Source organism: Nocardioides sp. Leaf285, assembly GCF_001422955.1.
Classification (GTDB): Bacteria; Actinomycetota; Actinomycetes; order Propionibacteriales; family Nocardioidaceae; genus Nocardioides; species Nocardioides kribbensis.
This window is the reverse complement of the sequence record NZ_LMNH01000003.1, coordinates 910,021-1,258,638: the sequence shown is the minus strand read 5'-3', so window position 1 is coordinate 1,258,638 and position 348,618 is coordinate 910,021. Positions and strand designations below refer to the sequence as shown.

Genomic DNA, 348,618 nt, shown 5'->3' with positions numbered 1-348,618 from the left:
GATCCACACCCGCCCCCCCTCTTTAGTTGGTGGTGGTGTGGGTTCGCAAGAGTTACGGCGGCCATAGCGAAAGGGAAACACCCGGTCCCATCCCGAACCCGGAAGTTAAGCCTTTCAGCGCCGATGGTACTGCAACCGAGAGGTTGTGGGAGAGTAGGACGCCGCCGGACAATTCTTAGTGCTTGTGGGGTCACCTGTTACCGGGTGGCCCCACAAGCCATTTCAGGACCTCTCAGCCGTTTGACCGCACCGGCAGCACGGCCCACTGATCGTCCCCAGGCGCATCAAGACGGTCGCCTGTCCACACCTGCGTGGTGCGGCGCGGTGCGCGTGCCTCGAACGCGCCATGGTGGTGCCGGAGGTGATGCGTGATGGCACGCACGAAGGAAGCGGTCCCTGCAGGCGACGACGTGGCGCCGGTCAACGAGGTCCGTCTCGTCGGCCGTGTGTCGGGCGAGGCGGTGGTCCGCGAGCTCCCGAGTGGCGACCCCGTCTGCTCGGTGCGACTCGTGGTGGACCGTGCCGGCAGCGTGGCCGGCTCCAGGCAGAAGGTCGACACGTTCGACTGCAGTGCTTGGTCGGCGCGCACGCGCCGGACGGTGTCGCGCTGGTCGCCCGGCGACGTCGTGGAGGTCCGCGGCGCGGTGCGCCGCCGGTTCTTCCGTCAGGGGGCGGGGGCCTCGTCGCGGGTGGAGATCGAGGTCGCCGAGGCTCGACTCATCCGTCGAGCAGCGAGTGCATGAGCACCCCGGGGCTCGGCTTGGGCTGGAAGGACGTGGCCTTCTCGGGTAGCAGCCGGTCGTCGGCGGCGACAGCGACCACGTGGTCCACGTCGGGCGCCGGCAGGAGCACGGCCACGGCCTTGCCGGGCCGAGCAGCCGCGGCCGCCTTCTCGGCCGTGTCGTGGTAGTCCACGGAACGCGGACTGCGCGGCAGCGACGGCAGGACGGCCTCGTGCAGGAGCTCGACCGCCGAGCGGCCGGAGCCGGTCGGGAGGGTCAGCGCGCTCCAGTGCTCGCCGTCGGTGGCCACGAGGTGGTCGGGGCCGAGGTGGTCGAGGGCGGCGGCGCGGCGTACGCGCTCGCCGGCGCCACCGATGCTGGTGACGGCGCGGGTCAGCTCCGGCAGGGAGACGCCCTGGACGACACGGTGGATGGCACCGAGGTGGAGCGGGGTGTCGGTCTGGTCGACGAGCATGACGAGGCCGTGGTCGGCGGCGCCGCCGGGGTCGCGCGCCTGGAGGCGGAGGTAGGCGGCGTAGCGGTGGTGCCCGTCGGCGATGAGGACGCGACTGGGGGCCACCTCGCGCTGGACTGCTGCGATCTCGTCGGGGTCGGTCACGGCCCACAGCCGGTGCTCCTGCCCGACGCGGTCCCGGAAGGCGTGGGTGGGGCGCCGGGCCACCTGGCTCCGCGTCAGGGAGCGCAGGGTCTCGGAGGCGCGGTGGACCAGGAGAATGGGCGCCGGGTGGAGGCGGATCTCGGCCAGCTTGTCGGCGAGGTCGTCGGCCTGGGCGGGGCGGACGCCCTCGTGGGGGAGCACGGCGCGCTCGGCGGGGAGGACGGCGCGACGCGAGAGGTCGAGCACGCCCACGACGCCGCGGACGGTGAGGCCGGCAGCGGTGTACTCGTGGACGTAGAGCGCAGGCACCCGGTCGCGCGCGACCTGTCCGTGCTCCTCCCAGCGCGCCAGCCGGTCGAGCACCTTGCGCTGGGAGCGGCCGAAGGTGCGCGCGGTCGCGGGATCGCCCACCCGCAGGGGCGCCATCCGCAGGGCCCGGAAGGGCCCCAGGTGGAGGGGTCCGGCGACGTACGGCGGGGTGACCGTGCCGGAGCGCTCCATCTGCGCATCGTAGGGGGCGGGCCTGCCGGTCCAGGGACCACCGGGCAGGCTGGGCCCACCGGCCCGCGCGGGGCCGGTGACGACCGCCGGCGGGAGCCGGCCACGACCGAGGGGTGCACCATGCTGCGTGGGACCGACCGAGCTCTCTGCGACCACCACGACCTGGCCATGCTCGATCTCGACGGCGTGGTCTACATCGGTGGGGAGGCGGTGCCCGGGGCGGCCGAGGCGATCGCAGCCGCTCGCGAGCGGGACCAGCGCATCGCCTTCATCACCAACAACGCCTCACGGACACCCGAGACCGTGGCCGCTCACCTGACCGAGCTCGGTGTGGACGCCGCGCGCGAGGACGTGGTCACGTCGGCCCAGGCCGCCGCGCGGGTGCTCGTGGACCGGCTGGGCACGGGAGCGCGTGTCGCGGCCCTGGGAGCCGACGGGCTGCTGGAGGCGCTGCGCGAGGAGGGCCTGGAGCCCGTCGGCATCGACGACGAGGCCGACGCGCTCGCCACGGGCTACGGCCCCGACGTGCTCTGGCGCGACATCATGCGGGCCGCGGTGCGGGTGCGCGACGGGCTGTGGTGGGTGGCCAGCAACACCGACATGAGCATCCCGACGGCTTACGGCACGGCGCCCGGGCACGGGGTGCTGGTCGAGACGCTCAGCCGGTTCGCCGGGGTCGACCCGGTGGTCGCGGGCAAGCCCGCCCGCCCGCTGCTCGACGAGACCGTGCGCCGGGTGGGGGGCGCCACGCCGCTGATGGTGGGGGACCGGCTCGACACCGACATCGAGGGCGCGGTCGGCGTCGACATGCCCGCACTGCTCGTGATGACCGGTGTGACCGGCCTCGCCGAGCTAGTGGCGGCACGGCCCCGGGAGCGACCGACCTACCTCGCGGCGGACCTCTCCGGGCTGCTGCAGGCCCATCCGGAGCCCACCCGGAACGACGCGACGGTGGAGTGCGGCGGCTGGACGGCGGAGGTCGACGGCGACGCCGACCTGGTGGTGCAGGGCGACGGGTCGCCGGACGACTGGTGGCGCGTGGTCGCCACCGCCGCGTGGGAACACCTCGACGCGGGCGGAGAACCCGTGGGCGTCGACCGGCTGCGGGCCCCGGGCGCGGAGCGACGGTAGCCTCGCGCCATGAGCCACACCCCCGGGGCCGGCGCCCCCCTAGGCGAGGAGCACGCCCCGACCGGGGTGGCCGGTGTCGACGAGGTCGTCGAGGCCGTCACCCGGCTCGACGGGCGACCCGTCGCCGAGCACGTCGCGGTGTTCGAGGACGCCCACGACCGCTTGCGCCGAGCGCTGGACGACGTGGACGGGCTGCTCGGCCCGGACCCGGCCGCAGGTGCGGACGGCGCCGCGCGCGACGTGCCGGTCACGGCGGAGCGACCGGGGCCCGGGGTCTGGTCGCCGGGTCGGGCAGGTGCGCCCGGTCCGCGGCCCGGCGCGACCGGCGTACCCCGTCCGGGGCTCGGGGCCTCGCCCCGCTCCGACGGCGGGGCGTGACGCCGTGCCCCCTCGTCGACTGCGCCTCGACGCGGAGCTCGTGCGACGCGGCCACGCCCGCTCGCGCGAGCACGCCAGCGAGCTCATCGCCGCCGGTCGTGTGAAGGTCTCGGGCGCGCTCGCCCGCAAGCCGGCCACCGGCGTCACCACCGACGTGGCCATCGTGGTCGCGGAGGCCTCCGACGACCGACCGGACTACGTCTCGCGCGGCGGCCACAAGCTGGCGGGCGCCCTGGACGACCTCGCGCCGCTCGGCCTCGACGTGGCGGGCCGGCGCTGCCTGGACGCGGGGGCCTCCACCGGGGGCTTCACCGACGTGCTGCTGCGCCGCGGCGCGGCCCAGGTGCTCGCCGTCGACGTCGGCTACGGCCAGCTCGCCTGGCCCCTGCGCCAGGACGAGAGGGTCGTCGTGCACGACCGCACCAACATCCGCGAGCTCGACCTGCCGCTGGTCGGGGACCCGGTGGACGTCGTGGTGGGCGACCTGTCGTTCATCTCCCTCGAGCTGGTGCTCGACGCGCTGCTGCGGGTGACCCGGCCCGACGGCGACCTGGCCCTGATGGTGAAGCCGCAGTTCGAGGTGGGCAAGGAGCGGGTGGGCAAGGGCGGGGTCGTGCGCGACCCGGAGCTGCGCGCCGAGGCGGTGAAGTCGGTCGCCGCCGCGGCGGCCTCGCGCGGCTGGGGGGCCCGGGCCGTGACGACCAGCCAGCTGCCGGGACCCTCGGGCAACGTGGAGTTCTTCCTCTGGCTGCGCCACGGCCCGGCCACGGTCGACGAGGACGCGATCCACACCGTCGTCACCACCGCGGCGCCGCTGGGGGTGGCGGGTGAGAGGGTGGAGCCATGAGTGACTCCCCGAGCGCCGACCCGGCGGTGCGCCGTGTGCTCATGCTGACCCACACCGGGCGCGAGGAGGCCCGCGAGGTCGCCCTGGAGTTCTGCAAGGCCCTCACCAGCAACGGGATCGTCGTGCGCCTGCTCGCCGGCGAGGCCGACGACCTGGGCCTCACCGCCGACGAGCACCCGGGCCACCCGGGCCACCTCGAGATCACCGACCTGCACCGCGACCCCAGCGCCGGGTGCGAGCTGGCCCTCGTCATCGGGGGCGACGGCACGATCCTGCGGGCCGCCGAGATCACCCACGCCAGCCAGACCCCCGTGCTGGGGGTCAACCTGGGCCACGTGGGCTTCCTCGCCGAGGCCGAGCACGACGACGTCGAGTCGACGATCGCGGCCATCGTCGACCGGCGCTACTCCTCCGAGGACCGGATGACCCTCGACGTCGTGGTGTACGTCGACGGCGAGGTCGTCACCCGCACCTACGCCGTCAACGAGGCCAGCGTCGAGAAGGCCTCGCGTGAGCGGATGCTCGAGGTGGTCGCGGAGGTCGACGGGCGCCCGCTGTCGCGGTGGGGGTGCGACGGCGTCGTCTGCGCGACCCCGACCGGGTCCACGGCCTACAACTTCAGCGCCGGCGGACCGATCGTCTGGCCGGGCGTCGAGGCCCTGCTCATGGTGCCCATCAGCGCTCACGCCCTCTTCGCCCGCCCGATGGTCGTGGCCCCGACGTCGGTGCTGGCCGTCGAGGTGCTGGCGCGCACCGGCGTCTCGGGCGTGCTGTGGTGCGACGGGCGACGAGCCGTCGAGCTGCCGCCCGGCGCGCGGGTCGAGGTGCGGCGGGGCGAGCGGCCGATGCGCCTCGTGCGCCTGCACGAGGCGCCCTTCACCGACCGTCTCGTGGCCAAGTTCGGGCTGCCCGTCGAGGGCTGGCGCGGCGCCGCGGAGAGGCGACGCAAGGGAGACGACCGTGCTTGAGGAGATCCGGATCAGCTCCCTGGGCGTCATCGACTCCTCCACGCTCGAGCTCGGCCCCGGCCTGACCGTCATCACCGGTGAGACCGGAGCGGGCAAGACCATGATCGTCACCGCCCTGGGCCTGCTGCTGGGCGGGCGCAGCGACAGCGGCGCCGTGCGCACGGGTGCCCGCTCGGCCCGGGTCGAGGGGCTGGTGAGGGTCGACGGCCTGAGCGGCTTCGCGTCGTCGGTGGAGGACGCCGGTGGCGAGGTCGAGGACGGCCACGTCGTGCTGGCCCGCAACGTCTCGGCCGAGGGCCGCTCGCGGGCCTTCGTGGGCGGCGCCTCGGTGCCCGTCTCGACGCTGGCGTCGGTCAGCGAGCCCCTCGTCGCCGTGCACGGCCAGTCCGACCAGCACCGCCTGCTGCAGCCGAGGGCCCAGCGCGACGCGCTCGACCGCTTCGGCGGTGACGCCGTGGCCGGTGCCGCGGCGGCGTACGCGGCGTGCTTCGAGCGGCTGCGGGCCGTGGAGACGGAGCTCGTCGAGGTCGTCACCAGCGCCCGGGAGCGGGCGCGCGAGGCCGACCTGCTTCGCTTCGGGCTCGGGGAGGTCGAGGCCGTCTCGCCCGAGGTGGGCGAGGACGTCGCGCTGGCCGCCGAGGAGACCCGGCTGGGCTTCTCCGACACCTTGCGGACCGCCGCCGAGCAGGCCCGGGAGGCGCTCTCGAGCGAGGACGGCGCACCCGACGCGCTCGCGACGACCACGGCCGCCCGGTCGGCGCTGGAGTCGGTGCGCGCCCACGACCCGGAGGCCGCCGGACTGGCCGACCGGCTCGGCGAGATCTCCTACCTGCTCTCCGACCTGGCCGCCGACGTGGCCTCCTACGCCACCCGGGTCGAGGTCGACCCCGCACGACTGGCCGCGGTCTCCGAGAGACGCGCCGCGCTGACCGCGCTGACCCGCAAGTACGGCGAGACCATCGACGAGGTGCTCGCCTGGGCCGAGACGTCGGCGCGCCGGCTGCTGGACCTCGACGGCACCGACGAGCGCGTCGAGCAGCTGCGCCAGGAGCGCGCGGAGCTGCGCGAGGAGCTGGCCGACCTCGGACTGCGGCTCTCGCAGCTGCGCGGCGAGGCGGCCACCCGGCTGGCCGAGGCGGTCACCGGCGAGCTGGGCATGCTGGCCATGCCGCACGCCCGGGTCGTCGTGGAGGTCAGGCAGCACGCCGTGGAGGCCCCGGCCGAGACCGGTGACCCTGCCCGGGTCGGCACGCCGCTGCGGGTCGGGAAGCGCTGGCTGCGCTACGCCCCGTCGGGCCTCGACGAGGTCGACCTGCTGCTCGCGGCCAACACCGGCTCGGAGCCGCGCCCGCTGCACAAGGGTGCCTCGGGCGGCGAGCTCTCGCGGGTGATGCTCGCCCTCGAGGTCGCGCTGGCCGGCACCAGCCCCGTGCCGACGTTCGTCTTCGACGAGGTCGACGCAGGCGTCGGCGGCACGGCCGCCGTGGAGGTCGGGCGGCGCCTGGCCCGCCTGGCCCGCGACGCCCAGGTCCTCGTGGTGACCCACCTGCCGCAGGTCGCGGCGTACGCCGACCGCCACGTGGTCGTCAGCAAGTCCAACGACGGCACCGTCACCAGCTCGGGGCTCGCGGTGCTCGACGACACCCAGCGCGAGCGCGAGCTCTCGCGCATGATGGCCGGACTCACCGGCTCGGACACCGCGCTGGCGCACGCCCGCGAGCTCCTCGAGGTGGCCGGCCCGGCTCGCGCGCTGCCCGTCGGCTGAGGCCCGACCGCCGATCCCGGGTCGTCGTGGGGTTGGTCGTCGGGGCGCAAGGTCCTGAACGTGACCGACGACCGGGGACGCGAGCGGGCTGCGAAGGGCCCGTGACCGTGGCCGGACCTCGCGCCCGGCGTGACGGCGGTGTGGTGACGGCGGTGTGGTGTCGGCGTGTGGTGCCTGCGGGTGGTGGCACCGAGCCGCGACCGACCGACCGGCGCGACCGACCGGCGCGAGCGACCGGCGCGACCGACCGGCGCGAGCGACCGGCGCGACGGACCGGCGCGACGGACCGGCCCGGCGGACCGGCGCGACCGAGCGGCCCGGCGCGTCCGGCGGGCCCGTCGACGGGCGGCGGCGCGGGTCGGGACAGGCACGGGCGGGTCGACGCGCCCGGCGCGTCGAGGTGCCCGGGACGGTGCCGGGCGGATGTCAGCATGGGGCGGTCATGAGGCTCCCCGAAAGACTGCGTCCCGCCCCCGAGACCACCGGCCTCGTCGGCCCTCTGAGGCTCGAGGCCCGCACCAGCGACCTCCTGCCGCGGCTGCGGTCGGGGGACGTGGCCGTGCTCGACCACAGCGACCTCGACCGCGCCACGGCGCGACGCCTCGTGGGAGCGGGAGTGTCGGCGGTTGTGAACGTCTCGCCCTTCGTCTCGGGGCGCTTCCCCGCCCAGGGGCCGCTGGTGCTGGCCGAGGCCGGCATCGTGCTCGTCGACGGTCTCGGTGCCGCGGGTCGCTCGCGACTGCGCGACGGTGCGCGCGTGGTGGTCGAGGACGGCGTGCTCCACCTCGACAGCGGGGAGCAGGTGCCCGGTCGCAGCGTCGACCTCGGCGTGCTGCGCGAGGACCTCGACGCCGCGCGCAGCGGACTGGCGACCCAGCTCGAGACCATCAGCCACCACGGCACCGAGCTGCTGCGGCGCGAGGAGCCCCTCCTGCTGCACCGCGAGGGCCTCCCACGTCTGGCCACCGCGGTGCGGGGGCGCACCGTGGTCCTCGTGGCCGCCGGCGCGCGGCACCGCGAGCAGCTGGCGCAGCTGCGGCCGTTCCTGCGCGAGCAGGAGCCGGTGGTCGTGGCCGCCGCCGACCTCGCCGACAGCGTGGTCGCCGCCGGTCTGCACGTCGACGTCGTGGTGGTCGACCTGCGCCACGACCGGCCGACGCTGCCCTCTGCGCGCACGCTGCGCGCCGCCGGCGACGTGGTGCTCGTGGGCGACCTCGGCCGCAGCGATGTCGCCGACTCCCTCGACCGCCTCGGCATCCGGCCCTCGCGGCTGGCCACCTCCCTCGACGCCGCCGACGCCGCGCTGCTGACCGTCGACGCCCACGACCCGGCCCTCGTCGTCGGTGTCGGGCTGGCGGGTGGTCTCACCGACCTGCTCGACCGGACCCGCTCGAGCGCGGCCGGGAGCCACCTGGTGCGCCTCGCCCTGGGCGCGCGGCTCGTCGACGCCGACGCGGTGCCCCGGCTCTACTCCGGGCGCGTGCGTCCGGTCCACCTGCTACTGGTGATGCTGGCCGGTCTGCTCGCCCTCGCCGCCGCCGTGGCCGTCACTCCCGTGGGCCAGTCCTGGGCCGACCAGGGCGCGGACGCCCTCGCCGACCTCGGCCGCACCCTCTCCGACCTGTTGCAAGGACTCCTCCCGTGATCTCGTACCGCCACCACGTCGTCTCGCTCGTCGCCGTCTTCCTCGCCCTGGCCGTCGGGGTCGTGCTCGGTGGGGGTCCGCTCAGTGAGCTCGGCCGAGAGCGGGACACCGCCACCGCACGTCAGGCCTCGGCCGAGACCGGGCCGATCGCCCAGGCCGGCTACGGCGAGGCCTTCGCCAGCGCGACGGCGGCGCGGCTCTACGACGACGCGCTCGCCGACCGTCCCGTGGCGCTGCTGGCGCTGCCGGGCGCCGACGAGGACACGCTCACCGCGCTCTCCGAGCAGGTGCAGGTCGCCGGCGGCGAGGTCGCCGCGCGCTACGAGCTCCAGGCCCGGCTGACCGACCCGACGTCGAGCACCCTGGTGGACAGCCTCGGCACGCAGGTGCTCGAGCAGCTCGGCGACTCACCGGCGGCCCGGGGCGTCGACCCCGACGCGCCGGCGTACGTGAGGCTGGGACAGCTGACGGGGCTGGCCGTGGGCAGCTCGTCGGAGGCCGGTGGCGAGGTGACCGACGCCGGCCGCACCGTGCGCGACAGCCTCAGCGAGGCCGGCCTGGTGACCTCGCCGGAGCCCGACGCAGCCTTGGCGCCGCTGCTCGTCGTGGTGCTCGGCGACGACCAGCAGGTCGACCCCGACGTGCTCCAGGACCTGCTGAGCGGGCTCTCCGCGACGACGCAGGGCGTCGCCCTCGCCGGGCCGACGTCGTCGGGGGCCGACGGGGTGCTGGCGACGCTGCGCGAGGACGGCGGCGTCGAGGGCGTCCCGAGCGTGGACGGGGTCGAGACCGCGCCGGGACAGGTCACCACCCTGCTCGCCCTGCTCCGCGCGCCGTCGGGGGCCGGGGGCGACTTCGGGGTCGCCGGAGCCGACGGGGCCGTGCCGGTCGACTGACGTCGGGGCGGCGGTCGTCGCCCTGACGTCGCTGTGCTGGACGGCTGGGTCGGGTGGTTTCGAGACGGTCGCTGGCGCTCCCTCCTCAACCACCGTGCTGGGGCGTGGTCGCGAACCTGGACCTGGACCGGGTTCGGGCCGGGTGGTGTCGAGACGGTCGCTGGCGCTGCCTCCTCAACCACCGTGCTGGGGCGTGGTCGTCGACCATGCCGGACTGGACTGGGTTCGGGCCGGGTGGTGTCGGGACGGTCGCTGGCTCCGCCTCCTCGGCCGGCGTCGGTGTCTCGTCGGTCACCGTGCGGGGGCGTGTCGCGGCGGGTGGTCACGGGGCGGGCCGACCTGACGTAGGGTGGAGTTCCGTGAGGAACCCAGGGCCGACCAAGCACGTATTCGTCACCGGAGGCGTCGCCTCCTCGCTCGGCAAGGGGCTCACGGCGTCCAGCCTGGGCCGGTTGCTGCGCTCGCGGGGGCTGCGGGTGACGATGCAGAAGCTCGACCCGTACCTCAACGTCGACCCGGGGACGATGAACCCCTTCCAGCACGGCGAGGTCTTCGTGACCAACGACGGCGCCGAGACCGACCTCGACATCGGCCACTACGAGCGCTTCCTCGACACCGACCTCGGCCAGATCGCCAACGTCACCACCGGCCAGGTCTACTCCAGCGTCATCGCCAAGGAGCGCCGCGGCGACTACCTCGGCGACACGGTGCAGGTGATCCCGCACATCACCAACGAGATCAAGGAGCGCGTGCTCGCCATGGGCGGCGAGGACGTCGACGTCGTCATCACCGAGGTCGGTGGCACGGTCGGCGACATCGAGTCGCTGCCCTTCCTCGAGGCCGCGCGCCAGGTGCGCCACGACATCGGGCGTGGCAACTGCTTCTTCCTGCACGTCTCGCTGGTGCCCTACATCGGCCCGTCGGGGGAGCTGAAGACCAAGCCCACCCAGCACTCCGTGGCCGCGCTGCGCCAGGTCGGCATCCAGCCCGACGCCGTCGTGTGCCGCGCCGACCGCGAGCTGCCGGCCTCGATCAAGAAGAAGATCTCGCTGATGTGCGACGTCGACGAGGAGGCCGTGGTCACCGCGGCCGACGCCCCGTCGATCTACGACATCCCGAAGGTGCTGCACCGTGAGGGCCTCGACGCCTACGTCGTGCGACGTCTCGACCTGCCCTTCCGCGACGTCGACTGGACGCTGTGGGACGACCTGCTGCGCCGCGTGCACCACCCCAAGGAGGAGGTGACCATCGGCCTGGTCGGCAAGTACATCGACCTTCCCGACGCCTACCTCTCGGTGGCCGAGGCGCTGCGCGCCGGTGGCTTCGCCCACGAGGCCAAGGTCAACCTGCGCTGGATCCCCTCCGACGACTGCGCCACCCCGGCGGGCGCCGCGCGGAACCTGCAGGACCTCGACGCCGTCTGCGTGCCCGGCGGCTTCGGCATCCGCGGCCTCGAGGGCAAGCTCGGCGCCCTCACCTACGCCCGCACCCACGGCCTGCCCACCCTCGGGCTGTGCCTGGGCCTGCAGTGCATGGTGATCGAGTACTCCCGCACCGTCCTGGGCCTCGAGCAGGCCGGCTCCACGGAGTTCGACCCCGAGACCCCCGAGCCGGTCATCGCGACGATGGCCGAGCAGAAGGAGTACGTGGAGGGGGCCGGCGACCTCGGCGGCACGATGCGCCTCGGGCTCTACCCCGCGGCGCTCAAGGACGGCACCGTCGTGCGCGCCGCCTACGGCGAGGCGCTGGTGCACGAGCGGCACCGCCACCGCTACGAGGTCAACAACGCCTACCGCGCCCGGCTCGAGGAGGCCGGCCTGGTCTTCTCCGGCACGGCCCCCGACGACAGCCTCGTGGAGTTCGTCGAGCTGCCCCGCGAGGTGCACCCCTACTACGTCTCCACCCAGGCCCACCCCGAGCTGCGCTCGCGCCCGACCCGGCCGCACCCGCTCTTCGCGGGCCTGGTCGGCGCGGCCATCGAGCGGCAGAAGGAGCTGCGGTTCCCGATCGACGCCGAGCTCGTGCGCCGCGACGCCGCGGAGGCCTGAGGTGGGCGCGGTGGACGACGGCGCGGAGACGCAGCCCGCGCTGCGCGACGAGCCGGCCTCCTGGCCGGTCCGCTCGAGCGGCGACCTGCACCGCGACGGCTGGGTCGTGGCCCTGCGCGAGGACCGCATCCAGCGCCCCGGCCACCCCGAGGAGGAGCCCTTCCGCCGCGTGGTGCTCGAGCACCCCGGCGCCGCGGTCATCCTGGCCGTCGACGACGAGGAGCGGGTGCTGTGCCTGTGGCAGTACCGCCACGCGGCGCAGACCCGGTTCGTGGAGCTCCCCGCCGGGCTGCTCGACGTCGACGGCGAGGAGCCGGTCGACGTCGCGCGCCGCGAGCTGGTCGAGGAGGCCGGCTACGAGGCGCAGGAGTGGACCCACCTGGTGTCGACGTACTCCTCGCCGGGGATCTCCGAGGAGCTGGCCCACATCTACCTCGCGCGGGGTCTGCGCGAGGTGGGGCGCGGCGACTTCGTGCCGGCCCACGAGGAGGCCGAGATGGAGACGGGCTGGGTGGCCTTCGACGACATGGTCGAGGCGGTGCTGGACGGCCGCCTGCGCGACGCGCCCGTCGTGATCGCGGTGCTCGCCGCGCACGCCAGGGGCCTGGCGGGATCGGCGCGCGCGTCCCGATAGTGTCGCTCGCACCCCACAGCGTCGTGGGGCCCCGTGATGACAGGAGTGTCAGGTGAAGGTCGGCGTCCCGAAGGAAGTCAAGAACCACGAGTACCGGGTGGCCCTGACGCCGCTGGGTGTACACGAGCTGGTGGCCCACGGCCACGAGGTCGTCGTGGAGACCGGTGCCGGCGTCGGCTCCCAGATCAGCGACGACGACTACGCCGCCGCCGGCGCCACGCTGCTGCCGGACGCCGACGCCGTGTGGGGCGAGGCCGAGATGGTGCTGAAGGTCAAGGAGCCCGTGGCCGAGGAGTACCACCGCATGAGGGAGGGCCAGCTCCTCTTCACCTACCTCCACCTCGCCGCCGACCCGACGCTGACCGCCGAGCTGATGAGGCGCAAGGTCACCGCGATCGCCTACGAGACCGTGCAGCTGCCCTCCGGGGGGCTCCCGCTGCTCTACCCGATGTCGGAGGTCGCCGGCTGCCTGGCCCCGCAGGTCGGCGCCCACGCGCTGCTCAAGGCCCAGGGCGGTCGCGGGGTGCTCCTCGGCGGCGTCGGCGGCGTCGCCAACGCCAAGGTCGTCGTCATCGGCGCGGGTGTCTCGGGGCAGAACGCCGCCAACATCGCCCTCGGCATGGGCGCCGACGTCACCCTGCTCGACACCGACCTCGACAAGCTGCGCATGTCCTTCTGGCGCTACGACAACCGCGTGCACGGACTGGCCTCCTCCAAGCTGGCCATCGAGCAGCACGTCACCCAGGCCGACATGGTCATCGGGGCCGTGCTCATCCCCGGCGCCAAGGCCCCCAAGCTGGTCTCCAACGAGCTGGTCGCGGCCATGAAGCCCGGCTCGGTGCTCGTCGACATCGCCGTCGACCAGGGCGGCTGCTTCGAGGACACCCGCCCCACGACCCACGCGGACCCGACCTACGCCGTGCACGACTCGGTCTTCTACTGCGTGGCGAACATGCCCGGCGCCGTGCCGACCACCTCGACCTACGCGCTCACCAACGCCACCATGCCCTACGCCGTGGCGCTGGCCGGCAAGGGCTGGCTGCAGGCCTGCCGCGACGACCGCAGCCTGGCGCTGGGGCTCAACACCCACGCCGGGCAGCTCACCAACGCCCCCGTGGGCGAGGCCGTCGGCGTCGACGCGGTCTCCCTCGACAGCGTGCTGGCCTGACCCGGGTGCCGACGCTCGCGCAGGAGCCCGCGACGGTGGGTGACGGGGGAGGCACCGGGGACGTGACGGGCCCCCGCGTCGCCGTGCGCACCTACCTCGACCACCTCTCGGTCGAGCGCGGCCTGGCGACCAACACCCTGTCGTCCTACCGCCGCGACCTGCGCCGCTACCTCGCCCACCTCGCGGCCCGCGGGGTCTCGAGCCTCGACGAGGTGACCGAGGCGGTGGTCTCGGACTTCCTCGTCGCGCTGCGCGAGGGCGACGCCGAGCACCCGCCCCTGAGCGCGACGTCGGCGGCCCGCACGGTGGTGGCCGTGCGCGGCTTCCACCGCTTCGCCGTGGCCGACGGCCTCGCCGGGGCCGACCCGGCGGCCGGGGTGAAGCCACCGGCCCCGGCCAAGCGGCTGCCCAAGGCGCTGCCCCTGTCGGACGTCGAGGCGATCCTGGAGGCCGCGGGCGCCCCCGGCACCGCGCTCGCGCTGCGCGACCGGGCGCTGCTGGAGGTGCTCTACGGCACCGGTGCGCGGATCTCGGAGGCCGTGGGGCTCGACGTCGACGACCTCGACCGCAGCGGCGCCGCCGAGCCCGGGCTGGCCGCCGTGCCGGGCACGGTGCTGCTGCGCGGCAAGGGCGGCAAGGAGCGGATCGTGCCGGTCGGCTCCTACGCCCTGGAGGCGGTGGAGGCCTACCTCGTGCGCGGTCGCCCGGAGCTGGTCGCGGCCGCGACGGGCCCGGGCCAGGCCGGAGCGCTCTTCCTCAACGCCCGCGGGGGCCGGCTCTCGCGGCAGTCGGCCTGGGCCGTGCTGGCCAAGGCCGCCGACCGGGCCGGTGTGACCCGCGACGTCTCCCCGCACACGCTGCGCCACTCCTTCGCCACCCACCTGCTCGACGGCGGCGCCGACGTCCGCGTCGTCCAGGAGCTCCTGGGCCACGCCTCCGTGACCACCACCCAGGTCTACACGCTGGTGACGGTGGACAACCTGCGCGAGGTCTTCGCCACCTCCCACCCGCGAGCGCGCGGATGAGCGCCCCCGACGGCGCGGCCACCGCCTGGCCTCCGCGCGTGGGCGCCGGCGACGACGAGGTCTACGACGCCGTCGTGGCCTGGGCCGCGGGCACCGGGGTCTCGCTCTACCCCCACCAGGACGAGGCCGTCATCGAGCTGCTGGGGGGCAGCAACGTCGTGCTGGCCACCCCCACCGGGTCGGGCAAGTCGCTCGTGGCGGTGGCCGCCCACGCCGCGGCGCTGGCCCGCGACGAGGTGTCCTTCTACACGGCGCCCATCAAGGCGCTGGTGAGCGAGAAGTTCTTCGCGCTCTGCCAGGTCTTCGGGGCCGACAACGTCGGCATGCTCACCGGCGACGCCTCGGTCAACGCCGACGCCCCGATCATCTGCTGCACCGCCGAGGTGCTGGCCAACCTCGCGCTGCGGGAGGGGGCGGGCGCCGACGTCGGCCTGGTCGTGATGGACGAGTTCCACTTCTACGCCGAGCCCGACCGCGGCTGGGCCTGGCAGGTGCCGCTGATCGAGCTGACCGACGTGCAGTTCCTGCTGATGTCGGCGACCCTCGGCGACGTCACGGACCTCGCCGCCGACCTCACCCGGCGCACCGGGCGCGAGACCGCCGTGGTCGACGACGCCGAGCGGCCCGTGCCGCTGGACTTCACCTGGTCGCTCACCCCGCTGCTCGAGCAGCTCGAGGAGCTGGTCACCACCGGCCAGGCCCCCGTCTACGTCGTGCACTTCACCCAGGCCGCCGCGGTCGAGCAGGCCACCGCGCTGCTCAACGCGAAGTGGGTGCCCAAGCCGGCAGACGAGCTGGCCGAGCGGCTCGCGGGCTTCCGCTTCGGCGCCGGCTTCGGCAAGACGCTCTCCAAGCTGCTGCGCCGCGGCATCGGCGTGCACCACGCCGGCATGCTGCCCCGCTACCGACGCGTGGTCGAGCAGCTGGCCCAGGCCGGTCTGCTCTCGGTCATCTGCGGCACCGACACCCTCGGCGTCGGCATCAACGTGCCGATCCGCACGGTGCTCTTCACCGGGCTCGCGAAGTTCGACGGCAACCGGCAGCGGGTGCTGCGCAGCCGCGAGTTCCTCCAGATCGCCGGGAGGGCCGGCCGCGCCGGCTACGACACCCGCGGCTACGTGGTCGTGCAGGCCCCCGAGCACACCATCGAGAACGAGAAGGCCAAGCGCAAGGCCGAGGCCAAGAACGCCGCGATGAGCGCGGAGAAGCAGGCCAAGCGCAAGAGCAAGGCCCAGCTGCGCAAGCCCCCCGAGGGCTCGGTGGTGTGGACCGAGCAGACCTTCGACAAGCTCGTCGAGGGCACCCCCGAGCAGCTGGTCTCGCGCATGCGGGTCGACAACTCGATGATCATCAACGTCCTGGCCCGTGACGAGGACGCCTTCGCGGTGCTGCGGCGGCTGCTCACCGACAACCACGAGGACCGCCGCAACCGCGTGCGCCTGGCGCGCCGCGCGCTGCGGCTGACCCGCAGCCTGGTGCAGTCGGGCACCGTGACCCGGCTCGAGGAGCCCGACGAGCTCGGCCGGCGCTACGTGCTCACCGTCGACCTGCCCGACGACTTCGCCCTCAACCAGCCGCTGGCGCACTTCGCGCTGGCCGCCTTCGAGGTGCTCGACCCCGAGGCCGACGACCACACCCTCGACCTCGTCTCGGTCGTCGAGGCCGTGCTCGAGGCGCCCCGGCAGATCCTGCTCGCCCAGCAGTGGGCCGCGCGCGGCGAGGCCGTCGCCGAGCTGAAGGCCGACGGCGTGGAGTACGACGAGCGGATGGCGCTGCTCGACGAGATCACGTGGCCCCAGCCCCTCGCGGAGCTGTTGGGCACGACGTACGAGATCTATCGGCAGAGCCACCCGTGGCTCTCCGAGGACGCGCTGGCGCCGAAGTCCATCGTGCGCGAGATGTACGAGCAGGGGATGGGCTTCACCGACTTCGTCGGCCGCTACCAGCTCGCCCGCTCCGAGGGCCTGGTGCTGCGCTACCTCACCGACGCCTACCGCACGCTGCGCGTGACCGTGCCCGAGCGCCACCGCACCCCCGAGCTCGACGACCTCGCCGAGTGGCTGGGCGAGACGATCCGCCAGACCGACTCCTCGCTGCTCGACGAGTGGGAGGCGATGACCGACCCCGAGGCCGTCGCCCGGCGCGCGGCGGAGCTCGCCGGCTCCGGCCCGCCCGCCTCGCCACGCCCGATCTCCAAGCAGGGCCGGGCCTTCGCCGTCATGGTGCGCAACGCGATGTGGCGCCGGGTGGAGCTCGTGGCGCGCGACGACCTCGACGGCCTGATGGCCCTCGAGCGGGCCTCGGCCGACCGCACCGACCCGCCGCGCGCGGTCGTCGTCACCCGCTCGGTGTGGGACGCCGCGATCGAGGACTACTACGCCGAGCACGACCGGGTCGAGCTGGGGCCCGACGCGCGCGGGCCCGCGCTGCTGCAGGTGGAGGAGACGGTCGGCGTGCCCGCCGGGGTCGACGGCGACGGGGACGAGGGCACTGCGCGGCTGCTGCTGGTGCGCCAGACCGTGCACGACCCCGAGGGGCACCACGACTGGGTCGTGGAGGCCACCGCCGACCTCGACGCCTCCGACGAGATCGGCGAGCTGGTGCTGGCCACCACCGCCTTCCGGCGGCTGGGGGGCTGAGGCCGGGCCGCCGGGCGGGTGGTGGTTCCGAGACGCTCGCCGGCTCCCGCTCCTCGACCACCGCGCGTGGGCCCGCTGGTCGAGCACCGGGGTGGTGGGTGGTTTCGAGACGCTCGCTGGCGCTCGCTCCTCAACCACCGGGGGTGGGCTCGCTGCTCGAGCACCGGGAGTGGGCTCGCTGCTCGACCACCGGCTCGTGAATGCGGTTGCGGTGGGGTGGCGGGGGCTGTGAGCCTGGGCGCCCCCGCCCACACACACACCGAGGAGCCGCCCGTGCGCTCGCTGGTCTACCTGGTCGCCACCTCCCTCGACGGCTTCATCGCCGGACCCGGCGGCGACACCTCCGTGCTCGAGGAGGACCTGGAGTCGGCCGCCGCCGCGCTCGCGGCCTACCCCGACACCTGCCCCGCCCACCTGCGCGAGGTCTTCGGCATCAGCGGCCCGCCGGTGCGCTTCGACACCGTCGTCATGGGCGCGGCCACCCACCGTCCGGCGCTCGCGGCCGGGCTGACCAGCGCCTACCCGCACCTCACGCAGTACGTCGCGACCCACGCCGACCTGCCCGAGGACCCGACCCAGCACCGGTGGGAGGGCGACCTCGCGGCCCGCGTCAGGGAGCTCAAGGCCGCGCCGGGGGGCGACATCTGGCTGTGCGGGGGCGGCGACCTCGCCGGGCAGCTCGTCGAGGAGATCGACGAGATCCACCTCAAGGTGCACCCGGTGCTCCTCGGCGAGGGCGTGCCCGTGGTCCGCGGAGCGGGTCTGCGCCGGTTCACGCACGTCTCCAGCAGCACCCTCGCGGGCGGGGTCGTGCTGTCGGTCTACACCGCTCGCGCCTCGGGGGCGTGAGCCCGGTCGCGGCCTAGGCTGGGGCCATGAGCGAGCAGGCGCGGACGTCGGGGGTCACGGTCAGGCACGAGCCGGGCGAGTCGCGCTGGGCGGCGTACGACGGGCCCGAGCTGGCCGGTGTCGCGGTCTACGAGCTCGGCGACGACCCGGCCCGGGTGGTCTTCACCCACACGGTCGTGCGCGACGGCTTCGAGGGCCGCGGCGTCGGCTCGGCGCTGGCCCGCGCGGCGCTGGACGAGGTGCGCGCGGCGGGGGAGCGCCGCGTGGAGCCGCAGTGCCCCTTCATCGCCGGCTGGATCGGCAAGCACCCCGACTACGCCGACCTGGTGGTCTGAGGCCGCTCGGACCGCACCGGCTCCTCCACAGGTTCGTCCCCAGGTGGGGAGGTGCCTGTGCAGAACCCCGGGACCTCCTCCACAATCCGTGCACAGATCGGGGCACCGGGCTGGGGAGGACGGCCACCGGGTTGTCGCCGGGGGTGGGCGGACCTAGGCTCGCGCGGACGTCGACCGACATGTCGTCGTGTCGACACGGAGGCAGGATCCCGGTGCGGCGCCCCGGTGGCGCCGACGTGGGGATCCCGAGCGAGGAGCGCCCGATGAGCGATGGTGGAATGGTCCCCGGACCCGGGGGCAGCAGCGCCCACGAGATGCCGCCCCGGTTCCGCACGCCGACCCCCACCCTCGGAGAAGAGCAGCAGTTGACCGAGCCCCTCCCGTTCGAGCGCCCGCCCTCGGCGCGGCCGGCCACCCCGGCGGTCTCCGCGAAGGCGACCGCCGTCGGCGACCTCGGCCCCACCGGCCGCCCGATGCCGCTGATCCCCGAGCCCGGCCCCGTGGCCGAGCACGGGCGCGCGCGCGTGGTGTCGATGTGCAACCAGAAGGGCGGCGTGGGCAAGACCACCACGACGATCAACCTCGGTGCGTCGCTGGCGGAGTTCGGTCGCAAGGTGCTGCTCGTCGACTTCGACCCGCAGGGCTCGCTGTCGGTCGGGCTGGGGCTCAATCCCCACGAGATGGACATGACGGTCTACAACCTGCTGATGGAGCGCGACGTCACCCTCGAGGACGTCGTCGTGCCCTCCGGGGTGCCCGGCATGGACCTGCTGCCCTCCAACATCGACCTCTCCGCCGCCGAGGTGCAGCTGGTGCAGGAGGTCGCGCGCGAGCAGACCCTGCAGCGGGTGCTCGCGCCCGCGCTGGAGCGCTACGACGTCATCATCATCGACTGCCAGCCCTCGCTGGGGCTGCTCACCGTCAACGCGCTGACCGCCTCCGACGGGGTCATCGTGCCGCTGGAGTGCGAGTACTTCGCGCTGCGCGGCGTGGCGCTGCTCAAGACCACCATCGACAAGGTGCGCGAGCGGCTCAACCCGCGCCTGGAGATCGACGGCGTGCTCGGCACCATGTTCGACGGGCGCACCCTGCACAGCCGCGAGGTCATGGAGCGACTGGTGCAGGCCTGGGGCGACACCGTCTTCCACACCGTGATCCGGCGCACCGTGAAGTTCTCCGACGCCACCGTCGCCGGCGAGCCCATCACGTCCTACGCCTCGGCCTCCGCGGGCGCCGACTCCTACCGCACGCTGGCCAAGGAGGTGCTGGCCCGGTGGCTCGCCGGGTGAGCCTCCCCTCGGCCGACGACCTCTTCCGCCCGACGGCCGACCCGACCCCGCCGCAGACCGGCGACCACGCTTCGCCCGCCTCCCCGGAAGCACCCGACGGGGCGCCCGGCGCCCCCGGCGACGACCGGGGCGCCGGATCCGCCGGCGAGCCCGCCGATCCCGCTGATCCCGCCGCGGCCCCACGCGCGCGGCGCGGGGCGGCCAAGCCGAGCGGCCGGGTGCGCCACGACGAGAAGATGACGGTCTACATCACCTCCGAGGAGTTGCTGGCCATCGAGCACGCGCGCCTCGCGCTGCGCAGCGGCCACGGGCTGGCCGTGGACCGCGGCCGGCTCGTGCGGGAGGCGGTCGCGATGGTGCTGGCCGACTTCGAGGCCGACGGCGAGGACAGCGCGCTCGTGCGGCGGCTGACCCGGGAGTGACCACGGTCGGGACCGTGGCCGGTGACGTGGCTGGTGACAGGGCTGGTGACGTGGCCGGCGAGGGGGCCGGCCCTGCCGGCTCGGACGCCTTCGAGGTCAGGCTGGTCAACTTCGAGGGACCCTTCGACCTGCTGCTGAGCCTGATCTCCAAGCACAAGCTGGACGTGACCGAGGTCAGCCTCTCGCAGGTGACCGACGAGTTCATCGCCCACGTCAAGGCCCTGCGCGACCGTCCCGTGCCCGGCGGCGGTCCTCGCGACGCGGTGGGCGACCTCGAGCGGACCACGTCGTTCCTCCTGGTGGCCTCCACCCTGCTCGACCTCAAGGCGGCCCGGCTGCTGCCCCAGGGAGACGTCGAGGACGAGGAGGACCTGGCGCTGCTCGAGGCCCGCGACCTGCTCTTCGCCCGGCTGCTGCAGTACAAGGCGTTCAAGCAGGTCGCCGGGGTGCTCGAGCGTCGCCTGGCCGGGGAGTCGCTGCGCCACCCCCGCGCGGTCGGGCTGGAGGAGCGCTTCGCCACGCTGCTCCCCGAGGTGCTGATCGGGATCGGCCTCGAGCAGTTCGCCGCGCTGGCGGCGCGCGCCCTGGAGCCCAAGCCGCTGCCGGAGGTCTCGCTCCAGCACATCCACGCCACCACCGTGTCGGTGCGCGAGCAGGCGGCCGTGGTCGCCGAGCGGCTGCGCCGCGCCGGCACGCTCACCTTCCGCGCCCTGTGCGGCGACGCCCCCGACACCCTCACCACCGTGGCACGCTTCCTGTCGCTGCTCGAGCTCTTCCGCGAGGGCGTGGTGTCCTTCGACCAGATCGACCCGCTCGGGGAGCTGAGCGTGCGCTGGACCGGCGACGAGGACACCGACGTCGAGGACCTGGTCACCGACGAGTTCGACGGCGCTCCGCCCGAGCCCGGTGCCGATCCAGAGCCCGATCCCCAGCCCGCCCCCCAGCCCGACCCCGCGACGACGCAGGAGCACCCGTGAGCGAGCAGGACACCGGCCCCGCAGGTGCGGAGGCGACCTCGACGGGACCGCAGGGTGACGGCGTACCCGTCGCGGCGCTGCGGCCCTCGCTGGAGGCCGTGCTGATGGTGGCCGACCAGCCCCTCGACGCCGTCTCGCTGGCCACGGCCGTGGGCCACCCCGTGGCCGACGTCGTGGCGGCGCTGCAGCTGCTGGCCGAGGAGTACGCCGAGCAGGGCCGCGGCTTCGAGCTGCGCCACGTGGCCGGTGGCTGGCGCTACTACACCCGCGAGGAGCACGCCGCGGTGGTGGAGGCCTTCGTGCTCGAGGGGCAGTCGGCGCGGCTGACCCAGGCCGCGCTCGAGACGCTCGCGGTCGTGGCCTACAAGCAGCCCGTCTCACGGGCCCGCGTCTCGGCGGTGCGCGGCGTCAACGTCGACGGGGTGATGCGCACCCTGCTCGCGCGCGGTCTGGTCGAGGAGGCCGGCAACGACGCCGAGACCGGCGCCCACCTCTACCGCACCACCTCCTACTTCCTGGAGCGCATCGGGGTCACCTCGCTCGACGAGCTGCCCGAGCTCGCGCCCTACCTCCCTGACATGGACGACCTCGAGGACGACCTCGAGGGCGTGGCCGCAACGGCCGCGCCACGGACCGGACCGGGCACCGAGCCCGACGGTGGAACGGAGCCCACGTGACCAGCGACCAGACCGGCGACCAGACCGGCGACCAGACCGGCGACCGGCAGGGCAGCGGCCCGCAGGTGCAGACCGACGACGACGGCCAGATCCGGCTGCAGAAGCTGCTGGCCCAGTCGGGCGTCGCCTCGCGGCGCAAGTGCGAGGAGCTGATGCTCGAGGGCCACGTGGTCGTCGACGGCGAGGTGGTGACCCGGCTCGGGACGAAGGTCGACCCGCGCACCGCGGTCATCCGCGTCGACGGCAAACGGCTGCCACCGATCAGCCCCCACGTCTACCTGGTGCTGAACAAGCCGCGCGGCGTCGTCTCGACGATGTCGGACCCCGAGGGGCGGCGCACGCTCTCCGACGTCGTGGCCGACCGTCCCGAGCGGCTCTTCCACGTCGGGCGCCTCGACACCGACACCTCGGGCCTGCTCATGCTCACCAACGACGGCGACTTCGCCCAGCGGATGGCCCACCCGTCCTACGAGGTCGACAAGACCTACGTCGCCGAGGTCGAGGGCGAGGTCTACCAGCGCACGATCAAGCAGCTGCTCGCCGGCGTTGAGCTCGACGACGGTCCGGTCACCGTCTCGCGGGCCCGCGTGGTCAGCGGCGGGCACGGGCGCAACTCCCCGGGACGCAGCATCGTCGAGCTGGTCATCCACGAGGGCCGCAACCGCATCGTGCGGCGCCTGCTCGACCACGTCGGCCACCCCGTGACCCGGCTGACCCGCACCGCCATCGGGCCGGTCGAGCTGGGCCGACTGGCCCCGGGGGAGCTGCGCGACCTCACCACCGACGAGCTCGGGGTGCTGCTCGACGCGTCCCAGCTCTGAGGCCGGGCACCGGCCCGGCGCCCGGCGCTCGCTAGCCTGAGGCCGGCCGAGCGGCAGGGCCGAGGCGCGGCGACCAGGACCGGCGACGAGGACCGGCGCACCTGCGAGACACGGCGCGACACAGTGAGAACCGACGAGAACCGACGAGAACCGACGAGACGAGGAGCAGACGTGGAAGTGCGAGCCATCCGGGGGGCCACCCAGCTCGACGAGGACACCCGCGACCACATGCTCGACCGCGTCGCGGAGATGGTCACCGACGCGATGACCTCCAACGGCCTGGAGGTCGACGACTTCATCTCCGTCATCTTCACCGCCACCAGTGACCTGGTCTCGGAGTTCCCGGCCTACGCCGCGCGCCAGCTCGGCTTCGGCGACGTGCCGCTGATCTGCGCCCGCGAGCTCGAGATCGAGCGGTCGATGCCCCGCGTCGTGCGGATGATGGCCCACGTCGAGACCGATCTGCCGCGCGCCGACATCACCCACGTCTACCTCCACGGGGCCGCCGCGCTGCGCAGCGACCTGACCCGGGTGCGCTCGGTGCCCGACGCCGACCCCGATGCCTGAGGCCCCGGAGCCTCCGGCCGTCGCCGACCGGGTCCCGCGCCTGGTCGGACCGGTCGAGGTCGTCGGCGCCGGTCTCGTGGGGGCCTCGATCGGCCTGGCCTGCGCCCGCGCCGGGATCGAGGTGCTCCTCACCGACGTCTCGTCGGAGAACGTCCGCACCGCCTCCGGGCTCGGCGCCGGCCGGCCCCGACGCCCCGACGACCGCCCGCAGCTGGTGGTCGTCGCGGTGCCGCCCGACCACCTCGGGCGGGTCATCGCCGCCGCCCTGGCCGACGGCGAGGCCGTCGTCACCGACGTGGGCAGCATCAAGTCGGGCCCGCTCGCCGACGTCGCCGACAGCGCGGGGGCCCACCGCTACGTCGGCAGCCACCCGATGGCCGGCAGCGAGCGCTCCGGCCCGCTGGCCGCCACGGCCGCCCTCTTCGACGGCCGACCCTGGGCGATCACCCCGCACGCCGCCGCCGACGTCGAGGCCGTCGAGCTCGTGGAGGACCTCGTGCGGCTGTGCGGGGGAGTGCCGGTCTGGCTCACCCCGGCCGAGCACGACCGGGCCGTGGCCCGCACCTCCCACGTGCCCCACCTGCTCTCCGCCCTGGTGGCCGCCCGCCTGGCCGAGGCCCCGGAGAACCACCTGACCCTGTCGGGCCAGGGCGTCCGCGACGTCACCCGCGTGGCCGCCGGCGACCCACGGCTCTACGGCCAGATCGTCTCGGGCAACGCCGAGGCCGTCGCCGCGCTCCTCACCGAGGTCCGCGACGACCTCGAGACGATGATCGCCGCGGTCAGCGCCGGCGACCGGGCCGGTCTCGAGCTGCTGCTCGACCGCGGCGTCGCCGGCACCCGCAGCATCCCCGGCAAGCACGGTGGCCCGGCCACCCCGACCCGCTCGGTCTTCGTGGCCGTGCCCGACCACCCCGGCGAGCTCGCCCGCCTCTTCGCCGACGCCGTGGCCAGCGAGGTCAACATCGAGGACATCCGCATCGACCACGACCCGGGTCGCCCCGTCGGCCTCGTCGAGCTGGTGGTCGACCGCACCCGGGCCGAGCACCTGCTCGGGTCGCTGGAGGAGCGGGGCTGGACGACGCACCGCTGAGGCGGTGACGGGGGGCGGGCTGCGGAGCGCCGGAGGGTCGCGACGACGGATTCAGCCGGGGGTGACGCCCACCGATAGGCTGCGGCACCGTGACCACCCCCGCCACCAGCTCTGCGTCCGACCCCGCCCCGGCTCCCGGTCAGGCCGACGGCCCGGCCTCCCGACAGGGCACGGTGGTGGCGGTGGACGGCACCTCGGGGTCGGGCAAGTCCAGCACCTGCCGGGCCGTGGCCGCCCGGCTCGGGCTGGCCTACCTCGACACGGGCGCGATGTTCCGCGCGATGACCTGGTGGATGCTCGAGCAGGGTGTCGACGTCCACGACGCCGCGGCCGTCGCGGAGCGCTGCGAGGAGCCCCGGATCGTCTCCGGCACCGACCCGGAGGCCCCCACCATCCACGTCGACGGCACCGACGTCGCCGCCGCCATCCGCACCGACGCGGTCACCGGCTCGGTCTCGCCGGTCAGCACCGTGCCCGCGGTGCGCGCGCGGCTGCTGACCATGCAGCGCGAGGTCATCGCCGAGGCCGTCCGCGGCACCGGCATCGTCGTCGAGGGCCGTGACATCGGCTCCGTGGTCGCCCCCGACGCGCCGGTGAAGCTCTACCTCACCGCCGACCCCGCTGCGCGTGCCGCCCGTCGCGCCGCCGAGGAGGGCGGCAGCGACCTGGCCGCCACCCAGGCCGTGCTGCTCGACCGGGACCGGATCGACTCCAGCCGCGCCACCGCCCCGCTGACCATGGCCGAGGGCGCGGTGCACATCGACACCACCCCCTTCACCCTCGACGAGGTCGTCGCCCAGGTCGTCGGGCTGGTCCGGGCGGTGGGGACGCGCGCGTGACGCCGCCCCACCGCGACACCCAGGACGAGCGGGACACCCACGTCGCGAGCGGCCCACGGGGAGCGCGCACCCCGCGGTCCCTCGCCCGACGCGACCGCGGCGACCGGCGTACGGCGCACCGCGAGCTCCCGCGCACCGACGCGACCCCCTTCCCGCACCGGGCCATGCTCCACGGGCTGCGGCCGATCTCGTCGTGGCTGGTGCGCCGCCGCTACCGCGTGCGGGTGCAGGGTGCGGAGCACACGCCCCCGACCGGCCCGGTGCTCTTCGCCGCCAACCACGTCGGGGTCATGGACGGCCCGCTGCTGGCCATCTTCGCGCCCCGCCCGGTGCACGCACTGACCAAGGCGGAGATGTTCGGAGGGCGGCTGGGCACCTTCCTGCTGTGGTCGGGTCAGGTGCCGCTCGACCGCTTCCACGCCGACCCCGCGGCGGTGAAGACCTGCCTGCGGGTGCTGCGCGACGACGGGGCCGTCGGCATCTTCCCCGAGGGGCGCCGCGGTGCCGGTGACCTGGAGCGCTTCCACCGCGGAGCGGCCTACCTCGCCCTGGCGACCGGCGCCGCCGTGGTGCCCGTCACCCTCCTCGGCACCCGCGAGCCCGGTGGGTGGAGCGGGGAGCTCCCGCCACGTGGGACCATGGTCGACATCGTGTTCGGCGCGCCGTTCACGGTGCCGCCGCAGCCGTGGCCGCGCACCAAGGAACACGTGGCCGCCACGTCGGTGTTGTTGCGAGAGCACATGCTGGCGCACCTCGCCGCATCACGCGCGTCGACCGGGCGGGACCTCCCCGGTCCGCTGCCACCCGGAGACCTGGAACCCGACCCCGCCACCGGGGTCACCGATCAAGGAGCACCATGAGCGACAGCCCGAGCGAGCACGCCGGCGACCCCTTCGAGGACGCCGGCCTGACGGGTGACGGACCGGTGCCCGTGCTCGCCGTCGTCGGCCGCCCCAACGTCGGCAAGTCGACCCTCGTCAACCGCATCATCGGCCGGCGCGAGGCCGTCGTCGAGGACGTGCCCGGCGTGACCCGCGACCGCGTCTCCTACGACGCGCACTGGAACGGTCGCGCCTTCACCGTCGTCGACACCGGCGGCTGGGACCCCGACGCCCGCGGCCTGGCCGAGCGGATCGCCGGACAGGCCGAGATCGCGGTGTCGCTGGCCGACGCCGTGCTCTTCGTCGTCGACGCCACGGTCGGCATCACCGACGCCGACGAGGCGGTGGTGAAGATCCTGCGCCGCTCGGAGAAGCCCGTCGTGCTGGCCGCCAACAAGGTGGACGACCAGCGCACCGAGGCGGAGGCCTTCGGTCTCTGGAACCTCGGCCTCGGCGAGCCGTGGCCGGTCTCCGCGCTGCACGGCCGTGGCTCGGGCGACATGCTCGACGCGGTGCTGGCCGCCCTGCCGGAGCCCCCGCCCGAGCGTGACGCCGCCCCGGGCGGCCCGCGTCGCATCGCGATCGTCGGCAAGCCCAACGTCGGCAAGTCCTCCCTGCTGAACCGACTGGCCGGCTCCGAGCGCGTCGTCGTCGACAACGTCGCGGGCACGACCGTCGACCCCGTCGACGAGCTCATCGAGCTGGGCGGAAGGACCTGGCGCTTCATCGACACCGCGGGCATCCGCAAGCGGGTCAAGGAGGCCTCGGGCCACGAGTACTACGCCTCGCTGCGCACGACCACCGCGATCGACCGCGCCGAGGTGGCGGTGCTGGTCGTCGACGGCGGGCAGTCCATCAGCGAGCAGGACGTGCGGATCATCCAGACCGTGCGCGAGGCCGGACGTGCCCTCGTCATCGCCTTCAACAAGTGGGACCTCGTCGACGAGGAGCGCCGCTACTACCTCGAGCGCGAGATCGAGCGCGAGCTCGTGCAGGTGCAGTGGGCGCCACGGATCAACATCACCGCCCGCACCGGCTGGCACGTGGACCGCCTCGTGCCGGCACTGGAGAAGGCCGTCGAGGGCTGGGAGACCCGCATCGGCACAGGTGCGCTCAACTCGTTCCTCGGGCGACTCGTCGCCGAGCACCCGCACCCCGTGCGCTCGGGCAAGCAGCCCAAGGTCCTCTTCGGCACCCAGGCCACCACCGCGCCGCCGACCTTCGTGCTCTTCACCTCGGGCAAGCTCGACGCGGGCTACGAGCGCTTCATCGAGCGCCGCCTGCGCGAGGAGTTCGGCTTCGTCGGCACCCCGATCGTGCTGGAGCAGCGACCGCGGGAGAAGCGCAAGCGCTGAGACGGCAGGGCTCGGACCCGAGTGCTCCTGGGCCCCGGCCTCGGGGCGAGGTGCCTCGGTACTAGGGGGAGGGGCACGACCGTGACCCTCCCCCTAGCACGCCACCGGCCTGTGCCGGAGGGGCTCGGGCCGGTGCGGCGGAGCGACCCCGGTGCCGGGCGGCTCCGCGCCCGTGCGGCGGCCGACCCGGCGTGCGACTCCCCCTCGCGACCTGTGGGCCGACGCGACGCTCGACCCGACGTTCGACCTGACGCCCGACGTTTGACTCGACGCGGTCGGCCGCCAAGGATCGGACCTCGGCCGCACGGGCGCGGCCGCCACCCCCCGGAGGAGATCTCGTGCCGCACCCTGCCGATCCGACGAGCGACTCGACGTTCGACTCGACGAGCGATCCGGCGGTCCGCACCGGGACGACCACGGTCCGGGTCGCCTACGGCACCACCGGACTCGACGTGGAGCTCCCCGCCGACGGCACGACGGTGGTCGCGCCGACCCACAGCGAGCCCGCGCCCGACGTGCCGGCCGCCCTGCGCGAGGCCCTGGCGCACCCCGTGGCCGGGCCGCCGCTGCGCGAGCTGGTGGGTCCCGGGCAGACCGTGGCGATCTCGCTCTGCGACGCCACCCGTCCGCAGCCGCGCGAGCTCATGGTGCGCGCGATCCTCGCCGAGCTCGAGGGGATCGTGACCCGTGAGGACCTCGTGCTGCTCGTGGCCACCGGCACCCACCGCGCCAACACCGACGCCGAGCTGCGGGCCATGCTCGGCGACGACCTGGTCGACACCGTGCGCGTCGTCAACCACGACAGCCGCGACCCCGACGTGCTGCGCTGGATGGGGGTGCACGGCGACGGGGTGCCGGTCTGGCTCAACCGCCACTGGGTCGACGCCGACGTCAAGGTCACCACGGGCTTCGTCGAGCCCCACTTCTTCGCCGGCTTCAGCGGTGGACCCAAGCTGGTCGCCCCGGGGCTGGCCGGCCTGGAGACCGTGCTGACACTCCACGACGCCGCCCGGATCGGCAGCGAGCAGGCGACCTGGGCGGTCTGCGAGGGCAACCCCGTGCACGACGACGTGCGCGCCATCGCCGCGGCCACCGGGGTCGACTTCGCCCTCGACGTGGTGCTCAACCGCGAGCAGCAGGTCGTCCGCGCCTTCGGGGGCGAGCTGCTGGCCATGCACGCCGAGGCGCGCGAGGTCGTGCGGGAGCTGTCGATGCAGGCGGTGCCCGACCTCTTCGACGTCGTGGTGACCAGCAACTCCGGCTTCCCGCTGGACCAGAACCTCTACCAGGCGGTGAAGGGCATGACGGCCGCTGCCACGGTGGTGCGGCCCGGCGGGCTCATCGTCTGCGTCGCGGAGTGCCGCGACGGCTTCCCCGACCACGGGACCTTCCGCGAGGTCCTCGCCTCCGAGGACAGCCCGGAGGCGCTGCTGGAGGCCATCTCGCGGCGCAGCGAGACCGTGCCCGACCAGTGGCAGGTGCAGGTGCTCGCGCGGGTGCTGGCCCGGGCCAGGGTCGGGGTGCACACCACCCACCTCAGCGACGAGGAGCTGCGCACGGCCCACCTCTTCCTGGTCGAGGACGTCGCCGCGGCGGTGCGCGAGGAGCTGGAGCGGGTCGGGCCGGGGGCGCGGGTCTGCGTGCTGCCCGAGGGGCCGCAGACGATCGCCTACGTCGACGCCGGCCGACCCGTCGACCGGCCGGGGATGCGCCGGGGGACCGCCGCAGGACCGCCCGCCCAGGGGACGACCGGCTTGACCTGATCGAACACGTGTTCGATCATGGGGGTGTGACCGCGATGCCCGCCCTCGACCCCAGCCGCCCGGTGCTCGACCAGCTCCGGGAGCGGGTCGCGGCCATGGAGGGCGGGCCGGCGCGGGAGGCCGTGGCGACGCACGCCGGGCTCTCCGACCTGCTCCAGCTGCGTGCCGGGGCGACCTACTCCGTCGACGCCGCCTCGGTGGGTCTGGCGCTGGCCGCGGAGGCCTCGCGGGCGGGGGAGTGGGTCGGCTTCGCCGGCTGGGCCGACTTCGGCGCGGAGGCCGCCGCCGAGCTGGGGGTCGACCTGACGCGCACCGTGCTGGTGCCCGAGCCCGGCGAGCACTGGCTCGAGGTGACCGCGGCGCTGGTCGACGTGCTGCGCGTCGTGGTGCTGCGTCCGCCGGCGAGCGTCGACGCCCGCTCCGCGGGCGTGCTCGACGCCCGGCTGCGCACCCGCTCCTCGGTGCTGGTCGTCCACGGCGACTGGCCCCGCTGCGACGCCCGGCTGAGCCTGGAGGAGTCGCGCTGGTCGGGCCCCGACCACGGCTCCGGCCGGCTGCGCGCGCGCCGGGCCCGCCTCGCCGTGCGCCGCGGCACGGCCCCGCCGGCGCGTGCGGAGGTGTGGTTCCCCGGGATCGACGCGCCGCTGGTCGGCGTCGACGAGCGGTCCGAGCGAGCGGCCCGGGTCTCCCGCCCCCGGGGCCCGGCGCTCGAGCCGGTCGGTCCGCTCGAGCCGCTCGAGCCGGTCGGTCCGCGCGGCCCGGGCGGCCCGGCTGGACCCGTCGGCGTGCGTGGGCCGGGCGGCCTGGTCGTCGAGGAGGCCGGCGCGTGCGGGTGATGGTGGTGTGGTGCCCCGACTGGTCGGTGGTGGCCGGCCTGGCCGAGGCGCGACGCTCGCGCCAGCTGCCCGCGGCGGTGCTGGCCGCCGGCGCGGTGGAGGTGTGCAACGGCCCGGCCCGCGACAGCGGCGTACGACGCGGACAGCGCAAGCGCGACGCGCAGGCCCGCTGCCCCGAACTGCTGCTGCTGGAGGCCGGTCCGGAGCGCGACGCGCGCCACTACGAGCCGGTGCTCGCGGCCGTGGAGGAGCTGCGCCCGGGGGTCTCCCCGATGCGGCCCGGGCTGCTCGCGGTGCGCGCGCCCGGGCGCTACTTCGGCGGGGAGGAGCACGCCGCCGCGCTGGTCGCCCAGACCCTGGTCGACGCCGGGGTCTGGGACTGCCGCATCGGGGTGGCCGACGATGTGTTCACCGCAGAGCAGGCCGCCCGCACCGCCGCGGTGCAGGAGGCCGTGGTCGTGCCCTCGGGCGGCTCGGCCGACTTCCTGCGCGGACTGCCGGTGCGGGTGCTGGAGAGCGACGGGCAGGCGGGGCGCGAGGTCGCCTCGCTGGTGGGTCGTCTCGGGCTGGGCACGCTGGGCGACCTGGCCGGGCTGCCGCTGGCCTCGGTGCAGGACCGCTTCGGCCGCTACGGCGCCGACCTGTGGCACCGGGTGCGCGGCGCGGGCCGCAGCGTCCTGGGCGAGCGCACCCCGCCGCCCGACCTCGACGTCGAGGTCGTCTTCGAGCCGCCCCTGGAGTCGGTGGAGGCCGTCTGCTTCAGCGTGCGGACCACCGCCGAGCGCCTCGTCTCCGGGCTCGCCTCGCGCCAGCTGGTGGCCACCGAGGTGCGGGTCGAGGCCGAGAGCGAGGGCGTCGTCGTCTCCAGCCGGGCCTGGCTGCACCCGCGCTGCTTCACCGCGCGCGACCTCGTCGACCGGGTGCACTGGCAGCTGCAGGGCGAGGGCGGGTCGCTGCGCTCGCGCCACGACGCGGGCGTCGTGCGCGCGCCGGTGGAGCGGGTGCGCTTCGTGCCCGAGACCGTCGAGCCCGCCGCGGCCCACGCCGAGGCGCTGTGGGGCGGCGGCAGCGACGAGCTCGTCGAGCGGGGGGTGGCGCGGGTGCAGGCGATGATCGGCTTCGAGTCCGTGCTGCGTCCCGTGCTCCAGGGCGGGCGCTCACCGGCCGAGCGGCAGGCCAGCGTGCCCTGGGGCGAGCGGCCCACCGGGCTGCGCCCCCTCGACCGGCCGTGGCCGACCCGGGTGCCCGGCCCGCCCCCGGTGCGGGTCTTCAGCCCGCCGCGGGTGGCCGAGGTCGTCGACGGGACCGGCCACCCGGTGGCGGTCAGCGAGCGGGGCGCGGTGAGTGCCGACCCGCGGCGCTTCCGCTTCGGCGCCGCGCTGCTGGTCGCGGCGCCCGGTTCCGCCGGTGTGCCCCAGGCGGGCGGCCGGGCGGGAGCACAGGAGGGCCTGTGGGCCCTCGAGGACACCCCGCAGGTCGTCGCCCGCACCACCGGCCGTCCGCAGCTCGGCGCCGGCGCACACCCGCCCAGCGGGGCACCGGGGGCACCGGGCCGCCCGGGTGAGCGGCCCTGGCAGCCGGTGGCCTCCTGGGCCGGCCCGTGGCCGGTCGACGAGGAGTGGTGGGTGGAGACCGCGCCGGCCGACGGCTCCCGTGCCGCGCGCTTCCAGGTCGTCGGCGTCGACGGTCGCGCCTGGCTGCTGCGGTGGAGCACCGCCGGGTGGACCCTCGAGGCGGGCTACGACTGATGGGCTGGTCCAACCCCGCGGTGCCCTGGCGCGAGCTGGAGAGACGGCTCTCCGGTCGTCCCGGCGCGCCCGGTGCCGAGGACGCGCCGATCTCGCGGCGCAAGCACGCCCGCCCCTCGCAGCGGCCCATCGAGCGTCCGGCGGCGGTCACGCCGTACGCCGAGCTGCACTGCCACTCCCACTTCAGCTTCCTCGACGGGGCGAGCTCGCCGGGGGAGCTGGTGGAGGAGGCGGTGCGCCTGGGGCTGAGCGGGCTGGCACTGACCGACCACGACGGCTTCCACGGGGCGCCGCTGCTGGCCGAGGCCGCCGCGGTCCACGACCTGCGCACGGTCTTCGGCGCCGAGCTGTCGCTGGGGCTGACCCGCCCGCAGAACGGCGTGGCCGATCCCGAGGGCTCCCACCTGCTGGTGCTGGCGCGGGGGGTGGAGGGCTACCACCGGCTCGCGGGCGCGATGACCGAGGCCAACCTGCGCGGTGACGAGAAGGGCCGCCCCGACCACGACCTCGACGAGCTGGCCGAGCGCGGCCGGGGGCACTGGGTGGTGCTCACCGGCTGCCGCAAGGGCACGGTGCACCGGGCGCTCGCGGCGGGCGGGCCGACGGCCGCGGCCCTCGAGCTCGACCGGCTCACCGCCCGCTTCGGCCTCGACGGGGTGGTCGTCGAGCTCTCGGCGCGACCGACCCCGCAGGACGCCGAGACCAACGAGCTGCTGGCCGGGCTGGCCCGCGACCACGGACTGCCGGTGGTGGCCACCGGCAACGTCCACTTCGCCCAGCCCTCCGGGCGCCGGCTGGCCGCGGCCATGGCGGCGGTGCGTGCCCGGCGCAGCCTGGCCGACATGGACGGCTGGCTCGACCTCTCCGGCGCGGCCCACCTGCGCAGCGGGGCGGAGGTGGCCGCGGCGATGGCGACCCGCCCCGAGGCGGTGCGGCGCTCGGTCGCGCTGGCCGAGGAGCTGGCCTTCGACCTGCGCAAGGCCTCCCCGCGCCTGCCCAAGCACCGCATCCCCGAGGGCCACACGCCCAGCTCGTGGCTGCGGGTGCTGGCCTGGCGGGGCTTCGAGGAGCGCTACGCCGGCACGCCGATGGAGGCCGAGGCCCGCGAGCGCGTCCACCACGAGCTGCGGGTGATCGAGGAGAAGGACTTCGCGGGCTACTTCGTCATCGTGCACGACATCGTCGCCTTCGCCCGCGAGCGCGGCATCCTGTGCCAGGGCCGCGGCTCGGCGGCCAGCTCCGCGGTCTGCTTCGCGCTCGGCATCACCGCCGTCGACGCCGTCTTCTACCGCCTGCCCTTCGAGCGCTTCATCTCCGCCCACCGCGACGAGGAGCCCGACATCGACGTCGACTTCGACTCCGACCGGCGTGAGGAGGTGATCCAGTGGGTCTACCGCACCTACGGGCGGCGCAACGCCGCCCAGGTCGCCAACGTCGTCGCCTACCGCCCCCGCATGGCGGTGCGCGACGCCGCCAAGGCGCTGGGCCACTCCCAGGGCCAGCAGGACGCGTGGTCGAAGCAGGTCGACGGCTGGAGCTCGGTGGTGGCCGCCGACGCCCGCGACCCCGAGGGCGGCCCCGCGCTCGACATCCCGCGCCCGGTGGTGGCGCTGGCCGAGCAGCTGCTGGGGGCGCCGCGCCACCTCGGCATCCACTCCGGTGGCATGGTGCTGACCGAGCGCCCGGTGGGGGAGGTGTGCCCGATCGAGCGGGCCCGCATGGAGGACCGCACGGTGCTGCAGTGGGACAAGGACGGCTGCGAGTCGATGGGGCTGGTGAAGTTCGACCTGCTGGGCCTGGGCATGCTCGGCGCGCTCGACCACATGATGCGCCTGACCGAGGAGCACCTGGGGGAGCGCTGGACCCTGGCCACGATCCCGCGTGAGGAGCCGGCGGTCTACGACATGCTCTGCCGCGCCGACTCCATCGGCGTCTTCCAGGTCGAGAGCCGCGCCCAGATCGGCACGCTGCCGTGCCTGCAGCCGCGGGAGTTCTACGACCTGGCCATCGAGATCGCCCTCATCCGCCCCGGGCCGATCCAGGGCGGTGCGGTCCACCCCTACGTGCGCCGGGCCACCGGCAAGGAGCCGGTCGTCTACGACCACCCCGAGCTGGTGCCGGTGCTCGAGCGCACCCGCGGGGTGCCGCTCTTCCAGGAGCAGCTGATGGCGATGGCGGTGACCCTGGGCGACTGCTCGCGCGACGACGCCGACCTGCTGCGCCGGGCCATGGGCTCCAAGCGCGGCGTCGAGAGGATCGAGAGCGTCAAGGCGAAGCTCTACGCCGGCATGGAGCGTCGCGGGCTGGTCGGCGACGCCGCCGACGCGATCTACGTCAAGATCCTCTCCTTCGCCAACTTCGGCTTCGCGGAGTCCCACGCGCTGAGCTTCGCGCTGCTGGTCTACGCCTCGTCGTGGTTCAAGCTGCACTACCCCGCGGCCTTCCTGGTCGGTCTGCTGCGCACCCAGCCGATGGGCTTCTACTCCCCGCAGTCGCTGGTGGGCGACGCCCGCCGCCACGGCGTCGAGGTACGCCGCCCCGACCTGGCGCGCTCCGGGGTGCAGGCCGGGCTCGAGCCAGTGGACCCCGGCGGGACGGGTGCGACGGGTGCCACCGGTCTCGACCAGTGCCTCGCGGCGTCCTTCGAGCGGGCGGAGTGGGACCCGGCCCGCCCCGACCCCACCCGCACCCACCGGCGCGACGGCCACCTGGTCGTGCGCCTGGGGCTGGACTCGGTGCGCGGGATCGGCGCCGACGTCGCGGCGCGGATCGTGGCCGCGCGCGCGGAGGCGGCGTACACCTCGGTGACCGACCTGTCACGACGCGCGGGGCTGTCGACCCAGCAGCTGGAGGCGCTCGCCACCGCCGGGGCGCTGGAGTGCCTGGGGCTCGACCGGCGCCAGGCGCTGTGGGCCGCGGGCGCCTCGGAGAGCGCCGACCACCTGCCGGGCTCCACGCCCTCGCCGGCCCCGCCGACGCTGCCCGGCATGAGCGCGGAGGAGGTGACCCTGGCCGACCTCTGGGCCACCCGGGTCTCGCCCGAGACCCATCCGGTGGAGCACCTGCGCGAGCTGCTCACCGGCAGCGGCATCTCCTCGGTGGCCGACCTCGCGCGCACCGAGCCCGGCCGTCGCGTGCACGTCGCGGGCCTGGTCACCCACCGGCAGCGCCCGGGCACCGCGCAGGGCATCACCTTCCTCAACGTCGAGGACGAGACCGGGATGCTCAACGTCGTCTGCTCGGTCGGCGTGATGCGCGCCCACCGCTCCGCGGCGCGGGGCGCGGTCGCGGTGGTGGTGCGCGGGATCCTCGAGCGGGAGGAGGGCGTGACCAACCTGGTCGCCGACCGCGTGGTCACCCTCGACTCGGTCATCGCCGGTGCGGGCTCGGCCCTCCAGCTGCGCCAGACCTCCCGCGACTTCCGCTGACCGCCCGCCCCGGAGCCCGGTCGGGTGCGTGCGGCGGGGTCGATTCCGGACCGGGAGCCGGGGTGTTGTAGTGTTCACGCGCTGTCCCGGTCACGCTCGCGTGGCCGCACGGGACGGGGTTCGGGCTGTAGCGCAGCTTGGTAGCGCACTTGACTGGGGGTCAAGGGGTCGCAGGTTCAAATCCTGTCAGCCCGACCGGAGAAGATGCAGGTGGGAGAGGGTGCCGGAGCGATCCGGCACCCTCTTCTCGCGTCTCGGGGCTTCCTCCGACACAGGAAGAACAGCGAGGATGGGTGCGTGTCCAGGGTCCTTCTGATCGGCATCGCTGCCGTCCTGATCGCCGCGACGTCCGGACTGGCCGGCTACGTCCTCGGTCGCGCCGAGGTGTCTGCGTGCCAGGAGGACCTGCGCACGACCATCGAGGCGCTGGAGAGGTCGCAGTCGCGTGCCCCCGACGACAGCGCGGTGTACGGCGTCTCCGGCGGCAGCTGCCTGAGATGACGGGTGGGACCAGCGAGCCCCGGTCCTCCGGCTTCTCCTACGACTCGGCCCGACCCGCTGAGGCGAGCGGCGCCGCCCCCGTCACCTACGTCGAGCTGAGGCACCACGAGTACGCCGGGCCGTTCTGGGACGACGAAGGCGGCCTCGGCGAGGACTACGCCGACTGGGAGCCGTACGGAATGACCCGTGCCACCTTCGACGCCTGCTGCCGGTGGAGCGAGACGGGTGGCGGCGACGAGGAGAAGGCACGACTGCTCGCGCTGGTGCGCGCGCAGCTGCCGTCGAGCGTCGAGGTGGCGTCACCGCCAGCGGGGGAGTGAGCAGGGGCGCCGGCCCGCGTCACCATCGACCCGGCGTGCGACGACCGCCGCTCCCCTCCGAGGGGCTGCGGCGGTCGTCGTACGTCGTGCGCGCGGCTCAGGCGCCAGGGGTCTCGGCGCGCACGCTCTGCACCGAGGAGGAGCCCTCGTCCTGGACCCGGGCGGCGGACTGCTGCGCGGTGTCCTTGACCTGCGCGGCGGCGTCGGCGGCGCTGTCCTTGAGGTGCCCGGCCACGTCTTGACCGGCCTGCTTGACCTCGTCGACCACGGGCTGGCCGTGCTCCTTGGCGGCGTCGACGGTCTGCTGCGCGAGATGTGCCTCGGCGTCGCTGGCCGGGACGAGCGCGGCGACGAGCAGCCCTGCGCCGAAGGCCACCAGCCCGGCACCGAGCGGGCTGCCCTGCACGGCGCTGCCGGTGCTGTCGGCGGCGCTCGAGGCCGCGCCGCGCACCCCGTCGGTGGCACTGCCGAGGGTGGAGCCGGCCGTCGAGCCGGCCGAGTCGCGCACCCCCGAGGCGCTGCCCATCACCCGGTCGCGCACCGACGAGGCGCGCCCGCGCACGGCGGCCTTGCGACGCTCGACGATCGCGCTCGGGCTCATCCGGTCCTGCAGGGCGTCGAGGTCCTGCGCGAGGGCCTCGCGGGTCCCTGCGATGTCGTTGCTCAGCTCTTCTGTGCTCTGGCCCATGATGCGTCCTCCTTGAGGGTGCGCTGCGTGGTCGGCAGCTGCGGGTTGCTCTGCTGGAGAGCCTTCTTGCCGGTCAGGGCGAGGGCGCCGGCGACGACGCCCCACACCAGGGCCACGACGAGCGCGGCCAGCCACAGCGGCAGCACGGTGTCGAGGCCGAACATCGCGGCGGCGGAGAGGAACAGCAGCAGGTAGGACCCGGCCACACCGGCGCCGCCGAGCAGGCCGGCGCCCTTGCCGGCCCGGCCGGCCTCCTGCTTCATCTCGGTCTTGGCGAGGTCCAGCTCCTGGCGGACCAGGGTGGTGAGGTCCTGGGTGATGTCGCCCACGATCTCGCCGAGGCTGCGCTGCCCGCCGTCGGGCGTCGGGGTCTGGGTCATCGCAACGACCCCGGGCGGTCGTCGTGACCCAGGGGGTCGGCCAGCGGGTCGCCCAGCGGGTCGGCCAGGGGATCGGCCAGCGGGTCCCTCCGGGGAGCGTCGTCGGCGCCGGGGGCCGGGACGGCCGTCGTCGCCGGCGTCACGGGGGTGGGGGTGCTCGGCGGAGCCACCGGTGTGGTGCCCGGGGTGGTGGGCGGCAGGACCGGCGACGCGGCGCCCCGGGCGTCCTCGGTGCCGGTCGGGGCGCCCGAGGCGGACCCGGAGGCGCGGGCACCGCTGAGCAGGCGCCCGGTGACGACCCCTGCGGCGAGCGCTCCGGCGAGGAACACGCCCGGTCGGCGGCGGGCGAAGCCCCTGACGTCGTCGAGCAGGTCGCTGGGCTCGCGCCCGTCGAGGTGGGTGCCGAGGCTGCGGGCGCGTTGCGAGACCTGACGGGCGGCCTCGGTGGCCAGCCCCGACTGCGTGCCGCTGGAGGCCATCTGGTCGAGGTCGTCGCTGAGGCCGTGCAGCGTCGTGACCAGACGGTCGCGCTGCGTGCGTGACTGCTCCGTGGCCTGCGCGACGGCGTCGTCGAGCACGCTGCGGGCCTGGGCCCGGGCCTCGGCGGCCACGGTGCCGGCCTCCTCACCGGCCACCGACGCGACGTGACGGGTCTCGTCGGCCGCGGTGGAGGCTGCGCGCTGCGCCTGGGCCCCGGTGCCCTGCGGCGCCTCGGTGGTGCCGAGCCCGTCGTGGGGGCCCGTGGTGGTGTCCTGGGTGTAGGTCATGTCGTCTCCTGTCGTCGAGGACGAGAGGTGCTCGGCCGCTCGGGCCGTCGCGGTGGTTCCTCGACGTCCTCCACGCAACCGCACCGGCCGGGGGGTCCGGCTCCCTCCTGCGGGGTGGAGCCACCGGGGTGAGGCGGTGCAGTGGCCGCTCGGGGCGGAGGACGGGTGCGTGCGCCCCCACCTGCGCGGGTGCGACCCACCGGGCCGCCCCGTGCCGCCCCGTGCCGCCCCGGGCGGCCCCGTGCCGCGCCGCCGACGTCGTCGCGACCGGGGACCTCGCCGAGGTCCCCGGTCGGGGGCCGCTACCCCTGCGCGACCGGGTCCGCGCGGCGGTCGGTGGGCGGCCCGGCGGCCGGCGCGCGGAGGAGACGGGGACCGCCGCCTGGTGCGGGAGACGCAGCACCATGCGGGTGCCCGTGCCCGTCGGTCCGGGGCGTGCGGTGAGCGACCCGCCGTGCTTGACAGCGACGGTGCGGCAGATGGCCAGACCCAGGCCGGTGCCCTCGTAGCCGGAGTGCATCCGCACGAAGGGGTCGAAGACGGCCTCGTGCTGGCCGGCCGGGATGCCGACGCCGTTGTCGTCGACGACCACCTCGTCCCAGCCGTGGGTCGAGCGGGCGCTCACGGTGACCCGGGGGGCGGTGTCGGGGGCGACGTACTTCAGCGCGTTGCCGAGGAGGTTGGCCATGACCTGGCGCAGCTGCACGGGATCGGCGGTGAGCGTGGCGGCCGTGTCGCAGACGACCGTGCCGGGACGCAGGTCGTGGCGGTCGGCGAGGACCTCCGCCACCACGGTGTCGAGGTCGACCGGCTCCGGGTGGTGGGTCGCGGCCTGGGCGCTGGCGTAGCCGAGCAGGTCGTCGATCAGCAGCTCCATCCTCCGGGTGGAGGAGCCGATGCGCCGGTTCATCGACGCCGCGTCGTCGGCGTCCGCGCCGAGGCGCTCGAGCTCGTCGGCGAGCAGCTGGTGCCACCCCGCCAGGCTGGCCAGGGGTGACTTGAGGTCGTGGGCCACCATGCCCGCGAATCCCTGCACCTGGCGCAGGTGCATCTGCTCCCGGGTGACGTCGCGCAGCAGGAAGACCGCGACCCGTCGCCCGGAGGCGGTGGGCAGGGGGGCTCCGCTGACGGAGTGGAAGGTGCGCTCCCCGGTGCCGCTGTCGACGTGCTGCACCAGCTCGCCCAGGATCGTCTCGCCGCCCAGCGCCCGGGTGTGCAGGCCGTCGTCGAGACGGATCGGGGTGCCGTCGGGAAGGTGGAAGCCGTGCTGGCCGGGATCGGCCATGTTGATCGCGGTCGACCCGGCCAGCAGCGCGTCGGCGGTGTGGTTGGACAGCACCACGGTGCCGTCGGCGTCGAGCACCACGAGGGCGTCGGCCATCGACGAGGTCACCGCCCCCAGCAGCTCGGCCTGCGACCGCGCCGCTGCCTCGGAGGCCAGCAGGCGGGCGGCGAGCAGCCCATGACGCTCCTCGCCGTAGGCCAGGAGCATGGCCAGGACGAAGCAGGTGCCCACGAAGAGCTGGGCGACGAGGGCGCGCAGCAGGGGGTCGTCGACGGCGGCGAGCACGCCGAGGCCCTGCGAGGTGAGGGCGACGAGGACCAGGGCGGTGCCGGTGACGTGGACCGCCGCGGCCTCCGGCGAGAAGCGGGTCCCGGCCCAGGCGGCGACCGCCATGAGCACGAAGGCGATCGGGAGCTGGGAGGCGACCCCGTAGATCAGTGCGAGGACCGCCGCGGTGGTCGCGACCAGTGCGGCGTACTCCAGCCGGCTCGTCGACCGGGCGCGGGCGCGCCCGGTGGGGCCCAGGAGGTGGTAGCCCCAGCGGAGGCCGGTCCCCTCCTGGGGCGCGCGGGCGGTGGGTGCGCGGCGCAGGGCGACCAGGGTGCCGACCAGCACCGTCACGGTCACCGAGCTCCGGCCGGTCCAGGCCACCACGGTCTCCCAGGACCAGCCGCCCCCGTCGGCGAGCACGGCCGCCCCGATGACGGGCGCCGTCGCCGCGGAGGCCGCCAGGGCGCTGGCCGCCAGGGCGACCAGGCCGGCGCTCGAGCGCAGGGCCGTGAGCAGGTCGTGGTGTCGCAGCCGACCGCGCCGTCGCGTCGTGACCTCGAGCCCGACGGTGCAGCCGCCGCACAGCGCGAGGTGAGCCAGCACGGTCAGGGCCACGCCCGACGGTGCCTCGAACACGGTCGAGGCCTCGACGGCCAGCACCGCTCCCATCGCCACGAGGGCCACGGCGCGGTCGGAGCGGCCCGGTCGCAGGACGAGCCAGGCGACCGCCACGGCCGCGGCGGGCCAGAACAGTGCGATCGGCGAGCCCGGGGGCCTGGTGTGCAGCCCGACCTCCGCGGCGAGGGTGAACCCGGCGACCCACGCGACCACACCGAGGAGGCGCGCACGGGACGCTCCCGATGCTGCCACCGGTGCACCACCTCCGCTCCCGAGCACGACCTCCGGTCCACATCGGCACGAGGGCCGACACGCTGAGGGGTTGCGGCGCAGGCGCCTGCCGAGCCCCCGGCGCGGTCAGTGTGCCAGCGCCCCGAAAGGACCGCCCAGCGCGACACGGGCGAAGCGCTCACCCGCCTCGCGGTGCGTCTCGGGCCCCGGGTGGAGGCCGTCCACGAGCGGGTGCCGGGCGTGGTCGGCCTCGTCGTAGAGCTCCAGGCCGTCGAGCAGGTGCAGGTGGGGGTCGTCGGCCCGCGCCGCGACCAGGCCCGCGAGCTCGCGGCGTACGACGGAGAGCGTGAGCCGGCCCGCGGCGACATCGGCCGGGTCGCCCGTGGCGACGAAGCGCAGCTCGCCGGCGCGCAGGGCGTCGAGGTCGGGAGCGGTCGGCCCGGGGGTGTCCTCGTGGAGAGGGCACAGCAGCGGGGAGAGCACGAGCAGGGGCGTGTCGGGGTGTCCGTCACGGATGGTGTCGAGGAAGCCGTGGACCGCGGGCACGAAGGCGCGCAGCCGCATCAGGTCGGCGTTGACGACGTTGATGCCGATCTCGAGGCTGATCAGGTCGGCCGGGGTGTCGCGCAGCGTGCGGGCCAGGAAGGGATCGAGCAGGGCGCTGCCGCCCAGTCCGAGGTTGACCAGCTCGACCCCGGCGGCACGGGCCGCGACCGCCGGCCACGTGCCCGTGGGGCTCGCGGCGAAGGACCCGTGGCTCAGGGAGCTGCCGTGGTGCAGCCAGACCGGGCGGTCGGCACGCTCGGCGGGGCCGACCGGGGCGTCGGAGCCCAGCGAGACCAGGGTGGTCGTCTCGTCGTGGGGCAGCCAGATCTCGACGGTCTTGTCGTGGGCGGGCAGACCGGTGAAGGTGGCGGTGCCGGCGGCGCCGAGGTCGTGGCGTGCGGTCCCGGCGGCCATGTCGAGGGTGACGGTGTCGCCGCCGCGGATGGTGGCCTCGGCGGTCGGCACGTCGTCGACGAGCAGGTCGTAGACGCCGTCGGGACGGGCGGGCAGGCCGGGGTAGACCCGCTTGGTCGGCACGGCCTCCAGGGCGAGCGTCGTGGCCCGGGTGCGCACCAGCAGCCGCACGCCGGAGGTCTGCGACTGCGCCATCGCCAGCTGGGCGTCGGCATGGCGCTCGCGCACCCACCGGGGCAGCCGGTGCGGCACCAGACCGCGGTCGGTGTCCTCGAGGTCGAGCGCCCCGCGGACGAGGGCGTGCCCGGCCGAGGTGGTGAACGAGACCCGGTGCGCGAGCGTGCTGGCGGGGCTCGGGGCGGGGCTCGGGGTGGGGGAGGTGGTGGGCGAGGTGGAGGGTGAGGGGCGGGGGTCGCGGGTCACGGTGTCTCCTGGGTGGGGTCGGGCCAGCGGCGCAGCAGCACGTCGAGCGCGTCGAGCGTGCGGCGCCAGGTGGTGTCGCTGTCGGGACTGCTGTGGCTGAAGCCACCGGCCGCCTCGAGGCTGGTGTAGCCGTGGAAGACGCTGCCGAGCAGGCGCACGGCGTGGGTCTGGTCCTCCCCGGTGAGGTCGTAGCCACGGAGCACCGCGCGGGCCAGCTCGGCGTGGCGCGGGCCGGCGCTGGCGGCGGCCGTGGCGGGGTCGAGCCGCAGCCTCGCGGCGTCGTGACGGCCGGGGTGCTCCCGGGCGTAGTCGCGGTAGGCACCGCCGAAGGCGACGAGGGCGTCCTTGCCGGCGCGGCCGGCGACGGCCGCGGCGACCCGGTCGGCCATCTCCTGCAGGGCCAGCAGGGCGACGCGGGTGCGCAGGTCGTCGGCATCGCGCAGGTGGGAGTAGAGGCTCGCGGGTCGCACCCCCACGCGCCGGGCGAGCGCGGCGGGGGTGACCGCGGCGAAGCCGGCCTCGTCGGCCAGGTCGGCGGCCTCGAGGGTGAGTCGCTGCGTCGTGAGTCCTGCGCGCGCCATGTCGTGTGTCTCCGTCCCGGGATTGCTAAGCACATCCTGCATCTGCCTACGAGTCGTAGGCAAGTCGACGTCCGGCACCATCCTCCGAGACCGGACGGTGACCTCGAACCCCTCCGGTCGGCCCGCCCGCCGCCGATGGTGCGACTGCCCGGCACCCCCCTGACGCCGGACCCACCAGGAACGACAGCGATGACCCCCGACACCCCCTCGTCCGCCACGCCCGCACGCCCCCGCCGTACGTCGCGACACGCGGCCCGCCGCGGCCTCGCCCTGCTCGTCGGGCTGGCCCTCGTCCTCCCGCTGGGCGCCACCGCCTCCGCCCGCCCGCGCGTGCCGGTGCACCTGGGCGCTAGCGTCGTCACGGTGGACCGGATGACGCTGTCGTCGGGCGCCGACGCCGCCCGCACGGTCGTGCACGTGGCCGCGACGACCGCCGCGGCCACCGCGACGGTCACCGTCGACACCTCACGCCGCGCGCAGGTCTGGCGCGGGGTCGGCGCCGCCCTCACCGACGCCGCCGTCGTCCAGCTCGGCGGCAACGACGCCGCCACCCGCCTGCTCTTCGACCGCACCCGCGCCGACGGTGCACGGCTGGACTGGGTGCGCCTCCCGCTGTCGTCGACCGACTTCTCCACCCGGTTGTGGACGTGGGGGTGGGACGGGCGCAGGGTGACGCCGCCCGCCGAGGCCAGGAGGGCGGTGGACTACCTGCTGACCCGGGCCCTGCCGCTCAACCCCGACCTGGAGGTCGTCGTGGCCCCCTGGTCGGCACCGGCCTCGATGAAGGACTCCCGCTCGCTGCGCGGCGGGTCGCTCCTGGTGGGCGCGGAGGCGTCCTACGCCTCGATGCTCGTGGCCCAGGCGGCCTGGCTGCGCGAACGCGGTGTGCCGGTCTCGGCGCTCAGCATCGTCAACGAGCCCGGGCACGCCAGCGACTACACGACCATGCGCATGAGCGACGAGCAGCTGGCACGGGTGGCCGCCGCGGTCGCGCCCCGGCTGCGGGCGCTCGGCGTCGACCTGTGGGCCGTGGACCACAACTGGAGCGACCGGGCGCGCGTCGACGCGGTGCTGGCTCAGGCGCCCGGCGCGCACGCCGCCGCGGCCTTCCACTGCTACGGCGGCACCCCGGACCAGATGGCGGGCCTCCCCGTGCCGTCGATCCTCACCGAGTGCACCGGCACCACCGACTCCCGGTGGGGCACCTTCCGCTGGGACTCCGCCCACCTCGTCGTGCGCAGCGTGCGGGCCGGCTCCGGCGGGCTGATGTTCTGGAACGCCGCGCTCAGCACGACCCCCGGCGTGGGTCTCGACGCCGGGTCGCAGTGGGGCTGCAAGACCTGCCGCGGCGTGCTCGCCGTGGCGCCCGACCGCACGGTGACCACCGGCCCGGAGCACGCCGTGCTCGCGCAGCTGGCGCGCGCGGCCCGTCCGGGGGCGGTCAGCGTGGCCAGCTCCACCACCAGCTGGAGCGTGTGGTCCTCGGCCTTCGTGCGCCCCGACGGCACGGTCGGGGTCTACGGCTACAACGACACCGGGCAGACCCAGCTGGTGCGGGTGGTCGTCGGGGGCACGACCTCGCAGACCTACGCCGTCGAGGCCGGGGCGGTCTTCACCTGGGAGGGCACGGTCGCCTGACGCCTGCCCCGCGCCACACTGACGAGAATCATTCTCATGTACGGTTGGCTGGTGGTCGCAGGTGCGGCCCGAGGCGAGGAGGTGCGTGATGGCCAGGACGCGTCAGGACGGCGAGCCGACGGTGGCGGTCGGGGTGTGTGCGGCGGGCGGCTGCGGCCCGACGCACGCCCCTGTCCTCGAGGCGCTGCGCGCCGTGGTGCGGCAGGAGGCGGGCGCGGTGCTGGTGCGCACCGGCTGCCTGCGACCGGGCTCGTGCGCCGGTGACCGAGGCGGTGACCGAGGCGGTGACCGGAGCAGCGACCGTTCCGGCGGCACGCGGGTGTGCGTGCAGCCCTGGGCTGCGGGCGGCGGTCGTGGCCGACGGTGCGAGACCGTCGCGGCCGACCCGACCGCCTGCGCCCGGGTCGTCGCCTCCTGGCTGCGCTCCGAGCGCACCTGGCGGGCGATGCGCCGGTGAGCCTCAGTGAGACTCAGTGCGCCTCGGGTCGACCGTGCCCGTCCGCGGCGGGCCGCGCGCGGCCGAGGCAGTCCTGGAGCAGTGCGAGGTAGGCGTCCACCCCGGCGTCCTCGGGCCACGCCGCCCACGCGGTGCGGGTGGCGGCGAGCGACAGCTCCACCACCAGGGCGGCCCCGAGCGGATCGTGCGGCAGGCGGGTCGTCATCCACGCCACGAGCTGCGCGGCGAGCTGCTCGCCGAGCTCGTGGGCGCCGCGCTGCAGCTCCGGACTGTCGGCGACCAGTCGGCGGCGCGCGACCATGTCGTCACGGTCGGCCCGGGTCAGCCCGACCAGCACCGCGGTCAGCGCCTCCCAGGCCTCGCGCTCGACCGGCTGCTCGGCCAGGAGGTCGTCGAGGCGGCGTACGACACGGGGCGCGGGGTCGACGACCACCGCTTCCTTGGTGCGGAAGTAGTTGAAGAAGGTGCTGCGCGAGACGCCGGCGGCGCCGGCGATCTCCTCGACGCTGACCGCGTCGAAACCGCGCTCGGCGAAGAGGCGCCACGCCGCGCCGCGGATCTCCTGCCACGCGGCCTGCTTCTTGTCCTCGCGCAGACCCATCCGGGAAGTGTGGAACAAAACCGACGACGTGCAAAGTTGTACTCCGTGCAGAAAGATCCCGGGGAGGAGCGGCGCCGCGCCGTCCGTCCCCTGCCGCCGTCGCACCGCCACCGAGAGGGAAGCCTCGTGCCCGACACGCTCACCGACCCCCACGCCCCCGCCCCGGCGGACCCCGGCGCGGGCCTGCCGCCGGGTGCGGCGCGCCTGATCGCACTGCTGGTCGGCTCCGCCTTCGTGGTGATCCTCAACGAGACGATCATGAGCGTGGCCCTGCCGCGTCTGATGGGGGAGTTCTCGATCGCGGCGTCGACCGCGCAGTGGATCACCACCGCGTTCCTGCTGACCATGGCCGTGGTCATCCCGGTCACCGGCTACCTCATCGGCCGCTTCTCGCTGCGCACGCTCTTCACGGTGGCCATGTCGGCGTTCACCGCCGGCACGCTGCTCGCGGCGCTGGCCCCCACCTTCGGCGTGCTCGTGCTCGCCCGGGTGGTGCAGGCCTCCGGCACCGCCATCATGATGCCGCTGCTGATCACCACGATCCTCAACCTCGTGCCGGCCGAGCGTCGCGGCCGCATGATGGGCACGATCTCCATCGTCATCTCGGTGGCTCCGGCGGTCGGCCCGACGGTGTCGGGGGTCGTGCTCGACCAGCTGAGCTGGCGATGGATGTTCTGGATCGTCCTGCCGATCGCGGTGCTCGCGCTCGGGCTCGGGCGCCTGTGGGTCCGCGACGTGGCCGAGCGCACCGCGGTGCCGGTCGACGTCGCCTCCGTCGTGCTCTCCGCCCTCGGCTTCAGCGGCCTGGTCTACGGCCTCAGCAGCATCGGCGAGAGCGCCTCGGGCGACGCCCCGGTCTCGCCCTGGGTGCCCCTCGGAGCCGGCCTCGTGGCCCTCGGCCTGTTCGTGCACCGGCAGCTGCGGCTGGGGGAGCGGGCGCTGCTCGACCTGCGGGCCTTCGGGTCGCAGGCCTTCGCCGTCGCCGTCGCCCTCGTCGTGGTGGCGATGATGGCGCTCTTCGGCACCCTCATCCTGCTGCCCATCTTCCTGCAGGACGTCCTGGGCCTCTCCACGCTGCGCACCGGCCTGGTCCTGCTGCCCGGCGGTGTCGTCATGGGCCTCATGGCACCGGTCGTCGGTCGGGTCTTCGACCGCGTGGGCCCGCGTCCCCTGGTGCCGCCGGGCGCGGTGGTGGCCAGTGCGGCGCTGTGGCTGATGAGCACCTTCGACCAGGGCACCGCCACGGCCACCGTCGTGGGTGCCCACGTGCTGCTGAGCATCGGCATCGCGCTCATGTTCACGCCGCTGCTGACCTCCGCGCTGGGCTCGCTACCCCCGCACCTCTACTCCCACGGCAGCGCCATCGTGAGCACGGTGCAGCAGGTGGCCGGCGCAGCGGGCACGGCGCTCTTCGTGACGGTGATGACCCGTGGCGCCACGCGGGCCGCCGAGGGCGGGTCTCCCGCCGCGGCCGCCACGGCGTCCGGCGTGCAGGACGCCCTGCTCTGGGGAGGCGTGGTCTCGGCGGTGGCCGTGCTGCTCGCACTGCTCGTACGGACCCCGGCGGCCGCAGCGTCCGCACCGCAGCCGGCGGCCGAGCCCGGCACGGACCGGAGCCGGGCGGGCGAGCGTGGGAGCGACGAGTCCGCCTCGGTCAGCTGATCCAGATCATGGCTTAACTTCGGTCTAGTTCAGCGATATGCTTGACCGATGGTGCAGCTCTTCACCCTCATCGGCGACGTCGTCGGCTCCCGCGACCTGCCCGACCGCGGTGCGGCCCAGCGGCGCATCGTCGAGGTCCTCGCCGAGGTCTCCCGCGCCCTGACCCCGGCTCAGCGCCTCGAGGCGACCGTGGGCGACGAGCTCCAGGGAGCCTTCACGACCCTGGCCGACGCGGTGCTGGCCACCGCCCTGGTGCGCCTGGCCCTGTTGCCCGACGTCGACGTGCGCTGCGGTCTGGGCCACGGCGAGGTCACGGTCTACGACGACCAGCGCACCCCGCTGCTGCAGGACGGGCCGGGCTGGTGGGCCGCCCGCGAGGCCCTCGACGTGCTGGGACGCCCACGCCGCGCCTCCAGCCGCACCTGGTACGACGCCGGGGCCGGCGGCACCCACGCCGGCCCGGTCAACGCCTTCCTGCTCACCCGCGACGCGCTGCTCGACCGCCTCGGCGACCGCGGCCGCAGCCTGGCGCTCGCGGCGCTCCAGGGCCGCTCCCAGGCGGAGATCGCCGCCGACCAGGGCATCTCGCGGTCGGCGGTCAGCCAGCAGTTCGCCCGCGGTGTCGGTGCGCTGCGCGATGCTCACCTCAGCCTCGCGGCGGGAGAGACCGAGGCGGACTCAGGGGCGGGATCGGCGACGGGGCCGGCGACGGCCGGTCGGGAGGAGCAGCGGTGAGCCTGGTGCTGGTGGGGCTGTGGCTGGTGGCCCTGGGGGCATGCGACCTCGGTCGCCCCTCCCACGACCTCCTCAGCCGCGGTCGGCTGCTCGGCTGCGTCGTCGCGGGTCTCGCGCCGCTGCTGGTCGGGCTGGTGCTCCTCGACCTCGGGGCGGGCGAGGTCGTCGCCCTCTTCCTGCTGCTGGCCGTCGCGCTCGTGGTGTGGCTGCTGGCGTCGGCGCGGGCGATGGACGTGGGGCTCCCCGCCCGGTCGCGCTCACGCGCGCGGGTGGTCGCCTTCGCGGCGCCGGTGGCCGGCGCCGCCGTCGCCGTGCTGGGGGTGCAGCTGGTGGGATCGGAGCCGGCCTGGCCCGCCCGCCTGGACGCCACGCTCCTCGCGCGCTGGCCCGCCGCCGACCTCCTGGTCGCCACCGGCGTCGTGCTCGCGCAGCTGGTGACGGCCAACATCCTGGTCCGCCTCCTGCTCGACGCCGTCGGCGTGCCCGCGACCTCGGGGGAGAAGCAGCTCAAGGGCGGGCGCGTGCTGGGCCCGATGGAGCGGGTCTTCCTGACCGGCCTGGGAGCGCTGGGCGAGCTCACCGCGGCCGCCATCGTCGTGGCGGCCAAGGGGCTGCTGCGGTTCCCCGAGCTGCAGCGCGCCCAGCGCGACCCGGGGCTGCCCGCCGACGGGCCGAGCGACGTGACCGAGTACTTCCTCATCGGCAGCTTCGCCAGCTGGCTGCTCGCCCTCGGCGGCGCCGCACTGATCCACCTGGCCTGATCCACCTGGCCTGATCCACCAGCCCTGTCAAGCCTGGGCCTTCACTGCGTCACAGTGAAGGCGACCGGCCTCAGCCGTGGCGCTCCGACCAGGCACGGAACGGCGCGGTCGGGTCCTCGACCGCCACCTGGGCCGAGGGCAGGCTGCGGTCCGCGGGCTCCCGGGCGTACTCGTCGTAGAAAGTCGCCAGGGTCATCCAGCGCCCACCGTCCTCGTAGTGCTCGCCCTCCTGCTCGCGGGTCGCGCCGAAGAGCACCCGGTCGGGTGCGGCGTAGTAGAGCGCGCCGAGGCACATGGGGCAGGGGTAGGCGGTGACGTAGACGTCGCATCCCTCGAGGTCGGAGCGCCCCCGGGCGGCGAGGTCGCGGATCGCGGTGATCTCGGCGTGGGCGGTCGGGTCGCCGGACTGGGCCACCTGGTTGGCCGCCTCCACGACCACCTCGCCGGTAGCGGCGTCGACCACCACGCAGGCGAAGGGCTTGCCGCCCTGGTCGACGTTGAGCAGCGCGAGCTCGACGGCGCGCTGCGCGTGGCGCGGGTCGTGGCCGGCCTCCGCCCCGGTGGGCGCGTCGCGGTGGGGTGCGGTCACGAGGACTCCTGCGGGTCGTGGTGGGGCGGCCGGGGACGGCCGCGGCGGGTGAGGTGCCACACCACCACGGCCCGCAGGGGCCTGCGCTCACCCGGGCGGACCGGCTTGCCGGGGCGCCTGCGGGCGACCGGTCAGGCGGGGGCGGGGAACGGGAACACCGCGGGGCTGCGGTGGCCGTCGGGCCCCACGGCGCGCACCCCGAGCACGACGTTGTCCTTCGACAGGTCCAGGGTCGCGCTCGTGCCCCGCACCGCGACGACGTGCTGCCACAGCGGCTCGGGGGTCGGGCGCCACACGACCTCGTACGACGCGGTCTCGCCCGACCCGGGCGACCAGCTCAGGGTGCTGTCGTTCGTCAGCGCGGTGGTGTCCACCACCACGTCGCGCGGCACGCCCGGGGCCTGGGCCAGCGACCACAGGGCGGCGGCGTTGACCCGGGTGACGCCGGCGATGTAGTCCATGTCGCAGAAGCGCACCAGGTCGCCGTACTGCACGCCGTCCTCGACCCGCACGTCCTGGTGCTGGTGGGCGAAGTCCTCGGCCGGCTCGGTGAAGCGGGCCGCGGGGTAGCCCGCCTCGAGGAAGGGTCGGTGGTCGCCGCCGCGCAGGTAGCGGTCGAGGCGGTAGACCAGGCGCACCTCCATGCCGGTCAGGCGCGGGTCGGCGACCTCGGCGACGAAGCGGCCGAGCTGGCGCGTGGGGGAGTCGTTCTCCCCGCCGATCGAGAGCCGGGTCGCGGCGCGCGCCTCGTCCTCGCTCGTCGGCACGCCCTGCACGAAGAGCCGCACGCTGCGCCGGTCGCGCTCGCCGTCGTCGGCGCGGCTGCTGCCGACGATGTCGTCGGTGAACATGCCCTGGACGTCGGCGCCCTCCTCGGTGAGCTGGCGGGCCAGGAACGTGGAGCCGTAGAGGCCCTGCTCCTCGCCGGCCACGGCTGCGAAGAGGATGGTCGCGGCCGGGCGCCGGGTGGCCATGATGCGGGCGAGCTCCATGGCCACGGCCACGCCGCTGGCGTCGTCGTCGGCGCCGGGGGCGTCGGAGGTGGCGTCCATGACGTCGGTGGCACGCGAGTCGTAGTGACCGGAGACGACGTAGACCCGTCCGGGATCCGAGGAGCCCTCCAGACGCGCCACGACGTTGCTGATCCGGGTCGGCGCGGGGATGCGCGAGGCCGGCTCCTGCACGTACGACGGGACCGTGACGCTCATCCGTCCGCCCGAGCGCGCGGCGTAGCGGCGCATCTCGGCGGCGATCCAGTCGCGGGCCGCGCCGATGCCGCGCTCGGGGTCGTCCTGGCTCGACAGGGTGTGCCGGGTGCCGAAGGACACCAGCTTCTCCACGATGGCACGGATCCGGTCGGGGTCGACCTCGGCCATGATCGCGCGCAGCTCGCGGTCGGCGCGCTGGGCGCGCAGCGGGCGCCCGGGCCCGTCGGGCCACTCCGCGGTGTCGAGGACGCCCGACGGGCCGGGTCCCCGACCGGGGCCGGCCACGGCGGCGGACCCGCCGGAGACCGTGGCGCCGACGGCTCCGGCGGCCAGCGCGCCCGAGCCGCCGAGCAGCCTGCGCCGGGTGGTGGCGGGGGGAGGCGAGGCCGGGTGGGGCGACGCCGTGGTGTCGCTGCCGGGGGCCTGGGACGAGGGGTGTGCGGGGTCGTGCATGGGTGTGCTCCCGTTCCGAGTAGACGAGGTGCGTGCCGTCCACCCTGCCACGCCCGCTCTCAGCCGCCCCTCACCTGCGGGTGGCAGGGTGGCGCCCGTGGCGACGCACACCGACGGGCCCGGCCCGTCCCCCGACCCCACTCCCGACCCCGCTGGTGGGCCCGCCCCCGGCCCCCGCGGCCGGGCCGCCCGGGGCGCCGAGGTGCCCGGCTCGACCGCCGTGCCGGCGCCGCGGAGCCCGGGAGGACCGCTGAGCCGCCGATTGCTGCTCGTCGAGCTGGTCGTGGTGCTGGCGCTCTCGCTGGGCCGCTCGGCCGTCTACTCGGTGGTCAACCTGCTCGAGGCGGCGACCGCCCCCGGCGGGCTCGCGGGTCAGACGGCGTCGATGAACGGCTCCTACGCCCCCCAGCGACCGTGGTTCGACCTGGCCTACCAGCTGCTGGCCTTCGGCTTCTCGCTCGTGCCGGTGCTGCTGGCGGGCTACCTCCTGGTGCGCTCCGGCGCCGGCCTGCGCGAGCTGTGGGCCCGCGGGGGAGCGTGGCTGACCGGTCTGGACCTCGCGCGCGGTGCCGCGATCGCTGCCGGCGTCGGCTCGGTCGGGGTCGCCTTCTACCTCGTGATGCACGCGCTGGGCCTGAGCCTCACGGTGGTGCCGGACAACCTCCCCGACGTGTGGTGGCACATCCCCGTGCTCGTGCTCTCGGCGCTGGAGAACGCCGTCGTGGAGGAGGTGCTGGTCCTCGGCTACGTGCTGGTGCGGCTGCGCCAGCTGGGCCTGGGCGACCTGACGGCGATCGTCGTCGCCGCCGCGCTGCGGGGGAGCTACCACCTCTACCAGGGCCTCGGCGGCTTCGTGGGCAACCTCGTCATGGGCCTGCTCTTCGGCTGGCTCTACCGCCGGTGGGGCCGGGTGATGCCGCTGGTGGTGGCCCACACCCTGCTCGACATCGGCGCCTTCGTCGGCTACGCCGTGCTCGCCGGGCAGGTGTCCTGGCTGCCGACCTAGGAGTGGTGCGCAGCCCCGTCGAGACTCGTGACGCGCGTGACGACCTCCTCCAGCGGGGCCCGCGTGGTGCGGTAGGACGCCGTGGGGTGCCCGGGGTCGGGGTGGCCGAAGGAGATGCCGCAGACCACGCGGCGGTCCTCGGCCAGGTCGAGCACCTCGTGCAGCAGCGGCGACTGGCCCGCCAGGGCGGCCTGGGCGCAGGCGCCGAGGCCGAGGGCGTGGGCCGCGAGCAGGAAGGTCTGCACGTAGAGCCCGCAGTCGACCGCGCCGTAGGTGCCGAGCTCGGCGGCGGTCGTCACGACGGCGACGTGGGGCGCGCCGAAGAGCTCGAAGTTGCGCAGCCCCTCGGCGAAGGAGCGCTCCCGGTCGCCCTTGGCGATCCCGACGGCGTCGTAGAGCTGCCAGCCGCTCTCGCGTCGTCGCGCCTGCCGCTCCTCGGTGTAGGCCTCCGGGAAGGGGAAGTCGCTGCCGGCGCCGTCGAAGGAGGCGAGCATGCGCGCGCTCAGCGCGCGTGCGGCGTCGCCGGAGACCACGTGCACCTGCCAGGGCTGGGTGTTGCACCACGACGGCGTGCGCTGCGCGGCGAGCAGCAGCCGCTCGACCACCGCGTCGTCGACGGGGTCGGGCAGGTAGCCGCGGCAGCTCCACCGCTCGGCGAGGATGCGCTCCAGGACGTCGATGTCGCTCATGGGCGCCATCATGGCACTGTCCGTGACAGCGCTGCTGTCACGGTCGGGGGTGTGGCGTCGGCGTGGGCCGGGCGGCCACGGCCGCGCGGTCGTCGGTGGTGGCGCCCGCGTCGGGATGCCATGCTCGGCCCATGAGCGCCTTCGACGCGTCGACCACGGTGGTCGTCGACGACCCCGACCACGGCCCGATCGACCTCGACGTCCACCTCGCCGGGCCCGACGACGGCGTGCCGGTGCTCCTGCTGCACGGCTTCCCGCAGTCGGCGCGCAGCTGGGACCGGGTCGTCGAGCGTCTCGCCGGGCACGGCCTGCGCCTCGTGGCGCCCGACCAGCGCGGCTACTCCCCGGGGGCCCGGCCCGCCGCGGTGGCGGCGTACGCCGTGCCGCGCCTGGTCACCGACGTGCTGGCGGTGGCTGACGCCCTGGACACGGGCCCCTTCCACCTGGTCGGCCACGACTGGGGCGCCTCGGTCGCGTGGGCGCTCGCCGCGCGGCACCCCGAGCGGCTGCGCACGCTGACCGCGCTCTCGGTGCCCCACCTCGCGGCCTTCGGGGCGGCCCTGCGCGAGGATCCCGAGCAGCAGCGCCGCTCGGCCTACATCCGGGTCTTCCGCGAGCCGGGCCGCGGCGAGGCCTCCCTGCTCGACGACGACGCCCGCGGGCTGCGCGCGCTCTACGGCGGCGCGGTCGCCGCGCCCGACGTGGAGGCCTACGTCGACCTGATGCGCTCGGGCGCCCTCACCCCGGCGCTGGGGTGGTACCGCGCCATGGACGGCGACCTCGCCGCCACCCCGCCGGTCACGGTGCCGACGACGTTCCTGTGGGGCGCCGACGACCTGGCCACCTCACCCACCGCGGCGCACGCGTGCGGGGCCCACGTGCGCGCCGACTACCGCTTCGTCGCGCTCGAGGGCGCCTCGCACTGGACCCCCGACGAGTGCCCCGACCAGGTGGCCACCGCCGTGCTCGACCGGGTGCTGGACCGGGTGCCGGCGCAGGAGGATCGGTCCCGCGAGGCCTGATCCCCTCACCCCGAAGGACCGGATCCGCGCGAGCCCCTGGCGCGGCCGGCGACGGGGTGGTCTTCTGTAAGGGCCCTACAGGCTCACACCTGGCGGGTGATGGATCACCCGCATCTCCGGGTGAACCTAGGGCTGCCTGCTGCCTCTGAGCGTTCCCGCTTTCGGGGGGAGCAGGTTGCGACAAGCACCCCCCGGGACCCGTCCCGGGGGGTGTTTCCCGTCCCGGTGCCCCGACCGGGCGGCCGCGCCCGGCGCGGCGCCTGCGTCGGTGGTCCAGAATCGGGGCATGAGGTTCACCGAGCACGAGATGACCGTCGCGGTCGACGCCGTCGCGCGCAGGCTGTGGTCGGCGACGCGCCCGCCCTGGGGGCGTGGCGACCTCGCGACCGCCTGGGCCCGGCTGCCGCGGGAGAGGAGCTACCGCGCCAAGGTCGCCGCGGGCGACGTCGTGCTCCCGGTGCTCACCGCGCTGCCCGAGCGCCCCACGGTCGGCAGTCGGCCGGTCTTCAGCGACGCCGAGCTCGCCGAGGCGGCCGAGCGCGCCACCGGCGAGCTCATGGAGCACCGACGGCCGGGCGCGTGGGACCGGCTGTCCGAGCGGCGCAGGCGGCGCCTGGTGAGTGGTGCCGTCGACCTGACCCGGGCCGCGCTGGAGGCCATGCCGGTGCGCCAGGACCCCGATGCGCTGATCGTGCCCGACCACCTGTGAGGCTCGCGGTCGGGCGCGGGCGCCCGTGGCTCGCGTCGGTGGTGGTGTCGCTCGTGCTCGGCGCCGCCTCGGGCTGCGCCGACGGGGCCCCCGGCCCGGGCGCACCCTCGCCGGGTGACGCGGCCTCGGCTCAGCCGGTCGGGTCGGCGCCCTGGCCCGACGGGCTGACGGCCTACGTCGACCAGTCCCGCCTCGAGCGGCAGGGCCGCGAGGTGTTCGTGCGCCTGGTGGACTCCACCGACCACGAGCTGACCGCGCTGCGGGCCGAGGTGGGCTCCGAGCGCTTCGCCACCACGACCTGGACCGGGGAGAAGACCTTCCTCAACGAGGCCGACCTGCCCTTCGCCCTGCCGCTCGCACGCTGCGGCACGGGATCGGACGCCACGGTGAGCCTCACCTACCGCGTCGACGGCGGCCCACCGGTGGAGTCGACGACCACCGCCGAGGACCGGTACGGCGCGGTCGGGCTCTTCCTCGACCGCGACTGCGCGGCGCAGCGGCTCGCCGACGCGGCCGACCTCGAGGTGGGCGAGCCGCGGGTGGTGGGCCGCGGGCGGGGCTCGGTGCTGGAGCTCGACGTGACGCTGCGCCCCACCGGCGCAGCGCACCCCGCGACGGTGTTCCGCGGCTTCGAGGACACGGTGCTCTTCCGCCAGGCCGAGGGGTCGGCCTCGGTCGGCTCGGGGGTGCGGGTGCGCCTGGCCACCGGGCCGCCCGAGCAGGTGCGGCTGCGGCTCGTGCCGAGCCGCTGCGACCCCCACGCGCTGGCCGAGGACAAGGTCGGCACCCTGGTCGGCGTGCGGGTGGGCGGCCCGGGGCTGCCCGCGGCGGCGTCGTTCTACCTGCCGCTGCCCGACGCCACCCGCGCGGCGCTGCGGGGCTTCGTCGCCACCCATTGCGGGCTCTGAGGCCCCCGCGGTTAGCCTCGGCCGGGTGCTGCGTCCTCCCTCCACCTCCCGTCCCAGCGCCTCCCGCCCCTCCACGGTCCGGCACCCGCGGCCGACCGCGCGCCCGGCGGGCGTCTGCGCGCTGGCGCTGAGTGCCCTCGTGCTGGCGGGCTGTGGTGCCACCGGCACCCCGACGGGGCCGGCCGGCAGCGCCGGGACACCGGGCACCACGGTGCCGTCCAGCGGGTCCAGCGCGGCCGGAGACGTGTCCTCGGAGGACTCGGCGGAGCCCACCGGATGGGGCCCGACCCTCGGCGAGGTCGAGCAGGCCCGTGCGCTGGTCGCGGGGTGGGACGCCGAGCGGCTCGCCGGCCAGGTCGTCGTGGGCCGCTACGCCGGCACCGACCCGGAGGTCGCGGCCGACCTCGTGGCCGAGCACCACCTGGCGGGGGTGTCGGTGACGGCCGAGAACGTCGTCGACGCCGCGCAGGTGCGGGCCACCACCGCGGCCGTCGAGGCGGCCGTGAGCGCCGACGGCCGTGACTTCCCGCCGGTCGTCGGCGTCGACCAGGAGGGCGGGCTGGTCTCCCACCTCTCCGGGGTGGCCACCGACTTCCCGGCCTTCGCCGCGGCGGGCGACGCGGTGGCCGCGGGGGAGAAGCCGGGTCGTGCCGTGGTGCGCGCCGCCGCCGACGCGCTGGCCATGGAGCTGCGCGGTCTCGGCTTCACCTGGGTCTTCGCCCCGGTCGCCGACGTCACGATCGGCGCCGGCGACCCGACCATCGGCTCGCGCTCGCCGTCGACCGACCCCGCCACGGCCGCGCTCGCGGTGGCGGCCGCGGTGGCGGGCTACGACCGGGCCGGCGTCGTCTCGACCCCCAAGCACTTCCCCGGCCACGGCGCCGTGGGCGTCGACAGCCACGTCGCGCTGCCGGAGCTCGACGTGAGCATGGCCGAGCTGGCCGACCGTGACCTGCGCCCCTTCGCCAAGGCGGTGCTGCACGAGGCGCCGTCGATCATGGTCAGCCACGTCGCCGTCGACGCGGTCGCCCCCGGGGTGCCGGCGAGCCTCGCGCCGGAGACCTACGACCTGCTGCGCGAGGAGCTCGGCTTCGAGGGCGTCGCGATCACCGACTCCCTGGGCATGGGTGCGGTGGCCGGGCGCGAGGAGCCTGCGGTGACCGCGCTCGCGGCGGGTGCCGACCTGCTGCTGATGCCGGCCGACACCGCCCGCACCCATCGCACCCTGACCCGGGCGATCGAGGAGGGTCGCCTCCCGCGCGTGCGGGTCGAGGAGGCGGCGTCGCGGGTCGTCGCGGTGCAGCTGTGGCAGCAGCGGGTCTCGGAGGAGCGGCCGGTGCCGGTGGACGCCGCGGGTGCCCCCGACCTCGCCGCCCTCGCCGACACCGCGGCCGCGGCCGCCGAGGAGCTGGCGGCCGCGGCCGGGTGAGCACGTGCCCCGCAGGGGCCCGGGACGCCTAGGTGGCGTCGGGCACCCTCATCTCGCCCAGCTCCACCCACTCGCGGTCCTCGACGACGACGCCGAGGATCGTGGGGGTCTGCTGCAGGTACGCCGGGAGCGTGCGCTGAGCCTCCTGGAAGTGCGCGGAGCCGACGTGGTCGGCGGCCGCGTCCTCGCGGAACGCGCCCAGCAGCAGGTACTGGCACGGGTCGTCGACGTCGCGCGACCAGTGGAACCACAGGCAGCCGGGCTCGGCCCGGGTCGCCTCGGTGAAGGCCCGCGCGATCTCGGGCCAGTCGTCGGCGTGCTCGGGACGCACGGTGAAGCGCGCCGTGTTGTGGATCATGTGTCTCCTCCGGGGGACGGGTCAGGCCGGCGCCGGGGCGCCGGGAGTGGGGCCGGCAGCGGGACGCACCCCGCTGCCGTGGTGGTCGACGGCCGCCTGGATGCGGGCGCCGAGCAGGGCCGAGACCAGGCCGAGGGCGGCTCCGGCGAGGATCGCGACGAGGCTCCCGGTGAGGTCGAAGGCGGAGCCGAAGAAGACGGCCGTGCCGGCGAAGGCCCCCGGGATGAACGACAGCACCGACCAGGCGGACTCGACGCAGAGGATGAAGCCGACCACGGTCACCGAGAGCGCGAGCACCCAGGTGGCGGAGTCCAGCTCCAGCACGAGGCTGATGACGTAGCCCCAGGCCAGGCCGGCCAGGTTGGCGGCCAGGCCCTTGCGCAGCCCCTCGGTGCCGCCGCCGGCGGCGAAGAAGCAGGCCCAGGCGACGAAGGCGATCCAGGTGATCAGTCCGGCCTCGACGCTGACCCAGGTCCACGCCCCGGCCAGCAGGCCCACGGAGGCACCGATGCCCAGCAGGCTCTTCACGTCAGATCCCCTCGGGCGTGAGGATGGCCCGGCCGCGCACGCGCCCGGCGTCGAGGTCGTCGATGGCGCTCTGGAAGTCGTCGAGGGCGTACTTCTGGGTGTGCAGCGTGACGTCGCCGCGGGCGGCGAGGGCCATCAGGTCGCACAGGTCGTTGTAGGACCCGACCAGGTTGCCGATGATGTTCTTCTCCGAGGAGATCAGGTCGATGGTCGGCACGTCGATGTTCTCGCCGTAACCCACCACGTGGTAGTCGCCGGCCTGGCGGGTCATCGCCAGGCCCTCGGCGGTCGACCCGTTCTCGCCGACGAAGTCGACGACGACCTCGGCGCCGTGGCCACCGGTGAGGTCGAGCACCTCCTCCACCTGGCGGCCCTCGGCGACGACGCCGTGGTCGGCGCCGATGGTGAGGGCCAGCTTGAGCGCGTCGGGGTTGCGGTCGACGACGATCAGCTCGGCCGGGCTCAGAGCCTTGAGCACCTGGATGCCGATGTGGCCCAGTCCGCCGGCGCCGATGACGACGCAGCGGTCGCGCGGGGTGAGCCGGCGGGCGGCCTTGGCCGCCGCGTGGTAGGCGGTGAGGCCGGCGTCGGCGAGGGCGGCCACGTCGGAGGGCTCGAGCGAGTCGTCGATGCGCACGACGCTGCGCGCCGTGGTCCTGAGGTACTCCGCGTAGCCGCCGTGGGTGTCGATGCCCGGAAACTGGCTGGTCTCGCAGTGCACGTCGTCGCCCGAGCGGCAGGCACGGCACAGCCCGCAGGTCACGAGCGGGTGCATGATCACCTTGTCGCCCTCGGCGACGTGGGTGACCGCGCTGCCGACCGCCTCCACCCAGCCGGCGTTCTCGTGGCCGATCGTGTAGGGCAGCTGCACCTGGGACTTCTCGGCCCACTGCCCCTCGAGGATGTGCAGGTCGGTGCGGCACACCCCGGCGCCCCCGATGCGCACGACGACGTCGAAGGGGCCGGTGGGCTCGGGCTTGGGGACCTCGGTCATCTGCAGGTCCTGGTGGTAGCCGACCACCTGGACGGCGCGCATCGTGCTCATGCGGAGAGCTCCTTCGTGCTGGTGGTGGGACGGGTGGTGATCTCGGTGAGCGGCACGAACGTCCGGTCGGGGTCGGGTCGCGCGCTCTGGTCGGCCTCGGAGCCGGGGTAGCGGGTGGCGAGCAGGCCGCGGCAGAAGTGGGCGTTGCCGTCGATCGAGATGCGCGTCGAGCGGGCCCGGCGCAGCGCCATCGGGACGTCGCCCTCGGCGTACGGCGTGCCGTGCGCGTCGACGAGCACCGGCGAGGCCGGGTCGGTGTCCAGCCCGATCTCGCTCCTGCGGCGCAGCAGCGAGCGGGTGACGTCGTCGTCGGGGAGGTCGCCGAGCACGACGTCGCCGACGCGGGCCTCCTCGAGGTCGCTGCGCGAGCGCAGCAGACCGGTCAGGGCCCGCTCCATCGCGGCGGTGTGGGCCTTGCGCCGGAAGGTCTCGCGCAGCTCGTCGAGATCCTGCTCGGCCTCGTGGCGGAAGGTGCCGCGGTAGCCCGCGTCGGCGGCGAGGCCGGCGTTGATGATCGCCGAGTCGTGGTGGTCGTCGAGCTCGACGATCACCCGCCCGACGCCGGGCAGCGCGCTGACCGCGTCCTTGGCGTCGGAGGCCATGAGGTAGGCGAAGTTGGGCGAGCAGAAGGACGTGGGCAGCCGCAGGTGGACGGTGACGTCGGTGGGCCCGCCCGCGCCGACCTCGACACTGCGCACGAAGCCCAGGTCGGTGATCGGCTCGTCGAGCTCGGGGTCGATGACGACGTCCATGGCCCGGCGGACGCGCTCCTCGTCGGGCCCGGCCCCCGGAGCGGGGTCGAGCCGCACGCGCGTGGTCAGGGTCGCGGGCGCCATCACACGGCCGCCAGGTCGGCCCGCTCGGGCTCGCGCGGACCGGTCGCGGTCTCGTCGGCGTCGGGCAGCCGCAGTCGCGCGGGCACGTCGAGGTCGTAGAGCTTGGCGGCGTTGAGCCCGAGGATCTTCTTCTTCTGCTCCAGGGTGATCGGGGCGTACTCGCCGAGCTCCTCGGGGATCTGGAAGTCCACGAACGACTCCACCAGCCACTTCGGGGTCCAGATGGCGTAGTCGCTGGAGAAGAGGATCCGGTCCTCCCCGATCCAGTAGAGGAGCTCGCCCATGATCTGGGCGAAGTACTTCGGCCGGGTGTGGATGAACGGCATCGCGACCGCGAGCCCGCCGTAGACGTTGGGCTCCTGGGTGGCGATCCAGCAGAAGTCCTCCAGGCGGGGCAGGCCCACGTGCTCGACGATGAAGTTGAGGTCGGTGAAGTCGCTGGCGACGTGGTCGATGTCGGCCACGTCGAAGGCGTCGCGGTCGAGCGGACGGATCGTGGGGCCCTTGTGCACGTGGATGTTGCGGATGCCCAGCTCCCGGCACGCCTCGAAGTAGCGCACCGCCCACGGGTCGTCGAGCTTCCAGCCGCGGGAGTCGCCGTGCCACTCGGCGGTGTAGAGCTTCACGCCCTTGAGGCCGTACTTCTCGGCGTCGGCGTGGAGCTGCTCGAGGCCCTGCTCGCCGTTGCGCGGGTCGAAGTTGTGGTTGTAGGTGAGCTTGTCGGGGTGGGCCTGGGCGAGGGCGAAGGCCTCCTCGGACTGACCGAAGCCGGTGTTGTAGAACTCCTTGAGGTAGGCCGGCTGGAAGATCGCGTGGTCGGCGTAGCCGTCGGTGAAGACGTCCTTCATCAGCCGCTCGCCGCCCTGGTAGAGGTACTCCTCGTAGCCCCACTGCTCCGACTCGGGGCTGAGGTTGCGGTGGTAGTCGTAGAAGCAGTCGATGAACTGCTTGCCGTGGATGTTGCGCTGGTTCTCCGGCCGCGCGTCCCACAGCGCGATGTGCGCGTCGACGATGTAGAAGTCCTCACCGTTCTTGCTGTACATGCTCGATCCCCTCTGGACGGGTGACGGGTGTCACACCTGGTCTGGGTCGACGGTAGGCAGCCGACGGGGGTGTCGCCGAGGGGTGCCGTGTCTCAATCTGAGACAGCGGGGCCTGCCGCCCGAGGCGACCCCGACGTAACGTGGGTCACACGACGGGGAGGTGGGACGTGGACGACGAGGTGGTGCCTCTGCGCGCGCGCCAGGTCGCACCGGGCGGTCCGGTGCCCGAGCGGGTGCTGGCCAGCTGGCAGCGCAGCGAGGACTACGGCGTGCCTCTCGACGAGGTCGACCCCGCCTTCGCCGGTGCCGTCGACACCGAGTCGCTCTTCTTCGAGTGCGGGCGCGAGGTGCTCGGCGGCCTGCACGCCACCCTGGCCTCGGAGCCGGTCTCGCTGATGCTCACCGACCACGAGGGTCTGGTGCTCGACCGGCTCTGCGGTGACAGCACCCTGCTGCGCGCCCTCGACCGGGTGCACCTCGCACCGGGGTTCGCCTTCTCCGAGCGCGACGCCGGCACCAACGGGCTGGCGCTGGCGCTGGCCGACCGGGTGCCGACCCTCGTGCACGCCGAGCAGCACTACAGCGCCAGCCTGTGCGGCTACACCTGCGCCGCGGTGCCCGTGCACGACCCGGTGACCGGGCGGCTCGAGGGGAGCGTCAACCTCACGACCTGGTCGCGCTCCTCCAGCGACCTGCTGCTCGCGCTCGCCCAGTCGGCGGCCGGCACGACCGCCGCCCTCATGCTGGCCCGCTCGCAGGGCCGCTCGCCCCGCCCGCAACCGCGCGGTCAGGTCTACCGCGTGGAGTCGGCCCGCGCGGTCAGCGGCTCGTCGACCTTGGCCGCCGCGCTCTCGGCGGCCTGGAACGCACCTGTCGCCGAGGCGGCCGCCGGGCTCGCGGCCGGGCACGTCGTGCTCGTGCTCGGGGAGCCGGGATCGGGGCGGGCGACGCTCGGTGCCCAGGCGCTGCGGCAGGTCAGCCCGCGCGACCGGATCCTCAGTGCGACCCCGCCCGACCCGCGCGACGTCGACGCCTGGCTCGACCTGTGGACCCCCGAGCTGGGCAAGGCCGGCACGGGGTTCGTCGTCGCCGACGTCGACACCCTCCCGCTGTGGGCCGCCGAGCGGCTGCGCGACCTGCTCGCCGCGACCGGCGCGCGTGGCGGTGCCGCCACCGCGACCCGGCTGGTGCTCACCGCGCAGGACCTCCACGACGTGCCCGCGTCGCTGGCCCCACTGGTGGGCGCGGTCGTCGGGGTGCCGCCGCTGCGGGAGCGCCCCGAGGACGTCGTGCCGCTGGCCGCACACCTGGGGCGGCGCCACCGTGGCCGCGACCTCCGCTTCACCCCCGCCGCCGAGCGCGTGCTGCGCGACGCGTCGTGGCCCGACAACGTCGACCAGCTCGCGCGGGTGGTGCGCGACGCCGGCCGTGTCACCGACGTCGTCGACGTGCGGCACCTGCCCGCCGACCTGCGCAGGGCCAGCGCGCACCGGCTGACCCGGCTGGAGTCGGTGGAGCGCGACGAGATCGCGCGCGCCCTGGCCCGGCCGGGGGCCACGGTGACGGCGGCGGCCCGGGAGCTGGGGCTCAGCCGCGCCACGATGTACCGCAAGCTGGCCCACTACGACCTCAGCGCCCCCGGCCGCGAGGCACGGGAGCGCTGAGGAGGACCTGAGGTGGACGCGGGGAGTCGCGGTCAGCCGACCTGCATCTCGCCCAGCTCGGACCAGTCGGTCCCGGGGGCCTCGAGGCTCACGATCTTCGGGGTGGAGACGAGGTAGGGCGGCAGGTCCTGCTGGGCCTGCTTGAAGTGGTCGGAGGAGACGTGGGCGCCACCGGCGTCACCGTCGCGGAAGGCCTCCACCAGCACGTACTCGTGGGCGTCGTCGAGGCTGCGCGACCAGTCGAACCACAGGCAGCCCTCCTCGGCGCGGGTGGCCTCGGTGAAGGGCCGCGAGATCTCGGGCCAGTCCTCGGCGTGCTCGGGCTTGATCTGGAACTTCGCGGTGATGAAGATCATCGGCTCTCCTCGGTGCTCGTCTGGCGCTCGTCTGGTGCTGGTCTGGGGCAGGTCCGGTGCCGGCCGGGTGCCGGCGTCCTGCGGGTCGGGGTCCGCGCGGTGCGCGGTGCATGCGCTCAGCGCGGCCGCTTGGCCCGGCGCTCCTGCACGGTCGTCTGCACCTTGGCGGCAGCCGCCTTGATGCGTGCCTGGTTCTCCGGCTTGCGCGCCTCGTCGTAGATCAGCTTCGCGACGCCGAGCTTGCCCATCTTCTTCATCATGCCCATGCGGGGGAGGGTACCGAGGGGCCGAAGCGGGCACCGCCTAGGTTGGCCGGTGTGGGATCACAGGCGCCGTCGGGCGAGCCGGCCGGACCGGGCGGAGTGGCCGGAGTGGCCGAGGCGGCCGAGGTCGCCGAGGTGGTGGCCACCGAGCGCGCGCGGACCTTCGTGGTGCGCGTCGGCGGCCGCGACCAGTCCCACGTCGACCTCGACGACCCCACGCGCCTGGAGTTCGGCTACGTGCGCCGCATGGGCGACGTCGTCGACGCCCACGGCGGGCCCGGGGCGCCACTGCGCGTCGTGCACGTCGGCGGGGCCGGGCTGACCCTTCCGCGCTACGTCGCCCACACCCGCCCCCGGTCGAGCCAGGTCGTGCTCGAGCCCGACACCGCGCTCACCGCGCTGGTGCGCGAGCGGCTCCCGCTGCCGCGGCGCAGCCGCATCAAGGTGCGCCCCGTCGACGGCCGCACCGGCCTGGCGGAGCTCCGCGAGGGCGCCTTCGACCTCGTCGTCCTCGACGCGTACGCCGCCGGCCGGGTGCCCGCCGACCTCGTCACGCCGGCCGCCTTCGCCCTGGTCGCCCGCGCCCTGGCGCCCGACGGCCTGGCCCTGCTCAACCTCAGCGACCGCACGCCCTTCGCCCACACCCGCGACGTGCTGGCCGGCCTGCGGGTGCACCTGCCGCACCTCACGCTGAGCGCCGAGCCGCCGACGCTGAAGGGCCGCCGCGCCGGCAACCTCGTGGTCGTCGCCGGCCGGGCCGCGGAGCACCTCGCCGGGGGAGACCGGGCGCTGGCGCGCGGGGCGGTGAGTGCGCTCACGCCGTACGTCGTGCTCGACGCGGTGGGGGTGGCCAGCGGCTTCGGGGGAGGCACGCCCCTGCCCGAGCCGCCGGCGCCCGGCGGTCGTCCGGAGGGGTGAGCGGCTCGGGCGCGCGAGCGACCTAGCGTGGCGCCATGAGCGAGCAGAGCATCACCCCCGCACCCGCCGCGAGCGACGTCCCCGCCCCGTCGCCGGGCTCCGGGCCCCGCGTGGCCGTGCTCGGCACCGGCGTCATGGGCGCAGGCATGGCGCGCAACATCGCCGCCGCGGGGCTGGCGACCACGGTCTGGAACCGCACCCGCGAGCGGGCCGAGCCGCTGGCCGACGTCGCCACGGTGGCGTCGTCGGCCGCCGCGGCCGTCGACGGGGCCGACGTCGTCGTGACCATGCTCTACGACCTCGACAGCGTGGAGTCGGTGGTGCGCGAGGTCGCGCCGTCGATGGGCGACGACGCCGTCTGGGTCCAGCAGAGCACCGTCGGCGTCGAGGGCTCCGACCGGCTCGTCGCCCTGGCCGAGGAGCTCGGTCTCACCCTGGTCGACGCCCCCGTGCTCGGCACCCGCGGACCGGCCGAGGCCGGCACCCTGGTGGTGCTGGCCTCCGGGCCCGACGACGCCCGTGACCGGATCGCCCCGGTGCTCGACGCCGTGGGCAGCCGCACGATGTGGCTCGGCGCCGCCGGCGCGGGCTCCCGGCTGAAGATGGCGGCCAACGCCTGGGTGCTCACCGTGCTCGAGGGGGTGGCGGAGTCGCTGCGCCTGACCCGTGAGCTCGGCCTCGACCCGGCACTCTTCCTGGAGGCCGTCGAGGGAGGGGCGCTCGACGCGCCCTACGTGCAGCTCAAGGGCGGCGCCATGCTCGCCGGCGACGACGAGCCCTCCTTCGCCCTCGGCGGCGCGCTGAAGGACGCCGACCTCATCCTCGCCGCCGCACGCGGCGCCGGGCTGGACCTCACCCTGGTGCCGGGCGCGCGCGAGCACCTCGCCCGGGCCGCGGAGGCCGGGCTCGGCGACCGCGACATGTCGGCGTCCTACCGGGTCGACTGAGCCCGACCCGACCCGACCCGACCCGACCCGACCCGACCCGAGTCGACCCGAGCCGACCCGACGCGCCCGAGCCGGCCCGGCCGGTTCAGGCGGTGCGCATGAACCCCACGGGGTCGTAGGACAGCCCCGGGAAGACGCGGGCCACCGAGGCGTCGGCGAACCGGCTCGCGACCACCTCGCCCAGCACCTGGCGGTAGTCGGTGGTGACCAGCAGGTCGGCGTCGAGGGTCGTGTCGAGGCCGGGCCAGCGGCCGTAGTAGCGCCCGCCCCTCACCCCCGCGCCGGCGACGAGCATGACGTTGCCGTAGCCGTGGTCGAGGCCCTGGTTGCTGTTCTCCACCACCCGGCGGCCGAACTCGCTGAGCACGACCATCGTGACCTTGTCGCCCGCGGCGCCGAGGTCGTCGAAGAAGGCGGCGACGGACCCGGCGAGGTCGGCGGCGTTGCGGCGCATGTCGCCCCACTCCAGCGTGCCGAGGTTGGTGTGCATGTCCCAGTCGCCCTGGTCGACGGTGACGACCTCGACCCCGACGTCGCCACGCACGACCCGCGCCACGTCGGCGAGAGCGCGACCGAGGTCGGTCGAGGGGTAGCGCCCGCGCCGGTCGACGGCGCGCTGCACCGGCGCGAAGCCCTGCACGGAGTCGAAGGTCGCGCGCACCCCGCGCCCCAGCGGGCTGGTGTCGCCGCCCCACAGCGTGCGCAGCGAACGCGGACGGCCGCCGGTGGTGTCGTACTGGTCGGCGCCGGGGATCTCCACCGAGTCGACGTCCTTGACCGCGAAGACGGGCGCCCCGCCGTAGAGCGAGGTCGGCACGACCCCCAGCCCGACGTGGAGGCCCTCGAGCGGGGAGGCGTCGGCGTCACCGCCGATGAGCCGGTTGAGCCAGCCCACGCGGGCGGTCGAGCCGGGGGCGGCGTCCTCGAGCTCCTCCATCGCCGAGAAGTGGGAGCGGTTGGCCACCGGCAGCCCCGTGGCCTGGATCGCGGCCAGGCGCCCCGAGGTCCACAGCGGCAGCAGCGGCGAGAGCTGGGGGTGCAGCCCGAACATCGCGTCCTTGGCCAGCAGGCTCTCGGAGGGCACGGCGATGCGCGGGCGGGCCCGGTAGTAGGCCGGGTCGCCGTGGGGCACCACCAGGGACAACCCGTCGGCGGCGCCGCGCAGCGACACCACCACCAGCACCGAGGAGGCGCTCGCAGCCCGTGCGGGCGAGGCGGTCACCACGGCCGAGCCGATCGCGGTGGTGGCACCGGCGAGCGCGAGACCCCGGAACAGGCCGCGGCGGCTCAGGCCGGCGTACTCGGCGCAGCAGGGGGAGCCGGCCGGTGCGACGGCGCGCGGTCCGGCGGGGAAGGGAGAGGTCGTCATGGGGTCACCGTCACCGGGTCATGTGCAGCGGGGAGTCGAGGAAGGTGGTGAGCAGGCGCTGGAAGGCCCACTTCACCAGGCGGTGCTCGCGGGTGATCCGCTCGCCCGGGCGGACGTCGCAGGCCTCGCAGCAGGCCTGCAGCAGCTCGGCGGTGGAGTGCACGCCGAGCAGCTCCTGGGCGAGGTGGTCGACCAGCAGGTCGAAGCGGATCGAGGCCTTCGGCAGCCACTGCCGAGGCGAGCGGTAGCGCATGCCGTCGCGGGGCCACCAGCCCCCGCTCATCGCGTAGTGCAGGCCGAAGGAGGCCACGACCCGCGAGGAGGAGGACCACGAGTCGTTGTCGAGCGGCGCCCCGTCGGGTCGGGGCCAGGACATGGGCGTGCTGCCGAGGTCGGAGCACTGCCAGAGCACGGCGTTGGCGCCCCACGAGTCACCGGCGCGACCCTGCGGAGGCTCGCTGACCTTCACCCGCAGGGCGCGGTAGGTCGCCACGACGTCCTCGCCGGGGTCCCTCACCTTGGCCCCGGCGGAGCCGGCGAAGGCCTCGGAGGCGACGAGGGCGCGCAGCACGGGCACGATGGCGGTGTCGGAGGCGAGGTAGACCCGGGCCAGCTCGTCGACCAGCGCCTGCGGCGGGTCGTCGCTGACGAACTTCATCGCCAGCTTGCGGGCGATCCTGGCCGCGGTCGCCGGGTGGTGGGCGAGGTGGGTGAGGTAGGCGCGGGTGACGGCCCGGCCGTCGCGGTCGGCGTTGGGGTGGCTGAAGTCCATGACGCTGACGGGCCCGACGGCGTGGTGGCGCGGCTCGTAGGAGGCGGCCCAGGTGCGCCACATGTCCACCCACCAGCCGGTGAGGATGCGCGCGGAGGCCTTGACGTCGTCCTCGTCGTACTGGCCGCGCCCGACGGTGTGGAGCTCGAGGAGCTCGCGGCCGAGGTTCTCGTTGGGGTGCTCGGCGGTCGAGATGGCGCCGTCGAGGTAGAGCAGCATCGCGGGGTGCACCACGGCGTCCTGGAGCAGCTCGTCGAAGCGACCCAGGGCGTGCCGCCGGACGGTGTCGCCGTAGTCGGCGCGCCAGGTGAAGACGGCGTCGCCGTTGACCGGCACGTTGAGGTGGTTCTCCCAGAACTCCGTCATCACCTCGTGCACCTGACGGCCGGTGTGCATGCGGCGCAGCAGCAGCCAGCGCTGGTAGTCGTCCATCACCTCCCAGCCGCCCTCGACCTCGCCGACGTGGCGCTGCCACAGCTCCGAGGGCGTGCGTCCCAGCCCGGGCCACCACGAGGCGAAGGCTCCGGCGCCGTCGGTGACCGAGTCGACGTCGAGCTGCTGCTCGAACCACGCCCGCCCGCCACCGGCCCTGCGCACCTGCCGCGCGAGCGCGGGGGTCAGGCCGTAGCTGAAGCGCGTGACCAGGTGACGGTCGCGGGCCCCGAGGAGGGGGGTGTCGCCGGCGAACCGCGCCGGGCGGTACGCCGGGGCCGCCTCGGTGCGTCCGGGCGCGGCGAGCACGGTCGCGCCGACCCCTGCCGCGCCGGCCGCGGTGGCGCCGGCGCGCAGGACGCTGCGTCGCGTGGTGGCGGTCGTGGTGGCGGTCGTGGTGGACGGTGCGGTGCGGGGGGACACGTCGGGCACGGGGGTACTCCAGGTCCGAGGGGGGAGGGGCCGAGCCGGCCGACCGGGGAGTCGGGCCGTGGTGCGGGGGGACCAGCCTCATCGGCAGGGGGGTCGTGGGGCCTGAGGGGTCGGCCGCGGTCGGACGCACAGATACCCGACCTGGGGTACGCCCCCTCTCCCCGCACGTGACAGCGCCGCCCGGTCGAGCCCCATGGCGCCGGGCGGCGCTCGCCCAGGCTAGTGCGGGCCGCCCGGCCCGGGCCGCCCCCGCGTGGGCCGACCGGCCTGGTCACATCGGGCTAGACCGCCGCGCCGATCGGGGCCGACCGGACCCGCCTTCCGGCGGCGTCGGTCGCGGGGCGTCGCGGTCGGGGGCGGCGCGCGACGGCTATGGTGAGGCCGCCGGCTCACGTGCACCGAGCCGGCCTCCGGGCCCCGCCCGGGTGCCCGTCCGTCACGGAGAAGAGCAGGCCGCAGTGTCCGACGCCCCGACGCCCGACCACGGCGTGTGGACGGTCCCCAACCTGCTGAGCGCCGTGCGCCTGGCAGGGGTGCCGGTGTTCCTGTGGCTGGTGCTCGGCCCCGAGGCCGACGGCTGGGCCCTCGCCCTGCTCATGGTCTCCGGCGTGACCGACTGGCTCGACGGGTGGCTCGCCCGCCGCCTGGGCCAGACCTCGGTGCTGGGGCAGGTGCTCGACCCCGTGGCCGACCGGCTCTACATCCTCGCCGTCGTGGTCGGGCTGGCCCTGCGCGACGTCATCCCGTGGTGGATGGCGGTCTCGCTGCCGCTGCGCGACGCGCTCATGTGGGGCCTGGTGCCGCTGCTGCGCACCCGGGGCTACAGCGCGCTGCCGGTGCACTTCCTGGGCAAGGCCGCCACCTTCAACCTGCTCTACGCCTTCCCGCTGCTGCTGCTCGGCGACGGCGACGGCACCGTGGCGAGGCTGGCCGAGGTCTTCGGCTGGGCCTTCGCGGTCTGGGGCATCGGGCTCTACTGGTGGGCCGGCATCCTCTACGCCTGGCAGGTCCGACGGCTGCTCGCCACCACGGAGCCGCGTCCGCGTCGTCGGCCGCGACCGGGTCGAGCCCCCGGTCCGCGGACCACGGGCGCGGCCGGGGCAGCCACGCCCGGGACGACCTCCGGGACGACTTCCGGGACGGCGCCCGGGACGACCGCCGAGTCGGACCGGGTGAGCGGTGGCTAGCCGGCAGCGTCCCCCGGCGCCGACGACCCCGGAGGAGTCGCGGCACCCCGAGCAGCTCCCGGCCCGGGTCACGATGCCGTTGCTGACGCTCATCACCCAGCAGTCGCTCGACGAGGACTACCTCCACGTCGCGGAGCGTCGGGCCGAGCAGCGTCGTGCCGCCTCGCTCGGCGCGGAGCCCGAGGCTCCACCGACGCGCCGGGGCGGAGGACACCGCACGGCGGCGGTGGTGGTCGCGGTCTTCGGGGTCATGGTGGCCACCGCGGCCCTGCAGACCTCGCGCAACGCCGACGTCGACCAGGCCGGCCGCAGCACGCTCATCGACCAGGTGCTCACGGCGCGGGCCGGCATCGCCAACCAGCAGGAGCGCATCAGCCGCCTCGGCGACCGGATCGCGGCCGCCGAGGCGACCACGGCCGCGCTGCGCGCCGACCGGGTCACGGAGGAGGCGCGCGAGCGCCGTCTGGCCGCTCGCACCGGCTACGGAGCGGTCGAGGGCGAGGGCGTCCGCATCACGGTGTCCGACCCCGCGACCGGCGGGGTGCTGGTGGAGGACCGCGACCTGCGCCTGCTGGTCAACGGCCTGTGGCAGGCGGGCGCCGAGGCGGTGTCGATCAACGGCAACCGGCTGACCGTGCTGTCGTCGATCCTGCTGTCGGGCACCACGGTGGCCATCGAGGGACGTGACCTGCGCCCGCCCTACGTCGTCTCCGCCATCGGTGACAGCCGCACGCTGCAGGCCGATCTGGCCGAGACCGCGTCGGGCGCGCTCTTCGCGCAGGTGGCCGCCCAGTACGGCTTCGGCGTCGAGAGGCAGAATGTCTCCTCGATGACCCTCCCGGCCGCGCGTCCCCGCCCCCTGCGCAGCGTCGAGGAGCTCGTCGTGACCCCGCCCGGCCCACCCAGGGGAGAGGAGAACGTGTCGTGATCGCAGCGCTCGGACTGCTGGTCGGCATCGTGCTCGGCCTCGCCTTCCAGCCCGACGTGCCCCTGTCGCTGGAGCCCTACCTGCCCATCGCGGTGGTCGCGGCGCTCGACGCCGTCTTCGGCGGCCTGCGGGCCTACCTCGACGGGATCTTCGACGACAAGGTCTTCGTGGTCTCCTTCGTCTCCAACGTCGTCATCGCGGCCGCGATCGTCTACCTCGGCGACAAGCTCGGGGTCGGGGGACAGCTGTCCACGGGTGTGATCGTGGTCCTCGGCATCCGGATCTTCTCCAACGTCGCGGCGATCCGCCGCCACCTCTTCCATGCCTGAGCCCACGCCGCAGGCCCCGGGGCAGCCGCGGGCCCCGCGACCGCCGGAGGAGCCGCAGACGCCCCCGACCGCGCAGCGGCCCGCGCGACAGCGGCCGGCCGAGCCGGGCCGTGACCGTCTGGTGCGCGCGCTGCTCAAGCCCACGCGCGGCCAGGCCGTCGTGGCGGTGCTGCTGGCCCTCGTGGGCTTCGCCGGCGTGACCCAGGTGCGCAGCAACGAGGTCGACGACTCGTTCGCGGGCTACCGGGAGCAGGACCTCATCGACGTGCTCAGCGGCCTCGCGGGCGCCTCGCAACGGGCGCAGTCGGAGATCACCCGGCTCGAGCGGACCCGCGACGATCTCGCCTCCGACACCTCCGCGGAGGCCGCGGCGCTGGCGCAGGCGCGCAGCGAGGCCGACACCCTGAGCATCCTGGCCGGCACCGTCCCCGTGACCGGGCCGGGCGTGCGGATCACCCTCAGCGAGGTCACCGGCACCGTGGGCGCGCAGGCCCTGGTTGCGATGGTCCAGGACCTCCGCACGGCCGACGCCGAGGCGATGCAGCTCAACGGACGGGTCCGGCTGGTCGCGCAGAGCTCGTTCGCCGACGCGACCGGGGGCATCGTGGTCGACGGGGAGCTCCTCGAGGCGCCCTACGTGCTCGACGTCATCGGCGCGCCGGCCACGCTGTCGGGCGCCGTCGACTTCTTCTCCGGCCCCCGGCTCCAGCTCGAGGAGTCGGGGATCGAGGTCGAGGTCACCGAGCTGACCTCCCTCGACATCGAGAGCGTCGCCGAGAGCACCCAACCTGAGTACGCCGCCCCCGCGGACGGGCAGTAGCCTTCCGTGACCCCGACCGGAGGAGAGACCGTGTACCCCGACGACCTGCTGTACACCGCCGAGCACGAGTGGCTGCGCCAGCCCGGTGAGCACGACGGCTCCGTCCGCATCGGCATCACCCACTTCGCCCAGGACGCCCTCGGCGACATCGTCTACGTCTCGCTGCCCGAGGTGGGCGACACCCTCGAGGCCGGCACGACGTGCGGCGAGCTGGAGTCGACGAAGTCGGTCAGCGACATCTACGCGCCGGTGACCGGCGAGGTGGTCGCACGCAACGAGCAGCTCGACGCGACCCCCGAGCTGGTCAACAACGACCCCTACTCCGGTGGCTGGCTCTTCGAGGTCGTGCCCAGCGACCCCGCCCAGCTCGACGCCCTCATGGACGCCACCGCCTACACCGGCACCCTCGAGGGCTGAGCGGCCCCCACCGGGCACGTGGAGCGGGAGCGGCCGGGCTCGGCCTGCTGGTAGGTTCGGGCCGACACTCACCCTCAGGCCAGCCTTGAGGGTTCGGGTGTCCGTCCGACCCCGCGCCCCACCCGCTCGACCACAGCCCAGCAGCTGGAGGAGAAGAGATGCCTTTCTGCACAGCCTGCGGTCGGCAGAACCCCGACGACGCACGGTTCTGCTCCCAGTGCGGCACGCGTCTGGTGACGCCGGCCGACGTGCCCGCCCCGGCCTCCGCGGAGCCGCTCGGGGAGTCCACCGCGACGATCCAGATCGGTCTGGGCGACGCCAAGGTCGAGACCTCCGACCGGCAGCTCAACCCCGTCGACGCCGCCGCCGTCGACGCCCTGCCGACCGGTCACGCCCTGCTCGTGGTCCAGCGCGGCCCGGGCTCGGGCAGCCGCTTCCTGCTCGACAGCGACGTCGTCTACGCCGGGCGCCACCCCGAGAGCGAGATCTTCCTCGACGACGTGACGGTGTCGCGCAAGCACGCGGAGTTCAACCGCGAGGGCGCGTCCTTCACCGTGAGCGACGTCGGCAGCCTCAACGGCACCTACGTCAACCGCGACCGCATCGACCACGTGCTCCTCAAGGACGGCGACGAGGTGCAGATCGGCAAGTACCGCCTGGTGTTCTTCTCCGGTCACGAGGGCAGCTGACGCGTGGCCTCCACCGGCAGCCCGGCACCCAGCGGGGGGCACCGGGCGCGGATGAACATCGGGGAGGTCCTCGAGCGGCTGCGCGCCGACTTCCCGAGCGTCACGATCCCCAAGATCCGGTTCCTCGAGGACAAGGGGCTCATCAAGCCCGAGCGCACGCCCGCGGGCTACCGGAAGTTCTCCCACGACGACGTCGAGCGGCTGCGCTACGTGCTGCGGATGCAGCGCGACCACTACCTCCCGCTGAAGGTGATCGGCGAGCACCTCGACGCCATCGACCGCGGTCTGGAGCCGCCGCCGATCGACACCGTGGTGCCGACGGTGCCCACGGTCGCGCTGGCCCCCGACGGCCTGCCCAGCCCCGAGTCCTTCCGCCGCCAGGACAACCTGCGGCTCTCGCGGCGCGAGCTGCTGAAGGTCGCCGAGATCTCCGAGGAGCTGCTGGGCCAGCTCGAGCAGTTCGGGCTGATCGTGGCGCGCACGGGCACGGGCCTCTACGACACCGACGCCCTCGTGCTCGCCCGCACGGCGCGCGAGCTGGCCGACTTCGGCTTCGAGCCGCGGCACCTGCGCGCCTTCAAGACCGCCGCGGACCGGGAGGTGGGCCTGGTCGAGCAGGTCGTCGCGCCGCTGCAGCGTGGTCGCGACGCCGCGGCCTCGGCCCGGGCCGAGCACGCCGCCAGCGAGATCGCCGCGCTCTCGGTGCGCCTGCACGCCACCCTGGTCAAGGCCGGCCTGTCGCGCTGACCGGGCCGTCGGCGGTGCCCACCACCCCGGAGTAGGGTGAGGACGTGCGCGAAGTCGATGTCATGGGAGTCCGGGTCGAGATGCCCTCGAACCAGCCGATCGTGCTGCTGCGCGAGATCACGGGGGAGCGGTACCTCCCCATCTGGATCGGGGCGGTCGAGGCCACGGCCATCGCCTTCGCCCAGCAGGGGGTCGTGCCGCCGCGACCGCTGACCCACGACCTGCTCAAGGACGTGCTGGAGGCCACCGGCGACGAGCTGACGGAGGTGCGCATCACCGACGTCAAGGACGGCGTCTTCTTCGCCACCCTGGTGCTCGGCAGCGGCGCGGAGGTCAGTGCCCGGCCCTCCGACTCGATCGCGCTGGCCCTGCGCACCGGCACCCGCATCGTCTGCGCCGAGGAGGTCCTCGACGAGGCGGGTCTGGCCGTGCCGGCCGAGCAGGAGGACGAGGTGGAGAAGTTCCGCGAGTTCCTCGACCACGTCACCCCCGAGGACTTCGAGGCGGGCCAGGAGCCGACGTAGGACCGGCTGGACCCTCACCCTCAAGCAGAGGATGAGGGTTGAGGACACGCGGGCCCGAGGTCTTTGACGGGGTCACGCGGCGGGCCTACCTTGAACTGTCTCTGTTGTAACTCCACCGGTGTCGTTGCTCCGCAGCTCACCACCTTCCCCGGTGTTACGCGCTAACGGAGTAGACCCACGGAGGACCGTGTGAACGAGCACGACACGAGCAAGGGCGTCGACGCCCAGGCGGCCCTGGCCGCCGAGGTGGCCGTCGAGGCCGCCGAGGAGCAGGGCCTGCTCTTCACCGACGACGTCTCGCCCCTGCCCAGCGACACCGGCTACCGCGGCCCCACGGCCTGCAACGCCGCCGGCATCACCTACCGCCAGCTCGACTACTGGGCCCGCACCGGCCTGGTCGAGCCCACCGTGCGCGGCGCGAAGGGCTCGGGGTCCCAGCGGCTCTACTCCTTCCGCGACATCCTGATCCTCAAGGTCATCAAGCGGCTGCTCGACGCCGGCATCTCCCTGCAGCAGATCCGCACCGCGGTGCAGCACCTGCGCGAGCGCGGCACCGACGACCTGACGCGCGTCACGCTGATGAGCGACGGCGCCTCGGTCTACGAGTGCACCAGCAACGACGAGGTCATCGACCTGCTCCAGGGCGGCCAGGGCGTCTTCGGCATCGCCATCGGCGGTGTGTGGCGCGAGATCGAGGGCACGCTCGCCGAGCTGCCCAGCGAGCGCACCGGCGATGACGCCGCGGAGGCCCCGTCGGCCTCCGACGAGCTCGCCGCGCGCCGCGCCGCGCGCAAGATCGGCTGACGCCGACCCGACGTACGACGGCCCGTCGCCCCACCCGGGGCGACGGGCCGGTGTCGTGCTCGGGCCTGCGCCGGGGCTAGAGTGGCGTCGCTGACTATCCCGCGCGGGAGAGTCTCCGGGTCGCTGGCCGGCCCGGGGCGCCGAAGGGGCAATTCCTCCCCGGAACCTCTCAGGCACCCGGACCGCGCGGTCGAGGCAACTCTGGAGGCGCGACGACGCCCCGACAGAGGGGGAGGCACCCGGACGACCACGCCCCGAGGAGCCGCCACGTGTCAGACCACCCCACCCTCGCCGAGCTCGACGCGGCCCTGCCGTTCGTCGACCGTCACATCGGCCTGAGCCCCGCCGACGTCACCACGATGCTCGAGCGGCTCGGCTTCGACTCGCTCGGCGCCCTCATGGACGCCGCCGTGCCGGGGGGCATCCGCACCCCGGAGTCGCTCGACCTGCCGGCGGCGGTGGGTGAGGACGTCGCCGCGCGCGAGCTGCGCGAGCTGGCCGGCGCCAACCGCCCGGGGGAGTCGATGATCGGCCTGGGCTACCACGCCACGCTGACCCCGGCCGTCATCCGGCGCAACGTGCTGGAGGACCCCAGCTGGTACACCGCCTACACGCCCTACCAGCCCGAGATCTCCCAGGGCCGCCTCGAGGCGCTGCTCAACTTCCAGACCGTCATCGGCGACCTGACCGGCCTGCCCACCGCCAACGCCAGCCTCCTCGACGAGGGCACCGCGGCGGCCGAGGCGATGACCCTGGTGCGCCGGGGCAACCGCAAGGCCTCGGGGCCGTTCGTGGTCGACGCCGACGCGCTGCCGCAGACCGTCGACGTGGTGCGCACCCGCGCCGAGGCGATGGGCATCGAGGTGGTCGTCGCCGACCTCGACCACGGCCTGCCCGGTGGTGAGGAACCGGTCTCCGGCGTCCTGGTGCAGTACCCCGGCGCGTCGGGGCGCGTGCGCGACCCGCGCCCGCTCGTCGAGGCCGTGCACGCCCGTGGCGGCCTGGCCGTCGTCGCCGCCGACCTGCTGGCGCTCACCGTGCTGGAGTCCCCGGGCTCGATGGGCGCCGACGTGGTCGTCGGGTCCTCCCAGCGCTTCGGTGTGCCGCTGTTCTACGGCGGCCCCCACGCCGGCTACATGTCGGTGGCACCCGGACTCGAGCGCCACCTGCCCGGTCGCCTCGTCGGGGTGTCGGTCGACGCGGAGGGCCGCCCGGCCTACCGCCTGGCGCTGCAGACCCGTGAGCAGCACATCCGTCGTGACAAGGCCACCTCCAACATCTGCACCGCCCAGGTGCTGCTGGCCGTGGTGGCCTCGATGTACGCCGTCTACCACGGCCCCGACGGCCTGCGGGCGATCGCGACCCGCACCCACCGCTACGCCGCGGTCCTCGCGCGTGCGCTGGCCGACGGCGGCGTCGACGTGCTCACCGCCGACTTCTTCGACACCCTCACCGTCGCGGCGCCCGGCCGCGCCGCCCAGGTCGTGCACGCCGCCCGCGAGCTCGGCCTGCAGCTGCGCCTGGTCGACGAGGACACGGTGGGCGTCTCCACCTCCGAGTGCACGACCCGGGCCACGATCGACCGCGTGCTCGACGCCTTCGGCGTCAGCGCCGACCTCGACGCGCTCGACGCCACCACGGGCGACGCCCTGCCCGAGGCGCTGCGCCGCACGAGCGACTACCTCACCCACGAGGTCTTCCGCACCCACCGCAGCGAGACCCAGATGCTGCGCTACCTGCGCCGGCTCTCCGCGCGCGACTACGCCCTCGACCGCGGCATGATCCCGCTGGGCTCCTGCACCATGAAGCTCAACGCGACCACCGAGATGGAGCCGGTCTCGCTGCCCGGCTTCGCCGACCTCCACCCGTTCGCGCCCGCGGGGGACGCCGAGGGCTACCGGCGCATGGTCGAGCAGCTGGAGGGGTGGCTGGCCGAGGTCACCGGCTACGACCGCGTCTCCATCCAGCCCAACGCCGGCTCGCAGGGCGAGCTGGCCGGGCTGCTGGCGATCCGGGGCTACCACCGCGCCCGCGCCGCCGAGGGCGCACCGGTGCGCGACGTGTGCCTGATCCCCAGCTCGGCCCACGGCACCAACGCCGCCTCCGCGGTGATGGCCGGCATGAAGGTGGTCGTGGTCAAGGCCGCCGACGACGGGGGTGTCGACCTCGACGACCTGCGTGCGGCCTGCGCGAAGCACGCCGAGGACCTCGCGGCGATCATGGTCACCTACCCCTCGACCCACGGGGCCTACGAGGACACCATCGGCGAGCTCTGCGAGATCGTGCACGCCCACGGCGGACAGGTCTACGTCGACGGCGCCAACCTCAACGCGCTCCTGGGCTACGCCAAGCCGGGCGAGTTCGGCGGCGACGTCTCGCACCTCAACCTGCACAAGACCTTCTGCATCCCCCACGGCGGCGGCGGGCCCGGCGTCGGTCCGGTGGGCGTGCGCGCTCACCTCGCGCCGTACCTGCCCTCCCACGCGATGCACCCCGAGGCGGCCAAGCGCGAGGGGATCGGCCCCATCAGCGCCGCGCCGTACGGCTCGGCCGGGATCCTGCCGATCTCGTGGGCCTACGTGCGGATGATGGGCCCCGAGGGCCTGACCCGGGCCACGGCCTCGGCGGTGCTGTCGGCCAACTACGTCGCCGCGCGGCTCGGCGAGCACTTCCCGGTGCTCTACCGCGGTCACGGCGACCTGGTCGCCCACGAGTGCATCCTCGACGTGCGCGGGCTCACCAAGGACACCGGCGTCACCGTCGACGACGTGGCCAAGCGGCTGGTCGACTACGGCTTCCACGCCCCGACCATGTCGTTCCCGGTCGCCGGCACCCTCATGGTCGAGCCCACCGAGTCCGAGGACCTCGCCGAGATCGACCGCTTCTGCGACGCGATGATCGCCATCCGCGGCGAGATCGACCGCGTCGCCGCGGGGGAGTGGACGCCCGAGGAGTCCCCGCTGCGCGGGGCGCCCCACACCGCCCGGGTGCTGGGTGGGGAGTGGGACCGTCCCTACTCCCGCGAGCTGGCGGTCTTCCCGGCCGGGGCGCACACCGCCGCCGACAAGTACTGGCCGCCGGTCGGCCGGATCGACCAGGCCTACGGCGACCGCAACCTGCATTGCTCCTGCCCGCCGCTGGAGGCCTTCGCCGAGTGAGCCCCGCCCGCGCGTGCGGGCCTGTGAGGACGATCCGAGGACGATCCGAGGACGATCCGAGGACGGCACGAGGCCCGGACCCCCGCGGGGGTCCGGGCCTCGTGACCTGGGCCGGTGGCCGGCTCAGCGGGTGGCGCTCCACAGCCGCTGCGCGCGCTGGGGGACCATCACGCCGCCGGGGCCGGTGGGCCCGCTCGCCGTGGTGCGCTGCTCGATGCCGCGCACCAGACCCTGGTCGACGAGAAGGAACTGGCGCGGCGAGATCGCGACGTAGTGCAGTCGCGTCGCGCGGGTGCGCACGACGCCCGACTCACCGGCCCCGAGGCGCAGCCGGCCCTCGGGACGCGCTCGGCGCGGGTCGCCGTAGAGGACCACGACGCGCAGGTCGTTGGGGTTGGTGAAACGCACCCGTCCCGGACGGTCCAGCTTCTCGACCACCAGGCGCTCGGGGTCCTGCACGGTGAGGGTGACCGTGGCCGGGGCGCTGAGCCTCTCGCTGTTGCAGGCCTGGTAGGTCAGCGTGACGTCGACGGGGCGGCCGTCGAACCCGCCGTGGACGGCGACGACCAGGCGGCCGTCGACGACGGAGGTGTCGATGTCGAGCCCGTTCAGCGCGCCCACCGCCTCGCTGGCGCGACACACCGCCAAGGTCTCGCCCTGCGGGTCGACGTCGTTGCGCAGCACCGGGACCGACACGGTCTGACCGAAGTACACCGATGCCGTGTCGTCGGCTGCGAGGGGAGCCGCGACGTCGCGGGCCTGGGCGGGCGCGACCGCCGGGCCGAGGAGGGTGGCGCCGAGCAGGCCGGCGAGGGTGGAGACGACGGCCGCGCGACGGCGGCCCTGGGTGGTCCTCATGGTTCCTTTCCCGGCCGCTCCCGCCGAGCGGCCGGAGGAACTGTAGGCCCTGGAGCACCCACGCGTGCGGTAGACCTGGCACATGGCCCACCACGAGATCGAGCGCACCTACACCCCTCCGCCGCAGGCTCCGGTGCCCGACCTGACCGAGCTCCCCGGGGTGGCGCAGGTGGGGCCGCCCGTCGTCACCGACCTCGAGGCGGCCTACGTGGACACCCCCGACCTGCGCCTGGTGCGGGCGGGCATCTCGCTGCGTCGGCGCATGGGCGGGACCGACGCGGGCTGGCACCTCAAGCTGCCGGTCGGCGAGGGGCGCGACGAGCTGCGGCGTCCCCTCACGACGGGCACGACGCCGCCCCAGCAGCTGCGGACGCTGGTGGCGGCGCGCGTGGGCGAGGCGCCGCTCGTGGTGGTCGCCACCGTGCTGACCCGGCGTACGACCCAGGAGCTGCTCGACGCCGACGGTGCGGTGCTGGCCGAGCTGGTCGACGACGAGGTCACGGGATCGCCCGGCCCGGGCCTGGCCGGCGAGACGTCACCCGGGGCGGTGACAGTGTGGCGGGAGTGGGAGCTGGAGCTGGTCACGGCCGGCACCGACCTCCTCGAGGCGGCCGACGAGCACCTCGCCGAGCTGGGCGTCGAGGTCGCGGCGGTGTCGCGCAAGATCGAGGTGGTGCTCGGTGAGGCCCTCGCCCGTGCCGCCACGGCGCCGGGACGCCCCGGCCGGGGGAAGCCCGCCGGACGGCTGGTCGAGCTCCGCCTGCAGCAGCAGGTCGAGGAGCTGCTGCGCCGCGAGACCGAGATCCGCCGCGGCGGCGACCGAGGCGTGCACCAGGCGCGTGTGGCGTGTCGCCGGATCCGGTCGGCGCTCGCGACCTACCGCCCGCTGCTGGACCGCGAGGTCACCGAGCCGGTGCGCGCGGAGCTGCGGTGGCTGGCCGGCGAGCTCGGCGGCGCGCGCGACGCGGAGGTGGTCCACGACCTGCTGCGCCAGCGGGTGGTCGACCTGCCGGCCGAGCAGGTCGTCGGCCCGGTGCGCAGCCGGCTGCGCTCCGCCTACGGCGCCAGCCGCCGCGCCGACGTCGTCGCGGTGCTCGACTCGCCGCGCTGCCGGGCGCTGTGGCCGGTGCTGCAGGAGCTGGCGGTGCGCCCGCCCCTGGCCGAGGGGGCCCAGCTGCCCGCCCGGAAGGTCGCGGTGCCGCGGGTCGACCGCGACGTCGCCCGGGTGGAGAAGGCGGTCGAGCGCGTCGTGGACGGTCTCGACCGGCTGGCGCGGTCCGACGACGACCCCGCGGGCGTCGAGGTGCGCCGCGAGGTGGAGGAGGCCTGGCACGACGCCCGCAAGGCCGCGAAGCGACTGCGCTACGCCGCCGAGGTGCTCGAGCCGGCGTGGGGCAAGCGGGCCAGGCGACTGACGAGGACCGCCAAGGCGATCACGCAGCGGCTCGGCGAGCGTCAGGACACCGAGATCACCCGGCGGCACCTGCTCGACCTCGCGCGCGCCGCCACGGCGGCGGGGGAGAGCGCGTTCACCTACGGCGTGCTGCACGCCCGCGAGCAGGCGCGGGCCGAGGAGCTCGAGACGGCCTTCCTCGACGCCTGGCCGCGCACGCGCTCACGGCTGCGCAAGCAGGCGCGCGCGCTCGCCTGAGCGCGAGCGGTCACAGGGCCTGGGAGACGCTGGACATGTTGAAGTCGGGCACGCGCAGGGCCGGGGTGGCGGTGCGGCTGAAGTAGTCGTCGCCCCACTCCCGGCTGAAGCTGGGCACGGTCGCGGAGGCGTGGCTGAAGCGGCCGAGCAGGTCCACCGGGCTCTCGTTGAAGCGGAAGTTGTTGACCACCCCGGTGATCTCGCCGCCCTCGACGAGGTAGACGCCGTCGCGGGTCAGCCCGGTGAGCAGCAGCGACTGGGCGTCGACCTCGCGGATGTACCACAGACACGTCAGCAGCAGGCCGCGCTCGGTGCCGGCGACGAGGTCCTCGACGCTGCCGGTCGCGCCGTCGACCTCCAGCACCAGGTTGTCGATGCCCGGGGTGACCGGCTGCCCGGTCATGGCCGCGGAGTGACGCGTCTGGAGCAGCGAGACCAGCTCCCCGTCGCGGATCCAGTCGGTGCGTCCCAGCGGCAGGCCGTTGTCGAAGACCGACGACTCGTTGCCCGAGGAGGTCGCCACCTCGAAGGGGGAGCACGGCAGCGAGGGGTGGGCCGGGTCGGAGAACAGCCGCACGCCCCGCGCGGCCACCTGCTCGCCGATCCGGGTGCCGCCGCCGCGGCGGCTGTAGACCGACTGGCCCTCGTGGGCGACGCGTGCACCGGCCGACCAGTAGGCGTCGATCATGAGGTCGGCCACCGAGCCGGGGGGCAGGATCGTGTCGTAGCGCCCGGCGGGGAGGTCGACGCGCCGCGCGCCCCAGCCCAGACGGCGGGCGAGGGTCGCGTCCATCTCCAGGGCGTCGACCTCGGTGAAGTCGCGGGTGGCGCCGCCGACCCAGGCGCTCTGCGAGAGGTCGGTCGGCTTGCCGGTGCAGCCGTAGTGCCCGGTCGGCTGCACGTGGCGCAGCCGGAGCCCGGTCGACGAGCCGAGGTAGGTGGTGGTCATCTCGTGGTTGACGAACCCGTAGAGCAGGCGGTCCTCGGCGCGCGCTCGCGCGAAGGCCTCCCCGAGCGCCGGGGCGAAGAGCCGGTAGACACCGATGTCGGTCGGCACGGGCGCCTCGTCCCAGTCGGGGGACACCCGCTCGGCGACCAGGTCGGCGGCGTCCTCGGCGGGCGAGGCCAGCCGCGCGGCGGCGTCGGCGGCGGCCACGAGCGCCGCCACCTGCCCCAGCGATCCGGCGCTGCCCGAGACGGGGGCGGCGGCCACGCCGTCGGCGGTGCGGGCGAAGGACACCACGGTGGCCGAGATGCGGTGCATGACGCCGTTGGTCGTCAGCGTGTTGGTGGCCCAGCGCAGGTTGGCGCTGGTCGCGTCGGTGACGACCACGACGCAGTCGTCGGCCTCCGACAGGGCCAGGGCGTGCTCGACGAGCTGCTGGGGAGTGGGGGAGGTGCTCGACATCAGTGACCCGCCTCGTCGGTGGTGTTGAGGATGCGCACGCCCCGGAAGAGGGCGGTGGGGCAGCCGTGGCTCACGGCCGCGACCTGTCCGGGCTGGGCCTTGCCGCAGTTGAAGGCGCCGCCGAGCACCCAGGTGTCGGGGCCGCCGACGGCCTCCATCGACCCCCAGAAGTCGGTCGTCGTGGCCTGGTAGGCCGCGTCGCGGACCTGACCCGCGAGCTCGCCGTCGACGATGCGGTAGAAGCGCTGGCCGGTGAACTGGAAGTTGAACCGCTGCATGTCGATCGACCACGACTTGTCGCCGACGACGTAGAGGCCGCGCTCGACGCGACCGATCAGCTCCTCGGTCGTCGGCCCCTCGGGGTCGGGCTGCAGCGACACGTTGGCCATGCGCTGGACGGGGATGTGCCCGGGGGAGTCGGCGTAGGCGCACCCGTTGGAGCGTCCGCCGTTCAGCTCGGGCAGCATCGGCCCCATCGGCCGGTCGAGCTGGTAGCCGACGAGCACCCCGTCGCGCACGATGTCCCACTCCTGGGTCTCCACCCCCTCGTCGTCCCACCCGGTGGTGGCCAGACCGTGCTCGACGGTGCGGTCGCCGGTGACGTGCATGACCGGGGAGCCGTAGCGCAGCGTGCCCAGCAGGTCGGGGGTGGCGAAGGAGGTGCCGGCGTAGTTGGCCTCGTAGCCCAGCGCACGGTCGAGCTCGGTGGCGTGGCCGATGGACTCGTGGATGGTGAGCCAGAGGTTGGAGGGGTGGACGACCAGGTCGTGCACGCCGGGCTCGACGCCCGGCGCGGCGAGCTTCTCGGCCAGCAGCTCGGGCACCTCGGCGAGCTCGGAGTCCCAGTCCCAGCCGCCGTCCCAGGGGCCCTCGGTGCAGTACTCCCAGCCGCGGCCCACCGGCGGGGCGATGCTCGCCATGGAGTCGAACGTGTCGGCCGAGGAGCCCATGGCCTCGAAGCCGGGCATCATCCTGACCCGCTGCTGGGTGGTGCGGGTGCCGGCGAGGTCGGCGTAGTACTTGTTCTCCTGCACCTGGGCCAGGTGCGCGGAGGCGTGCTCGACGGCGGGGGAGCGGCGCAGCCGGTCGGTCCAGCCGATGAGCAGCGCGGCCTTGTCGGCCACCGGCACGTCGAGCGGGTTGACGGCGTAGGAGGAGACCCAGGTGACGTCGTCGTGCACCGGCTCGGGCGCCAGCACCACCGGCTCCGCGGTCATGCTCGCGGCGACCTCGGCCACCCCGACCGCGGTCTCCGCCACGCGGCGGGCCTCCTCGGGGGTCAGCACCACGCCGGAGGCGAAGCCCCAGGACCCGCGGTGCACCACCCGCACGGCGAAGCCGAGGTCCTCGCTGTCGCTGGCGTCCTGGAGCACCCCGTCGCGCACCGCGAGCGACTGGTAGCGCACCCGCTCGAAGCGGAAGTCGGCGTGCGTGGCCCCCAGCTCGGCGGCCCGCGCGAGGGCGGTCTCGCCCAGCGACCGGAAGGGCAGCGCCAGGAACGTCGGATCGAGCCTGGCCTGGTCGGGTCGCGCGGCACTCATGGCGCCGAACCTAGCCGACGCGGCCCGTGGGCGCCGCCCGTCAGTAGGGTGAGCGCCATGGAACAGCGCCCCGTCTCCCGCTGGCTGCCGGGTCGTCGCCGCCCCGCGCCGCCGACCGGCCCCGCCTGGCTCGGGCTGGGTGCCCAGCGCTCGGGCACCACCTGGTTCACCGAGCTGCTGACCCAGCATCCGGAGGTGGGTCTCGGCACCAACGGCAAGAAGGAGCAGCAGCTCTTCCACCGCGTCGCCGACGGCCTGGTGCCGGCCCAGGAGTACGCCGACCTCTTCCCCGCCGACGGCCTGCGTCGCGGTGAGTTCACCCCGCAGTACCTGCGCCACGCCTCGCTGCCGGCCTACGCCGCGGCCCACCTCGCCCCGGAGGTGCCGGTGCTGGTGCTGCTGCGCGACCCCATCGAGCGCTTCCGCAGCGCCATGCGGTGGGCCGGCACACGCGGCAAGTCGTGGCCCTACCCGCTGCAGATCACGATGCAGACCTTCAGCGGCTTCTACGCCGACCAGCTCGACACCTGGGCCGCCGCGATCGGGCGCGAGCGACTCACGGTGATGGTCTACGAGCAGGTGCGACGCGACCCCCAGCCCGCCGTCGACGCGGTGTGGCGGGCCCTCGGCGTGGAGCCCGTGCCGCTGGCGCAGGTCGAGCGCGAGTCGACCTCCTCGAGCCGGGTCGAGTGGGACTGGCCCGAGGGCCTGAGCGACTCGCTGCGGGTGATGTACGGCCCGCAGCTGCCCCGGTTGCGTGACGACTGGGGTCTCGACCTCAGCGCGTGGACCCAGATGCTCTGAGCCGGGACGCGTCGTCCCCGGGGCCGCGCCGGGCCGCCGGCGACCGGGGCGGCCGCCACGGTCAGGTCGGCCGCGACCGACGCCGCGGCCGCGACGGACCGGTCAGCGGCTGACGGCCAGCGTCGACCCCGACCGTCCCTTGCTCACCTGGAGGCGGGCCGTGATGCGGTCGCGCATCTCGCCGACGTGGCTCACGACGCCCACGACGCGTCCCCCGTCGCGCAGCGAGTCGAGCACGTCCATGACGTCGTCGAGGGTGTCGGCGTCGAGCGACCCGAAGCCCTCGTCGACGAAGAGGGTGTCGAGGTCGGCGCCGCCGGTCTCCTGCGTGATGACGTCGGCCAGGCCCAGGGCCAGGGCGAGGGAGACCACGAAGGTCTCCCCGCCCGACAGTGTCGCGGGGTCGCGCGACTCCCCGGACCAGTCGTCGCGCACGAGCAGGCTGAGCCCGCCGCGGGTCTCACCGGCGCCGCGGCGCCCGGAGTGCTCCAGGGCGTAGCGAGCGTCCGACATCCGGGCCAACCGCTCGTTGGCCGCGGCCACCACCTGGGAGAGCCGGTAGGCGAGGACGTAGGCGGACAGCCGCATCTGCAGGGCGTTGTCGGCGGCCTTGCCCTCGACGAACGTGGACAGCCCCGTCGCCAGCTCCAGCCGCTCGCGCACCGGCGCCCACTGCTCGAGGGCACGCTCCAGCTCTCGCACCAGGTCGGTGAGCCGACCGCAGCGCGTGGTCCAGGTGGCGGCCACCGCGCGCGCCGACTGGAGCTCGGCCTCCGCGGCCTCCCAGGCGCTCTGCGCGGCGGCGGGGTCGGTGTCGGCGCCGTCACGGGGACCCACGTCGCGCAGCTCGTCCTCGACCCGGGTCAGCGCCCGGTCGTGGGCGTCGACGGCATCGGCCAGCCGCTCCACCTCGGGCTCCTCCAGCACCGCCGCCAGAGCGGCGCCCGGGTCGGCGAAACCGGCCTCGGCCGCGGTCTCGGCCAGACGCGTCCGGGCGTCGGCGACAGCGTCGCGCCCCCGCTCGAGGTCCTCGAGCGCCGTCCGTGCCTCGCGGAGGCGCTCGGCCTCGCCGCGCAACGAGGCCAGCAGCGAGCCCAGGTCGCCGGGCTCGCCGTCGTCGTCGCCGTCGTTGTCGTCGCCGTCGTTGCCGTCGTTGCCGACGTCGCGGCGACCGACGCGCTCGAGCACGGCGGCGATCTCGGAGCGGATCTCGGCGATCTCGGCGGTCACCGCGCGGGCCGTGGCCTCGTGGTCGGCCACCGCGGCGTGCGCCGCCTGGAGGCGGTCGGCGAGGTCGCCACGCCGCTGCTCGAGGCGACGCTCCTCGGTCTGGAGGGCCTCGACCTCCGCTGCGGCCGCCGCGGCGGTCGTGGCCTGCTCGCGCAACGCGGCGGCGCGGGACTCGAGCGCCTCGAGGGCCTCCCCGCCCGACCGCTCGCGGGCGAGGGCGTGGCGCGTCCTCAGGTCACGCAGGTGCGACTCGCGCACGTGCTCGTCGGCCTTGGCGTCGTCGAGCGCGCGCTGTGCCTCCTTCTCCGCCGCCGCATCGGCCGAGCCGGGGGCGGCGACGGCCTTGGCCGGGTGCTCGGCGGAGCCGCAGACGGGGCAGCAGCCGCCGACGGCCAGGGCGCCGGCGAGCTCGGCGGCCATGGCCTCGATGCGGGCCTCGCGCACGGAGAGCAGGTGCTCGTGGGCCTGGCCGGTGGACTCGCGCGCCTCCAGCCACACCTCATGGGCCTGGGCGGCCGACGTCTCCAGGCGGGCGGCCTCGAGGGCGGCCTCGAGCCGTGCGGTGGTCTGGTCGAGGTCGGCCCGGACGACGCCGAGGAGGGCGGTGGCGGCGCGGGCCGCGTCGAGACGCTCGCGCGTCGCGGCCAGGAGGGCCGGGAGCGCTGCGGCCTGCTCGGCGTCACGGGCGAGGTCGGCTCGCAGACACTCCAGCGCGGCACCGGTCCGCTCCTCGAGGCGGCGCGCCGAGACGAGGCGCTCCTCGCGCGGCACCAGCGCGGTGACACGTGCCGCAGCGTCGACCGCCGCGGCCTCGCGCTGCGCCAGGTCGTCGGCGGACGGTCCGGTGGACGCACCGGTGCACGGGGTGGACGTCTCGTCGGACAGCCCGCGCCGGTCACCGTCGGACAGCGCGCCGAGGGCCGCTGCTGCCCGCCGCTCCGCGCCGTCCGCCGCCAGGGCGCTCTCCTCGGCCCAGCGGTGGAGGGGCGCCACGGCCGCGGCCCGCCGGGCCTCGGCGAGCCGCACCCTGCGTCGCTGCTGCGCCGGCTCCTCGGCGACCAGTCGGCGGTGCTCGGACTCGGCGACGCGGCGGCGACGGTCCCGCTCGGCCCCGAGCCGGGCGCGCTCGAGCGCCTCCCGGGTCTCGCGCTCGCCGAGCGCGGCCGCGGCCACGGCCTCGGTGGTCGCCGCCAGCGACGAGGTCGCCAGCGCGCGCAGGTCGCGACCCCACGCCAGCAGGGTGCCGTCGGCCGCCAGCAGGTCGAGGCCCGGCACCGTGTCGACGGTCGTGTCGGCGGTCCTGGCGGCGCCGGACCCGGTGACAGCGCCCGGGGCTGCGCCGGGCGCGGCGTCAGGCGGGGCGTCTGCATCGGCGGCTCCAGGTGCGAGGCCCGGCAGCGCGGCGTCAGCGGCCTCGCTGACCCGACTGACCAGGTCGGCGACGCCCTCGCGGCGCGACTCGGAGTCGCGGCGCAGCGCGGTGCGGTGCTCGCGCAGCCAACGCTCGACGTCCTCGAAGCGGCCGGTGCGGAAGAGCTGCTGCAGGAGCCGGTGGCGCTCCTCGGAGCGGGCGCGGAGGAAAGCCTGGAAGCGGCCCTGCGGGAGCATGGCGACCTGGGTGAACTGGGCGACGTTCATGCCGACCAGGCCGGTCACGAGCTGGCCGGTCTCGTCGAGCCGGGTCGACAGGGTCGTCCACTGACCACCGACCCGCTCGGCGACCACGACGCTGGCCTGCTGCGTGGTCATGCCGGTGCCGCGCCGCTTGGGCCGTTCCCACTGCGGGGAGCGGGTGATCCGGAAGCGGCGTCCGGAGAGCGTGGCCTCCAGCTCGACGCGGGGCGCCACGCCCTCGGCGGCGTGGTCGGAGCGCAGTCGGCGCGCGGCGTTGCGGTCGCCGGGCACGTCGCCGTAGAGCGCGAAGCACACGGCGTCGAGCACGCTCGTCTTGCCGGCGCCGGTGGGGCCGGTGAGCAGGAAGAGGCCCGCGGCCGAGAGCTCGTCGAAGTCGACGGAGACGGTGTCGGCGAAGGGGCCGAAGGCGGTGACCTCGAGGTGGTGCAGCCGCATCAGAAGAGCCGCCCGTCGGCCGCGGCCGCGGAGGCGGCCAGCAGCATCTCCGGGTCGGCCCGGTGGTCGGACTCCTGGTCGGACCCGTGGTCGCCGGGGCGCTGCACCGGATCCAGGTCGGGGTCGTCGCAGCAGGCGTCGACGGCGCGCCGCAGCAGCGCCCGCTCGGCCGGGGAGGCCTCCTCGCCCCTCATCGCGGTCATGAACTCCAGCGCGATGTCGTGGTCGCTGCGGCCCTGGGTGCGGCTGGACGGCACCGCTCCGACCGTGACGGGGGTGCTGTCGAAGCCCAGGACGAGGGTGTGGGGGAAGCGGCGCCGCAGCCGCTCCATGGCCTGCGCGGGGCGGCCCGCGTCGGTGAGGGTGACCTGCACCCAGGACTGCTCGTGCTCGGCGAGTCGCGGGTCGCTCAGCAGGGTCTCCAGCTCGCCCCGCAACCGGGCCAGCGGGCGGGGCACCGGGGCGTCGACGAACTGCGCCGACAGCCTCGCCGTGCCCTCGCCGGGCGCCGCGGGTGCGCCGAGGTCGACCAGCCAGGACCCCTTGCGGTGGGTGGCCTCCGAGAAGGAGTACGCCAGGGGCGATCCGCTGTAGCGGACCGCGTCGGTGAGGGTGTGACGGCCGTGCAGGTGTCCGAGCGCGGTGTAGTCGACGCCGTCGAAGACCGACGTGGGCACCAGCGAGACGCCGCCGACGCTGATGTCGCGCTCGGAGTCGCTGGGCTCGGCGCCGGCGACGAAGGCGTGCGCGAGCACGACCGACCGGGTGCCGGGACGCCCGGCCAGGTCGGCGCGCACGCGCCGCACGGCCTCGGTCAGGGCCGCCTGGTGGGAGCGGGAGGTCAGGCCCCACGGCTCGCGCACGGCGTCGGGGTCGAGGTAGGGCAGGCCGTGGACGGCCACCGGACCGTACTCGTCCTCGAGCAGCACGGGGCGCCCGACGGTGGCGGGGTCGGTGCGCAGGTGCACGCCGGCGGCGTCGATGAGGCGCGCGCTGAAGCCGAGCCGCTGGGCGGAGTCGTGGTTGCCGCTGGTGACCACCACCCGGGCCCGCGACGCGGCCAGCCGGGAGAGCGCCTCGTCGGCGAGGCGCACCGCGTCGACCTGCGGCAGCGCACGGTCGTAGACGTCTCCGGCCAGCACCACGAGATCGACCTGCTCGGACTCGACGACCGCCAGCAGGTGGTCGACGTAGGCCGCCTGGTGGGTCAGCATCCCCTCGCGGTGGAACGACCGGCCCAGGTGCCAGTCGGAGGTGTGCAGGATGCGCATGGGAAGAACCTACGAGGGGCCGCCGACACTGCGGGGGACCCACGCCGCGCGGCCCCGGGACGGGGTCCCGGGGCCGTGCGGTCGCCGCCACGGGGGCGGCGACGAGAGGTCGCCGCTCAGCCCTCGAGGGCCGCCATGTCGATGACGAAGCGGTAGCGGACGTCGCTGCCCACGACGCGCTCGTAGGCCTCGTCGATCACGGCCGGCTCGGGGGCCAGCACCTCGACCTCGGCCCCGATGCCGTGCTCGGCGCAGAAGTCGAGCATCTCCTGGGTCTCGCGGATCCCGCCGATCTTGGAGCCGGCCAGGCTGCGACGCATGCCGGCCAGCGAGAAGGCGTGGTAGGTGTCGGCGTCGGCGGGGATGCCGACGTTGACCATCGCGCCGTCGAGGCGCAGCAGCGAGAGGTACTTGTCGACCGGCAGCGTCGCGGCCACGGTGTTGACGATCAGGTCGAAGGTGCCGGCGAGGGACTCGAAGGTCTCGGGGTCGGAGGTCGCGGCGTAGTGGTCGGCGCCGAGACGGCGGCCGTCCTCCTCCTTCTTCAGCGACTGGCTGAGCACGGTGACCTCGGCGCCCATGGCCGCGGCGATCTTGACACCGAGGTGGCCCAGGCCGCCCATGCCGACGATGGCGACCTTCTTGCCCGGCCCGGCGCCCCAGTGGTGCAGGGGGGAGTAGGTGGTGATGCCGGCGCACAGCAGGGGAGCGGCGACGTCCAGCTCGATGCCCTCGGGGATGCCGAGGGTGTAGTCCTCGTGGACCACGATCTGCTTGCTGTAGCCGCCGTAGGTCTCGACGCCGTCGTAGTCCTTGCCGTTGTAGGTCGGCACCTCGCCCTTGAGGCAGTACTGCTCCTCGCCGGCGCGGCAGTTCTCGCACTCGCGGCAGGAGTCAACGAAGCAGCCGACGCCGACACGGTCGCCCACGGCGTACTTGGTGACGCCCGGGCCGACCTCGGCCACGGTGCCGGCGATCTCGTGGCCCGGGACCATCGGGAAGATGCCCTCGGCCCACTCGTTGCGGGCCTGGTGGATGTCGGAGTGGCAGATGCCGCTGTAGGCGATGTCGATCAGCACGTCGTGCTCACCGACGGCGCGGCGCTCCACGGTGCTGGTCTCGAACGCAGCGCTCGGGGTCGGCACGGACAGGGTGGCGGTGGTGCTCATGGGGTCGTGCTCCTCTGGTGTCGCGGATGAGGGACGACTCCACGCTAGGCAGGCGCGGGCCGGGATCCGCCCACCCCCTTGGGTCAGACACCGCCGGAGCGGGCAACGTCACAATGCGCCGACGGCCGCCGGTGACCGGCGGTGACAGGGCTCAGACGTAGCGCACGGTACGCCGCGGCGAGGTGAAGCCCCACAGCTCCAGGCCGCTCTGGGCGGCCAGCTGCGCCGACAGGCTGGTCGGGGCACCGACCGAGACCAGGGAGCCGAAACCGGCGGTGACCGCCTTCTGCACCAGCTCGAAGCCGGCACGTCCGCTCACCACCAGGCAGGCGCCACCGGGTCGCTCCCCGGCCATCGCCCGGGCGCCGCTGACCTTGTCGACGGCGTTGTGGCGACCGACGTCCTCGCGCACCAGGACCGCCTCGCCGTCGGCGGTGAAGAGCCCGGCGGCGTGGATGCCGCCGGTGCGGGCGAAGACCGGCTGCCGCTCGCGCAGCAGGTCGGGCAGACGGCGCACGACGTCGGCGGTCGGCGTGGCGCCCTCCCAGCGCGCGCCGCGCGCGATGTCGAGCACCGCCGAGACGCTGTCGGCGCCGCAGACGCCGCAGGCCGAGGACCCGGCCGAGAGGGCGTCGTGGCGGTGGCCCGGCGGCCGGGCCGGGGGCTCGGCCAGGGTGAGGGTCACGACGTTGAACTCCTGCTCCGGGGCGAGGTCGACGTCGGTGCAGTAGGCGATGCCCGCGATGCCGGCGGGCCCGGGCAGTCCCTCGTGCACGGCCCACCCCGCCGCGAGCTCGAAGTCGTGACCGGGGGTCCGCATCGTCACCCAGGCCCGGTGGGCCTCGGCGCCGGGCCAGGCGAGCCGGATCTCGAGCGGCTCCTCGGTGACCAGCCGGTCCTCGTGGCGGCGGACCTCGTCGGGCCCCTCGCCGTCAGGGCCGGCTCGGTGCTCCTCGACCCGCGTGCGGACGGTGGGTCCGGGACGCCGGGCGCGGGCACCGGGAAGGCCGCGCGCTGCGCCGCTCATGCGCCGAAGGCCCGGGCGACGGCCAGGCGGTGCTCGAGGTCGTCGGTGGCGTCGACGACGCGGCGGCGCACGGTGGCGTCGAGGCCCGGGGCGTCGGCCGCGGCGTGCAGCGCCGCGACGGTCTCGTCGCGCAGCGAGGTCAGGGGGAAGAAGGCGGTGACGACCTGGCCGAGCACCCAGCCCTGGTGGACCTCGGCGATGGTGGGGAGCGCCTGGAGGTAGCGGGCGACGTAGGGCTCGGTCAGGTGCTCCTGACCGGGGCGCCACATCCCGAGGCCGGCGGCCTCGAGCTCGTAGTTGGTGGCGGGGACCGCACCGGTGAAGCGCTCCCAGGCGAACTCCTTGGCGGCGGCCTCGGGCAGCGACGCGACGGCCCTCGCGTGCTCGACACGGGTGCGGGTGGTGGGCTCCTGGGCCAGCCAGCGGTCGAGAGCGGACCGGTCGGTGGCGCCCAGCGCGGCGAGCCGCACGAGCAGGCGCCAGCGCAGCTCGTCGTCGACCTCGACGCCGTCGGGCAGTCCCTCGCCGGCGATCCAGTGCTGGAGGCGGTCGGCGGGTGCCGTGGCGGCGGCGGCCTGGAAGGCGGCGAGCTGGAGGGTCGAGCCAGCGGGAGCGGCGAGCGCCCCGGCCAGCCCCGCCTCGTGCACCCGCGCCGCGGCGTCGTCGCCGTCGGTGGTCAGCGGCAGCACGTCGCGCAGCAGCCACGGCACGGTGAAGGCGATGGCCGCGTCGCTGTCCTCGGTCGGCAGCCAGGCCTCGACGAGGTCGACCACCGCCCCCGGCGCCACCGTGGCGTGGTGGTAGCCGCTGCGCACGCCGTTCCACACCCCGGCCCGCAGCAGCGCGTCGTCGGTGCGGGGGAGCAGCGCGGGCAGCTGCGCCAGCGTCTCGCCGTCGGGCTCGACGACGGCCCACGTGTCGTCGTAGGGGTCGAGCACCACCGCGGCCCCCGCCTCCGGCTCGTACGGCGTGCGCCCGCCCCGGGTGGTGACCCGGGTCAGCGCCCACGGGCCGGTGCCGGCGGTGCCGCCGGACGGAGCCGTCGCCCGGGCGGTCGCGACGCGGAAGGTGTGCGACCGGTCCGCCGGGCTGCCGGGCGGCGGCGTGCGCACCAGCTCGCCGGCGGAGCGGTCGAGCACGATGCGGTCGGGCCCCGCGGTGACCAGCCAGCCGCGGGTGAAGTCCGAGAGGTCGCCGGCTCCGGCGCGCTCCCAGCTCGCGAAGAGGTCGTGCATGGTGGCGTTGCCGAAGAAGTGGCTGCGGAAGTGGTCGACCGCGCCGGCGAGGAAGACCTCGTCGCCCATCGTGGCGTTGAGCTGCTTGAGGATGCTCGAGCCCTTGGCGTAGGAGATCCCGTCGAAGTTCTGCAGGGCCGCCGTGGCGTCCTCCTCGCCGTTGCCGGCGACCGGGTGGGTGCTGGGCCGCTGGTCGGCCAGGAGGCCCCACTGCCGGCGCGAGAAGGAGTTGTAGACCCAGGCGTCGGTGTACTCGGTGACGTCGGCGGTGACCCGGTTGCCCATGTACTCGGCGAAGGACTCGTTGAGCCACAGGTCGTCCCACCACAGCGGGGTGGTGATGTTGCCGAACCACTGGTGGGCCATCTCGTGGGCCACGGTCGTCGCACGCTGGATGCGCTGGCCGCGGGTCACCTTGCTGGAGAAGACGAGCTGGTCGCGGAAGGTGACGCAGCCGGGGTTCTCCATGGCGCCGGCGTTGAACTCCGGCACGAAGGCCTGGTGGTAGTCGCCGAAGGGGTAGCGGATGCCGAAGAGACGGTGGAACTCGTCGAAGCACTGCTTGGTCATGGTCAGCAGCTCCTCGGCGTCGGCGTCGAGGTCGGCGGCCAGGCTGGCCCGTGCGCTGAGGCCCAGGGGGATGCCGTCGTGCTGGTCGCGCACGAGGTGGTAGGGCCCGGCGACCAGGGTGACGAAGTAGGTGGACAGCGGCTGGCTCGTCTCGAGCTCCCACACGCCGGGCTCGGGGTTGGTGGCCGGGGCGTTGCCGATCACGACCCAGTCCTCGGGCGCGGTGACGTGCAGCGTGTAGGGGGCCTTGAGGTCGGGCTGGTCGAAGCAGGCGAAGACGCTCGGGGCGGCGTCCATGAAGGACATGCCGTAGACGTAGTGGCGCCCGTCGGCGGGGTCCACCGAGCGGTGCAGCCCCTCGCCGTCGTTGCGGAAGGCCATGACCGCGTCGACGACGAGCTCGTGGGGACCCTCGGTGGTCTCGAGGGGCAGGCGCCCGCGTAGCAGGAGGTCGACGTCGACGGGGTGCCCGTCGAGGTGCACGGAGCGCAGCGAGGCCGGCTTCAGGTCGACGAAGGTCGTCCCGCCGCGCGAGGTGAACCTCACGGTGGTGACCGAGCCGAAGGTCTCGGTGTCGGAGGCGAGGTCGAGGCGCAGGTCGTAGGACTCGACGTCGAGCAGCGCGGCGCGGGCGACCGCCTCCGCGCGCTTGAGCCCACCGGGGGCGGCGGCCTCGGCGGAGGCGGTGGGGTCGGTCGGCGGGGCGGTCGGGGTGTCGGCGGAGCTCACTCCCTCACCCTAGGACGTGCCTCCCACGGTCACGATCGGGCCACGGTCACCAACCTGCCCGGCCCGGCGTGCAACCAAAAGGGTGAGAAGCACGTCACCCTTCACGAGGGACGCAGACCGCGCCCTCGCCACACAGGAGGAATGAGGACGCGATGACGCGACCCAGCACCACGCGCCGGGGCCGGGCCCTGGTCGCCAGCACCGCCGCAGCCGGACTGTTTCTCGGGGCCGCAGCCGTCGCCTCCGGGCCGGCACAGTCCGCCGAGCCCGCCGAGGACTGCACCCCCACCTACCCCCAGGAGCAGATCACCGCGGACGCCGCGGTGACCGGCCTGACCGTCTCCGAGGGCACCACGCCCGAGGCCTTCGAGGGCTCGATCATCGGCGTGCTCGACGACGGGATCGCTCCCGGCGTCGACATGATCATGGCCGACCTCACCTCGCCGGCCATCGACGCGGCCGGCGGCATCTGGTCGGGCATGTCCGGTTCGCCGGTCTACATCGACGGCCAGCTGGTCGGCGCCGTCGCCTACGGCCTGTCGTGGGGATCCTCGCCGATCGCGGGCATCACCCCCTTCGCCGAGATGGACGACTACCTCACCTCCGGCACGCGCCGCGTCGACGTCGACGCGCGCGCGGCCCGCCAGATCGCCGCGAGCTCCGACGTCACCGCGAGCCAGGCCGAGCAGGGCTTCCGCCAGCTCCGCATGCCGGTCGGCATCAGCGGGATGACGCAGAAGCGCATCGACATGGTCCGCGAGAGCGACAAGAAGTACTTCTCCGAGCAGACCTACGCGGTCGGCGCCGTGGGTCGCGCGGCCGCGGCCGACGCCACCGAGGAGACCATCGTCGCCGGAGGCAACCTCGCCACCACGCTGTCCTACGGCGACGTGACCGCGGGCGCCGTCGGCACCGCCACCTCGGTCTGCGGCGGAGAGGTGGTGGGCTTCGGCCACCCGTTCGCCTTCTTCGGCGAGACCACGCTGGGTCTCAACCCGGCCGACGCGCTCTACGTCCAGCCCGACAGCCTGGGCGCGCCCTTCAAGGTCGCCAACATCGCCCCCGCCGTCGGCACCATCACCGACGACCGCACCACCGGGATCACCGGCACCTTCGCCACGCTGCCCGACACCACCACGGTGGCCTCGACGGTCAGCTTCGACGGCCGCGAGCGCACCGGCAGCAGCGACGCCTACGTGAAGCGCTTCCTCGCCGACACGGTCTTCGGCCAGCTGCTGGTCAACCACGACCGGGTGCTCGACTCCTACATCCCCGGCACCGAGGCACAGAGCTGGACCATCACCGGCACCGACGAGCTGGGTGCGCCCTTCGAGATCTCCTCGGCCGACACCTACGTCTCGGACTACGACATCTCCTTCGAGTCGGTCTTCGAGCTGGCCGACCTCGCCTACGCCCTGAGCCGCATCGACGGCGTCCAGGTCGACGACATCACCGTCGACAGCGACGTCGACACCTCCACCGACACCCTCAAGGTGACTGGTCTGCAGCAGCGCAAGGGCGGCGAGTGGACGACGATCGGGCGCCGCACCAACCTGGTGGCCAAGGCCGGGAGCACCCTCGACCTGCGCGCCGTGCTCACCGCGGCCGACGACACCGTCACCTACGCACCGGTCTCGGTGAAGATCCCGTCGCGCGCCAAGCGCTCGGCCTTCCTCGTCGTCCAGGGCGGTGCCTCGGACTACACCAACAACTACCGCGTCAAGTCGGTGGCCCAGGCCGTCAAGGCCTACGCCGACCCGGTCCGCAACGACGAGGTCTCCGCGGAGCTCTACGCCAACGGCAAGGGCCTGCGACGCTCCTTCGTCACCCAGAGCGGTCCCTACGACGAGGTCGTCCACGGCCAGCGCTACGTCGACATCCGCGTGCGCCGCTGACGCGACCGCACCACCCTCGCAGCACAGCACGACCCGCACACACGACGGCGGGCCCGGACCACCTGGTCCGGGCCCNGGGGGGGGGGGGGGGGGGGGGGGGGGGGGGGGGGGGCTCGCTCAGAGCCGCACGAGCATCTTGCCGGTGTTGGCGCCGCTCAGCACGCCGAGGAACGCCTCGACGGCGTGGTCGAGCCCGTCGGCAAAGGTCTCCCGGTGCTTCAGCGAGCCGTCGGCCACCCAGGCGCCGGCCTTCTCGTAGAACTCCGAGGCCAGGTCGTAGTGGTCGGTCACGATGAAGCCCTGCAGCCGCAGCCGCTTCTGCACCACCATCATCATGTTGCGGGGGCCCGCGGCCTGGCTCGGGTCGTTGTAGCCCGCGATCATGCCGCAGACGGCCACCCGGCCGAAGTCGTTGAGGTGCGTGATGGCGGCCTCGAGGTGCTCCCCGCCGACGTTGTCGAAGTAGACGTCGACCGGGCCGTGCTCGCCCAGCCGGTCGCTCACCCGGCCGTCGTGGTAGTCGAAGGCGGCGTCGAAGCCGAGGTCGTCGGTCAGCCACGAGACCTTGTCGGCCGAGCCGGCGGGGCCGATGACCTTGCCGGCGCCCAGCAGACGCGCCATCTGGCCCACGGAGGAGCCGACGGCGCCGGCCGCACCGGACACGAAGACGGTCTCGCCCTGCTTCATCTCGGCGATGCGGGTGAGGCCGACGTAGGCGGTCAGCCCGGTGCTGCCGAGCACGCCGAGGTAGGTCGAGGCGGGCAGCGTGGAGACGTCGAGCGTGCGCACGGCCTTGCCCGACACCACGGCGTGCTCGCGCCAGCCCAGCCCGTGCAGCACGGTGTCGCCGACCTCGATGCCCTCGGCGCGCGACTCCAGGACCTCACCGACCGCGGCCCCCTCGAGGGGGGCGTCGAGGGCGAAGGGGGGCACGTAGGACTTCGCGTCGTTCATGCGTCCGCGCATGTAGGGGTCGACCGACATGACGTCGGTGCGCACGAGCACCTCGCCCTCGCCGAGGTCGGGGAGCGTGGTGGTGACGAGGCGGAAGTCGTCGGGCACGGGCGCGCCGGAGGGTCGTCGGGCCAGGTGGATCTCGCGGGTCTCGGTGGTCATGTCCTCGATGGTGCCACCGGCTCCCGAGGGGCGACGGAGGTGGTGCTGGCAGGGCGTCGACGGGTGCGCGACATCACAGCCTCGAGGATGAGGTGCGGTGTGTAGCAGTCGCTACGATGTAAGAGTCGAAAACGACGATGACCAATGACAGGTGTGCGGGTACCCGCACACCGGACGCCAGCCCCGAGACGGGGCGAAAGGGATGAGAGACACCATGAACTCGCAGCTGTACGTCGCCTACGGGATCTCCTCGACGAGGTTCCGCCCCGAGCGTGAGGCGACCGAGCGGCGGAACCTGGGTCTCCTGCTGGCGCACCGCCGACGCGTGCGCCTGGGCCTCGAGCCCGCCGAGGACTGAGCCCGGGCCGCCGGAGGGACTCCGGCGCCCCGGACGTACGACGGGCCCCCGACACCACTCCGGTGTCGGGGGCCCGTCGTACGTCGTGGCCCCGGCCCGCCTGGGGCCGGGGCCGGGTCCTACGGCTGCACGGCCAGGGCGAACTCGACCTTGCCGTCGGGGTGCACGGCGGCGTCGAGGATCTTGTCGTCGAGCAGCAGCGCGGCGGTCTGGTCGAGGTAGACCGTGGCGCCGTCCTGCTCGACGGTGACGTCGCCCGGCTCGGGCGCCGCGGCGGTCGACACCAGCAGCGCCGGCTCCACCTCGCTCTCGGAGACGATGCGGAGGCCGGCTGCGCCGGGCTGGCCCGGCTGGGCCGCGAGGTCGGTGACGATGGACTGGGCGTTCTCGGTCAGGAAGAGCACGTGCTCGCCTTCCGATGGGGTGCGGGGGGACCACTCGAACGTCTCTCGGCTGGGCGCTGAGGTCAAACCGGACGACCTCCCGGGCGTGTCTGGGAGGCTGCTGCCATGGACGAGACCACGCAGCAGCCCCCGGCCCCGACCCCCGACCACGTGGGCGAGCCGGGCCGAGACCCCGCGACCCGGCGGGCGGTCGACCTCGAGCGCATCGGGGAGCGCCGCTACAAGGCCACCAACGGCCGCGGTGGCGTGCTGCCGGTCGGGTCGGGCGACGACCCCGACTTCACCCCGGTCGAGCTGCTGCTCGCCGCCCTCGTCGGCTGCGGGGCGGTCGACCTCGACCACGTCACCGGCAAGCGGTCGCCCTTCGCGTCCTTCGCGGCGCGGGCCGAGGGGCACAAGGTGCGCGACGAGCAGGGCAACCACCTGGTGGACCTGCGGGTCACCTTCGACGTGACCTTCCCCGAGGGCCCCGAGGGCGACCGGGCGCGCGAGGTCGTGCCGCGCACCCTGCAGATGGTGCAGGAGCGCCTGTGCACGGTGGGGCGCACGGTCACCCTGGGCGAGCCGGTCACCTACGCCGCGGGCGACCTGGGCCACTGAGCCCGGGCGCCCAGGACCGAGCGCCCAGGACCGAGGGCCCAGGACCGAGCGCCCAGAACCGGGCCCCCAGAACCGGGCCCCCAGAACCGGGCCCCCAGAACCGGGCACCCGGGGCCGCGGAGCCGGTCAGCCGACGGTGACGCTCTCGATGTCGACCGGCGTGGCGGGCGCGCCGTCGCCGGTGCCGTTGTCGGTGCCCTCGTCGCCGATCTCGGTGAGCAGGTCGAGGCCGGCGTCGTCGATGGTGCCGAAGACGGTGTAGTCCGGCGGCAGCGGCGACTCCTCGTAGACCATGAAGAACTGCGAGCCGCCGGAGTCGGGGTACATCGTCTTGGCCATGGCCAGGGTGCCGGCCGGGTAGGTCTCCTCGCCGGTCAGCTCGTCGGGGATGGTGTAGCCGGGCCCGCCGGTGCCGGTGCCCGTCGGGTCGCCGCACTGGAGCACGTAGATGCCCTCGGTGGTGAGGCGGTGGCAGGTGGTGCCGTCGAAGTAGCCCTGCTCGGCGAGGCTGACGAAGGAGTTGACGGTGCAGGGTGCGGCGTCGGCGTCGAGGGTCAGGCCGATGTCGCCGGCGCTGGTCGCGACGTCGGCGCTCACCTCGCCGCTGACGGTGGGGGTGGTCTCGGGCGGGTCGACCTCCTTGGCGGGCTGACCGTCCTGCGGGTAGTCGCAGGAGCCCGACCCGGCGGCGGACCCGTCGTCGGAGGGGGAGCCGGAGGCGCTCTCGGAGGTGGCGGGGCTCGCGGCGGAGGTGTCCTCGGCCGTCGGCTCCTCGTCGGACCCGCAGGCGGCGAGCGAGGTGAGGCAGGCGACGACGGCGACGGCGGCCAGGGGGCGGGTCGCGGCGCGGCGGGCGAGGACACGGGGGGCGGGTCGGGTGCGCATGGCGCCGATCGTAGGCGCCGGGTGTGAGAGCAGCCTGAGCGGCCCGGCGCGCTCAGCCGTTCTGCCCGCGGGCCGTCACCGACCACGCGCGCAGGCCGCCGGCCTCCTCCACCCACAGGTCGTCGGCCAGGTTGACCGCGGAGCACACGTGGTTGGGCACCACGTCGAGCACCGAGCCGAGCGCGGGCAGGGCGGCGCCGCCGAGCTCGACGGTCGCGTGGTGCTCGGAGAGGGCGGTGATCCGGGCGCCGGGGTGGTCGAGCAGCCGGCCGAAGCCGGAGGAGTACGCCGCTCGGTCGGCACCCAGCGCCTTGCTCCCGGCGTCGAGCACCAGGCGACCGTGGGCGTGGCTGACGACCGTGGCCCGGCAGGTGAGCGCGATGTCGGCGGGCTCGACGACGCCGAGCTCCCACTGCTGGGCGTCGCCGAAGACGTAGACGCCGGGGCGCAGCTCGTCGACCACGTCGGCGGCACCGGGCACGAGGCTCGCGGCGAGGGTCGGCGTCGAGCCGCCCGAGACCACGCGCACGTCGATGCCCTCGTCGAGCAGGGCGTCGCGGGCGGTGCGGAGGGCCTCGATCTCGTCGCGCACGGCCGCGGCGGTGGCGCCCGGGGCGTAGCCGTGGCCGGGGAACGTGAACACCCCGCGCACGACGAGACCGGCCCGTCGGGCCGCGACGGCGACGTCCCCGGCCCGGTCCGCCGGCACCCCGGTGCGGTGGTGGCCGGAGTCGACCTCCACGAGCACCTCGACCCCCGACCCGCCGAGGCGACGCCCGGCGTTGGCGGCGCCGGCGACGGAGTCCACGCCGATGGCCAGCCGGCAGATCTCGGAGAGGTCGCGCAGGCGGGAGGCGCGGTCGTCGTCGAGCCAGAGGGGGTAGGCGATGAAGACGTCGGTGCAGCCGTGGCGCGCGAAGACCTCGGCCTCGCCGACGGTGGCGACGGTGATGCCCACGGCGCCGGAGACCAGCTGCAGCCGGGCGATCTCGGCGCTCTTGTGGGTCTTGGCGTGCGGGCGGAGCGAGACCTGCAGGCTGCGGGCGCGCTCGGCGGTGCGGCGGACGTTGCGGCGCAGGCGGTCGAGGTCGACGCGGAGGTGGGGGGTCGGCGGGGCCGACGCCATCACATCTCCTCGTGGGTGTCGGGATCCCCGCCGAAGAGCCGGCCGTCGACGCGAGCGAGGGCGGAGATGTCGGCGACCTCCGCGTCGGTGAGCTCGAAGCCGAAGAGGTCGAGGTTGGCCCGCTGTCGCTCCGGGGTGGCCGACTTCGGCACCGGCACGGAGCCCAGCTGCACCTGCCAGCGCAGGATCACCTGACCCGGGGTGACGCCCAGGCGGGCGGCGGGGCCGGTGACGGCCGGCTCGTCGAGGGGGGCGTTGCGCTTGCCCAGGGGGCTCCACGACTCCGTGCGGATGCCGAGACGCTCGTGCACCGCACGCATCGGGGCCTGCGGGAAGTGCGGGTGCATCTCGATCTGGTTGACCACCGGGGTCACGCCGGTCTCGTCGATGATCCGCACCAGGTGGGCCTCGGTGAAGTTCGAGACCCCGATCGAGCGCACCAGCCCGTCGCGCTGGAGGTCGACCAGGGCGCGCCAGGCCTCGGCGTACCGGTCGACGCTCGGGTTGGGCCAGTGGATGAGGTGCAGGTCGATGCGCTCAAGCCCGAGGGCGCGCAGCGAGCCCCTGACGCTGGCGACCGCCTCGTCGTAGCCGTGGTCGCGACCGGGCAGCTTGCTGGCCACCACCAGCTCGTCACGATCGACCTCGGCCCGCCTGACCGCCTCGCCGACCGCGGCCTCGTTGCCGTAGTTGACCGCGGTGTCGAGCAGGCGGTAGCCCGCCGCGATCGCCGACCCGACGGCCTCGACGCACTCGTCGTCGCGCAGCGGGTAGGTGCCGAACCCGACGGCCGGGAGCGTCGTGCCGTCGAGCAGGTCGTGGGCCGGGATCGCAGGTGCCATGGGCTCCAACCTAGTCTCGTGGCGCCCGTCACCACCGCGCCCGTGGGCCAGGTGCCGGGTCAGGTGCCGGGTCAGGGGCCGGGTCAGGGCGCCTGGGGCCCGCGGTCGTCGGGAGCGGCCTCGTGGTGGCGTCGCCCGCGGGTGCGCTCCGACTCCTTCATCTCGGCCTCGAAGAGATGTCGCCGCCCACCGACGAGCTCCTCGCGGGCGGTGCGCTCGAGGTCGCGGAAGACCGACCAGTAGGTGTCGTCGTACTCCTCCATGATCTGGAAGGTCCAGCGGCCCTCGATCACGTTGCGGCCCACGAGCTCACGCTCGATGCGGTCGGCCAGCTCGGAGTGCCCGGCCTCGCGCAGCTGCTCGACACCCTCACCGAGGGTCAGGTCGGCGGTGCCGGAGAGCCGGTGGAAGGTGTAGAGGTGGCCGCGCGCCACCTCGACGGCCTCCAGGGCCTCGGAGATCTTGCCGAGGGCCTCGACGGTGGCGTCACTGACGCCGTCGGGGCGCCGGTGCTCGGCGACGGGACCGTCGCCGGAACCCACCTCGGGCGCTGCGCCGGTCAGGACAGCACCGACGCGGCCTGCACCGGCCCGTCGCCCTCCTCCGCGGCCTCGATCGCCTCGGCCAGGGCCGTCACGTCGGCGTCGGGCAGGTCGAGGCCGGCCTCGCCGAGGCCCTTGCGCAGCTCGGCCTCGACGGTGCCCTCGGGGGCCGACTCCTGGTAGGAGGTCACGCGGTCGACGACGGCCTGGACGGCCTCGGTCTTCTCGTTGCTCTCGGTCATGGGTCGAAACTAGGCGCCGAGCAGCGGCGGCGGCCCCACCCCTACGGGGGTCGGTGCCGGTCGGCCTCCTCAGGAGGCGAAGGCGCCCACGCCGGCCCGGAAGGCGTCGTGGGAGGCCTGGCTGCTGGTGATGCGCCAGTCGGCCTCCTTCTGGAAGTGGAACCAGGTCAGCCCGCGCACCTCGCGGTGCTGGTCGAGGTAGGTCCACATGTCACGGATCCAGCCGGCCTTGTCGCCCACGCCCTCGGGGCAGCCGACCTCGCCGATGAAGACGGGCTTGGCCGTCAGCGAGGTGAGCTGGGCGAGGCCGGGCCCGAAGACCTCCCCGAAGGACTGCCAGGAGGTGGAGGGGATGAGTCCGGCCCAGTTGTAGCCGTCGAGGCCGACCCGGTCGACCCACCGGTCGCCGGGGTAGAGCCCGGGGAGCGCGACGGACCCGGGGAAGGGCACGTTGGGGGTCCAGGTCCAGATCGCGTTGGTCGCCCCGACCGAGCGGAAGATGCCGACCACCCGGCGCCAGGCCGCGACGTAGTCGCCGGAGGTGTTGCCGTTGACGCCCTCCGACCAGGGGTACCAGCTGCCGTTCATCTCGTGGGCGAAGCGGAAGGCGACCGGAGCGCCGTAGGCCTTCACCTGCTGCGCCCAGCGCGTGACGTAGGCGTCGAAGGCGCCGCCGGCGATGCGGTCGAGGGAGTAGGCGGGCTGGTCGGGCGTGCCGACAGCGGGGTCCCAGGGCTCCCAGGTGACCTCCGGCACGGCACCGGTCGAGGCGACCCGGCGGGCGTCGGCGGTGGGGAAGTCGGCGGCGTAGTGCCACGAGGAGTAGAAGGTGAGCTGGGTGGCGCGCCGGCCGAGGCTGGAGGCGAGGGCGTCGGCCTCCGACAGCTCCGTGGGGGCGCCGGGGATGGCGAGGCCGAAGACACGGGCCGGCAGGGTCCTCGCCCGGGCCTTGCGGGTCGTGCGCGACACACGGTCGAGGACGGTGGCCACGGGCTTGTCGACGGTGTCCGCGGCCAGCGGACCGGCTGCTGCGCCCGCGACGGCGGCCGGGGACGGTGCCGCGTCGGCGACGGCCGGCAGCGCGCCGAGCCCCACGACGGTGGCGGCGGCGAGCGCGGTCGCCACGAGGGCGCGACGCAGCCCGCGGCGGGGCGGGAGGGGGTGCAGGTGGGACATGGCAGACCTCGGGGGCGGTCGTGGTCGCGGACGATGGGTGGTCGCGCGCGGGTGGGGTGGGGGGCGACGGTGCCGTACGCCGGCTCGGGGAAGCCGGTGTCGTGCGGGCCGGTGTCGTGCGGGGGAGGGCCGGCGGGTCACGGCCCGTGGGGGACGGGTCGCCCCACCAGGGTCGCACCCCTCGCCCCGGTCGGGGAGCCACTCACCCCGGCAGGGGGGCAGTGGTCCAGACCCCCGGGGGCCGACGGTGTGACCTGCACGACGAACGACCCCCGATCCCTCAGGTCGAGGGGTCGGGGGTCGATGTCGCGCCGATCGGGTCCGCTACTGCACCCGCACCCGGTCGGTGCGCTCACGGCGAGCCGCCTTGGGGCTGTCGAGCACGACGCGCACCGCCACGTCGCCGGCCGGGAAGGCCTGCTCCACCTCGCGGGTCACGGTGGTGACGGCGTCGCGCAGCTCCTGCACCTCGGCGGTCTCCTCGACGCGGCCCCTCAGCTCGACCACGGTCGAGCCCCGGTGGGTGCGAGCGGTGCCCGACAGGCCCGTGACCGGCGCGAGGGACTCCAGGCGCGCGGCGGTCGCGTGGGCCAGCGAGCGGAGGTCGACCTCGAGGCGACCCTCGGGGCCGCTCGCCGGGAGCCGGAGCGCCGGGACCGACGCCGGCCTGAGGTGGGCCAGGACCCAGGCCAGGCCGAGCAGGCCGAGCAGCATCCCCACGGCGGCGGAGGCCCACGGCCACCAGCTGGTGGCCAGGACGTCGTCGACGGGGGCGGTGTCGAGGGTGTCCCCCCACGACAGCACCCACCCGAAGCGCCAGTCGAGGAGGGCCAGCGACACGGCGACGAGCACCAGCCCGACGAGGGCGACGACCAGGCGGTCGGTCTTCGCGGGCGCGGTCATCGCGGTGCCTCCTGGGCGTGGACGGAGATGCGGGCGGGGGAGAAGCCGTCGAGATCGGCGGCGACGGTCTCGCGCACACCGGCGACGGTCTGGTCGGTGTCGCGCGGCGCGATGACCTCGACGCGCACGCGATGACGGCGGGAGACCGTGGCGCTGGCGCCGACGACGCCGCTGCTGCGGTCGGCGCGCTGGCGTGCCAGGGCGGCCACGGCGTGCGCCGAGACCCAGAGGTCGCCGTCGGCGGTGGCCGGCAGGTGCGTGACCGGGGCGGGCTTGAGGGCCAGCACGAGGAGCACCAGCCCGACGAGACCGGTCACCGCGGCGGTCACCACGACCGCGGTCGTGGCGCCGAGTCCGTCGAGGCCGTCCACGGCGTCGCGCAGCCAGGGACTGCCGCCGGTCCACCCCTGGGCGACGGCGAGGTCGCGCACGGTGACGACGGCCAGCGCGACGAGCGCCAGCGCGAGGAGCAGGGCCACGGGCACGACGGCCGGTCGGCCACGGGGCGGGTTGCGACGGCTCACTGGACCCGCCCCCCTCGCCCGTGGTCGTCGGCGGGCTCAGCCTCGACGAGGTGCACGGTGACGTCGACCGTCGTGATGTCGATCCCGCTGATGCGGGAGGTCTCGCGCTGCACCGTGGCCCGCACGCCCTCGGCGATGTCCGAGACGGCGCAGGGCCACACGGCGGCGACGTCCACCTCGACGCGGGCCCGTGCCCCGTGGACGGTGACGGTGGCGTGCGGGGAGCCGGATCCGGTGAGGCGACCCAGGGCCGACCCCACCGAGGACCCCAGGGCGGAGCCCATCGCCGGGCGGCGCAACACGGTGCCGGGCGCCTCGAGCGCCGCGCGCTCCGCGACGTGCTGGAGGGCACGCGTGCGCACGTCGAGGCGACCCCGGTCCTCCGGGGGCGCGAGGGCGGGCTCAGCCACGACGGCCCCGCACCAGCGCGCCCAGGTCGAGCTCGCCGTCGACGTGGCCGCCGATGAGGTAGCCGGCTCCGCCCAGCACGACGCCGAGCAGCAGGCCGAGCAGGCCGCCGACGACGATGGCGATCGCCAGCAGCAGTCCGGCGATGAGGCCGATGGTGGAGGTGGTCATGGTGGTGTCTCCTTCAGAGTTGGCCGTAGCGGCGAGAGCCGGGCAACGACCGTGGGATGCGGCGTCTGACGTCGCCCACGAGCCGGCGGCTCGTGGTGCGCACTGCTCGTCTGGCCCGCGACGCCGCGGTCGAGGTGACGGTGACGGTGGAGGCGGACGCCGGGCCGGCGGCCGGGCCGTCCCCCCACGGCCCGACCCCGGCGGTCGGGGTGCCTCCTGCGATGCGACCCGCTGTGCTCCCTGTGCTCCCTGCCGCCCGCGCCGCCTCGAGGGCGTCGAGCGATCGCATGACCGCGACGAAGGTCGCCGCGTCCCCACCCACGTCGGGGTGGTGACGCCGGGCGGCCTCGCGGCGCAGGGCGCGCAGGTCGGGGTCGTTCATCGGGGCGCGCCGCCCGGGGGCTCGACGTCCTCGACGACGACGTGGACCGGTCCGGGCACGAGGGGACGGACCACCTCGCGCACGGCGGCCGTGGTCGTCGCCACGGCGGCGCCCCACGTCAGCACGACGTGGACCGAGGCCCCGGGCTCCAGCAGCTTCACGCCGGAGACCCGGCGCCCGGGCAGGTAGGTCGCGACCTCGCCGAGCACGCCGCCGTGCAGGTCGGCCACCCCGGGCACGGCCAGGACGGCCGCGGCGACGAGGTCGACCTGCTCCGGGGCGTCGTCGGACGACCCGGCCGGGTGCCGGTCGGAGACGCCGAGGTCCTCCGGCTGCTCGGTCACGCGCTCACTCGACCCGCGGGGCGCTGGAGGCCGAGGTGTCGGCGTCGTCCGAGCCGTCGTCGAGGAAGATGTCGTGCACGGTGATGTTGACCTCCGTCACCTCCAGGCCGGTCATGCGCTCGACCGAGCCGATGACGTTGCGGCGCACGGCCTGGGCGAGGTCGGCGATGGAGACGCCGTACTCGGCGACGAGGTCGAGGTCGACGGCGGCCTGCCGCTCGCCCACCTCCACGGCGACGCCCTGGCTGAGGTTGGTGCGCGAGCCGGGGATGCGGTCGCGCAGGGCGCCGACGGCGCGGGCGGTGCCGCCGCCGAGGGCGTGCACGCCGCTGATGTCGCGTGCGGCGATGCCGGCGATCTTGGAGACGACGGCGTCGGCGATCGAGGTGCGGCCCTGCTCGCTGGCGAGCGCGCCGGTGCCGCGGGTGGCGACGTCGGTGGTCGTGGTGGCGGTGGTCTCGGGCTTCTTCTCGGTCATGGGTGAACCTCTCTGTTCCCTGGTCGTCGTGCTGCGCGGGTGGTGTCCCCGCGCTGACGGTGCACGCACGTCGTGCGTCTGACACCAGGTAGTCGCGCCGTCCTCCCCGATCGTCACGGATCTGGTGGTGTGATGTGGAGCACGCGGTCTCCGCGAGGAGTGGGGACCACTGGGGTGGGGAGGTCGGTGGGCCTGCCTGGACAGGATGGAGCCGTGGTGACCGCCGAGCCTCCCGAGGAGGAAGCCTCCGACGCAGCGCTGGTGCGCGCCGTCGGCGCGGGTGACGCCGAGGCCTTCCGCGAGATCGTGGACCGCTACGGTCCGCGGATGTACCGCTACGCCCTGCGGCTCGTCGGCGGCAACGACACCGACGCGGCCGAGGTCACCCAGGAGGCGCTGATCTCGGCGTGGAAGGACCTCGGCACCTTCCAGGGCCGCTCCAGCCTCAAGACCTGGCTCTTCCGGCTGGTCCACCGCCGTGCGGTGGACCTGCAGCGCCACCGGCGTCCCACGCCCATCAACGACGACCTGCTGTCGCGCTTCGTGCCCGAGGCCAGTGACAACCCCCTCCAGGACGTGCTCGACGCCGAGCTGCTGGCGGCCTTGCAGCAGGCGCTGGACGAACTACCGTGGCACCAGCGCGCGGTCTGGCTGCTGCGCGAGGTCGAGGGCATGTCGTACGACGAGATCGGCGAGGCGCTGGCCCTCCCGGTCGGAAGCGTCCGCGGTCACCTGCACCGCGGACGGCGGACCCTGGCGGAGAGGATGGCGCGATGGCGGTAGAGCCGCAGCGAGACGACGGTGACGACCTCGTCGGCGCCGACCAGCCCGATGTCGTGGGAGGCGAGCTCCTCGACCGCGCCCTGCGCGCCGTGCGCGAGGACGACCCGGGCGGCTTCGAGGGTGTGCGCAGCTCCGTGCTCGAGCGGGTGCGGCGCACCGTCGTGCCGGCCGACCCGGTCCTGCTGCGACGCGCCGACGGCGGCGTCGACCACGACCCCGACGGCTCGCGCACCTGGGTCTCCAGCCGGGTGGTGCGCTCGGCGGTGAGGCGTCTGGCGCAGCGGCGCGTCGCGAGCGCCCCGGCGTCGGTGCAGGTGGACGTCGACGAGGAGCGCGTGACCCGGGTGCGACTGGGTCTCGTCTGCTCCTACGGCACCGACGTCCGCTCGGAGGCCGCCGAGGTGCGCGGGGAGGTCCAGGAGCTCCTGGTGTCGCTCGTCGGGCCCGATCCCCGGGGCGCGGTCGACGTCGACATCGACGTGGTCGACGTGGTCGAGGGCGACCCGCGCCTGGTGTGAGCACCGGGAAAGGTCACCTCCCGGCGCGGATCGACGTACCGTGGCTCCGGTCGTCGGCCGACCCCCGCGGGGGTGCCCCCGCGCCCCGTGCCCTCGGGTCGTCCCGGCGCCGTCCCACCTGCCCCTCTCCGTCGACCCCCCTCAGGAGACCTGCATGCGCGACTCGGGTCCGCTCGCGTCCAGACCGTCCCGGCGACGAGCCACCGGCGCAGCCGTGGCCTGCTTCCTCGCCCTCTGCGTCGGCTCGGTCGTGCTCAGCGCCCCCGGCCGGTCGGCGCCGCCGCCGGAGCGGGCCACCACGGCGCCCCGCCCGGCCGGCGACCTGCGCACGGGCCCCGACGCGTTCGTCGGAGGGCAGGCGCTCCTCTTCAGCGGGCGGGTGGGTCCGCGACGCAAGCAGGCGATCCGTCTGCAGTTCCACATGAACCGTCCAGGCGACGTCTGGACCGACGTCCAGGGCTCCCGCGGCACGACCGACCGGTCCGGGGCCTTCCGGTTCACCTTCCCCGCACCGGCCATGGAGAACATCAGCTACCGCGTGGCCTCCTCCTCCGGCGTCACCCCGGGGCGGCTGCTGCGGGCCCGCGCCCAGGAGGTCGTGCTGACCCTCGGGCGACGCCACCCGGCGGCGTACGTCGACCGCCCCTTCGTGCTGAAGGCGGACACGACGCCGGTGGTCCGCGGACGCCGCCCACCGGTCTTCCCCGGTCGTCGCGTGGAGCTGCAGGAGCGCGTCGACGGACACCGCTGGCGCACCGTCGACACCGACACCACCGACGCACGCGGGCGGGCCTTCTTCACCCGCACCGAGGCCGAGGTCGGCAACCACGTCTACCGCGCCCGCCAGGACGACTGGACGCAGGGCGGCGACCGGATCGGCTGGTTCGCGTCGTTCCCGACCACGTTCACGGTCGTCGCGGAGCCGCCCCCGGCCCCCAGCCCCACTCCGGACCCCACGTCCAGCACCACCCCCAGCACCACCCCCAGCGGCACCTCCGGCGGCACCTCCGGCGGCGCCGGCTCGCGCGCGGACACGCCCGCGGTCACGACGACGGCGACACCGGCAGCGGTGCCGGCCCGGCTCACCGTGACCCGGGCGCAGGAGAGCGACGCGCAGCCCGCACGTGCGGCATCGGGCGACGCCGTCCTCACCGCCGCCGGGCGCGCGTCGGGCTCGACCAACGCCAGCTCCCGCTGGGGCTGGGGTCCGTCGCTGTTCGACTTCGCCTGGGAGTTCGGGGAGTCCCTCACCTCCCGTCCCTACCGCGGCAGCCGGCTCGAGGGCGGGTGGCGCGACACCTCCAACGGCACCGGTCGCGCCGCGCACGTCAACGGCGGCCTCTTCCTGCAGAGCGGCTCCGGCGCCACGGCCCGCCACCGCGGCACCACCACCGCCACCCTCGACGGCAACGCCCAGCGCACGGGGCGGTGGGAGTTCCGGCTGCGGGCCTCGGCCGACCGCGGCCGCGCCGCCGACTACGACGTGCGCGTCGAGCTGGTGCCCGAGGGCTCGTCGATCGACGCGTGCACCGGTCCCGTGGTCACGGTCGCCGACTTCACCATGCGCGAGCGGGGGATGCGCTTCGGCGTGCGCTCCCGCGAGGGCGGCACGGCCCGGGTGGGACGCAAGGCGGTCAGCCTCACCGACCAGCCCCGCAACGTCGCGGTCGAGGTGGGTCGGCGTCACGTGACCTGGTTCTACGACGGCGCCGTGATCGGCTCGGTCGACGTGGCCGACCTCGGCGCGCCGCTGACGCCGCGCATCAGCCTCGTCGGCAAGCGTCGGTCGACGATGAGCCCGACCGTCCTCACCACCGACTGGCAGCGCGCGTGGACCCTCGACCACGGGAAGCAGGTCCGGTCGGGGCCCTCGCTCGGCCGGGTCCGGACCGACCCCGCCTGCTGACCGGCGTCAGCGGCGTCAGCGGCGGTCCGCGACCCGGACGCGCGAGGGTCACGAGGCGCGGTCACGGCGCCCACGGGGAGGGACTGCCGCGGCTCGTGACCACCACGACCCGGGCGCGACCCGCGCGGGGCGCCGGACGGCTCAGGCTCCGTCGCCCCCGGTGACCACCGCGAGGAGACCCTCGCCCCAGCGCTCGAGCTTGCTGGCGCCGACCCCCGAGATCGAGCCCAGGGCATCGAGGGTGGTGGGTGCCTCGGCGGCGACGTGGCGCAGCGTGGCGTCGTGGAAGACGACGTACGCCGGCACGCCGGCCTCCTTCGCGGTCTCGGCCCGCCAGGTGCGCAGCCGCTCGAAGAGCGCAGCGCCCTCGGCGTCGAGGTCGACGACGTCGGCGGTCTTGGCGCGGCGCTCGTTGCGGCTGCGGGTGGAGCGCTTCGGCTCGGTGCGCAGGTGCACCTCGCGCTCGCCGCGCAGGACGTCGGTGGAGGCCTCGGTGAGCTCGAGGGTGCCGTAGCCGTCGGCGCCGACGGCGAGCAGGCCCTGCGCCAGCAGCTGGCGCACCACACCGCGCCACTCGCCGGCGCTGAGCTCCGTGCCGACGCCGAAGACGGTGAGGCTGGTGTGGTCGAGCTCCACGACGCGGGCCGTGGCGTTGCCCAGCAGGATGTCGACGACGTGACCGGCGCCGTAGCGCTGTCGTCGCTGCGCCAGCCGCACCACCGCGGAGAGCAGCTTCTGGGCGGCGATCGTGCCGTCCCACGTCTGCGGGGGAGCGGTGCAGGTGTCGCAGTTGCCGCAGGGCTGGCCCTGCTGGCCGAAGTAGGCCAGCAGCTGCACGCGGCGGCACTGCACCGTCTCGCAGAGCGCGAGCATCGCGTCGAGGTGGGCGCCGAGCCGACGGCGGTGGGCGGCGTCGCCGTCGGAGGTGTTGATCATCCGGCGCTGCTGCACGACGTCGGCCAGGCCGTAGGCCAGCCAGGCGGTGGCGGGCAGCCCGTCGCGACCGGCGCGGCCGGTCTCCTGGTAGTAGCCCTCCACCGACTTCGGCAGGTCGAGGTGGGCCACGAAGCGCACGTCGGGCTTGTCGATGCCCATGCCGAAGGCGATGGTCGCGACCATCACCAGCGAGGGCTCGCGCAGGAAGCGCGACTGGTGCTCCGCGCGCTGCTGCGCGGGCAGGCCCGCGTGGTAGGGCAGGGCGGGGATGCCGTGCTTGCTCAGGTGGGCCGCGGTCTCCTCGACCGACTTGCGCGAGAGGCAGTAGACGATGCCGGCGTCGCCGGCGTGCTCGCTGCGCAGCAGGTCGAGCAGCTGCTGGCGGGGGTTGTCCTTGGCCACGATGCGGTACTCGATGTTGGGGCGGTCGAAGCTCGCCACGAACTGCCGGGCCTCGGCGAGTCCGAGGCGGTGCACGATCTCCTCGGCCGTCTCCCGCGTGGCCGTCGCGGTGAGCGCCACCCGGGGCACCCCGGGCCAGCGCTGGCCCAGCACGGTGAGGTTGAGGTAGTCGGGACGGAAGTCGTGGCCCCAGGCCGAGACGCAGTGGGCCTCGTCGATGGCGAAGAGCGCGATCCGGCCGGAGTCGAGCAGCCGCAGCGTTTCGGCCACGGCGAGCCGCTCCGGGGCGAGGTAGAGCAGGTCGAGCTCGCCGGCGACGTAGGCCCGCTCGACCGCGCGTCGCTCGTCCGCGGTCTGGGTGGAGTTGAGGAAGCCGGCCCGCACCCCGAGGGCGTCGAGGGCGTCGACCTGGTCCTGCATCAGCGCGATCAGCGGCGAGACCACCACACCGGTGCCCTCCCGCACCAGCGAGGGCACCTGGTAGCACAGCGACTTGCCGCCGCCGGTGGGCATGAGCACCAACGCGTCGTCGCCGCCGACGACGGTGTCGATGATCTCGGCCTGGTCGCCGCGGAAGGCGTCGTAGCCGAAGACCCGCTCCAGCACCTCGAGGGGCGAGCCGGCGGGGGAGTCGGTGACGGTCATGGGGTCCATCGTGCCGACCCCTCCCGACCGTACGCCGACCCGGGCCACCCCACCTGTGGACGCAGCGGCCGTCGCGGGCCCGCGTCGGGCGTGTGGTCTCAGGCGTCGGGCCGCAGCAGCCAGCGCTCCACGGCCACCTCGACCAGCACCCGGGCGCCGTAGCGCGACGGGTCGGCGGCGTCCCACCCGTCGTACCGCTCGGCGAACGCCGCCAGCACCGCCGCGTGCGCCTCGCGCCCCCGCGGTCCGGACAGGTCGTGGACGACCGCGCGCCCCTCGCCGACGGTGGGGTCGGCCGCGGTGCCGTCGAGGGCGAGCGAGACCCGCGGGTCGTGCTCGAGGTTGCGCGTCTTCACGGCCGCGCGGGAGGTCGCGATCCAGACCACGTCGGCGTCGCGCACGAACCACACCGGGGTCGTGTGGGGCGAGCCGTCGCGACGCAGCGTGGTCAGCCACAGGCAGGGAGGGGCGCTCACCCGCCGATCGTCACAGATCCCCGGTGACGCCCGCGCACTGCTGGCCTGGCCTGACGGTCGTGGACGTGGTGGTCGGTGGAGCTGCACCCCGGTTTCGGGGCAGCCGCCGACGACCTCGACCCCGCCTACCGCGGCGCGCACGTCGTCGACCTGGCCCGCAGGCTGGGCGGGGAGCTGACGCCCGCGGTGCTGGGCCGGGCGGCCCGGTCGGGGGACCACCCGCCGCAGACGGTCAAGCAGCTGTGGCACTGCCTGGCGCGCTTCGGGCGAGGGTGACCCCGGCCCACGACGTGAGCCCACTCCGGGCCGTCCGGGCGGTCCGGAGAGGGCGGCGGTCAGCGGTCTCGCAACCACGCGTCGAGGGCGAGGGTGACCTCGGTGTGGGCCGCGAGCATCGCCCTAGGGTCGTCGGGCACCCGCAGCACGTGGTCGCCGGGGACCAGCACGGTGCGACCGCCCAGGGCTGCGAGCACGGTCCGGTCGAGGTAGGGGTCGGACTCCCCGATGGCGGTGAGCTGCGGTGCGGGGTACGCCAGCAGCGCCTGGCTCACCAGCGGCTCGGTGAGCAGCGGGGTCAGCCAGGCGGCGGGACAGCCGAGGTCGGCCGCGACGGGAGCGGCGAGCGTGCCCAGCGACTTGGCCACGACGACGAGCCGGCCGTCGTACCCCTCCGCGGCGGCGCGCAGCTGCTCGCCCACCCAGGCCGCCTCGTCCTCGACCTCGAGCGCTCCGCGGGCGGCGGGGTCCCACCAGACCTGGCGCACGTGCCACCCGCGGGCCAGGGCGACCTGGGCGGCGAAGAACAGCAGCGGGGCGTCGGGGGAGTACTGCCTGCCCGGCAGCACGACGCACAGGCCGCGGACGCCCTGGGGCGAGGTCTCGGCGGCGAGGTCGACGTAGCGGGTCACCGTGACAGCCTCGGCGCGGCCCGCGACGTCGTCAACGTGCCTGGTCGTCGCGGCTAGCCTCGGTGCATGGCCGGGACAGGCAGGGTCGTCGCCGTGAGCCGGGACGAGACCCACCGCTTCAGCAAGACCCCGCGTGAGTCGATCACCCTCGTGACCGGCCTCGGCGTGGTCGGCGACGCCCACGCGGGTGCGCTCGTGCAGCACCGCTCGCGCGTGCGCCGTGACCCCGGCCGGCCCAACCTGCGCCAGGTGCACCTGATCCAGGACGACCTGCTCGCCGAGGCGCGCGCGGCCGGCCACGACCTCGGCCCGGGCGGGCTCGGGGAGAACGTCCTCACCACCGGGGTCGACCTGCTCGCCCTGCCGACCGGCACCCGTCTGCGCCTCGGCGAGGTGGTGCTGCGCGTGACCGGACTGCGCAACCCGTGCCGCCAGATCGAGGACCACTCCGCCGGGCTGCTCAAGGTCGTCGTGGGCCGCGCCGACGCCCGGCACTCGACCTCCGAGGTCACCCTCGGTCCGACCGGTGGGGCGGAGTCGATCGACGGAGCCGGCATCACCCGCCGGGCGGGCGTCATGGCCGTCGTCGAGCGCGGGGGAGAGGTGCGCCCCGGCACGGCGGTCGAGGTCGAGCTGCCGCCCGAGCCGCACCAGCGGCTCGAGCCGGTCTGAGACCGGCGGGGCGGTCCCTGGGTCAGCGGGGGTCCGTGCTGCTCCCGGTGGAGTCGGCCGCCTGGTCGGTCCTGCTCGGGCGACCGGCGTCCCTCGCGCGCTGCCGGCGCACGGCGACGAGGGAGACGGCCACCGTGGCAGCGATCCACACGAGGGTCGCGACGAGCCCGTGCTCCCTCGATCGCAGGACCACGATGGCGATCAGTGCGCCTCCGAACACGACGGTCAGGTAGGCGTAGATGAGCTTCACGGCGCGACGCTAGCCGGTGCGGCGTCGGCCGACCGCCAAGGGGCGGCACGGGTACGGCGCCTGCCGCCACGACCCGCCTCGGCGGCTAGCATCGCCGGGTGCCGGTCGAGGTGGTCCCGTACTCCGCGCAGTGGCCCGTGCAGTTCGACCGGGTCGCCGCGCAGCTGCGGTCGGCCCTGACCACGGTGCCCTCGGCGTACGTCGAGCACGTCGGCTCGACCGCGGTGCCCGGCCTGGCCGCCAAGCCGGTGCTCGACATCGACGTCGTGGTCCCCGCGGGTGACGTCGACGCCGCGGTGGCGGCGTTGGAGTCGGCCGGCTACGTGCACCGCGGCGACCTCGGCGTGCCCGACCGCGAGGCCTTCCACGCACCCGACGACGACCCGCGGCGTCACGTCTACGTCTGCCGCGCCGGCACCCTGGGTGTGCGCAACCACCTCGCCGTGCGCGACGTGCTCCGGCGCCGCGATGACCTGCGTGAGGCCTACGCCGCGGTCAAGCTCGCCCTGGCCGCCGACCCCGCCATGGACATCGACACCTATGTCGCCCGCAAGTCGGCGGTGCTCCAGGAGGTGCTCGCGGTCGCCGACCTCACCACCGAGGAGCGACGCCTGATCCTGCGGCTCAACGACCCGAGCAGCGCCTGAGGGACGTGAGGCACGACTGGCCTCGGGTCATGGCGCAACCTCTGGCGGGGGACCGCAGGACGCGCCCGACCGGGCCGGTCGCGCCGGGGTTCTGGTGGTTCCGGACGGGGGAGACGGTCTCGGCGGCCGGCTCAGGACTGGTCCGGCCCGCTGGTCGAGCTGCGACGGGTGCTGGAGCCCGGCGGTCGGCTGCTGCTCTCGGTCGACCACACGGTCATCCGTCCGGTGGCCTACCCGCGGGAGGACTACCTCGCGACGACGGCCTACACCGAGGACTACACCTTCGACGGCCGCACGGCAGCGCTGACCTCCTGGCACCCACCGCTGCACGCGATGACCGACGCGAACTCTTAGGCCGGGTTCCGGATCTCCGCCCTGTCCGAGCCGCCGTTATCACCGTGAGCGCCTCCTGAGCTGCTGCCGCCCGATCTCGGTGATCGCACCGCGTTGCTCTGCTTCCTGTTCTTCGTCCTGGAGGCACGATGTCCAGCGGCTCGGCCGCCCATCGGAACGCGGCTCAGGAGAGGGCACCGGGGAGGGGCACAGACGCCTTACACGGCTGTCATTCCGCACCACCTGACATAATGTCAGTTATCGGCGGTATGTTCAGGATGCGGAAAGTGGGTCGAGAGGGTGCTGATCGCGGGTCAGAACCCGTCAGCGTCGAACTCAGGACCCGGCGAGGCGCGCCCCGGTCCACGACTCGTCCTCGGAGACGTCCCGGATGACGTCGAGCCAGCCCGGGGGCTCGAGGGCAGGCTGGTCGCCGTCGTCGATCTCGGCGACCAGGGAGCCGTCCTCGTGCTCGTCGACGACGACCAGCAGGCCGTCGCGGCGGACCATGTGGCGCCGCTTGCGCAGCACCCGGCTCGGCAGCGCGGCCAGGACGGCCCACTCGGCGTCGTCGAGGTAGAGGTTGGTGCACGCGACCTCGGCCGGGCCGTCGGACAGCCGCACCTTGTGCCCGAGCTTGCGGACGACGGTGCCGTCGGCCTCCCGCACCTCGCGCAGCCGCAGGCGCGTGCCCGTGACGTAGCGGTCGACGATGTCGCGGACGCTCGAGACCCCCTCAGGGATCCGACGGACCAGCCAGCGGCGCTCGCGTTCGACCACGGCGTACTTCAGCGAGACGGACATCGCGACAGGCTAGGGCCCGGAGGGGTTCGGGCCAGACGACCCGGGCTGGTGGAAACGTGCTGCGTCCCGCTGGGCCTTCGCGGCGCTGGCTCGAGCACGCTGGTCGGCTTCGTGGCGGCTCGACAGCTGCTCTCCCCCGGTCTCACCGCTGCGCAGGCGGCGCGCGAGCCGACCAGCGCTGACCCAGCCGGCGACGGCGTAGAGGACGACGGCCGCCAGACAGGCGACGAGGATCCAGGTGAACACGACGGACCTCCCGAGACGGAAAAGTAAAGACGTCGCGATCCTAGGCCACAGCGACACCGGGCGCGGGTGACCGCGCAGGACGGTGGCCCTGCCGAGCCGGGCTACGTCGGGGCGACGAGCGTGGCACGCACGACGCGGCCGACGGCCTCGTCGGCCTCGACCAGGACCGATCCGTCGGCGGCGACGATCACCGAGCGGCCGGCGGTCTCGGTGAATCCCCCGCCGGTGCCGCCGGCGTGACTGGCGATGAGCACGGGCACACCGAGCGCGCGACTGATCACGAAGGCCCGTGCACGGCACTCGACGACGTCGGCGGGCACGTCGACGACGCCGGCGGCGTAGAGGTCGACGCCGAGCGGGGCCAGACCCGCGGTGTGCTGGCTGGCTCCGGTGTCCTTGCAGATGGCCAGGCCGACCACCCAGCCGTCGACCGTCGTGGTGGCCGGGCCGTCGCCGGGGGTGAAGCGGCGGTGCTCGTCGCCGTGGAGCCAGCTCTTGCGGTAGGCCAGCGAGACCCCGTCGCCGTCGACACGGACGGTGGCGATGAAGAGGCGGTCCTCGACGGCCACGGGAGCGCCGACCAGGGCCACGGCTCCCGCCCGGGCGCAGGCCTCGACGACGACCGCCCAGCGCGGGTCGTCGAGCGCGACGGGCTCCGCGTCCAGCTCGTAGCCGGTCAGCGAGAGCTCTGGGAAGACGACCAGGCGGGCACCGGCCGAGGCGAGGGCGAGGGCGTGCTCGCGCGCGGTGGCGGCGAGGTCACCGCGATGGACCCTCGGCTGCGCGACGGCGACGTCCAGGTCGGGCAGGTCGGGCAGGTCGGGCTTGCTCACGCGGCACACGATCCCACGCCCCGTCGCGGCACCACGCGCCACGGCGACCCCACGCGCCACGGCTACCGGAGTGCCGCGACCACCCCTCTCAGCTGCTCGGCCCCGTCTGCGGGGCGTCGACCACTACGAGCGGCCCCTCCTCGGGCGTCGGCGCCTCGACGTGGTCGACGTAGCGCTCGGCCAGCGCCTCGTCGATGACGAAGTCGTCGGGGTGCGCCGCACGACGCCCGCGCAGGCGGGCCAGCACGGTGGCGCGGTCGGTGGCGAGGTGGACGGTCTCGGGCACGACGCCCCGCGGCGCCAGCAGCCGGCGGTAGTCGTCGCGCATCGCGCGCGACCAGAAGGAGAAGTCGAGCACCACATCGGCGCCGTCCCCGACGAGCTGCAGCAGGCGGGCGCGCAGGTCGGTCTCGATCTCGGCCCGCACCTCGGGCGGCAGCGGCACCGTGGTGATCCCGCGCCGCCACATCTCGACGTCGAAGGACAGCCGGGTCATGCCGGCCGTCTCGAGACCTCTCGCGTAGGTCGTCTTGCCCGACCCCGCGGGGCCGCACATGAACACCACCCTCGGCATCCCACCAGGCTAGTGCGCGAGACTCGCTGCGTGATCCGCCCCTTGAGCACCGACGACCTCGACGCCTGCGTGGAGATCTACGTCGAGGCCTTCGCCGCCCCGCCCTGGGAGGAGTCGTGGGCGCCCGTCGACGCGCGCCTCCGACTGACCGACTTCCTTGCGACACCGCGCAGTCTCGGGGTCTGCGCGCTCGACGACGGGGCCGTGACGGGGTTCGCACTCGGGCACCGCGAACGCTCCGGATCCGAGGACCACTTCCTGCTCCAGGAGATGTGCGTCGCCCCCGGCCGCCAGCGGGCCGGCGTCGGCGCCGCCCTGCTCGAGGCGCTGGGAGCAGCGATGCCCGACGTACGGCACTGGTTCCTGCTCACCGCCCGCGACAGCCACGCCGCCGACTTCTACGCCCGGCATGGCTTCCGCCCGGCGGGCCGGCTCGGAGTTTTCGTCCGACCCTGAGACGTCCGAGCCCGAGCCGTCCGACCCGGAGTCGGCGAGCGTGCGAACGGGTCAGTCCGACAGGCCCGCGGCGCGGAAGGCACGGGCGTAGATCGCGCGCACCACGTCCTGCTTGCGGGCGTTGTAGAGCATCGAGTGCTCCCCCGCCGCGCTCGCGGCGTCGGCGGCGGAGCGCTTCGCGGCGGCGTAGAGCTCCCGCTCGTCGGGGTGCGCGCGCAGCCAGTCGCGGAAGAGTCGGTGCTTCCACGGCTCCGCACTGTCGGGCCCGAAGACGTGCAGGTGGCAGCCGAGGCTCTCCCCCAGCGCCGGCGGGTCGAGGCGCAGCAGCCGGTGGCCCTGCCACCACGGCTCACGCACGGTGAGCACGAAGCCCAGCGCCTCCAGCGCGGGCACGTAGGCGTCCTCGGCGTCGGGGTCGGCGAGCACCAGGTCGAGGTCGAGGGTGGGCTTCGCGGCGAGCCCCGCCACGGCGGTGGAGCCCACGTGCTCCAGCGCCAGCACCCGCCAGCCCAGGGCGCTGCGCACCGTCGCCGCGACCTGCGCGGAGCGCTCGGGCCACGACGGGTCCGGCTCGACGACCGCGACGTACGGGCTCGGGCCCCAGCCTGCCACCCAGGGCGACTCGCCCGGCGGTGCCTCGTCGCCGGCGAAGGACACGATCTGGGCGCGGGTCGGCATGCCGGTCAGGCTAGAGCGCTGCGGTGAGGAAGACGCGCAGCGCGGAGACGAAGGCCTCCGGCCGCTCCGAGTGCACCCAGTGCCCGGCGCCCTTGATGGTCACCTGGCGGGTGCGCGGGAAGAGGGCGCGCATCGACGGCTCGTGCTCGGGCTGCACGTACGCCGAGCGCTCGCCGGCCATCCACAGCACCGGGTGGTCGAACGGCGCGACGTCGTCGAGCACGGGGAAGCCCGCGATGGCGGCCAGCTCGCGGCGCAGCAGGTCGAGGTCGGCCTGCCAGCGGAAGCCGTCCTGGCCCGAGCGCAGGTTCTGCAGCAGGAAGCCGCGCACCCGCTCGTCGTCGATCTGGTCGGCCAGACCCGCGTCGGCGTCGGCGCGGCTGGTCAGCGCAGGCAGGTCGAGCCCGGCCAGCGCCCCCAGCAGGTGCTCGAACTCCCCCGCCCCGTCGCTGGGCGCCGGGGAGATGTCGACCACGACGAGCCGGTCCACGAGGTCGGGGTGACGCAGCGCGAGGACCATCGCCACCTTGCCGCCCATCGAGTGGCCCACGAGGTGCACCGGGCCCTGCGCGGCGTAGGTGGCGCGCAGCCAGGTGGCGACGCTCTCGGCGACCGTCTCGTAGTCGGCGGTGCCGGTCCACGGCGAGCGGCCGTGGTTGGGCAGGTCGACGAGCACCGAGCGGAGGTCGGGCTGGAGGGCCTTGGCGACCTGGGTGAAGTTGCGGCCCTGCCCGAAGAGCCCGTGGAGGAAGACCACGGTGGGTCCGGTCGAGCCGACCTCGGTCGTGTGCAGCGCGGGCGGGGACGTGTCGGAGGTCGACGGCTCGGGGGCAGCGGCGTCGGGCGAGGTCACCGGTGCAGCCTAGGAGCCCCGGCTAGCCTGCCGGGCATGGCCCTCCTGCACCGCGCGAGCATCGTCCCGACCAAGCTCGAGGCGATCAACGCCTGGCTGCCGCAGCAGCCGTGGGCGCTCGACGCGGGCGAGGTCGAGACCCTGGGCGCCTTCCGCTTCGACGACCCGGCCGGCGAGGTGGGTGTGGAGACCTTCCTCGTGCGCGACGCCGCCGGCGGTGTGCTCCAGGTGCCGCTGACCTTCCGTGGCGCGCCGCTGCCCGACGGCGAGCGCTGGCTGGTCACGACCATGGAGCACACCGTGCTGGGTCCGCGCTGGGTCTACGACGGCTGCGGCGACCCGGCGTACGTCGCGACGCTGGCGGCCACGATCGCCGACGCGGCCGGCGAGGCCCGCGAGGTGGTGCGCCAGGACGACGGCACCGAGGTGGAGCGCGACCCGTCGGCGCGCGCGCACGGCACCGGCGGCGCTGCGCCGCTGGCGGACACCGCACTCGACGTCGGGCGCGCGCTGGGCGAGGAGGCCGTCACCGACGTCGACGGCTGGACCCTCGTGCGGGTCGGGGGCGCGACGCTCGGCGTCTCCCGTCACCCCGCCGCCGCCCCGGCCGACCCGCCGGCCGGTGCGCTCACGGGCCACGCGGGCGAGGCGACCGGCCCGCTGCTGCTCGCCACGCTCACCAGGTGAGGGCTGCGGTCCGGCAGGATGGCGCCGTGATCCCCCTCGTGGCCGGCCTCAGCACGACCCAGCTCGTCGCGCTGATCGTCGTCCTGCTCATCGCGCTCGCCGTCGTCTCGGCCGTCGTGACCCGCTTCCTGGTGCGGCGCGGGCTGCGCACGCCCTTCGCGATCCGCCAGATCAACAAGGGCCGCGACAAGGTGGTCTCGATGGTTAAGCGCCCGATCACGATCATGGTGCTCGACGAGGTCGCCGACGTCATCCAGACCGGTCACTACACCAAGAACATCTCCGACGCCCTGCTCGAGAACCACGACGAGCTCAAGGCCCTCGTCACCGAGAAGGTCCGCCACGACCCGACCTCCCGGCTCATCGGACGCCTGCCCGGCTACGACCTCGTGGTCTCCGAGGTCACCGAGACCACGCTGCGGGTGCTGATCGAGATGCTCGGCGACCCCCGGATGGACGAGCTGGTCTCCGACCTGCTGCGCAACAACCTGCAGCAGATCAAGCTCGCCGTGCGCGAGCGGCAGAACGAGCTGCTCCCGCCCCCGCCTCCGCCCGATCCCTCGCCCCACCTGGCCCACCGGCGGCGGCGCACGCCCGGCTAGGATCGGCCCCAGCAGCACCCCGCACGAGCGCAGCCCGGCTGCACGCACCACCCCCGATCGAACTCCGAGCAGAGAGCGGCCCGACCGTGTCCCTTCCCGTGTCCCGGCCCGAGGCGTCGACCCCGGCCACCCCCGAGACCGTCACGCAGCAGCCCTACGTCGCTCCCCCGCCGGTCGCCGGCCCGCTCGGCTGGGCCCTGGCGCTCGGCGCCGCGACGGCGCTCCTGCTCTCCAGCTGGATGCTCTACTCCACCGACACCCCCGACGGCATGTGGTCGGGCTACATCTCGCAGTCCTTCGCGCTGGTGATCATCCTCGCGGCGCTCTCTCTCAAGGTCGACCTCCCGGCCGCGCCCGCCATCGGCGTGCTCTTCCTGTGCGGCATCGGCCTGGTGCTGGTCGGCATCTTCGCCAACAGCTCGACGACCGTCATGGTCAGCGACCTGTCGGCCGGCATCGTCGTGCTGATCGCCGCGACGCTGCGCACCACCCAGAGCCGCTGACGCCGGCTCCCCCGCCCGGCCGGTCGACCCCGGCCGGGCCGCTCGACCTGCTGGGCACGTGGTCGGTCGAGCGCGACATCGACGACCGCCACGACGGGCTGCGCCGCAGCGTGGTGGGGCTCGCCGAGCTCAGCCTCCTCGGCGACGGCCGCGTGAGGTGGCACGAGCACGGCACCATGTCCTGGCCAGGCACGAGCGTGCCCGTCTCCCGCACCCTCTACGTCGAGCCCCGCGACCAGGGCTGGTGGGTCACCTTCGAGGACGGACGCGACTTCCACCCCTGGGAGCCCGGCGTGCAGGTCGACCACCCCTGCGGGCGCGACCACTACCGCGGGCTGCTCGAGCCCGGCTCCCCGGCCGGCGGCTGGACCATCACCTGGGAGGTCCGAGGCCCGGCGAAGGACTACACGATGGTCGCCGCGCACCGCCCGCTGCACGGCTGATCCGACGGCCCGGCGCCACACGTGGTCACAGGTGACCACGGCGCATGGCCCGTCTGGGCCAGGCCTCCCCCGCTCCGTCCGGACAGTCTTCGCGACGCGCGTGTCGTTCACCTCACATCGGCCCCCCGGTGTCCGTACGGTCAGGGGACGGATCCCGGACCGACGCCGAGAGGAGGAACCGCCATGTGGGACACCACCCACGCCACCGACACGCACCTGTCGCACGACATGCCGTGCCTGCGCTGCGGCCACGCCGTGCACACCTTCCTGGCCTGCGGCGACAGCTGCTCCTGCGAGCCCGTCGTCATGCCGGGCACCCCCGTGCGCACCGCCCGCGTCGCCTGACCCCGCAGGCCGGCCACGAGGCCCGCTCCGGTGGTTGAGGAGCGAGCGCCAGCGAGCGTCTCGAAGCCACCACCCGGCCATGGCGGTCGTGGAGGAGCGCCTCGGCACCAGCCGCCTTCGCACGCACGTTCTGTCATCCTGGTGCGCGACCGAGTCACCGACCCGCGAGGACCAGCCGTGCCCCCACGCCCCGAGGTCGTGTGCCTCTGCGGCTCCCTCCGCTTCGCCGAGGAGCTGGCCGAGGCGACGCGCGTGCTCACCCTCGCCGGGGCGATCGTGCTCGCGCCGGTCGTGCTCGACCGGCCGTCGGACCTGTCCATCACCGACGAGCCCGTGAGCGAGGAGCAGCGCACCGCGCTCGGTGAGCTCCACCTGCGCCGCATCGACCTGGCCGACAGGGTCCCGGTCGTCGCCCCCGGTGGACACCTCGGCGAGTCCACCCGCCGGGAGGTCGCCTACGCCCGTGCCCAGGGCAAGCCCGTCGCCTTCGCCGGGCCCGCCTGAGCGGGCTCCCCCCTCCCCGGGGTCGACCCGCCGCGCGGCTCAGACGTCGACCGAGGACACCGCGCGCCAGACCGGCCGGTCGTGATCGCCGTCGCGGACCTCGCCGGTCGACCACGTGATCGCCAGCCCGCCGGGTCGCACGTCGAGGGTGGCCAGCAGGTTGGTGAACCACGGCCCGTCGGTGACCTCCCAGTGCAGCGGCGAGCGCAGGGTGCGCCGCCCCATGACCCAGCCCCGCGGGCGGGCCTTGCCGCGCACGCCCAGCGAGAAGGCCAGCCGCATCACCGTGGGCAGCGGGTTGCGGATGGGCGAGCACACCGCCTGCACGATCCGGCTGCGCGCCTCCACCCCGGCCCTCGGGTCGGGCCAGGCGCGGGCGAGGTAGCTGTGGTGCACGTCGCCGCTGAGGAAGGTGACGGTGATCGGGGCTCGGCCCCGCTCGCCGGCGGCCACCTCGCGCGCCATCAGACCGACCTTGCGGAAGCCGTCCTGGAAGGCGGCCCAGTGCTCGATGTCGACGGCGCGGCGCAGCTTCTCGGCGAGTCGCGCGACGTGCTTGCCCCACACACCCTCCGCGACCGCCTCCACGACGGCCTCGGTGTGGTGCAGGCCGGGGGCCATGAGGAACGGCAGCGAGGTGCCGATGAGCAGGTGGTCGACGTCGCCGCGCATCTGCGAGTCGAGCCACGCCATCTCCTCGTCGTCGATGATCGAGCGCAGCTGGGGCTCCAGCACGCGGGCGGCGCGGGAGTCGACGACGACCAGGCGCGCCTGGGTGTCGAAGGTCCGGGCGTAGCTCCACCGGTAGGTGGTGGGCTCGCGGTCGGCGAGGTCGGCCAGCTCGTCGAGGGTCTGGGTGAGGTCGAGCTCCTCGGGGCCCTCGTGGCCGGCCACGAGCTGCCACACCCGGTCCTCGGCGCGACCGGCGGCGTCGAGGTTGCCCAGGTGCTGGTAGACCCAGTAGGAGGCGAGCCCGCCGACGATGCGGCCCTTCCACCACGAGGTGGCCTCCATGTCGCGTCGCCAGGTCACCGAGGTGTTCCAGTCGTCGCGGATGTCGTGGTCGTCGAAGATCATCGCGCTGGGCACGGTCGAGAGCAGCCAGCGGTTGGCGGGGTCGCTCCAGGCGAGGCGGTAGAGCTCGGCGTACTCCTCGTAGTCCTGCAGCTCCCAGCCCGGGTCCTGGTCGGGGTCGCGCCGTGCGGCGATGAAGTCGCGCATCGACTCCGAGGTCTCGTCGGCGTAGACCTGGTCGCCCAGGAACATCATGAGGTCGGGCCGTCGCTGCTCGGGGTGACGGATCAGGTGCAGGCCGAAGGTGCGCAGCGAGTCGACGCCGAAGCTCTCGTGGTGCTCCTCGTCGTGGGGCACCGCGACGCGGCACGACCCGAAGAGCAGGTGCAGCGGACGCCCGGCCAGCAGGGTCCCGATGACCGAGTCCTCCTGGGGCGTCTCCGGCGGGGGCCAGACCTCGGCGCCGTCGAGGGAGACGGTGTAGGCCGAGCGCGAACCCGGCTGGAGGCCGGTGAGCTCGACGAGCGCGTAGTGGTGCCCGTGCACCCGCCAGGTGCGGGCCTGCGCGCTCGGGCCCGCTCCCCCGCCCTCGGCGGTGGTGCTGACCGTGACCGACGTGGCGTCGGAGGTCTCCACCCAGATCGTCGCCGACGTCTCGTCGACGTGGCGCAGCAACGGTCCCAGCACCAGCTCGGTCATGCGTCCTCCCACCGGTCCGTGCGGACCTCTCCCGCGGGCACGCTACTCGCGGCCGACGGCGCCGGGCCCACCCGTGTGGGCCCGGCCGCTGCCGGGGCGCGCGGCGGCGCGCCCCGGTCCCTCCGGTGCCCTCAGGGCTGCAGCAGCACCTTGGTGGCGCGGCGCTCGTCCATGGCGGCGTAGCCCTCGGCGACCTGGTCCATCGGCAGGGTCAGGTCGAAGACCAGCCCCGGGTCGATGCGGCCGGCCAGCACGTGGTCGAGCAGCTCGGGCAGGTAGCGGCGCACGGGGGCCATGCCGCCGGCGAGGCCGACGTTGTGGGAGAACATCCGCCGGATCGGCAGCTCGACGCCGTGCGGTACGCCGACGAAGCCGACCGTCGAGCCGGGGCGGGCGACCGTGAACGCGGTGCGCATGGCCTGGTCGGTGCCGACGCACTCCAGGACCGCGTCGGCCCCGACGCCCCCGGTGATCTCCATGACCTCGGCCTCGCCCTCCTCGCCGCGCGTGGCCACCACGTGCGTGGCGCCGAAGTCGCGGGCGATGCGCTGGCGCGACTCGTGGCGCGACATGACCACGACCTTCTCGGCGCCCATCATCGAGGCCGCGAGCACACCGCACAGGCCGACGGCCCCGTCGCCCACGACCACGGCCGTGCCGCCCTCGGCGACGCCCGCGCTCACCGCGGCGTGCCAGCCGGTGGGCATGACGTCGGAGAGGGCCATCAGCGAGGGCACCAGGGCGGGATCGGGGCGGCCGTCGCCGAGCACGCCGTCGACGCGCACGAGGCTGCCGTCGGCGTGGCCGACCCGGGCCAGCTCGCCCTGGCCGCTCTGGGTGATGGAGAGGTCGACGCAGGCCGACTGCATGCCGGCGCGGCAGTGGGCGCAGGTGTTGTCGCAGTGGTCGAAGGGCACGACGACGAAGTCGCCGACGCGGATCTGGGAGACCGAGGAGCCGACCTCCTCGACGACGCCGATGCACTCGTGGCCGATGGTGGAGCCGGCCTTGATCGGGTTCTCGCCCCGGTAGGGCCACAGGTCGGAGCCGCAGATGCAGGCGGTGGTGACACGGACGACGGCGTCGGTGGGCTGCTCGACGCGTGCGTCGGGCACCTCCTCGAAGCGGATGTCGCGGGCAGCGTGGATGGTGGTGGCCTTCATGGTGCCGATCCTGGCACGCCCTCCCCGACCGCCCGGACCGGCCCGACACGCGCGGGTCACGGAGGATGCGGCGCTATCTCACATGTGAGTTACCGTGGACGGCATGAGCGAGGGATACAAGGGTCGGATCGGCAACCTCATCCGCGACGCCCGCAAGCACCGAGGCCTCACCCAGCACCAGCTGGCCGAGCTGCTCTCCACCAGTCAGAGCGCGATCAACCGCATCGAGAAGGGCCACCAGAACCTCTCCCTGGAGATGCTGGCCCGCATCGGCGCTGCGCTCGACTCCGAGATCGTGGCCCTCGGCGCCGGTCCGACGCACCTGCGCGTGAGCGGTCCGACCACGCTGACCGGCAGCATCGAGGTGAAGACCTCCAAGAACGCCGGCGTCGCGCTGCTGTGCGCCTCGCTGCTCAACCGCGGGCGCACGACGCTGCGGAAGGTCGCCCGCATCGAGGAGGTCAACCGTCTGCTGGAGGTGCTCGGCAGCCTCGGGGTGCAGACCCGCTGGCTCAACGCCGACAACGACCTGGAGATCATCCCGCCCAAGGAGCTGCGCCTCGACGCGGTCGACGAGACCGCGGCGCGGCGTACGCGCTCGGTCATCATGTTCCTGGGTCCGCTGCTGCACCGCGCCGACGCCTTCGAGCTGCCCTACGCCGGCGGCTGCAACCTCGGCACGCGCACCGTCGAGCCGCACATGGCCGCGCTGCGGCCCTTCGGCCTAGAGGTCAAGGCGACCGACGGGATGTACCACGCCCAGGTCAACCGGGCCATCGAGCCGGGCCGCCCGATCGTGCTCACCGAGCGCGGCGACACCGTCACCGAGAACGCCCTCATGGCCGCCGCGCTGCACCCGGGCACCACGGTGATCCGCAACGCCTCGTCGAACTACATGGTCCAGGACCTCTGCTTCTACCTCCAGCGCCTCGGCGTCACCGTCGAGGGCGTCGGCACCACGACGCTGACCGTCACCGGTTGCGAGGTCATCGACGTCGACGTCGACTACGCCCCGGCCGAGGACCCGATCGAGGCCATGTCGCTGCTGGCCGCCGCGATCGTCACGAAGTCCTCGATCACGATCCAGCGCGTGCCGATCGAGTTCCTCGAGATCGAGCTGGCCACGCTGGAGGAGATGGGCTTCCGCTACGACCGCACCGAGGAGTACGTCGCGCGCAACGGCCACACCCGGCTGGTCGACCTCACCACCCACGCCTCCGACCTGCACGCGCCGCTGGACAAGATCCACCCGATGCCGTTCCCCGGCCTCAACATCGACAACCTGCCGTTCTTCGCCGTCATCGCCGCGGTGGCGACGGGCCAGACGCTGCTGCACGACTGGGTCTACGAGAACCGCGCGATCTACCTCACCGAGCTGACCAAGCTCGGCGCCTCGGTCAAGCTGCTCGACCCCCACCGCGTGATGATCGAGGGGCCGACGCACTTCTCCGGCACCGAGATCGTCTGCCCGCCGGCGCTGCGCCCGGCCGTGGTGATCCTGCTGGCGATGCTGGCCTCGAAGGGCACCTCCGTGCTGCGCTCGACCTACGTCATCCACCGCGGCTACGAGGACCTCGCCGAGCGCCTCAACACCCTCGGCGCCTCGATCGAGACCTTCCGCGACATCTGAGGTCGGGCCGCGCCCGGCGGTGCGGGTGTCACCAGCCGGCCGGTGAAACCCGCACCCGTCGGCCCACGCACGGGCCGACAGGTGCGGGTCCGGGCCGACAGCTCCGCCTCCGGCCGTACGACGGGCACGCGCGGCACGGGTGCGCCCGCGGCCCCGGCAGGGGCGGCGACCGGGGTCAGCGACCCCGCCACACCGGGTCGCGACGCTCGGCGAAGGCCTCGACGCCCTCGCGGGCGTCGTCGGAGAGCAGCACCGCCGAGGCCAGCTCGCCCTGCCGCTCGAAGGCCTCGACGGGCGCCCAGCCCGGTGACTCGTCGACGACCCGCTTGCCCAGCGCGACGCTGAGCGGTGCGTTGCCGGCGATCCGCGCGGCCAGGGCGACGGCCTCCTCGAGGGCGTCGCCCGGCGCCACGAGCCGGTTGACCAGGCCAAGGGCGTGCAGGCGCGGCGCGTCGACGGGCTCGCCCAGGAGCACCAGCTCCATGGCGACGTTGCGTGGCAGCCGCTCGCGGGCGCGCACCATGCCGCCGGCGGCGGCCACCAGCCCGCGGCGGGCCTCGGGCAGCCCGAAGGTCGCGTCCTGCGCGGCCACGACGAGGTCGGCGGCGAGCACGAGCTCGCAGCCCCCGGCGAGCGCCGCACCCTCCACCGCCACCACGAGGGGCGTCGTGGGCGGTCGGCCGGTCAGCCCGAGGGGCCCGCGCCCGGCGGTCACCGGCAGCTCGCCGCGGGCGGCGGCCCGCAGGTCCATGCCCGCGCAGAAGGTGCCGCCCGCTCCGGTGAGCACGATGGCCCGCACGCCCGGGTCGGCCTCGGCGTCGTCGACGGCCTGCTCGAGGGCCTCGGCGGTGCGGGCGTCGACGGCGTTGCGCACCTCCGGGCGGTCGAGCGTCACGACCAGCACGGCGCCGCGGCGCTCGGTGCGCACCGGAGGTCGCGGCGCCGCGGGCATCGGGGCCGGCGTCGAGCCCGGGCGCCCGGGGGCGGTCACCACGAGACGCTCCTCCCCGCTCCCGCTCCCGCTCCCGCCGCCGACGGCGACCTCGACCTCCGCGCCGAGCAGCACGTCGTCGAGCATCGCCGCGACGAGCGCGGGGTCCTCGCTGCGCACCAGCACCCGCTCCCCCGCCGGCGTGAGCAGGCTGGCCACGACGGCCTCGGGCTCCCCGGAGCGGTCGTAGGGCACCGTGGCGGCCTCGACGACGGCTGGTCCGGCGTAGGAGGCGAGCACGGGGCGCCGGGGCGGCCGGTCCACCACCGGGCGCAGGTGGGCGAAGGTGCGCTCGGGCGGGGTGGCGGAGTAGAGGCCGAGGGCGTGCTTGGTGGCGTACCAGCCCAGCGAGGTGCTGAGCCCGAGCGCCCCCGGGCGGGCCCGCAGCAGCGGCACCATCGTGGCGACGGCGTGGCTGCCGTAGTTGTTGCCGGGGCCGCCGGCGAAGGTGAGCCCACCGGTGACCGTCAGGGGTCGGGCGGGGTCGTCGAGCGGCAGTCCGAGCGCGTCGGCCGCGATCTCGACCGCGGAGGGGAAGCAGGCGTAGAGGTCGACCAGGTCGACGTCCTCGATCGAGGCGCCCGCGTGGGCCAGCGCGGCTGCGCCGATCGCGGCGATCGCGGGCGAGCGCGACAGGTCGTCGCGCTCGGAGACGAACCACTCGTCGTGGGCCGAGGCGCCCGCGTGCACGAAGACCCACCGCTCCTGCGGGACGCCGGCGGCCTCGGCGGCGGCGACGCTGGTCAGCACCGTGCCGGTGGACAGGTCGACCTGCAGGTTGGCGCAGAGCAGCTTGGTGTACGGCGCGCTGATCGCGCGGTTGTCGGGTGAGGGCGTGGCCAGGTCCTCCGCGGCGACCCGGTGCGGCGACCAGGCGTAGGGGTTGGCGGCGGCGACGCCGGAGAAGCGCGACCACAGCCGCGCCACGTGGTCGAGGTGCTCGCCCGCGCTGCGACCCAGGCGCCGGCGCACCGCCGACTCCAGCAGGGCGTAGACGTAGACGGGCGCGCCGAGGCCCACCCCGGTCTCCGTCTCGGTGTTGGCGACGCGGTCGACGCCGACGGTGCGGGTGGGGGCGGTGCCCTTGGGCTGGCGGGGCCAGTCGAGCTCGATCCCCAGCGCCTGCGCCCGCGAGACCGTGGCGCCCGCCTCCGCGCCGGCGAGCAGCACGACGTGCGCGCGACCCTCGGCCACGGCCTCGGCGGCGTCGTTGACGACCAGCTGGCCGCCGTCGCCGCCGAAGGGGCTCGACTGCACGGTCGCGACCGGAGTCGCGCCGACGCCGGCGGCCACGAGGGCGGCCTGGTCGGCGTAGGTCCACGACGCGCTGGGCACGGCGTAGACGTGGTCGGCGGCGGCGAGCAGGTCGAGCGCCGCGCCGGCGTCCTCGGCGGCGAGCCGCAGCGCCTCGACGGCCAGCGCGACGGGGTCGCGGTCGGGCCGGGCCGCCGGGTCGGGGTCGCGCTGCACGACCTGCCCCACGCCCACGATCACCGGGGTGCTCGCCTCGAGCATCCGGCCCGAGGCCCGGTGGAGCACGGGGGCGGAGCCGACCCGCAGCCGCGGGCCCGCCGGTGCCGCACCGCTGAGCGCCTCGGAGAGCGCCACCAGCGAGGAGGCGAGGGCGGCCTCGACGCTGCGGGTGCCGGTCGTGCCGACGGGGCCGCGCAGGGGTGCGCCGTCGAGACCGGCGTCGAGCCTCACCACGCTGCCGCCGTCGGTCGGCGCGACGCGCAGCCACAGCGCGAGGGTGATGCCCATCGGACCGGTGCCGCGCAGGGCCAGGCCGTGCTCGTCGGCCGCCTCCACCCGCCAGCGCGCCTCGGCGGGGATGTCCATGAGCAGGATCTGCTGGCGCAGGGTGTCGCCCTCGGCCAGCACCTCCGGCACGTCGCCGCGGTAGGCGGCGTGCAGGGTCAGCCACGAGGCGAGCGCTCCGGTGGAGTGCATCTGCTCGACCACCGCCGCTGCGGGCGACGCCACCGACCGGGCCGCGCCCACGCGCCGCGCGAACCCGTCGAGCCCCGCGGGTGCGGGCATCGCGGCGTCGGGGTCGAGCACGCCGTGCTCGCCCGGCCCCGCGCCCTCCTCCGGCCCGCTGCGCGCGGAGCCGGCCAGCCCCACCCGCGCGGCGAGGCCCTCGCCCACCCCGGCGGCCAGGCCGCGCACCAGCCCCGGGGTCCGCGCGAGCGCCACCGCTCCCCGCGCCCCCGCCGTCGTACGCCGCACCGCGCGCGCCACCCGGTCGGCGGGGGCGGGCGCGCGGCCGGGGGCGGCGGGTCGGGCGGGGTCGGTCGCCGCGGAGGGCTCGTGGTCCATGGGCCCAACATACCGTCGGCCCGGACTGTTTGTGCGCCAGGGCCGTTAGCCTGGCCCGATGACCGCGACCCGCCCGTCACACCCCCGGCGCAGCCAGGCCGAGCGCAGCGCGGCGACCCGGACCCGGGTGCTCGACGCGACCGTGGTCTCGCTGCTGGAGAAGGGCCACGCCGCCACCACGCTGGCCGAGGTGCAGCAGCGCGCCGGTCTGGCCCGCGGCACGCTGCTGCACCACTTCCCCACCCGGGCGGCGCTGATGGTGGCGGTCGTCGAGGAGGTCGCCGCCCGGCGCCTCGGGGTGCTCGGTGAGCGGGCCGGCACGAGCACCAGCACCGGCACCAGGGCCGACACGCAGGCCGGCACGCAGGCCGGCACGCAGGCCGACATGCAGGCCGGCACGCGGACCGGCTGGGACGCGGCGGTCGACCTCGTGCAGGCCGACCTGGCCGACCCCGTCTTCCTGGCCGTCCTGGAGCTGTGGGTGGCCGCGCGCACCGACCCCGACCTCAGGTCGGTGCTGGGCCCGGTCGAGCGCCGGGTCTTCGCCACGGTGCACGCCACCGTGGCGGAGGTCGTCGGCGACGAGGACCCCCGCGTCGCGACCCTCGTGCAGTTCACCGTCGACCTGCTCACCGGCGCCGCCATGACCCGGCTGGTCGACCCCGGTGGCTCCGCGCAGGCGCGGGTCGTGGAGCGGTGGCGGCGCGCCCTCCCCGTGCTCCTCGGGCGCGCCGACGCCGACACCTGGCTGTGACCCGCCCCCGACCGGCCCTCATCCGCGCCGGGCCGGCGGCCGACACGCGCGGCGGGCCCCACCCGCCGCTCCCCGGGGCCGGGCGCGGAGGTGCATACTCACGCCCGTGACCCGACGCCCGCGCACCTCGGCCGCACCGCGGGCGTCGCGGGCCGACGCGGTGCCGGCGTACCTGCGGGAGGGCACCACGGGCGCCGGGCCGACGCGACCGGTGCTGGCCTTCGCCCACCGCGGCGGTGCCTTCCACCCCGAGATCGAGGGGCTGGAGAACACGCTGGCGGCCTTCCGCCACGCCGCCGACCTCGGCTACCGCTACCTCGAGACCGACGTGCACGTGACCCGTGACGGCGTCCTGCTGGCCTTCCACGACAGCGTGCTCGACCGGGTCAGCGACCAGCGCGGCGCGATCTCCTCGCTCAGCCTGGCCGAGGTCCGACGAGCCCGGGTCGGCGGCCGGGAGCAGGTGCCGACCCTGGCCGAGCTCTTCGACGCCCTGCCCGGGGCCCGCTTCAACGTCGACCTCAAGTCCGACGGCGCCGTGGCGGCCCTCGCCGACTTCATCGCCGCGCGCGAGGCGTGGGACCGGCTGCTGGTGGGCTCGTTCTCCCCGCGACGGCTGGGGCGGTTCCGCCGGCTCACCGGCGGGCGCGTGGCCACGTCGGCCCACCCCGTGGAGGTGGCGGTGTGGCGGCTGTGCCCCAGTGCGCGCCTCGCCGACCTGCTCACCGGACGGCGGGTCGCGGCCCTCCAGGTGCCACGGGAGCGGCGGTGGGGCCGCTGGCGGCTGCAGGTCGTGACCCGCTCCGTCGTGCGCCGGGCGCACGCGGCCGGCAAGCACGTGCACGTGTGGGTCGTCGACGACCCCGAGGAGATGACCGCGCTGCTCGACCTCGACGTCGACGGCCTGATGACCGACCGCACCGACGTCCTCCGCGAGGTCCTCGTGGCGGCGGGGCGGTGGAGGGAGCCCGCATGAGCACCGACCCCGAGCAGTCGACCGGCGCCCCGCGCGGGGTCGCCGACCTGCGTCCGCTGGAGCGGCGGCGCGAGCAACGGGCCTGGAGCTGGTACGACTGGGCCAACTCCGCCTTCTACACCTCGGTGCTGACGGTGCTCTTCGCGCCGTACATGATCACCGTCGCCGGGCGGGCCGCCGGCTGCCCCGACCCCGACGAGACCTGCAGCCGCACCGTCTCGCTGCTGGGGCTCGACCTGGCCGCCGGCTCGCTGCCGGCCTACCTGACGACCTTCGCCACCATCGCCAGCGCCTTCGTGCTGCCCGTGGTGGGGGCCTTCGTCGACGGCTCGGCGCACAAGAAGCGCCACATGGCCGGCTTCGCGTGGGCCGGCGCGCTCGCCGGGTCGCTGCTGTTCTTCATGGAGGGCGACGACTGGCAGCTCGGCGCGGTCGCCGTGGTGGCCGCGAGCATCCTCGGCGGCTGCTCGCTCGTGAGCTACTACGCGATCCTCGTCGACATCTCCACCGTCGAGGAGCGCGACCGGGTCTCCTCGCGCGGCTGGGCGTGGGGCTACCTCGGCGGAGGCCTGCTGCTCCTGCTCAACCTCGTCGTCGTGCTGGGCCACGACGCCTTCGGCATCGGCACCGAGCTCGCCGTGCGGCTCTCGATGCTCTCGGCGGCGCTGTGGTGGGCCGGCTTCACGATCGTGCCCTTCGTGCGGCTGCGCGACCACCAGCCCTCCCCCGAGGCGCCGTCGCGCGAGGGCTCCCTCGTGCAGCGCAGCTTCGGGCAGCTGTGGACCACGATGCGCGAGCTGCGCGGCTACCCGATGACCATGACCTTCCTGATCGCCTACCTCTTCTACAACGACGGCATCCAGACCGTCATCGCGAGCGCCTCGACCTACGGCTCCAAGCAGCTCGGTCTCAGCCAGACGGTGCTCATCGCGACCATCCTGATGATCCAGTTCGTCGCCTTCGGCGGCGCGCTGCTCTTCGGCCGGCTGGCCTCCACCCACGGGGCCTACCGCTGCCTGTTGTGGGGCACGGTCGGGTGGATGGCGATCGTCGTCGCCGCCATCGCCCTGCCCGCGGGCGACGTCGGGCTCTTCGTGCTCACCGGAGCCGCCATCGCGGTCGTCATGGGCGGCACCCAGGCGCTGTCGCGCTCGTTCTTCAGCCTGCTCATCCCCCGCGGCCGCGAGGGCGAGTACTTCGCGCTCTACAACGCCGCCGAGCGCGGCACCTCGTGGTTCGGCACGCTGCTCTTCGGCGTGGTCTTCCAGCTCACCGGCTCCTACCGCCCCGCCATCTTCGCCCTCCTGGTGTTCTTCCTGCTGGGCTTCCTGGTGCTGCTGCGCCTCGACCCCCGGCGCGGCATCGAGGAGGCCGGCAACACCGTGCCGGCCTCGCTGCTGCGGCGGGCGACGGCCTGAGGGGCTCGCCCGCCGCCCGGGGGCCGCATCCTGAGAGGCGACTGTGAATCCGCGGGGGTGAGCCGCGTCGCGGTGTTTTCCGGAATTGTCCGGACCTCAGTACCGTTGATCACTTCGTGAGACCGGCATCGCGACGGCCGCTGCGTTCCCGCGGCCCACGGCGACCGTGCCGTGCTTCGGCCTCACGTCAGACCACCCGGGGGACAAAGAACTGGAGGTGCCTCATGGCTGAGCGCACGTTGCGCGGAGCGCGACTCGGAGGACAGAGCTTCGAGGACGAGCGTGGCATCGAGTTCGCGGCCCGCCAGCAGGTCGGCTACCGCTGCCCGCAGGGTCACGGCTTCGAGATCACGATGTCGGTCGAGGCCGAGATCCCGGCGGTGTGGGAGTGCCCGCGCTGCGGCGCCGAGGCGCTGAGCACGTCGGGCATCGAGAAGGAGGTCAAGGCCGAGAAGCCGGTGCGCACCCACTGGGACATGCTGCTCGAGCGCCGCTCTGAGAAGGAGCTCGAGGACATCCTCAAGGAGCGCCTCGAGCTGCTGCGCGGCGGCGAGATCGGCCCGGCCCACCTCCACCGCGCCAACGCCAAGAAGCGCCAGGCCTCCGCCTGACGCCCGCGCGGGTCCGGCCCCGGCCGGACCCCGCGACGCGGCGGCTACTCGTCGTCGACGACCTCGCCCCGGACCACCGGCCCCTGCGGCCCCGGTCCGGGGCGTCGTGCGTCCGGGCGGGGTGCGCCCGGGAAGCCGCCCGGTCCGGCGGGGCCGCCGCCGGCCACACCACCCACCAGGCGTCGCGAGACGAGCGTGGTGAGCACGCCGCGGAAGAGCGGGCGCGTGATCGGCAGGATGAGCAGGATGCCGAAGACGTCGGTCACGAAGCCCGGGCTCAGCATGAGCGTGCCGCCCAGCACCACCAGCCCGCCGTCGGCCAGCTCGCGCGCGGGCATGCGCCCGGCCTCCAGCGTGGTGCGCATCGCCCGCCACGCGCGCGCCCCCTCGCGGCGGATGAGCCATCCCCCGAGGATGCTGTCGAGCACGAGCAGCAGCACGGTCCAGCCCACGCCGATGACCTGGCCGACCTGGATCAGCACGTAGATCTCGACGATCGGCACCACCACGAAGGCGGCCACGAGCAGCAGCGCCCAGGGGCGGCGCCGGCCGGCGGCCGGGCTGCCGGGTCGCCGGCCGGGCCGGGGTGCGTCGTCGGGCTGGCTCACGGGCGTCCCGCCCCGCTGCGCGCGCGGTGCGAGCGGCCCGACCCGGCGGTGCGGGCGCGGCGGCGGCGTACGGCCTCGGCGAGCTGGCGGCGCCGCTCGCGCAGGCCCCACTCGGTGACGCGCCGCAGCGACTCCGAGGCCACCGACCCGCTCATCTTGGAGTCGCCGCGCACGCGCTCGACGAACTCGATCGGCACCTCCCGCACCCGCAGGCCCGCCCGCAGCGTGCGGGCGGCGAGGTCGGTCTGGAAGACGTAGCCCGTCGAGGCGACCGTCGACAGGTCGATCTTCTCCAGGGTGGTGCGCCGGAAGACCCGGAAGCCGGCGGTGGCGTCGCGCACCGACATGCCCAGGAGCAGGCGCACGTAGAGGTTGCCCCCGCGCGAGAGCGCCTGGCGGTGCCACGGCCAGTTCACGACCGAGCCGCCGGGCACCCAGCGCGAGCCGATCACCAGGTCGGCCTGCTGGAGCGCGTCGAGGAGGGCACCGAGCTGCTCGGGCTGGTGGGAGCCGTCGGCGTCCATCTCGCCGATGACGTCGTAGCCGGCGCGCAGCGCGACGTCGAAGCCGTGGAGGTAGGCCGCTCCCAGGCCCTCCTTGGCGGTGCGGTGCACGACGCTGACCTGGGGGTCGGCCGCGGCGAGGGCGTCGGCGAGGTCGCCGGTGCCGTCGGGCGAGCCGTCGTCGACGACGAGCACGTCGACGTCGGGCTGCGCCCGGCGCAGCCGCCCGACGATCCAGGCGATGTTCTCGGCCTCGTCGTAGGTCGGGACGACCATGACGACGCGGCCGAGTCCGGCGATGCTCATGCGGGGCCTCGTTCGCTCGAGTGACCGGCGAGCGCGGGCGCGCTCCCGGAGGTGCGGTGCGTGAGTGTGGGTCGACGACGATACGGGACGACGGCCGGCAGGAGTCCGAGGAGCGACGCCAGGATGCACAGCCGGGCCACCCACGGCCCGACCCTGACCCCCGGGGTGACGGTGCTGGTGAGCCCGACCTCCGAGACGAGCACGGCGGTGGTGCGGGGGTCGGCGGTCTCCACGACCTCGCCGGTCGGCGAGACCACCCCCGAGACGCCGTTGGTGGAGGCCACCACCGTCCAGCGCCCGGTCTCGATCGCCCGCAGCCGCGTGATCGCGAACTGCTGGTCGATCTGGTCGGTCTGGATGAAGGTGGCGTTGGAGGTCTGCACGGTGAGCAGCTCCCCGCCGCGGGTCACCTGGGCGTAGATGCCGTCGTCGTAGGCGATGTCGAAGCAGATGGCGTCGGCCACGCTCACCCCGGCGACCTCGAGCGGCTCCACCCGGGTGCCGGCCCGCATGTCGCGCTGGATGCGGGCGAGCTCGCCGAAGTTGAAGTCGAGCAGCTGACGGAAGGGGATGTACTCCCCGTAGGGCACCGGGTGCCACTTGGTGTAGCGCTCCCCCGCCCCGCTGACCGGGTCCCACACGATGCCCTGGTTGAGCACGTGGTCGGGGCCGTCGTCGACCAGCCCGCCGACTACGACCGGCACCCCGATCGCGCCGACCGCCCGCTCGATCCCGGCACGCGTCGTGACGTCGCTGAAGGGGTCGACCGCGGTGGAGTTCTCCGGCCACAGCACGAAGTCGGGACGGGCCGCCTCGCCGCGCGCGACGTCGTCGGCGAGGTCGACGGTGGCCTGCACGTGGTTCTCGGTCACCTGGCGGAAGTCGTAGAGCACGTCGTTGCCCAGCGGTCCGGGCACGTCGCCCTGCACGGCGGCGACGGTGGCGGTGCTCGGGGCCTCGTCGAGCTCGCGCGCCCCCGCGTCGTACGGCGCGAGCGCCGGCACCGCCAGCAGCGCGACCAGGCCCGCCAGTGCTCCGCCCGCCGCGAGCCGGGAGCGGCCCGTGGCCACCACGAGCCAGGCCAGCAGCGCCGAGCCGAGCGCGAGCAGCGCGCTCACGCCGACCATGCCGACCCACGGCAGCGAGGCGGCCACCGGGGTGTCGACGACGGCGAAGGCCAGCCGGCCCCAGGGCATGCCGCTGAAGGGCCAGCCGCTGCGCACGACCTCGGCGGCCACCCAGGCGGCGCCCGCCCACAGTGGCCAGGCGCCTCGTGTGCGCGGCGCGGTGGAGAGCCGTGCCACCGCGGCGCCGAGGGCGGCGTAGAACAGCGCCTCCACCACCGACAGCGCGAGCCAGGCGGGCACGGCGACGGCGCGCATCCACCAGATGTGCACCAGGTAGAAGGACAGCCCGAAGACGAGGCCGACCACCAGCCCGCGCCGCGCCGACAGACCGTGGGCGCAGACGAAGAAGCCGGCCACGGCCAGCGGCAGCACCGCCGGCACCGCGACCGGCTCGAAGGCCAGCGAGAGGGCGACACCGGCGAGGAGGGCGCCCAGGCTCCGGATCAGCACGCGACCACGGTACGGGGCGTGTCCCGGCAGAGGTACGGAAGGATCCCGGCACCCGTCGGTCCAGCCCGGGCGAGACCGGCTGCCGCGGCCGCGCTGTTGTCTAGGGGGACCAGGATCCTTCCGTGCCCACTCCCGCGGAGCGGACCGACCTCCGCGAACAGCGTCGGACAGGTGCGTGGCACCCACACCCTCCGACACGGCCACTCGGACGTCGGTCCGACTCCCGCGATCTGCGCGAGCGGACGGCACACGATGGCTTTCTGCGCGCCCGGGTGTCAACCGAGCGCTGACCTGCGACGACGCGCGTCTGCGCAGGTCAGCGCGGCGCTCTGGATCGTGAAAATCCCCGAGAAATCTAGACCGGACGCGGCGTGTCGCCGTCGACGCGCCGACCCGCTGTGGGATCGGCCCCGAGGAGGGCGCGGGCGAGGTCGACGTACTGCTCCGCGAGGTCGGGCAGCGCCGTCGGCCCGGTCGGGTCGAACCACCGCGCGACCCCGCTGCACATCTCCAGCAGGGCCCGGCGGGCCAGGGCCGGCGAGCTGACGTGGAAGAGCCCCGCCGCGAGCCCGGCGTCGATGGTGTCGTGCCAGACCGCCTCGTAGCGGTCGCGGAGCCCGACCACCTCCGCGCGCACCGGCCCGGTGAGCGCGGCCACCTCACCGTCGACGACCCGGGTCTCCAGCGGGCGCTCGCCGTGGCTGCGCACGTGCAGGCGCACCAGGGCGCACAGCCTCTCCCCCGGGTCGGGCTCCCGGGCGGCCACGGCCTGCGCCTCGGCCAGCAGCCGCTCGAGGCTCTCGCGCATCAGGGCGCCGAGCAGCTCCTCCTTCGACCCCATGTGGTGGTAGAGCGAGGCCGAGGAGAGCCCGGCGCGCTCCGCGAGCTGGCGGATCCCGGTGCCGTGGTAGCCGCGCTCGGCGAAGAGCTCGAGGGCGGCCTCGCGCACGCGCTGCGCCGTCGGGGCCGGTGCGGTCTCCGCGGCTCTCATCCGGCCTCCCGGTGGTGTAGCGTCGGATCCGATCGATCGATCGATCGATGGAGTCCGAGACTAGCAGGAGGCCGCGCCGGTGAGCGTCGACTACACCTACGACGGCACGGTGGCCCAGCTCCACCTGGCCCGCCCCGAGCGGCTCAACGCCGTCGTCCCCGCCCTCACCGACGCCCTCGCCGCCGGGCTGCGGCGCGCCGAGGCCGACGGTGCGCGCGCCGTGGTCCTGGCCGGGCGCGGCCGGGCCTTCTGCGCCGGCCACGACCTCAAGGAGCCCGAGCCGGTCGAGACCGTCCTGGAGACCCGGGCCCGGCTCGAGGCCATCCAGGACGTCACCCGGCTCGTGCGCCGCTTCCCCGGCCCGGTCGTCGCCGCCGTGCACGGCTACGCCCTGGGTGCCGGCGCGGAGTTCGCGCTGGCCTGCGACGTGGTCGTCGCAGCCGAGGACGCCGCCTTCGGCTTCCCCGAGGTCAGCGTCGGCCTCAGCGTCACCGGCGGGGTCTCACGGCTGCTGCCCGTGCTCGTGGGCTGGGCCCGCGCCAAGGAGCTGCTGCTCCTGGGCGAGCGGGTCTCCGGCGCCGAGGCCGCCGCGATGGGCCTGGTCGCCCGCTCCGTGCCCCCGGGCCAGCACGAGGAGGTCGCCCTCGAGATCGCGCGCCGCGTCGCCGCACGGCCGCCGCTGTCGGTGAGCCTGGCCAAGCAGGTGCTCGACCTGGGCCTCGACGCCACGATCGAGGAGGCCATGGCCCGCGAGGTCGACCACGCCGTCCTCACCTCGCTCTCGGGCGAGGGCGAGGCCCCCCGCGAGGAGTTCGTCCGTGGCTGAGGTCGACGCCCCGGGGACGCCCCGGGAGGAGCCGCCGCTGGCCGGGGCCGACCTGCAGGACGCCAGCCTCGCCGACCTCGTCGTGCGGGCCGCGCGCCGCTGGCCCGACCGACCGGCCTGGACCTTCGAGGACGCCGACGGCGGCCTCACCCGGCTCGACTTCGCCGCGGTCGAGGCCCGCACCGCCGCCTGGGCGCAGCAGCTGCGCGAGCGCGGGGTCGGCGCGGGCGACCGCGTCGGCGTGCTGCTGGGCAACACCGCCGACTTCCCGACCGCGTGGCTGGCGCTGGCCCGGCTCGGTGCGGCGATGGTGCCGCTCAACGTCCGCTACCGCAGCGCCGACGCGGGCCACGTGCTCGCCGACGCCGGTGTGCGGCTGGTGCTGGCGTCCCCGGCGTACTCCGCGGTGCTGGCGGGCGTCGAGCCGGCTCCCGAGGTGCTCGACGTCGCCGACCTCGACGCCGGTGCCGCCACCGCGGCGCCCTTCGAGCAGCGGCCGGTCGACCCGGCCGCGACCGCCAACGTGCAGTACACCTCCGGCACCACCGGTCGCCCGAAGGGCTGCCTGCTCCCCCACCGGTACTGGACGACCCTCGCCGGCTCGCTCACCACCGGGTTCCCCCACCTCACCGGCGACGACGTCATGCTCACCGCGCAGCCCTTCCACTACATCGACCCGCAGTGGAACGTCGCGACCGCCCTGCTGGCCGGGGCCCACCTCGTGGCCCTCGACGGCTTCCACCCCTCCACCTTCTTCGCCCGCGTGCGCGCCCACGAGGTGACCTACTTCTACTGCCTGGCCTCGATGCCCGTGCTGCTGCTGCGCATGGACCCCGACCCCGCCGACCGCGACCACCGGGTGCGCGCGGTGCAGTGCTCGGCGATCCCGCCCGGGCGCCACGCCGAGATCGAGGAGCGGTGGGGGGTCGGCTGGCACGAGGCCTTCGGGATGACCGAGACCGGCGCCGACATCCGCGTCGGCGCCGAGGAGCACGACGCGCTGGTCGGCACCGGCTGCCTGGGCCGGCCCGCCGCCCACCGCGAGGTGCGCGTCGACGACGACGGGCAGCTGTGGCTGCGCGGGCCGGGCATGATGGACGGCTACCTCGGACACCCCAGCCCCTTCGACCCCGACGGCTGGTTCCCCACCGGCGACCTGGCCCGCCTCGACGAGCAGGGCCGTGTCTACCTCGCGGGCCGCATGAAGGACATGATCCGCCGCAGCGGGGAGAACGTCGCCGCCCACGAGGTCGAGGACGTGCTCCAGTCGCACCCCGAGGTGCGTCTGGCCGCCGTGCTCGGCGTGCCCGACGAGGTGCGCGGCGAGGAGGTCAAGGCCTACGTCGTGGCGCCCGGCCTCGGTGAGGACGCGCCCGAGGTGCTGCGTGCGTGGTGCGAGGAGCGGCTCGCGGCCTTCAAGGTGCCGCGCTACTGGGAGCTGCGCGCGTCGCTGCCGCTGACCGCCTCCCAGCGCGTCGAGAAGGCCGCGCTGCGCCGCGAGGCCGCCGCTGCCGGGGCCGCCTCGTGAGCCCCGCGCTGCAGGCCGACGTCCTGCTCACCAACGCCCGGGTCCGCACCCTCACCGGCCCCGGTCGCGCCGACGTCGCCTCCCACCTCGCCCTGCTCCACGGTCGGGTGGTGGCCACCGAGGAGGTGCCCGCCCGGCGGGTGGTCGACCTCGGCGGCGCCGTCGTCGTGCCGGGCTTCCACGACGCCCACAACCACATGGCGTGGTACGGCCTCAGCCTGGCCGAGGTCGACCTGCGACTGCCCGACCTCGACGCGCTCTACGCCGCGGTCGCCGAGCGCGCCGCGACCCTGCCCGAGGGCGCCTGGGTGGTCGGAGCCGGCTACGACGAGAACAAGATCGGCGCCCACCCCGACCGCGACGCCCTCGACCGCGCCGCCGGCGGACGACCGGTCTGGCTGCGCCACACCTCCGGCCACATGTGCGTGGTCAACACCCCGCTGCTCGCCGAGCTGGGGCTGGCCGAGGCCGCCCGCGACGTGCCGGGCGGCCTGGTCGTGACCGACGCCGCCGGCCGGCCGACCGGGCTGCTGCAGGAGCAGGCGCAGCAGCTGCTCAACGCGCTGGTGCTGCCCTACCCCGTGGCCACGCTGGTCGACGCGATCGAGCGCGCGGGGCGGGTCTACCTCTCGCAGGGCATCACCTCGGTGGTCGAGGCCGGCGTGGGCGGCGGCTGGATCGGCAAGAGCCCGGTCGAGGTCGCGGCGTACCTCTCCGCGCGCGAGCAGGGCCGCCTGCCCGTGCGGGTGGAGCTGATGGTGGCCGCCGACGCGCTGCACCCGCTCACCGCGCACGTCGACGACGACATGCCGCTCGGCCTCGACCTGGGCGTGCGCACCGGCCTGGGCGACGACCGGCTGCGGCTCGGGCCGGTCAAGGTGTTCTCCGACGGCTCGCTGATCGGCCACACCGCCGCCATGTGCGAGGACTTCTCCGACACCCCCGGCGAGCGGGGCTACCTCCAGGACGACGCCGAGGCGCTGCGCACCCGCATCCTGCAGGCCCACCGCTCGGGGTGGCGCGTGGCCGCCCACGCCATCGGCGACGCCGCCATCGACCTCGTCCTCGACGCCTACGCCGAGGCCCAGGAGCGCTGGCCGCGACCCGACGTGCGCCACCGCATCGAGCACTTCGGGGTCTCGCGGCCCGACCAGGTGCTGCGCGCCGCGGCGCTCGGGGTGGTGCCGGTGCCGCAGGGCCGCTTCGTCGGCGAGATCGGCGACGGCATGCTGCGCGCGCTCGGCCCGGAGCGCTCCGGGTGGGCCTACCGCCACCGCACCCTGCTCGACGCGGGGATCGTGGTGCCCGGCAGCTCCGACCGGCCCGTCGTCGACGGCGCCCCGCTGCTGGGCATGCACGACATGGTCAACCGCCTCACCGACGGCGGGCTGCCCTGCGGGCCCGAGGAGGCGGTGACCGGGCTCGAGGCGCTGGTGTCCTACACCTACGGCTCGGCCCACGCCTCCCGGGTGGAGACCAGCCGCGGCACCCTGGCGCCGGGCATGCTCGCCGACCTCGCCGTCCTGTCGGCCGACCCCGGCGACCCGACCGAGGTCGACCCCGCGCGGCTGCGCGAGGTCGAGGTGCGCGAGACGTGGCTCGGTGGCGAGCGGGTGTGGTCCGCGTGAGCCCCCGTCTGGTCGAGCTGTCGTCCCTGGGGGCGGCGGACGTCGAGGCGGTCCGCGCGATCTACGAGGGCGCCTTCCCCGACGAGCTGCTCGCCCCCTTCGAGGACCTCCTCGTCGACCGGATGCTCGTCTACCTCGCCGGCGAGGACGGCGAGGACGGCGAGGACGGCGAGGACCGCCGGGGCGTGCCCGTCGGGCTGGCCCTGGTGCGCGACCTGGTCGACGCCGCGCCCGCCGGGCGCGGCGACACCGGCTGGACCTTCCTGCGCTACTTCGCCGCCGGGCGGCGCGGGCAGGGCATCGGCTCCGCGCTGTGGGCCGAGCTCACGCGCCGGCTGCGCGCGGAGGGCTGCACCCGGCTGGTCTGGGACGTCGAGGACCCCGACGAGCCGGGTCTGGCGGGTCACCTGGTCGAGGAGCACCGCCGCCGCATCGTCTTCTACGAGCGCCTCGGCGGACGGCTGCGACCGGTGCGCGACTACCTGCCGCCCCACGACGACGGCCACGCCCCGCGGCTGCTGCTCATGGACCAGCCGCTCACCCCGCCCGCCGACGGTCAGGAGGAGGTCGGCCTGCGGGAGCTGGTGGAGACCGTCTACGCGCTGCGCTACGGCGTGCCCGCCGACGACCCCGTCGTACGTCGGACCCTGGCGGCGAGCGGACTGGTCTAGAGGACGACGGCCTCAGCGCCGCGAGACCGAAGATCTTGCGGCGCGTGGTTCGACACGCAGGAGGATCTTCGTTTACGGTTCCTTTATGAGCATCGAGACGTCCATCGCCTCCCTGGTGGAGGACCAGACGGGTCAGCCGTACCCGTACCGCCGCGTCGAGCTGGTCGAGCCCGACTGGACCCGGTTCCCCGGCTGGCGCGACGTCACCGCCGAGGAGTGGGCCTCGGTGCAGTGGCAGCGCTCGCACTGCGTCAAGAACGTGCGCCAGCTGCGCGAGCTGATGGGCGACCTGCTCGACGAGCGGTTCTACGCCGACCTCGAGCGCGACCAGGCCGAGCGCGCCACCATGTCGATGCTCGTGCCGCCGCAGATGATGAACACGATGGCGCCGACCACCGAGCCCGCCGGCCCCGGCTCGCTCACCGACGCCTTCTACGCCGACCCGGTGCGCCACTACATGATCCCGGTCTTCTCCGACCGCCGCACCGACTGGTCCTCCCACCCCTACGCCACCCGCGACTCGCTGCACGAGCACGACATGTGGGCCACCGAGGGCCTCACCCACCGCTACCCCACCAAGGTGCTGGCCGAGCTGCTGCCGACCTGCCCGCAGTACTGCGGCCACTGCACCCGTATGGACCTCGTGGGCAACTCCACCCCGGTGATCGAGAAGCTGAAGTTCGCCGGCAAGCCCACCAACCGCATCGAGGACATGCTCGACTACCTGCGCCGCACCCCCTCGGTGCGCGACGTGGTCGTCTCCGGCGGCGACGTCGCCAACATGCCGTGGCCCCGCCTCGAGGCCTTCCTGATGTCGGTGCTCGAGATCGAGAACGTGCGCGACATCCGCCTGGCCACCAAGGCCCTCGTCGGGCTCCCCCAGCACTGGCTGCAGGACGACGTGCGCGAGGGCGTCGCCCGCGTCGCCGGTCTGGCCCGCGCCCGCGGCGTCTCGCTGGCCATCCACACCCACGCCAACCACGCCAACTCGATCACCCCGCTGGTCGCCGAGGCCACCCGCGCGATGCTCGAGGCCGGCGTGCGCGACGTGCGCAACCAGGGCGTGCTGCTCAACGGCGTCAACGCCGACCCGCACGCGCTGCTCGACCTGTGCTTCCGGCTGCTCGACGGCGCGCAGATCATGCCCTACTACTTCTACATGTGCGACATGATCCCGTTCTCGGAGCACTGGCGGGTCTCGGTCGCCGACGCCCAGCGCCTGCAGCACCACATCATGGGCTACCTCCCCGGCTTCGCCACCCCGCGCATCGTCTGCGACGTGCCGTTCGTGGGCAAGCGCTGGGTGCACCAGCTCGCCGACTACGACACCGAGCGCGGCATCTCCTACTGGACGAAGAACTACCGCACCTCCATCGAGGCCGCCGACCCCGAGGCGCTCACCCGCACCTTCGAGTACTACGACCCGATCCACACCCTCCCCCAGGCCGGCCGCGACTGGTGGGCCGAGCACGGCGAGCTCGACACCTCCGCCCTCAAGGCCGCCGAGATGGCCGAGGCCTCCCGGCGCACCGCCGCCCTCCAGGCCTGGTGAGTCGCTGACCGCGCGTCGCGGGTTTCGCCAGCCGGCTGGCGAAACCCGCACCTGTCGGCCCACGCACGGGCCGACAGGTGCGGGTCCGGGCCGACAGGCTCGGGTGCCGCGGGGTTGTCCACAGGCGCGCCGTACCGCGGATTGAGTCGGGTCGGGCCCGGTCATCCTCCGAGGCATGGACCCGACCCCACGCCTCCACGCTGTGAGCGACGTCTTCTCCACCCGTGACGCACTCGCGCTCGGCCACGACGACAAGAGCATCGCGCGACTGGTGCGCTCGGGCGAGTGGCACCGGCTGCGCCACGGCGCCTACTGCGCCGGTGCGCTGTGGCGCGGCGCCGACGCACGCCGGCGCCGGCTGCTGGTGGCCGAGGCGGCCTACCAGGCGGCGCGCTCCCACGTGGTGCTGTCGCACACCAGTGCGGCCGACCTGCTCGGCGCAGAGGTGTGGGACCTGCCCGACACGGTCCACCTCACCCGCACCGACGCCCGAGCCGGTCGCTCGCAGGCCGGGGTGGCGCAGCACCGCGGGACGGTCAGGGTCGGCGACCTGACCCGCCGCGACGGCCGCTGGGCGACGTCGGGCACGCGCACCGCCCTCGACGTCATCAGCCTCACCGACGTCGAGCACGGTCTGGTCGTCACCAACGCGCTCCTGCACCGCGGCGAGACCTCCGTGCCCGCGCTGCGGCAGGGCCTGACGAGCACGGTCCGCTGGCCCCGCCACCTCCACGCCCGGCTGGTCGTCGGACTGGCCGACGGGCGCTGCGAGAGCGTCGCCGAGTCGCGCACGATGTACCTGTTCTGGCGCCACCACCTGCCGACACCGACCCCGCAGTACGTCGTCCGCGACGCCCGCGGGGCGATCGTCGCCCGGCTCGACTTCGCCTGGCCCGACCTCGGGGTGTTCGCCGAGGTCGACGGCAAGGTCAAGTACACGACGCTGCTGGCCCCCGGCGAGTCCGCGGCCGATGCCCTGCTGCGCGAGCGTCGGCGCGAGCAGCTCGTCGTCGGTCTCACCGGCTGGCGCTGCGTCCGACTGACCTGGGCCGACCTGCAGCACCCCGAGCGCACCGTCGCACGCGTCCGTGCCGTGCTCGCCGGCGGCGTCTGGGCCGCCTGACCCACGGCCCCGCGCCCGGCCCAGGTCTGGGTCTGGGCCCGGGTCTCGGCACGGTTCTCGCGGCGCACAGCTCGGCGACCGGGCCCCGGTGGGGCTCCTTGTCCCCCTCGAGAATCGGAGATCGGCCGACCGGTCGGCCCAGACCCGCACCTGTCGGCCGACGCGTGGGCCGACAGGTGCGGGTTTCGCCAGCCGGCTGGTGAAACCCGCCGCCGGCGCCGACCCACCCTCAGCCGGTCACCGGGCGGTTCTCGTAGTAGGTGGAGAGGACCATGGTGGTGCGGGTGGAGACGTTGGCGGCGTGGCGGATGCGGGCCAGGAGGTCCTCGAGGGCGGCGGGGGTGGCGGTGCGGACCTTGAGCACGTAGGACTCCTCGCCGGCCACCGACCAGCACGACTCGATCTCGGTGAGGTGCTGGAGCCGGTCGGGGCAGTCGTCGGGCTGCGAGGGGTCGATGGGCCGGATGGAGATCAGCGCGGTCAGCGGCAGGCCGATCTCGGCGTGGTTGATGGTGGCGCCGTAGCCCTGGATGAGGCCGCGGGTCTCCAGGCGCTTGACCCGCTGGTGCACCGCCGACGTCGACAGCCCGGTGGCCTTGCCGAGGTCGGTGTAGGACATCCGCCCGTCGGTGGCGAGCAGCTCGAGGATCTTGCGGTCGGTGGCCTCGACGTCGGATGTGGTCACGGCCGACAGCGTAGGGCAGGTCGCGTGGGAGACTGCCGGGCGTGACCAGCCCGCAGACCGACGCCCCCGGCCGCCTGATGCTCCTCGACACGGCGTCGCTCTACTTCCGCGCGTTCTTCGGCGTCCCGGAGATCACCGGCCCCGACGGCACCCCGGTCAACGCTGTGCGCGGCCTGCTCGACTTCATCTCCCGCCTCGTCGGCGACTACCGCCCCACCGACCTCGTCTGCTGCTGGGACGACGACTGGCGCCCGCAGTGGCGCGTCGACCTGCTGCCCTCCTACAAGGCCCACCGCGTCGTCGAGGAGGTCGAGTCCGACCCCGACGTGGAGGAGGTGCCCGACCCGCTGCAGGTGCAGGTGCCGATCATCCGCGACGTGCTCGAGGCGGTGGGCCTGCGGGTCGTGGGCGCCCCGGGCTTCGAGGCCGACGACGTCATCGGCACCTTCGCCACCGGCGCGGGCCAGCCCGTCGACGTGGTCACCGGCGACCGCGACCTCTTCCAGCTCGTCGACGACGCCGCCGACGTCCGGGTGCTCTACATCGCGCGCGGGGTCGGCAACCACGAGCGGGTCGACGACGCCTGGGTCCGCGCCAAGTACGGCGTGGGCGCCGGGCAGTACGCCGACTTCGCCACCCTGCGGGGCGACGCCTCCGACGGGCTGCCGGGCGTCGCCGGGGTCGGCGACAAGACGGCCGCGACGCTGCTGTCGCGCCACGGCGACATCCCCGCCATCCTCGCCGCCGCCCAGGACCCCGACTCCGACCTGGCCAAGGGCCCGCGGGCCAAGGTCCTGGCCGCCACCGACTACCTCGCGGTGGCGCCCCGCGTGGTCGCGGTGGCCCGCGACATCGACCTGGAGCGCTCTCCCACGGCGCTGCCCTCCTCGCCGGCCGACCCCGAGCGGCTGGCCGACCTGGCGGCGCGCTGGGGCCTGGAGTCGCCGGTGCAGCGCCTGCTCGGCGTGCTCGGCCAGGCCTGAGCCGCCGGCTGGGCCGGGCGCCCCGACCCCCCGCTCGGGTGATCGGCGCGGCGCGGGGGCGACGTACGTTGGACGGCATGAGTCGAATCGCGATCGTCGGGGGCCACGGCAAGGTGGCCCAGCAGCTGCACGGTGTGCTGAAGGACCACGGCCACGTGCCGGTGGCCCTGGTGCGCAAGGAGGAGTACCGCTCCGAGCTCGAGGCCCTGGGCGCCGAGGTGCGCCTGCTCGACATCGAGGCCCAGGACGCTGACGGGTTCGCCGCGGCCTTCGAGGGCTGCGACGCGGTCGTCTTCGCCGCGGGCGGGGGCGCCGACGGCAACATCGAGCGTAAGCGCACCGTCGACCTCGAGGGCTCGACCAAGTCGATCGGGGCCGCCGGCAAGGCCGGGATCCGCCGCTTCGTGCAGGTCTCGGCGATCGGCGTCGACAACCCCGTGGGCGACGACGTCGAGGACGCGTGGAAGGCCTACGTCGACGCCAAGCGCGGTGCCGACGAGGCGCTGCGGGCCAGTGACCTGGACTGGACGATCATCCGCCCCGGCGGCCTGACCGACGACCCGGGCACCGGCCAGGTCGCGCTGGCCGAGACCCTCGAGCGCGGCGAGGTCTCCCGCGCCGACGTGGCCGCCGTGGTGGCCGCGTGCCTGGTCGACGACCGCACGATCGGCAAGCAGTGGGAGCTGGTCGGTGGGTCCACCCCGGTCGCCGCGGCGATCGAGCAGGCGGTCTGAGCCTCCACCCCCAGCTCCGCCCCCAGCCCCGCCATCTCCCACGACGGCCCGCCACCAATCCCGGTGGCGGGCCGTCGTGCGTTCGCGGGCCGGGGTCGGACCGGGGGCGGACCGGGTCAGTCGGGCAGGCCGGAGTAGGCGACGACGCCGCGCTTCATGCGGGTGATCATCTCCCGCGCCGTACGCCGCAGGGGCGTGTCGCCGGCGGCGTCGGCGACCTGGCCACCGAGGTCGAGCAGCTGCTTCATGCGGCGCACGAAGTCGCCGGCCGACATGTCGCTGTCGCCGAGCACGTCGTCGAGGTCGTCGCCCTCGCACCAGCGGTAGGCGATCCACGCGAAGCCGAGGTCGGGCTGGCGCAGGTAGTCGAGCTTGTGGTCCTTCTCCAGGCGGTCGAGCTCCCCCCACAGCCGCACGGTGGCGGTCATGGCCTCGCGCGTGGCGCCGCCGGGCAGGCGGGGCGAGGTGGGGTCCTCGGCACGACGGGCCTCGAACACCAGGGCCGACAGGGCGGCGGCGAGACCGGAGGCGGGCAGGGCGTCCCAGAGCTTCTCGCGGATCGCCTCGGCGGCCAGCAGGTCCATGTCGGAGTAGAGCCGCATCAGCCGCTTGCCCCGGTCGGTGACCCGGGCGTCGCTGGGGTCGTCGCCGTCGGGGGCGAGGTAGCCCAGCGCGCTGAGCACGTCGCAGACGCGGTCGAACTGGCGCGCGACCGTGTTGGTGCGGTTCTCCACCCGGCGCTGCAGGGTGGTGGCGTCGCGCTCGAGCTTGAAGTACCGCTCGGCCCAGCGTGCGTGGTCCTCGCGGTCGGGGCAATCGTGGCAGGGGTGGGCCTTGAGCTGCGCACGCAGCCCCAGGACCTCCTCGTCGGCTCCGGAGCGGGCGATGGAGGAGCGGCGCGAGCCGCCGCCGGCGCTGGGCGGCGGCACGACGCCCTGGGTGCGCGAGCGCAGCGCGGAGGCCAGGTCGCGGCGCATCTGGGGGTTGCGGCCGTTGAAGCTCTTGGGCACCTTGATCCGGGTGAGCGCCTGCACCGGGGTCGGGAAGTCGATCATCGCCAGCCGGCGGGCCTGACGGTCCATCGTCACCACCGAGGGGCGCGGCGCCTCCTCGTCCCAGCCGGGGTCGACCACGACGGCCAGGCCGGCGAACTTGCCGGTCGGCACCTCGATCACGTCGCCCACCTTGAGCAGGCGCAGCGACTCGATGGCCTCGGCGCGGCGGTCGGCCCGCTTGGCGCGGCTCGCGTCCTTCTCCACCTCGCCGATGCGCTTGCGCAGCCGGGCGTACTCCATGAAGTCGCCCCGGTCGCACTGCGCGGCCTCGGCGTAGCCCTCGAGGGCGTCCTGGCTCTTGCGGAGCTGGCGGGCCAGCCCGACGACCGCCTTGTCGGCCTGGAACTGCGCGAAGGACTGCTCGAGCGTGGCCCGCGCGCGCTCGCGGCCGAACTGGTGGACCAGGTTGACGGCCATGTTGTAGGAGGGCCGGAAGGAGGAGCGCAGCGGGTAGGTGCGGGTCGAGGCCAGGCCGGCGACCTCGCGCGGGTTGGTGCCGGGCTGCCAGAGCACGACGCCGTGGCCCTCGGTGTCGAGACCGCGGCGCCCGGCCCGCCCGGTGAGCTGGGTGTACTCCCCCGGGGTGATGTCGGCGTGGGTCTCGCCGTTCCACTTCGAGAGCTTCTCGATGACCACGGTGCGCGCGGGCATGTTGATGCCGAGCGCGAGGGTCTCGGTGGCGAAGACGACCTTGCACAGCCCGCGCAGGTAGAGCTCCTCGACGACCTGCTTGAAGGCCGGCAGCATGCCGGCGTGGTGGGCCGCGACACCGCGGGTGAGCCCGTCGAGGAAGTCGTGGTAGCCCAGCACGTGGAGGTCGTCGTCGGGCAGGTGGCGACAGCTCTGCTCCACGAAGGCGTAGATGGCGTCGCGCTCCTCGGGCGTGGTGAGCCGGATGCCGGCGTTGAGGCACTGCGAGACCGCGGCGTCGCACCCGACCCGGCTGAAGATGAACACGATCGCGGGCAGCAGGCCCTCGCGGTCGAGGCGCTCGATGACGTCGTAGCGGCTGGGGATCCAGACGCGCCGGCCGTTGCCGACCTGCTTGGGCCCGCCCTTGCCGCGCGCTCCCTTGGGCGAGCGCCGGTCCTTGATCCGGGAGGCGGCCCAGTCGTCGCGGGCGACCTTCATCAGCTCCTCGTTGACCGGGGCGCCCTCCTTGACGAAGCCGGCGGCGGCGTCGACGTCGGAGGAGGCGAAGAGGTCGAGCAGCCGCTTGCCGACCATGACGTGCTGGTAGAGCGGCACGGGCCGCTTCTCCTCCACGATGGTCGTGGTGTCGCCACGCACGGTCTCCAGCCACTCCCCGAACTCCTCGGCGTTGGAGACCGTGGCCGACAGCGACACCACGGTGACCGAGTCGGGCAGGTGGATGATGACCTCCTCCCAGACCGCGCCGCGGGAGCGGTCGGCGAGGTAGTGCACCTCGTCCATGACCACGAAGCCGAGGCCGTCGAGGGTGCGCGACCCGGCGTAGAGCATGTTGCGCAGCACCTCGGTGGTCATCACCACCACGGGCGCCTCGCCGTTGACGGTGTTGTCGCCGGTCAGCAGCCCGACCTGGTCGGGGCCGTAGCGGGCGACGAGGTCGTGGTACTTCTGGTTCGACAGCGCCTTGATCGGGGTGGTGTAGAACGCCTTGCGCCCGGTCTGGAGGGCCAGGTGGATCGCGAACTCCCCCACGATGGTCTTGCCCGACCCCGTGGGCGCTGCGACCAGCACGCCGCGGCCGTCCTCGATCTCGCGGCACGCGCGACGCTGGAAGTCGTCGAGGCCGAAGTCGTACATCGCCTCGAAGTCGTGGACGACGGGGTGGCTGCGGTGCGCGCGGTAGGAGGCGTAGCGCTCGGCCGGGGTCATCTCGTCAGCCGTGCTCATGGCCCCCAACCTACGGGAGCGGCCCTACCCCGATCCGCAGCAGGACGCTGTAGTGCTCCGGCGAGCCGCCGACCGCCTTGGCCAGGCGCCCGAGCGCGTCGAGCACCAGGTCGGCGCTGAAGGACCGCCCCGGTACGGCGAGGGTCAACCGGTCCTCCTCGGGGCCGTCGGCCGGCTGCACCAGCAGCACCTGGCCGTGGCGCCACGCCAGGTGGGCGCGGGAGCGGACGTCGTCGGCGGCGACGGGACGCGGGTGCGCCTCGTCGACGGCGAGCAGGTCGCACGGCAGCGGACCCGACCCGGCGGCGCGCCCCGAGAGCACCCCGGTCACGCGGTGGCCGCTGAGCACCCCGGACTGGGCGGCCCAGGTGACGTCGTCCTCCCCGAGCCACTCGGGCAGCTCGAAGGGGTCGAGGTCGTGCAGCGTGGCGGCGGCGCTCACAGGGTGGAGATCTCGTCGGGCGAGAGCCCGGCGTTGATGCCGCGCGCGGCGCGCCGCTTGTCGTTCCACCGGGCGATGACCTCGGAGACGAAGAAGAGCAGCACCATCGGCACGGCCATGAACGTCATGGTGAAGGGATCGGTGGAGGGAGTGGCGACCGCGGCGAAGAGGAAGACGCCGACGATGATCCAGGGCCGGTGCGCGGCCAGCGACTTGCCCTTGACGACGCCGGCGAGGTTGAGCATCACCACGAAGAGCGGGATCTCGAAGGCGATGCCGAAGACGAGCAGGGTGCGGCTGAAGAAGGTGAGGTACTCGTTGAACTCCACCAGGTTGGTCAGCCCGTCGGGGGTGAACCCGATGAGCACCTCGAGGCCCTTGGGCAGCGTGACGTAGCCCAGCACGATGCCGGCGAAGAACAGGGGGCCGGCGATGGCGGCGAAGACGCGCGTCCACTTGCGCTCGTGGGGGTGCAGCCCCGGCAGGATGAAGGCCCAGATCTGGTAGAGCCAGACCGGGCTGGTCAGCACCAGCGTGGCCAGGCCGCACAGCTTGAGGTAGAGCAGCAGACCGCCGCCGGCTCCCGAGGTCGTGGCCTGGGTGCGGTCGGCGCCCAGGGCGTCCTGGGCCTGCTGGTAAGGGTCGTTGACGACCGCGAAGAGCGGGTCGAAGAAGAACAGCGAGATGATCAGGGTGACCAGGAGCGCGAGCACGACCTTGAGGATGCGTGCGCGCAGCTCCCGGAGGTGGTCCGAGAGGGCCATCCGGCCGTCGGACCCGATCGGGTGGACCGGCTTACCGACGAAGAGCTTGACGACTCCGGAGATCGACACGGGTGGGAGGTGTCGTCGCGGCTCAGCTGCGGTGCTGGTCGGTCGGGCGCTGCTCGGTCAGGTCCTCGGCCGGGGTGGGGGCGGGGGTCGGCGACGGCGGGAGCTCGGCGGCCGGCGTGGTGTCGGCGGCGGTGCCCTCCTTGTCGTCGTCGTCCTTGAGGCCCTTGGTCTCGGCCTTGAAGATGCGCAGCGCCTGGCCGGTGCCACGGGCGAGGTCGGGGAGCTTGGCCGCACCGAAGACCAGGATGACGATGGCGAGGATGACGAGCCACTCCGCGCCCTGGGGCATGCCGATCATGGGGAGGAACATCAGGACCTTCTCTGTTGGGTGTGCGTGCGGGTCTCGGTCGGGTGCCCGGAGGCGTCGACCGCGACGAGGTCCACTGTACGCCTCGTCATGTGTAGAGACCGAGGGTTGACCTGGCCGCTGCTGTGTACGTCTGGGTGAACTCTGGGTGAGCGCCGTCGCGGTCGACCACGCGGGCGTGCGGGGTGAGCCGGAGCAGGAGGCGGGTCAGCCAGCGCGGGTCGGCGACGAGCAGGTCGACCTCGACACCGCCGTCGGACTGGGGCCGCACCTCCTCGACGGGGTAGTACTCCACGACCCACCGCGCCGGGGGGTCCAGGCGCAGCGTCACCGGGGTGGTGCCGCCCGAGCGCGCGAACATGCCCTCGGCGAGGTCGCGCGGCGGCTCGGGGTCGGTCACGACAGGTGATTCGGAGACGACGGCCTCACGGATCCTGTCGAGGCGGAAGAGGCGTGGCGCCCCGGCGAGGTGGCACCACGCGTCGAGGTAGGCGACGCCGCCGGTGGAGACCACGCCGCGCGGGTCGACGGTGCGCACCGACTCCTCGTCGCGGCTGGGCACGTAGTAGGTCAGGTCGACCTGGCGCCCCCGGTCGGCGGCGTCCTGCAGGCGGGTGGCCAGCAGGGCGGTGTCGGGGTCCCCCCCGTCGGCGCCCGGGTCGATGCGGGGTGCGGCCGACCCGGCGGCGGCCGCCGCCTCGAGCTTGGCCAGCGCGCGGTCGACGACCTCGCGGGTGTCGGGACGCGCGCCGTTGCGCAGGGCCCGCAGCGCCACGATGACCGCGGTGGCCTCGGTGGGGGTCAGCCGCAGCGGACGGGCGAGGTAGTCGGCGTTGGTCACGCGGACGACGCCGTCGCCGTCGGGGTCCTCGAGGGCGTCGAGGTCGACGTCGATGAGGTCGTCGGGGTAGCCCCCGGGCAGACCGCACATCAGCAGGACCTTGAGGTCCTTGAGCAGCTGTCGCGGGGGCACGCCGAGGGCGGCGGCCGCCTCGTCGAGGCGCACCTGGCCGTGGGCGTGGAGGTAGGGCACCAGCGTCAGCAGCCGCGCGACCTGGTCGCGGGCGCCCGGGGCGGGGGCGGGTGTCGGCGGGGTCATGCGACACCGCCGGCCGTGCTGGCACGGTCGAGGCCGGCCCGGAGCCGCTCGACGACCTGGGCCCGCAGCTCGAGCGGCTCCTCGACGCAGACGTCGGCGCCGTGGCCGAGCACCTCGTCGGCCAGGCCGAGGGTGTCGCGCTCGAGCACCACGCGGTCCCAGGTGGTGTGGTCGTCGGGACCCACCACGTCGGTCTCCACCCCGGCGGCGCCGCGGCGCAGCTGGTGGCCCGCGCCGCGGCGCACCAGCAGGACGGCGCGCTGCACCACGGGGGCCGGGGCCAGGCGCCGGGCCACCGCGCTCACGTCGGTGCCGGCGGGCACGTCGTAGGAGCCGGCGGGGCCGTCGGGCCGCGCCTCGCCCTCGACGCGGGAGAGGCGGAAGACGCGCTCCTCGCCACGGTCGGTGTCGAGGCCCACGACGTACCACCGCCCCGAGTAGCGGGTGACGCCCCAGGGCTGGAGGTGACGGGTCGTCACCTCGTCCTGGCCGGGGCGGCGGTAGCCGAAGACGACGGGGGTGCGCTCGGCGGTGGCCTCCCAGAAGGCGTCGAAGGACGGCTCCTCGGCGCTCAGGCGGGGCTCGACGATGTCGAGGGCCGTCACGTCGACCGGCGCTCCGAGCGCGCGGAGCTTGCGCACGGCCTCGGTGGTGGCGTCGGCGAGCTTGGCGTGCTGCCAGACCCGGGTGGCCAGGCCCACGACCGAGGCCTCGTCGGGGGTCAGGTCGATGTCGGGCAGGGCGAACTCGTCGGGCCGGATCCGGTAGCCGGGCTCGTCGTCGAAGTAGGTGTCCATGCTGCCCACCTCGATCGGCACCCCGAGCGAGCGCAGCTCGTCCTTGTCGCGCTCGAACATCTTCTCGAACGCCTCGGAGGACGAGCCGGGGTAGAGGATCGAGCGGATCCGCTCCTTGGGCACGAAGTGCCGCTGGACCAGCAGCATGATCAGCAGGTTCAGCAGGCGCTCGCTCTTGCGGACGCTCACCCCGCGCCGACGATGTCGATCAGGAAGTAGATCGTGTCGGTGCCCGTGATCCCGGCGTCGGGGTTGCCCTTCGCGCCGTAGCCGAGCTCCGGCGGGATGGCGAGCACGACGCGCGAGCCGACCGGCACGCCCTCGAGGCCCTGCGCCCAGCCCTCGACCAGCCCGCTCAACGGGGAGGTGAGGAAGTCGGGCTTGTCGTAGTTGCCGTCGAAGGGCTTGGCCTTGGCGTAGACCTGGCCCAGGTACTTGACCTGCACGGTGTCGTCGGCGGTGAGCGCGGGGCCGTCGCCCTCGACGAGGGTCTGGCTGCGCAGCTCGCCGGTCGGGCGCGGGCGGCCCTTGAAGCGCATCGCCTCGGGGTTGCCGTCCTCGTCGAGGACCAGGTCGGGGGTCCAGGCCGCGCCCTCGGTCTCGTAGGGCTCCGAGACGTCGTAGGGGCCCATGATGTCGAAGACGATGACCACCGGGTCCTGGTTGCCGATGCCCAGCGCGGGGCTGCCGGCGCCGCCGAAGGGCTCCTCGGCGTTGAAGGCGACCGCCACGCGCGAGCCCACCGTCTGGCCGACCAGGGGGTCGGTGAAGACCGGCACCAGGTCCTCGGCCGAGAGGTCGAGCGCCTGCGGCGCGCCGTCGTCGGTGTAGGTGCTGAAGCTCTGGCTCTCGGTGTAGCCGTTGCCGACCCAGTAGTTGACCAGCACGGTGTCCTCGGCGGTGACCTCCGGGCCGTCGCCCTCGACGAGGGTCTCGACCTCGGGGTCGGCGTCGGCGTCGAAGCTCATGGCCGACGACCACGTGACGTCGGGGTCGGTGCCGACGTCGCCCCCGATGCTCAGCGCCGACAGGCCCTCGGAGGTCTCGCCCTGGGCGCCGACCTCCTCGCCGCACGAGACGAGCGTGGGGGCGAGCAGCAGCGGGAGCAGCACGGCCAGCGGCCTGCGGAGGTGTCGTGACACCGGTACATCCTTCACGTGGCGGTCGTCGGGGCCGGCGGTGGCCGGTGACCCAGGAGCGACCTGCATCCTACGAGGCGGCCCCACCGCGCCCTGCGGCCCCTCGCCGGGTCACATGCCGTCGATGAGTCGCTGCACCCGCTCGTCCTCGGCGCGGAAGGGGTCCTTGCACAGCACGGTGCGCTGGGCCTGGTCGTTGAGCTTGAGGTGCACCCAGTCGACGGTGAAGTCGCGGCGCCGCTCCTGGGCGCGACGGATGAAGTCGCCGCGCAGCCGGGCCCGGGTGGTCTGCGGGGGCACCGACTTGGCCTCGAAGACCTTGAGGTCGTGGGTGACCCGCGCGACGGCTCCCCGCTTCTCCAGCAGGTAGTAGAGGCCGCGGCCGCGGTGGATGTCGTGGTAGGCCAGGTCGAGCTGGGCGACGCGGGGGTGGCCCATCGGCAGGCCGTGCTTGGCGCGGTAGGCCTCGATGAGCTTCCACTTGATGACCCAGTCGATCTCCCGGTCCACCAGCCCCAGGTCGTCGGACTCCACCGCCTTGAGCCCGCGCTCCCACAGGTCGAGCGCGCGCTCGATCGTGGGGGTGCTGATCTCGCGGCGGTCGACGAAGTCGCGGGCCTTGGCGAGGTACTCCCCCTGGATCTCCAGGGCGCTGGCCTCCCGGCCGTTGGCCAGACGCACCTTGCGCCGCCCCGTCATGTCGTGGGAGATCTCGCGGATCGCGCGGATGGGGTTCTCCATGGTGAGGTCGCGCATCACCACGCCCTCCTCGATCATCCGCAGCACCAGGTCGCAGGTGGCGACCTTGAGCATCGTGGTGGTCTCGCTCATGTTGGAGTCGCCGACGATGACGTGCAGGCGGCGGTACTTCTCGGCGTCGGCGTGCGGCTCGTCGCGGGTGTTGATGATGGGACGGCTGCGCGTGGTCGCGCTCGAGACGCCCTCCCAGATGTGCTCGGCGCGCTGCGAGACCGAGTAGGAGGCGCCCCGCGGGGTCTGGGTCACCTTGCCCGCACCGACGATGATCTGGCGGGTCACCAGGAAGGGGATGAGGATGTCGGCCAGGCGGGAGAACTCCCCGGCGCGGCCCACGAGGTAGTTCTCGTGGCAGCCGTAGGAGTTGCCGGCGGAGTCGGTGTTGTTCTTGAACAGGTAGATCTCACCGGCGATGCCCTCGTCGTGGAGCCGCTGCTCGGCGTCGAGCAGCAGACCCTCGAGGATCCGCTCGCCCGCCTTGTCGTGGGTGACCAGCTCGGTGATGTCGTCGCACTCCGGGGTGGCGTACTCCGGGTGGCTGCCCACGTCGAGGTAGAGCCTGGCGCCGTTGCGCAGGAAGACGTTGCTGCTGCGGCCCCAGCTGACGACCTTGCGGAAGAGGTAGCGCGCCACCTCGTCGGGGCTGAGCCGGCGCTGCCCCTTGAAGGTGCAGGTGACGCCGTACTCGTTCTCGATCCCGAAGATCCGACGGTCCATGAGGAGACAGTACGTCGCTCCGCGCGGGATCGGGGGGCGGAACGCCGCAGCGGGCGGCGACTCCCCGCAGGGAGCGCCGCCCGCGCGTGCCGAGGCGTGCCGGTGCGTGCCGGGTCAGGCGGTGAGGCGGGCCACCTCGTCGGCGCTGAGGCGGGGCGCGGCGCCGCGACGTCCGGCGACCCGGCCGCCGAGGTCGGGGTCGGCCGGGCGGCGCAGGTGCCAGTCGGTGACGGCCTGGTAGGCGGCCACCACCTCGATGAGGCGGTCCTCCTCGTAGGGCGCGCCGCCGAGGACCGTGCCGACGGGCAGGGTGTCGGGGCCGGCGCTGGAGGCGGCGAAGCCGATCGGGAAGCCGATCTCCGGCAGGCCCAGGATGTCGAAGGGCACGACACTGGTCTGCAGCAGCACGTCGCAGTCGGCCATGACGGTGTCGAGCACGTCGCGCAGCAGCCGGTGCTTGGCCCGCTGCCCGGTGATCCACTCGTCGCCGGAGAGGAAGAGCCCCTGCACCCACGAGGTCAGCGAGACCCCGAACCTCGTCGGGTCCTGCTGCAGGAGGCGCAGGAAGGGCTCGGTGCGCTCGGGCAGGCGCACCGCGTTGAAGGTGCCGGTGAGCAGGGCCCAGTCGTCGGGGTAGGTGACGTCGACCAGCGTGAGCCCCGGGATCGCGTCGAGCGCGGCCAGCGCCTCGGTCTGCAGCGCGAGGGCCTCACCGGTGAAGCTCGCGAGGTACCCCTCGGGCACGCCGATCCGGGTGGCCCGGCGCGCCACGACCCTGCCCCTGCGGTCGACCTTCGGCAGCGCGGAGGCGATGAAGTCGGGCTTGCGGGGCAGGCCCTGGGTGCGGGGGTCCTGGCTGTCGACGCCAGCGAGCACCTGGAGCATGATCGCGGCGTCGAGCACGTCGCGGGCGAGCGGCCCCACGTGGTCGCGGGTGTAGGTCAGCGGCACGACGCCGTGGAGCGAGACCCGGCCCATGGTGGGCTTGAGGCCGGTGAGGTTCTGCCGGTTGGCCGGCAGGATGATGCTGCCGCCGGTCTGGGTGCCGATGGAGGAGCAGGCCATCCGTGCCGCGACCGACGTCGCGGGACCGGTCGAGGAGCCGCCCGGGTCGACGCCCGCGTCGGCCGGGGTCCACGCGTTGACCGTGGTGACGGTGCCGTTGGGCAGGGTGGCGCGGGTCGTCGCCAGGGGACCCATCTGACCCTTGCCCACCATGACCGCTCCCCCGGCCTGCAGCCGCGACCAGGCGGTCGCGTCGTAGGTCGGCACGAAGTCCTCGAAGATGGTCGAGTTGGCCGTGGTCGCGACTCCGGCGGTGAAGAAGTTGTCCTTGATCGTGAGCGGGATCCCGGCCAGCGGTCCGCTCACCCTGCCCCGGTCGACCGCCCTCGCCCGGGCCCGGGCGGCTTCGGCCGGTCGGGCGTTGAAGGCCTGGTAGACCCCGTCGTAGGTGTCGGCCCGCTCGAGGTGGGCCGAGACCAGCTCGGTGGCGGTGACGACGTTGCGGCGCAGCAGCTGGGCCGCCTCGGCCAGCGTCGCCTCGGTGGGGTCGGCCTTGGCCGCGGCCCTCACCGCGACGTTCGGCAGCCTGATGCCGGCGATGGCCCGCGCGGTGGCGGCGCGCTCGGCGGCGCTGCCGGCAGCGGGTGCGGCGGCCGCACCCTCGGTCGTGCCCACCACGCCGAGCGCGGCGGCCGCGCCGGTGGCGGCGAGGAAGGCACGGCGGTTGACCTCGGCGACCATCAGGCGTCCACCTTCCCGGTCCACGCCTCGACGATCGAGGGGTACTCCAGCGGCGGTGCGACCTGCTGGGCGTAGAGGTCGTCGTCGGTCGGTGAGCCGCTGGCGGGTCGCCAGGTGTTGATCGCGCCGGGCGTGGAGCGCACGAAGCCCTTCAGCGAGGCGACCAGGGAGTCCTGGGTCGGCACGCCCGTGGCGGCGTCGAAGGTGGTGGGCAGGAGGGAGAGGTCGAAGCCGGAGACGAGCAGGCGGGCCTTGACGAAGGCGGTGAGCTCCTCGTCGGTGAGGCTGGCGGCGGAGACGGGCATGCAGGGCACCTTTCGGGCGGGCGTGGGGTCGAGCCCGACCGTAGGAAGGCCGATCGCGCGTGCGGTGTCGACGGTGTGACCGGGGGATTTCGTGGGACGCCGGTGTGTGTCGACCGTGGGCCCGCACGCCACCAGCCCGCCCCGGACGTGGGTCCGGGGCGGGCTCGGGCGGTGCTGGTGCTCGTGCCGGTGCTGGTGCCGGCCGTGGCTCAGGGCGCGACGGGGGGCTCGCCCTCCACCTCGCCGGCTCCACCGAGCAGGTCGGGCGTGGTGGTCTCCCCCGCCGCCGGCTCGGGCGCCGCCGAGGCGCGGTCGCCGAGGAGCTGCTCGAGGCGCGCGGGGCTGAGCCTGACGAACTTGCGCGGGCGCTGCCGCGTGCGGTCGAGCACGGCGACCTCGAGGTCGCGGGTGGCGATGACCCGGTCGCGCGCCACCCCCTTCTCGTCCGGGGTGTGCCCCAGGGCCGCCACCGCCAGGCGCAGGGCGTCGGCGAGCGCGGCGCCCTCGGCGTACCGCTCCTTGAGGTAGCCCGCGACGACGTCGGCCGCACCGCCCATGACGGCGTAGCCGTGCTCGTCGGCGACCTGACCGTCGTAGGTGAGCCGGTAGACCTGGTCCTCGGCGGCCTCGTCGCCGATCTCGGCCACGAAGAGCTCGACCTCGTAGGGCTTCTCACCGCCGCTGGAGAAGATCGTGCCTAGGGTCTGGGCGTAGGCGTTGGCCAGGGCGCGGCCCGACACGTCGCGCCGGTCGTAGGCGTAGCCGCGCATGTCGGCCAGCCGCACGCCGGCGATGCGGAGGTTCTCGAACTCGTTGTAGCGCCCCACGGCGGCGAAGGCGATGCGGTCGTAGATCTCGGAGACCTTGTGCAGCGCCTGGGAGGGGTTCTCGGAGACGAAGAGGACGCCGTCGGCGTACTGGATCACCACGACCGAGCGGCCGCGGGCGATGCCCTTGCGCGCGAAGTCGGCCCGGTCCTTCATCAGCTGCTCGGGCGAGACGTAGAACGGCGTGCTCATGCGTGTCCCCCTCCGGTCAGCGGGGCGGTGGGTCCGTCGGGGTGGGACATCCGGCCCGCGATGACACGGTCGGCGACCGCCGCGACCTCGTCGCCGGAGAGGCGTCGACCGCCCTCGGCGGTGATGACGTGGACGATGGGGAAGATGCGTCGCGCGACGTCGGGCCCGCCGGTGGCGGAGTCGTCGTCGGCGGCGTCGTAGAGCGCCTGCACGGCCAGCGTGACGACCTCGGCCTCGGTGAGGTCGGGGCGGTAGAGCTTCTTCAGCGAGCCCCGGGCGAACATCGAGCCCGAGCCGACCGCGGTGTAGCCGGTCTCCTCGTAGCGCCCGCCGGTGACGTCGTAGCTGAAGATGCGACCGCGGGCGTCACCGAGGTCGAAGCCCGCGAAGAGCGGCACGACGGCCAGCCCCTGCATGGCCATGCCGAGGTTGGAGCGGATCAGCGCCGAGAGCCGGTTGGCCTTGCCGTCGAGGGAGAGCGTCGTGCCCTCGATCTTCTCGTAGTGCTCCAACTCGGTCTGGAAGAGCCGGATCATCTCGATGGCCAGCCCGGCGGTGCCGGCGATGCCGGCCGCGGAGTACTCGTCGGTCGCGAAGACCTTCTCGATGTCGCGCTGCGCGATGATGTTGCCCATCGTGGCGCGACGGTCACCGGCCAGCAGCACCCCGCCGGGGAAGGTCGCCCCCACGATGGTCGTGCCGTGCGGCGCGAGGTCGCCGGCCTGCCCCTGCGGCAGCGCCCGGCGCCCCGGCAGCAGGTCGGGGGCCTGGTCGGCGAGGAAGTCGCTGAAGGAGGACACCCCCGGCTGGAGGTAGGACGCGGGAAGTCGTGGACCGGGGATCACTGGCCGCCCTTCTGGATGAACGACTTCACGAAGTCCTCGGCGTTGGTCTCGAGCACGTCGTCGATCTCGTCGAGGATGTCGTCGACGTCGGCGTCGATGGTGCCCTTGCGCTCGGCGACATCGGTCTCGGGGGCCGTCTCGACGGCCTCCTCGGTCTCCGAGGACCTGCGCGGCTGCTTCTGCTCCTGTGCCATACGCCGACCCTAGCGACTCCCCGGGCGCGACGAGCCGGGACTCAGCGGGTGAGCGCGGCGAAGAGCTGCTGGGCGGTCTCGCAGCGGTCGAGGAGCTCGCCCACGTGGGCCCGCGTGCCGCGCAGCGGGTCGATGGTCGGCACCCGCTGGAGCGACTCGCGCCCCGGCAGGTCGAAGATCACGGAGTCCCACGAGGCCGCGGCGACGTGGTCGGCGTACTTCTCCAGGCAGCGGCCACGGAAGTAGGCGCGGGTGTCCTCCGGCGGGTCGTGCATGGCGTCGTCGACCCCGGGCTGGTCGAGCAGGCGCTCGATGCGCCCGGCGCCGACCAGGCGGTGGTAGAGCCCCTTCTCGGGGCGGATGTCGGAGTACTGGAGGTCGATGAGGGCCAGCTTGGCGTCGTCCCAGTCCAGGCCGTCGCGGGAACGGTACTGCTCGAGCAGCTTGAGCTTGGCCACCCAGTCCAGCTCGCCGGCGCAGAGCATCGGGTCGCGCTCGAGCCGGTCGAGCACCGACTCCCAGCGGGCGAGCACGTCGACGGTCTGCGCGTCGGCGTCGTCGCCGAGGCGGTCCTCGACGTACTTGCGGGCCAGCTCGAGGTACTCCATCTGCAGCTGCACCGCGGTCAGCGTGCGCCCGTCGCGCAGCCGCAGCAGCTGGCGCAGCGTCGGGTCGTGGGAGACCTCGCGCAGCGCGGCGACGGGGCCCTCGACGGCCAGGTCGCGGTCGAGGAAGCGGTCCTCGATCATGGCCAGCACCAGCGAGGTCGTGCCCACCTTGAGGTACGTCGACACCTCGGCGAGGTTGGCGTCGCCGATGATGACGTGGAGGCGGCGGTACTTCTCGGGGTCGGCGTGCGGCTCGTCGCGGGTGTTGATGATCGGGCGCTTGAGCGTGGTCTCCAGGCCCACCTCGACCTCGAAGAAGTCGGCGCGCTGGCTGACCTGGAACCCGTGCTGGCGACCGTCCTGGCCGATGCCGACCCGGCCGGCTCCGCAGACGACCTGGCGGCTGACGAAGAACGGTGTGAGGTGCTTGACGATGTCGGCGAACGGGGTCGAGCGGCGCATGAGGTAGTTCTCGTGCGCGCCGTAGGAGGCGCCCTTGCCGTCGGTGTTGTTCTTGTACATCAGGATCGGCGCGCCGCCGGGCAGCTGGCCCGCCCTGACCTGGGCGTCGAGCATGACCTGCTCGCCGGCCTTGTCCCAGCGCACGATGTCGAGCGGCGTGGTGACCTCGGGCGTGGAGTACTCGGGGTGGGCGTGGTCGACGTAGAGCCGGGCGCCGTTGCTGAGGATCACGTTGGCCAGGCCGAGGTCCTCGTCGGTCAGCTGCGAGACGTCGGCCACCTGGCGCGACATGTCGAAGCCGCGGGCATCGCGCAGGGGCGACTCCTCCTCGAAGTCCCACCGGGCCCGGCGGGCGCGCACCGTGGCCGAGGCGTAGGCGTTGACGACCTGCGAGGAGGCCACCATCGGGTTGGCGTGGGGCTGCCCGGCCACGGAGATGCCGTACTCGACCTCGGTGCCCATGACCCGTCGCACGCTCATGGCGCGAGCCTACGCCGGAGGTGCCTGCGGCTCCGCGGCCACCGGGGGTCCGGTCGGCCGCGGAGACGGCTGCGGCCTAGAGGTACTGGCCGGTGTTGGCGACGGTGTCGATGGAGCGCCCCGGCTCGGTGCCCTGCTTGCCGGTGATGAGCGTGCGGATGAAGACGATCCGCTCGCCCTTCTTGCCCGAGATCCGCGCCCAGTCGTCGGGGTTGGTGGTGTTGGGCAGGTCCTCGTTCTCCTTGAACTCGTCGACGCACGCCTGGAGCATGTGCGAGACCCGCAGGCCGCGCTGGTCGTGGTCGAGCAGGTCCTTGATAGCCATCTTCTTGGCACGGTCGACGATGTTCTGGATCATCGCCCCGGAGTTGAAGTCCTTGAAGTACAGGACCTCCTTGTCGCCGTTGGCGTAGGTCACCTCGAGGAAGCGGTTCTCCTCGGTCTCGGTGTACATCCGCTCGACGGTGGCCCGGATCATGCCGGCCACGCACGCGTCGCGGTCGCCGCCGAACTCGGCGAGGTCGTCGGCGTGCAGCGGCAGCGAGGTCTTGAGGTACTTGCTGAAGATGTCGCGCGCCGACTCGGCGTCAGGGCGCTCGATCTTGATCTTCACGTCGAGCCGGCCCGGGCGCAGGATGGCCGGGTCGATCATGTCCTCGCGGTTGGAGGCGCCGATGACCAGCACGTTCTCGAGCAGCTCGACGCCGTCGATCTCGCTGAGCAGCTGCGGGACGATGGTGTTCTCGACGTCGGAGGAGACCCCGGAGCCGCGGGTGCGGAAGAGGGAGTCCATCTCGTCGAAGAACACGATCACCGGGGTGCCGGTGCTGGCCTTCTCCCGGGCGCGCTGGAAGACCAGGCGGATGTGGCGCTCGGTCTCGCCGACGTACTTGTTGAGCAGCTCGGGGCCCTTGATGTTGAGGAAGTACGACTTGCCCTCCTGCCCCGTCCTGGCCGCGACCTTCTTGGCCAGGCTGTTGGCGACGGCCTTGGCGATGAGGGTCTTGCCGCAGCCGGGCGGGCCGTAGAGCAGCACGCCCTTGGGCGGCTTGAGCTCGTGCTCCTTGAACAGCTCGGGGTGGAGGTAGGGCAGCTCGACGGCGTCCTGGATCATCTCGATCTGGCCGCCGAGGCCGCCGATCGACTCGTAGGCGATGTCGGGGACCTCCTCGAGGACCAGCTCCTCGACCTCCGACTTCGGGACCTTCTCGTAGACGTAGCCCGCCCGCGAGTCCAGCAGCAGGGAGTCGCCCGCGCGGATGGTCTCCTGGCGCAGGGGCTCGGCGAGGCGCACGACGCGCTCCTCGTCGGCGTTGGCGATGACCAGGGCCCGTTCGCCGTCGGCGAGCAGCTCCTTGAACATCACGACCTCGCCGACCTGCTCGAACTCCAGGGCGGCCACGACGTTGAGGGCCTCGTTGAGCATGACCTCCTGGCCGCGGCGCAGGTCGTCGAGGTCGACGCCCGGGCTGACCGTCACCCGCAGCTTGCGCCCACCGGTGAAGACGTCGACGGAGTCGTCGTCGTTGCGCGACAGGAACGTGCCGAAGCCGGCCGGCGGCTGGGCCAGGCGGTCGACCTCCTCCTTGAGCTTGAGGATCTGGTCGCGCGCCTCCCGCAGCGTCTGCGCGAGGCGCTCGTTCTGCGAGGTCACCGCGGCCAGGGACCGCTGGGTGTCGGCCAGGCGCAGCTCGAGTCCGCGCGGGCTCCCCGGAGCCTCGGAGAGGCGACGACGCAGGTCACCCACCTCCTGCTCCAGGAAGCGGACCTGGGTCATGAGCTCCTCGGGGCTCGCGCCCCCCGTGCCGTACCGACTCGATCCTGACGGGTTCTCCGACGTCATCAGCGCACCTCCTGTGCTGGCGACACTACCCGCGCGACGACGTCAGGGAAGGGCGGATCCCACGGTGTCGGTCACGTTTTGGTCGCGCCCCCGACACCGCCGCGCCACCGGCACCGCCGTGCCACCCGGGCGGGTGGGGACGACCCGGGCGCGCTCAGTCGGAGGCGGGGTCCTCGACCGGCACGTCGGGCGGGCGGGGGCCGGAGTAGTCGGGGCCGTAGGCGCCGGGGGCGGGACGACGGGTCTTGCGCGGCGGGCGCTCCCCCGGGGCCATCCGGCGCGCGGTCACCAGGAACGCGGTGTGGCCGATCATCTTGTGCCCCGGGCGCACCGCCAGGCCCTCGACGTGCCAGTCGCGCACGAGCGACTCCCACGGCTGGGGCTCGGTGAAGCCGCGATGGGCCCGGACGGTCTCGACGAAGCGGGAGAGCTGGGTCGTCGTGGCGACGTAGGCGCAGACGATGCCGCCGGGCACGAGCGCGTCGGCGGCGGCGTCGAGGCACTCCCAGGGCGCGAGCATGTCGAGGATGATGCGGTCGCAGCGCTCCCCGGAGGCCGGCAGCGCCTCGGCCAGGTCGCCCAGGCGCAGCTGCCAAGCAGGGTGGCTGCTGCCCTCGGGAGCACCGAAGAACTGGTGGACGTTGCGCTGGGCGACCTCGGCGAACTCCTCGCGGCGCTCGTAGGAGGTCACCCGGCCGAAGGGGCCGACCGCGCGCAGCAGCGAGCAGGTGAGCGCGCCGGAGCCTACCCCGGCCTCGACCACGCGCGCGCCCGGGAAGATGTCGGCCAGGGCCACGATCTGGGCGGCGTCCTTGGGGTAGACGACGGCCGCGCCGCGGGGCATGGAGACGACGAACTCCGAGAGCAGCGGGCGGAAGACGAGGTACTCCCCGCCCGCCGACGAGGCGAGGGTGAAGCCCTCCTCGCGCCCGATGAGGTCGTCGTGCTCGAGGTGGCCGCGGTTGGAGAAGAAGCGCTTGCCCGGCACGAGCTCGAAGTTGTGCCGGCGGCCCTTGGTGTCGGTCAGGCGCACCCACTCCCCCGCGCGCAGCGGTCCGCGGTGCACACCCGACCACGCCTCCGGCGGTACGTCGGGATCGCGTGCCGGCTCGCCCGCGGCGTCGGGCTGCGGCTCGGCGGGCCCGCCGGCCTCGGCGGGCTCGGCGGGCTCGGCGGGCTCGGTCGGCACGGGCTGCTCAGGCTGGTCGGGCACGGCCGGAACCCTAGGCCATCGGACGCGCTCAGCCCGCAGTGGCGCGGAAGGCCGCCTCGAGGTCGGCGGAGGAGAGCACCCCGAAGACCGAGCCGTCGTCGGAGACCAGGACGTACTCGCTGGCCGGCTCGCTGCCCATCGCGCGCAGCAGCCCCTCCCCGCTCAGACCGACCGGGAGGGTCAGCCCGGGCGCCAGGGCCCGGCTGACGGTGGAGGTGGCCACCCAGGGGCGACGCTCCTCCGGCGTGGCGAGGAGGGCGGCCTCGTTGACGACGCCCACCGGGCGACCGTCGGGGGCGACGGTGACGATGCTCCCGGCCGCGGCCTCCTGGGCGCGGCGGACCGCCTCGGCGAGGGGCAGGTCGCTCGGCACCGCCAGGGTGCGCCGGGCCAGGTCGCGCGCGACGAGCGCCGGCAGGCGTCGGCGCAGCCGGGCGTGCGTCATGGCCGCGCTCGACCCGGCCCACAGGAAGGTGGCGACCACGAAGGCCAGCACGTAGTCGAGCAGGTCGGGGGCCACACCGGTGAGCGCCTGCTGCGCGGCCGGCCAGAACAGCACGGCCACCGCGGTCACCCGGCCGCCCCAGCCGGCGACGATGCTGCCGCGGTGCTGGTCGCCGGTGGCGCCCCACACCGCCGCCTTGAGCACCCGCCCCCCGTCGAGCGGGAGGCCGGGCACGAGGTTGAGCACGCCGACCAGCAGGTTGGAGGCGGCCAGGATGCCGATCCCCAGGCGCAGCAGGCCGTCGGGGGTGACCCACCACAGCCCACCCGCCACCGCGCCGACGGCCAGGGAGGTGAGCGGGCCGACGACGGCGATCCAGAACTCCTGGCGCGGGGTGCGCGACTCGGCGTCGATCGTGGTGGCGCCGCCGAGGAAGTGCAGCGTGATCGCGGTGACCCGGAAGCCGTAGCGGCGGGCGACGACGGCGTGGGAGGCCTCGTGCAGCAGCACCGAGCCGTAGAGCACCACGGCGAGGACGACGCCCACGACGTACTTCAGCGCTCCCAGCCCTCCCCGGGCCGCCTCCACCTGCGGGGCGAGGATGACCGAGATCAGCGCCGCGACCAGGAACCACGAGGAGGAGACGAGGACGTCGCTGCCGGCGATGGTGCCGACCTTGAACGTGCCCGCGGGGCGCGCGCGGCCTCGCTCGGGGGTCGGCGGGTCGCCCTGCGGGCCGGTCGGGGACACGCTGCGAGGCTATCGGACCCGCGGTGGCCCGCTCACGGGCGCGGGGACGTCGGCGGTCGGCCCTAGGCTGCCCGGCATGGCCAGTCCCACCGTCCCGACCGTCGCCGACTCCCCCGCCGAGCGGCTCTCGACACCGGTCGACGGCGTCGAGGTCGTGGGTGCCCTCTCGCCCAGCCGGGCCGGCGACTTCACCACGTGCCCCCTGCTCTACCGCTTCCGCACGATCGACCGCCTGCCCGAGCCGCCCAGCGTCGACGCCGTGCGCGGCACGCTCGTGCACAAGGTGCTGGAGGACCTCTTCGACCTGCCGGCCGCCGAGCGCACCCCCGAGCGCGCGAGCACGATGGTCGACCCGACGTGGGAGGCGCTGGTCGAGGCCGAGCCGGGCCTCGCCGAACTCTTCGAGGACCGCGAGGGGCCGCAGGCCGCGGCCTGGCTGGCGTCGTGCCGCGTGGTGCTGGACCGGTGGTTCACCCTCGAGGACCCCACGCGGCTCGAGCCGGCGGAGCGCGAGGTCTACGTCGAGACCGTCCTGGAGTCGCGGCTGCTGCTGCGGGGCTTCGTGGACCGGCTCGACGTGGCGCCCGACGGCGCGCTGCGCGTGGTCGACTACAAGACCGGACGCTCCCCGGGCGAGGGCTTCGAGGCCCGTGCGCTCTTCCAGATGCGGTTCTACGCCCTGGTGCTGTGGCGCACGCGCGGGGTGGTGCCGAAGGTCCTGCAGCTGGTCTACCTGGGCAACGGCGAGATCGTCCGCTACGAGCCCGACGAGGCCGACCTGGTCGCCACCGAGCGCAAGGTGGAGGCCATCTGGGCCGCGATCCGCAGCGCCCGCGAGAGCGGGGAGTGGCTGCCCAGCCCCGGACGGCTGTGCTCGTGGTGCGCCCACCAGGCCCTCTGCCCGGCCTTCGGGGGCACTCCCCCGCCGCTGCCGGTCGTGGGGCCCTCCGACGCCGTGTCGGCTCAGGTGTCCGAGGACGCCCCCGGCACCTCCACGCCCTGACGCTCGGCCCACAGCGCGGCCTGCGTGCGGTCGACGACGCCGATCGCGGCGTAGACCCGCGTCAGGTGGGCCTTGACCGTGCGGTCGGTGATGCCCAGGCGGCGGGCGATCTGCTTGTTGGCCAGACCGGCGCGGACGAGTCCCAGCACCTCCAGCTCGCGGCGGGTCAGCCCCGCCGGGGTGCTCGCGCGGCCCCCGGGCGGTGGCACGCCGGGACCGCCCGTCCCGGGCAGGCGCCCCCCGGACGGCTGCCGGGAGCCGAGGAGCTGCCGCGCGGCGCGGGGGTCGAGGGGGGACTCCCCGCGGCTGACCGCGTGGACCCCGGCCACGAGCACGTCGGGGTCGGCGTCCTTGAGCAGGTAGCCGACCGCTCCCGCGTCGAGGGCCGCGACGATGCGCTCGGAGTCGGAGAACGACGTCAGCACCAGCACCTCGGCCAGCCCCTCGGCGACGACCGCGCGGGTCGCCTGCACGCCGTCGACCCCCGGCATCTGCAGGTCCATCACCACGACGTCGGGTCGCAGCCGTCGTGCGAGGTCGACGGCCTCGGCGCCGTCGGCGGCCGACCCGACCACCTCGACCCCGGCGCTGGCGGAGAGCAGCTGCGAGAGACCGTGCCGCACCACGGCGTGGTCGTCGACGAGCACGACCCGCACGACGGGCGCCGCGGGCACGGGGTCGCTCACCGCTCGACCCTCAGCAGGACGCGGGTGCCCTCGCCGGGCGCGCTGTCGACCACCAGAGAGCCGCCGGTGTCCTCGACGAGGCTCTGCAGGCCGCGCAGGCCGTAGCTGCTGCGGTCGCGGACCGCCTCGGGGTCGAACCCGACGCCGTCGTCGGCCACCTCGAGCACGAGTCCGGAGGGCGCGGCGCCGACCTCCACCGAGAGCCTCCCGGCGGCGGAGTGCCGGATGGCGTTGCGCACGGCCTCCTGCGCCACGCGCCAGACCAGCGCCACCTCCGCGTCGGGCGCGTGGGCCACGTCGTCGTGCACGGCCACGGTGGCCTCGATGCCCGCGGCCTCGGCGGGCGCCACGAGGTCGGACAGCGCGGCGGCCAGCCCGCGCGCGTGCAGGTCGGGCGGGTGGATCTCCGCCAGCAGCGAGCGCAGCGCCTTGAGGCTGTCGCGCAGGGCCACACCGGTGTCCTCCAGGAGGTCGCGGGCCCGGGTGGGTGTCGCCGGGTCGCGGCTCAGCGCCGACAGGGAGAAGGCCGTGCCGGCGAGGTCCTGCACCACGCCGTCGTGCAGATCGCGCGCGATGCGGCGGCGCTCCGCGTCGGAGGCGCTGATCGCCGAGCGCAGCAGCCGCTCCCGGTCACGGGACGCCGTGCGGAGCTGCCGGGTGAGGAGGGTCAGCAGACAGGTGACGATCACCGTGAGCAGGAGGAAGGGGCCCACGGTGATCCAGCGGTAGGCGTTGTAGATCTCCTCGCGCCGCGACTCGATGTCCTGCACGTCGTAGAAGGCCTCGACGAGCACCTGCCGTCCCTGCGGCGTCTGGCTCCCGGTGAAGACCTGGACCAGGTCGTCCGGGGAGCCGTCGGGCCCGGCGGGCACCAGGGGTGCCCGGTCCCCCGCCGGCGCCGATCCCGTGCCTCCGTCGAGCAGCGCCGCCTCCTCGGCGGCGGTGAGGGGGTACACCTGTCCGATCAGGCTGAGGTCGGGGGCGTAGACGACCGTGCCGTCGGCGGCGCGCACCGTCAGCGCCTCGATCCGCGCCGGGCTGTTGGTCACCAGCTGCCGCATCTCCCGGTCGAAGCGGTCGAGGGTGCCGGGGAGCGACTTGCTGCTGCCGGGGAACAGACGCTCCTTGAGGTAGGGCTCCACCAGGGCGGCCGTGACGAGGCGGTTGGTCGCCCGGCGCTCGGCCAACGCGCCTTCCTCGGCGGCGCGGTCCGCGAGGCGTCCCGCGACGACCGCGATGACGACCAGGAGGGCGCCGCTGACGAGGAGGAACCCGACGACGGGGTGGCGCAGCAGCCTCATGGTCCTCAGATCGTGACAGCGGGCTCGGTCAGAAGATGACCTCACCCTTGCAGATCACGCCGTTCGCCGTGTTCTCAGCCCGGAACTCGATGTCGTCGGCACCCCCGAGGTCGATCATCGACCGCGAGATGCGGAAGGACCGGTCGGCGTCCTTGGCGCGCACCTCGCCCTTGGCCGAGAAGTCGTCGTTGTGACGCATGCGCCACTCCCAGACGTCGTCGTCCTCGGAGAAGACGCTGCCGACGACGGTGAGGCGTCCGTTGCCGTCGGCGCTGACACGGAGCTTGTAGCTCGACGTGCTGTCACCGCGGCAGCCTCCCCGATCAGTCTCGCCGTCACCCGCCGCCGCACCAGGTGCGGTGGCGAGGGCCGCTGCGCCCACCATGCATAAGGACGTGACGACGAGACTGATCCGGGCCGGCACCGCTGCTCTCCTCCGCTTCCGCGGAGTCGAGTGGCGTCCCCGAGGTGAGGTAAATCTGACCGACGCGAGGGGGTCTGCGCCACTGTCCTCTGGTACTAGGACCCCGGTACGACCCGGACGGGTCGACCCGCGTGAGCGCCGGTCGGTCCCGGCGGCCTCAGCGGGCACGCCGCCCCGCCCCGGCTGCGGCGTGGGTGGCGGCGAGAACGTCGACGCCGAGCCCGTGCAGGCTGTCGCGGAAGACCCGGCGCGGCCCGGGCGGCACCGCCACGTGGTGCGGCACCACGAGCACCGAGCACCCGGCCGCGGCGGCCGAGGCGGCGCCGGTGGCGGAGTCCTCCACGGCCAGGCAGTGCGCAGGATCGAGCCCCAGCCGCTCGGCCGCGAGCAGGTAGGGGTCGGGGTGGGGCTTGCCCCGCTCGACCTGGTCGCCGGTCACGACGACGTCGAAGCTGGCCTCCGGGAGCGCATCGACGACCGGCTCGACGAAGCGGGTCCACGACATCGTCACCAGCGCCGTCGGGAGCCCCGCCGCGCGGGTCGCGGAGAGGAGCTCGCGGGCGCCCGGCCGCCACGGCACGTCGACGCGCACCTGCTCGACGACACCGTCGAGCAGGCGCTCGACGATGGCGCGGGGGGTGAGGTCGAGGCCCATGCGCTCGCGGATGTAGACCGCCGAGTCGAGCAGGTCGTTGCCGACCAGCCGCATCGCGTCCTCGTGGGTCCACGTCGCACCGTGCTCGGCGGCCAGCGCGTGCTCCGTCGCGATCCAGTAGGGCTCGGTGTCGACGAGCGTGCCGTCCATGTCCCACAGGACCGCGGCGGGCAGCGCTCCGCCGGGGCTGCGTCCGGCGGAGCGCACGAGGTCGGCCTCAGTCATCGGGGTCGTAGCCCAGGCTCGGCGAGAGCCACCGCTCCGCCTCCGCGAGCGACCAGCCCTTGCGCGCGGCGTAGTCCTCGACCTGGTCGCGACCGAGGCGACCCACCACGAAGTACTGCGACTGCGGGTGGCTGAAGTACCAGCCCGACACCGACGCACCGGGCCACATGGCCATCGACTCGGTGAGGGTGATCCCGGTGGTCTTCTCGACGTCGAGGAGGTCCCACAGGGTCAGCTTCTCGGTGTGGTCGGGGCAGGCGGGGTAGCCCGGCGCGGGGCGGATGCCGGAGTACTTCTCGGCGATGAGGTCCTCGTTGCTCAGCTGCTCCTCGGGCACGTGGCCCCAGAACTCCGTGCGCACCCGCTGGTGCAGACGCTCGGCGAAGGCCTCGGCGAGGCGGTCGGCCAGCGACTCCAGCAGGATCGCGCTGTAGTCGTCGTGCTCGGCCTTGTAGGCCTCGACGCGCTCGGGCAGGCCGATCCCGGCGGTGACCGCGAAGCCGCCGACGTGGTCGGCGATGCCCGTGTCGCGCGGAGCGACGTAGTCGGCCAGCGAGCGGTGGGGCACGCCCTCGCGGTGCTCGCCCTGCTGGCGCAGGTGGTGGAGCACCGTGCGCACCTCGGTGCGCTCCTCGTCGGCCCACACGACGGTGTCGTCACCGTCGCCGTTGGCCGGCAGCAGCCCGTAGACCCCGCGCGCGGTGAGCCACTTCTCGGCCACGATGCGGTCGAGCATCTCCTGGGCGTCGTCGTAGAGCTTGCGCGCGGTCTCCCCCGAGGCGGGGTTGTTGAGGATGTCGGGGAAGCGCCCCTTCATCTCCCAGGCGTTGAAGAAGGGCTGCCAGTCGATGTACTCGCGCAGCTCGGCGATGTCGTAGTCCTCGAGGACGTGCACGCCGGGCCGGCGCGGTGCCGGGGCGTCGTAGCCGCTCCAGTCCACGGGGGTGGCGTCGGCGCGGGCCCGGTCGTAGGGCAGCAGGCGACGCTCGCTCTTGCCGGCGTGACGGGTGCGCAGGGAGTCGTAGTCGGCCTTGACGTCGGCCAGCAGGGCCTCGCGGCGCGTCTCGTGCAGCAGCGCCGCCGCGGTGGGCACCGAGCGCGAGGCGTCCTTGACCCAGACGACCGGTCCGTCGTAGCGGGGGTCGACCTTGACCGCGGTGTGGGCGCGCGAGGTGGTGGCCCCGCCGATGAGCAGCGGGATGGTCAGGCCCTGGCGCTGCATCTCGGTGGCGAGGTTGACCATCTCGTCCAGCGAGGGCGTGATGAGGCCCGACAGCCCGATGATGTCGGCGCCGACCTCCTGGGCGGTGTCGAGGATCTTCTGCGCCGGCACCATGACGCCGAGGTCGATGACCTCGTAGTTGTTGCACTGCAGCACCACACCGACGATGTTCTTGCCGATGTCGTGCACGTCGCCCTTGACCGTGGCCATGACGATCGTGCCGTTGGTCTCCTTGGCGGTGGCCAGCGCCGGGTTGTCGAGCTTCTCCTGCTCGATGAACGGGATGAGGTAGGCCACGGCCTTCTTCATCACGCGCGCCGACTTCACCACCTGCGGCAGGAACATCTTGCCCGCGCCGAAGAGGTCGCCGACGACGTCCATGCCCGACATCAGCGGGCCCTCGATGACCTCGATCGGTCGACCGCCGCGCGCCGCGATCTCCCGGCGCAGCTCCTCGGTGTCGGACTCCACGTGGGCGTCGAGCCCCTTGACGAGGGCGTGCGTGATGCGCTCCCCCACCGGGAGCTCGCGCCAGGCCTCGGTGACGGCCTCGACGGCCTCACCGGCGCGGTTGTGCTCCTCGGCGATCTCCAGCAGGCGCTCGGCGGCGTCGGGGCGCCGGTCGAGCACGACGTCCTCGATGCGCTCGCGCAGCTCGGGCTCGACCTCGTCGTAGACCACCAGGGCCCCGGCGTTGACGATGCCCATGTCGAGGCCGGCCTCGATGGCGTGGAAGAGGAAGACGGCGTGGATCGCCTCGCGCACCGGGTTGTTGCCGCGGAAGGAGAAGCTGACGTTGGAGATGCCGCCCGAGACCTTCGCGCCGGGGAGGTTCTGCTTGATCCAGCGGGTGGCCTCGATGAAGTCCAGCCCGTAGGACGCGTGCTCCTCGATGCCGGTGGCCACCGCGAAGACGTTGGGATCGAAGATGATGTCCTCGGGCGGGAAGTCGACCTCGTCGACCAGGATCCGGTAGGCGCGCTCGCAGATGGCCTTGCGGCGCTCCAGGTTGTCGGCCTGGCCGTCCTCGTCGAAGGCCATGACCACCGCGGCGGCGCCGTACTTGCGGCACAGGCGGGCCTGGGCGCGGAAGGCGTCCTCGCCCTCCTTCATCGAGATCGAGTTGACGATGGCCTTGCCCTGGACGTTCTTCAGGCCGGCCTCGATCACCTCGAACTTCGAGGAGTCCACCATCACCGGCACCCGGCTGATGTCGGGCTCGCTGGCGATGAGCTTGGTGAAGCGGTCCATGGCCGCGACGCCGTCGATCATGCCCTCGTCCATGTTGACGTCGATGACCTGCGCGCCGTTCTCGACCTGCTGCGCGGCCACCGACAGGGCCGCGTCGTAGTCGCCGGCCTTGATGAGGTTGCGGAAGCGGGCCGAGCCGGTGATGTTGGTGCGCTCGCCGATGTTGACGAAGAGGCTGGAGGAGTCGACCGTGAAGGGCTCGAGGCCCGAGAGGCGCAGCGCGGGGCCCACCGACGGCACCTCGCGGCGGGTGCGTCCCTCGACGGCGCCGGCGATGGCCGCGATGTGGGCCGGGGTCGTGCCGCAGCAGCCGCCGACGATGTTGACGAAGCCGGCCTCCGCGAACTCCCCCACGACCGCGGCCGTCTGCTCCGGGGTCTCGTCGTACTCGCCGAAGGCGTTGGGCAGCCCGGCGTTGGGGTAGCAGGACACGAAGGTGTCGGCGATGCGCGAGATCTCCGCGACGTAGGGGCGCATCTCGCTGGCCCCGAGGGCGCAGTTGAGGCCGACCGCGATCGGTCGGGCGTGGCGCACGGAGTCCCAGAAGGCCTCGGTGACCTGGCCCGACAGCGTGCGCCCCGAGGCGTCGGTGATCGTGCCGGAGATGATGACCGGCCAGCGGCGCCCGGTCTGCTCGAAGAGCGTCTCGAGGGCGAAGATCGCCGCCTTGGCGTTGAGGGTGTCGAAGATGGTCTCGACCATCAGCAGGTCGGCCCCGCCGTCGACGAGGCCGCGCGCGGCCTCGAGGTAGGCCTCGACGAGCTGGTCGTAGGAGACGTTGCGCGCGCCCGGGTCGTTGACGTCCGGGGAGATGGAGGCGGTGCGGGTGGTGGGACCGAGCGCACCCGCGACGTAGCGCGGCCGCTCCGGGGTGGCCACCTCGTCGGCGACGCGGCGGGCCAGCCGCGCGGCCTCCAGGTTGAGCTCGCGGGCCAGGTCGGCCATGCCGTAGTCCGAGAGCGAGACGGCGTTGGCGTTGAAGGTGTTGGTCTCGAGCAGGTCGGCGCCGGCCTCGAGGTACTCCCGGTGGATGCCCGCGATGATGTCGGGCTGGGTCAGGGTGAGCAGGTCGTTGTTGCCGACCAGGTCGCTGGGCCAGTCGGCGAAGCGCTCGCCGCGGTAGCCGGCCTCGTCGGGCCGGTCGCGCTGGATCGCGGTGCCCATCGCGCCGTCGAGCACCAGGATCCGCTCCTGCAGGGCGCGGGTGAGCGCCTCGGTGGCGTCGGGACGCCAGTCGACGGAGGTGTCCTCGGGCTCGGGCAACGCAGCTCCTCTCGGGGGGCGCCGCGCTCGACCCGGACGACGGTGGCCGGGCGTGCGCGGGCGGTCTGGCCAGCGTAGGAACAGGGTCCGAGGGCCGGACAGGATTCCCAGATCGTGACACCGGTCCGCGGACCGGACGAAATCCTCACCCGTCTCCTAGGCTGGCTCGATGATCGAGATCCAGGACGGCTCCGAGCTGGTGGACCCCATCGTCATCGCTGCCTTCGAGGGCTGGAACGACGCCGCCGACGCCGCCTCCTCGGTCGTGGACCACCTGATCCGGGTGTGGGGCGCCCGCATCGTCGGCGCGGTCGACCCCGAGGACTTCTACGACTTCCAGGTCAACCGACCGCTGGTCGGTGTCGACGAGCACGGCCACCGTCGCCTGACCTGGCCCACCACCCAGATCGCCGTGGCCTCCCCGCCCGACCTCGACCGCGACGTCATCCTCATCCGCGGCATCGAGCCCAACATGCGCTGGCGCCAGTTCTGCGCCGAGCTGCTGGCGGCCTGCGACGAGCTGGGCGGCAACCTGGTGGTGACCCTCGGCGCCCTGCTCGCCGACACCCCCCACACCCGCCCGATCCCCGTGACCGGCACCGCGACCGAGCCCGAGCTGGTCGACCGTCTCAAGCTCGAGCAGTCCACCTACGAGGGCCCCACCGGCATCGTGGGCGTCTTCCAGGACGCCTGCGTGCGGGTGGACATGCCGGCGGTCTCCTACTGGGCGGCCGTGCCCCACTACGTCGCGCAGCCGCCCTGCCCCAAGGCGACCCTGGCGCTCATCGGCCAGCTGGAGGACCTGCTCGAGGTCTCGATCCCCCTCGGCGAGCTGCCCGAGGACGCCCGCGCCTGGGAGCGCGGGGTCGACGAGCTGGCCGAGGACGACGAGGACGTCGCCGACTACGTGCGCTCCCTGGAGGAGACCCGCGACACCACCGACCTGCCCGAGGCCTCGGGCGAGGCGATCGCGCGGGAGTTCGAGCGCTACCTCAAGCGCCGCACCGACGGCGACTGACCGGCGCCGCCCGCCGGCCGGGGCCGGCTCAGAGGGCCAGGCCGAGCGCAGCGTCGAGCAGCACGTGGACGCTGCGCGCCGCGTCGGGGTCGGAGGTGTCGGCCAGGCCGTGGGTGCCGAGGGTGGCGTCGACCCACGCGTCGACGGCGGCGAGCGCCCGCGGGGCGTCGAGGTCGTCGGCCAGCGCCGCGAGCACCTCGGTGACGACCGGCTCGGCCGGTGCGCCGGCCCCGAGGGCGATCGCCTTGCGCCACTCGGCGAGGCGGTCGACGTTGTCGAAGAGCTCGGCGTCGGTCCACTCCCAGTCGCTGCGGTAGTGGTGGCGCAGCAGGGTCGCGCGGATCGCCATCGGGTCGACGTCGCTGTTGCGCAGCGCGGAGACGAACACCAGGTTGCCGCGCGACTTCGACATCTTCTCGCCGTCGTAGGCCACCATCCCGGCGTGGGAGTAGACCTGCGCGAAGGGCGTGCCCGGCTCGGCGACCTGGGCGTGACCGGCGCACATCTCGTGGTGCGGGAAGACCAGGTCGCTGCCGCCGGCCTGCACGTCGAAGGCCCCCCCGAGGTGCTCCATGGCGATCGCGGTGCACTCGACGTGCCAGCCCGGGCGGCCGGGGCCGAAGGGGCTGGGCCACGACGGCTCGCCCTCGCGCTCCCCGCGCCACACGACGCAGTCGAGGGGGTCGCGCTTGCCGGGGCGCTCGGGGTCGCCGCCGCGCTCGGGGAAGATCCGCAGCATGGCCTCGCGGTCCAGGCCCGACTCCTCGCCGAAGGCCGGGTCGGCGGTGACCGAGAAGTAGAGGTCGTCCTCGACCCGGTAGACCGCACCGGCGGCCTGGAGCCGCTCGACGAGGGCCACCACGAGGGGGATCGACTCGACGGCGCCGACGTACTCGGCCGGGGGCAGGACGCGCAGGGCGGTCATGTCCTGGCGGAAGAGCTCGGTCTCGCGCTCGGCCAGCGCGGTCCATTCGACGTGCACCTTGGTGGCGCGCTCCAGGAGCGGGTCGTCGACGTCGGTGACGTTCTGCACGTAGGTGACGTCGTGGCCGGCGCTGCGCCAGGCCCGGTTGAGCAGGTCGTAGGCGACGTAGGTGGCGGCGTGACCCATGTGCGTGGCGTCGTAGGGCGTGATGCCGCAGACGTAGAGACGGGCCGCGCCGGTCGGCGTGGTGGTGACCAGCTCGCCGCGCGGGGTGTCGTGAAGGGCGACCGCAGGGCCCTTCACGGGGAGGGTCGGGATCTCCGGGGCAGGCCAGGCACGCATGCCGCGCACTCTAGCCAGTCGGGTCGACGGCGCTGGTGGACGGTGCCGTTCGGCACGACGTCGTGCGCGGTGGGCGCGCGCCCCGGGACGGCACGAGCCTCAGAACGGCGGCCAGGGGATCGCCGGGTGCTCGCCGCGCGGCGCCGGCAGGGACCCGCGGTGCAGCAGCCGGTCGCAGCGGCGCGCGATGCAGTCGATCTCGAGGTCGGTGAGCAGGGGCGCCAGCGACGCGCCGAGCGCGCCGGCCAAGCCCTCGCGCACCGCCGTGACCGCGCCGCGCTCCTCGTCGGTGAGCGGCTCGCCGACCCAGCCCCAGAGCACGGTGCGCAGCTTGTGCTCGTGGTGGAAGGCGATGCCGTGGTCGACGCCGAAGCGGTGGCCGTCGGCCATCTCCAGCACGTGGCCGCCCTTGCGGTCGGCGTTGTTGACGACCACGTCGAAGACCGCCATGCGTCGCAGGGCCGGGGTGTCCTCGTGGACCAGCGCGATCGGCCGGTCGCGGGCGTCGAGGCCGTCGAAGACGTGGAGGTAACCCGGCGGCACCTCGCCCTCGGGCACCAGCGTCACGGCCTCCTGCTCGGCGTCGGGCTCCTGCCACTGCTGCACCATGCCCGGGCCGTGCGGGCCCCCGCGCAGCCAGGTGCGGGGCACGACGCCCCAGCCGGTGGCCTCGGAGACCAGGTACGCCGCCACCTCGCGGTGGGCCAGCGTGGCCCCGGGGAAGTCCCAGAGCGGCTTCTCCCCCGCGATCGGCTTGTAGACCACGCGGGTGCTGCCGACGGTGCCGAGGAAGGTCGCGTTGGACGCCGGCATGATCCGGCCCTCGAGCACGAGCTCGGCCGACTCGAGCACGTCGAGCGGGTCGGAGGTCTCCACGGTGGTCAGACGCCCCGGGTCAGGGCTCGCGCCGCTTGAACCCGTTGGCGCGCACGCACAGGTGGCCCTCGGGGTCCATCGGGTTGCCGCAGAAGGGGCAGCTCGGACGACCGGCCTCGAGCACCTGCTCGCTGCGCTTGACGAAGGCGCGGGCCTGCCCGGCGGGCAGGCGCACCAGCAGCACCTCGTCGGGCTCGGGCTCCTCGAAGTCCTCGTCGACCTGGTCGGGGCTCACGACGGCCGCCTCGGTAAAGGGGAAGACCTCGATCACGACGCGCTCGTCGTCGGGGTCCCACGACAGCGTCATCGTGCCCGCGCGGAACTCCTCGTCGATCGGCTGCTCCAGCGGCGCGGTGTCCTCGGTGCCGATCGGTGCCACCGCGGGCACCAGGGCGTCGCTGAGGTCGCTCGACATGACGTCGTCGAGCAGCTCGTCGATGCGCTCGGCGAGCGCCGCGACCTGCTGCTTCTCGAGCGCCACGCTGACGACGCGGGCGCCGCTGCGGGCCTGGAGGAAGAACGTGCGGGCACCGGGCGGACCGACGGTGCCCGTGACGAACCGCTCGGGCGGGTCGAATCCGTGGACGACAGGCATGGGCTCCACCCTAGGGCTGCCCGGCAACGTCGCCGGGACCCGCTCCCCCACCCACCGCGGCGTCCGACGTACGCCGGGATCCGCGGGCCTTCTTCGGCGGCACCAGCCAGCCCAGGTCGCCGGCGTGGGTGTTGGTGGCGAGCACGTAGGGCCGGCTGTCGGTGTAGCGCACGATCGAGATCGACGCGGGGTCGACGTTGATGCGCTGGAAGAGGTCGAGGTGCATGCCCAGGGCGTCGGCCAGGACCGACTTGATGATGTCGCCGTGGCTCACCGCCACCCAGACGGCGCCGGGGCCGTGCTCGGCCTCGATCGCCGCGTCGTGGCGCCGCACGGCGGCCACGGAGCGGGCCTGCATGGTCGCCATCGACTCACCGCCCGGGAAGGCGGCCGCCGAGGGCTGCGACTGCACGACCTTCCACAGCTTCTCCTTGGCGAGGTCCTTGAGCGCGCGGCCCTGCCACTCGCCGTAGTCGCACTCGCTGATGCCCTTCTCGGTCAGCGTCGGCACCTCGCCGGCCTGGGCGGCCAGGAGCGCCTTGGCCGTCTGGCGACAGCGCTCGAGCGGGCTGGTGACGAGGGCCGCGAGGCGCACCGGGGCGAGGCGCTCCCCGGCCCGCTCGGCCTGCGCGCGGCCGGTGTCGTCGAGCTTGACGCCGGGGGTGCGCCCGGCGAGCACGCCGGAGGCGTTGGCCGTCGTGCGGCCGTGGCGGACGAGGATCACGGTTGCCATGGCGCCGAGCCTAGACAGCCGCTCCCACGGCCCGGCCGCCGTGGCCTACCGTGTGCCGGTGATCGTGGACAGTGCGCTCTACCGTGACGGCTCGCGCGTGCCGGTGGACTGCGGCCCCCAGGAGCTGCACGCGATGCGTGCCGCGGTGCGGCAACCGGGCGACTTCGTGTGGGTCGGGCTCCACCAGCCCGCCGAGCACGAGCTGGAGGACGTGGCGCTCGCCTTCGGGCTGCACCCGCTGGCCGTCGAGGACGCGGTCAAGGCCCACCAGCGGCCCAAGCTCGAGGTCTACGGCGACAGCCTCTTCCTGGTGCTCAAGACGCTCTGGTACGTCGACGAGGACGACGCCGTCGAGACCGGCGAGATCAGCCTGTTCATCGGCGCCGACTTCATCGTCACGGTGCGCCACGGGCAGGGCTCGGAGCTGCAGTCGGCGCGGCGCTACCTGGAGTCGAAGGAGTCCGTGCTGACCCACGGCCCGTCCGCGGTGGTCTACGCGGTGACCGACCGGGTCGTGGACGCCTACATCGCGGTCGTCGACTCGCTGCAGGAGGACGTCGACGAGGTCGAGGCGTCGGTCTTCTCCGACGTGCGCACCCGCGACGCCGCCCGGATCTACACGCTGAAGCGCGAGATCGCCGAGGTGCGGCGTGCCGTGATGCCGCTGCGCGAGCCGATGCGGCGCTTCGCCTACGGCGACGTCGACGGCATCGACGACGACGCCGCCCCCTTCTTCCGCGACGTCTCCGACCACCTGGTGCGGGCCGCGGAGTCGGTGGACACCCTCGACGCGCTGCTGTCGACGGCCTTCGACGCCCACACCGCCCAGATCTCGGTGCAGCAGAACGACGACATGCGCAAGATCTCCGCCGGCGTCGGGCTGGTCGCGGCGCCCACGCTGATCGCCGGGGTCTACGGCATGAACTTCGACCACATGCCCGAGCTGCACTGGGCCCTGGGCTACCCGATGGCGCTCGGCCTGATGGCGCTGACCTCGGGGCTGCTGTGGATGTTCTTCAAGCGCTCCGGCTGGCTGTGACGCGGGCCCCCGCCGACGGGCGGCCGGGTCAGGCGGCCAGGACGCCGGTGCCGACCAGCACCAGGACGGCCGTGCCCAGCACCACGCGGTAGACGACGAACGGCGTGTAGGACCGGGTCGAGACGTAGCGCAGCAGCCACGCGATCGCGGCGTACCCGACGAGGAACGAGACGACGGTGGCCACGATGGTCGGGGTCCAGCCGTAGGGGTTGTCGCCGCCCGGGATCTCGCGGAGCTGGAAGACCCCGGCGCCGACGACCGCGGGGATGGCCAGCAGGAAGGCGTAGCGGGTGGCGGCCTCGCGGTCGTAGCCGAGCAGGCGGCCCATCGAGAGCGTGGCCCCCGAGCGGGAGACGCCGGGCACGAGGGCGGCGGCCTGCGCCAGCCCCATGAGCACGGCGTCGCGCAGGGTGATCTGCTCGATCCGCTTGTCGGTGCGGCCGAGCTTGTCGGCCAGGCCCAGCACGAGGCCGAGCACCACCAGCGTCGTGCCGATGATCCACAGGCTGCGGAAGTCGCGCTCGATGACGTCCTTGAGCGCGACGCCGAGCAGCACGATCGGGAGCGAGCCGACGATGATGAACCACCCCATGCGGGCGTCGAGGTGGCCGCGGTACTCAGGACGCACCAGGGAGCGCAGCCACGTGGTGGCGATGCGCCAGATGTCCTTGCGGAAGTAGATGAGCACCGCGAGCTCCGTGCCGACCTGGATGACGGCCGTGAACGCCGCGCCCGGGTCGCCCCAGCCGAAGAGCTCGGGGAAGATCCGCAGGTGGGCGCTGCTGGAGATCGGCAGGAACTCGGTGAGTCCCTGGATGACGCCGAGGACGATGGCCTGGAGGAGTTCCTGCACGGAGGAGGACTCTAGGCCCGTCGGACGCCGGTGTTCTCGACCACCACCGTCGTGGCGCGCCGTGCGTGGCGTCGGCCACTGGCTAGGTTGTCGCCATGCAGCAGCGCTCCCTGGGTCTGACCGGCCTGCAGGTCTCCCGCCTCGGCCTCGGCACGATGACCTGGGGCCGCGACACCGACGAGCACGAGGCCCGCGACCAGCTGGTCGCCTTCGTCGAGGCCGGCGGCACCCTCGTCGACACCGCGCCGGTCTACACCGAGGGCCGCTCGGAGCGGCTGCTCGGCTCGCTGCTGGGCGACGTGGTGCGGCGCGACGAGGTGGTGCTGGCCACCAAGGGCGGCCTCGAGGCGCACCGCGGCGGCGTGCGGGTCAGCACCTCGCGCGGCGCGCTGCTGGCCGGGCTCGACGCCTCGCTGGAGCGCCTGGGCGTCGACCACGTCGACCTGTGGCAGGTGCACACCTGGCACGACGGGACGCCGCTGGAGGAGACGCTGCACGCCCTCGACCTGGCCGTGACCTCCGGACGCGCGTCCTACGTCGGCGTGAGCAACTACACCGGCTGGCAGACCGCGCAGGCCGCCACGTGGCAGCGCGCCGTGCCCGGGCGGGTGCCGCTGGCCTCGACCCAGGTGGAGTACTCCCTGCTCCACCGCGGGATCGAGGACGAGGTCCTCCCGGCCGCACAGGCGCTCGGCCTCGGTGTGCTGCCGTGGTCGCCCCTGGCGCGCGGCGTGCTGACCGGCAAGTACCGCACGGGCATCCCGGCCGACTCGCGCGCCGCGGTCGACGAGTACGCCCCCTACATGGACCCCTACCTCGACGAGCGGGCCGCCGGCATCGTCGGCGCCGTGTGCCGCGCCGCCGACGGTCTCGGCTGGTCGCCGCTGCAGGTGGCCCTGGTGTGGGTCCGTGACCGGCCCGGGGTCACCTCGCCTATCGTGGGAGCACGTACGGCGGCACAGCTGCGGGTCGCCCTCGACGTCGAGGGTCTCGCGCTCCCGTCCGAGATCGCCGATGCTCTCGACGACGTCTCCGCCGACTGACTCCAGACCGCCCGCCACCTCACCAGGAGGCCCCGTGAGCCGCGCGCCCCTGCACCGACGCACCTCGTGGTCGCCCGTCGAGTGGGAGTTCGACAAGGTGACCTTCGACCGTCACTTCTCGCGCAACGTCGTCACCAAGCTGCTCGTCGAGCGGGCCGAGCACGGCGGCTGGGAGCTCGACCGGGTGCGGATCGGCTCCGACGGCACCCGCCGGGTCATCCTGCGGCGCAAGATCATCAAGGCCGTCCGCACCGCCTGAGCCCCTCCTGGCCGGTCCGGCGGCCTAGACGTCGTCGAGGAAGCGGTCGAAGACCCGCGCCCCGAACTCCAGCGCGTCGACCGGCACCCGCTCGTCGACGCCGTGGAAGAGCGCGGTGAAGTCGAGGTCGTCGGGCAGCCGCAACGGCGCGAACCCGTAGGAGCGCATGCCCAGGCGCCGGAAGTGCTTGGCGTCGGTGCCGCCGCTCATCAGGTACGGCGCCACCACGGCGTCGGGGTCCTCGGCGAGCAGGGAGCGCGTCATGGCGTCGACCAGGTCGCCGTCGTAGGGGGTCTCCCACGGCTGCTGGTGCGACAGGAACTCGATCTCGACGCCCTCGCCGGTCAGCTCGGCCAGCGTGGCGAAGAACTCGTCCTCGAAGCCGGGCAGGAAGCGGCCGTCGACGTGGGCGGTGGCCTCGGTCGGGATGACGTTCACCTTGTAGCCCGCCCCCAGCATGGTGGGGTTGGTGGTGTTGCTGATGACCGCGCCGAGCATCCGTGCGGCACCGCCGAACTCCTCGATCAGACGCGGCGCGTTCTCGGGGGTGGCCTCGACCCCGGCGAGGTCGCCGACGGCGGCGAGGAGCACCTGCATGGTCGGCGTGAGCCGCACCGGCCACTCGTGGGCGCCGATGCGGGCCACGGCGCCGCTGAGCCGGGTGACGGCGTTGTCGGTGTTGAGCATCGAGCCGTGCCCGGCCCGGCCGCGGGCGGTGAGCCGCATCCAGGCCATGCCCTTCTCGGCGGCCTCGATGAGGTACATCCGCCGGCCCCGCACCGTGGTGCTGAAGCCGCCGACCTCGCCCACGGCCTCGGTGACGCCGTCGAACTCCTCGCGGTGGTCGCGCACGAGCACCTCCGCGCCCTTGTGGCCCCCGGCCTCCTCGTCGGCGGTGAAGCACAGCACGACGGGGCGCGACGGCACCCGACCGGCGCGGGCACGGGCCCTGACCACGCTGAGCAGCATGGCGTCGAAGTCCTTCATGTCGACCGCGCCGCGGCCCCACACGTAGCCGTCCTGGACCTCCCCGGAGAAGGGGTCGACCTGCCAGTCCTCGGCCGCGGCGGGGACGACGTCGAGGTGGCCGTGCAGCAGCAGTGCGTCGTCGCGCGAGCCGTCGCCGCCCCAGTGGGCCACCACGCTGGTGCGGCCCGGCTCGGACTCGTAGAGCCGGGAGGAGATGCCGACCTCGTCGAGCAGCGCTGCGACGTGCTCGGCCGCCTCGCGCTCGCCAGGACCCTCGGCGTCGCCGTAGTTGGAGGTGTCCATCCGGATCAGGTCGCGACAGATCTCGACGACCTCGCCGGCCGGGTCGTGCTCGGTCCCGGGGTGCGTGTCGGGGTGCGTGTTGGGGTGCTCGGAGGAGGGGTTGCCCATGGCGCCCAGCATGTCACCGAGGGCCCCGGAGGCCGACCCCTCGTGGGGGTGGGGCCCGATGCGGGACTTCGGCCGACGCTTTGTTACTGTTCCACCGCACTCGTCCGGGTGGCGGAATTGGCAGACGCGCTAGCTTGAGGTGCTAGTGCCCGTATTAGGGCGTGGGGGTTCAAGTCCCCCCTCGGACACTCAGAAGGCCCCGGCTCCACGGGGCCTTCTGTCATTTCCCGGGATGCCGGGTGCACCCCGGTGCACCGCCGGCGGCGCGGGACCCGCCCTTCGGTGGCCCGCCGCGCGGACGACGGTGACCATGCTGTGGCACCGGTGTCACGCCACGGCGTGACCGGACTCGTCTTGCGGGCTCAGTCGACCGCGGTGCCGTGCGGCTGGCGGGGGCCCTGCGGCGTCGTACGTCGGGCGCGACGTCGGTCGCGTCCGCGCTGCCACTGCTCGGTGGTCACCAGCCCGGTGAGGACCCCGCCGAGTCCGACCCCTCCGCCGAGGGGGGCCGACACCGGGCTGTCCCGCGCCACCACCCCGAGGAAGAAGACGGCGACGACCGTGAAGGCCGCCGCGAAGTGCGTCAGACGGTCGACCGGGTCGCGGCGGTGCAGCAGCTGCCAGGCGGCACCCGTCGCGCCGCTGACGGCGGCCACGACGAGCAGGTCCGCGCCGGTGGTCGATCCGTGGTGACCCACCTGCGCGGCCCAGACGAGTGCTGCCAGCGGGAGGACGAAGGCCGCGCCGCGGCGGCGGGATGACGGCGTGCTCACGAGGGAGAGGGTGCCTCCTCCCGGGCTCCGCGACCGCATCGACGGGAGCGGCGGCCGAGACCCGGCCCGCCGGGGCCCGCCGTCATCGCGACGCCCGTCCGCGTCGTCCCCCCGGCGTCACCGGATCTGCTCCAGGAAGTCGGCGACGTGGGTGCGCAGGTCGGTGGCGAGGCGTGAGAGCTCCAGGCAGGCGCTGGTCATCTCGACCGCTCCGGTGCTCGTGGTGCGGGTGTCGTCGGTGATGGTGGCGACCTCGCCGGTCACCGAGGTCACCGCCGAGGCGGCCTGCGAGGTGGTCTTGCTCAGCTCCTGAGCGGCCAGCCGCTGCTCGCCCACGGAGCCGGCGATGACCGACAGGCTCTCCCCCATCCCGCGCACGCCCCCGGAGATCGTCTCGATGGCGGTGACGGCCTCGGTGGCGGCCGCGCGGATCTCCCCGACCTGGTCCTCGATGCGCACGGTCGCCTCGGAGGTCTGGGCGGCGAGGTTCTTGACCTCGGAGGCGACGACGGCGAAGCCCTTGCCCGACTCGCCGGCCCGCGCCGCCTCGATGGTGGCGTTGAGGGCGAGCAGGCGGGTCTGGGCGGCGACCTCGCTGATCACGCGCACCACGTCGCCGATCTCCTGGGAGGCCTTCACGAGACCGGCCACCGTCTGCTGGGCGGCGGCGGCCTCCGCCGAGGCCGCGACGCCGACCTCGTCGGCGCTGCTGGTCTGGGCCTCGATGGCCCCGACGGTGCTCGCGAGCTCCTCGACGGCGGCCGCGGCCATGGTGACGGCGTCGGAGGCGGTGACGGCCTGCTCGCCGACGACCTCCGCGCGGATGGCGGTGCCCTCGGCCGTCGCGGCCAGGCTGCGCGAGGTCGACTCCATCTCGGTCGACGCGGCGGCGACCTGGTCGGAGAGGCCGAGCACGGCCCGCTCGAAGGCGTCGGCGAGCTCGAGACGGCGTGCGTCCTGCGCCGCGAGCTCGTCGTGGGAGGCGGCCATGGAGGCGGTGGCGGCGTTGATGGTGCCGGCGCCGGCGCGGAACGAGCCGACCATCCCCCGCACCAGGAACGTGCGGTAGAAGCGGCCGTCGCTGGCGAACTCCAGCGACGCCGAGGCCTCGCGCACGAAGGCGTCGGTGAGATCGAGCAGGTCGTTGAGAGCGGAGCGGGCCTCGCGCAGCTCGGGGGCGTCGCCGAGCACGCCGACCCGGGGCTCCAGGTCGCCGCGGGCCGCGGCCCGGCACACGGCGGTGAGGGCCAGCAGCGCCGAGCGGTACGCCGCCGCCTCGGCGGCCAGGGCGGCTGCCGGGTCGGCGGGGTCGGCCCGGTCGGCGGGCTCGGCCGGGTCGGCGGGGTGCGCGGCCCCGACAGGACCGTCGTCGAGGAGCGTCATGCCGCCGCCCCCTCGGTCGGGGCCGCAGCGGCGTCGAGCGACCAGACCAGCTCGTCGTAGGTGGTGCCGCGGCGGGCGAGCAGGTCGTCCAGCAGGGCCGAGGACGCGGCCAGCGCCTCCGGGGTGCTGGCGTGGCGGGCCTCCTCGGCGACGAGCGCGGCGTAGAGGGGGCGGACCTGGTCGAGCGCGGCCCGTGAGGCGGTGCGGCGGTTGGAGTGGTAGCCGACCACGGTGCCGTCAGGCCCGAGGGTGGGGGTGACGTGGGCGAGCACCCAGTAGTGCCCGCCGTCGGCGCGCAGGTTGACGACGTAGGCGAAGATCTCCTCCCCCGCACCGACCCGCTCCCACAGCAGCCGGAAGACCGCGCGCGGCATGTCGGGGTGGCGGATGAGGTTGTGCGGGCGACCGACGAGGTCGGCCTCCTCGTAGCCGCTCATCTCGACGAAGAGCTGGTTGACGTAGGTCATCAGACCCCGGGTGTCGGTCTTCGACACGATGATCCGGTCCTCGGCGAAGGTGTGCTCGACCCCGGTGGGCCTGATCCGCTGCTGCCGCATGGCTGGTGTCTCCTCCCGGGCCGCCCTCGCGTGCCCTCGACGCCCCGATCGGCGGGTGGGGCGCGCGGCGTAGGACCTGCCACGGAGTCGGGACCAAGGTCCTGCGGAGTCGGGACCGAGGACACGCCGACGGGCCTCCAGATCTTGATTCGATCCAGAAAAGCCGCCAGAGTAGGCGTATGAGCACCTCACCCACCGTCGAGGACCGGCTGCGCGCTGCGCAGCTGCGGGTCACCAGGCCGCGGGTGTCCGTCCTGGCCGCGGTGCACCAGCGTCCCCACGCCGACACCGACACCCTCATCAGCGCCGTGCGGGCCGACCTCGGCGAGGTCTCCCACCAGGCGGTCTACGACGTCCTGCGCGCGCTCACCGGCGCCGGCCTCGTGCGCCGCATCCAGCCCTCGGGCTCGGTCGCGCGCTACGAGGCGCGCGTGGGCGACAACCACCACCACGTCGTGTGCCGCAGCTGCGGCGCCATCGGCGACGTCGACTGCGCCGTGGGCCACACGCCGTGCCTCACCGCCTCCGACGACCACGGCTTCGAGGTCGACGAGGCGGAGGTCGTCTACTGGGGCACCTGCCCCGCGTGCGCGGCCGCGCGCCCCGCCTGACCCCGATCAGCAGCCACCAGCCACCACCTGCCATCACCTCAGTGACCGCCACTCCCGAAAGGTTCCAGATGAGCGACAACCAGGACCAGAGCGCCGCGCAGGGCGACACCGCCCCGGTCAGCCCCCAGGGCGTCGACCGCAAGGCCGAGCAGGGCTGCCCCGTCATGCACGACGGCGCCACCGCGCAGGGCAGCGAGAGCGAGAACCCGGTCATCGACTCCCCCACCCCGACGACCGGCGGACGCCCGCACGGCCTCAAGGACTGGTGGCCCAACTCCCTCGACCTGTCGGTCCTGCACGTGCACTCGACCAAGAGCAACCCGCTGGGCGAGGACTTCGACTACAAGCAGGCCTTCGCCGGCCTCGACGTCGACGCGCTCAAGCAGGACGTCACCCAGGTGCTCCGAACCTCGCAGGACTGGTGGCCCGCCGACTTCGGCCACTACGGCGGTCTGATGATCCGCCTCAGCTGGCACGCCGCCGGCACCTACCGCATCTACGACGGTCGCGGCGGCGCCGGCGACGGCGGCCAGCGCTTCGCCCCGCTCAACAGCTGGCCCGACAACGCCAACCTCGACAAGGCCCGCCGCCTGCTGTGGCCCGTCAAGCAGAAGTACGGCACCAAGGTCTCCTGGGCCGACCTGCTGGTCCTCGCCGGCAACGTCGCCCTCGAGGACATGGGCCTGCCGACCTTCGGCTTCGGCTTCGGCCGTGAGGACGTCTGGGAGCCCGAGGAGATCTTCTGGGGACCCGAGGACACCTGGCTGGGCGACGAGCGCTACACCGGCGAGCGCGAGCTCCACGAGTCGCTCGGCGCCGTGCAGATGGGCCTGATCTACGTCAACCCCGAGGGCCCCAACGGCAACCCCGACCCGCTGGCCTCGGCCCGCGACATCCGCGAGACCTTCGCCCGCATGGCGATGAACGACGAGGAGACCGTCGCCCTCATCGCCGGCGGCCACACCTTCGGCAAGACCCACGGAGCCGGCGACGCCGACCTCGTGGGCCCCGAGCCCGAGGGCGCGCCGCTGGAGGAGCAGGGCCTGGGCTGGAAGAGCCAGTTCGGCTCCGGCAAGGGCGTCGACGCCATCACCTCGGGCCTCGAGGTCACCTGGACCCGCACCCCGGTGCAGTGGAGCAACGACTACTTCGAGTTCCTGTTCGGCTACGAGTGGGAGCTGGAGAAGAGCCCCGCCGGCGCCTACCAGTGGGTGGCCAAGGACGCCGAGGACGTCATCCCCGGCCCGACCGAGGACGCCCCCCGGCGCAAGCCCACCATGCTCACCAGCGACCTCGCGCTGCGCGTGGACCCGGCGTACGAGAAGATCTCGCGGCGCTTCCTGGAGAACCCCGACGAGTTCGCGCTGGCCTTCGCCAAGGCCTGGTACAAGCTGCTGCACCGCGACATGGGCCCGATCAGCCGCTACCTCGGCCCCGAGGTCGCCGAGCCGCAGCTGTGGCAGGACCCCGTGCCGGACGTCGAGGGCCCGCTGGTCTCCGACGCCGACGTCGCCCGCCTCAAGCAGGCGGTGCTGGCCACCGACCTGACGGTCTCCGAGCTCGTCGCCACCGCGTGGGCCTCGGCCGCGACCTTCCGCTCCACCGACAAGCGCGGCGGAGCCAACGGGGCCCGCATCCGCCTCGAGCCGCAGCGCGGCTGGGAGGTCAACCAGCCCGAGCAGCTCGAGCGCGTGCTCGGCGTGCTCGAGGGCGTCCGCAGCGACTTCAACGCCGCGGGCGGGGCCCAGGTCTCGCTGGCCGACCTCATCGTGCTCGCCGGCTCCGCCGCGGTGGAGAAGGCCGCCGCCGACGCCGGGGTCGAGGTGACCGTGCCGTTCCGCGCCGGTCGCACCGACGCCACCCAGGAGCAGACCGACACCGACTCCTTCCGGGTGCTCGAGCCGCGCGCCGACGGGTTCCGCAACTACCTGCGCCCCGGGGAGAAGACCCAGCCCGAGGTGCTCCTGGTCGACCGCGCCTACATGCTCGACCTCACCGCGCCCGAGATGACCGTGCTGGTGGGCGGTCTGCGCGCCCTCGGTGGCAACGTCGGCGGCACCGCCCACGGCGTGCTCACCGACCGGCCCGGCGTGCTCACCAACGACTTCTTCACCCACCTGCTGTCCCCCGGGACCCGCTGGAAGGCCTCGGAGTCGGAGGAGAACGTCTACGAGATCCGCGACGTCGCCACCGACGAGGTGCGCTTCACCGCCACGCCGGTCGACCTGATCTTCGGGTCCAACTCGCAGCTGCGGGCGCTGTCGGAGGTCTACGCCGCCGACGACGCGCGGGAGAAGTTCGTGGGCGACTTCGTCAAGGCCTGGACCAAGGTCATGGAGCTCGACCGCTTCGACCTCGACTGAGCGACGACCCCAGCACCACCCCAGCACCACCACAGCACCACCACGGAGCCGCAGGTCCTCGGACCTGCGGCTCCGTGCCGTCGGTGGGCAGCCGGCTCAGTCGGCGTCGGCCAGCTCCGCGGGCCTGGCCCGCAGCTGGAAGGAGCGGCCCGTCACCACGGTGGGGCGCAGCTCCACGACGTCGTACGTCGGGCCCTCCAGCCAGCTCTGGCGCACCTCCGCGTCGAGCCGGTGCTCCTCGCGCTCGTCGAGACGGCGCAGCCGTCCGCGGGCCACCACCGACCACGCCGACGACGTGTCGTGCCAGTCGATCTCGAGCGCCACCTCCGAGTGCAGCGCCGCGGCGAGGAGCTTGCCGCCGGCCGCGGTGCGGAAGAGCAGCGCCCCGCCGTCGACGACGTAGTTGATCGGCACCAGGTGGACCTCGTCGACCAGCCGGTAGGCCAGCCGTCCCAGCTCGTGCCGGGCCAGCCGCTCCCAGCACTCCTCGCTCGTGAGCTCGCCGGCAGCCGCCGGCCCGGTCGGTGCGCTGGCTGTGTCCATGCTGCGAGCCTGCCGCGGCCGGCCCCCGACCCGCAGGGGCGAAGGTCCCGCGGACCGGGGCCCTGGGACAGGTCCGCGACGGGCGGCGCGCGAGGAGCGTGGGGGGTGACGGGACAGGCCCGTCACCGACCCGGGAGGACCCGCCACCATGGACAGCACCCGCCCCACCGACCAGACCGCGCCCGGCCGGCCCGACGACACGATCGTCGTGGCCGTCGGCGCCGAGGGCGCTGCCGGCGCGGTCGCCTTCGCGGTGCAGGAGGCCGAGCGCCACCACGCCCCCGTCCACGTCGTGCACGTCGTGCGTGCGGGGGCGGCCAACGGCTATCCCGAGCTCCTCGCCGACGTCTACGCCGCCGCCGACGACACCGTCAGCAGCGCCGTCCGGCTGGCGCGCGACCTCGGGGGGCCCGGCACGGTCGTCACCGGCGAGCGCCTGGACTCCGGCGGGCTCGTCCACGACCTGGTCGACCGCGCGCGTCACGGCGCCCTCCTGGTGCTCGAGCGACGCACGACCAGTCGGCTGCACCACGTGCTGACCCGCTCCACGCTCAACGGAGTGGCGGCCCGGGCCGCGGTGCCCGTCGCCTCGGTGCCCACCGGTTGGCGACGGCCCCCGGCCGGCGCGGCCTCGGTGGTCACCGTGGGCGTGCAGGACGCGGGCGAGGCCGAGCCGCTCCTGCGCACGGCCTTCGAGCTGGCCCGCGAGCGCGGGTCGAGCCTGCGGGTGGTGCACTCCTGGTGGGCCCGTGGGCTCTGGTCCCCCGTCATCGACACCACCGTGCGCGCCGACTGGGAGGGCCGCGCACGCCGGGAGCTGGAGGGGGCCGTCGAGCCCCTGCGCGCCGGCTTCCCCGAGGTGCCGGTGGTGCTCCACGTGCGCCCCGAGCCCCCGGTCGAGGCCCTGCTCGACGCGGCGGGCCGCTCCGGCCTCGTCGTGGTCGGCCGGCGGCACCACCTCCTGCCGGTCGGGTCGCACCTCGGGCCGGTCGCCCGGGCCGTGCTCGACCACGCCACCTGCCCCGTGCTGATCGCCCCGGAGGCCGTCGCACCCCGCCGCTCGCGCACCCGGCGGGCCCCGGCCACGACGGGCGGCTGACCCGCGCTCACCGGCCGCCGGGCATCCTCGGGGCCATGAGCGAACAGAGCCCCGCCGTCACCCCCGACCCCTCGAGCGCGCCCGGCACCACGCCCGGCACGACCGCTCCCGGTGCGACCATGCGCGCCGTCGGACTGCGTCGGTGCCTCCCGGTCACCGACCCCGAGTCGCTCGTCGACGTCGAGCTGCCCCGCCCCGAGGTGGGCCCGCGCGACCTGCTCGTCGAGGTGCGGGCGGTGTCGGTCAACCCCGTCGACACCAAGGTGCGCAGCGGCGCGATCCCCGACGACCGCGCCGACGAGCGTCCCGACGGGGTGCGCGTGCTCGGCTACGACGCGGCGGGCGTGGTGGTCGAGGTCGGCTCCGAGGTCGAGCTCTTCGCGGTCGGCGACGAGGTCTACTACGCCGGCCACCTGATGCGGCAGGGCTCCGACGCCGAGCTCCAGGCGGTCGACGAGCGCCTCGTGGGGCGCAAGCCCTCCACCCTCGGGTTCGCCGAGGCGGCCGCCCTCCCGCTGACCGCGATCACCGCCTGGGAGGGCCTCTTCGACAAGCTCCGCCTCCACGAGGCCAGCCAGGGCACGCTGCTGCTGCCGGGAGCCGCCGGCGGCGTCGGCTCGATGGTGCTCCAGCTGGTGCGCGAGCTGCTGCCCGGTGTGCGGGTGGTGGCCACGGCGTCACGGGCCGAGTCCCGGGCCTGGGTGGAGCAGCTGGGCGCAGCGGCCGTCGTGGACCACCGTGCCGACGACCTGCTCGACCAGGTGCGCCTCGCCGCTCCCGACGGCGTCGCCTGGGTCTTCACCAGCCGCGTCGAGCAGCCCGGCCAGCTCGAGCTCTACACCGAGGTCCTCGACCCCTTCGGCGAGATCGTCGCCATCGACGACCCCGAGGTCCTCGACATCGCCGCGCTCAAGCCCAAGAGCCTCTCGGTGCACTGGGAGCTGATGTTCACCCGCGCGCTGACCGGCGGCGAGCAGCAGCGCAGCCAGCACGACCTCCTCGACCGCGTCGCCGACCTCGTCGACGCCGGACGTGTGCGCTCCACCGCCACCACCGTCCTGTCGCCGCTCGACGCCGCTACGCTGCGACGGGCCCACGGCCTGGTCGAGGACGGCCACGTGGTGGGCAAGGTCGTCGTCGCAGCAGCAGGAGAGGTCCCGGCGTGAAGATCGGCATCGACAGCTTCGTCTCGGTGGTCACCGACCCCGACACCGGTCGCGAGATCGGTCCCCAGGAGCGGGTCGCCCACCTGCTGGAAGAGGTTGAGCGGGCCGACCAGGTCGGCCTCGACAGCTACGGCATCGGGGAGCACCACCGCAGCGAGTACCTCGACTCCGCACCGGCCGTGCTGCTGGCCGCCGCCGCGGCACGCACGCGTGACATCCGGCTCAACAGCGCCGTGACGGTGCTCAGCGCCAGCGACCCGGTCAGGGTGTTCCAGGAGTTCGCCACCCTCGACCTGGTCTCCGGTGGTCGCATCGACCTCGTCGTCGGGCGCGGCTCCTTCGTGGAGTCCTTCCCGCTCTTCGGCCTCGACCTCGACGACTACGACTCGCTCTTCGCCGAGAAGCTCGACCTGCTGCTGCGGCTGCGCGAGCAGCCCCACGTGACCTGGTCGGGCCGGCACCGTCCCGCCCTCACCGGGCAGGGCGTCTACCCCCGGCCCGTGCAGGACCCCTTCCCGATCTGGGTCGGCGCGGGCGGCACCCCGTCGTCCTTCGCCCGCGCCGGTGGCTTGGGCCTGCCGCTGATGGTGGCGATCATCGGCGGGCAGCCCGCGCGGTTCAAGCCGCTGGTCGACCTCTACCGCGAGACCGGGCGCCGCGCCGGCCACGACCCGGCCACCCTCAAGGTGGGGCTGCACTGCTTCGGCTTCGTCGGCGACAGCGACGAGCAGGCCGCCGACGACTTCTACCCCGGCTGGCAGGAGATGTTCACCAAGATCGGTCGCGAGCGCGGGTTCGGTGCCCCGGGACGCGCGCAGTACGACGCCACGGTCGCCCCCGACGGGGCCTTCCTGATCGGCTCCCCCGAGACGGTGGCGCAGAAGATGCTGCGCATCGACGCCGACCTCGGCGGCGTCGACCGGATCTCGCTGCAGATGACCAACATCCGTCTCGCGCACGACAACCTCCTGCACGGCATCGAGCTGCTCGGCACGGAGGTCGCACCCCGCGTGCGCCGGGCGCTCGACGGCTGAGCGCCGCGCCACCCCGGGCGGCACCGGGGTGAGGCTTTGCCGGAGAAGTCCTCACCCTGGGCCGGGCGGGGCCGACCGGGAGGGGGGCCCCCTGTCCAGCGACACTCCCCGGAAGGCTCCCCCATGCCGATCCCCCGCAGCCTGGCGGCGACCGCGGTCGCCGTCCTCGCCGTCTCCGGCCTCGCCACCACCGCCGACGCCGCCCCGCGCGACCGAGACGGCGACGGCATGTCCGACCGCTACGAGCGCCGTCACGGCTTCGACCCGACCGAGGCCGGTGACGCCCGCGGCGACGCCGACAAGGACGGCCTCAGCAACCGTCGCGAGTCGCAGGAGCGCACCGACCCGCGCGACGAGGACACCGACGGCGACGGCCAGGACGACGCCGACGAGCTGCGCGGCACGGCGCGCGGCTCCGACCCGCGCGACGACGACAGCGACGACGACGGCACGCTCGACGGCGACGAGGACACCGACGGCGACGACGTGGCCGACGAGGACGAGGACGACGCCCGCGAGCCCTGCGCCAAGGACGACGACGACTCCGACTCCGACGGCGTCGCCGACGAGGACGAGAACGAGCTCGGGCTCGGCTCCGACGACTCCGACTCCGACGACGACGGCACGCCCGACGGCGAGGAGGACTCCGACGACGACGGACGTCTCGACGAGGACGGCGACGACCACGGCGACGACGCCTGCGACGGCGACCGGGACGGCGACGGCCACCACGACGAGGACGAGGACGACCTCGTCGGGGCGATCGTCTCCTTCGACGCCGTCACGGGCGAGCTCGTGGTCGGTTCCGGGACCGACACGCTGACCGGGCTGGTGACCGACGACACCGAGATCGAGCTCGAGACCCGTGACGAGGACCACGACGACTCCGACGACGACTCCGACGACGACTCCGAGGACGACGGGGACGACGACGGGGACGAGGAGGACGGCGTCGTGGACCGCCGCCGCGGCGGCGACGACAGCGGGAGCACCGCCGACCTCGTCGTGGGGGCGGAGGTTGCCGAGCTGGACTTCGTGCGCGGCACCGACGTCCTGGAGGAGGTCGTGGTCTACGTCGTGCCCGCCGGCGGCTGAGCCCACCGGCGCGGGCGTGGGGCGGCGGGGCAGGATGGGGCCTGCTCGCCGTCCCACGACCCGTCCGAGGAGCACCCGTGCCCGTCACCCGAGGCTTCAGCGGCCGCCCGCGCCGGGGCCGTCCCGACCGCCTGCCCCCGGGGCAGTACGACACCGGCCGCGACTGGCCGGTGCTCACCGCCGAGGTCGCCCCCGTCGTCGACCCCGCCCGCTGGTCGCTGACCGTCGACGGCGAGGTCGAGCGGTCGACCACATGGAGCTGGGACGAGCTGCGCGCGCTGCCGGGCTCGACGTACGACGGGGACATCCACTGCGTGACGACCTGGTCGATGCTGGAGACCAGCTTCACCGGCGTCTCCGTCGACGTGCTGCTCGACGCCGCCGGCCCCACGGCGTCGGCCACCCACGTGATGGCGCACGCCACGACCGGCTACACCACCAACCTGCCGCTGGCGGACCTGCGCGGCGGCAGGGCGTGGGTGGTCTGGGAGCACGAGGGCCGTCCGCTGCCGGCCGAGCACGGTGGCCCGGTGCGGCTGCTGGTGCCCCACCTGTACTTCTGGAAGTCGGCCAAGTGGGTCACCCGCCTGGAGCTCATGGACCGTGACCGCCCGGGCTTCTGGGAGGCCAACGGCTACCACGACCGCGGCGACCCGTGGCTGGAGCAGCGCTACCAGGGCGACCCGTGAGCACCGCCCCCGCCGCGGCCGCCCCGGTCGGTCGCTGGACCACCGGCCGCGTGGTGGAGGTGGTGCACGAGGGCACGGCGCTGCTGCGGGTGCGCCTCGAGGTCGCCGACCGCGTCGACCACCTCCCCGGGCAGCACTACGTGGTCCGCCTGCGCGCCGACGACGGCTACACCGCCCAGCGGTCCTACTCCGTGGCCTCCGACCCGGGCGACCCGCTCCTGGAGCTGCTGGTCGAGCACCTGCCCGGCGGTGAGGTCTCCGGCTTCCTCCACGAGGTGCTCGAGGTCGGCGACGTGCTCGAGCTGCGCGGGCCGATCGGCGGCTGGTTCACCTGGGGCGGGGCCGGCGACCTCGTGCCGGCCGTGTGCGTCGTCGGCGGCACCGGCGTCGTGCCGGCCGTGGCGATGCTGCGCCACGCCCGGCGGCTCGGGGTGTCCGACCGGCTCCGCGTCGTCGCGGTCGGGCGCACCCGCGGCGCCCTGCCCTACGCCGAGGAGCTGCGAGCCGCCGGCGCGCTCGTGGCGCTGACGCGCGAGAACCTCACCGGCGCCGACGGGTCGGTGCGGGTGGCGGCCCCGCCGTACGTCGACGAGGTGCGCGACCTGGTGGAGGGTGTCGACCGGGCCTACGTGTGCGGCTCGGCCGGGTTCGCCTCCTTCGCCACCCGGCTGCTCGGAGAGGCCGGGATGCGCGCGACGGGGATCAGGGTCGAGCAGTTCGGGGCCAGCGGCTGACCCGTACCCTCGGGCCCATGACCACCCCCTTCCGCGTCGGCTTCGTCACCGGGGCCACCCCCGACAAGTGGGCCGAGACGTGGCGCCGCCGCTCCCGCGTGCCGCTCGAGCTGGTGCCGGTGGAGGAGCCGGAGCAGGAGGAGGGGCTGCGCGACGGCACGCTCGACATGGCGCTGGTGCGGCTGCCCGTCGACCGCGACGTGCTGCACTGCATCCCGCTCTACGAGGAGGTGCCGGTCGTGGTGGTCGGCCACGAGCACGTCGTGACGGCCGTCGACGAGGTGGAGCTGGCCGACCTGGCCGAGGAGCAGCTGGTGCGGCCCCACGTGAGCGGCTGGCGGCCCGAGGCGCCGCAGCTGGCGTGGCCGGTGATGAGCCTGCCCGAGGCGGTGGAGACCGTGGCCGCCGGCACCGGGGTGCTGCTGGCGCCGATGTCGGTCGCGCGGCTGCTGCGACGCAAGGACACCGCCTACCGGCCCGTCGTCGACCTCCCCCCGACCCGGGTGGGCCTGGCGTGGCGGCTGGACCGCGACGACGAGCGGATCCAGACCTTCATCGGCATCGTGCGGGGCCGCACGGAGCGCAGCTCTCGCGGCTGACACCCCCGGGTCATCGGCGCGGGCCGGTCGCCGGGATCCGGTGAGCGGACATTCGCGGTCGGACATCGCCCGCAGGGGTGAGCCGGGTTGTGCTCGCAGCGCGCGGCCTGACATGGTCGAATGTCCGATTCTCGCGTCCCGCGCGGGTCGGCACGACCTGTCCCACTGCCCCGATCGACCGAGGAGGCGGCGTACCCGCGCCGAGACCCGTGACGACACAGCAAGAGCGACCGCAGTCCACGCCGACACCACCGGAGAGCGAGCGCGCCTCCCGCGCCCGCGACGCCTTCGAGTCCCCGACCGGGGCCGTGATCCCGCAGCACGTCGAGCCCCACCCCGCCCTCGACCGCGCGGTCGAGGAGGGCCGCCCGGCACGCCCCGGCCTGGACAAGGCCGTGTTCGGCGTCACCGCCGCCCTGGCCGTCGCCTTCCTGGTCTGGGGCTTCGTCAGCACCGACTCGCTGGCCTCGGCCTCCAGCGACGCGCTGACCTGGGTGATGACCAACACCGGCTGGCTGTTCGTGCTGACCACGAGCTCCTTCGTGGTGTTCGTGCTGTGGCTGGCCCTGGGCAAGTACGGCCGGATCCCCCTGGGCCGTGACGACGACGAGCCCGAGTTCCGGACCATCTCGTGGATCGCGATGATGTTCAGCGCCGGCATGGGCATCGGCCTGATGTTCTACGGCGTCAGCGAGCCGCTCACCTTCTTCACCACCCCTCCCCCGGGCACCGGCGAGGCGGGCAACCCCGAGGCCGCCCAGACGGCGCTGGCCACCACGATGTTCCACTGGACCCTGCACCCGTGGGCCATCTACGCCGTCGTCGGTCTCTCCATCGCCTACGGCGTCTACCGCAAGGGCCGCGTGCAGCTGGTCTCCGCCGCCTTCGAGCCGCTGCTGGGCCGTCACGCCCGCGGCAAGGGCGGCAAGGTCATCGACATGCTGGCGATCTTCGCCACGCTCTTCGGCTCCGCCGCCTCCCTCGGCCTGGGCGCGATCCAGATCCGCAGCGGGCTCGAGATCGTCGCCGGCATCGGACCGGTCGGCAACGGCGTGCTGGTGGGCATCATCGCGGTGCTCACCGTGGCCTTCGTGCTCTCGGCCGTCTCGGGCGTGGCCAAGGGCATCCAGTGGCTCTCCAACATCAACATGGTGCTCGCCGTGGCGCTGGCGCTCTTCGTCTTCGTCGTCGGCCCGACCGTCTTCATCCTCAACCTGGTGCCGACCTCGATCGGCAGCTACGTCGGCGACCTGCCGATGATGGCCGCCCGCACCGGCGCCGAGGGGGCCGAGACGCAGGAGTGGCTGCAGTCCTGGACGGTCTTCTACTGGGCGTGGTGGGTGTCCTGGACCCCCTTCGTCGGCATGTTCCTGGCCCGCATCTCGCGCGGTCGCACCATCCGCCAGTTCGTCACCGGGGTGCTGCTGGTGCCGAGCGCGGTCAGCCTGCTGTGGTTCTGCGTCTTCGGCGGCACGGCCATCGACCTGCAGGACAGCGGGATCGACGTCTTCAGCGACGGTGCGGCGGAGTCGCAGCTCTTCTCCACCCTCGACCAGTTCCCGCTGGCCACGGTGGCCAGCGTCGTCGTGATGGTGCTGGTGGCCATCTTCTTCGTCTCCGGCGCCGACGCCGCCTCGATCGTCATGGGCACCCTCTCGGAGGGCGGCACGACCGAGCCGCGCCGACCCACGGTGGTCTTCTGGGGCGTGGCCACCGGCGCCGTCGCCGCGGTGATGCTGCTGGTGGGCGGCGACGACGCCCTCACCGGGCTGCAGACCATCACGATCGTGGCGGCGCTGCCCTTCGTCGTCGTCATGATCGGACTGGCGGTCTCGCTGGTGAAGGACCTCTCGACCGACCCGCTGGTGGTCCGCCGCCAGTACGCCGTCGAGGCGGTCGAGAGCGCCGTGGTTGCCGGCGTCACCGAGCACGGCGACGACTTCGTGCTCTCCACCGAGAAGGACCCCGACGCGGCGTCCGCCCCGGTGTCCGACCCGGCGCGCCCCCCGGGCGCCTGACGAGCGGCACCCGCGGCACGACGAGCGCGTCAGGGGCGCCCGCAGGTCACCAGCTGGTGGCCAGCGGGCGCCCCTCGGCGTATCCCGAGGCCGACTGCACGCCGATGACCGCGCGCTCACGCAGCTCGGCCAGCGACGCGGCCCCGGCGTAGGTGCACGCCGAGCGCACACCCGAGCAGATCTGGTCGATGAGGTCCTCCACCCCCGGGCGGGCCGGGTCGAGGTACATCCGCGAGGAGGAGATGCCCTCCTCGTAGAGCCCCTTGCGGGCGCGGTCGAAGGCCGACTCGGTGGAGGTGCGGTGGGCCACGGCGCGCGCGGAGGCCATGCCGAAGGAGACCTTGTAGGCGCGGCCGTCGGAGTCGGTCACCAGGTCGCCCGGCGACTCGTGGGTGCCCGCGAACCAGGAGCCGATCATCACGCTCGAGGCGCCGGCCGCCAGCGCCAGCGCCACGTCGCGCGGGTGGCGTACGCCACCGTCGGCCCACACCCGGGCCCCCAGGTCGCGCGCGGCCGCCGAGCAGTCGAGCACCGCGCTCAGCTGCGGGCGCCCCACCCCGGTCATCATCCGGGTGGTGCACATGGCGCCGGGACCCACACCGACCTTGACGACGTCGGCGCCGGCCTCGACCAGCGCCCGGGTGCCCTCGGCCGACACCACGTTGCCGGCCACCACCGGCACCTGCGGCGAGAGCGCCCGCACGGCGCGCAGCGCGTCGACCATGCGGTCCTGGTGGCCGTGGGCGGTGTCGACGACGAGGCAGTCCACGCCCGCGGCCAGCAGGTCGGCGGCCTTGCCGGCCACGTCGCCGTTGACGCCGACGGCCGCGGCGATCCGCAGACCGCCAGTCGCGTCCACGGCCGGGGTGTAGACGGTGGCGCGCAGCGCCCCGGTGCGGGTGAGCACCCCGGCGAGGGTGCCGTCGGGGTGCACCGCGACGGCCACGGCCGCGCGGGCCCGGTCGATGGCGTCGAAGGCCGCACGCGGGTCACTGCCCGCGGCGATGGTCACCGGCTCGGTGTTCATCACGTCGCCCACCTGGGCGAAGCGGTCGACGTCGGTGCAGTCGGCCTCCGACACGACCCCCACGGGACGCCCGTCCTCGACCACGACGGCGGCACGATGTGCGCGCTTGGGGATCAGCGACAGCGCCTCGGCCACCGTCTGGTGGCGCCCCAGCACGATGGGGGTGTCGAGCACGTGGTGGCGCTCCTTGACGTAGCGCACCACGTCGGCCACCACCGGGATCGGGATGTCCTGGGGCACGACCACGAGACCGCCGCGACGTGCCACGGTCTCGGCCATCCGCTTGCCGGCGATGGCGGTCATGTTGGCGACCACCAGCGGCAGCGTGGCGCCGGTGCCGTCGTCGGTGGCGAGGTCGACGTCGTAGCGGCTGGCCACCGCCGAGGAGCGGGGCACCATGAAGACGTCGTCGTAGGTCAGGTCGTACGGCGGAGCCGCGTCGGAGAGGAAGCGCACGGGGCGCGATGCTACGCGCCGGTGCCGACGACGGGCCCGGGACCGGGCGCGGTGCGGGCCCCTACCCGAGGTCGCGGCCGAACATCTCGGCCGTGGCCCGCGCGGTGGGGCTCCCGGCGTCCAGGTCGGCCCCGAGGGCGAGCAGGGCCGCGACCACGTCGTCCTCGCCCTTGAACACCGCCCCGGCGAGGGGGGACTGACCCCGGTCGTTGAGCCGGTCCACGTCGGCACCTCGAGCGGCCAGGGCCGAGGTCGTGGCCGCGTGGCCGTGGTAGGCGGCGAGCATGAGCAGGGTGTTGCCCGCGGCGTCGGTGAGGTCGACCGGCACGCCGGCCTCGACGTAGGCCAGCAGGCGCTCGGTGTGGCCCTCGCGGGCCAGGTCGAACATCTGGTGGGCCAGGTCGATCAGCTGCTCGTCCATCGAGCCAGTATGTCGCGGAGCCCCGGGTACCGGGCCGGCGAGGGGTCACCGGACATGTTTGCGCTCCCATAGGCTGACGCCCATGTCGTTCCTGGACCCCGGCGCCCCCGAGGCGCTCGCCACGACCCTCACGGCCGCGTTCACCGCTCGCTTCGGCGCGGAGCCGACGGTGGTCGCCCGCGCGCCCGGCCGGGTCAACCTCATCGGTGAGCACACCGACTACAACGCCGGCCTCGTGCTCCCGGTGGCCCTGCCCCACGCCACCTACGCCGCGGTGCGGCCCCGCGAGGACGGCCGGCTGCGGGTCGGCAGCCTGCAGGCCGAGGGGTCGTGGGAGGGCGACCTGGCCGACCTGGGTCCCGACCTCGACGCCGGCTGGGCCGGCTACGCCGTGGGCGTGGTGTGGGCGCTGGGCCGCGACGGCCTCGACGTCACGGGCCTCGACGTCCTCGTCGACTCCACCGTGCCCCTCGGCGCCGGGCTGTCGAGCTCGGCGGCACTGGAGTGCTCGGTGGGGGCAGCGGCGCTGTCGCTCCTCGGGGTGGGCCTCGACCCCGAGGGCGCACGACGCCTGGTCGCCGCGGCCATCAGCGCCGAGACCGAGGTCGTCGGCGCCCCGACCGGGGGCATGGACCAGACCGTCTCGGTCCACGCCGCCGCGGGCACGGCGCTGCTCGTCGACTTCGCCGACGGCTCGACCCGCGACGTCGCCCTCCCCCTGGCCGCGGCCGACCTCGTGCTGCTGGTCACCGACACGCGGGTCAGCCACGCGCTCGTCGACGGCGGCTACGCCTCGCGCCGCGCCGACTGCGAGGAGGCCGCGCGCCGCCTCGGCGTGCCCACGCTGCGCGAGACCACCGCGGAGGCCGTGGAGCTCCTCGACGACGAGCGGCTGCGCCGACGCGCGCGCCACGTCGTCACCGAGATCGCCCGGGTCACCGAGGTGGTCGACGCCCTCGCCGCGGGCGAGTGGGGTCAGGTCGGACGCTGCTTCCTGGCCTCCCACGTCTCGATGCGCGACGACTTCGAGATCTCCTGCCCCGAGCTCGACGCCGCGGTCGAGACCGCGGTGCAGGCCGGCGCGCTGGCCGCGCGGATGACCGGTGGCGGCTTCGGAGGCTCGAGCGTGGCCGTGGTGCCCGCCGACCGTGTCGAGGCCGTCGCCCGCGCGATCGACGCCCGCTTCGTGGCCGACGGCTTCCGGGCGCCGGCCCACCTGGTGGCCACGCCGTCCGCCGGCGCCGGGATCGTCGCGCGCTGAACGACCGCGGCCCCGACGCCGACGGCGTCGGGCCTGACGGAGGGGCCGATGTCGGGGCGGACGCCGGGGCGGATCAGGTCGAGGAGACGCCGATCCGGCCCTCGCGGAAGGCCCGCACGAAGAGCTCGTGGTCGTCGCGCACCTGGTCGGCGTAGGACAACCCGAAGTCGGTGACCCAGGAGGTGAACTCGCGGCGGCGGCCCTCGAGGCTGGCCGCGATCGCCTCCTCGACCTGGAAGTCCACGAGGTCCTGGTCGCTGTCCTCGTCGGAGGCGCAGTGGATCTTGGCCGTGGCGCGACCCAGCAGGTCGACGACGTGCGCGATGTCGTCGGGCTCGGTGAGGTCGCGCCAGTCGAGGTCGACCTCGTAGGGCGAGACCTCGGCGACGACGTAGCCGGTGCCGTCGACCTCGGTGAACCCGAGCAGCGGGTCGGTGTGCACCTGCAGCGCGCGCTGGCTGACCACGGTGCGGTGGCCCTCGTGCCGGAAGTAGGACTCGACCGCGCTGGTGTCGACGAAGCGGCTGATCGCGGGCACGTTGGCCTGCTTCATCGACAGGATCACGTCGTTGTCGAGGGCCTGGCTGGCGCCCTCGATGAGCAGGTTGTAGGCAGGCAGACCGGCGCTGCCGATGCCGAAGCCCGACTTGCCGACGACGTCGCGCAGGTCGTAGAAGAGCGCCCGGTCGGAGCGGCGGTCCTCGGGGATCGACTCGAGGTAGAGCGCGTAGGCCTGCTCCACCTTGCGGCGCTCGGCCTGGCCGAGGCGACGCACGGAGCGGTCGTCGAGGAAGACCCTGCTGCCCTCGGAGCGGTGGGTGTTGGCGTCGAGGAGCTCGGCGCGACGCTGCTGGCGCGCGTCGACCAGCGCGGCGTGGATCGGGCCCTCGGTGTTGTCGAGGTGCAGGGCGAAGTCGTCCTCGTCGCTGCGGCGGTACTCGTCGACCTGGGCGAGGTAGGCCCGCAGGTAGCGACCGATCAGGCGCCGCACGTCGTCCTCGGGCAGCGCCTTCTGCCAGCCGACCAGGGCGAGGGACGCCGCGAAGCGCTGCAGGTCCCACACGAAGCGCCCGAGGTAGGCCTCGTCGAAGTCGTTGACGTCGAAGACCAGGCGACCGTCGGAGTTGAGGTAGGTGCCGAAGTTCTCCACGTGCAGGTCGCCGTGGACCCAGATCCGGCCGCTGCGGTCGTCGCTGAAGGGGTCGCCCCCGTGCTCGCCGTCGCCGGTGACGTCGGCGTAGAACAGGCACGCCGTGCCGCGGTAGAAGGCGTGCGGGTCGGAGGCCATCTTGCGGTACTTCCCGCGGAACGCGGTCGGGTCGGCCTTCATGAGCGGCGCGAAGGCGTCGCCCAGGGTCGAGACGATCAGGTCGGTACGGCGCTCTGCGCCGGCGTCGGTCGGAGCCATGGGTGCAGTCTGCCCGTCGGGCGGTCGCCCGCGGGGTGAGGCGAGGGTGGTCGGATGGCAGTATACCGGACGGTAACCGCACGACCGACACCACAGGAGGCTCACGTGGCCCGCAAGAAGCTCGGCAAGATCAAGGACCTCACCGGCGAGGTGACGAGCGCAGCCGCGGGTGCGGCGGCCGGCGCCGCCGGCGGCGTGAAGGATGCCGTGAAGGGAGTGGCCAAGCTGCCGCTCGACGTGGCCGGCAAGGCCGCCGGGACCGTCACGTCTCTGGTGCCCGGACGCAAGGGCGCGGCCGGCACTGCGCCCGCCCCCACCGAGGCGGCGGCCCCCGCACCGACCTCGGCGCCCGCCGGACCCGCCCCGACCCCCGCGGCCTCGGGCAAGGTCGCCGGCGACCCGGTCGCGCCGGCCGCGAAGGCCCCCGCCGCGAGGACGCCGGCGGGGAAGGCCGACACGAAGAAGACCGCCACGAAGAAAAGTGCAGCGGGCAAGACCGCCGCCACGAAGGCTTCCGCGAGGCCGACAGCGTCGACGAAGGCCGCCGTGCCCGACCCGGCGGCCCCGGCGACAAAGGCCCCCGCGAAGAAGACCCCCACCGCGAAGGCTTCCGCGAAGCCGACAGCGTCGACGAAGGCCGCCGTGCCCGACCCGGCGGCCCCGGCGACAAAGGCCCCCGCGACAAAGGCCCCCGCGAAGAAGACCACCACCGCGAACGCGGCCGCCACGACGTCCGACACTCCGGCAGCCCCGGCCACGAAGGCCCCGGCGAAAAAGGCCCCGGCCAAGAAGGCCGCGAAGACCGCGAAGACCGCGGCCTCGGCGGCTCCCGAGACCTCGATCGATGCCGCAGCCGACCCGGAGCACGTCGACGCGACCCCGGCCGACGTGGCCAGGACGGCCTCGATGGGGGCCGGCGCGACGCCCACCGAGATCCCGGCCGACGGCCCGGGCGACAGGCTGCCCACGCGCGCGGCGACCCAGGAGGAGTCACCCGCGACGACGGCTCCCACGAAGAAGGCCCCGGCCACGAAGCCCGCGGCCACGAAGAGCGCCCCCGCGAAGAAGGCCTCGGCTAAGAAGACCGCCACCGCGAAGAAGGCCACGGCCACGAAGTCCGCGGCGAAGAAGGCCGGGGAGGGGAAGGCCGGAGCGGGGAAGGCCGCTGCCCCGCAGACGTCGACCGCCACGAAGTCGGCGGCCACGCCGGCCTCCGCCGACGCCGCCGCCGGCGGGGTGCCGAGCCCTGCGGTGGTCGCGGAGGCCATCGACCACGCGCCGCCCAAGACCGCCGACGCACCGGTCACCGACGAGGGCTCGTCCAGGTCGTCCGACTCCTGAGCCGGCACGGCCCGTGACGCACGGAGGCCGCGCACCGTCGGTCCCCCCCTCGACCGGTGCGCGGCCTCCGCCGTGTCCACCGCGCCGCCGTGGCGGCGCGGGGACGGGCTCACTTCAGCTCGGCGCTGCTCAGCCCCAGGACGCGACGGGCCACGATGAGCTGCTGGATCTGCTGCGTGCCCTCGAAGATGTCGAGGATCTTGGAGTCGCGCGACCACTTCTCGAGCAGCTCGGCCTCGCTGTAGCCGATGGATCCGGCCAGCTCGACACAGCTCAGCGTGATGTCGGAGCCCACCCGGCCCGCCTTGGCCTTGGCCATCGACGCCTCCAGGCTGTTGGGCTCGCGGTTGTCGGCCATCCAGGCCGCCTGGAGGGTGAGCAGGCGCGCGCCCTCCCAGTCGGCCTCCATCTGGAGGAACTTCCCCGCGGCGGCCGACTGGGTGACGGCGGGGCGGTCGTAGTCGATGACAACGCCGGCCTGCTCGAGCAGGTCGCGCGTCAGGTCGAGCGAGGCCTTGGCGCAGCCGATCGCCATCGCCGCGACGAGCGGGCGGGTGTTGTCGAAGGTCGCCATGGCGCCGGCGAAGCCCTGCTTGACGTCGACCTCCGGGGAGCCCAGCAGGTTCTCCTTCGGCACCCGGCAGTCCTCGAAGATGATCGTCGCGGTGTCGGAGGCGCGGATCCCGAGCTTGTGCTCGAGCCGGTCGACGCGCATGCCAGGGGTGCCCTTGGGCACCACGAAGGACTTGATCGCGGCCCGGCCCAGGTCGCGGTCGAGGGTCGCCCAGACCACGATGTGGTCGGCGCGGCCACCGGCGGTGACGTAGATCTTCTCGCCGTTCAGGACGTACTCGTCGCCGTCGAGCACGGCGGTCGTCTTGATGTTGGCCGAGTCGGAGCCGGTGCCGGGCTCGGTGATGGCCATGCCGGCCCAGACACCGTCGAAGCGCTCGAGCTGCTCGTCGTCGGCGACGCTGGCGATGGCGGAGTTGCCGAGACCCTGGCGGGGCATCGACAGCAGCAGTCCCACGTCGCCCCAGCACATCTCCTGGATCGACATGACCGAGGCCAGGTTGGTGCCGTTCTTGACGCCGGCCTTCTCCTCCTTCTCGTCGCGGCGCACGCCCGAGGCCCCGGCGCCGGAGCTCGCGCCCGACTCGGAGAGGCCGTCGATCATCGCCGCGAGCATGTCGAGCTCCTGGGGGTACTCGTGCTCGGCGCGGTCGTACTTGCGCGAGATGGGTCGCAGCATGTTCATGGCGACCTGGTGGGCCTGGCTGGCCAGCGGGCGCAGCTTCTTGGGGTCGTCGAGGTTGATCATCAGACCAGCACGCTTCCTTCCATGACGCCGACCGCGCGGAGGTCGCGGTACCAGCGCTCGACGGGGTGTTCCTTGACGAAGCCGTGACCACCGAGCAGCTGCACGCCGTCGAGGCCGATCTGCATGCCCCGGTCGCTGCACGAGCGGCGGGCCAGCGCGACCTCGCGGGTGAAGTCCTTGCCCGCGGCGGCGCGGGCGGCGGCCTTGTAGGTGAGCAGGCGCATGGCCTGGAGCTCGATGGCGATGTTGGCGACCATGAAGGCCACCGACTGGCGGTGGGCGATCGGCTCGCCGAAGGCCTCGCGCTCCTTGACGTAGGGCGTGACGTAGTCGAGCACGGCCTGGCCGGTGCCCACGGCGAGGGCGCACCAGGCGAGGCGGGACAGACGCACGCACTCGGTGTAGGTGGAGCCGTCGGCGGAGCCCAGCAGGGCGCCGGCCGGCACGGAGACCCCGGACAGGCTCAGCCGGGTGAGGGAGGCGGCGCGCACGCCCATGGAGGGGTCGGCCTCGACGGCGAGGCCGTCGGCCGAGGACTCCACGAGGAAGAGGGCCGGCTTGCCCTCCAGCGACGCGCCCACCACGAAGAGCTCGGCCTCGGCGCCACGCACCACGGCGCTCTTGACGCCGTCGAGCACGAAGCCCTCGCCGCTGCGGCGCGCCGTCGTGCTCGGCGAGAGCACGTCGAAGAGCACGGCGGGCTCGGTCAGGGCTAGGGCGGCGGCGGGCACCTCGTCGCCGGCGAAGGCGGGCAGGTAGGTCTGCTGCTGCTCCTCGCTGCCCCACAGACCGAGTGCGGTCGCGACCGCTCCGGGGGCGAGCGCGGCCACGGCCAGGCCCATGTCGCCCTTCGCGAGCGCCTCGGCCACGAGGGTGCCGGCCATGGCCGAGCGCTCCTCGGAGATGCCGCCCAGCGACTCGGGCACGCCGAGGATCGGCAGGCCGATCTCGAGGCTTGCCTTGAGCACCGGCTCGGGGGCCGCGCAGGCGTCGTCGGCCTCGGTGGCGGCCGGGCGCAGCACCTCCGCGGCGTACTCCGAGACGACGTCGACGAGCATCTGCTCGTCCTCGGTCGGGGTGAGGTCGAAGACGCCCTTCGGTGCGGCCGCCGGCACCCGCACGCCCGGCGTCGCACGGGAGCCGGCCCGGGCGAAGGTGCGACTGGCCGCGGTGGCGGTCTTGAAGCCGTTGCGGGTGGCGGTGAAGACCGCCTGCTCGGCGGGCCGGCGCAGACCGATGCGGTCGATCAGGTCGCTCTGCGCCAGCTTGTTGAGGGCGGCCACGGCGAGGCCGATGGGGTCGCGCGACTCCTGGGAGGAGACGCCGTGCTTCCCCCCGGGTCGCAAGCTCTTGGTCAGGTCCATGCGCCAAATGTAACTGGCAGTTACACCCAGCGCTACACCTCGTCCCATGCGACCGGTCACACGCGGTTTCCGCTCCCCCGGGCCCTCCCTCCTAGGATCGAGGCCATGTCCGAGCAGACCGCCCCGCCCGAGCACGCACCCTTCGGCCCCCTGCCCACCGGAGGCACCGTCCGGCCCGTCACGCGCTGGGGCACGCCGGTCATGCACCGCCCCCAGCAGGCCGTCACGTCCTTCGACGAGGACCTGCGCGCGCTCGTGGCCGACATGGTCGCCACGATGTACGCCGCGGACGGCGTGGGCCTGGCCGCCTGCCAGATCGGCGAGGACGTGGCGGTCTTCGTCTTCGACTGCCCCGACGCCCGGGGCGAGCGCACCGTCGGCGTGGTGTGCAACCCCGAGGTGACGCTGCCCGAGGGGCGCGAGCGCCAGCTCGACGACTCCGACGAGGGCTGCCTCTCCTTCCCCGGCGCCTTCGTCGAGTGCGCCCGCCCCGACCTCGCCACCGTCACCGGCCAGGGTCTCGACGGCCGGCCCGTGACCTTCACCGGCGACGGCCTGCTCGCGCGGTGCCTGCAGCACGAGACCGACCACACCCGGGGCACCGTCTTCGGCGACCGGCTGCCCACCAAGGTGCGCAAGCGGCTCCAGAAGGAGCACGACCGGGCGGTCGAGGACTACCCCGTCGACTGGCCCGCCGGGTCCTGACGGCCCGCTCCCCCCACCCAGGCTGTCGGGTCCGGTCGGGTGGGCAGGGTCAGGAGCGGCGCGCCGTGACGTAGCAGGCCACGGCCGTGGCGGCGGCGACGTTGAGGGAGTCGATGCCGGCGGCCATGGGGATGACCGCGCGGCGGTCGGCCGCACGCTCCCACCGCGGCGAGAGCCCGTGCCCCTCGGAGCCGAGCACCAGCGCCACCTTGTCGAGCCCGGCCACCGCCTGCTCCACCTCGGTGGCGTCGTCGGCCAGCGTGAGGGCCACGGTGGTGAAGCCGAGCTCGGAGAGGCGCGGCAGCGCCGTGGCCCAGTCGTCGACCCGCGTCCAGGGCAGGGTGAAGACCGCACCCATGCCGACCTTGATCGAGCGGCGGTAGAGGGGGTCGGCGCAGCGCGGGGCCAGCAGCACCGCGTCGAAGCCGAGCGCGGCGCCGCAGCGGAAGATCGCGCCGACGTTGGTGTGGTCGACGAGGTCCTCCAGCACCAGGACCGAGCGCGCCCCGGCCACCACCGACTCGACGCTGGGCAGCGGACGCCGCTCGAGGGACGCCAGAGCGCCCCGGTGCACGTGGAATCCCGTGACCTGCTCGGCGAGGGCCTCCGACAGCACGTAGCAGGGCGCGTCGGTCGTCGCGAGGACGTCGCCGAGGCCCTCGAGCCACCGCGGCGCCATGAGGAAGGAGCGCGGCTCGAAGCCGGCCTCCACCGAGCGCCGCACCACCTTCTCGCCCTCGGCGAGGAAGAGGCCGTGCTCGGCCTCGAGCGCCTTGCGCAGCTCGACGTCGCGCAGGTCGCGGTAGTCGACCAGCCGCGGGTCGGCCGGGTCCTCGATCTCGACCAGCGTGGCCATCAGACCAGGCCGTCGCCGCGCGGCGGCACCGTGTGGGCGTCCGGGCGGTCGAGCACGAGGGGCACGTCGGGGTAGGCCTCGGGGTGCGCCACGGCCACGACCGGACCGATGACGATGATCGCGGGCGGCTTGACCGCGTCGGCGGCCAGGTCGGCGGCCAGCGTCTCCAGGCGGCTCAGCACGGTGCGCTCCCCCGGCATCGTGCCGTCGCACACGACGGCCACGGGCGTGCGGGGGTCGCGGCCGCCGTCGACCATGGCGGCGGCGATCGCGCCGGCGTTCTGCACGGCCATGAGCGCGACGACCGTGCCGTGCAGGCGGGCCAGGGCCTTCCAGTCGGTGAGCGACTCGGGGTGCCCGGGCGGCAGGTGGCCGGAGACGACGGTGAACTCGTGGGCGACCCCGCGGTGGGTCACCGGGATGCCCGCGACGGCCGGCACGGCGATGGAGCTGCTGAGACCCGGGATGACCCGCACCGGCACGCCGGCCTCGCGGCACGCGATGACCTCCTCGTAGCCGCGGCCGAAGACGAAGTTGTCGCCGCCCTTGAAGCGGGCGACCCGCTGCCCGGCGAGGGCCCGCTCGACGATGACCCGGTTGATCTCCTCCTGGGCCGCCGCGCGACCGCGGGGCAGCTTGGTGACGTCGATGAGCTCCACGTCGGGCGGCAGGTCGCCGAGCAGCTCGCGGGGGGCGAGCCGGTCGGCCACGACCACGTCGGCCTCCATCAGCGCCTTGCGCCCGGCCACCGAGACCAGGTCGGGGTCTCCCGGCCCGCCGCCGACCAGGACGACGCCCGGGGTGCGCTCGCCGCGCTCGTGCACCGCACCGAGGGTGCCGGCCTGGAGCGCCTCGACGATCTCGTCGCGCACCAGCGCCGAGCGGCGGGGCTGGCGCTGCCCCAGCACCGCCACGGTCACGCCGTCGTGGCGACCGACCGCCGGCGTCCAGGCCGTGGCCCGCATGGCGTCGTCGGCGCGCACGCAGAAGACCCGGCGCGCCTCCGCCGCGGCGGAGACCCGCTCGTTGACGGCCTGGTCGTCGGTGGCGGCCACGGCGTACCAGGTGTCGTCGAGGTCGGCGTCGTCGAAGCCCCGGGCGTGCCAGGTGACCTCCCCGCCGCCGACGAGCCCCTCGATCGCGGGGGTGACGTGGGGCGAGACGACGACGACCCGGGCGCCGACGGCGATGAGCAGCGGGATGCGTCGCTGGGCGACGTGCCCGCCCCCCACGACGACGACGCGCCGATCGTGCAGGCGCAGGCCGGAGAGGTAGGTCGGGAAGTCGTCCACGCGCCCATTGTCGCCGCTCCCCCCTCCGGGCTGGTGACCTGGGTTCGGGGGCCGGACTAGGTTGAACATCGAACGACTCCTGTGGAACAGCCGCAGGTGCGCCTACTGATGGGAGACGACGCATGTCCCTGGACCGACCGGTGAGCCCGGACCCCTACGAGCTGCTGCCGAAGGTGCCGTCCTTCACGGTGACCAGCGACGACGTGACGCAGGGCGCCCCGCTGAAGGACGACCAGGTGGCCTCCGCCGGGGACTCCTCGCCGCACCTGTCGTGGGAGCAGGGGCCCGAGGGCACCAAGAGCTACACCGTCACCTGCTTCGACCCCGACGCCCCGACCCCGTCGGGCTTCTGGCACTGGGTGCTCGTCGACCTCCCCGCCGACTGCACCGAGCTGCCCGCCGGGATCGGTCGCGAGGGCGCGGAGCTGCCCGGCTCGGCCTTCATGTGCCGCAACGACGCGGGCACCAAGGCCTTCACCGGCGCCGCCCCGCCGCAGGGCGACCAGGTGCACCGCTACTACTTCGTGGTGCACGCGGTGACCGAGGAGAGCCTCGGCGTCGACTCCGACGCCAGCGCGACCGTGGTCTCGTTCAACCTCGCGTTCAAGACCGCCGGGCGGGCCATCGTGCAGGGCACCTACCAGCACTGAGCCTGCGCGTCCGCACCGCACGGCCCCGCGGCCCCGCCGCGGGGCCGTGCTGCGTCCCGCGTGGCCAGCGGGTCGCCCACGGGCGGCCGGTCAGCCGCCGGGCAGCTGGCCGGCGGCACGCAGCCGCTCGACGAAGGGCACCGGGTCGACCAGCTCGTCGCGGCGCCGGGGCACGGCTCGTAGCCCGCGCCGGGGCGAGACCAGGCCCGCGAGCTGACCTGCTGCGCGCTCCACGCGCTCCTGCAGGTCCGGCGACCCGAAGTCCTCGCTCGCGGCGAACACCCCCGTCGGCACGACCACGGCGCGCAGGTAGCCGAAGAGCGGACGCAGCGCGTGGTCGAGCACCAGCGAGTGACGCGGCGTGCCGGCCGTGGCCGCCACGAGCACCGGGGTGCCCTCCAGCAGGTCGGGCTCGAGCACGTCGAAGAAGGTCTTGAAGAGCCCGGAGTACGACGCCGCGAAGACCGGCGTGACGACGATCAGGGCGTCGGCACCGCCGACGGTGTCGATCGCGGCGCCGAGCTCGTCGCCGGCGAACCCGGTGAGCAGGCGGTCGGCCAGCGCGTGGGCCAGCGGCCGCAGCTCGACGACCGTCACCTCCACCGGCCCCTCGCCCCCCTCCCCGAGCGCCTCGACGGTGGCCCCCGCGAGCCGGTCGGCCAGGAGCCGGGTCGACGACGGCACCGACAGACCGGCGCTGACGACCACCAGGCGCGTCGCCCGGCTCACGCCGACACCTCCTCGCGAGCCGGCTCGCCGGCGGGCGAGGCGGCCGCCACCCGCGCGGCGTGGGTGGGCGCGTCGGGCACGCCCGGGGCCCGCATCGCGGCGTAGCCGGCCCGCAGGTCGGGCAGGATCTCACCGAGCAGGTCGAGCTGCTCGAGCACGACGTCGAGCGGCAGGCCGGCGTGGTCGAGCAGGAAGAGCTGGCGCTGGTAGTCGCCGACGTACTCCCGGAAGCCCAGGGTGCGCTCCAGCACCTGCTGCGGCGACCCGACGGTGAGGGGGGTCTGCGCGGTGAAGTCCTCCAGCGAGGGGCCGTGCCCGTAGACCGGGGCGTTGTCGAAGTACGGCCGGAACCGTCGCACCGCGTCCTGGCTGCGTCGGGCCATGAAGGCCTGGCCGCCGAGGCCCACGATCGCCTGGTCGGCGCGGCCGTGGCCGTAGTGCTCGAAGCGTCGACGGTAGAGCGCGACCATCTGGCGGGTGTGGGAGGCGGGCCAGAAGATGTGGTTGGAGAAGAACCCGTCGCCGTAGTAGGCCGCCTGCTCGGCGATCTCGGGGCTGCGGATCGAGCCGTGCCACACGAAGGGCGCCACGCCGTCGAGCGGACGGGGCGTGGCGGTGAAGCCCTGCAGCGGGGTGCGGTGGCGGCCCTGCCAGTCGACGACGTCCTCGCGCCACAGACGGTGCAGGAGCGCGTAGTTCTCCACCGCGAGCTCGATGCCGTCGCGCACGTCCTTGCCGAACCACGGGTAGACCGGGCCGGTGTTGCCGCGCCCGAGCATGAGGTCCATGCGTCCGTCGGTGAGGTGCTGCAGCGTCGCGTAGTCCTCGGCGATGCGCACCGGGTCGGTCGTCGTGATCAGCGTCGTCGACGTCGACAGCAGGATCCGCTCGGTCTGGGCGGCGATGTAGGCCATCGTGGTCGTCGGCGAGGAGGCCACGAAGGGCGGGTTGTGGTGCTGGCCCACGGCCACGACGTCGAGCCCGACCTCCTCGGCCTTGCGCGCGATCCGCACCTGGGCCTTGATCCGCTCGTGCTCGGTGGGGGTCCGGCCCGTGGTGGGGTCGGCGGTGACGTCGCCGACGCTGAAGAGGCCGATCTGGACCTGGGGCTGGACCTGGGACTGGACCTGGGACTGCATGGCGGGGGCTCCTGACCTGCTGGTGCCGCGAGATAGTTGAAATGCGTACTGAGTATCCCAACCCATGCGCCCAGCGCGCTATTCCGGCCAGGATGCCGTCATGCCAGCCGCCACGACACCCACCACGACACCGGTCCCCAGCCCCGGCCACCGCCTCCACCGTCTGCTGCCGGTGCTCGTGCTGCTGCTCACGGTGGGGCAGCTGGCCGTGGCCCAGTGGGTGCCCGGGATCGAGCGCTTCGAGGGCAAGGCCTTCGGTGCACGGCTGCTGGCCTACCCCGTGCTGATGCTGGTGGTGCCGGCCGTCTGGTGGCTCGCCTCCCGCCGCCGCCCCGCCGCCGACCGGGCGCCTGCGCCGTACGCCGCGACAACGCTGGTGATGCTGCCCTTCCTGGTCGACGTCACCGGCAACAGCCTCGACCTCTACGACGCCGTCGTGTGGTGGGACGACGCCAACCACCTCGCCAACTGGGCCCTGCTGTGCGGTGGCCTGGGCCTCCTGGTCGCCCCCACGCTGCCGCGCGGCTGGCAGGTCGTGCTCGTGGTCACCGGGATCGGAGCGGTGCTGGCCATCGCGTGGGAGGCCGGGGAGTGGCTCACCTTCATCCGCCACGGCACCGAGGCCGCCACGGCCTACGAGGACACCCTCGCCGACGAGGTGCTCGGCACGCTGGGTGCCCTCCTGGCCGGGCTCGTGCTGGCGGCGGTACGCCGATCACGCTGAGGCCCCGGGGCCTCACGGGGTGGCGGTCGGCTCCGCGACGACGACCACGTTGGCGAGGTAGCGCGACCCGTCCCAGTCCTCGCACGTCAGCAGGACCAGACGACCCCGGGCCTCCTGGCTGAAGAGACGGGCCGACTCCCGCGCCAGGCGGCCCTTCTCGAAGACGCGCACGCTCGTCACCTCGTAGCGCAGGAGAGCGCGGTCGGTGCGCACGCGCACCGGTGCCCCACGTCGCAGCGTCTCCAGGTCGTCGAGGGCGCCACCCCCGGTGTGCACGGTGTGACCCGCCACCAGGGCGCTCCCGCGGGCGTCGCCCGGGCGGGCGCCGCCGGCCCACCAGCCGAGCCGGCGCGGGTCGCTCGGCGGCACGAGCACCCCACCGGGCGCCCGCACGGGCTCGACGGGTGCCGCGACGCCGAGCGCGGGCACGACCAGCTCGACGGGCGCCCCGGGGCGCCGGGGCGCCGGCACCGCCTCGCGCAGGGCCGGGGTCGCCGTCGGTGGGGAGGCCGAGCTGGCCGTGCTCGCCGCCGGTGGCGCGGACGGCACGGCCCGGGGAGCGGCCGTGACCCAGGCCGCCGCTCCCCCGCCCACGAGGACCAGGCCGGCGACCGCGAGGAACACTCCTCCCCGGCTGCGGGCCCCCGACCGCGGCCGCGGGTCAGCCACGGGTGCGCGCACGGCGCTGCGTGACCACGCCTGCCGCGGCCAGCAGCACCCCGAGGCCGATGACGAGGAGCGGCAGCGGCGAGCGCACCCAGTCGACGGCGTCCGCGAGCACGCCCCCGTCCCCCGCGTCCACCGCGGACGGCACCGCGGAGGCGTCGGAGCTGTGGGGGGCCTCGTCGGCGGAGGTCGCCGTGGCCGTCCCCACGTCGGTGCCGGACGGCGCCGCGTCCGCGTCGGCGCTCAGCTCCGCGTCGAGGACCCCGGAGCCGGCCTCGGTGCTTCCCGCACCGCCCGAGGCGCCCTCGGAGCGCGCGGGCTCCTCGCACGGCTCGACCCAGAACACCTTGGTCTTGGTGTCGTTGCCCTGGGAGCCGGGCGTGGCCACCGTGAGCTTGACGTGGTAGCCCTGCTGCGGGTGCGGGTCGCCGGTGAACGACAGGGTGTAGGCCTGCGTGCCGTCGAGCCCGGTGTCGGTGCCGGCGCCCGACGCGGGGTCCCCGCCCACGGGCACCTGGAGCGGCCCGTCTACCTCGAGGCCGACGTCGCCGGTGGGGGCCTGCATCGCGAAGCCCACCGACGACACGATGTCCTCGCCCTCGTCGAAGCCGTACCACTCCACCTGGAAGGTGCAACCGGGGTGCGGCGTGTTCTGCGGGATCGAGTCGATCTCGCCGAGCGGCGCGATCTTCACCGTGCCGTTGTTGCCGGCAGGGTCCTCGCCCTGCGGAGAGGTGCCGCCCGCTCCGTCTCCGGGGCCCTGGCCCGGGTCGGCGGCGGGACCCTTGCCGGGGTTCGCGCCGGGTCCCTTGCCCGGGTTCGCGCCGGGTCCCTTGCCCGGGTTCGCGCCGGGTCCCTTGCCCGGGTTCGCGCCGGGTCCCTTGCCCGGGTTCGCGCCGGGACCCTTGCCCGGGTTCGCACCGGAACCCTTGCCGGGGTTCGCTTCGGGACCCTTGCCGGGCTTCGCGGGGGGCTTGGCGGCGAGGTCGGCCGTGGAGTCGGCGGAGGGGGCGGCTGGACCCGCGGCGTGCGCCGGGGCCAGGGCGCCGGCGCCGACCGGGACGAGCAGGAGGAGGCCGGTCGCGGCGAGGGCCAGGCCGCGCGTCGACGTGCGGGGGAGTGCGGGGGTGGGCATGAGACTCTCCTGAGGGGGAGCACCGAGGTGCGGTGTCGGAGGGAGCGGGTGGCCCCCGACGGGGGCCACCCGGGTCCTGTACCGATCGGTAACCCGCCCGAAACAACCGTCTAGACCGGTGTGCCCGACCCCCAGGGACCGCGCTCGTCGTCCACACCCCGAGGGGCGGGACCGCAGGTGGTCCGCAGCACCTCGTGCCCGACGACCCCGAGGCCGCCCCGTCGCCTAGGCCTGCTCCTGCGGGCACCACCAGGTGGTGCGACCACCCACGGTGGCGCGCTGCATCTCCGCCCCGCACCGCGGGCAGTGCCCGCCGGCGTGGCGGTGCGCGACGACCTCCCCGGTGTGGACCCCGCCGAGCCGCAGCGCTCGTCGTACGCCGGAGCGCAGCGCCGCGTGCAGCTCGGTGAGCTCGTCGTGGTCGAGCTCGCCGGCCGGGCGGCGGGGGTCGAGGCAGGCCTGCCACAGCACCTCGTCGGCGAGCAGGTTGCCGATGCCCGCGAGCGTCCCCTGGTCGAGCAGCCGCGCCTTCAGCGGGGCCGTGCCGCGGCCCACGAGACGGCGGAAGTCGGCGACGCCGACCTCACCGGCGTCGGGGCCCAGCGCGTCGAGGCCGGGGTCGAGGCGCACGCGACCGAGGCGACGCTTGTCGAAGAGCCGCAGCGAGCCGCCGTCGTCGAACTCCAGGGTGAAGCGGTACCACTCGGGCTTCTGCGGCCCCCGGTCGCCCGGACGCTCGGGGCCGGAGCCGACGTAGTCACCACCGGTGTCGGTCTCACGCCGGCCGGCCTCGTCGCCGCCGGCGGGCGAGACCAGGATGCGTCCGGCCATGCCCAGGTGGATGCCCAGGAGCGGACCGGGGGTGCGTGAGCGGCCCGCCCCGGAGGTCTCGCACCACATCGCCTTGCCCCGGCGACGGGCCGCGGTCAGCCGCCGACCGACCAGGGCCGAGGCGATCTCGCCCGGGGCGTGCGGGCGGCACTCGTAGGAGTCGGTGTCGTCGACGGACACGATGCGCCGCCCCAGCGCCGAGCGCTCGATCACGGCGCGGGCGGACTCGACCTCGGGCAGCTCGGGCATGGGTCGAGTCTGGGTGCCCGGCCGGCGCCGCGGCCCACCCCTCGGGCCCGAGCCAGGTGGTCAGGAGCGGTCGAGGAGCAGCACGGCGCGGTCGTCGTCGCCGCGCTCCACCTGGCGCAGGATGCGCCGCGCCGCGCCCTCGAAGCCCGGGGCCACCGCCGAGGCCGCCGCGCGACGCAGCCAGGCGATGCCCTCGTCGAGACCGACGTCGCGCGACTCGACGACGCCGTCGGTGTAGAAGAGCAGGGCGTCGCCCGGCCCGAGCACGCCCTCGCTGGCCTCCAGGTCGGGCCGGCGCAGGATGCCGAGGGCCATGCCCCGCGCGTTGTCGACCGTCCACTCCCCCTCACCCGCGCTCCAGCGCAGCGCCGGGGGGTGACCGGCGCTGAGCACGGAGTAGCGGCCCGTGCGCAGGTCGACGTAGACGTGGGCCGCGGTCGCGAAGGTCTCGTCGGACTCCTGTCGCAGCAGGAAGTCGTTGGCCGCGGCGAGCATGGCGCGGGGCGGCAGCGCGCCGATGAGACCGCCGAGGGCTCCGGCGAACTGCAGCGCGGCCGTGCCGGCGGCGACACCCTTGCCGCACACGTCGACCAGGATGAGCTCGAGGTGGTGCTCGTCCTCGCTGAGGTCGGCGACCATGAAGTCACCGGCGTAGCCGACCCCGTGGGCCGCCACCATGGCCGTCTGGCACCGCCACCCCTCGGGCAGCGGCGGCACGGTGCCCTGCGACTGGAGGCGGTCGCGCAGGTCGGAGAGCATCGCCTCGCCCAGCGGGCCCGGCAGACCGCTGCGCTGGAGGCTCGACTGGTAGAGCACCAGGGTCGAGGCCAGCACCAGGGCGACACAGCCCGAGGTCCGCACGGTGTCGAAGCCTCCGTCGAGCAGCACCGCCGCGACGGCGGCGCTCACCGTCCAGACCGTCAGCACCACCAGCGGGCGGAAGCGCAGCAGCAGCATGCCGAGCAGGACCCACACGAAGTAGGTGCTCAGCGGCACCAGCGTGTAGGCGGTGGTGGAGACCGCGAACGACGCCGCGACGAGCCCCATCAGCACGCCCAGCGCGACGAGCTGGCTGCGCCCGGTGCCCGAGCGCCAGCCGGCGGCGAGGTCGTGGACGTCGGGCACGTGCGCAGCGTAGGTGACGGCGGACCCCGGCCGCAGGAGACCGCGCCCAGCCGACGGGACCGGTCGACCCCACTCATGAGGGTGACTTCCTTGACTCGTTCCACATCCGCGACACGATGGGTGGACGCCTCGCGCGATCCGACCACCCCACGGGAGATGACACGCATGACCGAGACACTCGGCTCGATCCACGGCAACACCAGCGGATCCACCACCGGCACCGGCGCGCCCGCGCCGAGCGACCGCAACAGCCTGACGCTCGGTCCCGACGGGCCGATCCTCCTCCACGACCACCACTTCGTGGAGCAGATGGCCCACTTCAACCGTGAGCGCGTGCCGGAGCGCAACGTGCACGCCAAGGGCTCGGGTGCCTTCGGCACCTTCGAGGTCACCGCCGACGTGACGCAGTGGACCAAGGCCGCGATGTTCAAGCCCGGCACGTCGACCGACATGCTCGCGCGCTTCTCCACCGTCGCCGGCGAGATGGGCTCCCCCGACACCTGGCGCGACCCCCGCGGCTTCTCGCTGAAGTTCTACACCTCCGAGGGCAACTGGGACCTGGTCGGCAACAACACCCCGGTCTTCTTCATCCGCGACACGATGAAGTTCCCCCACTTCATCCGCAGCCAGAAGCGCCGCGGCGCCAACGGCCTGCGCGACAACGACATGCAGTGGGACTTCTGGACCCTCAACCCCGAGTCGGCCCACCAGGTCACCTGGCTCATGGGCGACCGCGGCGTGCCGCGCTCGTGGCGCCACATGCAGGGCTACGGCAGCCACACCTACCTCTGGTACAACGAGGCCGGCGAGAAGTTCTGGGTGAAGTTCCACTTCAAGTCCGACCAGGGCGTGGAGTGCCTGACCCAGGAGGACGCCAACCGGATCGCCGGTGAGGATGCCGACTTCCACCGCCGCGACCTCTTCGACTCCATCGACGCCGGCGAGTTCCCGTCGTGGACCCTGCACGTGCAGGTGATGCCCTACGACGAGGCGAAGACCTACCGCTTCAACCCCTTCGACCTCACCAAGGTGTGGCCGCACAGCGACTACCCGCTGCACGAGGTGGGCCGCATGACGCTGAACAAGAACCCGGAGAACCACTTCGCGCAGATCGAGCAGGCCGCCTTCGAGCCGTCGGCCATCGTGCCCGGCATCGGCTTCTCCCCCGACAAGATGCTGCTCGGCCGGGTCTTCGCCTACGCCGACACCCACCGCTACCGCATCGGCCCCAACTACCAGCAGCTGCCGGTGAACCGCCACCGCGTCGAGGGCGCCTACACCTACCAGTTCGACGGCCCGATGGCCTACGACCACACGGGCGACCGCTCCAAGTACGCCCCCAACACCTACGACGACCCCTACTCCGACCTCACCGGCCCGGCCGAGGACGGGTGGGAGGCCGACGGCGAGTTCGTGCGCCAGGCCTACACCCTGCGGGCCGAGGACGACGACTTCGGCCAGGCCGGCGCCCTCGTGCGCGAGGTCTGGGACGACGCCGCGCGCGAGCGCTTCGTCGGCAACGTCGCGGGCCACCTGCTCGGCGGGGTCAGCGAGCCCATCCTCGAGCGGGCCTTCGAGTACTGGAAGGCTGTCGACGCCGACACCGGCAAGCGCATCGAGGAGGCCGTGCGCGCCGAGCGCGGCGCCAACGACGTGGCGCCCCACCCGACGGAGCCGCTCCAGACGGTCTGACCCACCCCGAGGTCCCAGTCCCGAGGTCGCAGCCCCGCGGGGCGCGTGACCCACGACGCGACGACCCGCCCGGTCCGCCGGGCGGGTCGTCGTGCGTCCACCCGCCGGGGGATGTCAGGCTTGCCCGGTGAGGACCCGTGAGCCCGTGCTGGTCAGCGCCCACCGCTGCGGCGCCGGCGGGGACCGGGAGCTGGAGAACACCCGGCCCGCCCTCGAGCAGGCGTTGGCCCTCGACGTGGACTTCGTGGAGTTCGACGTGCAGCGCTGCGCCGACGGCACCCTCGTGCTCTTCCACGACGACTGGCTGTGGGTGGAGGGCCGCCGGCGCTGGGTCGGGGAGCTGACCTTCGAGGAGTTCGCGGCCCGCGCGCCGCACTTCCTGCGCTACGACGAGGTGCTGACCTCGCTGGTCGGGCGCGCCCGGGCCCACATCGACCTCAAGTTCACCTCGCCCTCGGCGGCCTACGGCCACCCCACCGCGACCTACGAGGTGGCCGCCACCCGGATGGCCGTCGAGGTGCTGGGCGCTGAGAACCTCATCGTCACCACCCTCGACGACAAGGCCGTGCGCGCGGTGCGCGACTGGGCCGACGACACCGGCCACGACCTGCTGGTCGGTCTCTCGCTGGGCCGGCGCGTCGCGGGCCTGCCGTGGGCCCGGCAGGTGCGCATCCGGCTCTCCGAGCTGCGTCCGCGCACACGCTACGTGCGCTCGCGGGCCAACCTCGTGGTCGCCAAGCACACCATCGCCCGGTGCGGCGTGGCCGCCTTCGCCCGGCGCCGCGGCCTGCCGCTGCTGGTGTGGACCGTCGACACCGAGGAGTCGCTGCACTACTGGATGCGGCCCGGTCGCGCCTGGCTGGTGACCAGCAACGACCCGGCGCTGGCGATGGAGGTGCGCTCGGCGTACCCCCGGCGGCGGGCGGCCCGCGCCCGCGCCGGTCAGCGCCCCGCGTCCTGACCGCCCGCCCCTCCCCGTACGCCGGGGACGCTCAGCCGAGCAGCAGGGCGACGAGGGCGACGACGCCCACGACGGCGATGACGCCGCGCAGCGCCCACGGGGGCAGCCGACGCCCGACCCGCGCGCCGAGCTGTCCGCCGATGGTCGAGCCCACGGCGAGCACGGCCACGATCCGCCAGTCGACGTCGGCGGCGACGACGAAGACCAGCCCGGCCACGGCGTTCACGATGGCGGCGAGCACGTTCTTGAGCGCGTTGAGCCGCTGCACGCCGTCGTCGACGCCGATGCCGAGCACGCCCATGAGCAGCACGCCCTGGGCGGCACCGAAGTAGCCGCCGTAGACGCCGGTGCCGAGCACGGCGGGCCACACCCAGCGGGCGCGCGCCGGCCGCTCGGTGCCGGCGCGCTCGTGCCGGGCCGCGACCCGGCGGGCCAGGAGGGGCTGCACGACGACCAGCACCACGCCGAGGGCGATCAGCACCGGCACGATGGCCGAGAACGCGTCCTCGGGCAGCAGCAGGAGCGCGACCGCGCCCGCGGCACCGCCCAGCAGGGAGGCGAGCCCCAGCCGCAGCGCCCGGGCCCGCTGGCCGCGCAGCTCGCGGCGGTAGCCGATGGCCCCGGAGATCGACCCGGGCACCAGGCCGATGTTGTTGGAGACGTTGGCCGTCACGGGCGGCACGCCGAAGGCGAGCAGGGTCGGGAAGGTCACCAGGGTGCCGGAGCCGACGACGGTGTTGATGGTGCCGGCCGCGACCCCCGCCAGGAGGATCGCGGCCAGCTCGAAGGGCGTCACGACAGCGGGGGTGCCTCCGGCGCGGCCGGGGTCTCGGTCGGGACGTCGGCGGGGTTGCCGGACGACTGTCCGGGGGTCTGAGCGGTGGGCTCGTCGGTGGGCTGCGCCGCGCGCCTGCCGGTCTGCGCGGCGGCGTCGGCCTCCGCGATCGCGGCCTGGACGACGGGGTTGCTGCCCGACGCCGTCGACGCCGGGGTCGGCACCTGGGGCTCGCTGGGGCCCATGTCGACGCGCTTGAGCGGGCCGTCGACCTCGGTCGGGATCCCGCGCAGGTCGTTCATGGTCGAGCCGAGGCCCTCGAGGGCCTTGCCGATCTCGCTCGGCACGATCCAGACCTTGTTGGCGTCGCCCTCGGCGATCTTGGGCATCATCTGGAGGTACTGGTAGGCGAGCAGGGACTGGTCGGGCCGCCCGTCGTGGATGGCCTGGAAGACCGTCTGGATGGCCTGGCCCTCGCCCTGGGCACGCAGGATCGCGGCCTCGCGGTCGGCCTGGGCCCGCAGGATCTGCGACTCCCGGTCGCCCTCGGCCGAGAGGATGGCCGACTGCTTCTGGCCCTCCGCGGTGAGAATGGAGGCCTGGCGCTGGCCCTCGGCGGTGAGGATCGCGGCACGCTTGTCGCGGTCGGCGCGCATCTGCTTCTCCATCGTGTCCTTGATGGAGGCCGGCGGGTCGATGCTCTTGATCTCGACCCGTCCGACGCGGATGCCCCACTTGCCGGTGGCCTCGTCGAGCACGCCACGCAGCCCGGAGTTGATCGAGTCGCGGCTGGTGAGGGTCTGCTCGAGGTCCATGCCGCCGACGATGTTGCGCAGCGTGGTCTGGGTGATCTGCTCGACGGCCTGGATGTAGTTGGCGATCTCGTAGGTCGCCGCGACCGGGTCGATCACCTGGAAGTAGATGACGGTGTCGATGTCGACGGTGAGGTTGTCCTCGGTGATCACCGACGACGGCGGGAAGCTCACGACCTGCTCGCGCATGTCGATGAGGTAGCGCACCTTGTCGATGAAGGGCACGACGATGTTGAGGCCGGCGGGCAGCGTCTGCTTGTACTTGCCGAAGCGCTCGACGATGCCGGCGCGGGCCTGGGGCACGATGCGCACGGTCTTGGCGAGGATCACGACGACCAGCAGCAGCACGACCACCAGCAGGACGAGGAGTACGGGACCCATGGGGGCTCCTTCGGCTCGGGGCGGGTTGTGCTCGGGTGGGGCGTTGCGGGGAGGGACGTCCGGGGGGTGACGTCCGGGGACGGCGCTCAGCGGTCGAGCTGCGGCACCGGGTGGACGTAGGCCGTGGCGCCGCGGATCTCGAGCACCTCGACGGTGGCGCCGGGCTCGATGACCAGCGTCTCGTCGTAGGGAGCCGCGCTCCACTCGTCGCCGGCCAGCTTGACCCGACCCGGCTGGAGCCCCGAGATGGTCTGCAGCACCAAGCCCTGGGTGCCGACGAGGCGACCGTGGCTCATGCTCAGCTCGGGGCCGCTGTGCAGCTTCTTGACCAGCGGCGGGCGCACCAGCGTGAGCGTGCCGAGCGCGGTGGCGGCGGCGACCAGCACCTGCACGACCACGGGGGCGTCGAGGGCGGCTGCGGCGCCACCGCCGATGGCGCCGACGGCCAGCATGAGCAGCACCAGGTCGAGGCTGAACATCTCAGCCACGCCGAGGAGCGCCGCGACGCCCAGCCAGGCCGCCCACGCGTGCTCGCTCAGCCAGTCCATGGCCCGACCCTATCGGAGGGCTCTTTACCCGGGGCTCATCTGGCCCGGGTACGACGCCGGGCGGCCCAGCGACCGTCGTCGCTGGTCGTCACGGTCAGCGGCATGCCGAAGGCCGTGGACAGGTTGTCCTCGGTGAGCACGTGCTCGAGCAGGCCGGCCTCCACCACCCGGCCCTGGCGCAGCAGCAGGGCGTGGGTGAAGCCCGGCGGGATCTCCTCGACGTGGTGGGAGACCAGCACCGTGGCCGGCGAGTCGGGATCCATGGCGAGCACCGACAGCGTCGACACGAGGTCCTCCCGGCCGCCGAGGTCGAGACCCGCGGCCGGCTCGTCGAGCAGCAGCAGCTCGGGGTCGGTCATCAGCGAGCGCGCGATCTGGACCCGCTTGCGCTCGCCCTCGCTCAGGGTGCCGAAGGTGCGGTCGGCCAGGTGGGTGGCGCCCAGCTCGGTGAGCAGGTCGGTGGCGCGCTGGTGGTCGAGCTCGTCGTAGGCCTCGCGCCAGCGCCCGAGCACGCCGTAGGAGGCCGAGACCACGACGTCGTGGACGCGCTCCGAGCGCGGGATCCGCTCGGCCAGCGCCGCGCTGGTTAGGCCGATGCGCGGTCGCAGCTCGAAGACGTCGACGGTGCCGAGCACCTCCTCGAGGATCCCCGCGACACCGGTGGTGGGATGCATCTGGGCGGAGGCGACCTGGAGCAGGGTGGTCTTGCCCGCGCCGTTGGGACCGAGCACGACCCAGCGCTCGTCCTCCTCCACCGTCCAGCTCACCGCGTCGAGCAGGGTGGCCTGGCCGCGGGTGACGGTCACGTCGGCGAACTCCAGCACTGCAGCCATGGCGTCACCCTATCCGTGCGCCTCCCCGGCCCCGGCGTAGCCTCGGGCGCCGTGAGCACCGACCTCCCCGTCTCCGCCCGCCTGGCCTGGTGGGGCACCGCCTGGCTGCGCGGCCAGGTGGTGACCGACCTGCTGCTCGACGCCGTCATCGGCGACGAGGCCACCCATGCCGTGGCGGGCCTGGGCCACCTCGGCCTGGGGGCTCCGGCCGACACCTCGCGCGGCACCGGCACCGGCACCGGCACCGAGACGCTGCTGGGCGGCCTGGCCCGGCTGCGGGCCGAGGGTGCGACGTCGTTCGGGGCGGCCTTCCCGGTCGAGGGCGACCTCGTGGGCCTCGGCGGCCCCGCCGGCTTCAACACCGAGGCGGTCGAGGCCGGCGAGGCCGTCGTGGTCGCGGGCGCCGACGTGGGGCTGGTGCCCGTCACCGTGGGCGCGGCGACGACCTGGGTCGCCCACCGTGCCGTACGCCGGCAGCTGCCCGACGTCGGCGAGGCCGACCGGGCCCTGCGCCAGGAGCTGCTCGCGGCCGCCGATGCCCTGGCCCGGCTCGAGGTCGCCCGCTGGCGGCCCGAGGTGGCCGACCACCTGATGAACCTGCGCCACCGGGCTCCGCTGAGCGCGCCCGACGGCGTGCCGGCCCGCTGCGTCGAGCTCGCGGCGCGCGGGCTCCAGGCCGTGGCGGTCGTCGACCTGGCCCTGGTCGACGACGGCGGGGCGATCAGTGCCGCGGAGGCGCAGGCGCGCCGCGACGCGCTGACGCCGCTGGAGCGGGCCGGGCGGCGGGCGCTGGTGGCGGCCTGCTCACCGGAGGTCTGGCCGCCGGCGTGAGGCCGCGGCTCCGCTAGCCTCGTGCCCGCCATGGACCAGACGCGCCCCGAGACCCTCCTGCTCACCCTCACCGGCCGCGACCGGCCCGGCGTCACGTCGGCGGTCTTCTCCACGCTCTCGCGCGCCGGCGTCGAGGTCGTCGACGTCGAGCAGATCGTCCTGCGCGGGCGGCTCGTGCTCGGCGTGCTCGTCACGGTGCCGCGCGACGCCCGCCGCCTGCGCGAGGCCGTCGAGCAGACCGCGCGGGGCCTCGACATGGACGTCGAGGTCGAGGAGGGCACCGGCGACAACCCCTCGCGTCGCTCCGGGCGCGTCCACGTCACGGTGATCGGCGCCCCGCTGCGGGCCACGGCGATGGCCGCCGTCGCCGGTCGCATCGCCGACTCCGGGGCCAACATCGACCGCATCGAGCGCATGGCGCGCTACCCCGTGACCGCCATCGAGCTGCACGTCTCGGGCGCCGACCCGCGGGCCCTGCGCACCGTGCTGGCCACGGAGGCCTCGCGCGAGGGCTTCGACGTGGCCGTGCAGCCGGCCGACATCCTGCGCCACGGCATGCGCCTGATCGTCATGGACGTCGACTCCACCCTCATCCAGGGCGAGGTGATCGAGATGATCGCGGCCCACGCGGGCTGCGAGGCCGAGGTGGCGGAGGTCACCGAGCGCGCCATGCGCGGCGAGCTCGACTTCGAGGAGTCGCTGCGCTCCCGGGTCGCGCTGCTCGAGGGCGTGCCGGAGACCGCCCTCGCCGAGGTCTACGAGGCCGTCGAGCTGGCTCCCGGCGCCCGCACCATGGTGCGCACGCTGCGCCGGCTCGGCTACCGCTTCGCGATCGTGTCCGGCGGCTTCACCCAGATCACCGACCGCCTGGCCGCCGAGCTCGGCATCCACTTCGCCCGGGCCAACGAGCTGGAGATCGTCGACGGTCGGCTCACCGGCCGCATCGTCGGGGCCGTGGTCGACCGGGCCGCCAAGGCGCAGGCGCTGCGGGAGTTCGCCGGGGAGGTCGGCGTCGACGTGGGCTCCACGATCGCCATCGGCGACGGGGCCAACGACCTCGACATGCTCGCCGCCGCCGGGCTGGGCATCGCCTACAACGCCAAGCCGATGGTGCGCGACGCCGCCGACACCGCGGTCAACGTGCCCTACCTCGACGCCATCATGTACCTGCTCGGCATCACCCGCGAGGAGGTCGAGGCGGCCGACGCCGCCGTCGGCATCGTCACCCCCGCTCCCCCGGTCTGAGCCCGCACCGGGAGGCGCCGCTGCCCGCCGACGCCGTCCGTGCGGCGGGTCCGGGCCCCGGCTCAGGACCGGGACACGTGGAAGGCCAGCAGCCGCGCCGACTGCTCCTCGAGGTCGGCCCAGTCGTCGTCGACCTCGAGCACGGCGGCCGCGCAGGTCGGGAAGCCACCGGCCAGGTCGTTGCTGGCCTCCTCGTCGCCCTCGCCGTCGTCGAGCAGCTGCGCCAGCGTGGCCATGGTCGGGTTGTGGCCCACCACGACCACCGTGAGTGCGTCGGCCGGGGACTGGCGCACCAGGTCGAGGGCGGTCTCGGGTCCGGCGGCGTACAGCCCCTCGTCGTGGGTCGCGTCGTCGTCCCAGCCGGCGCCCTCGGCGACGGCCTCCCAGGTCTCGCGGGTGCGCAGCGCGGCGGAGACCAGCACGTGGTCGGGGTCGAGGCCGAGGCCGGCCAGCCAGGCACCGGCGGCGCGGGCGTCGTCGGCGCCGCCGTCGGTGAGACGGCGCTCGTGGTCGGAGGGGCCGCTGTGCTCGGCGCGGGCGTGGCGCATCACGACGAGGCGTCGGGGGGTGCTGTCGGTCACGCGGGCCAGCGTGACAGGCGCGAGGGTCGGGCTCAACACCGCATGCCCTAGCGTTGCGCCCATGCCCCGTGGACCCCTGATGATCATCGGCGGTGCCGAGGACAAGCTGCGTCGCCGCACCATCCTGCGCGAGTTCGTGGCCGCCGCCGGCGGGCCCGAGGCGCGGATCGCGGTGATCCCGACCGCCTCCTCGCTGGGCCCGGAGGTCGTCGAGGTCTACGACGCGCTGTTCCGCCGCGAGGGCGCCGCCGAGGTCGTCACGGTGCGACCGGAGTCGCGCGAGGAGGCCCAGGACCCCGACCTGGTCGAGGCGCTGGGCAAGGCCACCGGCATCTTCATGACCGGCGGCAACCAGCTCAAGCTGTCCTCCATGGTCTGCGGCACCCCGGTGGGTGACGCCATCGTCGCCGCGCACCTGGCCGGCACCGTGGTGGCCGGCACCTCGGCCGGCGCCAGCATCCAGTCGAGCCACATGGTGGCGTTCGGCGTGGGCGGCACGACGCCCAAGCAGCGGATGACGCAGGTCGCGGCGGGCCTGGGCCTGCTCCAGTCGGTGGTCATCGACCAGCACTTCGAGCAGCGCAGCCGCTACGGCCGCCTGCTGATGATCGTGGCGCAGTCGCCCCAGCTGCTGGGCATCGGCGTCGACGAGGACACCGCGGCCGTCGTCGAGCACGAGGTCGACGAGGCCACGGGCACCGACCGCGACGTGCTGCGGGTGCTGGGGCGCGGCGCCGTCACCGTGATGGACGGCTCCCACATCGTCACCAACGCCTACGAGGCCAAGCGCTCGGCGCCCCTGCTGGCCAGCGGCGTCGTGCTGCACGTGCTGCCGGAGGGCGCGGCGTTCGACCTCACCGCCCGCGCCCTCGTGCCCCCGCGCGCCAGTGTCGACCCCTCCGAGGAGGCCGAGCTGGTCGAGGCCGGCAAGGACCTGCGCCAGATGGCGCGCGACATCGCCGCCGGCGACGCCTCCCCCTCCACCCTCAAGCGCCGCCAGGCGCGCGAGGCCAAGAAGTCCAAGAAGTCGACCGACCACGCATCGGACCGCAGCCAGGACGGAGCACCCTCATGACCGAACGCCCCACGCCCGATCTCTCGATCCTCGAGACGCGGGTCTACCGCGGCGCCAACGTCTGGTCCTACGACCGGGCGATCCACCTCGTGATCGACCTCGGGGTGCTCGAGAAGTTCCCCACCAACACCGTGCCGGGGTTCACCGAGACGCTGCTGCAGATGCTGCCCGGGCTGCGCGAGCACTCCTGCTCCCGCGGTCGCCGTGGCGGCTTCGTCGAGCGGCTCCACGAGGGCACCTGGCTGGGCCACGTCGCCGAGCACTGCGCCCTGGCGCTGCAGCAGGTCGTCGGCCACGACGTACGCCGCGGCAAGACCCGGATGGTCAAGGGACGCCCGGGCGTCTACAACGTCGTCTACGGCTACATCGACGAGCAGGTCGGCCTCGCCGCGGGGCGTCTCGCGGTGCGGCTGGTCAACCACCTGGTCGAGGCCGACCCCGAGTTCGACTGGGACACCTCCCTGGAGGAGTTCATCCGGCGCGCGCAGCGCACCGCGTTCGGGCCGTCGACCCAGGCCATCCTCGACGAGGCCGTCTCCCGCGACATCCCGTGGATCCGGCTCAACCAGTACTCGCTGGTGCAACTGGGACAGGGCGTCCACGCCAAGCGGATCCGCGCCACGATGACCTCGGCGACCTCGGCGATCGCCGTCGACATCGCCAGCGACAAGGACCTCACCACCACGCTGCTGGGGGCGGCCGGCCTGCCGGTGCCCAAGCAGGAGTCGGTGCGCACCGTCGAGCAGTGCGTGCGCGCGGCCCAGCGCATCGGCTACCCCGTCGTGGTCAAGCCGCTCGACGGCAACCACGGCCGGGGCGTCTGCCTCGACCTCCAGGACGAGGCGGAGGTGCGCGAGGCCTACGAGGTCGCGCGCGCCGAGTCGCGCCGCGGGGTGCTCATCGTGGAGTCGCTCATCACCGGCAAGGACTACCGCTGCCTCATCATCGACGGCAAGGTCGCGGCCATCGCCGAGCGGGTGCCGGCCTCGGTCACCGGTGACGGCACCTCCAGCGTCGAGCAGCTCGTCGACGACGCCAACGCCGATCCCCGCCGCGGCGTGGGTCACGAGAAGGTGCTCACCCGGATCAAGGTCGACGCCGCCGCGGTCGAGCTGGTGCGCGAGCAGGGCTTCGAGATGTCCGACGTGCCTCCTGCCGGCACCATGGTCAAGCTCGCGCTCACCGGCAACATGTCCACCGGCGGCATCTCGATCGACCGCACCTTCGAGGCCCACCCGGAGAACGTCGAGATCGCCGAGGAGGCCGCCCGCATGGTCGGCCTCGACATCGCGGGCATCGACTTCATCTGCCCCGACATCACCGAGCCCGTGCGCGAGACCGGCGGCGCGATCTGCGAGGTCAACGCCGCTCCCGGCTTCCGGATGCACACCCACCCGACCATCGGGGAGCCGCAGTTCATCGCCAAGCCGGTGGTCGACATGCTCTTCCCGCCGGGCGCCCAGTCGCGGATCCCGATCGTGGCCGTCACCGGCACCAACGGCAAGACGACCACCTCGCGGATGATCAGCCACATCTTCAAGGGCATGGGCCGCAAGGTCGGCATGACCTCCACCGACGGAGTCGTCATCGACGAGCGGCTGCTCATCCGCTCCGACGCCTCCGGGCCGCGCTCGGCCCGGATGGTCCTGCAGAACCCCCGCGTCGACTTCGCGGTCTTCGAGGTGGCCCGCGGCGGCATCCTGCGCGAGGGCCTGGGCTACGAGCGCAACGACGTCGCGGTCGTCCTCAACGTGCAGCCCGACCACCTCGGCCTGCGCGGCATCGACACCGTCGAGCAGCTCGCCGACGTCAAGGCGGTCCTCGTGGAGGCCGTGCCCCGCGACGGCCACGCGGTGCTCAACGCCGACGACCCGCTGGTGCGCGACATGCGCCGGCGCTGCTCGGGCCAGGTCGTGTGGATCTCCATGGAGGAGCCCGGCAGCGAGGTGCGCGACATGATCGACGCGCACTGCCGCCGTGGCGGCAAGGCGCTGGTGCTCAACAGCTCCGAGCGCGGCGAGATGATCGTGGTCAAGCACGGCCCGCGCGAGATGCAGCTGGCCTGGACCCACCTGCTGCCGGCGACCTTCAACGGCCGCGCGCGCATGAACGTGCAGAACGTGCTGGCCGCCGCGGCCGCGGCCTTCGCCGCCGGCGCTCCCCTGCACGACATCCGCCAGGGCCTGCGCACCTTCTCCACCAACTACTACCTCTCCCCCGGGCGGCTCAACGAGGTGGAGGTCAACGGCGTCAACGTCATCGTCGACTACTGCCACAACGCCCCGGGCATGCGTGCGCTCGGCGACTTCGTGGACCGTGTCGGCGACTCGATGGCCGGCTCGCACGAGCTGGCCCGTCCCTCGCGGATCGGCGTCATCGCCACCGCCGGCGACCGCCGCGACCAGGATATGCGCGAGCTCGGCGAGATCGCGGCCCAGCACTTCGACGTCGTCATCGTGCGTGAGGACGCCCAGCTGCGCGGGCGCGAGCGCGGCGACGTGTCGGCCCTGGTGACCGAGGGCGTCCGCTCGGCGATGGCCGAGGGCAGCCGCTGCAAGCAGGTCGAGGTCGTGCTCGACGAGATCGAGGCGGTGCGCCACGCGATGAGCCGGGCCAACCGTGGCGACCTGGTCGTCATCTGCGTCGACAAGCACGGTGAGGTCATGACCGAGCTGGAGAACTGGTCGCCCCACGCCCAGGCCGGTTCCGGGGTCTCCGCCGACGCCCCGGCCGCCGACCCCGACTACGTGCCCAGCGAAGCCTGAGGCCCGGCCCCCGGGCGCCCGGTGGCGCCGGCGGCGGCGAGCACCGGCGCCAGGTCGGCCTCGAGCCTGCCGCGCAGCCCCTCGTCGGGCTGGTCGCCGGGCTGGTCGTCGGGCTGGTCGTCGAGCAGCACGGCGGCCAGCACCTGGAGGGTGCGCAGGTCGCGGCACTCCTGCAGCCGTGTGACGTCGAGGTGGCCGGGGTAGGCCCGACGGGTCCGCTCGTCGTGGGTGCGCGAGGCCAGGTCCCACTCGACGGGACCCACGCAGACGTCCTCGAGGTCGGTCCACCGCGGCCCGTCGGCGGTCGGCAGCAGGTTGCCGGCGTGGGCGTCACCGTGGAGCGGGCGCCGGGGCCAGGTCAGCGCCCGGGGCAGGAGCACGGCGGCGGCGCCGTGCAGCACCGGGTCGTCGCTGACGCGCAGGGCCGCGTCGACGTCGGCGAGCGGGCCCGCCAGGGGCGGCAGCGGCACGGGACAGTCGGCCAGCGCCCGGTGCAGCGCGTGCAGGCTCAGCGCCACCTCCTGCGGCGCCACGGTGCCGGGGACCACCTCCACCCAGGACCACAGCGACACCTCGAGGCCGTCGACCTCGTGCGGCCCCGGGTCGTGCCACGGCGGCACCACGACGTCGGTGCGCCGCGCGGCGTACGCCGCCACCGCGACCTCGCGCTCCATCCACGGGCGCGGGTCGCCCCGCAGCACCCGCCCCCGCGTGACGACACGCGTCAGCACGGGAGCGGGCCGCAGGTGCACCCGCACGCTGTAGCCGTCGGCCACCACGACGGGGTCGTCGGCGGGCAGACCGAGCCGGCGGGCGCAGGCCACCGAGGCCGCGACCGCCTCCGCGGTGGTGGGGATCCTCAGCGGTCGACCTCGAGCTCCCCGTCGGCGTAGCGGCGGCGCAGCACCTTCTTGTCGAACTTGCCGACCGAGGTGCGCGGCACCTGGTCGATGAAGGCCCAGGCGTCGGGCAGCTGCCACTTGGCGAAGTCGGCCGACAGGAACTCCCGCAGCTCGGCCGGCGTCACCGTGGCCCCCTCGCGCACGACGACCGAGGCGAGCGGTCGCTCCTGCCACTTCTCGTCGGGGATGCCGACCACCGCGGCCTCGACCACGGCGTCGTGGGCCATCAGGGCGTTCTCCAGGTCGACCGAGCTGATCCACTCCCCTCCCGACTTGATGACGTCCTTCGCGCGGTCGGAGAGGGCGATGTAGCCGAGGCCGTCGATCGTGCCGACGTCTCCGGTGCGCAGCCAGCCGGCGTCGAACTTCCCGGCCGCGTCGGCCTGCTCGTCGGTCTCCGGCCGGTAGTAGGCGCCGGTCACCCACGGCCCGCGCACCTGCAGCTCCCCGACGGCCTCGCCGTCGTGGGGCAGGACCGTGCCGTCGTCGGCCACGATGCGCCCCTCGACGCCGCAGAGCAGCCGCCCCTGGGTGCCGCGGTAGGCCCAGGCCCGCTCCTCGTCGACGCCCACGGGCGGGATGCCGGCCGAGGCGACCGGGGAGGTCTCCGTCATGCCCCAGGCCTGGCGCACGAGCAGCCCGTGGCGCTCCTGCAGGGCCCGCTGGAGCGAGACCGGCACCGCCGAGCCCCCGCAGAGGATGAGCCGCAGCGAGTCGAGACGCACGTCGGCGTGCCGGTCGAGGTGGCCGAGCACGTCGTTCCAGACCGTCGGCACCGCGCCGGAGACCGTGGGGCGGCTCTCGCGGATGAAGCGCACCAGCGGCTCGGCCTGGAGCCAGCGGTCGGGCATGCACAGCGACGCCCCGGCCATGAGCGCGGAGTAGGCCAGGCCCCAGGCGTTGGCGTGGAACATCGGCACGATGGGCAGCACCCGGTCCTCGAAGGACAGCCCCGCGGCGTTGCCGGTGTTGACCGCCTGGGAGTGCAGCCACGCGGAGCGGTGGCTGTAGACGACGCCCTTGGGGTTGCCGGTGGTGCCCGAGGTGTAGCACATGGCCGCGGCGTCGCGCTCGTCGAGCTCCGGCCAGTCGAAGGCTGCCGGCTGCGCGGCGAGGAGGTCGTCGTAGAGGTGCACCTCGGCCCCGCCCGCGCCGAGCGAGGCGAGGTCGGCCGAGGCGGCCTCGGGGCCGGCCACGAGCACGTGGCGCACCGTGGTCAGCTGCGCGACGTGCGGAGCGAGCAGACCGACGAGCGAGTCGTCGACGATGACCACCTGGTCCTCGGCGTGGTTGGCGACGTAGACCAGCTGCTCGGGGAAGAGACGGATGTTGAGGGTGTGCAGCACGGCCCCCATCGACGGCACCGCGAGGTAGGCCTCGAGGTGCTCGGCGTTGTTCCACTGGAAGGTCGCCACGCGCTGGTCGCCCTCGACGCCGAGCGCGCGCAGCGCGTTGGCCAGCCGGCCCACGCGCTCACCGAGCTCGGCGTAGGTGCGGCTGCGGGTGCCCCCGGCGGTGGCGGTGACCACCTCGGAGTCGGGGTGCACGGTGGTCGCGTGCCGCAGCACCGCGCCGATCGTGAGCTGGTCGTCCTGCATGGTGCTGCGCATGGAGTGCCTTCCGGTCGTGACGAGCTGTGGTCTCGGTCACGATCCTGCCACCGCGGGCTAGGAGGACGGGAGGGCGGCCGCGCGCACCTTGGCGGCCAGCGTCCCGGCGGAGTCGGGCGTGCCGCCCTGCTCGGCGATCCAGGCGTAGACCTCCTCGCGCTCGGCGTGGCACATCAGCCCCACGACGTCGCCGGGCAGCGCCTGCCCCACGAGGGCCGAGAGGCAGGCCACCTCGGTCGGGTACGCCGGCACCCCGGTGACCCCGACCCGCTCGGCCCCGCCGCGCATCAGGTCCTCCAGCTCGGCGGCCGTGCGCCCGCGGAAGTACTTCTCCTTGTGACCGATGGCCACGACGTCGCTGTCGCGGGCGGCGATCTCGCCCAGCTTCTCGATCAGCTCGTCGGTGCGGTCGCCCACCACCCCGAGGCCCAGCAGCAGCCGCGAGCCGGGCGCCCGCACGCCGTTCATGATCTCGAAGAGCGCCTCGAGGCCGGCCTCGTTGTGGGCCAGGTCGATGACGACCGAGACCTCGCCGACGCTGAAGAAGTTCATCCGCCCCGGGTTGTGCTCGGCGTCGGGGCGGAAGGTGCGCAGCCCCTCGACCACCACGTCGCGGGGCACCCCCACGGCCAGGGCCGCCGAGGCCGCCGCGAGGGTGTTCTCGACGTTGAAGCGCGACAGGCCGGCCAGGGTCATCGGCACCTCGACCAGCTCCACGAGCGGGTCGGGGTCGGAGCTGGCGGTGAGCACGCAGACCCAGCCGTCGATGACGGTCGTGGCGCGCCCGCGCACCGACAGCACCTCGCGGATGGCCGGGGAGTCGGGGTCGCGGGAGAACACCCACGGCCGGGCCTTGATCTCGTGGCGCATGGCCAGCACCCGGGGGTCGTCGCCGTTGAGCACCGCCCAGCCGCTGCGCCGGGTGATGCGCGGCACCACGCCCTTGACCTCCGCGAGCTGGTCGAGGGTGTCGATGCCGTGGAGCCCGAGGTGGTCGGCCGAGACGTTGGTGACCACCGAGACGTCGTTGCGGGTCAGTCCGATGCCCTTGAGCAGGATCCCGCCGCGGGCGGTCTCGGTGACGGCGAGCTCGACCTGCTCGTGGGCCAGGATCCGGCCCGCCCCGGAGGGGCCGGAGTAGTCGCCGGCCTCGACCATCTCGCCGTCGATGTAGATGCCGTCGGTGTTGGACCAGCCGACCAGCTTGCCCCAGGTGCGGCCGATGTGGGCGACCATGCGCGAGGTCGTGGTCTTGCCGTTGGTGCCGGTGACCGCCACGACGGGGATCCGCGGCACGATCGTGTGCGGCGGGGCGCCGGCGGGGCTCGCGGCCACCTGGCGGGCCGCGGCGCTGACCGCCTCCTCCAGGTCGACGGTGGAGTCGGCGTCCGGCAGCGCGTCGAGCACCGCGGCGACGGCGCGTCCCATCTCCTGGGCCCGCTCGCGGTGGGCCCAGGGGTAGGCGACCACGATCCGCTCCGGGTCGCTGCTGGGCCGCACCCGCACCGCCAGGCGCGACGTACCGCTCTCGACGGCGATCGCCCGCACCAGGCGGCCCACCGCCCGCAGGGCGAAGCGCTGCCGGAACCCGGAGTGCGCCGAGCCCGGCCGGGCGTTGCGCAGGCCGATGCGCCGCGCGAAGCGGGCCGCGGTGGCGTCGGGCGCGGCCGAGAGGGCCGCGATGTCGAGGGTCAGCTTGATCGCCGCCCGGGGGAAGTAGAGGTTCGGTCCCTCCAGGACCCGGATCTCGACGAGGGAAGTCACCCGCGCGACGCTACCGGGTGGGCGGGCTCAGCCGCCCATCGCGTGGAAGCCGCCGTCGACGTGGACGATCTCGCCGGTCGTCGCGGGGAAGAAGTCCGACAGCAGGGCCACCACGGCCTTGGCGGTCGGCTCCTGGTCGGTGTTGTCCCACCCCAGCGGCGCCTTGGTCGACCACATCTGGTCGAGGTCCTCGAAGCCGGGGATGGCCTTGGCGGCGAGCGTCTTCAGGGGGCCGGCGGCCACCAGGTTGACCCGGATGCCCTCCGGGCCCAGGTCGCGGGCCAGGTAGCGCGAGCAGGACTCCAGCGCCGCCTTGGCCACGCCCATCCAGTCGTAGGCCGGCCAGGCCACCGTGGCGTCGAAGGTGAGCCCGACGACCGAGCCGCCTCCCCCCATCAGCGGCCGGCACGCGTCGGTGAGCGACTTCAGGGAGTAGGCGGAGACCTGCACGGCCTGCGACACGTCCTCCCAGGGCCCCGACATGAACTTGCCGCCGAGCAGCGTCTCGGGGTTGCCGTAGGCGATGGAGTGCACCACGCCGTCGAGACCGTCGACGTGCTCGCCGACCAGCTCGGGCAGGCGGGCCAGGTGGTCGGGGTCGGTGACGTCGAGCTCGAGGACCGGCGGCTCCACCGGGAGCCGCTTGGCGATGCGCCTGGTGATGTTGAGCGCGCGCCCGAAGTTGGAGATGAGCACGGTGGCGCCCTGCTCCTGGGCGACCTTGGCGGTGGCGAAGCCGATGGAGGAGTCCATCGTCACCCCGGCCACCAGGATCCGCTTGCCGTCGAGAATGCCCATCGTGTGCTCCTTGTGGTCCGGTGCGCCGCGACCGTGGGGGCCGCGCGCTGCTGGTCTGCTGGGTGGTGCCGGGACGCCGGCGGGGCGCTGCTGGTGGGCCGGGGCGGGGTGGGGCTCAGTGCCCCATGCCGAGGCCGCCGTCGACGGGGATCACCGCGCCGGTGACGTACGCCGCACCGGGACCGGCCAGCCAGGTGACGGTCTGCGCGACCTCCTCGGCGGCGCCGAGGCGTCCGAGAGGGATGCGCGCCTTGTACTCCGCCTGCTGCTCCTCGGGGAGCGCCGCGGTCATGTCGGTCTCGATGAAGCCGGGCGCCACCACGTTGGTGGTGATCGAGCGCGATCCCAGCTCGCGGGCCAGCGACCGGGCCATGCCGACGAGGCCGGCCTTGGAGGCGGCGTAGTTGACCTGGCCGGGCGATCCCAGGAGGCCGACCACGGAGGAGATGAGGATGATGCGTCCCCGACGCAGGCGCAGCATGCCCTTGGCGGCGCGCTTGGCCAGGCGGAAGGAGCCGGTGAGGTTGGTGTCGATGACGCTCGACCAGTCGTCCTCCGACATGCGCAGCAGCAGGGTGTCGGCGGTGATGCCGGCGTTGGCCACCAGCACCTCCACGGGGCCGTGCGCGGCCTCGATCTCGGTGAAGGCGGCGTCGACCGCTGCGGCGTCGGTGACGTCGCAGCGCACGTCGAGGGCGCCCTCGGGGGCGCCTCCGCTGCGGGTGGTGACCGCCACCTTGTCGCCCTGGGCCAGGAAGGCCTCGGCGATCGCACGGCCGATGCCGCGGTTGCCACCGGTCACCAGGACCGAGCGGGGCTCGCGGGCGGGCGGCGCGGTGGGGTCGCCGTGGGGGGCCGGGGCCGGTGTCGTTTCGCTCACGTCGCCCGACGCTAGCGATTACCGCGGGGTAGACCTACGCCGCGCGGAGCGGCGTGGGTCACCTGCGGGCCTGCTGCGGCCCGGGGCGGGTCACTCGTCCTCGAGGCGGAAGCCCACCTTCATGCCGACCTGGAAGTGCTCGACCTGGCCGTCCTTGACCTGTCCGCGCACCTGGGTCACCTCGAACCAGTCGAGGTGGCGCAGGGTCTTGCCGGCCCGCTCGACGCCGTTGCGGATGGCCGCGTCGATGCCCTCGGGCGAGGTGCCGACGATCTCGGTGACGCGGTAGGTGCGGTTGCTCATGGTGCCTCCGTGGGTGGTGTGCCGGGCTGCGCGGGTCGGAGCCGGGCTCGGCGGTGGAGCCGCAGCAGCGGGCCGGGCCGTGGGCCGATGCTAGGGCCTGCGCACCGGGTCGGGTGCTCACCCCTCCCGACGTACGATGGGAGTCATGGCCCGGGACCGCACACGCACCGACGACGCCGTCCGCATCACCACCGCCGCGGAGAGCCGCAACGCCGACATCGCGGTGCGCCAGAAGCGCTACCTGCTGTCGATGAGCCTGCGCTCGCTGTGCTTCGTGGGGGCCGTCATCGCCGGCCTGGCCGGGGCCGACTGGCTGTGGCCGTTCCTCATCGCCGGCGCCCTGATCCTGCCCTACCTCGCCGTGGTCATGGCCAACGCCACCGCCACCCGTGCCGACGGGTTCGCCCTGCGCGACACCGCCTACGGCGCCCCCGAGCTCGAGTCCGGCGCTCGCCGGCAGCTCTGATGGGCGGCCCGGACCCCGACACCTGCTCCGCCAAGGGGTGCCGGAGCACGGCGGCGTGGGCGCTGCTGTGGAACAACCCCAAGCTCCACACCGCCGAGCGTCGCAAGACGTGGCTGGCCTGCGACGAGCACCGCGGGTCGCTGTCGGACTTCCTCGCCGCGCGGCAGTTCCTGCGCGACGTGGAGCCGCACCAGCCCGCCTGAGCCGACCCGTTGCCGCCCTGGGCCGACCCGGGAGCACTCCCGCGCCCGACGCGGCCCGGGTCGGGGCTCAGCCCCCGATGGCCGACATGGGGCGGTCGGGCTGCAGGAAGCTCTGGTCGTCGATGCCGTGGCCGGCGAGCTTGCCGCGCATGGCGATGACCCAGCGGTCGGCCAGCTCGCGGTCGGAGGCCCCCTCGCGCATCGCCAGGCGCAGGTCGGACTCCTCGCGGGCGAAGAGGCAGTTGCGCACCTGGCCGTCGGCGGTGAGACGCACCCGGTCGCAGTCGCCGCAGAAGGGGCGGGTGACCGACGCGATGACCCCGACGGTGCCCGGTCCGCCGTCGACGGTGAAGAGCTCCGCGGGGGCGCTGCCACGCGGCTCGCTGGCCGGAGTCAGCGTGAACGACCGCTCGAGGGCGGCGAAGATCTCGTCGGCGGTGATCATGCCCTCGCGGGTCCAGCCGTGCTGGGCGTCGAGGGGCATCTGCTCGATGAAGCGCAGCTCGTAGCCGCGCTCGAGACACCACGCGAGCAGCTCGGCGGCCTGGTCGTCGTTCTGGCCCCGCAGCAGGACGGCGTTGACCTTGACCGGTCCCAGGCCCGCCTGCTGGGCGGCGGCGAGGCCGGCGACGACGTCGTGGAACCGGTCGCGGCGGGTGATCTCGCGGAAGGTGTCGGCACGCACGGTGTCGAGGCTGACGTTGACGCGGTCGAGGCCGGCCTCGGCCAGTGCGGTGGCGTTGCGGGCCAGACCGAGCGCGTTGGTGGTGATGGAGATGCCGAGGTCGGGTCCCAGCGCGCGGGTGCGCCGCACGATGTCGACCAGGCCGCGACGCACCATCGGCTCGCCACCGGTGAAGCGCACCTCCTCGATGCCGAGGTGCTCCACGCCGATCCCGATCAGGCGCACGATCTCGTCGTCGGTGAGCAGCTTGTCGTTGCTCAGCCAGTCGAGACCCTCCTCCGGCATGCAGTAGGAGCAGCGCAGGTTGCACTTGTCGGTGAGCGAGACGCGCAGGTCGGTCGCGACGCGGCCGTACCGGTCCTCCAACAAGGTGAGTGCCATGCCTCCACCCTACGTGGGGCCCGTCACGCGGGCGGGGCGCACCGCCCCGCGGGATGCCCGGCGGGGTGGAGCGGCCCGATAGCCTCGGGGTGTGCGCTCGCTCCGCTTCCTCCTCAGCCGACGGTGGGCCCTCTTCGCGCTGGCCATCGTCGTGGTCGCGACGGCGACGTGGTGGCTGGGCCAGTGGCAGTTCCACCGGCTCGACGACCGCAAGGAGAGCAACGCCGTGGTCCGGGCCAACGAGGACCAGGCCCCCGCACCGGTGGGCGAGGTGCTCGGCACCGACACCGAGGTCGGCGAGGCCGACGAGTGGCGCGTCGTGAGCGCCACCGGCACCTACGACACCGACGACACCGTCATCGTGCGCTACCGCACCCGCGACGGCGCCTCGGGCGTCGACGTCGTCGTGCCGCTGGTCACCGCCTCGGGCACGTCGCTGCTGGTCGACCGCGGGTGGATGGCCACCGACGCGCGTGGCCTCGACACCGCCGACGTGCCCGACCCGCCCGCCGGCGAGGTGACGGTGACCGGCTACGTGCGCGCCGACGGCAGCGGCGACAGCACGGCGGTCGTGGACAACGCCACCCGGGCCGTCTCGGCCGAGGCGATCGGGCAGGCCCAGCAGCGCGAGGTCTACGACGGGTTCGTCGAGCTGCGCTCGGAGGACCCCGCCCCGGCCACCGCGCTGGAGCCGGTCGAGCTGCCCGAGCTCGACAACGGACCCCACTTCTTCTACGGCCTGCAGTGGTGGTTCTTCGGGCTGCTGGCGATCTTCGGCTTCCTCTACCTCGCCTACGACGAGTGGCGCGGCGGGCGCAGCGGCGACCGGCCCGCGGCCGGAGGGCCGAAGCCCCCCAAGGTGCGCAAGGAGAAGCGCACCAACCACCCCTACGCCCGCATGCGCGCGGAGGCCGAGGCCCGCGAGGCCGCCGAGCGGGAGCGTCAGCGCGAGGACGCCTGAGCCGGTGGCTCGCCGCCGACCGGGACGGCGAGGGCCGGTCAGAGGGTGCGGAGCAGCCCGCCGTCGACGGGCAGCATGACGCCGCTCACGTAGGAGGCGGCCGGTGAGAGCAGCCAGGCGGCGGCGCGACCGAACTCCGCGGGGTCGCCCTGGCGGCCCAGCGGGATCGACGCGATCGCGGCGGCGCGGGCGCGGTCGGGGTCGCCGGTGGCGGCGTCGAGCTCGACGAGACGGTCGGTGGCGACCCGCCCCGGGAGCAGGCCGTTGACCCGCACCCCGCGCGGTCCGAGCTCGTCGGCCAACGTCTTGGCGACCATGGCGAGCCCCGGCCGCAGCCCGTTGGAGACCGCCATCGAGGCCAGTGGCTGACGCACGCTGCTGGAGAGCACCATGGCCAGGGCTCCCCCGGCCGGCAGGGCCACCCCGACCTCGCGCGCGAGTCGCACCGCGCCGAGGAACACCGAGGCGAAGGCGTCGGTCCACTGGGCGTCGTCGATGTCGGTCACCGCGCCCTTCGGCGGCCCGCCGACACTGATCAGCGCGCCGTCGACGCGGCCCCAGGCCGTGTCGGCCGCGTCGAGCAGCCGCGCCGGGGTGTCGGCGTCGGCGTTGTCGGCCGCGACCCCCACCACACGGTCCTGGATGCTCGCGTCGGCGTCGCGCCAGGCGGCCAGGGCGGCGTCGAGGGAGTCCTGGCTGCGGCCGGAGACCACGACCCGGGCGCCCTCTGCGAGCAGCACCTCCGCGGTGGCACGACCCAGGCCGCGGGAGCCGCCCGTGACGAGGTGGACGGTGTCGCGCAGACCGAGGTCCATGGTCAGACTCCTGCGGTGTCGGAGGTGGTGTCGTCGACGAACTGGGTGCGGTAGAGGTCGGCGTAGAGCCCGCCCTCCGCCAGCAGCTCGTCGTGGGTGCCGCGGGCGACGATACGACCCTCGTGCAGCACCAGGATCAGGTCGGCCTGACGGATCGTCGAAAGCCGGTGGGCGATGACCAGGGACGTGCGCCCCTCGAGCGCGGCGTCGAGGGCGCGGTGCACGGCCGCCTCCGACTCGCTGTCGAGGTGGGCGGTCGCCTCGTCGAGCACCACCACCGACGGAGCCTTCAGCAGCAGCCGGGCGATGGCCAGGCGCTGCCGCTCCCCGCCGGAGAGACGGTAGCCGCGGTCGCCGACCACGGTGTCGAGACCGTCGGGCAGCCGACGCACGAGCCCGGCGATCTGCGCGGCCTCCAGCGAGGCCCAGATGGCCTCGTCGTCTGCGTCGGGCCGGGCGTAGACCATGTTGGCCCGGATCGTCTCGTGGAAGAGGTGGGCGTCCTGGGTGACGTAGCCGACGACGTCCTCCAGCGACTGGAGGGTCACGTCGCGCACGTCGTGGCCGTCGACGCGCACCGTGCCGGAGTCGACGTCGTAGAGGCGGGCCACGAGGTGGGTGACCGTGGTCTTGCCGGCGCCCGAGGGGCCGACGAGCGCGACCATCCGGCCGGGCTCGGCGGTGAAGCTCAGGTCGTGCAGCACCTGCACCGGGTCGTGCTCCTCGGTGCGGGAGACCGCCTCGAGGGAGCGCAGCGAGATGCGGTCGCCCCCGGGGTAGGTGAAGGAGACCCGGTCGAACTCGACCCGGGACGCCGAGGGCGGGAGCGCGACCGCTCCGGGCCGCTCCTCGATCAGCGACGGCAGGTCGAGCACCTCGAAGACACGCTCGAAGCTCACCAGCGCGGTCATGACGTCGATGCGCACGTTGGAGAGACCCTGGAGCGGCCCGAGCAGGCGCAGGAGCAGCGTGGCGAGGGCCAGGAGCGTGCCCACGGTGAGCTGGCTGCTGATGGCCAGCTGGCCGCCCACGCCGTAGACCAGGGCGGTGGCGAGCGCGGGCACGAGCATCATCGCCGCCCCGAAGATGCGGGTGATCAGCGAGATCCGCACCCCCAGGTCGCGCACGACGGCGGCCTTCTCGCCGAAGAGCTCGTCCTCCTCGCCGCGGCGCCCGAAGAGCTTGAGCAGCATCGCGCCGCTGACGTTGAAGCGCTCGGTCATCACGTTGCCGAGGCTGGCGTTGCCGTCCATCTGGCGTCGGGTCAGGCCGGCCAGCCGGCTGCTCACCCACCGCGACGCGGCGAAGAGCAGGGGGAACATGGCCAGGCACAGCAGCGTGACCTGCCAGCTGAGGGCGAGCATGGTGATGCCCACGACGACCACGGCGATGGAGTTGGACACCGTGCTCGACAGCGTGGAGGTGAAGGCGCGCTGGGCGCCGATCACGTCGTTGTTGAGCCGCGACACCAGGGCCCCGGTCTGGGTGCGGGTGAAGAAGGCCATCGACTGGCGCTGCACGTGGGCGAACACCTGGGTGCGCAGGTCGTAGATGAGGCCCTCGCCGATGCGCGAGGAGAGCCAGGCGCTGAGCACGCTCAGCACCGCGCTGAAGACGGCGAAGCCGGCCATGGCCAGCGCCAGCACCGTCACCACCGAGCGGTCGTCGGCGAGGATGCCGTCGTCGACGATGCGCTGCACCAGCAGCGGGGTCACCACGACGGTGGCGGCGTCGATGACGGTGAAGAGCAGGAAGACGCCGATCAGGCGCCGGTGGGGGCGCGCGAAGCCGAGCACGCGGCGCACCGTGCGTCCCTCGATGCGGTTGTCCATCACGCTGCGGTCAGCGCGCAGGTTGCGCCACGAGGCGCCTGCTCCCATCATCCCCGACACGCTCGCCTTCTCTCGTCTCCGTCAGGCCCCTGGGGCCCGGGTCAGGCCCCGGCCAGCGCCGCGAGCTCGCGGAACCGGCGACCCTGCGCCTCGCGCTCCAGACGACGCTGCTCCTCGAGCGGGGTGCTCGACGCCGAGAGCAGCAGGGCCTTGGTCTCGCGGACCGCCCCGCTCATCGGGGCGACCAGGGCGGCGACGAGGTGTGCGACCGTGTCGTCGAGCTGGTCGGTCGGCACGGCCGCCAGCGCGAGACCGATGCTGACGGCCTCCTCGGCCGGCACCACCCGGGCGATCGCACAGATCTCCAGCGCCCTCGCGTAGCCAACCGCCTCGACCAGGGGTTTTGTTCCCGTGAGGTCCGGCACCAGGCCCAGGGCGGCCTCCTTCATGCACAGCTGGGCGTCGTCGCCGAGCACGCGCAGGTCGCAGGAGAGGGCGAGCTGGAAGCCGGCACCGATGGCGTGGCCCTGCACCGCCGCCACCGAGACCCAGCGCGGGTCGCGCAGCCAGGTGAAGCCGCGCTGGTAGTCGTCGATGGTCGCCGACATGCCCGCGTCGTCCATGGCCAGCAGGTCGACCACCGACTCCACGCCCGGCGCCGACCGCGTGGGGTCGAGCATCGAGCGGTCGAGGCCGGCGGAGAAGCTCGCGCCCGCACCGCGCAGCACCACGACGCGCACGTCGTCGTCGAGGGAGGCCCCGACCGCGGCCAGCGCCCGCCACGTCGTGGGCGTCTGCGCGTTGCGCGCCTCCGGCCGGTCGAGGGTCACCGTCACCACCGGTCCGGTGCGGTCGACCCGCAGGTGGGCCGCGGCGAGCAGGTCGGGGTCGAGCGGGACTGCGGGGGCGGTGGTCATGACCGGAGTCTAGGAACCCCCGCCGACACCGCGTCGCCGGCCCGGAGGTCAGGCCAGCGACACCAGGTCGGCGTAGCCGTCGTTCCAGAGGTCCTCGTCGCCGTCGGGCAGCAGCAGCACGCGGTCGGGCTCCAGTGCGCGCACCGCGCCCTCGTCGTGGGTGACCAGGATGATCGCGCCCTCGTAGGTGCGGATCGCGGCCAGCACCTCCTCGCGGGAGGCCGGGTCGAGGTTGTTGGTGGGCTCGTCGAGCAGCAGCACGTTGGCGCTGGAGACCACGAGGCTCGCCAGCGCGAGGCGGGTCTTCTCCCCTCCCGAGAGCACCGCTGCGGGCTTGTTGGCGTCGTCGCCCGAGAACAGGAACGAGCCCAGCACGCTGCGGGCCTCGGTGTCGGTGAGCTGCGGGGCCGCGCTCTGCATGTTCTCCAGGACCGTGCGGCTGGTGTCGAGGGTCTCGTGCTCCTGGGCGTAGTAGCCCAGCTTGAGCCCGTGGCCCGGCACGACCTCGCCGGTGTCGGAGCGGTCGACGCCGGCGAGGATCCGCAGCATCGTGGTCTTGCCGGCGCCGTTGAGGCCGAGGATGACCACGCGCGATCCCTTGTCGATGGCCAGGTCGACGCCGGTGAAGACCTCCAGCGACCCGTAGGCCTTGGAGAGGTCCTGACCCGTCAGGGGGGTCTTGCCGCAGGCGGCCGGGGCGGGGAACTGGATGCGGGCCACCTTGTCGGCGGCGCGCTCGCCCTCGATGCCGGCCATCATCTTCTCGGCGCGCTTGAGCATCGACTGCGCGGCCTGGGCCTTGCTGGCCTTGGCCCGCATCTTGTTGGCCTGGTCGGTGAGGGTCTTGGCCCTGTTCTCGGCGTTCATCCGCTCGCGGCGCCGACGCTTCTCGTCGGTCTCGCGCTGGGTGAGGTAGTGGCGCCACCCCATGTTGTAGACGTCGATGACGGCGCGGTTGGCGTCGAGGTGCATGACCTTGTTGACGGTCTCCTCGAGCAGGGCGTTGTCGTGGCTGATCACGATGAAGCCGCCCTTGTGGGCCTTGAGGAAGTCGCGCAGCCACACGATCGAGTCGGCGTCGAGGTGGTTCGTGGGCTCGTCGAGGATGAGCACCTCGGCGCCGGAGAAGAGGATGCGGGCCAGCTCGACGCGGCGGCGCTGACCGCCGGAGAGGGTCTTCAGCGGCTGGGTCATCAGCCGCTCCTCGATGCCGAGGCTCGCGGCGATGGTGGCGGCCTCCGACTCGGCGGCGTAGCCGCCACCGGCGTGCAGCTCGGCGTCGGCGCGGCTCCAGCGGCGCATCGCCTTGTCGGCCACGGCCGGGTCCTCGGAGGCCATCTGCTCCTCCGCGTCGCGCAGCCGCCGCACCACGTCGTCGAGGCCGCGGGCGCTGAGGATCCGGTCGCGCGCCATCACCTCGGGGTCGCCCGTGCGCGGGTCCTGGGGCAGGTAGCCGACGTCGCCGGAGCTGGTGACGCTGCCGGCGGCGGGGAGCGCCTCGCCGGCGAGGATCTTGGTGAGCGTGGTCTTGCCGGCGCCGTTGCGACCGACCAGGCCGACCTTGTCCCCGGCGGCGACGCGGAAGCTCACGTCCTCCATGAGCAGCCGGGCTCCGGCGCGGACCTCGAGCTGGTGGGCGGTGATCATAGGGTCACCAGTCTAGGTCCGCGCGCGGGCCGTCCCGACCACCAGCGCCTCCGCCCGGGGTGCGATGCGACACAGGAGCCCCGCCATGCGCTTCAACCCCAAGGCCCGTCTCGACACCGGCCGCACGCGCGACCGCGGCCGCAGTCGTGCGTCCCGCTCCGGTGGACCGCTCGGCGGCGCGCTGGGCGGCGGGGGCGGCGGGGGCAGTGCGCTGCCGGGCGGTCTGGTCGGGGGCGGCGGCATCGGCGCCGTGGTGCTGGTGGTGCTCGTCGTGGTGCTGACCCAGTGCGTCGGCGGCGGGGGCTCCGACCCGGGCGGTGCGGGCTCCTCGGCGTACGACACGAGCCGGATGGACGCGGGCACCGACCGCTACGCCGGGTGCGAGACCGGCGAGGACGCCAACGCCTCCGCCGACTGCGCCCGCGTGGCGGTGGAGAACTCCCTCACCGACTTCTGGGCCGAGGAGCTCGGCTCGCGGTTCCGTGCCGAGCAGGCGCTGGTGACCTTCACCGGGTCGGTCGCGACCGACGGCTGCGGCGAGGCGACCTCGGCCGTGGGGCCGTTCTACTGCCCGCCCGACGAGACGATCTACCTCGACACCGCCTTCTTCGACCAGGTGCTCGAGGACCAGCTCGGCGGACCCGACGGCGGTTTCGTGGAGCCCTACGTGCTGGCCCACGAGTACGGCCACCACGTCCAGAACCTGCTGGGCACGATGGGACGGGTCCGCACCCAGGAGGGCCCGCGGTCGGACTCGGTGCGACTGGAGCTCCAGGCCGACTGCTACGCCGGCATGTGGGCGCACGCCGCCACGACGACCGAGGACGCCTCCGGGCAGGTGCTGGTCGCGGAGCTCACCGACGACGACATCCGCCAGGCCCTCGGCGCGGCCGCCGCGGTCGGCGACGACCGGATCCAGCAGCAGGCCCAGGGCACCGTCGACGAGGAGAGCTGGACCCACGGCTCGTCGGCCTCACGGCAGCGCTGGTTCGGGGTCGGCTACGCCGGCGGGACGCTGGAGGACTGCGACACCTTCGCCACCGACGACCTGTGAGGGCCTCCGACGGCTCCGTGGGCGCCGCCGTCAGTGCTGGAGGAGCGCCTCGACCAGGGGGAACTGGCGCTGGAGGGCGCGCAGGTGGGGTGCGACGGCGGGGTGGCGGTACTTGCCGGCCAGGGCGCCCTCTCCCCCGGCCACGCGCGCCAGCGCCCACTCGGCGCGGCTGAGCGCGGTGAAGACCGCGGTCACCCGAGCACCGAGCGCCGCCTGGTCGCGGGTCGCGACCCCCGCGGGGAGCCCGAGCAGGTAGGCGTCGAGCAGGGGCTCGAACTCCTCGCGCGCCGAGAGCGCGTAGTAGCCGAGGTCGGCGCCGACCGCCCCGCGGCCGAGGCTCCCCCAGTCGATGGCGACCACCTCGTCGTCGGCTCGACCCGGCAGGTTGGCCGGCGTCGGGTCGCCGTGCTGGGCGACCTGCGGCAGCGCGTCGACGGCGTCGAGGAAGACCACCCGCCGCCGCCACAGGTGGTCGGCCACGTCGGCGACGGTCGTGCGGGCCAGCGTCGGCCAGCCGCCGCGGCGCTCGGTGCGGCGCAGCCGGTCGCGCAGCTGGTCGCGGGCCAGCCACGGCAGGTCGGGGAGGTCGGCCCCGGCGAAGCGGCCCATGGCGTGCGCGGCGAAGAGCCCGTTGACGGCGGCGTCCTCGACCCACTCGCGCACCAGGGTGATGCCGTCGGGGTCCTCCTCCACGTCGCAGACCGCGGGGGGGCGCAGGCCCGGAGCACGGTCCACCACGAGCGCGCCGGCCACGTCGGCGTCGCGGCGCCAGTACGCGAAGTGGTGGGGGTCCGACAGCTCCGGCGGGTCGCCGTCGACGGGCGCGGCGAGCCGCTTCACCACCACCGGCTGGTCGCCGCGGACCGCGCGCCACGCCCCCACGGTGGAGGCGCCGGAGCCTCCGGGGAGCGGGTGCCAGCCGGGCTCGGGCTGCCACATGCTGGGGAGACTAGGGCCTGCGGGGCCGCGAGGCCGGCAGATCAGGCGCGGCGCGCGGGTGCACGCGGGGACCGACCCGACGGCACCCGTGGTGGCAGCCGGTGCAGCACGACGTCGCGGACCTCCCCCGCGGCGAGGGTGGCCGTCAGGTACGTGCAGTGCGGCTGGCGGCGCCGGTCGGTGGGCGACCCGGGGTTGAGCAACCGCATGCCACCGTCGGTGACGCTGTCCCACGGCACGTGGCTGTGGCCGAAGACCAGCAGGTCGGTGTCGGGGTGGGCCAGGTCGCAGCGCCGCTCCCGGCCGCGCGCGTCGCCGGTCTCGTGCACCACCTCGAGGCGCAGGCCCTCGACCTCGACCCGCGCCACCTCGGGCAGCCGGGCCCGCAGGGCGGGGCCGTCGTTGTTGCCCCAGACGCCCACCAGTCGGGTGCTCCGCTCCTCCAGCTCGTCGAGCAGGCCGACCTCCACCCAGTCGCCGGCGTGCACGACCAGGTCGGCCCGCTCGACCGCGTCCCACACCTCCTCGGGCAGCGCCCTGGCCCGCGTGGGCAGGTGGGTGTCGGCGAGCAGCAGCAGCCGGGTGCTCACGTCGGCTCCCCCGGCCCGGCGCCCGCGTTGACCACCGTGACCCTCACGGCCGCGGCGTCGCGCGCCGCCTGCTCGAGCACGGCCCGCCGGGGGTCGGGCACCGGCAGCCACGGCTCGACCGGCACGAGTCGACGCAGGCGGGGATCGGCGAGCACCTCCTCGACCGCCGTGCGGTCGCCGCCGCCCACGAGCGGACCGTCCAGGTCGCCGAGCAGCCGGGCCGCGTGGTCGGCGGCGGCCTCGTAGGCCTGACGGGCCTGGTTGTCACGGCGGCGCGCGAAGCGCTGCTGGCTCTGCCCGCCGGCCTTGGTGCGGCCCTGCACGTGCCGCTGGCCGACCTTGGAGGCCACCGTGGCCCCGCCGCTCAGCCGGGCCACCGCGAAGCCGCCCTTGCGCACCAGCAGCAGGCCCCAGTCGTCGGGCGTCGTGGCCCCGGCCGCGAAGGCGACCGGGTCGGGCAGGCCGGCGTACGCCGCGTCGAAGGGCAGTCGGGCCGTGAAGGTGGAGGAGTCCTCCGCCGCCCCGGTGAGCGCGCCTCCTGCCACCGCGAGGGCCGTGGCGCCGTGGCGGGCGCGGAAGTTGACCACCCAGCGCGCGAGCCGGGAGGGCGGCACCAGGACCGTCTCCGCCCCGGTGCCGCGCGCCGCGGCGCCGCCCGGGCCGCTCACCGGCCGCCGGGGCCGTCGGGCTCGGCCCAGACCACCCGCAGCCGCTCGAGCACCACCGGCATGGACGGCTCGAAGCCGCGCCCGGGGCCGGCCGTCTCGGCGAAGAAGCGCTCGTGCACCTCGCGCCAGTGGGCGAGGCTGCGGTCGCCCTCGCCCTCGAGGCGGGCGTGCTCGGCGTCGACGCGGTCGAAGGCGACGACCTCCACCGCGGTGGTCTCCACCAGCGCCCGCGGACGACCGCGACCGTCGAGGAGGATGCCGAGCTGACCCGGTCGGGGCAGCGGCTCCTCGCCGTACTCCTCGGCCGCGCTGGCCGTGGCCGTCTTGGTGCCGTCGAGCACCAGGGCCAGCAGGGCGTCGGCCTGCTCCGGGGTGGACCCGAAGGACCACGCCGGCGGGGGCACCACCTCCAGGGTGGTGGGGCCGAAGTAGGTCGGTGCGACGTTGAGGCGGGCGTGCACCCGGGCCCGCTCCCAGAAGGCGCGCACCTCGGGGTGGTCGGGCACGAACCCCTCGGCGCTCGGCGGCGGGGCCTCGGGGTCGTCGGTGCCGGTCATGTCCGGAGCCTACGCAGGCGGCCCGTCGGGCACGCGGCCGCGCCGACCGCCGACCGCCGGCAATTGCGCCACTTCAGCAGCCCACGAGCCCCCCACCCGCCCCGAACCACGCAAACCCCGCCACCCGACCCCACCGGACCTCAGCAATTGCGCCACCTCAGCAACCCACGAGGGCCCCACCGGCCCCGGGACGCGCAAACCCCGCCACCCGACCACAGCGGCCCTCGGTGAGGCCGCGGGGTCGAGGGCGGGGCCCCGGTGCTCGGCTCAGACGTTGAAGCCGAGGGCGCGCAGCTGCTCGCGGCCGTCGGGGGTGATCTTGTCGGGGCCCCACGGCGGCATCCAGACCCAGTTGATGGCCACGTCGTTGACCAGGCCCTCGAGGGCGGAGTCGGTCTGGTCGGAGATGACGTCGGTCAGCGGGCAGGCCGCCGAGGTCAGCGTCATGTCGATGACCAGGTTGCTGCGCTCGTCGAGGTGCAGGTCGTAGACCAGGCCGAGGTCGACGACGTTGATGCCGAGCTCGGGGTCGACGACGTCCTTCATCGCCTCGTAGACGTCGTCCTTGCTGACCGTCGAGGTGCCGACGCCGCCGGCGGCGGCCTCCGGCACGTCGGGGAGGTCGGCGTGGTCGGGGGTGGGCGAGGTCTCGGTCATGGGGTCTCCTCCAGGGAACGGGTCGTGGCGTCCTTCCAGGCCATCCACGACAGCAGGGCACACTTCACGCGCGCGGGGAACTTGGCGACACCGGCGAAGGCGATGCCGTCCTCGAGGACCTCCTCGTCGGGCTCCACGGTGCCCTTGCCCTGCATCAGGGCGAGGAACTCCTCGTGGACCGCCATCGCCTCGGCGACCGGCTTACCGATGACGAGGTCGGTCATCACCGAGGCCGAGGCCTGCGAGATCGAGCAGCCCACCGAGTCGTAGGAGACGTCGGCGACGACCCCGTCGGCGACGTGCACGCGCAGGGTCACCTCGTCGCCGCAGGTCGGGTTGACGTGGTGGACCTCGGCCTCGTAGGGGTCGCGCAGTCCCTTGTGGTGCGGGTTCTTGTAGTGGTCCAGGATGATCTCCTGGTACAGCGAGTCGAGCTCGGCACTCATCGGGCCGCCTCCCTCCGGGGTCGGTGTGGGGTGATCGGGTCGGGGTCGTGCGGGTGGTGCGGGCTCAGAGCTTGAAGTAGCTGCGCGTGTAGTGCAGCGCCTCCACGAGCGCGTCGATCTCCGTCGGCGTCGTGTAGAGGTACGACGACATGCGCGTGGAGCTCTGCACACCGAAGCGGGCGTGCGCGGGTCGCGCACAGTGGTGGCCGGCCCGCACGGCGATGCCGCGCACGTCGAGCACCTGCGCGACGTCGTGGGGGTGGACCCCGTCGATCTCGAAGGAGATAGCGCCGCCGCGCTCGCGGGCGTCGAGCGGGCCCAGCACCCGCAGACCGGGCACCGTGGCCAGGCCCTCGAGGGCGTAGCCGGTCAGTGCCTGCTCGTGGGCGTGCACCGCGTCGAGACCTACGGCCGAGAGGTAGTCGACGGCCGCGCCCAGGCCCACGGCCTCGACGATCGGCGGGGTGCCGGCCTCGAACTTGTGCGGGATCCCGGCGTAGGTCGAGGACTCCATGCGCACGGTCTCGATCATCTCGCCACCGCCGAGGAACGGCGGGAGCGCCTCGAGCACCGCGCGGGCACCCCAGAGCACGCCGATCCCGGTGGGCCCGACGACCTTGTGGCCGGTGAAGGCCAGGAAGTCGGGCCGCTCGTCCTCGGGCATGGCGGCGAGGTCGATCGGCAGCTGCGGGGCGGCCTGGGAGGCGTCGACCACGACGAGGGCGCCGACCTCGTGGGCGCGCTTGGTGATCGCCGCGACCGGGTTGACGGTGCCGAGCATGTTCGACACCCAGGTGAGCGAGACGACCTTGGTGCGCTCGGTGATGAGGTCGTCCACGGCCGAGAGGTCGAGGTGGCCCTCGTCGGTCAGCCCGAACCAGCGCAGCGTCGCACCCGTGCGCTGGGTGAGCAGCTGCCACGGCACGATGTTGGAGTGGTGCTCCATCTCGGTGATGACGATCTCGTCGCCCTCGCCCACCTCGAGCGGGCCACGGGCCCACGCGAGGGTGTTGGCCACCAGGTTGAGCGCCTCGGAGGCGTTCTTGGTGAAGAGCACCTCGTCACGGCTGGGAGCGCCGATGAAGGCCGCCACCTTGTCGCGGGCCGCCTCGAAGGCCTCCGAGGACTCCGCGCCCAGCTGGTGCATGGCGCGGGCGACGTTGGCGTTGTGCCGCTCGAGGTGGTCGACCATCGCGTCGATCACGCACTGCGGCTTCTGCGAGGTGTTGGCGCTGTCGAGGTAGACCAGCGGCTGGCCGTCGGCCAGGGTCCGCGACAGGATCGGGAAGTCGGCGCGGATCACCTCCAGCTCGGGCAGGAGGCCGTCGAGGCGCGCCGTGGTCTGGCTCGACATGGTCAGACCGCCGCCTTGACGTACTTGTCGTAGCCCTCGGCCTCGAGCTGGTCGGCCAGCTCCGGGCCGCCCTGGTCGGCGACCTTGCCGTCGACGAAGACGTGCACGTAGTCGGGGGTGATGTAGCGCAGGATGCGGGTGTAGTGCGTGATCAGCAGCACGCCCTTGCCCTCCTGCTCACGGAAGCGGTTGACGCCCTCCGAGACGATCTTGAGCGCGTCGATGTCGAGGCCGGAGTCGGTCTCGTCGAGCACGGCGACCTTGGGGGCCAGCAGCTCGAGCTGGGCGATCTCGTGGCGCTTCTTCTCGCCGCCGGAGAAGCCCTCGTTGACCGAGCGGGTGCCGAAGGACGGGTCGAGGTTGAGCCGCTCGAGGGCGCCGTTGACGTCCTTCACCCAGGTGCGCAGCTTGGGGGCCTCGCCGTCGATGGCGGTCTTGGCGGTGCGCAGGAAGTTCGACACCGAGACGCCGGGCACCTCCACGGGGTACTGCATGGCCAGGAAGAGTCCGGCGCGGGCGCGCTCGTCGACGCTCATGGCCAGGACGTCCTCGCCGTCGAGGGTCACGGTGCCGCCGGTGACGGTGTACTTGGGGTGCCCGGCGATCGAGTAGGCCAGGGTCGACTTGCCCGAGCCGTTGGGGCCCATGATCGCGTGGGTCTCGTTGTCGCCGATGGTCAGCGTGACGCCCTTGAGGATCTCCTTGGGCCCGTCCTCGGTGTCGACCGAGACGTGCAGGTCCTTGATCTCCAGCGTGCTCATGTGTGGTCCTTCTCCTGGTGGGGTGGCTCGGAGGAGCCGGGTCGGAAGTGGTGGGGTGCCGGCTCAGGCCGGCTTGACGCCGTTCAGCGTCGTCGTGACGTCGACGTGCACCTCACCGTCGCGGACCTCCACGGGGAAGGTCGCGACGGGCTCGGTGGCCGGGAAGCCGGTGGGCTTGCCGGTGCGCAGGTCGAAGCGGGAGCCGTGCAGCCAGCACTCGATCTGGCACTGCCCGCCGGCGCCCGGGGCGACCTCGCCCTCGCTCAGCGCGACGGCGGCGTGGGAGCAGAGGTCCTGCAGGGCGAAGACCTCCTCGCCCTCGCGGGCCAGCGCCACGTCGACACCGTCGACGGTGGCGGCGAAGCCCTCGTCGGTCGGGATCTCGTCGAGCGCGCAGGCGCGGGTGAAGCCCATCAGGACAGCTCCTGCAGGACGTTCTTCGACAGCTCCTCCTCGACGGTGGCGAGGAGCTTCTCCTCCACCGAGGGCACGCCGACCTTGCGGACGAGGTCGTTGAAGAAGCCGTGCACCACCAGGCGGCGCGCCTCCGGCTCGGAGATGCCGCGCGAGCGCAGGTAGAACAGCTGCTCGTCGTCGAAGCGGCCGACGGCCGAGGCGTGGCCCGCGCCCTCGATCTCGCCGGTCTCGATCTCGAGGTTCGGCACGGAGTCGGCCTGGCAGCCGTCGGTGAGCACCAGGTTGCGGTTCTCCTCGTAGGTCTCGATGCCCTCGGCGACCTTGCGGATGAGGACGTTGCCGATCCACACCGCGTGCGCGCCCTCGCCCTGCAGGGCGCCCTTGTAGACCACGTTGCTCTTGGTCTTCGGGGCGTTGTGGTCGGCGAACAGGCGGTGCTCGAGGTGCTGGCCGGCGTCGGCGAAGTAGAGACCGAGCAGCTCGGCGTCGCCGCCGGGGCCGTCGTACTCGACGTTGGCGTGCAGGCGCACCAGGTCGCCGCCGAAGGAGACCGCGGTGTGGCGCACGGTGGCGTCACGACCGACGCGGATGGCGTCGCGGCCGAGGTGGACCGCGTCGTCGTCCCAGTCCTGGAGGGTCAGCACGTTGACCTGGGCGCCCTCGCCCACGAGCACCGACGTGGTGGCGGAGTAGCGCGCGGAGCCGGTGTGGGTGAGCACGACCGTGGCCTTGGCGTAGGCGCCGACGCGGATCACCAGGTGGCCCCAGACCAGCTGGTCGGCCGACTCGCCGTGCAGGTCGATCAGCACGGGTCCGTCGGTCTCCAGCTCGGCCGGCACGTCGACGAGCGTGGCCCCGCCGGCGAGCTCCACGGCCAGCGCCGAGGGCCGGTCGTTGGGCGCCAGCTCACCGAGCGCGCGCGCCTCGGCGGTGCTGATCGTGCTCACGGTGACGCCGTCGGGCAGCGTGGTGTCCCACGTCAGGCGGTCGTCGGAGGGCGTGCCCTCGAGCACCCCGCGCAGCCGCTTGAGCGGCGTGAAGCGCCAGATCTCCTCGCGCCCGGTGGGCACCGGGTGGTCGGCGAGGTCGTAGGACGCGGGCGGGTTGAGGTGGCTGACCACCTGGTCGGCCTCGAGGGCGGATGCCACGCTCTCGCGGGCAGCATCGGTCACAGTCACGAAAAGTGTCTTCCTGGTGCTGGTGGGTACGTCGGTCGCTGCGGCTGCGCAGGGGGCGGGTCGGGCCGGCTCAGCCGACCGCGCCCTCCATCTGCAGCTCGATGAGGCGGTTGAGCTCGAGGGCGTACTCCATCGGCAGCTCCTTGGCGATCGGCTCGACGAAGCCGCGCACGATCATCGCCATGGCCTCGTCCTGCTCCATGCCGCGGCTCATCAGGTAGAAGAGCTGGTCGTCGGAAACCTTGGAGACGCTGGCCTCGTGGCCCATCGAGACGTCGTCCTCACGGATGTCGACGTAGGGGTAGGTGTCGGAGCGGCTGATCTGGTCGACCAGCAGCGCGTCGCACAGCACGTTGGACTTCGAGCCGTGGGCGCCCTCGTTGACCTGGATCAGGCCGCGGTAGGAGGTGCGGCCGCCGCCGCGGGCCACCGACTTCGACAGGATCGAGGAGGAGGTGTGGGGGGCGGCGTGCACCATCTTGGCGCCGGCGTCCTGGTGCTGGCCCTCGCCGGCGAAGGCGATGGACAGCGTCTCGCCCTTGGCGTGCTCGCCCATGAGGTAGATGGCGGGGTACTTCATCGTCACCTTGGAGCCGATGTTGCCGTCGACCCACTCCATGGTCGCGCCGGCCTCGCAGGTGGCGCGCTTGGTGACGAGGTTGTAGACGTTGTTCGACCAGTTCTGGATGGTCGTGTAGCGGCAGCGGCCGCCCTTCTTGACGATGATCTCCACGACCGCGGAGTGCAGCGAGTCGGAGGAGTAGATCGGCGCGGTGCAGCCCTCGACGTAGTGCACGTAGGCGTCCTCGTCGACGATGATCAGCGTGCGCTCGAACTGGCCCATGTTCTCGGTGTTGATGCGGAAGTAGGCCTGGAGCGGGATGTCCACGTGGACGCCCTTGGGCACGTAGATGAACGAGCCGCCCGACCACACCGAGGTGTTGAGCGCGGCGAACTTGTTGTCGCCGACCGGGATCACGGTGCCGAAGTACTCCTGGAAGAGCTCCGGGTGCTCCTTGAGCGCGGTGTCGGTGTCGAGGAAGAGCACGCCCTGCTCCTCGAGGTCCTCGCGGATCGAGTGGTAGACGACCTCCGACTCGTACTGCGCGGCCACGCCGGAGACCAGGCGCTGCTTCTCCGCCTCCGGGATGCCGAGCTTGTCGTAGGTGTTCTTGATGTCCTCGGGGAGGTCGTCCCAGGTCGCGGCCTGCTTCTCCGAGGAGCGCACGAAGTACTTGATGTTGTCGAAGTCGATGCCCGACAGGTCCGAGCCCCAGCTCGGCATCGGCTTGCGGCCGAAGAGCTTGAGGCCCTTGAGGCGCAGGTCGAGCATCCACTGCGGCTCGCTCTTCTTGGAGGAGATGTCGCGCACGACCTCCTCGGAGAGGCCGCGCTTGGCGGTGGCGCCGGCGACGTCGGAGTCGGCCCAGCCGAAGTCGTAGCGGCCGATGCCCTCGAGCTCGGGGTTGCGCTCGTCGATGGTCGTCATGAGCTGACCTGCTCCTTCTTGGTTGCGGACTGCTGGCTGGTGGTGCGCGCGAGGCCGGAGGCCTGCTGCTGGTCTGGGTCCTGCGGGTCGTGCTGCTGCGGGAGGTCGGGGATGCAGGTGGTGCAGACCCCGTCGCCGTGGGCGATGGTGGCCAGGCGTTGCACGTGGCGGTCGAGCACGCGACCGATGGCCGCCGTCTCCGCCTCGCACAGCTGGGGGAACTCGTGGGCCACGTGGCTGACCGGGCAGTGCTGCTGGCACAGCTGCTCCCCCACCGGCACGTCGCGCACGGCGGCGGCGTAGCCCTCCTCCGACAGCACCCGGGCGAGCACCTGGGCGGGGGTGAGCTCGGGGTGGGCGGCCTCGACGACGCCGAAGCGCTCCTCGATGAAGCCCACCCGGCGCTCGGCGAACTCGCGCACGGCGTCGTCGCCGCCGGTCTCGGAGAGGAAGCGCAGGGCCTGGACGGCGAGGTCGTCGTACTGCTGGTCGAAGCCCTCGCGGCCCCGCTCGGTCAGCACGAAGGCCCGGGCGGGTCGACCCCGGCCCCGGGTGGCGGTGCGGGCCTCGCGCGACTCCACCGCGCCCTCCTCGACCAGCTGGTCGAGGTGGCGGCGCACGGCGGCCGGGGTCAGGTCGAGCCGCTCCGCGAGCGCCACGGCGGTGGAGGCGCCGTTGACGAGGATCGACCGCGCGACGCGCTGCCGCGTCGTCTGGTCCCCGCCGCGCGGCTGGTCGCCGCTGCGCAGGGAGGTCTCGTCGAATTCCACAACGCCAGTGTGCCGTTAATGCCGGAGGCCGTTCAAGGAAGGCGACCCTTACCTGCCGGTGCGCTCCCCCGGGCGGGTGCGGCGCAGCCACCACAGCCCCACGAACGGCAGCACGAGGGGCAGGAAGCCGTAGCCCTGTCCGAAGTGCGACCAGACCGTCCGGTCGGGGAAGAGGTCGGTGGCGACCAGGCTCAGCGCCCCCACGGCGACGACCCCGGCCGCCTCGACCGAGCAGGCGACGACGGCCACCCGCCACGCGCGGGCGCCGCCCACGACCAGGCAGGTCGTGGCCAGCACGTAGAGCACCGCGGCGAGCAGCGAGAGCGAGTACGCCAGGGGCGCGCGGCCCGGCTCGGTGGCCAGCTGCAGCACCGAGCGCCCCGTGGCGGCGACGGCGAAGACGGCGTAGACCGCGACCAGCACGCGACCGGCGCCGGAGGACAGCGCGGGGTCGCGCACCTCAGGCCCCTGCCCAGATCGAGACCAGGCGGAGCTGGAGAGCGAGCACCGTGAGCACTGTCACCAGCACCACCGCCCCGCCCACGCGGGTCTTGTCGGCCAGGGCCCAGAAGGCCCCGATCGGCAGCGCGAGCAGGTTGGTGACCAGGTAGGCGACGAAGGTGACGCCCTCGACGTCACGCTCCGTGCCGGCCAGGGCCACCGACCCGGTGACCAGCTGCACCAGCAGGGCCAGCTCCAGGAGCGCGATCAGGCCGAAGAGCAGGTCGCTGTGGCGCACGGCGACGTCGCGCACCACGAGCACGACGGCCAGGACGGCGACGGCGAGGCCGAGGACGACCACCGCACCGAGGACGAAGGGGTTCACGGACGGCAACGGTAGGGCACCGCCGCACGCACCCCGCCGCGGCGAGGCGACCTCGCCTCGTGGCCACCGGGTGCGGCTTCCTAGACTGGGGGCGTGCCCGCCGCCGATCCGCTCGACGCCCCCGCCGTCGAGGTCGACGGCCTGGTGATGCGCTACGGCGACAAGACCGCCGTCGACTCCCTGTCGCTGCGCGTGCCGCGGGGCTCCGTCACCGCCGTGCTCGGCCCCAACGGCGCCGGGAAGACGACCACGCTGGAGACCTGCGAGGGCTACCGGCGGCCGCAGGCGGGCACCGTGCGGGTGCTGGGGCTCGACCCGGTGCGCGACCGACGCGAGCTGCTCCCCCGCATCGGGGTCATGCTCCAGGGCGGCGGCGCGTGGAGCGGGGTGCGGGCCATGGAGATGCTGCGCCACGTCGCGGCGCTGCACGCCCACCCGCTCGACCCCGCGCTCCTCTCGGAGCGTCTCGGCCTGGCCGAGTGCGGGCGCACCCCCTACCGCCGCCTCTCGGGCGGTCAGCAGCAGCGCCTCGGCCTCGCGCTGGCCCTCGTCGGTCGGCCCGAGCTGGTCTTCGTCGACGAGCCGACGGCCGGCATGGACCCCGCCGTGCGCCGCACCGTGTGGGAGCTGCTCCAGGAGCTGCGCGGCGACGGCGTGACCGTCGTCCTCACCACCCACTACATGGAGGAGGCCGAGCGGCTCGCCGACCTCGTCCACATCATCGACCACGGCCGCCTCGTCGTCTCCGGCTCCCCGCTGGAGCTCACGCGGGGCGGCACGGTCTCGACGATCCGGCTCGTGGTGACCCGCCCCTTCCCCCCGGGCGCCCCCGAGTCGCTCACCGCCGCCCTCGGTCCCGGCACCGAGGTGCGGCTGCTCGACTCCCTCAGCCTCCAGGTGACCGGTCCGGCCGACGCCTCCACGCTGGCCCGGGTGTCACGCTGGTGCGAGGACAACGCGGTGCTGCCGGAGTCGCTGACCCTCGGCACCCGCACGCTCGAGGACGTCTTCCTCGACCTCACCGGACGGGAGCTGACCCCATGAGCGCCACCCAGCGGGCCGTGCCCGCCGCCACGGGCACCTTCGCGCCCCGGCCGGGCGCCGCTCCGCTGGGCCGGCAGGTGCTCGCCCAGGCGCGCATGGAGGCCCGGCTCACGCTGCGCAACGGCGAGCAGCTGCTGCTGGCCGTCGTCATCCCGGTCATCGTGCTGATCGGGGGCGTCCTGGCCGCCGACCGCGTCGGGCTGGACCTCGAGGCCACGCCCGTCGACGTGTTCACCCCCGGGGTGCTGGCGCTGGCCGTCATGTCGACGGCCTTCACCTCGCTGGCCATCGCCACCGGGTTCGAGCGGCGCTACGGCGTGATCAAGCGCCTCGGCACCTCGCCCCTGCCGCGCTCGGGCCTGCTGGCCGGCAAGGTGCTCGCCCTGCTCCTCGTCGAGGTGCTCCAGGTCGCGGTGATCGCCGCGGTCGCCCTGGCCCTCGGCTGGCGCCCCGTGCCCGGCGCCGACGGCTCCGCGCTCGGCGCCGTCACCGGCAGCGTGCTCGCCGTGGTGCTCGGCACCGCGGCCTTCGCCTCCCTCGGCCTCTTCGTGGCCGGGGTGCTGCGGGCGGAGGCGACCCTGGCCGCCGCCAACCTCGTCTACCTGCTCCTCATGGCCGGCGGCGCCGTCGTCCTGCCCGCCTCGGCGTACGGCGGGTTCGGCGAGGTCGTCGGCTGGCTGCCCTCCGGGGCCCTCGGCGGCGCCATGCGCGACGCCCTCATCGACGGCCAGGTCGCCTGGCCGGCCCTCCTGGTGCTCGCGGCGTGGACCGTCGTCGGCACCGTCGCGACCGCAAGGACGTTCACGTGGGAATGACCGAGTACTCCGCCCGCCCCTCCGCCCGCCCCTCCGGCCTGGGCCGCTACGTGCGACCCCTGGGCTGGGCCTCGCTGGTGGCCAACGCCGTGCTGGTGGTCACCGGCGCGGCCGTGCGGCTGACGGCCTCGGGGCTGGGCTGCCCCACCTGGCCCGAGTGCTTCGAGGGGTCCTACACCCCCCACGGCGAGCTGACGCTGCACGCCGCGATCGAGTTCGGCAACCGGCTACTGACCTTCGTGCTCGCCGCGATCGCCGTGGCGACCTTCGTGGCCGCCGTGCAGAGCGGCGACCGCCGGCTGCGCACCCTCGCGCTGCTCATGGGCCTGGGCATCCCGCTGCAGGCCGTGATCGGCGGCGTCACGGTGCTGACCGGGCTCAACCCGTGGGTCGTCTCGCTCCACCTGCTGCTGTCGCTGGCCATCGTGTGCCTCTCGGTCCGCTTCCTGCAGGTCGTCGACGGGGTCGGCCCCGCCGTCCGCGGGCCCGTGGTCGCGCTGGCATGGTCGACCTTCGCCGCGGCCTGGGCCGTGCTCTACGTCGGCACGGTCGTCACCGGGTCCGGGCCCCACGCCGGCGACCTCGACGCGAAGCGCAACGGCTTGGACCCCGAGTCGGTCAGCCAGCTCCACGCCGACAGCGTCTTCCTGCTCCTCGGCCTCACCATCGGCCTGCTCTTCGCCGTCCACGCCACCGGCGCGCCCCGACGCACCCGCCGTGCGGTGGCGCTGCTGCTCGTGATCGAGCTGGCGCAGGGGCTCATCGGCTTCGTGCAGTACTTCACCGACCTGCCCGTCGTGCTCGTGGCCTTCCACGTGCTCGGCTCGGCCCTCATCGCGGCCTCCGCCACCTGGGCCCTGCTGACCGTGCGCCATCCGCACCCCGTGGCCCTCGGCGCCGACCTCGGCTCCGACGACCTGCGCGAGCCGGTCGGCTCCGGCCGCTGATCCTCGCGCACGACGGCCCGTCCGCCCGCCGCGGCCGTGGCGGTCGACCTCGTCCCGTGACGGGACGTGGCGTGGTGCGCGCGACCGGGTGCTGGCCGGTGACGTCCGGCACGCGACGACGACCTGCGCAGTGGGCCCGCGGTGGCCTCGCAGCGGTCGACGCGTCCCGAGGGGGCCGCGCCGGCGGGCCCCGGTCGGGGAGGCCTCAGAAGCTGAGCAGCGGGTCGAGCGCGACGGCCACGAAGAGCAGCGAGAGGTAGAGGTTCGAGGAGTGGAACAGCCGCATGGGCTGGATCACGCTCAGGTCCTCGGTGCCGCGCGTGCGACCCCACATGCGGTGGGCCTCGAGCAGGAAGACCGCGCCGAGCACAGCGGCCGCGGCCGGGTAGAACGGGCCCGTGCCGGCCACGGGCCACAGCAGCAGCGAGGTGGCGACCATGACCCAGCTGTAGAGCACGATCTGGCGGCCGACCTCACGGGCCGGCTTGACCACCGGCAGCATCGGGACGTCGACGTGGGCGTAGTCCTCGCGGTAGCGCAGAGCCAGCGCCCAGGTGTGGGGCGGGGTCCAGAAGAAGACGACCATGAAGAGCACGACCGGCGTCCACGACAGCGACCCGGTCACCGCGGTCCAGCCGATGAGGGTCGGGAAGCACCCCGCGATGCCGCCCCAGACGATGTTCTGGGTCGTGCGCCGCTTGAGCAGCATGGTGTAGCCGAAGACGTAGAACGCGATGGCGGTCACCGACAGCAGCGCCGAGAGCGCGTTGACCCCGAGGTAGAGGATCACGGTCGACAGCACGCCGAGCACGGTGCCGAACACCAGCGCCGAGCGCGGGGTCACGATGTGACGGGGCAGCGCGCGGCGGCGGGTGCGGCGCATCTGCTCGTCGATGTCGCGGTCGTAGACGCAGTTGAACACCGAGGCCGAGCCGGCCGAGAAGGTGCCGCCCAGGACGGTCCAGACGACCAGTCCCAGCTCCGGCACGCCGCGGGCGGCGTAGAACATCACCGGCACGGTGGTCAGCAGCAGCAGCTCGATCACCCGGGGCTTGGTGAGACCGACGTACGCCGCCACCACGTCCCGCCAGGTCGCGCGGCCGCCGGGGGCCGCGCCGCCGGGGGCCGCGCCGCCGGCGGGGTCTGCGCCCTGCTGCCCTGCGGCAGAGGCCGACTGGCCGACATGCGTCACGGAGGTCCTCGGGGTGGGTGGGGGCGCTCGGGGCGGAGGGCCGACGGGCCACGGTCCACCAGCGCTGGTGCCGGTAGGAGTCTACCGCCGGGGGTGAGTAGGCTCGGAATCGCCTGCGCGACCTCGCTGTTGAGGCACGTGTCGACCCGCTCCTCGCGGTGTCGGCGCCCCCGAATCCCGCCGGAAGGACCCTTGTGAGCACTACCCCCGCCCTGGACTGGACCGAGCTGGACGCGAAGGCGGTCGACACCGCGCGCGTGCTGGCGATGGACTCCGTGCAGAAGGTCGGCAACGGCCACCCCGGCACCGCGATGAGCCTCGCGCCGGTGGCCTACCTGCTCTTCCAGAAGGTCATGCGCCACGACCCGGCCGACCCCGAGTGGATCGCCCGCGACCGCTTCGTGCTCTCGTGCGGCCACTCCTCCATCACGCTCTACACGCAGCTCTTCCTCGGCGGCTTCGGTCTGGAGATCGAGGACCTCAAGGCCCTGCGCACCTGGGGCTCCAAGACCCCCGGCCACCCCGAGCTCGGCCACACCGCCGGCGTCGAGGTCACCACCGGGCCCCTGGGCCAGGGTGTCGCCAACGCCGTCGGCATGGCCATGTCGGCCCGGCGCGTGCACGGCCTGCTCGACGCCGACGCCGCCCCCGGCGAGGGCCTCTTCGACCACCACGTCTACGCGCTGTGCAGCGACGGCGACCTCCAGGAGGGCGTGAGCGGCGAGGCCTCCTCGATCGCCGGCACCCAGGAGCTCGGCAACCTCACGGTCATCTACGACCGCAACCGGATCTCGATCGAGGGCGACACCGACATCGCCTTCACCGAGGACGTCGCGAAGCGCTACGAGGCCTACGGCTGGCACGTGCAGAACGTCGACTGGACCCACGGCGGCGCGGAGTACGCCGAGGACGTGCCGGCCCTGCACGACGCGGTCGTCGCGGCCCGCGAGGTGACCGACAAGCCCTCGCTCATCGTGCTCGACACGATCATCGCCTGGCCGGCCCCGTCGGCCCAGGGCACCGAGAAGGCCCACGGCAGCGCCCTGGGCGACGAGGAGGTCGCGGCCACCAAGAAGGTGCTCGGCTGGGACCCCGAGCAGCGCTTCGAGGTGCCCGCCGACGTGCTCGAGCACACCCGTGGCCTGCGTCAGCGCGGCGCCGCGTGGGGCGACAAGTGGGACGAGCGCTACCGCGCCTGGGCCGAGGCCCACCCCGAGCGCGCCACCCTGCTGCACCGCCTGAAGTCGCGCAGCCTGCCCGAGGGCCTCGCCGACGCGCTGCCGGTCTTCCCCGCCGACGCCAAGGGTGTCGCCACCCGCTCGGCCTCCGGCAAGGTCATCAACGCCGTCGCGGCGCGCATGCCCGAGCTGTGGGGCGGCTCGGCCGACCTGGCCGGCTCCAACAACACCACCATCGAGGACGCCCCGTCCTTCCTGCCCGTGAGCCGCGACACCGAGGACTGGAAGGCCGACCCCCACCAGGGCCGCGTGCTCCACTTCGGCATCCGCGAGCACGGCATGGGCGCGATCATGAACGGCATCGCCGCCGACAAGCTGACCCGCGTCTTCGGCGGCACGTTCCTGACCTTCTCCGACTACATGCGCGGTGCGGTGCGCGTGGCGGCGCTGAGCAAGCTGCCCGTCACCTACGTGTGGACCCACGACTCCATCGGTCTCGGCGAGGACGGCCCCACCCACCAGCCGATCGAGCACCTGGCCGCGCTGCGGGCCATGCCGGGCCTCGACGTCGTCCGCCCGGCCGACGCCAACGAGACCGCCGCGGCGTGGCTGCACATCCTCGGCCGCACCGACACCCCCGCCGCGCTGGCGCTGACCCGGCAGAACGTGCCGGTCTTCCCCCGCGGCGAGGACGGCTACGCCGGCGCCGAGGGTGTGGCCCGCGGCGGCTACGTGCTGCTCGAGGCCGAGGGCGGCGTGCCCGACGTCGTGCTGATCGGCACCGGCTCGGAGGTCCAGGTCGCGGTCGCGGCGCGCGAGCTCCTCGCCGCCGACGGCATCAAGGCCCGCGTCGTCTCCATGCCCTGCGTGGAGTGGTTCGAGGAGCAGGACGAGGCCTACCGCGAGACCGTCATCCCCACCACGGTCAAGGCCCGCGTCTCCGTCGAGGCCGGCGTGAGGCAGGGCTGGCGCGAGTACGTCGGCGACCACGGTCGCATCGTCTCCATCGACCAGTACGGCGCCTCGGCCGACTACCAGCGCATCTACGACGAGTACGGCATCACCGGCGAGGCCGTGGCCAACGCCGCGCGCGACAGCTTCCGCACCGTCACGGGCTCCTGAGCGCGCGAGCGCCCACCCCGCACCCGACCACCCGGCAGCAGCCGGCCCCACCCGGCGCCACCCGGCACCGCCCAGCACAGGGAGAAACCCATGAGTGATCGTCTGAAGGCCCTCGCCGACGCGGGGGTGTCCATCTGGCTCGACGACCTGTCGCGCGAGCGCATCGAGAGCGGCAACCTGGCCGAGCTCGTCAAGGACAGCTCGGTGGTCGGCGTGACCACCAACCCGACCATCTTCGCCGGCGCCATCGCCGACGGCGAGCGCTACGACGAGCAGGTCGGGCGCCTGGTCGCCGAGGGCCACGACGTCGACAAGGTGATCTTCGAGCTCACGACCGAGGACGTCCGCAACGCCTGCGACGTGCTGGCCCCCGTGGCCGACGGCTCCTCCTCCGACGGCCGGGTCTCGATCGAGGTCGAGCCCGACCTCGCCAACGACACCGCCGGCACCATCGCCTCGGCGCAGGCCCTCTGGGCCGCGGTCGACCGCCCCAACGCGCTCATCAAGATCCCCGCCACCAAGGAGGGCCTGCCGGCCATCACCGCGGCGATCGCCCAGGGCATCAGCGTCAACGTGACCCTGATCTTCGGCGAGCAGCGCTACCGCGAGGTCATGGACGCCTACCTCACCGGCCTCGAGCAGGCCCGCGACGCCGGGCTCGACCTCGCCTCGATCCAGTCGGTGGCGTCGTTCTTCGTCTCCCGCGTCGACTCCGAGGTCGACTCACGCCTCGAGGCGATCGGCTCCGAGGAGGCCCTCGCCCTGCGCGGCGAGGCCGCGGTCGCCAACGCCCGCCTGGCCTACGCCGCCTTCGAGGAGGTGCACGCCAGCGACCGGTGGAAGCAGCTCGCCGACGCCGGCGCCCACGCCCAGCGTCCGCTGTGGGCCTCGACCGGCGTGAAGAACCCGGACTACTCCGACACCCTCTACGTCACCGACCTGGTGGTCGCCGGCACCGTCAACACCATGCCGGAGAAGACCATGCAGGCCTTCGCCGACCACGGCGAGGTCGAGGGCGACAAGGTCAGCGGCCGCAAGGCCGAGGCCGAGCAGGTCTTCGCCTCGCTGGCCTCGGTCGGGATCGACTTCGAGGACGTGCTCGTCGTGCTCGAGCACGAGGGCGTCGACAAGTTCAAGAAGTCGTGGACCGAGCTGGTCGAGACCGTGAAGGGCCAGATGCAGCAGGCTGCGAAGTGACGGCCTGGAGCACCGCCGAGGGCCCCGGCTTCTCCCTGGCCCTCGGCTACCGCGACGAGCGGGCCTACGCCGACCTCGTGCAGCAGCTGGTGACCGACCGGGTCGCCTCCGGCATCGCCGCGCGCGACCGGACCCTGTGGGGCCCGGCCGCCGAGGACGAGGCCGGCAAGCGGCTCGCCTGGGTCTCGCTGTCCACCGAGTCGCGGGGCCTGGTCGACGACGTCGCCGCGCTCCAGGTCGAGCACCGCGAGGCCGGGCTGTCCCGGGTCGTGCTGTGCGGCATGGGCGGCTCCTCGCTGGCCCCCGAGGTCATCTGCGCCGAGGCGGGCGTCGAGCTGGTCGTCCTGGACTCCTCCGACCCCGACTTCGTGCGCGCCGCCCTCGAGGACCGGCTCGCCGAGACCGTGGTCGTCGTGTCGTCGAAGTCCGGCGGCACGGTGGAGACCGACAGCCAGCGACGCGCCTTCGAGAAGGCCTTCGCCGACGCCGGGATCGACCCCGCCACGCGGATCGTGGTCGTGACCGACCCCGGCTCGCCCCTGGAGGAGTCGGCGCGCGACGCGGGCTACCGCGTGTTCCTGGCCGACCCCGAGGTCGGCGGGCGCTACTCCGCGCTCACGGCCTTCGGTCTCGTGCCCAGCGGCCTGGCCGGCGCCGACATCGCGCGGCTGCTCGACCAGGCCGAGGCGGTGCGCCCGGCGCTGGAGGCCGACGGGGTCGACAACCCCGGCCTGCGGCTCGGCGCGCTGCTCGGTGCGGCCAACCTCGCGGGGGCCGACAAGCTGGTGCTGGCCGACGCGGGGTCGACGTACCCCGGCTTCGGCGACTGGGCCGAGCAGCTCGTGGCCGAGTCGACGGGCAAGGACGGCAAGGGCATCCTCCCGGTCGTCGTGGGCTCCGTCGCCGCGCCGAACTTCTCCCCCTCGGGCGCCGACGGGGTGCTCGTGACCTTCGGTCCCGACGCCGCGGCGGCCGAGGACGCCCGACCGGCCTCCGGCTGGGGCGCCCACGTCGACGCCGGTCTCGGCGCACAGATGCTGCTGTGGGAGTACGCCACCGCCGTCGCCGGACGCGTCATCGGCATCAACCCCTTCGACCAGCCCGACGTGGAGAGCGCCAAGGCCGCGGCCCGCGAGATGCTCGACGGCGGGGGGGCCTCCCCCACGCCGGTCTTCGTCGACGGGTCCGTGTCGGTCTACGCCAGCGAGGGCTGGCTGCCCGAGGGCACGACGACCGTGGCGGACGCCGTGGAGGCGCTGCTGAGCCACCTCGACGGCGAGCACGGGTATGTCGCGGTCCAGGCCTACCTCGACCGCCACCGCGACGCCGCCCTCGCCGACGTGCGCGACGCGCTGGCCGAGCGCACCGGCCGGCCGGTGACCTTCGGGTGGGGCCCGCGCTTCCTGCACTCGACCGGGCAGTACCACAAGGGCGGACCCGACACCGGCGTCTACGTCCAGGTCACCGGCGACCCCGTCGCTGACCTGGCGGTGCCGGACCGTCCCTTCACGTTCCACGAGTTCCTCACCGCCCAGGCCGTCGGCGACGGCAGCGTGCTGGCCGACAAGGGGCGCCCGGTGCTGCGCCTGCACGTGACGGGCCCCGGGGAGCTGGGCGCGGTCAGCGGGGCCCTGCGGTGAGCACCGAGCCGCGGGTCGAGGTGCACGACGACCCCCGGGTCCTCGCCACCGCCGTGGCCGGCGAGCTGCTGGGCCGTCTGGCCGACGCCCAGCGTGCCGGCCGGGTCCCGCAGGTCGTGCTGACCGGCGGCACCATCGCCGGGCACGTGCACGAGGCGGTGGCCCAGCTGGCGCCGGCGGCCGAGGTCGACTGGTCCCGGGTCGTGCTGTGGTGGGGCGACGAGCGCTTCGTGGCCCCCGACTCCGAGGAGCGCAACGCGGGAGCCGCACGCCGCGCCTTCGTCGACGCCGTGGGGGTGCCCGAGGAGCAGGTCCACGAGATGCCCTCGACGTCCGACGCCGCCGACGTCGAGGCCGCCGCCGAGGCCTACGCCGCGACCTTCGCCGCGCACGGCGCCGACGAGCTCGAGGTGGTCATGCTCGGCATGGGCCCCGACGGGCACGTGGCCTCGCTCTTCCCGGGCCAGGCCGCGCTCGCGGTCGAGGACCGCGACGTCGTGGCCGTCCCCGACTCCCCCAAGCCGCCGCCGCAGCGGGTCTCGCTCACCTTCCCGGCCCTGCGCCGCGCCCGCGCGGTGTGGTTCCTGGTGAGCGGCGAGGCCAAGGCCGACGCCGTGGCGCAGGCCCTCGGCGACGCAGCCGTGGAGCAGATCCCCGCCGTCGGGGTCTCCGGACGCGAGGAGACCACCTGGTTCCTCGACCGCGAGGCCGCCTCCGCCGTCTGAGCCGGCGCGTGCGACCGAGGCACGCGACACACGCGAGGCCGGCCGCTCCCCTCGGGAGCGGCCGGCCTCGTGGTCTGCGTGGGCCCGTGGCGCGGGCTCAGAAGATCAGGTCGCCCGACTTGCGGCGGCGGCGCAGCAGCGAGAGCGCCTCGTCGAGGATGTCGGCGGCCTCCTGGTCGGAGCGCCGCTCCTTCACGTAGGCCAGGTGGGTCTTGTAGGGCTCGATCTTGGTCGCCGGCGGAGCGTTCTCGGAGTCGCGCCCGGCGGGCAGACCGCACTTGGGGCAGTCCCAGGAGTCGGGCACCGTCGCCTCGACCGAGAAGGTCACGACCGAGCTGTGGGCGTGGGAGCAGAAGTACGTCACCGCCTGTCGCGGCGCCGCCTCACCCCGCTCGGCCTCGCCCATCGGGCCGGCGCCGACCCGGCTGCCACGAATAGCGTTCCCTGCTCCAGCCATGTGCGGTCTCCTCAGCTCTCGGGGTCAGGCCTGGTAGGCCAGCAGCAGGCCCAGGGCGATCACGGTGGCGAACCAGATGATGCCGATGCCGACCGTCAGCCGGTCGAGGTTGCGCTCGGCGACCGACGAGCCCCCCAGCGAGCTGGAGACGCCGCCGCCGAACATGTCGGACATGCCGCCTCCGCGGCCCTTGTGCAGCAGGACGAGAAGGATCATCAGCGCGCTCGTGATGACCAGGACGATGGTGAAGACTAGATCCACAGTCGGGAATCCTACGTCACGCGAGCCGGGTCACAGGACCGGCATGTCGGAGAAGCGGCAGATGCCGCTGAACTCGTCGACCTGCAGGCTCGCGCCGCCCACGAGGGCGCCGTCGACGTCGTCCTTGGCCATGATCCCCGCGACGTTGCCGGCCTTGACCGAGCCGCCGTAGAGCACCCGCAGACCGTCGGCCGCGGCGTCGCCGTGGACCTCGCGCACCCGGGCCCGGATCGCCCCGCAGACCTCCTGGGCGTCCTCGGGGGTGGCGACCTCGCCGGTGCCGATGGCCCAGACCGGCTCGTAGGCCACGACCAGCCCGGCGACCTGCTCGGCGGTGAAGCCCGCCAGCGAGCCGTCGACCTGGGCGAGGGTGTGCGCGACGTGCTCCCCGGCGCGACGCACCTCGAGGCCCTCGCCCACGCACACGATCGGGACCATGCCGGCGGCGTGCGCCTTGTGGGCCTTGGTGTTGACCACGGCGTCGGTCTCGCCGTGGTGCTCGCGGCGCTCGGAGTGCCCCACGACGACGTAGGAGCAGCCGAGCTTGGCCAGCATCGCGGCCGAGATCTCACCGGTGAAGGCGCCGGAGTCCTGGGTGGAGACGTCCTGGGCGCCGTAGCGCACGGAGAGGCGGTCGCCGTCGACCAGGGTCTGGACCGAGCGCAGGTCGGTGAAGGGCGGCACCACGACGACCTCGACCTCGCCGAAGTCGTGGCGCTTGTCCTGCAGCGTCCAGGCCAGCTTCTGGACCAGCACCACCGCTTCCTGGTGGTTGAGGTTCATCTTCCAGTTGCCCGCCATGAGCGGGGTGCGTGTCGTGGGCACGGTTCAGTCCTCCAGGACGTCGATGCCGGGGAGCGTCTTGCCCTCGAGGTACTCGAGGCTCGCGCCGCCGCCGGTGGAGATGTGGCCGAAGGCCGACTCGTCGAAGCCGAGCGTGCGCACCGCCGCGGCGGAGTCACCCCCGCCGACCACCGAGAGGCCCTCGACCTCGGTCAGTGCCTGGGCGACCGCCCGCGTGCCGTCGGAGAACTCCGCGACCTCGAAGACGCCCATCGGGCCGTTCCAGAACACGGTGCGCGCCCCGGAGAGCGCCGCCGCGAAGTCGGCCGCCGAGGCGGGGCCGATGTCGAGGCCCAGGCAGTCGGCCGGGATCGCCGTGGCGGCGACCACCCTGGGCTGCGGGGTCGCCTCGCCGGTCGGGAAGGTCGTGTCGACCACGATGTCACCGGGCAGGAGGATCTCCACGCCCGACTCCGCGGCCCGCGCGAGGTACTCCCGGCAGGTGTCGAGCTGGTCCTGCTCCAGCAGGCTCTTGCCGACCTCGTGGCCCTGGGCCGCGAGGAAGGTGAAGACCATGCCGCCGCCGATGAGGAGCTTGTCGGCCTTGCCCAGCAGGTTGTCGATCACCCCGAGCTTGTCGGAGACCTTCGAGCCGCCGAGCACCACGACGTAGGGGCGCTCCGGGGTGTCGGTGAGCCGGCGCAGCACGTCGATCTCGGTGGCGACCAGGTCACCCATCGCGTGGGGCAGCAGCTGGGCGACGTCGTAGACGCTGGCCTGCTTGCGGTGCACCACGCCGAACCCGTCGGAGACGAAGGCGTCGGCGAGCCCGGCGAGCTGCTCGGCGAACTCCCGCCGCTCGGCGTCGTCCTTGCTGGTCTCGCCGGCGTTGAACCGCACGTTCTCCAGCAGGGCGACCTCGCCGCCCTCGAGCCCGGCCACGGTGGAGCGGGCGCTCTCACCGACGGTGTCGGTGGCGAAGGCGACGTCGGCGCCGAGCAGCTCGCCGAGCCGCTCGGCCACCGGGGCCAGCGAGTAGCGCTGCTCGGGGGCACCCTTCGGGCGGCCGAGGTGCGCGGTCACCACCACCCGCGCGCCGGCCTCGGCCAGCGAGCGGATGGTGGGGACGCTGGCACGGATGCGGCCGTCGTCGGTGATGCGCTGCTGGTCGGCGTCGCCCTCGAGCGGGACGTTGAGGTCGGAGCGGACCAGGACCCGCTTGCCCCGCAGGTCACCGAGGGAGGAGAGGTCGCTCACGTCAGAGGGTCTCGCCGATGTAGCCGATGAGGTCGACGAGGCGGTTGGAGTAGCCCCACTCGTTGTCGTACCAGCCGACGACCTTCACCTGGTTGCCGATGACCTTGGTCAGCGGGGCGTCGAAGATGCACGACGCCGGGTCGGTGACGATGTCGCTGGAGACGATCGGGTCGGTGGAGTACTTCAGGAAGCGGCCGTCGGCGGCCTTCTCGATGATCGCGTTGACCTCCTCCACCGTGGTCTCGCGCGAGGCCTCGAAGGTCAGGTCGGTGGCCGAGCCGGTGGGCACGGGCACGCGCAGGGCGTAGCCGTCGAGCTTGCCCTTGAGCTCGGGCAGCACCAGGCCGATCGCCTTGGCCGCACCGGTCGAGGTCGGCACCACGTTGAGGGCCGCGGCGCGGGCGCGACGCAGGTCCTTGTGGATGTTGTCCTGGAGGTTCTGGTCGGCGGTGTAGGCGTGGATGGTCGTCATCAGACCCTTGACGATGCCGAGGTCGTCGTTGAGGGCCTTGGCCATCGGGCCCAGGCAGTTGGTGGTGCACGAGGCGTTGGAGATGACGTGGTGCTGCGCGGCGTCGTAGTCGGTGTGGTTGACGCCCATCACGACCGTGATGTCCTCGTTGGAGGCCGGCGCCGAGATGATGACCTTCTTGGCCCCGGCGTCGAGGTGGCCCTTGGCCTTGGTGGCGTCGGTGAAGAAGCCGGTCGACTCGACCACGACGTCGACACCGATCTCGCCCCACTTGAGGTCGGCGGGGTTGCGCTCGGCGAAGGCGTGGATCTCGGTGCCTCCGACGACGATCGCGGAGTCGGTGCTGGAGACGTCGGCGTCGAGGCGGCCCAGGATCGAGTCGTACTTCAGCAGGTGGGCGAGCACCGCGTTGTCGGTGAGGTCGTTGACCCCCACGATCTCGATGTCGGCGCCCGAGGCGCGGACGGCGCGGAAGAAGTTGCGGCCGATGCGGCCGAAACCGTTGATGCCTACGCGAACGGTCACGGGTGGAGCTCCTGCTCTGGAGAGGACGGTGTACTCGGGTGGATCAGGGATGGATCAGCGTGGTGGATCAGCTCTGCGGGCACGTCGGCCGGGACGGCGTGACGGCCGCCGTCGACCCTAGCGGGTGGCGACCCCGGCGGCGCCGAGCGTCCCGTCGTACGTGCCGGTAACCGTGGGGGCGCACGGACGGCGCTGCTCAGCCCTCGTCGGCGAGCATGTCGGGGGTCAGCGAGGCCTCGGTGTCGGGGATGCCGAGCTCCTCGGCCCGCTTGTCGGCCATCGCGAGCAGCCGCCGGATGCGCCCGGCGATGGCGTCCTTGGTGAGCACCGGCTCGTGGAGCTGCCCCAGCTCCTCCAGGGAGGCCTGCTTGTGCTCGAGGCGCAGGGTGCCGGCCATCTTGAGGTGGTCGGGCACCTCGTCGCCGAGGATCTCCATCGCACGGTCGACCCGGGCACCGGCGGCCACGGCCGCACGCGCCGAGCGGCGCAGGTTGGCGTCGTCGAAGTTGGCGAGGCGGTTGGCGGTGGCACGCACCTCCCGGCGCATGCGGCGCTCCTCCCAGGCCATGAGCGACTCGTGGGCGCCCAGGCGGGTCAGCAGCTGCCCGATGGCGTCACCGTCGCGGATCACCACGCGGTCGACGCCGCGCACCTCGCGGGCCTTGGCCTGGATGCCCAGGCGGCGGGCGACGCCGACGAGTGCGAGCGCCGCCTCGGGCCCCGGGCAGGTGACCTCCAGCGACGAGGACCGCCCGGGCTCGGTGAGCGAGCCGTGGGCCAGGAAGGCCCCGCGCCACGAGGCCACGGCGTCGCAGCCGCCCCCGGCGACGACCGCCGGGGGCAGACCGCGCACGGGCCGTCCGCGCTGGTCGAGCAGGCCGGTCTGGCGGGCCAGCGACTCGCCGTCGCGCACCACCCGCACGATGTAGCGGCTGCCCTTGCGGATGCCGTTGCCCTGCACCATCACCACGTCGGAGGCGTGGCCGTAGACCTCCGCGATGTCCTTGCGCAGCCGGCGGGCCGCGGCGCCGGTGTCGAGCTCGGCCTCCACGACGATCCGCCCGCTCACGATGTGCAGACCGCCTGCGAAGCGGAGCATCGAGGCGACCTCGGCCTTGCGGCAGCAGGTCTTGGTGATCTGGGTGCTGGCCAGCTCGGCCTTCACCTGTGCCGTCATCGCCATGGGCCGATCCTCGCACGCGAGTCAATCACCGCGGGCACCGGGACGAGGGCCCCCGACGCCTCAGGAGTCGGCCATCACGGTCTCGAAGCAGGCCGCCAGGCGGTCGGGGTCGTGGCGTGGGGAACCATCGTCGTGGGCGACGTCACCCACCACGAGACGGGCTCCGTGGGCGGCCACCTGCTGCTCGAGGAGCGCCCGCTCGCCGGGCTCGTCGCCCACCTGGCGGGCGTCGGCCAGCACCGTGTGGATGCGCAGGTCGGGAGCGTGCTCGGCGAGCACCGCCAGGTGGTCCACCGGTCCGAAGCCGCCGGTCTCCCCCGGCTGCTCGGCGAGGTTGAGCACGACCACGACCCGCGCCTCGGTCTCGACGAGCGCCCGCCGCAGGTCGGGCACCATCAGGTGCGGGATGACGGAGGTGAACCACGAGCCGGGGCCCAGCACGACCCAGTCGGCGGCGCGCACGGCGGCGACCGCCTCCGGGCAGGCCTCGGGGGCCGGCGGGTCGAGGTCGACCGCCGTGATGGCACCGGCGGTCGTCGCGACCTCTACCTGGCCGCGCACCGTGGTGAGGGCGTCGGGCGCGCCCGGGTCGAGGCCGCGCACGCGCGCGGTGATGTCCATGGGCGTCAGCGCCATCGGCAGCACGCGGCCGGAGGCGCCGAGCAGCCGACCGACCCAGTCGAGGGCCTGCACGTGGTCGCCGAGCAGCTCCCAGAGGGTCACGATGAGCAGGTTGCCGGTGACGTGGCCGCGCATCTCGCCGTCGCCGGCGTAGCGGTGCTGCAGCACCCTCGACCAGGTCGCACCCCACTCGTCGTCGCCGCACAGCGCGGCGAGGGCCATGCGCAGGTCGCCCGGGGGCAGCACGCCGAACTCGCCGCGCAGGCGGCCCGAGGAGCCACCGTTGTCGGCGACCGTGACCACGGCGGTGAGGTCGTCGACGACCAGCTCGCCCACCAGGCGCCGCAGCGCCTGCAGGGAGGCGAAGAGACCGTGGCCGCCACCGAGGGCGACCACCGACTGGGCGCGGTCGTGGTCGCGGCGCGACGGGGGCGTCACTCGCGCCCCAGGTCGCGGTGGGTCGCGGTGGCGTCGAGCCCGGCCTCGACCAGGCGACGGGTGGTCTCCTCGGTCATCGCCACGCTGCGGTGCTTGCCACCGGTGCACCCGATGGCCACGCGCATGAAGCGCTTGCCCTCGCGCAGGTAGCCCTCGGCCACTCCGGTGAGCAGGGGGACGTAGGCGTCGAGGAACTCCTCGGCCCCGTCGCGGGACAGCACGTAGCCCGCGACCTCGGGGTCGCGCCCCGTGCCCGGACGCAGCTCGGGGATCCAGTGGGGGTTGGGCAGGAAGCGCATGTCGGCGACGAAGTCGGCGTCGACGGGGATGCCGTACTTGAAGCCGAAGCTGATGACCCGGATGCGCAGCGCCGTGGAGTCGGGGGTGCCGAAGGCCTCCGAGATCCGGGCCGTGAGCTGGTGGACGTTGAGCGCGGAGGTGTCGATGAGCAGGTCGGCGTCGCCGCGCAGGTCGGCCAGCACCTCGCGCTCGCGCTGGAGCCCGTCGAGCAGGCGACCCGAGCCCTGCAGCGGGTGGGGGCGGCGCGCGGCCTCCTGCCGTCGCACCAGCACCTCGTCGGTGGCCTCGAGGAAGACCAGGGTGGTGCGCCGGCCCACCGAGTCGTGGGCGAGGTTGGCCCGCAGCGAGGCGAAGAACGACCCCGAGCGCACGTCGACCACCACCGCGATCGGCTGGCTGAGGCCCTGGCTGTCGTCGACGAGGCGCACCACCTCGCGCACCAGGCTCGGCGGGAGGTTGTCGACGACGAAGTAGCCGAGGTCCTCCAGCTCCTTGGCCGCGGTGCTGCGGCCTGCCCCCGTCATGCCGGTGACGACCACCAGCTCGCCCCGCTCGGGACCGACCTGCTCCATCACGACTCCTCGATGATCTCGCCCGTGGCGGTGTTGACGCTGTAGGTCGGGCCGGCGCCGGGCGCGGCGGTGCCCCCGCCGCCCCCGTCACCGACCTTGGTGCCGCCCTTGGCGGACGCCGCGGCCACGGCGTCCTTGATGGCCGCGGCCGTGCGCGGGCCGATGCCCGGCACGGTGGCGATCTCCTCCACCTCGGCCTCGCGCAGCTTCTTCAGCGACCCGAAGTGCTTCATCAGGGTCTTGCGCCGCACCTCCCCCAGCCCGGGCACGTCGTCGAGGGCGCTCTCGACCATGCTCTTGGAGCGTCGGGAGCGGTGGTGGTTGATGGCGAAGCGGTGGGCCTCGTCGCGGATCCGCTGGAGCAGGTAGAGACCCTCGGAGGAGCGGGCCAGGATGACCGGGTCCTCCTGGGCCGGCAGCCAGACCTCCTCCAGCCGCTTGGCCAGGCCGCAGACGGGGATGTCGTCGATCCCGAGCTCGTCGAGGGCCCGCTGGGCGGCCGCCACCTGGGGCGGCCCGCCGTCGACGACGACGAGGCCGGGGGCGTAGGCGAACTTGCGCGGACGGCCGGTCTCGGGGTCGACCAGCATCGGACCGCTGGAGGGGTCGCCCGCGTCGCCGGGGCGCACCTCGGAGCGGGCCTGCTCGTCGAGCAGCCGGCGGAAGCGCCGGGTGATGACCTCGTGCATCGAGGCCACGTCGTTCTGGCCGTCGACGCCCTTGATGACGAAGCGGCGGTACTCGCCCTTGCGGCTGAGCCCGTCCTCGAAGACCACCATCGAGGCCACCACCTCGGTGCCCTGGAGGTTGGAGACGTCGTAGCACTCGATGCGCAGCGGCACGTCGTCGAGGTCGAGGGCGTCCTGGATCTCCTCCAGCGCACGGTTGCGGGTGGTGAGGTCGCTGGCGCGCTTGGTCTTGTGCAGCGCCAGCGACTGCCGGGCGTTGCTGGCCACGGTCTCCTGCAGCGTCTTCTTGTCGCCGCGCTGCGGCACCCGGATCTGCACCTTGCCGCCGCGCAGGTCGCCGAGCAGCTCCTCGAAGGTGGCCAGGTCGGGCGGGAGCGCCGGCACCAGGATCTCGCGCGGGATCGCGTCGCCCTGCGCGTCGCGGCCGGCGCCGGCGTAGAGCTGGAGCAGGAAGTCGTCGACCAGCTCGGCGGTGCCGCCCTCGTCGACGCGGTCGGCGACCCAGCCCCGCTGGCCGCGGATCCGGCCGCCGCGCACGTAGAAGACCTGCACCGCCACCTCGAGGGGGTCCTCGGCGAAGGCGATGACGTCGGCGTCGGCGCCGTCGCCGAGCACGACGGCCTGCTTCTCCAGCGCCCGCTGCATCGCCCCGAGGTCGTCGCGCAGCCGAGCCGCCTTCTCGAAGTCCATCGCGTCGGACGCGGCGTACATCTCCTTCTCGATGCGACGCGTGAAGGGCCGGGTCTGCCCGCCCATGAAGTCGCAGAAGTCGTCGACGATCGCGCGGTGCTCGTCCGCGCTGACCTTGCCCACGCAGGGCGCGGAGCACTTGTCGATGTAGCCCAGCAGGCAGGGGCGCCCGATCTGGGCGGAGCGCTTGAAGACGCCGTTGCTGCACGAGCGCATCGGGAAGACCCGCAGCAGGATGTCGACGGTCTCGCGGATGGCCCAGGCGTGGCTGTAGGGGCCGAAGTACCGCGTGCCGCGTCGCTTGGCGCCGCGCCCGACCATCACCCGGGGGTACTCCTCGCCGACGGTGACGGCCAGCCAGGGGTAGGACTTGTCGTCGCGGTACTTCACGTTGAAGCGCGGGTCGTACTCCTTGATCCAGGAGTACTCCAGCTGGAGCGCCTCGACCTCGGTGTTGACCACCGTCCACTCCACCCCGGCGGCGGTGGTGACCATCGTGGCCGTGCGCTGGTGCAGGTTGGCGATGTCCTGGAAGTACGAGGAGAGCCGCGCGCGGAGGTTCTTGGCCTTGCCGACGTAGATCACCCGGCCGGCCGCGTCGCGGAACCGGTAGACCCCCGGCTGGGTGGGGATCGACCCCGGCTCGGGACGGTAGGACAGCGGGCCGCGGGAGGGTCGGGCGGATCGTGACGGCACGCCTCAACCCTACGGTCGCCCACCGACGGTCCACGCCGGCGGGCGCCCCGCGAGGCGACGGGGAGCGCCCGTCAGGCCAGCGTGACCTCGTCGCCCGACACCGTCACCGCGACCGCCGCCAGCGCCTCGGTGGCGGGGCCGTCGGTGGGCTCGCCGGTGTCGAGGGCGAAGACGCTGCCGTGACAGGTGCAGACGATGCCGTCGGCCGAGACCTGGGAGACCAGGCAGCCCTGGTGGGTGCACACCGCGGAGAAGGCCTTGAACTCCCCCTCGGTCGGCTGGGTGACCACGACCTCCTCCTCGGAGAGGATCGCGCCGCCCCCGACCGGCACGTCGGCGGTGGGGGTCAGGCTCGCGCCGGCCGGGAGGTCGGCGGCGGGGTCGCTGGCCGCCTCCTCCTCGCCGCCGCAGGCGGCCAGCACCGGGAGTGCCACCCCGATCCCCGCGGCGCCGCCGAGGGCGCGGCGCCGGGTCAAGCCACCGCGGCGGGTGGTCGTGGTGGGGTCGAGGGTGCTCCCGGTGTCGGCGGGGGCGGGCTCGGTGCTGGTCATGGTCGTCGTCCTCTCGTGACGGCGGGTGGTTGAGCGCGAGGGTAGCCAGGCGGTCTGTGGAGCGGCTGAGGATCGACCCAGGGACCGGCGACCGGTGGCCCCGGCCACCGCCGTGGCTCACGACCTCCGGGGCTCCCTACTTCTTGGCGGCCGTCCGCTTGGCGGCCGTCTTCTTGGCGGTCGTCCTCTTGGCGGTGGTCGCCTTGGCCGGCTTCGCGGCCCGGGCGGCGGCACGGTCGTTGGCGACCTGGGAGGCGGCCTGGCGGCGGGTGGCGCGCGCCGGGGCCGGCGCCTCCGACGCGGCGAGGCGACCACGTGGCTGCGTGGCCTCCTTGCCCTCGAGCAGCGGGCGGAGGTAGCGGCCGGTGTGGCTGGCCTCGACCGTCGCGACCTTCTCGGGCGTGCCCTCCGCGACGACCACGCCACCGCGGGACCCGCCCTCGGGGCCCATGTCGACGAGCCAGTCGGCGGTCTTGATGACGTCGAGGTTGTGCTCGATGACCAGGACGGTGTTGCCCTGGTCGACCAGGCGGCCCAGCACCAGCAGCAGCTTGCGGATGTCCTCGAAGTGCAGACCGGTGGTCGGCTCGTCGAGCACGTAGACGGTGCGGCCGGTGGAGCGCTTCTGCAGCTCCGCGGAGAGCTTGACGCGCTGCGCCTCGCCTCCCGAGAGGGTCGTCGCGGGCTGACCGAGGCGGACGTAGCCGAGCCCGACCTCCACGAGGGTCTTCATGTGGCGCGCGATGGCCGGCACGGCGGCGAAGAAGTCGACGGCCTCCTCGATCGGCATGTCGAGGACCTCGGCGATGGTCTTGCCCTTGTAGTGCACCTCGAGCGTCTCGCGGTTGTAGCGGGCCCCGTGACAGACCTCGCACGGCACGTAGACGTCCGGCAGGAAGTTCATCTCGATCTTGATGGTGCCGTCACCGGAGCACGCCTCGCAGCGCCCGCCCTTGACGTTGAAGGAGAACCGGCCCTGGAGGTAGCCGCGCATCTTGGCCTCCGGGGTGGCGGCGAAGAGCTTGCGCACGTGGTCGAAGACGCCGGTGTAGGTGGCGGGGTTGGAGCGCGGCGTGCGGCCGATGGGCGACTGGTCGACGTGGATGACCTTGTCGACGTGCTCGAGGCCGGTGATCGCGCGGTGGCGGCCCGGGAGGGTGCGCGCGTTGTAGAGCTGCTTGGCCAGCGAGGTGTAGAGGATGTCGTTGACCAGGGTGGACTTGCCCGAGCCCGAGACGCCGGTGACGGCGACGAAGACGCCGAGCGGGAACGTCACGTCGACGTCGCGCAGGTTGTGCTCGCGGGCGCCGAGCACCTTGAGCTCGCGCCCGACCGTGCGCGGGCGACGACGGGCGGGCACCGGGATCTCACGACGACCGGAGAGGTACTGGCCGGTCATCGAGTCGGGGTGGGCGTACAGGTCCTCGACGGTGCCGCTGTGCACCACCTGGCCGCCGTGCTCGCCGGCCCCCGGACCGATGTCGACGACCCAGTCGGCGACCTTGATGGTGTCCTCGTCGTGCTCCACCACGATCAGGGTGTTGCCGAGGTCCTTGAGCCGCACGAGGGTCTCGATGAGGCGCTGGTTGTCGCGCTGGTGGAGCCCGATCGACGGCTCGTCGAGCACGTAGAGGACGCCGACGAGACCGGCGCCGATCTGGGTGGCCAACCGGATCCGCTGCGCCTCGCCGCCCGAGAGCGACCCGGACGGTCGGTCGAGGGAGAGGTAGTCGAGCCCGACGTCGAGGAGGAACTGCAGGCGCTCCTGGATCTCCTTGAGCACCCGCTCGCCGATCTGGCGCTCGCGCGCGGAGAGCTCGAGGGAGCCGAGGAACTCCGAGGCCTCGTTGATGGGCAGGGCGCAGACGTCGGCGATGTTGCGGCCGCCGAGCAGCACGGCCATGGAGACCGGCTTGAGCCGGCTGCCGCGGCAGGTGGGGCACGGCACCTCGCGCATGAAGCCCTCGAAGCGGTCGCGGCTGGTGTCGGACTCCGCCTCGCGGTGGCGGCGCTCGACGTAGCCCCGCACGCCCTCGAAGTCGGCGTAGTAGGCCCGCTCGCGCCCGTAGCGGTTGCGGGTCACGACGTGGACCTTCGTGGCGTGGCCGTCGAGCAGCGCCTTCTGCGAGCGCGCCGAGAGGTCCTCCCACGGGGTGTTGAGGTCGAAGCCGAGCTCGTCGCCCAGGGCGTCCATGAGGCGCAGGAAGTAGTCGGCGACGTGGGCGCCGGCCCAGGGCTGGATGGCGCCCTCGCCGAGGGTCGCCGACGGGTTGGGCACGACGAGCTCGGCGTCGACCTCCAGCTTGGTGCCCAGGCCGCTGCAGGCCGGGCAGGCCCCGAAGGGCGAGTTGAACGAGAACGACCGCGGCTCGAGGTCGTCGGTGTCGATGGGGTGGTCGTTGGGGCACGCCATCTTCTCGCTGAACTTCATCTCGCGCCCGGGGTCCTTGGCGTCGAGGTCGACGAAGTCGAGCACGACCAGGCCGCCGGCCAGGCCGAGGGCGGTCTCCACGGAGTCGGTGAGGCGCCGCTTGGAGGACTCCTTCACCGCCAGCCGGTCGACGACGACCTCGATGGTGTGCTTCTTCTGCTTGTCGAGCTTCGGTCCGTCGGACAGGACGGTGTCGAGGGAGTGGGTCTCGCCGTCGATGCGGGCGCGCGAGAAGCCCTGGGTCTGCAGCTGGCGGAAGAGCTCGACGTACTCCCCCTTGCGGCCGCGCACGACCGGTGCGAGGACCTGGAAGCGCCGGCCCTCCTCCAGGGACAGCACGCGGTCGACGATCTGCTGCGGGGTCTGCCGCTCGATGGGGGCGCCGCAGGTGGGGCAGTGGGGGCGCCCGGCGCGCGCGTAGAGCAGGCGGAGGTAGTCGTAGACCTCGGTGATCGTGCCGACCGTCGAGCGGGGGTTCTTCGAGGTCGACTTCTGGTCGATCGAGACCGCGGGCGAGAGACCCTCGATGAAGTCGACGTCGGGCTTGTCCATCTGGCCCAGGAACTGGCGGGCGTAGGCCGAGAGCGACTCGACGTAGCGACGCTGGCCCTCGGCGAAGATCGTGTCGAAGGCGAGCGACGACTTGCCCGAGCCCGAGAGGCCGGTGAAGACGATCAGCGAGTCGCGGGGAAGGTCGAGCGACACGTCCTTCAGGTTGTGCTCGCGAGCACCCCGGATGATGAGCTGGTCCTGCACTGGAGTCCCGTCCTGGTGGCGTGGAGGAGTCGAACAGACGTTCGTCATGGTACGTCGGCGTCCGCCGCGGGGGCGGGTCGGCACGTCCGCTCACCATCTCACGCACCACCGACAGCGGGGCCACACCCCGATGGGCAGCGGACCCGCCCGCGCCGGGTGAGCCCGCTCACGGGTCGGACCACCCGCCGGCGCGGCAGGATGGGGACATGACCCCACCGAGCGACACCCCGGCCCCCTCGGACTACGACGGCGACGTCTCCCCCGGCGGCCCCGCCCAGACCCGCGAGCTGGCCCACCTCGTCATCACCAAGGTCGCCGTCGACCCCGAGATGTCCAACAACTGCTACCTGCTGCGCTGCCGCCACACCGGGGAGCAGGTGCTCGTCGACGCCGCCGCCGACGCCGCCACGCTGCTGGGCCTGGTCGGTGAGGCCGGCCTCGACACCGTCGTCACCACCCACCAGCACTGGGACCACCACCGCGCGCTGGCGGAGGTCGTCGCCGCCACCGGGGCCGAGGTCGTCGTCGGCACCCCCGACGCCGACGCCGTCGCGGAGCAGACCGGCGTCACCGTGACCCGCCGGGTCGGGGCCGGCGACACCGTCGCGGTCGGCGACTGCACCCTGCAGGTCGTGCCGATCGCCGGCCACACCCCCGGGTCGGTCGCGCTGGTCTACGACGACCGCCCCTCCGGCGGCCGGCCCCACCTGTTCACCGGCGACTCGCTCTTCCCCGGCGGCGTGGGCAACACCTTCGGCGACGAGGCCGCCTTCGCCCAGCTCGTCGACGAGGTCGAGACCAAGCTGTTCGACGCCCTGCCCGACGAGACGTGGTTCTACCCCGGCCACGGCGGCGACTCGACCCTCGGCGCCGAGCGCGCGTCGATCCCGGAGTGGCGCGCCCGGGGCTGGTGACCCGCTCGCGGCCCTCACCGCGTGGGTGGACGGTGGGGGTGGCGGCGTACGACGGGGCGGCAGTCGCCGGACCTGTCGTCTCCCGCGACCTCCGCCCGGTCAGCGGGCTCCAGCCACTCCCCCCGCGGCAGTGCCTCCCGCCGCGGGGCCGCGCGCACGAGAAGTGGCGGCGTACGACAGGTCGGCGCCCCCTGGACCGGTCGTCTGCCGCCACTTCCGCCCAGTCGGCCACCGGGACGGTCAGCGGGCTCCCACCACGCCCGCACGGGACCGGCTCCCGCCGCGGGGTGGCACGCCCGAGAAGTGGCGGCGAACGACCGGTCGGCGCCCACTGGACCTGTCGTCTCCCGCCACTTCCGCCCGGTCGGCCGTCGGCCGGTCACCGGGCTCCAGCCACGCCCCGCGCGGCAGTGACTCCCGCCGCGGGGCGGCCCGCCCGAGAAGTGGCGGCGTACGACCGCTCGGCAGCCGCCGGAGGTGTCGTCTCCCGCCACTTCTGCCCAGTCGGCCACCGGGACGGTCAGCGGGCTCCCACCACGTCCGCTCGGGAGCACCTCCCGCCGCTGCACGGCCCGCCTGAGAAGTGGCGGCGTACGACCGGTCGGCAGCCGCCAGAGGTGTCGTCTCCCGCCACTTCCGCCCGGTCGGCCGTCGGCCGGTCACCGGGCTCCAGCCACGCCCCGCGCGGCAGTGACTCCCGCCGCGGGGCGGCGCGCACGAGAAGTGGCGGCGTACGACCGGTCGGCGCCCACTGGACCTGTCGTCTCCCGCCACTTCCCACCGCGATCCCCCGGGCAGCGGTCACGCGCCGCTCGGGAGCGCCCCGTCCCTGACCGGCCCGCCCGAGAAGTGGCGGCGTACGACCGGTCGGCACCCGCTGGACCTGTCGTCTCCCGCCACCCCCGCCCGGTCGGTCACCGGGCGCGGTGAGGTCCGGCTCGGGACCGCCCGGGCCGGTCGCGGAGCAGCGACGCCCCCCGGGGCGCAGCGCACATCACACCCGGCGTGCCCGTGGCGGTGACCCGACCGCGTGGCGCCCGCCCCGCGGCACGGCGATCGGGAGGTGCGCGGCCCGGGACCCCGGGCCGCCCGGCTCCCGGGGCGCGCCTAGGCTCGACCCCGTGATCGAGCTGCGCACGCCCACCCAGATCGAGCAGATGCGACCCGCGGGGCGCTTCGTGGCCGAGGTGCTGACCCGCCTGCGCGAGGTCGCCGACGTGGGGGTGAACCTGCTGGAGCTCGACCGGGTCGCGCACGACATGATCCGCGAGCGCGGGGCGGAGTCGTGCTACATCGACTACCACCCGTCGTTCGGCGCCTCGCCCTTCGGCAAGGTGCTCTGCACGTCGGTCAACGACGCCGTGCTCCACGGCCTGCCCCACGACTACACCCTGCGCGACGGCGACCTGCTCAGCGTCGACTTCGCCTGCGCCGTCGACGGCTGGGTCTCCGACTCCGCGCTCAGCGTCGTCGTCGGCACCCCGAGGCCGGAGGACCTGACGCTCATCGAGACCACCGAGCGGGCCCTGGCCGCGGGCATCGACGCCGCCCGCGTCGGCAACCGCGTCGGCGACATCTCGGCCGCGATCGCGGCCGTGGCCCACGAGGCCGGGCTGAGCGTCAACACCCAGTTCGGCGGGCACGGCGTGGGGCGCACCATGCACGGCGAGCCCCACATCGCCAACGACGGCCGCGCCGGTCGCGGTCTGCGGCTCAAGGCCGGTCTGGTCATCGCGATCGAGCCGTGGTTCCTCCACACGACCGACGAGATCGTCACCGACGCCGACGGCTGGACGCTGCGCAGCGCCGACGGGTCGCGCGGCGCGCACTCCGAGCACACCGTCGCTATCACCCCCGACGGGCCCCCGCTCGTGCTCACCGCGCGCGACTGACCCCACGCCGTACGCCGGGGCGGTCCGGGCCGGCTCGGCAGCCGGGCCGGCTCGGCAGCCGGGCCGGCTCGGCAGCCGGGCCGGCTCGGCAGCCGGGCCGGCTCGGCAGCCGGGCAGGCGACGGCGTGGCGGCGGCGGCTCAGCGCCCGGGCACGTGGCCGCGCGGCGGGGCCCACTGGCCCTCGGCGCGCAGGTGCTCGTAGATCTCCAGCTCAGGGCGCAGGTGGTCCTCGAGGCGGCGCCGCAGGGCGCGGCTGAGGTCGGGCCGGCTCGTGGAGGTCGACCAGTTCTTCATGGTGACCTCGAGCGGCTCGCCGATCTTCTCGGCGATCCAGCCCTCCCACACGTCGGGGCGCTCGAGGGCGAAGAGGCGGTCGACGGCGATGTCGAGGTCGGCCGAGAGCGCGATGAAGCGGGCCTGGCGCCCCTTGAGCGCGCCCGGGGCGCCGTCGAGGTAGGCGCCGACGAAGGCGTCGAAGCTGACGTCGGCGGTGGAGTTGGCCGCGCGGGAGTTGTCGTCGTCCTGCAGCGCGGGGCGCTGGCGGTAGCGCCACCACGACTCCAGCCAGGCCACCGGCTCGCGGAAGAGCGAGACCAGCTCGTAGTCGTCGCGCTGGTAGCCACCCGTCTGGAGCACCGGCGCCATCCGGTTGGTGAAGGTGCGCGCGTTCATGTGCTTGAGGCGCGGGTTGATCCGCATCATCACCTCGGCGCGACCCATGAGGCTCGTGACGAGGGTGGTGGAGGCGCACTTGGGCATCGAGAGCATGACGAAGCCGTGGCCGGGCAGGGCGATCACGACGACGAACCTAGCCGACCGGGGCCCGCGTCAGCCCAGCCGGCGGTAGGCACCGCGGTGGAAGAGCAGCGGCGGGGCGTCCGCACCGCCGGGCCCCTCGGCGAGGGCCAGCACGCGCCCGACCACCACGTCGTGGTCACCGGCCTCGTGGACCGCGTCGATCGCGCAGTCGACGTGGGCGACCGCGCCGTCGAGCCGGGGCGCCCCGGTCGCGGGCGACGCGGTCCAGCCCACGCCCGCGAACTTGTCCACGCCGCGGCTGGCCATGCGGGTGGACAGCTCCTGCTGGTGCTCGGCGAGGACGTTGACGCAGAAGCGGCCAGCCTCGCGGACGCGGGGCCACGCGCGGGAGGACCGGGCCAGCACCACCAGCACCAGCGGCGGGTCGAGGGAGACGCTGGCGAAGGACTGGCAGGTCACGCCCACGGGCCCTTCTGGGGTGGTCGCAGTGACCACGGTGAGCCCGGAGGCGAAGGAGCCGACCACGTCGCGGAAGCGACGGTCGGTGAGCGGGTAGGCCCGGCCGTCGAGGTGGTACTCGGGATCGGCGTCGTCGGCGAGCCAGGCCGGGGCTCCCGGCTCGGGCTCCGTGCCTGTGCCGGGCCCGTCGTGGTCGGAGCCGGCGGAGGTCATGGCACCCACGCTAGCCAGCCCCGCACCCGCCCCCGGCGGGTGGGTCGGGCGGCGGACCACGCGCGGCTACCCCGGCCGGCGGGCGAGCACGTAGAGCCGCTCGGTGGTCTCGCCGTGGTGGAGCAAGGGCCCGCGGTGGTACCACTCGACGTCGACCAGACCCGCGGCCCCGACCGCAGCGAGCACGCGCGCCGGCTCGTGGAGCACCAGGGCGAGGTCGACCTCGCGCTCGAGCCAGGAGTCGGTGCGGCGCACCACGGGACCCGCGGCGGAGGCCGCCTGGAGCGCCAGCACCAGGTGACCGCCGGGCGCGAGGGGTCGCACCAGGGCGGCGACGGCGTCGTCGAGCTCGGAGGGCGCGAGGTGGATGAGGGAGTACCACGCCAGCACCGCGCCCCACCCGGGCGCCGTCGCGGGCCGCATGAGCCGCCGCAGGTCGCCGACCTCGTAGGCCCCGTCGGGGAAGCGGCGCCGGGCCTCGGCCACCATCGCCGGCGACAGGTCCACCCCCGAGGCGTCCGCGCCCAGCGAGCGCAGCAGGGCGGTGGTGTGGCCGGGCCCGCTGCCGACCTCGACGACCGGTCGGCCGTCGGCGAGCGCGACGACCCGGCCCAGCAGCCACGTCTCCAGCCCGAGGGGGCCGTGGGCGCCCTCGGCGTACTCCTCGGCGAAGCGGGCGGCGTAGGGCTCGGCCAGTGCGTCGTAGGAGGCGCGGACGCGCTCGTCGCGGGCCTCGGGGCCGTCGGCGAGCACCGACTCCCGCTCGTCGGGGCCGACGGCGGCCGGCCCACCGCCCGACGTCGCGTCGGCCCCGACCGGCCCCAGGAGGTGGGTCCACCGGCTGTCGAGCCGGCCGGAGCGCGGGGAGACCTCGCGCACCAGGGGGCGCTCCCGCGCGGCGAGGCGCAGCAAGCAGGCGTCGACGGCGTCGCGGTCGGCGAAGGGGTGGAGCCGCTCGGTGCGGGTGCGCAGCTCGCCGGGGGCCTGCACCCCCCGCAGCAGCAGCACGGTGAGCAGCGCGCGCTCGTCGGGCTCGAGGTCGAGCTCCTCCTCCAGCACCTGGTGGTACCTCAGCGTGCGACGACCGGAGTCGGACCAGACGATCCTCACCAGCCCACGGTCCTTGAGGCCGCGCGCCACCTGCTCGACCTGCTGCTCGTCGTAGGCCACCACCGGGTCGCGGCTGGAGGTCTGGTTGCAGGCGGTGCGCAGCGCGTTGAGGGAGAGCGGGTACGACGCGGGCACCGTCACCTGCTTCTCCAGCAGCGCGCCGAGCACCCGCTGCTCCTCGGGCGAGAGCGGCTCGGGCATCGGCATGGGCCGACCCTAGCCGCGCACGACGGCCACGCCGGCCGCCCGACGCCGAGGTCGGCCCGAGCGCGGTGGGTACGGTCGGCACATGACCTGGGACGCCCTGCCTGCCGGAGTGCTCATCGACGACCCCGACGTCGTCGCGGGCTACGCCCACGACCAGTCGCGGCTCACCGAGCGCGCCACGCCGTCGGTGGTGCTCGCCCCGCGCAGCACCGCCGAGGTGCAGGCCTGCCTGCGCGCCGCCTCGGCGGCCGGCGTGGCCGTCGTGCCCCGGGGCGCCGGCAGCGGCCTGGTGGGCGGCGCCAACGCGCCGGCCGGGAGCGCCGTGCTGTCGCTGCACCGGATGGACCGCGTGCTGGAGGTCGACCCCGTCGAGCGGCTCGCGGTCGTGCAGCCGGGGGTCGTCACCGGGGACCTGCGCTCCGCCGCGGCCGGGGCCGGCCTCTTCTACCCGCCCGACCCGGGGTCGGTCGCCTTCTGCACGGTCGGCGGCAACGTCGCCACCGACGCCGGCGGCATGTGCTGCGTCAAGTACGGCGTCACCGGCGACTTCGTCGAGGCCCTGGAGGTCGTGCTCGCCGACGGCCGGGTCCTGCGCACCGGCACCCGCACGGTCAAGGGCGTGGCCGGCTACGACCTCACCAGCCTCTTCGTCGGCTCCGAGGGCACCCTGGGCGTGGTCACGGAGGTCACCGTGCGCCTGCTGCCGGCGCCCGCCGCACCGCAGACCCTCGTGGCCTCCTTCGACCGCCTCGCCTCGGCCGGCGACGCGGTGGCCCGGATCGCGGCCGCCGGGCTGACCCCCTCGCTGCTGGAGGTGCTCGACCGCACCACCGTGCGGGCCGTCGACGCCCACGCCGGCATGGGCCTCGGCGACGTCGCCGCCCTGCTGCTGGTGCAGTCCGACGACGCCGGGCCCGGGGCGGCGACGCTGCTGGAGCAGGTGGAGGCGCACTGCACCGGCGCGGGAGCCGTCGACGTGGCGCGCAGCGACGACGCCGAGGAGGCGGAGATGCTGCTCGAGGCGCGACGCCTCGCCCTGCCCGCGCTCGAGCGCCTGGCCGCCGACCGCGGCGGCGACTGGCTGCTCGACGACGTCTGCGTGCCCCGGGCCCGGGTGGTCGACCTGATCGGCGCGGTCGAGGCCGTCGCCCACGACCTCGGCCTGACCATCGGCGTCTTCGGGCACGCCGGCGACGGCAACCTGCACCCCACGATCGTCTACGACCACACCGACCCCGACGGACGCGCGACCGCCATGCGCGCCTTCGACCGGATCACCGAGGCCGCGCTCGCGCTGGGGGGCACCATCACCGGCGAGCACGGCGTGGGCACCCTGAAGAAGCACTGGCTGACCCGCGAGCTCGACCCCGTCGCCCTCGACGTGCAGCGGGCCCTGCGGCGCGCCTTCGACCCCGCGGGCGTGCTCAGCCCCCACGCCGTGCTCTAGCCGCCCCGGGCCCCGGGCCGCCTGCCCCGGGGCCGACTGTGCGGCGCACCACCCGGGCCGCAGGAATCGTGCGCGCCGCCGACCGGTTGGGCAGGAGTCCCCTCCGGAAAGGCAGTCCCGTGAAGCACGCACTCTCGGCGGTCCGCAGGACCCCGTTCTGGGCCCAGATCGTCCTCGGCCTGGTGCTCGGCGTCGTCCTGGGCCTGGTGGCCCGCACCTGGGACGTGGCCTGGCTGGCCACGACCCTCGACACCATCGGCAGCACCTTCGTCGGCCTGCTCACCGCGGCCGTGCCGCCGCTGGTCTTCGCCGCCATCGTGGTCAGCGTGACCAACCTGCGCGAGGTCTCCAACGCCGCGCGGCTGGCCACGCAGACGCTGGTGTGGTTCGCGATCACGTCGCTGGTGGCCGTCACGATCGGCATCACGCTGGGCCTGCTCACCAACCCCGGCAGCAGCGCCGACGTCTCGGCCGCGGGCGCGACGTACGAGGGCACCAGCGGCTCGTGGCTGGACTTCCTCACCGGCCTGGTGCCGGCCAACGTGCTCGGCCTGGAGATCGAGGAGGGCGCCGCGTCCTTCAACGTGCTGCAGATCGTGGTGGTGGCCCTGGTCGTGGGCGCCGCCTCGCTGAAGGCCGGCGAGAAGGCCGAGCCGTTCCTGGGCTTCATGCGCTCGGCGCTGGCCGTCGTGCAGCAGGTCCTGTGGTGGATCATCAAGCTGGCCCCGCTCGGCACCCTCGGCCTGCTCGGCCGCGCGGTCGCCACCTACGGGTGGGACCTGGTGGCGCCGCTGGCGGTCTTCACCGTCGACGTCTACGTCGGCTGCCTGCTGGTGATGTTCGTGGTCTACCCCGTCATCCTGCGCCTGCACGGCCTGTCGCCGGTGAAGTTCTTCTCCGGCGCCTGGCCCGCGATCCAGCTCGCCTTCGTCTCGCGCTCCTCGGTGGGCACCATGCCGCTGACCCAGCAGGTGACGACGCGCAACCTCGGCGTGCCGCAGGAGTACTCCTCCTTCGCGGTGCCGCTCGGCGCGACCACCAAGATGGACGGCTGCGCGGCCATCTACCCCGCGCTGGCCGCGATCACGGTGGCGCAGATCTTCGGCATCACCCTGGGCGTGCAGGACTACCTGCTCATCGCCTTCGTGTCGGTGGTCGGCTCCGCCGCCACCGCGGGTCTCACCGGCGCTGTCGTGATGCTGACGCTGACCCTCACCACCCTGGGTCTGCCGCTCGAGGGCGTGGCGCTGCTGCTGGCCATCGACCCGATCCTCGACATGATGCGCACCGCCACCAACGTGGCCGGCCAGGCGCTCGTGCCGACCATCGTGGCCCGCCGCGAGGGCATCCTCGACGTCGACGCCTACCACGCGCCGCGTCGCGGAGCCCCCGTCGGCGACACCCCCGAGCCGGTCCGCGAGCCGGAGCCGGCCGGGGTCTGACCAGCACCCCCGGACGGCGGGTCCTCAGCGGGCGAGGTCGGTGACCTCGCCCGCGTCGGGGTCCCAGTGGCGCAGCGACGCCAGCCGCAGCTCGAGGGCCGCGTCGTGGTCGCCCAGGGCCTCCAGGGCCCGGGGCACGTCGGACCGGTCGAGGCCCCGGGCGAGGGTCAGGTGGGGCACCCAGCCGTGGTGGCGGCGCTCGGGCACGTGCACCCGCACCGCCAGCACCCGGCGCACCATGTCGTCGCTCAGCTGCACCGGGCGGGCCAGGGCCACGCGGCCGCCACCGCCGCCGAGGAGCAGGACGCCGCCGACCACGGCGGTCACCGGCAGCAGCGAGCCCAGGCGCGCCGTCGCCACGTCGAGGGCGTCGCTCGACAGCGCGGGGGCCTCCACCACGCTGACGTGGGCGGCGTTGGAGCTGCCGCGGTGGTCGAGCTGGGAGGGCAGGCCGGCGTCGCGCAGGGCCTGCCACTGCCGGCGTACGGCGACCTGGCCCGCCTCGTCGGGCAGCAGCTCGAGGGAGTGCAGCCGCGCCATCAGGACAGCCACCTGTGGGCGCGCCGGGTGTGGGCGGCCTTGGTCGACGGGTCCAGGCCGTCGTAGAGGTTGGCGATCATGCGCGAGCGGGGATTGCCGGCGAAGACGTCGTGGTGGTCGCGCACGAAGGTCCAGTAGAGCGCGTCCCAGTCCTCGCGCCACTCCCCCGCCGGCAGGTCCGACATCTTGCGCAGGTAGTTCGACCCCGACACGTAGGGCTTGGTGGTGATCGCCTCGCCCGCGGCGAACTGGCTCATGGCGTAGACGTTGGGCACCATCACCCAGTCGTAGGCGTCGACGAACATCTCCATGAACCACTCGTAGGCGGCGTCGGGCTCGGCGCGCAGCAGGCACATCGCGTTGCCGAGCACCATCAGGCGCTCGATGTGGTGGGCGTAGCCGTGGGCCAGCACCCGCTCCAGCACCAGGTCGACCGGAGCCAGCCCCGTGCGCGCGGTCCACCAGCCCTCGGCCAGCGGCCGGGTGTGGGCCAGCCGGTTGCCGCTGCGCATGCGGCGCCCGTGGACGACGTAGGTGGCGCGCATGTACTCGCGCCAGCCGATGAGCTGGCGCACGAAGCCCTCGAGGGAGGCCAGCGGCACCTCCTCGGAGGACCCCACGTCGAGCGCCCGCTCCAGCACGTGGGCCGGGGTGACCAGCCCGATGTTCAGGCCCGGGGTCAGCAGGGCGTGGAACACCCACGGGTGCTCGCGGGAGATCGCGTCCTCGAAGGGCCCGAACTCGGTGAAGCGCTCGGCGAGGAACTCCTCCAGCATCGCCTCCGCCTCGTCGTGCGAGGTCGGCCAGGCGAAGGCCTCCGCGTCGCCGGGGGCGTCGGGGAACTCCTCGCCGACCCAGGCGATGGCGTCGGCCACGGCCGGGTGCCGCTCGGGCCCGCCGTCGGCGCCGGGCCGGGCGACCGCGGGCACGGGGTGCTGCTTGGGCAGCTTCTTGCGGTTGTCGGCGTCGAAGGACCACTGGCCCCCGACGGGCTGGTCGCCCTCGACCAGCACGTCGAGACGCCGACGCTGCCAGGCGTAGAAGTGCTGCATGCGCGCCGTCCGACCGCCGCTGCCGACCTGCTCGGCGACGTCGGCGCGGGAGGTGAGGAAGCACGGCGTCTCCAGGACGTCCTCGGAGCGCAGCTCGTAGCCGTGGTCGGCCAGGGCGGCGGTGAGGTCGCGCGAGAGCCAGTCGTCGACCACGTCGTAGACGCTCACCCGGTCGGGGCGCAGCCGGTCGAGGCAGCCGACCAGCCGGTCGTGGCTCGTGGCGGAGGCGGAGGTCTCGACGTGCTCGACCTCGAAGCCGGCCTCGCGCAGCCGCTCGGCGAAGCGGACCATCGAGGCGCGGTGGAGCACGAGCTTCTGGGCGTGGAAGCGGTACTGGCGGAAGAGCAGGTCGTGCTCGAGGAGCACGAAGACCGTGCCGGCCGGAGCGTCGAGGTGCTCGGTGAACAGCTGGTGGGGCAGCACGAGGCGCACGTGGCGCGACGGGTCGGAGTCCGGCATGGGCCGACCCTAGGCAGCATCGCGCTGCCCGGGCTCCCCCCTCGGGCCGGACCCTGCGGCGCCGCGTGCCCGTGCCGCCCGGACCGGCGAGGGCCATACTGCCGGCCATGACCCTCCTCGACTCCTGGACCCTCGGCGAGCACACCGCCGACGGCACGACCCACCCGACCTACCGCAAGGGCAGCGGCCCCGGGGTCGTGGTGATCCACGAGATCCCCGGGCTCACCCCGCAGGTCATCGCCTTCGGCGAGGAGGTGGTGGCCGCCGGCTTCACCGTCGTCATGCCCCACCTCTTCGGCACCCCCGAGGCCCCGGTCGGAGCCCGCTCGGTCGCCGGGGCCTTCCGCCAGGTGTGCGTGAGCCGGGAGTTCACGAAGCTCGCCACCGGGGAGACGACCCCGGTCGCCGGGTGGCTGCGCAGCCTGGCCCGCGACCTGCACGCGGAGCTGGGCGGGCCGGGCGTCGGCGCGCTGGGCATGTGCTTCACCGGGGGCTTCGCCCTGGCCATGATGGTCGACACCTCCGTCGCTGCGCCCGTGGTCTGCCAGCCCTCCGCGCCCTTCCCCGTCGGCCGCCGCCGCGCGGGCGACGTCAACCTCTCCCCCGCCGACCTCGCGGTGGTGCGCGAGCGCGTCGCGGGCGGGTGCCAGGTGCTCGGCGTGCAGTACGACGGTGACGTCGCCACCGGCACCCGCTTCGAGACCCTCACCCGCGAGCTGGGCGAGGGCTTCGTGCGCGTCGACCTGCCCGGACGCAAGCACGCGACCCTGACGCTGCACCGCGACCAGGGCGCGGTCGACCGCGTGCTGGGCTTCTTCGAGGACAAGCTGCGGCCGGCCCCCTGACGAGACCCGCCCCGCCTGCGGTTACCGATCGTTAACATCGGGGTCATGCTCTTCCGGCTCCGCCAGCTCCTGACCGCGGCGCTCGTCGCCAACGCGCTGCGCCCGGTGCCGGGCTTCAGGACAGCCGTGCCGGTCTTCCTGGCCGGCTGGGGCACCAGCGAGCTCGCCCCGCACCTGCTCGCGGCCACGGCCGCCGACACCGCCCGTCACGCCCGTCGGCGCGGGCTGAGCCGCACCGGCGCGCTGCTGGCCCTCGCCAACGCCGCCGGCCTGGCCTGGATGCTGCGCACGAGCGCCCAGGCGCGTGGGGTGGCCGACCGCGCCCTGGTCGACGCCCTCGGCGTCGACTACCTCGACGAGATCGACACCGAGGTGCCCCGCGACGTGCGCGTGCCGTGGCGGCGGCTGCTCAACCCCTTCCGCATGCGCGAGCCCGGGGTGCACGTGGAGCGCGACATCGCCTACGACGACACCCTGGGCCGGCGCGGCCTGCTCGACGTCTACACCGCCGTCGAGCGCCCCGCCGGCCTGCCCGAGGGCGGCGCACCCGTGCTGGTGCAGGTCCACGGCGGCGGCTGGACGCTGGGCGCCAAGGACACCCAGGGCATCCCGCTGATGCAGCACCTCGCCGCCCGCGGCTGGGTCTGCGTCGCCCCCAACTACCGGCTGGCCCCGCAGCACCCGTTCCCGGCGCAGATCGTCGACGTGAAGAAGGTGCTGGCGTGGGTCCACGAGCACGTCGCGGCCTACGGCGGCGACCCGTCGTACGTCGCGATCACGGGGGGCTCGGCCGGCGGCCACCTCGCCGCGCTCGCGGCCCTGACGCCCGGCGACCCCGCCTGGCAGCCCGGCTTCGAGGACGCCGACACCTCCGTGCAGGTCGCGGTGCCGCACTACGGCGTCTACGACCTGGCCGGGGCCACCGGCCTGCGCAGCGCCGTGCAGATGCGCGACCGCTTCCTCGGGCCCCGGATCCTGCGCCGGCGCTGGCGCGAGGACCCCGAGCCCTTCGAGGCCGGGTCCCCGCTGCTGCGGGTGGGGCCCGAGGCCCCCGACTTCTTCGTCGTGCACGGACGCCTCGACAGCCTGGTGCAGGTCGACCAGGCCCGGCTCTTCGTCGAGGCGCTGCGCCGGACCTCGCGCCGCTCGGTCGTCTACGCCGAGCTGCCGGGGGCCCAGCACGCCTTCGACGTCCTGCCCTCGGTGCGCTCGGTGGCCGTCGTGCGCGCGGTGGACCGCTTCCTGCACTGGCACTGGGCCCGCCACCGCAGGGCGCTGGCACCGGCCGTGGCGGCCGGCGAGGAGGGCTCCCGACCCGCGTGACCCGTGACACGTCACCGATCGACGGGCACCCGTCTGACCAGGCGTCTTCACGACCTCTTCACGGGTGTCTCGACACTTCGACGTGACGCGTCAGGCGACCGGTGTCATGCTCGTGGCAGGGGGGCGGTCTTCCGCCGTGAAACGTCTGGACGAGGGAGGGCCGGCATGGCCAAGGTGTTGGTGGTCGAGGACGAGAGCGACGTGCGCGAGCTGCTGTCGACGGTGCTCGAGATGAACGGCCACGAGGTCGAGAGCGTGCCGGAGTCGTGGAACGCCATGGTCGAGGTCAGCGCCGGCTCCTTCGACCTGGTCGTGATGGACGTCAGCATGCCCGGCATGAACGGCCTGGAGCTGGCCCGGCTGCTCAAGGCGCAGCCCTCGGCGGGCTCGCCGCAGATCCTCATGGTCTCGGCCCGCTCCTCGCGCGACGACATCGCCGCCGGCCTCGCCGCCGGCGCGGACGCCTACGTCACCAAGCCCTTCAGCATCGGCGACCTCAGCCGCCGCGTCGAGGACATGCTCGCCGCGGTGTGAGCCCACCGGCTCCGCGGCCCCACCGGCGCGGCGCTAGCCTCCAACGGTGCCCACGACCGCGCAGGACCCGACCGGAGCCGACTGGCAGCACCACGCCGGGGCGGCGAAGGGCTTCATGCCCCTCGACGAGGGGCTGCTGCTCCACCGCTGCGCCCTCGAGCGCCTGCCCCACGGGCCGGTGCTCGAGGTCGGCACCTACTGCGGCAAGTCGGCGATCCACCTCGCCGCCGCGGCCCGGGAGGTCGGTGGGCCGCAGGCGGTGGTCTTCACGGTGGACCACCACCGCGGCTCGGAGGAGAACCAGGCCGGCTGGGAGCACCACGACGCGAGCCTGGTCGACGCCGAGACCGGTCGCATGGACACGCTGCCGGTCTTCCGGCGCACCCTGGAGCGCTCCGGGCTCGAGGACCTCGTCGTCGCGGTGGTCGGGGCCAGCACCACGGTCGCGCGCCACTGGCGCACCCCGCTGTCGCTGGTCTTCATCGACGGCGGGCACGCCGAGGAGCACGCCCAGAACGACTACAGCGGCTGGGCGCCGTGGGTCGAGGCCGGCGGGCTCCTGGTGGTGCACGACGTCTTCCCCGACCCCGCCGACGGCGGCCAGGCGCCCTGGCACGTCGTGCAGCGGGCGCTGGCGGGCGGTGCCTTCAGCGAGGTGGAGACCGTCGGCTCGATGCGGGTGCTGCGGCGCGACTCAGGACGGGCGGGAGAGCCGGTCGGCTGAGTCGGGCGACGGGCACCCGCACTCCAGCGCGATCTCGGCGAAGTGCGGGGCCAGCGACGTGCCGCGCATGATCCCCGAGCCCGGGGTGGCGTGACCGTAGGTCTCCCCCAGCGCGTCGACGGCGAGCAGCACGGCGGCCGCGGTGTAGGTGGTCTGCTCACCGGGCCAGTGGACGTCGTCGCCGAACACCCAGCCGGTCCAGTAGCTGCCGTCCTCGTGACGCAGGTGCTGCACGTCGCCCAGCAGCCGCAGCGCGCCCCGGTGGTCGCCGACCGCGTCGAGGGCGAGCACGAGCTCGCACGTCTCGGCACCCGTGACCCACGGGTTGGTGTCGACGCAGCGGATGCCCAGCCCGGGCACGACGAAGTCGTCCCAGCGCGAGGCGAGCAGCGCCGAGGCGGCCGGCCCGCGCACGGCACCGCCGAGGACGGGGTAGTACCAGTCCATGGAGAAGGTGGACTTGTCCAGGAACAGGTCGCGGTGGTGGCGCACGGCGTGACCGAGCCGGCCGCCGGCCAGCTCCCACTCCGGCTGCGGGTCGTCGAGCAGCTCGGCGAGCGCGACGCCGGCCCGCAGCGACTGGTAGACGCTCGACGACCCGGCCAGCAGCGCCCCCTGGTCGTCGGGGGTCCAGTTGAGCCCGCCGAAGGGCAGCTGCTGGGCCACCACCCAGTCGAGCCCCGCGCGCACGGCCGGCCACAGCGTCGCGACGTACGCCGCGTCGTGCCGCACGAGCCAGTGGTGCCACAGGCCCACCGCGAGGTAGGCGCTCATGTTGACCTCGCCGCGGTCGTCCTCGACCTGCCCGGCGACGATCTTCATCGGCCAGGACCCGTCGGCGCGCTGCCAGCGCGGCACCCAGTCGTACGCCGCCTCGGCGGCCTCGACCTCGCCGCCGACGAGCAGCGCCATCGCGGCCTCCACGTGGTTCCACACGTCGACGTGCTCGCCGGTCGTCCACGGGATCGCCCCGTCGGGCTCCTGCATCCGCGCGATGCTGGCCGCGGTCTGCGCCACCTGGCCCGGGCTGAGCACGCCCTCGACGTGCGGCAGCCGCTCAGACATGCGCCGCCGACGGCTTGCGGAAGTAGAGCACCATGCTCTTGCCGATGAGCGGGTCGAGCACCCGGCCGGCCACGCGCAGCGCGCGCGGCTGCTTCATGATCTCCCACACCAGCAGCCGGTGGTAGGCCCTGGCGAGGGGGTGGTCGTCGTTGCGCACGCCCACGGCGCACTTGATCCACCAGTAGGGCGAGTGCAGGCCGTGGGCGTAGTCCTTGCCCTCGAAGGCCAGCCCGGCGTTGGCGAGCTTGCCGATCAGCTCCTTGTCGGAGTAGATGCGGATGTGGCCGCCCGGGACGTTGTGGTAGTCGTCGGAGAGCTTCCAGTTGACGATCTCGGGGAACCACCGCGGCACCGAGACCGCCAGGGTGCCGCCGGGCCGCAGCACGCGCACGAGCTCCTCGATGGCCTGGATGTCGGCCGGGATGTGCTCGAGCACCTCGGCCGCGACGACGCGGTCGAACTCCCCGTCGGCGAAGGGCAGCTGCAGGGCGTCGCCCTCCTTGACGTCGGCCTCGGCGCCCTCGGGCACCTCACCGGCCTCGCGCATGGCCACGAAGAGCTCGCGCACCCCGGCCAGCTCGTCGGCGTCCTGGTCGAAGGCGACCACGTCGCCGCCGCGGCGGTACATCTCGAAGGCGTGGCGCCCGGCGCCGCAGCCCATGTCGAGCACGCGGTCGCCGGGGCGCAGGCCCAGGCGGTCGAAGTCAACGGTCAGCACGTGCGTTCCTCCTGCTGCGGCGGCCCTTGCGGCCGGTGGACGGCATGGGCCCCTCGGCCCTCCAGGCGGCGACGACCTCGTCGTAGGCCTCGGCCACCGTGGCCGCGACCGCCCGCCAGCTGAACATCTCCTCGACCCGTCGGCGCCCGGCGGCGCCCATCCTCGCGCGGCGCTCGGGGTCGTCGAGCAGCGCGGCCAGGGCGGCCTCGAGCTCCCCGACGTCGCCGGGGGCCACCAGGTCGGCGCACTCGCCGTCGGGTCCCACGACCTCGGGGATGGCGCCGGCCCGCGAGACGACCAGGGGCGTCGCGCACGCCATGAGCTCGGCGGTCGGCAGCGAGAAGCCCTCGTAGAGCGAGGGCACGCACGCGAGCTCGGCGGAGCCCATGAGCCGCACCAGCTCCTCGTCGGAGACGCCGTGGACGAAGGAGACCGCGTCACCGATCGCGAGCCGGTCGATGAGCTGCTCGGTGCGACCCCCCGGCTGAGGACGCGTCACGAGCACCAGCTCGAGGTCGCGCTCGGTGCGGAGCTTGGCGAAGGCCTCCAGCAGCGTGGCGATGCCCTTCATCGGGGCGTCGGCGCTGGCCATGGCCAGGATGCGGCCCGGCACGCGCGGCTCGGTCGGCGGCACGAAGACGTCGTCGACGCCGAGCAGGATGGTCTGCATGCGGGCGGGGTCGACGCCGAAGTCGGTGGCGATGTCGCGCCGCGAGGTCTCCGAGGGCGTGAGGATGCGGCGGGCGCTGCGGGCCACACGACCCTGCATCCGCAGGAAGCCGTACCAGCGGCGCAGCGTCACCTTGCGCCACGGGTGCGTGGCGCCCTCGAGGTCGATGCGGCGGTCGAAGGTGATCGGGTGGTGCAGCGTGGTGATGAGCGGCATGACCTGCTCCACGTCGAGCATGCCGTAGCCCAGCACCTGGTTGTCGTGGGCGATGTCGAACTCGTCGGCTCGCTCGCGCAGCAGCCGCGCCACCCGCGTGCTGAAGGTCTTGGGCTCGGGGAAGCCCGCGGCGCACATCGTGGCGAACTCCTCCACGTCGACACGGTCGCGGAACTCGCGCAGGTGGGGCACGCGGAAGGGGTCGGGCTCGCGGTAGAGGTCGAGGCTCGGCACCTTCGTCAGCGCCACGCCCGGGTCGAGCTCGGGGTAGGGCTGGCCCGAGAAGACCTCGACGGTGTGCCCCAAGGCCACCAGCTCGCGCGAGAGGTGACGGACGTAGATGCCCTGGCCCCCGCAGTGCGGCTTGGAGCGGTAGGACAGCAAGGCCACCCGCATTCGTGTCCCGACCCTTCTCGACGACGACGCGCGGCCCGGCGGGCTACGCACCGGTAGCCTAGACGGACCCGCGGCCGCCCCTCAGCCGAGGGCGCTGGAGTGGCCGGGGAAGGTCGAGGCGGCCGGGTCGATCACCACCGCCGCGTTGTTGACCGCGGTCGCCGCCTCCCCGAAGCCGGTGGCGATCAGCCGGACCTTGCCGGGGTGCTCGGCCACGTCGCCGGCGGCGAAGACACGCGGCAGCGACGTGCGCATGGCCGCGTCGACCACGACGTGGCGCCGCTCGACGTCCAGTCCCCAGCCCTGGAGCGGACCGAGGTCGGCGACGAAGCCGAGCGCCGCCACCACCGCCTGGCACGGCAGCGTCAGCACCTCGCGCGTCCCGGCCCGGGCCTCGCCCCGCGCGACGTCGACCTCGGCCAGCGGCCGGCCGGCCTCCCCCGCCACCGGTCGCAGCGCGACGACCTCGGCGTCGGTCAGCACGCGCGCCGAGGAGGCCCGCACCTGCGCCACGGTGCGCTCGTGGGCGCGGAACGCCGTACGCCGGTGCACGAGGGTGACCGACCGGGCCACGGGCTCCAGGTGCAGCACCCAGTCGAGCGCGCTGTCACCGCCGCCGACGACCACCACGTCGCGCCCGGCGTAGGGCTCGCTGGTCGGCACGAAGAACTCCAGCCCGCGCCCCAGCCAGCCCTCACCCGCCGCGAGGGGGCGCGGGGCGAAGCGCCCGATCCCCGCCGTCACCAGCACGGCGCCGGCGTGCACCTGCGTGCCGTCGTCGAGCCCGACCACCACCTCGTCCTCGCCGTGCACCAGGGTCGAGGCCGTGCGCCCGAGCAGGTGCACGGCGTCGGCGCCGGCCGCCTGCTCGACGAGGGCGCTCACCAGGTCGCGTCCGCGCACGGCGGGGAAGCCCGCGACGTCGAGGATGAGCTTCTCGGGGTACATCGCGGTGACCTGGCCGCCGAGCTCGGGCAGGGAGTCGACGAGAGCCACCCGGAGCCCGCGGAAGCCTGCGTAGTAGGTCGCGAAGAGGCCCGTCGGGCCGGCCCCGACGACGACCAGGTCGCAGGTCACGACGGCCCCTGGGGTCGCAGCGGTCCCGTCGGTCGAGGTCACCGTCCGATGGTCCTCCCGTTCGTCGTGCCGCGCCAGCGACCTCGCGCCGGGCCGCACGGATCGGCCGGCTCCCCGGTCGGGCGGGCCTAGGATGACGCGCGTGGATGTCCCCGGGGTCTGGTCGTCGTTCGCCCACGACCCGCGCCTGCCCGAGCACGCGGCCCTGCGCGCCTCCGACCGCGACCGCTCGGTCGTGCAGGACGTGCTCGCGGAGGCCTACGCCGACGGGCGTCTCGACCCGGCCGACCTCGAGGAGCGCTCCGCGAGGGCCTCCGGGCTCCGCACGCTCGGGGAGGTGCCCCCGCTCCTCGCCGACCTCCTGCCGCAGCGGCCCGTCCCCGAGGTCGCGGGCCCGCGCGTCCCCGCCGGACGCCCCGGGGCGCTCACCCCGGACCAGATCCACGCGCGTGCCGTCGCGGCCCACGACGCGGAGCGCCGCCAGGCGCTGCTCGGCTTCCTCGGCCCGACCCTGGTCTGCTGGGTCGTGTGGGCCTCGATCGGCCTCGGCGGCCCGGGCTTCGACCCCGCCTTCCCGTGGCCGGCCATCGTCATGGCGGCGACCTTCGTCAACTACGCGCGGGTGCTGCTGACCCGTGAAGAGACGATCGCCTCGGTGACCCGCAAGCTCGAGCGGAAGCAGGCCCACCTCCCGTGACCCGCGAGCGCACCACGCGGCCGACCCCGGGCAGCGGCGTCGACCGCGACGACCGTCACCGGCTCCGGCCCGTGCTCGGCGACCAGCCGTCGGGGGTGCTCCTCGGCGCCCAGCTGCTGGCGATCCTGGCCTACCCCTTCCTCGACGGCAGCGTCGTGGGGCGCGCGCTCATCGGCGTGGTGCAGATCGCCGTGGTCGGCCTGGCGCTGTGGGCCGTGCGTCGCACCCCGGCGCTGAACTGGATCGCCCTGGTGGTGGGTGCCCCGGCGATGGTGTTCACGGTGCTCGAGGCCGCCACTCCCGACACCGCCTGGGTCGTGCTGGTCTCGGCGCTGCTGCACGCGCCGTTCTACTTCTACGTCTCCTACAGCATGATCCGCTACCTGTTCCACGACGACCGGGTCACGCGCGACGAGCTCTTCGCCACCGGCGCGGCCTTCACGGTCGTGGCCTGGGGCTTCGCCTACGTCTACGCGGCCCTCCAGGTCGTGTGGCCGGGATCGTTCGTCGGCACGGGCCCGGCGCAGGACCGCGCATGGTTCGAGCTGCTCTACCTGTCGTTCTCGACCCTCACCAGCGTCGGGCTGTCCGACGTCGTGCCCGTGCTGCCCCACGCACGCTCGTTCGTGATGATCGAGATGCTGGCCGGGGTGCTCTACGTCGCGCTGGTGGTGGCCCGGCTGGTGGGGCTCACCGTCAACCGCGGCGCCCGTCAGGACGGGTCGTAGACGTAGCCCGAGCCGTCGACGGTGCGGATCCAGCTGCGCTTGCTGCCGGCGCGGCGCAGCTTGCGGCGCAGGTTGCCGACGTGGACGTCGACGAGGAAGTCGGACTCGATGAACTCGCCCTGCCACACCGTGCGCACGAGCTCGCCACGCGTCCAGGTCTCCCCCGGCCGGCTCGCGAAGGCCGCCATCAGGTCGACCTCCGCCGGGGTGAAGGGCAGCGGAGTCCCGTCGAGGGTGGCGGTGTGGGCGCTGGGCAGCAGGGTCAGCCCACCGCCGGCGTCCATGGTGAGCGGGGGCGCCTCGACCGCCGAGCGCGCCCGACGCAGGAGCGCCGCCACCCGGGCCCGGACCTCCTGGGCCGAGAAGGGCTTGGCCATGTAGTCGTCGGCGCCGACCTCGAGCCCGATGAGCCGGTCGATCTCGTCGCTGCGACCGGTGATCATCATGATGAAGGCGTCGCTGAACTCCCGCAGCCGGCGACACACCTCGGTGCCGTCCATGTCAGGCAGGGTGAGGTCGAGGGTCACCAGGTCGGGCGACAGCTCGCGCACCAGCTCCACGGCCCGCTCGCCGCGGTCGGTGGCGTGGACCTCGAGCCCGGTGCGCTCGAGCACCATCACCAGCGTGGCGCTGATGTCGGGGTCGTCCTCGACGACCACGACGCGCTGACCCTTCGACACGCTCGACCCCCTCGACTCGACGTCGGTGCCACGCTATCGCGTCGCCCGGAGCCGCGTCGCCGCACCCGTGCACCGGGTCGGCGCCCGCGGCGCGAGGGGCGGCCCGGTGGCCGAACGGGGGATGCGGGAGCGGCCGACGACTTCCTAGGTTGTGACACGCGAGGCGCCTGTGACGTGACAGAGTTGGCGCATTCGGGACACAGCCCTGAAAGGGTTCGACACACATGGGGAGCACCACCGCGATGCCGCACGCGCTCGACGCGGCCCAGGAGGGCCGTCGGCAGCGGGCCGTGGAGTCGCTCGGGCTCCAGCTCGACCGCCCCGAGGAGCGCTTCGACCGCATCGCCCGACTGGCCCACCTGGTCTTCGACGTGCCGATGTCCAGCGTCACCGTGCTCGACGGCGACCGTGCCCTCTTCCCCGGCATGTACGGCCTGCCCGGCCGCGAGCTGCCCCGCGTCGACTGCCTGTGCGACGAGACCCACGCCGGCGGCGCGCTGCTGATCGTCGAGGACGCCTCCCTCGACGAGCGCTTCGCCCACCTCCCGGCGGTCACCGACCTCGGGATCCGGTTCTACGCCGCCCAGCCGATCCTCGACCCGGCCGGCAACGTCGTGGGCACGTTCGCCATCTACGACACCCGCCCGCGCCGCCTCGACGCGGAGCGGCTGACCGCCTTCGACGACATGGCCGCCTGGGCCCAGCAGGAGCTCGTGGCCTCCACCGAGATGACCCAGGCGACCTGGGTGCAGTCCTCGATGCTGCCCGCGCGCGCCCTCAGCTCCGACTCCTGGACCATCAACGGGATGTGCCTGCCCTCCCTGGCCGTCGGCGGCGACTTCTACGACTACGGCATCGCCCAGGGCGTGGCCCACCTCGGTCTGGGCGACGTCATGGGCAAGGGCACGGGAGCCGCGCTGGTGGGGGCCGGGGTCCGCTCCGCCCTGCGCGGCACCCACTCCGCCGTCGTCGCGGGCGTCGACCTCGGCGTCACCGTCACCCAGGTCGCGCGCAGCCTGATGGCCGACCTCGAGCGCACGGAGTCCTTCGTGACGCTCTTCGAGGCCGCCATCGACCTCGACGACGGCTACCTGCGCTACGTCGACGCCGGCAGCGGGCTGTGCCTGGTGGTGCGGCCCGACGGCGAGGTCGTGCGCCTCGGCGGCTCCGACGCGCCGATCGGCGTCCTGCCCGACGACCACTGGGGCGAGCTCGACGTGCAGCTCGAGCCCGGCGACCGCGTGCTGATGTTCAGCGACGGCCTGCTCGACCTCGTCGACGAGCAGGTGCGCTGGTGGGAGCCGATCGGCGCCCTCGTCGCCGCCCACGACGACGTCAACTCGCTGCTCGCCGGGATCGCCCTGCTGGCGCGCGAGCGCACCCCCCTCGACGACGTGACCGCGGTCGCCGTCTACTACGCCCCCTCCCCCGCCCCCCTCTCGCCCTCGCAGGAGGACAGCCCATGACCCGCCGGCTGCTGCTGATCCGGTCCATCGTCCTGGTGACGGCCATCCTCGGCCTGAACTACGTCGTGTGGCGGTGGCTGTTCTCGGTGAACTGGGACGCCTGGTGGCTGGCCGTGCCGCTCGTCGTCGCGGAGACCTACAGCCTGGTCGACTCGCTGCTGTTCGGGCTCGGCATGTGGCGGCTCAAGGAGCGCGGCGAGCCCCCGCTGCCCGAGGAGGGCCTGACGGTCGACGTCCTCATCACGACCTACAACGAGCCCATCGACCTCGTCATGGCCACCGCCCGGGCCGCGCTGGACATCCGCTACCCCCACGAGACCTGGATCCTCGACGACGGCAACCGCCCGGAGATGCGCGCGGCGGCCGAGGCCGCCGGGGTCGGCTGGATCACCCGCTCGCAGGACTGGGTCGACATGCCCCGGCACGCCAAGGCGGGCAACCTCAACAACGCCCTCGAGCAGACCGAGGGCGAGTTCCTGCTCATCCTCGACGCCGACCAGGTGCCGGAGCCGCAGATCCTCGACCGCACCCTGGGCTACTTCCGCGACGAGAAGATGGGGCTGGTCCAGACCAACCAGTTCTTCGTCAACGTGCCCGACGACGACCCGCTCGGCAGCCAGGCGCCGCTGTTCTACGGCCCGATCCAGGCCGGCAAGGACGGCTGGAACGCCGCCTTCTTCTGCGGCTCCAACGCCGTGCTGCGCCGCGACGCGCTCATGCAGATCGGCGTCGTGCGCTACGCCGACGAGATGGCGCTCAAGGTGTGGCGCAACCTGTACTACGGCGAGTCGGTCATCAAGAAGGCACGCCGCCAGACCCCGCGCGAGGAGACCCTCGTGCGCGACGCCCTCGGCGAGGTCGAGCAGGCGGTCAAGGACGCCCGGGAGCGGCTGGGGCGCGGCGAGGCGATGTTCGACGTCACCTACGACTTCCAGCGCACGGTCGAGGAGGTCCGCCGTCGGCTCGTGGCCTCCGACCTCGAGGTGATGGCCGCAGACCTCGAGGCCATCGCCGCCCTGGAGGAGCAGTCCGGCGAGGGCGACGGCAGCCTCGTCGACCCGCAGAGCGTGCTCGAGCGCATGTCGCACCGCGACTGGTCCCCGCTGGGCGCGATCGACTCGGTGCAGGCCCTCGTCGACTCCGTCAACGTGGACCGTCACGGCGAGGCGCAGGCGGTGATGCCCATGGCGACGATCTCGGTCACCGAGGACATGGCCACCTGCATGCGGATGCACGGCCTTGGCTGGAAGTCGGCCTACCACGACGAGAACCTCGCCTTCGGCCTCGCCCCGGAGGACCTCGAGACGATGCTGACCCAGCGGCTGCGCTGGGCCCAGGGCACCATGCAGGTGATGATGCGGGAGAACCCGCTCAGCCAGCGGCGCCTGACGTGGGGCCAGCGACTCATGTACTTCTCCACCATGTGGAGCTACCTGTCGGGCTTCGCCGCGATCATCTACCTGGCGGCCCCTGTGATCTACCTCGTCTTCGGCGTGCTGCCGGTGCAGGCGCTGAGCTCGGACTTCTTCATCCGCCTCGTGCCGTTCCTGGTCGTCAACCAGCTGCTGTTCCTCGTCGTCGCCAACGGCCGCAAGACCTGGCGCGGGCAGCAGTACTCGCTCGCCCTCTTCCCGACCTGGATCCGCGCCTTCACCTCCGCCTTCGGCAACGTCGTGATGGGCCGCTCGCTCGACTTCGCCGTCACCCCCAAGGAGAAGCGCAGCCCGACCGGGCCCGCCTGGCACCTGGTGCGGCCGCAGCTGATCGCGATGGGCGCGCTCGTCGTGGCCAGCGTCGTCGGCGTCGCGCGGCTCGCCGCGGGCCAGGCCGGCGGTGTCGGCACGGTGCTCAACCTGCTGTGGGTCGCCTTCGACCTCGCGATCTTCTCCGTCATCATCAAGGCCGCGCGCTACCGCGGCTTCGAGCCCGTCGACGCGCCGCCGACGCCCGCCGGCCCGACCGGCGGCCCCAGCACCACCGCCAGCACCACCGGCAGCAGCTCCGGCCCCGCCAACGCTGCCGGCGCTGCCGGCACCGACCCCACGACCAGCAGCACGCCCACGACCAGCCACACGCCTGACCGGGCCTCCGGGCAGAGCCACGCAGAGGGAGCAGCATGACCGAGTTCCACGTCGACACCACCGCCAGCGGGATCGGTGTCGTCCGCCCCGAGGGACGCCTCAACATGGTGGCCGCCCGTCAGCTCAAGAGCGTGCTGGCCGACCTGGTCGCCGGCGGCACGCACCGCATCGTGGTCGACCTCGCCGACACCAGCTTCATCGACTCCTCCGGCCTCGGCGCGCTGATCGGCGGGGTCAAGTCGACCCGCCAGCAGGGTGGCGACCTGCGCATCGCGCGCCCCACCGAGGCCGTCCTGACGGTGCTCGACCTGACCAACCTGACCAAGATCCTGCGTCCGCGCGACACCGTCGACGGGGCCTTCGATGACTGAGTCCTCGACGCTGCAGGCCCTCCCCGACCGGCTGGAGCTCTCGGCCCCCGCGAGCGAGGAGATGCTCGACCTCGTGCACGTGCTGCTCGAGCACCTGTGGCAGCAGCACGAGGAGGTGCCGGTCGCCGAGCGGATGCGTGTGGAGATGGCGGTGATCGAGATCCTCGCCAACGTCATCGAGCACGCCTTCGAGGTCGACTCGGGACGCCCCGCCGCCGACGAGCGCGGCGACGGCCGGCGGTTCACGATCACCCTGGGCGTGACCGACGCCGAGGTGCTCATCGACCTCGCCGACAACGGCGAGCCCGCGGCGATCGACCTCAGCCGCGTCACGATGCCCGACGAGGACGCCGAGTCGGGTCGTGGGCTGGCGCTCGCGCTGGCCTCGCTGACGGACCTGTCGTTCCACAGCGCCGACGGGCGCAACCACTGGAGCATGCGATGCGACCTGTCGTGACCGCGCTCGCGGGACGTCTCGCAGCGGGCGCCGCGGCCGTCCTGGCCGGCGGACTGCTCGCGACGTCGGTCGTGCCCGCCCACGCCGCCACCGAGCCGGAGCCGCGTGCGCCCTGGTTCGGACCCGACCTCGACTGGCGCACCGACACCGCCGAGGCCTACGTCGACAGACTGGGCACCGACGTGTCGCTCTTCGGGCGCTCGTTCGTCTACCCCCTCAACGACAGCACCGACGAGGCCGTCTCCGACCTGTCCGACCAGGCCGCCGACGAGGGCGCCGTCGCGGTGGTGACGCTCCAGCCGACCTCCCTCACCGAGCCCGACGCCCAGGACGCCGAGCGCCTCGGTCGGCTCCTCGCCGACCTGGCCGAGGCCGACGGCAGCACGTTCCTGGTGCGCTTCGCGCCGGAGATGAACGGCTCCTGGACCGCGTGGGGCCAGCAGCCGCGCGACTACGTGCGCGCCTTCACCACCGTGGCCGACGGGGTCCACGCGGCCACCGACGAGGCCGCCATGGTGTGGGCGCCGGCCTACGGCGCCGGCTACCCCTTCGACCGCGCGGTCAACTCCACGACGACCTCGGCCGACGCCCCGGCGATCAGTCCCGCGGCGCGTCGGGTGCTCGACACCGACGGCGACGGGCGGGTCACCGAGGCCGACGACCCCTACGGCCCCTACTACCCCGGCGACGACGTCGTGGACTGGGTGGGCCTGACGATGCTGCGCTACGGCGTGACCCAGCAGTTCGGCGCCAACACGGTGCCGGCGCCCGACGAGCTCGACGAGCGCTTCAAGGAGCGCTTCGGCTACGGCGACGACCTGGGGCGCAAGACCTTCTACGTCCGCTTCGCCGGCACCCCCAACCAGCCCTTCCTGCTGACCACGTCGGCGCTGTGGAACCCCCGCGCCGACGGCCCCGACGCCTTGGCCATCCAGCGGCCGTGGTGGCGCCAGGTGCTCGCCGCGACCGAGGAGCGACCGCGACTCGGCGGGGTGCTCTGGCTGGAGCAGGAGCGCGACGAGCCCGAGATCGGCAACGCGGTCGAGTGGGGCCTCACCGCCAACCCCGCCATCGCCCGGGCCTTCCGCACCGACCTCCTCGACAGCGGCTACGACCTCGGTCCCGTCGCGGGCACCACCAGCGGCACCGACCCCGACCGCACCGCCGGCGACTCCGACGCGGACGACCGCTCGCCCGCGGCCAGCCCCACGTCGGAGTCCGACGACGAGGCCGCCGGGCCCCAGGACAGCGGCGTCCCGCCCTTCGCCCTCGGGGTGGTCTCGGCCGTCGTCGTCCTGCTCGCCGCGGCCATGGTCGCCCTGTCGATCCGCCGACGTCGGATGCGGCCGCCCTGGTTGCGCTGACCTGATCGGACCCCCCATGACCCCCCTCACCCCGGGCGGGCGACGGCCCGCCGCCGCGCTCCGCGCCGTCCTCTCCGCCGTGGCGGTCTGCCTCCTCTCGGGCCTCCTGGCGGGTCTGCTCCTGCCCCGGGCCGCCGGAGCCAGCACGTCGGCCGGACGCGACGACGACCCCGTGCCCGCACCGGCTGCGGGAGCACCGTGGTTCGGCCCGACGCTGGACTGGGCCCAGGACCTCCCGGCCGACTACTCCCGCCGTCTCGGCGCGACGCCGTCGCTGTACTCCCAGCGGGTGTCCTACCCGCTGGGGGCCGAGGACACGACGTACCTGCGCCAGTTCGGGGAGCAGGCGGCGACGCAGGGCGCCGTGGCGGTGCTGACCCTGGAGCCCGACGAGGCCCTGGCCGACCTCGGAACCGCCGACGCCGCCGACCTGGCCGACGCGCTGGTCGACCTCCACCGCGCCTACGACAGCTACGTGCTCGTGCGCTTCGCCCCGGAGATGAACGGCACCTGGACCCCCTGGGGCCAGCAGCCGACGGCGTACGTCGAGGCCTTCCGCACCGTCGCCGACGCCGTGCACGAGGCCACCGAGCACGCCGCGATGGTCTGGTCGCCCTCCTACGGAGCGGGCTACCCCTTCGGCGGGTCGGCCCGCGCGGTGGACCCCTCGGGGCAGGTCGAGGTCGACGTGCTCGACACCGACGGCGACGGGACCCTCGACGAGGCCGACGACCCCTACGCGCCCTACTACCCCGGCGACGACGCCGTCGACTGGGTCGGGCTGTCGCTGTTCTCCTTCGGCGGCACCGAGACCGAGCCCGCCGGCCCCGACGGGGTCAACGAGGTGCCGGCCGCCGGCTCCTTCGAGGCCCGTCTCGACGAGACGTGGGGCTACGCCGACGACACCTCCCGCGAGTCGTTCTACGACCGCTTCGCCGCGCCCGGCGACACCCCCGTGCTGCTCGACACCGCGGCGCTGTGGGTGCCCGAGGCCGGCGGCGCCGGGTCCCGCGAGGTCAAGCAGGACTGGTGGCGCCAGGTGCTCGCCGCCCTGCCCGAGCGCCCCCTCGTGGCGGCGCTCACCTGGCTGGAGGTCGAGCGCCCCGAGGACGAGGCGGGCGGGCGCACCGTCGACTGGCGCGCCACCGTCGACGGCCTGGGTCGCCCGCTGCGCGAGGACCTGAGCGCCGCCGGCGTCGACCTGGGGCCGGTCACCAACGTGCTCGACCTCGAGACCGCCAACACCGCCAGCGCCCAGGGTCGCGTGCTCGGCACCGACCTGGGCAACGAGCTGGACTGGATCGTGCTGTGCGCCGTGCTGCTGGCGGCGCTGTTCCTCTTCGCCGGGTTCGCCGGCCGCTTCCTCCCGTCGTGGCGCTACCCCGACGAGCACGACCCGCGCGACCGTCGGCTCGACCTGCTGCGCGGCATGATCATCATCACCGTGGTGGTCACCCACATCGAGCTCAACAGCCCGTACTCGTTCGTGTCGCTCAAGGCCATCGGGGCGATCACCGGCGCCGAGATGTTCGTGCTGCTCTCCGGGGTCGTGCTGGGCATGATCTACGAGCCGACCGTGCGCAAGCTCGGCGAGCGCGCCACGGCGGTCGTCATGCTCAAGCGCGCCCGCAAGCAGTACGTCGTGGCCCTGGTGGTCGTCGTCCTCGTCTACCTGCTCGGCCGCCTCCCCCTGGTCGACGCCTCCGACATCACCACCTTCACCGACCGCGGCACGGGTGAGAACGGCGGCGCCGTCGCCGGGCAGGTCTACGACCTCTACGCGAACTTCCCGCGGCTCTTCGACTACCCGCCACCCGGCTACGCGATCCGCCAGCTGCTGCTGCTCGAGATGGGGCCGTGGGTCTTCAACATCATGGGCCTCTTCGTCGTGCTCAGCCTGCTGCTGCCGGCGCTGATGTGGCTGATCCGGCGCCGGATGTGGTGGGTGGTCCTCGCGGTGTCGTGGGCGGGCTACGTCTACGCCACCATCGACGACCCGCACTGGCTGCCCTCGCAGTTCGAGGCGGTCTTCCCCCTGCTCATCTGGCAGGTCGCCTTCACCCACGGCCTGGTCGTGGGCTACTACCGGCGCCAGATCACCCGGGTGCTCACGACCCGGCCCGGGAAGCTCGCGACCGCGGCCTTCGTGGTGGGCTACGCCGCCGTGCTGGCCTGGGTCTGGTGGGGCAACGCCCACGGCGGCCTCGCCCCGGCCCCGCTGCCCGCCGACAGCTACGCCTGGCTGCTGGAGAACTTCTACATCCGCGTCTTCCTCCAGCCCGGGCGGCTCATCGACCTGGTGCTCGTGGTGGTCGTGGCCTTCGCGGTGCTCACCACCTGCTGGAAGCCCATCGACAAGGCCATCGGCTGGCTGTGGATCCCGATGGGGCAGGCCAGCCTCTACGTCTTCATCGTCCACGTCTTCTTCGCCCTGGCCGTGGCCAACGTGCCCGGCCTGGACCGCACGGGCTTCTGGCAGGGCACCCTGATCCACACCGTGGTGGTGCTGGCCATCTGGGCCATGGTCAAGCGCCAGGTGCTGTTCTCGGTGATCCCCCGCTGAGCGCCGCCCCCGGGCCCGGACGGCCGCGGTCGGCCCCGCGGGCCGCCGTGCTGGTGCTCGTCGTCACCGCGGCCGTCAGCCTCGGGCTCGGGGCGCTCGGGCTGCCCTCGCCGGTGCTCTTCGGGGCGCTGGTGGGCGGCATGGCGCACGCCCTGACCTCCCCGACCGAGCTGCGGGTGCCGCCGGCTGCCTTCCGCATCGGGCAGGGCGTCATCGGCGTCACCATCGGGGCCATGGTGAGCGTGGCCGCGCTCCAGCAGGCGGGTCGCGACCTGCTGCCCATCGCCCTGGTCACCCTCGGCACCCTCGCCCTCAGTCTCGGCGCCGGGCGGCTGCTGGCGCTGCGGCGCGACGTCTCCCCCGTCACCGGCGCCTTCGCCCTCATCGCCGGCGGCGCGTCGGGCATCGTCGCCGTGGCGCGCGACCTGGGCGCCGACGAGCGCGTGGTGACCGTCGTGCAATACCTCCGGGTGCTCGTCGTGCTGCTGGCGATGCCGCTGGTCACCAGCGTCGTCTTCGCCCCCGCGGGCGGGGCGGGCGGGCCCGGCGACGCCGGCGTCACGGGTGCCGCGGGCAGCGACGGTGGTGCGCTGGCCACCGAGACCGGCTTCGTGCTGGTGTCGCTCGTGCTCGGGCTGGCGCTGGCCCGCGCGCTGCCCGTGCCGACGGGCGTGCTGCTCTGGCCGATGCTGGTCGCGGCGGTGCTCGCCGCCACCGGGTGGCTCGGCGCTGCCGGCGTACCGGTGGTGGTGCAGTGGGTGGGCTACCTGCTGATCGGCGTCCAGGTCGGGCTGCGCTTCACCCGCGAGAGCCTGCGCTCCATCGCCAGGATGCTGCCGGTCGTGCTGGCGCTCATCGCGGGTCTCGTGGTCTCGACCGCCGCGATGGGCGCGGTGCTGGCACGCGCCACGGAGGTCGACGGGCTCACCGCCTACCTCGCGACCACCCCGGGCGGGCTCTTCGCGGTGCTGGCCACGGCGGCCGACAGCGGCGCCGACGTCACCTACGTCCTGGCCGTGCAGGTGCTGCGGCTCGTGGTGATCCTGCTGCTCACGCCCCTGCTGGCGCGCTGGCTGCGCCCTGACGCCGGCCCGTCGTCGCGGTAGCAGCGCCCTCGCGCCGGGGGCACACGCTCAGTCGGGCGTGGGCACGTCGGCCTCCCAGCGGGCACGTCGCTCGGCGTCGCTCTGCTCCCACCACGGCTCGCCCCGCTCGCCGAGCGCGACCTTGGCGGCCTGGACGCCGGCGCGCGAGCGCTTCTCCTCCGCGGTGCCGCGGGTGCGCCTGACGTCGCGGCGCCACGCCATGAGCACCCGCTGGAGCTCGGCCCGTCGCTCCTCGGGCACCATCGGGTCGGTCGCACGCCAGCGGCGCCCGTCGATGACCACGTGGTGACCGTCGTCGGTCAGCGGCGCCCGCTCCTCGCTCACGGCAGCACCCCGGCCTGGAGGGCCTCCCGGTCGATGACGCGGCGGGCCCGGAGGCGGTAGCGGGTGATCTGCACCAGCCCGAGGCCCCACAGGAGGTACTGCAGCGCCATCGCCCACCGGAAGGCCTCCGGGGTGTAGGAGGTGCTCGCGCCCGGGGTGCGCCAGTCGAGCACCAGACCGATGGCCACGACCAGCAGCAGGCTGGCGAGGAAGCCGCCCACGTTGATGATGCCGGTGGAGCTGGCCAGCCGCTCGGCGGGGTTGGAGGTGCGCCCCACGTCGAAGCCGATCATCGAGGCCGGACCGCCCACCCCGCAGACCAGGGCCAGCACGACCAGCACGCCGAACGGCGCCTCCCCCGGCCAGGCCAGCACGACGGTCCAGGTGGCGGCGATCGCCGTGACCACCACGAGGGCCATGGTCGAGCGGTGCCAGGGGTGGTGACCCACGAGCCAGCCGAGCACCGGCCCGCCGGTGACCACGGCGACGACGAGCAGCGTCAGCAGGACGCCCGCCTCGGTGGGCGTGCGCCCCTCGCCGCGCACGAAGAACGGGTAGCCCCACAGCAGGCTCAGGGTGGTCGCGCTGAACTGGGTCGAGAAGTGGATCCAGAAGCCCAGGCGCGTGCCCGGGTGGGCCCACGAGGCGGCCAGGCTGCGGCGCACGGCGCTCGGCGACAGGGCGGCGCCGCGCAGGTTGCGCGCGTCGGGGGTGTCGCGCAGCACGACCAGGCCGACGAGGGCCAGGATGACGCCCAGGGAGGCCGTGAACAGGTAGGCCCGCGTCCAGCCCACCGTCGAGAGCGCCCAGGTCATGGGCACCGCCGCCCCGATGGCGCCGACCTGGCCGAGGGTGCCGGTCAGCTGGGTGATGAGCGGGATGCGTCGCGGGGCGAACCACATCGCGAGGGTGCGCAGCACGCAGATGAAGGTCATGGCGTCGCCGAGACCGACGAAGAAGCGCGCCAGCAGCGCCAGCGGGTAGGTCTCGGCCAGTGCGAAGCCGGCCTGGGCCGCGGAGAGCACGACGGCGCCGGTCAGCAGCACGCTGCGCGAGCCGAACCGGTCGACGAGCAGCCCGACCGGCACCTGCATCGCGGCGTAGACGAGCAGCTGCAGCATCGTGAAGGTGGCCAGCTGGGCCGCGGAGATGTCGAAGCGCTCGGTCGCGGCCAGGCCGGCGACCGCCAGGGAGGAGCGGTGGAACACCGCCAGCAGGTAGATCAGCAGGCCGACGGTCCACACCGGGAGGGCCGCGCGGAGCGTGGGCTCGACGGTCGGGTTCACTCCCCCATCCTGCTCCCGCGCGACGCCCGCGCCGCACCAGGGGTCGGGCGCCGGACGGACCGGTGCTGGGAAGGGTGGTCGGAGCAGTGGTCGGAGCAGTGGTCGGAGCAGGGGCCGGGCCTCAGTCGAGGCAGAACTCGTTGCCCTCGGGGTCGGCCATCACGATGATGCCCTCGTCGGCGCCGTCGGCGCCGTCGGCGTCCACACGCCGCAGCCGGCTGCCGCCCAGGGCGACCAGGCGCTCGCACTCGGCCTCGAGCGCGGCCATGCGCGCCTCGCCGCTGAGACCCGGCGCGGCCCGCACGTCGAGGTGCACGCGGTTCTTCGTGGTCTTCGCCTCGGGCACCCGCTGGAAGAACAGCCGCGGGCCGCTGCCGGTGGGGTCGTGGACGGCCCAGGCCCGCCCCCGCTCCTCGGGCGGCACGCCCCAGGCCTCCAGGGCCGCCTCCCACGTGTCGAACCCAGCCGGGGGCTCGTCGTCGACGTAGCCCAGCACGGCGCGCCAGAAGCCGGCCAGCCCGCGCGGGTCGGCGGCGTCGAGGGTGACCTGCACCTCGCGCACGACCGCCGCCGCGTCGGGGCCCGCCAGGCTCACTTGGTGGCCTCCATCATCTGCCGCAGCTCCTTCTTGAGGTCGGAGATCTCGTCGCGCATGCGGGCCGCGACCTCGAACTGCAGCTCGGCCGCCGCCGTGCGCATCTGCTCGGTGAGGTCCTGGATGAGCTGGGCGAGGTCGGCGCTGGGCATGCCCGAGACGTCGGGGGCGTGGGTCCCGGCGGCCTTCTCCCCCAGCACCGGGGTGGGCTGACGGACCTTCACACCGCCGGCGCGTCCCTTGGCGGCCGTGCCGGCCCAGGTCTCGAGCAGCGCCTGGGTGTTCTCGTCCTCGCGGGCGAGCATCTCGGTGATGTCGGCGATCTTCTTGCGCAGCGGCATCGGGTCGACGCCGTGGGCCTTGTTGTAGGCGATCTGCTTGTCGCGGCGGCGGTTGGTCTCCTCGATCGCCATCTCCATCGAGGGGGTGATCTTGTCGGCGTACATGTGCACCTGGCCCGACACGTTGCGCGCTGCTCGGCCGATGGTCTGGATGAGCGACTTGTCGGAGCGCAGGAAGCCCTCCTTGTCGGCGTCGAGGATCGAGACGAGCGACACCTCGGGCAGGTCGAGGCCCTCGCGCAGCAGGTTGATGCCGACCAGCACGTCGTAGTCGCCCAGGCGCAGGTCGCGCAGCAGCTCGATGCGCTTGAGGGTGTCGATCTCGGAGTGGAGGTAGCGGGTGCGGATGCCGGCGTCGAGGAGGTAGTCGGTGAGGTCCTCCGACATCTTCTTGGTCAGCGTGGTGACCAGGACCCGCTCGTCCTTCTCCGCCCGCAGCCGGATCTCGTGGATGAGGTCGTCGATCTGGCCCTTCGTGGGCTTGACCACCACCTCGGGGTCGATGAGGCCGGTCGGGCGGATGATCTGCTCGACGGTGTCGCCGCCGACCTTGTCCAGCTCGTAGTCGCCCGGGGTCGCGGAGAGGTAGATCGTCTGACCGATCCGCTCCAGGAACTCCTCCCACCGCAGCGGTCGGTTGTCCATGGCGCTGGGGAGGCGGAAGCCGTGGTCGACGAGGTTGCGCTTGCGCGACATGTCGCCCTCGTACATGCCACCGATCTGCGGCACCGCCACGTGGGACTCGTCGACGACGAGGAGGTAGTCCTCGGGGAAGTAGTCGAGCAGGCAGTTGGGCGCCGAGCCGTGGGTGCGCCCGTCCATGTGCATCGAGTAGTTCTCGATGCCGGAGCAGGACCCGACCTGGCGCATCATCTCGACGTCGTAGGTCGTGCGCATGCGCAGCCGCTGGGCCTCGAGCAGCTTGCCCTGCTTCTCGAAGGCGGCGAGCTGGTCCTCCAGCTCCAGCTCGATGCCCTTGATGGCCCGCTCCATGCGCTCGGGGCCGGCGACGTAGTGGGTCGCGGGGAAGACGTAGAGCTCGGTGTCCTCGGTGAGCACCTCGCCGGTGACGGCGTGCAGGCTCATGAGCCGCTCGATCTCGTCGCCGAAGAACTCGATGCGGATCGCGTGCTCCTCGTAGACCGGGAAGATCTCGAGGGTGTCGCCGCGCACCCGGAAGGTGCCCCGGGTGAAGGACATGTCGTTGCGGGTGTACTGGATCTCCACCAGCTGGCGCAGGATCGAGTCGCGGTCGCGCTCCTCGCCGACCTTGAGCCGCAGCATGCGGTCGACGTACTCCTGCGGGGTGCCGAGGCCGTAGATGCAGGAGACCGTCGAGACCACGATGACGTCGCGTCGGGTCAGCAGCGAGTTGGTGGCCGAGTGCCGCAGCCGCTCGACCTCCTCGTTGATCGAGGAGTCCTTCTCGATGTAGGTGTCGGTCTGCGGCACGTAGGCCTCGGGCTGGTAGTAGTCGTAGTAGCTCACGAAGTACTCGACCGCGTTGTCGGGGAAGAGCTGGCGCAGCTCGTTGGCGAACTGCGCGGCCAGCGTCTTGTTGGGCTGGAGCACCAGCATGGGGCGCTGCACCTGCTCGGCCACCCAGGCCACGGTGGCCGTCTTGCCCGTGCCGGTGGCACCGAGGAGGACGACGTCCTCGACCCCGTCGTTGATGCGGCGGGTGATCTCCTTGATGGCGGTCGGCTGGTCTCCGGAGGGCTCGTAGTCGGAGACGACCTTGAAGGGGGCCACGCGGCGCTCGAGATCGGTGACGGGTCGCATGCTGCGAGCCTACGACCGGCCACCGACACTCCCCACCGTGACGCTAGGTTGTCCCCGTGAGACCGCGACCGCCGAGCGTCGCCGACCGTGTGGTCACCCTGCTGCGCCGGACCCTGCTGAGCGTCTTCGGCGTGCCCCTGGTCATCGCGGTCGCGATGTCGCTGGTCGACTCCTACCGCCGCCGCGGCAAGCACCCCAAGCCCTTCCCGACCACGCCGCCGCGCACGGTGGACATCGGCGACGGCGCGGTGACGACCTACACCTACGGCCAGGACCTCTACGAGGACATGCTCGCGGCCATCGAGGGCGCCGAGCGGCAGATCCTCTTCGAGACCTACATCTGGAAGGGCGACCAGACCGGCGAGCGGTTCAAGCACGCGCTCGTCGCGGCCGCCGACCGCGGCGTCGACGTCTACTGCATCTACGACGGGTTCGCCAACCTGGTCGTCTCCCCCGTCTTCAAGCGCTTCCCCCGCCAGGTCAAGGTGCTGCGCTACCCCGTCTACGCCGCCGGCTGGCGCTTCTTCGACGTCCGCCGCTACGGCCGCGACCACCGCAAGATCCTGGTCGTCGACAGCACGGTCGGCTTCGTGGGCGGCTACAACATCGGCGACGCCTACGAGACCGAGTGGCGCGACACCCACGTGCGGATCACCGGCCCCGGCGTGTGGGACCTGCAGCGTGCCTTCGCCGACTTCTGGAACCTCAACCGCCGTCGCCTCATCGGCGTGAGCGAGCGGCCGCTGCTGCTGGAGACCAGCTCGGTGTGGGAGCCCCGGATCCGGATCCAGCGCAACGTGCCGCGGCTGTGGATGTTCCCCATCCGGTCGATGTACCTCGAGGCCATCAACCGCGCCAGCCGCAACGTGTGGATGACGCAGGCCTACTTCATCCCCGACCAGGACTTCGTCGACGCCCTGCGGGCCGCCGCGCGCCGCGGGGTCGACGTGCGGCTGCTGGTGCCGCTGAAGTCCAACCACATCGTGGCCGACTGGATCTCGCGCGGCTACTTCTCCCAGCTGCTCGACGCCGGGGTGCGTATCTTCCGCTTCCGCGACGCGATGGTGCACGCCAAGACCGCCACCGTCGACGGCACGTGGACCACGGTCGGCACCGCCAACATCGACCGGCTCAGCCTCTCGGGCAACTACGAGGTCAACGTCGAGGTCATCGACGAGTCGCTGGCCAAGACGCTGGAGGAGATCTGGATGGTGGACGAGTCCAACAGCCTCGAGCTCACCCGTGGCGAGTGGGAGGCACGCGACCTGCACCGCAAGTTCACCGAGCTCGTGCTGCGCCCGCTGCGCCCCCTGCTCTGAGGCGCGCCGCTCCGCCGGCTCGGCGGCTCGACCGCTCGGGGCCGGCGCTCCGATCCGGGCTGCTCCGGACCGGGCTGCTCCGGACCGGGCTGGTCGGGCCTCAGCGCCGGGCGCGCTGCGGGGCGGCCCTCGGGAAGTCGATGGGCCCCGGCGAGCTGCAGCGCCTTGGCCCGGTCGCCGCGGACCTTCAGCTGGCCGCGGAGCACGCCGGTCATGACGCTGAGCTGGCCCGTGGCCAGGCGCAGGAAGTCGTGGGCCTCGCACACGATGGTGGCGTCCCGACCGTCCCGACCGTCGTCGCCGGTCTCGGTGCGCTCCACGGTGGTGTGCCCGCGGTCGATGCGCACCAGGTAGCGGTCGGCCGGGAGGTCGCCGCTGGCCGCCAGGCGGAAGCCGACGGCGACGCGCAGCCGCGAGGAGCGGCGGGCGTCGACGAAGTCGGGCAGGCGGCGGAAGACCTCGTCGAGCACGACCGGTCGGAAGCCGCCGGCCATGACCGAGCGCAGGTGGTCGGTGCTCGCCTCCGCGACCGCCGTGGCGACGTCGACCGGGTCGAGGGCGGTGGGGTCGACGGCCACCTCGTCGTGGCCGGGCACCCGGAACAGGCCACCGACGCCCAGCGCCAACATCGCGTCGCCCTCGACCTCGAGGTGGCCCGCGAGGTAGTCGAGGGCCGCGTTGCCCTGGCCGGTGACCAGCCGGGCGAAGCGCAGCAGGGTGCTGCGCAGGACGACGTCGGCCCCCGCGGGGTCCGCCCCGAGGGCGGACGCCTCCACGAGGGGCTCGATGACCCCGTCGGCGAAGGCCAGGCCCCGCGTCTCGACCCCACCGTCGCTGGTGGTCAGCTCGAAGCGGACCGAGCCCTTGAGGTCGGCCAGCCGCGCGGGGTCGGCGTACTCGTCGAGGCGTCGCAGGATGCCGGTGACGGCGGCGGCGCGGACCTGGGGGCGCCCGAGGAGCTCGACGAGCCGGTCGTCGGGCGTCGCGGCGACCAGACCCTCGGCGGGGGCCGCGGCGAAGAAGGCGGCGGCGGACTCGCGGTCGGCGGTGCGCAGCAGGTCGAGGTCGGTGCTCATCGGTCCTCCGGCAGGTGTGACTCGGCTCACGTGAGTGTGACACGGAGTCGCAGCAACCGTCCCGGGACCCCGCGGACCGGCGCGTCGGGCCCCCGGGGCCAGGCGCCGGCGAGCGGGAGTGGCGTACCTCATCCGGCGTCCGCTCGCCTCGACCCCCCGTCGTGTCCGATCATGTGGTGACGTGCCCGACTCCCTGCCCTCGGAGGATCCGTGACCCCGCTCGACCCCGGCCCCACCACACCGGACGACCTCGGCGCCGTCGCGGCCCTGCTCCCCCTGATGACCGAGGTCGTCGTGGAGCGCGGCGCCACGCTGTTCGCCCAGGGCGACCGGCACGAGACGATGTACCTCGTGCGCGAGGGCGCGCTGAAGGTCACCCGCGCCAACCGCGACGAGCGCCCGACCATCCTGGCGGTGGTGGGCCCCGGCGAGATGCTGGGCGAGATGGCCCTGCTCGACGGCCGCGAGCGCGGCGCCACGGTCACCGCCATCACCCGCGCACACCTGCTGGAGCTGGAGCGGGACGTCTTCGACCGCGAGCTCGAGCGCGACCCGGCGATCGCGGTGGCGCTGCTGCAGGACCTCGCCCGCCGGCTGCGCCGCTCCAACGACACCGTCTCCGACCTCGCCTTCGCCGACGTGCCGAGCCGCGTGGCTCGCACCGTGCGCCACCTGGCCTCGAAGTTCGGCACCACCACTGACGAGGGCCACCTCAGGGTCGAGCACCAGCTCACCCAGGAGGAGCTCGCCCAGCTCGTGGGCTCGGCGCGCGAGACGGTCAACAAGGCTCTGGCCTCGCTCTCGCGTCGCGGCGTCATCGAGGTGCGCCAGCGCACCATCACCGTCATCGACCAGGACGCGCTGGAGCGCCTGGCCGGCTGACCTCTCCGCCCGCCGCGGCGGCACACCCCGCCGCTCAGGGGCGGGTGACGCGGGAGGGCAGGTGGGTGCGCGGCGCCATCTTCGCGCCGCGGCGCGGCCGGTGGAGGCCGGCCGCCCCCAACAGCATCGGCACCCGCCCCCGGTGGGGACGCCACGGCTCGAGGTAGACCGCCATCGCCTCGTCGTCGAACGGCTCGCCCGTCAGCGCCCACCCGACGTCCTTGGCCACGTGGTAGTCCCCGAAGGAGACGGCGTCGGGATCGCCGTGGGCGCGCTGGCGGACCTCCGCGCTCGTCCACACCCCGATGCCGGGCAACGTCCGGAGCCGCCGGTCGGCCTCCTCGGGGGCGAGGGTGGCCGTGCGCTCGAGGGCGTCAGCCACGCGCGCGGCCGTGACCAGGGTGCGCGAGCGCTGGGGATCGACGTGCAGCTGGAGCCACTCCCACGAGGCGATGGTGCGCAGCCGCTCCGGTGGCGGCTGCACCCACAGCCGCAGCTGCTCCCCCGGACCCGGCGCGCGCTCACCGAAGCGGTGGACGAGCATCCGGAAGCCCGCGAACGCCTCCTGGCCGGTGACCTTCTGCTCCAGGATCGCCGGCACCAGCGCCTCCATGACCAGGCCGGTGCGGCCCAGGCGCAGGTCGGGGTGGTGGCGGCGGGCCTCGGCCACGACGGGGTGGCGGGGCTCGAAACCGGACCAGTCGTCGTCGGCGCCCAGCATCGCCGGCACCGACTCCAGGGCCCAGGACGCCCCGGGCCCCCACGCCTCGGCGTGCACCTCGCCCAGGCCCGGGCGGGGGTGCACCAGCAGGGTCGCGGGCCCCTCCGGGGTGCGGATGCCGCGCCAGTGCCGCTCACCGTCGATGCGGTAGGTCGGGTCGCCGCCGCCGCGCTTGTGCAGCCGCAGCACCCGCGCCGCCGGACAGGCCCATGCCGGGCGCCACACCCTGACCTGCCCGCCGCTGGTCGCCGACGACTCGCTCACGGGGACGACGCTACGCCAGGGCGCCGACGGTGCACCCCCGGACCGAGGGACGTCGACCCGCGGGCCCTCGTCGGGGTGAGGCGGTGTCGGTGGGGGTCGCCACAATGGGGGGATGCTGCTCGCCGACGTCGTCGCCACCTCCGAGGCGGTGGCCGCGACCCGCTCCCGCAAGGCGAAGGTCGAGGCCCTGGCCGCACTCCTGCGCCGGCTCGACCACGCCCGGCCCGACGAGGTCGACGTCGTGGTCACCTACCTCGCCGGCTCCCTGCGCCAGCGTCGCACCGGTCTCGGGTGGCGGTCGGTCGCCGACCTGCCGCCGCCCGCCGAGACGGCGGGGCTCGACGTGGTCGAGGTCGACCGGGCCTTCACGGCGCTGTCGGCGCTCGCGGGCCCGGGCTCGCAGTCGGCTCGCGCCGCCGCCGTGGCCGACCTCTTCGGGCGCGCCGACGCCGCCGAGCAGGCCTGGCTGCGCGGGGCCGTCACCGGCGAGGTGCGGCAGGGCGCGCTCGACGCCGTCGTGCAGGAGGCCGTGGCCGCCGTGGCGCAGGTGCCGGTCGCCGACGTGCGCCGCGCGGCGATGCTGGCGGGCTCGACTGTGGCCGCCGGGGTGGCCGCCCTCACCGGGGGCGCCGACGCGTTGGCCGGATTCGGGCTCGAGGTGGGGCGGCCGGTGCTGCCCATGCTCGCCTCCTCGGCGCCGGACGTGGCGGCGGGCCTGGTCAAGGCCGGAGCCGTGGGTGGTGGCGTGGTCGTCGACACCAAGCTCGACGGCATCCGGGTGCAGGTGCACCGCCGCGGCGAGGAGGTCGTCATCGCGACCCGCTCCCTCGACGACATCACCCACCGGCTGCCCGAGGTCGTCGCCGTGACCCTCGCCCTCGACGCCGAGAGCGTGGTCCTCGACGGCGAGGCCCTCTCCCTCGACGAGCACGGTCGACCGCGCGCGTTCCAGGACACCGCCTCGCGCACGGCGCAGGGCGCCAGCGACGACGGGCTCCACGTCACCCCGTACTTCTTCGACATCCTCCACCTCGACGGCCGCGACCTGCTCGACGAGCCCCTCGAGACCCGCCTCGCCGCGCTCGACGCGCTCGTGCCCGCCGAGCACCGGGTGGCCCGTCTCGCGGGCCCGTCCGAGCGGCAGGCCCAGGACTTCGCCGCCGAGGTCGTCGCCGCCGGCCACGAGGGGGTGGTGGTGAAGTCGCTGTCGTCCTCCTACGACGCGGGCCGCCGCGGCGCGGGCTGGGTCAAGGTCAAGCCGGTGCACACCCTCGACCTCGTCGTGCTCGCCGCGGAGTGGGGCTCGGGTCGCCGCACGGGCCTGCTGTCGAACATCCACCTCGGCGCCGCCGACGGCGCCGGCGGTTTCGTGATGCTGGGCAAGACGTTCAAGGGCATGACCGACGAGACGCTGGCCTGGCAGACCGAGCGGTTCCTGGGCCTCGAGACCCACCGCGAGGGCCACGTGGTCCACGTGCGCCCCGAGCAGGTCGTCGAGATCGCGCTCGACGGCGTGCAGCGCTCGACCCGCTACCCCGGTGGGCTGGCGCTGCGCTTCGCCCGGGTCGTGCGCTACCGCGACGACAAGGGCCCCGAGCAGGCCGACACGATCGCCGCCGTGCGGGCGCACTTCCGAGAGGGGCACACACCATGAGGATGCCGCCCCATCGTGGTGGCGGCGGGCCTCGTCGGCGCCGTCCTCCTGAGCGGCGGATGCACGGGGCCCGCCGGGGGCGGGGCGGACCGGGACCCGACCGATGTCGAGGAGGTCACCACGACCGACACGGTCGGGGCCGACGAGCTCCGCTCGGCTCCGGCGGCGACGCGGGGCGCTACTCCTGGACCGACCTGAGGGTGACCAACGACCAGTCGCTCGGGTACTTCACGGGCTCGATCCGCGTCACGAACGACGGCCAGGACGCTGTCGACGTCCGCGTCGAGGTCACAGCCGTCGGTGGGCAGCAGAGGCTGGGCACGCTGACCGGCCTGTCCCGGGTGGAGTCCGGAGCGGCGACGACGATCGGCCTCACCTCGCTGGACGAGTTCGCGAGGGCCACGACCTTCGAGGTCGAGCTCTCCACCGCCCCCTGACCCGGCGACGCGCGAGGAAAGTAGCCCCGACCCCCACCGAGCCCGGCACACCACCGTGTCGGCCTCCTCCGCTGACCACGAGGCGTCCACAGCCGCGGTCGTGGCGTCAATGCTCCCCAGGTGCACCCACTATCGGCCCCCGCGGACGGCGTGGACGGTTGGCTGTGGCCATGTCCATGACCGCCCTCACCTCGGCCGCGACGCGGCCACCCGAGACCCTCGCCTCGCGGGCCCGGGCCGCCCTCGGCGCCCTGGCCGACGCGCCCTGGGACGTGCTCGGCGACGACGACCTGCTGGCGAGCGCCCTCGACCTCGTCGCGGCCCGGTCGGCACTGCGGGCCGCCGAGGCGCGGGCCCTCGTGGAGATCGATCGTCGCGACCTCGCCCGCCGCAGCCTGGGCTGGGGCTCCACCGCCGACTGGCTGACCCACGTCGCGGGTCTCCGGGTCTCCCAGGGTCGCCAGGCCGTCGCCCACGCCCACGAGCTGGTCGGCGACCGGGCGGCCACGCTGGCCGCCCTCGTCGCCGGCACCGTCAGCCCCGAGCAGGCCGCCCTCGTGATCGACGCCGTCGAGGAGCTGCCCGCCGAGACCGCCCTGCGCACGCGGGCCGAGACCTCGCTGCTGGAGAAGGCCGACCACCTCCACGCGACCGACCTCGCGCGGGCCGCCGTACGCGTGGTCGACGAGGTGGACCCCGGGCGCGCGGCCCGAGAGCGTGAGCGTGAGCGCGACCGTCTGGCCCGTGCGTCCCACCGCCGTCGGTTCCTGTCGATCAGCGACGACGGCGCGGGCGGGGTCAGGGTCCGCGGGCGCGGCAGCGCCGAGGACGCCGCGGTCCTGCGCCAGGCGCTGCTGCCGCTCACCGCCCCCGCCCCGTCGGTCGACCCGCAGACCGGTGAGCGGCTCAGCGACCCCCGGGACCACGGCGCCCGCACCTGGGACGCCCTGGTGCAGGTGGCGCAGCACGCGCTCGACACCGACGCGGTGCCCGGATCGCACGGCGAGCGCACCCGCGTGAGCGTCACGATCCCCTGGGAGCAGCTGCGGGACGCCGCCGGCGCCACGCGCGGCGGGGAGACCGACGACGGCCTCACGCTGAGCGCCGGCACGGTGCGGCGGATGGCGTGCGACGCCACCGTCATCCCCGCCGTCCTCGGCGCGGAGTCCGCCGTGCTCGACCTGGGCCGCGAGGCGCGCGTGGTCTCAGCCTCGCTGTGGCGCGCCCTGGTGGCTCGCGACACCCACTGCACCTTCCCCGGCTGCGGACGTCCCCCGGTGATGTGCCACGCCCACCACGTCGAGCACTGGGCCGACGGCGGCCCCGCCGCCCTGGGCAACCTGGCGCTGCTCTGCGGGCACCACCACCGCACCATCCACGTTACACCGTGGCAGGTGCGGACGGGCTCGGACGGCCGACCGGAGTTCCTCCCACCGACAGGTCTGTCGGAGACCGGCTCGCATGCATCCTCCACGTCCGGCGACGCGCCGGGCCCGCACGACGCCTCGGAGGACCGGTCCGACGCACACGCCACGCCACGCCCTCAGGCTGGGGCAGGACCCGCCGCCGCGCCGCAGGTGCCCGACCAGATCCGGACCCACCGCACGACGAGGACTGACGGTCCCGTCACAGCCGTGCAACTGAGAGTTGCACCAGTCGTACGATACGGGGATGGTCACTGCCTCAGAGACGGACGGACGGCGATCCGCCGCGGCTGCGCGCCGGCGCGCCCGCGAGAAGGAGATCATCGCGGCGACCCGCGCGCTCTTCGACCAGCGCGGGGTGCGCGACGCCCAGATCGAGGACATCGCCAAGGCCGTCGGCATCAACCGAGCGATCGTCTACCGCCACTTCACCGGCAAGGAGGAGCTCTTCGCCCTCACGCTGGTGGGCTACCTCGAGGAGCTCCATGCCGCGCTCCAGGCCGCCGCTGCCTCGGCCGAGGAGCCGCGGGAGCGTCTGCAGCTGATCGTCGGCGCCTTCGTCGACTACGGGCTGGCCCACCCGGCCTTCGTCGACTGCGCCCAGGCCCTCATGCGGCGCTCCGGCCCCGAGCTCCTCGACGAGATCTCCGAGGGTGCCCTCTTCCGCCTCGGTCGGGGCATCTCGACGTGCCTGGCCGTGCTCTCCACGGTCCTGGAGGACGGCACCAGACGCGGGGCCTTCGGTGTCGGCGACCCGACCCTGCTGGCCAACACGCTGTACGCCAGCGGCCTCGGCGCCCTGCAGCTCGCGCGGGTCGGGATCCTCGTCAAGGAGGCGGCGCCGGGCATCCCCACCGTCGGTGAGATCTCGCCGGAGCAGGTGCGTCAGTACCTCGTCGCCTCGGCCCTGGCCATGGCGTCCCTCGGCGTCTAGGACACCCGGTCCCGACGCACCAGGCCCGCCCGACGTTCGTCGGACGGGCCTGGTGGGTGTGCGGCAGAGACTCAGGGGCGCTCGAGGATCGCGGTGACGCCCTGACCGCCGGCAGCGCAGACCGAGATGACTCCCCGACCGCTGCCCTTCTCCGCGAGCAGCTTGGCGAGGACGTTGACGATCCGTCCGCCGGTGGCGGCGAACGGGTGCCCCGCGGCGAGCGAGGACCCGTTGACGTTGAGCTTGGAGCGGTCGATCGAGCCGAGCGGGGCGTCGAGACCCAGGCGCTCCTTGCAGAAGACCGGGTCCTCCCAGGCCTTGAGGGTGGAGAGCACCTGCGAGGCGAACGCCTCGTGGATCTCGTAGAAGTCGAAGTCCTGCAGGCTCAGGCCCTCGCGCTGCAGCATGCGCGCCATCGCGTAGGCGGGGGCCATCAACAGACCCTCGCCGCCGTGCACGTAGTCGACCGCGGCGGTCTCGTAGGCCGTGAGGTAGGCCAGCACGGGCAGGCCCTTCTCCTCGGCCCACTCCTCCGAGGCGAGCAGCACCACCGAGGCACCGTCGGTGAGCGGGGTGGAGTTGCCCGCGGTCATCGTCGCGGCCTCGCCCTTGCCGAAGACCGGCTTGAGCTTGGCCAGCTTCTCCACCGAGGAGTCGGGGCGCAGGTTCTGGTCGCGCTCGAGCCCGCGGAAGGGGGTGATCTGGTCGTCGAGGAAGCCGGCCTCGTAGGCCTTCGCGAGGTTCTGGTGGGAGGTCGCGGCGAGGGCGTCCTGCTCCTCACGACCCACCTGCCACTCCAGCGCGGTGAGCGCGGCGTGATCACCCATGGCCAGCCCGGTGCGGGGTTCGCCGTTCTGGGGGATGCTCGGCACGAGGTCGCCGGGACGCACCTTGGCCAGGGCCGCGAGGCGACCCTTGAGGTCCTTGGCCCGGTTGGCCTCGAGGAGGATCTTGCGCAGTCCCTCCCCCACGGCGATCGGTGCGTCGGAGGTGGTGTCCGAGCCACCGGCGATACCGACCTCGATCTGGCCCAGGGCGATCTTGTTCGCGACCTGGATCGCCGCCTGGAGACCGGTGCCGCAGGCCTGCTGGATGTCGGTGGCGGGGGTCTCGGGTGAGAGCTTGGAGCCCAGCACCGCCTCGCGGGTGAGGTTGAAGTCACGGCTGTGCTTGAGCACGGCTCCGGCCACCACCTCGCCGAGGCGCTCGCCCTCGAGGCCGAAGCGGGTCACGAGGCCGTCGATGGCGGTGGTGAGCATGTCCTGGTTCGACGCGTCGGAGTAGACCGTGTTGGACCGGGCGAAGGGGATGCGGTTGCCGCCGATGACGGCGACGCGACGAGTGGTGGGTTGCATAGGGTCATCCTTGCGTCGACAGGCCTCGCAGTGAAGCCTGTGAGGGGCACGTCACGATGTGTGGACGCTGAGTTACACATCGGGTTACATGACCGTGCCCCACGATCTCCCACCACCACACGGAGGACCACCCGCATGAGCGACAAGTACCAGAGCTTCTCGCAGTCCCCGCTCGGAAAGCTGCTGGTCAAGAACCTCGGCCTCCCCGCCCCCATGAAGCTCGAGCGGTACGCCGAGGGCGCTCCGCTCGTCGACGGCATCGTCGCCGTCGGGGGACGCGGCCGCCTCGCCGAGTCGCTCGGCGGCATCCTCTCCCAGCTCGGCGTCGAGAGCACCGACGCCCCGGCCGAGGGATCCAGGCTCAAGGGCCTGGTCTTCGACGCCACCGGCCTCACGTCCTCCGACCAGCTCATCGCCCTGCGCGACTTCTTCACCCCGCTCATGCGCAGCCTCGCGACCTGCCCGCGCGTCGTCGTGCTCGGCACCCCGCCGGAGCTCCTCGAGGGGGGCGAGCGCGTCGCGCAGCGCGCCCTGGAGGGCTTCACCCGCAGCCTGGGCAAGGAGATCGGTCGCGGCGGCACGGTGCAGTTGGTCTACGTCGCCGAGGGCGCCGAGGCGTCGGTCGCCAGCACGCTGGGCTTCCTGCTCTCCCCGAAGTCGGCCTACGTGTCGGGCCAGGTCGTGCGCATCGGCGCCACCGGCTCGACCGACGCGCCCGCGGTCACCGACTGGACCCGCCCCCTGGCCGGCAAGGTGGCCCTCGTGACCGGCGCCAGCCGCGGGATCGGCGAGCAGATCGCGCGGGTCCTGCACCGCGACGGCGCCACCGTCGTGGGCGTCGACGTGCCCCAGGCCGCCGACGGCCTGGTGAAGCTCATGAACGAGCTCGACGGTGACTGGCTGACCCTCGACATCACCGCGAAGGACGCCCCGCAGCGGATCGCCCAGCACCTCAAGGACAAGCACGGCGGCGTCGACGTGGTGGTCCACAACGCCGGCATCACCCGCGACAAGAAGCTCGCCAACATGTCGGAGGACCGCTGGGAGTCGGTCATCGCCGTCAACCTCACCGCCCCGGAGCGCATCAGCCGCGAGCTGCTCGACCAGGGCGTCGTCAACGCCCACGGCTCGATCGTCGGCGTGGCGAGCATCGCCGGCATCGCGGGCAACGTCGGCCAGACCAACTACGCCGCCTCCAAGGCCGGCGTCATCGGCCTCGTCGACTCCCTCAAGGGCGAGCTCACCGACGGCATCACCGTCAACGCCGTGGCGCCGGGCTTCATCATCACGCAGATGACCGCGGCGGTGCCGTTCGCGACCCGCGAGGTCGGTCAACGCCTCAACGCGATGTCGCAGGGCGGTCTGCCCGTCGACGTCGCCGAGACCGTGGCCTGGTGCGCCGACCCCGCGTCGAGCGCCGTCAACGGCAACGTGGTCCGCGTGTGCGGCCAGATGATGCTGGGGGCCTGACGTGGCCGGCACCGGGGCGCCGCAGTCCCCCCGCCTGGTCACCCCCGGCTCCGGGGCCGTGCCCACGCTGCTCAAGGCCGCCCTCCCGTCGATCCCCGTCGTCGGCTCCCTGCCCGGTGTGAGGAAGGGGCCGGCGTCGTCCTTCTCCGGCCTCACCTTCACCCGGCCGCCGGTGACCGTCGAGCGGGCCCACGTCGAGGCCTACGCCGAGGTCTGCGGCTTCCCGAGCAAGGACACCGCGCCGCTGACCTACCCCCACATGCTCGCCTTCCCGCTGCACATGGCGATCATGACCGAGCCGTCGTTCCCCGCACCCGCCATCGGCACGGTGCACCTGGAGAACGCGGTGACCGGCCACCGGCCGGTCGCGGTGGGCGAGAGCCTGACCGTGACGACCAGCGTGGGAGCCCCCCGCCCCCACCCCAAGGGCACGGTCTACGAGTTCGTGGCCGAGGCACGGGTGGGCGAGGAACTGGTCTGGGAGAGCACCTCGACCTACCTGCGCCGCGGACGCGGCGACGCCGACGCACCGAGCGGGTCCTCCTTCCCCGACACCTCGCCCAACGGCACCGTGTGGCGCCTGGCCGGCGACCTGGGCCGCCGCTACGCCGCCGTCTCGGGCGACCACAACCCGATCCACCTCTACCCGTGGACGGCCAAGGCCCTGGGCTTCCCGCGCCAGATCGCCCACGGCATGTGGAGCCTGGCGCGCTGCGTGGCCGCGATCGAGAACCGGCTGCCCGACGCGGTGCGCGTCGACGCGGCCTTCAAGAAGCCGATCCTGCTGCCGGGCTCGGTCGAGCTCGGCACCCGTGTGCTCGACGACGGCATCGCGTTTGCGCTGACCAACCCGCGGTCCGGCGCCCCGCACGTGGTGGGACGCAGCACCGCGCTCTGAGCCCGCCCGCCAGCCCCGGTCACCAGCCCCGGTCACCACGCCCGGTCGCGGCAGCCGATCACGTCCTCGCGCCCTCCTCGCCCAGGCGAGTAGGGCGCGCTCACGTCCGGGGCCGACCCAGGACGGCGATGGCGGCGGCACCGAGCACCGTGAGCGAGGCCGACACGACAACGGCGACGTTCCAGCCCGCCACCAGCGCGGCCGGTGCCGTGTCGCCCGACCCGGCGTGCGCCGCGAGGGTCACGGTGAGGGTGATGCCACAGGCGGCGCCGAGGTAGCGAGCGGTGTTGTTGGCACCCGAGCCCATGGCGGCGCGCGCCGGCGGCACGCTGGCGACCGCCTCGCGCCCGAGCAGAGCGTTGAGCACCCCGGTGCCCAGCCCGGAGACCACCATGGCGAGCGCGACCCGGGTCACCGCGGAGCCCTCGTCGAGCCCGAAGCCGATCATCTGCCCACCGGCCACGACGAGCAGCACCACCGCCACGGGCCTGCCGCCCTCGAGCGGGTGGCGCACGAGGCGCACCAGCAGCGAGGCCACCACGCTCGCCGCGGCCCAGGCCACGACGAGCAGGCTGCCGACCCACAGGCTCTCCCCCAGCCCGGCCTGCGCCAGTGTCGGCACGTACGACGAGATGCCGATCATCCCGAGGCCGAGCACCAGCGATCCCCCGGTCGCCGCCCGGAACCGCGGGTGCGCCAGCAGCGCGGGCTCCACCAGCGGCTCGCGCACGCGGCGCTCGACGACCACCATGGCCGCCAGCGCGAGGACCCCACCCACGACGAGGCCGACCACCGGGCCGTCGACGCCGTCACGCCCCTCCGTCAGCGCCGCGACCAGGCACGACATGCCGAGCACCAGCAGGGCGAGCCCGGGCAGGTCGACGCGACGCGCCGCGGGCGCGGAGACGGGCAGCGCCCGCACCGAGGGCAGCAGCAGCAGCGCGGCCAGCGCTGCGGTGACGACGTACGTCTCGCGCCATCCCGACCCGAGGTCGAGTGCGGCGGCGAGGAGGGCGCCGGTGGCGATGCCCAGCCCGACGCTGGCGCCCCACACCGACGTCGCATGGGCCCGCGCGGGCCCCGGGGCGTGGGTGTGGGCGAGCAGGGCCAGCCCGCAGGCCAGCACGGCGGCGCCGCCCACGCCCTGCACGACGCGGGCCCCGATCAGCAGGAGCGGCTCCTGGGCCAGGCCGCACACGAGGGCACCGGCACCGACCGCCACCAGGCCGGCGAGGTAGACCCGGCGTCGGCCGAGGGCGTCGCCGAGCACGCCGGTGGCGAGGAGGGCTCCGGCCAGGCCGACGCTCATCGAGCTCAGCACCCACGCCTGCGCGGCGGGACCGGCACCCAGGTCGGCGGCCGCAGCAGGCAGCGTGGCCATCGGGGTGACGTAGGTGACGAGGACCAGGGCCGTGCCCAGCGCGACGACGGGCAGTGCCCGCGCCCCGGCCTCCCGGCCCGTGAGGACGTGACCGGAGGACGGTTTGACATTCAAACTCACACCGCAGGACAGTACACAGGTGAGGACCTCCTGGACACCCCGTCGCGCGCCCCGGCGCGCCCGGCCGGCCGTCGCCGAGGGCAGGGACCGGGACCGGTGAACGAGTCTCCGATCTCCGCACCGGTCCCCCCGTCGGCCGCGACCCTCGACGCGACCCCCGACTCGACCCCTGCAACGACCCACGTCGCGCTCGACTCGCTGCCGGGGCGGCCCTGCCCGGCCGCGGCGGCGCTCGAGGTGGTCGGCGAGCGGTGGTCGCTGCTGGTCGTGCGCGAGCTGGCGATGGGCAGCGGGCGCTTCACCGACATCGTGCGGGGCACCGGGGCGCCCCGCGACCGGGTGGCCGCGCGCCTGCGCTCGCTCGAGGCGGCCGGCGTCGTGCGACGCACCTCCGACACCGCGGGCGACGCAGCGGGCAACACGGCGGGCGCGCGGGGCGGCTACGCGCTCACCCCCGCGGGACGCGACCTGCTGCCGGTGCTGGACGCGCTCCTCGCGTGGGGGCGGACCCACGCGGTCGCCCCCGACGACCCCCGACGCAGGAGTGACTACCCCCGCCTCGCCGCCGACTGACAGTCCCGCCACCGACAGCACGCCGACCGACGGCACCCCGGCCGGCCCGACCCTGGTCCAGGCCCGGCCTGGCGCGCCGGGCCAGCCCTCAGCGCGCCCGGCCGAACCTCAGGTCCTGCACCGTGGCCCGAGCGGCCGTGGGCGAGGTCGCCCGACGCTCGGAGAAGGTCGCGGTGGCGGGGTCCCAGACGCCGACGTCGGTGCGCAGGTTGCCGTCCCAGTCGCCCACCACGGGCAGGTCGCCGGGCTCGCCGAAGACCACGTCGGCGGTCCAGGCCAGCCCGTCGTCGTCGACGCGGCGCAGCATGAAGGTCGCGGTGGCCTGGTCGTAGACGCCGAGGTCGGTGGTGCCGTTGCCGTCCCAGTCGCCGGTGACCGGGACGTCGTCGGCGTCGCCCAGCACGGCGGTCGACACCGTGCCGTCGGCGGCCCGCATCCGGAACTGCGCGGTCTTGGCGCGCCACACACCGACCTCCCACAGGCCGTCGCCGTCCCAGTCGCCGGCGACGGGCTCGTCGGTGGCGTTGCCGAGCACGACCGTGGCGAGCCCGGCCCCGGTCTTCAGCGTGAAGGTCTTGGTCGACGGTGTGCGCACGCCCGGGTTGGTGAGCCCGTCACCGTCCCAGTCACCGACCACGGGGTCGTCGGTCGACGTGCCCAGCCGCACGACGCGGGGCTTGGCACGGGGCCGCTGGATCCGGAACTCCGAGGTGCCGGCACGCCGGTAGACCGCGAGCTCCGCGGGTGCGTCGCCGGCGAAGTTGCCGGCCAGCGGCACGTCCACGCAGTTCTGCGAGTTGACCGTGCTGCCGTAGACGAAGGGGGCGCCGTGGAACCACGCCTCGATCACCGAGCGGTCCTGGCGCTCCTCGAAGTGCAGGTGGGGGCCGGTGGAGTTGCCCGTCGAGCCCAGGGTGCCGATCTGGGCGCCCTGGTCGACGCTCTGCCCGGTCACGACGACGACGTCGTTGAGGTGGGCGTAGAGGGTGCTCTCCCCGCCGCCGTGGTCGATGACCACGTAGTGGCCGTAGCCGGAGGTGCCGGTGGGCGCCGCCGTGGTGACGACGCCGGGCGCGGCGGCGACGACGGGGTCGTCGACGTCGTCGGTGCGGTTCCAGTCGATCGCCCGCGAGCTGGGGCTGTGGCTGGACCGTGTCGTGCCGGTCCAGGTCTGGCCGCACGGGAACGGCACCTCGTACGCCGTGTCCGGCGCCGCACCCGCCGGCGCGGCGAGCACGAGGGTGGGGCACACCAGGGCCAGTCCGGTGGCGCCCAGCACGACGCGGGTGGACCAGGGGCGGCCACGGACGGCACGGGGCTCGGACGGGAGCGGGGACCAGGGGGGCATGGTGAGGACGTCCTCGGGGTGGGCGCGCGGAGGACGTCGCGACCACCGGACACGACGAGGCACGTCGCTGTGCCTCGCGCTCATCAGCCCCAGGAGTCGTCAACCGTCACACGAGTAGACACACGAAACCACGCTCTCGGCGTGTCTGTCACGAACTACAGCGATGTAATGGTAGTGCCCTCTGGACCAGCGCCATGCGCGGGTCAGCCACGGGTCAGCCGCGGGGCGGACGGATCAGGCCCTCCTGGGCCACCGTGGCGACGAGGAGTCCGTCCCGGGTGAAGACCCTGCCGATGGCCAGACCCCGCGCGCCGTGGGCCGACGGCGACCACTGGTCGTAGAGCCACCACTCGTCGGCCCGGAAGGGCCGGTGGAACCACACCGTGTGGTCGAGCGAGGCCATCTGCACCCCCGCCGGACGGTCGTGGGCGGCCAGCGTGGCGCCCAGCAGGCTCATGTCACTGGCCCAGGTGAACGCGGCCAGGTGGAGGTGCGGGTCGTCGGGCAGCGCCGCCGCCATCCGGAACCACAGCTGCGCGCGAGCGGGGTGCAGCGGGTCCTCGGCCAGTCCGTGGCCGGAGGTGCCGATCGAGCGGGCCTCGACCGCACCCCACTCGCGGGCCAGCTTGGGTCCCTCGCCGTCGCCGCGCGAGGCCATCTGCGAGAGCAGGTCGACACCCTGCTCGGGCGCGGGGACCTCGGGCATCGCGTCCTGGTGGTCGAAGCCCTCCTCGGCGCGGTGGAAGTTGGCGGTGAGGTAGTAGATGGGGCGCCCGTGCTGGCGGGCGGCCACGCGGCGGGTCAGGAAGGAGCGGCCGTCGCGGATGCGCTCGACGTCGAAGACGATCGGCACGTGCGGGTCGCCCGGCAGCAGGAAGTAGGAGTGCAGCGAGTGCACCTCGAAGCCCTCGGGCACGGTGTGGATGCCCGCGATGAGCGCCTGCGCGGCGACCTGGCCGCCGAAGACCCGCGGGCGGCCGTAGTCGACGGTGGCGCCGCGGTAGAGGTCGTCGTCGAGCCGCTCCAGGTCGAGCAGGCCCAGCAGGTGGGCGACCGCGGCCTCCGGGTCGGGGACGAGCCCGCTGGTCATGTCGTCTCCTTCTCCACCGGGCGCAGCAGCGCTTCCTGGGCCACCGACGCCACGAGGGTGCCGTCGGGGGTGAACACCTGGGCGTTGACCAGTCCCCGTCCGCCCTGGGCGGCCGGCGAGACCTGGTCGTAGAGCCACCACTGGTCGGCGCGGAAGGGCCGGTGGAACCACACGGCGTGGTCGAGGGAGGCCACCAGCGTGCCGCGCGACCCCAGCCGCAGGCCGTGGGGGCTGAGCGCGGCGCCCATCAGGCTCATGTCGGAGAGGTAGGTGAAGGCCGCGACGTGCAGGAAGGGGTCCTCCGGCAGCTGCTCGCGCACCCGCAGCCACAGCCGCTGGCGGCCCGGGTGCTCGGGGTCGGGCGGCAGCAGGTCGTGGGAGCTGCCGACGTAGCGCAGGTCGGCCACCTCGAACTCCTCCCAGGAGCGGTCGCCCTCGCGCAGCATCGTGGTGGGGTCGAGGCACTCCTGCGGCGCCGGCGCGTCGGGCATCCGGGACTGGTGCTCGCGGCCGGGCTCGGGGCGGTGGAAGTCGGCGGTCAGCGCGAAGATCGGCCGGCCGTGCTGGCGTGCCAGCACGCGGCGGGTGGCGAAGGAGCGACCGTCGCGCAGCGGCTCGGCGTCGTAGATGATCGGCGTCGTGGTGTCGCCGGGCTGGAGGAAGTAGGAGTGCAGCGAGTGCACGGCGTAGGCCGGGTCGACGGTGCGCTGGGCGGCCACGAGGGCCTGCGCGGCGACCTGGCCCCCGAAGACCCGCGGCAGCCTCGACTGCTGGACCGCGCCGCGGAAGAGGTTGTCGTCGATGGTCTCGAGGTCGAGGAGCGCCACCAGCTCTCGGGCGTCGCGCGGCACGCTCAGTCCCGCCCGGTGGTGTCGGGCCCCGCCACGTCGGGGCCCTGGTCGTCGGGCTCCTCCAGACCGGCCAGGAACTGCTCGAACTGCTGTCCGATCTCCTCACCCGTCGGCAGCGGCTCGTCGGGGGCCAGCAGGTTGCCGCCCGACTCCTCGGCGCGCTCGAAGGCGTCGTACTGCCGCTCGAGGGCCTGCACGACGTCGTCGACCTCCGCGTTGTCGGCGAGGTAGGCGGTGATCTCCTCCTCGCGCTGCTCGGCCTCCGCGTGCAGCACCGACAGGTCGAGGGTGAGGCGCCCGGCCAGCTCGACCTGCTCGAGCAGGGCCGCCGAGGCACGGGGGTAGTCGAGCTGGGCGAGGTAGTGCGGGATGTGGGCCACGAAGCCCTGCGCGGGGTGGCCCCACTCCCCCAGCCTGACCTCGAGCAGCGCCTGGGCGCTGCTGGGCACACGCAGCTCGCCGCGCCACGGGCTGGTGGCGCCCAGCAGCAGCTCGGGGTCGTTGGCGTGGTGGGTCAGCGCCACGGGTCGGGTGTGGGGCACGGCCATCGGCACCGAGCCCATCGAGACCACCCGGGTCACCCCGAAGCGCTCGACGACCTCGCGCACGGCACGGGCGAAGGCCTCCCACCGGTTGTCGGGCTCGGGTCCCTGGAGCAGCAGGTACGGCGTGCCGCCGCTGTCGCGCAGCAGCCGCACCACGAGGCGCGGGGCGTCGTAGGAGGCGTAGTGGTCGCGCACGAAGGAGATCGCGGGGCGACGGGCGCGGTAGTCGTGCAGCTGGTCGACGTCGAAGGTCGCGACCACCCGGCTCGACGAGGGCACGGCCGGGGGGCCGAGGAGGCTGTCCTCCTCGAGGTCCACGAGGTGGCGTGCGGCGCGGGCGGCGGCGTTGCCGGCGTCGAGGAAGCCGTCGAGCACCAGCACCATGGTCAGGTGCTCGGGCGAGCCGTCGAGCTCGGGCACGTCGTCGACGATGTGCACCAGGCGGGGTTCGGCAGGCACGGCGTCCTCTCGGCACGGTCTGCGACGGGCGCAGAAGCGGAGGCCCGCCGGGCAGGCGGGCCGGGTGTCGGTGGCCCGAGCACCGTAGCGGACCACGGTATTCCCCCCGCCGACCGCTCGTCGCGACAGCCCGTGCGGCGGACCGCCAGCAGGTGACGCCACCCACAGCCGGCTCGGCCGGCGGCCCGGCTCAGCGCGCCCCCAGCAGGGCGCGACCCGGAGGGCCGGCCCACAGCGCGGCGACGTGGGAGACGTCGGTGCCGCAGCAGCCGCCGAGCACCCGCAGCGCCGGGAGCCGCTGCCGGAGGTGCTCGGTGCGGTCCACGAGCAGGTCGAGGTCTCCCTCGTCGAGGGTCTCGGCGGCGTCGAGCTCGGCGTGGCTCAGCGTCGAGGCGTTCGGGCGGAGGCCGAGGATGCGGGAGCGCCAGCCGCTGTCGTCGCCGTCCCCGCTGTCGTCGCCGCCGTCGAGGGCGCGCGCCACGTGGTCGGGGTGGGCGCAGTTGACGAGGTAGCCGTCGGCGGGCGCCTCGCGCTCCAGGCGGCGGACCGCGTCGGCCAGGGCGGTGCCGTCGGGCAGGGTGCCGTCGGTCTCGACGGTGAAGGACACCGCCACCGGCACGCCGACCGAGCGCGCCGCGCGCACGACGCCGACCGCCTCGGCGGCCCCGGTCATGGTGTACGCCGTCACCGCGTCGACGCCGGCCCCCGCCAGGGCAGCCACCTGCGGCAGGTGACGGCTGGCCGCGTCGTCGGGATCGAGTCGCTCGCCGGCGACGTAGCCGTCGCCCAGCGGCCCGATCGTGCCGATGACCCGCACGGCGAGCAGGTCGGTCAGTCGCCCACGCAGGGCGTGCACCAGGTCCACGGCCCGGTGGTTGAGGCCCGCCGCGGCGTGCGCGTCGTGGCCGAGCGACGCGGCCCACTCCGCGCCGGCGCGCCACGTCGGGGTCTCGAGCAGCAGCCCCGCCCCGACCCGGCGGGCCACGTCGGCGTACCCGAGGTAGTAGTGCTCGAGGAGATCGCGTCCGCGTTCGTCGTCGACCAGCGGGAAGGCGGCGAAGGCGGGCAGGTCGACGCCGTGGTGGAAGATCAGGTCCGTCTCGAGCCCACCGTCGGTGACCCACGCGGCCGCGTCTTCCCACGGTGGCGGTGTGCCGGCCACGGCTGGTCCTCCGTCCCGGGACGTCCGGGCGCCCCGGTGGACGTCCTACCCGCCGAGCCGGACCCGGGCCAGGGTCGGAGGTCCTCCCCTGGCTGCGGTCAGTCGCGCGCCGCGGCGCCGGCCGCGGCGCGGCCGAGCTTGGCGTGGCTGCGGCCGTAGACGAAGTAGAGGGCGAAGCCGAGCGCCATCCACACCAGGAAGCGCAGCCAGGTCTCCGCGCTCAGGTTGAGCATCAGGTAGAAGCAGATCAACGCCGAGAGCACCGGCAGCACCGGCGAGAGCGGCACCCGGAAGGAGCGCTCGAGGTCGGGGCGGCTGCGCCGCAGCACCGGCACGGCCAGCGAGACCAGGAGGAAGGCGGTCAGCGTGCCGATGTTGACCATCTCCTCCAGCTTGCCGATCGGCGTGAGGGAGGCCACCAGGGCCACCACGACGACGATGCCGATGGTGATGGTGAGCGGCGTGCCGGTGCGGCGGTCGACACGGGCGAGCTTCACCGGCAGCAGGCCGTCGCGGGCCATCGCGAAGAAGACGCGCACGGCCCCGATCATCAGCGTCATGACCACGGTGGTGAGACCGGCTACGGCGCCGGCCGAGATCAGCGTGCCGATGCCGTCCTGGCCGCGGTCGATGAAGGCCCGGGCGAGCGCGGCCTCGGGGTCGATGTCGCGGTAGTTGACCATGCCCACGATGACCAGGGCGACGGCGATGTAGAGCACCGTGCAGATCGCCAGCGAGCCCAGGATGCCGCGCGGCAGGTCGCGCTGCGGGTTGCGGGCCTCCTCGGCGGTGGTGGCGACGACGTCGAAGCCGATGTAGGCGAAGAAGACGACCGAGGCCGCCGACACGACGCCCAGGACGCCGTAGACCTGCGGCTCGATGCCGAAGAGCAGCTGCACGAGCGGGGCGGTCAGCCAGGTGCCACCGGTCTCGGCCGTGCCGGCGGCATCGGGCACGAAGGGGGTGTAGTTGCTGCCGTCGATGTAGAACAGGCCGGCCACGATGACGAAGAGCACCACGAAGAGCTTGACCGCGACGAGCACCAGGTTGACGCGCAGGCTCTCCTTGATGCCGAAGGCGATGAGGGCGCCGAGCACGGCCACCAGCAGGAAGGCGGCGAGGTTGAACGTGGCGTCGGGGCCGAGCGAGGCGGGCCAGGTGACGCCCAGCTGGTCGAGCAGCGTGACGAAGTAGGTGCTCCACCCCTGGGCCACCACGCTCGCTCCGAGCATCAGCTCGAGGAGCAGGTCCCAGCCGATGATCCACGCCACCAGCTCGCCGAGCGTGGCGTAGGAGAACGTGTAGGCCGAGCCCGACATCGGCAGCGTCGAGGCGAACTCCGCGTAGCAGAGCGCGGCCAGCGCGCAGCAGATCGCGGCGATGCCGAAGGAGAACACCACCCCGGGCCCGGCGTAGTCGGCGGCGACCCGGCCGGTGAGGGTGAAGATCCCGGCGCCGATCACGACGCCGACGCCGAAGACCGTGAGGTCGAGGGCGGTGAGGTTCTTCTTCAGCGCGAACTCGGGGTCGTCCCCCGAGGCCAGCGACTGCTCGATCGACTTGGTGCGCAGGAGACCGGTGCGTGTGCGACTCACCCGGAGACCGTAGAGCACCACCCGCGCTCGTCGCGAGCGTCCCCCGGGCGGGTCGCGCGGTGGATCCGCGACCACCACCGCCGCCAGCGGCCGTCCCTACCCCCCGGGGCGGGTCGGACCGCTGCTCGCCGCCGCTACCGCGAGCCCTCGGCGCTGCGCTCGACGGGCTCGACGGGCTCGACGGGCTCGACGGGCTCGACGGGCTCCGCAGCGGACGCGGGGCCGTCGAGGGCGGAGATCCGCTCCACGATCCCCAGCGCCAGGGTCTGCGGGGTCAGGCCGATGCGCTCGAGGATCACCCCGCGCTTGGCGTGGTCGAGGAACTCCTGGGGCACGCCGTGCAGCTGCACGGGGGTGGTCACACCGGCCTCGTTGAGGGTCTGCAGCAGCACGGCGCCGCAGCCGCCCACCACGCCGTTGTCCTCGATGCTGACCACGAGGCGGTGCTCGCGGGCCAGGTCGACGATCGCGGGGTCGACGGGCTTGACCCAGCGGGGGTCGACGACGGTGACGCCGATGCCCTGGGCGGTGAGCCGCTCGGCCACCTGCACCGCGGTCGTCGCCATCGAGCCCACGCCGACGACGAGCACGTCGCGGGCACCGGAGCGCACGAGCACGTCGGCGCCCCCCGCCCGGTCGACGGCCTCGACGTCCTCGGGCGGCGGACCCTTGGGGAAGCGCACCACCGTGGGGGCGTCGTCGACCTCCACGGCCTCGTTGAGCAGCTCGCGCAGCCGGGTCGCGTCACGGGGCGCGGCCAGCCGCAGCCCCGGCACCAGCTGGAGCATCGACATGTCCCACATGCCGTTGTGGCTGGCGCCGTCGTCGCCGGTGACCCCGGAGCGGTCGAGCACGAAGGTGACGCCGCAGCGGTGCAGCGCGACGTCCATCAGCACCTGGTCGAAGGCGCGGTTGAGGAAGGTGGCGTAGACGGCGAAGACCGGGTGCAGCCCGCCCATCGCCAGGCCGGCGGCCGACGTGGCGGCGTGCTGCTCGGCGATGCCGACGTCGAAGGTGCGCTCGGGGAAGCGGGCCTGGAAGTGGTGGAGGCCCACGGGGTGCATCATCGCCGCGGTGATGCCGACGACGTCCTTGCGGCGCTGGCCGATGCGGACGATCTCGTCGGCGAAGACGTCGGTCCAGATGCGGCCCTTGGGGTTCTCCTCGCCGGTGTCGACGTCGAAGGGCCCCGGGGAGTGGAACTGGTCGGCCTCGTGGCGCTCCGCGGCGTCGTAGCCGAAGCCCTTGCGGGTGAGCGCGTGCACGATGACCGGGCCGCCGAAGCGCTTGGCCTGGGCCAGCGCGTGCTCCATGGCCGCGCGGTCGTGGCCGTCGACGGGGCCGACGTACTTCAGGCCGAGGTCCTCGAAGAGGCCCTGGGGCGCGAGGGCGTCCTTGAGGCCCTTCTTCACCGCGTGGAGGGCGTCGTAGGCCGCGCCGCCGACCGCCGGCACGGAGTTGAGCCGCTTCTTGACCTGGTCGAGCAGCTGCTCGTAGCGCGGGTTGGTGCGCAGCGACGTCAGCGCGGTGGCCAGGCCGCCGATCGTGGGGGTGTAGGAGCGGCCGTTGTCGTTGACCACGATGACCAGCCGGCTGTCCTGGGCGACGGCGATGTTGTTGAGCGCCTCCCAGGCCATGCCGCCGGTGAGCGCGCCGTCGCCGATGACCGCGACGACGTGGCGGTCCTCGCCCCGGATGGCGTAGGCCTTGGCCAGCCCGTCGGCGTAGGACAGCGCGGTTGAGGCGTGGGAGTTCTCGACGATGTCGTGGGGCGACTCGGCCTGGCTGGGGTAGCCCGAGAGGCGGCCCTCCTGGCGCAGGCCGTCGAAGTCCCCGGCGCGACCGGTGAGCAGCTTGTGCACGTAGGACTGGTGGCCGGTGTCGAGCACGACGCGGTCGTGGGGGCTGTCGAAGACCCGGTGCACGGCCAGGGTCAGCTCCACCACGCCGAGGTTGGGGCCGAGGTGGCCCCCGGTGCGCGCACACGTCGCGACGAGCACGTCACGGATCTCGGAGGCCAGGGCGTCGAGCTCGTCGTCGGCCAGGTCGCGCAGGTCGCGGGGTCCGGTGATCTGCTCGAGGAGTCCCATGGGCCCGAGTTTACGACCTCACAGGTCGACCACCGCGATCGCCGACTCGTGCAGGCTCCCCAGCCACACCCGGCCCTCGTGCTCCCGTACGCCGGTCACCATGTGGTAGCCGCCCGCGTCGCCGTCGACGTCGTGCACGAGCCGGCCCGCGTCGTCGTAGGCCTGCACCCGCAGCGTGCGGGCCGGCTGGGGCTGGAGCGGGGCGGGCAGCCGGGTGGCGGCGCGCTGCAGCCAGGTCGGGCCCTGCTGGAGCCGGGTGACGACGGGGTCGGTGGGGCTGGCGATCGTGACCCAGACCAGCCCGTCGCTGCCGCGGGCGATGTTGTCGGGGTAGCCCGGCAGGTCGGTGGCCAGGTGGTCGCGGCTGCCGGCACGGGGGCCGGTGAGCCACAGCCGCACCACGGTGCGCGCGGCGGTCTCGGCGACCGCGACGTAGGACCCGTCGGCGGCGAGCGCCACGCCGTTGGCGAAGGCCAGCCCGTCGAGGGCCACGGTGACCGAGCCGTCGGGGTCGAGGCGCAGCAGCCGCCCGGTGCGGGTGTCCTGCACGAGGTCGTCCTTCCACCGCTCGATGCCGAAGCGGGTGGAGGAGTCGCTGAGCCAGACGGTGCCGTCGTCGCCGATCGCGGCGTTGTTGCAGAAGACCATGCGCCGTCCGCCGACCTCGGCCAGCAGCGGCTCGACGGTGCCGGTGGCGGGGTCGACCCGCAGCAGGCCGCGGTGGGCGTCGCAGACCAGCAGCCGGCCGTCGGGGTCGACCTCGAGGCCGAGGGGCCGGCCGCCGGTGCGGGCCACGCGCTCGAGGTGGGAGCCGTCGTGGGAGACCCGCCACAGCGCGCCGTCGGCGGTGCCGGTGTAGACCGCGCCCTCGTGCCGGCCGCCGGTCGCCACCACGACGTCCTCGGCGCCCGGCCCGGGCACGGCGTGCACCCGGGGCACGGGGGCGCCGGCGCCCCCGCCGCGGGCGGTGCTCACGACCACACCCCCGCGCCGAGCTCGCGGTAGAGCGCGGAGTCGAGCAGCTCGGGCACCGCGATGCTCGCGCTCCCCCCGAGGTCGAGGCGCCGGGCCTGCTCGGGCTCGACGAACACGATCCGGCGCCCCTCCCCCAGCACGACGTCGTCGTCGGTGAGGTCGGTGGCGGCCACGAAGACCGCGACGGGGTCGGTGGTGCCGTAGGCCGCGTGGTGCACCTGCAGCTCCCGCAGCAGGCGCAGCTCCTCGGGCGCCACCACGATGCCGGTCTCCTCGGCCAGCTCGCGCGCCGCGCCCTCGGCCCAGCCCTCACCGGGCTCGAGGTGCCCCCCGCACAGGCCCCACTTCTCGGGGTCGATGCGCGGGTGCTCGTCGCGCTCCTGGAGCAGCAGCCACCCCCGCCGGTCGACCAGCACCACGCACCCGAACCGCTTCGCGTCCTCGCTCACCCCGCCAACCTAGACCGCGCGGGGACCGGCTCGTGGGAGCCTGGGGCGGTGCACCGACCACTCCCCCGCGCCACACCCGTCCTGACCGTGCTCCTCGCGCTCCTGCTCCCGCTGACCCTCACGGCGCCGACCTCCGCGGCCGGGCCCGCGGCCCCCACCGCGGACGACCCCGGCCTGGTGGTCACGGGGTACGCCGTGGGCAGCGCCTCGGACCGTCTCGTCGCGCGCAACGCCGCGGGCCTGGACACCCTCACCGTGGCCGGTGTCGGCCTCCACGCCGACGGCGACGGGGTGGGTCGTCCGACCGCGGACATGGCCCGGCTCCTGCGCACCGCCCACGCGGAGGGCCTGCGCGCGGAGCTGGTGCTCAGCAACTACAGCAACCGCCTCGGCGGCTTCGACACCCGCGCCGTGGGCCGGCTGCTCCTCGAGCCGGCGCACGTGCGCCACGTGGCGCGGGTCGTCGCGCGCGTCGTGGCCGCCCAGGGCTGGGACGGCGTCAACGTCGACCTCGAGTCGATGCGCCGTCGCCACGGCCGGGGGCTCGTCTCGCTGCTGGAGGCGCTGCGCGCCCGCCTGCCGCAGGCCGCGGCGCTGTCGGTCGACGTCTCCGCGCGCACGTCGCGGGAGGGCTACCTCGAGGGCGGCTACCGCCTCGGGGAGGTCGCCGACGTCGTCGACCTCGTGCAGCTGATGACCTACGACCAGCACGGACCCACCTGGTCGGGGCCGGGGCCGGTCGGCGGACTGGACTGGCAGCGCCGCAGCGTGACCGCGGCGCTCGAGCAGGTGCCCGCCGCGATGCTCGACCTGGGCGTCGCCGGCTACGGCTACACCTGGCCGCGGCGCGGCACCGGCCACACCGTGCTGGTGCGACGGGCGCGCCAGCTGGTCGAGGCCGACGGCGCCACGGCGCGCTGGCGGGCCGCGGAGGGCGAGTGGACCGCGCGGCTCTCCGCCGGCACCCGGCTCTGGTGGTCCGACGCCCGGTCCTACGCCGTGCGTCGCGCCCTGGCCGCCGAGCTGGGCCTGCACGGCCTCGCCGTGTGGCGCGTCGGCTCCGCCGACACCCTGCCCGCGCCGGGCTGAGGCGACCCGGGGGCGCCGCGCCGGACGGTCAGTTCAGCGGGCGCATCGACGACGGCACGCCGCCGCCGCGGTGGACCTCCTCGACCAGCTCCTGGAGCGCGGTGAGGGCGACCCGCTGCGACATCGGGCCGTAGGAGACGCGCGCGACGCCGAGCTCCTCCAGGCGCGCCAGGGAGGGGGTGCCGGGCAGGCCGATGGTGGTGAGGCGCTGCGGACCGAAGGCCTCGACCAGGGTCGTCACCTGCTCCTCGGTGAGCGGGCCGGGCACGAAGACCAGCGGGGCGCCGGCGTCGAGGTAGGCCCGGCCGCGCTCGACGGCGTCGCGCAGGACCTCCTCCGGGTCGCGGTCGCCGCCGAGCACGAAGGCGTCGGTGCGGGCGTTGAGCACGAAGTCGGGCACGCCCTCGGCGCGGGCGGCCTCCATCACGGCGGCGACCTGCGCGGCCGCCTCGTCGACCGGGCGCAGCTGGTCCTCGAGGTTGGCGCCCACCACGCCCACGCCGATCGCGCGGCGGACGGTGGCGGCGGCGTCGCCGTACCCTCCCTCGAGGTCGGCGGTGACGGGCAGGTCGGTGGTGGCGACGATGCGCCCGACCGCCTCCAGCATGAGGTCGAGCGGGATGTTCTCGCCGTCCTCGTAGCCCCACGAGGCCGCGATCGAGTGGCTCGCGGTGGCGAGCGCCTGCGTGCCGGGGGTGTCGGCGACGACGCGGGCGCTGATGGCGTCCCACACGTTGACGACCGTGAGCAGCGCGGGGTCGCGGTGCAGCTGGAGGAGTCGGGTGGCCTGGTCAGGGGTGCTGGTCATGGTCTCGACGCTAGCCACGCCCCCCGCCGCGCGTCCTCACCCGTCGGTGGGCCGGCGGGAGCGCCGCCGCGGACCGACCGGGCGGCTCACTCCCAGAAGACGCGGTCCACCACCGAGCGCGAGATCCGGGTCTGGCGCAGGTGGTCGTTGAGCATCTCCTCCGAGCCACTCGGCGGGTAGCCCAGGATGCTCGCCACGGCGGCGCGCTCGCGGGGGTCGCGCGGCAGCTGGTCGCTGGGGCCGCCACGCACCAGGGTGATGGCGTTGCGGATCCGGCTGACCCGGCGCCAGCCCTCGGTGAGCGCCTCGGCGTCGTCGGTGGAGACCAGCCCGGCGTCGCGCGCCGCGGCGAGCGCGGGCAGCGTGCGCGAGGTGCGCAGCCCGGGCACGGTGCCGGCCCAGCGCATCTGCAGCAGCTGGACGGTCCACTCGATGTCGGCCAGCCCGCCGCGGCCGAGCTTGAGGTGGGTGGCGGGGTCGGCGCCGCGGGGCAGGCGCTCCTGGTCGACGCGGGCCTTGATCCGCCGCACCTCGACCACGTCGTCCTCGGAGAGGCCGTCCGCGGGGTAGCGCAGCGGGTCGACGAGCTCCTCGAAGCGCCGGCGCACGCCCTCGTCGCCGACCACCGCGTCGGCGCGCAGCAGCGCCTGGAACTCCCACACCGCCGACCACTTGGCGTAGTAGGCGGTGTAGGAGTCGAGGGTCCGCACCAGCGGGCCCTGCTTGCCCTCCGGCCGCAGGTCGGCGTCGACGACCAGGGCGGGGTCGTGACCGGGGGCCGCCAGCAGCCGGCGCACCTCGTTGGCCACGGCCTGGGCGTAGGTCGAGGCGACGTGGGGGTCGGCGCCGGGCTCGGGCTCGTGGACGAACATCACGTCGGCGTCGCTGCCGTAGGACAGCTCGAAGCCGCCGTAGCGCCCCATCGCCACGATCGCCAGCCGGGTGGGCGCCGCGTCGAGCCGACGCTGGCGGCGTACGGCGGCGCCGGCGACCGCCAGCGTGGCCTCCAGGGTGGCGTCGGTGAGGCGGGAGAGCCCGGCCCCGACCTCGGTGACGTCGGTGAGGCCGAGCAGGTCGCCGGCGGCGATGCGGAAGAGCTCGCGGCGCCGGATGGCCCGCACGGCCCGCACGGCCTTGTCGGGGTCCTCGCGGCGCGCGGCTCCGGAGAGCATCTCCTCGCTGAGCGTCTCGGCCGCCAGGGGGGCCAGCGACTCCCCCAGCATCCGCACCCCCTGCGGCTCGCGCTCGAGCAGGGCGGTGGCGTAGCGCGACGTGGCGAGCACGTGGGCGAGCCGCTCGGCGACCTGGCCCTCGTCGCGCAGGGTCTGGAGGTACCACGGCGACCCGCCCAGGCTCTCGCTGATGCGACGGAAGCCGAAGAGCCCGGCGTCGGGGTCGGGGCCCTCGGCGAACCACTGCAGCATCACCGGGAGCAGCGTGCGCTGGATGTTGGCGGCGCGCGAGACCCCGCCCGTGAGCGCCTCGAGGTGGCGCAGCGCGGCCTCGGGGTCGAGGTAGCCCAGGGCGGCGAGGCGGGCGCGGGCGGCCTCGGGCGAGAGCCGGGCCTCCTCGCCCGGCAGCAGGGCCACGGCGCCGAGCAGCGGGCGGTAGAACAGCTTCTGGTGCAGCCGGCGCACCTCACGGCGGTGGTGCTGCCACTCCTTGTCGAGAGCGGTGGCGGAGTCGCGCAGGTAGCCCATGCTGCGCCCGAGCCGGCGCATCGAGGCCTCGTCGGCCGGCACGACGTGCAGCCGGCGCAGCTGGTGCAGCTGCATCCGGTGCTCCAGGGTGCGCAGGAAGGCGTAGGCCTCGTGCAGCGCCTCGCCGTCCTCGCGGCCGATGTAGCCGCCGCGGGTCAGACGTGCCAGCGCGCTCAGGGTCGTGGGCGGTCGGATCGAGGGGTCGGCACGACCGTGCACCATCTGCAGCAGCTGCACCGCGAACTCCACGTCGCGCAGGCCCCCCGAGCCGAGCTTGAGCTGGCGCTCGGCCTCGCGGCTGGGGATGTGGTCGACGACGCGGCGGCGCATCGCCTGGGTCTCCTCCACGAAGCCCTCCCGCTCGACCGCGGTCCACACCAGCGGGCCCATGGTGTCGACGTAGGCGCGCCCGAGCGCGCGGTCGCCGGCCACCGGGCGGGCCTTGAGCAGCGCCTGGAACTCCCAGGTCTTGGCCCAGCGCTGGTAGTAGCCCTCGTGGCTGGCCAGGGTGCGCACCAGCGGGCCCGACTTGCCCTCGGGGCGCAGGTTGGCGTCGACGGGCCAGATCTCGCCCTCGCCGGTGGGGTCGGAGCAGATGCGCATCAGGTGGGCGGCCAGCTGGGTCGCGGCGCGGTTGGCGGCGTTGTCGGAGGCGCCCTCGACGGCCTCGTAGACGAAGACCACGTCGACGTCGGAGACGTAGTTGAGCTCGTGGCCCCCGCACTTGCCCATCGCGATGACCGCCAGGCGGGCCAGGCCCGCGCCCTCCCCCACGCGCTGGCGGGCGACGGCGAGGGCGGCCTCCAGGGTGGCGGCGGCGAGGTCGGAGAGCTCGGCGGCGACGTCGTCGACGCCGAGGTGGTGGGAGAGGTCGCGCGCGGCCAGGCGCAGCAGGACCCGGCGGTACTCCACGCGCAGCGCGTCGACGGCCACCGGGTCGACCACGGTGGCGGTCGGCGTGGGGTCCGCGGGGTCGGCGCCCACCACGCGCAGCATGTCCTCGCGCAGGGCGTACGCCGCGGGACGCGTGCACCCGATCGCGGGGTCGGTCAGCTCGGTCCAGTGCTCCGGGTGGCGCGCGAGGTGCTCGGCCAGGGCGGTGCTGGCGCCGAGCACGCTGAGCAGGCGCATCGCGGTGCCCTCGTCGTCGGCGATCTCGCGCAGCATCGCAGCAGGGTCGTCGAGGCCCTCGACGAGGCGCACCAGCCCGGCGAGGGCCTGGTCGGGGTCGGCCGTGCCGGCCACGATGGCCAGCAGCGGCTCGGCGGCCTCCCCCAGCGCGGTGAGCCCCTCGCGGGCGGCCTGCGGGTCGAGGAAGCCCAGCCGGGAGAGGTTCTGCGGGGCGGGTGCCGCCGGCGGGCCGCTCACCGCTGTCGCGCCGCCTCGCGGTCGCCCGCCGCGACGTCGGCGAAGGCCTGCGCGAGCGGGCGCCAGGCCGCGTCGAGCTCGGCCCGCACGGCGTCGACCTCGGCGATCACCGCGGCCTGGTCGACCCCGCGGGCGGCGTGGCGCTCGGCGTCGCCGACGGCCCACGCGCGCACCACCGCGGCGTCGACCTCGGGGTGCAGCTGCACCCCCCACGCCCCGGGGGCGTGGCGCACGACCTGCGCCTCCCCCGCCGGCGTCTCGGCGAGCACGACCGCGCCGGGCGGCAGCTCGACCACGAGGTCGTCGTTCCAGTGCACCCCGCGGCGGGCGCCGGGGGCGACCGGGCCGACCAGGGCGTCGTCGGCCGCGGCGGCGGTCCAGCCGGTCTCCAGCAGGCCGACCTGCTGGCCGCGGGGGTTGCGGCCCACGCGGCCGCCGAGCGCCCGGCCCACCAGCTGGTGGCCCAGGCACACCCCGAGCACGGGCGTCTCGGCGCGGGTCGCCGTACGGACCAGCTGCTTGGTGGGGGCCAGCCACGGGTGGTCGGCGTCGTCGTCGGCACCCATCGACCCCCCGAGCACCAGCAGCGCGTCGTGGGCGGCGAGGTCGGCGGGCAGCGCGTCGCCGCGGTAGGGGTGGCGCACGTCGAGCTCGACGCCGGCCTCCTCCAGCCAGCGACCGACCAGGGCCGGCGGGCAGTCCTCCTGGTGCTGCACCACGAGCACCCGGGGCCGCCGGCGCGCGCCGGCGGGCGCGGTGTCGGGAGCAGTGTCAGGGGCGGTGTCAGGAGCGGGGTCGGTCGCGCGGGACATCGGGAGTCCTCTCCGTCGGTCGGGTGGTGCGGGTGGAGCCGGCGGTCGGGTCGGGCTCAGATGACCGGCAGCATCCGGTCGCGCTCGAAGGCCGAGACCTGGCCGCGGTACTCGTCCCACTCGGCGCGCTTGTTGCGCAGGAAGAAGTCGAAGACGCTCTCGCCGAGGGTGTCGGCCAGCAGCTCGGAGTCCTCGGCGATGGTGATCGCGTCGTTGAGGTTCTTCGGCAGCGGCGCGATGCCCAGGCTGGTGCGCTCGCGCTCGGTGAGCGACCAGACGTCGTCCTCGGCCTCGCGGGGCAGCTCGTAGTCGTGCTCGATGCCCTTCATGCCGGCGGCCAGCACCACGGCGTAGGCGAGGTAGGGGTTGCAGGCGGCGTCGATGGTGCGCAGCTCGATGCGGGTCGACTGGCCCTTGTTGGGCTTGTACATCGGCACCCGGATCATCGCCGAGCGGTTGTTGTGGCCCCAGCAGATGTAGGAGGGGGCCTCGCCGCCGAACATCATCCGCTTGTAGGAGTTGACCCACTGGTTGGTGATCACGGAGATCTCGGGGGCGTGGCGCAGGATGCCGGCGATGAACTGACGTCCGGTGCGCGAGAGGGAGTACTGCGAGCCGGCCTCGTAGAAGGCGTTCTCGTCGCCCTCGAAGAGCGAGACGTGGGTGTGCATGCCCGAGCCGGGGTGGGTCGTGTAGGGCTTGGGCATGAAGCTGGCCCAGATGCCCTGGCTCAGCGCCACCTCACGGATCACGGTGCGGAAGGTCATGATGTTGTCGGCGGTGGAGAGCGCGTCGGCGTAGCGGAGGTCGATCTCCTGCTGGCCGGGGCCGGCCTCGTGGTGGCTGAACTCCACCGAGATGCCCATCGACTCCAGCATCGTGATCGCCTCGCGGCGGAAGTCGGCGCCCTCGGACTGCGCGGTGTGGTCGAAGTAGCCGCTGCGGTCCACCGGCACCGGCTCCTCGCCGCGACCGGGCATGTCCTTGAAGAGGTAGAACTCGATCTCGGGGTGGGTGTAGAAGGTGAACCCCTTCTCGGCCGCCTTCGACAGGGTCCGCTTGAGCACGAAGCGCGGGTCGGCGTACGACGGGGAGTCGTCGGGCATGAGGATGTCGCAGAACATCCGCGCCGTGGCCGGCCCGTCGCCGCTGCGCCACGGCAGGATCTGGAAGGTCGACGGGTCGGGCTTGGCCAGCATGTCGGCCTCGTAGACGCGCGCGAAGCCCTCGATGGCCGAGCCGTCGAAGCCGATGCCCTCGCTGAAGGCGCCCTCGAGCTCGGCCGGCGCGACCGCCACGGACTTCAGCGAGCCCAGCACGTCGGTGAACCACAGCCGCACGAAGCGGACGTCGCGCTCCTCGAGCGCCCGGAGTACGAAGTCCTCTTGCTTGCCCATGCGGCGCAGCCTAGTGCCGCCGCGGGGCTCCGAGCAGGTGGGGCTCGGCAGGCGGTGCCTAGCCCGCGTCGGCCTGCGACGGCAGGGTCTTGCGCTCGATCTCGGCCACCGTCGGCACACCGGCGTTGCAGAAGACCTCGACCTCGATCGAGCGGGCGCCGCTGGTGAAGATCGCGTCGACGTCGTCGTCGGGACCGGTCTCGTAGCTCACGGTCGTCCACCCCCGGGCCGGGTGGGGCTCGACGCCGATGGCGGTGAAGCCCTGGCACTCCACGACGAAGCCGCCGAACTCGTCGCGCACGACCGTGCGGATGCTCTCGCCCTGCGGGTCGTAGGGGGCGTCGTCGTCCTGCTCGGCGTTGCGGATCAGCTCGTTGCTGCCCAGGGGGCCGCGGCCGCGGATGCTGTCGCCCAGCGAGGTCACCGCGAGCACGCCGATGGTCACGGCGAGCGCGGCGGCCAGGCCCCAGGCGAGGGCGTAGCCCACCACCCGGCGCCAGTCGCCCGTGCGCGCCCCTGTGTCCACGCCTCCATGGTCGCGGATCCGGGCGCCGCCTGTCCCCAGGGGCACCCCAAGCGAGGGTTAAGGCCAGGCTAAGGCGCGCCGCGACCACGGTCCGGCGGGGTGAGCGCCGCCCGGGGCCCGATGGCCTAGGTTCGGCGGTGTGGCGCAGGTGCTGATCATCGAGGACGACGCGCGCATCCGCCCGCTGCTGATGCGCTCGCTGGGCGAGCGCGGCTACGCCGTCTCCTCCGCGCCCACCGGCATGCAGGGCCTCAGCATGGCCGTGGAGACCCGCCCCGACCTGGTGATCCTCGACCTCGGGCTGCCCGACGTCGACGGCACGCAGGTGCTCTCGATGCTGCGCTCGGTCAGCGACGTGCCCGTGATCGTGGCCAGCGCCCGCGACGACGACCCCACGCTGGTGAGCTGCCTCGACGCCGGTGCCGACGACTACGTCGTCAAGCCCTACACGACCGCCCAGCTCGAGGCCCGCATCCGCGCGGTCATGCGACGCGTCGGCTCCGGCGCGCGCGCCCCGCGCACCTCGCTGGTGGTCGGTGGGCTGGAGATCGACGTCGCCGCCCGTCGCACCACCCTCGACGGCACCCCGGTCGACCTGAGCCCGCGCGAGTTCGACCTGCTGCGCCACCTCGCCGAGCGCGAGGGCGAGGTGGTCACCAAGAAGGAGCTCCTCACCGACGTGTGGAACCAGGCCTGGGGCGGCTCGGACAAGACCGTCGACGTGCACCTGTCCTGGCTGCGCCGCAAGCTCGGCGAGTCGGCCTCGCAGCCGCGCTACCTCCACACCGTGCGCGGGGTCGGGGTGCGCCTCGCCGCCCCCGAGGACACACCCCGGGCCGTGACCGGCACCGACACCGGCACCGGCACCGACACCGGCGACGTCTGAGCCGATGCGCCGGAGCCTGACCCTCACCGTCGCCGCCGCGGTGTCGATGGTGCTGCTCGCCATGCTCGTGCCGATGGGACTGCTGCTGCGCAGCTACGCCCTCGAGGACCGGCTCTCCCGCGCCGCGCTGGAGGTGCAGGCCACCGAGACGGTGGTCGCGGGGCAGGACCCGGGCGCCGTGAGCGTCTACCTCGGCCTGGTCAACCGCGGCACCGGCACCACCACGACCGTGTTCTACCCACCCGACGCCGACCACCCCGAGGGCTACTCGGTGCCCGAGTCGGGCGCGGCCACGCGACGCGTCGTGGCCACCCGCAACACCGGCCTGGCCCGCGTCGACGACGTCGCGGGCGGCGCGGAGTTCCTGGTGCCGGTCTCGCTCAGCGGCAACACCGCCGCTCCCGGCAACACCCCGGTCATCCGGGTCCGCGTGGAGGCCCCCGGCCTGGAGTCGGGCATCCTGCGCATCTACCTCGCGCTGGTGGCCCTCGGGCTGGTCCTGCTGCTGGCCGCGCTCGCCCTGGCCGACCGGATCGGACGCGGCTTCGTGCAGCCCGTCCGCGCGCTCGCGGCGTACGCCGGGCAGCTGGGCGACCGCCGGCGGCCCGACCCGGTGACCCCGAGCGGGCCGCTCGAGGTGCGCGAGCTCGCAGGCGCGATGAACCGGCTGGTCGGTCGCATCGAGGTGCTGCTCGCCCGCGAGCGCGACTCGGTCGCCGACGTGTCGCACCGGCTGCGGACGCCCATGACGGCGCTGCGCCTGCGTGTCGACTCCCTGGCCGACCCCGGCGACCGCGAGCGGCTCGGCGCCGACCTCGACGAGCTCGACGCCACGGTCGACCACGTGGTGCGCGAGGCCCGCCGCTCGCAGCGCGAGGGCCTGGTGCCCGAGGCCGACGCGGTCGCGGTGGTCACCGAACGCACCGACTTCTGGGAGGCGCTGGCCGAGGACCAGGGCCGCGCCCTCGTGCTGGTCGTCGACCCCGACCTCGGCGCCGGTGGCGCCGTGCCGGCGCGGGTGCGGGCGGCCGAGGAGGACCTGCAGGCGCTGGTGGACGTGCTGCTCGACAACGTCTTCTCCCACACCCCCGACGGCGCCGACCTGCGCGTCGAGCTGACGCCGCGTCCCGGCGGCGGGGTCCTGCTCCTCGTCGACGACGCCGGGAGCGGCTTCCCCGACGGCGTCGACGTCACCGCCCGCGGCACCTCGGGCGCGGGGTCCACGGGCCTGGGGCTGGCCATCGCCGTGCGCACCGCGGAGGAGTCGGGCGGCTCGCTGGCCCTGGAGCGCTCCCCCGCCGGCGGCGGTCGGGTGCGGGTCGAGCTCGGTCCCCCGACCTAGGGCGCACGGAAGGCACGAGCGGCGCGGGCAGCACGACGACGGGGCCGCTCCCGGAGGAGCGGCCCCGTTGGGTGGTGCCGTGCGCGCTGCCACGCGCGGGGTGCCGTCAGGTCAGAGGGTGACCTTGGTGGAGCAGGTGGGGCTGCCGCCGACGCGGGTGGCGATGAAGCGGAAGGTGTCCTTGCCGGCGGTGTTGGGGCGGGTGCGCTCGACGTCGATGTCGCCCTCGTTGTCGGCGCGGCGGGTGTCCTTGAAGATGACCTTGCCGTCCTGCTTGAGCACGAGCTTCCAGCGGGAGCCGGCCTTGACGTTGTCGAGGTCGCCCTGGATCTCGTACTGGCCGTCGTCGGTCTCGACGTCGAGGGAGAAGCGGCCGTCGCCGCAGACCCCGCCGCGCTCGACGGCGTGGGCGGGAGCCGCCACGAGGGTGGTGGCCGGGACGGCGACGAGGGCGGTCGTGGCGAGCAGGGCGGCGGTGCGCTTGATCATGGTGGGTCCTCCTGGGACGGGTGGTGCGGGAAGGGGTGGATGGGAGGAGCGGGTCGAGCCGGGTGGAGCGGTTCAAGCGGGTGGAGCGGTTCGAGCGGGTGGAGCCGTGGTGGCGGCAGAGCCGTGGCCTCAGTCGAGGTCGACGGTGCAGGCCTCGCCGCCCTGGGGCGTGGCGACGACGCTGAAGACGGCGTCGGCGTCCTCGTCGCCGAGCACGTCGACGTCGAGCTCGGCGTCCTCGTCGGTGGTGCGCTCGCCGGAGAACAGCGCGGTGCCGTCCTGCTCGACGACGACCTCCCAGGCCTCGCCGGCGCTGGCCGACTGGAGCTCGAAGTTCACCTCGAGGTTGTCGTCGTCGTCCTCGGCGCTGAGCTCGTAGGTCGCGTTGCCGCAGGTGCCTCGGGTCTGCAGGTCGGTGCCGCCGCCGAGCATCGCCCAGGCGCCGCCTCCGACGAGCACGACCACGACGACCGTCGCGACGACCAGCAGGGCCTTCTTCATGTCTGTGTCTCCTCGTCTCGTGCTGACGAGGAAGAGACTGTCGCGACCTGCGCTAACCGCGAACCATGGATCCGCTAAGGCGGGGCTAAGGTCGTGGAATCCTCAACCGGCGCGTCGCGAGCGCTTCAGCGCGGGACGTGCGCCTCGATCTCGGCCAGCCACGCGGCGGCCGAGGCGTCGGAGGGCATGCGCCAGTCGCCGCGCGGCGACATCGTGCCGCCGGCACTGACCTTGGGCCCGTTGGGCAGCGCGGAGCGCTTGAACTGGCTGGCGAAGAAGCGGGTCACGAAGACCTCCAGCCAGTGCCGCACGGCGGGCAGGTCGTACGCCGCCCGCCGCTCGACCGGGTGCCCGGCGGGCCACTGGCCGGCGTCGGCGTCGCGCCAGGCGTGCCACGCGAGGAACGCCACCCGGCTGGGGCGCATGCCCAGGCGCAGCACGTGGTGGAGGGTGAAGTCCTGGAGCGGGTAGGGCCCCACGGTGTCCTCGGTCGCCTGGGGCCGCTCGCCCTCGGTGGTCGGCACGAGCTCGGGGGTGATCTCCTGGAGCACGATCTCGCGCAGCAGGGCGTTGGTCTCCTCGTCGAACTGGTCGCTGTCGGCGACCCACCGGATGAGGTGCTGCACGAGGGTCTTGGGCACCCCGGCGTTGACGTTGTAGTGCGACATCTGGTCGCCGACGCCGTAGGTGCACCAGCCCAGCGCGAGCTCGGAGAGGTCGCCGGTGCCGACGACGATGCCGCGGCGGTGGTTGGCCAGGCGGAAGAGGTAGTCGTAGCGCAGCCCGGCCTGGACGTTCTCGAAGGTCACGTCGTAGGCGGGCGCGCCGTCGCTGAAGGGGTGGTCGAGGTCGCGCAGCATCTGCTCGGCGGCCGGGCGGATGTCGAGCTCCTCGAAGGTGACGCCGAGGGAGGCGGCCAGCCGGGTGGCGTAGGACTTCGTGACGTCGCCGGTGGCGAAGCCCGGCATGGTGAAGGCGTGGATGTCGCTGCGCGGTCGCCCGAGGCGGTCCATGGCGCGCGCGGCCACGATGAGGGCGTGGGTGGAGTCGAGGCCGCCGCTGACGCCGATGACGGCCTTGGGCTGTCCGATCGCGGTGAGGCGCTGCTCGAGGCCGAAGACCTGGATGGCGTAGGCCTCGTAGCAGTCCTGCGCGAGGCGCGCCGGGTCGTTGGGCACGAAGGGGAAGCGGTCGACGGCGCGGCGCAGCCCGACGTCGCCGGTGGGCGGGTCGAGGGTGAAGGAGACGGTGCGGAAGGCCTCGACCCGCTCGGCGTGGGTGCGGCGGTTGTCGTCGAACGTGCCCTGGCGCAGCCGCTCCTGGCGCAGCCGGTCGAGGTCGACGTCGGCCACGGTGCGCACGGGGCCCCGGGCGAAGCGCTCGCCCTCGGCCAGCAGGTCGCCGCACTCGTGCACGAGGGTCTGGCCGTCCCAGGACAGGTCGGTGCTCGACTCGCCCTGGCCGGCGGCGGCGTAGACGTAGGCCGCGGAGCAGCGCGCGCTGGCGCTGCGCACCAGCAGGTGGCGGTCCTCGGCACGGGCGACGGTGATCGGGCTGCCGGAGAGGTTGGCCAGGACCGTGGCACCGGCGAGGGCGGCCTCCGCGCTGGGCGGCACGGGCACCCACATGTCCTCGCAGACCTCGACGTGGAGGGTCAGCCCGCGCACGTCCTCGGCGGTGAAGAGCAGGTCGGGACCCAGCGGCACGTCGTGGCCGCCGAGGTGCAGCGTGGCGCCGCGCCGGTCGTCGCCGGGGGCGAAGTGGCGTCGCTCGTAGAACTCCCGGTAGGTCGGCAGGTGCGACTTGGGTGCCACGCCCAGGACCCGGCCGCGGTGGATCACCACGGCGCAGTTGAGCACGCGCGTGCCGTGCACCAGCGGGGCCCCGACCACGAGCACCGGCAGCAGGTCGACCGACCCGGCGCGCACGGTCTCGATCGCGTCCTCGACGGCCTCGAGGAGCACGTCCTGCAGCAGGAGGTCCTCGATGGAGTAGCCCGAGAGGCACAGCTCGGGGAAGACGGCCACGGCCACGGCGTCGTCGTGGCAGGCCCGGGCCTGCTCGAGCACCCGCGCGGCGTTGGTCGCCGGGTCGGCGATCGCGACGGGCACCGTGCAGGCCGCGACCCGAGCGAAGCCCTGGGCGTAGGCCGAGTAGAAGTCCACGGCGCCCATCCTAGGGATGCCCGCGCCGGGGACCTCCCCGGCCGGACCGCTCAGCGCCGGGTGCCGTCGGGGAAGCCGTGCGGGTTGCGCGACTGCCAGTACCAGGTGTCGGCGCACATCTCGTCGACGGTGCGGGTGGCCTCCCAGCCCAGCTCCTCGCGGGCCCGGGTGGCGTCGGCCCACATGCGGGGCAGGTCGCCGGGGCGCCGGCCGACCACCTCGTAGGGCAGCTCGCGGCCCACGGCCCGCTCGAAGGCGTGGAAGAGCTCCATCACGCTGGTGCCGTGCCCGGTGCCGAGGTTGAAGGCGCGCGCGGGCTCGGCCATGTCGTCGAGGTGCTCCAGGGCGGCGACGTGGCCGGCGGCGAGGTCCATGACGTGGATGTAGTCGCGCTCGCAGGTGCCGTCGTCGGTGGGGTAGTCGTCGCCGAAGACCGAGAGCCGCTCGCGCCGGCCCACCGCGACCTGGGCGATGAACGGCATGAGGTTGTTCGGGATGCCCTGCGGGTCCTCGCCGAGGTCGCCCGAGGGATGGGCGCCCACGGGGTTGAAGTAGCGCAGCAGCGCCGTGCGCTGGCCCGGGGTCGCGGCCGCGACGTCGGAGAGCACGTGCTCGATCATCACCTTGGAGCGGCCGTAGGGGCTCAGGGCGCTGAGGTCGGCGTAGTCCTCGTGGAAGGGCA

General features: G+C 74.1%; 330 protein-coding genes, 2 tRNA genes, 1 rRNA gene, 3 pseudogenes and 1 riboswitch (1 of these 337 only partly in view). Of the genes and pseudogenes, 154 read left to right on the top strand and 182 right to left on the bottom strand.

Features of this window, described 5'->3' with window-relative positions:
• The first annotated feature begins 53 nt into the window (after positions 1-53).
• Both rrf and ASF47_RS14255 read left to right on the top strand, forming a co-directional pair.
• Positions 54-170: ribosomal RNA gene (gene rrf / locus ASF47_RS14260) — 5S ribosomal RNA — on the top strand.
• Positions 171-371: 201 nt separating this feature from the next.
• Complete coding sequence (locus ASF47_RS14255) at positions 372-743, top strand: single-stranded DNA-binding protein (protein ID WP_056864717.1); 372 nt, start codon at positions 372-374, stop codon at positions 741-743.
• On the opposite strand, the gene ASF47_RS14250 is transcribed toward ASF47_RS14255, so the two are convergent.
• Positions 718-1,842 carry a DUF1015 family protein gene (locus ASF47_RS14250; protein ID WP_056864529.1) on the bottom strand — a complete coding sequence of 375 codons (1,125 nt, stop codon included), beginning with the start codon at positions 1,840-1,842 and terminating at the stop codon, positions 718-720. The two genes, ASF47_RS14255 and ASF47_RS14250, sit on opposite strands and share 26 nt — an antisense overlap.
• Before the next feature lie 120 nt (positions 1,843-1,962).
• On the opposite strand from ASF47_RS14250, the gene ASF47_RS14245 reads away from it, so the two are divergent.
• From ASF47_RS14245 to ASF47_RS14095, 31 genes are all read left to right on the top strand, one after another.
• Positions 1,963-2,973 (top strand): HAD-IIA family hydrolase, encoded by a 1,011-nt coding sequence (locus ASF47_RS14245; RefSeq protein ID WP_056864528.1) that lies wholly within the window; start codon positions 1,963-1,965, stop codon positions 2,971-2,973.
• A 9-nt stretch (positions 2,974-2,982) separates the two neighbouring features.
• Positions 2,983-3,351, top strand: coding sequence for a hypothetical protein (locus ASF47_RS14240; protein ID WP_200919086.1), 369 nt, complete (start codon positions 2,983-2,985; stop codon positions 3,349-3,351).
• A 4-nt stretch (positions 3,352-3,355) separates the two neighbouring features.
• Positions 3,356-4,198 carry a TlyA family RNA methyltransferase gene (locus tag ASF47_RS14235; RefSeq protein WP_056864526.1) on the top strand — a complete coding sequence of 281 codons (843 nt, stop codon included), beginning with the start codon at positions 3,356-3,358 and terminating at the stop codon, positions 4,196-4,198.
• Positions 4,195-5,166 carry an NAD kinase gene (locus tag ASF47_RS14230; protein WP_056864525.1) on the top strand — a complete coding sequence of 324 codons (972 nt, stop codon included), beginning with the start codon at positions 4,195-4,197 and terminating at the stop codon, positions 5,164-5,166. The genes ASF47_RS14235 and ASF47_RS14230 overlap by 4 nt, the downstream gene beginning before the upstream one ends.
• Complete coding sequence (recN, locus tag ASF47_RS14225) at positions 5,159-6,931, top strand: DNA repair protein RecN (RefSeq protein WP_056864524.1); 1,773 nt, start codon at positions 5,159-5,161, stop codon at positions 6,929-6,931. The genes ASF47_RS14230 and recN overlap by 8 nt, the downstream gene beginning before the upstream one ends.
• A 442-nt stretch (positions 6,932-7,373) precedes the next feature.
• Positions 7,374-8,576 carry a putative cytokinetic ring protein SteA gene (gene steA / locus ASF47_RS14220; RefSeq protein WP_056864523.1) on the top strand — a complete coding sequence of 401 codons (1,203 nt, stop codon included), beginning with the start codon at positions 7,374-7,376 and terminating at the stop codon, positions 8,574-8,576.
• Positions 8,573-9,472: a copper transporter gene (locus ASF47_RS14215; RefSeq protein ID WP_056864522.1), complete on the top strand. Its 900-nt coding sequence runs from the start codon at positions 8,573-8,575 to the stop codon at positions 9,470-9,472. The genes steA and ASF47_RS14215 overlap by 4 nt, the downstream gene beginning before the upstream one ends.
• Positions 9,473-9,831: 359 nt before the next feature.
• Positions 9,832-11,520: a CTP synthase gene (locus tag ASF47_RS14210; RefSeq protein ID WP_056864521.1), complete on the top strand. Its 1,689-nt coding sequence runs from the start codon at positions 9,832-9,834 to the stop codon at positions 11,518-11,520.
• A 10-nt stretch (positions 11,521-11,530) separates the two neighbouring features.
• Complete coding sequence (locus tag ASF47_RS14205; protein WP_056864716.1) at positions 11,531-12,154, top strand: NUDIX domain-containing protein; 624 nt, start codon at positions 11,531-11,533, stop codon at positions 12,152-12,154.
• Positions 12,155-12,206: 52 nt separating this feature from the next.
• A complete protein-coding gene (gene ald, locus ASF47_RS14200; RefSeq protein WP_056864520.1) occupies positions 12,207-13,322 on the top strand; it encodes an alanine dehydrogenase in 1,116 nt (371 codons plus the stop codon).
• Positions 13,323-13,384: 62 nt separating this feature from the next.
• Positions 13,385-14,347, top strand: a complete 963-nt coding sequence (locus ASF47_RS14195) for a site-specific tyrosine recombinase XerD (RefSeq protein ID WP_228943251.1) — start codon at positions 13,385-13,387, stop codon at positions 14,345-14,347.
• Positions 14,344-16,986: a DEAD/DEAH box helicase gene (locus ASF47_RS14190; protein WP_056864518.1), complete on the top strand. Its 2,643-nt coding sequence runs from the start codon at positions 14,344-14,346 to the stop codon at positions 16,984-16,986. The genes ASF47_RS14195 and ASF47_RS14190 overlap by 4 nt, the downstream gene beginning before the upstream one ends.
• A 273-nt stretch (positions 16,987-17,259) precedes the next feature.
• The gene (locus tag ASF47_RS14185; RefSeq protein WP_056864517.1) at positions 17,260-17,835 is read left to right on the top strand and encodes a dihydrofolate reductase family protein; all 576 of its coding nucleotides are present in this window, start codon (positions 17,260-17,262) and stop codon (positions 17,833-17,835) included.
• Between the two features lie 26 nt (positions 17,836-17,861).
• Positions 17,862-18,170 (top strand): GNAT family N-acetyltransferase, encoded by a 309-nt coding sequence (locus tag ASF47_RS14180; RefSeq protein ID WP_056864516.1) that lies wholly within the window; start codon positions 17,862-17,864, stop codon positions 18,168-18,170.
• A 314-nt stretch (positions 18,171-18,484) separates the two neighbouring features.
• Positions 18,485-19,459 (top strand): ParA family protein, encoded by a 975-nt coding sequence (locus tag ASF47_RS14175; protein ID WP_156697927.1) that lies wholly within the window; start codon positions 18,485-18,487, stop codon positions 19,457-19,459.
• A complete protein-coding gene (locus ASF47_RS14170; RefSeq protein ID WP_056864515.1) occupies positions 19,444-19,881 on the top strand; it encodes a hypothetical protein in 438 nt (145 codons plus the stop codon). Before ASF47_RS14175 ends, ASF47_RS14170 begins: the two co-directional genes overlap by 16 nt.
• 50 nt (positions 19,882-19,931) lie before the next feature.
• On the top strand, positions 19,932-20,858 hold the full coding sequence (locus ASF47_RS14165) for a segregation and condensation protein A (protein ID WP_056864714.1): 927 nt from the start codon (positions 19,932-19,934) through the stop codon (positions 20,856-20,858).
• The gene (scpB, locus tag ASF47_RS14160; protein ID WP_082500308.1) at positions 20,855-21,535 is read left to right on the top strand and encodes an SMC-Scp complex subunit ScpB; all 681 of its coding nucleotides are present in this window, start codon (positions 20,855-20,857) and stop codon (positions 21,533-21,535) included. The genes ASF47_RS14165 and scpB overlap by 4 nt, the downstream gene beginning before the upstream one ends.
• Before the next feature lie 65 nt (positions 21,536-21,600).
• Complete coding sequence (locus tag ASF47_RS14155; RefSeq protein ID WP_056864712.1) at positions 21,601-22,356, top strand: pseudouridine synthase; 756 nt, start codon at positions 21,601-21,603, stop codon at positions 22,354-22,356.
• Positions 22,357-22,527: 171 nt separating this feature from the next.
• On the top strand, positions 22,528-22,923 hold the full coding sequence (gene aroH / locus ASF47_RS14150) for a chorismate mutase (RefSeq protein WP_056864514.1): 396 nt from the start codon (positions 22,528-22,530) through the stop codon (positions 22,921-22,923).
• Entirely contained in the window at positions 22,916-24,016 is a 1,101-nt protein-coding gene (locus ASF47_RS14145) for a prephenate dehydrogenase (RefSeq protein WP_056864513.1), read from the top strand. The genes aroH and ASF47_RS14145 overlap by 8 nt, the downstream gene beginning before the upstream one ends.
• Positions 24,017-24,105: 89 nt before the next feature.
• Positions 24,106-24,855 carry a (d)CMP kinase gene (gene cmk / locus ASF47_RS14140; protein ID WP_308196113.1) on the top strand — a complete coding sequence of 250 codons (750 nt, stop codon included), beginning with the start codon at positions 24,106-24,108 and terminating at the stop codon, positions 24,853-24,855.
• A complete protein-coding gene (locus ASF47_RS14135) occupies positions 24,852-25,715 on the top strand; it encodes a lysophospholipid acyltransferase family protein (RefSeq protein ID WP_235557603.1) in 864 nt (287 codons plus the stop codon). Before cmk ends, ASF47_RS14135 begins: the two co-directional genes overlap by 4 nt.
• On the top strand, positions 25,712-27,091 hold the full coding sequence (gene der, locus ASF47_RS14130) for a ribosome biogenesis GTPase Der (RefSeq protein WP_056864512.1): 1,380 nt from the start codon (positions 25,712-25,714) through the stop codon (positions 27,089-27,091). The genes ASF47_RS14135 and der overlap by 4 nt, the downstream gene beginning before the upstream one ends.
• A 338-nt stretch (positions 27,092-27,429) precedes the next feature.
• Positions 27,430-28,854 carry a nickel-dependent lactate racemase gene (gene larA, locus ASF47_RS14125; RefSeq protein ID WP_082500306.1) on the top strand — a complete coding sequence of 475 codons (1,425 nt, stop codon included), beginning with the start codon at positions 27,430-27,432 and terminating at the stop codon, positions 28,852-28,854.
• Between the two features lie 35 nt (positions 28,855-28,889).
• On the top strand, positions 28,890-29,690 hold the full coding sequence (locus ASF47_RS14120) for a hypothetical protein (RefSeq protein ID WP_442937565.1): 801 nt from the start codon (positions 28,890-28,892) through the stop codon (positions 29,688-29,690).
• Complete coding sequence (locus tag ASF47_RS21920) at positions 29,690-31,438, top strand: DNA polymerase Y family protein (RefSeq protein ID WP_235558762.1); 1,749 nt, start codon at positions 29,690-29,692, stop codon at positions 31,436-31,438. Before ASF47_RS14120 ends, ASF47_RS21920 begins: the two co-directional genes overlap by 1 nt.
• On the top strand, positions 31,438-34,866 hold the full coding sequence (locus tag ASF47_RS14110; protein ID WP_056864509.1) for an error-prone DNA polymerase: 3,429 nt from the start codon (positions 31,438-31,440) through the stop codon (positions 34,864-34,866). Before ASF47_RS21920 ends, ASF47_RS14110 begins: the two co-directional genes overlap by 1 nt.
• Before the next feature lie 121 nt (positions 34,867-34,987).
• A tRNA-Pro gene (locus tag ASF47_RS14105) sits at positions 34,988-35,061 on the top strand.
• 102 nt (positions 35,062-35,163) lie between these two features.
• Positions 35,164-35,367 carry a hypothetical protein gene (locus ASF47_RS14100; protein ID WP_056864508.1) on the top strand — a complete coding sequence of 68 codons (204 nt, stop codon included), beginning with the start codon at positions 35,164-35,166 and terminating at the stop codon, positions 35,365-35,367.
• Entirely contained in the window at positions 35,364-35,687 is a 324-nt protein-coding gene (locus ASF47_RS14095; protein WP_056864507.1) for a hypothetical protein, read from the top strand. Before ASF47_RS14100 ends, ASF47_RS14095 begins: the two co-directional genes overlap by 4 nt.
• A 97-nt stretch (positions 35,688-35,784) precedes the next feature.
• Here the strand turns inward: ASF47_RS14095 and ASF47_RS14090 are convergent, their stop codons facing one another.
• The 5 genes from ASF47_RS14090 to ASF47_RS14070 form a co-directional block, all read right to left on the bottom strand.
• Positions 35,785-36,375 (bottom strand): DUF3618 domain-containing protein, encoded by a 591-nt coding sequence (locus ASF47_RS14090; RefSeq protein WP_056864506.1) that lies wholly within the window; start codon positions 36,373-36,375, stop codon positions 35,785-35,787.
• Entirely contained in the window at positions 36,351-36,755 is a 405-nt protein-coding gene (locus ASF47_RS14085) for a phage holin family protein (RefSeq protein WP_056864505.1), read from the bottom strand. Before ASF47_RS14085 ends, ASF47_RS14090 begins: the two co-directional genes overlap by 25 nt.
• A 624-nt stretch (positions 36,756-37,379) precedes the next feature.
• The gene (locus tag ASF47_RS14080) at positions 37,380-39,947 is read right to left on the bottom strand and encodes an ATP-binding protein (protein WP_156697896.1); all 2,568 of its coding nucleotides are present in this window, start codon (positions 39,945-39,947) and stop codon (positions 37,380-37,382) included.
• A gap of 105 nt (positions 39,948-40,052) precedes the next feature.
• Positions 40,053-41,309, bottom strand: coding sequence for a GDSL-type esterase/lipase family protein (locus ASF47_RS14075; protein WP_082500305.1), 1,257 nt, complete (start codon positions 41,307-41,309; stop codon positions 40,053-40,055).
• Positions 41,306-41,890 (bottom strand): TetR/AcrR family transcriptional regulator, encoded by a 585-nt coding sequence (locus tag ASF47_RS14070; protein WP_056864503.1) that lies wholly within the window; start codon positions 41,888-41,890, stop codon positions 41,306-41,308. The genes ASF47_RS14075 and ASF47_RS14070 overlap by 4 nt, the downstream gene beginning before the upstream one ends.
• A 189-nt stretch (positions 41,891-42,079) precedes the next feature.
• On the opposite strand from ASF47_RS14070, the gene ASF47_RS14065 reads away from it, so the two are divergent.
• Together ASF47_RS14065 and ASF47_RS14060 are read left to right on the top strand one after the other, a co-directional pair.
• Positions 42,080-43,528, top strand: coding sequence for a glycoside hydrolase family 30 beta sandwich domain-containing protein (locus ASF47_RS14065; RefSeq protein WP_056864502.1), 1,449 nt, complete (start codon positions 42,080-42,082; stop codon positions 43,526-43,528).
• Between the two features lie 88 nt (positions 43,529-43,616).
• Positions 43,617-43,985, top strand: coding sequence for a hypothetical protein (locus ASF47_RS14060; protein WP_056864501.1), 369 nt, complete (start codon positions 43,617-43,619; stop codon positions 43,983-43,985).
• A gap of 13 nt (positions 43,986-43,998) precedes the next feature.
• Here ASF47_RS14060 and ASF47_RS14055 read toward each other — a convergent pair whose 3' ends face one another.
• Positions 43,999-44,586 (bottom strand): TetR family transcriptional regulator, encoded by a 588-nt coding sequence (locus tag ASF47_RS14055; RefSeq protein WP_056864500.1) that lies wholly within the window; start codon positions 44,584-44,586, stop codon positions 43,999-44,001.
• A gap of 126 nt (positions 44,587-44,712) precedes the next feature.
• Between ASF47_RS14055 and ASF47_RS14050 the strand changes: the two genes are divergently transcribed.
• From ASF47_RS14050 to ASF47_RS14040, 3 genes are read left to right on the top strand one after another with little or no spacing between them, the layout of a single operon-like run.
• The gene (locus ASF47_RS14050) at positions 44,713-46,248 is read left to right on the top strand and encodes a DHA2 family efflux MFS transporter permease subunit (RefSeq protein ID WP_082500303.1); all 1,536 of its coding nucleotides are present in this window, start codon (positions 44,713-44,715) and stop codon (positions 46,246-46,248) included.
• Positions 46,249-46,296: 48 nt separating this feature from the next.
• Positions 46,297-46,983, top strand: coding sequence for a SatD family protein (locus ASF47_RS14045; RefSeq protein WP_056864499.1), 687 nt, complete (start codon positions 46,297-46,299; stop codon positions 46,981-46,983).
• Positions 46,980-47,744 (top strand): hypothetical protein, encoded by a 765-nt coding sequence (locus ASF47_RS14040; protein WP_056864498.1) that lies wholly within the window; start codon positions 46,980-46,982, stop codon positions 47,742-47,744. Before ASF47_RS14045 ends, ASF47_RS14040 begins: the two co-directional genes overlap by 4 nt.
• Positions 47,745-47,814: 70 nt before the next feature.
• Here ASF47_RS14040 and ASF47_RS14035 read toward each other — a convergent pair whose 3' ends face one another.
• Positions 47,815-48,333, bottom strand: coding sequence for a nucleoside deaminase (locus ASF47_RS14035; protein WP_056864497.1), 519 nt, complete (start codon positions 48,331-48,333; stop codon positions 47,815-47,817).
• A 131-nt stretch (positions 48,334-48,464) separates the two neighbouring features.
• Positions 48,465-49,994: a M28 family metallopeptidase gene (locus ASF47_RS14030; protein WP_082500302.1), complete on the bottom strand. Its 1,530-nt coding sequence runs from the start codon at positions 49,992-49,994 to the stop codon at positions 48,465-48,467.
• 97 nt (positions 49,995-50,091) lie between these two features.
• Here ASF47_RS14030 and ASF47_RS14025 point away from each other — a divergent pair, with 97 nt between their 5' ends.
• On the top strand, positions 50,092-51,000 hold the full coding sequence (locus ASF47_RS14025) for a CPBP family intramembrane glutamic endopeptidase (RefSeq protein ID WP_235558751.1): 909 nt from the start codon (positions 50,092-50,094) through the stop codon (positions 50,998-51,000).
• On the opposite strand, the gene ASF47_RS14020 is transcribed toward ASF47_RS14025, so the two are convergent.
• Positions 50,997-51,689 carry a nitroreductase gene (locus tag ASF47_RS14020; protein ID WP_235558750.1) on the bottom strand — a complete coding sequence of 231 codons (693 nt, stop codon included), beginning with the start codon at positions 51,687-51,689 and terminating at the stop codon, positions 50,997-50,999. The two genes, ASF47_RS14025 and ASF47_RS14020, sit on opposite strands and share 4 nt — an antisense overlap.
• 131 nt (positions 51,690-51,820) lie before the next feature.
• On the opposite strand from ASF47_RS14020, the gene ASF47_RS14015 reads away from it, so the two are divergent.
• From ASF47_RS14015 to ASF47_RS14000, 4 genes are all read left to right on the top strand, one after another.
• Positions 51,821-52,711, top strand: a complete 891-nt coding sequence (locus ASF47_RS14015; RefSeq protein WP_056864496.1) for an alpha/beta fold hydrolase — start codon at positions 51,821-51,823, stop codon at positions 52,709-52,711.
• A gap of 286 nt (positions 52,712-52,997) precedes the next feature.
• Positions 52,998-53,420 carry a hypothetical protein gene (locus ASF47_RS21145; RefSeq protein WP_056864495.1) on the top strand — a complete coding sequence of 141 codons (423 nt, stop codon included), beginning with the start codon at positions 52,998-53,000 and terminating at the stop codon, positions 53,418-53,420.
• Between the two features lie 38 nt (positions 53,421-53,458).
• Complete coding sequence (locus ASF47_RS14005) at positions 53,459-54,328, top strand: hypothetical protein (RefSeq protein ID WP_156697895.1); 870 nt, start codon at positions 53,459-53,461, stop codon at positions 54,326-54,328.
• Positions 54,329-54,353: 25 nt separating this feature from the next.
• Positions 54,354-55,757: a glycoside hydrolase family 3 N-terminal domain-containing protein gene (locus ASF47_RS14000; protein WP_235558749.1), complete on the top strand. Its 1,404-nt coding sequence runs from the start codon at positions 54,354-54,356 to the stop codon at positions 55,755-55,757.
• A gap of 28 nt (positions 55,758-55,785) precedes the next feature.
• On the opposite strand, the gene ASF47_RS13995 is transcribed toward ASF47_RS14000, so the two are convergent.
• The 5 genes from ASF47_RS13995 to ASF47_RS13975 are packed head-to-tail and all read right to left on the bottom strand — an operon-like array spanning position 55,786 to position 59,567.
• Entirely contained in the window at positions 55,786-56,115 is a 330-nt protein-coding gene (locus ASF47_RS13995) for a putative quinol monooxygenase (RefSeq protein WP_056864492.1), read from the bottom strand.
• 21 nt (positions 56,116-56,136) lie between these two features.
• Positions 56,137-56,643: a DUF1097 domain-containing protein gene (locus ASF47_RS13990; RefSeq protein WP_056864491.1), complete on the bottom strand. Its 507-nt coding sequence runs from the start codon at positions 56,641-56,643 to the stop codon at positions 56,137-56,139.
• 1 nt (position 56,644) lies between these two features.
• Positions 56,645-57,688, bottom strand: a complete 1,044-nt coding sequence (locus ASF47_RS13985; RefSeq protein ID WP_227488373.1) for an NAD(P)-dependent alcohol dehydrogenase — start codon at positions 57,686-57,688, stop codon at positions 56,645-56,647.
• Entirely contained in the window at positions 57,685-58,524 is an 840-nt protein-coding gene (locus tag ASF47_RS13980) for a metal-sulfur cluster assembly factor (RefSeq protein WP_082500299.1), read from the bottom strand. Before ASF47_RS13980 ends, ASF47_RS13985 begins: the two co-directional genes overlap by 4 nt.
• Positions 58,524-59,567 carry an amidohydrolase family protein gene (locus ASF47_RS13975; RefSeq protein ID WP_056864490.1) on the bottom strand — a complete coding sequence of 348 codons (1,044 nt, stop codon included), beginning with the start codon at positions 59,565-59,567 and terminating at the stop codon, positions 58,524-58,526. The genes ASF47_RS13980 and ASF47_RS13975 overlap by 1 nt, the downstream gene beginning before the upstream one ends.
• A gap of 167 nt (positions 59,568-59,734) precedes the next feature.
• On the opposite strand from ASF47_RS13975, the gene ASF47_RS13970 reads away from it, so the two are divergent.
• Entirely contained in the window at positions 59,735-61,231 is a 1,497-nt protein-coding gene (locus tag ASF47_RS13970) for a helix-turn-helix domain-containing protein (RefSeq protein ID WP_082500298.1), read from the top strand.
• Positions 61,232-61,263: 32 nt separating this feature from the next.
• Here ASF47_RS13970 and ASF47_RS13965 read toward each other — a convergent pair whose 3' ends face one another.
• Both ASF47_RS13965 and ASF47_RS21915 read right to left on the bottom strand, forming a co-directional pair.
• Complete coding sequence (locus ASF47_RS13965) at positions 61,264-61,587, bottom strand: putative quinol monooxygenase (protein WP_056864489.1); 324 nt, start codon at positions 61,585-61,587, stop codon at positions 61,264-61,266.
• A 116-nt stretch (positions 61,588-61,703) separates the two neighbouring features.
• Complete coding sequence (locus ASF47_RS21915) at positions 61,704-61,853, bottom strand: hypothetical protein (protein ID WP_165699044.1); 150 nt, start codon at positions 61,851-61,853, stop codon at positions 61,704-61,706.
• Positions 61,854-61,904: 51 nt separating this feature from the next.
• Here ASF47_RS21915 and ASF47_RS13960 point away from each other — a divergent pair, with 51 nt between their 5' ends.
• Both ASF47_RS13960 and ASF47_RS13955 read left to right on the top strand, forming a co-directional pair.
• Positions 61,905-62,768, top strand: a complete 864-nt coding sequence (locus tag ASF47_RS13960) for a spermidine synthase (RefSeq protein ID WP_235558748.1) — start codon at positions 61,905-61,907, stop codon at positions 62,766-62,768.
• Between the two features lie 35 nt (positions 62,769-62,803).
• Positions 62,804-63,715: an NAD(P)-dependent oxidoreductase gene (locus ASF47_RS13955; RefSeq protein WP_082500297.1), complete on the top strand. Its 912-nt coding sequence runs from the start codon at positions 62,804-62,806 to the stop codon at positions 63,713-63,715.
• Between the two features lie 85 nt (positions 63,716-63,800).
• On the opposite strand, the gene ASF47_RS13950 is transcribed toward ASF47_RS13955, so the two are convergent.
• Complete coding sequence (locus ASF47_RS13950) at positions 63,801-65,084, bottom strand: DUF1501 domain-containing protein (RefSeq protein ID WP_056864487.1); 1,284 nt, start codon at positions 65,082-65,084, stop codon at positions 63,801-63,803.
• Positions 65,085-65,094: 10 nt separating this feature from the next.
• On the bottom strand, positions 65,095-66,720 hold the full coding sequence (locus tag ASF47_RS13945) for a DUF1800 domain-containing protein (protein WP_056864486.1): 1,626 nt from the start codon (positions 66,718-66,720) through the stop codon (positions 65,095-65,097).
• A 458-nt stretch (positions 66,721-67,178) separates the two neighbouring features.
• On the opposite strand from ASF47_RS13945, the pseudogene ASF47_RS13940 reads away from it, so the two are divergent.
• From ASF47_RS13940 to gcvP, 10 genes and pseudogenes are all read left to right on the top strand, one after another.
• Positions 67,179-67,748, top strand: a pseudogene (locus ASF47_RS13940) (CDP-alcohol phosphatidyltransferase family protein); the annotation flags it as partial.
• A gap of 151 nt (positions 67,749-67,899) precedes the next feature.
• Positions 67,900-68,835 (top strand): DUF881 domain-containing protein, encoded by a 936-nt coding sequence (locus ASF47_RS13935; protein WP_156697894.1) that lies wholly within the window; start codon positions 67,900-67,902, stop codon positions 68,833-68,835.
• Positions 68,832-69,164: a small basic family protein gene (locus ASF47_RS13930; RefSeq protein WP_056864484.1), complete on the top strand. Its 333-nt coding sequence runs from the start codon at positions 68,832-68,834 to the stop codon at positions 69,162-69,164. Before ASF47_RS13935 ends, ASF47_RS13930 begins: the two co-directional genes overlap by 4 nt.
• Positions 69,157-69,984: a DUF881 domain-containing protein gene (locus tag ASF47_RS13925; protein ID WP_082500295.1), complete on the top strand. Its 828-nt coding sequence runs from the start codon at positions 69,157-69,159 to the stop codon at positions 69,982-69,984. The genes ASF47_RS13930 and ASF47_RS13925 overlap by 8 nt, the downstream gene beginning before the upstream one ends.
• A 30-nt stretch (positions 69,985-70,014) precedes the next feature.
• Positions 70,015-70,401: a glycine cleavage system protein GcvH gene (gene gcvH, locus ASF47_RS13920; protein WP_056864483.1), complete on the top strand. Its 387-nt coding sequence runs from the start codon at positions 70,015-70,017 to the stop codon at positions 70,399-70,401.
• 158 nt (positions 70,402-70,559) lie between these two features.
• Positions 70,560-71,090 carry an FHA domain-containing protein gene (locus tag ASF47_RS13915; protein WP_056864482.1) on the top strand — a complete coding sequence of 177 codons (531 nt, stop codon included), beginning with the start codon at positions 70,560-70,562 and terminating at the stop codon, positions 71,088-71,090.
• Positions 71,091-71,141: 51 nt separating this feature from the next.
• Positions 71,142-71,837 (top strand): transcriptional regulator FtsR, encoded by a 696-nt coding sequence (gene ftsR / locus ASF47_RS13910; RefSeq protein WP_056864701.1) that lies wholly within the window; start codon positions 71,142-71,144, stop codon positions 71,835-71,837.
• Positions 71,838-71,881: 44 nt separating this feature from the next.
• Positions 71,882-72,361, top strand: a complete 480-nt coding sequence (locus tag ASF47_RS13905; RefSeq protein WP_056864481.1) for a bifunctional nuclease family protein — start codon at positions 71,882-71,884, stop codon at positions 72,359-72,361.
• A gap of 189 nt (positions 72,362-72,550) precedes the next feature.
• Entirely contained in the window at positions 72,551-73,165 is a 615-nt protein-coding gene (locus ASF47_RS13900; protein ID WP_056864480.1) for a MerR family transcriptional regulator, read from the top strand.
• Positions 73,166-73,259: 94 nt separating this feature from the next.
• A riboswitch (glycine riboswitch) is annotated at positions 73,260-73,360 on the top strand.
• 74 nt (positions 73,361-73,434) lie between these two features.
• Complete coding sequence (gene gcvP / locus ASF47_RS13895; protein ID WP_056864479.1) at positions 73,435-76,323, top strand: aminomethyl-transferring glycine dehydrogenase; 2,889 nt, start codon at positions 73,435-73,437, stop codon at positions 76,321-76,323.
• Positions 76,324-76,446: 123 nt separating this feature from the next.
• Here gcvP and ASF47_RS13890 read toward each other — a convergent pair whose 3' ends face one another.
• On the bottom strand, positions 76,447-77,181 hold the full coding sequence (locus ASF47_RS13890) for an Ig-like domain-containing protein (protein ID WP_056864478.1): 735 nt from the start codon (positions 77,179-77,181) through the stop codon (positions 76,447-76,449).
• 82 nt (positions 77,182-77,263) lie between these two features.
• Between ASF47_RS13890 and ASF47_RS13885 the strand changes: the two genes are divergently transcribed.
• Positions 77,264-78,832, top strand: a complete 1,569-nt coding sequence (locus tag ASF47_RS13885; protein WP_056864477.1) for a CYTH and CHAD domain-containing protein — start codon at positions 77,264-77,266, stop codon at positions 78,830-78,832.
• 10 nt (positions 78,833-78,842) lie between these two features.
• Here ASF47_RS13885 and ASF47_RS13880 read toward each other — a convergent pair whose 3' ends face one another.
• Together ASF47_RS13880 and ASF47_RS13875 are read right to left on the bottom strand one after the other, a co-directional pair.
• A complete protein-coding gene (locus ASF47_RS13880) occupies positions 78,843-80,240 on the bottom strand; it encodes a metallopeptidase TldD-related protein (RefSeq protein ID WP_056864476.1) in 1,398 nt (465 codons plus the stop codon).
• Positions 80,240-81,781, bottom strand: a complete 1,542-nt coding sequence (locus ASF47_RS13875; RefSeq protein ID WP_056864475.1) for a TldD/PmbA family protein — start codon at positions 81,779-81,781, stop codon at positions 80,240-80,242. The genes ASF47_RS13880 and ASF47_RS13875 overlap by 1 nt, the downstream gene beginning before the upstream one ends.
• Positions 81,782-81,838: 57 nt before the next feature.
• Here ASF47_RS13875 and ASF47_RS13870 point away from each other — a divergent pair, with 57 nt between their 5' ends.
• Positions 81,839-82,585, top strand: coding sequence for a sulfotransferase family protein (locus tag ASF47_RS13870; RefSeq protein WP_056864474.1), 747 nt, complete (start codon positions 81,839-81,841; stop codon positions 82,583-82,585).
• Between the two features lie 102 nt (positions 82,586-82,687).
• Here ASF47_RS13870 and ASF47_RS13865 read toward each other — a convergent pair whose 3' ends face one another.
• The 5 genes from ASF47_RS13865 to pepN all read right to left on the bottom strand — a co-directional run bounded on the left by ASF47_RS13865 (position 82,688) and on the right by pepN (position 91,886).
• Positions 82,688-85,885: an AAA family ATPase gene (locus ASF47_RS13865; RefSeq protein ID WP_056864473.1), complete on the bottom strand. Its 3,198-nt coding sequence runs from the start codon at positions 85,883-85,885 to the stop codon at positions 82,688-82,690.
• Positions 85,885-87,156 (bottom strand): exonuclease SbcCD subunit D, encoded by a 1,272-nt coding sequence (locus ASF47_RS13860; RefSeq protein ID WP_082500294.1) that lies wholly within the window; start codon positions 87,154-87,156, stop codon positions 85,885-85,887. Before ASF47_RS13860 ends, ASF47_RS13865 begins: the two co-directional genes overlap by 1 nt.
• Before the next feature lie 116 nt (positions 87,157-87,272).
• The gene (locus ASF47_RS13855; RefSeq protein ID WP_056864472.1) at positions 87,273-88,325 is read right to left on the bottom strand and encodes an NAD(P)-dependent alcohol dehydrogenase; all 1,053 of its coding nucleotides are present in this window, start codon (positions 88,323-88,325) and stop codon (positions 87,273-87,275) included.
• Between the two features lie 151 nt (positions 88,326-88,476).
• On the bottom strand, positions 88,477-89,352 hold the full coding sequence (locus ASF47_RS13850; RefSeq protein ID WP_056864471.1) for a formate dehydrogenase accessory sulfurtransferase FdhD: 876 nt from the start codon (positions 89,350-89,352) through the stop codon (positions 88,477-88,479).
• Complete coding sequence (pepN, locus tag ASF47_RS13845; protein ID WP_082500293.1) at positions 89,349-91,886, bottom strand: aminopeptidase N; 2,538 nt, start codon at positions 91,884-91,886, stop codon at positions 89,349-89,351. The genes ASF47_RS13850 and pepN overlap by 4 nt, the downstream gene beginning before the upstream one ends.
• 152 nt (positions 91,887-92,038) lie before the next feature.
• On the opposite strand from pepN, the gene ASF47_RS13840 reads away from it, so the two are divergent.
• Complete coding sequence (locus ASF47_RS13840; RefSeq protein ID WP_056864470.1) at positions 92,039-93,781, top strand: SpoIVB peptidase S55 domain-containing protein; 1,743 nt, start codon at positions 92,039-92,041, stop codon at positions 93,779-93,781.
• A gap of 117 nt (positions 93,782-93,898) precedes the next feature.
• On the opposite strand, the gene ASF47_RS13835 is transcribed toward ASF47_RS13840, so the two are convergent.
• On the bottom strand, positions 93,899-94,897 hold the full coding sequence (locus ASF47_RS13835; RefSeq protein ID WP_056864469.1) for an NADP-dependent oxidoreductase: 999 nt from the start codon (positions 94,895-94,897) through the stop codon (positions 93,899-93,901).
• Positions 94,898-95,111: 214 nt separating this feature from the next.
• Between ASF47_RS13835 and ASF47_RS21140 the strand changes: the two genes are divergently transcribed.
• Complete coding sequence (locus ASF47_RS21140) at positions 95,112-95,255, top strand: hypothetical protein (protein WP_156697893.1); 144 nt, start codon at positions 95,112-95,114, stop codon at positions 95,253-95,255.
• A gap of 119 nt (positions 95,256-95,374) precedes the next feature.
• Here ASF47_RS21140 and ASF47_RS13830 read toward each other — a convergent pair whose 3' ends face one another.
• A complete protein-coding gene (locus ASF47_RS13830) occupies positions 95,375-95,659 on the bottom strand; it encodes a hypothetical protein (protein WP_056864468.1) in 285 nt (94 codons plus the stop codon).
• Between the two features lie 105 nt (positions 95,660-95,764).
• Between ASF47_RS13830 and ASF47_RS13825 the strand changes: the two genes are divergently transcribed.
• Positions 95,765-96,259 carry an OsmC family protein gene (locus tag ASF47_RS13825; RefSeq protein ID WP_082500292.1) on the top strand — a complete coding sequence of 165 codons (495 nt, stop codon included), beginning with the start codon at positions 95,765-95,767 and terminating at the stop codon, positions 96,257-96,259.
• Between the two features lie 126 nt (positions 96,260-96,385).
• On the opposite strand, the gene ASF47_RS13820 is transcribed toward ASF47_RS13825, so the two are convergent.
• The 12 genes from ASF47_RS13820 to ASF47_RS13765 form a co-directional block, all read right to left on the bottom strand.
• Positions 96,386-97,144: a peptidylprolyl isomerase gene (locus ASF47_RS13820; RefSeq protein WP_056864467.1), complete on the bottom strand. Its 759-nt coding sequence runs from the start codon at positions 97,142-97,144 to the stop codon at positions 96,386-96,388.
• A gap of 52 nt (positions 97,145-97,196) precedes the next feature.
• Positions 97,197-98,270, bottom strand: coding sequence for an alanine racemase (locus ASF47_RS13815; protein WP_056864466.1), 1,074 nt, complete (start codon positions 98,268-98,270; stop codon positions 97,197-97,199).
• Positions 98,270-99,112 carry an aldo/keto reductase gene (locus tag ASF47_RS13810; RefSeq protein ID WP_056864465.1) on the bottom strand — a complete coding sequence of 281 codons (843 nt, stop codon included), beginning with the start codon at positions 99,110-99,112 and terminating at the stop codon, positions 98,270-98,272. Before ASF47_RS13810 ends, ASF47_RS13815 begins: the two co-directional genes overlap by 1 nt.
• A gap of 83 nt (positions 99,113-99,195) precedes the next feature.
• Positions 99,196-99,654 carry a hypothetical protein gene (locus ASF47_RS13805; RefSeq protein ID WP_056864464.1) on the bottom strand — a complete coding sequence of 153 codons (459 nt, stop codon included), beginning with the start codon at positions 99,652-99,654 and terminating at the stop codon, positions 99,196-99,198.
• Between the two features lie 17 nt (positions 99,655-99,671).
• On the bottom strand, positions 99,672-99,896 hold the full coding sequence (locus ASF47_RS13800) for a hypothetical protein (protein WP_056864463.1): 225 nt from the start codon (positions 99,894-99,896) through the stop codon (positions 99,672-99,674).
• A 69-nt stretch (positions 99,897-99,965) separates the two neighbouring features.
• Positions 99,966-101,072, bottom strand: a complete 1,107-nt coding sequence (locus ASF47_RS13795) for a glycoside hydrolase family 26 protein (RefSeq protein ID WP_056864462.1) — start codon at positions 101,070-101,072, stop codon at positions 99,966-99,968.
• 324 nt (positions 101,073-101,396) lie between these two features.
• Positions 101,397-101,975 (bottom strand): hypothetical protein, encoded by a 579-nt coding sequence (locus ASF47_RS13790; protein ID WP_056864461.1) that lies wholly within the window; start codon positions 101,973-101,975, stop codon positions 101,397-101,399.
• On the bottom strand, positions 101,972-102,499 hold the full coding sequence (locus tag ASF47_RS13785) for a DUF6286 domain-containing protein (RefSeq protein WP_056864460.1): 528 nt from the start codon (positions 102,497-102,499) through the stop codon (positions 101,972-101,974). Before ASF47_RS13785 ends, ASF47_RS13790 begins: the two co-directional genes overlap by 4 nt.
• A complete protein-coding gene (locus tag ASF47_RS13780; protein WP_056864459.1) occupies positions 102,496-102,909 on the bottom strand; it encodes an Asp23/Gls24 family envelope stress response protein in 414 nt (137 codons plus the stop codon). The genes ASF47_RS13785 and ASF47_RS13780 overlap by 4 nt, the downstream gene beginning before the upstream one ends.
• Complete coding sequence (locus ASF47_RS20725; RefSeq protein ID WP_082500291.1) at positions 102,902-103,078, bottom strand: DUF2273 domain-containing protein; 177 nt, start codon at positions 103,076-103,078, stop codon at positions 102,902-102,904. The genes ASF47_RS13780 and ASF47_RS20725 overlap by 8 nt, the downstream gene beginning before the upstream one ends.
• A 378-nt stretch (positions 103,079-103,456) precedes the next feature.
• Positions 103,457-103,804, bottom strand: a complete 348-nt coding sequence (locus ASF47_RS13770; RefSeq protein ID WP_200919082.1) for a hypothetical protein — start codon at positions 103,802-103,804, stop codon at positions 103,457-103,459.
• 4 nt (positions 103,805-103,808) lie between these two features.
• On the bottom strand, positions 103,809-104,282 hold the full coding sequence (locus ASF47_RS13765) for an Asp23/Gls24 family envelope stress response protein (RefSeq protein WP_056864457.1): 474 nt from the start codon (positions 104,280-104,282) through the stop codon (positions 103,809-103,811).
• Between the two features lie 216 nt (positions 104,283-104,498).
• Between ASF47_RS13765 and ASF47_RS13760 the strand changes: the two genes are divergently transcribed.
• The 3 genes from ASF47_RS13760 (at position 104,499) to ASF47_RS13750 (ending at position 107,489) form a co-directional block, all read left to right on the top strand.
• Positions 104,499-105,065 (top strand): RNA polymerase sigma factor, encoded by a 567-nt coding sequence (locus tag ASF47_RS13760; RefSeq protein WP_235558747.1) that lies wholly within the window; start codon positions 104,499-104,501, stop codon positions 105,063-105,065.
• Positions 105,056-105,583 carry a hypothetical protein gene (locus ASF47_RS13755; RefSeq protein ID WP_056864456.1) on the top strand — a complete coding sequence of 176 codons (528 nt, stop codon included), beginning with the start codon at positions 105,056-105,058 and terminating at the stop codon, positions 105,581-105,583. Before ASF47_RS13760 ends, ASF47_RS13755 begins: the two co-directional genes overlap by 10 nt.
• A gap of 214 nt (positions 105,584-105,797) precedes the next feature.
• On the top strand, positions 105,798-107,489 hold the full coding sequence (locus ASF47_RS13750) for a hypothetical protein (RefSeq protein WP_056864455.1): 1,692 nt from the start codon (positions 105,798-105,800) through the stop codon (positions 107,487-107,489).
• A gap of 141 nt (positions 107,490-107,630) precedes the next feature.
• Here ASF47_RS13750 and recQ read toward each other — a convergent pair whose 3' ends face one another.
• Together recQ and ASF47_RS13740 are read right to left on the bottom strand one after the other, a co-directional pair.
• Positions 107,631-109,472, bottom strand: a complete 1,842-nt coding sequence (recQ, locus tag ASF47_RS13745) for a DNA helicase RecQ (protein ID WP_056864454.1) — start codon at positions 109,470-109,472, stop codon at positions 107,631-107,633.
• A gap of 98 nt (positions 109,473-109,570) precedes the next feature.
• Entirely contained in the window at positions 109,571-109,948 is a 378-nt protein-coding gene (locus ASF47_RS13740) for a nitroreductase/quinone reductase family protein (RefSeq protein ID WP_200919080.1), read from the bottom strand.
• A 75-nt stretch (positions 109,949-110,023) separates the two neighbouring features.
• Between ASF47_RS13740 and ASF47_RS13735 the strand changes: the two genes are divergently transcribed.
• Positions 110,024-110,224 carry a hypothetical protein gene (locus ASF47_RS13735; protein ID WP_056864453.1) on the top strand — a complete coding sequence of 67 codons (201 nt, stop codon included), beginning with the start codon at positions 110,024-110,026 and terminating at the stop codon, positions 110,222-110,224.
• 59 nt (positions 110,225-110,283) lie between these two features.
• Here ASF47_RS13735 and ASF47_RS13730 read toward each other — a convergent pair whose 3' ends face one another.
• Positions 110,284-110,856 (bottom strand): hypothetical protein, encoded by a 573-nt coding sequence (locus ASF47_RS13730; RefSeq protein WP_056864452.1) that lies wholly within the window; start codon positions 110,854-110,856, stop codon positions 110,284-110,286.
• A 93-nt stretch (positions 110,857-110,949) separates the two neighbouring features.
• On the opposite strand from ASF47_RS13730, the gene ASF47_RS13725 reads away from it, so the two are divergent.
• Positions 110,950-111,528: an MOSC domain-containing protein gene (locus ASF47_RS13725; protein WP_235558746.1), complete on the top strand. Its 579-nt coding sequence runs from the start codon at positions 110,950-110,952 to the stop codon at positions 111,526-111,528.
• 22 nt (positions 111,529-111,550) lie between these two features.
• Here the strand turns inward: ASF47_RS13725 and ASF47_RS13720 are convergent, their stop codons facing one another.
• Entirely contained in the window at positions 111,551-111,778 is a 228-nt protein-coding gene (locus ASF47_RS13720) for a hypothetical protein (protein ID WP_056864450.1), read from the bottom strand.
• 98 nt (positions 111,779-111,876) lie between these two features.
• On the opposite strand from ASF47_RS13720, the gene ASF47_RS13715 reads away from it, so the two are divergent.
• Together ASF47_RS13715 and ASF47_RS21705 are read left to right on the top strand one after the other, a co-directional pair.
• Positions 111,877-112,425: a GrpB family protein gene (locus tag ASF47_RS13715; RefSeq protein ID WP_056864449.1), complete on the top strand. Its 549-nt coding sequence runs from the start codon at positions 111,877-111,879 to the stop codon at positions 112,423-112,425.
• Between the two features lie 168 nt (positions 112,426-112,593).
• Positions 112,594-112,779 (top strand): hypothetical protein, encoded by a 186-nt coding sequence (locus ASF47_RS21705; protein ID WP_056864448.1) that lies wholly within the window; start codon positions 112,594-112,596, stop codon positions 112,777-112,779.
• A 315-nt stretch (positions 112,780-113,094) separates the two neighbouring features.
• On the opposite strand, the gene ASF47_RS13705 is transcribed toward ASF47_RS21705, so the two are convergent.
• The 3 genes from ASF47_RS13705 to ASF47_RS13690 form a co-directional block, all read right to left on the bottom strand.
• Positions 113,095-113,562 (bottom strand): hypothetical protein, encoded by a 468-nt coding sequence (locus tag ASF47_RS13705; RefSeq protein ID WP_056864447.1) that lies wholly within the window; start codon positions 113,560-113,562, stop codon positions 113,095-113,097.
• Between the two features lie 347 nt (positions 113,563-113,909).
• The gene (locus ASF47_RS13695; protein ID WP_200919072.1) at positions 113,910-114,641 is read right to left on the bottom strand and encodes a carbon-nitrogen hydrolase family protein; all 732 of its coding nucleotides are present in this window, start codon (positions 114,639-114,641) and stop codon (positions 113,910-113,912) included.
• A gap of 88 nt (positions 114,642-114,729) precedes the next feature.
• A complete protein-coding gene (locus ASF47_RS13690) occupies positions 114,730-115,215 on the bottom strand; it encodes an AAA family ATPase (protein ID WP_200919070.1) in 486 nt (161 codons plus the stop codon).
• A gap of 30 nt (positions 115,216-115,245) precedes the next feature.
• Between ASF47_RS13690 and ASF47_RS13685 the strand changes: the two genes are divergently transcribed.
• Positions 115,246-115,671 (top strand): GNAT family N-acetyltransferase, encoded by a 426-nt coding sequence (locus ASF47_RS13685; protein ID WP_056864445.1) that lies wholly within the window; start codon positions 115,246-115,248, stop codon positions 115,669-115,671.
• 51 nt (positions 115,672-115,722) lie between these two features.
• Here the strand turns inward: ASF47_RS13685 and ASF47_RS13680 are convergent, their stop codons facing one another.
• The gene (locus tag ASF47_RS13680; RefSeq protein WP_056864444.1) at positions 115,723-116,349 is read right to left on the bottom strand and encodes a GrpB family protein; all 627 of its coding nucleotides are present in this window, start codon (positions 116,347-116,349) and stop codon (positions 115,723-115,725) included.
• Between the two features lie 10 nt (positions 116,350-116,359).
• Positions 116,360-117,202: an alpha/beta fold hydrolase gene (locus ASF47_RS13675; protein ID WP_082500288.1), complete on the bottom strand. Its 843-nt coding sequence runs from the start codon at positions 117,200-117,202 to the stop codon at positions 116,360-116,362.
• A 36-nt stretch (positions 117,203-117,238) separates the two neighbouring features.
• On the opposite strand from ASF47_RS13675, the gene ASF47_RS13670 reads away from it, so the two are divergent.
• The 6 genes from ASF47_RS13670 (at position 117,239) to ASF47_RS13650 (ending at position 120,286) form a co-directional block, all read left to right on the top strand.
• A complete protein-coding gene (locus ASF47_RS13670) occupies positions 117,239-117,889 on the top strand; it encodes a CG0192-related protein (RefSeq protein WP_056864443.1) in 651 nt (216 codons plus the stop codon).
• Positions 117,890-117,915: 26 nt separating this feature from the next.
• Positions 117,916-118,491, top strand: a complete 576-nt coding sequence (locus ASF47_RS13665; RefSeq protein WP_056864442.1) for a hypothetical protein — start codon at positions 117,916-117,918, stop codon at positions 118,489-118,491.
• Between the two features lie 86 nt (positions 118,492-118,577).
• Positions 118,578-118,994: a hypothetical protein gene (locus ASF47_RS13660; protein ID WP_156697892.1), complete on the top strand. Its 417-nt coding sequence runs from the start codon at positions 118,578-118,580 to the stop codon at positions 118,992-118,994.
• The gene (locus ASF47_RS21910) at positions 118,991-119,437 is read left to right on the top strand and encodes a DUF6314 family protein (RefSeq protein ID WP_235558761.1); all 447 of its coding nucleotides are present in this window, start codon (positions 118,991-118,993) and stop codon (positions 119,435-119,437) included. The genes ASF47_RS13660 and ASF47_RS21910 overlap by 4 nt, the downstream gene beginning before the upstream one ends.
• A 183-nt stretch (positions 119,438-119,620) precedes the next feature.
• Complete coding sequence (locus tag ASF47_RS21585; RefSeq protein WP_165699043.1) at positions 119,621-119,782, top strand: hypothetical protein; 162 nt, start codon at positions 119,621-119,623, stop codon at positions 119,780-119,782.
• Between the two features lie 177 nt (positions 119,783-119,959).
• On the top strand, positions 119,960-120,286 hold the full coding sequence (locus ASF47_RS13650; protein ID WP_056864439.1) for a hypothetical protein: 327 nt from the start codon (positions 119,960-119,962) through the stop codon (positions 120,284-120,286).
• Positions 120,287-120,325: 39 nt separating this feature from the next.
• On the opposite strand, the gene ASF47_RS13645 is transcribed toward ASF47_RS13650, so the two are convergent.
• Together ASF47_RS13645 and ASF47_RS13640 are read right to left on the bottom strand one after the other, a co-directional pair.
• Positions 120,326-121,999, bottom strand: a complete 1,674-nt coding sequence (locus ASF47_RS13645; RefSeq protein WP_056864438.1) for an alkaline phosphatase D family protein — start codon at positions 121,997-121,999, stop codon at positions 120,326-120,328.
• Between the two features lie 131 nt (positions 122,000-122,130).
• Positions 122,131-123,162, bottom strand: coding sequence for a zinc-dependent alcohol dehydrogenase family protein (locus ASF47_RS13640; protein ID WP_056864437.1), 1,032 nt, complete (start codon positions 123,160-123,162; stop codon positions 122,131-122,133).
• A gap of 103 nt (positions 123,163-123,265) precedes the next feature.
• Here ASF47_RS13640 and ASF47_RS13635 point away from each other — a divergent pair, with 103 nt between their 5' ends.
• Positions 123,266-124,792 carry a helix-turn-helix domain-containing protein gene (locus ASF47_RS13635; RefSeq protein WP_056864692.1) on the top strand — a complete coding sequence of 509 codons (1,527 nt, stop codon included), beginning with the start codon at positions 123,266-123,268 and terminating at the stop codon, positions 124,790-124,792.
• A gap of 175 nt (positions 124,793-124,967) precedes the next feature.
• Here ASF47_RS13635 and ASF47_RS13630 read toward each other — a convergent pair whose 3' ends face one another.
• Positions 124,968-128,102 carry a crotonase/enoyl-CoA hydratase family protein gene (locus tag ASF47_RS13630; protein WP_082500287.1) on the bottom strand — a complete coding sequence of 1,045 codons (3,135 nt, stop codon included), beginning with the start codon at positions 128,100-128,102 and terminating at the stop codon, positions 124,968-124,970.
• Between the two features lie 58 nt (positions 128,103-128,160).
• On the opposite strand from ASF47_RS13630, the gene ASF47_RS13625 reads away from it, so the two are divergent.
• The 4 genes from ASF47_RS13625 to ASF47_RS13610 all read left to right on the top strand — a co-directional run bounded on the left by ASF47_RS13625 (position 128,161) and on the right by ASF47_RS13610 (position 131,861).
• Complete coding sequence (locus ASF47_RS13625) at positions 128,161-128,856, top strand: TetR/AcrR family transcriptional regulator (protein WP_056864436.1); 696 nt, start codon at positions 128,161-128,163, stop codon at positions 128,854-128,856.
• A gap of 106 nt (positions 128,857-128,962) precedes the next feature.
• A complete protein-coding gene (locus tag ASF47_RS13620) occupies positions 128,963-129,832 on the top strand; it encodes a glycerophosphodiester phosphodiesterase (RefSeq protein ID WP_321163133.1) in 870 nt (289 codons plus the stop codon).
• Positions 129,829-131,250 carry an MFS transporter gene (locus tag ASF47_RS13615; protein WP_082500286.1) on the top strand — a complete coding sequence of 474 codons (1,422 nt, stop codon included), beginning with the start codon at positions 129,829-129,831 and terminating at the stop codon, positions 131,248-131,250. The genes ASF47_RS13620 and ASF47_RS13615 overlap by 4 nt, the downstream gene beginning before the upstream one ends.
• Before the next feature lie 224 nt (positions 131,251-131,474).
• A complete protein-coding gene (locus ASF47_RS13610; RefSeq protein WP_056864435.1) occupies positions 131,475-131,861 on the top strand; it encodes an RNA polymerase-binding protein RbpA in 387 nt (128 codons plus the stop codon).
• A gap of 44 nt (positions 131,862-131,905) precedes the next feature.
• On the opposite strand, the gene ASF47_RS13605 is transcribed toward ASF47_RS13610, so the two are convergent.
• The 4 genes from ASF47_RS13605 to ASF47_RS13590 all read right to left on the bottom strand — a co-directional run bounded on the left by ASF47_RS13605 (position 131,906) and on the right by ASF47_RS13590 (position 135,846).
• The gene (locus tag ASF47_RS13605; protein ID WP_082500285.1) at positions 131,906-132,469 is read right to left on the bottom strand and encodes an FxsA family protein; all 564 of its coding nucleotides are present in this window, start codon (positions 132,467-132,469) and stop codon (positions 131,906-131,908) included.
• On the bottom strand, positions 132,466-133,278 hold the full coding sequence (locus ASF47_RS13600) for a polyprenol monophosphomannose synthase (RefSeq protein WP_056864434.1): 813 nt from the start codon (positions 133,276-133,278) through the stop codon (positions 132,466-132,468). Before ASF47_RS13600 ends, ASF47_RS13605 begins: the two co-directional genes overlap by 4 nt.
• Positions 133,275-134,855: an apolipoprotein N-acyltransferase gene (gene lnt, locus ASF47_RS13595; RefSeq protein ID WP_156697890.1), complete on the bottom strand. Its 1,581-nt coding sequence runs from the start codon at positions 134,853-134,855 to the stop codon at positions 133,275-133,277. Before lnt ends, ASF47_RS13600 begins: the two co-directional genes overlap by 4 nt.
• Before the next feature lie 355 nt (positions 134,856-135,210).
• Positions 135,211-135,846 carry a TetR/AcrR family transcriptional regulator gene (locus ASF47_RS13590; RefSeq protein ID WP_056864433.1) on the bottom strand — a complete coding sequence of 212 codons (636 nt, stop codon included), beginning with the start codon at positions 135,844-135,846 and terminating at the stop codon, positions 135,211-135,213.
• Between the two features lie 79 nt (positions 135,847-135,925).
• On the opposite strand from ASF47_RS13590, the gene ASF47_RS13585 reads away from it, so the two are divergent.
• The 6 genes from ASF47_RS13585 to ASF47_RS13560 all read left to right on the top strand — a co-directional run bounded on the left by ASF47_RS13585 (position 135,926) and on the right by ASF47_RS13560 (position 143,174).
• A complete protein-coding gene (locus tag ASF47_RS13585; RefSeq protein WP_056864432.1) occupies positions 135,926-136,672 on the top strand; it encodes an enoyl-CoA hydratase/isomerase family protein in 747 nt (248 codons plus the stop codon).
• Positions 136,665-138,200, top strand: coding sequence for an AMP-binding protein (locus ASF47_RS13580; RefSeq protein WP_235558745.1), 1,536 nt, complete (start codon positions 136,665-136,667; stop codon positions 138,198-138,200). The genes ASF47_RS13585 and ASF47_RS13580 overlap by 8 nt, the downstream gene beginning before the upstream one ends.
• A complete protein-coding gene (locus tag ASF47_RS13575; RefSeq protein WP_200919068.1) occupies positions 138,197-139,828 on the top strand; it encodes an amidohydrolase in 1,632 nt (543 codons plus the stop codon). The genes ASF47_RS13580 and ASF47_RS13575 overlap by 4 nt, the downstream gene beginning before the upstream one ends.
• Positions 139,825-140,499, top strand: coding sequence for a GNAT family N-acetyltransferase (locus tag ASF47_RS13570; RefSeq protein ID WP_162242280.1), 675 nt, complete (start codon positions 139,825-139,827; stop codon positions 140,497-140,499). The genes ASF47_RS13575 and ASF47_RS13570 overlap by 4 nt, the downstream gene beginning before the upstream one ends.
• Positions 140,500-140,584: 85 nt before the next feature.
• Positions 140,585-142,051 (top strand): KamA family radical SAM protein, encoded by a 1,467-nt coding sequence (locus tag ASF47_RS13565; RefSeq protein ID WP_056864430.1) that lies wholly within the window; start codon positions 140,585-140,587, stop codon positions 142,049-142,051.
• Positions 142,052-142,226: 175 nt separating this feature from the next.
• A complete protein-coding gene (locus ASF47_RS13560; RefSeq protein WP_082500283.1) occupies positions 142,227-143,174 on the top strand; it encodes a type IV toxin-antitoxin system AbiEi family antitoxin domain-containing protein in 948 nt (315 codons plus the stop codon).
• A gap of 229 nt (positions 143,175-143,403) precedes the next feature.
• Here the strand turns inward: ASF47_RS13560 and ASF47_RS13555 are convergent, their stop codons facing one another.
• The gene (locus tag ASF47_RS13555; protein ID WP_082500282.1) at positions 143,404-143,859 is read right to left on the bottom strand and encodes an Lrp/AsnC family transcriptional regulator; all 456 of its coding nucleotides are present in this window, start codon (positions 143,857-143,859) and stop codon (positions 143,404-143,406) included.
• A 77-nt stretch (positions 143,860-143,936) separates the two neighbouring features.
• Between ASF47_RS13555 and ASF47_RS13550 the strand changes: the two genes are divergently transcribed.
• A complete protein-coding gene (locus tag ASF47_RS13550; protein WP_056864684.1) occupies positions 143,937-144,842 on the top strand; it encodes a 5'-3' exonuclease in 906 nt (301 codons plus the stop codon).
• 77 nt (positions 144,843-144,919) lie between these two features.
• Positions 144,920-145,576: an SDR family oxidoreductase gene (locus ASF47_RS13545; protein WP_056864428.1), complete on the top strand. Its 657-nt coding sequence runs from the start codon at positions 144,920-144,922 to the stop codon at positions 145,574-145,576.
• A gap of 116 nt (positions 145,577-145,692) precedes the next feature.
• Here the strand turns inward: ASF47_RS13545 and ASF47_RS13540 are convergent, their stop codons facing one another.
• The 17 genes from ASF47_RS13540 to ASF47_RS13460 form a co-directional block, all read right to left on the bottom strand.
• Positions 145,693-148,509: a DEAD/DEAH box helicase gene (locus ASF47_RS13540; protein WP_227488378.1), complete on the bottom strand. Its 2,817-nt coding sequence runs from the start codon at positions 148,507-148,509 to the stop codon at positions 145,693-145,695.
• A gap of 10 nt (positions 148,510-148,519) precedes the next feature.
• Positions 148,520-148,951: a hypothetical protein gene (locus tag ASF47_RS13535; protein WP_056864427.1), complete on the bottom strand. Its 432-nt coding sequence runs from the start codon at positions 148,949-148,951 to the stop codon at positions 148,520-148,522.
• Positions 148,948-149,784 carry a twin-arginine translocase subunit TatC gene (tatC, locus tag ASF47_RS13530; protein ID WP_056864426.1) on the bottom strand — a complete coding sequence of 279 codons (837 nt, stop codon included), beginning with the start codon at positions 149,782-149,784 and terminating at the stop codon, positions 148,948-148,950. Before tatC ends, ASF47_RS13535 begins: the two co-directional genes overlap by 4 nt.
• A 22-nt stretch (positions 149,785-149,806) precedes the next feature.
• The gene (gene tatA / locus ASF47_RS20715; RefSeq protein ID WP_082500281.1) at positions 149,807-150,094 is read right to left on the bottom strand and encodes a Sec-independent protein translocase subunit TatA; all 288 of its coding nucleotides are present in this window, start codon (positions 150,092-150,094) and stop codon (positions 149,807-149,809) included.
• A gap of 85 nt (positions 150,095-150,179) precedes the next feature.
• The gene (locus ASF47_RS13520) at positions 150,180-151,190 is read right to left on the bottom strand and encodes a helix-turn-helix transcriptional regulator (RefSeq protein ID WP_056864425.1); all 1,011 of its coding nucleotides are present in this window, start codon (positions 151,188-151,190) and stop codon (positions 150,180-150,182) included.
• Positions 151,187-152,176, bottom strand: a complete 990-nt coding sequence (locus ASF47_RS13515) for a helix-turn-helix transcriptional regulator (protein ID WP_056864424.1) — start codon at positions 152,174-152,176, stop codon at positions 151,187-151,189. Before ASF47_RS13515 ends, ASF47_RS13520 begins: the two co-directional genes overlap by 4 nt.
• Entirely contained in the window at positions 152,173-153,129 is a 957-nt protein-coding gene (locus tag ASF47_RS13510) for an FKBP-type peptidyl-prolyl cis-trans isomerase (protein WP_162242279.1), read from the bottom strand. The genes ASF47_RS13515 and ASF47_RS13510 overlap by 4 nt, the downstream gene beginning before the upstream one ends.
• A 108-nt stretch (positions 153,130-153,237) precedes the next feature.
• Positions 153,238-154,599 (bottom strand): Pup--protein ligase, encoded by a 1,362-nt coding sequence (gene pafA, locus ASF47_RS13505; protein WP_056864422.1) that lies wholly within the window; start codon positions 154,597-154,599, stop codon positions 153,238-153,240.
• Positions 154,600-154,713: 114 nt separating this feature from the next.
• A complete protein-coding gene (locus ASF47_RS13500; protein ID WP_200919066.1) occupies positions 154,714-156,369 on the bottom strand; it encodes an amidase in 1,656 nt (551 codons plus the stop codon).
• Complete coding sequence (locus tag ASF47_RS13495) at positions 156,345-156,650, bottom strand: hypothetical protein (protein WP_056864420.1); 306 nt, start codon at positions 156,648-156,650, stop codon at positions 156,345-156,347. The genes ASF47_RS13500 and ASF47_RS13495 overlap by 25 nt, the downstream gene beginning before the upstream one ends.
• 209 nt (positions 156,651-156,859) lie before the next feature.
• Positions 156,860-157,669, bottom strand: coding sequence for a proteasome subunit alpha (gene prcA / locus ASF47_RS13490; RefSeq protein WP_056864419.1), 810 nt, complete (start codon positions 157,667-157,669; stop codon positions 156,860-156,862).
• On the bottom strand, positions 157,666-158,511 hold the full coding sequence (gene prcB / locus ASF47_RS13485; protein ID WP_156697922.1) for a proteasome subunit beta: 846 nt from the start codon (positions 158,509-158,511) through the stop codon (positions 157,666-157,668). The genes prcA and prcB overlap by 4 nt, the downstream gene beginning before the upstream one ends.
• Positions 158,511-158,708 (bottom strand): ubiquitin-like protein Pup, encoded by a 198-nt coding sequence (locus tag ASF47_RS13480; RefSeq protein WP_056864417.1) that lies wholly within the window; start codon positions 158,706-158,708, stop codon positions 158,511-158,513. The genes prcB and ASF47_RS13480 overlap by 1 nt, the downstream gene beginning before the upstream one ends.
• A gap of 41 nt (positions 158,709-158,749) precedes the next feature.
• Complete coding sequence (gene dop / locus ASF47_RS13475; protein ID WP_056904051.1) at positions 158,750-160,258, bottom strand: depupylase/deamidase Dop; 1,509 nt, start codon at positions 160,256-160,258, stop codon at positions 158,750-158,752.
• A 76-nt stretch (positions 160,259-160,334) separates the two neighbouring features.
• Complete coding sequence (gene arc, locus ASF47_RS13470) at positions 160,335-162,035, bottom strand: proteasome ATPase (protein WP_156697921.1); 1,701 nt, start codon at positions 162,033-162,035, stop codon at positions 160,335-160,337.
• 220 nt (positions 162,036-162,255) lie between these two features.
• Entirely contained in the window at positions 162,256-163,167 is a 912-nt protein-coding gene (locus tag ASF47_RS13465; RefSeq protein WP_056864682.1) for a tRNA (adenine-N1)-methyltransferase, read from the bottom strand.
• Positions 163,168-163,342: 175 nt separating this feature from the next.
• Positions 163,343-164,509, bottom strand: a complete 1,167-nt coding sequence (locus tag ASF47_RS13460; protein WP_056864414.1) for a site-2 protease family protein — start codon at positions 164,507-164,509, stop codon at positions 163,343-163,345.
• Between the two features lie 76 nt (positions 164,510-164,585).
• Between ASF47_RS13460 and ASF47_RS13455 the strand changes: the two genes are divergently transcribed.
• Positions 164,586-165,512 carry a RecB family exonuclease gene (locus tag ASF47_RS13455; RefSeq protein WP_056864413.1) on the top strand — a complete coding sequence of 309 codons (927 nt, stop codon included), beginning with the start codon at positions 164,586-164,588 and terminating at the stop codon, positions 165,510-165,512.
• Here ASF47_RS13455 and ASF47_RS13450 read toward each other — a convergent pair.
• The 5 genes from ASF47_RS13450 to metH all read right to left on the bottom strand — a co-directional run bounded on the left by ASF47_RS13450 (position 165,473) and on the right by metH (position 172,539).
• Positions 165,473-166,198: a response regulator gene (locus ASF47_RS13450; protein ID WP_235557593.1), complete on the bottom strand. Its 726-nt coding sequence runs from the start codon at positions 166,196-166,198 to the stop codon at positions 165,473-165,475. The two genes, ASF47_RS13455 and ASF47_RS13450, sit on opposite strands and share 40 nt — an antisense overlap.
• Positions 166,195-167,499 carry a sensor histidine kinase gene (locus ASF47_RS13445; RefSeq protein ID WP_056864412.1) on the bottom strand — a complete coding sequence of 435 codons (1,305 nt, stop codon included), beginning with the start codon at positions 167,497-167,499 and terminating at the stop codon, positions 166,195-166,197. Before ASF47_RS13445 ends, ASF47_RS13450 begins: the two co-directional genes overlap by 4 nt.
• 28 nt (positions 167,500-167,527) lie before the next feature.
• A complete protein-coding gene (locus tag ASF47_RS13440; protein ID WP_156697888.1) occupies positions 167,528-167,923 on the bottom strand; it encodes a hypothetical protein in 396 nt (131 codons plus the stop codon).
• Positions 167,924-168,080: 157 nt separating this feature from the next.
• On the bottom strand, positions 168,081-168,803 hold the full coding sequence (locus ASF47_RS13435) for an HAD family hydrolase (protein WP_056864410.1): 723 nt from the start codon (positions 168,801-168,803) through the stop codon (positions 168,081-168,083).
• Positions 168,796-172,539, bottom strand: coding sequence for a methionine synthase (metH, locus tag ASF47_RS13430; protein WP_056864409.1), 3,744 nt, complete (start codon positions 172,537-172,539; stop codon positions 168,796-168,798). The genes ASF47_RS13435 and metH overlap by 8 nt, the downstream gene beginning before the upstream one ends.
• A 169-nt stretch (positions 172,540-172,708) precedes the next feature.
• On the opposite strand from metH, the gene ASF47_RS13425 reads away from it, so the two are divergent.
• Positions 172,709-173,557, top strand: a complete 849-nt coding sequence (locus ASF47_RS13425; protein WP_056864408.1) for a PAC2 family protein — start codon at positions 172,709-172,711, stop codon at positions 173,555-173,557.
• Between the two features lie 28 nt (positions 173,558-173,585).
• On the opposite strand, the gene mshC is transcribed toward ASF47_RS13425, so the two are convergent.
• From mshC to ASF47_RS13405, 4 genes are all read right to left on the bottom strand, one after another.
• Positions 173,586-174,824: a cysteine--1-D-myo-inosityl 2-amino-2-deoxy-alpha-D-glucopyranoside ligase gene (gene mshC, locus ASF47_RS13420; RefSeq protein WP_056864680.1), complete on the bottom strand. Its 1,239-nt coding sequence runs from the start codon at positions 174,822-174,824 to the stop codon at positions 173,586-173,588.
• A gap of 99 nt (positions 174,825-174,923) precedes the next feature.
• Positions 174,924-175,700, bottom strand: a complete 777-nt coding sequence (locus ASF47_RS13415) for an SCO1664 family protein (protein WP_156697887.1) — start codon at positions 175,698-175,700, stop codon at positions 174,924-174,926.
• 19 nt (positions 175,701-175,719) lie between these two features.
• The gene (locus ASF47_RS13410; protein ID WP_056864678.1) at positions 175,720-176,295 is read right to left on the bottom strand and encodes a DUF3090 domain-containing protein; all 576 of its coding nucleotides are present in this window, start codon (positions 176,293-176,295) and stop codon (positions 175,720-175,722) included.
• A 10-nt stretch (positions 176,296-176,305) separates the two neighbouring features.
• Positions 176,306-177,028 (bottom strand): histidine phosphatase family protein, encoded by a 723-nt coding sequence (locus tag ASF47_RS13405; protein WP_056864407.1) that lies wholly within the window; start codon positions 177,026-177,028, stop codon positions 176,306-176,308.
• Between ASF47_RS13405 and corA the strand changes: the two genes are divergently transcribed.
• Positions 177,027-178,067, top strand: a complete 1,041-nt coding sequence (corA, locus tag ASF47_RS13400; RefSeq protein ID WP_162242278.1) for a magnesium/cobalt transporter CorA — start codon at positions 177,027-177,029, stop codon at positions 178,065-178,067. The two genes, ASF47_RS13405 and corA, sit on opposite strands and share 2 nt — an antisense overlap.
• 28 nt (positions 178,068-178,095) lie before the next feature.
• On the opposite strand, the gene ASF47_RS13395 is transcribed toward corA, so the two are convergent.
• Entirely contained in the window at positions 178,096-178,920 is an 825-nt protein-coding gene (locus ASF47_RS13395; protein ID WP_056864406.1) for an undecaprenyl-diphosphate phosphatase, read from the bottom strand.
• A 95-nt stretch (positions 178,921-179,015) separates the two neighbouring features.
• Between ASF47_RS13395 and ASF47_RS13390 the strand changes: the two genes are divergently transcribed.
• Positions 179,016-179,963, top strand: coding sequence for an aldo/keto reductase (locus ASF47_RS13390; protein WP_056864405.1), 948 nt, complete (start codon positions 179,016-179,018; stop codon positions 179,961-179,963).
• Between the two features lie 34 nt (positions 179,964-179,997).
• Entirely contained in the window at positions 179,998-180,222 is a 225-nt protein-coding gene (locus tag ASF47_RS13385; RefSeq protein WP_193661619.1) for a DUF5703 family protein, read from the top strand.
• Between the two features lie 24 nt (positions 180,223-180,246).
• On the opposite strand, the gene ASF47_RS13380 is transcribed toward ASF47_RS13385, so the two are convergent.
• A complete protein-coding gene (locus ASF47_RS13380; RefSeq protein WP_056864675.1) occupies positions 180,247-181,602 on the bottom strand; it encodes a M20/M25/M40 family metallo-hydrolase in 1,356 nt (451 codons plus the stop codon).
• A gap of 102 nt (positions 181,603-181,704) precedes the next feature.
• On the opposite strand from ASF47_RS13380, the gene ASF47_RS13375 reads away from it, so the two are divergent.
• A tRNA-Leu gene (locus ASF47_RS13375) sits at positions 181,705-181,790 on the top strand.
• Between the two features lie 174 nt (positions 181,791-181,964).
• Here the strand turns inward: ASF47_RS13375 and ASF47_RS13370 are convergent.
• The 3 genes from ASF47_RS13370 to ASF47_RS13360 all read right to left on the bottom strand — a co-directional run bounded on the left by ASF47_RS13370 (position 181,965) and on the right by ASF47_RS13360 (position 184,315).
• Positions 181,965-182,375: a hypothetical protein gene (locus ASF47_RS13370; protein ID WP_056864404.1), complete on the bottom strand. Its 411-nt coding sequence runs from the start codon at positions 182,373-182,375 to the stop codon at positions 181,965-181,967.
• 117 nt (positions 182,376-182,492) lie between these two features.
• Positions 182,493-183,758: a methyl-accepting chemotaxis protein gene (locus tag ASF47_RS13365; RefSeq protein ID WP_056864403.1), complete on the bottom strand. Its 1,266-nt coding sequence runs from the start codon at positions 183,756-183,758 to the stop codon at positions 182,493-182,495.
• Positions 183,755-184,315 carry a PAS domain-containing protein gene (locus tag ASF47_RS13360; protein ID WP_056864402.1) on the bottom strand — a complete coding sequence of 187 codons (561 nt, stop codon included), beginning with the start codon at positions 184,313-184,315 and terminating at the stop codon, positions 183,755-183,757. The genes ASF47_RS13365 and ASF47_RS13360 overlap by 4 nt, the downstream gene beginning before the upstream one ends.
• A 179-nt stretch (positions 184,316-184,494) precedes the next feature.
• On the opposite strand from ASF47_RS13360, the gene ASF47_RS13355 reads away from it, so the two are divergent.
• Both ASF47_RS13355 and katG read left to right on the top strand, forming a co-directional pair.
• Positions 184,495-184,926 (top strand): Fur family transcriptional regulator, encoded by a 432-nt coding sequence (locus ASF47_RS13355; protein WP_056864401.1) that lies wholly within the window; start codon positions 184,495-184,497, stop codon positions 184,924-184,926.
• Between the two features lie 68 nt (positions 184,927-184,994).
• A complete protein-coding gene (katG, locus tag ASF47_RS13350) occupies positions 184,995-187,289 on the top strand; it encodes a catalase/peroxidase HPI (protein ID WP_056864400.1) in 2,295 nt (764 codons plus the stop codon).
• 96 nt (positions 187,290-187,385) lie between these two features.
• Here the strand turns inward: katG and ASF47_RS13345 are convergent, their stop codons facing one another.
• On the bottom strand, positions 187,386-187,832 hold the full coding sequence (locus ASF47_RS13345; protein ID WP_056864399.1) for a pyridoxamine 5'-phosphate oxidase family protein: 447 nt from the start codon (positions 187,830-187,832) through the stop codon (positions 187,386-187,388).
• Positions 187,833-187,980: 148 nt separating this feature from the next.
• On the opposite strand from ASF47_RS13345, the gene ASF47_RS13340 reads away from it, so the two are divergent.
• The 8 genes from ASF47_RS13340 to ASF47_RS13305 all read left to right on the top strand — a co-directional run bounded on the left by ASF47_RS13340 (position 187,981) and on the right by ASF47_RS13305 (position 196,266).
• Positions 187,981-188,931, top strand: a complete 951-nt coding sequence (locus ASF47_RS13340) for a universal stress protein (RefSeq protein WP_056864398.1) — start codon at positions 187,981-187,983, stop codon at positions 188,929-188,931.
• A 35-nt stretch (positions 188,932-188,966) separates the two neighbouring features.
• Complete coding sequence (locus ASF47_RS13335) at positions 188,967-190,097, top strand: zinc-binding alcohol dehydrogenase family protein (protein ID WP_082500277.1); 1,131 nt, start codon at positions 188,967-188,969, stop codon at positions 190,095-190,097.
• Complete coding sequence (locus tag ASF47_RS13330) at positions 190,094-191,131, top strand: Atu2307/SP_0267 family LLM class monooxygenase (protein WP_056864397.1); 1,038 nt, start codon at positions 190,094-190,096, stop codon at positions 191,129-191,131. Before ASF47_RS13335 ends, ASF47_RS13330 begins: the two co-directional genes overlap by 4 nt.
• Before the next feature lie 123 nt (positions 191,132-191,254).
• Positions 191,255-192,226: a hypothetical protein gene (locus ASF47_RS13325; protein WP_056864396.1), complete on the top strand. Its 972-nt coding sequence runs from the start codon at positions 191,255-191,257 to the stop codon at positions 192,224-192,226.
• A 77-nt stretch (positions 192,227-192,303) separates the two neighbouring features.
• On the top strand, positions 192,304-192,915 hold the full coding sequence (locus tag ASF47_RS13320; RefSeq protein ID WP_056864395.1) for a sulfite oxidase-like oxidoreductase: 612 nt from the start codon (positions 192,304-192,306) through the stop codon (positions 192,913-192,915).
• Positions 192,912-193,649 (top strand): FAD-binding oxidoreductase, encoded by a 738-nt coding sequence (locus ASF47_RS13315; protein WP_235558744.1) that lies wholly within the window; start codon positions 192,912-192,914, stop codon positions 193,647-193,649. The genes ASF47_RS13320 and ASF47_RS13315 overlap by 4 nt, the downstream gene beginning before the upstream one ends.
• 17 nt (positions 193,650-193,666) lie before the next feature.
• Positions 193,667-194,248 carry a LysR substrate-binding domain-containing protein gene (locus ASF47_RS13310; RefSeq protein WP_056864394.1) on the top strand — a complete coding sequence of 194 codons (582 nt, stop codon included), beginning with the start codon at positions 193,667-193,669 and terminating at the stop codon, positions 194,246-194,248.
• A 209-nt stretch (positions 194,249-194,457) separates the two neighbouring features.
• A complete protein-coding gene (locus tag ASF47_RS13305; protein ID WP_082500275.1) occupies positions 194,458-196,266 on the top strand; it encodes a BCCT family transporter in 1,809 nt (602 codons plus the stop codon).
• Positions 196,267-196,312: 46 nt separating this feature from the next.
• Here the strand turns inward: ASF47_RS13305 and ASF47_RS13300 are convergent, their stop codons facing one another.
• Both ASF47_RS13300 and ASF47_RS13295 read right to left on the bottom strand, forming a co-directional pair.
• Positions 196,313-197,749 carry a GuaB1 family IMP dehydrogenase-related protein gene (locus ASF47_RS13300; protein WP_056864393.1) on the bottom strand — a complete coding sequence of 479 codons (1,437 nt, stop codon included), beginning with the start codon at positions 197,747-197,749 and terminating at the stop codon, positions 196,313-196,315.
• Between the two features lie 61 nt (positions 197,750-197,810).
• Complete coding sequence (locus ASF47_RS13295; RefSeq protein WP_056864392.1) at positions 197,811-198,170, bottom strand: ankyrin repeat domain-containing protein; 360 nt, start codon at positions 198,168-198,170, stop codon at positions 197,811-197,813.
• Positions 198,171-198,252: 82 nt separating this feature from the next.
• Here ASF47_RS13295 and galK point away from each other — a divergent pair, with 82 nt between their 5' ends.
• A complete protein-coding gene (gene galK, locus ASF47_RS13290; RefSeq protein WP_056864391.1) occupies positions 198,253-199,431 on the top strand; it encodes a galactokinase in 1,179 nt (392 codons plus the stop codon).
• A gap of 73 nt (positions 199,432-199,504) precedes the next feature.
• Here galK and ASF47_RS13285 read toward each other — a convergent pair whose 3' ends face one another.
• From ASF47_RS13285 to ASF47_RS13270, 4 genes are all read right to left on the bottom strand, one after another.
• Positions 199,505-200,839, bottom strand: coding sequence for a DUF2252 domain-containing protein (locus ASF47_RS13285; protein ID WP_056864390.1), 1,335 nt, complete (start codon positions 200,837-200,839; stop codon positions 199,505-199,507).
• A gap of 101 nt (positions 200,840-200,940) precedes the next feature.
• Positions 200,941-202,107, bottom strand: a complete 1,167-nt coding sequence (locus tag ASF47_RS13280; protein WP_156697885.1) for a hypothetical protein — start codon at positions 202,105-202,107, stop codon at positions 200,941-200,943.
• A gap of 182 nt (positions 202,108-202,289) precedes the next feature.
• A complete protein-coding gene (locus ASF47_RS13275; RefSeq protein ID WP_056864388.1) occupies positions 202,290-203,501 on the bottom strand; it encodes an acyl-CoA dehydrogenase family protein in 1,212 nt (403 codons plus the stop codon).
• Entirely contained in the window at positions 203,501-204,865 is a 1,365-nt protein-coding gene (locus ASF47_RS13270) for an acyl-CoA dehydrogenase family protein (RefSeq protein WP_082500274.1), read from the bottom strand. Before ASF47_RS13270 ends, ASF47_RS13275 begins: the two co-directional genes overlap by 1 nt.
• 105 nt (positions 204,866-204,970) lie before the next feature.
• On the opposite strand from ASF47_RS13270, the gene def reads away from it, so the two are divergent.
• Positions 204,971-205,570, top strand: coding sequence for a peptide deformylase (gene def, locus ASF47_RS13265; protein WP_056864387.1), 600 nt, complete (start codon positions 204,971-204,973; stop codon positions 205,568-205,570).
• 49 nt (positions 205,571-205,619) lie between these two features.
• On the opposite strand, the gene ASF47_RS13260 is transcribed toward def, so the two are convergent.
• Both ASF47_RS13260 and cobA read right to left on the bottom strand, forming a co-directional pair.
• Positions 205,620-206,426 carry a TrmH family RNA methyltransferase gene (locus tag ASF47_RS13260; protein WP_056864386.1) on the bottom strand — a complete coding sequence of 269 codons (807 nt, stop codon included), beginning with the start codon at positions 206,424-206,426 and terminating at the stop codon, positions 205,620-205,622.
• Complete coding sequence (gene cobA, locus ASF47_RS13255) at positions 206,426-207,718, bottom strand: uroporphyrinogen-III C-methyltransferase (protein ID WP_082500273.1); 1,293 nt, start codon at positions 207,716-207,718, stop codon at positions 206,426-206,428. The genes ASF47_RS13260 and cobA overlap by 1 nt, the downstream gene beginning before the upstream one ends.
• A 122-nt stretch (positions 207,719-207,840) precedes the next feature.
• Between cobA and ASF47_RS13250 the strand changes: the two genes are divergently transcribed.
• On the top strand, positions 207,841-208,368 hold the full coding sequence (locus tag ASF47_RS13250; RefSeq protein ID WP_056864385.1) for a YbhB/YbcL family Raf kinase inhibitor-like protein: 528 nt from the start codon (positions 207,841-207,843) through the stop codon (positions 208,366-208,368).
• A 90-nt stretch (positions 208,369-208,458) separates the two neighbouring features.
• Here ASF47_RS13250 and ASF47_RS13245 read toward each other — a convergent pair whose 3' ends face one another.
• Both ASF47_RS13245 and ASF47_RS13240 read right to left on the bottom strand, forming a co-directional pair.
• Positions 208,459-209,097, bottom strand: coding sequence for an FMN reductase (locus ASF47_RS13245; protein WP_056864384.1), 639 nt, complete (start codon positions 209,095-209,097; stop codon positions 208,459-208,461).
• Positions 209,094-210,236 carry an LLM class flavin-dependent oxidoreductase gene (locus ASF47_RS13240; protein ID WP_056864383.1) on the bottom strand — a complete coding sequence of 381 codons (1,143 nt, stop codon included), beginning with the start codon at positions 210,234-210,236 and terminating at the stop codon, positions 209,094-209,096. The genes ASF47_RS13245 and ASF47_RS13240 overlap by 4 nt, the downstream gene beginning before the upstream one ends.
• A 100-nt stretch (positions 210,237-210,336) precedes the next feature.
• Between ASF47_RS13240 and ASF47_RS13235 the strand changes: the two genes are divergently transcribed.
• The gene (locus tag ASF47_RS13235; protein WP_235558743.1) at positions 210,337-210,960 is read left to right on the top strand and encodes a hypothetical protein; all 624 of its coding nucleotides are present in this window, start codon (positions 210,337-210,339) and stop codon (positions 210,958-210,960) included.
• A 12-nt stretch (positions 210,961-210,972) separates the two neighbouring features.
• On the opposite strand, the gene ASF47_RS13230 is transcribed toward ASF47_RS13235, so the two are convergent.
• The 4 genes from ASF47_RS13230 to ASF47_RS13215 all read right to left on the bottom strand — a co-directional run bounded on the left by ASF47_RS13230 (position 210,973) and on the right by ASF47_RS13215 (position 214,966).
• Complete coding sequence (locus ASF47_RS13230; RefSeq protein ID WP_082500272.1) at positions 210,973-211,584, bottom strand: class F sortase; 612 nt, start codon at positions 211,582-211,584, stop codon at positions 210,973-210,975.
• Between the two features lie 37 nt (positions 211,585-211,621).
• Positions 211,622-212,761: a hypothetical protein gene (locus tag ASF47_RS13225; protein WP_056864382.1), complete on the bottom strand. Its 1,140-nt coding sequence runs from the start codon at positions 212,759-212,761 to the stop codon at positions 211,622-211,624.
• 225 nt (positions 212,762-212,986) lie between these two features.
• Complete coding sequence (locus tag ASF47_RS13220) at positions 212,987-213,841, bottom strand: Fpg/Nei family DNA glycosylase (protein WP_056864381.1); 855 nt, start codon at positions 213,839-213,841, stop codon at positions 212,987-212,989.
• Positions 213,842-213,901: 60 nt separating this feature from the next.
• Positions 213,902-214,966 carry a PP2C family protein-serine/threonine phosphatase gene (locus tag ASF47_RS13215; protein WP_056864380.1) on the bottom strand — a complete coding sequence of 355 codons (1,065 nt, stop codon included), beginning with the start codon at positions 214,964-214,966 and terminating at the stop codon, positions 213,902-213,904.
• A gap of 165 nt (positions 214,967-215,131) precedes the next feature.
• Here ASF47_RS13215 and ASF47_RS13210 point away from each other — a divergent pair, with 165 nt between their 5' ends.
• Entirely contained in the window at positions 215,132-216,658 is a 1,527-nt protein-coding gene (locus tag ASF47_RS13210; RefSeq protein ID WP_056864379.1) for a catalase, read from the top strand.
• A gap of 127 nt (positions 216,659-216,785) precedes the next feature.
• The gene (locus ASF47_RS13205) at positions 216,786-217,619 is read left to right on the top strand and encodes a glycerophosphodiester phosphodiesterase (RefSeq protein ID WP_162242277.1); all 834 of its coding nucleotides are present in this window, start codon (positions 216,786-216,788) and stop codon (positions 217,617-217,619) included.
• 31 nt (positions 217,620-217,650) lie between these two features.
• Here the strand turns inward: ASF47_RS13205 and ASF47_RS13200 are convergent, their stop codons facing one another.
• The 4 genes from ASF47_RS13200 to ASF47_RS13185 form a co-directional block, all read right to left on the bottom strand.
• On the bottom strand, positions 217,651-218,415 hold the full coding sequence (locus tag ASF47_RS13200) for a sulfite exporter TauE/SafE family protein (protein WP_056864377.1): 765 nt from the start codon (positions 218,413-218,415) through the stop codon (positions 217,651-217,653).
• The gene (locus tag ASF47_RS13195) at positions 218,412-219,587 is read right to left on the bottom strand and encodes an SPFH domain-containing protein (RefSeq protein WP_056864376.1); all 1,176 of its coding nucleotides are present in this window, start codon (positions 219,585-219,587) and stop codon (positions 218,412-218,414) included. Before ASF47_RS13195 ends, ASF47_RS13200 begins: the two co-directional genes overlap by 4 nt.
• An 86-nt stretch (positions 219,588-219,673) precedes the next feature.
• A complete protein-coding gene (locus ASF47_RS13190; protein WP_056864375.1) occupies positions 219,674-220,135 on the bottom strand; it encodes an NfeD family protein in 462 nt (153 codons plus the stop codon).
• 35 nt (positions 220,136-220,170) lie between these two features.
• Positions 220,171-220,968: an ABC transporter ATP-binding protein gene (locus ASF47_RS13185; protein WP_056864374.1), complete on the bottom strand. Its 798-nt coding sequence runs from the start codon at positions 220,966-220,968 to the stop codon at positions 220,171-220,173.
• Between the two features lie 51 nt (positions 220,969-221,019).
• Between ASF47_RS13185 and ASF47_RS13180 the strand changes: the two genes are divergently transcribed.
• Complete coding sequence (locus ASF47_RS13180; protein WP_056864668.1) at positions 221,020-221,799, top strand: hypothetical protein; 780 nt, start codon at positions 221,020-221,022, stop codon at positions 221,797-221,799.
• A gap of 30 nt (positions 221,800-221,829) precedes the next feature.
• On the top strand, positions 221,830-223,044 hold the full coding sequence (gene serB, locus ASF47_RS13175; protein ID WP_056864373.1) for a phosphoserine phosphatase SerB: 1,215 nt from the start codon (positions 221,830-221,832) through the stop codon (positions 223,042-223,044).
• Between the two features lie 62 nt (positions 223,045-223,106).
• Here serB and ASF47_RS13170 read toward each other — a convergent pair whose 3' ends face one another.
• The gene (locus ASF47_RS13170; RefSeq protein ID WP_235558742.1) at positions 223,107-223,625 is read right to left on the bottom strand and encodes a SixA phosphatase family protein; all 519 of its coding nucleotides are present in this window, start codon (positions 223,623-223,625) and stop codon (positions 223,107-223,109) included.
• A gap of 61 nt (positions 223,626-223,686) precedes the next feature.
• Between ASF47_RS13170 and ASF47_RS13165 the strand changes: the two genes are divergently transcribed.
• Both ASF47_RS13165 and cphA read left to right on the top strand, forming a co-directional pair.
• Complete coding sequence (locus ASF47_RS13165; protein ID WP_056864372.1) at positions 223,687-224,700, top strand: cyanophycinase; 1,014 nt, start codon at positions 223,687-223,689, stop codon at positions 224,698-224,700.
• Positions 224,697-227,465 carry a cyanophycin synthetase gene (gene cphA / locus ASF47_RS13160; RefSeq protein ID WP_056864371.1) on the top strand — a complete coding sequence of 923 codons (2,769 nt, stop codon included), beginning with the start codon at positions 224,697-224,699 and terminating at the stop codon, positions 227,463-227,465. Before ASF47_RS13165 ends, cphA begins: the two co-directional genes overlap by 4 nt.
• Here the strand turns inward: cphA and ASF47_RS13155 are convergent.
• From ASF47_RS13155 to ASF47_RS13130, 6 genes are all read right to left on the bottom strand, one after another.
• A complete protein-coding gene (locus ASF47_RS13155; protein ID WP_056864370.1) occupies positions 227,444-228,289 on the bottom strand; it encodes a phosphotransferase in 846 nt (281 codons plus the stop codon). The genes cphA and ASF47_RS13155 overlap by 22 nt on opposite strands.
• 35 nt (positions 228,290-228,324) lie before the next feature.
• Positions 228,325-229,977, bottom strand: a complete 1,653-nt coding sequence (locus ASF47_RS13150) for a fatty acid--CoA ligase (RefSeq protein WP_056864369.1) — start codon at positions 229,975-229,977, stop codon at positions 228,325-228,327.
• Positions 229,978-230,034: 57 nt separating this feature from the next.
• A complete protein-coding gene (locus ASF47_RS13145; protein WP_056864368.1) occupies positions 230,035-231,741 on the bottom strand; it encodes a Mur ligase family protein in 1,707 nt (568 codons plus the stop codon).
• A 27-nt stretch (positions 231,742-231,768) separates the two neighbouring features.
• On the bottom strand, positions 231,769-232,539 hold the full coding sequence (fabI, locus tag ASF47_RS13140) for an enoyl-ACP reductase FabI (protein WP_056864367.1): 771 nt from the start codon (positions 232,537-232,539) through the stop codon (positions 231,769-231,771).
• A 115-nt stretch (positions 232,540-232,654) separates the two neighbouring features.
• The gene (fabG, locus tag ASF47_RS13135; RefSeq protein WP_227488487.1) at positions 232,655-233,344 is read right to left on the bottom strand and encodes a 3-oxoacyl-ACP reductase FabG; all 690 of its coding nucleotides are present in this window, start codon (positions 233,342-233,344) and stop codon (positions 232,655-232,657) included.
• A 165-nt stretch (positions 233,345-233,509) separates the two neighbouring features.
• Complete coding sequence (locus ASF47_RS13130; RefSeq protein WP_056864366.1) at positions 233,510-233,722, bottom strand: dodecin; 213 nt, start codon at positions 233,720-233,722, stop codon at positions 233,510-233,512.
• 145 nt (positions 233,723-233,867) lie between these two features.
• On the opposite strand from ASF47_RS13130, the gene ASF47_RS13125 reads away from it, so the two are divergent.
• Both ASF47_RS13125 and ASF47_RS13120 read left to right on the top strand, forming a co-directional pair.
• Positions 233,868-234,188 carry a DUF3099 domain-containing protein gene (locus ASF47_RS13125; RefSeq protein ID WP_056864365.1) on the top strand — a complete coding sequence of 107 codons (321 nt, stop codon included), beginning with the start codon at positions 233,868-233,870 and terminating at the stop codon, positions 234,186-234,188.
• Positions 234,188-234,391, top strand: a complete 204-nt coding sequence (locus ASF47_RS13120; protein ID WP_056864364.1) for a hypothetical protein — start codon at positions 234,188-234,190, stop codon at positions 234,389-234,391. Before ASF47_RS13125 ends, ASF47_RS13120 begins: the two co-directional genes overlap by 1 nt.
• A gap of 67 nt (positions 234,392-234,458) precedes the next feature.
• On the opposite strand, the gene moaA is transcribed toward ASF47_RS13120, so the two are convergent.
• Positions 234,459-235,457, bottom strand: a complete 999-nt coding sequence (gene moaA / locus ASF47_RS13115) for a GTP 3',8-cyclase MoaA (RefSeq protein WP_193660901.1) — start codon at positions 235,455-235,457, stop codon at positions 234,459-234,461.
• A 91-nt stretch (positions 235,458-235,548) separates the two neighbouring features.
• On the opposite strand from moaA, the gene ASF47_RS13110 reads away from it, so the two are divergent.
• Positions 235,549-236,418, top strand: coding sequence for an SURF1 family cytochrome oxidase biogenesis protein (locus tag ASF47_RS13110; RefSeq protein ID WP_056864363.1), 870 nt, complete (start codon positions 235,549-235,551; stop codon positions 236,416-236,418).
• Positions 236,419-236,456: 38 nt separating this feature from the next.
• Here ASF47_RS13110 and ASF47_RS13105 read toward each other — a convergent pair whose 3' ends face one another.
• Genes ASF47_RS13105 through abc-f form a run of 4 tightly spaced genes read right to left on the bottom strand, consistent with a single transcriptional unit; the run spans position 236,457 to position 241,629 of the window.
• Positions 236,457-237,233, bottom strand: coding sequence for an SDR family oxidoreductase (locus tag ASF47_RS13105; protein WP_056864362.1), 777 nt, complete (start codon positions 237,231-237,233; stop codon positions 236,457-236,459).
• A gap of 2 nt (positions 237,234-237,235) precedes the next feature.
• Entirely contained in the window at positions 237,236-239,116 is a 1,881-nt protein-coding gene (locus ASF47_RS13100) for an ABC transporter ATP-binding protein (protein WP_056864361.1), read from the bottom strand.
• A gap of 50 nt (positions 239,117-239,166) precedes the next feature.
• The gene (locus ASF47_RS13095; RefSeq protein WP_056864360.1) at positions 239,167-239,982 is read right to left on the bottom strand and encodes an enoyl-CoA hydratase/isomerase family protein; all 816 of its coding nucleotides are present in this window, start codon (positions 239,980-239,982) and stop codon (positions 239,167-239,169) included.
• A 48-nt stretch (positions 239,983-240,030) separates the two neighbouring features.
• Positions 240,031-241,629 carry a ribosomal protection-like ABC-F family protein gene (gene abc-f, locus ASF47_RS13090; protein ID WP_056864359.1) on the bottom strand — a complete coding sequence of 533 codons (1,599 nt, stop codon included), beginning with the start codon at positions 241,627-241,629 and terminating at the stop codon, positions 240,031-240,033.
• Positions 241,630-241,714: 85 nt separating this feature from the next.
• Between abc-f and ypfJ the strand changes: the two genes are divergently transcribed.
• Complete coding sequence (gene ypfJ, locus ASF47_RS13085) at positions 241,715-242,683, top strand: KPN_02809 family neutral zinc metallopeptidase (RefSeq protein ID WP_056864358.1); 969 nt, start codon at positions 241,715-241,717, stop codon at positions 242,681-242,683.
• A 30-nt stretch (positions 242,684-242,713) separates the two neighbouring features.
• Here ypfJ and ASF47_RS13080 read toward each other — a convergent pair whose 3' ends face one another.
• The 14 genes from ASF47_RS13080 to ASF47_RS13015 all read right to left on the bottom strand — a co-directional run bounded on the left by ASF47_RS13080 (position 242,714) and on the right by ASF47_RS13015 (position 253,335).
• A complete protein-coding gene (locus ASF47_RS13080; protein ID WP_056864357.1) occupies positions 242,714-243,622 on the bottom strand; it encodes a hypothetical protein in 909 nt (302 codons plus the stop codon).
• 41 nt (positions 243,623-243,663) lie between these two features.
• The gene (locus ASF47_RS13075; RefSeq protein ID WP_056864356.1) at positions 243,664-244,212 is read right to left on the bottom strand and encodes a metallophosphoesterase family protein; all 549 of its coding nucleotides are present in this window, start codon (positions 244,210-244,212) and stop codon (positions 243,664-243,666) included.
• A complete protein-coding gene (locus tag ASF47_RS13070; RefSeq protein WP_235558741.1) occupies positions 244,209-244,826 on the bottom strand; it encodes an acVLRF1 family peptidyl-tRNA hydrolase in 618 nt (205 codons plus the stop codon). Before ASF47_RS13070 ends, ASF47_RS13075 begins: the two co-directional genes overlap by 4 nt.
• Before the next feature lie 50 nt (positions 244,827-244,876).
• Positions 244,877-245,437, bottom strand: coding sequence for an ASCH domain-containing protein (locus tag ASF47_RS13065; protein ID WP_082500269.1), 561 nt, complete (start codon positions 245,435-245,437; stop codon positions 244,877-244,879).
• Positions 245,438-245,704: 267 nt separating this feature from the next.
• The gene (locus tag ASF47_RS13060; RefSeq protein ID WP_056864354.1) at positions 245,705-246,094 is read right to left on the bottom strand and encodes a metal-sulfur cluster assembly factor; all 390 of its coding nucleotides are present in this window, start codon (positions 246,092-246,094) and stop codon (positions 245,705-245,707) included.
• On the bottom strand, positions 246,091-246,540 hold the full coding sequence (sufU, locus tag ASF47_RS13055) for a Fe-S cluster assembly sulfur transfer protein SufU (protein ID WP_056864353.1): 450 nt from the start codon (positions 246,538-246,540) through the stop codon (positions 246,091-246,093). The genes ASF47_RS13060 and sufU overlap by 4 nt, the downstream gene beginning before the upstream one ends.
• 64 nt (positions 246,541-246,604) lie before the next feature.
• Entirely contained in the window at positions 246,605-247,894 is a 1,290-nt protein-coding gene (locus tag ASF47_RS13050) for a cysteine desulfurase (protein ID WP_056864352.1), read from the bottom strand.
• 2 nt (positions 247,895-247,896) lie between these two features.
• Positions 247,897-248,655: a Fe-S cluster assembly ATPase SufC gene (gene sufC / locus ASF47_RS13045; RefSeq protein ID WP_056864351.1), complete on the bottom strand. Its 759-nt coding sequence runs from the start codon at positions 248,653-248,655 to the stop codon at positions 247,897-247,899.
• A gap of 63 nt (positions 248,656-248,718) precedes the next feature.
• Complete coding sequence (locus ASF47_RS13040) at positions 248,719-249,069, bottom strand: non-heme iron oxygenase ferredoxin subunit (protein ID WP_056864350.1); 351 nt, start codon at positions 249,067-249,069, stop codon at positions 248,719-248,721.
• Positions 249,069-250,220 (bottom strand): Fe-S cluster assembly protein SufD, encoded by a 1,152-nt coding sequence (gene sufD, locus ASF47_RS13035; protein WP_235558740.1) that lies wholly within the window; start codon positions 250,218-250,220, stop codon positions 249,069-249,071. Before sufD ends, ASF47_RS13040 begins: the two co-directional genes overlap by 1 nt.
• A gap of 100 nt (positions 250,221-250,320) precedes the next feature.
• Positions 250,321-251,739, bottom strand: coding sequence for a Fe-S cluster assembly protein SufB (sufB, locus tag ASF47_RS13030; RefSeq protein WP_056864348.1), 1,419 nt, complete (start codon positions 251,737-251,739; stop codon positions 250,321-250,323).
• The gene (locus ASF47_RS13025) at positions 251,736-252,509 is read right to left on the bottom strand and encodes a helix-turn-helix transcriptional regulator (RefSeq protein ID WP_056864347.1); all 774 of its coding nucleotides are present in this window, start codon (positions 252,507-252,509) and stop codon (positions 251,736-251,738) included. Before ASF47_RS13025 ends, sufB begins: the two co-directional genes overlap by 4 nt.
• A 48-nt stretch (positions 252,510-252,557) precedes the next feature.
• A complete protein-coding gene (locus tag ASF47_RS13020; protein ID WP_056864346.1) occupies positions 252,558-252,968 on the bottom strand; it encodes a hypothetical protein in 411 nt (136 codons plus the stop codon).
• 1 nt (position 252,969) lies between these two features.
• A complete protein-coding gene (locus ASF47_RS13015) occupies positions 252,970-253,335 on the bottom strand; it encodes a hypothetical protein (protein ID WP_056864345.1) in 366 nt (121 codons plus the stop codon).
• Between the two features lie 93 nt (positions 253,336-253,428).
• On the opposite strand from ASF47_RS13015, the gene ASF47_RS13010 reads away from it, so the two are divergent.
• Genes ASF47_RS13010 through ASF47_RS13000 form a run of 3 tightly spaced genes read left to right on the top strand, consistent with a single transcriptional unit; the run spans position 253,429 to position 256,141 of the window.
• Positions 253,429-254,379, top strand: a complete 951-nt coding sequence (locus tag ASF47_RS13010; protein WP_235558739.1) for an ABC transporter ATP-binding protein — start codon at positions 253,429-253,431, stop codon at positions 254,377-254,379.
• On the top strand, positions 254,376-255,194 hold the full coding sequence (locus ASF47_RS13005) for an ABC transporter permease (RefSeq protein WP_056864344.1): 819 nt from the start codon (positions 254,376-254,378) through the stop codon (positions 255,192-255,194). Before ASF47_RS13010 ends, ASF47_RS13005 begins: the two co-directional genes overlap by 4 nt.
• Entirely contained in the window at positions 255,191-256,141 is a 951-nt protein-coding gene (locus ASF47_RS13000; protein WP_156697882.1) for a COX15/CtaA family protein, read from the top strand. Before ASF47_RS13005 ends, ASF47_RS13000 begins: the two co-directional genes overlap by 4 nt.
• A gap of 205 nt (positions 256,142-256,346) precedes the next feature.
• Here ASF47_RS13000 and ASF47_RS12995 read toward each other — a convergent pair whose 3' ends face one another.
• Positions 256,347-257,333, bottom strand: coding sequence for a heme o synthase (locus ASF47_RS12995; RefSeq protein ID WP_056864343.1), 987 nt, complete (start codon positions 257,331-257,333; stop codon positions 256,347-256,349).
• 194 nt (positions 257,334-257,527) lie between these two features.
• On the opposite strand from ASF47_RS12995, the gene tkt reads away from it, so the two are divergent.
• The 4 genes from tkt (at position 257,528) to pgl (ending at position 263,195) form a co-directional block, all read left to right on the top strand.
• Positions 257,528-259,633, top strand: a complete 2,106-nt coding sequence (tkt, locus tag ASF47_RS12990; RefSeq protein ID WP_056864342.1) for a transketolase — start codon at positions 257,528-257,530, stop codon at positions 259,631-259,633.
• A gap of 90 nt (positions 259,634-259,723) precedes the next feature.
• Positions 259,724-260,830 (top strand): transaldolase, encoded by a 1,107-nt coding sequence (gene tal, locus ASF47_RS12985; protein WP_056864341.1) that lies wholly within the window; start codon positions 259,724-259,726, stop codon positions 260,828-260,830.
• Entirely contained in the window at positions 260,827-262,470 is a 1,644-nt protein-coding gene (locus ASF47_RS12980; RefSeq protein ID WP_082500267.1) for a glucose-6-phosphate isomerase, read from the top strand. The genes tal and ASF47_RS12980 overlap by 4 nt, the downstream gene beginning before the upstream one ends.
• Positions 262,467-263,195: a 6-phosphogluconolactonase gene (gene pgl, locus ASF47_RS12975; RefSeq protein WP_056864340.1), complete on the top strand. Its 729-nt coding sequence runs from the start codon at positions 262,467-262,469 to the stop codon at positions 263,193-263,195. The genes ASF47_RS12980 and pgl overlap by 4 nt, the downstream gene beginning before the upstream one ends.
• Positions 263,196-263,292: 97 nt before the next feature.
• On the opposite strand, the gene ASF47_RS12970 is transcribed toward pgl, so the two are convergent.
• The 11 genes from ASF47_RS12970 to uvrA form a co-directional block, all read right to left on the bottom strand.
• Complete coding sequence (locus tag ASF47_RS12970) at positions 263,293-263,652, bottom strand: RNA polymerase-binding protein RbpA (RefSeq protein ID WP_056864339.1); 360 nt, start codon at positions 263,650-263,652, stop codon at positions 263,293-263,295.
• 24 nt (positions 263,653-263,676) lie between these two features.
• Entirely contained in the window at positions 263,677-263,913 is a 237-nt protein-coding gene (secG, locus tag ASF47_RS12965) for a preprotein translocase subunit SecG (protein WP_056864338.1), read from the bottom strand.
• A 30-nt stretch (positions 263,914-263,943) separates the two neighbouring features.
• Positions 263,944-264,714 carry a triose-phosphate isomerase gene (tpiA, locus tag ASF47_RS12960; RefSeq protein WP_056864337.1) on the bottom strand — a complete coding sequence of 257 codons (771 nt, stop codon included), beginning with the start codon at positions 264,712-264,714 and terminating at the stop codon, positions 263,944-263,946.
• Between the two features lie 27 nt (positions 264,715-264,741).
• Complete coding sequence (locus ASF47_RS12955; protein WP_056864336.1) at positions 264,742-265,953, bottom strand: phosphoglycerate kinase; 1,212 nt, start codon at positions 265,951-265,953, stop codon at positions 264,742-264,744.
• 1 nt (position 265,954) lies between these two features.
• Entirely contained in the window at positions 265,955-266,950 is a 996-nt protein-coding gene (gene gap / locus ASF47_RS12950) for a type I glyceraldehyde-3-phosphate dehydrogenase (RefSeq protein WP_056864335.1), read from the bottom strand.
• 196 nt (positions 266,951-267,146) lie between these two features.
• On the bottom strand, positions 267,147-268,133 hold the full coding sequence (gene whiA / locus ASF47_RS12945; protein ID WP_056864334.1) for a DNA-binding protein WhiA: 987 nt from the start codon (positions 268,131-268,133) through the stop codon (positions 267,147-267,149).
• A 60-nt stretch (positions 268,134-268,193) separates the two neighbouring features.
• Entirely contained in the window at positions 268,194-269,192 is a 999-nt protein-coding gene (locus ASF47_RS12940; RefSeq protein WP_056864333.1) for a gluconeogenesis factor YvcK family protein, read from the bottom strand.
• Positions 269,189-270,064 carry an RNase adapter RapZ gene (gene rapZ, locus ASF47_RS12935; protein WP_056864332.1) on the bottom strand — a complete coding sequence of 292 codons (876 nt, stop codon included), beginning with the start codon at positions 270,062-270,064 and terminating at the stop codon, positions 269,189-269,191. Before rapZ ends, ASF47_RS12940 begins: the two co-directional genes overlap by 4 nt.
• Positions 270,064-272,139, bottom strand: coding sequence for an excinuclease ABC subunit UvrC (gene uvrC / locus ASF47_RS12930; protein WP_082500265.1), 2,076 nt, complete (start codon positions 272,137-272,139; stop codon positions 270,064-270,066). Before uvrC ends, rapZ begins: the two co-directional genes overlap by 1 nt.
• A gap of 71 nt (positions 272,140-272,210) precedes the next feature.
• On the bottom strand, positions 272,211-272,690 hold the full coding sequence (locus ASF47_RS12925) for a Rieske (2Fe-2S) protein (RefSeq protein ID WP_082500264.1): 480 nt from the start codon (positions 272,688-272,690) through the stop codon (positions 272,211-272,213).
• A gap of 136 nt (positions 272,691-272,826) precedes the next feature.
• Entirely contained in the window at positions 272,827-275,877 is a 3,051-nt protein-coding gene (gene uvrA, locus ASF47_RS12920) for an excinuclease ABC subunit UvrA (protein ID WP_056864331.1), read from the bottom strand.
• A 206-nt stretch (positions 275,878-276,083) separates the two neighbouring features.
• Here uvrA and ASF47_RS12915 point away from each other — a divergent pair, with 206 nt between their 5' ends.
• Positions 276,084-276,791, top strand: a complete 708-nt coding sequence (locus ASF47_RS12915) for an MBL fold metallo-hydrolase (protein ID WP_056864330.1) — start codon at positions 276,084-276,086, stop codon at positions 276,789-276,791.
• Between the two features lie 1,121 nt (positions 276,792-277,912).
• Entirely contained in the window at positions 277,913-278,683 is a 771-nt protein-coding gene (map, locus tag ASF47_RS12910; RefSeq protein ID WP_056864329.1) for a type I methionyl aminopeptidase, read from the top strand.
• A gap of 139 nt (positions 278,684-278,822) precedes the next feature.
• On the opposite strand, the gene ASF47_RS12905 is transcribed toward map, so the two are convergent.
• The 3 genes from ASF47_RS12905 to ASF47_RS12895 all read right to left on the bottom strand — a co-directional run bounded on the left by ASF47_RS12905 (position 278,823) and on the right by ASF47_RS12895 (position 281,432).
• Positions 278,823-279,482, bottom strand: a complete 660-nt coding sequence (locus tag ASF47_RS12905) for a hypothetical protein (protein WP_056864328.1) — start codon at positions 279,480-279,482, stop codon at positions 278,823-278,825.
• 30 nt (positions 279,483-279,512) lie between these two features.
• Positions 279,513-280,115, bottom strand: a complete 603-nt coding sequence (locus ASF47_RS12900) for a flavin reductase family protein (protein ID WP_082500263.1) — start codon at positions 280,113-280,115, stop codon at positions 279,513-279,515.
• Positions 280,116-280,181: 66 nt separating this feature from the next.
• Positions 280,182-281,432 (bottom strand): DUF480 domain-containing protein, encoded by a 1,251-nt coding sequence (locus tag ASF47_RS12895; protein WP_056864327.1) that lies wholly within the window; start codon positions 281,430-281,432, stop codon positions 280,182-280,184.
• 82 nt (positions 281,433-281,514) lie between these two features.
• Here ASF47_RS12895 and ASF47_RS12890 point away from each other — a divergent pair, with 82 nt between their 5' ends.
• Positions 281,515-282,879 carry an FAD-binding oxidoreductase gene (locus ASF47_RS12890; protein ID WP_056864326.1) on the top strand — a complete coding sequence of 455 codons (1,365 nt, stop codon included), beginning with the start codon at positions 281,515-281,517 and terminating at the stop codon, positions 282,877-282,879.
• A gap of 119 nt (positions 282,880-282,998) precedes the next feature.
• The gene (locus ASF47_RS12885; protein ID WP_056864325.1) at positions 282,999-284,321 is read left to right on the top strand and encodes a dicarboxylate/amino acid:cation symporter; all 1,323 of its coding nucleotides are present in this window, start codon (positions 282,999-283,001) and stop codon (positions 284,319-284,321) included.
• A 24-nt stretch (positions 284,322-284,345) separates the two neighbouring features.
• Here the strand turns inward: ASF47_RS12885 and ASF47_RS12880 are convergent, their stop codons facing one another.
• Both ASF47_RS12880 and ASF47_RS12875 read right to left on the bottom strand, forming a co-directional pair.
• Entirely contained in the window at positions 284,346-284,861 is a 516-nt protein-coding gene (locus ASF47_RS12880; protein WP_056864324.1) for a 2'-5' RNA ligase family protein, read from the bottom strand.
• Positions 284,861-286,372 (bottom strand): cryptochrome/photolyase family protein, encoded by a 1,512-nt coding sequence (locus tag ASF47_RS12875; protein WP_056864323.1) that lies wholly within the window; start codon positions 286,370-286,372, stop codon positions 284,861-284,863. The genes ASF47_RS12880 and ASF47_RS12875 overlap by 1 nt, the downstream gene beginning before the upstream one ends.
• Before the next feature lie 107 nt (positions 286,373-286,479).
• Here ASF47_RS12875 and ASF47_RS12870 point away from each other — a divergent pair, with 107 nt between their 5' ends.
• From ASF47_RS12870 to ASF47_RS12855, 4 genes are all read left to right on the top strand, one after another.
• The gene (locus tag ASF47_RS12870) at positions 286,480-287,217 is read left to right on the top strand and encodes a dienelactone hydrolase family protein (protein WP_056864322.1); all 738 of its coding nucleotides are present in this window, start codon (positions 286,480-286,482) and stop codon (positions 287,215-287,217) included.
• Positions 287,218-287,262: 45 nt separating this feature from the next.
• A complete protein-coding gene (locus ASF47_RS12865) occupies positions 287,263-288,540 on the top strand; it encodes an alpha/beta hydrolase (RefSeq protein ID WP_056864321.1) in 1,278 nt (425 codons plus the stop codon).
• 165 nt (positions 288,541-288,705) lie between these two features.
• Positions 288,706-289,074 (top strand): response regulator, encoded by a 369-nt coding sequence (locus ASF47_RS12860; RefSeq protein WP_056864320.1) that lies wholly within the window; start codon positions 288,706-288,708, stop codon positions 289,072-289,074.
• 46 nt (positions 289,075-289,120) lie between these two features.
• On the top strand, positions 289,121-289,798 hold the full coding sequence (locus ASF47_RS12855) for a class I SAM-dependent methyltransferase (protein WP_056864319.1): 678 nt from the start codon (positions 289,121-289,123) through the stop codon (positions 289,796-289,798).
• On the opposite strand, the gene ASF47_RS12850 is transcribed toward ASF47_RS12855, so the two are convergent.
• The 4 genes from ASF47_RS12850 to ASF47_RS12835 form a co-directional block, all read right to left on the bottom strand.
• Positions 289,769-290,863: a prenyltransferase gene (locus tag ASF47_RS12850; protein ID WP_056864318.1), complete on the bottom strand. Its 1,095-nt coding sequence runs from the start codon at positions 290,861-290,863 to the stop codon at positions 289,769-289,771. The two genes, ASF47_RS12855 and ASF47_RS12850, sit on opposite strands and share 30 nt — an antisense overlap.
• On the bottom strand, positions 290,856-291,581 hold the full coding sequence (locus tag ASF47_RS12845; protein WP_082500352.1) for a class I SAM-dependent methyltransferase: 726 nt from the start codon (positions 291,579-291,581) through the stop codon (positions 290,856-290,858). Before ASF47_RS12845 ends, ASF47_RS12850 begins: the two co-directional genes overlap by 8 nt.
• Complete coding sequence (locus ASF47_RS12840) at positions 291,568-292,863, bottom strand: glycosyltransferase family 4 protein (protein ID WP_082500262.1); 1,296 nt, start codon at positions 292,861-292,863, stop codon at positions 291,568-291,570. The genes ASF47_RS12845 and ASF47_RS12840 overlap by 14 nt, the downstream gene beginning before the upstream one ends.
• An 81-nt stretch (positions 292,864-292,944) precedes the next feature.
• On the bottom strand, positions 292,945-293,982 hold the full coding sequence (locus tag ASF47_RS12835) for an NAD(P)/FAD-dependent oxidoreductase (protein ID WP_082500261.1): 1,038 nt from the start codon (positions 293,980-293,982) through the stop codon (positions 292,945-292,947).
• Positions 293,983-294,082: 100 nt separating this feature from the next.
• Here ASF47_RS12835 and ASF47_RS12830 point away from each other — a divergent pair, with 100 nt between their 5' ends.
• The gene (locus ASF47_RS12830; protein ID WP_056864317.1) at positions 294,083-294,637 is read left to right on the top strand and encodes a DUF1707 SHOCT-like domain-containing protein; all 555 of its coding nucleotides are present in this window, start codon (positions 294,083-294,085) and stop codon (positions 294,635-294,637) included.
• Positions 294,634-295,365 carry a potassium channel family protein gene (locus tag ASF47_RS12825; protein WP_235558738.1) on the top strand — a complete coding sequence of 244 codons (732 nt, stop codon included), beginning with the start codon at positions 294,634-294,636 and terminating at the stop codon, positions 295,363-295,365. Before ASF47_RS12830 ends, ASF47_RS12825 begins: the two co-directional genes overlap by 4 nt.
• On the opposite strand, the gene ASF47_RS12820 is transcribed toward ASF47_RS12825, so the two are convergent.
• Entirely contained in the window at positions 295,350-296,045 is a 696-nt protein-coding gene (locus tag ASF47_RS12820; RefSeq protein ID WP_056864316.1) for a response regulator transcription factor, read from the bottom strand. The genes ASF47_RS12825 and ASF47_RS12820 overlap by 16 nt on opposite strands.
• 224 nt (positions 296,046-296,269) lie before the next feature.
• Here ASF47_RS12820 and ASF47_RS12815 point away from each other — a divergent pair, with 224 nt between their 5' ends.
• From ASF47_RS12815 to ASF47_RS12785, 7 genes are read left to right on the top strand one after another with little or no spacing between them, the layout of a single operon-like run.
• A complete protein-coding gene (locus tag ASF47_RS12815; protein ID WP_056864315.1) occupies positions 296,270-297,511 on the top strand; it encodes a PP2C family protein-serine/threonine phosphatase in 1,242 nt (413 codons plus the stop codon).
• Complete coding sequence (locus ASF47_RS12810; RefSeq protein WP_082500259.1) at positions 297,508-299,631, top strand: glycosyltransferase; 2,124 nt, start codon at positions 297,508-297,510, stop codon at positions 299,629-299,631. Before ASF47_RS12815 ends, ASF47_RS12810 begins: the two co-directional genes overlap by 4 nt.
• The gene (locus ASF47_RS12805) at positions 299,628-299,963 is read left to right on the top strand and encodes an STAS domain-containing protein (RefSeq protein WP_056864314.1); all 336 of its coding nucleotides are present in this window, start codon (positions 299,628-299,630) and stop codon (positions 299,961-299,963) included. Before ASF47_RS12810 ends, ASF47_RS12805 begins: the two co-directional genes overlap by 4 nt.
• Positions 299,956-300,420, top strand: coding sequence for an ATP-binding protein (locus tag ASF47_RS12800; protein WP_056864313.1), 465 nt, complete (start codon positions 299,956-299,958; stop codon positions 300,418-300,420). The genes ASF47_RS12805 and ASF47_RS12800 overlap by 8 nt, the downstream gene beginning before the upstream one ends.
• Positions 300,405-301,784: a hypothetical protein gene (locus ASF47_RS12795; RefSeq protein WP_156697881.1), complete on the top strand. Its 1,380-nt coding sequence runs from the start codon at positions 300,405-300,407 to the stop codon at positions 301,782-301,784. The genes ASF47_RS12800 and ASF47_RS12795 overlap by 16 nt, the downstream gene beginning before the upstream one ends.
• Positions 301,785-301,800: 16 nt before the next feature.
• Positions 301,801-304,347, top strand: a complete 2,547-nt coding sequence (opgC, locus tag ASF47_RS12790; protein ID WP_056864311.1) for an OpgC domain-containing protein — start codon at positions 301,801-301,803, stop codon at positions 304,345-304,347.
• 47 nt (positions 304,348-304,394) lie between these two features.
• Positions 304,395-305,453 (top strand): AbrB family transcriptional regulator, encoded by a 1,059-nt coding sequence (locus ASF47_RS12785; RefSeq protein WP_200919064.1) that lies wholly within the window; start codon positions 304,395-304,397, stop codon positions 305,451-305,453.
• A 27-nt stretch (positions 305,454-305,480) separates the two neighbouring features.
• Here ASF47_RS12785 and ASF47_RS12780 read toward each other — a convergent pair whose 3' ends face one another.
• From ASF47_RS12780 to uvrB, 4 genes are all read right to left on the bottom strand, one after another.
• A complete protein-coding gene (locus tag ASF47_RS12780; protein ID WP_056864310.1) occupies positions 305,481-305,777 on the bottom strand; it encodes a hypothetical protein in 297 nt (98 codons plus the stop codon).
• On the bottom strand, positions 305,774-307,063 hold the full coding sequence (locus ASF47_RS12775; RefSeq protein ID WP_235557587.1) for an MFS transporter: 1,290 nt from the start codon (positions 307,061-307,063) through the stop codon (positions 305,774-305,776). Before ASF47_RS12775 ends, ASF47_RS12780 begins: the two co-directional genes overlap by 4 nt.
• Before the next feature lie 121 nt (positions 307,064-307,184).
• Positions 307,185-307,658 (bottom strand): VOC family protein, encoded by a 474-nt coding sequence (locus ASF47_RS12770; protein ID WP_235558737.1) that lies wholly within the window; start codon positions 307,656-307,658, stop codon positions 307,185-307,187.
• Complete coding sequence (gene uvrB, locus ASF47_RS12765) at positions 307,655-309,781, bottom strand: excinuclease ABC subunit UvrB (protein ID WP_056864309.1); 2,127 nt, start codon at positions 309,779-309,781, stop codon at positions 307,655-307,657. Before uvrB ends, ASF47_RS12770 begins: the two co-directional genes overlap by 4 nt.
• Positions 309,782-309,837: 56 nt before the next feature.
• Between uvrB and ASF47_RS21905 the strand changes: the two genes are divergently transcribed.
• Positions 309,838-311,100, top strand: coding sequence for a phospholipase D-like domain-containing protein (locus tag ASF47_RS21905; protein WP_156697880.1), 1,263 nt, complete (start codon positions 309,838-309,840; stop codon positions 311,098-311,100).
• A gap of 158 nt (positions 311,101-311,258) precedes the next feature.
• Here ASF47_RS21905 and ASF47_RS20710 read toward each other — a convergent pair.
• Positions 311,259-312,176 (bottom strand): annotated as a pseudogene (locus ASF47_RS20710) (SCP2 sterol-binding domain-containing protein); the annotation flags it as partial.
• Between the two features lie 210 nt (positions 312,177-312,386).
• Here ASF47_RS20710 and ASF47_RS12755 point away from each other — a divergent pair.
• Positions 312,387-313,058 carry a Crp/Fnr family transcriptional regulator gene (locus ASF47_RS12755; RefSeq protein WP_056864307.1) on the top strand — a complete coding sequence of 224 codons (672 nt, stop codon included), beginning with the start codon at positions 312,387-312,389 and terminating at the stop codon, positions 313,056-313,058.
• Positions 313,059-313,092: 34 nt separating this feature from the next.
• Here the strand turns inward: ASF47_RS12755 and ASF47_RS12750 are convergent, their stop codons facing one another.
• Positions 313,093-314,043: a DNA-3-methyladenine glycosylase family protein gene (locus tag ASF47_RS12750; protein ID WP_235558736.1), complete on the bottom strand. Its 951-nt coding sequence runs from the start codon at positions 314,041-314,043 to the stop codon at positions 313,093-313,095.
• Positions 314,044-314,155: 112 nt separating this feature from the next.
• On the opposite strand from ASF47_RS12750, the gene ASF47_RS12745 reads away from it, so the two are divergent.
• From ASF47_RS12745 to ASF47_RS12725, 4 genes and pseudogenes are all read left to right on the top strand, one after another.
• Positions 314,156-315,697, top strand: a complete 1,542-nt coding sequence (locus ASF47_RS12745; RefSeq protein WP_056864306.1) for an ATP-dependent DNA ligase — start codon at positions 314,156-314,158, stop codon at positions 315,695-315,697.
• Positions 315,698-315,897: 200 nt separating this feature from the next.
• A complete protein-coding gene (locus ASF47_RS21700; protein ID WP_056864304.1) occupies positions 315,898-316,134 on the top strand; it encodes a hypothetical protein in 237 nt (78 codons plus the stop codon).
• Positions 316,135-316,304: 170 nt separating this feature from the next.
• Positions 316,305-317,501 (top strand): annotated as a pseudogene (locus ASF47_RS22225) (DUF222 domain-containing protein); the annotation flags it as partial.
• A 304-nt stretch (positions 317,502-317,805) separates the two neighbouring features.
• The gene (locus tag ASF47_RS12725; protein WP_056864302.1) at positions 317,806-318,492 is read left to right on the top strand and encodes a TetR/AcrR family transcriptional regulator; all 687 of its coding nucleotides are present in this window, start codon (positions 317,806-317,808) and stop codon (positions 318,490-318,492) included.
• A gap of 71 nt (positions 318,493-318,563) precedes the next feature.
• On the opposite strand, the gene ASF47_RS12720 is transcribed toward ASF47_RS12725, so the two are convergent.
• Positions 318,564-319,847: an acetyl-CoA C-acetyltransferase gene (locus ASF47_RS12720; protein ID WP_056864301.1), complete on the bottom strand. Its 1,284-nt coding sequence runs from the start codon at positions 319,845-319,847 to the stop codon at positions 318,564-318,566.
• A 135-nt stretch (positions 319,848-319,982) separates the two neighbouring features.
• On the opposite strand from ASF47_RS12720, the gene ASF47_RS12715 reads away from it, so the two are divergent.
• Together ASF47_RS12715 and ASF47_RS12710 are read left to right on the top strand one after the other, a co-directional pair.
• Entirely contained in the window at positions 319,983-321,317 is a 1,335-nt protein-coding gene (locus ASF47_RS12715) for a 3-oxoacyl-ACP reductase (protein ID WP_056864300.1), read from the top strand.
• Between the two features lies 1 nt (position 321,318).
• Positions 321,319-322,215 (top strand): MaoC/PaaZ C-terminal domain-containing protein, encoded by an 897-nt coding sequence (locus ASF47_RS12710; protein ID WP_235558735.1) that lies wholly within the window; start codon positions 321,319-321,321, stop codon positions 322,213-322,215.
• A gap of 100 nt (positions 322,216-322,315) precedes the next feature.
• On the opposite strand, the gene ASF47_RS12705 is transcribed toward ASF47_RS12710, so the two are convergent.
• Positions 322,316-323,716, bottom strand: coding sequence for an MFS transporter (locus ASF47_RS12705; protein ID WP_156697878.1), 1,401 nt, complete (start codon positions 323,714-323,716; stop codon positions 322,316-322,318).
• A 96-nt stretch (positions 323,717-323,812) separates the two neighbouring features.
• Between ASF47_RS12705 and ASF47_RS12700 the strand changes: the two genes are divergently transcribed.
• On the top strand, positions 323,813-324,289 hold the full coding sequence (locus tag ASF47_RS12700; RefSeq protein WP_200919062.1) for a winged helix-turn-helix transcriptional regulator: 477 nt from the start codon (positions 323,813-323,815) through the stop codon (positions 324,287-324,289).
• 88 nt (positions 324,290-324,377) lie between these two features.
• Here ASF47_RS12700 and ASF47_RS22190 read toward each other — a convergent pair whose 3' ends face one another.
• The 9 genes from ASF47_RS22190 to ASF47_RS12655 form a co-directional block, all read right to left on the bottom strand.
• Positions 324,378-325,637, bottom strand: coding sequence for a M23 family metallopeptidase (locus ASF47_RS22190; protein ID WP_056864298.1), 1,260 nt, complete (start codon positions 325,635-325,637; stop codon positions 324,378-324,380).
• A gap of 214 nt (positions 325,638-325,851) precedes the next feature.
• Positions 325,852-326,727 (bottom strand): acyl-CoA thioesterase, encoded by an 876-nt coding sequence (locus ASF47_RS12690; protein ID WP_056864297.1) that lies wholly within the window; start codon positions 326,725-326,727, stop codon positions 325,852-325,854.
• On the bottom strand, positions 326,724-327,578 hold the full coding sequence (locus ASF47_RS12685; RefSeq protein WP_056864296.1) for an acyl-CoA thioesterase: 855 nt from the start codon (positions 327,576-327,578) through the stop codon (positions 326,724-326,726). The genes ASF47_RS12690 and ASF47_RS12685 overlap by 4 nt, the downstream gene beginning before the upstream one ends.
• A gap of 2 nt (positions 327,579-327,580) precedes the next feature.
• Positions 327,581-328,582: a PAC2 family protein gene (locus ASF47_RS12680; RefSeq protein ID WP_056864295.1), complete on the bottom strand. Its 1,002-nt coding sequence runs from the start codon at positions 328,580-328,582 to the stop codon at positions 327,581-327,583.
• A gap of 190 nt (positions 328,583-328,772) precedes the next feature.
• Complete coding sequence (locus tag ASF47_RS12675) at positions 328,773-329,744, bottom strand: homocysteine S-methyltransferase family protein (protein WP_056864294.1); 972 nt, start codon at positions 329,742-329,744, stop codon at positions 328,773-328,775.
• Between the two features lie 98 nt (positions 329,745-329,842).
• Positions 329,843-331,339, bottom strand: a complete 1,497-nt coding sequence (locus ASF47_RS12670; RefSeq protein ID WP_056864649.1) for an amino acid permease — start codon at positions 331,337-331,339, stop codon at positions 329,843-329,845.
• A 134-nt stretch (positions 331,340-331,473) separates the two neighbouring features.
• A complete protein-coding gene (gene dxs / locus ASF47_RS12665) occupies positions 331,474-333,429 on the bottom strand; it encodes a 1-deoxy-D-xylulose-5-phosphate synthase (RefSeq protein ID WP_082500254.1) in 1,956 nt (651 codons plus the stop codon).
• A gap of 18 nt (positions 333,430-333,447) precedes the next feature.
• The gene (locus ASF47_RS12660; RefSeq protein ID WP_082500349.1) at positions 333,448-334,404 is read right to left on the bottom strand and encodes an SMP-30/gluconolactonase/LRE family protein; all 957 of its coding nucleotides are present in this window, start codon (positions 334,402-334,404) and stop codon (positions 333,448-333,450) included.
• On the bottom strand, positions 334,401-334,853 hold the full coding sequence (locus ASF47_RS12655) for an NUDIX domain-containing protein (protein WP_056864293.1): 453 nt from the start codon (positions 334,851-334,853) through the stop codon (positions 334,401-334,403). Before ASF47_RS12655 ends, ASF47_RS12660 begins: the two co-directional genes overlap by 4 nt.
• Positions 334,854-334,901: 48 nt before the next feature.
• On the opposite strand from ASF47_RS12655, the gene ASF47_RS12650 reads away from it, so the two are divergent.
• Positions 334,902-335,942, top strand: a complete 1,041-nt coding sequence (locus tag ASF47_RS12650) for a glycosyl hydrolase family 18 protein (RefSeq protein ID WP_156697877.1) — start codon at positions 334,902-334,904, stop codon at positions 335,940-335,942.
• 28 nt (positions 335,943-335,970) lie between these two features.
• On the opposite strand, the gene ASF47_RS12645 is transcribed toward ASF47_RS12650, so the two are convergent.
• The 5 genes from ASF47_RS12645 to ASF47_RS12625 form a co-directional block, all read right to left on the bottom strand.
• Positions 335,971-336,750 carry an isocitrate lyase/PEP mutase family protein gene (locus tag ASF47_RS12645; protein WP_056864291.1) on the bottom strand — a complete coding sequence of 260 codons (780 nt, stop codon included), beginning with the start codon at positions 336,748-336,750 and terminating at the stop codon, positions 335,971-335,973.
• Between the two features lie 86 nt (positions 336,751-336,836).
• Positions 336,837-339,818: a bifunctional [glutamine synthetase] adenylyltransferase/[glutamine synthetase]-adenylyl-L-tyrosine phosphorylase gene (locus ASF47_RS12640; RefSeq protein WP_082500253.1), complete on the bottom strand. Its 2,982-nt coding sequence runs from the start codon at positions 339,816-339,818 to the stop codon at positions 336,837-336,839.
• Positions 339,815-340,630 carry a type 1 glutamine amidotransferase gene (locus tag ASF47_RS12635; protein ID WP_056864290.1) on the bottom strand — a complete coding sequence of 272 codons (816 nt, stop codon included), beginning with the start codon at positions 340,628-340,630 and terminating at the stop codon, positions 339,815-339,817. Before ASF47_RS12635 ends, ASF47_RS12640 begins: the two co-directional genes overlap by 4 nt.
• A gap of 56 nt (positions 340,631-340,686) precedes the next feature.
• Positions 340,687-342,027: a glutamine synthetase family protein gene (locus ASF47_RS12630; protein WP_056864289.1), complete on the bottom strand. Its 1,341-nt coding sequence runs from the start codon at positions 342,025-342,027 to the stop codon at positions 340,687-340,689.
• A gap of 58 nt (positions 342,028-342,085) precedes the next feature.
• A complete protein-coding gene (locus ASF47_RS12625; RefSeq protein WP_056864288.1) occupies positions 342,086-342,553 on the bottom strand; it encodes a hypothetical protein in 468 nt (155 codons plus the stop codon).
• 139 nt (positions 342,554-342,692) lie between these two features.
• On the opposite strand from ASF47_RS12625, the gene ASF47_RS12620 reads away from it, so the two are divergent.
• Entirely contained in the window at positions 342,693-343,439 is a 747-nt protein-coding gene (locus tag ASF47_RS12620) for a response regulator transcription factor (protein ID WP_056864287.1), read from the top strand.
• 4 nt (positions 343,440-343,443) lie between these two features.
• Positions 343,444-344,781: a sensor histidine kinase gene (locus ASF47_RS12615; RefSeq protein WP_056864286.1), complete on the top strand. Its 1,338-nt coding sequence runs from the start codon at positions 343,444-343,446 to the stop codon at positions 344,779-344,781.
• A 111-nt stretch (positions 344,782-344,892) separates the two neighbouring features.
• On the opposite strand, the gene ASF47_RS12610 is transcribed toward ASF47_RS12615, so the two are convergent.
• From ASF47_RS12610 to galE, 4 genes are all read right to left on the bottom strand, one after another.
• A complete protein-coding gene (locus ASF47_RS12610; RefSeq protein ID WP_056864285.1) occupies positions 344,893-345,270 on the bottom strand; it encodes a hypothetical protein in 378 nt (125 codons plus the stop codon).
• 129 nt (positions 345,271-345,399) lie between these two features.
• Positions 345,400-345,771, bottom strand: a complete 372-nt coding sequence (locus ASF47_RS12605; protein WP_056864284.1) for a hypothetical protein — start codon at positions 345,769-345,771, stop codon at positions 345,400-345,402.
• Positions 345,772-345,896: 125 nt separating this feature from the next.
• Positions 345,897-347,945: an NAD(+) synthase gene (locus tag ASF47_RS12600; protein ID WP_200919060.1), complete on the bottom strand. Its 2,049-nt coding sequence runs from the start codon at positions 347,943-347,945 to the stop codon at positions 345,897-345,899.
• 41 nt (positions 347,946-347,986) lie between these two features.
• On the bottom strand, positions 347,987-348,618 hold the 3' portion of the coding sequence (gene galE, locus ASF47_RS12595; protein ID WP_056864283.1) for a UDP-glucose 4-epimerase GalE. 400 nt of this gene lie beyond the right edge of the window; only the last 632 of its 1,032 coding nucleotides appear in the window; the start codon falls outside the window, past its right edge; it ends in the stop codon at positions 347,987-347,989.

Coding starts and splice junctions, on each gene's coding strand:
- ASF47_RS14255 (WP_056864717.1), top strand. CDS start 372: ATGGCACGCACGAAGGAAGCGGTCCCTGCAGGCGACGACGTGGCGCCG.
- ASF47_RS14250 (WP_056864529.1), bottom strand. CDS start 1,842: ATGGAGCGCTCCGGCACGGTCACCCCGCCGTACGTCGCCGGACCCCTC.
- ASF47_RS14245 (WP_056864528.1), top strand. CDS start 1,963: ATGCTGCGTGGGACCGACCGAGCTCTCTGCGACCACCACGACCTGGCC.
- ASF47_RS14240 (WP_200919086.1), top strand. CDS start 2,983: ATGAGCCACACCCCCGGGGCCGGCGCCCCCCTAGGCGAGGAGCACGCC.
- ASF47_RS14230 (WP_056864525.1), top strand. CDS start 4,195: ATGAGTGACTCCCCGAGCGCCGACCCGGCGGTGCGCCGTGTGCTCATG.
- steA (WP_056864523.1), top strand. CDS start 7,374: ATGAGGCTCCCCGAAAGACTGCGTCCCGCCCCCGAGACCACCGGCCTC.
- ASF47_RS14190 (WP_056864518.1), top strand. CDS start 14,344: ATGAGCGCCCCCGACGGCGCGGCCACCGCCTGGCCTCCGCGCGTGGGC.
- ASF47_RS14180 (WP_056864516.1), top strand. CDS start 17,862: ATGAGCGAGCAGGCGCGGACGTCGGGGGTCACGGTCAGGCACGAGCCG.
- ASF47_RS14175 (WP_156697927.1), top strand. CDS start 18,485: ATGCCGCCCCGGTTCCGCACGCCGACCCCCACCCTCGGAGAAGAGCAG.
- ASF47_RS14145 (WP_056864513.1), top strand. CDS start 22,916: ATGCCTGAGGCCCCGGAGCCTCCGGCCGTCGCCGACCGGGTCCCGCGC.
- der (WP_056864512.1), top strand. CDS start 25,712: ATGAGCGACAGCCCGAGCGAGCACGCCGGCGACCCCTTCGAGGACGCC.
- ASF47_RS14120 (WP_442937565.1), top strand. CDS start 28,890: ATGCCCGCCCTCGACCCCAGCCGCCCGGTGCTCGACCAGCTCCGGGAG.
- ASF47_RS21920 (WP_235558762.1), top strand. CDS start 29,690: ATGGTGGTGTGGTGCCCCGACTGGTCGGTGGTGGCCGGCCTGGCCGAG.
- ASF47_RS14110 (WP_056864509.1), top strand. CDS start 31,438: ATGGGCTGGTCCAACCCCGCGGTGCCCTGGCGCGAGCTGGAGAGACGG.
- ASF47_RS14095 (WP_056864507.1), top strand. CDS start 35,364: ATGACGGGTGGGACCAGCGAGCCCCGGTCCTCCGGCTTCTCCTACGAC.
- ASF47_RS14090 (WP_056864506.1), bottom strand. CDS start 36,375: ATGGGCCAGAGCACAGAAGAGCTGAGCAACGACATCGCAGGGACCCGC.
- ASF47_RS14085 (WP_056864505.1), bottom strand. CDS start 36,755: ATGACCCAGACCCCGACGCCCGACGGCGGGCAGCGCAGCCTCGGCGAG.
- ASF47_RS14070 (WP_056864503.1), bottom strand. CDS start 41,890: ATGGCGCGCGCAGGACTCACGACGCAGCGACTCACCCTCGAGGCCGCC.
- ASF47_RS14065 (WP_056864502.1), top strand. CDS start 42,080: ATGACCCCCGACACCCCCTCGTCCGCCACGCCCGCACGCCCCCGCCGT.
- ASF47_RS14060 (WP_056864501.1), top strand. CDS start 43,617: ATGGCCAGGACGCGTCAGGACGGCGAGCCGACGGTGGCGGTCGGGGTG.
- ASF47_RS14055 (WP_056864500.1), bottom strand. CDS start 44,586: ATGGGTCTGCGCGAGGACAAGAAGCAGGCCGCGTGGCAGGAGATCCGC.
- ASF47_RS14045 (WP_056864499.1), top strand. CDS start 46,297: ATGGTGCAGCTCTTCACCCTCATCGGCGACGTCGTCGGCTCCCGCGAC.
- ASF47_RS14030 (WP_082500302.1), bottom strand. CDS start 49,994: ATGCACGACCCCGCACACCCCTCGTCCCAGGCCCCCGGCAGCGACACC.
- ASF47_RS14020 (WP_235558750.1), bottom strand. CDS start 51,689: ATGAGCGACATCGACGTCCTGGAGCGCATCCTCGCCGAGCGGTGGAGC.
- ASF47_RS14015 (WP_056864496.1), top strand. CDS start 51,821: ATGAGCGCCTTCGACGCGTCGACCACGGTGGTCGTCGACGACCCCGAC.
- ASF47_RS21145 (WP_056864495.1), top strand. CDS start 52,998: ATGAGGTTCACCGAGCACGAGATGACCGTCGCGGTCGACGCCGTCGCG.
- ASF47_RS13995 (WP_056864492.1), bottom strand. CDS start 56,115: ATGATCCACAACACGGCGCGCTTCACCGTGCGTCCCGAGCACGCCGAC.
- ASF47_RS13985 (WP_227488373.1), bottom strand. CDS start 57,688: ATGAGCACGATGCGCGCCGTCCAGGTGGTCGGCTACCACCAGGACCTG.
- ASF47_RS13980 (WP_082500299.1), bottom strand. CDS start 58,524: ATGGCGCCCGCGACCCTGACCACGCGCGTGCGGCTCGACCCCGCTCCG.
- ASF47_RS13975 (WP_056864490.1), bottom strand. CDS start 59,567: ATGTACAGCAAGAACGGTGAGGACTTCTACATCGTCGACGCGCACATC.
- ASF47_RS13965 (WP_056864489.1), bottom strand. CDS start 61,587: ATGATCTTCATCACCGCGAAGTTCCAGATCAAGCCCGAGCACGCCGAG.
- ASF47_RS21915 (WP_165699044.1), bottom strand. CDS start 61,853: ATGGGCATGATGAAGAAGATGGGCAAGCTCGGCGTCGCGAAGCTGATC.
- ASF47_RS13955 (WP_082500297.1), top strand. CDS start 62,804: ATGAGCGAGCAGAGCATCACCCCCGCACCCGCCGCGAGCGACGTCCCC.
- ASF47_RS13950 (WP_056864487.1), bottom strand. CDS start 65,084: ATGACGACCTCTCCCTTCCCCGCCGGACCGCGCGCCGTCGCACCGGCC.
- ASF47_RS13925 (WP_082500295.1), top strand. CDS start 69,157: ATGCCTGAGCCCACGCCGCAGGCCCCGGGGCAGCCGCGGGCCCCGCGA.
- ASF47_RS13915 (WP_056864482.1), top strand. CDS start 70,560: ATGCCTTTCTGCACAGCCTGCGGTCGGCAGAACCCCGACGACGCACGG.
- ftsR (WP_056864701.1), top strand. CDS start 71,142: ATGAACATCGGGGAGGTCCTCGAGCGGCTGCGCGCCGACTTCCCGAGC.
- ASF47_RS13890 (WP_056864478.1), bottom strand. CDS start 77,181: ATGAGGACCACCCAGGGCCGCCGTCGCGCGGCCGTCGTCTCCACCCTC.
- ASF47_RS13885 (WP_056864477.1), top strand. CDS start 77,264: ATGGCCCACCACGAGATCGAGCGCACCTACACCCCTCCGCCGCAGGCT.
- ASF47_RS13880 (WP_056864476.1), bottom strand. CDS start 80,240: ATGTCGAGCACCTCCCCCACTCCCCAGCAGCTCGTCGAGCACGCCCTG.
- ASF47_RS13875 (WP_056864475.1), bottom strand. CDS start 81,781: ATGAGTGCCGCGCGACCCGACCAGGCCAGGCTCGATCCGACGTTCCTG.
- ASF47_RS13870 (WP_056864474.1), top strand. CDS start 81,839: ATGGAACAGCGCCCCGTCTCCCGCTGGCTGCCGGGTCGTCGCCGCCCC.
- ASF47_RS13865 (WP_056864473.1), bottom strand. CDS start 85,885: ATGCGGCTGCACCACCTCGAGGTCACCGCCTTCGGCCCCTTCGCCGAC.
- ASF47_RS13860 (WP_082500294.1), bottom strand. CDS start 87,156: ATGCGCATCCTGCACACCTCCGACTGGCACCTGGGCCGGTCGTTCCAC.
- ASF47_RS13855 (WP_056864472.1), bottom strand. CDS start 88,325: ATGAGCACCACCGCCACCCTGTCCGTGCCGACCCCGAGCGCTGCGTTC.
- ASF47_RS13850 (WP_056864471.1), bottom strand. CDS start 89,352: ATGAGCGGCGCAGCGCGCGGCCTTCCCGGTGCCCGCGCCCGGCGTCCC.
- ASF47_RS13840 (WP_056864470.1), top strand. CDS start 92,039: ATGACGCGACCCAGCACCACGCGCCGGGGCCGGGCCCTGGTCGCCAGC.
- ASF47_RS13835 (WP_056864469.1), bottom strand. CDS start 94,897: ATGACCACCGAGACCCGCGAGATCCACCTGGCCCGACGACCCTCCGGC.
- ASF47_RS21140 (WP_156697893.1), top strand. CDS start 95,112: ATGAACTCGCAGCTGTACGTCGCCTACGGGATCTCCTCGACGAGGTTC.
- ASF47_RS13825 (WP_082500292.1), top strand. CDS start 95,765: ATGGACGAGACCACGCAGCAGCCCCCGGCCCCGACCCCCGACCACGTG.
- ASF47_RS13820 (WP_056864467.1), bottom strand. CDS start 97,144: ATGCGCACCCGACCCGCCCCCCGTGTCCTCGCCCGCCGCGCCGCGACC.
- ASF47_RS13815 (WP_056864466.1), bottom strand. CDS start 98,270: ATGGCGTCGGCCCCGCCGACCCCCCACCTCCGCGTCGACCTCGACCGC.
- ASF47_RS13810 (WP_056864465.1), bottom strand. CDS start 99,112: ATGGCACCTGCGATCCCGGCCCACGACCTGCTCGACGGCACGACGCTC.
- ASF47_RS13800 (WP_056864463.1), bottom strand. CDS start 99,896: ATGACCGAGAGCAACGAGAAGACCGAGGCCGTCCAGGCCGTCGTCGAC.
- ASF47_RS13795 (WP_056864462.1), bottom strand. CDS start 101,072: ATGTCCCACCTGCACCCCCTCCCGCCCCGCCGCGGGCTGCGTCGCGCC.
- ASF47_RS13790 (WP_056864461.1), bottom strand. CDS start 101,975: ATGACCGCGCCCGCGAAGACCGACCGCCTGGTCGTCGCCCTCGTCGGG.
- ASF47_RS20725 (WP_082500291.1), bottom strand. CDS start 103,078: ATGACCACCTCCACCATCGGCCTCATCGCCGGACTGCTGCTGGCGATC.
- ASF47_RS13765 (WP_056864457.1), bottom strand. CDS start 104,282: ATGACCGAGAAGAAGCCCGAGACCACCGCCACCACGACCACCGACGTC.
- ASF47_RS13755 (WP_056864456.1), top strand. CDS start 105,056: ATGGCGGTAGAGCCGCAGCGAGACGACGGTGACGACCTCGTCGGCGCC.
- recQ (WP_056864454.1), bottom strand. CDS start 109,472: ATGACCGTCACCGACTCCCCCGCCGGCTCGCCCCTCGAGGTGCTGGAG.
- ASF47_RS13705 (WP_056864447.1), bottom strand. CDS start 113,562: ATGTCCGTCTCGCTGAAGTACGCCGTGGTCGAACGCGAGCGCCGCTGG.
- ASF47_RS13690 (WP_200919070.1), bottom strand. CDS start 115,215: ATGCCGAGGGTGGTGTTCATGTGCGGCCCCGCGGGGTCGGGCAAGACG.
- ASF47_RS13680 (WP_056864444.1), bottom strand. CDS start 116,349: ATGCCGACCCGCGCCCAGATCGTGTCCTTCGCCGGCGACGAGGCACCG.
- ASF47_RS13670 (WP_056864443.1), top strand. CDS start 117,239: ATGGCCCTCCTGCACCGCGCGAGCATCGTCCCGACCAAGCTCGAGGCG.
- ASF47_RS21585 (WP_165699043.1), top strand. CDS start 119,621: ATGTGGGACACCACCCACGCCACCGACACGCACCTGTCGCACGACATG.
- ASF47_RS13645 (WP_056864438.1), bottom strand. CDS start 121,999: ATGACCGAGCTGGTGCTGGGACCGTTGCTGCGCCACGTCGACGAGACG.
- ASF47_RS13640 (WP_056864437.1), bottom strand. CDS start 123,162: ATGAAGGCCACCACCATCCACGCTGCCCGCGACATCCGCTTCGAGGAG.
- ASF47_RS13635 (WP_056864692.1), top strand. CDS start 123,266: ATGAGCGAGGGATACAAGGGTCGGATCGGCAACCTCATCCGCGACGCC.
- ASF47_RS13630 (WP_082500287.1), bottom strand. CDS start 128,102: ATGGACCACGAGCCCTCCGCGGCGACCGACCCCGCCCGACCCGCCGCC.
- ASF47_RS13625 (WP_056864436.1), top strand. CDS start 128,161: ATGACCGCGACCCGCCCGTCACACCCCCGGCGCAGCCAGGCCGAGCGC.
- ASF47_RS13615 (WP_082500286.1), top strand. CDS start 129,829: ATGAGCACCGACCCCGAGCAGTCGACCGGCGCCCCGCGCGGGGTCGCC.
- ASF47_RS13610 (WP_056864435.1), top strand. CDS start 131,475: ATGGCTGAGCGCACGTTGCGCGGAGCGCGACTCGGAGGACAGAGCTTC.
- ASF47_RS13600 (WP_056864434.1), bottom strand. CDS start 133,278: ATGAGCATCGCCGGACTCGGCCGCGTCGTCATGGTCGTCCCGACCTAC.
- ASF47_RS13590 (WP_056864433.1), bottom strand. CDS start 135,846: ATGAGAGCCGCGGAGACCGCACCGGCCCCGACGGCGCAGCGCGTGCGC.
- ASF47_RS13565 (WP_056864430.1), top strand. CDS start 140,585: ATGAGCATCGAGACGTCCATCGCCTCCCTGGTGGAGGACCAGACGGGT.
- ASF47_RS13560 (WP_082500283.1), top strand. CDS start 142,227: ATGGACCCGACCCCACGCCTCCACGCTGTGAGCGACGTCTTCTCCACC.
- ASF47_RS13550 (WP_056864684.1), top strand. CDS start 143,937: ATGCTCCTCGACACGGCGTCGCTCTACTTCCGCGCGTTCTTCGGCGTC.
- ASF47_RS13545 (WP_056864428.1), top strand. CDS start 144,920: ATGAGTCGAATCGCGATCGTCGGGGGCCACGGCAAGGTGGCCCAGCAG.
- ASF47_RS13540 (WP_227488378.1), bottom strand. CDS start 148,509: ATGAGCACGGCTGACGAGATGACCCCGGCCGAGCGCTACGCCTCCTAC.
- tatA (WP_082500281.1), bottom strand. CDS start 150,094: ATGTTCCTCCCCATGATCGGCATGCCCCAGGGCGCGGAGTGGCTCGTC.
- ASF47_RS13520 (WP_056864425.1), bottom strand. CDS start 151,190: ATGACCCCGCCGACACCCGCCCCCGCCCCGGGCGCCCGCGACCAGGTC.
- pafA (WP_056864422.1), bottom strand. CDS start 154,599: ATGGACCGTCGGATCTTCGGGATCGAGAACGAGTACGGCGTCACCTGC.
- ASF47_RS13495 (WP_056864420.1), bottom strand. CDS start 156,650: ATGCCCGTCTCCGCCGCCAGCCTCACCGACGAGGAGCTCACCGCCTTC.
- prcA (WP_056864419.1), bottom strand. CDS start 157,669: ATGAGCACGCCGTTCTACGTCTCGCCCGAGCAGCTGATGAAGGACCGG.
- ASF47_RS13480 (WP_056864417.1), bottom strand. CDS start 158,708: ATGGCACAGGAGCAGAAGCAGCCGCGCAGGTCCTCGGAGACCGAGGAG.
- dop (WP_056904051.1), bottom strand. CDS start 160,258: ATGAGCGTGCGACGGGTCATGGGCACCGAGGTCGAGTACGGCATCTCC.
- arc (WP_156697921.1), bottom strand. CDS start 162,035: ATGACCCAGGTCCGCTTCCTGGAGCAGGAGGTGGGTGACCTGCGTCGT.
- ASF47_RS13455 (WP_056864413.1), top strand. CDS start 164,586: ATGGCCAGTCCCACCGTCCCGACCGTCGCCGACTCCCCCGCCGAGCGG.
- ASF47_RS13445 (WP_056864412.1), bottom strand. CDS start 167,499: ATGAGGCTGCTGCGCCACCCCGTCGTCGGGTTCCTCCTCGTCAGCGGC.
- ASF47_RS13435 (WP_056864410.1), bottom strand. CDS start 168,803: ATGACTGAGGCCGACCTCGTGCGCTCCGCCGGACGCAGCCCCGGCGGA.
- ASF47_RS13425 (WP_056864408.1), top strand. CDS start 172,709: ATGATCGAGATCCAGGACGGCTCCGAGCTGGTGGACCCCATCGTCATC.
- mshC (WP_056864680.1), bottom strand. CDS start 174,824: ATGCGTGCCTGGCCTGCCCCGGAGATCCCGACCCTCCCCGTGAAGGGC.
- ASF47_RS13410 (WP_056864678.1), bottom strand. CDS start 176,295: ATGCCTGTCGTCCACGGATTCGACCCGCCCGAGCGGTTCGTCACGGGC.
- corA (WP_162242278.1), top strand. CDS start 177,027: ATGGCGCCGAGCCTAGACAGCCGCTCCCACGGCCCGGCCGCCGTGGCC.
- ASF47_RS13405 (WP_056864407.1), bottom strand. CDS start 177,028: ATGGCAACCGTGATCCTCGTCCGCCACGGCCGCACGACGGCCAACGCC.
- ASF47_RS13390 (WP_056864405.1), top strand. CDS start 179,016: ATGCAGCAGCGCTCCCTGGGTCTGACCGGCCTGCAGGTCTCCCGCCTC.
- ASF47_RS13380 (WP_056864675.1), bottom strand. CDS start 181,602: ATGGGCAACCCCTCCTCCGAGCACCCCAACACGCACCCCGACACGCAC.
- ASF47_RS13365 (WP_056864403.1), bottom strand. CDS start 183,758: ATGACGCTCCTCGACGACGGTCCTGTCGGGGCCGCGCACCCCGCCGAC.
- ASF47_RS13360 (WP_056864402.1), bottom strand. CDS start 184,315: ATGCGGCAGCAGCGGATCAGGCCCACCGGGGTCGAGCACACCTTCGCC.
- ASF47_RS13355 (WP_056864401.1), top strand. CDS start 184,495: ATGAGCACCTCACCCACCGTCGAGGACCGGCTGCGCGCTGCGCAGCTG.
- katG (WP_056864400.1), top strand. CDS start 184,995: ATGAGCGACAACCAGGACCAGAGCGCCGCGCAGGGCGACACCGCCCCG.
- ASF47_RS13345 (WP_056864399.1), bottom strand. CDS start 187,832: ATGGACACAGCCAGCGCACCGACCGGGCCGGCGGCTGCCGGCGAGCTC.
- ASF47_RS13340 (WP_056864398.1), top strand. CDS start 187,981: ATGGACAGCACCCGCCCCACCGACCAGACCGCGCCCGGCCGGCCCGAC.
- ASF47_RS13335 (WP_082500277.1), top strand. CDS start 188,967: ATGAGCGAACAGAGCCCCGCCGTCACCCCCGACCCCTCGAGCGCGCCC.
- ASF47_RS13325 (WP_056864396.1), top strand. CDS start 191,255: ATGCCGATCCCCCGCAGCCTGGCGGCGACCGCGGTCGCCGTCCTCGCC.
- ASF47_RS13310 (WP_056864394.1), top strand. CDS start 193,667: ATGACCACCCCCTTCCGCGTCGGCTTCGTCACCGGGGCCACCCCCGAC.
- ASF47_RS13295 (WP_056864392.1), bottom strand. CDS start 198,170: ATGGACGAGCAGCTGATCGACCTGGCCCACCAGATGTTCGACCTGGCC.
- galK (WP_056864391.1), top strand. CDS start 198,253: ATGTCGTTCCTGGACCCCGGCGCCCCCGAGGCGCTCGCCACGACCCTC.
- ASF47_RS13285 (WP_056864390.1), bottom strand. CDS start 200,839: ATGGCTCCGACCGACGCCGGCGCAGAGCGCCGTACCGACCTGATCGTC.
- ASF47_RS13280 (WP_156697885.1), bottom strand. CDS start 202,107: ATGGCCTCCGCGACCACCGCAGGGCTCGGCACCCCGCCGGCGGCGGCG.
- ASF47_RS13275 (WP_056864388.1), bottom strand. CDS start 203,501: ATGATCAACCTCGACGACCCCAAGAAGCTGCGCCCGCTGGCCAGCCAG.
- ASF47_RS13270 (WP_082500274.1), bottom strand. CDS start 204,865: ATGGACCTGACCAAGAGCTTGCGACCCGGGGGGAAGCACGGCGTCTCC.
- def (WP_056864387.1), top strand. CDS start 204,971: ATGTCCGAGCAGACCGCCCCGCCCGAGCACGCACCCTTCGGCCCCCTG.
- ASF47_RS13260 (WP_056864386.1), bottom strand. CDS start 206,426: ATGGCCACGCTGGTCGAGATCGAGGACCCGGCCGACCCGCGGCTGGTC.
- ASF47_RS13250 (WP_056864385.1), top strand. CDS start 207,841: ATGTCCCTGGACCGACCGGTGAGCCCGGACCCCTACGAGCTGCTGCCG.
- ASF47_RS13240 (WP_056864383.1), bottom strand. CDS start 210,236: ATGCAGTCCCAGGTCCAGTCCCAGGTCCAGCCCCAGGTCCAGATCGGC.
- ASF47_RS13235 (WP_235558743.1), top strand. CDS start 210,337: ATGCCAGCCGCCACGACACCCACCACGACACCGGTCCCCAGCCCCGGC.
- ASF47_RS13225 (WP_056864382.1), bottom strand. CDS start 212,761: ATGCCCACCCCCGCACTCCCCCGCACGTCGACGCGCGGCCTGGCCCTC.
- ASF47_RS13220 (WP_056864381.1), bottom strand. CDS start 213,841: ATGCCCGAGCTGCCCGAGGTCGAGTCCGCCCGCGCCGTGATCGAGCGC.
- ASF47_RS13210 (WP_056864379.1), top strand. CDS start 215,132: ATGACCGAGACACTCGGCTCGATCCACGGCAACACCAGCGGATCCACC.
- ASF47_RS13195 (WP_056864376.1), bottom strand. CDS start 219,587: ATGGGTCCCGTACTCCTCGTCCTGCTGGTGGTCGTGCTGCTGCTGGTC.
- ASF47_RS13190 (WP_056864375.1), bottom strand. CDS start 220,135: ATGGACTGGCTGAGCGAGCACGCGTGGGCGGCCTGGCTGGGCGTCGCG.
- ASF47_RS13185 (WP_056864374.1), bottom strand. CDS start 220,968: ATGGCTGCAGTGCTGGAGTTCGCCGACGTGACCGTCACCCGCGGCCAG.
- serB (WP_056864373.1), top strand. CDS start 221,830: ATGGACCAGACGCGCCCCGAGACCCTCCTGCTCACCCTCACCGGCCGC.
- ASF47_RS13165 (WP_056864372.1), top strand. CDS start 223,687: ATGCCCCGTGGACCCCTGATGATCATCGGCGGTGCCGAGGACAAGCTG.
- cphA (WP_056864371.1), top strand. CDS start 224,697: ATGACCGAACGCCCCACGCCCGATCTCTCGATCCTCGAGACGCGGGTC.
- ASF47_RS13150 (WP_056864369.1), bottom strand. CDS start 229,977: ATGCGCAGCACCATGCAGGACGACCAGCTCACGATCGGCGCGGTGCTG.
- fabI (WP_056864367.1), bottom strand. CDS start 232,539: ATGGGCATTCTCGACGGCAAGCGGATCCTGGTGGCCGGGGTGACGATG.
- ASF47_RS13130 (WP_056864366.1), bottom strand. CDS start 233,722: ATGAGCAACCGCACCTACCGCGTCACCGAGATCGTCGGCACCTCGCCC.
- ASF47_RS13125 (WP_056864365.1), top strand. CDS start 233,868: ATGGCCCGGGACCGCACACGCACCGACGACGCCGTCCGCATCACCACC.
- ASF47_RS13120 (WP_056864364.1), top strand. CDS start 234,188: ATGGGCGGCCCGGACCCCGACACCTGCTCCGCCAAGGGGTGCCGGAGC.
- moaA (WP_193660901.1), bottom strand. CDS start 235,457: ATGGCACTCACCTTGTTGGAGGACCGGTACGGCCGCGTCGCGACCGAC.
- ASF47_RS13105 (WP_056864362.1), bottom strand. CDS start 237,233: ATGGACCTCGGTCTGCGCGACACCGTCCACCTCGTCACGGGCGGCTCC.
- ASF47_RS13100 (WP_056864361.1), bottom strand. CDS start 239,116: ATGATGGGAGCAGGCGCCTCGTGGCGCAACCTGCGCGCTGACCGCAGC.
- ASF47_RS13095 (WP_056864360.1), bottom strand. CDS start 239,982: ATGACCACCGCCCCCGCAGTCCCGCTCGACCCCGACCTGCTCGCCGCG.
- abc-f (WP_056864359.1), bottom strand. CDS start 241,629: ATGATCACCGCCCACCAGCTCGAGGTCCGCGCCGGAGCCCGGCTGCTC.
- ypfJ (WP_056864358.1), top strand. CDS start 241,715: ATGCGCTTCAACCCCAAGGCCCGTCTCGACACCGGCCGCACGCGCGAC.
- ASF47_RS13080 (WP_056864357.1), bottom strand. CDS start 243,622: ATGTGGCAGCCCGAGCCCGGCTGGCACCCGCTCCCCGGAGGCTCCGGC.
- ASF47_RS13065 (WP_082500269.1), bottom strand. CDS start 245,437: ATGACCGGCACCGACGACCCCGAGGCCCCGCCGCCGAGCGCCGAGGGG.
- ASF47_RS13060 (WP_056864354.1), bottom strand. CDS start 246,094: ATGACCGAGACCTCGCCCACCCCCGACCACGCCGACCTCCCCGACGTG.
- sufU (WP_056864353.1), bottom strand. CDS start 246,540: ATGAGTGCCGAGCTCGACTCGCTGTACCAGGAGATCATCCTGGACCAC.
- ASF47_RS13050 (WP_056864352.1), bottom strand. CDS start 247,894: ATGTCGAGCCAGACCACGGCGCGCCTCGACGGCCTCCTGCCCGAGCTG.
- sufC (WP_056864351.1), bottom strand. CDS start 248,655: ATGAGCACGCTGGAGATCAAGGACCTGCACGTCTCGGTCGACACCGAG.
- ASF47_RS13040 (WP_056864350.1), bottom strand. CDS start 249,069: ATGGGCTTCACCCGCGCCTGCGCGCTCGACGAGATCCCGACCGACGAG.
- sufB (WP_056864348.1), bottom strand. CDS start 251,739: ATGACGACCATCGACGAGCGCAACCCCGAGCTCGAGGGCATCGGCCGC.
- ASF47_RS13005 (WP_056864344.1), top strand. CDS start 254,376: ATGAGCGCCACCCAGCGGGCCGTGCCCGCCGCCACGGGCACCTTCGCG.
- ASF47_RS13000 (WP_156697882.1), top strand. CDS start 255,191: ATGACCGAGTACTCCGCCCGCCCCTCCGCCCGCCCCTCCGGCCTGGGC.
- tal (WP_056864341.1), top strand. CDS start 259,724: ATGAGTGATCGTCTGAAGGCCCTCGCCGACGCGGGGGTGTCCATCTGG.
- ASF47_RS12970 (WP_056864339.1), bottom strand. CDS start 263,652: ATGGCTGGAGCAGGGAACGCTATTCGTGGCAGCCGGGTCGGCGCCGGC.
- tpiA (WP_056864337.1), bottom strand. CDS start 264,714: ATGGCGGGCAACTGGAAGATGAACCTCAACCACCAGGAAGCGGTGGTG.
- whiA (WP_056864334.1), bottom strand. CDS start 268,133: ATGGCGATGACGGCACAGGTGAAGGCCGAGCTGGCCAGCACCCAGATC.
- rapZ (WP_056864332.1), bottom strand. CDS start 270,064: ATGGAGCAGGTCGGTCCCGAGCGGGGCGAGCTGGTGGTCGTCACCGGC.
- ASF47_RS12925 (WP_082500264.1), bottom strand. CDS start 272,690: ATGACCAGCACCGAGCCCGCCCCCGCCGACACCGGGAGCACCCTCGAC.
- ASF47_RS12915 (WP_056864330.1), top strand. CDS start 276,084: ATGACCCCACCGAGCGACACCCCGGCCCCCTCGGACTACGACGGCGAC.
- ASF47_RS12900 (WP_082500263.1), bottom strand. CDS start 280,115: ATGACCTCCGCCGGCTCCGACCACGACGGGCCCGGCACAGGCACGGAG.
- ASF47_RS12895 (WP_056864327.1), bottom strand. CDS start 281,432: ATGCCGATGCCCGAGCCGCTCTCGCCCGAGGAGCAGCGGGTGCTCGGC.
- ASF47_RS12890 (WP_056864326.1), top strand. CDS start 281,515: ATGACCTGGGACGCCCTGCCTGCCGGAGTGCTCATCGACGACCCCGAC.
- ASF47_RS12880 (WP_056864324.1), bottom strand. CDS start 284,861: ATGGCGCGGCTGCACTCCCTCGAGCTGCTGCCCGACGAGGCGGGCCAG.
- ASF47_RS12875 (WP_056864323.1), bottom strand. CDS start 286,372: ATGCCGGACTCCGACCCGTCGCGCCACGTGCGCCTCGTGCTGCCCCAC.
- ASF47_RS12870 (WP_056864322.1), top strand. CDS start 286,480: ATGACCCTCCTCGACTCCTGGACCCTCGGCGAGCACACCGCCGACGGC.
- ASF47_RS12865 (WP_056864321.1), top strand. CDS start 287,263: ATGCTCTTCCGGCTCCGCCAGCTCCTGACCGCGGCGCTCGTCGCCAAC.
- ASF47_RS12860 (WP_056864320.1), top strand. CDS start 288,706: ATGGCCAAGGTGTTGGTGGTCGAGGACGAGAGCGACGTGCGCGAGCTG.
- ASF47_RS12850 (WP_056864318.1), bottom strand. CDS start 290,863: ATGTCTGAGCGGCTGCCGCACGTCGAGGGCGTGCTCAGCCCGGGCCAG.
- ASF47_RS12840 (WP_082500262.1), bottom strand. CDS start 292,863: ATGCGGGTGGCCTTGCTGTCCTACCGCTCCAAGCCGCACTGCGGGGGC.
- ASF47_RS12815 (WP_056864315.1), top strand. CDS start 296,270: ATGGGGAGCACCACCGCGATGCCGCACGCGCTCGACGCGGCCCAGGAG.
- ASF47_RS12810 (WP_082500259.1), top strand. CDS start 297,508: ATGACCCGCCGGCTGCTGCTGATCCGGTCCATCGTCCTGGTGACGGCC.
- ASF47_RS12805 (WP_056864314.1), top strand. CDS start 299,628: ATGACCGAGTTCCACGTCGACACCACCGCCAGCGGGATCGGTGTCGTC.
- ASF47_RS12800 (WP_056864313.1), top strand. CDS start 299,956: ATGACTGAGTCCTCGACGCTGCAGGCCCTCCCCGACCGGCTGGAGCTC.
- ASF47_RS12795 (WP_156697881.1), top strand. CDS start 300,405: ATGCGACCTGTCGTGACCGCGCTCGCGGGACGTCTCGCAGCGGGCGCC.
- opgC (WP_056864311.1), top strand. CDS start 301,801: ATGACCCCCCTCACCCCGGGCGGGCGACGGCCCGCCGCCGCGCTCCGC.
- uvrB (WP_056864309.1), bottom strand. CDS start 309,781: ATGCGACCCGTCACCGATCTCGAGCGCCGCGTGGCCCCCTTCAAGGTC.
- ASF47_RS12745 (WP_056864306.1), top strand. CDS start 314,156: ATGCTGCTCGCCGACGTCGTCGCCACCTCCGAGGCGGTGGCCGCGACC.
- ASF47_RS12725 (WP_056864302.1), top strand. CDS start 317,806: ATGGTCACTGCCTCAGAGACGGACGGACGGCGATCCGCCGCGGCTGCG.
- ASF47_RS12720 (WP_056864301.1), bottom strand. CDS start 319,847: ATGCAACCCACCACTCGTCGCGTCGCCGTCATCGGCGGCAACCGCATC.
- ASF47_RS12715 (WP_056864300.1), top strand. CDS start 319,983: ATGAGCGACAAGTACCAGAGCTTCTCGCAGTCCCCGCTCGGAAAGCTG.
- ASF47_RS22190 (WP_056864298.1), bottom strand. CDS start 325,637: ATGCCCCCCTGGTCCCCGCTCCCGTCCGAGCCCCGTGCCGTCCGTGGC.
- ASF47_RS12690 (WP_056864297.1), bottom strand. CDS start 326,727: ATGACCAGCGGGCTCGTCCCCGACCCGGAGGCCGCGGTCGCCCACCTG.
- dxs (WP_082500254.1), bottom strand. CDS start 333,429: ATGGGACTCCTCGAGCAGATCACCGGACCCCGCGACCTGCGCGACCTG.
- ASF47_RS12645 (WP_056864291.1), bottom strand. CDS start 336,750: ATGACCAGCACCCCTGACCAGGCCACCCGACTCCTCCAGCTGCACCGC.
- ASF47_RS12635 (WP_056864290.1), bottom strand. CDS start 340,630: ATGTCCCGCGCGACCGACCCCGCTCCTGACACCGCCCCTGACACTGCT.
- ASF47_RS12630 (WP_056864289.1), bottom strand. CDS start 342,027: ATGGGCAAGCAAGAGGACTTCGTACTCCGGGCGCTCGAGGAGCGCGAC.
- ASF47_RS12615 (WP_056864286.1), top strand. CDS start 343,444: ATGCGCCGGAGCCTGACCCTCACCGTCGCCGCCGCGGTGTCGATGGTG.
- ASF47_RS12610 (WP_056864285.1), bottom strand. CDS start 345,270: ATGATCAAGCGCACCGCCGCCCTGCTCGCCACGACCGCCCTCGTCGCC.
- ASF47_RS12605 (WP_056864284.1), bottom strand. CDS start 345,771: ATGAAGAAGGCCCTGCTGGTCGTCGCGACGGTCGTCGTGGTCGTGCTC.
- ASF47_RS12600 (WP_200919060.1), bottom strand. CDS start 347,945: ATGGGCGCCGTGGACTTCTACTCGGCCTACGCCCAGGGCTTCGCTCGG.